Below are 461373 nucleotides of genomic sequence, written 5' to 3' on the forward strand. Positions count from 1 at the left end.
AAATCAGTTGTTTTTCATCAAAAGAAGCAAAAACAAAACCTTTCTCGCTATAATCTGAAACTGTATATAAAGTATCATTTTGCTGTAAAAGCGCAAAAATACTGGACGAATTAGGTTTCGAATAGATTACAAAAGGTAAATTCTGCTCTTGATGTTTTTTTACAGTAGAAAAAAAGTCATTCATATTTTCTACGCTTTCTTTTTGTCTAAAACCATATTCGTCAATTTGCAAAGCGAAATCAGATTTCCGGCTTCATCAGTGATTTTAATTTCCCAAAGATGAATACTTCTTCCTTTATGAATGATTCTTGCCGTTCCAAAAACAAAACCTTCGCGAATACTTTTCAGGTGATTTGCAGAAATTTCGATTCCGCGAACTTCCTGTTCTTTTGGATCAATAAAAAAGAAAGATGCTGCACTTCCTACACTTTCGGCCAAAGCTACCGAAGCACCGCCGTGCAATAATCCCATTGGTTGGTGAACGCTTGGATTTACAGGCATTTTTGCAGTTAAAAAATCTTCGCCTGCGTCTATATATTCAATTTTTAGCGTTTCCATCAAAGTGTTTTTAGAAAACTGATTGCAACGCTCTAATATTTGTTCTTTTGTGTAATTCATTTAAAATAGGCTTTAAAATCGTAAAATTAAAGAAAAGATGAGATACAAATTAGAAAATACATTTCTAATATTAAAAATGATCTTCAAACGTGTAAGTTTTTTGCTATTTTTACAAAAAAGATTTTAAATGCGTCAATACTTTATACTCTTCATTTTCGGTTTCCTTTTAGCTTTCAGTTCATGTCGAACAGATTTTGACACCGTTGCCAGTTCCGGAGATTTAAAGTTCTCAAAAGATACCGTTTATCTAGATACTGTTTTTAAGAACATTGGCTCAAGCACGTACCAACTTAAAGTTTATAATAAAAGTAAAAACGACATTTCGATCCCGACTGTTAAATTCAAAAAAGGCTTAAGTTCAAAATACCGAATGACTGTTGACGGAATGAGCGGAAATAATGGTAAAATCTTTAATAATGTTACGCTTTTAGCGAAAGACAGTTTGTACATTTTTATAGAAACGACAGCCGATATTACTGACGCGAATCCAACAGATTTTTTATATACCGATGAAATTCAATTTGACAGCGGCGCAAATCTTCAGGAAGTTGCTTTGGTAACCTTAATTCAAGATGCTATTTTTCTTTATCCAAAACAAAATGCAGACGGAACTAAAGAAAAAATCAAAATTGACGGCAAAGATGTTGATGGATTTTATCTAAATGAAAATGATCCTGTTAACGGAAATGAATTGATTTTTACAAAACAAAAGCCTTATGTAATCTATGGTTATGCAGGAGTTCCAGAAAATAAAACGGTTACTTTTGAAGCTGGAGCTCGAGTATTTTTTCACGCAAGTTCAGGAATTTATGTAGACAATAAAGCTTCGTTACAAATAAACGGAACAACATCAACAACCGAAAAACTTGAAAATGAAGTTGTTTTTGAAGGCGATCGTTTAGAATCACTTTACGACGATATTCCGGGACAATGGAAATCTGTGATATTATCCAGCGGAAGTACAAATCACACGATAAATCATCTGACTTTAAAAAATGCTATTACTGGTTTAGACATTAGAAACCAAGATAATACAACAATTCAAATTAAAAACACTCAGATTTACAATTGTGCAGAATACGGAATTCTAGCTCAAAATGCCCGAATTAATGGTGAAAATATTGCGATTAGTTACGCTGGATTAGCAAGTTTGTCTTGTGTTTATGGCGGAAATTATATTTTTACACATTGTACTTTTAATAACAATTGGCCAAGTTCACAATTTGCTTTGAATTTGAGCAACAGTTTGGCTGGAGCAACTCCGGAAACAAATCCTTTGACTCAGGCAACTTTCAATAACTGTATTATTTATGGTTCAAATACCAATGAATTTAATTTGACTAAAAATACCAGTGCAGCATTTGTATATCAATTAAACAATTGTCTATTGAAATTTAGCAGCTCGAGCACAAATCCGGATTATCAATTTACCAAAGATCCAGCACATTACAATCAGATTATTCTAAATCAGAGTCCAAAATTCTTTAATGTTTCTCAAAACAAACTGAATATCGATAATACTTCTGCCGCTTTCGCGAAAGGAAATCAGAACTATATCATTCCATTAGATATTATTGGAGCCACAAGAACTTCTCCACCAGATTTAGGCGCTTATCAGAGTGCTGCTTTTCCTAAATAATTTTATTTTTATCATATAAGTTATAGAAGAAAATTTGAGTTTTCTGCGCAAAAGTAGCACGCGGGTTTTACGGATTCGACGGATTATCACTGATTGTTTTTCTAAAATGAACTTACATCGCTTATATGGTGAAAAAGAAAAAACTTCGCGGCTTTGCGTCTTTGCGAGATTATTTCAACACCTTTCTAAAATGAACTTATATAACTTACATGGTAAAAATACACCCGTAAGAAAATATATCTAAAAATAATCTTTCCTTAACGCAACGCATTCATAAAAATAGTAGATTTGCTACAATAACTAAATTAACTCACTAAAAATCAATTTATTATTAGCTGAAATCTTAAACCTATATTTTATGAAAAAACTCTACACTTTTTTATTATTACTTGTTTTTACGGCAACATTTGCTCAGATTCCGTCTGGTTATTATAACACAGCAACCGGAACAGGTTACACTTTAAAGACTCAATTATACAACATCATTAAAGGCCATACTGATAATGGATATGCAGGTTTGTACACCACATATCAAACTTCTGATGTTGATAATTTTTATGAAAACGACGGAACAGTTCTCGATATGTATTCTGAAAATCCCTCAGGAACAGATCCTTATAATTATAGTACAGGAAGCACACAAAGATGTGGGAATTATTCTGTAGAAGGTGATTGTTATAACAGAGAGCATATTATTCCGCAATCTGTATTTAACGAACAATCTCCAATGGTTGCCGATGCTCATTTTATTACTCCAACTGATGGAAAAGTAAACGGAATGCGTTCTAATTATCCGCATGGAACTGTAGGTTCAGCAACTTATACTTCACAAAACGGAGGAAAATTAGGATCAAGTTCTGTGTCTGGATATTCAGGAACTGTTTTTGAACCAATTAATGAATTTAAAGGCGATATTGCAAGAATGTATTTCTATTTTGCAACACGCTACGAAAATACCGTTGCAGGATATTCATATGCGATGTTTGACGGTTCAAGCAACAAAGTATTTACTACAGCATTTTTAAATGTTCTTTTGGCTTGGAACGCACAAGATCCAGTTAGCGCAAGAGAAATTGCAAGAAACAATGCTATTTATGCACGTCAAAACAACAGAAATCCATACATCGATCATCCGGAATATGTAAACCAAATTTGGGGTGGAACAGCTCCTTCAGGAGACACTCAGGCGCCAACAGCTCCTACGAGTTTAGCTTCTACAACCAAAACTTCAACATCTATTACTGTTTCATGGACAGCTTCTACAGATAATGTTGGTGTTACAGGTTACGATGTTTATGCAAACAGCGTTTTAAAAACAACTGTTTCGGGATTAACAGCAACTATCACTGGTTTGACAGCTTCAACAAGTTATTCTATTTATGTAAAAGCAAAAGATGCAGCAGGAAATGCTTCTGCGTCAAGTAATACAATTGCGGTTACAACAAACAGCAGCGGAACTGGTGGATCTGCAACCGACTTACTTTTCTCTGAATATATTGAAGGTTCAGGAAACAATAAAGCTTTAGAAATTGCCAATAATACAGGCGCTTCTGTGAGCTTATCTGTTTACACCGTAAAAAAACAAACGAATGGTGCGGGATCATGGAGCACAGGTTTAGCTTTGAGCGGAACATTAACATCAGGAAGTAAATTCACGATCGTAAACAGTTCAATGGCTTCAAGCTGTTATCCAACAAGTTCAGCAAATATTTCTACAACTGCTACAGAATTGACTTTTAACGGAAATGACGCTGTTGGTTTATTCAAAAACGGAGTTTTAATAGACATCATCGGAACTTTTAATGGCGGAACAGCAAATTTTGCTGCAGATGTTACTTTAAGAAGAAAATCGACTGTTACGGCTCCAAGTACTACATTTAATTTGGCATCACAATGGGATTCATTTACCACAGATACATGTTCAAATTTAGGTGCAAAACTAGTTAAAGATACAGCAGTTGAAACACCTGAAACTGTAGCAAATTCAACAGGAATCATTTTATATCCAAATCCTTCAAACGGAAACTTCACAATCTATTTTAATAATTCAGAAGCACCCTATTCTATCGAGATAATTTCAATATTAGGTCAGAAAATATTTGAGAGATCAAATATCGCAGATTCATTATCAACGATAAATAATTTACCGAAAGGTATCTACATTGTTCATATTAGTAAAGGTTCTGAAAATTTCAACAAAAAGATCCTTATCAACTAATTAAAAATGAGTGCTTACTAAGCTAAAAGCGGCAATATTGCCGCTTTTTTTTTATTCTTTTTTTAACCATATAAGTGATATAAGTCAATTTAAGTTTTTGGAGATTTTGCTCGCAAAGACGCAAAGTCGCAAAGTTTTTTATTTACCAAGCTTAAAAAAATAGGCTTTGCGGCTTTGCGGCTTTGCGAGATTAAAAAAAAATTGTTTGCGAGATAGACGCACTGCTGTGCGTCTCTACCCATATTAGGATTCAAAAAAGCACCGTATATATTTTTTCAAAAGAGTTTGTTTTCAAATTTGCGCTTACTATTTATTTACACTAAATTTGCACCTCAATACAACAAACTACACATCACAATGATCCATTTCTTTGAAAACCAAAGCAAAACTGTTTTTGCCGTACAAACGCAAAACGAAATTTCGGCTCAAGACATTTCAAAACTAAACTGGCTTTTTGCCAACTCTAATAAGATCGAAAAATCCGCCTTGACGGATTTTTTTGTTGGTCCACGTGCCACAATGATCACACCTTGGAGTACAAATGCTGTAGAAATTACTCAGAATATGGGTATTCCGGGCATTATCAGAATTGAAGAATTTCATCCGGCAACGGAAGATTTCACGGATTTTGATCCAATGCTTTCACAAAAATTCAATCAATTAGATCAGGAGATTTTCACAATTAATGTTCAGCCAGAACCAATTTTGGAAATCGATGATATTGCAACTTACAACAAAGTCGAAGGTTTGGCTTTAAGCCAGGAAGAAGTTGATTACTTAGACAATCTTGCTGTAAAACTAGGAAGAAAGTTAACTGATTCAGAGATTTTTGCTTTCTCTCAAGCGAATTCAGAGCACTGTCGTCACAAAATTTTCAACGGAACTTTTGTAATTGACGGTGAAGAAAAAGAAACTTCTCTTTTTAAATTAATCAAAAAGACATCACAGGAAAATCCTAACGATATAGTGTCTGCTTACAAAGACAACGTTGCTTTTGTAAAAGGACCAAAAGTGCAGCAGTTTGCACCAAAAACAGCTGACAAACCAGATTATTATGAGATAAAAGAATTTGATTCGGTTTTATCTTTAAAAGCAGAAACACACAATTTCCCAACAACTGTAGAGCCTTTTAACGGAGCTGCAACTGGTTCAGGAGGAGAAATTCGTGACCGTTTAGCTGGTGGTCAAGGTTCACTTCCATTAGCTGGAACTGCAGTTTACATGACTTCATATTCTCGTTTGAACGAAGACAGAAAATGGGAAAATGCCGTTGAAGAAAGAAAATGGCTATACCAAACGCCAATGGATATTTTGATCAAAGCTTCAAACGGAGCTTCTGATTTTGGAAATAAATTCGGGCAACCGCTTATTACAGGTTCGGTTTTAACTTTCGAACATTCAGAAAACGACCGTAAAATTGGTTACGATAAAGTAATCATGCAAGCGGGCGGAATTGGTTACGGAAAATTAGATCAGGCAATTAAAAAGAAACCACAAGAAGGCGATAAAATCGTAATTCTTGGTGGAGAAAATTATAGAATCGGAATGGGTGGAGCTGCAGTTTCATCTGCAGATACAGGAGCTTTTGGTTCAGGAATTGAATTAAATGCGATACAACGTTCAAATCCTGAAATGCAAAAACGTGCTGCTAACGCCATTCGTGGTTTAGTAGAAAGCGACAATAATCCAATTGTTTCGATTCACGATCACGGAGCTGGAGGACATTTAAACTGTCTTTCGGAATTGGTGGAAGAAACTGGAGGATTAATCGATTTGGATAAATTGCCAGTTGGAGATCCTACACTTTCTGCAAAAGAAATTATCGGTAACGAATCTCAGGAAAGAATGGGATTGGTTATTGGTCAAAAAGATATTGATACTTTACAAAGAATCGCTGACAGAGAGCGTTCGCCAATGTATCAGGTTGGAGATGTTACGGGAGATCACCGTTTTACATTCGAATCAAAATCAAATGGTTCAAAACCGATGGATTATGCTTTAGAAGATTTCTTCGGAAGTTCTCCTAAAACGGTTATGACAGATAAAACTATTGATAGAAAATATGCTGATGTTTCTTATGATAAGGCAGATTTCGAAAAATATTTACAAGACGTTTTACGTTTAGAAGCAGTTGCCTCAAAAGACTGGTTGACAAACAAAGTTGACCGTTGTGTAGGTGGAAAAGTAGCTAAACAACAAAATGCAGGACCGCTTCAATTGCCATTGAATAATGTTGGGGTTATGGCTCTGGATTATTTAGGTAAAGAAGGAATTGCGACTTCTATTGGGCACGCTCCTATCGCTGCTTTGATTGATCCGGTTGCAGGAAGTAGAAATGCTATTGCAGAATCGTTATCAAACATTGTTTGGGCGCCAATTAAAGATGGTTTAAAAGGAATTTCATTATCTGCAAACTGGATGTGGGCTTGTAAAAACGAAGGTGAAGACGCTCGTTTATATGCTGCTGTTGAAGGTTGTTCAGATTTTGCAATCGAATTGGGAATCAATATTCCGACAGGAAAAGATTCACTTTCGATGAAACAAAAATATCCAAACGACGAAGTAATTGCGCCGGGAACGGTTATTATTTCGGCTGGAGGAAATTGTACAGACATTAGAAAAGTAGTTGAACCAGTTTTACAGAAAAACGGAGATTCTATTTATTATATCAATTTGTCTCAGGATGATTTCAAATTAGGAGGTTCATCTTTTGCACAAATCAGAAACACAATCGGAAACGAAACTTCTACTATAAAAGATGCTTCTTTCTTCAAAAATGCATTTAATACAGTTCAGGAATTAATCGGCGAAAGCCAAATTTTAGCCGGACACGATATCGGAAGCGGTGGTTTAATTACTACTTTATTAGAATTGTGTTTTGCTGATGTAAATCTTGGAGCAAAAATTGATTTCAGCGCTTTCGCGGAAAAAGACTTATTGAAAATCCTTTTCGCTGAAAACATCGGAATCGTTTTCCAGGCAAAATCAGATGCAGCTGTTGAAGCTAAATTGAAAGCTAACAATATCGAATTCTTCAAATTAGGTACGGTAACGACAAACGAGACTTTAGACCTTGGACTTTGGACTTTAGACATTAAAGCTTACAGAGACATTTGGTTTGAAACTTCTTATTTATTAGATCAAAAACAATCTAAAAACGGAAGAGCTCAGGCACGTTTCGAAAACTATAAAAATCAAGTTTTACAATATACTTTCCCAGCGCACTTTACAGGAAAAAAACCAGTAATCGACGCTTCAAAACCAAGACCAAAAGCAGCTATTATTCGTGAAAAAGGAAGTAATTCTGAGCGTGAAATGGCAAATGCTATGTACTTAGCTGGTTTTGATGTAAAAGACGTTCACATGACGGATTTAATTTCTGGTCGTGAAACTCTTGAAGATATTCAGTTTATTGGTGCAGTTGGAGGATTCTCTAACTCAGATGTTTTAGGTTCTGCTAAAGGTTGGGCCGGAGCATTTTTATATAACGAAAAAGCAAAAACAGCTTTGGATAAATTCTTTAAAAGAGAAGATACTTTATCTGTTGGAATCTGTAATGGCTGTCAGTTGTTTATGGAATTGGAAGTTATTAATCCAGAGCATGAAGTTCACGGAAAAATGCTTCATAACGAAAGTAACAAACACGAAAGTATCTTTACTTCTGTAAAAGTTCAGGAAAATAACTCGGTTATGTTATCGACTTTGGCTGGAAGTACTTTAGGAGTTTGGGTTTCTCATGGAGAAGGAAAATTCAATTTACCTCTTGCGGAAGAAAACTACAATATTGTTTCTAAATATGCTTACGAAGGCTATCCTGCAAACCCTAACGGTTCTGATTATAACACAGCAATGATGTGTGATAAAACTGGAAGACATTTGGTTATGATGCCTCATATTGAGCGTTCAACTTTCCAATGGAACTGGGCTCATTATCCAAAAGACAGAAATGATGAAGTTTCTCCTTGGCATGAAGCTTTTGTTAATGCAAGAAAATGGATTGAGAAAATCTAAAAAACATATTTTATTAAAAAAGCGCTCAAAATTTTGAGCGCTTTTTTTTTGCCACGGTAAGGATAATAACCAACTGGCGAAGCAATTTCACTAATAAAGTTTTCCCCAAAAAACAGATTCATGAAATCAGAAAAATTCGTGATAAAAACCACTTATGATCCTTATATAAAAAAATACCTCAGTGCTATCCCTAAAACTGAGGCATTTTTATTTTATTTTTTTTGAAAGTTGTGGCAATACTGACATACAATTCCCCACCAGAACATTGCTAAAAGAGCGGTTAACATTTGATTTAGTATTAAATTAATGCCTACTCTTTTGCTTTTCGGCTTCCGCATTTTAAAAAAATAAAAATACTGTTGTCGATCTTCAAATCACCAGTGGTTTTTCCTGTTTCTTATAGGGGAAAAACACCCTTTTTTGACACTAAAATATTATCCCGTTGGGTAAAATTAATTTTAACACATAGAAACATAGAATTTTGGATCTTAAAAAAAGACGTTTCACTTATTTACAATACATCCCAAGGCTTCGGGCAATATCATTAAGTTAAGCTTTTTCAGACAATCATGACTTAAAAAAATCACGCAAAGTCGCAAAGTTTAAATGCACTTTCTTTGCGACTTCGCGACTTTGCGAGAGATTTATATTCGGTGTCGTCTTAAAGACATCTTCCTTAACTTAATGACATTGCCCAACGGGTTTTATATTAAATAGTATCTAAGTCTAATTTAATTATATCTTAAGGCAGTTTAAGCAAGCGCATTTACTGTGATAAATATCTTTGTCTCATGAAAAATTGCAGACAACATCTTTTACTTTTTATTCTCTTATTTATTATAAGCCCGCTTTCTTTTGGTCAAAATCAGGCAGCTATAAAAGGAACTATTTCTGACGGAAATCTTCCGGTAGAATTTGTAGATGTTATTTTAAAAAATGCAAACGATTCTACAAAAGTCGCAGCTTATACCGTAACTGATGCTTTAGGAAATTTTGCATTAGACAATATTCTAAACGGTGATTATCAATTGCAATTCAAATTAATTGGGTTTAAAACCAATATTCAAAAAGTGAAGTTTTCAGGTTCTGCGATTTCTATAGGAACAATCACTTTGCAAAACGACACCAATTTATTGAATACTGTTGTGGTTAATTCTGCTAAAAAACAGATTCAGAAAACGGATGAAGGTTTTATTTTTAATGCTGTTTCGAATATTTCTCAATCTGGCGGAACTGCGACTGATATGCTTAAAAATATTCCGACAGTTGCTGTAGACGCTGAAGGCGGAATAACTTTGAGAGGTAAATCACCGATGATTTTAATTAACGGAAAAAATTCGGCTATTACCAATATGGATCAAATTGCGGCAAGCAGTATCGAAAGTATTGAAATAATCAGTAATCCAACGGCAAAATATGATGCTAATGCAGAAAGCGGAATTATCAACATCAAACTAAAGAAAAATAACCAAAGCGGCATGAACGGCGCAATGGTTTTGGGCGGTGGTTTTGGTGCCAAAGGAAGAGCAAACAGTTCTATACTTTTAAATCATAAAACAGAGAAATGGAATTTCGGTCTTGGATATGACAATCGTTTTGCCGGCCGAACCAAAAAAATAAATGCCGAACGAACCAATTATTTTATTGATGATGAACATTTCATCAACCAAAAACGAAATGACGAACGTACAGAAGGTTTACAGAATTTAAAACTCAATATCGATTTTTCTCCAAATGATAAAAACAGTTTTTCATTTGAAGCTTTAGGAAATCTGGAAACTCAGGATAATGACGAAACTTTATACACGCATGTTAATACGAGCGCAAACCAATTTTACTCGGACAATAGAAGACATTCTCTGGAATTGGAACGTTCAAAAGTGGGTGAATTGGCTTTTAATTATGATCGAAAGTTTGCTGATGATCGAAAAAGTCTGAACGTGAGTCTTACTTCATCTTTTAACAGACACAAAGAAAACACGGATATTGATACTTATAATTACGATCAATATCAGGAACAAATTGATGATGCTTTATTGCAAAGGACACACAATTATGAACACGAAAATATCTCGAATGCGATTGTAAATTATGCTTTTCCGGTTTCTCAAAAATCGATTCTAGAAACGGGTTATAAAGGAACATTTCGCTCTTTTGATTCGGATTTTCAAAGCGCTGATTTGGTTAATGGCGAATATGTTGTTAATCCAATTTCGAGCAATAGTTTTAAATATAGTGAGCAAATAAATGCTGTTTACGGAATGTTGAACTCTTTTATTGGAACTGCCGATAATCCAAAATGGAAATACAATTTAGGTTTACGTGCCGAAAATGTTTCTAATAATGGCGCAACGCAAAATAATAGTGATCGTTTTAATAATGATTATCTAAAAATTTTTCCTTCGGCTTCTTTACAACTGAATTTAGAATCGAATGATTTTGTCAAAATTGGTTATAGCAAACGTATCAATCGCCCGGATTTAGATGATTTGAATCCGTTTATGGATATTACAGATGCTTTAAATCCGCATAGTGGAAATCCCTATTTAAAGCCAGAAATCATTCATATTGCCGAATTAAGCTATAATAAAGAATGGTCAAAATACTCTTTCTCAACAAATGCTTTCTACAGAAATGCAACTGATGCAATCAGGCAATATGCAGAACTTAAGGACAATGGAGTAATTTTATTAATGCCTAAAAATATTGGAAGTACTATTACTTATGGCGTTGAAACAATTTTCAATTTGAAGCCAATTGGTTTCTATGACGCTAATATTAGTGTAACGGCTTTTCAGCAAAAAATAAACGCTTCAAATTTGGCACAAGATGTTGTAAGTAATGCTTTTAACTGGTACGGAAAAATCATCAATAATTTTGTTCCGTGGAAAGGCGGAAAACTTCAGATAATAGGTAATTATAACTCGGCATTGGCAACTCCGCAAGGAAAAAGAATACCTATATATAATGTAGATATGGGTTTTCAGCAAAAACTTGGAAAAGGAAACGCCCGTTTAGGATTGGTCGTTACAGATATGTTTAATACGCTTGAAAGCGGATACAAAAACAATACAGCTTTGTTTAGCAATAACCGAACGAATAAATCAGATACGCGCGCTTTGATGCTGACATTTGCTTATACTTTTAAATCTGATTTTAAAGAAAAATTATTAGAAAATCAGTTTTCTACAGAGTAATATTCAGGCAAAATAAAAATGTTAAAAAATAAATTCATTCTTGTAATTGGGATTCATTTTTCTATTGAAATTTGAACTATATTCGCAAAAAAGAATCCTGCCACTGGCTCTTTTTGAAACTCCAAAAACAATTAAACCTACAAAGAATGAAATCTTTACGTCTTTTATTTATTGCATTATTTTTTGTTTCTACACATTCTTATTCTCAAGTTCAGGTAGATAAAATTACTTATAATGGTCGCGATCATTATATTACGACAACTATTGGTTATCCGGTTCCGGGAACTTTTTCGATTGCCGGACAAAAAGAACCAACTACAGTATTAAATCCTGATGGAACAGGAGTTATTCAATCTGATGATTTAAGCAAAAAAAAGATCAACTGGGGAATCGAATGTACAGAAGAAGGCGTTCCGGTTTTTAAGGAAGGTTTTAATAGTGCATCGTACACATTTTGGTACAGAAACAATGATAGTGACAATTGGATTTATTCTCAATTCTCCATTCATTTTACCAAGAAAAAAATGTTCCTGATGGGAGAACGCGTAAAAGAATATGTGGATTACAATGTTCAGTAGTTTATCCGAAAATTATAGCAAAAAATAAATATTTCTTGATTTTTAGAAAAAATATTACAAAAAAGAAAACGTTTTCGTTGATTTTCAAGAGTACTTATAAATTTTACCATAAAATTCCACAAAATTAAAAATTATACCTAATTTTTATTTAATTTGCAATAAAATTCAATAAAACAAACATGGCTTCAATTACACGTCTTTTTGATTTTCCCTATTATCAACAAGAAACTTATAACTTACCAGTTGCTTTGGCAACCAAAAAAAATGGAGTCTGGGAAAAAACATCTAGCCAGGATTATATCGCAAAAGCTAATGCCGTTTCAAGAGCATTATTGCGTATGGGCGTTCAAAAAGATGATAAGATTGCATTAATCACATCAAATAACCGCACAGAATGGAATATCATGGATATTGGTATTCTGCAAACCGGTGCGCAAAACGTTCCTATTTACCCAACAATTTCTGAAGAAGATTACGAATATATATTAAACCACAGCGGTAGTATTTACTGCTTTGTATCTGATGATGAAGTACTTCAAAAAGTAAATGCTATTAAAGCAAATGTTCCTACTTTAAAAGAAGTTTATTCGTTTAACGAAATTCCGGGTTGCAAACACTGGACTGATTTATTACTATTAGGCGAAGACCAAAGCAATCAAAGTGAAGTTGATGCCAGAAAAGATAGTATCCAAACAGATGATTTGGCTACAATTATCTATACTTCAGGAACTACAGGAAGACCAAAAGGTGTAATGCTTTCTCATAAAAATATTGTTTCGAATGTTCTGGACAGTGCGCCAAGAATTCCGTTTGATCCGGGAAAAAGTACTGCATTGAGCTTTTTGCCTATTTGCCATATTTTTGAAAGAATGATTTTGTACATCTATCAATATTATGGTGTTTCTGTTTATTTTGGAGAATCAATTGACAAGATTAGTGACAATCTAAAAGAAGTTCGTCCAACTGTTATTACAGCTGTACCAAGACTTTTAGAGAAAGTTTACGATAAAATTTATGCAAAAGGAACTGAATTAACCGGTATCAAGAAAAAACTATTTTTCTGGGCGATTGATTTAGGTTTAAAATATGAACCATACGGGGCAAATGGCTTTTGGTATGAATTTCAATTAAAGATTGCACGAAAACTTATTTTCAGTAAATGGAAAGAAGGTTTGGGAGGAAATTTAGATTTAATGGTTTCCGGAAGTGCAGCTTTACAACCACGTTTAACAAGAGTTTTTGCTGCTGCTGAAATTCCGGTTATGGAAGGTTACGGTTTATCTGAAACTTCTCCTGTAATTGCGGTAAACGATCAAAGAAACAAAGGTTTCAAGATTGGAACTGTTGGAAAAGTAATTCGCAATGTTGAAGTAAAAATTGCTGAAGATGGCGAAATTCTTTGCAAAGGACCAAACGTAATGTTAGGTTACTTTAAAGATCCTGAAAAAACTGCCGAAGCTTTAATCGACGGATATTTCCACACAGGAGATATTGGTGAAATTGACAGCGAAGGTTTCTTGAAAATCACGGATCGTAAGAAAGAAATGTTCAAGACTTCTGGTGGAAAATATATTGCTCCACAATTGATTGAAAACGCTATGAAACAATCTCGTTTTATTGAGCAAATCATGGTAATTGGAGATGGCGAAAAAATGCCGGGTGCTTTCATTCAGCCAAATTTTGAATTCGTAAAAGAATGGGCAAAAATTCATAAAATCACTTTAGGAAGTACAGATAAAGAAATCAGTGAAAACCCTGATGTAATTAAACGTATTGATGAAGAAGTGGAAGGAATTAATGAAAAATTCGGACACTGGGAAAAAATCAAACGTTTTGAATTAACTCCGGATGTTTGGTCTATCGATGGCGGACAACTTACTCCTACTTTAAAATTGAAACGTAAAATCATTAAAGAAATTTACAAAGATCTTTACGTTAAGATTTATGGTCAAAATTAATAAATCAGAATAATATAACCACGAAAACGGCTGTTCCAAAAGAACGGCCGTTTTTAATTTTAGACTAATAAAACTTCAATTTATCGCGTCTGTAAAACGTTATTTTTCTTTCAGAATTAGATTCGTAAAAATGTTAAAAAAAGTGCAATCTATTTTCACTTTTAGTAGTATTCAATTAAAAGTTTTTTAGTATGTTTGTTTTGAGTTTAAGAAATACCTTGCTTTTCTTGTATAAAGAAAATGATGATGTTTCGTCATCGGTGTAAGATTATTTAACATTCAGCACTACTTCTATCTTATGGATGAGAAAAGGTACTATGCGTACAGTTTCGGTTCCACCTCCTCGAGATTAACTGTACGCATAGTACCTTTTCTCGGGAGTTGATAGACATAGTCCTTAGAAAATACGAAGGTTTTAAACTTTAAGCCCTATTGCTTCAATAGGGCTTTTTAATGTAAAATAGCGATTGTAATATGTCTGAACAGCTTAGTAAACAACAAATTTATGATAGAATAAAAGCTACCTCAAAAGATAGCTACATATTAGAAGAAATGCAACGTTTAGGATTCTGGCAATCAGGATCTGAACCTACTCTATCTGAAATTCTTATCAAACAAGAAGCAAAGGTTGAGAAGGAATTAAATGAGCTTTTGGCACAAGACAGGAAGTTTAGCAATAGAGAAGCAATGATTCTCGAAATGCGAAAAGCCCGAATGAAAATCGCCAAAGAAAAAAGGGCTGAAACCAAATTAAACCAAGAGAAAAAAAGGCTCGAGAAAGCTGAAAACTGGAAATTACTTCAGCAACAGCAAATTCTTTATTTGGGCGAAACCGTATCTAAAGGTTTAAATACTAAAGAAACCAATCCTGAAATTTTAGAAAAATACAATTTGCCTGTTTTTGAAGATGCATTGGCTTTAGCGAAAAGCATGCAAATCGATCTGAAAGCATTACAATATCTTGCTTATAATCGAAAAGTTTCTAAAATCAACCATTATCATACTTTTGAGCTTGAAAAGAAATCTGGCGGAAAACGCAAAATATCAGCTCCAAAAGCAAAATTAAAAGAAATTCAAACCTGGATTTTAGAAAATATACTTCATAAAATACCTTATACTGTTGAAGCGCATGGTTTTATAAAAGAACGTTCTATTGTAACCAATGCAGCGCCTCACGTTAATAAAGACATTGTCGTTAATATCGATTTAAAAGATTTTTTTCCGACAGTAACTCATAAACGAGTAAAAGGGTTGTTTCATAAAATTGGTTATTCTGAGGAAATTGCTACAATTTTAAGTCTCTTATGTACTTATTCTGAGATTAACGAAACCACATTAGACGGCGTTACTTATTATGTACAATCCGGCGAACGCAAATTACCTCAGGGTTCTCCCGCAAGTCCGGCGATAAGCAATATGATTGTTTATAAAATGGATCAAAAAATCAAAGGATTAGCCAAAAAATTAAACTTCAGCTATACACGTTATGCTGACGATATGAGTTTTTCGACTACTGAAGAAAACAGCCAAAATGTATCTCGTTTATTGTTTTTTACCAAAAAAATCATTGAATCAGAAGGTTTTATAATTCATCCCGACAAAGTTCACGTGATGCGAAAAGGTATGCAGCAAAAAGTGACCGGAGTTGTTGTAAACAAGAAGCTAAATGTTGACAGAATTCAGTTGCGAAAATTCCGTGCCGTATTGCATAATATTGAAAAAAACGGATGGAAAGACCAACAATGGGGAAAAGCAATTCACCTAATCAATGCCATTGAAGGTTACATTAATTATGTAAATATGGTCAATCCTGAGAAAGGGCAACTCTTCAAACAAAATTTAAAAAACATTATTGCAAAACACGGTCAGCCTCATATTGAAAAAACAAATATTCCTGAAAAAGTGATTCCAATTCCTGTGATTATTCCTGAGGAAATAAAAGAAGTACAAATGGAACAAAAGCCAGAAAACTGGTGGAATATTTTTTAATTAATACCCTTTTTGAATCATGAAATTAATTAAACAGATTAAACTTTTCTATAAAGAAGGGAATTCAGATAAAGTATACGAAATCGACTTGTGCAGTATCGATGCCAATAATTATGTGGTAAATTTTAGATACGGACGAAGAGGAAGTGTTTTAAAAGACGGAACTAAAACACCGGAATATGTTTCGGAAGAAAAAGCGCAAATCATTTTTGATAAACTCGAAAATGAGAAAAAAGTTAAAGGATATGCTTCTGAAATAGAGACATTAATCGATCTTCCTTCTTTCGAAAGTGTTGAACCAGATTCTATAAACGGAGTTATTCTTCAGCGTTTAGAAGATGCTGTAATGGGTAAAAACAGTTTTAAAACTCAATGGAAAACCAGCCGTGTTATCTGGAAAGCAGGTTTATTAGAAGTTAAAGAAGCGATTCCATACATCATTAAATTAGCTTCAAAAGGCGATGATTTACAAACTTACTCTGCGATTTGGGCTTTAATAAAATTTAAATCGGATACAGCCGAAGAAGTTTTTAGATCATACGCTTTACAAAACAAACAAAAAGATTACATAAAAAATCTGGCTCACGAAGGATTATTAGAAATCCTGAAAGAGACGGAATTACAAAAACATATCTCGACAATTCTTGAGACAATTCCGCAAGAAGCAAGATATTATATCGATAAAAAAGATTATGATTCGTTAGTAAATTTTCTAAAAGAAGAATTACAAAACAGCGCTATCAATTATCTGACGGCTTTATACTTAGTAGCGAAATTTGATCGTAATTTACATGAGATTGTGCTTTTCTTACTTGAAGCAGTTCCGTTCAGACCGCCTTATTTCAAGCATATCAGAGCCATTTACAAACTGGCACATTTAAGAAATGATGCCGATGTAATTGCCGTTCTTGCTTATAGATTTGAGAATGAAGCTCCAATGTTTACCAGAACAGTTTCATTGGAAGATGACTATTATAACTCGCAATTTATCAGCGCTATAAATGAAAGGTTAAATATTGGAAAGGAACTTAGAGGAAAAGACAGTAAAATTGCATTCTCGAATTTTACCAAAACCTATTTCCAGAAAAACAGTCTTCGCTTTTTAAACGAAATGGATTCTGAAACAGATGCAAAAAAATATCTGAAGTTTGCCGTTTCAATTTTATCAAAGTATACGGAGAATGATTATAGCAAAGCCCAAAAAGAGCCTCTAAATACTTATGGACAATACAATTATAATGATAAAAAATATTATTATACTGTTGTAGATTATCCTGAGTGTTCGAATTTGCTTTTGTTATCAACCATTTTATTTGGAAATGACAAGAAGCGAATTTTGATGCCATCGATGAAATTCATTTTAAATCAGGAAGTTTTCTCGAGTAAAAATTATTATTTCGATATAAATCAGGCAACCAAAATAAGTAGTAAAGTAAATACCGAAGAAAAGAATACAAATACGGCAGCAGATCAAAATTCAGGTTCTGTATTAGACGTTGCTAAAAAAGCATTTTCAACATTTTTTGGTAAAAAAGAAGTTGAGAAAAAAACTCAAAGTCTCATAGTTCCCGAAGAACCAAAAGTTATCGTAGAAACCGCTTCAAATCGTTTAGAATTGTTTCCCGAACATTGGGACGCTTTTCCGGAAGCTTATGTTCACCTGATAATGGAAGCGCAAATGAATATTATTCATAATTTTGCTTACGGAAATTTAAAAGCGAGAAATGACTTTAATACGATCATCAATAATTTTGATGAAACAAATATTTTAAATTTACTGAATAGTAATTTCAGGATTCCAAACAATTTAGGATTTGAAACTATAGTCCTGAAAAACAATACACTTTCTACTCAGATTGGTTTTATTGGCGATGTATTGAATTCTAAAACCGAAGCGGCAAGAAATTGGGCCAAAAATCACATTTTATCAAACAAAGATCTTTTTCTAAGTGATACTGAATTTGTTGTAAAACTAATTTTTAATGAAGTTTTTGATTTAAAAAGCTGGATAACAAATACATTAGAAAATTTTAGATTTTCAGAAGATAAAGCCAAAGCCATAACCGGAAAAGTTATCGTTGAACTTCTTACGTTTGAAGAATCTGATGCAAACAATGCTCTTGCAACTCTCGCAATCGACAGACTTAAAAAAATAGCAACGCCACAACTTGAGCAATTAAGCTGGGATATTGTTGCTCGTTTAATTTCTTCGGATTTAAAAACGAATAATCTGTTAGCGAGTTCTATTCTAATTCTAAAATCTAAAACAGTCGATTCTAAAGAAATTCCGTTTTCATTGATCGCTTTGTTTTTAGAAGATGCAAATAATGAGATTAGAAAAAATGGTATTCAGTTATTAAATAACTATCAGAACGATTACTTATTGGCAAATACTGAATCTTTATTAGATTTATTAAACAATGAGAACCAAGATGTTTTAGAATCTGTTATAGAGCGCATTACGCAATTAGGTAAATCAAATTCTAATATTATCGACATTGCACTTCGTAATACGGTTTATGCGATGATTCGAAAAGAAAAATTCGAAGGCGCACATTTGATCTTCAAAAAATTCATTCTGGAAGAAACCACAAATCATTGGAATACAGCACTGGAACCACGAGATGTTATAAAACTAATTCACGCTAATTACAGAGAAAGTCAATTAACGGGTTACGAAATATTGAAAAAATATACTCGTAAAGACGATTTTACAATTCGCCAGATTATCTCTTTAGGAAACCATGAAATCCTTGCCATTCGTCAATGGTGTTGGAATTATTTTATGGACAAAAAAGAAAGAATTCGTGCTGAAAGAAATAATGCATTAGCAATATTAGACACAACTTGGGACGATACGAGAACATTTGCGTTTAACTTTTTCAAAACCGAATTTGACGAAACAGATTGGGATTTAGAATGTCTGATTAGTATCGTAGATTCTGTATTGCCGGCTGTTGAACAATTTGGAAAAGAAATCATTACCAAATATTTCAATCCTGATGATGGCGTGACTTATTTGACCAAATTAAGCCAACATCCAAGCGTAAACATTCAGTTTTTTGTGACCAATTATCTTAATACTTATGCAACAGATAACTTGCCTAAATTGAGAGAACTTGAATTTTATTTCCGTTCTGTATTAACGCGTGTACATAAAGCGAGAATTGCCAAACAGCGTATTTTCGAATTCTTACTTCAGGAAGGAAAGAAAAGTGAAGATGCAGCCATTTTTGTAACGCAAATTATCGACGAAATTTCGGCGACTGTGACCATACAGGATAAAGCAAATTGTATCTCTATTTTGACAGATTTAAAAACGTTATATCCGCAATTGCATACCCATTTAATCCTTAAAAACTAAGTTATGTTATTTGATTATAAATACAGCGGAAGCACCACTATAAATAACACTTCTAATAGTACCGGAATGAGTTTTGCGCCGGATACTTTGAGAGAACCTACTTTTTTTGTTGGAAAACTAAATCAAAAAATCGCTTTTAGAGAAGCTATTTCTGCGTTGCATGACGTGGTAATTTCAGATTTACGTTTTTTTCCTAAGGATAAAGAAGAATACAAATCATGGGCTGCAGAACAAGAAAAATTGTGGCTTAGCGAATATATGGCGGATTTTCAGATTGAAACTGTTCGCGCACGCATTCAGGAATTAAAAGAAGAATTAAGCACCGTTCAAAAAGAGAAAAGTAGAATTCTGGGGCCTTTTAACAAAGCTAAAAGCGCCTATTTTGATTATCTCTATAAAAATGACAAAGATGCCTGGTATGTTTTAGATCCTGTAATTACGGTACATCCTGATGAAGTCTTTTTTGAATGTTTCAGTAAAGACGAATCATCTTATGGAAAATTAAGTTGTAATTATAATATTTTCACCGAGATCAGTGATTTTAAATGTGGAACAACAAACATCGATTATTCTGAAGGATTGTATAACGAATTCCAGAAAATAAGAAATTATAAAGAAACCGAATTTAAGATTGATCCGTCTGGTTTTGAAGCTAAAACTACAAATGAACAAGTCTATAAAGAGGTGAAAATAGATTTACCGGATTCCTGGGTTAGAGGATTTTTGCAAGTTAGTTCTGCAATGACACTTCCTGCAACTGTGCTGGATTTGCATCCAATGGATATTTTTAGTTTATGTCAATATTTGCGTCGTTTCAAAGAAAAGAAAGGTCCAAGAGCATTACGTTTTGTTCTTGAACCGGACAAACCTATCAAAGCTATATTTGAACCTACGCATGACGAAATCACCTTTCATCGTTCGATTTTTCAAGGAAATGAAGCCAAAACAATTCGTATTTGGGGAAGACGCCGTTTACTAATTTTAGAAAGACTGATTCCGATTGCGAAGAATTTTAAAGTTGTTTTATTAGGTTCTGGTTTGCCTTCTTTTTTCATTGCCGATTTAGGCGATATGTCTTATACTTTAGGATTATCCGGCTGGACGAAAAACGATTGGAGTACTGCAGGAAATTTCGATTTGATGGCGCCAAGAAACAATGTCGATTTATTTACGCAGGAAAAAGTTTTCAATGCATTGAAAGAAAACTGGTTTGATACTTCTGATAATTTAGCCAAAAAACTAAATCTTGATCCATCGACAGTTTCTGCATCATTAACCGCTTATACGCAAGCCGGACGAGTAATCTATGATTTAAATCTAGGATTATATCGCGTGCGTGAATTGACTCAGGAACCTTTGAATATGAAAACATTGCGTTTTGCAAGTCCGCAAGAAGAAATTGCAAATCAATATATAGCCGAAAATCGCATAAAAATCACTTCAGATGTAAAAGGCGATCAATTGCAAATTAAAGGAAAAGTAACTGATAAAAATTTCACTTACACAACTCTGGCGGTTATAGACAAAGACAACCGACTTATTGAAGGAAATTGCGAATGTTCTTTTTACAAATCAAATCAATTGCGAAAAGGACCTTGTGAACATATTCTGGCAACCAGAATGGCATTACATACCAAAGTAACAGCATAAAAAAAATTCTCGCAAAGTCGCAAAGTCGCCAAGTTTGTACAAATCCTTTGCGGTTTTGCGACTTTGCGAGAGATTTATTCTATACAGCATAAAAATACTTTCCTTAACTTAATAATTTTACTTTTAAGCTTTGCCTTTAATTTTTATTTTATACTTCATAACATCTTTTAGCATTGATTTATTCCTGCTGTTAAAACTCAATAATTCTGAGGCAATATCCGGTTTTTCATCAATGCGATCTGCTACGATTTCATAAGCGATGTTTTTCGTGATTTCTTCAAGCGCTTCGTATCTGCTAAATTCATGTTTTAGCAAATGAAGAAACGTTACGGCATTTTCTGAATTCACTTCGTTTTCGTAAATATTTGGTATCGCAAGAGCTAAATCTTCTGCTGATTTTATATTAGCAAAATAAACATTCAAACATCTTCCTGCATCTTTGTTTGTTTTCCAGCCGTCTAATAACAATGCTTGCGCATCACTTATATCGCCAATTTTATCTCTGTAAACCAATGATGCTTTTACGTATTGAAAATTCGTTTTATAACCTTCAATTACTTTCATAAAGTATTTATCAGCTTCTTTTTTGTCTTTTAAAATCACATACAAATCACCTACTTTTTCATCATTATTGAGTTCCTTAAAGATTTCAATTGCTTCTTTGTACGCATGACCTTTCTCATAACATTCGGCTGCTTTTAGTTTGTTTTTGCAATACTTTAAATAGATTGCCGCAGCTTCCGGATACAATTCGCCTTTTTCCAGAACTTCGGCAGCTTTTTGATAATTTTTTAATAATTTCAAATAAATGTGCGCCGCTTTCTGATAGTCACCTTTTGCTATAAATTCCTCAGCAAGTTTTTCATATTTGCTTTGTAAAGTGCTGAATCTTTGAGAATCGACCATAAAAGATCCTCCCGATGCTGAACCTGAGCTGCTTTGACTTGGATTTCCTTTTGATAAAAGTGCTATAATCAAAACTATTATAATTATGACAACTACACATACAAAAAAAGTCTGCGTATTAAAACTCGATTTTCCAGAGCTGCAACTGCGAATAGTGGATATAAACAACAAAACAGCAATCAATCTAAAGATCATAGTTAAACCTTCACTTTGGTTTGAACTACCACTTTTTCTATCAAAAAAATCTCCAATTTTAGCAAAACCAGTTTGGAAAACATTTCCATCGGAACCAAACGAAAACTTTCCGTAATTATCTCCTCTGGAAGTTCCTAACGTATCAAGCGGAATCGCATATTGTAAAGCCAACTTTGGATTTTTATCCAGGAAAGCCATGAACTTATCCATTTCCTTCTGATTCCCTTTCATTACTTTTTGCATGTCAAAAGGTAATTTCTCAATCATTTCTTCTTCTGAAGGCGGATTTTCAATGTTTTCCAGAATCTTTTCTTTGTCAACCTCAACGCGTAACGACGAAATAAACTGAGGCGCATAAACCGTTTTTGATGGTTCAGTAATCTGAATTTCCTTCGCTTTTGGTTGTTGAAGTAAAGCTGTCCATTCGACTTGATCTTTCAGCTCGACCAAACCAATTTCCGGATGCAAAAAGTGATATTCTTCCGAAAATAAAGTATGCCATTCTTCTTTTGTTAATTCAGGTGAAATAGTTGTATTTTCAGGAATAAACAATTTGTTTCCGATCAATTGCAAGAAATTATTTCCGCGAATATCGACTTTATCCATTCTTTGATTCAAAACCAATAAACAGCCGTATAATTCGTTTGCTATTGCGCCCGGAACAGGATAAACCTTAACCGATTCAAGCTTTAAACCAATATTTTGAATCTCGTGAAGCCACACTTCCGGTGAGGCACTTTTTATAAAAATGCTTCCTTTAGGAAATGTGTTTTTTGAATGTATTTTTAACTTAAGCTCCATGATGTGTAATATTCTGAATGAATGGTTTCAAGTAATTCTTTTCAAATCTCTCTAATGTTGTACTTATTTGTTTATGGTCTTCTGAAAAAAAGAATTGATTTCCTGTCCATTCTTGTCCCGATACCATAGTAGATTGCACATTTAGAACAAAAGGAATATAAAATTTGTTAACACTAGTATCATTACTTTCAAAAACTAAGATTCCATCTTTATTTGAAATTCTGCTTCCGTCTTTAGCTACAAAAAATGCCGTTTCAATAAAACAGATTGCACCAGCCGCTTCAATTTTCTTCTTCAATTTTTCTGCAATTTCTTTTGTCACATTCCTCAAAACAACGCCAAACTGAGTTTCGACAATTTCTTTTGCCTCTTTCAAATCTTTATCAGTATTGTTTTTTATGATTTTTATGATTTCCATTGCAGACTCTCCTCTGTTTTTTAAAATCAGATTTACTTTTTCTTTTAAAACTATCGCATGATCTGGTCGAAAAACTGATCTTTCTTTTTCAAATTTTAGACTTCTTAAATAATATCCATTTATCATTAAAACATCTTCATCTATCGCAACAGTCTCTAGTCTTTTAATCGTGTTATATTTAGTTCTGCTTGCCTTATAATCTCTAATAAAATTGGCTCTTTTTTCAAAATAATCATCATATGCCAATTTTATGTTTTCTCCTTTAACATGCGTAATTGTGAAATCGTCATTAAGAATCCAATAACTAATATTATCCGTTAAATAAAACATTCCATGAGATTCAAACGCAGATAGATTCTTTTGAGGAAGATTCTCTTTTTTTCCTTTCCGGCTTTTAAGTTCGTTAGTCTCAAGATTTAAAAAACTAATATTGTGAACACCATCATAGAAATAATAATTTAATAGAATTCGTTCTCTGTCAGGATTCGTTTTTAATGCAAATTCACCTTTACCAACTAAAGCAGCATTTGATGTTATCTTTTTTAATGCCTTCTTAAACTCATAATTATTCTGAAACATAAATAAAGTACGTCCCAAACATTGGTAAAAAACATTTCCGTCTTGAAAAATATTATAATAAAATCTTTCTACTGGATATAATAATGGCAAACTTTCCTTATCCAGACTTTCTGCAACATCTCTAATTTCGATTTCCTTACTGTTTCGAACCCACAATTCGTCTAAAGGCATTATGATATGCTGAAGCTTTTTTTTGCCTTTATTGTGGTTTTTAAAAACTGTAACATCCTGCATTCCTACTGAAAAAGTGTACTTTATATCTGCAAAATACTCATTCGTAACTTTCTGCATTGGAGCAAGTTTTAGACTTTCTTCGGATGAAAAAAGAAATACTTCCTGATTCTTACTGCTGATTTTATTTTCAAGAAAAAAAGAATTCAATCCGTCTGAACAATCCAATTTTCCGCTAAGATTACTCAAAGCATCAATCACGTTATTTACATTGTCAAAAGATATTTCTTCATAGTTTTTTCCAACTATAAAAGCCTTGCACTCGATATCTGTTTTGGGATGTCTCGCTATCGCAATTGCCGAAGCAAAAGAAAGAATCTTAGGATTTCCCCAGTTTTTCAGTGAACTATCTATTAACAAAATACGCACGAATTTATCGGCTTCAGGCGGAACTTCTCTTTGAATATAAAGTGCTTCGTTATTGGCAATTCTGGACATAAAAACATCATCGTCATAAGCAAATTCAGAAATAACGAGTTTGTCAAAATCACCTTTATTCGTCAAATCTGAGATTCCTCCCAACGGTTGTTCGCTTGGATGATTATGATGCAAAGGAATATTTAATCCGGACCAAAGTCGTTTGATAAGGCTTCCTACATGAAATGTTTTATCTTCTTCAATAAGCTGATCTACAAAACTCGTTACATTATCAGACAGGTTTTTTTCTTCCAGAACTTCTTCTTTTAGTTTGTCTCCTAAATCCTCATGCGGAATATCTTCCATCGCTTTTAGCAAAGACTGAACGGTAGGAAACTTAACTTTTAGCAAAGCTAATGTTCTGAAATCCTTTATAAAATTTGCCTCATTAAACGCATCTTTTACTCCGGCTCTTGCCAAATGATGTCTGTGTTCTCTATATTCTTTAAGGATTTTTTTGGCTTTTTCATCAGAAATTCTGTTGTGACATTTGTGAAATATCGTCTGAAAAAGTTTCATTCTTTTCTGCCCAACTTTATATTCATCAGGCAAAGAAGCCAATATTTTTATAAAACCAATACTTGCGCCAATTCTAAAAAAATCAGAAGCTTCTGTAGATTTTACAGTTCTAAAAGAATCTGTTTTGTCCTTACTTTTTGCTAATTCATAAATCAACTGGATAGAATCACAATTCTCAGGATTCGTGGCAATTATAGCCAACAATAATGATCCAAATGGCGGAATTGAGTCTTCTGATAAATATTCTAAAATTTCAAAGACAAATTTTTCGTAACCAATAGTTTGTCCATTCGGAATTGCGAGCGACTCAAATACACTATCTTCAGAAAATATCTGATTGTCCCATTCCCAGAAATAGTCCTCGTATGATTGAAAGTATTTTTGAAATTCCATTTTTGTTTTATGAAAAAGTTAAGCGAAATGAACTAATTGAAAGTGGTTTTATTTTTATTTTCGGAATACTGGAATAACTATTATCCGTGTTCCATAATATGAGGTTTTCTCCCGATGGATTTAACTTTTCCTGAAATGTTTTCGCTAAAGCAAACCATTCAAAATTATATCCCGTTGGCAACAAAAAATCATCGGCTAACCAATACGTTTTCCCTTTTATGGGCAACAATGGATTTCCTATAATTAAGGCGCTTTTATCGATCACAATCCATTGCAAAGACTCTAATCGATATCTTGGCGCCGTTTCTATATACAGTTTTAATTCGTCATAATCTACCAGCAAAGCACAAGCTTCTTTTACCTCTTCCGAAGCTTTTATAGTAATTTGAAGTTGATGATTAATCCCAAAAAAGTTATGATTAAATTTAGACAATGAAACCGGTAATGCACGCAAAATTGGCGTCCATAATAATCCTGACGGAAGTTTTTTTGACGGCAAAAGATTTCCATATTCAAACAACAAATTTTCCTTTAATTCATAGACTTTTTTATACGGAATCTGCTGAATTTCGGGAGCATTTATTTGTTCCTGCAAAAAATCTTTTACCCATACAACATCGGCTTCAAAAGCAGTTTTTAGATTGTCCCAATGTCGTATGGATCCAAGAAAATCCTTGTATTCTTTTTTTATTTCTAAAAAATACATATTAAATAGTTTGAAGAATTTTCTGCCACAAAGATTCTATATGATTCTGAATATATTTCTTTTGTTCAACATCTTTAATCCAGTCGCAACGCGTTTGAATGTATCTTAATTTATCTTTAATGACGTTTTGTTCTTCAAACGAAAGACTATCATCCTGCCATTTTTCGATTAAATAATTAACCTCTTTCATCACGCTTTCGGCATCCGGAGCTTTATTATACATTGCTTGCGGATGTGCCAAAATCGAGTCGTCTTTTTCAATTATCTGATTAATGATTCCTTCCAGGATTTCGATTTGTTCTTCGTTATCCCAAATGTATTTTAAAACCCATAAATCAGATAAAATTGCTTCATTTCGACCACACATTAAAGCACTTGCAGCAATCAGATTCTGCAATTTTACGGCACGTCTGTCAGAAACTTTTATTCCTGTATTTCTAAGACTATGCACAATATCAACATATTGATTGCGTATTCCGGTTAAATCAACCTGACGGCAAAGCAATTGCAATTCTCTAATTTCATCTGCCTGAATTGTTGGAACTTCTCTGTTGTTTCCAGCTTCTAATTTCCAACCGGCCAAAAGTACTTCATGAAGTAAATCCGGCTCAACATAATCACATTTTATACGAATTAAAAAACGGTCTAATAATGCGTTCAGCGATTCGTCTTCGGGTAAAACGTTACTTGCTCCAACAAACATAAGCGCTGGCAACTTTCTGGTTTCTTTACCTCTACGGAATATTTTTTCGTTAAGTGCCATTAACAAACTATTCAAAATTGCTGAATTGGCATTAAAAATTTCATCGAGAAATACCATCGAAGCTTCGGGCATCATTCCGTCAGTATTCGTGATTAATTCTCCTTCTTTTAATTTTCGAATATCAAAAGGTCCAAAAATCTCGTTAGGTTCTGTAAAACGCGTTAACAGATATTCGAAATTTTTCCCGCCATCAATTCCGTTTGATAAAGCTCGGATAATCGCACTTTTTGCCGTTCCCGGAGGTCCTAACAAAAAGGCATTTTCTTTTGCCAATAATCCAATTCCTAATAAATCTATGATTTCGTTTTTTCCAACAAAAGTTTCTTTGATATGCTTTAAAACTGCATTTAATTTATCTGTAGCGCTCATTTACTTTGCTTCTATTTTTGATCTTAATTTGTTTTATTTTCTCTTTATAATTGTGGCCAAAATACCTTTTTATAATCGCCAAAACCTATTTCTAATTGTTTCTTTATAAAATCCGGCTCAGCAAATTTGACTGCTTTTCTTTCGACAATTCGATTAAGATAAAGTCCTTTTAAAGAATCATTTACAGCCAGAATATCGAAATTTATTTTTTCGATTTCAATCTCATATCCAATAACGGAATAATGAAACTGAACCAAATGATTTTCTAATATTGGTATAACCAAATCATCTGCGTCTAATCTTTTCATTTCCAGAATAATCTGAGGTAAAAACCGCAGACAAATATCGGCAGACAACAAAGCCGAAGCGTCGATTTCGCCATGATATTTCGGCAAGAAATCAAGCAATTCACTTATTTTATGTTCTCTGAACAATAATAACTGTGCAGCGCTATATACTGTTTTTGCAGCCCATAATGCAGCGTCAGGATTAAACTTTGGCGCAACATCCGGATATTCTAAAATCTCGTTTTCATACTCTGTTTCCAGGAATGAAGTCGTGTCGATTTGTTCACTTCGGGAAACGGTCATGATTTTATTGTACAAGATAATCTGCTCAATGGTTCTGAGGTGATAAATTGTATCTAAAAAAGGTGTTTTTGTGATTTCCATTTTACTAAACGTAATGCTGCTTTTTGGTAATTGCAATTGTTATAATGTGCTTTTATTTAGCCAATTTAACAAAAAACGTGTCTTAACAAATATATAATTATATTGGTAGTTTCTTAAAATTTTAAGATCAATTATCTGATTAAATTTCGAATAAAAAAAGATTGCTAAATCGTAAAAATAAGAACTGCAAATCACAAAAATTCGCAGTTCTTTTACTGAATATTGCTTTTTTCGAATTGATAATCATACAGATTGCTATCTAATTCTGTAAACACCAATGCAAAATTTTAGCGATATTCTTTGCATCATCAATTCCTCTGTGATGCGTTCCTTCCAGCGGAATATCCAGCAAATGCAAGGCTCCGTTCATTCCGGTTGGTTTTACTAAACCAAATTTATCTCCAAACGAGGCTTTCACATTAATATGCTCCTCTCCCATTGGATACGGAATCCCGAATGACTTACATTGCTTTCTCAGCATATTGAGATCGTATTGACCGTAACTCGCCCAGGTATATAAATCCGGATTATATTCGTCAACTAATTTCTCGATTGCTTCCTCAAAACTTACTCCGTTTTTATCCAGTAAATCTTGCGTAATCGTTGTCAATTCTGTACAAAACGGACTTACAATCGAACGTTGTGGTTTTATCAAAATTCCTTGATTTTGAGTTATCGCACCAGTTTCTGAATCCAGAACTGCCAATCCAATCTCTATAATTTCATTTTCCTGACCTTGCGGAACAGTAGTTTGCCAACATGTGGCTTCTAAATCGATGATAATAATTTTATCTGTAGTTTTCATTTTTTAAATTTTTTAATATTTTACACCCGTTGGGTTTAATTGTTTTAACACATAGAAACATAGTTTTGTTTGCTTAAAAAGGCGTTTCACTTGTTTGAATGCACATAGTTTTCTATGCGAAAGAAATGTGTGTTTTTATCTCCTTTTTTATACTTCAAATCTATGTTTCTAGAAAAGAGCCATTACCTGACGAAGATTTCTTTCGATAGTTTTATAACGTTTCCGCCATTTGAAAATGTTTATGACTTTTTTATCGCTTTCAACAACTTTCTTAGTTTTATTGCTTTTTTCAAGTTGTTTAGCTTCTTCAAGTCTGCATTTTTCGTTAAACTTTTTAAAAGGACGCGGTTCAAAATCAACCATAATTGCTGCCAGATTAATTGCATCAATATTTGTTGGATCTGTTTGGCCTTTAAAGAACGTTTCGATAGGTCTGAACTTATCTTTTTGGTCTTTAAACTTTTTCTTTTTGGTAGGATCAAAATCTAAACTAAATAGATTTTTAAAAACTTTTAGATCATCTTCTGTTGGGTTATTTTCGAAAATCAACCAACAAAAGTCACGTAGTTTTCCACGAGAAGGACTTTGCAAATAATCAAAGTATTCTCTTTCTTTTTCTATCTCATATTTATTTCTGATCGCTTTTTTATATTCTTTTAATGTATTAGTACGCATGATATATTTTCTTTTAGGAATCCTTTTGGAACCTCAGGAAAACACGGGAATTCTGGGAATCCCTTATCTGCAAAGCTTTAAAAACACTTTTACCTGATCAGAGATATCACCTAAATGATACATAATTCCTTGTACTTAACTTTTGATTCCAGCGTTTAATGAGCCCTAAATCCAAATCCATTTCTTCTACAAAAGCAAACGGTTGCTCATTAAACCTAATTATATTGGTCTGATCAAAATGATGATCTGACATAAATAATATTTCTTGATTCATTCTTAATTTTATTTTTAATTAAACCTTCAACATTTACTGCTGATGATTTCTATTTTACGAAGATTTCTTTCAATTGACCAATTACGTTTCCGCTTCCAGAAATTGTGATTTCTCCAATTTTGTCGGCGATTTTTTCTACGTATTCCATCTCTTTTAATTTCCACAACATTTCGTTTTCTTCCATCAGCTTTGCTGTGTTTAGCAAACTTCTTGTTGCAGCGGTTTCTTCTCTTCGCATAATGCTGTTGGCTTGCGCTTTTTTCTCGGCAACCAAAACCTGATTCATGATTTCTTTCATATCTCCTGGCAAAATCACGTCACGGATTCCCGCATCAGAAATTGTCAAACCTAATTCAGTTATTTTAGTAGTTACTTCTGCCAAAATAGATTCTGCAATAGCATCTTTTTTCGCCAATAACTCATCCAAAGTCAATCCGCCAACAAAAGCTCTTAAAGCCAATTGCATTGCCACATACAATTGTTTTTCAAAGTCTTTGTTATCAACAAGCGCTTTCATAATATCAATAACCTGATATCTCACAAAGAAATTGATTCTTAATCCTGCCTTATCTTTTGTCAACAATTCTTGTCCGGAAATCTCCACTTGTTGTTGTCTTGCATCAACAGTTTTAACTTCGATTGTAATGGTATTGTTCCAGAAATAGTGCGTTCCCGCTTTTAATTCTTTAACGAAAGTTCCATTTACAAACAACAAAGCTTTGTCGTTGCTCGAGACGATGAATTTTCGAACATAGTATTTCAACTGATTGTTTTCTAACAAATTCGCCGAGATATTTTTTTGTGATTTCAATCTTAGAAAGATCCACTCTGGTAAATTCATTTTTCACAATTCCTTTCCAGAACGCATATCTTCCTGCGGCCAAAGTTCCCTTAAAGTTCCCGTTCACGAATTGCAAAACAATCTCATTATCGGCAACCGCAACAACTTCTAACATTGAAGCCAAAATTTCGTTTTCCAACAAAATATTCAACTCAAATGGAGCGATGAAATTCGCATTCATATCGTAAATCATTACATTCTTGTTTCCAAAAATCCAATGTAAACCTTGCTCAATTACGTTAACTAATTTTCTATTTTCGAACACCAAACCTACTTGGTACGCCTCGATTTTAACTTTTTTTATCATTTTATATTTTTGTTTCAAGTTTTTTTGGTTTCATGTTTCATGTTTCGTAACCGTTAAAAAAAACTTAGTTATATTTTCTCAAATTTTTGTTTCAAGTTTCTTTGGTTTCATGTTTCAAGTTCTGTAACCGTTAAAAAACTTAGTTATATTTTCTATTTTCTCAAGCCAATTTTCTAGCCTCAACAATCTTGCTTCTAAAATCTTGCTTCTATCTTCTCTAAAAATAAAAAAACCTCAATGCCTTTCTCCTCTGAGAAAACGGACGAATAGTTGGTGTTTTGTATATTCTAAATGTTTTACAATTCTATTTTGTGACAGCGATTCTAAATTCTAAAAAAATCGCTAAAACAATCAAACCGAAAAGAAAAAGAGTATTTCAAAATACGTTTCTGTTCGCACTGGTTTTATCTTGAGTGTGAAACTTTTGGATCCCCAAATCCAGGTTTCACTGACAAAGACAAATCAGTTTTTTTTCAATGGTCATCTTTTTAAGAGTGATGGTCTCTAAATACAGATTTATAGTCTGATTTCTAATACTCTAACCAATTGAGTTACCGCATTGCTGCGAGTGGGACTCGAACCCACAACTTAGATCGTGATCGTTTTTTGGAAAACAACCCAAAACCTCCAAATCAAGTTGCATAGAAAAACATAATACGCTTTCGCGAAAAGTTCCCTACAATGGTGCTATACAGAAACACGCAACAAGACTTGTTTGATATTGTAAATCAAAGTTTCCTCTGATGTATTTCATTTTTTAAAAGAACGTTTTTTATTTCCTGAGCAAATATTCAAATTACACTGCGCAATGATTTTGCGCAGTGCAAAAAATTTATTTTATCCATTCAATTACCGTCGATAAATAGACTTGTCTTACGTCTTCAAATCGGGTTATGTTTGGGATATGATTTACTTCTAATAAATATTTAGAACCGTCTTTTGCAACGATATAATCATTACCAATCATATCCATTTTCAAAGTGTTTTTAATATGCAAAGTATCAGCAAGCAACTCAGGGTCAACCTCCATAAATCCGGCATTATCGGGGTGAATTGATTTTAACCACGAATCACCTTCCAGTTTTATTTGCCAATAAACATCTCCAATTATCATAATCCTGACAGCTTCACCTTCATAATAAGGTTCTGTTGTTGCGGTAAATTCGCTTTCCCATTCGCCTGTAAAACGATGTTTATTTTCGCCACAATGCCAGTTTCCCCATTTAGCAACAGTATCATTGCCAACATTTACAGAAGCGCCTGCGCTAATAAATCCTCGTGGTGCACTAAATCTCGAATGTGCTAAAGCTTTTACCAAACACGGAATCTTAAAGCGACAATCCAACATCGCAGCGGCGTTAGGATAACAAGCACCTCGCCAGATTGCTAAACCAGAAATAAAGTCGAAATCATTGTCGTAAATTCCATAATAAACTACTTTGTCTACCGGCAACATTCCAATTCCGTTTGATTTTTCCATATAAAGAACTTCGTCTTTAACAACAATTTTCGGAATTGATTGATGCCAAATAATATGTCCGGAAAAATTGGCTTTTATAATATCATATTCTTCTTGTTCTATTCCTACAAGAGCAATTCGGTTGTAATCTTGTTTCATAATCATTGTTGTTAAATTTTTATTTTTTTATCACAAAGGCGCTAATTTTTTTTCTTTGCGCCTTTGGTCAATCTCGCGCAAAGACGCAAAGTAGCAAAGTTTTAAACCTTTGAACCTCTGCACCTTTGCAGCAAACTCCTTTTTAAACTTTTTCTAATTCCAGGCGTTTAATTCCGAAATCAGATTTTCTCAACTTACACATTCTGTCATCTGCGATATGGTGAAAAACAATTCCTTCAATATCATTTTCAGACAAGAATTTTTCTAAATCCTCAAATCCAAGATTTACAAAATCAAGCACTTCGCTTCCGTGTTTAATTAAAGTATGTTTCTCTAATTTTTCAGGATTTCCCTGTACTTTTGGTCCGCATAATTCGTAAGTTCCATCTTCTTTAATTTCTAAAGAATCAAATCCTTCGAAGAAAAACTTATCTTCAGATTTCATGCGATCACATTTTATCCAGTGAGGATGATGTCCTGAAATTAAATCTGCTTCCTGACACGGAATTGCTCCTAACGGAATTGCGCGTCCTTTTTTGGCATCAAATCTTTTGAACAATTCACCACCAATAATAGCTACAGATGTTCCATCAAATTTTCTTGTTGCAATGGCATCACCATTAATTACCCAAGCATTTTCGGCATTTATCTTATTTATTACTCTTGCCAAGTTCTTTGGATCTTTAGCGAATAGTGTACTTATCTTTTTCATCTTTTATTTTTTTTAGCTTGCACATTATTTTGTGCAACATTTTAGTTCAGGAAAAGAGATTCGAACTCTCAAAATACTGATTCTAAATCAGTCGCGTCTACCAATTCCGCCATTCCAGCTTTTTTTTTAAAGGTTCTGAGGTACTGAGGCGCTAAGTTTTTTTTCTTAGCGTCCTTGGTCAATCTCTCTCAAAGTCGCTAAGTCGCAAAGTTTTTTTCCTTTTTAACCTTAGTACCTCAGAACCTTAGTACCTCAGAACCTTTTAAATAAACCCTTGTCTGAGAAGTAGGATTCGAACCTACGACCTCCCGCATCCAAAGCGGGTAAACAACCACCGTTATCTTCTCAGTTTTTTTTTAGGTTCTTAGGTACTGAGTCTCTAAGTTGCTAAGCTTTTTTTTCTTTTTAACCTTAGTACCTCAGCAACTCAGTACCTTTTTAAAACCTCAGAACCTTAGCACCTCAGTGCCTCAGAACCTTAACATATTCCTTCTAGAGAACTTGTTATTCCGGAAGGGCTCGAACCTTCATTCTAAAGTTATTCACCTCTTTTCTACCAATTGAAATACGGAATCATTAATTTTTGGGCATAAAAAAAGCACCCGATTAAAGGTGCTTCATGAGATCTAATAAGATATGCGTATCCTATTGCCTGTATTCATGCACCTGTATTGCTATACGTCCAAGTTCTGAGCTCGGGTATAGGGATTGTACGTTATATATTTTTTTACTAAAATCCATTTTGTGTATTTTATTATAAATTGAAATCGTTGTTATTATTCTAAATCCGTGTTACAGATTTTCTTCGGCAAAGATAAAGTCGAAAAAATCAATTATCCAAATCTTTTTTAAAATTATTTTATTGATAATCAAATAGTTAACCCTTAAATGAACCGATAGAAATCCCTGTCCGCCAACTGAGGCAGATCTCCTTTTGTATCAAATGACTGTCCCTCACCAGATTACTTTTCAAGATTATATTTCGCTATTTAGTTTAATCATTAAACATTTGGTCGATTATTTTTTTAATTATTTTTAGTTAATGGTTATTTTTTATCATTTTCTTGTCACATTGAGCGAAGTCGAAGTGTCAAGCTGAGCATTTTTTTTGTCATACTGAGCAAATTTTATTGTCACACTGAGCGAAGTCGAAGTGTCTAAAACAAAAAAAGCGCCCCAATTAGGACGCTTTTATATATTTATGCTGAGTTCGAAACTACAATTTACTCTTCTATTCCATAAAATACATATTACGCCCTGAATCTTTAGCCGGAAAATCTTCCGCTAAACGATTGCTATTTTTTATTGCTGACAGGTTCATATGTATTCTTTTAATTTTATTTCGAGAGCAAATGTAGTTTATTTTTTTAATTAATATAACTTTTCTTGTTTTATTTGTTAAAAAATAGTTAAAGGATATATAGTGTTGTGGTGAATGAATCTCGCGCAAAGACGCAAAGTCGTAAAGTTTTTGTCATTTCGATTTTTATGATAAAAGCTTATCACGACGAAATCTTTGTCAAAGTTTTAAACTTTGACAAAGATAAAAACGTAACAAAATCTACAATGTAAACCCAATATTTGTCATTTCGAGGAACGAGAAATCTCCACAAGAAGCTCGACAAAGATTGGCGATTCTAGTTACGGAGTTACTTGCGAAGATTTCTCCTCCGTCGAAATGACAATATTGGGGTTAATTTAATTTTATAAAGACATCAAACAACTTCAATCATACTTTCTCAGAACATAAAATATTTTAAATTCGAATAAAAGTTTTAACTATTTTTATCTCACTTAAATCTACATATGAAAGAATTTATCGATAGCATTAATTGGTCTGAAATTTGGGAAATAACAAAAGAATATGTTTTACCCAATATTGGTTGGTTTATTTTCTGGATCGTTTTATTTGTAATTATTGGACTTATTCTTGGAATCGTTTTCAATGTATTCTTGTACCGAAAAAATATTTTCTTTCGTGACAGAAAATATTACAATTGGTTTGCCAAGCTTTGGATTCCGTATTTGATGATTGTTTTTCTGTATTTCTCCTCTATGATTGGGCTTTTTTACGGCGTACATTCTGTTTTGCGATCAGAGAATAAAAGTATAACTTCTAATATTTATTCCAGAACTATTGGTTCGACATTTTCGTCTGAAAAAGAGAAAAAAGAGTTCTTGCATTCGCTTCAAACGCTATCCAATTCTTCTGAAGATGTGAGTAAATCTATGACGCAAGCATTGGCGATTTACATCAAACAAAATAATAGTGGCTACGCTTCTGTAGATAATTTTAAGAATTCGTCGACTTCGTATTTGCTCAAAAAATATGAATCCGAAGTTTACAGCGCGTGCGTATATGGTTTTATGAAAGTTGTTGACGATAAAGCCAACATGAAAAACGTAAAAGATATTGATTACACGCAATTCAAATCGCTTTTGCAGAAACTAGATAAAATCGAACCTCAACGAATCGAAAATTCGATACAATCTGAAATTGGACGCAAATTGCAAGCTATTTTAGATTATATTTTTAAAGAAATTCTGAAACATGAATTGTTCTTTTTCTTCTTGTTTTTGCTGATTCCGTTTGTTGAATATTTTATTTATTTGAAGTTTATAAAAACCACAGAATCTGATTTAAGCAAACCAAAACCTGTTGAAAATGTAATTTGATTTTTGAATACTCAATAATTAATTATTATTTATAAAATGCTTCTGTCAAATAGAAAACGGTATCTATGAAAAATAGGCTATCATCAAAAGTTAATACATTTTCGTCATGTAAGTCTTCAAGAATAATACCTACTTCAGGATTAAAATAATCGTTATTTCTAGTATTAACAAAGCCGTTGGAAATCAAAAATTCCTTTACATTTTCTAATTTTGTGTCACTATTAGATTCTACAAATTTCTGTTCTACAACTGCATAAAGAATATTATCTTGTTCATAAAATCCAATTAATTGATAAGCTGTATCAGAAAAAAAATAATTATTCAATAATAAATTGTTGAGATAATCTTCCCAGGATTCATAATAGATACTATCATTTAGCTTGATTACTTTATGTTTATTTTGAAGATAAACTTTTTGCTCTGCACCCGAAGATATAAAAGCATTAATATTAATTTCAGTAATCCAGAAACCATTCTTGTCACAGAATTGTTTTATTAACGTTGTTTCTTCGCTTTTGATTTGCTTGCTTGACTCAAACGTTCCGCTTGCGCTCTTGCTTTTTCTAAGGTAACGGGAGATTGTTTGGATAGTATTTCCATGCCTAACTTGGCTCTTTCCTGAAATGATATTTTGTAGTTCATTTTTCATGAAGTTTATAATGCAAATATAAAGATTTAAAATCATTATTTACTTAACTCATTAATTAAAGTAAGAAAAAGCGTATTTTTACTAAATCTAAAAAACAACCAAAACGGTATATTATCGAATCAATCTTGTTTTTTACCGATCAGTATTTTTTAAAAGAATTTTAAATACCTTTGAATTATGAGCACAGCAACTAAACCAAAACACATTGGCAGAAATATTAGCCGAATCAGAGAGCTTCGTGGAATGAAACAAGAAGCGCTTGCAGAAGCTATTGGACTAAGTCAACAAACTGTTTCCGGAATTGAAGGAAGCGAAGAAGTTGACGCTAAAAGACTTCTAGAAATTGCAAAAGTTCTGGGAGTTACGGTAGAAGCTATTGAAAACTTTTCGGAAGAATCTGTTTTTAATTATTTCAATAACTTTTATGATAATAGTGCGAGTAATGGTCAGATAAATGGTCCAAACAACAATTGTACTTTTAATGCTCTTGATAAAGTTGTTGAGCTTTACGAACGTTTGGTTCAATCTGAAAAAGAAAAGGTTGAATATTTAGAAAAGTTGTTGAAAGAGAAATAATATTTCTTTTTCTTTATATAAAATTGGAAAAGCGCAAATCTTTGAGGTTTGCGCTTTTTTTGTTTATTTATGCAAAGACAGATTTCTTTTTAAGTCATTAAATCATCAATATCAAATATATTCTTTTCTCCGAACCAAATTTTAGCCTGCTTTATTACTTCTTCACTAAATTCATCATTATAAAAAACAATTAAATCATCCATTGCTCTAGTACAACAAACATAAAATAACTTTTGAGTTCTATCAATTATGGATTCTTTACCAACAGTTTTTTCAAAAAGAGCTTTATAATTTAGTTTTGTATTGGCACTTTTATCAAGAAAAACTAAAACATTATTAAATTCTGCACCTTTTATACCATGTTGTGTAGAGTAAACTGTTTCATTTTCAACATATTTATATAGAGATTCAATTTCTTTAAAACTAACATTTTTCAAACGTTCAAATAGAAACTTATTTTTATCCAAAAAATCTTTAGTGAGCTCATCAATCTGACATAATCGAAGTTCGTCTGCCTTTTTCATCACAGTTTCTATATTTTCTCCCTTGATTAAATAAAGATCTTTTATCTTTTTATTTAGTTCTGCTTTGTGTTCGCCTTTATTAATTTTAAAATCACTTTTATTAATTAAAGAATAATAATTTTTATGTTCATACAGCGATATTATTTCTTGAATTCGCATCAAATGCCTTATCAAATAATCTCTTTCCTCACTTCTTTTATTTGATTCTTCATTCTTACTTTTCTTTTTCCCTATTAATTTATCTTTATTTAAATAAATCTTTTTAAGTACTTCAAAATTCATGTTTTTCGCAAGATCAAATATTCCTACATTATCATATAAAAATTCATAAATCCCTTCTGTAGGTAGTATCTCTTTAATTTCAAGATATTCTTTATTAAGTTGATTCATAGACTTAACATAATTTAAATCTGATCCGTTGTTAATGATAAGATTTAATTTGTTCATACCTATTTCAAACTCTAAACTTTCATCTATTTTTTTTAATAAAATATTAATAACTTCAATAAATGACATATCAGTTAAATCATCTTTTATCGACTTTTTTTCAATATATTTTTTTATTCTTTCAACATATCCACCATTTCCAACTATTTTATCTTTATCGTATATATCCATTAAACTAGGAAATCCTACCTCGCTTGCAATAAGGGAGTGAGACAAAAGAAGAAGCTTGGTATTTTTTGAATCCTTAAAATCCCAATCTTTACAGAACTTTGCCTTTATTATGTTATAAGCATCGTTGTTTTCTTTTTTAGAGTATATAAATTTTGTTTTCCCTTGTTTGATAGCTCCATCTTTATTATTTGGTGCATCTGAATTTATTTCTGCCTTTTGCTTTAACGGATCTAATCTAATATTATTAGCTAAATCAATTACACTTTGAGGATTTCTACGATTAACTTTTTTCGGTACTTCAATAATTTGAGGAATATTATTTCCCTTATCTCCAAGATATTCTGATAAATTATTTCCATCTTGATAAATTGATTGCATGCTATCTCCAAAAAGCCCAATCACATTTCTTTTACTTGTTTTATTTAAATGGTTAAAGAATATCTCAATTACAGGCTTATAAGTATCTTGATACTCATCGATAAAAATATAATCATATTTGTCTTTTATAATTTTAGACAATAATGGATATGTTATAAATAAGTGTTCTGCTATATTAAGTACATCCTCATGCTTTATTATACCTTTTTTAAAGTTCCTATATTCACGATAATCTATTCTTTCAATTTCATCAAAATTTAAATCATCATCTGGATTTAATTCTATAAGCGATTTTTTCAAGTTAATTTGATATGGACTAATATTCATCCACAAAAAATCGTGAATTGTTGAAATCACTAAATTATCATAATCCGTACGATCCTGAATTTCATCAGCAGCAACATTTGTAAATGTTATACATGCTATACTAACTTTAGGATTATCTTTATATATTTTATTTAATAACTCAATCAATGTGTGAGTTTTTCCACTACCAGCACCACCACTTAAAAGAAAATGGTTTCCTGAGTCGATAGCTTTAAATATATCTTCTATTTCTGTAGCCATAATAATCCTTCTTCTATATATGATGGAATTTCCCAAGTAGTATAATTCTCAGCAGAACTATAATAAATAATATCTAATGCAAAATGCGTTTTTTTATTAATACAATTTTCAGCTAAATCGTACGCATCTTTAATTGCATCCCCTTGTAAATCGAAATGTTTAATATTTTTTAATCCTCTAAAAACCGATTTATTATCAGAAATAAATTTTCTATTTAAATTTATGAAAGCATCTTCAAAACTTTTCGCATGATAATTATTTTCATAGTGTTGAAAAGCAATGCATAATGAGTTCTTTTTTAAATAAAAGTTCACTTTAGATTTTTTCAATACACTAAATGAGTATGAATTTAAAAAATGTTTTATAGCATTATTTAAACTACCATTAGCTTCTGGATCATCAACTCTGCATAGAATATTTTCGGATTTAGGTTTACCTTCTTTGGTAAATTCACCTGTTTTCACATTTTTGCATGTATCAAAATCAGTTATAATTAGATATTTAATACCAATAAAATCAATAAACTTTTCAAAAATATGAGAATAAGCACCAACTTCAATAATTGAGATATTTTGCGATAATAATGGTAAATCAAATTTATTTTCGCTGTCCAATTTTACCATCATAACAGGCAATAGCAGTCTTTCTGTATCACCTTCGATTAAAACAGCTTTATCAGCAAAAAATAATTCGGCTCTATTTAAAGTTAAATAATGCTTCAAAAACTCATATTGATTTGTTTCTACTAAATACTCTTTCTTTAAATCTTTTAAATTTTTGCAAATAACTTTATTTTCCTTTGCAATTTTGTAGAAGTATTTTACTGTATCAAAATCACTTTCTGCTGTAATATGCGAAGAATGAGTTGTTACTATTCCTTGAAGATTAAACGGTAATCTCTCAGCTACTTTATTTCCATCTGAATCAAGACCGTTTTTTTCATTTTCTAAAATTTTTGATATATTTTTTATAAAAATGTGTTGCATTTGGGGATGCATATGTGCTTCTGGTTCTTCAATGAATAATAAATTAATATCCGCTGGAATTTGATTATCTAATTTTTCATTTTCTCTTCTAAACTTTTTGCACTTCAATTCTATTTCAAAAATCATCGCAAACAAATTCATGTATCCTAAACCATGATAATCTTCAGGTAATTGAAAATTTGATTGATCATAAAAAACAGAAGTATTTTCTTTTAAAATGTTTTTACTTTGTAATGATGATAATATTTTAATTGAAGATTCTCCAGGTATTTTTCCTCCGAAAAGTTCTACCTTTTTAATGACATCTTTAAAAACAGATGGATAAATTTTATTTAATTTCTCGTCAGTACTTCCTAACTCCCTATTAAGTTTTTTTATAGTATCTTGTTCTTGCTGACTATTCTCGATACTTTCATAATAATCAGACGATAATTTTGATAATGTTTTATCTGGTCTATTACTATCAGAATTATTGACATCCCGTTTTGCCTTTATACTTTGAAAATTTATAATTTTTGAAATTATATTTTTATCTTTAATTACTTGAGAACTTATAACTTCATCTCCATCAAATATGAAGGATTTAATCTCCATTTTGAAAAATCTTTTATTATCTGTTTTTCTTAGAAAATCAGTAATATTTTTTTTAGTATTTTCTGATTTATAAAGCCCATATTCTCTAATTAAATTGCTATAGCTGTCTGGGTTTAAATAATATTCAAAACCTAGAATGACCTTGTTTTCATCTTCAAGATTTAAAATAAGAGATGATATATTTTTCAGACTATCTTCTTTGTCGTAAAAAATTTCAAAAAATAATTGAATTTTAAAATCAAAATCATTACCAATATTAATTACATTTCTTTTTTCAAGTTTTTCAAGTTTTTTTATTTGATCTATATGAAAATCATTAATAGAAAAAGTACTCTTGTCTGTTAAGAATTTTTCTAAAACTGACAAAAGAGAAGTTTTTCCTGTGTTATTTTTTCCAATTATTAATGAAAGATTATTTTCAAGATCTAACTTAAAATCTTTTAATAATCTGAAATTCTTAATATGTATTTTCCTTATTTCCATAATTATTTATTTTATGATCTTTCCACTCAAAATCAATTACCAAAGTTGCATAAGATTTTACAAACAACTTTACGGTTTTCCATAATCATCATATTTTTTTAAGACCATGGTCGTATTCAAATATATATAAACAAAAAGCCCCTAAACCAAGTAAAAACACCTGAATTTAAAAGCCTTTCTATTTTAATCTCGTAAAGTTTATTTTTGATTTTAATCCTAAAAAAATAAAGGTGTGCAAAGGACTCGAACCTGCATCCTTCCCCCTTGGTGGGGAACGCTCTTCCAATTGAGCTAACACCTTCATTAGGATTGTATTTTTATGCCACGAAGGCGATAAGTCACAAAGTTTTATTTTAAGCTTTGAACCTAAAAAAGTAAAAGCGTGCAAGGACTCGAACCTGCATCCCTCAGTTTAGCAAACTGCTGCTCTTCCAATTGAGCTAACGCTTTCATATGAATTTGCCACAAAGCAATAAAACACAAGTTTCAAACCTTTGAACCTTTGTTGCTCTGAGCCTTTGAACCTCAAAAAAAATAAAGGTGTGCAGGGACTCGAACCCGCAACCGCTCGCGTGGTGGGCAAGTGCTCTTCCAATTGAGCTAACACCTTTGTCGGATAGTTGGGACTCGAACCCAAAACAACTACAGTGGCAGCGGTGGTTTTTCCAGTTAAACTACTATCCTATTTTTACCATTGAGAAACTTTATAGTTTTTCAATAAGACCCCAAATATACTTTTTCCGTTGATTCCGTCAACTATTGGATCAAAAATTCTACTGGCGCCATCTACAGAATCCAGCGGCGGAATATATCCTTCTTCAAATTGTTTTTTTCGCAAACTTTCTTTTGCTCCTGTCGAAATCCAGCCAACATCAACACTCGTCATAAATATAGAATCAACCGCAAATTCCTTCGCCGAAGTCAGCGTCATCATATTCAACGCCGCCTTTGTCATATTGGTATGCGGATGAAAAATGGTTTTGTTGGTATAACTAAAAATCCCTTCAGACGAAGTTACATTTACTATAAAACGTTCCTCAAAATGGGAGTTCAGAAATAATGGTTTTAGCTCTTTTATTAAAAAATAAGGCGCAATTTGATTGATCAAATTAACCTCAACCAATTCATACATACTAATTTCTTCCAAAGTCGAATTCCAACTTGTCTTTTCGCGATTGTCAACCGGTTGTCCAAAACGTGTTAGTTGAACTTCGGTTTTCTCTCCAGAACTATATTCTAATGCTTTTACTTCTTTTGTAACGGCAGTTTGATTTGCAATTAAATTTATATTCGAATGAAATATATCCAATAATTTGTCTTCTTTTTTAATCAAAGGCTGGTAATATTCATCCGTATATTTTATGGTTTGTGCTGCATTATTAATCAAAATATCCAAACTCTGAAATTTAGATTTATAAAAAGAAATAAAGTCATTAATCGCGTTTAAATTTCTCAAATCTAAACCATAAACTATTAGATTTTCTTTCCAGTTTTCGAAATCACTTTCCTGCATAAATTGCTCTAAAGCGAGCGCAGGAAAACGAGTTGTAAGTACAACATTTGCATTATTTCGCAACAATCTAAGCGCGGTTGCAAATCCAACTTTTACGCGTCCTCCGGTCAAAATAACGTTTCTGCCTTTTAAATCCAGATTCTGAAAACGTTTTGCATAATTTTCTACCGCACAATCCGGACAAAGTCTCGTGTAGAAACTATGCGCCAACTTATAAGATTGATTGCAGCAATAACAGTTTTTAGGCAAATTTAATTCGGTAAATTGCTGTTCGTCAGGATTCTCTTTTTCCGAAAATAAAGTGATTCCGTTTAAAGCTTTTGATACTAATTCGGCATTGAGACTTGTTTGAAGATCTTCTTGCTTTTTTGAAGTATAACTTACTGTCCGAATATTCTTTTTGGCATTTTTGTGGATTTTGGTAATCAAACCGGCAAACAAATTATTGTCCGGATTCTCAAACGGATTCTCTTTCAATGCGTTTAAAACCTTTATACAGCTTTGCCATTCTTCGTCACTAAAAGTATATTTTATATCTTCTTTCATTTTATTCTTCTAAAAAATGTTCTAAAAACCCAATGAATTTCTTTCCGTCCCGCGACCATCTCATTCCTTGTCCGTTTGGAATTCTAATTTCGTAAACGACATCATGTTTGTAATGAAAAAACACATTCCACCATGTTTTATTTGCAATAATATAGTGAACCAATTTTTCTACCGTTTCCTGTTTCTGTTGGTTATTTCCTTTTATTTCGCCAAAAATACTATCCTTTTTTCTGCCAACATGTTTTTCCCAAGCTCGCACTACAATCGAGGTTTCGGTATTAAAAGGCTGTAAACAACTTTCTAAAAGAATTTCTTTTGAAGGCGGAATTGCACTTTCATCCCGAACACTTGCCGATGTTAATCGTTGTCCCAAAATAAGCAAAATAATTTCGAATGGCGTCTTTTCGAACATATTAATAATTTCGAATTTCAGTTGATCTGAATTACTTTCTAAAGCTTCAAAAATAGCTGTGAAATAAGGCAAAAAAACTTCTTTAGAAATCAAAATCTCTTCTTTAAAATAAGGTAATCCTGAAACTTCAGAATTTGGATTTTGATACCAATAAAACAGGTTTTTAGAGAAATCGTTTAAATTTTCATCGGTAAGAAACAAAGCATATTTATCTTTCCATTCTTTTTGCAAGTCCGGTATTGTTGCTTTTAATTCGTTACAAAACTGATTTTCATTCATTATTTACTGGCTTTCGATTATCAAACTAAAAAATCTGAAATAAGTCGTTGTTTGAATCGATCGATAGGTTTTAGATCGACATTGGTATCTCCGTTATGAATATCAAAAGGATCATCTAAACCGCTGATTAATAAATACAAATAGCAAAATATAAAGGTAATCGCAGAAGTTACCAAATAATCTGCCGAAGGGCTTTTGAATTTGCTAATCAATAAAAACGACATGACGATAAACAAAATACTTTGAAGCAAAATATAGGCTGGTTTAATGAAGTTATTTCTCGAAATAGAATAAGCACGCGTAAGTTGTTTTCGCATTGCATTTGTATTTTCCTGAATGCCTTTTATGGCTTCTTTGTCAACGCCTCTTTCGGCAAAATAATAGGCGATTTCGTTTGACTTTCGAATTAAAGGAAAAATAACATTAGAATCTTTTCCGTGGGAATATATCCAGGCAATAATGCCATCGGTAATAGTAATCATTTCTTCACGTAAAAAAGCACGGTTTAAATCTTCTTTACACAAATCAGAAGTTCCCGTTCTTGGCGCTTTAAAAGCCAGATAAATCCAATCTTTGATCGCTTCCAGATTTGAAGCAACTTCTCCGGGGATTTTTTCGCTTTCTTTAAAATCGGTCATTGTTGCTGCCAATAATAATCCAAAAACAAAAAATGCGCCTGTAAAAATAATCGTGATATCTGATAATTCTATTAAGTCGTGAAAATCCTGTCCGTAGAAAGAAAGGTTTTTGAATACAAAATTTTTAATTCCTAATATAGCCAGAGCGGCAATTAATGATTTTATGATTATGGTTCTGTGCAGTACGAATTTCATTATTATTTTTTCGGCAAATTAAATAAATATAATCAAAATAACTGCTTCAAATTGGGTTTTAAATATATAACAAAAGCGCCTTGATATCAAAGCGCTTTTGTGTTTTTGAGTTTATAGTTTAGCTTAATTTGCCTTTGATACACTAATTTTTTCAAGTGTTACTTTAGCATCTCCAATTCCGCTCTTTTTTATAATAATTTCAAAATTCTTATCTGTATTCACCAAATCATCTGAAATGTAATAAGAGAAATTAAGTTTTATTCCGGTTTCTGCCGCTGTATGATTTGCTTCGAGTCCGTGATCATGAGCAACGCCAAAGAAAGTCATTGTTCCCACATATTGATCTGCTTTTCCCGGATAACGAAGATAAACGGTGTAAAAATCTTTTGGTTCTTTGTAAACGACTACATCTAGGTTTAATATTATTTTTGAGTTGGCTTCGGTTTTAAAAACTTTATTGGTACTTTTTGAAAATGTACTGGTTACTTTGTGCGTAAAACCAGTGTTTTCGATTGTTTTTCCAATTTTTTGTTCCCAAATAACTTTCTCTTTTGAATCCTGAAATGAAACTTTCTTTTTTGAAGTTGATTCATTAGAAGCCAAAACCGGAGTTTTAGATCCGTAAAGCAAATCGTCATATTTATAATCTAAATTAAAAACGATCTTGTAAACTTCCTCCATTGTATAGGTAATATGCTTTCCGTCAGGAGCAATAAATTCATATGTCCACGGATTTGCTTTTAACTGCTCTAATGTTGGACGTTGCCCATAAGCCGAAACATCCCAGGATTCCCAAATACGGTCAATCATACTGTGATGCAACCAAAAAACGGGATCAAAACCTGCCGAAGGAACATTTGCCATTAAACCTGAAAAATCTTTCAGTTGATAAATTTCGTTATAATAGCTTTCTTTTGGATCTGCATATTCTCCTCCAATAAGATCGTGCATAAAACCATGAGGCGCACCTTCGAGGTTTTTGCTAAATCCTGCCGCTCCTGTAAAAGAAGGATTTGTTTTTAATTCTTCAAGTGCTAACTGAATCTGTGTAAGGTCATTATCAGGAATTGGTTTTCCGTTGTTAAGAACACTATATCTGGCTGGCGCATACAAAGAACCGGATTTGTCTCTTGCTTCTTTTGGCAAAATATTATCGACAACTTCTTTGCTTCCGTAGTTCCAATATGGTATCGCAAAATCTTGTTTTCCGGATAAATCCCTAACGATTTTTTCTAAATACCAAATGTACAATCTGTGCCATAAAAGAAAATTTAAGTTTGCAGCTTCTGAGTTTCTTTTATGCGTACAATCGCCCCAAGCCCATAATTTATCTTTGCTTGTTTGATATTGTGCACAAAGCTCATTTTTTCCGGCAATTGAATCCGGAATATTATGTATTGCACCTTGATAATACCAACCAAGACCATTCTCACAGCCCATTTCGCGCATTTTTTTAAAGGCTGTATTCATTGCCAAAAGATCTGCTTGTCCTTCGGCTGTATTAACATTGTATCGAATATATTTTACATTACCTGAACTCTGACCAAAGCCAGAAAATGTAATCAAAATAATAAATAGTGATATAGTAATTTTTTTCATTTTGCTTATTTTTAGGTTAATTAATAGATTTGTTTTTGATATTAGAGGACTTGAACTTCAAAGGTTAAAATTTCAGCATAATCGGGATTTGCTTTATCGTAGATTTTAAATTTAACAATCCCGTTTCCTGTTTTATTGGCAGGAATAACATGAATTGCAATAAATCCCTGCTGATCTGCATTTAATTTACTGAAAGCAGAACCTTTTGGAATTCCGATTTGGCACGCTCCATGCTGACACATAGAACAATCCCATTCTTTTGGAAAAGTATTCGAAACCGTTTCCCAAACCAGATATATAGGTTTATTGGATACGTTTTCGACTTTAATTTTAGAAATGTCTAATCGTTTGTTTTTTAAGACACTTTCTTTATTTGTTGCATTTCCTACTACAGAAAAAGTGGGTTTACTCTGTGCAGAGGAAATAGAGAAATAAAGCAGAATAATGAGGTAAAAGAGATTTTTTTTCATGGGGAGTTTGTTTAAATTTTAATAAAAAACCGGAATATCGGCCTGATGATATATTTTCTTTGAAAGAAGATTTATAAACTGATATCTAATCTTTGCTTTTTGGGCAGTATTACCTAAAAAAGCATACAATTCCAGACATTCTCCAGGATCAAGTGCAACATTATATCCTGTCGATAATGCCTTGATATGATTGCCATTTCCAGATATAAATTGAAGTTTTGTATCTAATGGAAATTTAATTTCATGAATGTATAAACCCGCATTAACCAAACGAAGCAATACCGTATTTTTTTTATGTTCGAAAGATTGCAAACCTTTGTTTTTCAAGATTGTTTCACCATTTATCAAAAAGTAATTCGGTTTATAATCCGGAAGAAGTATTGGCTTATTTGAATCGTCGTATTCTGTTCCCATAATAGCATCTGTGTGCCATTTGGTATCTATTTCGTTACTGCACCAAAGTATTTCGGTTAAAGGTTTATCAACTAAGGAATCTTTTTCTTTCGGTCGAATAATAATTACTCCAAACATCCCAGCCTGAAGATTGAAAGGATAATTTTCAGGACTATAATAGAGATAAGTTCCTGATTTTTTTGCCTGAAAAGAATAAAAACCATGTTCCATGTGGTGAACTGGTTCTTTTTTATTCATTATTTGCTTTTGTTTATTCAGTTGTGTGAATTCAATTTCCTTAGAATATAAAGAGACTGGATTTCCCTGAGAAATGTTCCAGAAATCGATATTCACACTATCTCCTTCTTTTACATCAATATCATATCCCGGTAAAGTAATCTGTCCTGAAAGCGAATTGGCAAAACCAAAAGTTCTTATTACTAAATCCTTTTTAATAAACAACTTACCGGTTGTTCTACCAATAATTAATCTTTCATTTTGAGAAAATGAAAATGTGGTAATTAGTAAAAAAGAAAATAGTAATATGGTTTTATTCTGTTCTTTCATTTCTAAACTCCAATTAATATTAACATCCGTTATTTGATATTAAAATTCAAAATTAGAGTTATTTAAAACGAAAAAACAGCGTATAAATACCTGTTTCTGTAGTAAAAATCCGAAAATAAATAACTTAACCTAAACCACCATTAAAGATGGATTCTACAGAAGAATTAATCTGTTTTGGTTAAAGTTTATAAAGTTATTAAATCCCAAAAAAGTTTTTGGCATTTCTTGTTGTTTCCTCCGCAACTATAATTCCCGAAACTCCTTTGAACTGTGCAACTGTCGCAGCAACAAAAGGTAGAAAAGCGGGTTCGCAACGGCGTTCGTGGTATTTTTTCAAGAGATTATTTGGAGTGTTTTTTGGAAGCATAAACGGCGCATCGGTTTCGATCATCATTCTATCAAGCGGAACGTATTGAATCACTTCTTTTAAATGTTCAAAACGTTTACTGTCTGAAATTGCTCCGGTAAAACCAAGATAGAATCCGTTATCGAGATACGTTTTGGCTTCTTGCAAACTTCCGGTAAAACAATGTACAACGGCTTTTGGCAATTGTGGCAAATAATCTTTTGTAATGCTTATAAACTTTGCAAAAGCGGCTCTTTCGTGCAAAAACAAAGGTTTCTGAACTTCGATCGCCAATTCTAGTTGGGCTTTGTAACAGGTTTCCTGTACATTTCTGGGCGAAAAATCACGATCAAAATCAAGTCCGCACTCGCCTACCGAAACTACATGTTTCTGTTTTAATAAATTTCTCAGTTTTGAAATACTTTGCGCATCAAAACTCTTCGCATCATGCGGATGAATTCCCGCCGTAGCATATAATATTCCCTGATATTCTTTTGCTATTCGAGCAGATTCTTCACTATTTCTTACGCTTGTTCCGGTAAGTATCATTTGCGATACATCGGCGTCTAAAGCATTTTGTACAACATCGTCTATGTCGTTTTGGAATTGTTTATTGGTTAAATTAATTCCTATGTCTATGTATTGTTTCATTTTTTTAAAGTTGCTAAGGTTCTGAGAGGCTAAGTTGCTAAGGCTTTTTTCCTCTCTGTTACCTTAAATTTTTTTTGTTTTTTGTTTTTTTTTGAGAGTAAAGAGGCAAGACTTTATGTTAAAACCTCATTTCTTTCTTCTAGCATCTTACTTCTCACCCTTTTTCATCTTGCTTCTTGCTTCTAATACCTTTGAGCCTTTGCCTCTCTGAACCTTTGAACCTCTCCTAAAAATCTCCATAATAAACCTGGAAGCACGGTAATTTCAGATCATTTCTCCAGGTGTCAACTACTTGGTTTCTATCGTCGAGAACAAATTCTACAAAGTATTTATCTTTTATAGATTCGTTATAGATTTCGGTTTTGATGATGGAGTCTTTTCGGCTATCCTGAGTTTTTCGCATGATTAAAGCATCATATTCGATTTCGTGTTTTTCAAGAAACCTCAACGTTGGTTCTTTGTATCGGTCTTCTCTTCCCGAAACCAGCAATATCTCATAACCCAGTTTTTTGTAATTTCTCAAAACATTTGCCACCGGATCATTGATTTCGTCCTGATCACATTTGCTCGCGTCAAACGGATTTCTTCCGTTCATTAAAGCCAAAGTTCCGTCAAGATCACAGATGATTGCTTTTGGCAAATCTGGATTTTGGATTGCGTATTCTGGTGAATCTTTAAAGAATTGTCGGTGCATTTTTTTGATCACTTTTTCTCCAACCGGTTTTTCTCTCAAAGCATCTCTTTCGATACAAATCGCAACATCTGTATTAACTTCCATAACCTCAACTTCTACCTTTTCGTTGAATTTTGTATTGTATTCTTTAACTAATTGTGAAACGCGTCTAAAATTAGTTTCCGATAAATTCGTATCATCAATCACAATGCTTTTTCCTTCTTCTAAAGCTTTTACGATTAATAAATCACGTACTTTTTTAACGAATTTCTCGTTGCTCTGACTCGTATTTCCGTTATCAAACATAGCGCGCAAATCGTCTCTGTTAATTCTTTTATAAGTTTCTGGATTATCTGCAATTATCTTTTTTGCCAAAGTAGATTTCCCACTTCCCGGCAATCCTTTCATTAAAATTACTTTTCTCATTTTATTCTTCTTCTCTATTAAACGGTTTTTCAAATGTTGGCCGAATCATTTTCCATATAATGACTGAATAATCTTTGTTATTCAGCATTGCAAATAATACGCCCGGATGTTTACAAGTCATGAAATACAAAGCAGTTTCTTTACGGGAATCTAAAACTCTGAAATCTAGTTTACATCGATTTTCGATTTCTAAATATTGATTTTCTAAATCTTTCTTAGTTTCTTTTACCCAATCAAAAAACTCATCCGGAACTCGTTCCAGAATTTCTTCCATTGTCTGATTGGTTTTCAAATATTCCCAGATATTCAAGTTAGAAACCTGAGTAATAATTCGGTGTAAACGAAGATACTCTTCAAATTTAATTTTTACTCTAAAGTTGTTTGCATATTTAATGATAAAACCTTCTTTGTTCGCAATATCCATTTCTTTTAAAAGCGAAATATCTTTGATTCCGTTGTATTTTTCAACCAAAGGAAATCCAATATCTTCCAGCGGAAATTCGTCACCTGTTTGTGTATCAATAATAGCTAATAAAACCAATTCTTCCGCCGAACCATAATCTAAAACAATTCGGTTTTCAGGATAAATAATTTCGAATAAATACGTTTTGTTTTTATCCAAAAGTGACCACGAATTTCTATATTTTCCGTGTAACATTTCATTCGCCTTATCCGATTGTTCGCTTGCAAAAGAACCTCGGCTCGCCATAAACGGAACCTCATCAATCCAATACAAAATTCCCATTGAACCGTCCATTTTATCATAAACTTCAAAAGTGGTATCCGGAAGTACTTGAGTTTCCATTTCGCCTAAATTAAAAAATTTAGGAAAAGGTCTTGCAATTACATTCTCTTTTTCGTCCAAAATTAAACCTCTACACGCTAAAGTAACATCATTCCAAATTCTTTCAAATTGTGCACTTTGTGTGTAATTATAAATATATAAATCATGTTTAGGATGTTTGTTTACCCTTACATAATTTTTGGAAATCATCTCTTTTAAAAGCGTTGTATTCATTAGTTCTTTTGTTTGAACAAATATTCAAAAGTTAGTGCGCAATCATTTTGCGTAGATTTTTTATTTTTAAGGGACATAGGGGCAAAGATTCATAGAGGCAAAGGTTTTTGCTGCTTCGCAGTTATTTTAATATAAATCGACCACCTTTTTCTTCTTGTATTAATAAAATTTCATGAATTCTATTAATTTCATATAGAATTGGTCCTATTTTATATTCCACATTGAAAATCTTAAAAATATCCCTATCATAAAAATATGCTCTAAAAAATATCCTAGCATCATTTACATAACTTATTGGTCCTACATATTTTGGCATGACTGTTCCAATATTAAATTCTTTCAAAAAATCATCTAATTTCTCATCAAAATGTTCTATAAGATTTCGCATATCTCTATTTTTCAAAACATTTAAATCATCAACAAGGTAAACTTCACATAACTTTTTCGCTCTAATTTTATAATATCCTTTATCCCTTGAAGGCCAAAAAAATCGAGAAATCCCTCCTGCAGTAAGAATGATGTTTTGGAGTAAATCTAGGATCGTATCATCATTTTGACAATCATAATGGTCTCTTTTTAAAATATTATTTAATGATTCAACATCATTCAAAATTGAACGTGTTTTATTTAATAAAGATTCTATATAAAAAACTTCATTAAAAGGGTGGATTTCAAATTCTGAGTTTTTCATATCTATCATTTTTTTTTACAGATTCAAATATTACTGCGCTGTTATTTTTGCGTGTTTATTTTTTAATTCTTTTCGCATTTTATGTCATTTCGACGAAGGAGAAATCTCCACAAGAAACTCGACAAAGATTGGGTTTCCGTTGCGGAGTTACTTGCGAAGATTTCTCCTTCGTCGAAATGACAAGCAATGCGTTTATCTTAAATATTTGATGCTTTTTTTATTACATCATTTTTTTATGTTTTTAATTTTAAAAGAGGTAATGTTTAGGAATGGTCTAATTTTCTTTGGAACGAAGTAACCATTTCCTGACGACACTCTTTTTTTTTTTTTAGAGCAATATTGTATAAGTGATGATTTTCATTTAAGGCGAAGTAACACTTTATACACGGCATCTTATAATTTTGAAAAAGCAACAATTGATGAGAATTCTTTTTGGAACGAAGTATTTCTCACACACGACATTTTTCGAATTAAAAAGAAGTTAAAGGCAATAAGAGAAACGGGGCTTGTCTTGCCAGAGTCGAACTGGATAACTTTGCTGTTTCTACAACTTCGCTATTCCTCCCCAAATTTGAGACGAAGTAACCCTTATTTACGACATTCTTTTTTGTTTATAGTATTGGATAATAATCAATAAGAGACTATATAATTGTGTGTTACCATTTCACTATCAGCCTAAACTGAACAGGATTCGAACCTGTACTACAATTCCCCTGAAGTAACTCTTATCTACGAAACCAATACTTATTTTATAAAACAAGGCAACTGGCAATAAGTGACATATCCTGCTCTAACCACTGAGCTACAGTTCTGTAATTAAACAGAATTGGTGGGGATCGAACCCACGTCCCGGGCGTTATCAATGCGAAGTAACACTTATCTACGACACTTGTTTTTTATTCTTTTTTCAATGAACATTTCTATTGCAAAGATTCAAATACTACTGCGCGATTATTTTGCGCAGTAGATTTTATTTTTACAATTCTATTCGGTTGATGTAATTCAAAGCACTGCTTTTATCATCTAAAGCATTCAATACATCAAATACTTTATCTGACCAACCAGCGATTAAATACACATCGTTTTTCTCGACATTTATTGGTGCCTGACCGTAACCTGCCAAATCAAACAAATACAATTTTGCATTTGGTGCGATGTTTTTATAGCGGTTCCAGGAGTTTGCAAATGAATCTTTTGTGTAATTACTATTCCACATTTGAACATCTGTAAACAACATCACTTTGTCTACTATTTCTTTTCGGCTGATTAAATCTTCCAAAACCAAATAACCGTTTGTCGAATAACCTACTTCACCTTCGCGTTTGTAATACTCGTTTACATTTGACAATATGGCTCGTTTTGGCATATTGATTATTTTCCATCGATCACCAAACATACCGCTTACGACATTTTTACAACGGTTTTGCATCAACATACCCAACATCAAACCAATATCGTAAAGCATAACTTTACTTTTTGGCGAGATATTTTTTTGCATCGAACCCGAAACGTCACAAGCAATTACAACCGATGTATTGATATCCAAACCTTTTATATTTTGCGCACTCACCAAAACTGCATCTTCTAAAGCATCCAAAATCATGGATATATATTTAGAATCCAAGGTTTTCAACTCGCGATAAGCGGCTAAAAATCGGAATGGTAATTGTTTCGAATTTGCAACTGCTTTTTCATTAGAAAGATAATCACAAACTTTTAATATATGAAATCGCGAAACGTTGGCTTCGACTATATTTCGTAAATTTCGCAACAAAGCCATGTAACCAATTTTGTTACTATCGATCAATTCTTCCCATTTTTGAGTGAATGCTTTTTGCTTTTCGGTTTCGTTATAATACTTTATCTGACCAATTTTTGACAATTCGGTTTCCCAGGTATATGGAGTTTCTAAACTATCGTTTACTATTTTATTGAACAATGTTTGTTGTGCCTCATCTTTTGCTTTTGGATGTACCAAAAACAATGCGTCTTTTAATTTCACTGCACCATCACGGTTGTATTTTGCAAATTGGTATTCATCGAATTTATTGAATGAATGCGCCAAACCTTTTTGTATTTGTTTAGACAAACGGTTTAGTTTTTTGATTCCGTTTCGCTCGTTTGCCATTTGGTAATACGCCAATAATTCTGTTATTTCGTCTGCACGTTGTATAACTTGTGTAATCATTTTACTGATTAAGGAATCACCGGAATATATTTTGGCCAATTCTACGATTAATACTAATGGAACTGAACGCATATGCATTTCGTTTCGGGCATAAACGGCTAGTTTTGCCACAAAAACAGGATCGGCTTTTTTGATCAACTCTTTAATTCTTTCTAAACGAGTTGTATCTTTTTCATAAAATGAAGCATTTAAACTTGTTGTTACAACCGCTGCATACAATTCATAATCTGTTGTTAATGTATATGCTGTTGCATTTTCGTAATTCATTACGGTGTTTTTTTCTTTTGCTAAAAAATTGAATTTCATAATTTCTCGTTTTTAAAAATTAAACAATCTATCGTTGTTCCCTTTTGACATTACAAAGATTTCAGAACTACTACGCAATTATTTTGCGCAGTAAAAAAAGAATTCTATATTTGAGTAAAAAAGGATATGAATCTAAAGGAAAAATACGCTGAATTGCTTGCTAATATTGGTTTTGATGAAAAAGCGATTGAGCAAAATTGGCTTGATTTAGAAAAAGCATATTCCAGTAAATCAAGACATTATCATAATCTAACACATATTAAGGATATGATTCTCTGTTTTGAAACGTATTCTGACAGACTTAAGAATCCTGATGAAATATTATTTTCGATTTTTTATCATGATTATGTTTATAAGAGTTCTAAAAAAGATAATGAACTCAAAAGTGCTGAATTTGCTTTGTCGATTTTTAGCGACATTAAACCTGTCGGGTTTGCGGAATTTGATCGTCAATTGGTTTTTGATGCGATTTGTGCAACGCAACTTCATCAGCATAATATAAATGAAGATATTAATTGGTTAATTGATTTTGATTTGAAGATTCTCGCCCGCAATTGGGATGAATATCAGATTTACTTTGAACAAATCCGAAAGGAATATCGCATTTATCCTGATTTTCTCTATAAACCGGGACGCGCAAAAGCGTTGAAACATTTTCTGGAATATGAGTTTATTTTTCAAACGGTTGAATTCAGAGATTTATATGAAGAGAAAGCAAGAATAAATATTGAAAAGGAGATTTCGTTATTAATATAGGTATGATGTTTATGTTCCTAAACGTACCGTAAACGTTGTTAAACCTGACAGGTTTTAAAAACCTGTCGGGTTTGCTGGCGAATACATTGATAATTAATTGAACGTTGCAGAAGACGCACTGCTGTGCGCCTCACACAAAGATGATCCATAACATGCTAAACGTACCGTAAACGTTGTTAAACCCGACAGGTTTTAAAAACCTGTCGGGTTTGCTGGCGAATAGATTGATAACACACGGTATTTGTAGAGGCGCACAGCAGTGCGTCTCAGACAAAGATGATCCATAACATGTTAAACGTACCGTAAACGTTGTTAAACCTGACAGGTTTTAAAAACCTGTCAGGTTTGCTGACGAATACATTGATAATTAATTGAACGTTGCAGAAGACGCACTGCTGTGCGCCTCTACGATAATTGGAATGAAAAGATTGTAACGGAAAGCCCGACCCGCCTTTTTCGGCGGGACACGCCCAAAAAAATAATAATATGTCTCAAAACAAAAATGTTTTAATACGGTACAAAACCATTGACAAATGTCTGCAGAATAAATACAGGCAATGGACTTTGGAGGATTTAATCGAATGTTGTTCTGAAGCTTTATTCGAATATGAAGGTCGAGCAAACCCGATTAGCAAACGAACAATCCAAATGGATATTCAGTTGATGCGAAGTGAAAAACTGGGGTATAATGCGCCAATTGTGGTGTATGATAAAAAGTTTTATAAATATGATGACGACGAATTTACGATAACGGATATTCCGCTGACGGAAACGGATATGAATGTTTTGACGGAAACGGTTTCGATGTTGAAACAGTTTAAGGATTTTTCGTTGTTTAATGATGTGTCGGATATTTTGCAGCGTTTGGAGGATAAAATCTATTCGGAGAAATCGCACACGAAACCTGTTATTTATCTGGATAAAAACGAAGGTTTGAAAGGTTTGCATTATTTAGATGAGATTTATCAAGCGATTATCAAGAAGGTTGTGCTTATGATTACTTATAAATCGTTTAAATCTAAGGAGGAAAGTAAGTTTCATTTTCATCCTTTTATTTTGAAGGAATTCAATAATCGGTGGTTTTTGATTGGAAAGACTAAAGGTTCTCAACCGATTACGAATTTGGCTTTGGACAGGATTATTGCAATTGATTACGATTTTAACCTTCCTTATATAGAGGAGGATTTTGATGCTGATGTGTATTATAAGAATATTATTGGCGTGACGGTAAATACTGGTTTGAAACCGAGAAAAATAGAACTTTGGATTGATGCTGCAAATGCGCCTTATGTTTTGACGAAACCGTTGCATCATACGCAAAGGCTGATTCAGGAAAATGAGGATAAGAGTATTATTGTTCACTTGTTTATTTCTCCAAATTATGAAATGGAACGTATTATTCTGGGTTTTGGAGACGGAATCGAGGTTTTGAGACCTGAAAACCTGAGAAACAGGATGAAAAAAATCCTTCAAAATGCGATTCAGCGATATGAAGACTAAAGTTTATTCGCACTTTATTATACTTTTTTTTACATAATGAAGAATTTTAGAGACTTTTTGACTCGGAAAAAGTTTTTTAAGTCTTAAATTTTGTTAAAATCCCAAAAAAGAATAGTATATTTCAATTAAAAATTAACCCTAAACCACTCTAATTCAGAGATATTTTTTTACTAACCAAAAATTTATCATAAATTAATATGCATGCATAGTATTTTTTGATTATATTTGAAATCGATATAGTTACTTATGAAAGACAAAACAATAGATTATATTTTGAGAGCTACATGGCAAGCCGTATCAAGAATGTATAATGAGGAGGCTGCAAAATACGATGCTACAATGGCAACGGGATTTGCGCTTTTGAGTATAGATAAAGAAGACGGAACTCCATCGACCGCTTTAGGGCCAAGAATGGGTATGGAAGCTACAAGCCTAACGAGAACATTGAAATCAATGGAGGATAAGGGTTTGATTGTTCGTAAAAAAAATCCAAGTGACGGTCGCGGTGTTTTAATCTACCTGACGGATTTTGGAAAAGAAAAAAGAGAATTATCTAAAAATACGGTTTTGAAATTTAATGAGAGTGTTAGAAAACATGTTTCTGACGAAAAGCTGAAACATTTTATCGAGGTCTCAGAAATCATAAATGAACTTATTCAGGATAAAAACATATTTAATCAAACAGAAAAACAGGAAAATGAATAACCTTATTGAATAAGGAAACCTCAAATTCAAACAAAAACAAATATTAACGACTTATGAAACGCACAATTAAAAAAGTTGCTGTAATTGGATCCGGAATTATGGGTTCAGGAATAGCTTGTCATTTTGCCAATATTGGTGTTGAAGTTTTATTACTTGACATCGTACCACGCGAGTTGACAGAAGCTGAAGCTAAAAAAGGATTAACGCTTGAAAGTAAAGTTGTTCGCAACCGTGTAGTAAACGAGCACTTGGCGAATTCATTAAAATCGAAACCGTCTCCTATTTACAGTCAAAAATTTGCTAACAGAATTACGACTGGAAATACTACTGATGATATGGCAAAAATTGCCAATGTTGATTGGATTATCGAGGTTGTTGTAGAACGTTTGGATATCAAAAAATTAGTTTTTGAACAAATCGAAAAATTCCGTAAGCCGGGAACTTTGGTTACTTCAAACACTTCTGGTATTCCAATTCATTTTATGAGCGAAGGAAGAAGCGAAGATTTTCAACAACACTTCTGCGGAACTCACTTTTTTAACCCTGCGCGTTACTTAAAGTTATTTGAAATTATTCCTGGTCCAAAAACTTCTACTGAAGTATTGGATTTCTTAAACGAATACGGATCTAAATTCTTAGGAAAAACTTCGGTTGTTGCTAAAGATACTCCGGCGTTTATTGGAAACAGAATTGGTATTTACGGAATCCAAAGTTTATTTCACTTAGTGAAAGAAATGGGATTAACGATTGAAGAAGTTGATAAATTGACTGGACCGGTTATTGGTCGTCCAAAATCGGCTACTTTCCGTACTGTTGACGTTGTTGGTTTAGATACTTTGGTACACGTTGCCAATGGTATTTATGAAAACTGCCCAAATGACGAACAACACGAATTGTTTAAACTTCCTGATTTCATCACAAAAATGATGGAGAACAATTGGTTAGGAAGCAAAACTGGTCAAGGTTTTTATAAAAAAGTAGATAAAGATATTCTTTCTTTAGACTTAGATACATTAGAATACCGCGCTGCTAAAAAAGCAAATTTTGCTACGCTTGAACTTACAAAAACTATCGATAAACCTATCAATCGTTTTAAAGTTCTTGTAAAAGGAAAAGACAAAGCGGGTGAATTCTACCGTAAGAGTTTCGCTGGAATGTTTGCTTATGTGTCAAACAGAATTCCTGAAATCTCTGACGAATTATTCAAAATTGATGATGCGATGAAAGCTGGTTTTGGATGGGAAAATGGTCCATTCGAAATTTGGGACGCTATTGGTGTTGCAAACGGAATCGAAATCATGAAAGCAGAAGGTCTTGAACCAGCTGCATGGGTTACTGAAATGTTGGCTTCTGGAAGCGAAAGTTTCTACTCTGTAAAAGAAGGAGCGACTTATTTCTATAACATTCCAACAAAATCACAAACTAAAGTTCCTGGACAGGATTCATTTATTATTTTAAACAACATTCGCGAAAGCAAAAAAGTTTGGAGTAATAGTGGTGCAATCATTCAGGATTTAGGAGATGGAATCTTGAACTTAGAATTCCAATCTAAAATGAATACTATTGGTGGCGACGTTCTTGCTGCTATCAATAAAGCAATCGACTTATCTGAAAAAGAATATCAAGGTTTGGTTATTGGTAATCAAGCAGCGAATTTCTCTGTTGGTGCTAATATCGGAATGATTTTCATGATGGCGGTTGAGCAGGAATATGACGAATTGAATATGGCTATCAAATTGTTCCAGGACACAATGATGCGCGTTCGTTACTCTTCGATTCCAGTTGTTGTTGCGCCTCACGGAATGACTTTTGGTGGTGGATGCGAAATGAGCTTACACGCTGATAAAGTGGTTGCTGCTGCTGAAACTTATATGGGATTAGTTGAGTTTGGTGTTGGTGTACTTCCTGGTGGTGGTGGATCTAAAGAAATGGCTTTGAGAGCTTCAGATTTATTCCGTAAAAATGACGTGGAATTGAACGTTCTTCAGGAGTATTTCTTGACAATCGCAATGGCTAAAGTTTCGACTTCTGGTTATGAGGCTTTTGATACCGGACTTCTTCAACATGGAAAAGATGTTATCGTAGTAAACAAAGATCGTCAGATCGCTGAAGCTAAAAAACATGCTTTGTTAATGGCTGAAGCTGGTTATACGCAACCAATCAGAAGAACTGATGTGAAAGTATTAGGAAAACAAGCTCTTGGAATGTTCTTAGTTGGAACGGATCAAATGGAAGCTGGAAAATACATTTCTGAGCACGATAAGAAAATCGCTAACAAACTTGCTTACGTAATGGCTGGTGGTGATTTATCTGAAGCAACTTTAGTATCTGAACAATATTTATTAGATATCGAACGTGAAGCTTTCTTGAGTTTATGTACTGAACGTAAAACTTTAGAGAGAATTCAATATATGTTAACTAAAGGAAAACCACTTAGAAACTAGAAAATAGAACAAAGAGAATAGAATATAGATTTCAGACTTAGTAATGTCTATTTTCTATACTCTATCTTCTATACTCTTAAAAAAAGAAACAAATGAAAACAGCATATATAGTAAAAGCTTACCGTACTGCGGTAGGAAAAGCACCAAAAGGGGTTTTTAGATTTAAAAGACCTGATGAATTAGCTGCAGAAACCATTCAGTTTATGATGGATGAATTGCCTGATTTTGACAAAAAACGTATCGATGACGTTATGGTAGGAAATGCCATGCCGGAAGCTGAACAAGGTCTTAACGTTGGACGTTTGATCTCTCTTATGGGATTAAAAGTTGAAGATGTTCCTGGAGTTACAGTTAACCGTTATTGCGCATCTGGATTAGAAACTATCGGAATGGCAACTGCAAAAATCCAATCAGGAATGGCAGATTGTATCATTGCGGGTGGAGCTGAAAGTATGAGTTTTATTCCGATGGGAGGTTACAAACCAACTCCGGATTATAAAGTTGCTGCTGCAGGTCACGAAGATTACTATTGGGGAATGGGTTTAACTGCTGAAGCGGTTGCTAATCAATATAAAATCTCAAGAGAAGATCAGGATGAGTTTGCTTACAATTCTCATATGAAAGCCTTGAAAGCTCAAGCTGAAGGTAAATTCGACAAACAAATCGTTCCGATTACTGTTGAACAAACTTTCATCAATGAAAACGGAAAAAAAGAAACTAAATCTTATGTTGTAAAACAAGACGAAGGTCCAAGAGCCGGAACTTCTGTTGCTGCTTTAGCTGGTTTAAGACCTGTTTTTGCTGCTGATGGAAGCGTAACTGCTGGAAACTCTTCTCAAATGAGTGATGGTGCTGCTTTTGTTTTAATCATGAGCGAGGATATGGTAAAAGAATTAAACCTTGAGCCAATTGCAAGACTTGTAAACTTTGCTTCTTCTGGTGTTGAGCCAAGAATCATGGGTATTGGTCCTGTAAAAGCAATTCCGAAAGCCTTGAAACAAGCGGGATTAACATTAAACGACATCGAGTTAATTGAATTAAACGAGGCTTTTGCTTCACAAGCTTTAGCAGTAACTCGCGAATTAAACATTAATCCGGAAATCGTAAACGTAAACGGTGGTGCAATCGCTTTAGGACATCCTCTAGGTTGTACTGGTGCTAAACTTTCTGTTCAGTTATTCGACGAAATGAAACGTAGAGGTAATAAATACGGAATCGTTTCTATGTGTGTGGGAACTGGGCAAGGTTCTGCAGGGATTTACGAGGTATTGTAGTTTTTGAGAGGAAAGAAGCAAGAAGCAAGACTTAATTTTGGAATGAATATCTTCTGAAAACAAAATCTTAAAAAGTAATAAAAAACTTACTTTTATTTTTTCTTCTTATCTTGCCTCAAAAAAACATGAGACACAATTTTAAGAATTTGAAAATTTGGATTTTAGCTATGGAAATTACTAATAATATCTATAAACTAACTGCCACTTTTCCAAAATCAGAAACGTATAGTTTGACAAATCAAATGAATCGATGTTCTGTTTCAATGCCTTCTAATATTGCTGAAGGATCAAACAGGGGAAATAAACATTTTCAGCATTATCTGAATATTAGTTTAGGATCTTCATTTGAATTACAAACACAATTGTTAATAGCTTGTCAAAACGACTATTTATCAAAAGAAAAAACTGAAGAAATAGAAAACAAAATAATTGAATTTCAAAGGATGACATCAGGTTTCATAAGTAAGTTAGATTAAATCTTTCTTCTTGACTCTTTCATCTTTTAATCTAAACAAAAACAAAATGGCAGATACAATCGAAAAAAACGTAACCCGTGGTGGTCAGTTTTTAGTTAAGGAAACAAAGTGCGAAGATATCTTTACACCAGAAGATTTTTCGGAAGAGCAGTTAATGATGCGTGACTCTGTAAAAGAGTTCGTTGACAAAGAATTATGGGCACACAAAGATCGTTTCGAAAAGAAAGATTATGCTTATACTGAATCATCTATGCGTAAAGCTGGAGAACTTGGACTTCTAGGAGTTGCAGTTCCTGAGGAATACGGCGGATTAGGAATGGGATTCGTATCTACAATGCTAGTTTGTGATTACATTTCTGGTGCTACAGGATCGTTCTCAACTGCTTTTGGTGCTCATACAGGAATTGGAACTATGCCAATTACGCTTTATGGTACTGAAGAACAAAAGAAAAAATACGTTCCTAAATTAGCTTCTGGAGAATGGTTTGGAGCTTATTGCTTAACTGAACCAGGTGCAGGATCTGATGCTAACTCAGGAAAAACTAAAGCTGTTTTATCTGAAGATGGAACACACTACTCTATTACAGGACAAAAAATGTGGATTTCGAATGCAGGTTTCTGTAGCGTTTTCATCGTTTTTGCTCGTATTGGAGATGACAAAAATATTACTGGTTTTATCGTAGAAAATGATCCGTCAAACGGAATTTCTATGAATGAAGAAGAGCATAAATTAGGAATCCGTGCTTCTTCTACTCGTCAGGTTTTCTTCAACGATACAAAAGTTCCTGTTGAAAACATGTTGTCTGAAAGAGGAAACGGTTTCAAAATTGCAATGAACGCTTTGAACGTTGGTCGTATTAAATTGGCAGCAGCTTGTTTAGATGCACAACGTAGAGTTACTACAAATGCAGTTAAATATGCTAACGAAAGAATCCAATTTAATACTGCAATTTCATCTTTTGGAGCAATCCGTTCTAAACTAGCTGAAATGGCAACTAATGCATACGCTGGAGAAAGTGCTTCTTACCGTGCTGCAAAAGATATCGAAGACAGAATCGCTGCTCGTGAAGCTGAAGGAACTTCTCACCAGGAAGCTGAATTAAAAGGTGTTGAAGAATATGCTATCGAATGTTCTATCCTTAAAGTTGCAGTTTCTGAAGACGTACAATCTTGTGCTGACGAAGGAATTCAAATTTTTGGTGGAATGGGATTCTCTGAAGACACTCCAATGGAAAGTGCCTGGAGAGATGCTCGTATCGCTAGAATCTACGAAGGAACAAACGAAATCAACAGAATGCTTTCTGTAGGTATGTTGATCAAAAAGGCTATGAAAGGTCACGTTGAATTACTTGGACCAGCTATGAAAGTTCAGGAAGAATTAATGGGAATCCCATCTTTTGATACTCCTGATTTCTCTGAATTATTTGCTGAAGAAAAAGGAATTATCGCTAACCTTAAGAAAGTTTTCTTAATGGTTGCCGGAAGCGCTGTTCAAAAATACGGACCAGATTTAGATTCTCACCAACAGTTATTAATGGCTGCTTCTGATATCTTAATCGAGATTTACATGGCTGAAAGTACTATTCTTAGAACTGAAAAATTGGCTAAAAATCAAGGTGAAGCTAAAGTACAAGAGCAAATCGCTATGGCAAAATTATACTTGTATAAAGCTGTAGATATCGTAAACTCAAGAGGTAAAGAAGGAATTATTTCTTTTGCTGAAGGAGACGAACAACGTATGATGTTAATGGGACTTAAACGTTTCACAAAATACACAAACAATCCAAATGTTGTAGCTTTGAGAGAAGTTATTACATCTAAATTAGTTGCAGAAAACGAATACTGCTTCTAATATAAAAATAGTTTTTAGCTTTTAATTTGTTTAAACCCGCACTAATCCGAAACAGTGCGGGTTTATTTTTTTTATCATACCATTGTAGAGGCGCACAGCTGTGCGTCTACGCAAACCTATTTTTTACCATGTTTTTTGTAGAGGCGCACAGCAGTGCGTCTACGCAAACCAATTTATCACCATGTAAGTGATATAAGAAAATGTAAGTAAGTTGGTTTATTTTTTATCTATTTTTTTGTTTAAACGCGAAATAACGATTCGCAATATTTTTGCAACAATTTGCAAAATTTTGTTAAAATTAACTTTCCGATCTTGTCAGAATAGTTAAATATTGAATGTATTACTTTATATTTAACATTCTAAAAACTCAAAAAAACATAAAATGAAACAAATTAACCTAATTGTCTTATTTGTTTTGTGCTTTTGTACCACAAATACATTCGCTCAAAAAAACAAAAAGATGGACATTATTGCTTACTATACTGGCGATGACAAACTAATTAATGAATATGAGGTAAACAAACTCAATCAAATTATTTTTAGTTTCTGCCATTTAAAAGAAGGTAAACTAAGTGTTGATTCTCCTAAAGATTCGACAACTATTAAATATTTAGTTTCTTTAAAAGCAAAAAATCCACAGCTTAAAATTATTCTTTCGCTTGGTGGCTGGGGAGGTTGTGAACCTTGTTCTGCTGCATTTTCTACTGCCGAAGGAAGATTAACTTTTGCTAAATCAGTAAAAGAAGTTAGTAATTATTTCAAAGTAGATGGTTTAGATCTTGATTGGGAATATCCAGCAATTGAAGGACTTCCGGGGCATTTATATCAAGCTGCGGACAAACCAAATTTCACAGAATTAATCAAAATTTTACGTTCAACATTAGGTAAAAAATACGAATTGAGTTTTGCTGCCGGTGGTTTTCAAAAATATTTAGACGAATCTATCGATTGGAAAATTGTTGCGCCACTTGTAAATCGTATTAATATTATGAGTTATGATTTGGTAAACGGATATTCTAAAGTTACCGGACATCACACGCCTTTATACAGTACAAATCCAAAGGAAGAATCAACAGACAGAGCGGTTACTTATTTATTAAACCAAGGAATTCCTGCTGAAAAATTAATTATTGGAGGCGCTTTTTATACCAGAACATGGAAAAATGTAGAAAATATAAACAACGGTTTATACCAAGCTGGAGAACATATTCCTGGTGTTGATTTTAAAAACTTTGCAACTACTTACACAGAAGCAAATGGCTGGAAATATTTTTGGGATGATAAAGCTAAAGCGCCATATTGGTACAATGAAAAAGAGAAAACATTTGCTACAGGAGACGATTTAACTTCTATAAAAGCTAAAACAGAATATGTAAAAGCTAAAAAATTAGGCGGAATTATGTTTTGGGAACTTCCTCTTGATTCGCCACGCAACGGAATGGTAAATGCTATTTACGAAGTTAAAACTTCCAAGTAATCCATTTTCCGAATAAATAAAAAAAGGCAGTTATTGAATTAATAACTGCCTTTTGTATATCAAAAAATAAACTCTAATTTATTTGAACTTTTGATTTATCTAATTCTCCAATAAAAGGAATTGACTCCAGAATTTCGGCTCTTATTATCGTTTGAAGATATACTTCTAATTGGATAAATTTAGCAGCATTTATAGCTCCGATAGCTTTCTTTGCTTGTCCGTAAGTTTTAGAATACAACTTTTCATATCCTAAATGATTTTTCAAAGTTCCTTTTGCCAATTCATCAGCTTTTTCATCTGTTAAGGTTGCATAATTTGCGGCATAATCATTAATAAGCTGAAATTTCGTTTGTCCAAGTGCTTTACGCTCAGTTTCATAATTATCATAAATTTTGGTAAAAGCAGCAGATTGTGCATCTGATAAATTCATGTATTGTTTTACAAGGTCACTTTTTGATTTACCGTAAACACTTTGAAGAACATCAACATCCTCTTTAAATGATGATTGAGCATAAGAAGAGAACGTTGCAATTGCCATAATAAGAATAAGACTTAATTTTTTCATACTTATAAGTTTAATTTGTTTATAAATGGGTACTTACTTTCAAATATACTGATTTTTAAGCTATTAAAAAATAGCCTATAAAAATATTCTTACGATTAAAAAAACGAGTATTGATAAGCAACTGATAACGCATAATAATTTAATCCGTTATTAGTATAAGCTCCTACATGATATTGAAATTTAACTGATTGCCCTTTCGCAACTGGCGTAGAAAAAGTTCCTCCTACTCTCCAATTGTCAATTTGGCTATCGTCTGAAACTCCATCTATTACGGTCTTTCCGCCAAAAAACCAATTGGTGTTAAAACCAATCCACATATTATTTTTGAAGTAATAACTTGCGTGAGCTTGCAGACTATACGTTGGTTTTTGTTCTAACTTTTTGCCATTTAAATAATCGTTATTATTGGTATAAAACCAGATCCCGCCATAAGCTTCGGCGTAGACATGCGCAAAACGTTTTGAAACTCCAATTTCAGGTTTAAATCCCCAACGGTTTGTGCCTATATTTACTTGTTTATCATCGTAATATTTTCCGGTTGGAATTGATGTAACCAAACTAACTCCCAGAATTGTTTTTTGTTCAAAGTTTCTAAATTCAGATTTATCGAGCGCGGGCGAACCTAGCAAATTGATTCCAAATCGTACTTTCATGTCAGCAAAACCAGTTCTTGAACCTGTTAAAACATTTCCATTTGTATTTGTTAACGATCCATCCATAAAAGAATATGGAAGCGAAACCTGTATACGTGCCAATTTATTATACAAACCAAAGGTTCTGATATAATTTGCAGCGACATTATGACTCTGAATCGTAAAATCCTTTATTGGCAAAGAAGGATCTGTCAATACATTTCCGTCCATGAAAACATAGCCAACAGCAATTACGTTCAGGTTTTTGGCCACATTAGCATAAACTCTGGGTTCTAAATCCTGACTAAAAGCTGTTATCGTAATGAATAAAAACATCGTCATGAAATGATGTTTCTGCGGCAAAATAAAAAGATTCTTTTTCGGCATAAACAATAGAAATTCGGGACACAATAATTAGATATTCTATTTCTTGCTTTCGTCTTTTTTAGGAGCTGAAACAACTCCCTGATAAGAAATCGCAACTTTATTATTACAATTAATAGAAAGCGTTGCTCCTCCGTCAGGAAAAACAGAAAAATACAGACTATAAACATCATCCTTACCTTTTACAGTCGAATTGATGTTGTAACTCTTTTTCTTTTTTTCAATCTGAATATTCTCTGGTACGCCTTCAAACTTCATCCCGCCATCTCCACCATAAGGCACATAATAGGCACGGCCAAAAAATGGTAAATCGCAAGTTGTTTTTGTGGTATTAAAATTCAAAAAATAAGTATTGTAATCTAAGTTTATCAGCCTTGAACCTAATGGTTGTGCTTTTTGCGCTTCAAAAACAAAATTTTTAGAATTGATAAGATCTTCAATTGCTTTTTGTTTTTGTAATTCTCTTTCTGCTTTTAATTCTTTCTTTGTCTTTTCCTGGGCAAAAACAGCTATATTAAAAAAGCAAAACAACATCACTAAAATGGACAACTTAGCTTTCATAAAATAAGTATTTAATAGTATTATAAAGTATTTTTAAATTTTAGAAAATCGCATCAGTACGCTATTATCAGAAATCAAATTGAGTGTTTTACCATTTTTAGAAAAAGAATAGCTATCTATTCGCTGTATTGTATGCATAAAAACACTTTCTCCCTCTGGATCCGTGCATGCCATTTTAGTCACTGCAAATGGTTGAGAAAAATCAATTTTCTTATCTTCAGTTTTTAATACCCCTGAAAAAGAATTACAACCGTTAAAACCAGCAACTCGTTTTTCTTTAAGATCAAAATAGAGAGCAGGCTTTTTATTGGGAAACAAAATATTGAAAGTAACTTTTGGTCCAGTTATATAATTCAGTTCCCAATTTCCTTCTAGCGTAAATGTTGAATTTCCTTTTTGAGCCATACAAACACTGCTCGAAAATAAGATGACTATCCAAAAACCCAAACTTAAAATATTTTTTACCATAATCATCTGTATTAAAAATAAACTAATAAGACATTACAAAAACACCAAGAAACTGATAACTACGAAATTACGCAATATTTTTTGGTTCATCACTTAAAGTGAAAGAAAATTAAATACTTTGGTTTTAGAATTATTTAACTTTCCATGTTAAATGAAATCCGCCTTTTTATGTTAAATTTACTTAATCTTTAATTCAAAAAGCCTCGTATATGAAAAAAATAATAGTTTCTTTCGCAATAATTGCAGCCGTAATCATTGGCTGTAAGACCAATACAAAATCGGCTGATGCCAAAACTTTAACTGTAGCATTGGAGCCAAAAAGTAATAGTACCGTTAGCGGAACTGCAACTTTTACAGAAAAAAACGGAAAAGTAACTTTTACTGCAAAAGTAGCTGGTTTACAACCGGGAGTTCACGCGATTCACATTCACGAAAAATCAGATTGTACTGCTGCTGACGGAAGTTCTGCTGGTGGACACTGGAATCCAACTTTCAAAAAGCACGGAAAATGGGGTTCAGCTGAATATCATAAAGGTGATATCGGAAACTTTACTGCTGATGCAAAAGGAAACGGAACTATCACTTTAACAACTGACGAATGGTGTATTGGTTGTGGAGATGCAACCAAAGATATCTTAGGAAAAGGTTTAATTGTACATCAGGGAACTGACGATTTTACGACACAACCAACCGGAAATGCCGGCGGTAGAGTTGCTTGTGCAGGACTAATCAAATAAAAAACACAATAACCACTATATTTTCACAAAATGTAGTGGTTATTTCATTTAAAATTAATCCCAAAACAAGAAAAAGATATAGCTTTGCAGCTATAAATTAAAGTTAATGATTAACCCATCAGCTCCAGGTTGGATAGACAAGTTTTTTAGTGAACAAAAGTTTTCAGAAGCTATTCCTTTTGAAACTACAGATTCGTTCTACTATAAAGTCAGAGAAACTGGTTTTATTTATGGACACATCATTTCTATAGATTCTCAAATTCCAATTGAAATAAAAGGCTGGTTTAAAACCGAGATTTCAAAAGTCGCCTTATTAAACACTTTATACGGTGTTTTTTGTATCGAAAAAAGAAGTTCTGAACCTAACAATTTTATTACAGAGGTTTTAAAATTTTATAAAGAAATGAATCCTGAAGGATTTAGTATTTTCAAAATTTTACTTCCAAAAGACACTCCTTCCCTATCTTTAGAGAACATAATAGACCAACGCGTTCAGACGAATGACAGTATTATCAGTAAAAACTTCTCGCATTTAGTTACTAATGCGCTTTTGTTTATTGATGTTTTGGCTTTCAGGCAATACTTAGAACACGGATCAATTCCTGATAAATACCTGAAACGTATTGAAGAAACTGTTCTTGGTATTGTAGCTTTGGCATTAAAAACCAAAACTGCAAAATCTCAACATGACGATTTACTAATAAAACTTTTTGAAGCTTCGATACGCTATTCTAAGTTTTCAAAAGTTACGGTTGATACTTTAGAAACTTTACAATTAGATTATTTCAGCAATAAACTAGAGCAATATTATTTAATTGATATGGCTGGAATGGCGTTGTGGAGTGATGGTGTTGTAGAAAATGAAGAAGCTTACTTTTTGTATTCATTAGGATCAATGATGCAGGTTTCGGATGAATTTGTAGCCAAAAGCGTTGAGACAACCAATAACTTTATTACCACTCATAAAAAGAAGATTCCGTATTTTAATTATTCAAATCCGGTAAAACATTTTTATGATCAAATGACGCACAGCGTTGTAAAACTGATTATAAGAAACAAAAACAGATTGGTTAAAGAGATTGTTCAAAGCAAAGAATTAATGATTCTCTTGGCTTATTCTACAACCAGAGATTTGGATGCTAAGGAAAAGAAAAAAGTAAAAAAACAACTTTTGGATATTTGCAAAACCATTCCGTCACTAACGATATTTTTACTTCCCGGCGGAAGTTTATTATTACCGATTTTAATAAAGTTTATTCCAACAATGTTACCATCGGCTTTTAATGAAAATCTTGACGAAAACGAATAAAAAAAAATCGCCCTTTTGAGGCGATTTTTTATTTCTTATAGATTACTTAGTTGGTAAACTTCGTCTAATTCAGCATTCGAAGCAATGTTTACATTTAAATCGGTTACAAAACCAGAATTTAATCCGTAAACCCATCCGTGAAGCATTAAATCCTGACCGTTTTTCCAAGCTCCTTGTACAATCGAAGTTTTTGCTAAGTTGTAAACTTGCTCTTTTGCATTGATTTCAACAAAAGCATTAAAACGCTCTGTTTCATCTTCAATAGAATTTAAGTATTTATCGTGCAAACGGTATTCATCTTTAATGTGACGAATCCAGTTGTCGATAATTCCAACAGACATATTACCCATTGCAGCTTTTACACCACCACAACCGTAATGTCCGCAAACAATAACGTGTTTCACTTTTAGAACATTTACTGCATAATCAAGAACACTCAACATATTCATATCAGAGTGCACGACCATATTTGCAATATTACGGTGTACAAAAACCTCACCTGGCTTAGCACCAATAATTTCGTTTGCAGGAACACGGCTGTCAGAACATCCAATCCATAATAAAGGCGGTGTTTGACCTTTGGCTAAATCTGCAAAATAATTTGGGTCTAATGCTAATGATTTTTCAACCCATTGTTTGTTGTTTTCTAATAACTGCTTATAAAACTCTCTCATTTTTTTGTTTTTTGAATGGTACTTCTACATGTTTAAACATATCAAAAATAACTTACTGTAAAGTTATCTAATTTTTTAATACTTCTCACACTCAAGAAATACCTTAATTAAAATTAATTTGTTTAAATGTTTTCTTTTACCGTCTCTTTTTTAACCAAAGCTCTTTTTGCAACATCATAATAATGTTCTATAGACACGTGGTTACCAATGTCCGGTGAATTTTCAAGCTCGTAAGCTTCTTTAAATCCTTTTAGTTTCACCTTAATGTTTTCGTCAACAGCGCGCGTTTCTTTAAACTCACGAATTAAATCCAAAACATCATGCGCAATATACTCAGTATCATGTGCATTGATGATTACTTTTGAGTTTTCAGGAATCTCATTCAATGTCAATTTGATAGCCGCTTTGTTTAAGAATGAAACTTCCTGAGCTAAGTCAATATGAATAACGTCTCCGTCTTCATACTCTTCTTTCTTGAAGCTGTAAGCTCTTTTCAGATTTCCTCTTAACACAAAAATGATACTGATGATAATTCCTAAAGCAACTCCTTTAAGTAAATCTGTTGCTACAACAAATACTAAAGTTGCAATAAAAGGCACAAACTGGTATTTTCCTTTTTCCCAGAAATGAAAGAAAGTCGCTGGTTTTGCTAATTTATATCCCACTAAAATTAATACAGTCGCCAATGTTGCCAATGGAATCTTGTTTAAAAGTGCCGGAATTGACAAAACACTTATTAATAAAAGTACTCCGTGAATAATAGCTGACATTTTAGATTTCGCTCCAGCATTATTATTAGCAGATGATCTTACAACTACAGATGTCATTGGTAAACCACCTAAAAGTGAACTCACAATATTACCAATTCCCTGAGCTCTAAGCTCAACATTTGTATCTGTATAACGTTTTTGAACATCCATTCTATCAGAAGCTTCAATACAAAGTAATGTTTCTATAGAAGCTACAATGGCAATTGTTATAGCAACTACCCAAACTTGCGGATTTGTAATAGCGGTAAAGTTTGGTGTAATTAGAATAGATTTAAATTCATCAAAAGATTTTGGAACTGGCAAAGAAACCAAATGTTCTTTTGCAATTGCCAAAGAGCTTCCTGTTGAAACAAAAAATTCGTTCAAAAGTACTCCGGCAATAACAGCTACTAATGCACCCGGAACTAATTTTAATCGCTTTAAAAATGGAATTTTCTCCCATGAAATTAAAATTACAAGTGAAATCAATGATATAACGACTGCTCCTAATTGAATGTGATTTAAAACATCGAATAAAAACGAAAATGAATTGCTTCCGTCATTCTGTACAAATGCCTGATCACCTTCAAAATCTGCGTCATAACCAAAAGCATGAGGCAATTGTTTTAAGATAATGATGATACCAATACCGGCTAACATTCCTTCGATTACATTTGTTGGAAAATAGTTTGAGATACTTCCGGCTCTTAAAAACCCTAATGCTAATTGAATTAGTCCTGCAATAAAAACAGACAGTAAAAACACATCAAAAGCACCAAGATCCGAAATAGCGGTCAAAATAATAGCTGTTAATCCAGCTGCTGGTCCAGATACACTGATGTGTGATTGGCTTAAATAACCAACTACAATACCACCAATTACACCTGCGATAATTCCAGAAAATAACGGCGCTCCAGAAGCCATTGCAATACCTAAACACAACGGAAGAGCCACCAAGAAAACCACTAAACCTGAAGCAAAATCAGATTTAAGGTTGGCAAAAAGATTGATTTTTTTTGTCATAACACAATACTAAAAAAATTATTCATTAAAGATTGACCACATTTATTCAAAAATGCAGTTCAGTTCAAAATAATCGGAAGTATTATGCCAAGTTTGGAGGTGGAGCAAAAATGCTCGGAGAAATATTGTCTAGTTTTACAATATTTTCAGACACTATGGTCTTTTTTTCAATATAAACAGGAATTATAACTTCGTGTTGAAGTATTGCCGGATAAACGGCTGCCTTAAGTTCTTTGTGTGAATGCTCCTCTTCAGAAAAACTGAAAAACATAGACGTATCATTACTTTTCTTAAGCACCGTAACAATAGTAGGCGTTGCTAAGAAAGCAATAAATATGAATAATAATATGCGAGCGATTCGTTTCATTGGAGCAAAAATAGTGTTAAACTGATAAAATCAAAGCGGGAGGGGCAAAAATTTTATAGAAATTTAACAATCATAAAAAAACAGAATGAAGGCACGCCCACATTCTGTTTATATTTACCTAAGGAACAATTAATTACAACTCTTCTTCTAACCAAGCGTTCATCATCCAGATCGTTTTTTCCTGCTCTGCAATGAAGTCGCTCATCATAGAATTGGTTCCTTCGTCGTTGATTTCGTCTGATTGTTTTAGAATTTCTCTTTCGATTTTCAATAAATCAGTCAAAGAATGAACAATTAATTGAACTGCTTTTTCGTCGTTTGAGATATTCTTTCCAACCGCTAATTTGTTGTTTTTAATATAATCTTCAAATGTATGTAATGGAGTTCCTCCTATTGTCAAAACTCTTTCGGCAATCATATCTATTTTTAATTGTGCATCCGTGTACAATTCTTCAAATTTTACATGTAAATCAAAAAAACGTTTCCCACGAATATTCCAATGTATTCCTCTTAAATTCTGATAGTAAACCTGAAAGTTTGACAATAATACATTTAGTTCTTTTACCAACAATTCAGACTCTTTTACAGGTAATCCTAAAATATTTGTTTTCATAGTTATGCGTTTTATAATATGTTTACTACAAATTTAAAACAACTTCTTTAAAAATAGAATAAAAAAAAATTATATTTACTTATTTTTGCATCAAAAAATACTATCAAAATGACTATAACTCAATTACAATATGTCTTAGCCGTTGCCGAACATAAAAACTTCACGCTTGCTGCCGAAAAATGTTTTGTTACACAGCCTACTTTAAGTATGCAAATTCAAAAAATTGAAGAAGAACTCAATATTTTGATCTTCGACAGAAGTAAAAAACCTATCCAACTTACTGATATTGGTCAGAAAATTGTTAATCAAGCCAAAAACATTGTAAACGAAGCAGACAGAATCAAAGATATTGTAGAACAACAAAAAGGTTTTATTGGAGGTGAATTTCGTTTGGGAATAATTCCAACGATTATGCCAACGCTTTTACCAATGTTTTTGAATAATTTCATTAAAAAATATCCGAAAGTAAAACTCTTAATCGAAGAGTTGAACACGGATGAAATTATTGTGAAGCTAAAAAACGGTCATCTTGATGCTGCAATTGCCGCAACGCCTCTTGAAGACGAAAAAATAAAGGAAATCGTTTTGTATTTTGAGCCTTTCGTAGCTTATATTCCGGAACATCATGCAAGTTTTTCTAAGGAAGAAATTGAAGTTTCTGATCTAAACCTCAACGAAATTTTGCTTTTGCAAGATGGACATTGTTTTAGAGACGGAATTTTAAATTTATGCAAAAACGGTTCTGATATCGATCAGAATAATTTTCAGATTCAAAGTGGAAGCTTTGAAACCCTTATAAAATTAGCCGACGAAGGTTTGGGCACAACGTTACTTCCGTACTTGCACACCTTAGACTTAAAAGAGTCCGATAAACTGAAACTGCGTAACTTTAAGGAACCAAAACCTGCTCGTGAGGTAAGTTTAATTTACCCAAAGAGCGAATTAAAAATGCAAATCATTGACGCATTACGATCTACAATCGCCGGAGTTGTAAAAGGAGCAATTGTTTTTCAGAACGTTCAAATCATTAGTCCGCTACAAAAGAAATAAAAATAAAAAAGGAGCCAATTTGGCTCCTTTTTTTATACTTTAATTAGTAGTAAACTTTGTTTTAATTCTGGTTTTTCAATAATGAAATTTAATAACCATTCTTGCAATTGTTCCATTTCGTACGGTAACAGTGTTTTGATAGCTTTTTCTAGTTCTTTGCAGAAAAGTATCGGATCGAAACTTACTCTCTCAAGTATTGATTTCGTGTAATCAAACATCATTTTTGACATAATAAAATAAGATTTTCGGGGGTTATCTATATTTTTAAACTCGCAACAAATTTAAACAAATATCATTCATATACATTCAATTTAACTTATTTTTTTAAAAACTTTAGCAACGAATACGTTTTCTTAATAAATATAAATCAATCTAGAACGTTTCTAAACAACTCATTTAAACCTTTTTAAACGCTCTGAACATCTCTCGTTTCCCCGGAGGCCCTGCTAATTTTTCGACAGTAAATCCAACTTCAATCATGCTTCTTTTAACAACTCCGCGAGCGGCATATGTTACCAAAACACCATTTGGTTTTAAACTATTATACATTTTTCGAAAAATTTCAGTAGTCCACAACTCCGGTTGAACGCGATATCCGAAGGCATCAAAGTAAATCAAATCAAAAATTTCTAAATCGTCGATTTCATGAAAAAATTGTTTCCTTTTGGTTAACGAGAAAAGGTTGCAAATTTGCGTTTTTTCATTCCATTCACTTTTATGCATTTTCTGAAAAATGTTATCAAATTCCAATGCCTCTAATTCTGCAACATAATTCATTGCCAAAACTTCTTCAGCATTTACCGGATACGCTTCTACTCCAACATAATCGATTTTCTGTTGTTTTGCATTAGACTCCAAAAAAGTTATAAAAGCATTCAAACCTGTCCCGAAACCAATTTCAAGAATACTAACCGGATTATCTTCAAATAATGAAAGTCCGTTTTTTATAAATACATGTTTTGCTTCCTGAATTGCTCCATGCTTAGAATGATAACATTCATCCCATTCCTTTAAATGAATTGTTGTTGACCCATCCAGCGTTTTAATTATCTCTCTTTCCACTATTTATAAATTTGTAGTACATTTTTGTACGATTTCAACTCATTTTGCGTGTCAAAATTAGTCAAAACAAATGCGTAAAGCCTTAAAAATCCGCACTTTTTTCATAAATTCTTTATAAAACTGAACGTTTTTTTTGACTTTATTATAAGATAAATAAATCTCAGTTAAAGGCTCTAAATAATGCAGTTTTACTAAGTAAATTATATATTTTTACTTAATTTTGCATTCAGTAAATACTATTATACCTGATCATTGCTTTAGATTCAATCTATTGAAATGAAAATTACACACAAAACTAACATTATTATGAGTACAACTCAAGCAAGCAAAATTGAAATCAGAAAAGCGACTTCGTCAAAAATAAGCGAAGTAGACTTTGAAAACTTAAGCTTTGGTGCTGTTTTTACAGACCATTTATTCGAATGTGATTTTAAAAATGGAGAGTGGCAAAATCCTGTCATTAAGCCTTATGCTCCAATTTTAATGGATCCTTCTTCAAAAGTCTTTCATTACGGGCAAGCTATTTTTGAAGGAATGAAAGCTTATAAGGATGATAATAATGATGTTTGGTTGTTTAGACCAGATGAAAACTTCAAACGTTTTAACAATTCTGCAGTTCGTATGGCAATGCCAGAAGTTCCGGAAAGTGTTTTTATGGATGGTTTGAACGAATTATTAAAAATTGATCAGGAATGGATTCAAAGAGGAAACGGAGCTAGTATGTATATCCGTCCTTTTATGATTGCAACCGGTGCCGGAGTTATTGCAAATCCTTCTGACGAATATAAATTCATGATTTTACTTTCTCCTGCAAAATCTTATTATTCAGGTGAAGTAAAAGTTATTATCGCTGAACATTATAGTAGAGCTGCAAATGGTGGAATTGGTGCTGCAAAAGCTGCCGGAAACTATGCTGCACAGTTTTACCCAACTAATTTAGCAAACAAAGATGGTTTTCAACAAGTAATCTGGACTGATGATGCAACGCATACTAAACTGGAAGAAGCTGGAACTATGAATGTTTTCTTTAGAATTAACGATACTTTATTGACTGCTCCAACAAGCGAAAGAATTTTGGATGGTATTACCAGAAAAAGTTTGATTGAAATGGCAGAAAAAGAAGGTCTTAAAGTTGAAGTTCGTCCGGTTATTGTTTCAGAATTAGTAGAAGCTGCTAAAAACGGATCTTTAAAAGAAATCTTTGGTGCAGGAACTGCAGCAGTTATCAGCGTAATCAAAGGATTCTCTTATCAGGATGTTTATTATGAAATGGCTCCAATTGAGAATACTTATGGTGCTCTTTTAAAAGAAAAATTAACTAGTCTTCAAAACAAACTTTCTGAAGACACTTTTGGATGGACTGTAAAAGTTCAATAATCAAAAGATTAATATAAAAACAAACCCGATAGCTTCACAGTTATCGGGTTTTCTATTTATATCATAAAATGCAAAGCTAATTTTACCGCAAAGTGCGCAAGATTAAACGCAAAGTTCGCAAAGCTTTGTGTTGATCTAGCTTTGCTAACTTTGTGTTTTGTATGCGTAAAGAAAAAATAAATCTTAGCGCACTTTGCGGTTAATTTTCTCTATAAAAGTTTCGAAAAATCAGGTTTAAAATAATTCGGACCTTTCATTACTTTTCCGTCTTCTCTATAAATTGGCTGTCCGTCTTCGCCAAGTTTACTCATATTACTACGCTGAATCTCGTCAAAAACAGCTTCAATTTTATCTTGTAATCCGTGTTCAATAATTGTTCCGCACAAAATATACATCATATCTCCCAGCGCATCAGCAATTTCAACTAAATCATTATTTTGAACTGCTTCAAGATACTCCTCGTTTTCTTCTTTCATTAAATTATAACGAAGCAGTTTTTTAGATTCTCCCAAATCAGCAATTGGAGATTGACTATGACCTATTTTAAAAGCAGTATGAAATTCAGTTACTGCATCAAGTTGTTTCCTCATGATTTTAATTGATTAAATGAAGTGGCAAATTAGCAACAAATCATATACAATTCTCTAAATTTGTCAAAAATAATTTTTTACTATGTTTAGTCAAGGACAATTAATATTCGCACTCTGTTTTTTTATTGCATTTGTAATCGTAATGATATTTGCTTATCGAAAAGATCTCGCATTACACAAAGTTTTCTACAAAGGAAATTATAAAGTTTTAATTGTATTCTTGCTTTTTATTGCGATTTTGTTTGTAATCAAATTCTTTTTCAAAAGATAGACCTTTAAATAATATAGTTGATTTATAAATAAAATAAATCTCAAAAAATTACAATTAAACTTCTTCAAAATCGTTTTATTTGAAACTTTTTTTGATCAAATAAATTTATAAAGTGTACTTTTATTGCGGCGCTATTAGTGCGACTAGTAATAAAATTTATAACTTTACGACACCAAACAATCTACCACAATGAAGATTCTAAAATATTTATTTCTTTTATTATTATTAAGCTTAGTTGCTCTCACTGTTTTTGTCGCTACCCAAAAAGGGATTTTTTCCGTAGAAAGAAGCAAGGTGATTAATTCGCCAAAAGCGACTGTGTATAACTATGTAAATGATTTTAGAAATTATGAAGATTTTGAATCTTGGTCTGTAGAAGATCCTTCGATAAAAATGACGTTTCCAAATAAAACTTCCGGAAATGGAGCTTCGTTTTATTTTGCAAGTCCAGATGGTGCAGGAAATGTAATTACGCTTAAAACTAAAGAAGGCGAAAGTATTCAGCAAAAAATGAAATACGACGGAACTGAAGCTGATGTAAACTGGACTCTTAAAGATACTCTTGCCGGAAAAACAAAAGTTACCTGGAAAGGAACAGGAACAATGAGTTTTCTTTTCAAAATTTATACGGCTTTAAACGGAGGTTCTGATAAAGTTATTGGAACTATCTACGAAAAAAGCCTTGCAAACATTGACAAAAACTTAGATTTCGAAACAAAAACTTATGCTATAAAAGTAAATGGTGTTGTTAAGAAAACTGAAACTCCTTATATCAAACAAACTTTTACAAGTGAAATTTCGAAAGTAAATAAAAATGCCCGCGTTGTAATTCCGAAACTTATTGAGTTCAGTAAAAACAATGGTTTAGCAACAAACGGAAAGCCTTTTATTATTTACCATACTTATGACACAACAACCGGATTGGCAAAAATCTCGATTTGTTTACCAACAAGCAGAGAAATTACAACAACTTCTGGAAGTGATATTTTAGGCGGAAAATTAAATGGTTTTGAAGCTGTGAAAACAACTTTAACCGGAGACTATTCACACACAAATGAAGCAATTGCAAAAACAACTGCTTATATCAATAACGAGAAAATCTTCCCGGATTTATCTTGGTCACATCTTGAAATTTTAACGATCAGTAAATTAGATGTAAAAAGTCCTTCTAAGTTAATGACGGAAATTTATTTCCCAACTAAACCAAAAGTCGTTCCTGTTGTAAAAGTTCCGGTATACACACCTCAACAAACTACTACAGAACCTGCAAAACCAAAACCTGCAGCAACTCCAGCCGCAAAAACTCCTGAAGAAGAATCTGAATTTTAAAAAAAGTAAGCCTAATTAAACCTTTTGCTTAAAATTCATTCTAATACTATATAGTTTGATAAATCAAAAAGTTTGATAGACGAAAAGGAATTCATACAACAGTTACTTGATCCTAAAACGCAAAATATTGCGTTTCAAAAACTCTTGTCTGAATATCAAAAACCTTTGTATTCTCATATTCGAAACATTGTTTTGAATCATGATGATACTGACGATGTTTTGCAGAATACATTTGTAAAAGTGTATCAATATCTAAAAAACTTTAAAGGAGAAAGTAAACTTTTTTCCTGGATGTATCGAATTGCCACTAATGAAGCCTTGACTTTTTTGAATCAAAAGGCAAAATTAAATGGTATAACATCTGAAGCGTTACAAAATAAAACCATCGACAACTTGAAAGCCGATGTCTATTTTGATGGTGATGAAATTCAAATAAAACTTCAAAAAGCGATAATTACCTTGCCCGAAAAGCAACAATTGGTTTTTAAAATGAAGTATTTTGAAGAATTAAAATACGAAGAAATAGCAGAAATTTTAGGAACTTCAGTAGGCGCTTTAAAAGCTTCTTATCATCATGCTGTAAAAAAAATTGAAATATATGTTACATCAAATTAAACCTTTTGTAACAAAATCTATCTTATTGTTATTATGAAAGCATTTAAATTAGAAAACGAACCGAAAATACCAACCGGATTTAAAACTCCGGATCATTACTTTGATGATCTCTCGGCAAAAGTTTTACAACAGATTAACGACGATAAAAAAGAAGTAAAAGTAATTCCGTTTTACAAACGCAAAAGAGTACTTTCAATTCTTGCTGCCGCCGTTATTGTTATTGCCTTAATGATTCCGATAGTAAACAATTACAACGCAACTTCTAAAGAGCTTGACGAAGATACTTTAGAAACCTATTTAGCTTATCAATCTAATTTGAATCAATATGATTTGATTCAGAATTTAGACAGTAAAGACATTCAAAAGCTAAATAAAAATGTTGCCATAGAAGATGAAACTCTTGAAGATATTTTATCATCAAGTCCAAATATAGAACATTTAATTTCCGAATAAAACAAAACTTAAAAGATGAAAATCAAAAAAATACTTCCGATAATTCTGTTTTTAGTAAGCTTTTCTTTTTATGCTCAAAACGGAAAAATAGATGAGAAACGTGAAAAAATTAAGGCTTATAAAGTCTCTTTTTTAACAACTGAATTAGAATTATCTTCTACTGAAGCTGAGAAGTTCTGGCCGATTTATAATGCTTATGACGATAAACAATTCGAATTGAGACATCAGAAAATGAAAACGTATTTACAACGATTAGATGATGACAATATCAATTCGATTACCGAGAAAGAAGCTGCATCATTACTTTCTCAAATGGAAGCCACTGATAAAGAATTATATCTTTTAAGAGTCAAATATAACTCAGATGTAAAAAAGATACTTTCGGCAAAAAAGATATTGAAGCTAAAAAAATCTGAAGACGATTTTAATCGAAAATTGTTAAAACAATATCGAGATAAAGCAGGAAAAGATTAAATACCTGCTTAAAAGAAACAACAGCGACAAGAACCCTATATAATAATACTTACTTTATTATTTAGGGTTCTTGTTATTTTAAAACTATTTGAAACGAAGTCTTACTACTTTATTATGACCTGCAGCAATCGCAAGGTTTCTATTTACAAAACGAAGTGTGAAGAGTTTTGAATCTGTAGACAATTGCGTCCAGTTTTGTCCACCATTTTGAGAATATTGTATTCCTTCAGATCCTACGCAAACAATTTCTTTACCATTTCCGCCCGGAACATATTGAACACATGACGCGTAACCAAATCCCATTTCCTGACCAATTAATTGCCAGGTCTTTCCGCCATCTTTAGTAAAAGCTTTATTATCTGATTTTTTGTTTGGAGATTCATAATCACCACCGGCAATAAATCCATTTTTTGAATCGTAAAAATCTGCTGTAAAAATACCAGTCATTGTTTTACCGTGAACAATTGGTGTTTCAACTACTTTCCATGTTTTTGCTTTATCCGGCGAATAAAAAACACGCGCTTTTTTTCCACCCGAAACTAACCATGTATCATCTCCTTGTATAACAATGTTTGTATTACTGGCCGCAAAAGCTGCTTCGCCTGTTGCATTTGTCGGTAATTTATCAGACAAAATTTTAGTCCATGTTTCGCCTCCATCGCGAGTTACAATAATCGAAAAAGTGTCTTCGGTTGGATCTCCAATTGCGATTCCTTCTTTATCATTCCAAAATTGCATACTATCGTAAAATATTTTTGGATTCACTTCTTTATAAACGAGTTTTACTTTATTTGTTTTTTTAGAAACAGAATAAAGTAACGCCGGATTACCAACGCTTAATAAGAAAATATCTTTTGAAGTTTGAGCTATACTTCTGAACTCTAATTTTAAAGTATCGCGATAAATATGCTCTTCGAATTTCTCTTTTTTATCTAAATCATAGTATCCAAAACGGGAATTATCAGCTCCATACCAAATTTTATTTTTATCTATTGATATTGCTCTAATACTGATTTTATCCTGAAATAAAGTATCAATTTGTATTGAGGTGAAACCACTATAAAATACTCTTTTATCACTATCGCTCAACGTTTTAAAAGACATAAATAAAATAAAAGCGCCACAAAACAATAATACTTTTTTCATATAGGTTAAGATTTATTTATTGCTAAAATACAATTATTTATCACATATAATTTAAGTTTTGTTTTTTTTTCTGGCACAGTAATTGGATATCTACAAAATATCAATCTTAATATGATTTTGCCATGAAAACGAAATTACTTTTAATAGCTATTATAGCAATAGGTTTCAGTTCTTGTAAAGCACAAAGCCAAACTACTGTTTATGCAAAAAATTCAGACATCAGTGACAACTTAGATTTAAGAGCGGTTGCTTCTATGTTTGGAGAATCAGCGAATCTTCAGGATTTTGAAAGACGTTTGAACGATCCAAAATATCAAATTTCAAATCTTGACTTAAATGACGACAATGAAGTTGATTATTTAAGAGTTATTGAATCAGTAGAAAACAGAACGCACGTTGTAATTATTCAAGCAGTTCTTGATCGCGATGTTTATCAAGACGTTGCTACAATTGATGTAGAAAGAGATAATTATAACAAAGTTAGCGTTCAGGTTGTTGGTAATACTTACTTGTACGGAGACAACTATATTTATGAGCCGGTTTACAGCGTTGCTCCGGTAATTTATAGCTCATTTTGGGTTACAAATTACAGACCATATTATTCCACTTGGGGATGGAATGTGTATCCAACTTATTATGCAGCATGGAGACCTTACCCAATTTACAGATATAGAAACAACATCAATGTGTGTATCAACGTAAACAATCATTACAATTATGTAAGCACAAGAAGAAGTTATGTTGCGCCGGTTTTATACCAATCAAGACGTAGTTATGGTTACGAAACAAGACGTCCTGACTACGGTTTTTCTCAAAGACACGCGAATGTTTCTAACAGATATGATCTTGACCAAAGACGTGTTGCAAGCAGAGATTATAACAGAACTCAAAATACATACAACACAGACAGATCTAATTCTGGAAGAGTTTCTACTCCAAACAGAAATTATACTGACTACAGAACAAACTCAGACAGAAGTTACAACACAAACCGTGTAAGTACAACAAACAGAGACAACTCTGCAACTGTAAACAATCCTGTAAGAGTAGACAGAACAAACTCTGACAGAAGCTACAACACAAATCGTGTAAATACTGCAAACAGAGATAATTCTGCAACTGTAAACAATCCAGTAAGAGTTGATAATACAAATAACAGAAGAGATTACGGTCAAAATAACGGAGGTTATAACAGAGGAGATTCTCAAAATAATGCAAATACTAGCAGAGTTTCGACTCCACAAAGAACAGAATCTCCAAGAAGTTATTCTGATAACAGAGCAAGTGAACCGAGACAACAAGCGCCTCAACAGAGACAACAAGCGCCTCAAAACACACAACGTTCTGAAGCTCCGAGAGCAAGCCAGGAATCAAGAGGCAGTCAACCTCAACGTGAAAGCGGATCAAGCAACAGAAGCTATGGCGGAAGAAGAGGTTAATATTAAAATCGCATTTTCAGATAAAAATCAAAAGCACAATTTAACGATTGTGCTTTTTTTTATCTTTTTAATTATAATTGATGCTAATTTGTTTTAAAACAGTAAATTTGCAACCGTCTTTTATAAAAACATACATGAGCGCATCGCATAAAAACTTACATAGTAAGTTGTCTATAGGGGGTTTATTGATAACATTGGGAATTATTTATGGAGATATTGGTACTTCTCCGTTATATGTAATGAAAGCCATACTTGGCGATTATGCAATTAATGCCGATATTGTTTTAGGTGGTATTTCTTGTGTTTTCTGGACATTGACTTTACAAACTACAATTAAGTACGTACTTATTACCTTAAGTGCCGACAATCATGGTGAAGGTGGAATTTTTGCTCTTTATGCTTTAGTTAAAAAAACAAAGATTCAGTGGCTCATTGTGCCCGCCATTATTGGAGGAAGCGCCTTACTTGCGGACGGAATTATAACGCCGCCAATCTCAATTTCATCTGCTGTAGAAGGTATTAGAGCTTTCTATCCAACGATGGAAACTGAGACAATTGTCTATATTGTTATCGGGATTTTATTTGTTTTATTCACCATTCAACAATTTGGAACTAAACTAGTTGGTAAGTTTTTCGCACCAATGATGTTAATCTGGTTTGCCATGTTGGGAACATTGGGTGCTCTTCAAATTATGAGTCATCCTGAGGTTGTAAAAGCGATTAATCCTTACTACGCTTATCATTTATTATCGATACATCCTGATGGATTTTTCGTTCTTGGTTTTGTCTTTTTATGTACAACAGGAGCTGAAGCTTTGTACTCAGACATGGGACACTGCGGAAGAAAAAACATTAGAATTAGCTGGATTTTTGTAAAAACTACTTTAGTATTAAACTACTTTGGTCAGGCTGCTTATTTAATTCACCACGAAGGAAGCACATTGCAACAATTAGGTGGAGAAAATGGAAATCCATTTTACCTGATTATGCCACATTGGTTTTTACCATTTGGAATCGTAGTTGCAACTCTTGCTGCCGTAATTGCTTCTCAAGCGCTTATCAGTGGATCATTTACTTTGATCAACGAAGCAATGCGTTTGAATTTCTGGCCGAAAGTAAAAATCAAATATCCTACTGAAGTAAAAGGACAATTATATATTCCGTCAATTAACTGGTTATTATTCTTTGGTTGTGTTGGAATTGTTTTACACTTTCAGAAATCAGGAAATATGGAGCACGCTTATGGTCTTGCAATCATTTTGTGTATGATCATGACTACGATTTTACTTAATTATTATTTAATAATGAAAAGAGTAAAACTGTATTTAATGGTTCCGCTTATCACTATTTATTTATTGATTGAGTTCAGTTTCTTGTTTGCAAATATTACAAAGTTTGCCGAAGGTGGTTACGTAACATTAATCATTGCAATACTTTTGATTTCGATTATGACGATTTGGTATTTAGCTAAGAAAATCAACAAAAGCTATACTAAAATCATCAAAATTGACGATTATAAAAAAGTATTAATGGAGTTAAGCGAAGACTTATCTATCCCGAAATATGCAACACATTTGGTTTATATGACCAATGCAAATCGTGTTGATGAACTGGAGGAAAAAGTTATTTATTCGATTTTACAAAAGCGTCCAAAAAGAGCTGATATTTACTGGTTTGTACACGTAAACATTCTTACAGAACCTTATAAAACACAATATAAAGTTACTGAAATTGCAAAAGACGATATCTACAGAATCGATTTTAACTTAGGATTCAGAGAACCTACAAAAATCAATTTGATGTTTAGAGAAGTAATTCGTGATATGGTAAAACGTGGCGAAGTAGATATTACGAGCCGTTACGAATCTTTGAACAAAAACAATATTATTGGCGATTTCAAATTTGTATTGTCTGAGAAATTCTTATCAAATGATAACGATTTAAGATGGCACGAAAATATTATCATGAACTCTTATTTCTTTATCAAGAAACTGAGTTTATCTGAAGAAAGAGCTTTTGGTTTAGATAGTAGTTCGGTTAAAATAGAGAAATTCCCAATGGTGCTTCACGCTCCGGAAAACATCGGATTAACCAGAATTATAAAATAAAGCATTTACAAATACATTCAAAAAACACTCTTTTAAACTTATTAGAGTGTTTTTTTTTCTTTTTAAAGAAAGTTAAATCAACAATCAAAATTAAAAATTTAACTTTCAATCAATTAATAGTACCTTTGCAACTCAAATAATTAAAATGAGATTACACAGAAATTTAGTTTATACTACCATCGATTCTTTAAATGCAATTTTCAATGAAGGAGAATATGCAGATAAAGTGGTAGCTAGAGCCTTAAAAAAAGACAAACGTTGGGGAAGTTCTGACAGGAAGTTTGTTGCTGAAACGATATACGAAATTGTTCGTTGGAAACGATTATATGCAGAAATTGCCGAAGTAAAAGAACCTTTCGATAGAGATAATTTATGGAGAATGTTCGCAGTTTGGGCAGTTTTAAGAGGATATCCAATTCCCGATTGGAGACAATTAGAAGGAACTCCTGAAAGAAAAATTAAAGGACGTTTTGACGAACTTTCTAAAGTCAGAGCTCTTAAAGAATCTATTCCGGATTGGATGGATGAATTGGGTGTAAAAGAATTAGGAGAAAAAGTTTGGTCGACAGAAATTGCAGCTCAAAACCAACCTGCTAAAGTTATTTTAAGAACAAATACTCTTAAAGGAACTAAAGAAAGTTTGAGAAACACGTTGATGGATTTGAATATTGAAACAGAATATTTGAAAGATCAGCCTGAAGCTTTAGTTTTAAAAGAAAGAGCAAATGTATTTTTGACGGACGCTTTTAAACAAGGACTTTTTGAAGTTCAGGATGCAAACTCACAATTGGTTGCCGGTTTTCTTGATGTAAAACCAGGAATGCGTGTTGTTGATACTTGCGCCGGAGCCGGAGGAAAAACGTTGCACATTGCTTCTTTGATGGAAAACAAAGGACAATTGATTGCAATGGATTTATACGAAAGCAAACTGAAACAATTGAAATTAAGAGCAAAAAGAAATGGCGCTTTTAATATTGAATATCGTATTATCGACACCACAAAAGTGATCAAAAAATTACACGAGAAAGCGGATCGTGTTTTAATTGATGCGCCTTGTAGTGGTTTAGGAGTTCTTAAAAGAAATCCTGATGCAAAATGGAAATTACAACCTGAATTTATTGATAACATTCGTAAAGTACAAGCTGAAGTTTTAGAAAGCTATTCTAAAATTGTAAAACCAGGTGGAAAATTGGTTTATGCAACTTGTTCGGTTTTACCATCTGAAAACCAAGAACAAGTAGAAAAGTTCTTAAAAACTGAAATCGGAAAACAATTTACATTCATTAAAGATCGTAAAATTCTAGCTTCTGAATCTGGTTTCGACGGATTCTACATGGCATTATTGGAAAGAAAAAATGCTGTGATTGCTGAATAATTCAGACACATCAAAATAAAAGAAAGCCTTTAGAAAATTAAATCTAAAGGCTTTTATTTTTTATTCTTTACCATATAAGTTATATAAGTTCATTTAAAGTATTGTGTCCGAACATAACGTAGTGTGTAGTCCCTACGGGACATTTTTTTTGTTTGTCTTTATTTTTTTTTCTACCAACCTTTAACTCCTAGCGGAGTATTCCACATAGCACTCATGTTATACTTTCAAATATAAAACACTACAAGAAAATTATCTCGTAGAGATTAAATATTGGTAAAAACCCATAACAAAAGCGAACGATTGTTCCGTAGGAACTACACCACTATCTTTTAAATGAACTTATATCACTTATATGGTAAAAACCTACGCCAAGCTAGGCTTACGCAATAACTTCCCATTTTCGTTCTCTTTAAACTTTGGAACAAAAACAATTTCTTTTGGTTTTTCAAATTTCCCAAGAACATCAAAAAAGTCAGATGCAAATTCTTGTTTTTCACCTTCGATAACCAGAATTAATTTTTCGCCTAAAACAGTATCCGGAATTCCGGTTACAAAAAATCTGGCATCAATTTTTCCAATCAGCTTTGCTTCGATTTGCTCCGGAATCAGCTTCACTCCTCCACTATTAATTACATTATCGATTCTTCCCAAGAAGATAAATTGATTCTCATTTACTAATTCTACAAGATCATTCGTAACAATTGGCTCATCAGAAATCGAAGCAATAGTAATTACTAAACAATCGCGATCGTCTTTAGCAATTTTTACATTTGGCAAAATCGAAAATACACTATCGCCTACTTTTTTGGCAGCAATATGCGTAATAGTTTCGGTCATTCCGTATGTCTCGTAGATTTCGGTTTTTAATGGTAAAAGTTTCTCTTCAAGAGAACTGTCCATTTTGGCTCCACCAATAATCAGTTTCTTTACATTTTTCAAACCTTCAATTGAATTTTGAACTTGCAAAGGCACCATTGCTACAAAATCATATTTTGTCGAATTATTCGCTAGTGGCTCTGTACTCGGCGAAACAACATCAAGCTCCAAACCTAAAATCAAGCTTCGAACCAGCATCATTTTTCCGGCAATAAACTGAACCGGCAAGCATAATAAAGCTTTATTTCCTGGTTCTAAACCAAAGAAATCTCCCGTAGCTAAAGCAGACTGAATCATCGCTTGTTTTTCTAAACGAACTAATTTAGCAAGTCCGGTTGTTCCCGAAGTAGTCATTTCGATATAATCTTTATCATCAAACCAATCCAGCAAAAATTCACCGATGGCTCTTTCATAAACATCACCTTCTTTGATGTAACTATATCCTACCGTACATAAATCTTTTCCGTTTAAATGATAACCATTTAGCTTGAAATAATTATGTACATTTTTATGTGTTAAGTTTGGCATTATACTATTAATTTGTTGATTGTAAAACATTTATTTCACCCGTTAATCTTTCTTTCCAATTGGTCCAGTTGTATTTTTTACTAAAAATAAAAAGCAAAATAGGGTAAACTACTACAACTGGCAAAATCACATCAAAACCTGCTGAAGGCTCAGACATATCTTTAAAGATCGAATTTGTCTGAAAAACCGACCAATCTGATGTAACCAACAAAGCTCCAATCAAATTGTTTGCCGCATGAAATCCTAAAGCTAATTCCATTCCTTCATCCATAAGCGTGATTATTCCTAAAAACAAACCCGTTCCAATATAATAGATCATAATAATATTTCCCATTTTGGTCACTTCAGGATTAAACCAATGCATTGAACCAAATATAAATGACGTCATAATAAGTGGAAACCATCTATTTTGAGCCAAATTGGCAAATCCCTGCATCAAATAACCTCTAAAAACATATTCTTCGGTACTTGTTTGAATAGGAATTAATATCGATCCAATCACAACCAAAATCAAGAACGGAACTAATTTAAAATTCCAAACAAAATTCTCCGGTGATTGAAAATAAAGAAATAAAAAACTCAAGATAGAAAAGAAAGACCATAAACCGAACGAAAACAAAATACGATTCCAATCTATTTTTTTTCTTGAAGTTGTGACAGACAAAAGCGTTTGATGGTGCAGATATTTTACCACAAACCAAACTCCGGCAAGGGCAAATGCAAAAGATATCATCACCAAAAACAATGTTAGATTTGGCTCAAAAATTTTCAAAGCCGCATCACTATTCGTTGGAAAAGCGTCTTTGCCATTATATCCAAAATAAACCGCTATTGAAAAAGGAATCTGCCCGATGAATGAAGCCGTAATAATAAAAACTGATCCTATCAAATATTTCCAAAAAACATTTTCAGGCTTAATTCCTTGTTCTAAAAACATAAATTCTAAATTTTAAAAATGAGAAATAATATCTTTAATAATCCAGCATTAAAAGATATTTAAATTAATAAGTAAATCTTATTTTTGGTCTTGCTAAAGTACCAAAAATTTACTTTAACTTAATTAGAACACCTTAAATATAATAAAATGATACAAGTTTACCATAATCCACGTTGCGGAAAATCAAGAAATTGTTTGGCATTTATCGAACAAACCAATCAAAAATATGAGATTATTCCTTATTTAACAGAGACTCCAACTTTTAATGAACTAAAAGATTTACTTGGAAAATTAAATTTAGATCCGATTCAATTAGTTCGAATAAAAGAAAAAATCTGGATCGAAAATTATAAAGGAAAAGAATTGACAAACGATGAAATCATTCAGGCAATGATCGATAATCCTATTTTGATCGAACGTCCAATTGTAATCAAAGACGGAAAAGCCATTATTGGAAGAGATTTAGATAATGTTGCTGCTTTTTTAGAATAGTTATAAAAAGCCATATTAACATTTTTTTGTGATTCTTGTCTTTAAACCAAAAGGTACATTTGCGATCTAAGAAGAAAAAGAAACCAAAAAACGATGAAAAAAATCAAATTCGCTGTATTGCTTGTATTCCTTTTGACAAGTTTTTACAACTATGCACAACAACCTCCAGCTGGTAAAAATAAAGTAAAAGTTACCGGAAAAGTTTTCGAAAAAGTAAGTAAACAACCTCTTGAATACGCTACAATTTCGTTAATGGCTCCAAATGACACTAAAGTTATTGCTGGTGGAATCACAAATCCAAAAGGGGAATTTGAGGTTGCTGTTGCTCCGGGAACTTATGATATAAAAGTTGAATTTATTTCGTTTAAAGCAACTGAAATCAAAGGAAAAAACATTTCCGGAGATACTAATTTAGGAGTTGTAAACCTGTCTGAAGATGCCGCACAATTGAATGAAGTTGTCGTTCGTGCCGAAAAATCGACAGTAGAAATAAAATTAGACAAAAAAGTATACAATGTTGGTCAGGACATGATGGTAAAAGGCGGAACTGTAAGTGACGTTCTGGACAATGTACCATCGGTTTCTGTTGATACAGAAGGAAACGTAAGTTTAAGAGGAAGTGATAATATCCGAATCTTAATTGACGGAAGACCTTCAAACGCAATCAATGTTGCCGAAGCTTTACGTCAGCTTCCGGCTGATGCTATTGACAAAGTCGAAGTTATTACCAATCCATCAGCACGTTATGATGCCGAAGGTGGATCTGGAATCATCAATATTATTCTTAAAAAAGGAAAAAATCAAGGTTTAAACGGAACTTTCATTGCCTCAACAGGACTTCCTGAAACGTATGGTTTAAGCGGAAATTTAAATTATAAAACAGAAAAATTAAACTACTTCACAACTCTTGGTTACAACCGCAGAACAAGTGAAGGTGCAGGTTTAACGAACACTGAATATCTTGATGCAAACGGAATTCCAAAAGGATATCTTGACGAAGATCGTGATACTAAAAGAACTTCTGACGGATTTAACGGAAGAGCTGGTATAGAATGGACTGTTGCTCCAAATACTTTCTGGACAAACGCCATTAACTACCAAAAGAATTCTGGCGACACAAGAGATTATATCACTTATAGTAATTTTGACGCAGCACATGCTTTTACAGGTAATTCATACCGATTAAATGATGGTGTTACCGGAAGTGAAAACGTAGAATATACGTCAAACTTAATCAAAAACTTCAACGATAAAGGACACAAACTTACTGCCGATTTATCTATTTCAAGAAATACAGACGATAGTAATAGCACCATTACAGCTTCGCCAAATTTCAATACTTCATTGAATGATCAGGTTCAGAAACAAGTGCAATTACAAGCAGATTATGTATTGCCGTTAGGCGAAGGAAGTCAGTTTGAAGCCGGATATAAAGGAAGTTTTGGCGACCTGAACAACAAATATGTAATAACAGGAATTGACGGTAAACCAGACCCGGATCTTTCAAATACTTTAGAATACAAGGAAAACATAAACGCAATTTACACGCAATACGGTTTCAAAGTAAACAAGTTCTCTTATTTATTTGGGTTGCGTTGGGAAGACACTAACATTCAAGTAAACTTGTTAGATACAAACAATTTCAACACTAAAAAATACAACAATTTATTTCCAAGTGCATTTGTTAGCTATGAAATTTCAGATAAAAGCAACTTTACAGCAAGTTACAGCAAGCGTTTGACAAGACCTAGAGGACGTTTCATGAATCCTGCGACAAACTACTCAAGTAACGTAAATATCTTTCAGGGGAATCCAGACTTAGATCCATCTTTGACAGATAAATTCGACATTGGATACATCAAACGTTGGGATAAATTAACATTTAACACCTCAGCATATTTCGAAAACACAAAAGACGTTTTCAGTTTCGTGAGAACTCCTACAGGTAAAGTTGTAACTCCTGATGGCAAGGTCATAACTCCTACGCCGGGCCAACCAGTAGAAGGAATTCCGGTTATTTTAAGCCGACCAATTAACTTAGGAAGAGAGCAAAAATTTGGTTTTGAGTTTACACTGAATTACACACCATTCAAAATATGGAGAATCAACAGTAACTTCAACTTTTACAACGTAAAAACTACCGGAGATAACACATATACCGATTTTAATGGAAATACAGTAGTTCAAAATCTGGATAACCAAGCTAATACATGGTTTGCGAGAATCAACTCAAAATTAACATTACCATACAAAATAGACTGGCAATTAAGTGGCACTTATAATGGTGAACAAAAAACAGCTCAAGGTAAAAACTTAGGTCAGTTTGGTATGAATACGGCGTTTAGCAAAGATGTTTTAAAAGACAAAGCAACAATAGCTTTCAATATTAGTGACATTTTCAACTCAAGAATCATGAAGTCTTACACTTATCTTGAAAATGATGTGACACACGAAAGCCAAAATGCCTATAGTGAAATGCAATTCCGTAGACGTCAATTCAACTTATCGTTTACATATCGTTTTAACAAAGCCAAAAGCGATCGAGATAAAAATACAGCGCCTAAAAATGAAGGAAATGATGGCGGAGGAGATTATCCAGGATAATATAAGTTAAAAACTAAACGTAAATTTAACCGCAAAGTTCGCAAAGCTTTAATTGATAAAGCTTTGCGAACTTTGCGGTTATAATAATAAGACAAAACCTTGCGTACTTTGCGGTAAAATTTATCCCTTTATTTTATCAGCTTTAAGTTTTTTCATCTTGATACAAAAATCATTAAACCAAAAAAAAAAAGGACTCGTATAAACGGGTCCTTTCTTATTGAAGTCAATTTAAAATTAAATTGATTGCTCTTCTTGTCTCTTTTTTGCTCTTTTCTCTTTGAACATTTCCCAGCTTGCTCCCGTAACCCAATAAGATACGAAACCAACTAAGAAAAACATCAACCAAAACCCTATAGTTAGTATGGTCAAGAAAAGTAAAAAGCCTAAGTACTGTGAAAATTCAAACATGTTTTCCGGAATTTTTGAATGTAAGGACAAATGTAAGTTTTATATTTTTCGTTAGCAATAAAATCCAAATCAATTTTTATAAAATCACAATAATCCGTATATTTAAACTCATTTTAAATAAGCTTTTTTTGACATGATTAATTCCCTTATAATCAAACAATCTAAAACAGAAGAAGATAAGTGTTTTCGGGAGCTATTTCCTGCTGTACACTATATCTTTTATGGCGAACCCCGCCATAAAAGGATGCCGCTTCCATCAGGGCTAGGGCAACCATTTTCATAAGAAGATTCAATCATAAAAAAAAATATCAGTTTTAATCAGCGTCTTTACGAAGTAAATCAGCGTCATCCGCGTCCCATTCACCACAACATTTAACAAATCACATATAACCTTTTACAAATAACAACATGAAATACAGAATAGAGAAAGATACGATGGGAGAAGTTCAGGTTCCAGCCGATAAATATTGGGGAGCACAAACAGAACGTTCCCGAAATAATTTCAAAATCGGACCATCGGCATCAATGCCACACGAAATCATCGAAGGTTTTGCTTATCTTAAAAAAGCTGCCGCTTATGCAAACTATGATTTAGGCGTTTTACCAATCGAAAAACGTGATGCAATCGCAGCCGTTTGCGACGAGATTCTTGCCGGACAATTAAACGACGAATTTCCGCTTGTAATCTGGCAAACCGGTTCAGGAACGCAAAGTAATATGAACGTTAATGAAGTTATTGCCAATCGTGCACAAGTTCTAAAAGGCTTTAATATTGGCGAAGGCGAACAATTTATCAAAGCAAACGATGACGTTAATAAATCACAATCATCAAACGACACTTTCCCAACCGGAATGCATATCGCAGCTTACAAAATGATTGTTGAAACCACAATTCCCGGTGTCGAAAAATTACACGCGACCTTAGTTAAAAAAGCAACAGAATTTAAAGATGTTGTCAAAATTGGACGTACGCATCTTATGGATGCAACACCATTAACATTAGGACAGGAAATTTCTGGATATGCTGCTCAATTATCATTCGGATTAAAAGCGCTTAAAAATACTTTAGCTCACTTATCAGAAATTGCTTTAGGCGGAACCGCAGTAGGAACCGGATTAAATACTCCAAAAGGATACGATGTAAAAGTTGCTGAGTATATTGCGAAATTCACGAATCATCCTTTCATTACAGCCGAGAATAAATTTGAAGCTCTCGCTGCTCACGATGCAATTGTAGAAACACATGGAGCTTTGAAACAACTGGCGGTTTCACTGAATAAAATTGCAAATGATGTGAGAATGTTAGCTTCCGGACCTCGTTCAGGAATTGGCGAAATCCATATTCCGGAAAACGAACCAGGATCATCAATCATGCCCGGAAAAGTAAACCCAACACAATGCGAAGCCTTAACAATGGTTTGTGCACAAGTAATAGGAAACGATATGGCAATTGCCGTTGGCGGAATGCAAGGACATTATGAACTAAATGTCTTCAAACCTGTAATGGCTGCAAACTTTTTACAATCAGCAAGACTTTTAGGCGACGCTTGTATTTCTTTCGACGAGCATTGCGCGCAAGGAATCGAACCAAACTACAAACGAATAAAAGAACTTGTAGACAATTCATTGATGTTAGTTACCGCTCTAAATACAAAAATTGGTTATTATAAAGCCGCCGAAATTGCACAAACAGCACACAAAAACGGAACTACTCTAAAAGACGAAGCCGTTCGTTTGGGTTATGTAACTCACGAAGATTTTGATGCCTGGGTAAAACCCGAGGAAATGGTTTAAATTAATTGTTAATTATAAATTATTGATTATTAATCATAAAAAAGCCGTGCAATTTTACTTTGCACGGCTTTTTATTTTTATATCTAAATATGCCTTTGGCTTTGCTTTGACAAAAAAAATAATAGTTTATAAACTTTAGTCTATAAAGAAACACAAAGCATCTCTTTACAATTAATCATTAACAATTAACAATCAATAACTAACAATTAAAAATTATTTACCGTCTACGTAATCTTGCAAATAGGCAAATCTTGGTGTTAACTTTCCGTTTTCAGTTATTTTTGCGCGTTTTAGGATTCCGTCTTTATCATTATTAAAGAAAGCAGGAATTACGTGTTCCATAAATTGCTCTCCAAAACCTTCGCTTGCATCTTTCGGAATTTCGCATGGCAAATTATCAACTGCCATTACAACAACAGCTGCAGGGTGAAAAACATCCACTTCTTTATCTTCCAAAGGAAAATAACCATATAAAGGTTCTGCAATTGTCGAAGAACGCAAAGTACAGGCAATTGGACCGTTTACATCGCACGAAATATCAGCTACAACTTTAAGTTTACAATCATTTGCATTAAGCATTTCTTTTGTCAAAATCATTGGAGCTCCACTTGCATAAAAATGACCTGCAAAATAAATATCTGTGACCTTAGTAAATTTTTCGAAATCAGAAACATAAGCTTCAGGATGCGCAATAAAATCATTAAAATCTAAAACCTCGCCATCGATACGCTTATTATATTCTAAAACATCTAATTGCACATAAACAGCTTGTGTGTAATTTTTAGTTAGATAATTCTCAACCGTAATTTCTTTTATTTTAATAGCATCCAGAATTTCTTTAGCTCCGCTCCCAACCTTTCCAGTTCCTGTAATTACGAACTTCAAAGCTGGCATTGTAATGCGCTTCAAATGCTTAATTAAATCGTCTTTACCTGCAAGAGTTTCTGCTTTTGGCAATTTAAATAATTCAAATTTTATTCCAAAAGCACGAATTCCGTTGTAAACACCAACCATTCCAGCATATTTTCCAAAACCAATTAAACGTCGATTTTCTGCATCAACAATAGTTTCATGATCATACAAATCGATATTTTTTTCTAAAATCGCTTGTAGCAATTTTCTATTATAAGGTTGCTTTTTAATGGTATGAGAAAAGAAAAAATAAGCTTTATTTGGAATTAAATTTTCTACAGGAACTTCTTTTACACCAAATAAAACATCACAACCAGAAACATCTTCTGTAACGGTAATGCCCATACTTTTATATTGAAGGTCTGAAAAAATTCTGATATCTGAACTTTCTACCTCAACAACAGCATCATGATACGTTTGTTTAAGTTTTGCCAATTCGCCCGGAGCAAAAACAACTCGACGATCTGGTGGGCTTTTTCTTTCTTTTATGATTCCAAATTTCATTTAAATAGGTTTGAAGTAATTATTAATATAACTTTTTACATCTTATTTGTTTCAAATATAACAATTTTCGTTAAAGTTTTGTTGTCAAAATACAATTTAGAATCTTTAAAAACCGTTAAAAGCTGGTTAACAATCGACTAAATAAAAATCAAGTTAATTTTATGTTAAAAACTTCTTTTTAGCGAACTAAAAATATCAAAACATAAATATTGAATTCGATATATTTGTTTTTCAAGAATGATGCAAATGAATTTCCTTAAGAGAACAAATATAGCACAAATACTTATTCTAATTTTAGTTTTAAGTTCGTGCGGAAAAGATAAAAAAACGAGTGTTGACAAAGCTTCAACAATAGAAGATACTTTACCAAAAATGAAACCTTTAGGTCCTGAAAAACGAATTTCACAAGCCTATATAAATTCAGTAGCCGGAAGAATAAATCACTTTTATAACAAAAACTGGCCAAACAATAGTATGAACGGAAGTTTTTTGGTTGCCAGAAATGGCCAAATTATTTTTGAGCGCTATAATGGTTATGCTAATAAAAATGAAGGAACTAAAATAACTGCCAATACACCTGTTCAAATTGCTTCTGTGAGTAAAGTTCTTACTGCAACAGCGGTTTTAAAACTGGTTAATGCCGGCAAAATTGATTTGGATCAAAAGGTAAATACGATTTTAAAAACATTTCCGTACGAAGATTGTACTGTTAGAATGTTGTTAAGTCACCGAAGCGGAATGCGTAATTATGCTTATTTCACAGATCATGACAAATCGGTTTGGGATAGACATAATCAACTTACCAATCAAGATATTTTAGATATTTTAGCAACAAAAAATATTGGATTAGAGTCAAAAACTGGAACTCGTTTTGGTTATTGCAATACCAATTATGCGATGCTTGCACTTATAATCGAAAAAATTACTGGTTTGAAATATAAAGAAGCAATGTCTCAAATGATTTTTAAACCTTTGGGAATGACAAATACTTATGTTTTTGACGATGATAAAGATCGCAAAACAATTGTTCCTTCATATAAAGGTAATGGCGCAGAAATTGGTTTTGATTATTTGGACAATGTTTATGGAGACAAAAACATTTTCTCTACAGTTAGAGATCTTTTGAAATTTGACAGAGCCAGAAATTCACCTGACTTTTTGAAACCGGCTTTATTAAAAGAAGTTTATACCGGTAACAGTAACGAACGAAAAGGAACTAAAAATTACGGTTTAGGAATTAGAATGATTAATTGGGAAACCGGACAAAATTATTATTTCCACAATGGATGGTGGCACGGAAATACCTCATCTTATATTCCATTGATGAAAGAGCATGTGACCATTATTGCATTATCTAACAAGATGACCAGAAACACTTATGCTGTTCGTAAACTGGCGCCAATTTTTGGTGATTATCCTTTTAATTTTAAAGACGAAGAATAAAACTATAGTCAAAAGTCGAAAGTCAAAAGTCATAAAGCTTTAAAACAGTTACTAATATTTACTTTGTACTTTTTAAAATAAGCCTATTGGCTGAAAATAAAACAAGTAAAAATAAAATAAGTATGTGACTTTAAAAACTTTACAACTTTTGACTTTTGACTTTCTAATTTTTCTGTAAATTTTATTACCACAGTAACTTCAAATAGTATAAATTTGCAAACTCATTTTTGGGGTCGACTGGTTTTGACAGCAAGTCGAATTGAAAAGTAAGCACGTCGAGCATTGAGACCTTGCTCGTAAATATAAGATCTTACAATTTTACACGGCGAAAATAACTACGCTTTAGCTGCATAATCCGAATTATAGTAAGATTAGCCACGTCCCTATAAGATAGGGAAGCTGGATTCTCCTTGAAAGCCTTGGTTTGTGGCGGTCAGTACAGGGGAACCGTAAAAATAGACCTAGATTTCCATGAGCTTCGGGTGGATTTCGAAATTAAGAAGATAAGTGTTGAGTGGTTGTTCCTGACCTAGCTTAACATCGAAAATTCAATCAGGAAATAAACGTGTAGAAAGCTCTTTAGTTGCTTGTTTGGACCCGGGTTCGATTCCCGGCGACTCCACAAAAAAAAGGAAGATATTTAAATATATCTTCCTTTTTTTATTTCTAAAAATATCTAAACAGCTAACTAAAAATGAACTTTAAAACTTATCTGTTTATTTTAATTATCTGTAAAACAAAATAAAACCACTCTGGCATAGAGTGGTTTTAAAAACCTACAAAAAATTAAAAAAAGTAACCAATTGTTATTTGAAAAACTCGGTTTTTCATATCATTATTAATGAAGTGATTTGCATCTCCTTCTTTGAAAGCATTCGAATACGAAATGTTATATCTTGCGTCTGTATAGAATTTATCTTTAAATTGATAACCCAATCCAAAATTTACAGAAGTATCAATACCTGTTGAATAATCTTTCAGATTGAAACTTTCGTGATTTTCATATCCTAAAAAATTATCCTGATATTTATTATTTGCCTTTAAAAGTATTCCTATTTGAGGTCCTGCTTGTATGCTTAATCCTTCGAATACGTAATATTTCAGCATTACAGGAATATTCAGGTAATTCAGGTCTATTGTACTTTTATAATGCGAATTGGTTACGTCTTTATCAGAAAAAGAAGTTTTCGATCCTTGCTGACTGTACAACAATTCCGGTTGAAGCGAAAAGTTTTTCGCCATTGGAATTTCGACCATAAACCCTGCCGTAAATCCTGTTTTGTTTGATGAGTTTAGTTCGCTTTCATCAAAATTAAGGCTTGCCAAATTTAAACCTGCTTTTACACCTAGTTTAACTTTTTGGGTTTGGGCCATAACAGTCACACCAAAAAATAGTGTGCATATAATGAGCATTGATTTTTTCATATGTATATCTAATTTGTTTTAAGAATGGTAACTCCCACAAAGGAGAGTTACCTTTTTCTATTCTGTATTTTGTTATTTTTTAATAACCTTGGCTGTATATTTTTTATCTTTTATAACACATTCTAACACATAAATCCCAGGAGTTATGCCGCTTAGATTTATAGTTGACGGAATATTTGTATAAGTTTTATTCCATACTGCTTTTCCATCCATAGCGTAAATTTTGATTTCTGTAGCTCCTTCAATTTTTTCACCTAAAAAGATGTTTACATTATCAACTGCCGGATTAGGGAATACTCTAAACGCATTTGTAATTTTTCCAAGCAACATACCTTTTGAATCAAATGGCGTCGAAATTCTGTTACAACCGTTATCATTAGTTATTTGAAGACTATAACTTCCTTCCCAAATTGCAATAATCGATTTTTCAGTTGCATTTGGAATAGCTCTATCATTCAAAAACCATTGATACGAAGCTGCATCAACTGAAGCTGTTAGTTTTTTCTCGCCTACAACCTGAATTTCCGGTACAATATTGTTTTCAAGAATTGAAATGGTCGTACTTAAAGTTTTACCAATTCCGTTTTCATTATAAACCGTTACGAAATAATCACCACTTTCTTTTGTAGTATAAGTTGGTTTTGTTGAACCATCAAACCATTCGTAAGATTTGTAGTTTCCAGGATTTAAAACAACTTCAGGACCACAAATAGCTCCACTTTCTAAATCAGATTCAAAAGTGTCAAATGTTGCCGTGATTTTTTCAGTAAGTGTACATCCGTTTCTCAAGACTACAGTTACGATATAATCTCCTGCTTTGTCTATTTCGATACCGTGAGAAACTTCACCTGTACTCCATGTGTATGAAGCAACTCCTAGTTTTTTGGCATTAAAATTAGTTAAGGCATCAATGTATAAAGTTTTACCTGCGTATCCGTGAATTGATGAGTTATCAAATATTTTAAAATCTGATGTTACTTCCTGATAGATATAATTCTTTATCTCATTGTTTTGTTGAATTGGATTATTTTCCAATTTAGCACTAATATTAAAGACATGTGAATCGCCGCTTAAATCAAGTTTAGGTTGTTTTTTGAAAATATACTCGATGCTTTCTCCAACAGGAATTGCTGTTTCAACAGATTCAGAAATAGTTTCAAGCGTGTTTACATATTCTAAATCTAACTGAACTGCATTTGCTGCAATTGCAAGTTGTCCCTGATTGGTTAATTTAACTTTAAAATCAGTTCCGCCACATATATCTTTTGGTGATAAAATTTGCATTGATATGTCATACACAGGCTGATTGATGACTTTTAAATCATCTACTACCATATAAGAATATCCTTGTACCAAAGAATGTCTAAACCTCAACATTACAGATTTTCCTGCATATTTATTTAAATTAGCGGTTCCTTTTTGCCATTCTTTATCCGCATAATTTCCTTGTTTAGTAGCTCTCCATACTTCAGTCCATTCGCCTCCAACGGTTTTCACATCTACAGCAAAAAAATTATTGGTGTTACTATCAATTGCATAATAAAATTCAATAGCAGTCGTAGTTTCGGCTAACTTATTCATAGGAAATATTAATTCTCCATAAGTAAACCCATTTTCAAGCGGATGGTAAAGCATCTTTGCAGCACTATCTCCAGTATGATCTTTGTTTGGAATAAATAAATTCTTATTATCAGGTTTAGTAACTACTTTCCATGCAAAATCTCTATCACTTTGACCTGAAACAAATCCTTTTGTTCCAAACAAAGATCCTTCTGTTACAGTAGAAAAAGTTTCGGCATCAAAATTTGGTGCTTTTGCAATAACTTCAAAAGTTCCTTTAATACTTTCTGCCAATTCTCTTGGTTGTCCGTCTGCAAATAATTTTACGCTAATTTCATAATTTCCTGCTGCTAATTGCGGAATACCATTTATTCTATAAACAAGTCCCTGATATTCTAATATCTCTCCTTTTCTTTCTAAAACAACTGGTTCACCAACGGCAACACCATTTTTGCTAATTTGATATTCGATTTTAACTTTATCAATATTGCCATACGATGCATTCTTTGCTGTTACTAAAAATTCATGTGAAGGCGCATCTTCATAAACCGTTTGGGCTACGCTTAAATTAGACAGCTTCAAATAATCTGCTGTTTCTTTTATCTTAATATTATCTACAGCAAAACCATCGGCAAATAATCCATTATCATCATGTTGAAAAGCAACAACAACGCAAGGTTTTCCTGCATATGCAGTTAAATCTACATGATATTCGATCCAATTGTTAACGTAAGGCACTTTAAATACGCTATTCCAGGTTTGTCCTCCATCTGTACTCACTTTTACATATCCGTCTGAAAGTCTTTTAACATCTCCAAAACCATCAAATGACAAGTGCGCTTCTTTATAATTAGTCAAATCAAATACTGGAGAAATCAACATATCGTTTGATGCATCACAATTACATTGGTCATCATTACTTGCCATAAACTGTGTATGCTCTGTCAGGAAAAATCCTGGAGAACTTAATTCCTTAATTGTTCCATGTCTCCACCCTGAACTATTTTTATTTTCAGAAGTTCTCCAGCCTTTATATTTACTCGCATCTTCAAAATCCATTGTATACGGAAGTACCGATACTTTTAGATCTTCATTGTTCCAATTATCATATTTTAATGTGAACGAATTATCGTCTGGTCTGATATCTTTAGTCACATCATCAGGAAAAACAGAAACCGTAATGGTATTCTCTCCAATGTTTTTTAGATTAATATCCGGAATAGAATATGTTATAGTATCTCTAGATTTTGCAAATGCTAATGTTACTTTATCTGTTTTTGAAAAAACTTCATTATTTGCATTGTCCAGGATTTTTACTGTCACATTAACTTGCTCAGAAGTTGTTGCAAAATTATTAATGATCTTAGTCGTTATTTTTGCCTTAGTATTATCAATAACACAACTACCTGCATCTACTTTTGCTTCAGTAAGAACTAAATCATAAGGCGCATTATCTACGTGAATATTATCCAGAAATGCTCCTAAAAATCCATCGGCATAATCATCTGTAACGACACGGAAACGGATAGCTACTTTTTTACCTGCAAGGTCATTTAAACGTACTCCAAAAGGTTTTTTCTTGAAATCATTATTAATTCCGGTAAACCAAGGTCCTTTTAAAGTTCCTTCATCATCAAAATGCAAAATAGAAGGATAATCGATACCTGTAACTTTTTTCCAGTTTTGGTTATCTTCAGAATATTCAACAACTAATCCGTCATATCCGTTATGAAACAATGAAATAATATCAAACTCAAGATAAGGGAAAGCAACATTGGTAAAATCGAATACTGGTGATTCTAATGTAAAATCAGCGTTTAAAGCCATTCTATCAGTAGTACCAAGTTGTGTAGTCGCCCATAAATATTTAGAATTGGTATCTCTAAAGGTATAAGCAGATGGCTGCCATATAAATTTTTGATTTGTAGCCAAAGACTCTGAATGCCAACCTCCTGGCGTTCCTTCAAAACTTTGATTGTAAGGGAATTGATTTACAACACCGCTGTAAACAGCATTTATAGTACTATTATTAGTGGTTACAAGATCCTCACTATAAGTTACAAAAGCCTCATATGTATGTAATCCTGTTGCAGATAAATCAATAGTAGTTCCAAAAGGAATTGTTATTTCTGATTTGCCTTTTAAAGCCGTATCCAGTGTAATATCTTTCCATATTGTTTGATTTTCGGAAGCTTTATCCTGATATCCAATTTTCAATTGAGATCCCGCTGGTATATCCTGACAACCCAAATTAGAGATCGTAACCGCTAACGAATGGCTTGCTGATAATGTCGCACCTGAATACGCAGGAAAATTTAATCCTACAACTTTAAGATCAAAATCTTGTGCCACAGGAGGATTCACAAAGTTGGTCACAAAGGAAATTCCGTCTTTTCCACCAAACGCTTCAATAGGTTTAAAATCAAATTTAACTTCGACATAATTTAAAATAGTTGGACTTACAACATAAGGAATGTCGTCCTGAACCTTTAAAATCGTTTCTTCACCTACCGCTAAATCTTTAGGTAAATTAATAGTGCCATCGTTAGTATAAATACTATTTAATCTACCACCAAAACCCGGTGTCATTAATCGCAATTTATAATTTAAAGTACTTGCTTTAATTACAGTAGTTCCCGTGTTTTTAATGGTAACATAAAAAGGCTCATCTCCTTTTAAAGAAGCACAAGTTATAACAGGTTTTTCAACCGAAACAATTGCCATTTGTTTATCCAAATAAGGCGCTCCAACACCAATAGCATACCAGGCATTTGTTACTTGTTTGTACTCCTCAGAACCTAATCCGTATAGATCTTCTGTCGCCATTAGAGTTGCCTGACGCATATCGCTAAAGTTTGAAGAAGGCGATAAATACTCTGTAAGCGTTATGTAGGCTATTTTCTCAGCTTTAGCAAGACCAATAGCTTTAATATCGTAACTATTTTTAAGATCATTGATACCTTGTCCACCTTCATTTAAAAGATAAAACCAGTAATTTGTGATTCCGCTATTAAAGTGTACACCTCCATTGTCGTAAGTAGTCGCTAGTGGATTCACCCAGTTTACTCCTCCGTAAGTGTCAGGCTGACCTTGAGCTTTCGGGTTAGACATGCTTCTCATACTGCCGTGTGTATACAATTCGTTACCCAGCATCCAAATGTCTTCTTTTTTGTCTTTTCCAACATAAAATTCAACAGATATACCAAAGATATCACTGAAAGATTCATTCATTGCTCCAGATTCTCCGCGGTAGATTAACCCAGCAGAAAATTGTGTTACAGCGTGTGTTAACTCGTGTGCCGTAATTCCTAAACCAACATAAGGCGTATCGTAACCATCTCCAAATTGTGCCCATCCACCAGTCCATGAAGCATTTTCGACATTATTCCCTAAATGCGCAAGACCAATAATTTGCATTCCTTTGTTATCGACACTATTTCGGTTAAATTTTTCCTCATAATAGTCGATTGTTCTTTGCATACCCCAATGAATATCCAAGGCAACCTCATCATTATTCTTGTTATGCAATTCATTCCAAATATTATCTTCATCGATAAATTCTGTAATCACCTCATCAGCAGCCTGATTAGCGTGATTCATATTCCAGGTATAAATTGGCACATTGTATTTTCCTTGCAAAGCTTCCAATCTGAATCCATCAGCATATTGCTTCGTATTGAATTCTACTTCTCCGGAATAACGTGCTTTACCCTTACCTATACTTTGACCTGTAAAGCTTGAATCTCTACTTAAATTGATAGTCAAAATTACTTTTCCTGTATTTGCATCGACATAAATCGTCTGGCTTGATTGCGGATTAGTTGCATAGATATCAAATTTCCAAGCCAAGTAATAATCCTTTAATTCCGCTGCAAAATTAGGTCCAACATAAACCAATTCGCCTTGCGGTTTTGTACTTATATTTTTATTAAGCGCAGCGCCTAATTTTTTACTTTCCCAAATATATTGCTTCGCATTTACCGTTTTTAGTGCATTTTCCAGAGCTGTAGCTGCATTTATTTTATAGTTGCTGCTTGCAGTTAATTTCTTTGCTGTAGAACCAAATGCATCTATCTTGGTTTTATTTTCTCTAACCTTATAAATCGCTCCTTCCACCGGCACAGAATTATGCAATTGCTGATAAGTTGCTACGGTTCTGCCATTATTATCAGAGATTGATTTTAATTGCATTTTATCAGTTGCAGCTAAATCAAATTCTCCTTTTTTAACTTCAAAAATATTTTTTGCCGTCAAAGCGGAAGATTTTGCAAAAGATCTCACTTTTGTACTAACCGAATCTTGTGCGGTAGTTTTCGCAGTTGTACTCGTTACTTTCTGTGAAAATAAATTTTGGCTTTGTTGTGATTGTTTCAGCACTGCTTTACTTTCTGCTTCAGAAAGTTCTTTGCCCGTTCTCTTTTCTTCTTTTTGGGTTAAAAGACCATAAGGATCATTACTGAAATTTGGATCATTGGTTTTATTATAAACTTGATCTTTTGTTTGCTTTGCGACTGGTTCTTCAAGTTCCGTTTTCGCATTACCCGTTTTTTTGTTTGGCAAAGGTGACTGCGCCATTCCCACGGAACAGACAAAGAAACCCAGTAAAACAAACAAATACTTGGTTTTAAAGTAAATTTGATTCATTGTTCTAAATTTAAAAATTAATATATAGTGTGCTTAGTTAATAGCAATACACTTCGTTGATTCATAGCTAAACCAGAAAAATGTTTTCTAAAAATCAATTCGGTTTTTGATCTTTAGGATCTTCCTTTGTTATTTTCTCCAGTATTTTTAACAGGGTTTCCCTTTTTGTTTTCGTTTCTTCTAAAAGTTGCTCTAAACTTTTAGGAGGAACATCTTTTTTCTTCCGATTCATTATAATTTATTTACGCTCGACCAGATAACTAATCGATGTCGTAAATGTAGAATGGACGTTTTTGTTTTCGAAAAAAAGGACTATAGCAAAAACACTCTCAGGCAGAAAAGCTCCACCCAAAAAGCACTCAAAAAAAAATAAACCAAACTAAATCAGATCATTAGTTTGGTTTATTACTTTACAATTAATTAACTTAAATTGTGTTTAGATATGTAGAGAGGTTTACTTTTTCATTTGTCAAATCGAACTTTTTGCGGAGTCTTGTTCGTGCATTTTCGATGGCTTTAAATGATTGTCCTGTAATTTGGGAAATTTCTTTTGTAGTTAAATCCAAATATAAAAGGGCACATAATCTTCGGTCTTTTGGAGTAAGAGAAGGATAATCTTCTGATAATTTGTCGAAAAAAGATTGATGAACCTGCTCAAAACTTATTTCAAATTCTTGCCAGATATCAGTATTCAAATTCTTTTCTAAACGCTTTAAAACTATATCAATAGCTTGCTGCATTTCTTTATTAACAGTTTTTAGTTTTATACTTTTAAGATCCGTCAAAATTTCATTAATAGTATCTGTACGATGTATTTCGGCCATTGCCTTTCCTATCAAAACCTTATTTTTAGCATCAAGATTTTGGTTTAAAGCCTGCATTTTGGTTTTTAATTTCTCTTTTTCAAGCTGACTTTTAATATTCTTGTTTCGGAATTTTATCAGGAAAATAATTAAAATCAATATTCCAACGATCAATATTAATCCAATTACATAATATTTAAATCGCTTCTTTTCTTCGTTAATTGTTTTTATCTGAGCGCGTACTTTATAATCCTGCTCTAATTTTATTTTTTCCAGGTTTATTGCCTTTTCTTCGACATGAATACTGTCATTTATTGTATTGTATTTCTGGAAATAATAGACTGCATTTTTATAATCTTCTTTACTTATGTAAACTTCATAAAGCATTTTATTGAGGTTTAAACCCGAAAGACTATATTCATTTTCTTTAGATAATTCCAAAGCTTTTTTTGCATTGAAAATTACGGCATCATAATTTTTCTCTTTTAACTTATAATTCGAATAAGATTCATAAACAAAAGCTTGTATTAAACGATCAACGGGATCTTTTGCCAAAGAAAATGCCTGATCAAAATAATAATCTGCATTTTTATTGTCATTTTTTAAAACATAAGCCCGAGCTAAATTGGTAGCAACATAGACTTTTAAAACATCATCTTTTATAGTCTTATTTATTAAATAAGCTTTGTGAAAGTAATACAAAGACGAATCTACATTTACGCTTAAATATGTAGTTCCTATATTATTTAAAACTTTTACAATCTTAACCGGATCATTTTTTAATTTTTGATAGCGATATACTTTTAAGAAATATTTTAGCGCTTTATCTTTATCTTTCCCTTGTCCGTAAATAATTGCAAGATTGTTTTCGAGTTTAGAAGCTTCCTCAAGATTCCCTGTATTTTTGTAAATATCATAGGCTTTTAGATAATATTGCAAAGCAACATCTAATACTTCTTTTGAAGAATACATTTTTCCTGCTGTAATATAAATATTCGCCAAAGTATCTTCTGAAACCTGTGAATTTTTGGCTTCGGTTTCGGCTAATTCTATGTATTTTATGGCTCTGTCCCAATCCGTTTTTTTCAATCGTAATGCAATTGTACGGCACAGTTCAGCTTTTTTCTGATGATCGTTAATGCTATTTAAATTATCAATCAGTTCTTTTGTCGACTGGGAAGAAACGCTAAAAGAAAAAAGAAAAAACAGTAAGAAAGATAATCGTGTCATCATATTTAAAAATTCAATAAAGAATTTCAAATTTAAAGAAAACAAATAAGATTAGTCTGTTAAAATGTTTGATAAAGTCTTTAAAAGTCTTACTATTTTTAAACTAAATATATTTTTAAAATCTGCAGTAATACAATTAAGTTTAATTATTGAAATCCAAGCATTTATTTGAAATTTTATAGATTCTAAACTGCTTTTTTAAATCTTTTTCGCCAATTAATATTTGTATTTTTTCTTTTTCGATTTAGCATTCAGACTTAAGCAAAAGAATATTTTTAACCTCGTAAAATTCCTATAATATAAAAATAAAGTTTTTAATCTTATACGAAAAATACCATTATTTTTATTTAATCTTAAAAAAGAAAGAATTTAATTTGTGAGAAAATTAATCAGATTAAACAACCTTTTAACATTACCATTAATTAAAAATTGAATTTTTATGAGAAAATTACTTCTTATTGCGTTAGCTCTGAACTTCGTAGCTTGTTCTACAGACAACAATGAATCTGCTTCTACGGCTTCGGCTCAAGTTTCAAAAAGCGTATTTAACGCGAATCCAACTCCAGAAGATTACAAACTTTCAAAAGACCCTAATTATGTTCGAGATGAAAAAGCTATAGCTGAATTAAAAAAAGGTTCTGCTACAGGAAAAACTGCAGCAGTTTGGGTTAATACCTATGTTCCGGATCCTAATTTTAGAATTGCATTAATCAATGCTGGTGCAGGACAGGAAGATGCCGTAGCTGGTGATAATTACATCAATATTGATAAATCACGTGTAGGATTATATGTAGCTGGGGCAAATATTACTGATGCAACTGGTATACAAGCTTTTACTTCGCTACAACAGTTACTTATAAACGGAAACCAATTGACTTCTTTAAACGTTTCTGCAATTACTACTTTAAGCTGGTTAGAATGTCAAAACAATCAATTAACGACTTTGAACCTTTCATCAAATGTTAATCTTACTCAAATTTGGTGTCATAGTAACTTACTTACAAGTTTAACAATTCCTTCTAATGTTGCTGGTCTTTGGGGACTTTGGTGTTATGGAAATCAATTGACTACTTTAAATCTTAATGGAAACACAAAGCTTACAAGTTTATTTATTCAGTCTAATCAGTTGACTTCATTGAATTTATCTCCATTAACTCTTTTAGAAAAAACAAACGTTTCGTCAAACAAATGGGCAACTTTAAATTTTGATTCAAATTCTAAATTAACTGCTCTTTGGTGTTTTGGTAATACATTATTGACTGATTTAAGTATCAAAAACAACAATAACTTTGCAATAACTCTTCAGGATTTTACTCAAAACACAAAACGTCCTAAAATACATGTTGATGCTAGTTTTCTACCTCAGGCAAATACTTTATGGCCAGCTAGTGGAGGATCTATTTATCAATTGTAAATATTTTTTAAAATTGGTTTTATAAAAAAAGGAATAGCTTTTATTAGCTATTCCTTTTTTCTTTAAATAAGTACGTTATATTTAATTTATCAAGGTTTATTTATTGATAAATATCCGCTAAAAGCGATACCTTCTTTACTTCCACCTTCTTCATTATAGTATCTAACATTTATTAAATTTCCTTTTTTTCCATCGATATAAATATAATCTCCAGAATTTTCGGTGACCTCAACTCGTTCTCCTTTAGGAATTTTTACAATAAGAAAATCTTTCTTTCCAAAGCAATCACTAGTTTGTGAATTGTCGTATAATTCTAATCCGTTAGGCGCGGTCACATACCTTTCCTCTTCCAAATGAGGATTTGTAACTTGTATTCCTTCAATTTCTTTTAGATCTATATATTTATAACTTTTTTTAATTGAAATCCTGGCAAAATATTTAACTGTATTACCTACTTTTTCAACTTTGATGTCTCTTAAATAATCAAATGGAATACTCGAAGAAATTATTTTATAATTATTACTATTATCTATATCATAAACCTTAATGGAGTCTTGCATTGCATATATTTTGTAATCATTATTCTTTATATTATACAATGATTTAGGCATCTTTTCTAAAGGAAAATCTATTTTACTTAAAGCAACATCAAGAGATAAAAGATCATAAGTATATCCTTTGGATGGATTTTCGCTGCTTTTAAAATAATCCTGAATCTTTTTTCCATCAAAAGAACCATAACTTATAGTGTATGTTTTTCTATAAAACTCATAGCGTTCTTCATATACTCTGGGATAATCAGAAACCGTATTAACTTTTAAAGTATCAGTAATGTAAACTGTAGCATCTAAAAAGTTCTCTTTATTAATATGATATCCATTTCTGTCGTATCCTGAAGGAGTATCTCCAAAACTTTCATTAAACGTTTTAATTTCAACTCTATTTAAATGATCTCCATCATAAAACAGATTTAGAGTATCTGTTTTGTATTTTAAAACTGAGCTTTCCTTTTTAGAATATGGACTAAAATATTCTCCTCTTTCTTGTTCTTTAGTAGCTATCTTTTTTGTTGTATGTACTTCTTTTTTTTGACAACAGATAAAGAGAACTGGTATTAGCAGAAATATTTTTTTCATAGTTTTTTATACAAAAATATTATGTTTAGTCAGGTTTTTAGAACCCTTGAATATATAGTTTTATTCTTTCATCAATCCAGATATACTTTCATCAGTTAACGGATTCTCAATACTGAAAATTTTAGAATCTATAATTTCATGGTTTTTGCTTAGTACAAATATTATCCCAAATTGGTCTGCTCTGCTTAAATTGCAAATTAAGAACAAGTTACTTTTATTGGAAACTTTTCCTAAAACATTCACACTTTTAGCTTGATTTGTATATTCTGTTACACTGTCGTAAAATAATTTATATACATCTGTAGAATGACTTTTAGAAAATAAAATATTCTTTATATCCTTTTCATCAATAAACGTAGTATTTGAAGAAGTAAATTCATCAGATTCTAAATATGATTTTAAATTAACATTGCTGCTTACTGAAGCTGTTTTTTTAATAATGTATTCCAGTCTTTCCGTAGCGGGCATTTTACCTTCATTAGGAGAATTAAACTGATCGACAATTTCAAATTTTCCTTTATCATTGACTTTATAATCCACATAAGGATGAAAAGGTTTTCCTGATTCTATTTGACAGTGAATTATACCATTTTTATCAATATAGACTTTAGACGTACATTGACAGATTTGCTGATTGTATTTTGACAAATCCAAAAAATCAATAAGTTCTCCTTTTGAATTATAATTTAATAACGTGTAAACTGATTCAAGTGTCGAAAGTATTATGGTATTATAATTTGGCTGTAGATTAATTCTCTTTTTAATTCTTATCCACTCAAATGACTTTTTATCGCTATATCCAAGTTTTTTAAATTGCGCAGAAGCTTCACTATCTAAGGCTATCTTATCAAATAATAATGATTTATATTGAGATTCATTTTTACCAAAATCAATATCTTCTCCAAAATCATCACCTTCAGAGTCAAGCCTTAATGTATCCTGAAGTTTTATTAATTTAATATCGTTTATACTAAGCGGATTATTTTTAATTTCTTTTTTTATAGTTTCATTTTTGCAGCCGAGGATAACAAACAGTGTGCAAATAACAGTTATTCTACAAATAATACTATTCATAATAATTTAATTTTATCCTCTTTTAAGTTATTTTTATTTTCAGAAATTTGTCTTAGTAATTTATAAAAAAAGCGACCTCAACCGATAGCTTTTGTTTTTAAATCCAGATTTACTTTATTCTTCGCCTGCTTCAGGCTCGCATTCAACTTTTTCTTTTTTCAAATCGATTTCTACAATTTTTTCATTCCCTAAATCGAATTTATAAGCTTTTAAAACCTTAGTATATTTACCTGATGAATTTATTTTATTTATGACTACACCGCAGCAAAAATGCCCTTCGCTTGTTTCGCAAATGAAACTGAATACTTTACCATTTCCTAATTCAGAAGGATATTCACTTGTATCGTTTACTTTTTCGACTTCTTTTGCATCAACACATTTCCAATTATAATTCTTTTCTTTTTTTAGTAATCCCATCGAAAGAATCCCTTTAGATTTAATTAATCCATAGGTAAAATCTCTAATTTTAATCAGATCTCCGGCATAATCTTCTGGTCTGAATAAAATTTCTTCTAATTTGATGTTTTTAGATTGTACTACAGTTGAATCTATTAAATAATCTTCATTTGTTTCATTAAAAATATATTTTCCAAAACCATAATTCACACGTAAACCACCAAAATTAATGATACTACCATTATATATTTGACCAATTACATATTCTTTATTTTTAGAATAACTTCTTTCCTTATCATTAATAATTTTATTCGAAATTGTCTTTTTTTCTTTAGAAATCGTTTCTTGCTTTTGATTACATGAAAATAAGGAAAGGATAAAAATTAATATAAAAACTCTCATATATGTTTTTGCAGAATTTAATAACTTATTTTTTGTCGATTTTTACCCAATCATTATAAGTTGCTTCGCCTCCAACTCCTTTGATAAAATATTTTTCTCCATCCTTTTTTATAAAGAAATTAGGTTTTGAGTGTTTACAACGATCGTCATTTTCGATATAGTATAATTCTAAAATATCCTCTTTTTCAACTCCTTTATAATTTCCTTGACATAAATAATCTCCCATAAAAGATTCTGACTTTAATACAATTTCGTTTGTTGTAATTGTAAAATAATAAGTAGTATTTCCTCTTCCTTCTGTACTATATTCGCCATCTACGTGTGCTTCAAATTTGCCTAGAAATTTTTCAGTTATTGGGATGCTAAATTTTACTTTCTCTTTTAACAACAGATTTAATAAATTATAAATTTCCTGATCATTAGTTTTAGCATAACTTAAGGCTGAAATCCCATCTAAATCAACTTGATTTACATCTGCACCTTTTTCTACTAATAGTTTAATTGCTTCTTTGTTTTTACTCATTACAGCTTCTATTATAGGAATGGAAGCCATATCAGTTGCTCGATTATAATTACCTTTTATGTCAGCATTATGATTAATTAATGCTTCAATAATATGAAAATTAGAAAATTGACAAGCCAGGGAAAGTGGTGAAAGACCCGATTCTGTGTAGGTACTATTTACATTTGCTTTATTTTCTAAAAGTAAATCAACTAACTTTTCGTGTTGATTTTCAATTGCAACATAAAGTGCATCATATTGATAATAATCATCTTCTTCACCCAATTTTATATCGGCTTTTCTTGAAATAAGCCTTTTTACAAAATCATATCTGTTAAATTTGCAGCAATATCCTAATATTGTATAGGAATTGGATTCATCGAATTGATAAAACGTATTTATATTTTTAACTGTATCTATATAATGAACAAAATCTGCCTGATTTAATTCGATTGCTTTTTTTATATAATTTCCCTTATCATCAGATTTAACGGTTTCTATTTTATTACTATTTGAAATTGTTTTTTTGTCTCCTTTTTTATCACAGGAAATAAAAGCAACTAAAGATAATAAGACCAATATTTTGATATTCTTCATATTTATTTTTTTGTACGAATATAGCATTGAGTTATATTCTAAAACCTAATTAAATAATTTATAGAGTTTATATTCACCAACCCAGATTTATTTTCAACAGCTAATAGATCCTCAATACTAAAAATTTTAGAATCTATAATTTCGTTATTTTTAGTATAACTAATAAGTCTCAGAAACTAAAAAACCATATTTATCAGGTTTTGTAGAAATACTGTTTTTCAAATCAAAAACTTCACTACTAACATAATACTTGTCTCCTACTTTGACAATTTTAACCTCAGGAATTTGTTTATCCTTAAGATATTTTGAATCGTCAAGAAGACATTTTTTATGATACAAAAACAAGGTGTCTCCATCTTGATAAGGTACCATCAAATCTTTTAAAGAGCGTTCTTCAATATAAGTGGAATCTTTTGCCACATTTAGTAAATAAGAGTAACTGTAACTTGACTCGTATGAGTCCAATTCTACAACATAGTTTTTATACCATGAATCATCAATTTTTAATTTAGAAATAGAATCCAAAAAAGGTGTTTGAATCTCTTTATCTTTTTTATCAAAATTTAAGTTCTTGTTTTCATTTTGACTATGGCTATTTTCTTTTTTTTCTGAGTTGTTGTTTTTACATGCAATGATCGAAAATGCAAGAAAAAAAACTAAATAGGAGTTTTTTAATAATTTCATGTTTTATAATTTTTTAAGCTAAAATAATATATTCTTTTTAAACAAAAGCTACCGATTAAGACAACTTCAAAATGTAAAAGACTTCAAGTTTAGCATACTTTATTCATCCCCTATTTCAGGAAAACATTCGACTTTTTCTTTTTTTAAATCGATCTCAATAATTTTTCCATTTAACAAATCGAATTTATAGGCTTTTAAAACTTTATCATATTTTCCAGATGAATTTATTTTATTTATTACAACACCAAAGTATTGATTGCGCTTATTATTATAACAGTCAAAAGATAAATATTGATTTCCTTCCATTTTATATTGATGCTCGTCCATATTTATTGCTTTACCGATGTCTAATATATCAATCACTTTCCATTTCTCTCCTTTTTCTTTTTTAAAGAATACTGTTAAAAGATTTCCTTTTTGATTAATATTTAACACGCCAAAATCTCTGATTTTAATTACGTTTTGATCACTAGCTTTTTCATCGTTTAAAATTAATATACTTTGATGTTTTTCATCTTCATTTATTGTCGAATCAATTAAAAAATCTGGATACTCTTCTTCAAATTTATATTTACCATTGTTGTAATTTACATATATACCTGTCAAGTCTAAATCAGAATCTTTGTATACCTCATCAATTTTAAAATCTGGCTTTTTTTTGTTAGATACTTGCAAAGAATCTTCTGAACTATTCTCTTTTATAGTATCATGTTCATTAGATAATTTATTAATCTCGGTTTGACTTTTTTTTCCACAGGAGAACAATAAGATAACAACCAATAAGATTATTTTTTTCATATATATTATTTATTTACATCCATTTCTCATAATCATCCTGATGGATATATTTTGAGTATTTTTTTTTAATATTTATTTACCATCTCCCATTTCTATTACTACGTCTTCCCATTCATTTTCAGATCCAATAATTTTGCTTTCATTATTTTTTTTTGAATACCACTACGCATCCTTCATTTTCAACAACCATAAGATTATCAACAAAAAAAGCGTCTTGAAAATATTTGTCTAATTCAGAGTTTTTATCATAAACTCTTTTATTACGAATAGCTTCAATATTATTTGGTAAGATGATTCCAAATTCATTTTTCAATAGTTTTTTATAAGAATTAAGCAAATATGCATGATCAAAAAAAGATTCAGATGAAATTTTATCTCTATACACATTGTCAGTATACTTATTTGAAATAAATACAGAATCTCCTGATATATCAATCATTAAAGATTTAAATTTTTTAACATCACAAACATATTCTCCTTTAGCCAATGGTACTGATTTATAAAAGATCCAATTATTTCTAACTTTTCCAATGGTCGAATTATCGACAATTACAGCTTTTTTTTCTTTTACTGCTTCCTCTTTATTTTTGTCTTGTTTACATGAAAAAAAAGACAATAAAACTAAACCAACTATAACTTTAAAATAAGATTTTCTACTGATTTGAATCATATACTTTTAATTTTTATGCTAAAATAGAATATTCTTTTAAACAAAAAACTACCCGGTTAGAGGTAGTTTTTTGTTTACTATTTTATTTTTTCCTTAATCTCTTTAATACTCATGTATGCAAAATTTCCAATTTTTTCCTCCAAAATATCTAAATCTTTTTTACCACTATCAAAATATATTATAGGGAGTTTTTTTTGGTTGAGACTCATTTTTTTTTCTTCGTAATCTGGAATATTATTCTCAATTGTCGTTAAAAGCTTATTATCTTTTAAGATAATGTCATTTATATCTCCAGAATATCCCCAATATTTTTTATCTTCTTTAAGTATAATTGGATCAAAATTAAAGATAACATTAGACTTTAAATTTTGAGTATTAATATTATAAAATGCACAATCAACCGAACCTTCTTCTGATATAATTTTCAGCATTTCTAGTTCAGGATCCTCATCAATATTTAGAAACCATTTTTTATTAGATTCAGAATAAAATTTATTTACTAATTTAATTTCATCATCATTTAAAAACCAGTACTCATTATATTCTCCTTTTTTCTCGTCTAGAGTCAAGCAAATAAAAATTGTTAAATCTTGCTTCAAGTTTACTTTTTCGGTCTTAATAATTTTTAGGTTCCTCGGAATTTTATTTTTGAGATTTTGCGAAGCCTCAACTTTTTCAGGCTCCCTCATGTTTTTTTCTTTTGAACATGACATTAACATAAAAAAATTAAAAACTACAAAAAAGCTAAGTTTTAATTTATTAATCATATTTGTTTTTCTTTGTTTGGATTCAAATCTACAAATAAATCTTTAATTTCTTTTGTAGGATCAACCCTTCCTCTAAATTCTTTGGACTCATCTCCCCATTCTTTTAATGGTCTAACTTCAAAATGTAAGTGTGTTTTTTCTTGTGTCAAATTTTTTGCATTTCCAGATTTACCAGTATATGCAATAATTTCTCCTGCTTTTACCCAAGATTTATCTTCAATAAATTTGCTTTTTTCCCTTAAATGAGAATAAGCAAAATAATACAACTTAGAGTCATAATATCCTTTTAAAACAACCGTATTCCCATAACCTCCAGCTGTACTGTTAAACACAATTAAGCCATCTACACAAGCGTGAACAGGCGTTCCCACTGGCGCATATAAGTCAAGACCCTCATGTTTTCCTGAATCTCTTGTCGGAGTATATCCAAATTTACTATCATTTAGTCTCCAAGTACTATACCATCCTCTTAACTCCATTCTATCGAGTGGGTTCCTCCAGACATTTCTACCATATTTACCATTCTCTAAACTAATATAGTACTCATCAATCAATTCTTTTATTTGTATTCCATCTTTTGGAGTATTAACATCTAAACTAGCATTTTTATCATAATATGTTGTTCCTACTTCGTAGATTGTTTTATCTAGCCCTCTTCCGACATATGCAGGAGCAAAAACAGCCATATAGATCTCTTCCGGAATAGTTGGCAAAATTGCTACCGAATTCATATACTTCTCAACCTTAGTCAATTGATCCAATTGAGTCATATTAGCATACTTAAGTTTTAATTCATTAAGCGCATCCATTCCATCCCCATTGTATTCTCCCATGTCAGTAAGTGCATTTAGAGTAAATTGAATCAATCCTACTGCATGTGATATTCTATTCCCCTTTTTATCATACGTAATAAATGAATCTTTAGTAAGCTGTTCTTTTGGAATTAATTTCTTACCTTCTATTTGGTGCGGAGCAAAAGTACCACCTGTTTCTCTATTCATTACTGCCATAAGTCCATTTGCCATTTCCAATGTGTTTTTCGGCCAAAGTCTTTTACAAATTTGTACAACTTTAACTCTAAAATCTTTATTTACTTTAGCACCCCAAACCAATAGTGGATTATTTTCATCAAATTTTTCTTTCTTACTTTCATCCTGTTTAACATTAACTACAATAGCATTCAACCCATTTTGTGAAGAAACTTTAGATTCAACACCTTCAATTCCAATATAAAATGTATCTATCAATCCTGATAGTACGCTTATTTCCTTCCAATTTTTGTTCAATGTAAAATTAATTACAGCAACTCCTTCATTGTCTACAATAACTTTAGTGCTCTGTTTAGGATGATGAACATCTTTGTAGATTTTCAAATTCACCGCTTTTCCAACCATATTTAAAGTCTTAACTATTCCTGTTACTTTTGCTCCATAAGGAACTTGAGTAAATGGATTTACACGATTACCGTCATACATGAAATAAGCATCTGTTATTTTCGCACTCGTCGTAACATTTAATAAAGTTTCATTATAAGCGTTGGCATTTTCCTTAAATAAATAAGGCACATTTCCGTTTTGTAATCCTTCGAGTTCAAATCTAATTTTGGCGGTTTTTCCACTTTTAAGTCCAAAATGTTTCTGCAAATTGGCATCAAATTTTAAGATTTTATTTATTTCTCCATCACTATTGGTCGTAGTATCGTTATGATAATTAACTTCTTTGCTGTCATTTAAGTAGAATTTAATTCTTACAGGTTGATTCACATATCCAGGAATACTTGCTTTGATATGATTTATCTCTCCGGCAAAACCAGATCTTTTCTTTTTGTTTCCATCATTATAAGTCCAATAAGCTTCGGTTACTTGCGGATGTCTTACGAATATTTTTTTGCTTGATGCTGATTTAGATCCTTGCTTAACATTACTATAAGCTTCAATTGTAAAGTCACCTTCTATTTTAGGAATTGAAAAGGTAAAAGATTCTCCTTTAACCAAATATTGCTTTCCTGCATCATTATTTTCTAATTGCAATGGCAAACGATCCGGAATGTATATTTGACCTTTTTTATCATAAACCAGCCATTTAATATTTTGTTTTTCTTGCGGTGTAGCTGGCTCAATCATAAAGTTTTGAGCTTTAAATATGACCTTTTGATTTGATTTACTCCATAAATAAATATCCTTTTCGACCTTGTTCTCTATTATCTCGATGCTATTAATAAAGTTTTTGATTGTCTTAATACTGTATTTTTGATTCAAAGTATATTGATCTTTACTAACAACTTTAATACTGTATTCTCCAAAATTTGACATAGCAAGCTTAACAATACCAGTTGAATCCAATTCTTGTTCGTCTGAAATTGTGGTTACTTTATCTGCGTTTACATAAGCAATCTGATAATAAAGTTTTAACGGATTTAATGTTTTTACTTCAGGATTTTTTAAGGTTACTTTAAATGATTGCTCTTCAGTAAAAGGTCTTACAAAATTGGTTTTAATAGTTGCCGGAGGTACAATTGTAATTTCCTGAGCAATTATTTCTACTTCTACAAAAGCCGCTAATTTTACATTTTTCTTATTATTACTATTTGATCCCGGATTTTTACCGTAAGCTTCCACTTTATATTTTCCTGGCGTATCAAAATTATAACTAAACGAAGTACCTTCGTTTATAAAAATAATTCCTTTGTCATTTTTCTTTTGGCTATTATAAACAATCCAATTGATATCTTTCTTTTTTAAATCTCCATCCTTCACAAGAGCCTCATCAAGAATAAAATCCAAGCTTTCGCCTGTGATAAATTTAATTGCATCAGTATTTTTAATTTTAACAGCACCTTTATTTACATCACTTCCCTTAAGCTCTTTGTTATTTATTTTTTTTAAGAAAACATACACATTTTCTTCCCCAATATCGGCATAAAGTCTATCTGCGCTTAAATTAGGGTATATTTTTGTTTTGGTAGTTATAGTGATTGTAGCTGGAAATTTTTCAAGTCCTTCAACTTCTTTCAATAATAAAAATAGTTCGTTGTATCGCTCAAAAAGATTGGCAACATTGATTGTCTCATCCTTTAATTGTTTTTGGATTAGTTTCCAACGTACCGAACTATCACTAGAAATTTTACCTTTGAGTATATTAGCATCAATCGATTTGATCATTTTTTCGCGAACAATATCCCAATTAAAATTTTGAACAATAACCTGATTTACTTGTTTTAATGCAGCATACATTTGTGTAAACAATATATGTTCTGGCTTACCATCAAAATCTTTTGCAGTATAGCCTTCTGTAAAAGCTTTAGAAATATTATTCCAATAATCTCTTCCAACGATATCATTTGTAAAAGTAGCCAAAGCTAATTTCTTTTTAATTTCTTCTTTAATAATTTCGATACTTGGTTCATCAATTCCAGCCTGAAGCATTTGAGGCACTGATAAAGTTTGTTGCGCTGCCACACTTGCATAAATACTATTAGCATTATTTTCGCCTCCTTGAATCGGAGAAGTATTGTTGGCTGATTCGGCAGAACTCATTATTGGACCGCCAGTCGTATCAGCAACGCCTTCTCCGATTGAAGCGTTAGAAGTTGTTGTCTCTGCAACTGAAGAAGTATTACCAAACAGCTTTGGTACGCCGTTGATGCCTTCTCCAGTTGAGACTATATTATTTGCGATTGTTCCCTCAGAAACCGAAGAAGTATTGCTTACCGATACTTGTTGCTTTCCGCTTTTTTCAGCGGTCGTATTTGTAGCGCCTTCTCCGATTGAGGTACTGGAATTGTTTGCAATAGTATTTAGAGATTTTTGCTCCAGCCATACTTGCTCTATATCTTTTTGCTGATTTATTTCTTTTGAAACTTTGGCTAACTCTTTTATGATAGCTTCTGTTAAGTGTTCTGAGCTTTTTATGTCAGCACTATTTTTTATTGAAAGATTGAAATTGTGAATTGCATTTTTACTCATCGCTATAGTATTTTTTCTGGATGTAAAAGTACTATTGATATGTGTCATTTTGAAATTTTAAACCACTTGTATTCAGTAGTTTCAGTAAGTTTATATTCTACTGAAACTACTGAAAACAGTGGGCTTTTTCCTCTTCATTTTGTATTCTTCTGACTTACTTTTACACCCTCAAATATCAAATAGAGGCATCTGTTTTTAGGCAATAATAACTTGCTGATTCTCCTCTGATTTCTCAAAAAACAATCACAACATTTTGTATTAATCATTTAAAAAACAATAACCATTATGGATTATCTATTAGCAATTGGCATGATTAAAATGCCCAAGATACCTGACAAGAATAATTTCATTTTTTTTAAAATCTAGCTTTTAAAGAAAATATTCCAACTCTATAAAACCCAAAAAGTGTCCATTTTAAGGACCATCACAAAAAATCAACTTTATCAATAATTAAAAAAGAAATAAAATATGGCTTTACAAACATTAGAAACTATAAAAAGCTGGTTTAAAACTGGTTTAAAACCTACTCAAACTCAATTCTGGGACACATGGGATAGTTTTCGCCATAAAAGTGAAAAAATTCCAGTAGCTGAAATTGACGGGATTGATGAATTACTCCAAAATAAAACGGAAAAGGAAGTATTTGAAAATCACTTAACAGATCCAAATGCGCATGCGGAATCATTTGACGAAAAACTTGACAAAGGAGGTTTTATAGGTACAGCAAAAAACATTGATGATCGATTGTCAGCAATAGAAAATACAGATCGGGTTTTGAAATTTGGCACAATTGCTTTAGCAGGACTTGATGTAACGATCGCTGCAAATGCTTTTGCATGGGTTTTGAATAAAATTTCTTATTTAAATCCTGATACTTACTCAGAAACTATCATTGCAGCAGCAACAGGAATGTATCGTAATGATATTGTAGTGGGTAACGAAAACGGTACTTATGAAATAATAAAAGGTTCCGAGGGAGCAACCGGAGCGGCAGCTGTCGAACCATCTGTGCCAGCAAGAACTATTAAATTAGGTTTCATATCTGTTTTTGGAGCCTCTGTTATTGATTCAGGAAGTACTCCATCTATTGAAAAACCAACAATTGTCGACAATGACAGGTTGATAATTAATGATAGTGACGATTCATTTTCTAAAAAAGGGATTAAGTTTTTGAATTTAAAAAATGCTCTGACTCTATTTTTTGAAGCACTTTTTTTAACCCAAACAACGAATCAAAATATCTCGGGAATTAAAACTTTTCTAGCAGGAAAATTTGGTTTGAGAAATGTCGCGAATACGTTCACTTCGTTTTTTACAAATTCTAATACTGCATCAAGAACTTATACGCTTCAAAATAGAGATGGGATTTTACTTGATAATACGGATCTATCGACAATAAATACAGCATTAGCAACAAAGCAATCTGTGTTTTCTGGTGTTTCAAATTATATTACAAAATCAATTAATGCTACAACTTTAGGGTTAAGCAGGCTTTTGGACACTGGAACTTATTTTGGAATTGGAACAATAAATAATCCATTAAAAGACATTACGCTTGGTAATCAAGTTGCCAGAGAAATAGGAATAGAAGATTCTGATAGTTTGAATGCTGGACGAGATCTAACGTTAACAGCAGGCAGGGCAATTAATTTTCTTATTTCTTTTATACTACAGCCTCTTTTACAAACTCCTAGGAACTACACTTCTATGTGGACTGATTCCTCAAATAACGTATATGCAGGTTCTTATAATGGTAGTCAGGTTTATAAACAAACTAATTCGACAGGGCCATTTATACAAGTACCCGGAACTCCTGCTGGTGCTGGTGTTGCAGGTTGTATTGCCCCTAATGGAGATTTTTATCTAGCATCTTATAATGGTGGTATATATAAACAAACTGGTGGAATTGGCGCTTGGACTTTAGTAGATAGTACTCCTAGAATATACAGATCAATGTGTGTTACTCCAAACGGGGATATTTTTGCTAGTATAGGAAATTCCAACTTTTATAATGGAACTGCTGTAGGTGATATTTATAAACAAACTGGTGGAACTGGTCCTTTTGTAGCAATGGGATTTCCTACCCAACCTTATACTTTATGCTCAATGCCTAACGGAGACGTATACGTAGCTGTTAATGGTGGTTCAATTTATAAAATTTTAGCAGGAACTACAACTCTTACTGATACTCTACAAACTAATAGAGCATGGTATGGATTAGCAACAACACCTAGTGGCAGCGATGTATATGCTTGTGTGTATAACGGTGATATTTACAAACAAACAGGAGGAACTGGAAATTTTGTAGCCACTGGACAATCTACGAGAGGATATCATTCATTAGCTATAAGTTCGTCATTGAATATCTATGCTTGCGTAATTAGTGGGGATATCTATTATGTGAATATTAATTCATTAGGAACATCAAATCTTAATGGAGGAACATTGTTAAATAAAGCTGGTACGGGAAAAGGAACTGGGCAATCCCGTTATCAAATTTGGACAGGACAAAAAACAGTTTCTGGCACAGATATGCAAATTCTAACTAAAAGAATCGAAATTGATGAAAGTGGCAATTACACTAGAATTGGCACACCAGTTTATCCTGATAATACTGCTGCTTTAGCCGGAGGTTTAAAAGTAGGAATGGAATATAGAACCAGCACAGGAGTAAAAATGGAAGTATATTAAGTTATACAAATCATTAAGATACAAATCAATAACCTTATCAATTAAAATGATCAAGTTGAAAAACGGATGCAAAGAACTTTTATATCCTTCCGGCAAAATAAAACAACAAATACTACTACTTAAGAATCTATCTGAAACACATAATACATCATAGATTCAATACCAAAAAAAATCAATTTTATCAATAATTTAAAAAGAGAAAAAATATGGCTTTACAAGCATTAGAAACTATAAAAAGCTGGTTTAAAACTGGTTTAAAACCTACTCAATCTCAATTCTGGGACACATGGGATAGTTTTCGCCATAAAAATGAAAAAATTCCAGTAGCTGAAATTAACGGAATTGATGAATTGCTCCAAAATAAAACGGAAAATGAAGTATTTGAAAATCACTTAACAGATCCAAATGCGCATGCTGAATCTTTTGACGAAAAACTTGACAAAGGAGGTTTTATAGGTACGGCAAAAAACATTGATGATCGATTGTCAGCAATAGAAAATCCAGATCGGGTTTTGAAATTTGGCACAATTGCTTTAGCAGGACTTGATGTAACGATCGCTGCAAATGCTTTTGCATGGGTTTTGAATAAAATTTCTTATTTAAATCCTGATACTTATTCAAAAACTATCATTGCAGCAGCAACAGGAATGTATCGTAATGATATTGTAGTAGGTAACGAAGCTGGTACTTATGAAATAATAAAAGGTTCTGAGGGAGCAACCGGAGCTGCAGCTATCGAACCATCTGTGCCAACTGGAACTATTAAATTAGGTTTCATTTCTGTTTTTGGAGCCACTGTTATTGATTCAGGAAGTACTCCATCTATTGAAAAACCAACAATTATCGACAATGACAGGTTAATAATTAATGATAGTGACGATTCATTTTCTAAAAAAGGAATTAAGTTTTTGAATTTAAAAAATGCTCTAAATAAAGTTTACAAATCTTGGTTTTTAAGTATTGATATTATAACCGGAATAGCATACACGTTTTTAATTGATGATTACAAAAAAAGCAAGCTTTTCACAAACGCCAATCCTGTAACTTTAACAATTCCAACAGATGCAATTGTCGCTATCCCTATTGGTGCAAAGATCCAATATACACAACAAGGTAACGGTGCTGTTACGGTTGGTGGTGCAGGTGTTGCTATTCTAACCAATTTATCTCTAACATCCGTTCAGGGTGAAACTAGAATTTTAACAAAAATTGGCACAGACACTTGGACTTTAGAAGGCTCTAATACGATTTCTGTCAAAGACAGTAATTCTATTGAGCAATTCAAAATAACAACTGATGTAAGATTTAAAGGAGTAAAATTTAACTCGGCAACAAAAGAAATAGCAGTATCACCAATTACAATAAATACCGCATATGTACATTCAGTAAATGGTAATGATTCTACCGCTGAATTCCAAAACGCAGATAAACCATACAAAACTATCGATGCTGTATTTGCACAATGGACTGGCGAAAATCCCAACGTATTCGTCCGAGTAGTTATTTTAAATTCAGCAACATATCAAATCAATGCAGCATGGCCATTAGTTCACTTTGAAATATATTCCGACTTTCCTTGCGTGTTAGATTTTACAAATAACGCAAATGGTTACTTATTTTCAATTTACAATGGTATAACTAATTTTTATTATTCATTCAATTTAAAAAGGGGCAAAATTTATAACAATAGAGGCACAGCTGGCGTATGTATAGGTACAACTGATGGCTATTGTGATGTACAGGTAAATGAGATCTATTGGAATGCTACAACTACAATATTCTACAACACAGCTTTAACATTAACTTACTTAAACATATTAAGCACAAAAGCGCACATTAATAATAGTATAGGCAGTCTTATAGGTAATATCAATTTATCTACTTTCACCATATTATCCGGCGCAACGAATGCTAGCTTTTTTGGAAACATAATAACAGTAAAACAACTGATTTTAAATTCAAATGTTACTTTTTTTAGTGATGGTGAAATTTGGAATATAGGAAATGTAACTGGTACGTTGTTTTTTCAATATACTCATGGCCGTACCTTCACTTTAAATTTTTTAAATTCTACAATTTCCGGAGGATTCATTTTTGCTCAAAATCAAGGAAATATAACATTCTCAGGGATAATTAAAAGCCTTGGTAACTGGGGAGGTACAATACTTGCCCATTCTTCAAGAATACCAGTTATAAACCTGATAAACCTAACTATTCTTTCAATGTCTGGAACAATAACATTATTGTCAGATTATGGAACCGTGAATATAATTAATTCATATATAAAGCTCTCTGGGCTTTTAATAGCATGGAATGATTTAGGTCTCAATAGTAACATATTCATAGATAAATCTACAGTTTATCAAAGCACTACAATTAGTCCTATTATATCAATTAATAATACAAACGGTATTGTGACTGTAGGTTCTCTTGATTCAAATGCTACATCAATTACAAATCAATCAACTCAAGTAGTAAAAAAAATACACAAAACTTACAATAAACTTACCATGATGTCGCAGTATAATAATGATGCTGAAGCCACAATTGGAGGTGTATCAGTGGGGGAAAACTACATAGAAACAACAACTGGTTATGTGAAAACACGGTTAATCTAAAAAATAAAATGAAACTAAACACATCCTCTATACTTTCTTAATCCAACAGGATAAAGCTGTGACAATAAATCCATAGAAGGTATTCCTTTTAAGCTCAATACAACCTTACTTAAAAATCAACCTTGAAACGCATCCATTATAGATTCAATACTAACAAAAAATCAACTTTATCAATAATTTAATTACACAATTTAAAAGCAAAAAATATGGCTATACAAACATTACAAACTATAAAAAATTGGTTTAAAACAAATTTAAAACCTACACAAGCTCAATTTTGGGATACTTGGGATAGTTTTCGACATAAATATGAAAAAGTACCTGTGAAAGATGTTGACGGAATTGATGAATTGCTTGCAGAAGCTATTAATCAAATACCTACTCTAAACGGAAATCCAAATACTATATCTAAATTCAATTCATCAGGAAATGGTTTAGAAAATAGTTCTATATCAGACGATGGTAATAAAGTTTTAATAAATGAAAAACTCGAAATTAATAGTAAATCACCTGGTCAAAGTGGTTTGAAATTTACGAATCTTAAAAATGAGGAGAGTGCCATCACAGGACCTATAAATATTGCTACAGGTATAACTGGCTATACAAATGGCTCTGCAATTGATAGTAAAGGTAATATCTATTTATACGAGGAACTTGGCGGAACATCAATCTACAAAATTAATAGTTTTACAAATGCTGTAACTCGTCTTGCAACTTTACCTTCTCGTGTAGATGGAGTAAAAGTCGCTGATTCAGATAATGTTTATTTCACTTATATTACTTATGAAGAAGGTGGGACAACAAGTATCGGAAAAATATCTCCTGATGGAATTGTTACTGATGTTCTAATAAATATGAACGGATACTTCGGCAAAATGGCTCTTGATACAGAAACAGAAGATCTATATTTGACAAGAGGTGATGAAGTAATCAAAGTTACATCTTCAGGATTGGTTTCAACCTTTATTCCTTCAATATCGATTGGTTCTGTTAATTGCATGGCAGTAGATTATAATCACAATCTTATTTTAGCATTAAGTAATTCCACTATTTTAAAAGTTAAACCAGATCAAACAAAATCTGTTTTAACAACTTTAAACAGTCCTGCATCGCCTCGATCAATGCTTATTGATAAAAACAATACTATTTATACAGCAAATTATTACAGTGATAATATTGCGGCTATATCTCAAACAGGCGAAACTCGCTACATTGGGGATATTGGAGAATATAATGCCGAATTAGGAATGGACAACGACGGTAACTTCCTGACAGTTGCCCATAATGCAAGGAAGCTTTATTTGACTACTCCTGAAGGTGTTTCAAGAATCCTGGGAGATACGTCAGAATTTCCAAGACTTCCATTAGTTAATTCAAAAAATGAAATTTTCGTTTCAAACTATTATGGACAACTTCAAAAATATGTGCCATCGTATAAAGGAGCATTGACAGTTGATGAAAATGGAAATGTTGTATTATATGACAATAAAGCTACAGGAGGTTCGCAGGATTTACAACAAACTTTAGATAAAGGAAATGTAACAAGTAAAAATGCCATTTTTAGAGACAATAATTATACTTCAATTATAAATGCAAGCGACATTTCTTTAAACGAACCTACAGTTGGAACAACATCTATACAACCTTCGAATATTCAATTACTTAATCCTACAGGAAATGTAGGAGCTATGCTAAAAAAAGATGGGCTAAGTTTATATGATGACTCTGGGCAAAATTCATCGAGATTAATACACAATCCGGAATCAACTTATTCAGCAAATTTTAAGTTCCCTTTAAAAACAAATAATAGTGACGATCAAACTCTAGCTTCTATAGAAGATATTACGCTTCAAAAAGCGGTAGATAACGACGGAATCGCTAAAGTCACAAGTCCTAATGGAGAAAATTCAGCCTCTTTAGTTTTATTTGCTGCTGATGGCGGATTAGTTTCAGGATTTGGCGGAAAATATGAAACTAACAATTCCCAATTTACGGCTAGTTTAGGAAAAGCTTTAATAACTCAGGATTATACTCCGGATGAAGATAAATACTCCTCTTCATTAGAATTTGAAACTCCTTTTGCAGCAGCAAATTCAGGTGGAGCAAGATTCAAAATCCCCGCCAAAGATCCGGGAGAATATATTTTAGCAACAACTAATGATTTTATGACTATTAATGGAGAGTCTATTATTGGTGATGGTGATATATCTATAAGCGCAGGCGCTGCCAGCGGTTTGGATGCTACATTGGCCGCAAAAAATCATGCCGATTCGCCTATAATTCTTTCTGATTATTATGTAAGTCCAGAATATTATCAAGGATTAAAGCTTTTTGCTTCAACAGGAAATACCTTTTTACAAAATCATTATTCTGGCGGAATCACAGGTTTCTTAGAATTAAAACCCGGAAATTTAGGTTTATGGCAAGCTGCTACGGATTCTACCGGCAATAGCGCTAGTATGGAAATATCTGGAGGAGGTTGGGGAAGAGCTCCGGAGATCACGTTTAATAAACGTATCAATGGAGAATATTCTCTTTGCTCTGTAAAAGCAGCAGATCCATCAGAAATAGATGATTTGACTACGAAAGGATATGTTGATTCTAAAGTTATTGCAAAAGCAGGGATTGATTCTCCAACCTTTACAGGAACTCCATGTGTACCAACAGCAGCACTAACTTCTGATACAACACAAATTGCATCTACGGCTTTTGTAAATGCAGCAATAGAAAATTCGATTAAGGATCTAAGACCATATAAAATATACACCGCATTACTAACTCAAACTGAAGAAAACGATCCTACTGCTATTGTTTTAGAAAATACACTAGGAGGAGAAATTGTTTGGACACGTATGTATAGAGGAGCTTATACTGCAGTTCTTGCAGGTGCTTTTACTGTTGGCAAAACAGCAATATTTACAACTCCCGGATTTTCAGAAATGACATTCCTTACTTGTATTGAATCAAATTATGACAGTGACGTTATTTTTGTTCAGACCTGCCAAGGACCATGGGATTTAAGTGATGGAATGCTTAGAAAAACTTCAATAGAAATAAAAGTTTACAACTAATTATAACCTTGTATAATACAGCTTCACTTTTAATTAAAACTTATTAGATCTCTTCTAATAAGTTTTAATTAAAAAATAACTTAACAAATCATTTAATCCCATAACTCAAATAAAAAATGGCAATACAAACATTAGAAACTATAAAAAGTTGGTTTAGAACAAACTTAAAACCTACGCAAACTCAATTTTGGGATACTTGGGATTCTTTCAGACATAAAAACGAAAAAGTTTCTGTAAAAGATATTGAAGGTGTCGAAGAACTACTGGTAGAACTTAAAGTTATCAGATCTGGAAAATTCGTGATTTTTAAAAGAAACTCCAATGGAAATGATTCAATTCCTGAATATGGAGATTTTGTAATGGGAATCGTCGAAGATAAATTTATAAATGCAGTCTACTTAGGCGGTGATATGACTTCACTGGAAAACTTTGATGTTATCACCCAAACAGAATTAGCAAATTAAACAACTAAATTATTCAAACCACAAAAGATGAAAAACATAACTAAAAATTGGAGAACAACTCTTGCAGGAATTATCGTTGGTGGCGTAGCTGTTGCAGTTGCTTTAGGCTACATCACTGCAGAAGTTGGCGGACAAATAACCGGCGTTTGTGTTGCGCTGGGCTTAATTGTAAGTAAAGATGGAAATAAAACCGGAGTTATAAAATAAGTTGTTCTTAATAATTACAAACTAAAATGTTTAGTCAAAATTCATAAGACTCTCGCATCCGTTTTTGAATTAGAACATTCAAGTTTATCAGAGAGAACATAAATTATCTGATAATCTTGAATGTTTTTATTTCTAAATACAGGAAGGCAACCTAAAAACAAATAACAACACTTTTTTAAAAATAATCAATCACACTACAATATGGCAATAAATATCAATACTATTTTAGACTGGTTTAAAACCGGAAAAAAACCAACACAACAACAATTCTGGTCTTCCTGGCAAAGCTTTTGGCATAAGGATGAAACAATCCCACAAAGCAATATAGATGGACTTATTACTGTCTTGAATGCAAAAACAGAGAATGATCTATTTAACGCCCATAAAATTGATGGAGATGCACATGCAGCTTTATTCGGATCAAAAGAAAACAAGAGCGATAAAGGTGTAGCAGGCGGTTATGTACCATTGAATGAAATTTCAAAAATAGCATCACAATATTTAACAATTATAAATGACTTGATAACTGGCGGCTCTGATGCTATTTTAAGCGCTGAGCAAGGCGTGGTTTTGCAGAATCAGATCAACGCAATAAATACAATTTTATCCTCTAACGATGTTGACTTAGACACGATACAGAAAATTGTTGACACGATTAAAGAAGTTGAAACGTCCCTTGAAACTATATTAGTAAACGACCTTACTACAGGAGGTACTACCAAAGCACTTACGGCTGAAATGGGTAAAAATTTAAAAGCCTTGATTGATGTTCTAGTAGTTAATAAAACAAATTCAGGTGGTTTTACAGGAACTTCACAACAGCTAAAAAACGAAATTGACAGTATTTACCAACCTAATGTTTTAATTCGTTCCGTACCTCCCACTCGTTCGGGCGATACCTTTACTTATCCATCAGGAGAATATGAATATCTGATTAATAAAACACATTACATTAACAGTGCTAGTTTTTCGGTGACAATTCCTGCAACAAGTACGTCTGAGCACAAAAGAACGGACTTAATTTATGGTAAGCCTGATAATACAATTGCTAAATTAGAAGGAATAGAAAGCACAACAGTTGCCGTTCGTCCAGAAGCTCCAACAGGATGTGTAGCTATTTCTTTTATTAATGTATTTGGAAGCATTGCAAGTGATCCTGCTCCTGTTACACAGGAAATTTCAATTCAAGATTCATTAGGAAGTGAAAAGTTTAAGGTTAAAGATTATCTAAGAGTTAAAGGAGCTTCTTTTAATATCGGAGCTAAGCAAATCGAAATTGATCCAACACTTCCATTATCAGCATTTTTAGACACTGTAAATGGCAATGACTCAACAGCTACATTAGGTAATATTAATAAAGCATTCAAAACATTAGAAAAATTAGTACAAGCTCTACCTGTAACAACTGGTGAAACGTATACAATATACATGATGAGTTCAACGGTCAACGTACTAAGACAATTACCTATTAGAAATTTGAATTGGGTTTCTTATACTGGAACAACTTTAGATTTTACTAATTGTATGAATGCAGATGGAGTTACACATTCAACTGATGTTCTTCAAAACATAGGAGGTGCAGAAAGAACTTGGAATTTTATAAATTCAAATATTTCTCTTAAATGTACTTATGTAGGAAAAAAAACTTTTACCAGAGGCGGTGTAGAAGATTCAGGGCTTCTTATTCTTGGAAATATAAATGTACTTGATTGGCAATCGCCAGGAGGTGCAAGTTATAATGGTGTTTTTTGTCCTAGAATGGGGAGTGATTTTATAATAAATACAATGTTTGACTCTCCACAAGCAAATACTGCGTTTTATGCGTCAGGAACATCAAAATACACAAGAATAAGAATTAAGACTTTAAATGTAAATTATGTTAGATCTTTAACGAGAGTTTTTGTTGGTGATTTTATAATCGAAAATTTAGTACAGGTAGGTAATTCAGCGCAATCATGGACAATGCATCAAGGTTTAACATCAAATGTAAATCAAATATTTAAGACCCTAAATTTTAATGGAACGATAACACCCATTGTATCACAACTAACATTCGATAATGCAGTAATATCTAGCACTTGTTCTATTTCATTGATTAATACAACTAATATAACTGGAAACGTATTAAGTTCTACAACTTACATACAAAACACATATGCTCAACAAAATCATTATTTCAAAAACTTTACAGGAAAACTTTCTTCAATTCAAATAGTTATTGGAGGAACGGTTACTTTCGAAAATTGTTCTATAGAAGTAAATGACTGGCTAGTTTCAAGAGAAACAACTAGTACGCTTGTAAAATGTTTGTTTTTTAAAGGAATAAATACAATAAATAGAGTTAATGCAACAGCTACAGGATTATTTAGAGCACATCAATCTAATGGACCTCAATTGGTAATGCCAATTGATTGTACTATTAGCGGAAACTTAAAAACAAATTCAGCAACTTACGGTAAAGATGTTACAGCTATTTATTCAGATGCTACATTTAAAGAGAAGGCTAATGAAATTGTTGTTAGGAGCAAAACAGATTTAATTAATAAAGTTCTTAGTTCTACCACAACTTATATTGTTGATGGAGTATTGACTTTATTGGCTGGAGAATATATACAAGTTCCGGCAGCGGGACTAACGATAACAGGTTATGGATTCGATGTATCCCAAATAAATAAAAATGTAGCTGGCCAGTCTATTTTTACGAGTCCTGCAGGTAATAGTGGAAATTTAGTAACAAGAGATATTCAGTACAATTCCGGATTAGGAAGCGTTTTTAATATTACTGATTCTGATGGAACGCATGCGCTTGAATTAAATGATGTCAATTTCTTAAATTGTTCTACTATAGGAACTTTTAACGGGTATAGGCAATTTACAGGAACTACTTGCGGAATTTATGGATGCTCTAATGGTTTTATTCTAAAAGGAAATTGGAGCGGCTTTAAATTTACTAACTCAAATGTTACATCGTTTTTAAGTGGTGGTACATTGATTAAAAGAGATACAGATACATTGTTTTCAAACCGTCTTTATCTTGATTTGAATTTTTCATGTAATACTGGCGCAATACTTTCGGATTTTGGTCCATCTAATTTTGCATCAGATGAGTTATTTCAAATCAATAACACATTGGCTAGTTATGGCGGTTCAAAAGATGCTGCTACAAATACACCTATTTTACTTCCTAATATCACTCCAAACGACCCAAAAGCAAGGTTTACAAACTGTTTGGGTATAGCTTTGAGTGCTACTAAATTTCAAGATCTTAAAAGTCCTAATGGTAACGTTTGGCGGGTTGCAGTTGATAATTCAGGCAATATTGCTACAAGTAATATTTAGAAATTGTATTCTCAGGAGTAAGAGAATCAAAAAAAGCCCTCCAACAATAATACTTCGTACATAATTATTAGCAAGATTAAACCACAGCATTGGAAGGTAAAAAAACATCTTCTTGCTGTGGTTTTGTAGTAATGTGTAATTATCACAAGAGGTGCGAAACACAATCAGAATTCTACTGAAACTACTGAAAAAGAGCCTCTTATTTTTCGTTTTTCAAACACTTCAATTGTATTTTTACACTCTCAAATCAAAGTACATTCTGTATAAAAGCGATACTCAAAAAATTCGAGTTTCTCAAAATCTACAATTTAATTTCGTAATCAATTTCAATATAATATGGCAACAAGTATTAATACCATTTTAGGCTGGTTTAAAACTGGCAACAAACCAACTCAAACACAATTTTGGAATTCCTGGCAAAGCTTTTGGCATAAAGATGAAGCAATACCACAAAGCAGTGTAACCAATCTGAAAAGTGCACTGGATTCGAAAACAGATGAATCACAATTCGAAAGCCACAAACTTGATCTAGCGGCTCATACTACTTTGTTTGCTGCTAAAGAAGATAGAACTCAAAAAGGTGTTTCTAATGGATATGCTCCATTAAACAGTTTTACAAAATTGGCAAGTCAATATTTAGACATAATAAATGACTTGGTTTCCGGTGGTTCTACTTCACTTTTAAGTGCTGAACAAGGTGTGATTCTGCAAAACCAAATCAATAATATAAATACATTATTGGTTTCAGACAATCTAAACCTCAACACACTTCAGGAAATTGTTGATGCTATTGAAGTCGTTCAAACTTCATTAAACTCAATTTTAGTAAATGATCTGACAACTGGCGGAACAACCAAAGCTTTGACTGCCGAAATGGGAAAACTTTTGCAAAATACCAAAGTAGATAAATCTACTGGAAAAAGTTTACTTGCTGATTCAGAAATTAATCGTCTTGCAACACTCGTTAATTATGCACATCCTGCAAATCATCCGCCAAGTATTATCGCTCAGGATGTTAATAATAGATTTGTAACAGATGCTGAAAAAGCAACTTGGAATGCTAAACAAGCTTCTCTGGGATTTACTCCTGAAAATACAATCAATAAAAATATTGCAAACGGATATGCCGGACTTGATGTTGACGGAAAACTGATCTCTTCACAAATTCCTTCGATAACTATAAATGATACTTTTGTAATTGCTTCAGAAGCTGAAATGCTGGCTTTAACTGTACAAACCGGAGACATAGCAGTAAGATCTGATTTAAATAAATCTTTTATCTTAAAAGGTAAAAATCCAACACTATTATCAGATTGGCAAGAATTACTTACACCAACTAGTGATGTAACAACCGTTTTTGGTCGAAATGGTGCTATTACAGCTCAAACCGGAGACTATACAGCTGACCAAATCACTGAAACAGCAACAAAGAAATTTCAATCTGCAAATCAGCAAGCGTTTAATGATGCAACGTCCAGCATTCAGACACAATTAAATTCAAAAGTATCAAATGCAACCCATACAGGTGATGCAACAGGTTCAACAACTTTAACTGTAAAAGGAATCAACGGAACTTTACTTTCAGAATTACCAACCGGTATTTTGAAAAACACAACTGCGACCGGCGTTCCTGTAATTGCAACGGCGAGTGATTTTCCAATATTAAATCAAGATACAACAGGAACGGCAAATAATGCAATAAATCTTGGTGGACAATCTTCTACCTATTATGCACCGATTAATTCACCAGCATTTCGAGGAACCCCAACAGCTCCAACTCTCGCATCGGGAACAGTCGGTGATCAATTAGCTACTACAGCTTTTGTTACAATTGCAAATTTAGACAACGTAAAAACATCTGGAAATCAAACTATAAACGGTAGTAAATGGTTTAATGGTTCTGTATTATTTGACTCTGGAGTTATCTTTTTAAAACAGCCTTCTGGTTCAGCATACAATACGATAATGACGTTGCCAGATGGAGTAGTAATTAGCCAAAATTCTATCGGTGACTTTAGAACAGACATAAGCTCAAAAGGTATAAAATTTGGTCGATCAACTATTCAGGCAGAGTTAAATACTGATAATTTAACAACTTCCAGAACTTTTTTAATTCCAAACCAATCTGGAACTCTGGCATTAAAAGGAGATTTTTTAACAACACCGGGAAGTACTAGTTCAACCCCTTCCTTGATAATCCCAAATGGAAATTTGACTACTACTCCACAAAATGGGGCAATCGAACGTGATTTGAACGGAATATTATGGGAAACTCATGGCGGAGTAAGGGAAAAAATAAGCGTTCCTGATGTTCCCTATAAAAGTATTACGAATCTAAACACTTTATTTACAAGCTACAGACGAAGTTCTGTTAATACTTGTCAGGTAAATTATCAAAGTGAATTTGCTCCTGATACTTCTCCATCATGGGGAATGTTAACAAGTTGCAAAACAGATGATGCCGGAGATTATGGTACTCAAACCTATATTTCGATGGGAACAGTTCCTAATACTTATGTTCGAAATTGCAACAATGGAACATGGTCTGCGTGGGTGAAATTAAATTAAACTTCACATTAGAAAATAAATATTTAAAAGCAATATTAATCTAAAGCTTACGCCAAAATCGATTGAAAAGTAAAATACCTTTTCTCGATTTTGGCGTATTTTTTTGACACGAAAAACCTGGTTTGACTAATCCAAAAAATCGGTGATTAAGCCCTCTCCAAAAAATCGGACAAAAACAACAACAAACACTTAATTAACAATTATTTAATATCAATTTGTTTTCTACTGAAACTACTGAAAACACAACTCCAATTTTTCGTTTTTCAGACACTTCTGCCGTATTTTTACATACTCTAATTCCAACTATTAGTTTGCCGAAAAGGCACAAAAAAACTCCTGCTTTCAGAATATTTCAGAAAGTGGATACCTCAACTATACACATAATTCTAATCATCATATTAACAATTAAAACAATAAGCGAATCATGGATTATACACCAAAAGATTTAGGAGAAACACCTAAAACACCAGACATGAGTAATTTCAAAAATCCTTTAATGCAAGCATCAGAAGCAAGCATTTTTATAGAAAGCTTTAACATCGCGCCTTTAAGTGTATCCGAAAAAAGCGAAAGTCTGACCGAAGCCATTAAAAAAGAAAGCAAAGATTCTAATATCTAATATTCGAAAAATACAAAGCTTAATTCTGCAAAAAAACAAAAAGACAAAACCGCTAAAAAACAAAAAAATGCCAGACGAAACAGCCATACAAAATCTAAAAGAAAAATACGGAAGTGTATTAAAACTTACCTCAGCGGACGAATTAACAACTACTTATTGCAAAAAACCTTCGTTCAACACCTTCTTAAATTATCAAAATATATACAAAGACAATCCGCATGAAGCGATCTTGTTTTTATTTAAAGAATGTGTCCTTGATCAGGAAAATTATGATGACGAATTCATGCTTTCTGCAGGAAATTCAATTGTTGCCATGATAAAAAAAGACAGCGAATTTTCAATAGATGCAACTCCGCAAAAAGATGAATTCAAAAAATCGGCAGCACTTATTAGGCATGCATTTCAGGTAGATCCTTATAAACTTTCTATGGATGAGTTTTATAAACTTCTCGAAGAAGCTCTTTGGTTACAAAAACACAACGAGAAAAGAATGGAAAATACTCTCATGACCGCTTTTGCACAAACATTTTCAAATTAAAAAACAAAAAATAAATCATTATGAAATTCAATTTTAATGTAAACGAAGTTTTAGATACCAAAGATCCGGAATACACTGGTATTAATTATAACGAATCTGAATCGAAAGATTTTATTATCGACAAAACCGGAGGCGAATTTAACTTAAGAGTCTTTGCACCTTTAGTTTTTGAACCTCTAACAAAAAGCGATCTTAATCTGCCAAGTTTACGAATCGATGCTGTTACCGTAAATCTAAATCGTTCAAAAGTCATCAAAAAAGAAGGAATCGAAGGAAGAGATTCAACCATAAAAGAGCACATTACAAATGGTGATTTCAGCGTTTCGATCGAAGGATTAATTGCGAATGAAACCGGAGATGAATATCCAAAAGAAAAGCTTTTTTTATTGAAACAATTCTTAAATGCACCTTATTCTTTAAGAGTAACGCACGCCATTTTGAACCGTTTTGGTATTTACGAATTAGTGATCGACTCCTACTCGATTCCTTCAATTTCGGGAACAAAAAACATTCAAAAATTTACTGCCAGCGCCACATCAGACGAAACTGTAGAACTAATAATCAGAGACAATGCTTAAACTAAATGCACGAATCAAAGTCTACGAAACGATACGACTTATTCCAACTCCTAAATATTATGAATTTACTTATGTCAAAAATGTAGACATAAACAGTTCATACAAATCCCTGACCGATACGGCAACTCTTGTAATGCCCAAAAAAGTATATACGGATACTAAAGGATTCGACCAAAACTTATTTGCAAATGCCAGCGGTGAAGAAAAAACAATACATGATTTCTTTAAAGTCGAAAATTTCATCGAAATATTCTTGGGATATGATGGCGATTACAAACCAGCTTTCAGAGGTTATATCACAGGAGTTCAGTCAGATATCACAACAGCTACAATTACTTGTGAAGATACAATGTATGCTTTTAAAAAAGTAAAAGCTGTAAAAGATGACGATGTTCAAAACAAAAATGACGTTCTGAATCTTGTCGCAACAAACCCAACCACGAATGTTGAGAATTTTAATCCTAAAACTTTTTTCGAAAAAAGAATCAAAGAACTAAAATTACCTTTTAAAGTAAATGCTCTTGACGAAGAATTGGGTAATATATTGGTTAACAGAAACCAAAGTCTGGCTCAGGTTTTTGAAATGCTAAAAGACAAAGGAATCTATACTTATTTTAAAACCGAAGAAACTGGTCCAGTGCTTACCATTACCAATAATCCGCAACAACATACTTTTGCTGAATTGGGTGGTTTTATTACTCGAAATTTCATCAAAAGCCCGTTGGCTGGAACACTTGTCAAAAAATTAATCAATCAGGGACTTAGTATTTTAAGTTCACAATTGGAAAAAGCGGGAAAATCAATTTCCGCAAGTTTCCCTGGAAAAGCACGTTTTAGATTTCGTTATAATATTATCGAAGACAAATTGGTCGTTGTCAACGAATCTACAAAAAACACGCGCACTCGAGTTGAGAAATATTTTAAGAACTCAAACACTCCAATTTACATTGAGTTAGGTGATCCGAATGGACAATTGACAAAAACTCATGTTTTGCATAACGATACCGATGATTTGCCAAATGATCCAACGGCTTTCAAAAAAGTAACCACGGAAGTTGCGTCAGAATTGTATCAATATGCTGCTTTGAGAGCAATGGAATCCAAACCAAGCGGATTCGAAGGTTCTTTCCTGACTTTTGGTGAGCCGTTTGTGCGACCAACTGACAAAGTGATTCTTGAAAACGCAAAGGATAAAGAGAAAAATGGAACTTTTCAGGTCGAAAAAGTGGAAAGAAGTTTTGGAGAAAACGGTTACAGACAAAGGATTTTTATAGGACGAAGAGTAGAAGCAATTTAAAAAAACAAAAATGGGAAATATAACAGATCTAATAAAAGATGTCGCCAATAAAAATCAGGTTATTGAAACTTTTGCGGCAAAAGTCATCGAAATAAATAATGAAATAGAATCATTTCACAATCCTGAAGATGCTTATACTGTAAACATTATGCGTGCCGATGGTGCCATACTTAAAAACGTGAGATTAAAAGCTTCGATTCTTGATGTAGAACAAGGAGTTATTACTATTCCTAAAAAAGACAGTTGGGTTTTGGCTACAATCATTGACGGAGTAGAAACGAGAGCATTTGTTTCTCAGTTTTCTGAAGTCGACAGATTAATGGGAAGAATACAAGCTACAAATGATCCAAAGTTATTTTTTGATTATAGTGCCGATGGTAATAAACTGCATATCCGTTATATAAAAACGGATACTGCAACAGAAACTAATGAAACTAAAATTCTTGATGTCGCTAAAATAGAGTTTGACAAAGACAAAAACTTTAAAATTAGTTATTTTGATGAAAAAGAAAACCCATTAGCAATTACACATTTTTCACCTGATAGTCTTAGAACGACTTTTAATTCGGTTAAAAATAATGTTGTAACAGAAGGTTCGGTTTTAACAATGACAAAAAGCGCTACCAATCTAAAATTAAATGATGATAACGGTAAAAAACGAACCAGTTTATTAATAGAACCAAGTAATATTTCAGCCCGTTTATATAATGACGATGAAAACGAAAAGCTGTCATTTGAAATGAGTGGTAACGAAAGAGCAGAAATAAAACTTACGGACTCAAACGACACAATTCTTTTAGAAAAAAACAGAATCCAATTAAAGAAAGATGCCAATAATTTAATTGAACTTTTAGGACAAAATGGTGTCAACATATTCACTTCCGGCAACATTAATTTAAAAGGAGATAATGTAAACATAGATGCCAGCTCAAATATCAATATTAAAGCAAATATGGCCATAAATGTAGAAGCAGTACAAGATACAACCATAAAAGGAGCAAACGTATTAATAAATTAATTATGGCAAAATATATATGTAACGGTGCCCAATGCAAATGTACCATGGGCACCAAAGATGGTACACTGGATGTTAAATCTCAAACCAAAATTTTTATCCAGGATAAATTAATGGCTACTGAAAATGAAAAATCATTTGTTTTTCCAAATTTTGTTAATTGTACTAGATCATCCCCATTTTCTCCATGTGTTCCAGATATTAAAGCACCTTGGAGCGGCACAAAAAACAATGTACTTCAGACTGAATATAAAGGACTCTTAGAAGATTCTAAGTGTAAATGTAGTTTTGGCGGAGAAATTTCTATCATAGATTCAAAACAAGCACAAACAAAAAATGTTATATTTGGAGATTACTCCTCAGAGCCAAAAGAGATTTCAAAGGTTTATGCCAAAGTCAGAACTTTAGAAACTTATAACGGAGAATTTGGTTTTGATTGGGTAGATGTCGACCCTGAAACAATGGAAATTCAAAAAATACAAGGTGTGCCCTTTGGAGAAGTAGAATACTTTTATAAAAAAGGAAACACAGCTGAGGATTTAGGAAACATAATACCCATAGGCGAAGATAAACCTGCTGCAATACAAGCGATTCAGAAAAATTATGGCCTAATTAATTTTGACAATCATTTCGAAATCCCTTTTGTTTTACTAAAACCAGGTCAGCCCGCCACATTGAGTCTGGAAGTTTTTTTTGAAGGAGAAAGTCAGGACGATTATATATCTATTACAGGAGATGAATTTTATAGTTTTAAAATTGACGGAGAAGAAGAAAGAAAGGATGAAAACGACAAAACAACAAAGAAAAAAATAGTAGCTAAGGAACAACTCAAGCTTACAATAAATTGCTCGAAAGAATCGTTAGACAAAAAATACTTTTTTTTACATACTGGTGCAAAAGGCCCACGTGAAATAGGCGGTCTAAACATGATGAAAAATAAAGTATTGAAACTAAAATTCAGGGTTATAGCTTTGGTATCAAATGAAGGAAATCCAAATGAGAAAGCAAAAGCCTTGTTTAAAAAATTTAAAAATGCAGGTATCAAAGAGTATCTAAACAATAACTCTCTTAACCAAGCAGGTTATGCAGTGGAGATTGAAAATTTTGAGGCTATGGATGCCAGTAAGGTCGATGATTATTTTTATGCTTTTGATAAGGAAGATTGGACTAGAAAAAAATATTTTGGGAGCATTATTAAACAAAAACCAGATGTTGATCCTGTTACCGGAAATTGTAGGATAGAAAGTTGGGACCCTATAAAAAAAGAGTGCAATAAAAAACCCGTTATAACTGAGGTAATAGTAGATGATCAAAAAGATTTGGGACTTTCTGATAAAGCAAACGAAATGGATGAAATAACAATATCAGAATACAAAAACAAATTGAGAAATAACGGAAAATCATTCAATGAGGGCGGGATTATTATTTTATCTGATTTCGAATCTTCAGATGAAAAGACGGGAGCATATAGCCGTACAAGTCCTCTTAATCATTATGCTTTAATCGTATATTCTACCAATACAAATAACAAAGATACTTATTCCCATGAAATTGGTCATATGTTAGGCTTACCCCATTTATTTTATGATTCAAAGGAAAAAGAAGAATATAAAGTTGCTAGAGAAAATATTTTAGGAAATGGATTGCCAGTCAATAATCCTGATGGAACAAAAAATGAAAAGTTTATTCCTCCTATAGAAACGAAGATTCTAAAATTGAATAGTGAAACAAATAAGATTTATAGCCTAACAACTATTATTGGAAAAAAAAGCACTCTGATTGAAAAAATAACGAAAACTAATATTTATTTTCAATATAAAATAAGTTATTACACAAGATTGAAGACTAATATTGAAAGAGAATATAGAGGACAACCCGGATCAACTATAGTAGCAGGAACTGGCAAAAACACACAAACAAAAGACCAATATTTATCTGTATGCAAAAATGAAATTGACAAAAACACGTCTTATTTACAAGAAAACACAAGCACTTTACAAATATTAAATTCTATTCATACAAATAAAATACAATTACATAAATATAAAATTAACTTAAAAGCTTCTGATTACTCATTAGTTCTAATTGAAACGAAAAAATATTATTACTCTGTTATTGATCAAATTCATTCAAACTATTTATTGTTTAAACAGGGGAGTACTAAAAATATTATGGATTATCATAATTCCAGATTAGTTTATTTTCATAATCAAATAAAAATCATGCGTGATGACATCGAAAACTATTAAATTATTTGGGTTACTCTTGACTATGTACACATTCTTCATAGGATGTAAATCTTACCAAAAAAAAATATTAGATCCCATAAAGGGGACTACGCAGGCATTAATGTATCTACACTCTAAATATGATTCAGATTTTCCTCCTAAACTAAAAATAGAGAATAACGGATTGGGAATTTCTCCAACAGAAGAATGGTTCAAGGAAGGCGGTGTCAGATTTGGCAAAACTGGGATTGATGATTCTAAAGAAGGTAAATGGCTAAGTGGTGATGCTGATTTTGATGAAAATGGAAATGTATATGCCAAAGGAGGAATATGGAAAGAGGAATATTTTAAAAATGGTCTACGTGATAGCATTTTTAGACAGTTTGATAATGATGACAAAGTGATCTACGAAACTACTTTTAAAATGGGCACAGGATTATGGAAAGAATTTTACGGCGATGGAAAGATTTATTTTGAAGCTTATACCAAAGAGGGTTATTTTACAGATACTCTTCATTTATATAATAAAGAAGGTGAAATTTTTGAAAAACGTCTTTATCAAAAAGATGCGTTGGTTTACTATGCAGGAAATGGCTGGTGTTTAAGATATAGATATAAACCTAATGACAGTACTTACTTAGAAGTAGATTCATACGAGGTAAAAAACTTAAAACAAGGAGCTTTTATAAATACTTTTACCTATAAAACTAAAGAAGAATTTGAGAATGATCACTTTGCAAAAAATACGTTAAAAAGATAAAACTAAAAATACTCTTTTCAGAATTCCTTTTTAACACAAAACATTTACGCAAAAAAATAATATCGGCGAAGTTATGAAACTTCGCCTGATGCGTTCTGATTCTGGTAGAATTAAATTTTTAGATCATCAAATTAAAATAATGAGAAAAGATTATGAAAATTATTAAATACCTACTCTTTTTGTGCCTATTTATTAGCTGCAAAACTAAGAACATTACGCTGGACATAGATAATACACAAGGTGGATATATAGGTAAAGCTAAAATCTATTTAAATAATCATTATTTTGAATGTAACTCTTGCCAAGAATATCTTCCTGTATATCAACCTTTATTTCTTTATAAAATACCACAAAACCATGGAGACTATATCAGTGAATTAGATGAATATATTGGAGACAGAACTGGTCAGCTAGTAGATGGGAAACAATCCGGGCAATGGATATCCAGAAGAGATTTTGATTATGACTCTTTAAGTTATAGTAAAAAAAGAAAATATATTTATAGAGAAGAATATTTTAAAAAAGGTTTACGAGATAGCATCTATAAGATTTACAACAAGGATGGGGAAATAATTTATTCCACTTATTTCAAAAATGGGAATGGCTTAGAAAAAGACTTTCATAAAAACGGAAAACTTTATTATGAAATGCAAATTAAAGACGGTTATTTTACTGATACTCTAAGAATTTATAATGATAACGGAAATCTGGTAGAGAAATTATTATACATAAAAGATTCACTAGTATATCAACAAAAGTTGTAATTTAATCAATACAACTTAGCTGAAAGAACCGAAATTTATAATCTTTTAAAACCAATATTCGAGTATGAAAAATTTCATAAATAATTTTATATTATTTCTGATCTTGATTTGTTTTTCTTGTAAAAATTCGAAAAAGCAAGATGTAGCCTATGAAATGCAAAATAAACTTAAAATTGATACAATATATATAGAGCATGATTATAAAAAAGCTTCCTATATAGATAAAGAGCTGGACAGTGTTATTTATAAATTGAGTATTTGCCATAGTAATGATTATGCTCTCGATGATTCAAGCAGACAAACCCTGTTATTAAAAAGAGAAATAGCTGTTGGAGATTCGTGCTTTATTCACTCAGATCTTGCTAAAGCATTAAGCTATGCAAAAAAGACACAACAAGATGAGTTTGTAAGAATATCGATCAATATTTTAGATAAAAAAGGGAAATATTCTGAAATAGCATTTTGGAATCAGAGAACTTTTACTGATAAAAAGTCCGGATCACGTAGCGAGTTAGCGGGGTATATAACTTTAGATGAAGGAAATTTTAAATACAAAAGTCATAATGAAAAAGGTCTCAAGATTAGCTATAATTATGGATTTGACGATTATCTGAAATTGAATACATTATACTTCATAAAAGAAAAAAATATGTGGAAAATAATTTCTAGAGAGTCAATTAATACATCTTCAGAAGAAAGTCAACACTATTTTATAGAAACAACTAATTTACATGGGCATTATGAAGGAGAATTATCAGATACTTTTCCTCCTTCCGAAAAAGTTGAAATAACAAATGAAATGATTATGTTTTAATAGAAAAGCCAATACTCTATCATTCATTTTACATGATCGAATTAAAAGAGTTGAAACAAGGAGCTTTCAGAAATACTTTTCGTTATAAAACTAAACAAGAATTTGAGGATGATTACTTTGCAAAAAGTACGTTAAAAAGATAAAACTGACTTTTACAAATACCGGGATAGTACATAGATAAAATATCACTTTATGAAAATAATAAAAACTATTTTGTGTCTGAGTTTATTAACTACAATTATTGTAAACGCACAACATAAAGTTTCTAAAACAACCGGACTTGAAAACAACAAGTCTCAAAAAAAAGCTTCTGCAAAATTTGATCTTTCAAAACGAATAAATTCATATCCTTTTAACAAAGCTTCCCAAATAAAAATCATATCCTATAATTTAAATTCTGATGGTATGACCAGAGTTTCAAGCGAAACTTATGACAAAGAAACCGGAATAACTGTAACAAATCTGGATTACAATATTGGTATTGAACTCCCAAGAAATAACTTAGATTCACTTTCTCTGGAAAATTTCACCCAAATTAAAACCTTAAACCTTTCGCAAATAGAAAAATTATCAGACATAGTGTATAACACTTGTTCGAAATTAAATACTAATTGTTCACAGATTATCAGAGGTTGTTATTTGCCAAGAAATGCTATTTTATTTTTTGACGAGAATGGTAAAGTGTTTGAGTATTTAGAAATATGTTTTGAATGCAAAACAAAAGAGTCTTTTGGAAAAATAGAAAATTTAGATTTAAATGATTATATGTACAACGATTTAGAAAAATATTTTAATAATTTAGGTATCAGAACAAAGTATGAACCTCTTGCTTCTCCTTCTAAATAACTTTAAGCAGATTAAAGAATCTTACAAACTATGGTAAAAAAAACAATCATCTCACTTCTACTGACTATTTCATTTATTGCGATTAGTAATGCTCAAAAAAACAAACTTGCTGAGCTTCATAACATGTATTGTGAGGAACAATGCGATTTTTATCACAAACATTTAGACTATTTGTCTAAACTTCCGAGTTGGCCTCCATCTCCTCTAGAAATAAGCCATGAAAAAGACACTCTAATGCCATTGTTCAAAATCCCGTTAGTAGAAAGAAAAAAAATGTTTCCCTTTTCTAAATATGATTCTGTATATATTGTGACACCAAAATACAATGATGATAAGGAACCACGAAATTATATTAAATCAAAATTTCATGACTCAAAGACTTTGGTCACTGAGGAGCAAATGAATAAAATTTCAGATATTCTTTTTAACTATTACGAAGTAATATATAATAAATTTATCACTACCAGATACACAATAACAGGCCGTAATGGTATTAAAGATACCTATCCTAAAATTATTTTGGTTTTTGTAAAAAATGGTAAAAGCAAAGATTACATTGCATTTCCTAGTCAGGTATTTCGAAGAACAAGTTTTAATAATAAAGAATTAGAAGGTTTAGATCTCTGTGCCGAAAAAGAAAAAATGATAATGGAAATGTTTGGTGTAAGTCTGGAAGAACCAAGTGGAGATACAATATTAGAAGACGAACCTGGCGTATTGCGTGAGGAGTATAAAGAAAACTAATTTTCTTCTTTTTATCACAAACAAAGCATCAAAACATAATGAACTAAAAATGTATAATAAATAAAAAAACTGCAACATAACGTTGCAGTTTTTTTATTTTATCTAGTTTAGCTTTTTTCTCAAAGTCTCTTCCATTTCGTAGAATTTACTTTCGAGATCATGAATCTTTTCATAAATATTAATTGGATCCGGCATTTGTTTAGAAGCGTACATACTTGCGTACCAAACTTCCAGAATATCCTCGGCATAAATAGAATACATCGGGTAATTTCCGTCTCTGTTGTCTGATTTCAGGATTAATTTTCCGCTTTCTCTAATTCGGTTTAAAACCCTTTTTACCACTACTCCATCATTCTTACTGATAATAACATAGATTCTTCCGTCAAGGATATCATCAAAATTATCGACATATTTCCCAAAAAGATAATCTCCGTCATGGATTGTTGTTGACATCGAATTTCCTTTAATTTCAAAACATCTGTAAGTTCCGTTTTTTAGCATTGGCATACTAAATGAAGGAAGTGTTTCCATGTATTCCGGATCTGAATATCCGTCTAAATAACCAGCGCGGGCTTTTACTCCAACAAAATTAATATTTTCTTCTCCGTCTTCGTTTACCGTAATAATCTTTGGCAGATTTAAACCAACTTCTGCAGTTGTTTTATTGGTGAAAATTTCATCGCTGTCTCCAAAAAAATAATCCGGATTTACATTACAATGTCTAATTATACTTTGGAGCAAATCAAAACCAGGTTTGGTTCTTTTTCTATCTCCGTCAGTTTGCAATCTTCCAATAGTGATACTATCTATTGTGGTGCTGGTTACTCCTATTAACTTCGCAAATGAGTTATTGTTTAACTTCATCTCGTCTATAATACGTTTTATCTTAGTATGTATTTCCATGTTGTAGTTATCTTTATTGTTTTATGTAATATGTTTTAGTCAAAACAAAACATTCCACTATATGTTGCAAAGCTAAATAATATATCTTGAATAATTGCACTCTTTTACTTTTTTTCTTTAAAATAGCTGATTTACAAGCTATTTGTAACCCATTTCTTATTGTATTACTTGAACATTCAGGATAAATAATTAAATCATATTACTGAAATAACTGCATTTTTTAATGTAATATGTTGTGTAAATTAAAACATATGTTGTATATTTGTAAAAAATAAATCCACCATATGATTCTAAAAGACTTTTATACCGAAAAAAAGAACGCAATCGAAGCGGGGTTCACTTCTAATGCGCCAACAGTTCAACTTTATAGTGATGCTGTTTTTAAAACTTCTATCGAAACACCGTTAGCAATGTTTAAATACGATACTGTAAACTGGGAAACATCTTCTGAAAAAAATTACAAAGCCGATGTATCATTCTCGTTGTATATCGTATTGCCAGTTGACACTATTTCTTCAACAAGTTATGCAAATGCATTTGACATTGCACAACGAATCGACAAAGCCGTATTGTCTAATAGCAATAGTAATGCTCTTATTGACACTAATTCGACTTTTAAAATTAGAGAAAAGCAATGTACAAACGAACATACTTATTGGAACAAAAATGATTATTTCATCTGGGAGATCACTTATAAAACAACATTGATCGAAAATGTCTTAAAAAAGAAATATATCCTTTTTAACAACGGACTAAGCAATGAAGAATTAGAAGATCTGGGATATGACTTAACTTCTGGAATAATCGGGATAAATCCAAATCAGGTTCAGGGAGATATTGATTTAAACACCAATAATTAATCATAAAAGTTTATTCATCTAAAACTGTAAAATCCATGAATTAAAACGCATAAAATCTAAGCCACCAAAAAACGCAAAGCAAAATTAAATTAATCCTATCATTAAATACCACAGATGAAAAGAAGCAGAACACTATTAGACAAAAGGAGAGATTATGTTATTAACTATCTTAATAGAAATCAAGCTAAACAAATGAAAGTTGTAGTATCTGAACTTTCGGATACTTTGTTCCTGACGGAGCGTACCATTTATACGATTATAAATGAAGGTCTCGCTACAGAAGCCCGAGCTTAATGCACTGAAACTACTGACTTTGACCATCAAAAAAATTGGAAAAAGCAACATTGAATCTTAAATTTGTACTCGATATCAAAAGCAAATTTATCTCTTGGCCAAGAGCAAAATTCAATTAAAAAATCAGTTTTTACAAATCATCCAAAAATAGAAATTCTGCTTTTTTGGATTCTGAATTACAAATAGCATTTTAAAAAATAAATCATTGATTATAACAAGTTTCGCTACTTGTTACAGCCCCTCTTTTGCCCTTTTTTGAGCAAAAACCCAAAAACAAATTTTTAAACAATTAAACATTTTATATTATGAGTAAATTAAACGATGTAGTAATTAACAAACTATCAGGCGGATTAGGAAGAAGAACTCCAGAACAAGACATGGTTTCAGGATTGCTTTTTAGCGGAGTTACCACTGAAGACCTTGAGGCTGACAAAGTAGTTCTTTTAGCTTCATTAGAAGATGCTGAAGCATATGGCATTAAAGAATCAGGCGATGTAGGTGGTCAATCTGTTTACTACCAAATTCAACAATTTTTCAGAATGAATCCTTCTGGTGATTTGTACATCATGAAAACAGCAGCAACCTCATATAAAGTTATTGCCGGGAAAGCAAAAGATATGCAGGAAAAAGCAAACGGAAACATTCGTCAATTGGCAATCATTTATTCTGGAGCAACAACATTTGCAGATACACTAGATGCTGTGGCGGTAGCACAAACACAAGCCAATGATGCTTATGTAGATTATATGCCTTTTGAAGTTATCCTTGAAGGAAAAGGGTTTGATGTTCACAGCGCAACTTCTTTAGCTGGATTAAATGCAGAAAACGTATCTGTAGTTGTTACTATGGATGTTGAAAAAGCAGATGATTTTCCAAACTCTGCAGCAGTTGGATTAGCATTAGGAGCAATTTCTAAAGCAAAAGTATCTGAAAACATTGCTTGGATCGAAAAATTCAACTTAACTGGTGAAGGTTTCGCAAAAGCTGGTTTTGTAGGCGGAGAAGAAGTTAAAACTCTTGGACTCTTAGGAGACTTAAACGAAAAAAGATACATTTTTGCAAGAACTCATACTGGTTTACCAGGCGTTTATTTTAACGATAGTGCTACTTGTACTTCAGGTACATCTGACTTTGCTTATGTAGAAAACAACCGTACAATCAACAAAGCAACTCGTTTATTACGTTCTGCTTTATTGCCAAAATTGGCTTCTCCGGTTTTAGTAGATATTGATGGAAAATTGCCACAATCAGTTTCAAAAAGCTTTGAAGGTTTATGCAGATCTGCTTTAGAAGGAATGATTGCAAATCAGGAAGTTTCGGCTTTTGATGTTTATGTAGATCCAAAACAAAACATTTTAGCAACTTCTGAATTAAAAGTAAAAGCAGAAATCACTCCAGTTGGAACTGCTCGTAAAATTATGGTTGATCTTGGATTCAAAAATCCTTTTGGAATCGACAAAGCATAATTTACCATTCACAAAACAATAAAAATTCACCAATGTTATCGCCATTCTTCAGTTGTTGCAAAACACTGAAGAAGGTCATAGCTCCTGAACGTTATCGGGATTATTAAAAAACAAATAAAGCTACATATGAATAAATTACCATTAATTAACGGACAACAACACAGCTGGTCATCTATCGAAGTAAGTATTGCAGGTAACATCGTTACTGGTATTACGGCTGTAAACTATAGTGACTCAGTATCTAAAGAAAACCATTACGGAGCCGGAGATATGCCGGTTCACAGAGGTAGAGGAAAATATGAGGCAAAAGCTTCAATCACTTTATACAACTATGAAGTAGAAGCGATCTTAGCCGCTTTGCCAAAAGGACAAAGATTACAAGATATTAATCCATTTAGCATCATCGTAAGTTACCTTGATGATAGTAACGAAGTGATTACACATACAGTAAGAAACTGTGAGTTTAACTCAAACAGCAGAGGAATTAGCCAGGGAGATACTAAAATTGCAGTTTCTTTTGACTTGATCTGTTCTCACGTTGAGTGGAATTAATCAGCCGATAAATTCCTAAAACCATAATCCCCTTCCCTGTCTCTAAAACCGACTAAAAAGAGAAAACCAATATCAAACGCGTTACGCAAAAAAGAAGTTCAAAAGCAACATGATTTTTGCAAGCAAACTATTCTACACGCTCTTTATTAGTCCGTTTTAAGCAGGGAATTTACTTCAAGAGGCTGCTTTGAGGGTATTCAACTTCAATAGAAATAACTCAGGCAGCCTCTTTTTTTTATCCCTTTTCATAAATAATTCAATTTCTATTAAGAATAGAAAAACGTCAATCAGTTACTAAAACCGATATGACATTTATACTTGTGTCTGGCAGAATTATGCATTGTTATTGCATTTCAGCAAAAGCAAAAGACACCACTAAATCTGACATCAATTACCCAATCATAAAAACAAACAATATCTCTCAAAATGGAAAACACAATCTCAAAAACTGCCGATGTTCTTGACGGAAATATTACTCAAGCACAACTAAACCAATGGAAATACAAGCATAAAAAAGTAGTCAAACTGACTATTGCAGATGATGACGAAACTACATTATTCGCCTATTTCAAAAAACCGGATATGAGCATTCGATCTGCAGTATTGCAAGCTTCAAAAATGGATGAATTCAAGGCTCTTGAAGTCTTATTCAAAAACTGTTATTTGGGCGGCGATGGCAAAATTGAGCAAGAAGACGATTTACGTCTCAATATTACCACGGCATTCTCAGATCATATTCAACCAAAACCTGTAAAAATCGAGGTAATCTAAAAAACCTTTTTCTGTTCTCCTTAAAACTCCATAATAATGATTGTTAAAAACCACGATATAGAACTAAAAGACACCAGCGCTTCTGAAATGGCCAGGTTTAGGCAAATTATGCTGAGTATTTGGCGTCAGCAAATTGAAGATGATAAAAATGCTGTAGGGATGGAAAATTTCATTACAGAAAATTATGAATCTTCAAACTTTTCTATTAAAAGTTCAAAAGAAAAAAATCCTATATATAGCCTTGACGGCGAGTATTTAGGCAGTAATCAACAAACTTCCAAAAAGAATAATTCAGCTTTCTTAGGTGAAAAAGACGATAAAGGCGGATTTATCAACATTAGACCACTTACTGACGACCATACCAAATTCATAAAAAAAGCATCGACTGCATATGGCGAAAGTTCCGCTTATAGATCAAAAATGACAGATGATCTAAGGAAAGAATTATTTGCTATCGCTTCGGCTTTAGAGAGAAATAGTATTGCATATGGAGAAAATAGTGCCTTAGCTAAAAAATTCAGATCAACTTCAAAAGAAAAAAGAAACGGAACAAAAATGCAATATGCAATAGCCGCAGAGATAAATGTTTTAACTAATGGATTTGATTATAGTTATGGTGCTGATGCTTGGGATGGACAAGACCAGACAATGTTTACTTCTACAGATTATCGCCTTTCAACAGGAACATATGAGTTACATAAAAACACATTAGGCTGGACAATTTCAGACGAACATTATAAAATATGGTCGAAAAATGTTGGCAAGAATTTTGATGCTCCTCAAATTAGTTTCACACCATATTTTGATAAGAAATCTGCTAGTAAATTTGATGAGAGATATATTAAAAATAATGAATATTATAAAGAAGGTAGAATTAATCTTAAATCTACAGCCGTATACAATGGAACTATTTTTTGGAAGGTTTTAAAAGGTAAAGATATAATAAAAGCTTACCCTTGGAATATTCCAAATCGACCAGCAGAGCCTGGATTTTTAGATAATTTTAAAAAATAACTTATGCGAATTCAAAAATTTCTTTTCCTTTTAGCATTAGCAACAATCATAAGCTGTAATAAAACAGTAAAAAAAGATGAATCTATATCTTTAGACAAAAAATCTATAGCTGAAAAAAAATCTAAAATTAGTTTGACTATAGACAATGAAAAGATATCTGATTATTATTTTGATGAATCTAAAAAACTAGTTAAAATTGAGGAATATCTCAGTAATGGAGAATTGGATCGTGAAATTAATTTAGAATATAAAAAAGGTAAATTTGATTATGCTTTCTTCGGATCTGATAAAAATGAGAAAGATGACTGGTCATCCAATTACTATTCAAATATTGAACTATACAATGATTTTTTAATCACAAAAAATATAAAAATTGATAATCCTTTCATGCTTTCCAGTGAAGTAAGTGATATTCAAAAGTTAATAGCTAATATTGAGAGCTTTCAAAAAATAAAGAGAAATAATCAAACGATTTTTAAATCTAAAAAACTAAATCTCAATATAAGATTTGATCCATCTAAAATAACAATATTTATCCCCCTTAATTCTATTATAAATAATTTCGAGTATGTCTTAGATAATAATGGGTATTTAATCGAAGAAGCAATCGGCTTTAATCATGGTGTATTGACAATAAAGTACTTTTATAAAAAACAAAAGATTAGCAAAATCATTTATTCTTTAAGATATAACAGTGGGAAAATGCTTGTATCAAATCAAAACTATATTTCTTTATAAGATTTTACCTCTAACCACCCAGAAGACTAATGTACACAAAATAAGAAATAATTGAGAACTTAAAAAATGGTGAAATTATTTCACTATTCGAAGGAATGTATTATTTTGCTTATTTTGATGCCGAAACATTAGAGTTGCTTTATATAATGAAAAAAGCAGGATATATAGAAGTTGATGGTTCTTATTGATTAAAAATCTAATTTCTGATGTTTTCTAAAAAATCAATTATGCTTAATTTACCAAAACTAGATTTTTTATATTTTAACCCAGAACATACAGAAGAAAATTTCTTTAATGCAAGAGAACTTTATTATGCCAAAGTAGACTGGGATGAAAGACATTTTGAAGATTATACTGAAACTTGCTCTTTTGAAGAATTGATTTACTTAATGATCTATATTCATAAAGAGAAATATCCATTTTAATATATGAAAACAATTGAGTTTACCAATAAAGCATTTAATATTGAAAGAATGATTGGTGTTAAAATTGAATTATTAAATAATGATATAATTGCATTAGCACAAATATGTAGTAGAGATTGGACAGTTGAAGAAGCTCAACTAATAATTGATGAATCTAAAAACTTAACAGGGAAAGAAATATATGATTATGTCGTTCCTGGAACAGAGTTAAGAATTTCAGTTGATAAAGATTATGCCTCTTTTTTTGATTGGAGAACATCTCAGGAGGAAGAAGATTTTAGTTGGACTTTTGAAGAATTTATTGATTTTATGGAGGCATTCAAAGATTTTATTTCCAAAAACCGTCCAACAGACTAATGAATCCAAAAGAACAAGTAGTTGAAAATCTAAAAGTTTGGTTAGAAAAAACAAATGTCATTTCATATGATAAAGATATTGGTTTGCGATGCAGAGAAAAAGAAATTAAAGAGTTAAGAGATGGAAAAACAGAAAAAGAAGTTTATGTTGTATCTTTTAAAACAGAAAGTGATATCGAATACAATGAAAACGGAGAAATTATTTCTTTGTTTGAAGGAATGTATTGCTACGCCTATTTTGATGCCGAAACATTAGAACTTCTTTATGTAATGACAAAAGCACGATATTTAGACGTTGATGGTTCTTATTAACCAAAAATCTAATTTCTGATATTTTCTAAAAAATCAACTATGACCAATTTACCAAAGCTAGATTTCTTATATTTCAATCTGGAACATACAGAAGAGAACTACCTGAATAACAAAGAACTATATTACAGTAAATTTGAATGGGACGATAGACGATTTAAATCTTATGCTCAAAAATGTTCTTTTGAAGAACTTATTTATCTAATGATTTATATCTATAAAGATAAATATCCTAGGAGTATATTTGATTCCGCTATTTCTTTAGATTATGAAAGACAAAATTTATTATCCCATACCAATAAAAAGGGAAGAGCTATAAGTGAAAATAAATATCTCTTTAATAATTTCTTGAGAAAAGAAGTTACTGGCATGATTTCTCAATTTCATAGCGAAGAATATACAGAAGATGAAATTATCGAGAAATATTGGCGAGGTGAATTTTATATGCAAAATCTTTTCCTGGAGTTTAATCAAGAGGTTCCGATTCATATCATCGACAAAGCTCTGGAAGGAAAGGAATATATCAAAACTGAAAAAGATGGCGTATTACTTTATGAAGTAAAAGACAGTCCAATAGCTTCGTTAGAAATTACCAAAAACAGTATAAAATTGAATATTAACGAAGACAAAGTAATATTTTATGTTTCGGTTTGGTAATAATACTTAAATCTTTTCGCAAATATTAATGCCTGATTTCTGATATATTTTCCAAAAAAAGCGATTACTTTTAAATAAAAATCGGAGAAATTAAAAATAAAGGATAAAAATCAATATCTGTTTTTTTCTATTAAAAATGGCTACAATTATCTATATTACAATCTAAAAGTAAGAGGATGAGATCAAGAATAAATAGACTAGTTTTTTTTGAAATATTATTTTTTGCAATTTATTTAATCATATGTTCTATTCCTGAATATACCTTAGAAAAACATTTAAAGTTTTTATTAATCCTTTCTTTCTTGTCTTTGAGTATAATATTTTCTTTAGCAACAATAATTTACATGTCAATGAGAAGAGAAATAATTTATACAAAAATTGCAATAGCATGTATTCCTATAATGTATTTACTTGCAATATTTATATCAGTTAAAATTCGATAGAAAATCATTAAAAAATATGAAAATCCAAAAAATTCTATTTCTTCTTATATTTAGTATTGCAAGTGCTCAGAATAAAAGTCAAAAATCTCAATTTATTCAAAAAAATATAGAATCATGCCGTATACCTATAAATGATTCTACAAGTGTATTTAAAATTCATGAGAATTTGTATCAAAATGATATTGATATTATTATAAAAACTGAAAATACAATTACTAATGAATGTTCGAATGTAACAATTAGTGACGAACTGATTGCTAAAATTAATAATTCTCAAAATCCATTACTAGAGATCAATAAACATCTTGTTAATGATATTAATATAGCTGATTTTAAGAATCTGATTCCAACGAAAATATATTCCATAAAGAAAACAGAATACACTATTCTTGTAATTGAATTATATAATTTTTCGTATACAACTGTTGGAAGTACTTACATTAACCTTTGTTTTAAAATCAATTCCGGCGGAAAAATTATAAAAAAGAAAATATTAGAATCAAGGTCCTCAATGAAAATAGATAAACTTTCAAAAATAATCTAATAATCAATATCTCTCAAAAAATGAGAAAAACAATTAGCATCCTTTCCGTTTCTTGTTTGCTATTATTCTTTTGCAGCTTGAAAACTAAAAAAAATGATGCTACTTATACACTTGCTTTTGTAAAAGAAGTATATATTGATAAAGGAAATTATACCTACAATGATGCTGCAACTGATAGTATTTTTACCAAAGGCGATGGAGAAAGAACTGAAAATTTCATTGGTGTTTTTCTGGAAAAACAGGATACTGTTACAGTCTTCAAATTAAATCAGGATTCAGATGAAAATCCTGAAAAATTTTCCTTTTGGTCAAAAAAGAAAAGCAATCAATCCATAACGTTTTATTGTTCAACGGGAGATGCTATAAAAGTTACTTTTAGTAATCAAAATAACATTCTTGTCAATAACGATACGTATCAGGTAAACAAAGAATATTATGGATTTTTAAAACAAAAAATACTTGTTGAAAAATCAATTTTAGATTTAACTTTTTTCTTAAAAGATGGTTATGGAGATTATGAACAGTCTCTGGAACCATTAAATAAAAACTGGAGAAATCAAAAAGAAGATCCTCGATTTAAGATTCTTAAAGCTAAAATTAAAAATAAAAACTACCAAACTGATGACCAGTTTTTCAATTATAATTTTACTTATAAATATGACAAAAATGGCACGTTGAAAAACATTTCCGGAGAAAACAGTTTCAATAAAAATCTTGTCAAAGAAGATCCAAAATATATTGTGTATGCTGTAAACAGATCCGTAAATGAGAGAGCTTTAGATAATGAATATGTATATCAAAACAAAAAAACTTTTTTTGATTCTATTGTTGGAAACAGAGTTCTATATTCTAACGCAACAGCTTACTATTACACCAAATATCAGTCAGAATTAAAAATTAAAGTTGTAAATTCTAAACCAAAAAACATTCAGGAAATTATTGCTATTTTGGATGTAAAATAGTTTGAGCAAACGATAGTTTTCCGAAGGATTCATTTATAAAATCTTCTAATTATTGCAAAAAACCGCTATATTACGATAAAATTGAATTTCGAAAAATGAGAAAAACAATACTTATAGCCTTTGTATTTTTAATATGTTCCAGTGTGAAAATCAATGCTCAATCTACTTCAGATTCGTTAGAAGAAGCGGTTATTAATTACTTGAAAACAAGTGAAGATATTCAACTAAAACATGATGTTTTGTATGTAAGGTTCTACGCTATTCCAACAAAATACATCATTTATATCCAGAATTACAGAAACAAACCTTGCGAAAAAGACGTTTCAAGATCTCATATATACAAAGCATTTACATTACCCGAAAACAGAAATATTTATTTTGTAAATGAATTTATAGAAAAAAGAGAGACAAATAAGCTCCTATTTCTTAATGATGCTGAATGCGAAAATTTGAAAGATGAGTCGACATTGTCAGAATCTATTATGCTATTAATAGATAATAATTTTTCAATAGAAAAGAAAGTAATTGGTATTAATTATGATTTTTCAATGCAGGAATTATTATGCAAAATTCGCACAGAAAATTCTTCTGTAAAGAAAAAGTAATATTGTATCTTTCAATTAGGAAATCATACTGAAATCTTTTTTTGCGAATATCAAACATTTAATTTCTGATATGTTTTCTAAAAATTCTACCAGTAAAAAATGAGAAAAATAGTAGTTACAATTAGCATTATTTATATCCTGTTTTATAGTATAAATGTGAACGCTCAATTTCCTGTTGCAGATTCATTAGAAAATGTAACTAAAAATTATCTAAAAAAATACAGTTCTTCTAATAAGCAAATTTATATTGTAGCCAGGTTTTATTCCTTACTTGATAAATATATAATATACATTGTACCTCGCAGTGATAAATTGTGTAAAGACACTGATGGTATCTATAAAATACAAAATATAGATGGATTCATGAATGTATATTTTATTAATGATTTCATGACCTCGATTAAACCAAATGAAGAAAACATGCATTTTTTTCTTACTGACGAAGAATGCAAAGAAGACAAATTAACAATATTTGAAACAATGTCAGTAATGTTGTTAGTTGACAGAAAGTTTTCAATCGAAAAAGAAGCGACAGGAATTGATTACTATTCCTTAAAAGAAGACTTATTATGTCCAACATCACCACAATCTGTGGAAAGAGCCCGTGTCAGAAAAAAATATGGTAAACTATAACGTTGCTTCATACATTGTAAAATGAAAAATAAACTTTTAATCCTTTTATTGATTTGCTTTATCAGTTGTAAAACTGAACCAAATAAAATTAACAATAAGAAAAAAAATGTAAAGCAAGTCTCCATTGATAGTGTCTTTATTGACGAACATACAGGAGGTATTATTGTAGCAGATACATTCCATTTAAAAAACAATTACACGTTAATAACTTTTCCTGCTTTAGATAAAGGAAAAAAGGTAATCAATTTTAGATTAATTAAAGAAAAAAAAGATAACACTTACTTATTAACAAATTCATTTGAGTCACCTAATATTCCAATTTATAAAGGTAACGATTTTAAAAAATATTTTGTTTTGCATGCAAGCTTCGGTACTCATAATTTTTATTTTTGGTTGTATGATAAAGAAACAGGAGAGGAAGTTTTTACAGCTATCGGAATGGATTTTGATTTAAAAAATGAGTTAATTTTATATTCAGATGAAGATGATGATTACAAATTTTTCATTTATGATGTAAATTCCAAAGTAAAAACATTCATAGACATACCATATGATTTAATGGGTAAACATGAATGTACAAGCTATAATGATTCCTATAAAACTATTTATATAAAAAGAGTTACAGACAAATATTATTATTTAGGATTTAGAGATTGTCCTTCTAAAATTGAATTTAAAGTAAAGAAAGCAGAGTAATAATATATATCTATCCTTTTCACTAATGAGCAATACCAAAAGAGAAAAACTATTTGATGGATTTGAAAGTGATATAATCCATCAAACATTTAAGATTGAATGTCCAAATAAAAAAGTCAATATCAAGATTACTGATTTTATTGATAATTCTTTAGAAGATATACTCAACTATATTAATGAATCGGATCTAAAACAAATTGTATCAGATCTAAAACTTAGGAAAGTAGATTCTTTTATTCCAAAATATAAATCAGTTGATAATCTCGACCTATATTTTTGTATTAAAGAAGATCTGATACTTCTGTTTTCTTATGGAGAAATACAACCAATGCGATATGTAATGTTCTTAGAAGCAATCTATCAATCTTAGATAATGAAAAAAAATCTGACCTCAACTTTTCTTCTAGTTATTGTGTTTTTCATCAATACTTCTAGTATTAATATAACTTTTTCGGACGATTTTAATTTTAATCAAATTTTTAAAACATTAGAAATTAGCCAAAAAATAAAACTAATAAGATCCCAGGATAGCGATTTTTTTCTTGCAAATCTTCATACTTGTAAATCATCCTTTTATAAAGATCTAATAAAAAGCAAAACTTATTACCTAAGTGAAAATAAAACCCAAAATAATATCGCCTTAACCGAATATATTTTTAAGGATTCTATTTCTGCTAAAAAAGCTTTTGAAATAGCCAATAATTATGCAAATTATATCCGAAAGTTGGAGAGAAAAAATTACGATAAAAGATGTTATGAAATTTGGGATGAACAGGTCTATTATGCAAGACAAAGAGAAAATCATATTTATCTTTTTAATACATTAGACAATATAATTTTCACAGAAAAAAATAATAGTGCCGAAGCTTTCTTTAACAATAGTAAAGAAGTTTTAATAGATGATTTTTACAATGAGTTTAAATAATTTGATCTACAAATTATTCTAAAAAACAGATCACTATGAAAAAAATCATTTTTCTTTTTTTATTGATTTTTGCATATTCTAATTCTCAAAACAAAGAATGTATTGATAAAAAAATTAAGATTGAATATTTATCAGATGGAAAAAATTAAATTTAGTAAAATAGATTTTAGTTATGGCGCTCTTCCTGAAGACGAAATTATTTATGCATATGGAGTAGATTACGATTCTCTGGATAAAAAGCATAAATCGTTGTTTCAAATTGCATGGCAAGGCTGGACAGTAAAAGAAGTTCAAATGATTATTGACAAATCTAAGAGTTTAACCGGAAATGATATTTATGACTATGTTGTTCCAGGAACTGAATTAACTATTTCTATTGACAAAGAGTGTGTCTGTTTTTTTGATTGGAGAACCGCTCAGGAAGAAGAAGATTTTAACTGGACTTTTAATGAATTTATTAATTTTATGGAAGCATTCAAAGATTTTATTTCTAAAAACCTTCCAATTACAAAAGAACAAGCAATTGAAAATCTAAAAAATTGGATTAATAAGACCAACGTCATTTCATACGACGATCGAATAGGCTTCAATTGTTGGGACAAAGAATTAAAAGAATTAAGAGATGGAAAAACAAAGGAAGTTTATGTAATTTCTTTTAAAACAAAAAGTACTAATTTAGAGTATGATGAAGATGGCAAAATTATTTCCTTTTTTGAAGGAATGTATTACTTTGCTTATTTTGATGCCAAAACACTAGAGTTGCTTTACATCAGTAAAAAAGCTGGATATATTGAAGTTGATGGTTCTTATTAATCTTCAAATTTCGGATATTGCTTCTAAAAAATAACTATGACGAATTTATCAAAACTAATTGTTTCTATATTTTATAAAGATTTCATTAAAACCAAAATATGAATACAAAAGAAATAGGCACTAAAAAAGAAATTTTCATTTCGATAGATAATAATGTTTCCGGTAGATGGTTTTCAACAATATCATTTATTATAAACGATTATGATTTTGAATATAATGAAGATGAAAATCTTAGTTTTTTATGCGTAGATTTTGAAGTTTTTCATGTCGCAATTGAGAACCAAACCCAGATGTTTAAAGACAATTACTTCTGGTCTTTTACTGATGATGAGATAATTCAAAAATGGAATAAATACTTTAATACTAAAACAATTGAGGAAATGGAAAATCCGGAAATTGAATTATTAGATGAAAAATTTCATACTGTTATGATTCCTTTTAATAGCAGGTTTTTTAATTTATGGGTTTTTATAGGATATATAAAAGATGATGTATGGCACTGGAAGGTTTGGGAAACAATAAATCCCAAAGAGGTATTAAACTTTAAAATTGCTGCACAAAGTTTGAATGAAGTTTTAATTCAGACGCCAATTTATCTTAGAGAAAACATCTTATTAGATTAATTGTTTGTCATTCATGAAATAACCATTTTTCTACTTTGAGAAACGATGATTTTTTATACTTGCATTTTTTAATTAATACTATGAAAATCATAATACGAATATTCTTTTTTATCGGAGTTCTTCTTTTTCTTTTAAGCTATTTTATTAGTCCATATACTGTCAATGAAGGAGATTTAATAGTTATTGACAGTGATGTTGTAGGATTTTTAAAAATGCTTTATGCGATTATTAGTATTATTTTTGGATGTTTGTCTTTTGTATTTCTTCGGATTTTCAAAAATAAAATTTACCTGATTTTTTCTCTTATTTTACTTATTATCAATTTAATATTCTTGTGTAAAATGTTTTTATATTTTGATAAATTTCTACAATAAATATTTAGTTTAATGTTCTTATTAACTGCAAATTTATCATCACTTTCTTAAATCCCTGTTTTGTAGAAAAACAGGGATTTTTTTTTATCTAATTATCTCACTTTCAAAGCATAAAACAAGGCAATAAAAAACACAAAAATCTCTACTGAAACTACTGATTTACAACTTCATATTATTTTTTCAACACGCTATTTCGGCGTATTTTTACACTGTAATTAAAAGCACTTATTCTATCAAAATTATTGTTCTAAAAAAGAAGCATTTTCAGCATTTATTTAAGGAATTCTTTTAACCGAAAATAAGCTTCAAAACACAAATAATCTTACCGAATAATTAAAAATCCTGATTGTTTTCGAATAATCCGGAAAGGCTTTTTATTCTCAAAAATGAAATCATTAATAAATACAAATATGGATCAAACAACAAAAAAACACATTGATTTGCTTCATCCTTCGGTCAGGGAAGAAGTTACCAAAATTATTGAGGAATGTGATCTTGCTTTAACCGGAAAAGCTAAAGTGAGAATTACGCAAGGACTCAGATCTTTTCAGGAACAAGAGGATCTTTATGCTTTTGGACGAACTAAACCCGGAAAAAAAGTAACGAATGCTAAGGGCGGACAATCTGTTCATAATTATGGTTTTGCTGTAGATATTTGCCTGATTATAGACGGCAAAACTGCTTCCTGGGATACTGCTAAAGATTGGGATAACGACAAAATATCTGATTGGCAGGAATGTGTCAAAATTTTCGCCAAATACAACTGGAACTGGGGCGGAGACTGGAAAACATTTAAAGATCTTCCGCATTTTGATAAAAAAGGTTATAGCGATTGGAAGGTTCTAAGTAAGCTAAAACGCGACAGAAAAAACTATGTAATCTTATACAAATAAACAAATGAAGCTTTCAAAATTAAAACTTGCATCGTTTCTAATTGTTCTTTTGTTTACAATTACTTCTTGCATTTCGACAAAAACGGCGCTTTACGATCAATATTCTTATCAAAAAACTACGGAATTAAAAGTAGAAACAATAAAATTAATGAATGTTGCAAACCAGCCTTATAATCTTCATAAAGAAGAAGTTCAGAATTTATTACTTGATCTTGATAAATTAGCCGAATATGAAAAAAACAAGCCTAATAACGAAATCACTTTTGCAATGTGGAAGGTTTTAAATGATAAAGAAAAAAATCTTTTGGCTGGTTTTTTAAAACGATGGGAAACAAAAGGAATTCTTTCTCAGGCTTTTCTGGAGGAATCCAAAAAACAGGTTTTAGATGCTTTGGATTTACTTATTCAATATGAAATTAAAAAAGACAAGGAATCGAAAGAGGAACTTTTAAATCTAATCAATATAAACACATAAAAACCAATGGATAACGATAAAATTATAGGTGAAATAAAAAGCAAATTAAAGACGATTATAACAAATAGTTATAAAGATCTTAAACCTGAATTAGAAAAGGATTTAAATGCTTTTTTGGAAACATCAAGAGAAAAACTCGAACGTTGGTTTCAGCTTTCGGCTTCTGGTGACATTACCGAAGAAGAATTAGAATGGCTCATAAAAAGTCAGCTTGACTTGGTGACTTTACAAACGCTTCAAACTGCCGGAATATCAAAAATCAGATTGAATACTCTTAAAAATAATATTGCAAAAATAATCTTCAAAGTTATTATCGAACTAATTATTCCGGTAATCTGAAAACCTTGTTTTTCAACTTCAAAAAACAAGAACAAATACAAACCAAAACACTCATTATCAGTAAATTAAAATCGAAAATCAACTTACTGAAACTACTGATTTGTAAGCTTCAAAATCTTGGTTAAAGAGTAAGCATGGCGTATTTTTACAGTATCAAATAAAGCAACATCTTTTGGATATGGCGCGCAAATTCAAAGGAGAAATTAATTAATAAAACAACAAATAATAACGACATATGAAAGATTTTATCGTAGATGAAGACTTGTTAATTATAGAGGACGCTTCTGGCTATGGCGATTTTGCTATTAAAGAGTCTGATCAGCAAAACATCGAACATTTACTGCTAAGTCAAAAAGGAAGTTATAAAGAGTTTCCGATACTTGGAGTAGGAATTAAAAAATACATTAACAGTCCGGATGCAACTTCCAGGCTAAGACTTGAAAACGAAATAGATAAACAATTATCGTATGACAACTTTTATGTAAAAACATTAGATGTCAACGATTTACAAAACATTAGAATCGATGGAAACTATTAAACCACAGGAAAACCAAAACATTTTTGACCTGTCTTTGCAAGAATATGGAAGTATAGAAAAAGTATTCGACCTTCTTGAAGACAATGATCAGTTTAACATTACTGAAGATATTTCGGTATATCAGGATTTAAAAATTGGAAGAGAAGCCTTTAAAAAGGATATTGTAGAATATTACAATTCCAGAAATCTAAAGCCCGCAACGGCTCTTACGGAAGAAGAAGAGTTTTTACTGGACAATTTCTCGGGAATTGATTATATGATTATTGAAGATGATTTTATCATTTATTAATAAAAATTCCTTCACTACAATTTCTCAAAATATCAGTTTTAAAACATTCAAAAGACTGAAATTTTACTTTTAAAATCTGCTCTTTTAGAATTCTCTAAAAAGAAAACTACATCTCAGTAGTATTTACAAAAAAACATCAAACAATTATCTATAAGCATATTACACATGTCTTACAGGCTAATCTATATTAAAAAACGAAAATATGGCACGTACAATTGCTGAAATACAGAAGGAAATTCTGGACGAAAAGGAGAAACAACCTTCTTTGAAAAAGTTAAATAATGACTCAAAAACAGCCATTTGGAAACTTTGGATCAATATAGTAGCGACCGCTATTTGGGTTCACGAAAAAATAGTAGAAAAAAATGCCTTGATTTCAAGACCTCACACCTTGAATTGGTATAGAGAACAGGCTTTGAATTTTCATTACGGAATGACTTTGGATCCGGATTCCAGCAACGGAATGTCTTTGATTTGGAAAGATGGCTTATACCAATTTGACACTGAAGGACTTGAACCTGATGAAATTGAAGCTTCTAAAATTATCAAACATTGTGCTGTAAGCGAGATTGACTTAGAAACGGTGCTTAATCCAGATTCTAAACCACAAGAAATCCTATCAGATTATTTTCATAACAAAGTTGGGGTTGTTTTTATAAAAGTTGCCACTGTAAAAGACGAACAAATTTCGAGAATCGATGTTCCAAATCAGCTTTTTGCTTTCAAAGAATACATTGCAAAAATCAAAGATGCAGGAAATCAAGTTTATATAAGTTCTGATCAGGGCGATATTCTAAAATTAAGTCTGAATGTTTATGTCGATCCTTTGACTATTTATATCAATCCAAAAGATATTGAATATTATCAATTAAAAAGTTTAAGCAGATCATTAACCCAAGATGAACAAAAAAAATTAGACGATTACGAAGCTGCTCTGCCAGAAGATCCATTAGATACAAGAAATGGTTCTTTGATCTCTGAAAGTGAAGCATTTCCAGTATTAGACTCTCTAAATGATCATTTGAAAAACATTGAATTTAATGGTGCATTTGTAAAAACATATTTAGTTGATGCCATTCAGAAAGCGCAAGGAGTTAAGATTCCGATTTTAGCAAAAGTTCAAACCGCTGCTGCAACAAACCCAAATGATGCGCCAAATACTTCACCTCTGGATGTGACTAACTTAGAATATTTCATTCCAAGAGCAGGTTACTTTGATATGGAAACTCTTGAGGTTGAGGTAAACTATATTCCGTATACATTTTACAGAGATAAACAATAGTCTAATACATAAACAATGAATAAATACACCATTTTAAAATGGGAAAAGCTATTATTATGGCTCATCCCTCCTATTCTTAGGAAAAAAAAACATGCTTCCTGGCTTAATGTTTTACTCTCGCCAATTCGTTCTATTTATGAAGAAACTCTTTATAAAATGCAACATACGGGTCAGGTAATTTATCTGGAAAAAATTCTGAATGAAACTTTTAATCCAACCAAAACTTACGATCCAAATGCAAGCATAGATCAAAAACGATCAGACGAGTTAATTTATATCGACGAATCTGTCAAGCCTACTTTGCAATATGTATATCTGCACAAAGAGTATTATGAACCGGATTATTTTTTAGAAGATGGTACCACAAGAGTAAAAGGCGATTTATTGATTCCGCAACTTAAAATATACACACATCCGGAATATAAATACAAAAAAAACAAACCCATTTATCTCGCGCATCTTAAAGATTACACATCCGTAGCCTATGCCAATTTCAGGGTATTTATTCCTGAAAGTTTAATTCAAAACGGAACATTCATTATTCAACCAAATAATGGCGAATCTCAATCTACATCAGCGATTAGAATTGCAAACATTGAATTCCATAACCTGCTTAACTTCTATAAACTAGCTGGTAAAAGTTATGAAAGTTATGTTTACACACCGGAAGTTTTAGAAAATAATATAAAAACAACAGACATTTAAATCCATAAAAATGAAACAAGTAAATTTTAATCATGAAGGAGGATTTCCTCTCGAGCAAGAAACTTTAGAAAGACTTCAAACAGCTTACAGGTCTGAGTTGTACGAAGCTTTAAAAAGACATTTTAGCATAGATCTTACTAAAGATTATATTCTGGCTCATGCAACAAGTCAGCAAAAAGGCTGGGCAATTATCCGTCAGGAAGATCCCGTAAACCCAGGAAATCAGGTAGGAATTTTGTATCCTATTGCTATTGGAACTCAAAAACCTTATTTAAAAACCATCAGAACTGATGTAAATTTAATCTACGGAACTAGCGCGTCTCAAACTGCTTATTATGATTATGAAGCTGAATATAGTCCGACAAAAGATGCTGATAAGGTTGGGGTTTCTGAAAGTGGTGACGTACAAACTATTAAATATTATGATGTAAGCAATTTGGTGCCTGTTACAGATATCAAAACTATCAATGAATTTGTGGCGGAAACAAAGTCCAAAATTGAAGCAATTGAGGATAATATTAATGTAATCAAAGGTGATATTACTACAATTAAAGGCGATATTACTGCTATCGAAACAAACATTGATGAAATAGAAGGTGATGTTACTCAAATAAATGGTTATTTAGCAAACGCTTTGGTTGACACCAGTACTCCCGGAACGACAAATCTTACTCTAAATTATTTGTCAAACTGGACAAACACTCATGTTGGTGGAAAAATATATTTAGACAATACCAATACAAGTACTGAAGATTTTATCCTTGCTAAGACCTCACCACATTCGTTATTATTAACAGATAATGTAAACCAAGTCTTTAAAAGCAATAACCTGCTAGATTCATTACTTAAACGAATTGCTAAGTTAGAGGAACAACCTGCTTCGGCAATACCTATTGGTATGGTGGCTATTTGGGGAAAAACCGATCCTATCCCTCGAGGTTGGGAAGAATATATCCCATTGAAAGGAAGAATGCCTGTAGGACAAAACCTTCTAACTCCTGAAGAAAAAAGTGATGCACAAGACGGAGATGGAGGTAATGGTATTAGCTACTATAGAGATTATTATGGTTCTATAATATATCCTTTTGAAACAACGGGAAATGCCGGAGGTCGAATGGGTAAAAAATTAAGTATTGAAGAGCTTCCTCCTCATAGTCACAGTTATGAAAAAGCTGTACCAGTAAGAGGTTATGATTTTCAAGACAGAACGCCTCCTTTTGGTGGTTACGAATCAGCTGATACATCAATAGTAGGAGAAGGTAAATCTTTCCCAATTCTAAACCCTTACAGAGTAGTTCAATTTATCGTATACAAAGGACTTTCCCCTGATATAACTGCACCAACAAAACCAACCGTATCGTTTTCAAACGTTGGCAATTCGACTTTACGCGTAAACTGGACAGCTGCAAGCGACGAATTTGGAGTAACAAAATATCTGATTTACAAAAACGGTAATTATTTAGCAGAAACAGCGAGTAATGTTTTTACTTATTATGCAACTTCTTTAACTGCCGGAACACAATATAATTTCTATGTAATTGCAAGAGATGCCGCAGGAAACCTATCAGAACGTAGTGATAATGGTGATGTAACAACAACATCAATAATCCCTCCAACAGTACCACAAAATATACAAGCTAACTCAGAAGGTCAAGGTCAAATACTTGTAGAGTGGGATCCTTCGACAGATGATAGTGGTTTTGTCCAGTATGAATTATATCGAAAAACGGCTGGCGGAACTTACATTGCTTTTCAGATGGATTCTAATACTTCTCGATTTGATTCGGGTTTATCACCAAATACAACCTATTATTATAAAGTACAAGCTTTAGATGCTGAACTAAATGCATCCGGCTTTAATGGTGAAGCTCATGCAACTACAGATCCTTCAACCGGAAGCGGTGGCGGAGGCGGATGTTTCGATATAGAATCATTGGTAACAATGGCATCGGGACAATCCAAAAAATTGAAGAATATTGAAATTGGCGACAAACTTCAAGGGCTTTCTTTCCCGAATGAAATCGATGAATCGAATGGAGATTACATGGTTTGGAACGGAAAACTAAATGAAGCTGCTAAAGCAGAAGTAACTGTAGTAGGCAAAAAAGCAAGTTTACAACCTAATTATTTCGAAATTAAAACAGCCGAAACGACTATTAAAGCCACTGGACAACATCCGTTATTGGTTACTGAGGACGGTGAAGATGTGAAATGGGTTTGTGTAAAAAATGTGTCTCAAAACATGTTATTAATTGACAAAACAGGAAAAACAAAAGCTATCGAATCAATCGTCTTTATAGAAGAACCTTTAGAAGTAATACTTCTGGATGTTGAAGATGTAGATAATTATGTTATTTCCGGAATTGTTGCTCACAACAATAAACAACCAATAGAACCATAAATTACAATCTGTAATAATCTTTTGGGGTTTTATGCCCCAAAAGATTATTTATTCAAAAATCATTAATCATAAAAAGACTATACATGAAAATTGTGAAATTTATTTTTACAGCTTTAGCATTGCTATGGCTTTCAATTACAATCTTGGCAATGATACCGTTAACTATTTTACTTCTACCAACTCTTTTTATTTCGAAAAAACATTATACAGAATGGACCCTTTTTTTGTTTGCATTGATTTGTTCTTTAGGCATCTACCCTATTTGCTTTGTATATTCCATTACAAAATGGAAAGGCTTTTTAAGCTATCTAAGAAAACTTAGTTTATCTATTGACATTACCGGAAATATTGTAGGCGGCGCATTATTAAATGACAATTTTATTATCGCTTCTTCTACAAATCAATTTGGAGTTATCCGGGAAACCATAAGCGACAATTTAGGCGAAAATGAAAGAGACAAAACACTAACCGATTTCGGAAAAAGATTTACCAATTTGCTGGGAGTAATTGATTTTGATCATGCCAAAAATTCTATAATAGAAGATTAAAAAACTCAAAAAAACCTATGATGCATAAAATCTCAGAATATTCAAATGAACTAAAATTACTGCTTTATGGAGTCTTTATGTACCTGGAAATGGATGTAGAAATTGTCAAAGTTCTATTTTACTTAATGGTAATGGATACTTTTCTGGGTATAATCAAAACCATCGTATTAAATAATGCTTTTAGCTTTAAAAAATTAGCCTTGGGATTTGTATCAAAACTTGCCGTTTTGCTAATACCAACAGCTTTGGCATTGATGAGTAAAGGACTTAATTACAACTTTAAATGGTTTGTAACCATAGTAATGGACTTGCTTATTGTTAGCGACGGAATTTCCATAATTAGCAATATAATTGCCATAAAAACGAAGAAAGAAGTCGAAAATTTCGACGCAATGACCTTGATTCTTAAATCAATAAGAGAACGTTTGATACAATTATTCAAGCGACTTTTGATCACAATCGATCCTAAATACCATATCGAAAAATAAACCTATACTTATCACAAAATAGTACCTGTAACAATTATCGCAAGTATAAAAAATAAATAAAAAAGCTACTTTCTTTTTCTCCCGAATCTAAATTCCAGCCTTTAAACTAACCAACCCAATTGAAAGTAGAAACCAAAAATGCGCCTTACCATTTAGAACGAATATTTAAGATTAGAAGAATAAAAAACACAATAGATCTCAGCGAATCTTTTTCTGTTGTGAACAAGAAAGCAACTGCAGCATTCTTTGACGCAGAAATTTACAAAGTAACCTTTAGCTCCATAATACAAACAAAAATAAAAACTTATGATCTGTTCTTATCCGGCAATGAATTGATTTGTGACGAGGAAATAGAAAACTTAAAAAAATCCCTCGACATAGTCATTGCCGGAGACGGATCACAATTTGAAATACTAGACTACAAAACAGATTTCACCATTCAATTTGATCTCGAAAACAGTTCTTTTCTTGAATCTGATGAGGTTAGAAATGGCTTGGTAGTTTTTAGGAAATAATATAGAATCGACAATTTCAATTGAAATGCAACAATATAAAAAACACACATTACTACTCATTAATAAATTAAAAAATGTCCCAAGAAAAATATACAATTAACAAAGCAGTAATTCTAGATACTGTAAATAATGGTCTCATTAGTGACCAAATTCTAGTTTACGGAGAAGATAACGAAATTAAAAGCGTTTCATCTGATTCTTTTTCTTTTAAAACAAAAGGTGAGTATAAAAATAACCGCGAAGCAAAAAATGCTGGTTTAATTTTAGGTGATTACTACACTATACCAATAACAAGTGATTCTGAGGCTTCTGTTTTGGCTGTTGTTGTTGATGTTCCTCCATCAATAAAATTAACATTTGATGACATTGATGCTTCAATGAATTTTTTAGGCATTTCAAACAAAAATAATGTTGAAGAATGGAACCAGTTTTTTGTAAATAAACAAATGGCAACGGGAGGAGATCTCGTAAATGTATCTTATTTAAATATTGAAGGAAACAGCATCTTTCTTGCTTTAAATAACAAATATATCAGGACGTTAAATCTTCCGTCTATGCAATTAACAGATATAGAATTTAATGACCTAAATGAAATAAATACTTTGCAATTATACGCAAACAATCTAACTTCTATAAATGAAACTATTTATACCTTACCAAAAATAACTTCCTTAATCTTATTTCTTAATCAAATTACAGAGTTTAATCCCACTGTGGCAATGCCTCCTTTATATCAATTAAATTTGGGTAATAATAAAATAAGCAACTTTAATCCTTCGATTCCATTGCCTGAAGGTTTGAGATTTTTCGATTTGGACCACAATAACATTGTAGACTTTGATCCTTCAATCGCTTTACCAAACACGCTTAATTATCTAACACTTTCTGGTAATAAAATTGTCAATTTCAACCCATCAATTTCGTTACCCTCCCAATTAATTGCTTTAAACCTAGATTTGAATAAAATAGCAAATTTCAATCCTTCGCTTCCATTGCCTTCAAATTTAAAATATCTAAATTTAGAACAAAACGACATTACTGACTTTAATCCATCAATTCCTTTGCCGGATTCATTGCTTTTATTAAAATTAAACGTCAATAAGATTACTAATTTTGATCCTGCTTTTCCTTTACCTTCCGGATTACAAGAGTTAGTTTTAAATAGCAATCAAATAACTAATTTTAATCCTAAAATAGCTTTACCAAATGATCTAAAAATACTGAATTTATCCATTAATGGAATCCAAAAATTTGATCCTTCAGCTGCCTTGCCAGCATCATTGGAGCAATTAAATTTAACCCTTAATTCCTTAACTATCTTTGATCCTGCAAACAATTTACTGCCAAACTCTTTAAAAGGTTTATTTTTAAGCAATAACAATTTAGCGACTTTTAATCCTACGGTTGCTTTACCTGATACATTAGAAATGTTAAGCTTGGGAAATAACGCCATTACTGTTTTCAATCCATCAATAGCCTTACCGCCGAGTTTAACTTTCTTATCTGTTCTTAATAACGGAATAGCGACTTTTAATCCTTCAATCCCTTTACCATCTAATTTAACTACAATTAGAATAGAAAGAAACATTATAACTTCTTTTGGTTGGAATAACGAAACATCATGGATTTCAGGACTAGGCAATAACGGCACAATAAATTGTACCGAAAATAAAGATTCAGTAAGCGGAACAATAACTGAATCTCTCTTATTATCTAAAGGCTGGACAATTACTTATTAATCCTTAGATTTTAGTTAATAGTAATAAATTCAAAAATTTTCTGGTTTTCTGGCTAAGCTTTTTTTATAAAGAAAAAACAAAATTTCATCCAATCAATAAATTTAAATATGAACGAACAAAAATATACAATAAGTAAAGCAGTAGTTTTAGATACTGTTGATAATGGTAAGATTACCGACAAAATCTTAGTTTATGGAGAAGATAAAGAAATTAAAATCGTTTCATCAGATCCTTTTTCCTTTAAGCTCAAAGGCGAATACAAAAACAATGATGAAGCAATTGCAAATGGACTTTCTATAGGAGATTATTATACAATACCAATTAGTAGTAATGACCAGGCAAGTTACATTGCTGTAGTAAAAAAAACTTCTCCTTCATTAAGATTATTTTTTGATGATATTGATTCTAGAATGTCTTTTTTAGGAATTGCAGACAAAAATAGTGTAGAAAACTGGAATACTTTTTTTGCAAACAGACAGTCGATGAATTGGTATACCATAGTTTTAACATCAGTACGAGTTTCAGGAAATTCAATACTTTTAAATATAGATTACACATCTCCACTAATTGACCTGAAAGAGATGCAGCTAATTAATTTAGAGATTAACAACCTTGATACTATTTCAGAATTAAATTTGGCAAAAAACCAGTTATCCAATATACCTGCCTCAATATTAGCCTTGGCTAACTTAACTTCATTAAATCTAAGTGAAAACCTATTTACGAATTTTGATTACATATTGCCTCCTAAACTAACCAGCTTAAATTTATCAACAAATAAAATAGTTTCTTTTGATCCTTCTAATCCTCTACCACAAGAATTAATAAATTTAGATTTATATCAAAATCAATTAGCTGCTTTTGATCCCATAAATCATCCGCTGCCAAGTACTTTGCAAACGTTACTACTTAGACAAAACAATTTAAATGTTTTTGATCCTGTTAACTACCCTTTGCCACCTAATTTACAATATCTATTTCTGGATTATAACAATTTGGCTGTTTTTGATCCTGTAAATTTTGCTTTACCAAATGGTTTATTATGGCTAATACTAGATTATAACAAACTAACTGTTTTTGACCCTATTAATTTCACCTTACCTAATTCAATTACATTTTTAGGACTAGGTAACAATCGGTTAACTTCATTTAACCCTACAAATGCATTACCAAGTAATTTGAATTATTTGCACATGGATAATAACCAAATATCTTCGTTTGACCCTGTTCATGCACTACCTTCAGGATTAACATCTTTGGCACTACAATCTAATAACCTTTCAATTTTCAATCCTAAAAATCATCTTTTACCAAATACCATAAATTCGCTGTTAATCGGTCAAAATATACAAATAACAACAATTGATTTGCCATGGCCAACAAGTTTAGAAACTCTTGCTATATCAAACTTGGGAATAACTTCTTTTGACCCCATAAACGCTTTGCCTGAAGGTTTACTTTATTTAAATATAAGCACTAATGAATACATGCCCGTTTTCAATCCTGTAAATCATTCATTACCAAAAACACTTAAGACTATTTTTTTACTGTCACATTATTTGACACTGGAAAGTTTAAACAACGAAACAGACTGGATATCGTCCCTTCCTGATAATGGGCAACTATATGTATTGTATGGTGCAAATTCTATTACAGATACAACAACTGAAACTTTATTTTTAGCCAAAAACTGGACAATTATTTAGTAAGTTTTAGATTTATCAACAAAGCAACCATTAGAAAACAAAATCTTCTAATGGTTGCTTTTACGTTTTCAATAATTATTCTAAAAATAACTAATCAACTTTAGACATCAAGGGTTTATTAGCAGAATAGAAGTAATAATCAAACCTCCTAGAATCATGATTACATATTTAATAACCAGCCGAATACATAGAAATTAAAACTTTTAAACGTTTTAATTATTAATCAAATTTGAAACAATTTCGATCAAATTTAAAAGCCTGAATTCTGATTAATTCTTAGATTGGTTTTGGTAACAAATCAAGGACAAAAGAACATTTTCAATGAATCAAAAATCCAAAAAAAACTACTTTTATAACAAAATAAAATAGCAATTTTCTGTCAATATCATTGTTTTTAATAATGATATTGATAGTTTTGCGCATTAGAATTAAAACCCCAAATTTAACCTAAACCTCATGAGAAAAACCATTTCTTATTTTTTGCCATTGGCATTATTCGCAAGTTTGCTTACTAGTTGCAGCGATGATGATTCAAAAGGCGAAAATTACCAAGCCAATTATCTGGCGAGTATTGATGCCACTACTTTACCCGCAGGTAATAAACCTATGACCATGTTTGAAGACGCAGAAAGTTCTTCTAAAATGTATGACAATAAAGACCGTTGGTTTCGCGTAAATGAGCCAATGCAAGTCATTCAAAAAGGCAAAGATTCTGTACAAATTTCTCTTTATTCTCCAGTTGGACTTACAGATGTAAGAGTCTATGCAAAATTAGCCAACTACGACAAACGATTTTTAATTTATGAGTTTACAAAAGTTCCGGCTTTTCACCGTTCTGCTCATCAAATTCCTTTAGTAGAAGGTACTCACGATTACAAATTAGAAAACGGAAAAACGGTTACAATTGACAAAATCGACGGATTCTCGTCTGGTGCAATTCAATTTTCTGTAGAATCAAGTGATCCTTTATTCGAAAAATTCAAAAAAATAAAGTCGAATCGATTGGTTCAATTCAGTACGCAGTACCACCTTAATAATCCTGCTGATGATCCTAATAAATTTTTACCAATGAATCCTGTTTTGGCCAAAGAAGCCATTGCAATGATTATCAATTATTCGTATGCAATCAGTCATCCTTTGTATTACGATACATTTATGAATTTTGACCGATACAAAAGAGAACAAGCTACAGCAGCCGGAACTGAAACTGTTAATGGTGCATTAAACTGGCATGGAAACGCTGAAGATGCAGACGGAGTTTATGATTATCTGTCAAAAGAACAAATCGAAAAAGCATATGTTACTTACATCGATAACCGAACGCTGAATATGGCAATGGTTGGAGGAGGTTCGGCCTGGGGCGGTGGTCCTCTGGCATCGCAATGGGAATCTGGTTATGTAACCGGACACTGGAAAGGCGAAATGTCGGTTTGGTCACACGAATATTCTCATCATAGTGGTTATAGCCATAGCAGTAATTTGGCTAATAGTGGTCAAGGTGGCGGTCAGCAGGAAATGTTAACCGAGTTTTACAAATACCTGATTTACTTAAATGATCTTCCTTTTATTGATCCGGATGTATTAAAAACGTACACAAAGACGACTTATTTAACTGGGACTTACAAAAAACCAGTATTTACTATTAGTCCTAAAAATACATTTTTAGTTAAATACAAAGGAGAAGGAAAATGGAAATAACCACTAAAACTATCATGAACAAAATACCTTTTTTTATAGCATTACTTTGCCTTTTTACCAATTGCAGCAAAGATGACAACCAAGGAGATACTTCTTCGCCAACAACAAGCTATTATTACCCAACTGAAGAAGCTTCTATTTCCGCTGCCCAAATTGGAGACGGAAAAGGAACATTAGATCCAAAAGGAATAACAATCGCAAACGACAAATTGTACGTTTGTAATGGCGATGTTCTTGAAATTTTTGATGCACTGACTTTAGCGCATCTTAAAACACTTACGGCATATACAAAAGGAACAACTACAATTCCGTTTACCAAACTTTCTTCGGTTAGTATTGATAAAGGTCGTATTTATGTTGGAAGCGTTGATTCAAGACTTTTTGTAATGGACGAACTTACAACTGCCGGAATTAACACGGTTGGAAATGGTCAATGGTGGCAAACTTTTGTACACGTTTTTGGAGTTGTAGTAAAAGACGGATTGGTATTTGTGAAAGAAAAAGAAACTTCGATTAAAGTTTTCGAAACGACACAAATTACCGAAACCAGCGAGTGGAATTTAAAACCTATTGCCAAATTAACAACTTTAAGCGGTTACGATCAGGTTTATTCTATGGATGTTGAAGCAGGAAATTTAGTCGTAGCCGGAAGAGATGCCAAAAGCTATTTGTATTATACAATTGCATCTATTAAAGCAAATGCTGCGAACTCGCTTACAGAACCAACAAAACCATCAAACACTACTTTTGATGCAAAACCTATTGCGATTAATTTTAGTAAAGATTGGGCAATTACATCAGAAAATCTTGGAAGTCTAAACTATTTACGTCTTTATCCAAAAGCTGAATTTTTAGACAAAAAATACAATGCAAGAGTGAATACTTCTGATATTATGGGACAAAATCCTTTTGGAACAATTGTTAGCACAGCGCAACTTAACGATCGTCTTTTCTTATCTGATAATACAAACAAAAAAATACGAATTATAAAACTTAATCAATCTGCAATTACTGAACATTAATTGACCTAATTTTATAAGTATCAATACTCAAAAGGGAATAGTTTCAGGACTATTCCCTTTTTGTTTTAATTCGATTTTAAACGCAAAGTTCGAAAAGTTTTAATTTTACTTTACGCAAATAGAAAACACAAAGTTCGTAAAGCTTTGTGTTGATCTAGCTTTGCGAACTTTGTGTTTTTATAAAATCCGATATGCAAAAAAAACTTGCGAACTTTGCGGTTAAATTCACCCTTAATTTTTATTGCTCCACAAGTTTTTGTATTGTACCAACGTTTCTTTATAAACCTCGACAATTGTAAATGCCGAATTAAAAATAAATAGTAACTTTTCATGCTTTTTGTAGTCAAATATCTAAAAACCAATGACAACAGATATCATAGAATTAAATGACTTTATTGTTTTAATCGAACAATCGAATACTTCTAAAACTTTTGTTCAGAAGTGTGCAATTGATGGCGATGCCGTTGGTTTTGCTTTTTACGGATCTGGAAATGTCGAATTGGAAATAAAACATAACAATCAAACCAAGTATTTGACGAACACAACAGGTTTGGCAATTTGTTTTTTTGGAAATCAAAAAGTAGAATTTTCACACAAGATAGAACCCGATAAACCGCTGCAATCAATCAGTATTTTTACGAAATCAAAAAAACTGCATTCTTTGCCTCAGGCCGAAAAAGAAATTTTTGAAAAACATCTTCCTGAATTACTAAATCCGAAAGAGCATTTTGTAAAAGGTCCTTCATTTTATATGACGCTGGATATGCAATTGGCAGTTCAAAAAATTTTCAATACCACTTATACAGGCAATACGAGATTATTATTTTTGAAAAGTCAAATCAATGAATTATTGGCACATTTTTATGCGCTTTTAACCACAGGAACCAAAATTGATTTCTCGGAAACGGACAAAAACAAGCTTTATAAAGCCAAAGAAATTGTCACTAATAGTTATTCGAAACCGCCTTCGATTACGCAATTATCTCAAATGGTAGGTTTGAATAGTAACAAACTCAAAAAGAACTTCAAAGAACTATTTGGTATTCCGGTTTTTAAATATGTTCAGGAAGAACGACTTCATAAAGCTTATGAATTACTCCGCGAAAGCGAAAGAACCGTACAAGAATCAGCTTGGGAAGTTGGTTACGAAAGTTTAAGTTCATTTTCGAATGCTTTTCATAAAAAATTTGGGATGCGTCCAAATGAAGTTCGACAACAATTCCTTTCAAACAAATCATAATTCCTTTCAGACAAATGATTTGTTTATAATGGAGGCAACTTTGTGTCAATAATCAATTAAAAAACTATTGACATGAACAAACAGAAAATTTTAGTCTTGGGTTGCAACGGGAAAACTGGACGCAGAGTAGTCGAAAAATTAGAGCAAGTTCCTAATATCGAAATTCGTTTAGGTTCGCGAAATGAGAAAATCCCTTTTGATTGGGAAAAACCAGAAACCTGGGAAGCCGTTCTACAAGATATTGATTCGGTTTATATTACTTTTCAGCCAGATTTGGCAATTCCTTCAGCCGAAGATTCAATTGAGAATTTTACTCGTCTTGCCACAAAATCAGGTGTTCAGAAAATTGTTCTACTTTCTGGAAGAGGTGAAAAAGAAGCGCAGATTTGCGAAGAAATTGTAAAACAAAATGCCAAAAACTGGACGATTGTTCAGGCAAGTTGGTTTAACCAAAACTTTAGCGAAAGCTTTTTCTTAGATCCAATTTTAGCCGGAATCGTAGCATTGCCAAGAGCAGAAGCATTAGAACCATTTATAGATGCCGATGATATTGCTGAGGTTGTTACAGCAGCACTTTTAGACGATAAACACAACGGTCAGACTTATGAATTAACCGGTCCGAGATTATTAACTTTTAAAGAAGTTATTAATGAAATTGCTGAGGTTAGCGGTCGAAACATTACTTTTCAGCCTTTAGCTTTAGAAGAATACACACAAATGCTAAAAGAATATCAAGTTCCCGAAGATCATATTTGGTTAATAAATTACCTTTTCGAACAAGTATTAGACGGACGAAATTCAAGCATAACGTCTGACATCGAAAAAGTTTTAGGCAGGAAAGCAAAAGATTTTACCGCTTACGCGAAAGAAACAGCCCAAACCGGAATCTGGAATTCTTGAAATTAATTGTATTTGCACACAACGATTGTCGTTTAAATCGCCATTTCAACGGATTAAAATCCGTTGCTACAATATAAACCATTCTTCCGAAATTTCACAAAGAGTTCCGGAGGAACGAGACATATTGTAGGGATGGATTTTAATCCATCATACAGTTTTACCATCCAACGAAAGTTTCAACAAAACCCCGCGTAAATCAGTTTAATCTGTAAAATCCGCGTGCCATTAAAAAGCAATTACAAAAAAAGCTTGTCGATAACCGACAAGCTTTTACATTATTCCCTAATAATAAACATTCAAAATTATACTCGTTTTAGAACCATCAATTATTTTCTCGAGTCTTTTAAAGAATTTTTCACTTACCATTGGACATCCTTTACTATTCGAAATATAATAATCCTGTTCTTCTTCCGGAACCGCTGAGTAAGGATGCAAAACGATTGCCCTCATAATTGCATTACTATTTGTTTCTTCCAAACCGAACAATTTATACGATTTGCCAAACATCCCTTTGTATGATTTTCCGATAATATATTTGCCTAGCGAAGTACTTTTTGAATTGGGTTCGTTGCTAAATTTCAAATCACCCCTAACATTAGTTTCAGAACCAGAACCGTTAGCAACAAGTCCCTGATCCAGGATTTTATCATTTTCTAAATCGTAAACAAAAAACCTGTTTTTGCCGGACTTAATTTTCATATCAACAAAAAAAGCAATTTTAGAATTGTAATTACTTTTAGAATGAATCATTGTTTTTACATCGATTAACTGACTATTAAATCTTTCTAATTCAGTATCTGTAAGTAAATTGTTTGTGTTGTATTCTTTTATTCCTCCAAAAAAACTTATTGTAAAAAATAAGATCAGATTCAATGTTTTCATAAAATGCAGTTTAAAAATCCTGAACAATTTTGATGCTTATAAAACAGAATATCAACTATTGTTTAGATTTTAATTTCAGTCTGCAAATTTACATCGACATTAAAAATTAAAAACACCTTAAAAGACTACATAACAACACAATAAGGCTTTTTAGAATAACTAAAATGATGAAAACAAGTCTTTTGAATCCATAAAAAAACCCTGTAAAATAGAAATTTTACAGGGTTTTAGATATTCGAATTGATAATGAAGAATGTTATTCTTTAATATCGTGATCTTTAGTTTTTACTAACTGATTTACTCTCCAAATCAAAAATACAGTCAGAAGTGTAATTACCGCAATTACATATCCTAGAATATCATAGTTTTCCAGAGGAGAAGTTTTAGTTTCCTGATGTACAATAAATCCGGCACAAACAGCTGCGATTCCGCCCGCAATTTGCTGTAAAGACGAAGATATTGACATATAAGCGCCACGATCTTCCAATCCCGGAATTGCCGTATTAAGCGTTGTTGCAGGAATCATACGACTCATGATTCCCATAAATAAGATCATATTGATTACTACGATTTCCCATAGTGGAATTGGAGTTAAGTTCGTATAAATCAAAATCATAATGATCGAAAGTATTGAACCTGCTGCAAACAATTTGAACTTGCTTACTTTATCACTTAATTTTCCAACCAAAGGCATTATAAACAGTACCGAAAGTCCCGTAAAGAAAAATACCATTGGTAATTCGAGTTGGCTAATATGAATATTATTCACTAAAAATGCGCTCCCGAAAGGCTGTAACATAAAACCTCCAACAGAAAGAAAAGCAATCGATGCAAAACCAACCTGATAACGTTTATTGCTCAAAGTATGCCAAAGATGCAAAAACGGACTTTTGTCTGATTGCACTTCTAAATGCTTCGTGATTGGCTCCATTTGCGTGATAATTGCAATAAGAATTAAAGCTCCCAAAACGGCAATCATAATAAATGCTGAATGCCATCCCCAATTGTTAGCAAAATATAAACCAACCGGAATTCCTAAAATCTGACTTGTAGCAAAAGCCATTTGTATGAATCCCATAACGCGTCCTCTTTGATGAATAACGAATAAATCTGTTACGATAGCCAAAGACACAGAACCTATTACACCACCAAAAAGTCCGGTAACGATTCTTGCCGCAAGCAACGTTGTATAACTTGTCGAAAGGGCGCAGAAAACGGTACCAATGATGAATCCGGTATAGAAGAAGATTAAAAGTTTTTTTCTGTCAAATTTATCAGCAAAACCCGCTGCCATTAATCCCGAAATTCCGGCGCTAAAAGCATATGCAGAAACGGCAAAACCAAAGTTTGCGGTCGTCATATTCAGGGTTTTCATTAAGATATCTCCAAGCGGAGAAATGACCATAAAATCAAGTATAACTGTAAATTGCAAAAGTGCTAATATTGCTATAATGATTTTTTGGTGTGAAGTAAAAGCGGGGCTGTCCCCAGAAATTTTTTCCATATAAATTGGTTATTTTTTTTGATTAAGATAATTCCTGACATTCGTGACCAAATTCATTGATCATACCAATAATGGCTTCAGGTTTTAATACATTCGATACGACGCGAAGCACGCAATCAACATCTTCATGGTCGATGCTCCATTGTTCTATATCCGAATGATTATCCAGCGTTCTGTGCATATCGCAATCTGGATTGATTTGTTTAATATTTGTTTTGAAAATGTGTATTGTATTCAAATTCGTTTCCATAATTTTTCATGGTTTTAGTCCTTTAATTGTACTCTTAAAAGCTTCTTTCATAATCTCTTTGGTAAGTTTGAATGGTCTCCCTCCCATACTCTTACCCTCAGTATGCATATTCAACAATGTGTATAAAGGTCCGTAAGCCACTGACCAAAAAGCCTCAAATGTCATTGGGACAATTTCTTTTTTACGAAGTCCATTGTCAATAAACTCACTCATAATCTTTCTAAAATCTGCAAACTCTTTAATAGAATCCAGAATAGTTTCTGAATGAGGTGAATGTTTTATGATCTCAAAAAATGCAACTTCTTTCGGATATTTCATGGTAAAGGTGGCGCGGTTTTCCCACTGTCTCCATAAACCTTCCTCAAATGACATTTCGGGTGCAAAATCTTTTACTGTACTGGTAAAAAATTTCAGCGCGATAATGGCACCTATTTTCTGAATCAAATCATCCTTGTCTTTGTAATAAATGTAAAGTGTGCCAACAGAAATAGAACACGCCTTCGCGAGCTTGTTCATACTGAAACCTTGAAATCCGTCACGCACAATTTGGTCAATTGCCATTTCGATTACCAATTTTTCTTTGTCGACATCTCTTACTCTCATACTGATTATTTTTGACAAAGATAAAATAATAAATGAATGAACATTCTTTTATTTATTGTTTTTTTTCATACCAATAAACCCGACAGGTTTTTGAAACCTGACGGGTTTAGAATAGAGTTCAAACAAAACTTTTTAGTGCATAAAAAAACTCCTGCCCAAAAGGAACAGGAGTTGCAAAAAAACAAATCAATTCTATTTTTTTAATTACAATTATTTTTAGACTAAACCACGAGTCAACCAGCCTCTTTTATTGGCGGTAACGATGGCATAAGGTGTTATCCAGAATAAGCTGAAGGTGTAGAAAACGCTATAAGAATATGCCCAAAGCGAATCTGCAAGATTGTATCTTTTAGCATAAAACAATACCGGAAAACTAGATACAATTAAGATTCCTAATAATGTTGAGCTTAAAAATAATAAGGGATGCATGGCGATAAACACAAACATAAAAATCATAAACGGATATGCCATAACGATTTTTAAAGCTTGGTTAAACCATAAAAGACGAGCTCCAAATTTAGATTCTTTTCTAAAATCTGTAAAAACATATTTAGCCATTGCAATATTCTCACGAACATTACTTCTACTCCATCTAATGAACATTTTGTATAATCCGGTGTATTCTTCAGGAACGTTTGTCAATACATAAGCATTTCTTTGAAATACCACATGTTGACCTTGTTTCAAAATCATATTTGTCATCGCTCGGTCTTCGCCAATGTCAGACGGTTGTCCCATAAAAGTTTGGTTGATCCATTCGTCAAGACAAGCAAAAACCGAAGTTTTTCTATATGCTGCCGCTGCTCCAGGAGTACAAAGTACAGAACCTAATTTACTTTCCGCAGAACGCATGAATTCAAAACTCATTACGAAACTTACGTTAAGCATTTTCGGTAAGATTGCTTTTTTACTGTTCAAAACATGAACATTTCCTGCAACTGCACCACATTTTTCGTCTACCACAAACGGACTTACTAAATTTCTTAGCGTATCTTTTTTCACGATTGAATCACTATCAACCGTTACAAAAATTTCTCCCATTCCTAGTTCGAATCCACGATGAAGAGCGTGACGTTTTCCTTTATTTTCAGGTTGTTGAAAAATCGTCAAACGATCGCCTAATTTTATTTTGGCTTGTTGCATCCAGTACCAGGTATCGTCTTTACTTCCGTCGTCAACTGCTAAAATTTCTAGTTTATGTGCCGGAAAATCACTGTCGGCCAAACTCAATAAAGTATCCCAAACCAGTTTTCCTTCGTTATACGCAGGAACGATTACGGTACAAGTTGGCAACATTTCGTCCGAAACTGATTCGATTGGTTTATAGTTAAAATACAAGTATAAATTATACAGAAATACTCCCGTTTGAAAAACAAACAATATTCCTGCAACGACTAAAAACGGAAATCCCCAAGAAGAATTCATTCGGTCGATTTGAAACTGATCAAAGTCGGATTGTAAATGATATACGGAATATGCTCCAACAAACAATAAGGCAAATGTGCTTATCAACACAAATAATCCGAACTTACTTTTAGTGCGCTCGCTTACTTTTTTTGCTGCTACATTGTCATTACTAATTCGAAAAATGGAACTTTTTAAGGCTTGTTCGTTACTAAGATCTGGATTTGAAGTATAAAATTGTTCTGATGTTAAGGTTTCACTTTTCATATGACACTACTTTTGATTGCTTTCTATGGGCTTTTATTTAATTTGCTTTCCCTCCGATTTCGTTATTCTCATTTATCGGAAAGGATTTTACATTATCCCATTTTGCAAGCGTTGTGCCATTATTATTTTTTACTGGTTTCTAGCAGTTTAAGTATTTCGAGTGATTTTTGAGTGTGTAATTATTATACGTTTTGGTATACAGGATACAGTTTTTATTGGGGTTTTGGAAGGTTTTGAGTTGAGGTTTTTGGAGCTATTTCCAGCCATCCACTATATCTTTTTCTGCTTAAAGAAAGCAGTAAAAGGATGCCGCTTCTGTCTGGGCTAGGGCAATGGATTTCATAAGAACCCTTTTTCGCTGAAAAGAATATCTATCTTAAAAAATAAAACTATTCTTACTTTTTATAACTTTACCTACTAGTCTTAACGATTTATTCAATACTTTAGCAATCAGAATATTTTTTGTACTTGCAAATCAACAGTCTGAGAGTATAAGAACGAATTTTATGAAAGAATAGTATAATATGAACACGGGAGAAATACTTATATATCAAAATCAGGAAGGCAATATTAAAATCGATGTACTTCTTGAAGAAGAAACAGTTTGGTTAACACAGGCACAACTTTGCAATCTTTTTGCAAAATCTAAAGCTACGGTCAGCGAGCATATAAAAAACATTTTTGAAGAAGAAGAATTGAATGAAAACTCAGTTGTTCGGAAATTCCGAACAACTGCATCTGATGGTAAAAACTATCAAACTAATTTTTACAATCTTGATGTCATAATTTCGGTAGGTTATAGAGTAAAATCACTTCAGGGAACGCAATTCCGTATTTGGGCAACCCAGCGATTAAAAGAATATATTGTAAAAGGCTTTACATTAAATGATGATCGTTTTAAGTCAGGCAATACCATGAATTACTTTAACGAATTGCAACAACGCATTCGTGAGATTCGAATATCTGAAAAATTTTTCTACCAAAAAATAAAAGACATTTACACCACAAGTATTGATTATGATGCAAAAGATGAAAAAACAGTTTCATTTTTCAAAATCGTACAAAACAAATTCCTTTGGGCAATTTCTCAAAACACAGCAGCTGAATTAATTTATCGCAGAGTTGATGCCACTTTACCATTGTTAGGAATGCAATCTTTTGATAAAAAAGAAGCAAATGCAGTTCTGAAAACAGATGTTAGTATTGCTAAAAATTATCTAAATGAAGATGAAATAAAACTTCTGGGATTATTGGTTGAACAATATTTAGCATTTGCGGAGACTATGGCACAACAACAAACCCCAATGTATATGAAAGATTGGGCAGAACGTCTTGACAGTATTTTGCAACTCAACGGAAGAGAATTATTGTCGCATGCAGGAAAAATTAGTCATCAAATGGCTCTGGATAAATCTACTCAAGAATTTGAAAAATTTAAAGAAAGTAGAAAAACAATAGAGATAGAACAAAGCTTAAAAGAAATTGAAGCAGATATTAAAAGATTGAAAAAATAACAGCATCAAATAATTAAAAGGAAACATTAAGTCACTATTTTCATCCCAAAACATCGGAACACTATATTTTTTTATTTGTCGTGGCGGAAGAAAAAGGATGCCGCTTCTGTCTGGGCTAGGGCAATTAGAATTAACGTATAAATATGCATTTGTGGTGTTTTCATTCATTAATATTCTTGTTGAATAATTGATTTGGTTTCAGATTATATAAAAAGAAACAAGATATTATGAAAATTACGCTGGTTATAATAGATCCTTCAAAACCAAAATCGCCTCCACTTAAAAAGAACGGCTTTTCAGGAATATATCCTAAGATGCTTATTACCTTAATCCCGCTGACATTACTTCCTAATAAACACCCAATGGAAAAATTCCAAAATGCATGTATGAAGCTTGTCAATAGAATTGAATCACTTTTTAAATAAATCAAGCTGAAAAAAACACCTGCAATAGCAACATTAACCAATCCTATTACATTAACATTTGGATTGAATAAATGAAACAGACTAAAAAATAAAGAAACTAAGATTATATCTTTTATCGAAACATCAGTAACCACAACTTTGTACGGAATAAATCTGAAAAGAATTTCCTCTACTGATGCTGAAAGAAATATTAAAAGAAAATAAACAATAATTTCACTATCCCAATTACTATAATTGTAGACTTTGATTAATTTAAATCCAACAAGAAAAGAATATACAATAAACGGAAGTAAACAAGTAAGTAAAATTGCCTGATTACCAAAGCCTTTAGATAAAAAGCTATTTTTAAAATTATCATATAAATTTTCTTTCCAAAAGAGATATACAATATAAATAAGTTGAGGACAAAACGTAGCGATCCATATTTTATAACTGAAAGTTTTTGCATATAGATCTTCAAAAGCAATGAAAATAAAAGGTATGGATATAAAAGATATTGTTAAAAAGGCTTTAAGGTAAAAGCTAATTATTTTTTTCATATTGTAAATTAAAGTAATATTATCCTTATTTTTTTATCAAAAGGATAATTGCCGAATTGCGGCAAAAAGAATTTTATCTTCCAATCAGGACTAAGGTAAAGGTTTTTAAGAAAATTTGAAAATAATAAAGAACTCAGGTATAAATACGCATTGTCTTGTCTCTATTTATCGGTATTCTTGTTAAAATTAGTTTTTAAGAGATTTATGGTTTTCCGTAAGGTGATTAATTTTTAAATGCTAAAATTTGCTTTAAGGTTTCATTGCCTTTAGAAGTAGCTAAAAAAAATTAAACAAATATTGAAGAGCTAAGAAAAAAAATAAAATATGAGTAGTACAACAACACCATTAATAGATTTATTTGGCAAAAAATTCACTATCCCACATTATCAACGTGGATATAGATGGGAAAAACAAGAAGTAACCGAATTACTCACTGATCTTTGGAATTTTATGAACACATCAAAAAATGGAGAATTCTATTGTTTACAACCTATTGTCGTTCAAAAAATAGCAGAAAACGAGTTTAATGTTTTAGATGGACAACAACGATTAACAACATTATATTTAATACTTGTTTATTTAGAAGAAAGAAGGTTTGAAGATGGATACAATCAAGAACTTTTTAAACTAAATTATGAAACAAGAAGCAAATGTGAAGAGTTTTTACTAAATAGAACTTTTATCAACACAATTGATGAGTCAAATATCGACTTTCAGCATATATGTGATAGTTATAAATACATCGATCAATGGTTTAAGAACCATGCTGGAGCAAAAGGAAAATTAATTCCTATCCTTCTTGATAATAATGACATTGGAAATAAAAATGTTCGCGTTATTTGGTATGAAGTAGAACCGCAAACCAACCCTATTGATGTTTTTATTCGATTAAATGTTGGTAAAATTCCTTTAACAGATGCTGAATTAATAAAAGCATTATTATTACAAAGTGATAAATACCTCCCATCAGAATTGACAATAAATAAAATGAAATTGTTTGAAATTGCAACAGAATGGGATAGTATTGAATACACATTACAAGAAGAAGATTTTTGGTATTTTATAAGCAACGAGGAAAATTCGAAACCAACACATATTGAATTTATCTTTGATGCTATAGCCAATAAAATTTTGAAAGAGAAAAAATATTTTGATTCAAAACCTTTAAAACACGCCACTTTCTTAATTCTATCTGAGTACCTCCAAGATTTAATTATTAATAAAAAAATAACTAGAATTGATGCTGTTAGAGATATTTGGAAAATGGTAATTGAATATTTTGAATATTATAAACAATGGTTTACTAATAGAAAACTCTATCATTATATTGGTTATTTAATCGAAATAAAAGGCAGTACTATTATAGATAGTTTGATTAAGGAATCTAAAGGGCGAAGCAAAAAATCTTTTGAAACATATCTTGAAGATCAAATTGAAGACTTAATAAAAATTACTACAAAACAGAAAGATGCAAGTGGTGATATTATAGAGGTTAAACTAAAAGATTTACGTTATGAAAACGAAGATCAAAAAACGAACGATAAAACATTAATTATCAATATCTTGTTTTTACATAATGTAATAACCACATTAAAATCAGAGAAAGAAAAAGCAAAATTTCCTTTTAATCTTTACAAAAAAACTAAAAAAAATGAAAAATGGAGTTTAGAGCATATCCATGCGCAAAACTCCGAATATATTACAAAATCTCATCACCAAAAATCATGGCTTAAAGACCATATCAAATCATTAACTAATACTAATGAGGCACAATTTGACAGTATAATCAAAACAATGATTATTGCACAAAATAATGACAATTTAGATAAAGAAGATTTTAATAAAATTGTAAATTCTGTATATATTTTAATTAATGAAAAATCTGGGGTTAATGAAAAAAATATTCACGGAATAGATAATTTATGTCTAATCGATAAAAACACAAATAGTCAGTTAAACAATTCTGTTTTTGATGTAAAAAGAGAGAAAATCAAAAAGAGAGAAGTTAATGGTCATTATATTCCAATCTGTTCAAGAAATATATTCTTAAAATCATACACCGATTATCCTGAAAATAATGCTTATTGGACTCCTCAGGATCGAATAGGTTATTTAAGTAGTCTAGAAGAAACCTATAGTTATTTTGTAAAATAATAAATAAAAAAATGAAGTACACTTTATATAAATTACTTGAAAATAATGTAGTCAAAATTCCATTGATTCAAAGAGATTATGCGCAAGGTAGAGAATCAGAAATAGATTTAAGAAATAGTTTTATTAATAAAATTAAAGAAATTTTAAATGAGGAAGTTGAAAAGCTAAATCTAGATTTTGTTTATGGATATACAGAAAAAAGTAATCAAAGCAAAGAGGATTTTATTCCTCTTGATGGACAGCAACGGTTAACAACACTTTGGTTATTACATTGGTATTTTGCTTCTAAAGAAGGGGTAATGAGAGACGATGTCTCAAATTTGGTAAAACCAGTACTTTTAAATTTTACTTATGAAACAAGGATTTCTTCTAAAAGATTTTGTGAAAATTTAGTCAATAATCCTATTGAAAATCTTGAATTAATAGAGTCTATTAAAGACGAAATAATAGATTCCTCTTGGTTTATGTCTTCTTGGGAATATGATCCAACCATAATAGCAATGCTAAATATGCTGGACACAATTCATAAAACTTTATCTGGTTGTAAAAATGTCTGGGAAAAATTAACCCATAAAGACCTAATTACTTTTGATTACATTGACATTAAATCGGATGAGTTTAAGTTAACCGATGAATTATATATTAATATGAATTCAAGAGGAAAACCATTAACACCTTTTGAAAATTTTAAAGCTATATTTTCAAAACTTTTAAATGATAAAACGACAGATTATTTTGAATTAAAACGTGATTACAAAGAACAACAAATAACCTATCAGCAATATTTCGCATTCAATGTAGATGGCAGATGGGTTGATTTATTTTGGAATTACAGAAATACAACTGAAAAAGAATTAGACCAAAATATCTTAACTTTTTTCTATTATATAGCAGAAATGCAACATTACAAAAAAAATAAAGATGAAAACTTCGACAAAAATCTAGAATCATTAAAAACTGTTTATGGACATAAAGAAAATGTTGATTTTCTTTTCGATTCGCTTGATTTACTTTCAAGTTTGAAAGATGTTAGATCATTTTTTGATGAATTATTTTGTAATAATGAATATGAAGTTAGTAAAGTCAAATTATTTGACAATAAGACCACCGATTTATTTTTAAGAGCATTTACAGACGAAAATTTTGATGTAAAACAAAAAGTACTTTTCTATGGTATTTTAGAATTTTGTATTGAAACAAAAACTTTAATTCCAAATAAAAATTTAAAGGATTTTATTCGAATAATAAGAAATTTACTTTCTAGAACCCGACAAGTAAATACATCGAGGAGAATTGAATTTACTTCAAATTTACGTTTACCAAACTTTTTTGAATATTCTAATTTCATCTTTGAATTAACACAATTAATAAAGCTAAATCCTAACAAAAATGTATTCCAGTTATTTACAGAAAACACACTAAAAGGATTTACAAAAGATGTTTTAGATGCAGAAAAAAACAAGATATTATCCATTCTTAAAAATAGTGCAACAGAAGAAAGCATTACCAAACTAGGTGAGCATTTTTACTTAGAAGGAATCACTGATAATTTCGATATTGAATCCGTTGATATTGAAAAATACGTAAACGCATTTTATGAAATTTGGGAATTTAAAGAAACAAATAGTTCACTTTTAATAAGATCGTTATTAACACACGGAGATTTTTCAGTAAAAACACATTCTTATTCAAGCTTAGGTCCAATTTGGTATTTTGGTTCAGAAGAAGGCTGGAATAGAATATTAACAACAACTGATAAAATTGAACAAATAAAAATAAAAACTAACATTGATTCATTTTTAAGGGATTATATAACATTCACTGAAAAAACAATTGCTGAGAAATTATACAAAATGATAAATAATTTTAATCCACAAGAAAAAGATTGGATTTATTATTTTGTGAAATATCCAGAAATCACTTCCCGTATTGGTGAAAACTTTAATCTATTTACTTGGAACGATAAAAAAGGTTTTAATATAAATAGTGTTGGTAATTCGGGAAAACAACCTTTAGCTTCCTATCATATAAATCCATATTTAAATACTATTAAAGAAAATTTTTCAGAAGAAAAAAAAATAACAAAGTATCATGGAAGATATACAGATCAATTGAGTTGTTTGAGCTTGCCAAAAGATATTACTATATTTTCTGGCAATGATGGCTATGAAATTTACAATTTGGAAAAACATTCTAATTTTGATTTTTTTGTTGAAAATTTTAACTTAAAAAAAGTAAACAATTATTATATTTTGAATGAAACCGAGATGAAAGATAAGATCGAAATAGCAATTGATTTTTGCCAAGAAGTTTTAATGAAATAATTAATAAATTAAACTAATTCTTTACAATAAATGTACAGAATTTTGCTTCTAAGAGATATTTTAAATTTCTCTTAGAAGCTAATTTAGTCAAAAGTTTCATTTTTATAATTTTAGTACAAACTAAACCAATATAATTTAATTTCTACTTAAAACTAAAATCCCCCTATTCCTCATACATCTCCATCCACAACCTCGTCTCCTCCAAATCAAGTTCCTTCTCAATTTTCCTGAAAATCTCTTCATTTACAGAACCGGATTTATGCATCGATTCTAGTTTACCGCGTTCTACATTTAGAAGATCGATTTGAAGTTTGGTGAAATCATTGAAAATCTCGCCGCCCATTAGATTTCCTTTTCCGAAGAAGTTGGCTGGGAGTTCGGTTTTTTGGAGGCGGTTGAATTTTACTTCGTATTTACTTTTTATATTGTGAAGTAAGTCGTCGTTGAGTAACGAGAAATTATCTTCAATATGGGTAATGGTTTGCGACACGATTACATTTCTTATTTCGTATTCTTCGGCAAGGATCGAATATTTTTCGATTTTTAGTTTTTTGATTAACCATGGTAAAGTCAAACCCTGAATTACCAAAGTCGAAAGTATTACGCAAAATACCAGATAAATGATGAGGTTTCGGAGTGGAAATTCTTCTGTTTCGTTCATCATTAGCGGAAGCGCCAATGCAGCTGCCATAGAAACTACGCCACGCATTCCGGACCAACCAAAAACAATCATGTTTCGGAAATCAAATTCCTCTTGTAGACGGATTTTTTTACTGATATATCTTGGAAGCAATGTTGCCGGAATCACCCATAAAAAACGCACCAAAATCACGACCAAACTTACCGAAGCGCCCCAAACAAACAATGACCAACCGGAATAATCCCCGATTCCTTCAATAATTTGACGCAATTGCAATCCGATTAAGATAAAGATTAAACCGTTTAGAATATTCGTTAAAACGCTCCAAATCGTTCCTGTCATGATTCGGCTTTCGTGCGTGAAAATCGTTCCTGATCTCGCCGAAAGAAAAAGCCCTGTCGCCACTACAGCCAAAACTCCCGAAGCTTCGAAATGTTCGGCAATTAAATAAGAAGCAAAAGGCGTTAATAAAGTTAAAGTTGCTTCGATAACTTCGTCGCAAACAAATCTTTTATGAATAAAACTCATAACATATCCCACGCCTAAACCAATCGCAATTCCTATAACCGACATCACAACAAAATTCAATCCGGCTTGCCAGAGTACAAAATTTCCCGCTGTAATGGCGGTCAAAGCATATTTATAAGCAACCAAACCACTGGCATCATTTACCAGACTTTCGCCTTCAAGAATGGCGATTAATCTCGGATGCAAACCCAAACCTTTTGTTATAGAAGTAGCCGAAACTGCATCAGGCGGAGAAACGATTGCGCCTAATAAAAAAGCTAACGGCCAGGAAATATCATCTATCAGCATATGTGCAGCAAAAGCTACGGCAACGGTGGTAAAAAGTACCAGACCTACAGCCGCTAAAGTAATTGGTCGGATGGTTTGTTTAAAATCAGACCAACTAGTATACCACGCTGCGTGATATAAAAGCGGCGGCAAAAAGACGATAAAAACAACTTCGGGACTTAATGCAATCACCGGAAGTCCGGGAATAATGCTAATCACAACTCCGCAAAGCACCAACACAATTGGAATTGGGAAATTATATTTTTTACTAACAAGACTCAGGAAAGCGACGCCAAATAGTAACATGATAATTACAGTAATATTCTCCATTTTCTAGGTGTTTTGGTATTTTTGGTATGAGAGTACGAATATAATATTTTTAATTTTTCTTTTTTAGCCACTCGCAAAGCTTCGGGATAAAATGATTTAATTTCACGCAGATTCTACAGATCAAAGCAGATTTAAATAGATTTTTATTAAAATTAATTTGCGTAAATCTGCTTAAATCTTTTTTAATCTGCGTGAAATTCATATTAAAAAATCTATGTGAATCTTTTTATCCCGATAACTATTTGAAAGTGTCAAAAACAAAATCTCTTTTAACCAAATTTTATCATACTCTTCATCATAAATACTTTAAAAAAAATTACATTTGAACCTTAAATTTATGCCCTAAATTATGATTCAGAAAAGATATTCTATTTGTTTACTTGCCTTATTAGCAGTCTTATTTTACACGCCACTCGCCTATTCGCAAACAACTCCTCCAAAAACAGAAACCAAATCTTCACTATTTCAGGAAAGTGTAACTGACAGCGACTATCTAATGGCTATCGAAAAAGCCGGAGAAGTCCTGGAATCTGCTCATAATGACACCGAATTTGATGGAAATAGCCATCATTTATTTGGTGATATCAAAAGAACACAAAGTAAACTTGATCTTATTCTGGAGAGTTTAAAAGGTGCAAATCCTAACGTGCGCAATCAGCAAATGTATCGTATCGTGCTGAAAGAAATTCAGCAGGAACTAGAAGAACAAAATACAGCAATCAATTCGCGTAATCTGGCTCTTGAAAAAATCAAAGGCAGAGTAATTGATTTGCGCAAAGACAAAACCTTAATGAGTCTTTTGAAAGACACGATTCGTCGCAAACAGTTTAAAAAAGAATTCGCCAATCTTAAAAACAGATATCTGAGCACGGACAGTTTAATGACCAAAAATCAAGGTATTTTAAACAAAAACAAAAGACTTACTGTTGAAAGAAAAATTGCGGTTTCGAATGCTTTAATTACCGTTGACAGCAAACTTGAACAATCAGGAATCGGAATGCTTAAGGAAGATTATCCTACTTTATGGAGCAAAACCGATTCGACCGCGAAAAAAATAGTTGGGCAAAACATAAAAGCTAAAATCATTATCGAAGAAAATGTTGCTGCTTATTATCTAAGTTACAGAGCAGGCGGTTTGATCACTTTAGTTTTATTAATGGGATTATTGGGCTGGTACATTTCGCGCAATTTAAAATACTTAAACAGTAATGCACATGCCGATAATCTGGCACAATTTAACTTCAAATATTTAAATCGTGGCGTTATAATTCCAGTTTCAGTAATTGGTCTTAATATCGCCGTTGTAAGTAATTTATATGCTCCGGCATTATTTATTGAATTGATTCAGTTGGTTCTTTTGGGACTTCTTACGGTTCTTTTTAAGAATAGATGGCCGGCAGTTGCCATGAAAAACTGGATATTTCTATTAGTTCTGTTCTTTGTTTTGTGTTTCCTTGACTTATTTATTGCAGTAGGATTTATTCAGCGTTGTGCTTTTATTGTGATCAATATTTTAGGAATCCGTTATGGTTTAGTTCAGATTAAAACTTTAAAAGAACAGCTTTATATCAAAGGATTTTTTAAATGGGCAACCATAATTTTTATTGGTCTGAATGCTTTATCGCTTTTGAATAACCTTTTCGGAAGAGTTTCATTGGCCAATATGTTAAGTCTTACAGCGTTTATTTCGCTAACACAAATTGTGGCTTTGAGTGTTCTTTTGAAGATTGTTTTAGAGGTTATTCTTTTACAGATTTACACTACCAGAATTAAACGTGGCATTGAAAAAATCTTCGATCACGAAACTTTGTCTGACACACTCAAAAAACCTTTCATTATCATAATTAGTTATATGTGGATTGTTGTAATCGCAGCTAATTTAAATGCTTGGGAATCCCTTCGTTCCGGTTTAGTCACCTTATTAAGCCATCCAAATACTATTGGAAGCATCACTTTTACTTTAGGAAACATCGTTTTATTCTTTATAATTATTTGGGTAGCGCATTTATTGCAAAATTATGTTGCTTACTTTTTTGGCGAAATTGACGATGAAAACGAAGAAAACGTCAATAAAAGACAACATTCTAAACTATTGATTACAAGACTTGTGGTTTTAATAGTCGGTTATCTTTTGGCGGTTGCAGCTTCGGGAATGCCTTTAGACAAACTAAGTATTTTATTAGGAGCTTTGGGTGTCGGTGTTGGACTTGGACTTCAGAATGTGGTTAATAATTTTGTTTCGGGTATTATTTTAATCTTCGATAAACCAATCCAAATTGGCGATGTAATCGATATTAGCAATGAATCAGGTCGTGTGAAATCTATGGGATTGCGTACCACCAAAATCAACGCGCCAAATGGTGCCGAAATCATTATTCCGAATGGTAATTTACTTTCTCAAAACATTACAAACTGGACTTATACAGACAATTTTAAATTGGTAGAAATTACTTTAGAAGTTTCCGGAGATGTTATGCCTGAGGATATTAATGCGCTTATAATAGAATCTCTTGAAAGCATGCAAATGGTCAATAATACAAAAACACCACAGATTTATTACAGTGCAATTTCTGAAGGAAAATTCAAATTACAAGTAAAATTCTGGTGCAGTATTTACCGTACCGAAGAAACAATAAGTAGTGCAAGACAAGTACTTTTTGGTAATTTTAAAGCTAAAGGTTTAACTTTATCAACCTAAAAAAATATTAAAATTTTTAATTTCAAAAGCCGTCTTATTGCTACAATTTGACGGCTTTTTTGAATGATTAATCCCCTTAAAATTCACACTAAATAAAGACCATTATATTTTCTGTGATTTTTTGCGAGCGATACTAGTTTTAATTACTTTTATATCTTAGAATTTCATTTTTTCCAAATGATAATAAAGAAAAAGAATACCTGGTTTAAAATGCTCTTTGAATGGAGAGGTTCCGTTTTGCCGCAACTCCTTCCGAGGCTTTTGTTATTGCTTTTATTTTCGCTTTTGGTCGTTTATTTCAAACCTTATCTTCTCAAATATAATTTACACATTAATCCCGCAATTTTCACTTTATTCGGGATTGCATTGGCTATATTTCTGGGCTTTAGAAACAATGTAAGTTATGATCGTTTTTGGGAAGGCAGAAAACTTTGGGGCGCATTATTAAACGATACAAGATCTCTTGCCAGACAAAGTATTACGCTGATTAACGATGCAGAATATGAAGCCAAAAGAGAGAATTTTACCAACTTACTTATTGCATTTGTCTACAGTTTAAAACATCAGCTTAGAGAAACAAACTCTGATAATGATATGAATCGGCTTCTGCCAAAAGAACTTGCAGAACAACTTAAAGAAGTCAAATTTAAACCTATAATTATTTTAAGAGAATTAGGAATTTGGGTAAAAAATGCCAAATCCGAAAACAAGATTGACAGCGTTACACAACTTGCTTTTGAAGAAAATCTGAACAAACTCTCCGACATTGTTGGCGGATGCGAACGAATTGCAGGAACACCAATTCCGTATACTTACAGCGTTTTATTGCACAGAACAGTTTACATTTATTGCTTTTTATTGTCTTTTGGTTTTGTCGAAACAATGGGCTGGATTACGCCTTTTATAATCGTTTTTATAGCTTATACTTTCGTCGCACTTGAAGCAATTGCCGATGAATTGGAAAATCCTTTTGGTCTTCAGCCAAATGATCTTGCATTGGACGCAATGTCGCAAATGATAGAAAATACATTATTAGAATTAAACGATAAAAAAGTAACTCCAATAAGTCCTCAAAACACTTATTATATTACTTAACCCCATTTAAATCAATACATAAAAGCTTAATTTAACACATAGAAACATAGCTTTTATATTTAAAAAAAAGAATAAAATAAAGAAACACATTTCTTTCACATAGCTAAATTTGTGTATTATAAATAAGTGAAACGCCTTATTACATTTTTTGAGCTATGTTGCTATCTGTTAAAAAGAATTACACACAACGAGTTATCACATTGCACACCCCAATTATATTCGGTTATGAATAGAGTTTTATTAGTTGAAGACGATCCCAGAGTTGCTTCCTTTATTTCGAGAGGACTTGAAGAAAATCTCTATCAGGTTAAGTCAGTATCGAAAGGATATGACGCCATAAATGAAGTCATGGAAAATGATTACGATATCATTATTCTCGATATTATGCTTCCGGATATTACAGGTTTTGAGGTTTGCGAAGTCTTAAGAAACAGAAAAATACTTCTTCCTATTCTTATTTTAAGCGCATTAGATACGCCGCACGAAAAAGTAAAAGGATTACAATCCGGTGCCGATGATTATTTGGCAAAACCCTTTTTGTTTGAAGAACTTCTGGCGAGAATAAATGCTCAGCTTCGTCGTGCCGAATTTAGTACCGGAATATTAGACTTTCAATCTTATGCCGGAATTGAAATCAATATGAAGGAACAAAGCGCTACGAGAGACGGAAAAGAACTTAATTTATCTTCAAGAGAACTTAAGCTTCTGATTTTTTTCATGAAAAACAGAGAAACAGCTTTGTCAAGAATTGCAATTGCTCAGGCAGTTTGGAGCATTGATCTTGATATGAATTCTAATACTGTAGATGTTTACATCAATTATCTGCGAAATAAAGTCGATAAAAACTTTGCAACGCCATTAATTCATACCATAAAAGGAACGGGATATATGCTCAAACAAAAGAGTCATGAATCTTAAAAACAAACTTGCGGTTAATTCCAGTTTGCTTTTTGCCTTTACGGTTGGACTTGTAATGGCGGGTTCTTTCTTGTTGTTTAGAACTCACATGAAAGATCTTTATTATGACAATCTTGAAGATCATGCGATGACAACGGCTCTTTTTTACTTCGAAAAAGACGAAATCAAAGAGATTAGCAGCGAACGTTATCGTCAAATCGAAATACAATACAATCGCATAAACAACGAATCGATACGAGTTTATGATGCCAAAACAAAGAAACTTTTTGTAAACGATAATGTTGATGTTCAGCTTAGTGATCAATATTTGGATTTAATCAAAAAAGAGAAAATTGTACATTTTAAAATCAACGACAGACAATTTGTTGGTTTATTTTATAAAGACAATCAGGGAGATTTTATCATTGTAGTTTCAGGAATTGATCATGCAGGAAACCGACAATTGGAGATTCTTGGTATTATGTTTATTCTTTTTTATCTCGCCGGAATTCCGATAAATTATCTTTTGGGAACTTTTTTAGCCAAACAAACTTTTCTGCCTTTTGAGCAAGTTATAGCCAAAGTAAATACGATTACGACCGAAAATCTTCATTCGAGGCTGGAAATCCCGCAAACAAGCGGAAAAGACGAAATTAAAGAGCTTGTTACCACTTTTAATTATCTTTTAGAAAGATTGGAAAGTGGAATAATGATTCAGAATAACTTTCTGAAAAACGCTTCTCACGAATTAAAAACTCCGCTTACCATTATTATTGGAGACATTGACGTTTCGCTGCAACAGCCAAGAACTAACGAACAATATGAGCAAATTTTAAAATCGCTCAAAAAAGATACTTTACATCTCAAATCTACTCTCGAAGGACTTTTGGTATTATCAGGACTTGAACTTTCTGAACCACAGCAAATGGAATCCGTTAGGATTGATGAAATATTGTGGAATGTTCTGGAAAAGAAAGCGATCGAATATCCTGAATCTAAAGTTTCGGTTAATTTTGATGCCATTTCTGATGATGAAGATTTGCTTTCCATTCATGGAAATAAACACATGATTTTCATTGCTTTGTATAACATTCTCGATAATGCGATTAAGTTTTCTTCGCCTGAACAAGTCAACGTATTTGCTTTTTCGAATGAAGGAAAGCTTCTGATAAAAATTAAAGATCAAGGTCCGGGAATTTCAGAAACGGATAGAGAATCTATTTTTGATCTCTTTTTCAGAAGCGATAGAACGCGTCACATTCAGGGACAAGGATTGGGACTTTTTATCACAATGCAAATTCTAAAACTTCATAATATTAATCTAATAGTAGATTCTGAGTTAGAAAAAGGCACTACATTTTCTTTAGTATTTCCTTAAAAGGATTAAAGTGTTTTTCTTTCACGCAGATTTTGCAGATTGAGCAGATCTAATTTTAAATTTGCGTAAATCTTTTTTAAGGAGCTAATCCCGCTATCCGTTTCATAACAACATTTCCGTCTAGTTTGTCATTTCGAGGAACGAGAAATCTCCACGAGTAGCTCTACAAAGATTGGCGATTTTGTTTGAGGAGCTACTTGCGAAGATTTCTCGTTCCTCGAAATGACAAACTAGCTTTGAAAAACATGTTTTTCAGCGAGAACAGTACAATTCTCGAACGCTTATTTTTACAATCCATAACATTAATTTAACACTCTAATGTTTCTCTAATCTACTTCAAATACAAACCTAATCTACTTATTTTTAGCATTTTGTTTAAACTATTGATTTTAAACACTTAATTGATTAAAGCTAAAATAACACGTTCATAATTTTGGGTTAACAATGAATATTTTTATCATTTTAAGTTAACAAAAGCGTTAAATCTGATCGGAACAAACTGGGTTTCTTTGTCAAATAAAAACTAAAAACAACATGACAAAACTAAAACTCTTTTTTTCGGCATTTATGCTTCTTGTTATGGGAAACATTTTTGCTCAAATTACAACCTCGTCATTATCTGCAAAGGTTAATGATGGAACCAGCCCACTTACTGACGCTGAGGTTACATTAACACATTTACCTACAAACGCTGTTTACAGAGCTACAACTGATAAACAAGGTAGATTTAGTTTCGAAAATTTAAATGCCGGTGGTCCTTATGAACTGGAAATTAAAAGTTCAGGCACCAAAGATTATTCTAATGCACAAATATTTTTAACTCTTGGTGATAATGATTTGCCAACAATTGTGGTTAGTAAAGCTGACAACAATGTATTGGAAGAAGTTGTAATTACGAGTTCTAAACCGTCATCAAAAAACAACGGAACTAATATTGGTGAAAAACAAGTAAACGGACTTCCGTTAATAAACAGAGGAATTCAGGATGTTACAAAACTGGTTCCGCAAAGTTCAAACAACTCATTTGCAGGAACTAACTTTAGATACAATAACGTAACTATTGACGGTTCGATAAACAATGATGCGATAGGTTTTAGTCCGTCTTTGGGTGGTCAATCCGGAACTTCTGGGATGCCAGGAAGTAGTACAAGATCAAATTCTATAAGTTTAGATGCGATTCAGGATATTCAGGTTTATATTGCTCCTTATGATATTAAATTAGGAAACTTTTTAGGAGGAAGCGTAAATGCCGTTACTAGAAGCGGTACAAACGAAGTAAGCGGTTCTATTTATAGTTATGGTAGAAGTGCTGCGATTACAGGTCCAAATAATGCTGGAGACGGTTCAAAAATGCCAAGTTCTTTTGGTGATTATCAAGTAGGTTTTAGATTAGGATTGCCAATTGTTAAGGATAAACTTTTCTTCTTTACCAATATGGAATATGCGGAGAGAACTGACCCTTTATTTTACAATGCAGGACAAACAAATTCTGCTGGAAAATTGACTTCATTAGTTGATAATGCAACAGCAGATCAGATTTCGAATTTCGTTAAAACAAACTACGGATTTGACGTAGGAAGTTCTGGAGCATACAACAACTTTGCAAAAAGCCAAAAATTCTTCAATAAATTAGATTGGAAAATTAATGACAAACACTCTCTTTCGTTAAGAAATAATACTGTAATTTCTCAAGCTTCGAACTTAGAGCGCGATGCAGCAAACTTTAGATTTTCAAGCATGGATTTTACGCAGAAAAACCAATCTATTAGTACGGTTTTAGAACTTAAAAGTCATTTCAATAGCCAATGGTCAAATTCATTTATTGCAAGTTATTCAGCAATTAAAGATTATCGTGATCCAAAATCAAGCAATATCATGTTTCCCCAAACAGAAATTGGTTATAAAGGAGGAACAATTTTCTTAGGAAATGACCGTGAAGCTACTGTATTTAATATGAAACAAAATACTGCCGAAATCACAGACAACTTAACATACAAAACAGGAAATCACACGTTCTTATTTGGTACTCACAACGAGTTTTATGACATCAATTACGGATTTGTAAATGCATTAAACGGAAGAGTTTCATACAAATCATTAGATGATTTCCTTAATAAACTTCCTTCTCGTGTTCGTGGAACTTACCCATTTGATGGTTCTACAAGAGACGAAATCTTCAATAATCCGTATGCTAAATTCAAAGTAAACTTATATAGTGTTTACGCACAAGACGAGATCAGAATTGGAAATAAATTGAAAGTTACTCCAGGTGTGAGAGTTGATTATACAGACTTGCCAAATAAACCAAAATTAAGCCCGCAAGTTCAAAATTCTCTAGCAGATCCTAATTATGGTAATACATACACATACACGCCATTAAGCCAAATAAATAACAACTTTTTTAGCACTGCATTAGTGTCTCCAAGAATTGGATTTACATATAATGTTGACGAAGATAAAACGCTTGTTTTAAGAGGTGGATCTGGAGTATTTACAGGACGTATTCCGTTTGCATGGTTAGGTTACGCATATTATAATGATGGTGTAGGTTACGGAAGTTATGACAAAAATAACCTTACTCCTGCTCAGGTTGCAGCAGCTGGAGATCCATTGGCAAACAACGGATTAAACGGATATCACGATGCAACTCCAAAAGTTCAGGCAGATTTAGTGGATAACAAATTCAAAATGCCGGCTGTTTTAAGAAACTCATTGGCAATCGATAAAATCATCGACGGATATAAATTTACAACTGAAGGTATTTATACTAAAGTAATTCGTGATCTTGAATTTCAACAAGTAAATAAACTGGATAATCCAACTTATTTCTCTTACGATACAAATCACCAAATGCCAATTTATGCAGCTAATATTAACCCTGCTTTTTCAAATGCATACTTGCTTTCAAACACAAGCAAAGGATACAGATACAGCATTACTGAGATGATCTCAAAAACGTATGATTTTGGTCTTAATTTTATGGTTGCTTATACTTACGGAGATTCACGTGACGTTACAAACGGAATTCGTAACTCTATGGAAAGTAACTTCCAAATGAACCAATCATTGACACCAAATGATCCTCAATTGGCAACTTCGAACTTTAATATCAAACACAGAATCGTTTCGAATGTAGGATATGCAGTAAAATTGGCTGATAACAATACTTTCTCTGCTAATGTATATTTTAATGCACAATCAGGAAATCCGTTTTCTTGGGGATTTGTAAACTCAACAATTGCAGGAACAGGACAAGCAGCAGGATTGGCTTATATCTTTAAAGATGCAACAGAAGCAGCGAAATATATTGGTGTAAGTTCAACAGGAGTTCCATCAGCGACAGCAGCACAACAAGTTGCAGATTACGAAGCTTTTGTTAACGGAAACGATTATTTAAAAAGCAGAAGAGGAACTTTCACACAAAGAAATGGAGATACAACTCCATGGAATATTCAGGCAGATTTGAAATTAATGGATGAAATCAAAGTTACAAAAGTTGGTACATTCCAAATTTCATTCAGCATGGCAAACGTTGGTAACCTTATCAACAAAGATTGGGGAAGAAGTTACTTTGTTCCAAATACATACAATTCAACAGCGAGCCTTGGTTTAACAAAATCAGGAAACCTTGGAGGTGTTGCCACTGGTGATCCAACATATACTTTCCAAAGACCTTCATCAACGCCTTATACTGTAGATCAGTTAGCGTCAAGATTCCAAGGACAATTTGGGGTTAGATATTCGTTCTAACAAAGACAGTGTTTATTTTTTATTTTTTTAGTCCGCCAGTTTCAATTTTGGAACTGGCGGACTTGTTTTTATATAAATCATACTTAATACCTGAAAATCAATGCTTTTAAATTAAGTTTTTTTATCCTGTATCGAATGAATCTCGCGCAAAGTCGCGAAGTCGCAAAGGAAAACTTTTAAACTTGGCGGCTTTGCGACTTTGCGCGAAATTTTTAAAATAACTACTCAAAAAACACTCAAGAACAAAATAATTTCAAAAAAACATTTATAATTATACCGATTGGTATATATTTGCAGTATCATAATTTAATCGTCATGAGTAAAGCCGAAAGAACCAAGCAATTTATTATCGAACAAACTGCTCCTATCTTTAATATGAAAGGATATAGCGGCACGTCTATGAGCGATATTACAGAAGCAACCGGACTTACAAAAGGTAGTATTTACGGGAATTTCGAAAATAAAGATGAGGTTGCTCTTGCCGCTTTTCAATACAATGTAAAAAGACTACAAGATGCTTTTTCACAAGAAATCGAAAAGCAAAACACCTTCAAAGGCAAATTACTTGTTTATCCCCGACTCTATTCTAATTACCTGGATTTAAGAGTCACAAAAGGCGGTTGTCCAATTTTAAATACTGCTATAGAAGCCGATGATACGCATCCGGTTCTTAAAAAAAATGTTGAACGCATTATTCTTTTCTGGAAACGAAAACTGATTCAATTGATAGAACAAGGAATCCTTGCCGGCGAATTTAAAGCAAAAGAAATACAACCCGAAAGAACCGCTTTAACCATAATTGCACTTATTGAAGGCGCTGTTATGATCTCAAAAATCACAGGAAATTTAAACGATTTGTCAACAGTAATGCTTTCGCTAAATAAAATCATTGAAGACTTAGAATAAAGCAACAACTCTTTTTTTATTATAAAAAATACCAATTGGTATATTAAATTAAAATCAAAACTAAAATGGAAACAATTTCAAGATTACAAGAACTCCAAAACCACATTGATAAAGAATTTACCGCATCGCCATCGCCTTTTATGCTTTGGATGCGACCAATTGTAATCGCTGCCGAAGAAGGAAGTGTAACTTTTAAATATCTGATAAGAGAAGAAATGTCAAACCCAATTAAAACCCTTCATGGCGGAGTTACAGCCGCAATTGCAGATGATTGTATTGGCGCAACAATGTTTTCTTATAATGAAAATAGCTTTTATGTTACTATAAATCTTGTCGTTGATTATTTCGCTCCAGCGAAAATTGGAGACACCATTTTTGCCAAAACATCTGTAATTAAAAAAGGAAAACAATTGGTAAATGCGCAATGCGAAATATGGAATGAAGATCACACCAGATTAATAGCCAGAGCTACTTCAAATATGCTTAAAACGGATCTCTCTAAAAGAAATTCTTAAGTTAAACCGCTTAATTAAACACAATATTGTCATTTCTGTAAAAGTCACTTATTTCGGTAACGGATTTATCATTTCAATTGGTCTTTTTCCGTCAATACCTTGATGTGGTCTTTCATGGTTATAATAATATAAATATTGCAATAGCTCTTCTTTTAATTCTTCTTGAGAATCAAAATCCGTATCCCTTAATAAATCATCTTCGAGAGTTCTCCAGAAACGTTCAACCTTGCCATTTGTCTGTGGTCTGTAAGGTTTTGTGTACCTATGAGTAATTCCTAATTCCATCAGCATTCTCTCAAAAGGATGCTGATATTTTTGTTTACTTGTTTTGATTCCAAATTCAGGTCCATTATCAGACAATACTTCTTCAAATTTTATCTCATAATGATCACTCAGGATGTTTAAACATTTTAATGTGGCAAACATAACGGTTAAAGCGGTAATATCAGGAATCACTTCAGCCCAGGCAATCCGGCTGTAATCATCAATTACACAAACTAAATATCGTTTTTTACTTTCTCCTCTTATGATACTTTTACTTAAGTGATGACAATCAATATGCCCAAGTTCTCCCATTCTTTCCTTGATTATTTTTTGATGATTCTTTTTAATCTTCGGAGTTAATCTATTGATTTTATTACGTTTTAAAATATTATAAACTCCAGAATATGATGGTGTATGCTTTCCTAATTTGGGCCTTAAGATACTAACAATTTCATATTTGTTGTTTCCTTTTTCTCGTAATTCAATTACTTTCTGCTCTATAAAAGCTAGCGGTCTTCTGGTTTTATATCTGGGACCTCGTTTCTGAGGAAGCAGATCCAATGATTTCCCACTTTGCTTATATCGATTATAATACTTTAAAAAACTCTTGCGGCAAGTGTCATTTGCTGCATAAAAATCCATTACCTTTTTATACAAAGGATGAGTTTTATTTTTTACCTGCTCATATTCTTTTATTAAAAAACGATACTTCTCTAAATAGTTTCGTTCTAAAGTGGAATCCTGACTATTATTTCTCATCGTAACAAAATTTATTAAAGTTAAATTTTGTTACCGAAATATCTAACCTTTACAATTTCGACGAAGGAGAAATCGCACTAGTTTATCGACAAAGATAAGTGATTTTGATTGCGAAGTTTCTAGTGTGATTTCTCCCTTTGGTCGAAATGACAAAACCTTTGTGACTTCGTTTCAAAATCATATTTTTTCAATCAAAAATATACCGATTGGTATAATTTAATATTATGACACCTTTTCAACGAAAACTACTCATCTTTACCGTAATCCTTGCCGCGATTATGGAACTAATTGATATTTCAATTGTCAATGTAGCTTTATATCATATGAGCGGAAATCTGGGCGCAACTCTCGAAGATACTTCTTGGGTAATTACTGCTTATGCAATCGCCAATGTAATCATTATTCCGATTACGAGTTTTTTGAGTGCCAATCTCGGAAGGCGAAATTATTACATTGGTTCTGTGATACTTTTCACATTTTGTTCCTTCATGTGCGGACATTCTTCTTCAATCTGGATGTTGGTATTTTTTAGGTTTTTTCAGGGAATTGGCGGAGGCGCACTTTTGTCAATATCTCAGGTTGTTGTATTTGAACTTTTTCCAAAAGAAAAACAATCAACAGCCGGAGCTTTATTTGGTGCAGGAATTTTTATTGGTCCAACTATTGGTCCAACTCTTGGCGGTTACATTACAGAAAATTACGATTGGCCGTGGATCTTTTTGATCAATATTCCAATAGGAATTTTGGTTGCTATTTCATGTTACTTTTTATTACAAGAACCTCCTGTAAAACCCGAAAAAGCAAAAGTAGACTGGACAGGAATTGGATTATTAGCCATTGGGGTTGGTTCTTTACAAACCGTTCTCGAAAGAGGCGAAGTCGAAGATTGGTTCGAAACCAGATACATTATTGTTTTAACCGTTATTGCCGTAACCACTTTATGCCTTTTTATCTATTGGGAATTAAAGGTCGATAAACCCGTCGTGAATCTTCGGGTTCTGAAAAGTAAATCACTTATTATAGCCGCGATTCTAACCTTTGTAACCGGTTTCGGAATGTTTATTTCTATATATCTAAGTCCCGTTGTTGTTCAGCGTCTTTTAAATTTTTCACCTTATCAAACGGGTTTACTTTTACTTCCCGGAGCTTTAATGGCATTATTAGCCTTAAAAATATGCGGAACTTTATTGCAAAAAGGAGTTTCACCCGTTACCATTATTGCCTTAGGATTTGTGCTCTTTATTTATTTTAACTGGAGAATGTCTGGTATTACCTTAAACACCAGTGCTTCTGAAGTTTCTACAGCACTTATTTTTAGAGCGCTTGGACTTGCTTTACTTACAGTTCCGTTAACAATGTTAGCCGTTTCTTCGCTCAAAGACAAAGATGTTGGGCAAGGCGCAGCGCTAAATAATATGATGCGTCAATTGGGCGGTTCTTTTGGTGTGTCGATTATAAACACTTATATCGCGCATCGTTTTGCGGATCATAGAAATGTATTAATTTCGAATGTTACGCCGGATAATGTAAAAGCAATGGACAGAATTAATGCTTACATCAATTATTTTCAGCACAAAGGTTTTGCTTATAATGAAGCCAAAATAAAAGCCCTGAAACTCATGGAAAATGTCATCGTGAGACAATCGTCTTTATTGAGTTATCGAGATGCTTTTGTCATCGTTGGATTGTTCTTTGTGATCACATTACCGCTTTTATTATTCGTAATGAACAAATCAAATAAGGTAAAACCTGGCGTTATAATTTCTGATCATTAAAGATATACGCCTATTTCTCAAAACTATTGTAATAATCTCGCAAAGTCACAAAGACGCAAAGTATTTTTATTTCACGCAGATTTAAAAAAGATTTAGGCTGATATATGCAGATAATTATATAATATTAAAAAAAATCTGCTTAAATCCGCGTAATCTGCGTGCTAAAACTTTGCGACTTTGCGAGAGATCGATTTGGCATCACTTTGACTTATCACAAAATACAAAACCAACTTATTGTTCGATTTCAAACATTATGTTAATTAAGATTAGAAATAAGGTCTAACTCTAAAAGTTGGTGTAATTTTGTAATTCATCAAAAATTTAGAAAATGATTATTAGAAAAGCCACTAAAACCGATTCAAAATTTATTGCACCATGTTTGTTATTGGCAATGGAAGATATCATCTATAAATTTATTGGAAAGAAAGATTACGATAGCGCAAGAGACTTTTTACTGTATTTTGTAGAAAGAGAAAATAATCAATACTCGTATCAGAATTGTTTTGTAGCCGAAGAAAACAACGAAATTATTGGCGTTGTGAATGTCTACAACGGAGCTGATTTAATTCCGTTGAGGTTGCCAATTATTGAATATGTTCACGCAAATTTTAATCCTGATTTTAATCCCGAAAACGAAACCCAAAGCGGAGAATTTTACATTGATTCTCTTGGCGTGAATCCTAATCATCAGGGAAAAGGAATCGGATCTAAATTGCTGCAATTTTTAATTGAAGAATTTGTAACCAAAAACAATCAAACTTTAGGTTTATTGGTTGACGAAGATAATCCGAATGCTAAAAAATTGTACTTAAAATTAGGTTTCAAATCTGTTGGAACTAAAACTTTGGTTGGAAAAACTTTAGAACATCTTCAAATTTCTTAGTTTTTTTGTTTCAGGTTTCAATGAATGCTGCTGTATTTTTTTACCGCAAAGTGCGCAAAGATTTTTTATTAGGGATTATGCATATTAAACGCAAAGTTCGCAAAGCTTTGTGTTGATGAAGCTTTGCGAACTTTGTGTTTGCTAAACGCGATACAGGATAAAAAACCTTTGCGCCCTTTGCGGTAAAATGACATAGAAATTCTATTCTCATTTCAAACCTAAAACCTTAAACATAAAAAACTATTCTTCTTTAATTTGGCTCTTATGATTTGAATCATAAAACGGAGCTTTATGGCGGGTTTAAATTTGTGAATATAAATTCTGAATGGGTTTATAGTACTTTAAAATTTAATTTCAAATTCAAATTATTAAAAGATGAATCAATATCAAAAAGACCTGATCAAAGCTACAATTCCAATTTTGAGATCGAGCGGCGAAGATCTTACCTACTATTTCTACACCCGAATGTTTAAAAATCATCCTGAATTGAAAAACATTTTCAACATGGGAAATCAAGCAAACGGAAAACAAAAATCGGCGTTGGCAAATGCTGTTTTGGCTTATGCCGAAAATATAGAAAACCCAGGCGTATTAATTAATGTATTAAAGGGAATTGGAACCAAACACAGAAGTTTGAATATCCAGCCTGAGCAATATAAAATCGTAGGAACACAATTGATCGCTTCTATTGGTGAAGTTGTTGGCGAAGCTGCAACTCCGGAAATCTTGGAAGCGTGGACAATTGCCTACAATCAGCTTGCGGAAATTATGATTGATCTTGAAAAAGAACTTTACAAAGAAAACGCTGCAAAATCCGGAAGCTGGAACGGATGGAGAAATTTTATAATTAAAAAAATAACGGACGAATCCAGCGAAATCAAATCGTTTTATCTTTATCCTGAAGACGGACAAAAAATCACAGATTTCCATTCCGGCCAATATATAAGTGTTCATGTTTTTGTTCCTGAATTAGGTTTCATGCAACCTAGACAATATAGTTTATCAAGTGGTTTTAATCCGGAATATTATAGAATTTCGGTAAAGAAAGAAATTGGAATGGATTCGAATCCATCCGGATTAGTTTCGAATACACTTCATTCAAAAATAGAAGGCGATATGATTTCAATTTCGGCTCCAGCGGGATTATTTCACTTAGAAAAAGATTCCGAAAATCCTTTGGTTTTAATTAGTGGCGGTGTTGGCTTAACGCCGATGTTGAGTATTCTGGAAACAAATGCAAGTTCTATTCAGAATAAAAAAACGGTTTGGGTTCACGGTTGTCGAAATGAATCTGTTCATGCTTTTAAAGATCAAATTGCTTCATTAAAACAAGAAGTAAAATGGCTTGAAACTTTCACTTTTTATGATTCATTAGAAAATTCCGAAAATCATTCGAGCCAAATAATTGAAGGCCGCGTTGATCTTAATAAATGTAAAGAAGCTATTTTACTAGAAGATGCAAAATTCTACATCTGCGGACCTGAAGTTTTTATCAAGAAACAATATCAAACATTAATCGATTTTAATGTAAATCATGAAAACATTTTCTACGAAGAATTTGGACCGCAAGTTATTAATTTGAACTAATTTTTTTGTTTCAGGTTTCAGGTTTCAAGTTTGAAATACTACATTATATATTTAACCGCAAAGTCCGCAAAGGTTTACGCTAAGTTCGCAAAGATCTTTGTGAAAAATGGGACGCTGATGACACAGATTAAACGGATTTACACTGATTGTTAATTTTAAATCTGTGTAAATCCGTTTAACCCGCTTAAATCTGTGGGCAAAGTTTAAACACATAGCTTTGCGGACTTTGCGTTTTTGTAAAAACATACTATAAAAAAAACTTCGCGAACTTTACGGTTAAATTACAAAGTGCAGTATTCGCATTTCAAACCTGAAAACTGAAACTTGAAACAATTTTCAAACTACATTTCTCCCTTAACAAGATTTTTACTAAGCGCATCGTCGAAAATACTGTTAACTTTTTATAACTAAATCTGTATCAGTCAAAAAATTATATATTTGCGCACGAAAAAAAATAATACCACATTGCTATAAGGACAAAAAGATGTCTTTATATTTTAAAATACACCTTTGAAATTTAATTTTAGAAATACTTTTTCCGGTAGGAACTTCTTCATTTTAGGAATCATTTTCGTTGTCCTTACGTTGGTTTCTATTTATATATTTAGTGGTTTAATGACGCAAATCACTGAAAAGTCAAATATTGCAACTGAACAACGCAGTTTACAAAAAAAGGAAGAAGTTATGGTTCAGGAATTGTCACGATTTCTTGAAACTCAAAATGAGCTGAAAAGTATTGTTGAGATGAGCAATACCAAAAACTTATCTGATAATCTAAAAGTTCTAAGTTCGATTCATGCCAATGACAATATTATCAAAAACAATTGGTTTCAGATTAATGATCAAAAACTAGAATTCACTTCTTCTATTAATAGTGAAGAAATCAAAACTTCTATAAAAGATTTTGTTGCTAAAAACAGAATGCTGGATAAGTCAAACTCCATTGTCGAAGATCCTCAAAATTTTTCCTGGCGCATCTATTATAAGTATGTTTCCCAAAATGGAACTGTAATTCGATACGGATATGATATTGATTTGAAATCAATGCAATCTTATTTCGCCACGATCGATCAAAAGTCACCAACTTATGCTTTTGTATTTGACAAAAAGGGAACGATCATTTTTCATCCCGAAATAAAATTGCTGGAAAAGAATATTTTTAAGGTTACAAATATCGCTCTTAAGGATACCACTTTTACAGATCAGGATAGTTTTAATAGAAAAATAGCACTTTCGGAATATTTAGGTTTGGACATTGTACGTTATACAAAGCGATTGAATCTAAAAGGTACAAATTGGTATTTGTGTGTCAACTTTCCTAAAAAGATTTCATCAGAAGATGTCGATGCGGTAAAAAAGTATGCTTCCTTAATTTATATTATTACGACTGCAATTTTAATTGTGTTCTTTTATTTGTTTACGATTTTTACGCGGAGAACTTTTCAGGAAAAAACAATCTTGTCTCAGGAAAAAAATAAGCTTCTTTTAGAAAATGAAAAAATTAATAAGGAGAAAGCGTTAATCCAACTCCAACAATTAAAGGAGCAAATTAATCCGCACTTTTTATTTAATTCTTTGAATTCGCTTTATATGCTTATCGAAAGTAATACTGGCGTGGCGCGAAAATTTACTTTGAATCTTTCGAAGATTTATCGATACCTTATTAATCCACCAGTTAATAATATTGTTACGGTTCAGGAAGAATTGCTTTTTATTGAAAAATATATATTTCTGCAACAAACGCGATTTACAGAAGAATTTGTTTTTACGATTACGATCGAAGACGAAAGCATTTTGGCTAAAAAGGTTCCTTATTTGGCTTTTCAGATTGCGGTAGAAAATGCGATCAAGCATAATATCGCTTCTGATGAAAATCCGTTGAAAATAACGATAGATATTAAAGAAAATGTAGCAATCATTACCAATAACTTAAACGAAAAGCAAAACTTCGGGAAAGAATCCAAGTTTGGTCACAAATATTTAGAAAGTATATACAATTTCTACTCTAAAAAAGATTTTAAAACCTTCAAAAAAGATGGTGATTTTACTTGCATTTTACCCTTAATTGGATAGAAAAAAAACATTCACTCCCAAAAAAAAGCCACTCACTCCTTTTTGTTTTTTTTAACAAATCTGGCATTATATTTTTATCATAAAATTAACCTAAAATTAACTTTAAATGGGGAAAAATGCAATGTTGGGAACCCTAAAAATCATCTTAGTTCTTGCACTATTATTTAGTACGGGCACGATGGTTTCTCAAAAAAAGGATAAAAAGAAAAAAGAAGACAAAACAGAAGCCGCTAAAGATTCTGTTAAATCTTCTAAAGGAAAAAAATATGATGATCTAGTAAAACAAGGAACTTTCAAAAAAGGATTGTTCAATACGATTCAGGTAAAAACGGATCTTTATTTAGAGATAAATGATTCCCTTTTTCAAAGAGAGTTTTTAGTGGTTAATAAAATTTCAAATGTTCCTTTACCTGTTAATGATGCAGGTCTTAATAAAGGAATGAATTACGAAAATAAAATCATCACTTTTCATAAAGATCTTGTTGCTAAAAAAGTTTGGGTAAAATCTTCTGAACCTAAAGTTTCTTCTCCGGTTGGCGACGCAATTACAGCTTCTGTAAACAGTAACTTTTCTGAGTCTATTATAGAGGTCTTTGATATCGAAACAAAAAATAACGATTCGACATCGGTTATTATCAAAGCAAATAAGGTTTTTGACGGAAAACAAAAAAGTTTCAATGATGTATTAAGCAATATTGGCTTTGGCGGATCTGTAAAATCGGACTTGTCGTATATAGAAAGTGTGAAAACATTTCCTAAAAATATCGTTGTTAAATCTCAGCTTACTACTTCTGTAAGTGAAGGAGGTCCTGCATTGTCTGTTACAATTGGGGTTACTTCTAATATTATATTATTGGACAAAGTTCCAATGCAACCACGTTTTGCGGATAATCGTATTGGATATTTCGCAGAAAAACACTGGTACTTTAATGACAATCAACATGCTGTTCTTGAAAAAGAATTGATTACACGTTGGAGATTAGAGCCTAAAAAAGAAGATATTGAAAAATACAAAAAAGGTGAATTAGTAGAACCTAAGAAACCTATTATATATTATATCGATCCATCGACTCCTAAACAATGGCGCTCTTATATTATAGAAGGTGTTCGCGATTGGCAAGTGGCTTTTGAGAGAGCTGGTTTTAAAAATGCTGTAATCGCAAAAGAACCTACTGCAGAAGATACTGATTTTGATATCGATGACGTTCGTTACTCGGTTATTACTTATGTAGCGTCACAAAAATCAAATGCTATGGGACCTGCAGTTGTAGATCCTAGAAGTGGAGAAATTATCGAATCAGATATTATCTGGTGGCATAATGTAATGACTTCTTTGCAAAGTTGGATGCGTATTCAAACTGGTGCGATCGATCCAAAAGCAAGAGGAAACAAATTTAGCGATGAACATATGGGTGAAGCTATCCGATTTGTATCGTCTCACGAAGTTGGACATACTTTTGGTCTGAAACATAATATGGGAGCTTCTTTTGCATATCCTGTAGAATCTCTTAGATCTCCAGAATTTACATCAAAAATGGGCGGAACTGCTCCATCAATCATGGATTATGCTCGTTACAATTATATTGCTCAACCTGAAGATCACGTAGAAGCTATTACGCCAAAAATTGGTGAATATGATAAATATGCTATTGAATGGGGTTACAGATGGTATGGAGATCAAACTGAAGAGCACGCAGCATTAAACAATCTGATTGCAAAACATCAAAATGATCCTCTTTATTTCTACGGAGAACAACAAGATGGAGATAATACTATTGATCCTCGCTCACAATCTGAAGATTTAGGTGATGATGCAATGAAAGCGAGTGAATATGGCCTTAAGAACTTAAAAAGAGTTGTAAGCAATATTCTGGAATGGAGTTATGATAAAGATGAATCTTATTACCAAACCGGTAAACTTTATATAGGTGCGATTGGTCAATGGAATCTTTACAATTATCATGTATTAAGCAATCTTGGAGGTGTTTATTTAAATACTACAGTTCACGGTGATAACAAACAAAGTTATGTTCCGGTTCCGGCTGCTACACAAAAAAGAGCCGTTGCATATTTATTAAAAAACAGTATTGCGCTTCCGGATTGGTTGTTTTTTAACCCGATTTTAGATAAAACAAATCCGTTGAAAGATTCTCCTCTTGGACCTTATGAATATACACCATATACTCTGGCGAGAGAATTACAAAATTGTGTTTTTTACAGCATGTTGAGCGATGATCGTTTATTGAGAATGACCGAAAATGAATTGTATCAGCGTAATGGTGCTAAAGAAAATGTATTTACGGTTACACAATTATTCCAAACCTTACGTCAAAGCATTTTTGCTCCAACAATCCAGAACAAGTCATTGACGATTCTGGAACGTATGACTCAAAAGAATTACGTTGATGTATTGATTGTTTCGACCAATAAACTTTTTGAAAAAACGGATGTTAAGAAATCGCTTCAATTAGAAGAAACATTAAGCATGCCTCATTTGTGTGATTATTTAGATGAATCAAAAATGGCACGTAACATTAATCAGTCTTCTCTAAAAAGAGTTACTGAAGTTACTTCTGATAAAAAAGGCGAATTGAATCAGATACTTCAATTATTGAAATCTAAAAGAAGCATCGGAAACCAAGAAACTAAGAATCATTATTTCGATTTGATTCAACGTATTGAAAAGGCATTAAGCAACACATTATAAAAATTTTAACCAAACTCCAAACACAAACTAATGAAGAATTTATTTTACATGCTGAGTTTCCTTCTTGCCCTTTCCGGGTATGCGCAGGAAAGGACAATTAAAGGAACGGTAGTTGATGCCAAAGACGGACTGCCAATACCAGGTGTTACTGTTTTTGTAGAAAACAGTTCCGTATCAAACAATACACAACAAAAAGGTGTGATCCAAAGTTCAAGCCTTGGAACCGTAACTGATTTTGACGGTACATTTGAATTTAAAATTAACAGTAATATGAAAAGTTTAAGAGTAACTTATATGGGTTACCTTCCTTATACTATTGATATTTCGGCACAGAACAACTACACAATTTCTTTAAAATCTGACGTAGCAGAATTGAAAGAGATCGTTGTAACTGGTTACCAAAAAATCGAGAAAAGAAAATTAACATCGGCTGTTGCACAAGTTGAAATGGCAGATATCAAACAAGCGGGTGTTGCGAGTTTGGATCAAATGTTAATTGGTCAGGTTGCGGGTGTAGCGGTAACGCAACAAACGGGAGCTCCTGGAACAATCTCAAAAATCAGAATTCGTGGTACTGCATCTCTTAATGGTGCTCAGGATCCGTTATGGGTTTTAGATGGTTTACCTCTTGAAGGAAATGATGTTCCTCAAAACTATGACAAAGATAATATAGATGTATTAAGTAACTTTTCTATCGCAGGATTAAACCCTGATGATATCAAAGATATTACCATATTAAAAGATGCTGCTGCAACTGCTATTTACGGAGCAAGAGCTGCAAATGGTGTTATTGTGGTAACAACTAAAAAAGGAAGAAAAGGAAACATGAAAGTAGACTTTAACGTTAATACTTTTGTGACTCAAAAACCTGATTTTTCTAAATTAAACCTTATGAATTCTTCTCAAAAAGTAGATTTTGAACTTTCGCTAGCTTCAAGAGAAGATTTGACTTACAGAGACACGGCTGGGGAAATTTCCCGCATTCTAAACCAGGCTAATGAATTAGGAGCCTATAGATCGGGAGGTTTTTCGTCTCTAAGTCCAACAACACAAAACTCAATCAATGCTTTAAGAGGTAATAATACCAATTGGGGTGATTTATTGTACAGAGCTGCTTTCAATACACAATACGGATTAAGTTTATCTGGTGGTGGAGAAAGATCTGATTACTATTTCTCTTTAGGAGCTTATAATGAAGAAGGTGCTACTGTAGGAACTGGTTTTGACAGATACAACGTAACCTTAAAAAACAACTTTGATGTAACTGATAAATTACATGTTGGAGTTGGAATTTTTGGTACTCAAAGCAGAAAAACAAGTTATCTTTCTGATACAGATGGCTTTACAAATCCTTCTAACTATTCAAGAAACGTAAACCCATATTTGACTCCATTCAATGCTGATGGAAGTTATAGATATGATAAAGATGTTAAAGGATATGGAAATGGTTCTGTATATGTTCCTTTTAACTTCTTGGAAGAAAGAGAAAATACAAATTACGAATTACTAACAAGATCAGTAAAAGCATTACTTGATGTTGATTATACTATTACAAAAGGCTTAAAAGCAAGTACTCAAATTGGTTTACAGTTTGACAACAATGCTTCTGAAAAATACGCTGGAAAAGACACTTACTATACAAGAAAAGAAAGAGAAAAAACAAGTGTATTCTCAAACGGAGCTTATAATTATTTCCTTCCTGTTGGTGGAATTATCCAAAATTCAAACACAGACTTTTTCCAATACAACTGGAAAACTATGGTAAACTATAATACTACTCTTGGAGGAAAACATGAGTTAGAATTTATGGTTGGTAATGAATTAAGAAAAAACAAAAGCACTTCTATTGCTACGAAAGCTTTTGGTTATGACCCAAAAACATTGACATCAACTCAAATTATTTTTCCAACTGCAAGCTATGCAGCTGACACAAACTATAGAACGTATTTAAAGAGTGAAAACGAAAATGCATTTGCATCGTTTTTTGCAACAGCATCTTATACTTATGACAGAAAATATACTTTCTTTGGAAGTGTTCGTTATGATGGATCAGATTTATTTGGTGCAGACCCTAAATACAAATACTTACCATTATGGGCAGTTTCTGGTTCATGGGCAGTATCTGAAGAAAATTTCTTAAAAGACAGTGATGTAATTTCTAATTTAAGATTACGTGCGTCTTACGGTTTACAAGGAAATATCGACAAAAATACTTCACCGTATGTAGTTGGTATCAACCAAAATGCTGTTATTTTACCAGGACAAACAGAACCTATTATTACAGTATTATCTCCTCCAAATGATAAATTAAGATGGGAAAAAACTACTAATACTAACGTTGGAATGGACCTTGGTTTATTCAAAAATCGTATCAACATTGTTACTGATGTTTACGGAAGAAAAAGTACTGATTTAATTGGTTTACAATCACTTGCTCTAGAAAACGGATTTGAATATACAAACGCTAACTGGGCGCAGGTAACTAATAAAGGATATGAAATTTCTTTGTCTACAAGAAACATTGATCATCCAAACTTTAAGTGGAATACAACAATTAATTTTGCTCACAATAAGAGTAATGTAGATCGTATTCAAACAAGATCTAACAGTTATTTACCTTCTAGAGAAGGACTTCCGGTGAATGCGGTATTCGCATTAAAAACTGCAGGAATTGATGAAAACGGTTATCCTTTATTTGTAAATAAAAAAGGAGAAACTGTAAACTCACAAACCTTTTTTGCCCTTTTTGACCCATATGCAGATTTTTTCCCGGGAGTTCTATCTCAATCTAAACTTACAGATGCTGAAACAAGAGATTTGTTTACTTATGTAGGAGATTTAGATCCTAAATTTACTGGTGGTTTCATGAATACATTCAAAGTTCATAATTTTGATCTTACAATTGCTACTACTTTCAATATCAAACAAACTGTCGTTGAAAAACCTACTTTCAACGGTACACAATTAGATCGTGGTCAAAACTATACTACTGATGCGCTTAATGTATGGTCACCTACTAATACAGGTTCACACATACCTGGAATTACTAGTGAAACTTCAGGAACAGGAGATTCATGGATGGCTTACCAATGGTATTCTGGAGGAAATCAACTTCCAATGTACAACTACTTAGATACATGGGTTCATGAAATGAGTTTTATGCGTGTAAGCAGTGTTCGTTTTGGATATTCTTTACCTAAAAAAGCTGTAAACAGTTTGTTTATGGATAACGTTAGATTTAGTATTGAAGGTAGAAACCTATTCGTAATCAGCTCTGATTTCAAAGGTTACTTCGACCCGGAAACTTACGGAAATATCTATGCACAACCAATCCCAAGATCAATTTCTTTAGGATGTAACCTAACTTTTTAATCTGATTCAAAATGAAAAATATATTAAAATACGTATTCTTTGCCAGCGTAGCGATTACTACCGTAAGCTGCGATAATTATCTTGATGTTAAGCCAGTTGGTAAAGTAATTCCGGAAACTTTGCAAGATTACAGAGCCGTAATGACAAAAGCATATTCTATAACTGCAATTCATAAAGCATTATCTGCTGTGAGAGCAGACGAATTGACTTTTGATGAATTCAATGATAATGCTGCTTTCTATAGAGATCATTATATCTGGAATGATGTCAATCCTGATAAAACTACAAACAGCTTTCCATATGCTACTTTGTATAACAGAATTTTTTATACGAATGTAATTATCACTGAAGCAAGCCAAAAATTAGCGCCTTCTGCAGAGAAAGACCAATTACTTGGAGAAGCTTATGCATTAAGAGCTTTAACTTACTTTGATTTATTGAACATATTCAGCAAACCTTATAATGCTGCAACAGCTGCAACAGACAAAGGTGTTCCATTGGCTTTAAAAATAGATTTAGAGCAAGCATATGTTCCACAAAGTGTTGCTGTTATTTATGATCAGATTTTATCTGATAACGAAGAGGCAAAAAAATTATTGAATTTAGATACGCAAGCAACAGGTCTTAATTACCGTTTTTCTAAAGCTTCTATTTATACAATGGAATCTCGTATTTTCCTTTACAGAAAAGAATGGGCTAAAGCTATTGAAGCTGCAGATAAAGCAATGACATACAAAAATGCTTTAATAAACTTAAATACTACAGCTGCTTTACCTAACCTTTATAATGGACCGGAATCTATTTTAGCGCTTGAAGATCCTTTTATCAATATCCTAAAAGGAACTACATATGCTTCACCAACTTTAACTGGAGCTTATGATAAAACAAACGACTTACGTTTTGCTTTGTATTATCAAGCAAGCGGAAGCAGATTCAAATTTAGAAAAGGTGGAGATATCGCTCAAAAATGTACTTTCAGAACTTCTGAATTATATTTGACAAAAGCAGAAGCTTCAGCACAATTGAACGATCTTCCAGCGGCAAGAACAACAGTTTTAGCTTTTATCAAAAACAGATATAATACTGCAGGTTACAACACATTGAGCACATCAATTGCTACAATGTCACAAACTCAGATTCTTGATCTTATTGCTCAGGAAAGACAACGTGAGTTTGCAGTTGAAGGTCACCGTTGGTTTGACTTAAGAAGAACAACTCAACAACAAATCATCCATACATTTGGTGGAGAAGATTATAAACTTATTGAAAATGACCCGCGTTATACGCTTCCATTTCCACAAGAAGCAAGATTAAACAATCCTGATTTGTAATTAAAATTGTAATTGAATTAGCTCCGTTTTTAACGGAGCTTTTTTTTTACCTTTGCAGAAAATAAACCAAATGAAAATTGTCATTATTGAAGACGAGCATCTTGCTTCAAGCTATCTGAAATCAATTCTGGAACAACAAACTATAATTTCAATTAGTGAAATTTCTGTACTGAAATCAGTAAAGGACGCCGTTGCTTTTTTTAAAACAAATACGGTCGATCTTGCCTTTATGGATATTCATTTGGGAGATGGAAAAAGTCTGGACATTTTTGAACAAACACTCGTTTCATGTCCCGTTATTTTTATCACGGCTTACGATTCTTATGCTGTAAAAGTTTTCAAGCATTTCACGATTGATTACCTTCTGAAACCTTATGAAGAAGAAGAATTACTGGAAGCTTTAATCAAATACAAAAACATTAAAGAAACCTTTAATACCAACTTAATTGTTGAATCACTTGTTGAAATTGAAAATCAAAGCAACATTCAGCATCACTTTTTAGTCAGTCACAGAGACAAACTCATTTCTATAAATGATACGGCAATCACCTATTTTTTTGCCACAGGAAAACATATGTTTATCTATACCAATTCGGGTAACAGCTATTTGTACAATAGTAATTTAACCGATTTAATCAATAAAGTTGATCCGGTTCTTTTCTTTAAAATCAACCGAAAATATATCATAAACAGACATCATATTCAGGAAATCATTAAACATTCGAGTCAAAAAATCGAATTGCTTTTAAACGTTTCTATTCCCGAAAATGAACCTATTATTTTAAGCAAAAAGGAAATCAATAATTTCAAAAACTGGTTGGATTCCTAAACAAAAAAATTTTCCTATACAAAACTACAATTTAAGTTTAATTCAAAACACGAATTTCACGAATTAGCACGAATTAAATTTGCGAAATTAATTTCACAAGCTTAATTAATGATTACAATTCGTGCTAATTCGTGAAATTCGTGTTTTCTTCTATAACTCCTATTCCTTCTTCAATCAAAGCGTTAACTCTCCTATTTCAACATTAAAATTTCTAATGTAATTCTAATAATCTTCTAATCGCTTTATTTAGATTAAATATAAACAACGACGTAAGTTTGCCCTTCTATTGATAAGTAAATAAGTTATGCGTTTTCTATTGTTTGTGTTTTTGTTCGTTCATTTTTCAGGTTGGTCTCAAAAAGGAAATATTACCGGAAAAGTAACTTTTGGAAGTACTGAGTCTGCATTTGGAGCTTCGGTAACAGTTACAGAAACTCAGAAATTTGTTGTTGTTGACAACGACGGTCAATTCGAAATAAAAGGATTATCATACGGAAATTACAGTTTGATAATATCTTCGCTTGAAGCGAAAGCAAAAACCATAAATGTTGTGCTAAACAGCACTTCACAACAACTAAATATTGTTCTTGAAAAAAATGATCCAAAAGCTTTAAAAGAAGTTGTTGTTCAAAAAACATCGGTAAAAAAAGAAATTCAAAACAAAGGTTTTTCGGTAAACGTAATTGAAACAAAAGATGCCGCTCAAAGAAATCTCCAAACCAATGAATTACTGGATCGTTCTGCAGGAGTTAGAATCAGACAAAACGGAGGAATGGGTTCGAGCGTTAATTATAACCTCAACGGAATGTCTGGAAACTCTATTAGAATTTTTATTGACGGAATTCCGCTTTCTACATACGGATCTTCTTTTAACCTCAACAGTATTCCACCTGCATTAATTGAGCGAATCGAAGTTTATAAAGGAGTTACGCCAGCAAATTTAGCAGACGATGCTTTGGGCGGCGCCATAAATGTTATACTAAAAAAAGGTGCAAAAAACACGGTAAATGCTTCTGTTTCTTATGGCTCTTTCAATACTGCTCAATCTAATTTTAATACAACCTATCGCGACAAATCTGGTTTTACTTTAAAAGGTTCGGGATTCTATAATTATTCGGATAACGATTATGAGGTTTGGGGAAGATTTATTTACAATATTTTGCCTGACGGACGATATGATTATGTGAGAGTAAAGCGTTTCGAAAATAGATACAGATCTTATGGCGGAAGATTTGAAGCCGGTTTTACAGATGTTAAATGGGCCGACACTTTTTTAATTGGCTTAAATATGTCCGAAGATCACAACCAAATTCAGCACGGTCAATATATGACTAAACCTTATAAAGGACGTTTTTCTGAAGCTGATGCAACGGCGATAAGTTTGAATTATTCGAAAAAAGATTTCCTTTTTAAAAGTCTTGATTTCTCCACAAATACAGTTTATAGTAAAAGACATGAAATGGTAAATGATACCGTAAAATGGAATTACAATTGGTATGGAGAAAAAGCACTTGGATTATACGGTACGCCAATTTTATCAAATACCGGTGCGCAACAAACCGGACCAACAATCAATACAATTACAAGTAATATTTTAAGTTCAAGAAGCATATTTACCTATAATATCAATGAAAAAAACAGAATCGTTTTTAGTAATTTATATTATATGGTTGACAGAAATGATGACGATTTATTGAAACCGGAATTTCAAAATGATTTTGAAGCAACTCGCGATTTACAAAAAACCGTTACTTCTCTGGCTTATGAAATGCAGGCTTTTGATTCTCGTTTAAGAACCAATATTTTCGGGAAGTTTTATGAACAAAAAGTAAACGAAAGTAAACCGGAAATCGTAAATCAAAATGGTCAGAATGTTATCGTCGAAAAACTAAATCAAAGCACTACTCCATTTTTTGGATACGGACTTGCAACTTCTTATTTCATTACGCCACAAATAATGATTTCGGCATCTGCTGAAAAAGCGATTCGATTACCAAACGAAATTGAAATATTTGGAAATCCAGGCGAAAACATAACCGGAAATTCTGATTTGAAACCGGAACAAAGTGATAATTTAAATGTTGGATTTCAATTTGGTCCTTACAAAACAAACCAACATAAAATCTCGGTTGCAACTTCAGGTTTTATTCGAAATGCAACAGATAAAATTGTTCGAACTTCGGGAAATCGTGTAAATGATGCGATTCAAACTTTGCCTTTTGAAAATTTAGGAAAAACGCAATCCATTGGTTTTGAAGCTTCTTTTGATTATGTTTTCAAAGATCGTTTGTTTATTTCGATGAATATGTCAAAGTTCAATTCGTTGTTCAAAATGCAATTTGATAATAATGGAGGTCAATTATCAAACTACAACAAGCAATTGCCAAATGAACCTTTCTTTACTGTAAATGCAAACGTTCAGTACAACTTTAAAGAACTGATTCAAAAAAATTCACAATTAAATCTCTACTACAACTGCGGTTATGTTGATCCGTTTGCAACGCTTTGGATCGATGTAATTAACTCTGAAACACCTGCACAATTTTCACAGGATTTAGGTTTGAGTTATGCTTTTCCGAATAAACAGTTTGTAGTAAGTTTTGATGCCAAAAATATTTTCGATAAACAGATTTTCGATAATTACGCCGTTCAAAAACCCGGACGCGCCTTTTATCTAAAGCTGAATTATACCATCAATAATTTTTAATATCTAATTTTTTAAAACAATGAATATGAGAAAAAGTACGTTCAAACTACTTGCATGTGGTTTAGTTTTAAGCACATTATCATTTACTGTAAGTTGCAGCAGCAATGACGACAAAAATACAGATCCTGTAAATCCGGAAACTCCAGATCGTTGGATCACAGTTTCGGGAGCTTTAATGCAAGATGCGCCTGGAGACGGAAACGGTGGAACTATGGTTTATGCAGTAACGAAGCAAAATGCAAAAGATCCAAACTATTCTATCAATGTTTATGAAAGCGGAATGCCGGTTCAATCGAACAGAACTGCTCGTTTGCAATCGTCTGTAGACGGAAGCACACTTTTTAACATTACTTATACTGGTGCAAACGGTGGAGAGTTTATGACGTATAAAGTAAACGGAGCCAAAAATTTTACACAATCAGGAACGACAGTAAATATTTCTCAATATGCGGGAACTTCACCAAGATGGAACAAACTTTTTGACGGAGATAAATCTGGTGTTGCAGTAAATGTAACTGCTCCTGTAATCAAAACAAATGACGATAAAACGTATAAACATACAAGAGGAACTGCAACAATTTTAGGATTAGATCTTAAAAATATTTTGATTTCAGGATACAAACAATATGAACTTCCTTTGACTGCTGAAGAAGAATCACTTGGACATCATATTTTCCGTTTGGATGCTCCGACATTAAACAAAGCAGGAAACAAATTAATCGTTGGTACATGGATGCGTAAAACAAATCCGGCTACGGGACAAAACGAAGCTACATTTAATCGTTTAGGTTCTAAATCTGTTGTGGTAGATTATCCTTCGTTAGAAAATCCAAAAATTATTACCTCTACAGTTGGTTTTGGAGACACAAGTGGTTTCCGTAGTTTCAACAGCTTTTTAGGAACAGACGGTAATATTTATCAGGCAACTCAAAGAGACACAGATAAAGGTTCTTACATTCTAAGAATCAACCAAAATAATGAATACGACAACTCTTTTGTTCTTAGTTTAGATACTGCTCTTGGCGTAAAAGGATCTTATATCGACGCTTGGAGATATGCTGGAAACGGAATTGCTTATGCACTTTATACGCACGCCGGAGCTGGTGAACAAGGTTTTGTAGCCAGAATTGACCTGAATGCAAAAACAGTTCAAAAAGTAGAAGGTATTGCTTATGATCCAGCTTTAGATTTTGGTCAATACCAAGGTTTTGTAGTAGATGGAAACGAACTTTATATAGCTGTTACACCAGTTGGAAAAGACGGAAACATCTATGTAATTGATATTCCTAGCGGAGCAGTTACTAAAGGTGCAAAACTAATCAACAAGCCTGGAAACCATTATATTGGTGTATTCTAAAAATTTACAGTAACAGAAATGTTTGCTGTAACAAATGCGATTACTTGTTTTTTAATTAGAACATTCTGCTTCAGATCTCGGGAGTAGAATGTCTCTAATAAAGTATCATTTGTTGGATTATTTTTTTTTAATAAAAGAGCTGTAATAAAAAACAGCTCTTTTTTTGTTTCTATATAAAGCCTTTATTTTTCTATAATTGTTATAAATGAATGGATTATGCTAAAAACTCAATTATGAATTATCATTCAAAAGAGTTAAATTTATTATAATAAGCTTTACTCTTTGTAATAAAAATAGCTCTATCTTAGCAGAAATAAATCATAATTGATTTATATAAAATTTTATCCTACTATAAAATGAACAAGCAGAATTACAATCTTTTACTAGCGGACGATGATCAGGATGATTGCGCTTTTTTTAAAGAAGCCTTAGACGAATTAGAGCTTCCGGTATCTCTTGTAACTGTTAATGACGGCGTGCAATTAATGAATTATTTGGGAGAGAATTCATCGGGAGATTTACCTGATATTCTGTTTCTTGACCTCAACATGCCCCGCAAAAATGGTCATGAATGTCTGGCTGAAATAAAGGATAAAGAAGAACTTAAAAACCTTCCGATAATAATATTTTCAACCTCTCTGGATATTGACATTGTAGATTTAATGTACGAAAAAGGTGCTACTTATTACATTCGCAAACCCGGCGAATTTTCTAAGTTAAAAAAGGTTATTGGCAATGCATTAGCCGTAACATCTGAAAATAATTTCAAACAACCCATCAGGGCAAATTTTATTCTTCAACCCTAAATAGTTTTTGGAATGAAACCCGCAAATAAGGAGCATTATTTTCTGGCCGATGGTGGAGAAATGGGAGAATTATTACGTTCTAAAGATTGGAGTAAAACCTCTTTAGGAAATCCCGAAACCTGGCCACAAAGTCTGTGTACAATGGTTTCCGTAATGCTCAATAATCCGTTTGGGATGTATATTGCCTGGGGAAATGATTACACACAACTTTATAATGATGGTTTTCGCCCTATTCTGGGTTTAACAAAACATCCCGAAGCTTTAGGAATAAGTTCAAAAGAAACTTTCGCTGAAATCTGGGATACTATTGGTCCGATGTTTGGCGAGGTTATGACCGGAAAAGCGCTTAGTTCTCCTGATTTTATGGTGGTTTTAAACCGAAACGGATTTGATGAAGAATGTTATTTTGATTTCTCCTATAGTCCAATTAAAAAAGAAGACGGAACAATTGGCGGTGTTTTAGTAACCGTAATTGAAACTACCGAAAAGAAAAAAGCAACCAAAGCATTACAGGAAAGTAATATAAGATTTATAAATAATATCATGCAGGCGCCTGTCGCAATGTGTGTTTTTAGAGGTAAAAATCATACTGTAGAAATTGCCAATGCGCAAATGATTCAGTTATGGGGAACGGAATATGAAAAGGTAATTAACAAACCTATTTTTGAAGCCTTGCCCGAAGCTCAAAATCAGGATCTCGAAGTTTTACTGGACAATGTATATCAAACCGGTGAAAAATTTGTTGCGAATGAACTTCCAATTCTATTGCCACGAAACGGAAAAGTCGAAACTACTTATATCAATTTTGTTTATCAGGCGCTAAAAGAAACTGACGGAACTATATCTGGTGTTTTTGCTATAGCGATCGAAGTAACTCCACAAGTTTTAGCACGCTCGAAAGTCGAAGAAAGTGAACAAAAAATAAGACAACTTGTCGAGAATGCCCCTTTTCCTATCGCCGTTTATGTTGGTAAAGAAATGATTGTAGAATTGGCAAACGATTCTATTATTAAATTATGGGGAAAAGGCAGCGATGTCATCGGAAAATCATTTAAAGATGTTCTTCCTGAATTGGACAATCAATTGGTATTTGAACAAATTAATGCCGTTCTGGAAACGGGAGAATCGTTTCATACAAAAAATACTCCGCTTGATCTTACCATTGATGGAGAACCACTTACCTATTATTTCAACTACAGTTTAACACCTTTATTCGATATAAATGGAGATGTTTATGCCGTAATGAATACTGGAGTTGACCTGACTGATTTGAACGTAGCGAAGAAAAAAATTGAAGAAGCAGACAAACGTTTCAGAAATACGGTAAAACAAGCTCCTGTTGGGATTACGATTTTACGCGGTTCCAATTTTATGGTCGAAACAGCCAATGAAGCTTATCTAAAATTAGTCGACAGACAAGAAGCTGATTTTGTTGGAAGACCTTTATTTGATTCTTTGCCGGAAGTTGAAGAATCTGTGAGTTCACTCTTAAATGGTGTTTTGACAACCGGAATTCCTTTTCATGGAAATGAAGTTCCGATTCCGCTAAAACGTTATGGAAAACTGAGTATCTCCTATTTTGATTTTCTTTATCATCCGTTAAAAGAAGAAGACGGAAAAATTTCAGGAATTATTGTAACCGTTACCGAAGTCAGCGAGAAAGTTGAGGTTCGGAAAAAAATAGAACAAAACGAAGAAAGACTTCAAATTATAGTAGAAGCCAGCGAACTAGGAACTTGGGAACTGAATGTAAAAACCAGAGAACCTAAATATTCTAAAAGATATCTGGAAATCGTTGGCGGTTATACCGATAATGTAGAATTATCGCACGAACAATTGCTAAAACATCTTCATCCGGATGATATGCATATTCGAAATAAAGCTTTTAAAGAAGCGCTGACTTCAGGATATTTGAATTATGAAGCCCGAATGATCTGGAATGATCAATCGATTCACTGGATGGAAGGCAAAGGAAAAGTTTTCTATGATGATAAAAACAATCCTGAGAAATTAATAGGTACAATAAGAGATATTACTGATGAAAAAAATCATCAGCAAGAGCTCGAAGAAAGCGAAAAAAGATTCCGAAATCTCGTAATGCAATCTCCTGTACCAAAAGCAATTTTGAAAGGAGGCAATATGAAAATCGAAATTGCCAATATTGCGCTTCTTAAAAATATCTGGAAAAAAGAAGAAAGCGATGTTCAGGACAAAAACTTATTTGACATTTTCCCTGAACTCGAACAACAAAAATATGGTCAACTTTTAAGCAAAGTTTACAAAACCGGAGAAGTTCATTCGGAGTCAGAATCTCTCTTGTATATTAATGGTAAAAATGGAAGACATCAATTGTATATTGATTTTGAATATGCTCCATTACTTGAAGCAGACGGTAGTATTTCGGGAATAAAAATGACTTTGATAGATGTAACCGAAAAAGTTGAAGCGCGTAAAAAAATCGAAGAAAGTGAAAAAAGATTCCGTTCGTTAACCGAGAGTATTCCGCAATTAATTTGGGAAACCGATGAAAAAGGAAATGCCTTATTTGCATCTGGAAAATGGTTTGAATATACTGGAATAAAACCCGCTGGCGAAGCCGAATGGAAAGCCATGATTCATCCTGACGATTATGCCGAAAATGTTAGAATATGGAGTCATAGTTTAGAAACCGGAGACATTTACAGATGTGATGTTCGCGTAAGACGAAAAGATGGAAACTACAGATGGCACGCCGTGATTGGTGAACCTGTTTTTAATAAAGAAAACAAAATCATAAAATGGGTTGGTGCTTTTACGGATATTCATACTGAAAAAGCATTTACACACGAACTTGAGCAACAAGTAACTGTAAGAACTAAGGAATTAAGCCTAATAAATGAATCGCTTAGAAAAAGTGAAGAACGTTATCATTTAATGGTCGAAGAAGTACAGGATTATTCTATTTTATATCTAAATCATGAAGGTATAATTGAAAACTGGAATGTTGGTGCCGAGAAAATCAAAGGTTATAAAGCAGAAGATATTATAGGAAAATATTTCTCTATTTTTTATACCGAAGAAGATCGTACAAGTAATCTTCCGCAAAAGCTTCTGAATCTTGCAATCGAAAAAGGAAAAGCAACTCAGGAAGGTTGGCGCGTTCGCAAAGACGGAACTTATTTTTGGGCAAGCGTTGTGATTACAGCAATTCACAACAAGAAAAATCAGGTTATAGGATTTTCTAAAGTAACGCATGATCTTACCGAAAAAAAGAGAGCCAGCGACAAATTAAAACAAAACGGATTAGAACTCGAACAAAAAAATACAGAACTGGAGCAAATGAACAAAGAGCTTCAGTCTTTTGCCTATATCTCAAGTCATGATTTGCAGGAACCTTTAAGGAAAATACAAACTTTTGCAACTCAGATCATGGAAAAAGAATTGGACAATTTATCTGAAACCGGCAAAGATAAATTCCTCCGAATGCAAAATGCAGCGCAACGAATGCAAACTTTAATTAATGATTTGCTATCATATTCCAGAACGAATATTCAGGAACGCGTATTTGAAAAAACCGATTTGGCTAAAATTATTGATGAGGTAAAAGACGATTTAAAAGAAGAACTCGAACAACAAGACGCAATTATTGAAGTCGAAAATACATGCAATGCAGATGTAATTCCGTTTCAGTTTAGACAATTATTGTACAATTTGGTGAGTAATTCTCTTAAGTTTTCTAAACTCGAAACTCGTACTTTTATAAAAGTAAACTGCGAAATTGTCAATGGATCAACTTTAGATCATGAAAAACTAAATGCCGAAACGAATTATTGTCACATAAGAATTACGGATAACGGAATTGGTTTTGAGCAACAATATAGTTCCAAAATATTTGAAGTTTTCCAGCGTCTGCACGGTAAACTAGAATATACCGGAACGGGAATTGGTCTTGCAATCGTAAAAAAAATCGTAGACAATCATAACGGAATTATCACCGCAACGGGCGAACAAAATATTGGAGCCACATTTGATATTTATATTCCGGTGAAATAATTATAGAAACAAAATCCATAAAAAAAGGGAAATAACTTTAAAGTTATTTCCCTTTTTTGTTTTCCTGATGTAGACTAATTATCTAGTGTAAACTGTAATTATACCAGTTGTTTTGTCTTTTATCTTCAACTCTTTATTCGTTAGATTCATGATATCAGCAGTAGAACTTACATTACCTACTGAAATAGTTAAATCATTATGAGATCTTGCGTAAGTTCCTGTAGTTTCAGTTAAGGCACAATCAGAACCTTTATAATCTCCAATAACTGCTGCGTTACTCAATCTTAAGTCTAAATAATCTCTTTGACATCCAGCTGCATTTTGTGGAGCATCAATTAAAACTTCTTTTCCGTCAACAATTGTTCCTGTTTGGCTTAAATTGTATTTCCCTTGAATTGGGATTATTGTTTCTCCTTCGTTATCATCGCTGCTGCACGATACTGTAAATAATCCAATACTCAATAATAGTCCTAGTAATATACGTTTAGTTTTCATGTTTGATTTCTTTTAAAAATTAATTATTTGTATATGGCTAAATTATATCCAACATCGATGAAAGATGTTATATAATATTCGCTATCATTTACATAATTATTTTATTTATCAATGTAATTTCTTACCTAAACATAAAAATCGAAACAAAAAAGAACAATATTACTTACATGGTTTACCTTTTAGGTATTTATTGTATATATAATGAGAAACTGGCCTAAGCGGTCTGTTGTATTCAGGATGTCTTCCATGATCATTGAAAAAGTCAATTCCTCCATCTGGTGTTTTGGTATACCAAATAAAAGCTTCACCATCTTTCCTAAAACAATTGGTCGTATCGCAAGCTGTTAATTTTCTAAAATCTAAAAGCTCCTCATCTAGCGGAATTATTTCGTTTAAATTCCTTTCATCTTTAGAAGAACAATCTACCACTTCATAATGATCTCCTGTCCATTGCATACAATCATTCTTAAAAAAAGCGAAATAAATTACTGTACTTATTAATCCAAAGATTAGTAACGTGGCAATTGCTGTATTCTTTAATTTATGTAACAAATAGGAAATCGTTTTCTCAATCCTTTCAGTTGGTTTTATTCCTACAGGTTTTGAAACTATAGTCAGAACCTCAACTTGTTCCAAATCTTTAATTCCCTCCTCTTTACCTAAATCTGGCTTTATATCTGCAAAACCTTTTATTTGGTTTTCTTCCTTTATATTATCATTCGAAATTGTTTCATCAGAATTGATCGTTTCATTCTTATCATTTTCCTCCTTTATAACTATATCTTCTTCTTTCACATTAGATGATTCTGGAATTATAGAATCTTCAGGATGTTTTAAATAACTAATAATTCCTTTTTCTCTAAATTTTCTGAAAGGTCTGTGCTGAAAATCAACCAAAATTGCGGTTAAATCAACTGCTTCTCTACTCGCTAAATCTGTTTGTCTTTTTAAAAAAGTTCCAATAGGTCTAAATCTATCTGTGCTATCTCTGAATAAAGTTCTTGTGATAGCATTAAACTCACATCCAAAAAAAGAATTGAAAACCCGCTTATCATCTTCACTCAATTCTCCTTCAAATTTTTGCCAACAAAAATCTCTCAAATAAGCTTGGCCAAGTGAGGTCAAACTATCAGAAAGTGGATTATTTATGTCCTTTTCATATTTAGCTCTGATAGCTTCTTTGTAATCTTCAATAGTAAAGTTTGGCATAGGCTTTAGGAATTTTTAGGAATTTCTAAGAATCTTCAGGAAGGCTTCAACATTGTAGGAATTCCCAGAATTCCTTATCAACACAGCGGTATAAGCGTTGTTCCTTTGTCTCAGAAATTAGTTCATGTTTGATATCGCGATTCAAACAAAAATACAAAACTAGTTCAATTAAAAGTACGGAAATCCGTAAGACGAAATTTATCCGGGAAGTATAAATATTACTCTTACTGATCTAAGTGCTCCACTTCCCAAAGCAATTTGGTGTATTGCCCGAACAAAGTTCAGAACCTTTTTGAACGGCAATGCCCTTTAGTAAAAATCATTAAAAAACACAAAAAAATGAAAAATTTATTTACAATGGGAGCGTGCGCGCTATTGTGTACAACATTATTTTCTTGTACAGCAGACGAATTAGAAACTGGAAACAAAGACAAAGCTAAAACCGAAGTCAAAAAAGCTTATATGACAGAACCGATTACTCCTCCGGGACCTGGTGATGATCCAATCATTGTTCCACCACCACCAAAAAAACCATAAATTAAAGAAGGTGGTTTATAATTAATTCATAAATTCGGGGAAAGTAACTTTTATGCTACGATCCCCGTTTTTTTGTTTCATCATTTTTCTAATTATCCTTTCTTGTAAAGACAAAACGAAAGTAATCGTCAACGTTGATGCTGCAAGAGAAAAAGCATTTGAAATAAGAGAGAAAGGATTATTAAACCTCAACGAAAAGAACTTTAATAGTGCTTTTTACAACTTCAATAAATCTAAAATACTATATGAAAATTTAAAAGATAGTGCCAACATTGCCTATAGTTTAATTCAAATGGCCTGGATACAGCAAATAAATGGTGACTATTATGGCAGCAAAGAGACATTAACCGAAGCATTGCCTTATATTAAAAAGAAAGATGTTTATAGCGCTTCTATTAATAATTTCTTCGGAATTGCCGACAAAGAACTCTCCTTATATAATGATGCTATTTCGTATTACAAGGAATCTATAAAAGAACTGGACAATGAAGCTTCAAAACAATCTCCTTTAAATAACATTGCTGCTGTTTATATTGAGAAAAAAAAATATGATGCCGCAATTCAAATTTTAGAATCTTTACTTAGCCAAAATAATTTCCAAACAAAAGAAGCGCTTATAAAGAAATACCGAATACTAGATAATCTTGGTTATGCGTACTTCAAAAAAGGCTTATTAGATAAAGGTCTTTCCTTAATGGAAGAAAGTCTTAAGATGAGAAATCGAGACAATGATACCTATGGTTCTATACAAAGTAATCTTCATTTAGCCGAATACTATAGCAAAATTAATCCCCAAAAATCAAATCAACATGCGCTAAATGCATATCAATCAGCTACAACATCTAATAGTATTGATGAAAGATTAAAAGCCCTTTCTTTTTTAATTTCTAATGATTCTGACATCGATAATACCAAATATGCTCAAAAGTTTGTTTTCTTAAATGATAGTATTATTAAAATCCGAAACAACTTTAAAAACAAGTTTGCGAAGATTAAATACGATTCCAAAAAAGAAAAAGACGAAAATCAGAAATTACGTTTAGAGAAAGTAGAGAATCAATTAGCACTTCAAAAAGCCAAATACCAAAGAACCTTTTCTATTCTTGGAGTTATTATTCTTTTCACCGTATTAATTTATGGAAGAAAGTATTATCGAAATAAAAACAGAATCGGAAAAATAAAAGCTACTTATGAGACGGAAACCAGAATTGCCAAAGACATACATGATGAATTGGCTAATGATGTTTTTCATGTCATGACTTTTACTCAAACGCAATCTTTAGCCGATATAACTATAAAAGAATCTCTAATTCACAAATTAGACAATATTTATTCCCGCGTCCGCAGAATTTCGCAAGAAAATAGTACAATTGATATTACATCAAATTACGCTGTAAACTTAAAAGAAATGCTTTCGACTTATAATAGTCCTGAAGCAAACGTAATCATCAATAATATTGAAAAAGTAAATTGGGAATTAGTAGATAACTTCAAAAAAGTTACAATTCATAGAATTCTAAAAGAATTAATGGTGAATATGAAAAAGCATAGTAACGCATCATTGGTTGTTGTAAAATTTGAAAGCAACGGAAAAACAGTTTTTATTGATTATACAGATAACGGAAAAGGCTGTGAAAAAGAACAAATTATTAAAAATGGTTTGCAAAATATGGAAAACCGTATTCTGGCCATAAAAGGAACTATTACTTTTGATACAGAACCAGATAAAGGGTTTAAAGTAAAAATAACGCTGCCTAAATAAAAGCCTATGTTTAAAAAAGTAATAATTGCCGAAGACCTGGAAGATATAAATTTAGGAATCGAGCAAACCTTAAAAGATTTAGATATTGTAAATTTTCAACATGCAAAATATTGTGATGATGCCTTTTTAAAAATCCGAAAAGCTATTCTGGATAATGAACCGTATGACTTATTAATCAGTGACCTTTCGTTTAAAAAAGACCATCGTGATGTAAAAATTTCGTGTGGTGATGAACTTATCGAAAAAGTTCGTGAATTACAGCCTGATATTAAAATCATCGCTTATTCTGTTGAAGATAAAAGCTTTCGAATTAAATCTCTTTTTGATAATTCAGATGTTAACGGTTTTGTATTAAAAGGTCGAAATAGCATTGAAGATTTAAAAAAAGCAATTCATCTTATTTCTACTTCAGATCAAAGATTCATTTCGCATGAAGTTGCTTCTGCGCTTCAGGAAAAAAACAATTTCGAAATAGACGATTTAGACATTGAAATTTTAAAATATTTATCATCAGGAACTCCACAAGATGAGATTATAAAAATCTTTAAAGACTCAGGTAAAAAACCCAACAGCAAAAGTGCTATGGAAAAAAGACTTTCGAGACTAAAAGATTTTTTCAAAGCCAATAATACCGTTCATTTGGTTTCTATTACTAAAGATATGGGCATTATTTAATCTTATTATAATGTTGTTTTTTAAATTATAAAGCTCCTTCGGGGGCTTTTTTTATTGCTGAAATATAAATATTTATTGGATTATGGATTTCCGTAAAATACTGGTTATGATTGGTTTTACTTTTGAAATATCAAAAACTAAAATACTAACTATAAATAGATATTATGGAAATCAATATTCAACTTAAATCATTGGCGGATAAAATCGATCAGTTAAAAAGCAAAATTGAAACAGAAGAATCTACAAAGCATGCTTTTGTTTTGCCATTTATACATATTCTTGGCTACGACGCTTTTAATCCGCTGGAAGTAGTTCCTGAATTTACTGCCGATCTAGGTTTAAAAAAAGGAGAAAAAGTAGATTATGCCATCTTTCAGAACGGAGAACCAATTATAATAGTAGAATGCAAAAGTTGGAAAGAAAATCTAACGGTACATAATTCCCAATTATTCCGCTATTTTCATGTTACTAAAACCCGATTTGCTCTTTTAACAAATGGAATTCAGTATCAATTTTTCACAGATTTAGATGATAAAAACAAAATGGATCAAAAGCCTTTTTTGGAATTTGACATCACAAATCTAAAAGAGAATACAATTACTGAGGTTGCAAAATTTCACAAATCCAGTTTCAACGTTGATAATATTGTTACAAATGCAAGCTCTTTAAAATATATTAAAGAGATAAAAAAGCAAATCAATATTGAACTGGAAAATCCTTCGAATGATTTCACAAAGCATTTTGCAAATAAGGTTTATACCGGAAGATTAACTGAAAAAGTAGTTGATGAATTTAAAGATTTGGTTCAAAAATCCTTAAACCAATTTATTAGCGAAAAAATAAATGATCGTTTAAAAGCCGCTCTTACCAAAGAAACAATTAAACAACAAGATGAACAAGTTGAATCTCTGGAAGAAGAAAGTAAAATTGTTACCAGTGAAGAAGAACTGGACGGATATCGCATTATTGTTGCGATACTAAGACGAAAACTTCCTACTAAACGAATCGTTTACCGTGACACACAATCTTATTTTGGCATTTTGCTGGACGATAATAATCGTAAGCCTCTTTGCCGTCTTCATCTTAATGGAAGTAAAAAATATGTCAGCCTTTTTAATGACAATAAAAACGAAACAAAACTACCGATTTCGACTATTGATGATCTTTATCAATTCGAAAAAGAGTTACTAGAAACTGTTGGATTATATGAAACCGAATAAAAACTAATTATTATGATAAACGATTTAAAAAAATTCTTAAACGAAGAACAAGACCCAAAAGCAGTTGAAAAACTATTAGTAAAAGTCAACGGATTACTTACTTCTGGTGAAGAAGTAGAATATATCGCCGTGCAAAAAAAACCGGCTATAAATTTATCTCCGGATTGTATTGCTTTAACCAATAAAAGAATCATTTTCTGCAGACCGAGAAATTTAGGATTATCGATGGATTTTCAGGATTATGCCTGGAAAGACATATTAGATTGTCACATGAAAGAAGGAATTATGGGAGCAACTTTTTCTATGAAGACGATTAAAGGACATGTGAATATGCTTGATTATTTACCAAAAGCTCAAGCCCGAAAATTATATCAATTTGCTCAGCAAAAAGAAGAAGAAATGGTTGTTTTCAGACGTGAACATGATCTTGAAAATAAAAGAGCAATTGCTGGCGGAGGAATAACAGTAAATACAAATATTCCAACTCATCAAAATGTCGAGCAAAAAGAAGATCCATTAGAAGTACTTCAAAAACTAAAAAAATTATTAGAAAGCGAAATCATTTCTCAAACAGAATTTGATTCAAAGAAAACAGAAATTTTATCTAAAATGTAAATTATGAAAAGTAAAACAACCGCAGCAATTTTGACATTCTTTTTGGGAGGAATCGGAATCCATAAATTTTATTTAGGGCAATCAGGCCAAGGGATTCTTTATCTATTATTTTGTTGGACACTTATTCCTTCAATATTAGCCTTTTTTCAGTTTTTCGGACTTATTTTTATGTCTGATCATTCATTTAATGTGAAATATAATACCGGATTTTAAATGGTTTAAAATTAAAACCAAATCATTTAAGCTTTTAAAGAGGAACGGAAATGTCCTCTTTTTTCTATTTAAACTAACTTTCTTCTCGATTAGATCTTTCGATAAAATCACGTATAACTACTCATTTTAAAGAACGTAATTCTAATTAGATTTATCACTATTTAAAAATAACAAGATTTTAAAACCTGTTTTAAGATTATCTAAATACCTCAACGCCTGTGCAAAAAAATTACCTAATCCTATTATCATTTCTTTCGCTTGGAATACTTTCTTGTAAACATGCTTCTGCTCCGGCTCCTCAAAAAATAAACACATTTTACAAGGAAGTAATTACTGCTGAAGATCGGAAGACTATAACTCCTGAAGAAGCCAAAACTTATCATGTTGATACGCAATATCATTATAAATACCGAACCGGAAATTCTGGTCATTATGAGTATAATTATAATGTAAAAGGTGTTGATATGAAAGGAGATTCTGTTTTTGGAAACATTAATGTTGAAGGAAAATATGGTGCAGGAATTCTAATCAATGATTCTGTGCCGGAACTCAACATAAAAACCGAATGGATCGCGTATGGAAAACTAAAAGCTTTTGACGAAAAAGGAAATGAATATTTCTTAATAGTGCAATGATTGCATTTACCCCAAATCTTATCAAAATGAAATATATTCTGATGTTCTTTTTTGTGTTCTTAACTTCGTTCTGTCCGCTTGAAACCAAAGTATATATTTGTGGTGCAACAGGCGCAAAAAAATACCATTATACTGATAATTGCCGTGGACTAACTGCCTGTAAACATGAGATTACAAAAGTATCAATTTCGCAGGCACAAGGTTACGGACTCACGCTTTGCGGTTGGGAAGATTAATGCATTGTATCGCGATCACCTTATTTAATCATTTGATAATAATCACTTTACAATAAATTCACATTAGTTTTGTTAATTTGAATAAAACTAAACGTCATGAAATTCTTCAATCTAAATTTTTTGGTTTCATTCAAAGAATGGCTTTTTTTAAGAGCTATGCAATCTTCTTTCCTTCATTAATAAATTAGAAATTCAAAATTAAAAAAGGAAAGCACAATTGAATGAATAAAATTGATACCGCATTTTTACATAAAGACCAATTTGGGCAAGATTTCTTGTGGGGTGTTTCTACCGCCGCCTTCCAAATTGAAGGTGCACATGATGCCGACGGAAAAGGTTCTTCTATCTGGGATGTTTTTACGTCTCAAAAAGGAAAAATCAAAAATGGCCATCATGCACTAACTGCTTGTGATTTCTATAATTCTTACCAGAATGATATTGACCTGATAAACGAATTAAATATTCCGAATTTCAGATTTTCTATTAGTTGGACACGAATTATGCCTACAGGAACTCATCCTGTAAATCAGGCAGGAATAGATTATTACAACAAAATCATAGATTCTTTACTCGCATCTGAAATAGAACCCTGGATTACACTTTATCATTGGGATTTACCTCAAAGTTTAGAAGTAAAAGGCGGATGGACAAATCGAGAATCGGTTTCCTGGTTTTCAGAATATGTTGCCGTTTGTGCACAATATTTTGGAGATCGCGTCAAAAACTGGATGGTTATCAATGAACCTTCCGTTTTTACTGGAGCCGGATATTTCCTAGGCATTCACGCTCCCGGAAAAAAAGGGATTACCAATTATCTTAAAGCCATGCATCATGTAACTTTGGCTACAGCTGCAGGCGGAAAAAAATTAAGAAATCTAATTCCGGACGCTAATATTGGTACTACTTTTTCGTGTACACATATTGAACCTTTTTCTCAATCCCCAAAAGATATAGAAGCTGCAAAACGTGTAGATACTTTATTGAACAGAACTTTTATAGAGCCAATTTTAGGATTGGGTTATCCGCAAGCAGATTTACCGGTTCTTAAAAAACTGAACAATTATATTCTTGAAAATGATTTAAATAATCTCGCTTTTGAGTTTGATTTCATTGGACTTCAATGTTATACGAGAGAAGTTGTAAAATCATCTCTATTAATTCCGTATATTGGTGCTGAATTAATTAGTGCCGAAAAAAGAAATGTTATTGCAACAGATATGGGTTGGGAAGTTTATCCTCCGGCGCTTTATCACGTTCTTAAAAAATTCAATAGTTACAACATCAAAAAAATTATAATTACCGAAAATGGTGCTGCTTTCCCAGACATTCTTAAAAACGGAAAAGTCTACGATATCAAGCGCACACATTATATACAAGATCATTTAGAACAGATTTTGAAAGCCAAAAAAGACGGTTATAATGTTGATGGTTATTTTGTTTGGAGTCTTACTGATAACTTCGAATGGGCAGAAGGTTACAATGCCAGATTTGGACTTATTCATGTAGATTTTGACACACAACAAAGAACAATTAAACATTCAGGATTATGGTTTCGGGATTTCTTATCCTAAAAACCAAACCGTAAAATAGATTTAAGAATACCTAAATTGAATTAAACTCAGTATAAACTTAAATAATATTATTATGGAAATCAACTGGTATGTATTGAGCGCAATAGTTATTGGGATTGTTTTATTAGTTTACTTTCTGGTAAAACAAAATAAAAAAGACCGTAAGAAAATTGAAGAAGAATTGAATTTCTACAAAGAATCTGATGAGGTAGAAATCAACAATGATCTTCATTTATAGTTCTTTTTTAAACATTTAAAAAAGCAAAAAGCCTTTCGGAAGTCTACTTCCGAAAGGCTTTTTGCTTACACATTAATTCAGTGTTTCATTCAAAACTGCAACAACTTCTTTCCAGTTATTTACACGTAAGTGATGCGTTTTATTCACATTATGAAACGCTGTAAACATGATAGGTTTTCCCATGCAATAATCCAGATTTTTAGGATGATCGTCAATCATAAAATCTGTATTGATAATTCTTTTACTTCCGCAAAGAATAATATTTTCCCACTTAATAAACGGAAAATGTTCTTCAAGCCAAAAGATTTTTTCGGCAAGCGAAACCGGAAATTCCGTAGCAGCAGAAACAATAAATATTTCGAAGTTTTCCTGCAACTGACGCAAACTTTCGACAGCATCGTCCATAACTGGTAAGTTTCTGAAGAAATTCTCTTTATTCAAAATTTCTCTCAAAAGATCTCTTTCTACAAAAGCATCTTCTTCACTCAAACCCTGAATACTTTCCCTTGTTAACGCTGTTCCATTCGCTTCATTATAATAATCAATTAAATGTGCCTCGATATCGGCAAGCACGCCATCCATATCGACAGCAATAGTTTTCTTTTTCATTTTTAACTTTATTTTGCAACAAAATTACGCAAATATTGCAAATTATTGCAATTTTAATTTACTTTTGCAATATAAAGTTGCATCACATGAAAAAAGAAGAACGTCAAAAAGTAATTTTAGAATACTTATCAAAAGAGCATCGCGTAACATTACTCGAACTTAGCGGCTACTTAAATGTCTCTGAAGACACGATAAGACGAGATGTAAAAGAACTCTCAGATCTGGGATTATTAAAAGCAGTTCGCGGAGGCGCAGTCGCTCCTTCTCCAATTCCGCTACATTATAGAAGCAGAGAAAAACACGACGTCGAAAACAAAAAGATCATTGCCGAAAAAGCAATCTCGTATTTAAAAGACGGTCAGGTTGTATTTATTGATGGCGGAACAACTTCTTTGGCTTTAGTGGCAAGTTTTCCATATGATTTAAAAATAACGGTTATTACAAACAGTTTTCCCGTTGCGGCATTAATCGAAGATTTACCTAATATTGATTTGATTTTTGCGGGTGGAAAAATGTGCAAAACATCCTTTACTACGGCAAGTATTGAAACTATAGATTTCTTCCGTAATTTCAGAGCTGATGTTTGTATTCTGGGCGTTTGCAGTATACATCACGAACGCGGACTTACGGGCGTTATACACGAGGATTCTCAGATTAAAAAGACTATGATTCAAAATTCTAATTATGTGATAGCACTGAGTTCTATTGAAAAAGTAGATACCGCCGAATCTTATTTTATTGGTCCAATCAGCAATATTGATGTTCTGGTAACAAATGCTTCTCCAGAAGAAGAAATTTTAAAACCTTACAAAGATTCCGGCGTAACAATTGTTTAATTTAAAAACAGAATAAAAAAGTTCTTGTTTCACGCAGATTTTACAGATTTAAGCAAATTAAAAAGAAAATAAATCTGTGTGCATCTGCTTAAATTATTTTAAATCTGCGTGAAAAATTTACTTTGCAAAAAATAATTTTACTACAATCCAATTAGCGCAAAAAAGCAAATTTTTCAGCTTTTTAAATCCGTTATTGCAGGCAAAAAAACTAAAAAATTTATTTGTAAAAAAGCAATAAAAAATGGCGATTTCTCCTGTATTTACTAGGTTTTTTGATAAGTTTTACTTATCTTTATATTGTAAATAACAGTAAATATATGCCGAAAAACAGACTTTTTAAACTCCAGAATTACTTCTCAAAAAATTATTCTTTTTACTTCTTTAAGTATTTTATTTTTCACTTTCACAATGCTTCTCCGGAACTTCCTTTAGATTTAGAAATCATTCGATCTAATTTTTTTAAACATGCTGAAGAAACCAAAGCTATTGTTCCAATTCCAACCATAAATATTTTTTCAGGATTTATTTTCTGAGCTTTTATTTTAGAAAACACATCTTGAAAATTAGAATATAAATTTCCTTTTTTAAGATCCTCTTTCGACTCTTCATTTTCTTTTTTCACAAAACCATCTACTTCTATGATTTCTTTCTCACTTTCAACGACTATCTCTGCCTTATCGGCAGTCTTAATTTGTTTAGTTTCTTCAATTCTACACTTTTCGTTAAACTTTTTAAAAGGGCGCGGTTGAAAATCAACTATAACTGCCGCAAGATTTATTGCATCAATATTCAACGGATCCGTTTCGCCTTTAAAGAAGGTCTCAATAGGCCTAAACTTATCTTTTTGCTCCTTAAACTTATTCTTTTTAGTATGATCAAAATCTAAGCACAATAAATTTTTAAAGACATTTAAATCATCTTGAGTTGGGTTATTCTCAAAAATAAGCCAACATAAATCGCGGAGTTTTCCTCGAGAGGGATTATACAAGTAATCGAAGTGTTCTCCTTCTTTTACGATCTCATATTTAATTTTAATGCCTTTTTTATATTCTTCTAATGTTTTGGAATGCATGGTATATATATGGTTATTTATAGGAAATCTTGGGAATCTCAGTAAACCGCAGAAATTTTTGATAATTTCTTATAAACAAAAGTCTCAAAATGCCTTTCGTTTATTATAGAAATTAGTTCATGTCTTGCCTGCAGATTAAAACAAAAATATAAAACTAGTTCAAATTAACAGTGTAAAAAACCGTAAGACCGGATTTATTCGGGAAGTATAAAAAACGTCTTACAGTTCTACACACTTTACTTCCCAAAAATCAATCTTGGAACTACTATTAACAAGCTCTGGATAAACTCTGGATAGCAATACTTATGCCTAATTTTTAATCTAAACCAAAATGAAAAAAAATATTTTTTACAGCCTCCAGATTATTATTTACTTCTACTCCCATAAGTATGAAAATCAGCCAAAAACTAATCTATTTTGAGTATCTAATTCTAATATTTATTTTTCGTTTTCCAACAATTAAACTTGTTCAAACATTAAAATCAATTTATTGATCTCTTCAATACTATATTTTTTAACTTTTTTTTAATAGTCAAGACAACCTTTTTAAGACTTTTTGCCTCTATTAAATAAAGGTCAAGTTTAGTTTTAGATTCACATAAAACGCTCTAACGAGCCTAAATTTATTGTGCTTTATATTTTGTTTTCGGGATTTCTCGGGAATCTCAGGAAAACGCGGGAATTCTGGGAATCCCCTATAAACAATGGGCTCAAAGCACCTTTTCTTTGCCATAGAAATTAGTTCAAGTTTTGTCTGCAGACTAAAACAATAATAAAAAACTAGTTCTAATTAACAGTGTAAAAAACAGTAAGACCGGATTTATTCGGGAAGTATAAAAAAACGTCTTACAGTTCTACACCGTTGACTTCCCAAAAACCAATTTGGTATTGCCAACCAAAAACTCTGGATCATCCCGGACAGCAATACCTATGTCTAATTTCTAAATTAAATCAAAATGAAAAAATTCATACTATTTGTCGCTTTTGCTTCAATATTCACAATATTTTCTTGTACTCCTGACGAGTATGAGACACAACCAAAAAAGGAAACTGAAAAAGTTATTAATCATCAAAAACCAACTTATGCAGATGGTCCTGGTGATGGTACCATTCCACCATCGAAACCACCAATCAAAACACCTGGTGGCGATGACTAAATAAATATTTTTGGTATCTAATTAATTACTATTTTCGGGGAAAGTAAATTTATATGTTACGGTCCCCGTTTTTTTATTTTATTATCTTTCTTTTTCTTTTTTCATGTAAAGAAAAAACGACGATTAATACGAACACCGAAGCTATAGAAAAAGAGGCGCTTAGTTTACGAGATAAAGCAGCTGAAGATCAAGACAAACAAGACTTCAATATTGCTTTTAACGAATATAATAAATCAAAGTTACTTTTTGAAAAATTAAAAGACAGTGCTAATATTGCATACATACTTATTCAAATGGCAGCCATTCAGCAAGTCAACGGAGACTATTATGGCAGTAAGGAAACCGTAACTGAAGCATTACCTTATGTTAAAAAAAATAATGATTATACATCTGATATAAATAATACATTGGGCATTGCTGACAAAGAACTTTCACTTTACAACGATGCTATTCATTATTATAAAAAAGCAGCCAATGAGTTTAAAGACCCACTTAAAAAACAAATCTCTTTAAGTAATATTGCGCCAGTTTACATCCAACAAAAAAAATATGATCAGGCAATCACTCTCTTAGAATCTATTTTAAGCAACAAATTATTAAAAGAAAAAGGTCAAGAAGCTCGCGAAGCAAGACTCAAGGACAATTTGGGTTATGCTTATTTTAAGAAAGGAATGGATGAAAAAGGATTCCGCTTAATGAATGACGCACTTCAAACAAGAAATAAATTCAAGGATACTTATGGAAGCATTGAAAGCTATCTGCACCTTGCAGATTATTACGCTAAAAAAGACATTCAAAAATCAGATGAGAATGCTCTTACGGCCTACAATATAGCCACGAAACTAAACAGTGTTGACGAAAGATTAGAAGCGTTGCAAATTTTAATCTCTAATAATCACAGTAACCAAACCGACAAATATGTACAACGGTATTTTACCTTAAATGACAGTCTTATTAAAGTTAGAAATAATTTTAAAAACAAGTTTGCTAAAATAAAGTACGATTCTAAAAAAGAAAAAGACGAAAATGCAAAACTTCGTTTAGAAAAAGCCGAAAACGAATTATCGCTTCAAAAAGCCACATATCTAAGAATTGTATTTGTTATTATTTTTATCTTTTTAGTTATTCTGATAGCGATTTTAATACGTTATTATAAAAACAAAAACAAAGCTATAGAATTTAAGACTTCGTACAATACAGAAGCTAGAATTGCTAAAAAAATCCACGATGAATTAGCAAACGATGTATATCATGTGATCGCTTTTGCCGAATCTCAAACATTATCTCACGAAAACACAAAAGAGAATCTTCTTCAAAAATTAGATGATATTTACGGACGTGTGCGAGGAATTTCAAAAGAAAATAACAAAATTGATACTGGTGTAAATTTCACTTCCACTATAAGAGAAATGCTTTCGACTTACAATACCAGCGAAAGAAATATCATGATTACCAATCTGGATGATATTAACTGGGAAATTATCGATGACGTTAAAAAAGTCACTATTAGCCGAATTTTACAGGAATTAATGGTGAATATGAAGAAACACAGTATGGCAAAACTGGTTGTTATAAAATTTGAAAATGACCAAAAATCAATCTTAATAAACTATACTGACAACGGTAAAGGTTCCGAAAAAACAAAGATGCTAAAAAACGGTCTCAATAACATGGAAAGCCGAATTCAAGCCGTAAAAGGAACTATCGATTTTGAAACAGAACCTGATAAAGGCTTTAGAGCAAAAATATCCATTCCTAAATAACACAAATTATTAGTTGTTTTATAAGGAGCTATTTCCTGCTATCCACTATATCTTTTCCTGCCTAAAGAAGGCAAGAAAAGGATACCGCTTCTATCAGGGCTAGGGCATCAATTTCCATAAGAAAGTTTAATATTTATTACAGCTTTCTTTTAAACATAAAAAAAACCTCCCAGAATTTTACTTCTGGAAGGCTCCCCTACTAATAACTAATTAAAATAGGCATTCTATTTCCAACCGCCGCCTAGGTCTCTGTAAACATGAACCGCAGCATTCAGTTGTTCTTTTTTAGTATCTACTAATTCTAATTTCGCTTCTAATGCATCACGTTGTGTCATTAAAACTTCGAAATAATCAACTCTCGCTGACTTAAACAAATCATTAGAAACATCAATTGATGTGTTTAAAGCATCAACTTGTTGTGATTTAAGATCGTATCCTTTTTGTAAGTTTTCGATCTTAGAAAGTTGGTTTGAAACTTCTAAATAAGCGTTCAAAACCGTACGATCATAATTATATAATGCCTGAAGTTGTCTTGCATTTGCACTTGCAAATTCAGCTTTAATTGCATTTCTGTTAATCAATGGCGCAGCTAAATCTCCTGCCAAAGAATACAAAATAGACTCCGGAAATGTAAACAAATAAGCCGGCTTAAATGCTTGTACTCCAAACGCAGCCGAAATATCCAATGAAGGATAAAACTCTGCACGAGCTACTTTTACGTCTAATTTTGCTGCTACAAGCTCTAATTCTGCTTGTTTAACATCTGGACGATTTGCTAATAATTGAGACGGAATTCCAGAACTAACTGCTGCAGGCAATAAACTCAAGAAATTGGTGCTGCTTGTTCTTTTAATTTCCTGTGGATATCTACCCAACAAAAAGTTGATTTTATTCTCCGCTTCTTTTATTTGCTGACGAATATCAAACTCCATACTTTTTGAAGTCAAAACCTCTGCTTCAAATTTCTTAACTCCAAGTTCTGTTGCTCTTGCAGCTTGCTTCTGAATTTTTACAATTTCTAAAGCATTTGACTGTAATTTGATCGTTTGATTTATAATATCCAATTGATTGTCCAAAGCCAATAATTCATAATAAGAATCAGCAACTTCAGCAATAAGATTTGTAATCACGAAATTTTTACCTTCAACTGTAGCTAAATATCTGTTTAAAGCTGCTTTTTTAGAATTACGCAGTTTTTTCCAGATATCCACTTCCCAATTTGCATAAGCTGCAATTGTAAAATCACCAAGTGGATCAGGAGTTTCTACTCCCGGTTTGATCTCTGTTGTAGCATCACCCGCACCTTGGCTTGTATATCTACCAACTTTCTCGATTCCAGCTCCGGCGCGAACACCAACTGTTGGCAATAAAAGTCCTTTTTTAACTCGGATATCATTCTTTGCAATTTCAATTTCCTGCAAAGTGATGTTTAATTCCTGATTGTTTTTTAATGCAACATCAATAAGGTCAACAAGGTTTTGATCTTTAAAATAATCTTTCCATTGCAATGCTGATGTGTTATTGTTTGCGTCCTGAGTTTGGGTAGTCTGACCAAATGATTCAGGAACTGGCGTGCTTGTAGTAGGCGCTGCCTCAGGCGCAGGGGCTTTACACCCTGCAACCGTAAGACATAAACCTAATGCAATACCATATTGATATGATTTGAATTTATACATGATTGTTATCAATTTCTTCTGTTAATGGATTCTCTTCTTCATGTTTAACTAATTTGTGTCTTTCTGCAATTTTTCCAAAGATGTAATACAATCCAGGAATCACAAATACACCACAAATAGTTCCGATAAGCATACCTCCGGCAGCGGCAGTACCAATGGTTCTGTTACCAATTTTACCCGGACCAGTAGCAAAAGCAAGTGGCAATAATCCGGCAATAAAAGCAAATGAAGTCATCAAAATTGGACGGAACCTCGCTTTCGCTCCTTCCATTGCTGCTTCAAGAACTGTTTTGCCTGCAGCATGTCGCTGTATCGCAAACTCTACAATCAACACGGCATTTTTACCAAGTAAACCAATAAGCATTACCATGGCAACCTGAGCATAAATGTTGTTTTCTAATCCTGTTAATTTCAATAATAAGAAAGCTCCAAAAATACCCGCTGGTAAAGAAAGAATTACAGAAAGTGGTAAAATAAAACTTTCGTATTGAGCTGCTAATACCAAGTAAACAAATCCTAAACAGATTAAGAATACCCAAATAGCCTGATTACCCTGAGCAACCTCATCGGCAGAAATACCTGCCCAGTCAATATCATAACCTCTAGGTAATTTTTTAGCCGCAACTTCCTGAATTACTTTAATCGCAGTACCAGAACTATAACCTGGTGCCGCAGAACCACTAATTTGTGTAGAAGTGTACATGTTATGTCTTGTAATCTCAGAAAGTCCGTAAACTTTTTCTAATCTCATAAAAGCAGAAAAAGGAACCATTTCATCACGATTATTTTTTACATACAACTTCAAAATATCGTCTGGCTGAGCACGGTATTCCGGAGAAGCCTGAACGATTACTTTATAGTTGATTCCGTATTTAATGAAACTAATTTCGTAGTTACTACCCACAAGAGTTGACAAAGTATTCATGGCGTTTTCGATAGAAACTCCTTTTTGCTGCGCCATATCGTTGTCTACTTTCATCATGTATTGAGGGAAACTAGAACTATAAAAACTGAACACGTTAGTTAATTCCGGATGAGTATTTAACTCCTTAACGAAATCATTATTTACCTGCTCCATTTTTTTGTAATCATTAGAACCTGTTTTATCTAACAAACGAAGCTCAAATCCTCCGGCAGCACCATATCCTGGTACAGCAGGCGGTTGAAAAAATTCGATATTAGCACCTGCAATGTCTTTAGATTTTTCTTCCATTTCGGCCATAATCTCAAGAACAGAATGCTTTCTGTCACTCCAGTCTTTAAGATTCACCAAACAAGTTCCTGAGTTTGAACCTGTACCTTCAGATAGAATTTCGTAACCTGCTAATGAAGAAACTGATTTTACTCCATCAATTTTTTCAGCAATTTTCTGAAGTCTTTCAGCAATATTATTTGTTCTTTCTAATGATGAACCCGGTGGCGTTTGAATAACTGCATAAAACATCCCCTGATCCTCATTCGGGATAAATCCAGAAGGAACAGTACTACTAATCATCCATGTTCCGGCGCAAAATCCAAGAAGTGCAATAATCGTAATCGCTCTTCTGTTTACAATTTTACCTAATAGATTTTGGTATTTACCTTGTGCTAAATTGAATTTATTATTGAATCCGTCTATGAATATATTTACCGGAGTTTTCTTTTTAACCTCACCGTGATTATTTTTTAACATCATCGCACAAAGTGCCGGTGTCAAAGTCAAAGCCACAACTCCAGAAAGGATAATTGCCGTTGCCATAGTTACAGAGAACTGTCTGTAAAATACCCCAACCGGACCAGACATAAATGCAACAGGAATAAATACCGCAGCCATCAAGAATGTAATCGCTATAATCGCTCCTGCAATTTCATGCATCGCTTTTTTAGTTGCTTTAAGTGGCGAAAGATGCTCTTCCTCCATCTTGGCGTGAACAGCTTCAATTACAACAATCGCATCATCGACGACGACTCCAATCGCTAGAACTAAAGCAAATAATGTAATTAAGTTCAATGAAATATCAAAGAATGTCATGAACACAAACGTACCGATCAAAGATACAGGAACCGCAATTGCTGGAATAACCGTAGAACGCCAGTCTCCTAAGAAAAGGAAAACTACTATACCTACCAGAATAAAAGCTTCTACAAGAGTGTGAATTACTTTTTCGATAGAAGCATCAAGGAATTTAGAAACGTCATACGAAATTTCATAATCCATTCCTTTAGGGAATCTTTGCTTGATTTTTTCTAATTTAGCTTTTACCTCTTCAATAACCTGATTGGCATTACTACCAAACGATTGTTTCAATACAATAGCGGCAGATGGTCTACCGTTTAAGTTCGAATAAATATCGTACATCGAACTTCCAAATTCTACTTTCGCAACATCTTTCAAACGTAAAAGTTCCCCGTTAGCATTTGATTTTACAACAATGTTCTCGTATTGTTCTTTTGTTGTAAAACGTCCTGAATATTTTAATACATATTCAAAAGCCTGAGAACGTTTACCTGAACTTTCTCCTGTTTTACCAGGCGAAGCCTCTAAACTCTGACTTGATAATGCTTCCATTATCTCATCAGCAGAAATTTTATAAGCCAACATACGATCTGGTTTCAACCAAATACGCATTGCATATTCACGTGTTCCTAAGATATCTCCAGAACCAATACCATTAACCCTTTTCAATTCAGAAAGTACGTTGATATCAGCATAGTTATACAAGAACTTCATGTCGGTATTTTTGTCTGTACTGTAAAGATTCACGTACATCAACATACTCGGCACTTCTCGTGTAATTTTAATACCCTCTCTAATAACTAATGGAGGTAATTTATTAGTAACCGAAGCTACACGGTTTTGAACGTTGATCGCAGCCTGATTAGGATCTGTTCCTAAGTTAAAAACAACTTTTATAGTAGCTTCACCATCATTTCCCGCATCAGAAGCCATATATTTCATTCCAGGAACACCATTTAAGGCTCTCTCCAAAGGAATAACAACCGCTTTGATCATTAATTCACCGTTAGATCCTGGATAATCTGCGGTAACATTCACCATTGGTGGTGAGATTGTAGGGAACTGAGTAATAGGTAAATTTAATACCGACAATACCCCTAAAAAGACAATTACAAGCGATATTACTATCGACAATACAGGTCTTTGAATAAATTTATTAAACATTTTATATTTTTTTAATGATTAAACCAGTTAAATCTATTCTGCTTTTGTACGCAAATGATTCATTACCTCTTTTGGAGATTGGAATTCATATTTAATTTTGTCGTTCTCTCTTACTTTCTGAACTCCTTCAAGTAAAATTTTATCATCTGGAGTAACTCCGCTTTTAACTACATACAAATCAGGGATTTCGCCTGTAATTGTAATTTCTCTCGAATTTACTTTGTTGTTTTTATCGATAACAAAAAGATACTTTTTATCCTGAATTTCATAAGTTGCTTTTTGCGGAATTATGATCGCATTTTTAAGAGGAACTAACATTTTAACTTGTCCAGTTTCTCCGTTTCTAAGCAATTTTCCTGAATTAGGGAATCTTGCTCTAAAAGCAATGTTTCCTGTTTCATTGTTAAATTCACTTTCGATAAGTTCTACTTTTCCTTGTTCTTTAAAAGTATCACCATTAGCCAAAACCAAGCTTACTTTATTATCAGCACGGTCTTTTACATCTGTTTGATACTGAATATATTCTGGCTCTGAAACATTAAAATAAGCAAACATTTGACTGTTGTCTGAAAGACTTGTCATTAATTCGCCTTCGTCAATAAGACTTCCTAATTTTAATGGAATACGATCGATAGTTCCGTCAAACGGAGCTCTGATTTCTGTAAATGATAAGTGAAGTTTTGCTAATGCAACCTCAGCTTTTGCTGATTGTAATTTTGCCTGAGCAACACTTAATTCGTTTTTAGAAACGATATTTTTATCTGCCAGTAATTTTGAATTTTGCAATTCAATTTCTACTGATCTCTGTTCAGCCTGTGCTTTAAGCAATTCAGCCTGATACATATTTGGCATAATTTTAAACAACAGTTGTCCTTTTTTTACAAACTGTCCTTCATCAACATAAATGTTTTGTAGAAATCCTTTTTCCTGAGCACGGATTTCAATGTTACGTACAGATTTAATCTGAGAAACATATTCTTTTACAAATGAAGTATCAATTAGTACCGGATTTGTTGCGGTAAATTTTTCCACTTCTTCTTTTTCTTCTTTTTTAGTTGTACAACTAGTAAGGCACACTAGGCCAATTAAGCCTGTGAACAAGATAATTCTTTTCATGATTTAGTTTGGAAATTAAGCGATTGAATGCTTGGAATACAGTGATTCCTTTAGATGAAAAAATGCATCAGCTAACCTTAGTTATAACTAAACTTTCATATAAGAAGAAGTAATAAAAAAATATACATCAACAAGATATGCAGATCACAACTTAGGCAACCGATGTATACTGTTGAATCAAATTCTTAAAACCTGTTGGGTAATGTAAATAGGATTTGAGTTGCCACAGAATGGCACGAAGAATTTAAAACGATTGTAATTATTTACAATAGTCTGACTTGAAAAGGAAAGATACCATTTGTCAAGTAAACTGTAGTTTGTTGCAAAAAATTTATTCGTAAGTCCATCTTTAAGATCGCCGCTTCCAAGATATTCCTCTTCAAGATCTACATCTGCATCTTCGATTATTGAAGATCCCTGATCCTGATTTGTGAATTTTACTCGGTGCTTTTTCTCAAGAGTATGTTGATGAAAGTTTTGAGGAGTACCAGCATTAAGATATTGCCCTCCGCCGAACAGAAGCATATTCATGAATACTAAAAATACTATTAACTTTCTCATTTGGGTGCGAAAGTAATGAAAGAATCGAAACAAAAAAAGATTTTTTGATAAGCTTTAACATTTAAAAAACACGAAAACGTTTTAATTGTTTTTTTTAGCATCAATTTTATTAAAATGTTATTTTTTCATGCAGAAAAATCATAAAAAAACACTTACAAATCAGAATCGTTTTACAGCAAGACTTTAAATAGAGTAAAAACTATTAAAATCGCAATTAATTGATATCGTATATCTTATTCAATAAATTTCAATCTTATTACTATAGCAAAATTTCCATTATAGTAAATTCCTGGTTTTCTTTGACAAATGTTTTGTAAGTATCTGTCATTCCAAATTTCTCATAAAATGACTTTTTATTGCTTCTTGCATTGCACCATATTTTACTTAAATTTTGCTTTTTAGCAATTTCAAAAATAAAATTTAACAATTCTGAGGCAATTCCTTTTCCTTGATATTCTTCTAAAGTTGCTAATTTTCTAAATTGCATTTCCTGATTATCAATAAAACAAGAAACAATAGAAATTAATTTTTCCTGATCAAAAACTCCAAAATGCAAACCCAGATTATCTTCTTCTAATTGCACAAATTCAATAGGTTGATCAGGCCACATAACTTTATGTCTAATTTCCCAGGTTTGAGATGCGTTTATTGCTTTAATTTCCATTATTATCTTTTTTTGAAACATTCAAATTTAAGTTTTTTAAAATTATATTCTCTTGCTTTACAGATATACACATTCCATTCATTATCAAAAACATACAAAACCAAAAAACACAGATTAACTCGAAATAAATAAGATAAATCGTTCGAATCTAATTTATAATATTTATTTTTATGTCATCTAAAAACAAATCCAGTCATGAAAAAAATCCTTTTAGCAGCATTTTTGTGTATTAGTGTAAATGGCTTTGCACAATTAATACAATTTGGACCTCAGGTTTCTTATAACATAACTTCGCCTCTTACTGATGATTTTAGTTCAAAAAGTTCCGGAACCGGTTATGGAGTTGCCGGATTTGCAAGGGTTAATTTATTACTTTTTTATGCTCAGGGCGAACTTGGATATGCTAAATCAAAATTCAGTCTTTCGCAAACTGGTATTGGCGAAACTGATTATGAGTTAGCCGGAAGCGATGCAACTATACTTGTTGGTTTCAAGATTATTCCTTTGGGAAAACTTGGAAACGTACGCTTTTTTGCCGGATACAACTGGAAGAATTATTCCGATATAAGTGCAAATAACAATCTAAATATCGTTGCTTTCGAAAAAAACAATAGCAGTATTCTTGGCGGCGTTGGTGTCGATTTATGGAAACTTACTCTTGATTACAGATATCTTGCAGGCGTTACAGATCTTGATCCTTCAGGAAGAAATATTAAAACTGCAGTTTCAAATTTCTCACTTGGATTTAAGTTCTTGTAAAAATATCTTATCATACAAAAAAGGGAATCAAAATTTTGATTCCCTTTTTTTATTCTTCTACTTTGATATAAAATCGCTCTTCATTATCGCTTTTTATTTCTTCAGTCCCATTTTCATCTTTTTTGGCGATGTTAATTACATGCATTTCATTTGAACTGTCATTTATTGAACAATGCCAAATATTACCATCTGATAAGATTACATTCGAGTAAGAAGCATCATCTGAATCTTGCCCGTTATAATATACTATATCCTCTGTTTTTATAAGTTTCTTTTCTTGTGTTTTCTTATTTTTTTCGAAATACAAAATCTTCGTTTTATTAACTTCTACAAGATCATCAGAAGTTTTTCCTGCATTCTTACTTGTTTGATCAGTTGCCCAACCTGGTTTATTTCCAACTGTTTTCCAAGTACCTAATGCCTGATCTAATAATTTTTCTCTTAAAATGATTCTTAAAGAATCAACTTTTTTAAGAGATGCAATACCAATCTCATTCTCTGGTATAATTCTGGAAGCAGTATAATATAGATCAATAGCATTCTTAAAATCAGCTTTCTTGAAATAAGAAACTGCTAATTCATATTTATTTTTCTGGAATGTAATTTTAGAATTGTTTTGAGCAAAAGTCTGAATAGTTAACGATAAGATAATAATAAGAAAATAGAGTTTTTTCATTTATGTGGTATTTTTATAATTACAAACCTAATTTATTAATCCTACAAACATTTATGGTTTTCCATATTTTTTTCGACTTTAACACATAAGGTCTCAATAGAGGCGCCAGAAGGGATTTCGTTAAATTTAGGTTCGTATTTATCGTGTTTATTACAACAAAAAAACGATACTAAAACTTATCTTGAAAATGCATTCAGAACTTTCATTGCTTCTTCTGTATCTTTTGTATTGACAAAAATATGGTCGTGATAAAAAGCTGCAACAACGTTACAACTGATTCCATTTTCTGAAAGTGCTTTAGAAAATGCGGCTGTCAAACCAACTGCTTCTAATGACGAATGCACTGTAAGGGTTATCCAAGACATTATAACGGAATAATCCAGATTTAATTGTTCTGCTATATCTTTTTTTAGAATTAATGTGATGGCTTCTTTTTCTTTAAAGAACATTTCAACATCATTTAAGTTGAGGTTTTCTAAATTCTCAACTTTACAAAAAACATAATCACCAACATTATGTTGAGGTTTCATGCTTTTAAGTAATTTCTCCAGATCTTTTTCTCCTGACATTCTGAGTTTTTTTATTAAATAAAAATTATTTTAGTTTTTCTAATTTTCCTTTTGTTTCCCGAAAGTTTTTATCCAAAACCAATACTTTTTCATAATTGGCAATTGCATTTTTCTTATCTCCATTTACTTCATAAAAATCTCCCAAAGAATCATACACATTTGGACTTTCGGGATAATTGGTCACATTCAGTTTGAATAAATAACCTGCTAAATCCATATCTTTTTAAAATTTCATTCTCTATTAGTTAATAATTACAAATCAAAACATAAAATGTGCCTTTAGGTACTAAATATTGGTAGTTATTTAGATTTGAAATTCGTTGGCGTGCCGTAGGTACGCAACAAAATGACCGTTATTGCGTACCTACGGCACGCTAGATTTGCTCCAATTAATGTTTTCTACCAATATTTAGTGCCTAAAGGCACATTTCAAGTTCTAATTAGCATTGATAAAACTCAAAACTACAATTTGTCTCAAACAAAAAGGCGCCTTTCCAAATAGAAAAGACGCCTTCTTGTATGCTTATATTTCTAATTAGCAGACCAAGTATTATTGGAAGGCGTGGCATCCATAAAAATACCTCCATCTAAAACAACTTGTTTGATTGGCTTTTTATTTTTCAAAATAACTTTCGCTAATTTCTCATTTGTTTGCCAAACCGCTGGTGTTTGATGTACAGTTTCTTTTGTATTATCCTGATAGGTAACAACAACGTCAAACGGAATCACAAAACCTCCTTCATTTGCAACGGTAACAATATTTTGATTTACATTTCGTACTGAAAGATCAATGTAATTATTGGTAAAAAACCAGTTCTTAAAAAACCAATTCAGGTTTCTTCCTGATGCTGTATTCATCGAATTAAAGTAATCCCACGGAATTGGGTGTTTCCCATTCCAGTTGTCCATATAAGCGTGTAATGATTTCTTAAACAAATCATCTCCAAGCATATCTTTTAAAGCCAAGTAAGAAAGAGAAGCTTTTCCATATGAATTATTTCCATATCCTGCGCCGGAAACTTGTGTAGACATTGTGATTATTGGCTGATCTTCTTCAGTTGAAACATCACTTATATAATCTTTTACTCTAAAATCCTGATAAAATTTATCAGCAGCTTCTTTACCATGTTCTGCAATACCAATTAAATATTCAAATGTAGTTGCCCAACCTTCATCCATAAAAGCATAACGCGTTTCGTTGATTCCCATATAAAATGGAAAATAAGTATGCGCCACTTCGTGATCCTGAACTAATTGTGCAAAAACAGGATCGTTCATTTGCGAATCATTACACATCATTGGATACTCCATATCTGCAAAACCTTGAAAAGCGGTCATTTTAGAAAATGGATACGGAACTCCCGGCCAGCTATTCGAAAAGAAATCTAAAGCAAATTGATTGTTTTTTATCGAATTTACAAAATCAGTTCCTTTTACATCATAAGCCGCCTGAACACTTGCACGACGATTTGTCTTTTTATCGACCAAAACACTGCTCGCATCCCATAAATAATGGTCGCTTAATCCAAAACAAACATCTGAGATATTTTTAGCTTCAAACTTCCATACATTCCAATCATTTTGTTTCGTAACAACTCCGCTTTTTAGTTCAGTTTCGTTTGCGATATGCATAATTTCATCTGTAACATATGATTTTTTCAAACGAGCCGAAAATTCAGGTTGCAAAACTTCATCAGGATTTAATAAATCTCCGGTTGCATAAACCACATAATTTTTAGGTGCTTTTACAGTAAAACTATAATCATTAAAATCATTATAAAACTCCTGACGATCTGTATGCGGCAATCTGTCCCACATATTATAATCATCAAAAACAGAAACACGAGGATAACTATACGCTACAAAAAAAGTAGTTTCGTCGATTTGTCCTTCTCTCCCACTCTCTTTTGATAATGGATAATTCCAATCGATAGAAATTGTAGTTTTAGAATGAGGCAAAATTGGCTTATTCATTTTTACATTTCCAACTGTTCCCCAGCTTCTTGCATCTTCTTTATAAACTTCACCTTCAATTTTCAAAGACGTAATTGTTAATCCGTTACTTAAAAAATCATCATTTACAGTTCCGCTTCTTGGCGAAGAAGGTTTATGAAGATTATTTACAAATCTAACTGCAAGATTTCTTAGCGTATCATTACTATTATTTTCATAAATGATAGTTTCTGTTCCGCTAACCAATTTAGTTTTTGGATCTACAGAAATATCCATAGTATATTTTCCATGATTCTGCCAATAGTTTTTTCCTGGCTTTCCGTCTTTCGAACGTGTACCTTTTTCGTAAGCTTCCTTTATATTTCTAGGCATATAAAGCTCTTGCGCAAAGCCATATTGCGCCAAAAACAACAATGTAATAAATACAAATTGGAATGTTTTTTTTTCCATAAGTGGTTTCAAAATTTTGATTGTTTAATACTGATTATCATATTAGATGAGTTTTCTAAATGAATGTTACAATTCTGTATAAAATTATATCATTTTTAAATAAAAAAAACATCTAATTCTTAAAAAGAAAAAGATGTTTATAAATTCAAAACAAGAAATCGAAATCCTTATTTTATTTAACTCTCCTATAATATGCTTCTTTATTATCTAAATCAATCTTTTTTCTCCCTGAAGAAGTCACATCACCACTATGAATTAAATGAAGACTATTTAGAGATTCATCTACAATAAAAGCCCATAATTCATTATCTGAATTTGCAATTTCTGTAACAGAATTATTACTTTCAAGAACATCATAAAATTCAATTTTACCTGTTTTAATCAGTCTGCTTTCTTCAGTTTTTATATTTTTTACATAAAAAGCAATCTCTTGATTTGTAACAACCATCAAAGTATCATGAAGTTTAGTGTTTTTTGAATCTTTGTATACCCACGTTGGTTCATTACCACTTAAATTCCAAGTTCCAATTAGCTTTTTAATAAAATTATTTCTGACAATAGGTTTCAGTAAATCTATTTTAATCTTTGATTCCTGACCAATTTCCGACTCGGGATTAATTTTATAAGCAAATAAAAGAGGTTCAATAGCTTTATTAAACTGCTTTTTTTCAAAGTAAGATAACCCTAAATTATATTTATTTTCCTGAAGCCATAATTTTTTATCGTTTTGAGACCAGGAGTTTAATGCAAATAAGAGAAGAAATGTAATTGTAAATTGTTTCATTTTAGACTTCATTTTTTATAATTTAAAAATGTAGCAAAAGTATTACAATAAATACAATTTGAAAGAAAATACATCTAATATTATCTAAAAAATAAAAACCGTCTAATTCTATGAAGAAAAAGACGGCGTCTACAAATAATATATAACCTCGGAATTACAAAATATAATCGGTATTTATAAAATTCGATTCTTTGCTATTTAATAGCTCTTGCAGAATTTCATTATTATAAGCGATATCTTTTGAAGCCACGAACGTACGAATTGAAAATGAGCGCAAAGCATCAGGAATACTCAAAGTTCCTACAGCAGAATCTTTACGACCAGTAAATGGGAATGCATCCGGTCCTCTCTGACAAGAACTATTCAGGTTTACTCTACAAACTAAATTTACTAAAGCATCGATAAGCGGTGCCAAAGTTTTAATATCTTTCCCGAATAAACTTACTTGTTGTCCATAGTTTGATTCGGCCATATCTTCAAGAGGTTCATTTATATCTTTGAACGAAATAATTGGCACAACAGGTCCAAATTGTTCTTCATGATACACACGCATACTTTTATCTACAGGATAAAGAACTGCAGGGAAAATATAATTCTCTGTATGTTTTCCTCCTTTTTCATTCAATATTTTAGCACCTTTATGTGTTGCATCATCAATTAATCCCTGAATATACGCTGGTTTATCAGTTTCTGGAAGCGGCGTTAACGAAGCTCCTTTTTCCCAAGGATTTCCAAATACCAACGCATCTACTTTTTCAGAGAAACGTTTATTAAATTCTTCAGCAATCGACTCATGAACATAAAGTACTTTTAAAGCTGTACAACGTTGACCATTAAAAGACAAAGTTCCTGCAATACATTCCTGAATTGCCAAATCTAAATCGGCGTCTGGTAAAATAATTGCTGGATTTTTTGCTTCCAAACCTAAAATCAAACGCAATCTGTTTTTGTTTGGATGTTGATCCTGCAACGCAATCGCAGATTTACTGTTTCCGATTAATGCTAAAACATCAATTTTTCCAGATTTCATAATTGGAGAAGCCACTTCGCGTCCTCTTCCGTAAACAATATTGATAACACCTTTTGGAAAACTGCTTCTAAACGCTTCCAACAATGGCGAAATACATAAAACACCATGTTTTGCAGGTTTAAAAATCACAGTATTTCCCATAATTAAAGCCGGAATCAACAATGAGAAAGTTTCATTAAGAGGATAATTGTAAGGTCCAAGACACAATACAACTCCAAGAGGTCCACGGCGAATCATCGCATTTACACCTTGCACTTTCTCAAAATGCGCGCTGCGTCCGTTTAATTCTTTATAACTATCAATAGTATCCTGAATATATTCTACAGTTCTGTCAAATTCTTTTTGAGAATCGCCAAGGTTTTTTCCAATTTCCCACATCAAAAGTTTCACAACTTCCTCACGGGTTTCCTTCATTTGTCTTACGAAGTTTTCCATACATTTAATACGATCAACCACTTTCATGGTTGGCCATAAACCTTGTCCTTTATTATAAGCAGCGTTTGCAGCTTCAACAACTTCGGCAGCTTCTTTCTCTGCCATAAACGGAATCGATCCTAATAAAGTTGGTGTATATTTTTCTGTAGATGAAATTGTAGAAAAAACAGGTGTGGTTTGCCCTGTCCATTGTTTTAATTCTCCGTTTACAAGATAAGTATCTTGATTTATAAGGGTTTTGATTTGAAATTCTTCGGGTATTAAACTCATAATTTGGTAATTTATGTTTGGTTATTAATAGCATTTAAACGAAAAAAGAGGCTTTTTGCGCCTCTTTTTTCTATCTTTTATGGATTCACTGTTTCCCCTTCCCAGTCCAGGATTCCACCAAGCAAATTGTAGGCATTATTTATACCTAACTCATTCATTATCTGACATGCTTTAGCACTTCTGGCACCAGAACGACAATACACATAATAGTTTTTGTTTTTATCTAATTCTTCGATTTCATAAATAAAACCTTGTCCTTTATTAATGTCGATATTTACAGCATTTTCGATATAGCCGTCATTAAATTCGTCTTCAGTTCTTACGTCAAGTATAACTGCATTCTCGTCAGCGTTAAGCTGATTAACCCAATCTTCTTGTGATAAATTCATAATAAATGTGTTTTTGTAAAATTACGACGTTTCTATTAATTAAAAACGTGCCAAATGCGATTTCGATTATTATTCTCAGAAAACGTTTTAGAGAAAGGATTATAATCAGTGAAAGACAAATTTACTTACTATTTTTAAAAATATAGTCTATAAACTCGATCGAAAATAGGATTTTTTCATTTTCCTTTTTACATCTTAAATATAGTTTTCTGATAATTTATACCATTCCAATCTGCTATCTTTGTAAAAAATTATAGTTTTTAACCTTAATTTGATAAAAAATGTTTGCAACGAATTGCACTAATTCTCACGAATTTACTATGCTAAAATTTATTTTTTGCCACAGATTAAAGGATTAAAGTGTTAAAAATATTTTAGTATTTGATAAAAATAAATCTGTACAAACCAGTTCAATCCGTAAAATCCGTGGCCCAATAATTACAACATATAACCAATGCAAAATTCATTAAAAAATATATTCCCGAATTTCTCTAACGAACTTATTTCGACAATCGAAGAAAATGGAAGTTTGCAGCATTATGAAGCCGGAACCATCTTAATGCGAACCGGACAATATATTAAGAATACTGTTTTGATCACCAAAGGAAAAATCAAAATCTATCGTGAAGGCGAAGATGGCGGTGAATTTCTAATGTATTATTTGCAACCAGGTCAGGCTTGCGCCATTTCGATGATTTGCGCTACCAAAAGCGAGAAAAGTCAGATTATGGCAAAAGTTGTCGAAGACGTTTCTGTAATGATGATTCCGTTGCAAATGATGGACAAATGGATGATGGAACACAGATCTTGGTACGAATTCGTAATCGAAACTTATAGAAATCGATTCGAAGAAGTCTTAGAAGTTGTTGACAATATCGCTTTCCGTTCTATGGACGAACGTTTAGAATTCTACCTAAAAAGACATTCCGACGCTTGTGGATGTTCCGAAGTAAATTTGTCACACCAAGAAATCGCCTCAGAATTAAATACCTCAAGAGAAGTTGTTTCGAGATTACTCAAAAAAATGGAACAAAGAGGTTTGGTCAAACTAAACCGAAACCAAATTGAACTTTTGAAATAGTTTTTTTGCCCGCAGATTTGGCGGATTAAACAGATTTTTACTGATTTTTTTTTTTGTAATGTAAACTCTTAATCCGTAAACTTTCCAATTGATAAATTTAATCGTCAATAGAAAAAAGAAAAACCTGCGAAAATCCGTTTAATCCGTAAAATCCGCGGGCTATAAATCAGCAACAAAAATATCCTTGTGTGATAAATGTTACTGTAGATTTTTATTTTACAAACCACCTTTGCATAAAAACAAATGCAATGGAATATTTAGGTTATTTTGCTTCAATCATCATCGGGATTTCACTTGGCTTAATTGGCGGTGGCGGATCAATATTGACAATTCCTATTTTGGTGTATTTGTTTAAAGTAAATCCGGAACAAGCAACTTCATATTCCTTATTTATTGTTGGATTAACCGCTTTATCCGGAAGTTATAGCCATTATAAAATGGGAAACTTGAAACTGAAATCAGCATTATATTTTGCAATTCCTTCAGTGATTTCGATTCTGATAATCCGTGAAGTCATATTTCCTCAAATCGCTTCAACCTTGTTTTCTGTGGCTTCTTATTCAGTTTCCAAAGATTTTCTGATCATGATAATCTTTTCGATATTAATGATTACAGCGGCAATTTCGATGATTAGAAAAAACAAAACCGAAATAAAAGCAACCGAAACAAATTACACACAACTAAGTATAATAGGTTTCATCGTTGGAATCATAACTGGATTTCTTGGCGCTGGCGGTGGATTTCTAATAATTCCTGCTTTGTTGTTTTTTGCCAATTTACCAATGAAACAAGCCGTTGGAACATCATTATTGATTATCACGATAAATTCTTCAATAGGTTTTGGAGGCGATTTATACATCGGAACTCCCATCGATTACACCTTTTTATTAGGCGTTTCCGGAATGGCACTTTTCGGAATGTTAATTGGAAGTCAGCTTTCTAAAAAAATAGATGGTACAAAACTTAAACCCATTTTTGGATGGTTTGTTCTCGTAATGGGATTTTATATTATTACAAAAGAGGTTTTATTTTAGAATATTTTTTCTCGCAGATTTTGCAGATAACGCAGATTTGTTGATGTTGAAATTTATTATAAAGCGAAAGTTCCGAAGGAACGATTCATATTGTAGAAACGGAATTCATTCCGTTAGAGATTTAAAATTTTAGTTTTACTCGTAGCGTAATCTTTGTCAAAGTTTTAAACTTTGACAAAGATGAAAACTAAAAAATCCGTTTATTCCTGAGAGTAAACGGATTTGTATTTTTTGGGCGTTCCCTCCGGTCGGGCTATCCACTAAATTCCCGATTAACAAAAACTACGGCTAAAAAGCCTTGTTTTTCTAAATCGCGAGATACCACTTCTATCCCTAACGCAAATTCAGGTAAATTGAAATTTTTTGTTATTCTATTTTTTCAAAAGATTTTCAAGATATTCAACCTTTTCTTTTTCCGCCTGAACTAATTCTTTTTCAGCCTGAATCAAACGTTCGTAAAGTTCAACTACTTTATCCAATGGATTAAAAGTAGCAAACATACCTTGATTGAAACTATTTCCTTGGCTTGAACTATTATCGTAGAAATTATTAAAAAAATTAAAAACTGATTCTTCCGAAAAATTTTCAATTGCTTCAACTGTAACTCCAAGCGCTTTTGCAATTTCTACAAGTCTTTTAGTCTCAACTTCCTCGCTTGATTCAATGCTGGAAACACTTTGTTGACTTATTCCAATAGCTTCTGCAAGTGCTTCTTGTTTCATTCCTCGAAGTTCTCTGATTCGGCTTATATTTCGTCCGATATGTTTTTGTTTTATTGCTGTGCTCATAATTCAAAGATATTTAAAATTCCTTAGAAATTTATTATAGCAGTAAAATACGTCTTCTTTTTTGTAAGATACTTTTCACAAAATAACTATAATCTTTGTCAAAGTTTTAAACTTTGACAAAGATGAAAATTAAAAAATCCGTTTATTCCTAAGAATAAACGGATTTGTCTTTAATGTTTTTGAGAACCAAACTTCAATTAGCGTTGTCCACCAGAAACGGCAATAGTTTCGCCAGTAATCCAATAAGAATCTTCGGAAGCAAGAAATACAACAACTTTTGCAATATCTTCTGGTTTTCCAACTCGTCCAAGTGGAGTTTCAGAAACATGCCATTTCTCTGCATCTCCATTCATAACTCCAGAACTATGAGAACCTTCCGTTTCGATCAGTCCAGGATTTATAGAATTGATACGTATATTCTTCGGACCAAGTTCTTTGGCAAGAATACGTGTCATTGCATCAACAGCATATTTTGTCTGCGTATAAATTAACGTAGTTGGCATATCAAGCGTCGAAACTATAGAACCCGTATTAATGATTACGCCACCTTTGTCTCCAAATAATTTCACCGCTTGCTGAATCGTAAGAATGCTTCCCAATACATTAATATTAAACATATTGTGAAACGATTCTTCCGTAATATCATCAATTCCTGCAAATTTATAAACACCGGCATTATTTACCAGAATATCCAGTTTACCAAATGATTTTACGATTTCTTCAAAAATGCGTTTTACATCTGCCGATTTTTCGACATTCCCTTGTATTGCAATTGCTTTTCCGCCATTCGCAGTTATTTCCTGAACGACTTTATCAGCATCACTTTTACTACTTGCATAATTTACGATTACAGTTGCGCCCTGATTTGCGTATGCTTTTGCGATACCGGCACCAATCCCTTTTGATGCGCCAGTTATTAATGCAACTTTCCCGTTTAATTTTCCTAAATTTTCCATCTTTACTTTATTAATTATAAGTTGTTAATTGATAAAGCAAAGTTGGGTATTAAGTCAAGCTGAAAAGTTGAAGTATCTTAGGAAAAAAGGTTGAACTAGTTCAACCTTTTTTCTTGACTTTTTCATTACGTATCTTAGATAAAAACTCTGTTGTCATATTAAGATAAGACGCAAGAGCGTATTGTGGAAGGCGTTGCGCAACTTTTGGAAACTTTTCCAGAAACTCACTATAACGTTGTTCTGCATTTTGGGTAAGCATTGCAATAATCCGACGCGCATAAAATGCCGCCGATTTTTCGGCCATTAAACGAAATAATGTTTCCAGATTATGACTGGATGATTTCAGTTTCTGCTCGGCTTCATGATTTATTTGTAGAATCACACTATCTTCAAGCGCAACAATAAACATCGTTGCCGGAGTTTGGTATATATAACTATTATAATCCGCGATCCACCAATCTTCAATCGCAAACTGAATCGTATGTTCCGTACCTTTTTCATCGACAACATAAGCCCGAAAAGATCCTTCAAGAACATAAGTTCTGTGTTTGTTTACAAATTCCGGTTGTACAATAAATTGTCTTTTCTTTATTTTCCGAACTTTAAATTCAGACAATAAAACATCCATTTCGTCTGGTAACAAAACAACTTTCTTATTAATGTTTTCAATAAATAACGTCAGATCTTCCATGGAATTTTAAGTTGCTTTTAAATTGTAGCTTGGTAGTTTTACAAATTTATTCCAAAAAATGATAGCAATACGATAAATTAGATTTGTTTATTTTGGACGTTTTCGCCGCGACACACGCTACGTCATTGCGAGGAACGAAGCAACCACACTAGAAAAGATTAGCATAAAGCTTTAATATTTTAAATTTAATACCGTTTATTCTGAACCTATTATTTTAAATTCCAAGTTATTAGAATCGGTAATTTTATACGAATAAATACTTTTTCCCTCAACATGACCATCACTATAACTTGCAATCAAGAATTTGCTCCCCAAAAGCTGAATGTTTTCATATGTCATTTTTCCTCCTAAAGCAGCTTTTAAAGGAATTAATTCTTTTTTTCGGAATTCATTTTCGATAAAACTTGCAGGATTTGCAATTCCCTTCTTTATAAGATCTGAAGCATCATAATCTTCTTCGAATAAATCACTTAGCTTTTGATTTGCTTCTTTTAATTGTTTACTTAATGAATCATTCATTTTACGCAATGAAACATTTTCTTTGTTCAGTAAATCGTTATTAATGTTTTGTTTTTGACAACTTAGTATACAAAAGCAAAATAGTATTAGAATTCCATTTTTCATTTATTGAGGATATTTAATTTTCACTTGGATGTTCAGCCAACCAAACAGGATCATTTGCTTTTTATAAATCTAACCTTCTTCAATTTACTTGGTGGAAATGGCGGTGGAACAACTTTTTGCAAATTCCAAAAATGTATATATTCAGTAGTTTTAATACGTTTATATTTGGATTCCAATTTGTTTAACCAATTTCCAAAACGAATCATTTCCTCTGGACCACTTCCTTCAATAATACAAACAGACTTACTTCTTCCATCTTTATTTAAAATAAAAACTTGAGAATTATCACCGGCACTTTGAGCATAAATCGATTCGTATTTTGCCAAATCAAGTTTGTTTATCTTCAAAGTTAAAGAATCTCTATCTTGCTTATTTATAACCACAATATAATTTTCTAAAGGTAGATCCGGCAATCTCTTTTGAAAATATAATGTATCATTTCCGGTAAACTTCAACGATATATTCTCTTGTAAACTGAGATTAACAAAAATAAAATCTGTAAAATTAGGCGCAAAAACTGCTTCTTTTTTATTGCATGAATAAAACAGACATATTATAATAACTGAAATTATTTTCCTCATTAGATAAATCCTTTATGATATAAAATTACTTTTAATTAAACGGATAAACTTTTCAGTTTGTCAATTTTTTCAACTTTGAAAAATGTTCATCTAACATTTTGAATAGCCGTTGGTTTGAACCAATGGAATTTAGCAAACATTCGATTTCGGCTTTAGCCAAATATATCCTTTTTTTGAATAAACTAAACTATAACATACACTTGAGAAAAAATAATTCCCACAGATAGAAACATTTTATCATTCGATAAGCTACTTTTGATAGTATAGAGAATAATCTGATAAAATATAAAACGAATGAAAAAACAAATAATAATACTTTTATTATTCACTTTCTCCGTTTTCGCACAAGAAGCGAACAACTCGAAAACCGAAAAAATTGATATTGAAAGCGGAGCAATTATTAAACAATATAATAATGATGATAAGCTCGAAAGTTTTTCGGTTGAGGTTTCAGCTGCATATTATGGTAATTTATTTTTTTTCTCTAAAGAAAAAGACACCATAATTATTAAAAATGAGATCGAAAAAGATGCTCTTATAAAGATATATGTCAAGAATCAAAAAAAAGTCAGTGAGTTTTTTTATAAAGGCAATCTTATTTCCTCTATAGAATTTTTCGATTTTAAAATCAGTAACCTACCTTCAAATAGTTTGATTTACAGTAAAATATCAGACAATGAAAATTTCAGCTATTTGTATAATAATTATGCTGCCAAATTCCCCGAAGGCGATTATGAAAAAAGTTATAAATTATATGTTTTTCTAAAAACATCCGAAAACAACGTAAATATTGATTCACTTTTTAATGAAATAGCAGATTTTTTCTCTCAGGAAGATGCACTTTTAAGAATTTATTTAAGCAAGTATAGAGAAAAAATAAAATCTGAATCAGGAGAAAACGTAACTGCATATTTAAAAACTGACCAATTAGGCAAAATTAAAAACGGAATTCTATGGACCAAAAAATCTCCCAATAATGGTCAATATGAAATATACAGCGATGGAAAAATAATTAAATCTGAAAACATCGAATTAACGTCTTTTCAAAAAGTTTTGAATACCTATCTTATTAACAAAACTGAGTTTTTAATGAATTGAGTTTTTATATGGCTACATTTTGGCTAAAGCGTTAATTCTTAAAACTAAATAGCCGTTGGTTAAAACCAACGGCTATTGATATAATTAATTCTAATTTCTTAGATTAAATCTAATAATTTTACATTTTGGTTTTCTAATACCAATACAATTTGCTTGCTCCATAAGGATTTAATGGAAAATTTCGACTTTCAACTTTAAACAGTACTAAAAGTCTTTCCGAAAATATTAGATGTCTTTGCGCACTTGAGACAAACACATCAATTAAAGTATGAGCTATTTTTATATTTATTTTATCCAAATTATCAAATAGAACAACTAAACCATTATCCTGAATTTCAATTTCATTTAAGCATTCTTGTAACGCATCCCAATTATGTCCATAATAATTTGGAAAATCAAATTGACCATGTAAAGCATTATGCATAATTTCTTTATTTGTCCATTCTTCACAATCAAATTGAATTATTTTATAACCTTCTGATTTAAGCCAAATAATATCATTTTCTAAAACTTTATAATCTGAATATGGTTTTAAAAAACCATGAAACAGAATCTCAAAATCTAATCTTCCCCAAGTTTTGGGTTCATTTTTAAATTCTACCATACTTTATTATTTTCTCGGCTTTAGCCAAATATAATCCTTTTCAGCTAAAGCTATTATGTCTTTCAAACAAAAAACCGTTGATTTAAAACCAACGGCTATTTATATAATTAATTCGTGAATTCGTAGCTAAAAAAACTAAAAACAATTAATGTTCTCCATATCCAATATCATCCATTTTCCCGCTAAAAACGCGATATTGAATAATAAAATAAATAATCACCAGAAACAAAGCGATAAAAAACCAGCTCATTCCGGCATTCAATCCATATTCTCCGGCTGCGGTGTTGTAAATCGTTAATGATGGATTTACATTATTGGTCGAAGGCAAAACATTCGGAAAAATCGAAACTGCTGTTGAGGCAAATCCGCCAACTAAAAACAAGGTCGAAAATATAAATCCGTGACCGTCTTTTTTAAACGAACGCACTTTGAATAAACCTAAAATACCAACAAAAGTCATTAGAGGAAAAAACCAAAGAATTGGTGTTTCAATAAAATTATGAAATGGTTTTGGTTCAATAAAATGCCAGATTTGCAAGGAAATACAAACCAAAATCAAAAGAACGATATTCAGTTTAAACACCACATTCTTAAGTTGTGTATTTAAAGAAGAATTCGTTTTAAAGATAATCCAGTTTGCACCGTGAATCGTCAAAGCGACCACACTTACAATTCCAAGAAATAAAGTAAACCAATCGATAATTCCTAATTCATTTGCTTGCGGACTAAAAGTAGGATTCCATAAAGGCAAAAAGAAAAAATGCGCTTCTTGTGTAGAAACTCCGTTTGTAACCATTCCGAGATTCACGCCACGAACGATATTTCCTAAAGCGATCCCGAAAAACAAAGCCAAAAGCAAACTTGCGATTCCAAACGCTTTATCCCAAATAGTTTCCCACATTGGATGATGCACTTGTCCGCGCATTTCCAACCCGATTGCACGGAAAATCAGAAGCCATAAAATCATAATCAACGGCAAATAAAATCCGCTGAAAGACGAAGCGTATAAAGTTGGAAAAGCAAAAAACAAAACTCCTCCAGCCGCGATAATCCAAACTTCGTTGGCATCCCAAAACGGACCGATTGCATTTGTGATTGCTTTTTTATCTTTTTCTGTTTTGGCAAAAAATAAATGAATTATTCCTGCTCCAAAATCGTAACCGTCTAAAACAATATAAACGGCCAGAATTCCCATTAAAACAACGTACCAAAAAAATTCCATAATTATATTTTTTCTGAATTCAGTTCAACATTATGAGGTCCTTTATTGATGATTTTTCCAATCAAAAGCAAAAACAACATTCCCAGTAAAAGATACAATCCTATAAAACCCAGTAAAGTAAATAAGGTATTTCCGGACGAAACCGTTGGTGAAGCACCGGATGCTGTTCGTAATAAATTATAAACGAGCCAAGGTTGTCTTCCTAATTCGGCGGTGTACCAGCCGGTTGTATTTGCGATATACGGAAATGGCATCATAAACATGAGCGACCATAAAATCCATTTGGTTTCGAATAATTTCCCTCTGATTAATTGAAAAAGTGCCAAAACCATTAATCCAATAAAAAGCGTTCCTAAACCTACCATAATATGATACGCATAATACAACCCCGAAATATTGGTTGGATGCAAATCTTCTTCGAATTTATCTAAACCTTTAATTTCCTGATTCCAATTTCCGTAAGTTAGGAAACTCAGAATATTTGGAACTGCAATTTTATTGTCTAGTTTTTTGTCTTTTACGTCAGGCTGACCAATCAGGACAATTTCAGAACCTTTCTTTTCGGTATGGAAAATTCCTTCCATTCCGGCAAAAGTTACAGGTTGATATTTTACTACATTTTTAGCCAATAAATCTCCCGTTGGAACCGCTACAATTATACTCGAAATCAATCCGAAAATAACGCCCGTTTTAAGAAACAATCTCCCAAAGGAAACATTCTTTTTGCTTAAAATATAAAAAGATCCAATTCCCGCCACAACAAATGAACTCGTCACTAATGAAGCAGCCTGATTGTGTAAATATGAAGGCCACAACCACGGATTTAAGAATAACGCCTGAAAATTATTAAGGACAAATTTTCCGTTTTCCAGAATTTCATAACCTACAGGATTCTGCATCCACGAATGTGTTGCAATAATTAAAAATCCGCTTGCCCAGGAACCAATGCAAATTAATAATCCGGTTACAAAATGCCATTTATGTCCAAGGAGTTTTTCTCCAAATAAAAATAAACCTAAAAATGAGGATTCAAGAAAGAAAGAAAACATTCCTTCCATTGCTAAAGTCTGACCAATGATTCCGCCAGTTAGCTCGGAAAATTTTGCCCAATTGGTTCCAAATTGAAACTCCATTGGGATTCCGGTTACAACGCCCATCGCAAAATTCAGGGCAAAAATTTTCATCCAGAAATGCGTGGCGTGATTATATTGTTCGTTTTGAGTTTTTAGATATTTCCACTTAAAATAAACAATGATCAGCGAAAGACCCATTGTAAGTTGCGGAAAAAGATAGTGAAAGGTAATTGTGAAGGCGAATTGCATTCGGTCATAAAAAAGCATTTCTTCCATAGTGGTATTTTATTTATGAAGTCCCACAAATTTACCCATTAAAACCCGAAATTCCTGCCTTAAAAAAAAGTTTATCGCTCAACATTTGTTAAACTTTTTAGTGCTTTCAAAACATTTATTTTTTTTCAAACCATATAAGTGATATAAGTTCATTTTAGGTTTGTGCTGAATAACAATAAGCTTAAATGAACTTATATCACTTATATGGTGCAAATCATTTTTTCAAGATTCCTTTTTCTACGCTTTCGTTTATTAATCCTTCTGCGTAATTCCATATTTCTCGGGAACCTTCTTTTATGACGCTCTTTTTTTCGTAAACCTTACTATAAGGCACGCCAAATTCTTTCCAGGTTCCTCCGTTATTTGAAGTATTTTGCAATAAAGGTTCTAATCTGTCCATTGATCTTGCGAACTTTGCTTCGTTGGTTTCTCCGGTTTCAAATTCTTCCCAAATTGCAATCATTTCGTCGGCTTGATTTTTAGGTAATAAACCAAAAATACGATTTGCTGCCAATCTTTCTTGGTCGGTATTATCGTGATTTATTTGGGTATCATATAAGAAAATATCTCCGGCATCGATTTCAACAATATCATGTATCAAAACCATTTTTACCACTTTCAAAACATCTATTGGCTCATTTGAATGTTCTGCCAAAACAATTGCCATCAAAGCTAAATGCCAACTGTGTTCAGCGTCATTTTCGTTTCGGTCGCTATTAAAAAGCTTCGTTCTTCGCTGAATGTATTTTACTTTATCAATCTCTTTTATAAAAGCAATTTGATTCAATAAATCTTCTGTTTTCATATCAATAATTTTCTTTAGATGTAAAATTACGTAGATTTTTTTTTCTACCATGTAAGTTATTTAAGTTCATTTTAGCCTGACGCATATTATTTCTTGTCTTAAATTTCGACTATCATAAAACCTTAATTTTTTAGCATAACGCAAATTATTTGGCATCTTAAATTCACTTATTTAACTTATATGGTAAAATTTCATTTTTTACACAAAAAGCAAATTTCTGTAACAATAGTCACTTAATTTACCAAAAAACCGAGTTACCTTTGTGCATCATTATTTTAGATTTTATATCATGAAAATAGAACAAATTTACACCGGATGTCTAGCGCAAGGTGCTTATTATATTACTTCAAATGGTGAAGCGGCCATTATTGATCCGCTTAGAGAAATTCAGCCTTACTTAGATCGTTTAGAGCGCGATAATGTAAAATTGAAATATATTTTTGAAACGCATTTTCACGCAGATTTCGTTTCCGGTCATATCGATTTGAGCAAGGAAACTCAGGCTCCAATAGTTTACGGACCAAATGCGGCTTGTGAATTTGATTGCATTTCTGCCAAAGACGGACAGGAATTCAAAATTGGAAATATTACTATCAAAGCGTTGCATACTCCGGGTCACACAATGGAAAGTACAACGTATTTACTAATTGACGAAAACGGAAAAGATCATGCGATTTTCTCTGGAGATACTTTGTTTATTGGTGATGTTGGTCGTCCTGATTTGGCTCAAAAAGCTGCGGGAATGACTCAGGATCAATTAGCGGGAATTTTATTTCATTCGCTAAGAGACAAAATCATGACTCTTGCAGATGATGTAATCGTTTATCCTGCGCACGGAGCAGGAAGTGCTTGTGGGAAAAACATGAGTAAAGAAACGGTTTCGACTATCGGGAATCAAAAAGCTACTAATTACGCTTTACGCGAAAATATGACTGAAGCCGAATTCATCACCGAAGTAACAGACGGATTATTACCTCCGCCAGCTTATTTTAGTATGAATGTGGCAATGAACAAAGGTGGTTATGAAAGTTTCGAATCGGTTTTGCATAACGGAATGAAAGCTATTAAAGCGGAAGATTTTGAGGCTGTAGCCGAAGAAACCGGAGCTTTGATTCTGGACACTCGAAAAAATGTTGATTTCTACAAAGGATTTATTCCGCAATCTATCAATATTGGTATTAACGGAGATTTTGCGCCGTGGGTTGGAACTTTGATTGCCGATGTAAAACAACCTATTATATTAGTTACAGAAACCGGTCTTGAAGAAGAAACTGTAACACGTTTAAGCCGTGTAGGTTTTGATGCAATTGTTGGACATCTTGAAGGTGGTTTTGAAGCCTGGCAGAAAGCCGGTTTTGAAATTGATACGGTAAACCGAATTTCGGCTGAACAATTTGCGAGTCAATTAAATCTTAAAGAAGATAAAGTAATCGACATTCGAAAAGAAACCGAATATAGCGCTGAACATATTGATGAAGCTTACAATAAACCGTTGGCTTTTATTAATGATTGGGTAAAAGATATTGATCCAAATGAGCATTTCTATTTGCATTGTGCTGCAGGATACAGAAGTATGATTGCTTCTTCGATTTTGCAAGCTCGCGGTTTTAGAAATTTCACTGAAATTGAAGGCGGTTTTGGAGCGATTTCAAAAACCAATATTCCAAAATCAGATTTCGTTTGTCAGAGTAAAGTATTATAAATAAAGGTGCTGAGGTTCTAAGTTTCTGAGGTTCTAAGATTTTTAGTCTTTGAACTTAAAAGAAACCTTAGTAACTTAGAACCTTAGCAACTTAGAACCTTAAAAAATATGTTAGAAATAATAAAAGAACCTTGGCCTTGGTATGTTTCAGGTCCGTTAATTGGGTTGACTGTTCCTATTTTATTGATTATCGGAAACAAATCTTTCGGGATTAGTTCGTCATTACGACATATTTGTGCGGCTTGTATTCCGGCAAATATTTCATTCTTTAAATACGATTGGAAAAAAGAAAGTTGGAATTTATTCTTCGTTTTCGGAATTTTTCTTGGCGGAATTATCGCTGCAAATTTTCTGGCAAATCCAAATCCGGTTGAAATTACCACTAAACTTTCTGAGCAATTAGCCTCTTACGGAATCACGGATCATTCGGGATTATTACCAAAAGAACTTTTTTCGTGGGAAAGCTTATTTACGCTTCGTGGTTTTATTATGATTGTTGTTGGCGGATTTCTGGTTGGTTTTGGAACGCGTTATGCAGGCGGATGTACAAGTGGTCATGCTATTATGGGAATTTCGAATTTGCAATGGCCTTCATTAGTTGCTACAATCTGTTTTATGATTGGTGGTTTTATTATGGCTAATTTGATTCTGCCTTACATACTTTCACTTTAAGATATTCTTTCACTTTAAAATTTCAAAAATGAATAATTTAGAAAATAAAAATACAGATACTGAAGGAATAAACGGAAGCCAAATTAAAGATTCGGGATTCTCAAATCTTAAGTATTTAATCGTTGGAATCTTCTTTGGAATTGTATTCGTAAAAGCCGAAATCATAAGTTGGTTTCGTATTCAGGAAATGTTTCAACTACAATCTTTCTTTATGTATGGCGTAATTGGAAGCGCTGTCGTGGTTGGAATTATATCCGTTTGGCTGATTAAAAAATTCGATATTAAAACTATTCACGGTGAAAAAATTGAAATTCAGCCTAAAACTTTCAATAAAGGACAAATTTATGGTGGTTTATTATTCGGTTTTGGCTGGGCGATAACCGGAGCTTGTCCCGGACCACTTTTCGCACAAATTGGAACTGGAGTTACTGTAATTGTTGTAACTCTTGTAAGTGCAATTACAGGAACCTGGGTTTATGGTTTCCTTAAAGATAAATTGCCTCATTAGAATTCTCAATCTAATATAAATATCAAACCCGACAGATTTTAAAAAACTGTCGGGTTTACTTTAGAATTTAATACCTAAAAAATGAGCAACACAACAGAACAATTAGTATTAAGAAAAGCTGATATTTCAGAAGTTTCTGTTATTTGGACGATCATACAAGATGCTATCGAACAAAGACGTCAAGAAGGAAGTTCGCAATGGCAAGACGGTTATCCTAATGAACTTTCGATCACAAACGATATAAAAAATGGTTACGGATATGTACTTACAGAAAACGAAACTATTTTATGCTATTCTGCCATTATATTTGATAAAGAACCTGCTTACGAAGATATAGAAGGTAAATGGTTAACGAATGGAGATTATGGTGTTGTGCATCGCGTAGCTGTTTCAAAATTGGCAAAAGGAAAAGGCATAGCAACAAAACTTTTTAAAAACATAGAAGGTTTATGTCTCGAAAAAAATATCCACAGCATAAAAGTAGACACTAATTTTGACAATATTCCGATGTTAAAAATCTTAGACAAATTAGACTATACTTATTGTGGTGAAGTATATTTTAGAGGAGCGGCCCGAAAAGCTTTCGAAAAAAAGTTAATCTAAAAAATACAATCTCAGGATTTAGAATCAAACCCGATAAATTTCAAAAACTTATCGGGTTTACTATTTAAAGTGTATCAAAAAAAATGAATAAACTATATTTTCCAATTTTATTATTCTTACTCTTAACAAGTTGTTCCAATAATAAGAAATCAAACTTTCAAACATCAAATAACAATTACGATGTTAAACTTGACAGTTTAGAGCTATTTGACAAAGCAAGAAATCGAAAAATTCCGGTTGCTATCTATCATCCGGTTATGGCTGAAAAAGTAAATAAACAGCAAGTAATAATATTTAGTCATGGATATGGTGAAAATAAAGGCGGAGACAATAGGATTTATTCGTATTTAACAGAAAACTTGGCTTCAAAAGGATATTTTGTTATCAGTATTCAACATGAATTACCTACTGATGATCTTCTGCCAATGGAGGGTGATTTAAAAATTACACGAAAACCAAATTGGGAAAGAGGCTGTGAAAATATTTTATATGTCTTAAATGAATTTAAAACAACAAATACTGAATTAGACTTTAAACATTTGACACTTATCGGGCACTCAAATGGCGGAGATATGACTGCATTATTTGCAACTAAATATCCTGAATTGGTTTATAAAATCATTACAATGGATAACCGAAGAATGCCTCTTCCAAGAGTAAATCATCCTAAAGTTTATACGTTGCGTTCCGGTAATTATGAAGCAGACAAAGATGTATTGCCAAATGAGCAAGAACAGAAAAAATATGGAATGACAGTTCAATTCACCTCTATTAATCATCGTGATATGGACAATGATGCAACTACTGAAGAACGAAAAATACTAAATACATATATTGAAGAATATTTAAGGAAGTAATAATTAGACTTCTTTTAACTGATCTAATTGAAAACCCGACAAGCCTTAAAACTTGTCGGGTTTATTTTTGCGCGAAACTTAGGCTTATAGCTTCTTTAAAGACAAAATTTCTTATTAATAGTATTTCTTCATTTTACTTTCATTAAGTTTCCTTAAGTTTACGATACAAGATTTAATCTTACAAAAAGTAAACTAATCAAAGCCATATGAAACGCTCAGAGCAATTGTCGAAACTAAAAAATACGGAACATTGGGATGTAATTATAATTGGTGGCGGAGCAAGCGGTCTGGGAACTGCTCTTGATGCTGCAAGTCGGGGTTATAAAACGATCTTGCTTGAAGCTGTAGATTTTGCAAAAGGAACTTCGAGCCGAAGTACCAAATTAGTTCATGGCGGAGTTCGGTATTTAGAGCAAGGAAATATTCATTTGGTCATCGAAGCCTTAAAAGAAAGAGGATTACTTGCCAAAAACGCAGGTCATTTAGTCAAAAATCAATCTTTTGTGATTCCTAATTACAGCTTATTTGACGGTTTACTTTACACCGTTGGGTTAACGGTTTATGATTTATTGGCAGGACGATTAAGTTTGGGGCGATCAAAATACATTTCGAAGAAAAAAACAATTGAAATGCTTCCGACTGTCGAAGAAAAAGGCCTGAAAAATGGCGTTATTTATCAAGATGGTCAATTTGATGATTCTCGTCTGGCGATAAACATTGCTCAAACGGCTATCGAAAAAGGAGCTTGTCTTTTAAATTATACTAAAGTTGTCCATTTACTAAAGGATGATAAAAACCAAATCATTGGCGTTGAAGCCATAGATCACGAAACTGGCGATAAGTACGAGATAAAAGGTTCGGCTATTATTAATGCAACGGGAGTTTTTACAAATGCTATCATGAAACTTAATGATACTGTGTACAAGAAATATATTGTACCAAGTCAGGGAATTCATCTTGTATTTGATAAAACTTTTTTGCCAAGCGAACATGCTTTGATGATTCCTAAAACAAGTGACGGAAGGGTTTTATTTGCGGTTCCGTGGCACAATAGAATTGTAGTTGGAACAACTGATACCTTAATAAGAAAACATAGTCTGGAACCAATTGCGCTTGAAAGCGAAATTCAATTTGTTCTGGAAACTGCGCAACGTTTTCTGGCAAAAAAACCAACACGAGCCGATGTTTTATCTGTTTATGCGGGTTTACGTCCTTTGGCTGCGCCCGAAGAGGAAGGAAAAAGTACAAAAGAAGTTTCCCGAAGCCATAAAATTATAGTTTCAGAAACCGGATTAATAACGATTACTGGAGGAAAATGGACGACTTACAGAAAAATTTCTGAAGATATTATCGATAAGGCAATCAAAACAGGCAAATTGCCTAAGAAAGCTTGTATTACAGAACATCTTTCCATTCATGGAAATCAACCTACTACGACTTTAGACAGAGAAAATCACTTATATATTTATGGTTCGGATATTCCTGCAATTTTAGAATTACAAGAAAACGAACCTGAATTAAAAGAAAAATTGCATCCAAATCATGAATTTACAATGGCGGAAGTTGTTTGGGCAATTCGATATGAAATGGCAAGAACTGTCGATGATATTCTTGCGAGACGTGTTCGGTTATTATTTTTAGATGCCAGAGCTGCAATTGCTTCTTCTGAAAAAGTAGCACGACTTCTGGCAAAAGAAAACGGACATGACGAAATCTGGATACAAAGAGAAATTACCCATTTCCACGGAATTGCAAGAGGTTTTCTTCTAAAAGAATTTCAATAGATTTTTATTAACTTAAGAATATACAGATCATGCAAGATAAATTAATTCTGGCTTTGGATCAAGGAACAACTTCTTCCAGAGCCATTGTATTCAATCATAAAGGAGGAATTGTTAGTATTTCTCAAAAGGCATTTAAACAAATTTTTCCAAAACCGGGATGGGTCGAACATGATCCAAACGAAATCTGGTCTTCGCAAGTTAGTGTTGCTGCTGAGGTTATCGCAAAAGTTGGAATTACGGGTCGCGAAATTGCTGCAATTGGAATCACCAATCAAAGGGAAACTACTATTGTTTGGGATCGCGAAACTAGCGAACCTATATATAATGCTATTGTCTGGCAAGATCGCAGAACGGCAAAATATTGTGATGAACTGAAAGCACAAGGTCATACGGAAATGATTCAGAAGAAAACGGGACTAATTCTGGATGCTTATTTCTCGGGAACCAAAGTAAAATGGATTTTGGATAATGTTGCCGGTGCACGCGAAAAAGCGGAACAGGGAAAACTTTGCTTTGGAACTGTAGATACATGGTTAATTTGGAAACTAACCCGAAGTAAATTGTTTATGACGGATGTTTCTAATGCCAGCAGAACTTTGCTTTTTAATATTAATACTTTGGATTGGGATGATGAATTATTAGCATTATTTGATATTCCGCGTGCGATGTTGCCAGAAGTAAAAGAAAGCAGCGCTATTTATGGCGAAACGAGCACTACCCTATTTTCGACAAAAATTCCAATTAGTGGAGTTGCTGGAGATCAACAAGCGGCACTTTTTGGTCAGTTGTGTACGAATTCAGGAATGGTTAAAAATACGTATGGAACTGGTTGCTTTATGTTGATGAATACTGGCGAAAAACCTATTTTTTCAACCAATAACTTATTGACGACAATTGCCTGGAAAATCAACGGAAAAACTACTTATGCTTTAGAAGGAAGTGTTTTTGTTGGTGGCGCAGCTGTGCAATGGTTAAGAGACGGTGCCAAAATAATCAACTCATCTGACGAAATCGAAACTCTCGCTGCGAGCGTTCCAGATAACGGAGGAGTTTATTTTGTTCCTGCTTTAACCGGATTAGGTGCACCATATTGGGATCAATATGCAAGAGGCGCAATAGTTGGAATCACAAGGGGAACAACAAATGCACATATTGCGAGAGCAACTTTAGAAGGAATTGCTTATCAGGTAAATGACTTGCTGAAAGCAATGGAAGCAGATTTTGGAAATAAAGGCATCGAATTAAGAGTAGACGGTGGCGCTGCGGGAAATAATTTATTAATGCAATTTCAATCGGATATATTTGGGTCTGATGTTACGAGACCTACAACATTAGAAACTACAGCTTTGGGCGCTGCATATTTGGCTGGACTTGCTGTGGGTTATTGGTCAAACTTAGACGAACTGAAAGAACAATGGTCTATTGACAAAGTATTTTCTCCTAAAATGGATAAGGAAAAAGTAAATAAACTTGTGAAAAATTGGGACAGAGCTGTTGGCCGCGCCTCTAATTGGATTGAAGAATAGATTTTAGCAATTAACAAAACATCAAGAAATGACTCCATTTATAGCCGAAATTCTGGGTACAATGATAATGATTCTATTAGGTAATGGCGTTGTTGCAAACGTCGTACTTAAAGACACTAAAGGAAACAATTCAGGTTGGATTGTTATCACAACCGCTTGGGCATTTGCCGTTTTTGTTGGCGTCACTATTGCGGGACCAATTAGCGGTGCGCATTTAAATCCTATCGTTACGCTTGGTTTGGCTTTGATTGGGAAATTTAATTGGAATTTAGTTCCGTCTTATATTTTTGCTCAAATGATTGGAGCAATGTTGGGTGCTTTTTTAGTATGGTTGTCTCATAAAGATCATTTTGCAGCAACTGAAGATGAAGGCGCAAAACTTGCTTGTTTCTCTACATCGCCGGCAATCAAAAACAATATATCAAATTTAATTAGCGAAGTAATTGCAACTTTCGTTTTAATTTTTTCGATCTTTTATATCGCCGGACCAACTTTACAAATCGCAACAGATAGTACTGCAACAATTGGTTTAGGAACTATTGGAGCGCTTCCGGTGGCAATTGTTGTGTGGGTAATTGGTCTTTCTTTGGGCGGAACTACGGGTTATGCCATAAATCCGGCAAGAGATTTAGGTCCGAGAATCATGCACGCTATTTTACCTATAAAAGGAAGCAGCAACTGGACATATGCCTGGATTCCAATTCTTGGTCCAATTCTTGGTTCTGGTTTGGCGGCTGCACTTTATCTGGCGCTTAATTAAGGTTTTACATATCGTGGGCTCACGTGCAATGTCATTAAGTTAAATTTTTAGAAATAAAATTAATCTCGCAAAGTCGCAAAGTCGCGAAGTTTTTTTGAATTGGCTCCAGCTGAAGCAGGAGGCTATTCAATAAATTTAGTACTTAAAAAATAACGTTTCTATCCAACAAAATCTAAATCAAATTATCTTAAAAAACTTAATTTAATGAGATTTGGCTCGCGTGAGGGATAGAAGCTGGCTACCGAAGTAGCGTGGATAGCCCGACAGCATCCTGATAAGAGGGCGTATATGCGCAAAGTATGTTTACCCTCTTGTCAGGATGGTGGCACGCCCTGATGATAAAATTTTACATTCTGTTAAAACCAATTATTTTAAGCAACAAAAACTTAAGTGTATCTTTATCAAACCTTTAAAAACTTTAGTAAAGATAATTCGGAACTTTTAAAAAATAAATATTATTTTTATACTAATTATATAGACTTTGTCAGGTTAGTATTTTTATCGTTATTTCAATTAACAAAAAATTAACATGACATTTGTATATACAACTATTAAAAGTTATACATTTGTACATACAAATTATACACTTACAACTATGACAATTGAAGAGGTTATAAAAAGTACAGTTAAGATGGATAATGCGAAAAAAGTTATTCTGAATATCATGTACACGCAAAATGTGATTCAGGATCATTTCAACGAGTTGATAAAACCGTATGATTTATCCGGAGAACAATATAATGTGTTACGTATACTAAGAGGACAAAAAGGAAATCCTGCTAATATGTGTGTAATACAGGAACGTATGCTGGCAAAAACAAGTAACACAACCCGATTGGTAGACAAATTATTACTGAAGGATTTTGTAACTAGAAATGTTTGCCCGGGAAATCGACGAAAAATTGAAGTTCTAATCACTCAAAAAGGATTAGATGTTCTTAAAGAATTAGATCCGAAAGTAGATGAACACGAACGTGTGTTTGCCGAGAATATAAGTAAAGAAGAATTAGAATTATTAAATCAGTTATTAGAAAAATACAGAACCAATAAATAAATTTAAATTATGAGTACATTATTAGAAAATTTAAACTGGAGATATGCAACGAAAAAATTTGATGCAACCAAAAAAATATCTGCAGGGGATTTAAATACTTTAAAAGAAGCGGTTAGATTAAGTGCTTCTTCATACGGATTACAACCTTACAAGGTTATTATTGTTGAGAATCCAGAAATCAGAGAGCAATTAAAAGCTGCTGGTTACGGACAAACTCAAATTACAGATGCTTCTCAATTGTTCATTTTTGCAAATGACTTAAACGCTGGAGCTGAATCTGTAGATACTTACATTCAAGATATTAGCGAAACAAGAGGTGTTCCTGTTGATGCTTTGGGTGGATTTGCTGACATGATGAAAGGTACAATCGCTAACTTATCTCAAGAGGCTAAAAACATCTGGACTGCAAAACAAACTTATATTGCTTTAGGTACTTTATTGGCTGCTGCTGCTGAATTAAAAATCGATGCAACTCCAATGGAAGGTTTCAATCCTGCTGCATTCAACGAAATCTTAGGTTTTGACAAATTAGGTTTAAACGCTTCTGTTATTGCAACTGTAGGTTACAGACATGATGAGGACGAATCTCAACATTACAAAAAAGTTAGAAAATCACACGAGAATTTATTTATCACTATATAATTATTATTAATCCACAATCAATTTTAACAACATGAAAAATTTAAAAACAATTGCAATAGCATTATTCGTAGCAGCGGCTAGTATCTCAGTAAATGCTCAAACTAAAAAAATCGACGTAAAAGCATCTACTATCAAATGGGTAGGTAAAAAAGTAACTGGAGAACACTCTGGAACTGTAAACTTCAAAGAAGGAGCTGTAGTTTTCAAAGGAAAAAAATTAACTGGTGGTTCTTTCACTGTTGATATGACTTCATTAACTTCTACTGATTTAACTGGAGAATACCAAGGAAAATTGAATGGTCACTTAAAAGCTGACGATTTCTTTGGAACTGATAAATTCCCAACTGCAAAATTAGTTTTCAAAACTATCGGAGCTAAAGCAACTGACGTTTATACTGTAACTGCTGATTTAACTATCAAAGGAATCACTAAACCTGTAACTTTTGATATCACTGTAGCTGGAAACACTGCAACTACTGCTTTCAAAGTTGACAGAACTAAATACGATATCAAATACAACTCTGGTAACTTCTTCGAAAACTTAGGAGACAAAACTATCAATGACGATTTCGAATTAGCTGTAGCTTTAAAATTCTAATATTTTAAACAGTAGAATTCTTAATATTATAAGAAAAACCCCAATGGTTCAAAACTATTGGGGTTTCTTTTTACATTATTTTCAAAAAAATAACATTCTTAATATTTAGATAACACTTTCGTAATAACAGACAGGACATTGATTAACATTGGGCTTCTACTTTTGGACTGATTAAAAAATCCAACAAAATAGAATCAAAATCATCGTTATGAAAACAAAAATACGTATTGCTATTATCACTTTACTGAGCACTTTTTGTCTACAAGCACAACAACAACCAAAAGGAATTATTGGTAGCTCTAACTGGATGAATAATTGGACTAATTTTAAACCTGCAAACACAGAATATAGCGAAGCTACAAACATCATAGCCGGAACTATTGACAAAGATATGAGATTGACAAAACGAAATACTTACCAATTAGTTGGTGTAGTATACGTTACCAACAATGCTGTTTTGACAATAGAACCAGGAACCGTTATTCGCGGCGATGATAAAACCTGCGGAACTCTTGTTGTTACAAATGGTGCAAAAATCATGGCCGAAGGACTAGAAACAGATCCTATTGTTTTTACTTCAAACAAAGAGGTTACACAAAGAAAACCAGGTGACTGGGGCGGAATCATTATCCTTGGTAAAGCGCCAATAAATACAATTGGTGGTATTCACATTCTTCCTTTTGATTTAGAGCCAATGCTAAATCATTACGGTGGACAAGATGCCGAAGATAATTCAGGAATTTTAAAATATGTGAGAATTGAATATGCCGGAAGAAAATTAAGTTCACTAAAAGAACTTAACGGACTTTCGTTAGCCGGAGTTGGAAGAAAGACAGTTTTGAGTAACATACAAATTAGTTTTTCAAATGATGATTCTTTCGAAAGTTATGGTGGAGATCTAGTTATGAACAACTTAGTTTCGTACAGAACTACAGATGATGACTTCGATTTTACACAAGGAGTTCAATGCAATATAAGCAACAGTATCGCAATTCGTCACCCGTTTTCATCAGATGTTTCGGGTTCAAGATGCTTCGAAGTTGATTCTTACGATAAAGTTGAAAATACTGATATGACCAAAAAACTAACCAAAATAAATGCAACCAACATTACTATGGTTAATCTGGAAGAAAACAATCAGGGACTTGTGAGAGAATCTGTTCATATTAGAGAAAACACTTTCTTTAATTTAAACAATAGTATAATTTCAGGCTTTACTCCTTTTGTTATTTTAGAATCAAATATTGGAGACGGACAAGCGAATTTGTCTAAAATAACATTCAAAAATCTAATCGTAAACAATTGTAACGGAGGAATTACAAGCGAAGCAAGTGGCGGAAATGCAGCAATTCAAAAATATTATAGCGATCCTGCATTATTAATAGATTATACTTCAATGAAAAATATTGAATTGTTCGCAACCCCTAATATTAAAGGAAATCCAGACTTTAGAATCAACCAAAACAATACTCTTGCGATTGGAAATTAAAGAGTTAAAAATGACTTGTTTATTTGAAATTTAACAAATTTTAAAATTTAGAAAAGTTTTTTTTGAAATTTTATGTATTCTAATTCAAATTACATTTATATATTTGTCACATCAAAATAAGATATGAAAACAATAATGAACAATACTTGGTGGTGGAAGAATTTACGTCAAACGTCGTGAACAAAGCTTCCTATGGTATTGTAAAACTATAAATATAAAAAGGCTTGTCATCACGACAAGCCTTTTTTTTTGGTCCAAATTCAAGCGAAAACATAATTAAAAATTAAAAACAACATACTTTGAAACCTTTTATACTCAACACAAACTACAAACAAATTCTGGCAGACACGATTACGCCAGTAAGTATATATTTTAAAATAAGAGATAAATTCCCAAATAGTTTATTATTGGAAAGTAGTGATTATCACGGAAATGACAACAGTTTCTCTTACGTTTGCTGCAATCCGATTGCGACAATCAAAATCGAAAACGAAATCATCTCAAAAACTTTTCCTGACGGAACAACTGAACAAATTGCTATTGATGCAAACACAAATATTCCAGAGGTAATTCAGGAATTTTCAAGTCAGTTTAAATCAGAGAAAAATGATTTTAAATTCATCAATAATGGTTTATTCGGATACATTTCTTATGATGCTGTTCGTTATTTCGAAAAAGTTTCAATTGCAAAAAAAGACAGCGCAACTTTAATTCCGGATGTTTTTTATGCGGTTTATCAAAACATCATTGCGATTAATCACTTCAAAAACGAAGCTTACATTTTCTGTCATAGTGTAGACGGAAAAAACAATATCTCGGAAATTGAACAATTATTACAATCCCGAAATATTGCTTCATATAAATTCACTAAAGAAGGCGAAGGTTTCTCCAACTTAACCGACGAAGAATTTAAACACAATGTGGCTTTGGCTAAGAAGCATTGTTTTAGGGGAGACGTATTTCAATTGGTTTTATCACGTCGTTTTACACAAGGTTTCAAAGGTGACGAATTCAATGTTTACCGCGCTTTAAGAAGCATTAATCCATCTCCTTATTTATTCTTTTTTGACTATGGAGATTTCAAAATATTTGGGTCTTCGCCCGAGGCACAAATTATCGTAAAAAACAGAAAAGCTGAAATTCATCCAATCGCCGGAACTTTCAAAAGAACCGGAAATGACGAACGCGATGCGGTTTTAGCTAAAGAACTTTCGGAAGATAAAAAAGAAAATAGCGAACACGTTATGTTGGTTGATTTAGCCAGAAATGATTTAAGCAGAAACGGACATGATGTGAATGTAGAAAAATACAGAGAAGTTCAGTTTTTCTCTCACGTTATTCACTTAGTTTCAAAAGTTACGGGTCATTTACATGAAAAAGCTACAACAATGCAAGTTGTTGCAGATACTTTTCCTGCTGGAACTTTGAGCGGCGCACCAAAACACAGAGCGATGCAATTGATTGAAGATTACGAAAAAACAAATCGTAATTTCTACGGTGGCGCAATTGGCTTCATGGATTTTGAAGGAAACTTTAATCATGCAATTATGATTCGAACTTTCCTGAGTAAAAATCATCAATTACATTGTCAGGCGGGAGCCGGAATCGTCGCAAGTTCTGATGAAGAAAGCGAAATGCAGGAAGTTTACAATAAATTAAGAGCTTTGAATACAGCGCTTGAAATGGCGGAGAAGATTTAGTTTCAAGTTTTTTTTAGTTTCAGGTTTCAAGTTGTTGGAACGTGAAACCTGAAACGTGAAACCTGAAACAAACCATAAAAACTAAAAACCATAAAACCCTATGAAAAATTTAATTGCTATTGCTTTCACTTTCGTTCTTTTAATATCATGTGAATCTAAGAAAGAATCAAACGTGCTTCCGTTAACAGGAACCTGGCGTCTGATATCAGCAGAAACGACAGAAAAAGATTCAACGTTTTCGACTTTCAATCCAAAGACAAAAATGATTAAGATTATAAATGATACTCATTTTGCTTTTTTCAACCATGATTTGAATAACGGAAAAGATAGTGCAGCAGTTTTCTTTGGCGGAGGCGGGAAATATACTTTGAAAGACAGTGTTTATACTGAGAATCTGGAATTCTTCAACAATCGTCAATGGGAAAATGGAAAATTTGAGTTTGTAGTAAAAATTAAAAATGATACTCTAACTCAAAAGGGAATCGAAAAAGTAGAAAAATTAGGAATCAACCGAATTATTACTGAGAAGTACGTTCGAGAAAAATAAAAAATTAGTTTCAAGTTTTCTTTGTTTCAAGTTTCAAGTTGTTGGAATCTGAAACGTGAAACAAAAAAAACCTGACACGAGGCTTTAGCCGAATTGGCGAAGCAAACCTGAAACAAAAAACAAAATGAAAAAAATATTAGTTATAGACAATTACGATAGTTTCACTTATAATTTAGTGCACTATTTAGAGGATTTAAATTGCGAGGTTACAGTTTATAGAAACGACGAATTTGATATTGACGAAATCGCTTCTTTCGATAAAATACTTCTTTCTCCAGGTCCTGGAATTCCGGATGAAGCAGGTTTATTAAAAGCTGTAATCGCAAAATATGCACCAACAAAAAGTATTCTAGGTGTTTGTTTAGGACAACAAGCGATTGGAGAAGTTTTTGGAGGAACGCTTTCAAATCTTGATAAAGTTTATCATGGAGTTGCAACGAATGTAAAAACAGTAGTTTCAGATGAAATTTTGTTCGAAGGTTTAGGTAATGAATTCGAAGTTGGGCGTTACCATTCGTGGGTTGTTGATGCCAATTTACCAGATGTTCTTGAAGCAACTTCAATCGACGAAAACGGACAAATTATGTCACTAAGACACAAAACTTTTGATGTGCGAGGCGTTCAGTTTCATCCGGAAAGTGTGCTTACGCCAAAGGGAAAATTAATTCTAGAAAATTGGATCAATAGTTAGATGTTAGTCAAAAGTTTTAAAGTCGAAAGTCATAAAGTCGATATTATAGCTTAATCTTTCCGTCTTTAAAACAAAAAATATCTAATAACAAATATCACAAGTCAGAAGACTTTAAGACCTTCGACTTTGGACTTTAAGACTCAAAAAAATGATAACTATTTCAGAAACTAAAGAAATCAATCTTGAAGACATATTGGTTTTATACAAAGCAAACGAATGGAGTTCAGCCAATAAACCAAACGAATTATATAACGGTCTTTTGAATTCAGAAACTTTAATTACGGCTTGGGAAGAAAAGAAATTAGTGGGTCTTGGCAATGCAATTTCTGATGGATTCTTAACGGTTTATTATCCGCATTTATTGGTGCTTCCGGAATATCAGGGAAAAGGAATTGGAAAATTGATCATGGATAAAATGCAGGAGAAATACCGTCACTTTCATATGCAAATGTTAACCGCCGACGGAAGATCTGTTGATTTCTATAAGAAAAACGGATTTGAAAGAGCCGGAAAAACAGAACCAATGTGGATTTATCAGGGAAATGAACATTAAAAACATTAGTTGTAAAGTCTTAATGTCGAAAGTCATAAAGTCAAACACTAAGTAAATAGAAATAACCTTAAATATAAATATCCGAAGTCAAGGACTTTAAGACCTTTGACTTTCGACTTTAAGACTTATATAAATGAAAAATATACTAAATAAATTAATCAACCACGAAGTACTTTCAAAAGAAGAAGCCAAAGATGTATTGATTAATATCTCAAGCGGACAATATAATCCAAGTCAGATTTCGGCATTTTTGACCGTATTTATGATGCGAAGTATTACTATTGAAGAACTTTCGGGATTTCGCGAAGCTTTATTAGATTTATGCATTCGTGTAGATTTATCAGCTTACAATACCATCGATTTATGCGGAACTGGCGGTGACGGAAAAGACACTTTTAATATTTCGACTTTAGCATCTTTTATTTCGGCTGGAGCAGGAATAAAAGTAGCAAAACACGGAAATTACGGAGTTTCTTCGATTTCAGGATCGAGTAACGTAATGGAAAAAATGGGAATTAAATTCAGCAATGATCCTTCGTTTTTAGAAAATTGTATTGACAAAGCGGGAATCTGCGTTTTACACGCTCCCCTATTTCACCCGGCGATGAAAAACGTTGGACCAATTCGAAAAGAATTAGCTGTAAAAACCTTCTTTAATATGTTGGGACCAATGGTAAATCCATCATTTCCACAGAATCAATTGGTTGGTGTTTTCAATCTTGAATTGGCGAGAATGTATGCTTATTTGTATCAAAATACGGATATCAATTTCACGATTTTACATTCGCTTGACGGATATGACGAAATCTCTTTAACAGGTCCAACCAAAACGATTACATCACACATGGAAGGAATGTTGAAACCAGAAGATTTTGGCGTTCGTCTTTTGTCTCAAAGTGAAATCGAAGGCGGAAAAACCATCGAAGAATCGGCTGATATGTTTATCAATATTCTGTCAGGAAAAGGAAACGAAGCACAAAATAATGTGGTTTGCGCAAATGCCGCAATGGCAATCGCAACGGTTACAAAATGTTCTCCGCTAGAAGGATTCGAAATAGCAAAAGAAAGTCTATTCTCCGGAAAAGGATTAAAAGCGCTACAAACATTACAAGAATTAAGTAAGTAAAATTTAGTTTCAGGTTTATTTAGTTTCAGGTTTCAAGTTATTGGAACGCAACCTGAAACTTGAAACCTGAAACCTGAAACAAACAAAACCATGAATATTTTAGATAAAATTATTGTCGATAAAAAACGAGAAGTAGTTCTTAAAAAATCGATCATTCCGGTTTCGCAATTGGAAAGCTCAGTATTTTTTGGAAGAGAAACCATTTCTTTAAGTCAAAAACTACGAACAAGTTCAACTGGAATTATTGCAGAACATAAACGTCGTTCTCCTTCAAAATCAGTAATCAATCATAGTTTTACAGTTGAAGAAGTTGTAAAAGGTTATGAAAATGCAGGAGCTTGCGGAATTTCTGTTTTAACCGATGGAAAGTATTTTGGAGGATCTTTAGACGATTTACTTTTGGCAAGAGCTTCAGTAAATATTCCGCTATTGCGAAAAGAATTTATTGTCGATGAATACCAAATTCTGGAAGCGAAAGCTTTTGGTGCCGATTTGATTTTATTGATTGCAGCGGTTTTAACTCGCGAAGAAATCAAATCATTATCTGAATTTGCAAAGAAACTAGGATTAGAAGTTCTGTTAGAAGTTCATAATCAGGAAGAATTAGAAAAATCGATTATGCCAAGTTTAGATATGATTGGTGTAAACAACAGAAATCTAAAAACCTTCGAAGTAAGTTTGGATTTCAGCAAACAATTGGCATCGCAAATTCCGAATGATTTTGTAAAAGTTTCAGAAAGCGGAATTTCATCTATAGAAGCAATTCAGGAATTAAAACCTTACGGATATAAAGGCTTTTTAATTGGAGAAAACTTCATGAAAACCGACAACGCCGGAAAAGCCGCAACGGAATTTATTAGTCAGCTTTAGGCATTAAGCTATAAGTAATAAGTCTTCTTAACATTACTAATTTAGCCTAAAGCCTACAGCATTTAAAAACAGCCACGAATTCACGAATGATAATGAATTTAATTCGTGAATTCGTGGCAAATTAAAACACAAAGCTTTGCGAACTTAGCGTTTATAAGCGTAATCAAAATAAAAAAATCTTAGCGCCCTTTGCGGTAAAAAAACACAACGAAATGAAACTCAAAATATGCGGCATGAAATATCCTGATAATATCCTCGAAGTAGGCGCACTCCTACCCGATTATATGGGATTTATTTTCTGGGAAAAATCCGCTCGATATTTTAACGGAACAATTCCGGAATTAATTGGAACAATCAAAAAAGTAGGTGTTTTTGTAAATCAAAGTCAGGAAGAAATTCTGGAGAAAGTTGCAACATACAATTTACAAGCTGTTCAATTACACGGAAATGAATCTGTTGAATTTTTATCAGAATTAAAAAAACAATTGCCTAAAAAAACCGAAATCATCAAAGTATTTTCTGCCGATGAAAATTTTGATTTCGAAGTTATAAAACCATTTGAATCGGTTTGTGATTTCTTTATGTTCGACACCAAAGGAAAATTACCCGGCGGAAACGGAACAACATTCGACTGGACGATATTAAAAAAATACAAATCTGATAAACCCTTCTTTTTAAGCGGCGGAATTGGAATCAATGAATTAAAAGCTATCGAAGAGATTTCAAAAACAAATCTTCCTATTTATGCTGTCGATATAAATAGTAAATTTGAAATCGAACCTGGGCTAAAAAACAAAAATCTATTTAGCAATTTCAAACGCAAATTTGATGTTGCCAACTTTTAAAATTGGAATAAAATGAATTTTAACGTTAACGAAAAAGGATATTACGGAGAATTTGGAGGAGCTTACATTCCTGAAATGTTATATCCAAATGTAGAAGAATTACGTCAAAACTATTTAAAAATAACAAGCGAACCAGATTTTAAAGCAGAATTTGACCAATTGTTAAAAGATTACGTTGGACGCCCAAGTCCGCTATATTTTGCAAAGCGTTTATCTGATAAATACAATACCAAAATCTACTTAAAAAGAGAAGATTTAAACCATACCGGAGCACATAAAGTCAACAATACTATTGGGCAAATATTGGTAGCAAAACGTTTGGGCAAAAAACGAATCATTGCCGAAACCGGAGCTGGTCAACATGGTGTGGCAACTGCAACAGTTTGCGCACTTATGGGATTGCAATGCATCGTTTATATGGGCGAAATCGACATTGCGCGTCAGGCACCAAACGTAGCTCGTATGAAAATGTTAGGCGCTGAGGTTCGTCCCGCGCTTTCGGGTTCAAGAACCTTAAAAGACGCTACAAACGAAGCGATTAGAGATTGGATTAATAATCCGGTTGACACACATTATATTATTGGATCTGCGATTGGACCGCATCCTTATCCGGATATGGTTACACGTTTTCAAAGCGTAATTTCCGAAGAAATAAAATGGCAATTAAAAGAAAAAGAAGGACGTGAAAATCCTGATTATGTTGTCGCTTGTATTGGTGGCGGAAGTAATGCTGCAGGAACTTATTATCACTTTTTGCACGAGCCAGAAGTTGGAATTATTGCCGTAGAAGCAGCCGGAAAAGGCGTTGATAGCGGTCATAGTGCAGCAACAAGTAAATTAGGAAAAGTTGGTGTTATTCACGGTTGCAAAACCCTTTTAATGCAAACTCCTGACGGACAAATTACCGAGCCATATTCGATTTCTGCAGGTTTAGATTATCCCGGAGTTGGACCAATGCACGCGCATTTAGCACAAACCGGTCGTGGCGAATTTTTCTCTGTGACTGATGATGATGCCATGAATGCAGGTTTACAATTGACTAAACTAGAAGGAATTATTCCGGCGATCGAAAGTGCGCATGCTTTTGCGGTTTTAGATCAAAAGAAATTTAAACCAACAGATATTGTGGTGATAAGTCTTTCTGGTCGTGGTGATAAAGATTTAGACAATTATATTGATTATTTTAAATTGTAATATAAATCGTAATTTGGGCGTTACCACCGAAAAAGGTGATCGGGCTTTCGGCTAAATTCCAGATTAACAAAAACTACGGCTAAAAAGCCTTGTTTTTCTAAATCGGGAGATACCGCCTCAAACGAAGTTCACTGAACTCCATTAAAAAATAAGGTGACGTGAAGTAATCCCTAACGCAAAAAACAAATAACGAGAAAAATAGTAATTATGGAAAAATTATTCTCTTACGGAACATTAAGGTCGAAACAAATTCAAATGCAGATTTTTAATAAAATTCTTAGCGGAACTCCTGATCAGCTATTGGGCTATAAACTAAAAAGTCTCCAAATCGAAGAAGAATTTGGAATGGCAGATTATGTTGTAGCTGTAGCCAGCGCAGATTCTTCGGATCCTATACACGGTGTTGCTTTTAATATTTCTGCTTCGGATTTAGCCAAAGTAGATATATTCGAATCTAATGCTTATAAAAGAGTTCAGGTCGAATTAAAATCTGGAACAGTTGCCTGGGTTTATATAGAAAATAAATAAAACTTGAAATGATTTTAGCAGCAGCACAAACAAAACCAAAACGAGGAGATATTGAAGCTAATTTATTAGATCATTATCATTTTATCGATTTGGCGGTACAAAATGGAGCACAATTAATTGCATTTCCTGAATTATCGATTAGCGGTTATGAAAGAGAATATGCCCAAAAACTAGCTTTCAAAAAAGACGATTCAAGATTGGATCATTTAAAAAAATTAGCAGTCGAAAATAATATTATTATTGTCGCTGGCGCACCAATTCAAGTAGATTCAGAATTGTTTATTGGGGAATTTATAATTTCTCCTGATAATTCCGTTCAAATCTATACTAAGCAGTTTTTGCATGAAGGTGAAGACGAGTTTTTCCAATCTTCATTTGATTACAATCCGATGATAACTATTGAAGATCAAAAAATTTCGTTTGCCATTTGCGCTGATATTGACAATCCGTTGCATCCTGAAAATGCCCGCAAAAGAGAAACCAATATTTATATCGCCAGTATTTTCTTTTCACCAAACGGAATTCCGAATGCTTACAGAGATTTACAGAATTATGCACAGAAACATGAAATGAATGTTTTGATGTCAAATTTCAGTGGCGAATCCTGGGGTTCTCCTTCGGCAGGACAAAGTGCTTTCTGGAATAACAAAGGCGAATTAGTTGCTCAAATGAATGATTCAGATTCCGGATTATTATTGATCCAAAATCAAAATGATAATTGGTCAAGTAAGATTATTACTGGCTAGTATAGATTTCTACAAGGTTTTCAAAACCTTGTAGATATAAAATAAATCATCAAACAAATACCTACAAGGTTTTGAAAACCTTGCAGGAAATAAACGATATTAAAATGAACAGAATAACTCAAAAATTACAAGAAGATAAAAAGATACTTTCGATTTATTTTTCTGCAGGATATCCTAATTTGAATGATACGGTTCAAATCATTCAGGATTTAGAAAAAAATGGCGTTGATTTAATCGAAATTGGTTTGCCTTTTAGTGATCCTTTGGCTGATGGACCAACAATTCAGGCGAGTTCAACTCAAGCGCTTCATAACGGAATGACGACTCAAATTCTTTTTGATCAGCTGAAGAACATCCGCGAAAGCGTAAAAATTCCGTTGATTATTATGGGGTATTTCAATCCAATGTTACAATATGGAGTTGAAGCTTTCTGTAAAAAATGCGCCGAAATTGGTATCGACGGTTTAATTATTCCGGATCTTCCGGTTGATGTTTATGCAGACGAATACAAAGCGATTTTCGAAAAATATGGCTTAATAAATGTATTCCTTATTACGCCACAAACTTCTGACGAACGTATTCGTTTTATCGATAGCGTTTCAAACGGATTTATTTATATGGTAAGTTCTGCAAGTGTTACGGGTTCTCAATCTGGTTTTGGAAATACACAGGAAAGTTATTTCGAAAGAATTGCAAACATGAATCTGAAAAACACGCAAATTGTAGGTTTCGGAATTTCGAATAAAGAAACTTTTAATCAGGCAACAAAATTTGCAAAAGGTGCAATTATTGGAAGCGCTTTTATTAAACATTTAAGCGAAAATGGTTCTGGAAAAATTAGTGAGTTTGTTGGTGAGATTAGATAATTAATTCAAATGAAAATAACTAAATATTTATTACTGATCTTTCTTTGTACTTTAACTATATCATGCCAAAAAATCCAAACTGACAAATTGATTGGAAGTTGGAGAATGAAGGATCTAGTAAATACTACCGGTAAAAATTTTGAAGATAAAACAACATTTACAAAAAACCATGTAATTATCCTTGAATCAATTTCTAATGGAAAAACTCTTGATAAAGAAATTGGAAACTATATTTTAAAAAACAATCTTCTTACGATAAAGTTTAAAAACAATTATTCTTTTGACTTCAAAATATTAAAATTAGATGACTCTGAAATGGAATTATTAAATATTAAAGAAAAAAGATCCGTGAGATATATTAGATAATTCACATTTTGTTACTTTCGAATAAGATAGAATCACACTAGAAACTCCGCATACAAAATCGCTAATCTTTGTCGAATTACGAGTGCAATTTCTTGTTTCTCGAAATGACAAAATTGCGTTAATTACAAAGCTGAAATAATATAACTCATAATATTATTTCAGCTTTTTCGCTATAAACATTAGCCTTAAAGCGTATTTGACTTCAAAAACAACTACATGGTTTTATGTTAATATTGTGTTAAAATAAAATTAAACGACTGTTTAATTTAAACACTTGTTTAATTTTGTACCCGATTAGAAACAATACCATGTCAAACATCGAATTAAACGATAAAAAAATTCAGATTCTTGAAGTTGCGGAAACGCTATTTTCTGAAAAAGGATTTGAAGGAACATCGATACGGGATATCTCAAAACATGCCAAGATTAATATTGCCATGGTTTCGTATTATTTTGGTTCAAAAGAAAGACTTCTTGAGGCTTTAATTCTTTACAAAACTTCTGATTTAAAACTACAACTCGAAAATTTATTGCAAGAAAATCTCGAACCTGTAGAAAAAGTCAATAAATTAATCGAAATTTACGTTAACAGAATCTGCCTTAACAAAGGGATTTACAGAGTCTTACATTTTGAACTTAATAGTAAGAAGAGAGAGAAAAGCATGATTGCTTTTACGGAACTAAAAAAAGGGAATCTAAAATCTCTTGAGAGTATTATTACTCAAGGTCAGGAAAAAGGTGTTTTTAGAAAGGATATTATAATTCCGCTTATCACGCCTACGATTATTGGAACCTTTTTTCATTTTCATATGAATCGATCTTTCTTCGAAGAATTATTGGATTTACAAACAGAAGAAATGTTTAACAATTACATTAAAACCAGTCTTACAAAGCACATTCAACAAACTATAAAAGCGCTACTTGTTTATGAAAATTAGTCAATTAATGCTCTTTGGAGTTTTCTTTATCGGAATATCTTCAGTAGAAGCACAAGAAAAAACAAGTTTAACCTTAGACGAAGCCGTTAAATTGGCCTGGGAAAAAAGTAACGAAGTTACGCTTGCCAGCACTAAGGTAAACACAAAAAAGTACGAATTACAATCGGTAAAAAACAATCAATATCCTGATATTAAAGTTTCCGGACAATATCAACGCCTTACAAAAGCATCGATTGATATGCCAAATCAGGGAGAAAGCAAATCTCTTGTATCTCCTGACAGAGCAATGCTTGGTATGGCAAATTTAAGCTTGCCTCTTTTTGCAGGATTTAAAATCCAAAATAGCATTGAAGCTTATGATAACTTATATGAAGCTGAAAGTGCCAATGCATCTAAAACTAAAGAAGACGTTGCTTTAAGAGTTATTACGTATTATACTGCGTTATACAAAGCTCAAAAAACTTTGGATGTTTTAAATGAAAATCAAAAAAGCGCTAAACAACGTGTTACTGATTTTACAGAATTAGAGAAAAACGGAATTATCCCAAGAAATGATTTATTGAAGTCACAATTATTAGTTTCAAAAACGCAATTATCTATTGATGAAGCTACTAATAACTTAAATAATATCAACTTTTATCTGACTACTTTATTGAAGTTGGATCCAAGTACAAAACTTCAGGTTAATGAAGAGGATTTCTTTAATTTGAAAACCAGCAATGCGCCAACATCTGATGCATTAGCTTTGCAAAACAGAAAAGATTTAGAGGCTATTCGTTTCCAACAAAAAGCATCTGAAGCAAATATTAGAGTTGCAAAAGCTGCTTATTATCCTACTTTAGCATTACTTGGCGGTTATACTGCTTTAGATCTTAAAGACATTATTACTGTAAAATATGCGATGAACTTTGGTTTAGGTTTAACTTATGATATCTCTGGAATTTACAAAAATAGTTCTCACGTAAGAGAAGCTGAAAGCAGAGCTTTGGAGGTTAAAAATACAGAGGCTGTAATGACAGATCGTATTAAAGTTGAGGTTCAAAAATCTATTGAGGATTATGACTTGGCTATTAACCAAAGTGTTGTTTATGATGAAGCGCTTCAACAGGCATCTGAAAATTACAGACTTGTAAAAGATAAGTTTGACAATGGTTTAGCAGATACTAATGACTTGGTTGAAGCTGATGTTGAACAACTAAGTGCTAAAATCAATACTGCTGTATCTAAAGCAACAATCATTCAAAAATATTACGAATTACTATCCGTATCAGGACAATTATCACAATCATTCAATCTTTCTAAAATATAATCGATAGCTCTCATGGAAAAGAAAAAAACAAATACTAAATTCATCATTATACTAACCGTTTTGGTTTTAGTGGGCGGAACTTACGGAATAACAAAGTACATGCACTCTTTAGCTCACGAAGAAACGGATGATGCTCAAATTGAGAAAAAAATGAATCCAATTATTCCTAGAGTATCTGGATATATTAGTAAGGTATACGTAAAAGATAATGATTTTGTAAAAAAAGGAGATACTTTATTTACTATCGATAAAAGAGATTACCAATTAAAAATCGACGAAGCTAATGCTGCTTTATTAGGTGCTGAAGGTCAATATGAAGCTGCAAAAGCTGATATTGGAAGTGCAAATGCAAGTATTTCAGTTTCTGATGCAAATATGAAATCTGCAACTGGTTCTATCGAAAGTGCTAAAATTAGATTAAGACAAATTACAAACGATTACAACCGTTACAACAATTTGTACAAAACTCATACGATCACAAAACAACAATATGAGCAAGCTTTATCTGCAAAAGAAGAAGCTGAAAACCAAGTTCGCGTTTTAGAACAACAACAAAGAGCAAGTTCTTACCAAAAATCAGTAATTGAATCTAAATCAAAAGCTTCTGATAAACAAACTGAAGTTGCTGCTGCAAATATCAAAAAAGCAAAAACAATGCTTGATGTTGCTCATTTAAATCTTAGTTATACAGTAGTTACTGCTGCAATCGATGGTCAGGTTTCTAAAGTAGATATTCAGCCAGGACAATTGGTTCAACCGGGACAATCTTTATTTTATATCATCAATAATAATGAAGCTTGGGTTGTTGCAAACTTTAAAGAAACACAATTAAACAAAATGATTGTTGGACAAAAAGTAAGCTTAAAAGTTGATGCATATCCAAACTACGAATTCAAAGGAATTGTAACTTCATTTTCTCCTGCAACAGGATCTCGTTTTTCATTATTACCTCCTGATAATGCAACAGGAAACTTTGTGAAAACTATCCAAAGATTACCAGTAAAAATTAGTTTAGATGAATCAAACGATCCTGAAAAAGTAAAATTATTGCGTCCGGGAATGAATGTTGATGTAGATGTACATTTAAAATAAAATATGGCAACAGCAGTACAAGCAGATGACGATTTAGTAGAATACGGTTATAGACGTGTAATCATTACGATTACTGCAGTACTTTGTGCACTGTTAGAAATTGTAGATACCACGATTGTAAACGTAGCTCTAACAGACATGCGAGGTAGCCTTGGTGCTACTTTAACTGATGTGGCTTGGGTAATTACAGCATACGCTATTGCGAATGTTATTGTAATTCCGATGACGAGTTGGCTATCACAACAATTTGGTAGACGTAATTATTTTGTGGCCTCTATCATCATATTTACGGTCTGTTCTTTTTTGTGTGGTAATGCCAGTAATATTTGGGAATTAGTAGCTTTTAGGTTTGTTCAGGGTATGGGCGGTGGCGCATTACTGGTAACTGCACAAACTATTATTACCGAAAGTTATCCTATAGCAAAACGTGGTATGGCACAAGCTATCTACGGAATGGGTGTAATTGTTGGTCCTACTTTAGGTCCGCCTTTGGGAGGATATTTAGTAGATAATTATTCTTGGCCTTATATTTTCTATATCAATATTCCGTTGGGAATTATTGCAACTATCTTGGCGCTAACTTTTGTAAGAAGTCCAAAATATGGTGAGAAATTAAAAGCAAACCAAGTTGACTGGTGGGGAATCATTTTACTGAGCGCCTTTATTGGATCTCTACAATTTGTATTGGAACACGGTCAACAAGACGACTGGTTCAACGATCCACTTATTGTAACTTTAAGCGTTGTAACAGTTTTAGGTCTGATTCTTTTTATATGGAGAGAGCTAACTTACAAACATCCAATTGTAAACTTAAGCGTTCTAAAAGATGGAAATTTAAGAATTGGAACTATAATGTGTTTCATTCTTGGTTTCGGTTTATATGGATCGACATTAATTATCCCAATCTACACGCAATCTATTTTAGGATGGACCGCAACAGATGCCGGATTATTATTGATTCCTGGTTCGATTACAACGGCGATTATGATGCCGTTTGTGGGTAATATGATTCAAAAAGGAGTTCCGCAAGGATATATGGTTGGAGTTGGATTTTTAGTTTTCTTCTTCTTTACCTTTATGATGCAAACTCGTATGACACCAGATACTGGTGTTGAACATATGTACTGGCCTTTAATCTTAAGAGGAATTGGTTTAGGATTACTATTTGTACCTATTACAACACTTTCACTTTCGACCTTAAAAGGAAAACACATTGGTGAAGGAGCTGCTTTTACAGGAATGATGAGACAATTAGGTGGTTCATTTGGTATTGCGATTATTACCACTTTTATCACTCGTTTAAGTCAGGAACACAGAGTAAACTTATTGACCAATTTAGATCCTGCAAAATTCGATGTTCAGCAACGTATTGCAGGAATGCAAAGAGCTTTTATGTCTAAAGGATATAGCGCTGATATTGCACTGAAAAAAGCTTATCAGGCACTGGAATATTCAGTAATGAAACAAAGTACAGTAATGGCCTACATGGATATTTTTATGTACTTGGGAATTATGTTCCTATGTTGTATACCAATTATTCTTTTAATTAAAAAAGGAAAGAACAAGATTAATCCTGCTGATGCAATGCATTAATAATAATTGATTTATAATACGAAAAAGCCGAACTATTTACTTAGTTCGGCTTTTTTATTTTAATTTATTTCCAAAGGAATAAAATCCTTTATCACAATATTTTTTAAATCTGAAACAATTAAAATATGTCTTTACAATATTTTTGAACTCTGAAGGGATTAAAATCCCTCCCTACAATATGCCCCGAATCTCCGATTCTCTACTAAAAAAACTTAGTAACTCAGCAACTTAGAACCTCAGAACCTTTTTCAAAAAAAACTATCTTGTAAACACCAAATGATTTCCTTTAGAAAGATTCGCATCAAATTGATATCCTTCATAATTGAAACCTTTTAAGTCATCAATCGTTTCAGCGTTTGTGTCAATGATATAACGAACCATCATTCCTCTTGCTTTTTTAGCGAAGAAACTAATCATTTTAAGTTTTCCGTCTTTGTAATCTTTAAAGTCCGGAGTGATTACAGGAACTTTTAAAGCCTTTACATCTACAGCCGAAAAATATTCATTACTGGCAAGATTCACGAACAACTCCCCTTTTGCCAATTCTTTATTTAATGCTTTAGTAACAGTTGGCTTCCAGAATTCGTGCAGATTTTTGTACTCTCCAACAGGCAGTTTTGTTCCCATTTCTAAACGATACGCCTGCATTAAATCCAGAGGTTTCAAGATACCGTAAAGTCCAGATAAAATTCGGAGTTTGCTTTGTAGTACTTCTAATTTTTCAACAGGAATTGTATAAGCATCTAAACCAGTATAAACATCTCCATCAAAAGTATAAATTGCCGGACGCGCATTTTCCGGAGAAAAAGGTGTTTTCCATTCCTGATTCCTCTTCCAGTTTAAATCAGATAACTTATCTGAAATAGACATTAATTCAGATAATTCAGAAGGTTTTTTAGGTTTTAGAACTTTATGAACCAGACGTGCTTCTTTTAAAAAAGCTGGTTCTGTATATTGAGTTGTTGGTAATTCTTTTTCGAAATTTAATGACTTCGCCGGCGATATAACAATTTTCATGTGTGCGTTTTTATAGAATTCAAAAATACAAATTGAATTTTTAAAAATAAGAGATCGGAATTGATTTGTTTTATGACGCTATAAATGTTTTTGTCACTTTTTTTTCGCCACGAATTCACGAATCCCTTTTTATATTCAATCCAATTCGTGAAAATTCGTGCAATTCGTGGCAACATTTTTTATTTTGATAAAATTCTGCACGACAAACTGTGAATTTATTCAAAAAAGTCAACAATAGATTATAATAGGCACTTTCTATGTTGTAAATTTGCAGACATAAAATTCCAAATAACATTTCAATATAAAATTGAAAGTTGTATTCTAAGAAATAGCCACGAATTCACGAATTAACTTTTTTTTAAAATTAATTAAAAAAATTCGTGAATTCGTGGCGAAAAAAACTAGAACATGACCAAAATATTATATCAATTAGAAAGTTATCAAATAATGGGAATTTTATTTGATGTTCATAGAAATTTAGGTGGAGGCTTTTCTGAGATCGTTTATAAAGACGCTTTAGAATATGAATTTAGAAAAGCAGATATTCCATTTGAAAGAGAAAAAGAATATTTGGTAAATTATAAAGACATAATATTGAATCACAGATTTTATGCTGATTTTGTTTTGTTTGATAAAATTATACTTGAAATAAAATCAAGTGATTTTCTACATCCTAAACATATTTCACAATGTCTAAATTATCTAAAAGTTTCAAAAACAAATTTAGCAATTTTAGCAAACTTTAATTCTGTCTCACTTGAATACAAACGTATTATTTTATAAAAATTAGTGAATTCGTGGCTATACAAACAAACTATAAAGCAGCTTTACAAAATAAAATCTTCGAAATTATTTCGCAGGCATCTCAAGAATTAAACGTTGACAGTTATGTAATTGGCGGTTTTGTTCGTGATTTGCTTTTAAACCGAGGTTCTAAAAAAGACATTGATGTTGTTGCAGTTGGTAGCGGTATCGAATTGGCACTTAAGGTTTCTGAATTACTGCCTAAAAAGCCTAAAGTTCAGGTTTTTAAAACTTACGGAACAGCAATGTTGCGTTTTGAAGATACTGATATTGAATTTGTTGGTGCAAGAAAGGAATCTTATAATTTTGAAAGCAGAAATCCAATTGTTGAAAACGGAACTCTTGAAGACGATCAAAATCGTCGTGATTTCACCATCAATGCATTGGCTTTATCGTTGAACGAAAAAACATTTGGAGAACTATCTGATCCTTTTGGCGGATTGACTGATCTTGAAAATAAAACTATCAAAACTCCTTTAGATCCTAGCATTACTTATTCTGATGATCCTTTGCGAATGCTTCGTGCGATTCGTTTTGCAAATCAATTAGGTTTTGAAATCGAGAAAAATTCTCTTGATGCGATTACTAAAAATGCAGATAGAATCAAGATTATTTCCGGTGAAAGAATTGTTGATGAATTAAACAAAATTCTTTCTACAGATAAACCTTCTATCGGATTTTTACTTTTATATCAAACTGGACTTTTAGACATTATTTTACCTGAATTAACCGCTTTGAATCAGGTTGAAGAAATTGAAGGTCATACGCATAAAAACAACTTTTATCACACTTTAGAAGTTGTCGATAATATTTGTCCAAATACCGATGATGTTTGGTTACGTTGGTCAGCTTTGTTACATGATATTGGAAAAGCACCAACAAAACGGTTTACCAAAAAACAAGGCTGGACTTTTCATGGACATGAATTTCTAGGCGGAAAAATGGCTAAGAAAATATTCGAACGTTTACATATGCCATTGAATCACAAAATGAAATTTGTGCAAAAAATGGTCGTTATGAGTTCGCGTCCAATTGTTTTGGCGCAAGATATTGTAACTGACAGCGCCGTTCGTCGTTTGGTTTTTGATGCTGGAGAAGATGTCGAAGATTTAATGACATTATGTGAAGCTGATATTACTACTAAAAATCCATCGAAATTCAAGAAGTATCACAAAAACTTCGAAATCGTTCGCAAGAAAATTGTAGAAGTCGAAGAACGCGATCATGTGCGTAATTTTCAACCGCCAATTTCTGGTGAAGAAATTATGGAAATGTTCGATTTGAAACCTTCACGTGAAATTGGAGTTTTAAAAGAAGCTGTAAAAGAAGCAATTTTAGAGGGAGATATTCCAAATGAATATCAGGCTGCTTACGATTTTGTAATTAAAAGAGCTGAAAAGTTAAATCTAACGCTTAAAAAATAATGGATGTTTTAGGAGGGATTTTTTTATTTTTTCTTTTACTTATAATAGTAATAACAAATATTATTTTTTTTAGAAAAATTAATAGAAATAACATTCGCCATTATAAATATAAAATCTTCTTTTTTTTAATCAGTATTGCTTCCATATGTGTAATAATGATTTTAGCTGCGCTCTTTCAAAATGTAGTCTTAATTGATTATTTTAAAATAACAACTGATATTGAAAGCTATCCATATAGAATAATTCTTATGACAATTATCTGGATTATCAATATTACAGTAAATTTTTCTTTATTAAAACTTTATACAAAAAGAATAGAAAGAAAAAATAAAAACAAAACAAACGATATAGAATTAATTGGAATAGAATGAAAAAAGTGAATAAATCAGTAATCATTTGGTTACTATCAGGTTGTGTTTTATTATTTTTAATGGTTGTTGTTGGCGGAATTACCCGTTTGACCAATTCAGGTTTATCAATGACGGATTGGCATTTAGTAACAGATACTTTCCCACCTTTGACAGAAGCAAAATGGAACGAAGCTTTCGAACAATACAAGAAATTTCCGGAGTATCAAAAAATCAATATTCACAATGACTTTCAATTAGCCGATTATAAATTTATTTATTTCTGGGAATGGTTTCACCGTTTTATCGGAAGAATTATCGGATTGGTTTTCTTCGTGCCTTTTGTTTATTTCTTAATCAGAAAAAAACTGGATCGCGATACTATCAAAAAATGTATCGTTCTACTGGCAATGGGAGCTTTTCAAGGTTTTCTAGGTTGGTTTATGGTTCGCAGCGGATTAATTGATAACCCGGATGTAAGTCACTTTAGACTTTCTTTACACCTTACTTTTGCATTTATCACTTTTGCGTATACTTTATGGGTTGCATTAGATTTAATATATCCTGAACGCAGCATTACAAAGGTAATTCCGCTTCGTAATATTGCAAGATTTGCATTGGTAGCTTTATTAATTCAGATTATTTATGGTGGATTTGTTGCAGGTTTAAATGCCGGATTAATTCACAATCACTGGCCTTTAATGAGCGACGGACAATTTATACATGATTCTGTTTTTATCGAACAACCAACTTTGGTTAAAAACTTAATCGAAGGAAAAAGCGGTGTTCAGTTTGTACACAGAACTTTTGCTTATGTAGTTGTGGCATTTATTCTTTTTCTATACTACAAAAGCACTAAATTTTCGCTTACGAGAAATCAATCACACGCAATAAAAACTTTGGTAGCTTTTGTTTTTATTCAATTTGCATTAGGTGTATTTACACTTTTATATAGCGTTCCGTTGGCTTTAGGGTTAATTCACCAAATTATGGCTTTCTTTCTTTTGAGTGCAATGACATATACTTTGCATAGATTGAGTAAATAACGTAACTTTCATAAAAAATGTTTATGAAAAAAGTTTGTTTTCTATTAGTTGTTCTTTTTACTTGTCTTGTTTCTGGGCAAAAGAAAGGAAATCCATTAGTTATTTTGGATTCCAAAAGCATTGGATATATGGATCAGGCAGAAAATAAACTCAAGCATATTAATCAAAATGATATGCTACTATTTATTTACAAAGGAAGTGCTGACGAGATTTTAAAAAAATTTGGATCAAATTCAGGAGTTGTTATAGTTGCCACCAAAAAATTCATTTTGGAAACATTCTATAAAAACAACATTGAAAATTCTCCATTAAAAAAAGAAATTCCAACAATTGAATCTCTATCCAAAATTGGAATTATAGGAAGTAAGGCAGAAAGTAAAAATCTGCCTTATGATGAACTTGTTAGATACATTAAGACTACTCCACATAATGAGGATGTGCTAAAAATTGCATCAATTGCTTTTATAAAAGCTTCGGATGCACAACAAATGAATCCAGATTGGAAATTTGGAGCTATCGAAATTATGTCAACTAAAGACCGATAATCTATCCCAACCAGGCTTTAAAATCCTGTACTTTTTCTCGGCTTACAATTACCTCATCTTCTTTATAAGTTGGTAGAATAACTTTAAGGCGAGAATTGGTATAAACCTGAATTTCTTTTATTGCCGTAAGCGGAACAATATATTTTCTGCTTACGCGAAAGAAATCTTTCATGTCTAATTCCTGCTCCAGAACTTCTAAAGTCGAATCTATTAGATAGTTTCTATTATCGAAAGTATGAATGTATGTTCCTTTATTTTCACTAAAAAAACATTCTATTTCTTCTGTTGTTATAACTTTTAAATGCTGTCCGATTTTAACTGTAAATCGCTTTTTAAAATTTTTCTCGAAAGGATTTGACAACATTCTGCGAATTTCTTCAAAATCAGCCTGAAGATTCTGTGTTTCTGAATTTAATTTAGGAATTCGGGTTTTGAATTTTGTAACGGCAACTTCCAAATCATCTTCATCAATTGGTTTCAAAAGATAATCAATGCTGTTTAGTTTAAAAGCTTTTAACGCATATTCATCATAAGCAGTTGTGAAAATAATAGCGCTTTGAATGTCTATTTTTTCAAAAATCTCAAACGACAAACCATCTGATAACTGAATATCAAGGAAAATTAAATCGGGATGTTGGTTATTTGTAAACCAATGAATGGATTCTTCTACAGAATGCAGCATTGTTTCTACGGCAATATCTAACTTTTCTAGTTTTCTCTGCAACAATCTTGCAGCTGGTTTTTCGTCTTCTATGATTAATGTGGTCATTTACTAAAATGCAAAAATTAAAACTTTAACACAAATTTACTCCCATTTATTTTTATTCTGAACTTCTTTCTCCATAATTTTTTGGATTTTCTTTTGCTCCCATTCATCACCAAAAAACAAATCACGACCAAATACCCTATATGCACCAATTAAAACAAATATTCCCCAGAATATTGTTATAGTATAAGTACGCAGATCAAAAATCCCATAAGTTGCGCCATTATATCCTATTCCTAAATAATCATTATTCAAAAGTGAAATAATAAGAATCGTATTGACAATTAAATATATTGTCAGACGCCAATAAAAACGTTTAATTTCTCTTACTTTTCTATATGCAAAATTGTATCGTTCATCATCGCTAAATTCTTTTGTATAATGTTCGTATAAGTGTCTTCTAAATTCTCTCATTTTATTTCGAATTACATTATTGCCATTTATTTTTATTCTGAGTTTCTTTCTCCATAATTTTCTGGATTTTCTTTTGTTCCCATTCGTCACCAAAAAAGAAATCACGACCAAAAACAGAAAATGCATGAATAACTAAGGCTATTCCCCAAAAAAATGCAGTTGAATAAATTTCCCAATCTCTGAAACCTCTTACTTCAAAATGATTTCCTACATAACCAAAATGCCCTCTATTCAAATTTGAAATAATGATAATAATATTCACTATTATATAAACCTTCAAATGCGAGTAAAATCCTTTTATTCTCTTTACTTTTCTGTAAGCTATATTATAACTTTCGTCTGTACTAAATTCGTGTGCATATTCTTCGTACATGCGTCTTCTAAATCGTCCCATTTTACTTTGATTTAAAAAATTATTGCCATTTGTTTTGATTCTCTTTTTCTTTTTCCATCAATTCCTTGATTTTTCTTTCTTCCCAGTCTTTTCCTAAAACCGGAAATACTTCAAAAACTTTTAATCCATGAAAAACAACTCCAATTCCCCACCATAATAGCGGCCAAAAAAACCATAAATATTGTGGTGATGTCCACAAATTTATGACTATCAATATAATATTGACAATGATAAAAGAAGTCAGATTTCCGTAGAAACCTTTAATATTTTCTACTTTCTTTTTTGCTATATAATATTTATCCTCTTCAGTAAATTTCACGTCCATGATTACTCCCATTTTTGTTTTTTCTCTTTTTTCTCTAAGATGCTTTTCAGCTTACGCTCTTCCCATTCTTCTCCAAAAATTTTAAAAGAAGCAAATATATCAACTGCAGATACCAGAAATGCAGTGCTCCAAACTATCATTACCAAACTATTTAAATATCGAACTGGAAATACATTCAACGGAAGTCCGAAATAGTTTTTTAAAGTAAATAAAATCAATCCAATACTATAGAAAAAAGCATGAATGTAAAATGATTTCAGTTTAACAACTTTTCTGCTTGCTATTTGTCGCAGTTCATTTTTTTCCGGGTCATTATCAAAATCTCTTTCCATAATTATTTCCAAATTTGTTTTTGACTTTCTATCTCTTTATCCATGATTTCTTTTATTTTTTGTTGTTCCCATTCTTTATTAAAAAACGGAAAACAATCAAAAGCTTTCAATCCGTGTAAAGCAACTCCAACTCCCCAACCCAACAAAGAATACCAAAAATATAAGTAACCTGGCGAAGTCATTAAATTCACAACAATTACAATTGGATTACAGAGAAGATAAACCGCTAAATGCTGGTAAAACTTTTTAATTTCTTCGACCTTTTTTTGAGCCTGATAATAGCGTTCTGTATCTGAATAATTTGTTTTCATGATTAAACCCATTTTTGTTTTTGCTGTTTTTTCTCTAAGATGCTTTTTAACTTACGCTCTTCCCATTTTTTTCCAAAAATTGTATATGAAACAATTAAATCAATAGCAGAAAACAAAAACACACTAGTCCAGATTATCATTACAACAGAATTTAAATACTTGACTGGAAAAAAATCAAAGTGAACGCCAAAATATTCTTTCAAAATAAAAACACGAACTCCAATACCATATACAAGCGCATGAAAACAAAACAATCTAAGTTTAACGATCTTTTTGTTGAAGATCTGTTGAAACTCAAATTTTCCCTGATCAATATGACAATTAGTTACCATGATTATTTCCAGCTTTGTTTGTTATTTTCTCTTTCCAAAATCTCTCTGATTTTTCGTTCTTCCCAATTTGAGCTGTATCCAAAAACTTTAAAAGCATGCATTGCAACTCCAAATCCCCAACCTAAAGCTGAAAACCAAAACCACTGAAATCCGGGAGAAAAGGTCAAATTCACGAAGATCAAACAAGGAATCACGCAACAATATGAAATGACATTTGCATAAAATCCTTTTAATTCTTCTACTCTTTTTTTAGCTCTGAAATAAGCTTTATTTTCATCTGTATATTCTGCATTATTTTCCATAACCGTAATTTGTTTCGTTAAAATTGGAATTTTAACTGTAAAAGTTTTTTCATTTTGTTCGATCAAAACTTTTCTATTGGTTACAATTCCGTATCGATTTACAATATTTTGCAATCCAACTCCTTGCCTGTCTTGTAGAACTTCTTTTTTCTGAAAATCATTCTGAATTGCCAAATAATCTCCATCAACAAAAATTCGAATATGTAATGGTTTTTGCTCGCTTACAACATTATGTTTTACCGTATTTTCTAGCAAAAGCTGTAATGATAAAGGAACTACTTTTGCATCGGGATTTATATTTGTTGTTGGCAATTCGTAAAACAAACTATTCTCAAAACGCATTTTCAACAAATTCATATACGTTTTTGCGAATGACAATTCATCTTCAACAGAAACCAATTCTTTGTCTTTTTGCTCTAAAACGTAGCGATAAATTTTAGACAAAGAAGTAGTAAATCGTTGTGCATTATCTGGATTTTCTTCGATTAAAGAGCTTAAAACATTCAAGCTATTGAAAAGAAAATGCGGGTCAATTTGATTTTTTAAACTTTCGAATTTAGCATTTGCCGTTCCTGCGATAATCTTTTGTTGCGTTATTTCAAACTTAGAAGCTTGTTTCCACTTTACCATAAAACTTCTCGCTTGCATGAAAGTCGAAACTCCTAACGAAAGAATGATATAAAATAGATGTACCCAAAGCATTCTTGCGCCAAAAAAAACATCGAGAGTTACATTTTGCAAGACAACAAAAATGAAATAGTTTATTCCTAAAACTACTGGAATTGTGTACAAAACTGTCACCAGGATTCCATAATAAACCCTAAGATTTGTTTGCTCGAGCCAATCCCATTTTTTATCTAAGAGCACATTGATGTATCCATTTCCAAAACCAAGTCCAAAAGAATAAAGGCAGCTAACAAAAAAAGTAACAAGAACGTTTTTGATCGTTAAATCTTCTCCCAGAAGCGCTATAAATATTATAGCAAAAATCATAGAAATCTTAAACGAAACAATTGTTCCGCTTTTTAAACTCCCGTATACATATCTATGATCTTTCATTTGTTAATCTGCTTTAATTAATTTTATTTTTTGCAATTTTTTTGAGTTTCCAAAGCTCTTTCTAATCCCCATTTTGGAGAAAAAGGTGTTTCTGGTTTAAAAGTAGCAAAAAGTTCAATAGCTTTATCAACTTGCGCACAAAGTGGCTTTGTATCAACACCTGACCATTTTGCTCCTCCAATTTGATAATCAGCTTCTCCAAAAACAATTCGTGGATTATTTGGATCTATCGCTTTTCCTTTCGCGTAAGCTTCCATCACTTTAGCCGAATATTTCATTCCGTTTGTCATTGGATCTGCAACAACCCAAGCCGTATAAATCAAAGCTTGCATCGCATATAACTCTGCATTATTCTGATCTTTAATAAATTCAATATCCAAAGCGTCTTGGGCTTTTGTCAATAATAAATCAATTTTTGTTTTATCTTTTTCTGAAAACGCAGTTGTAGTATTTACCAATGCAACATAATAATTAGGCAAATAACTTGTTTTTTCTGCCGAAGCAATTCTCTCAAACAATGCCGAAGCTTCTGCATTTTTTCCTTCTTTCCAAAGCCCGAAAGCTTTTCCCATTCCTTGTTCAAATTGTGTTTGCGCTGAGCTTATTCCTACTACAAATAATGCGATCAAAGTGATGATTTTTTTCATTTTCTAAGTTATTTAAATGGTTAATTTGTTAGTTATTATTTATAATGTTATTTCAATTTTTGAATCTTTATCAATAAGGAATTTAGCATCTTTATAAGAAGGAGGTCCCATAAATCCTTTAGCGTTGTTTGACGCTGCATAAGCTTCAGAAGGTATTCCCATTGCATTTCTATCTAACTTTCCGTTATTGTTTTCGTCGTGATAAGTTGAAATTGCATATTCTCCTGTCGAAAGATTATCAAATGTTACAACTACCTGATTGTTTTTAATTTCAGAAGTAAGACTTTTATAAGTCGTTTTAAGAAATGTTCCGTCTGAGTTGTACAAACCTACTTTTACAATTCCTGTATCATTTTTTAAACCTGAAACAGTAACAGTTAATTTTACATTTTGAGCAGACAACAAACTGCAGATAAATAATGTGATTATTGTAATAATTTTGGTCATGATTTCTTTTTTTTAAGGTTAGTCTTTTTTAGATTCTAAGGTTTTGAGTTCCTAAGTCTCTAAGCTTTTTGATTGATGATTAAAACTTCGTTTGTTATTTATACTTCAAAAGTATGTCGGTTTTTACTGTTTTAAAATTAAATGATACTGAGTTGTTGAATTTGATGACTGAATTGTTTTTTTGAGGTTCTAAGGTTCTGAGTTGCTAAGGTTCTAAGCTTTTTTTTCTCAATTTCTAAAGTCTTAGCATCTCAGAACCTTAGTAACTTAGCAACTATAAATTTTTCAATTGATTCTCATTTTTATTCTGGCTAATCGTCCAGAAGAAACCTACGAAAAAGAATCTATCAGCGGTTGGTGTTACGGCTTGTCTGTTATAAACTCCGTTTGCATCCGGTAATTTTGCGTAGTCGTATCCGTAGATATTTTTTGTTCCTATTACATTCGAAACAGAGAAATACAAGATTTTTTGTGTTGTCAATAAATACGCCCAGTTAAAACTTAAACTATTATATGATTTTGTTTTTCCGCTCATAAACTGAGTTTGGTTTGGATCATTATAAGGTCTTCCGGTTGTGAAACTGTTGGTGAAACCTATTTGCGATTTCCAATCTGTGATAAAATACTTTGTTACAATTGACAAACTGTGATTTGCAATAAAACTTGGTGTTGCCATCGTTGGAAAATTCTTGTATTGTCTTTCTGAATCGATATAAGAATACGAGATCCAATATTCTAAGTTTTTATACAAATTGCTGTCTCTCCAAAATAAATCAAGCCCTTTTGCATATCCTGAACCGTTATTATTGAAAACCGAATTGTATTGAATGTCTTTTGTATCGTATTGAACCAAGTTGCTGTAATTTTTATAGTAAGCTTCTGCTCTAAAAGTTTGTCCAGGTTTTGTAAACTGATAATTTAGAATATAATGTTGTGCTTTTTCACTTTCAAACTGGTGGTATTTAGAGTATTTAATATAATCAACAACCGGAGTCTGGCTAAAATCTCCATAAGCAAATGAAAACTGACTTGTTTTTGAAACTTTGTAAGCAATAGAAGCTCTTGGAGCAACATTGTTTTCGTTTAATAAACTGTTGTTCGAATATCTCAAACCTACTTTCATCGCTAATTTTTTAGAGAATAAAATATCTCCTTCTGTATAAAAAGCGGCAATATTAGAATCGTAACCGTTTGCAACTTTAATAGCAATATTATCATCGAAATTTTCATTGAATTTTGTGATAAAATAATCAGCTCCAAAAGATAATTTAAAGTAGTTCGAAATATTTTTTCTCAACTTCAATTTCAATTGCATTGCATTTTCGTTGCTATCAACATCATTTATATCATACTTGATTTTATTTTTACTGTAACCGTAACTAACTCCTGATGTAAGTTGCCATCCTGTTCCAAAATCTCCTTTGTAAGACGCATTCAAATAAAAATTATTATTATTTAAATCAGTTCTGATTGGATTTACAAAATTTACATTTTTCTGATTTAAGTCAAATTTCTCTGAATCGAAAGCAGCATAAAGTTTAAAAATCCCTCTTTCGAAATGATATCTGTAAACTGCTTCTCCGCCCAAAGATTGATATGGATTATTCCAATCTACATTTTGCGGAATTGCAGCCTGATAAGGCGCAAGATTAATATAATTGGTATTGATACTAAAAGAGCTTTTTTTCCATTTTTGAGTATTCCCAACTCCTAAACCAACGGTCATTAAAGCAATATCTGTTTTGTTTTGGTCCGGTTCGTCTTGTGTATTCAAAAGCAAAACACTTGATAAAGCTTCTCCATATTCAGCAGAATAACCTCCTGTTGAAAACGCAATTCCACTAAATAAGAAAGGTGAAAATCTACTTCTTGTTGGTAAATTATTTGTCGTTGCGCCATAAGGTTGCGCCACACGAAGTCCGTCAACAAAGGTTTGCGTTTCGCTCGCTTCTCCTCCACGAACAAATAAACGTCCGTCTTCACCCACAGTTTGTGTTCCTGGCAAAGTTTGTAAAGCTGCAATAATATTTCCGGCAGAACCGGCAGTTGTAACAATGTCTAATGGTTTTAAAACAGAAACTCTGGCTTTGTCTCCGGATTCTAATGTTCCTGCGGTAATAACTACGGCATCAAGAGCGTTTACATTTTCTCTTAATTTAACAGTTTGATTTTTGTAATTGGCAACATCAATTTCTGTTTTGAAAGTTTCATAAAGTAAAAAACTAACCACTATTGTTTGATTTCCTGTTGTAGTGGTTTCAAAAGAAAAATCTCCCGTTTCAGAACTTGTTGCTCCGTCATAAGTCCCGTCCAGATAGATATTTGCTCCCGGAACCGGTTTCCCTTTTTGATCTACAACTTTTCCAGAAATAACATTCTGAGCAAAAATAAAAGACGTTAAAAGTAAAAAAGTAATTGTAAAAAGTAATTTGGTTTTCATAACATTTGGTTTTGATGAGACAAATGTATTTTAACAATCTAAGTTAAAAAATATTAAATAACCCAATTGTAGAATTTCGAGGATGAGTTGTAAAATACTTATTTGTATCTTAGCTAACATGTTTCTAAAAACTATTAACTATGTCAGAAAGTAAAAGAGTTTCGAATTTATATCAATCCATTTACAATGGAAATCCGTGGCTTGAGGTTACCTTAGCAGATACTTTAAAAGATGTTACTGCAGCTCAGGCTTATAAAAAAATCAATCCGAATTTAAACACAATTTGGGAAATTGTAAATCATCTCATTCAATGGAGAAGAAACATATTAAGACGCGTTCAGGGAGAAATAATTACAACTCCTGATCATAATTATTTTGTACCAATCTTAGATTCGTCCGAACCAGCTTGGGAACAATCGCTGCAAAGTCTGGCAAAATCGCAGGAATTATGGAGCGCTTGTTTAAGTGATTTTAATGATGCTGATTTTGAGAAAATAGATCAAAATAATAATCATAATTTTTATGAAGATATTCATGGAATCATTCAGCATGATGTTTATCATTTAGGACAGATTGTTATTTTGAAGAAGTTACTATAATAGATAAAATTCCACTTTTGCTTAGTTCTTGTCATTCCGAGGAACGAGGAATCTCCGCAAGTAGCTCGACAAAGATTGGTGACTGTGCTTTTTATGGCACGCGGATGACACTGATTCGCTATCGCGAAAACGCAAATTTAGACGGATTTTAATCACATTTTTGTCATTTCGACGAAGGAGAAATCACACTAGAAGCTCGACAAAGATTGGGTTTTCGTTATGGAGTTTCTTACAGAGATTCCTCGTTCCTCGGAATCACAAAAGTGGGAGTTATTTTTAAATAGAAAACATCTTCTTAAAATAAATATAGTTATGAAAAAATCAATACTATTACTCGCATTTTTATTTATAAATGTCATCGGATTTTCTCAGGAAAAGGAAGTAAAATTCGACGAAAATTTGGCAAAATCATTACACGCTGACGAATACGGAATGAAGAAATATGTATTCTGCCTTTTGAAATCCGGAACAAATACTACGGCATCCAAAGAAGAATCCAAAAAATTATTTGAAGGTCATATGACCAATATTGGAAAACTAGCCAAAGAAGGAAAACTTGTCGTAGCCGGACCTTTCATGAAAAACGACAGAAATTATAGAGGAATCTATATTTTTAATGTTGAAACTATTGAAGAAGCACAAGCATTAGTTGCCACAGATCCTGCAATACAAGCAAAATTACTCGAAGCCGAATTAACGCCTTGGTACGCAACAGCAGCTTTGCAGGAAACTCTAAAAATTCATGAAAAAATTGCCAAGACTAAAATATAAATACCTTTTATAATGACCGAAAAAGAAAAAATGATCTCGGGAGAATATTATGTTGCAGGAGATCCTGTTTTAGTAAAAGAACGCCGAAAAGCTAAAAATTTATTGCATCGCTTAAATGTTGTCGAATATCGTTTGACAAAAAAAGCAAAAGAAATTCTAGCCGAATTAATTCCAAATACTGGTAAGAGTTTTTATATAGAACCTCCGTTTCATTGTGATTATGGTTATAATATTTCTTGTGGCAACAATGTTTATTTTAATGTAAATTGTGTTGTTCTGGATTGTGCGCCGGTAAATATTGGGTCAAATGTATTTTTTGCACCAAATGTTCAAATTTATACCGCAACACATCCGCTTGACGCTGAATTAAGAAAAACACTCGAAAATGCTTTGCCAATTTCTATTGGTGACGATTGCTGGATTGGCGGAAATTCTGTAATTTGCCCAGGCGTAACCATAGGAAAAGGCTGTGTTATTGGCGCCGGATCTGTGGTTACAAAAGATATTCCGGACAATTCACTTGCAGTTGGAAATCCAGCGAAAGTAATTCGAAAATTAAATCAAGAACCTGAATCAAATTCATAATGCTTACTTTAAATAAAGTTCACCATATTGCCATTTTATGCTCGGATTATCAAAAATCTAAAACCTTCTATACAGAGGTTTTGGGCTTAACAATTATTAGAGAAATATATCGCGAAGAACGTCAATCTTACAAACTTGATTTGGCTTTGAATGGTATTTATGTAGTTGAATTATTCTCGTTTCCAAATCCGCCAAAAAGACCTTCAAGACCCGAAGCAGTTGGTTTGCGTCACTTGGCTTTTGAAGTCATTAATTTAGAAGAAACTATCGCTTTTCTGGATACAAAAAACATCGAATCAGAACCTATAAGAATTGATGAAACGACTGAAAAAAGATTCACTTTTATTGCTGATCCGGATGAATTGCCGATTGAGTTTTATGAAAGATAGGGAGGAAAGGTTCAGAGTTGCAAAGATTCAAAGGGACAAAGGTTTTCTCATTTTATGTGATTTCTCCCTTCGGTCGAAATGACAAAAAAGCCCTTTATAGTATTATTTTAATAAAACTTTGAACCTTTGCACCTCTGAACCTTTGCACCTAAATAACCCCTATCCAAGAAAAAACACACTGAAAGAATTTTCTTATTTTAATAATTTTAACATAATATAAAGGTAGTTTATTATTAAAAAACAGATTTGATTGCCTAATTTTGTGAAATCGCAAATAAAAATCATGCGATTTCAAAATCACTTCTGATGAACAAAACGGCGCAAATCAAAAAAAATCATCAATTTATTAAATTCCGAAAATTAGTTGTTGTTTCTATTCTAATAGGTTTTTTATCGGCCTTTCTCGGAATTTCACTTAAAAAAATTACAGAATACTACGAAGAAATCTTCTTTCATGAAGTTACTGTACATCCATTATTGTATATTCTTTTCCCTGTTTTTGGATTGTCTGTGATTTATTTTCTAAGACATTATCTTTTTAAGAAAAAAGAAAACAAAGGAATCAAGGAAGTTTTTGAAAGTACAAAATCCACTTCAAAAAATTTACCTTCTTATAAAATCCCATCTCACTTTATAAACGGATTAATAACAGTTGCTTTTGGAGGTTCTACTGGAATTGAAGTTTCTACCGTTGTAGCCTCTGCAACAATTGGTTCTGTAGCGCAGCAAAAAGAAAATGTATTTAGACAATACAAAACCGAATTAATTTGTGCGGGAGTTGCTGCCGGAGTTACCGCTTTATTCAGCAGTCCAATTGCAGGAATTTTGTTTGCTCTGGAAGTTATTTCTCGAAAAGTAACACGAGCTTTTATTATTTCAAATCTAATCGCTGTTTCGATCGCATTCGGATTATTATCTATATTAAAAGAAGAACCTTTATTTACGGTTTCGATTACAACCTGGCATTTAAGAGCGATTCCGTATTTTATTCTTTTAGGAATTTTGGCGGGAATAAATTCTGTTTACTTAACGCGTTGTGTCTTATTCTTTAAATCTCAATTTGGAAAAATCGATACGCATTATTACAAAATATTAATTGGTTCAGTAGTTTTAAGCGTTTCTTTATTCATCTTTCCGCAATTATATGGAGAAGGATATCACGCTATAAAAGGAATATTTGGCAACACAAATGAAATTCCGTTAACGCTGACTTTAGCATTGACTTTTATCGGAATCTTGATTTTAAAACCAATTGTAACTTCGGTAACACTGGCTTCTGGTGGCGATGGCGGCGTTTTTGCTCCAAGTCTTTTTATTGGTGCATTTTTAGGTTTATTACTGGCTTCAGTTCTAAATAGCTTTTTCCATGTAAATGTAATTCCGGTTAATTTTATGATTATCGGAATGGCTGCTGTTTTAAGTGCCAGCATTCATGCGCCTTTTACAGCAATATTCTTAGTTTGTGGACTAACGAATGATTACACGTTATTTTTACCCATTTTAGTAGTTTGTTTAATTTCTAAATATACCGCAAAAATGATTTATCCTTTTACCGTTTACTCCTATTCGCCAAGTTTAATAAAATAAAAAAAGACTCTTATTTTAGACTTTTACAGATAATTAATCTGCAGCAAAAACAAATTTAGTTCTTAAGAATACGCAACAAAATACCACATGCCTAATCAAAAATTAAAAAGAAGTTATCGTAAAACGCGCTATATTCTTTATAAAGAAACTCTAATTGACTCCAAAGAACATTTTTGGTCGTTTATAGGATCATTTGTCGGAATTGGAATCTTGTCTTATCTTGAATCTATTCGTTTTTCCGGAACTGATATTGTTTTTCTAATTGGTTCTTTTGGAGCATCGAGTGTATTAGTTTACGGAATTATTCAAAGTCCGTTTTCGCAACCCCGAAATTTAATTGGCGGTCACGTAATCTCAGCAATTATTGGGGTTACCGTAAACCAATTAGTTCCTGATATTATTTGGTTATCTGCTCCATTGGCGGTTTCGTTATCCATTATTTTCATGCAGATTACCAAAACGCTTCATCCTCCCGGCGGTGCAACTGCACTTATTGCCGTTACGGGTTCTGCACAAATAAAAGATTTAGGTTATATGTATGTGCTTTCTCCGGTTTTAGACGGTGTTTTGATTCTGTTTATAACGGCATTAATTTTCAATAATATGACTTCAAGCCGAAGTTATCCAAGTCATAGTACTTATCATAAACGTTATCATAAGATTCGAAAAAGATTGATTGGGAGATAATTTTGACTTGTCATTGCGAGGAACGAAGCAATCTCACTTGCTGAATCATTTTGCGTTTCTTTGTAGTGTGGTTGCTTCGTTCCTCGCAATGACAAACTAGCCGAAAAGTTTGTTAATTAGACAACGACTCCGCTCATCCTGATAAATAAAAATCTTTTCAACAAATCGTAAATCACAATTCGTATTTCGTTTTTTATATTTTACCTTTGACCTTTCAATAAAAACAAAGATTATGGTTTATAAATTTAGAGTAATTCTAGACGCCGAAGAAGATATTTTTAGAGACATTGCTATTCTTGAGGAAGATACTCTTGAGGATTTACACAATGCTATCTTCAACGCTTTTGGTTTTGACGGAATGGAAGTAGCTTCGTTTTATACCTGCGATGAAACTTGGAATCAGGAAGATGAAATTCCGCTTTTTGATACTGGCGATGTTCCTGGTGAACAACGAACTATGGGCGATTATCCATTATCTTCTATCCTGGATAAAGAAAATACCAAAATCATCTATGTGTACGATTTCATCAATATGTGGACTTTCTTAGTTGAACTGGCTGCTGTTGAAGATCAAATTGCAGGAGCTCCATATCCTGAAACTTTATTCTCACACGGAGAAATGCCCGATGAAGCCATCGAAAAAAACTTTGAAGCAGATATGCACGACGATATCTACGGAGAATTTGAAGATGATCTTGACGAAGACGATCTTGACATGTTCGAAGGCGACGATAGCTTTGAAGATTACGGATTTGAGGAGAACTGGAATTAGTCTTTTTGAGGTTCTTAGGTTCTGAGTTGCTAAGGTTCTAAGTTTTTATTTTGAAAGATTTATCTTATTTTTTTATTAATTTTATCAGATTAAATAAAAAATAAAAATGAGTGATTTTCGAAAACTTTTAATCTGGCAGAAATCAATGAGCTTGATTACCAAAATCTATTTTTCAACAAACAATTTTCCAAAAGAAGAAATCTTCGGATTAACGTCACAAATAAGACGAAGCTCGGTTTCAATATCCAGTAATATTGCCGAAGGATCCGGACGAGAAAGCGATAAAGATTTTCTACGCTTTTTAAATATTTCAGTAGGTTCTTTATTTGAAATGCAAACTCAATTAGAAATTGCAAAAAATATAACCTATCTTAACGAACAAGAATTTAATAATTTATATGAGGATAGTCGTGAAGTAGAGAGAATGTTAGTTTCGTTTATTAAGAAAATAAAAAACAGAAACTAAAACCTCAGAACCTTAGCGACTCAGAACCTCAGCAACTTTAAATATGATCAACTTATTCAACACCCACATCGAGACGCTTGCGATACACCGCGTAGGAAACAAGAGCAGAAACGAAGCGATTTTTTTATCGGAACAACCTTTTAATCTAAATGATGAAATTGTGCCTTTGATAAAAGAATACTTTTTTAAGCCTTTTAGAGAGAAAGAAGAAAACTATTATCAGTTTGCGCACGAAGTCGATTTGGATTATAACGACATGTTTAAGTATGCTACTGAGATTTTTAATAATCCTGGGAACTTACAGGAGGTTTCAAAAAGAATCACTACGCATTTATTCGAGCAATCAAATCATCCGCACATTAAAAACGGAGAGGTTTATGTAACTTATCTAACAAATCTAAGTATTGACAATAATGTTGTTGACGCTATCGGAATTTTTAAAAGTGAATTACAAGCCGACTTTTTACAATTTGAAGAAAAAAACAGTAACCTCGAAATGATCTTGCAACAAGGTATCAACTTAAGCAAATTAGATAAAGGTTGTTTGATTTTTAATTATAAAAAAGAAGAAGGATACAAAATTCTAACTGTAGACAGTAACCGTTATGACGCGCGTTATTGGTTAGAGCACTTTTTATCAGTTGATGCTTTTGAAGATGAAAACTTCATCACTAAAAAATACTTGAAATTCTGTCAAAACTTCGCGAAAGATGTTGTTTTACCAGCAGAAGACAAAAAAGAAGAAGTAATGTTCATGAACCGTTCAGTGAATTATTTCGCTAAGAACGACCAGTTTGAAGAGCAAAATTTCTTAAATGAAGTATTAGACAATCCGGACTTAATTCCTGAATTCAAAAACTATAAAGTTGATAAAGGAGAAAAATACAGCATCGAAGATGTAACCTCATTCCCTATTGCAAACGCAGCAGTTTCTGACGCAAGAAAATCGATTAAAAACGTTATTAATCTAGATACTCATATTCAGATTAAAATGGATTTTATCAACCCTGAAAGTGCAGAAAAATTTGTTGAAAAAGGCTGGGATGAAGAAAAACAAATGTATTACTACTTAGTTTACTTCAATAAAGAAGAAAAAAGCTAAGAGTTATTCATTTTCTATTACTTACTTAAAACAAAAAACGGCAACTACATTTATTTGTAATTGCCGTTTTTTATTGCTCTGAAATGTTAGAATTTTAATCTAAAAAATCAATTTCAACGCTTTTTCTTCAAATATACAACCAGAATCTTTTTGTTTTTTCAGTTTCTTCTTTATTAATTTATAAGTATTTAGCTATATTTTAAAAAATATAAATTTAAAAATATAAGAATAAACTTATTTTGTAAGATTATTATGCTTTAATTTGCGACAATTATTATCGTAATTATCTATAAACAAAATGAAAAAACAATTATTAATTATCGGCGGAGGTTTCGCAGGTTTTTGGAGTGCTTTGAGCGCTATTAGACAAAGTCGTGAATTACAAAAAGAAGATGAACTTGAGGTGACTTTGGTGAATATGGATGAATATCTAACGATCCGTCCAAGATTATATGAAGTTTCATTAGAAGGCTTGAGAGTTGAGCTAAAAAAATATTTCAAACCATTGAATATTAAATTCATCATTGGTAAAGCAGAAATTATCAATCCGGAACAAAATCTGGTAACGGTTGCGACCAATAGTGGAGCATTAAGTTTGAGCTATGATTATCTAATTTTATCTTCGGGAAGTGTTTTAAAAGCAATAAACATTCCCGGAATCGAAAACACTTTTAATGTAGACACATTCAATGGCGCTCAAAGACTTGAAGATCATTTATCGCAATTGGCAAGTAAAAATTTTGAGGACGATGGCGCTACAACTTTTGTCATTGCAGGAAGCGGATTAACAGGACTTGAGGTTGTTACTGTTATTAAAGAAAAAGCCTTGAAAATATTAGGCGAACATGGTCAAGATCCGATTGATTTTAAAGTAGTTCTTATCGAAAAAGCTGAAAAAGTAGGCAATTATTATTCAACTGAAGCACAGGATTACGTTATAAAAACTTTAGAATCAAAAGATGTTACTATTGTAACGGGCGTTTCGCTGGCTGGCGTAACTTCCAAAGGTGCAACCTTAAGTGATGGAACATTTATTCCTTCGCAAACAATTATTTCAACTGTTGGATTAGTTGCAAGTTCGCTTTGCAATTTCTTTAAAGGCGAAAAAGATAAACTGGGACGTCTTCATGTAAATAAATATCTTCAGCTTGAAGCGTATGACAATGTAATCGCAGCCGGAGATGTCGCAAATATTCCTACTGACGATAAAGGCAATAGTTCGCTTATGGCTTGCCAGTTCTCAATGTTCCTAGGAAAATGGGCTGGACATAATGCTGTTAACAGCTTATTTTCACAACCTTTAAAACCTTACAATTATACAGATTATGTAACCTGCGTAGATTTAGGTCAGGAAGATGGTATGCTAACAACCGGATGGGAACGCGCATTAGCTTTTAGTGGAATTGAAGGAAAGAATATAAAAATGGAGGTTACTACAAAACTAATCTATCCTGCAGATGACGTTGATACTGCACTAACAGATTCTTATCCAGAAGTTCCAAATGTTAGCCAAAACGCTGTTTAAAATTAGAAACTTCATGAAACGGACTAAATCATTACTATGCCAACTTTAGGAAAAAATGTAGAATATGCGATACATTCGTTAGTGTATTTAATAGATAATCCTGAAGACAGCACAATTACGGTGCGTGATTTGGCGAATTTTCAAAATATATCCGAAACTTATCTCGCCAAAGCTTTTACCAAACTGAAAAAAGCGGGAATAGTGAAATCAAATATTGGTGTGAAAGGCGGTTACAAACTGGCACGTTCTTCTACTGAAATCACATTTTTAGATATCGTTCTTGCTGTAGAAGGAGAAATTTCGTTTTTTGAATGCCACAAAATCAGAGACAATTGTGTATTGCTGGATAAGTCAGAACTTCCTTGGAAAAAAGATAGCTATTGTGCAATACATCTTGTAATGATTGAGACTGAAAATAAAATCAAGGATTCTTTGAGAGAAAAAAATCTTCAATGGGTTCATGATATGATTCGAAAACAGTACGGACAGAAAATGATTGATAAAACGCAAGATTGGTTTCAGTCGAATGTTTTTAGTACAAAGTAAATAATTCATTTAAATATGATTTAGGACTTATAGAATTACTTTGAAAATAGTACGGTTAAAACAAAAAATCCCATTCGTCGAGGCGAATGGGATTTTTTATATTCTCGTCTTAATTAGCAATTCAGAGTACAGAAAACATTGCTTTTACGATATCATCGTAGACTTGTTTATCTCTTTCGCCGGTTCTTGCTAAAACTCTGATTCCGGAGTAATTATTAAAAATAAATCTTGCTAAAACTCTGGCATCAATAGCTTTGGAAATCTGACCTAGATCCTGCCCTTTCTGTACTGCCTTTGTAAAAACTCCTTCCATTATCTGGCTGTTGCTTTTTACAATTTTGGCAATTTCTTCATCATGCATCGCCAATTCTACAGAAGAATTTACCATAAAACATCCTTTTGTAATTCGGTCTTCAAGACTTTCTATAACAGCTTGTTTAAAAATATCACGTAAAGTCTCTTTTATATTTTCCGATTCATCGAAAAGTTTTACGATTTGATCTTGAGCATTTTTCTGATAACGTTGTAAAGACTGCGCAAAAAGTTTCTGCTTATCGCCAAAAGTGTCATACAAACTAGAACGACTCAAACCTAAATGTGTTACTAAATCCTGAGCCGAAGTTCCGTTGTAACCTTTGTGCCAAAAAATTTCGATCGCTTTATCCAAAGCCTGATCTTCATTAAATTCTTTTGTTCTAGCCATGATTTCTACTATTCAATTAATATTACAAAGGTATAAAAAAACGGAACAATCGTTCCTGAATTATTCAAAAAATTATAATACTGTATTTACAGTAAGTCCACCATCGATAACAATTTCACTTCCGGTAATGAATGAAGAATCATCTGAAGCAAGGAAACCAATTGTTTTTGCAACCTCAGAAGCTTGTCCAAAACGTTTCAATAAAATCTTTTGCCCTAAAGCAGCTCCTAAACCTTCTACTTCTTCTTTTTCTAAACCAACTTTTCCATACAAAGGTGTTTCTATTGGACCAGGAGAAACGGCGTTTACTCTAATTTTTCTTGGTGCTAATTCTGCTGCAAATATTCTGTTTAATGATAAAACTGCTGCTTTACTTGCTCCGTATACACTTGAACCCGGCATACCTAATTGTGCATTTACTGAAGTATTAAAGATAATAGAACCTCCATCGTTTAAAATTGGCAATACTTTTTGAACAGTAAAATAAACTCCTTTTACATTCACATTCATAATACTGTCATAATGTTCTTCAGAAGCTGATTCTACCGGAGCAAAAGCTGCAATTCCAGCGTTTAAAAATACAATATCAACTTTGCCAAATTGTGCTTTTACTTGTTCTACTAAACTGTCAATAGATTTTAAATCTGATTGATCTGCAACAATTCCAGTTACGTTCAATTCTTTTTCGGCTTGAGCCAAAGCTTCTTTGTTTCTTCCTGTTACAATTACTTTTGCACCTTTTGCTACTAATTCAGCTGCCGCTGCATACCCAATACCGCTATTTCCACCAGTTACTATAGCTACTTTGTTTTCTAAATTTTTCATTTTGTTTATTTATTAAGTTATTGATTATTCAATTATTATGGTACAAAGATATAATAACGGAACGATCGTTCCGTTATTATTAATGTTAAAATTTAGTTAAATTAAAGATTCACTTTCAAACCTTCCTATTTACAAGGGTTTATATCTATACTATCATAAAGGAAACAAATAATAAATTGGCTAACATTCTTAATATTTGCTTAATTTTGCATCTCTAAACTATACACAGATGGATATTCATTTACACAACGAAAGTCCTTTCAAAACTATCATATCATTTCATAAGCTAATTGAATCGTTTGAAGAAATTGCTTTATCAGATGTTGATTACCGAGCAAACTACGCCAAAGCAATACTACAACAAATAGAAGCTTTTCCAGAATTAAGAACAGGTATTAAGGATTACTCTACTATTAAAGATAATGAAGCACTGATCAAAAATCTCTTGGCAGATTTGTTTCCAACTGCTTTAACAAATAATGAAATAAAAGCGATTACGATTCCTTTTCAGAATTTATCTTTTAATTATACAGAACGTTTCAAAAAGATTCTAAGCAATGCAGGATCTGAATTTGATATGGAAATTCGTGATTTCGACGATCACCAATTCTATGTAAATAATTGTTGCTTAATATTAGGCGTATATTACAAACAGAAAATAGACTTTAATAAACCTTTCTTCTACGATATTCCGGATGAAAACGGTGTTGAGAAACATTATCGTATTTTGTATAATGCTGATTTTATGGAAATTATTCCAACTGAAAACTCAGTTCATTTAACTCAGGAAGATATTGATTTGTTAATGGATAATTACGGCGATCTTGAACTTTGGAAATCCAAATTCCCTAAAGGAAGCTGGACTTTAAAAGGTTTCGGGATTGTTTCTTTGTTTGATGCTACTACAGAAAGTGCCATTTCGAACTTAAAAAGTAATTTACTAAAACCTGATTCTAAAGCTGGTCCAACGAACGAAATTGTATCTAATATTTTTAAATCAATATTTAAAATTCCGGATTTACAAGTTGGTTTTATTGTTTACAATCCTGAGGAAGAAAAATTTATAAGACCTATAAAATTTGATACGCAATTGCAAAGTTTTCTACTTTCTAAAGACCAGGAAATTGATTGCAAGAATGCTTTTTTTGGATGTACTTTCGAAAAATTATTAGACAATAAAGAGCCTTTGGTAATTTCTAATGTGAAAAAATTCATTGAAGAAGGACCAAACAAAAAACTTGGTGAACATTTATTGAAACAAGGCGTTCAGAGTTGTGTTTTTGCTCCGGTTATAAAAGACGGACATTTATTGGGCGTTGTAGAATTAGTTTCTCCGCACGCAAGGGATTTGAATTCGGTAAATGCAACTAAACTCGAATTGGTTCTTCCCTATTTAACGGATACAATTGATCGCTACAATACTGATATGCAACATCAGATTGAGGCTATCATTCAGCGTGAATATACTACGATTCACCCAAGTGTGTATTGGAAATTTAGAAGAGAATCTCAAAATTACTTTCAAAATTCAAATCATACAAAGGATTATATTTTCAAGGAAATTTCCTTTAAGAATGTATATCCGTTATACGGACAAATTGATATTAAAGGTTCGTCTGAACACAGAAATGAAACGGTTAAACGAGATCTTAAAAATCAATTAACAGCTATTTTAGAAATTTTCGAGTCTCAGGATCCTAATACTAATTTAGTATTATTGGAACAAAGAAAGTTTGAATTAGAATCGTTTCGTGAAGAATTAGATTTTCCGCTAAAAGCTGATACTGAACAACATATTCAGCGTTATATCGAAGAAGAAATTCATCCGCTTTTGAAGAATACTAAAGAAACAGAAAAAAGTGAAAAACTGGAACGTGAGTATTTTGAAAGTCTGGACGAAAAAACCGGTTTGTTTTATAAAGAAAGAAAGAAGTTTGATAATGCAATGTCTATTATCAATAAAAAACTGGCTTCGGTTCTGGATAAAAAGCAAGTTGAAGCACAACAGATTTATCCGCATTATTACGAGCGTTTCAAAACTGATGGCGTTGAACATAATCTATATATTGGAGCGTCTATTGCGCCAACAAAACCGTTTGACATTATGTATTTGCACAATTTACGTTTGTGGCAATTACAAACTTTATGCGAAATGGAACTGGAACATCATCAACTAAAAGAATCGCTTCCGTATGAATTGGATGTGACTTCGTTGATTTTAGTTTTTAGTGCGCCGCTTTCTATTCGTTTTAGAATGGATGAAAAACGTTTTGATGTTGACGGAACTTACAATGCGAGATATGAAGTAGTGAAAAAACGTATCGATAAATCGAATATTAAAGGCACAAAAGATCGTATTACTGAGAAAGAAAAAATTACAATTGTCTATTCTCAAAATAGTGAAGAAGCAGAATATTTAAAATATATCAAATACTTGCAACACAAGAAAATTCTGGAACCTGCTATCGAACAATTTGAGGTCGAAGATCTTCAGGGAGTTTCTGGTTTGAGAGCGATTCGTGTAAAAGTTATCAATAATATGGCTAATCCAGCCGCGAAGAAAATTACTTATCAGGATTTACTAGATGAGCTCAACTAATAGTTGAGCTTGTTTTTTAATAAAAGGCGCACAGATTAGGCGGATTAAACGGATTTTCGCAGATTTTAATTATTTCAATAAATTAGTGCCAATTCGTGCAATTCGTGGCAAAAAGTTTCTTTTTAAATTGACTTGAAAGCGATTACAAAAGCGATTACGGTAATAATTAATCCCATCATAAAAAGGTTATACGCGATTCGCAATAAAGTATACTTGCGCTGTAAAACCAATCCCAGATAATACAAATCTTTGATCATTGTCGAGTACAAATAATCGCGATCTTTCATCATTTCATTCATTGCCCAATCGTATTCTGCTAATGGCATTTTGTAGAAATTCCCGAAAAACAATAAATTTATCTTTTTAGCTTCGATATCTTCTCTTGTAAAAACTCCTGTTGTTACTTTTGGTCTTGTAGAAAGTATTGCAAATATTATTGTTGTAACACTAGAAATCAACATTATAAAAGTAGGAATCACCAAATGCGCATTCTTCGGACTGTCTAATTTTGGGATAATCGATGAAAGTGCAATCGAAATAATAATCGCATTTACAGACAATAAAATATTCGCTTTACTATCAGCAATTCCGCTTAAGCGAGTATGATTTCCAAGAGTAACGCGAAATAAAGTGTCGACACCACGATCCGGTTTTTCTATTTTGTCTTTCTTTTTGTTTTCAGCTTCTATTTTATCAGCTTCTTTCTTTTCTTGCTTTTCAATTTTCTTTTGAACAAGAAGCAGGTTTTTCTCTTTTAATGGCTGCCATTTTTTTTGCGCATAATCCGTATAAAATCGATGTTTGTTCATCAGGAAATTCAAATTTTCTTTTGCCCATTCTGCATTAGTAAAATTTAAATTCCAGGTGTTTTTCAATTCGATGCGTAATAATTCGCAAGTTGTTGCATATTCGGTTCCCATTAAATGAGCGAAATCAGCATCTTTTATTATTTTTTCTAAATGAGTTTTAGGGATATATTCCTTGACCGTTGCCATAATTAAACTGGAAACAGTTGCTATAAATTCTTCAGATTGTTCTTTTTCTTTCAAAAAAGCCGAAGCAATTTTAACACTTTCCTGTTCATGATTTTCGTAACCTTCTATGTAACCCGTGTCGTGAAACCAAGCGGCAATTAAAAGAAGTTCTTTATCCTCTCCTTTAACTTCTTCTTTTTTACACAGCTCTTTTACTGCATTTACTACTGTTAAAGTATGGTTAAAATTATGATAAGAATATAGATTAGAAAGTTTATCTTTGAGTAAATTACTGACGAAGTCTTCGGATTGTTCTATTAGATTCATAAAAAATATTTTTACACCACTAAATTATGAAATTGTTTTTGGATAATCATTTTATTACTAAGATTAAAACTTGTTCTATAGCAATAGTTCTATTGTTACTTGTTTATTCTTGCGCAACGCACAAGGCGCAATATGGAAAAAATGTTAGTGCAAACCAAACGGAAAACGCAACTGATACCATAAAAATTGCCCACACTTTTTATTTAGTTGGTGATGCAGGAAATGCTGACGAAGTACAAGCGCAGCAAACACTGGAATTATTGCATCAGAAGCTGAAAAAATCAAGTAAAAAAGCTACTTTATTATTTTTGGGAGATAATATTTATCCTAAAGGTTTTCCTGCAAATGACAATGCTTCTGAAAAAACTTTGGCTGAAACGAAGCTTAAAAATCAATTAAAATTGACGGAAGGTTTTAAAGGAAAAACAATCTTTATTCCAGGAAATCACGATTGGTACAACGGCATAAAAGGTCTGGAACGTCAGGCTGATTTTGTGACTAAATATCTTAATGATAAAAAAGCCTTTTTGCCTCGTAAAAGCTGTCCAATCGAAGATGTAAAAATTGACAGTACAGCAACTTTGGTTACTATTGATAGTGAATGGTTTCTGGAAGATTGGGACAATCACCCAACTATAAACGATAATTGCGACATTAAAACCAGAGAAGATTTTTTTACTGAACTGGAAAGTATTTTAAATAAAAATCAGGAAAAAACGGTTGTTATTGCCATTCATCATCCTTTGATGAGCAACGGATCTCACGGCGGACAATATTCGTTAGAAAAACAATTGTTCCCTTTAGAACAAAAAATTCCGTTGCCGGTAATTGGTTCTATCATTAATTTATTGCGAAAAACTTCCGGAGCAAGTCCGCAGGATATTCAAAACAAACAATATACAATTTATGCCAAGAGAATTAAAACGCTTTTACAGGCTCAGAAAAATGTAATTGTAGTTTCCGGACACGATCACAACTTGCAATACGTTAACAAAGAAAATATTAAGCAAATTATTAGTGGCGCAGGATCAAAATCTGAAGCTGCAAGAGCTATAAATCCAACCGAATTCTCTTATGGAGGAAATGGTTATGCAACGCTTACTTTATTCAAAAGTGGTGATGCAAAAGTGACTTTCTTTGGAAATGAAAACAATAAGGAAAAAGAGCTTTTTGAGCATGAAATTATAAAAGCCAAAGAATTTAACTGGAAACCAAATCCTTCTAATGATTTTCCGCCAAAGATTACGACTTCTATCTATTCTGAGAAAATGACTCAAAAGAGTTTAGTTCATAAATTCTTATTCGGAAATCATTATCGAAAATATTACAGCTTGCCAATCGAAGCCAAAACTGCAACTCTTGATACTTTAATGGGCGGTTTAAAACCAATTCGCGAAGGCGGAGGACATCAATCTGTTTCATTACGAATGTCAGATCCTAAAGGAAGAGAATATGTAATGCGAGCGTTGAAAAAAAGTGCAACCGTATTTTTGCAATCTGTTGCCTTTAAAGATCAATACGTTGTAAATGATTTTGAAGATACTTATGCCGAAAATTTCCTTCTTGATTTTTATACTACTTCTCATCCTTATACTCCTTTTGCAATTGGAAGCATGGCAGACAAATTAGGAATTTTGCATACAAACCCAATCTTATATTATATTCCGAAACAAAATGCTTTGGGTGAATTTAATTCGAATTTTGGAGATGGATTATATATGGTTGAAGAAAGACCGGCCGATAATCATTTAGATGCTAAAAACTTCGGAAATCCAACCAATATTATTAGTACGGATGATATGCTGGAAAATCTTCATAAGGATGAAAAATATAGCGTTGATGAAAAAGAGTATATAAAAGCACGTTTATTTGATATGCTTATTGGCGATTGGGACAGACATAGTGATCAATGGCGTTGGGCAGAACATAAAATTGGAGATAAAGTTATCTACAAGCCAATTCCGCGTGATCGTGATCAGGCTTTTGCCAAATATGACGGAACTTTGCTTTCTCTTTTAATGAACATTCCGGCACTTCGTCATATGCGAACTTTTAAAAGTAAAATCGACAATGTAAAATGGATTAACAGGGAACCTTATCCTATGGATTTGGCATTCTTAAGAACTGCAGAAGAGAAAGACTGGATTGCTCAGGCAAAATTCATTCAGGAGAATTTAACTGACAAAGACATTGACGAGGCTTTTAAAAGTCTGCCAAAAGAAGTTCAGGATGAAACAATTGAAGATATAAAGCAAAAACTAAGAACTCGAAAAAAAGATCTTCAAAAATATGCTTCAACTTATTTTGGTGTTTTAAGTCATACGGTAATGATTGCCGGAACGGATAAAAAAGACAAGTTTGTTATCAATCACAACGCTAAGAAAAGTCTTGAAATTCAAGTTTTCAGAGTTAAAAAAGAAGGTGACGAATTAATATATACAAAAACCGTTACTGATACAAAAACTTCAAATTTATGGATTTATGGTTTAGATGATTCTGATGTTTTCCAAGTAATTGGAGATAAAAAATCAAGTATTAAAATTCGTTTAATTGGCGGTCAAAATAATGATACTTATAATATCGAAAACGGAAAAAGAGTAATTGTTTATGATTTTAAATCAAAAAATAACACTTACAATCTTGATTCTAAAACAAGAACTCAGTTAACGGATGATTATGATGTGAACTTGTATAATTATGAAAAACCAAAATATAATGTGGTTTCTGGACTTCCGAATATTGGATATAATCCTGATGATGGCGTAAAAGTTGGCTTTAACTTAAATTATACGGTTAATAATTTCAAACAGAATCCTTACACACAAAGACACGTTTTAAACGGTTTTTATTATTTTGCAACTGGAGGTTTGGAGTTTAATTATGTCGCGCATTTTCCTGGATTATTGGGTAAATGGGTTATTGATGTTGAATCTCAATATACGACGCCAAATTTTGCTATGAATTATTTTGGCTACGGTAACGAAACTAAAAATAACGACGACACTTTTGGAATGGATTATAATCGTGTTCGTATTCAAAAGTTTAATGTTTCGGGCGCTATTAGACATGTTGGACGTTATGGAAGTGAATTTAGTGTTCAGCCAATGTTGCAACAAATGCGAGTTGAAGAAACGGATAACAGATTTATTGATACTCCAAATATTATAAATCCACTAGTTTTTGACAGTCAGGTTTATGGCGGAATGAAAGTAAAATACGCGTTCAAAAATGCCGATTTTGCTGCAAAACCAACTCTTGGTGTAGCTTTTATGATTTCAGCAACATGGATGGCAAATTTAGATGATACGAAACAAAACTTCCCAACGCTGGAAAGTCTTTTAGGTTTTACACATAAAATTGATCATAACGGAAAATTAGTTTTAGCAACTCTTTTAAAAGGAAAAGCTATTCTAAATAACAATTACGAATTCTATCAAGGTGCAACTTTAGGTGGAGATAAAGATTTACGTGGTTATAGAAATGAGCGCTTTTTAGGAAGTTCTTATTTCTCTCAAAGTTCTGATTTACGTTTTACGATTGGTAAAATTCAGCGCACTGTAGCTCCGTTAACTTACGGAATTTTAGGTGGTTTTGATTACGGAAGAATCTGGCTTGACGGCGAAAGTTCCAGAAAATGGCATCAGGATTATGGTGGCGGACTTTGGCTGAATGCGATCAACGTTTTAACAGCAAGAATCTCTTATTTTAAATCTCCTGATGAAGTAGGAAGAGTTATTTTTGGAGCAGCGTACAGCTTCTAGCTGTAGGTGAATAGGGACAAAGCAACAAAGGTTCAAAGGTTTTTGCCACGAATTTCAAAAATTTTCACCAATTAATTATTCGTGTAAATTAGTGAAATTAGTGGCAAACTTTTTTATTATAAAGTCCATTTTACGAATTCGTTCATCACTTCTATCCAATGTTCTTTGTCATAATTTGCTCTTCCATCTTCATTAACTTCATAAAAATTATGTTCTAAATTTGGATATCTTTTTAGGGTTAAATTATTCTTTGAATTTTGAATATAAAACAAAGGCACTATATCGCATAAATCAGAAGCTATATCATTTGTTCCGTATGCAAGATAAGTCGGAATTTCAATTTTTAACCAATCGTTTATTTGAGGTTTAGAAAAAGATTTCCAGGCTAGTAAATAAGGATTAGCTTTTAGAGAATCTTTATTATTCGCTTCCCGAAGCATTTCATATTTTTCGTTGATTTTCTCATCAGCTTCTTGCCAGGTTATTTTTTTAGCTTCAGCTTCTTTTCTATAACCTCTTATCATTTGATCTATTCTCCCAAACGGATTTGCGCCAAATAAACCTAGTTTAGTTACTTTTTTATTATTTGCTGCAATTGCAGATGCCACTTTTGAGCCTTGAGAATGTCCGGCAACAATCAATTTTGAGTTATCTACCCATTTTTGTTTTCTTAAATAATGAAGAACAGCATTTGCGCGTTTTTGATAATTTTCTAAATAATCAGACAATTCATATTCCACATCAAACTCTTTTGGTTTATCAGGATTTGGAATATAGCAATATGATTCATTCAGGTTTTTCTCTTCAACAATTACAGGCGTTTTTGGCATTGAAATGACAACCAAATGATAGTGTTTTTTAATCTCCTTAATGTCAAAATTAGTAACTCCTCCACCAATTATCCACATTGGTTCATCTTTGGGTTTTACAAAAAGCGGCATTGGCATAGAACCTTGACAGAATAAAAAAATTGGCTTTTTTGCTGTAAAAACGGTGTCAACTACAATAAAGTCAATACTATCATTATTGATTTTAACATTAAAATGAATCGCTTCTTTGTTGATGATTTCGCCATTTTGAGCAAAAGAAAATTGAAATAAGAAAAGAAAAATAATTAGCGCTAAAGTGGTTTTCATAAAAGGAGATCTTCATTTTTTTACTTGAAGTGCGCCAAATGTAATAAAAATCGTTAAAAAAAACAGCCACGAATTCGTGGCTGTTTTTTTATTTTTAATATGCTAAAGTTTTCTTATTCTAAGCTTAGAAACTTAGCATCTTAGTACCTGAGAACCTTACTTAAGTTTAAACTCGTAAACCTTACCTCCTATTTTGTTTGTTTTTTCATCGGCGATAAGCAATGTGTTGTTGTCTTTGAAAACTATTGCTTCTTTTTGCGAAAAGTGATCTAGTTTTATTTCGGTTTGAGATCCTTTGTGAAACAAATCTCCTTTGAAACCTTTGAATAAAACAATTTTATCGTGACTTAACAAGACTACTTTTTTTCCGTCAGGACTAATTGTTGCACTTGTTAAAACACAATGATTGTAATTATTACAAGTTTTAAACTCTCCAATTTTGGTCGCTTTTTGTGTTCCGGGAGCATTTAGAATTTTATAGATAAAAGCTGTTCCATCAAAATTTTTGCTTCGGTTTTTAGTGAAAAGATAAAAGTAATTTCCGTGTTCAAAGAAACCTTCAACGTCAAAAAACATTTCTCTTTTCTTTGGCGGAAATTCTGTTTGTTCCGGATACGAGAAAGAAATTTTATATTCGGCTACAGCCAAATCTTTATTCAGCTGATTTTTATTTACTTTATAAATACATAAATCTTTGCGTTCATTAGCATTATTCCCGAAATCACCAATATAAATATTACCGCTTTTATCTTTTGTAATGTCTTCCCAATCGACATTTGTTGCGTTTGTGATAGTGATGGTTTTATTTAATTTTCCTTCAGAATTTATTGCATAGATTTTATTGGCATTTCCGCTGTCTTCTAAAGTATAAATCAAATTAGTCTCCGGAAAATAAGTAATTCCTGAAACTTCTTTTAACTTTTTAGGAAGCGAATAAAGTGTCTTAAAATCTGTATTTGATTGTTGCTGACAAGCTAATAAAATAATTGAAGTTACTACTAATAAAGACTTTTTCATAATACTGTTTTTTTAAACCATATAAGTTATGTAAGTTAATTTAAGTTTTTCTATTCTATTAACTTACATAACTTATATGGTAAATATTTTTCTATACTAAATTTGTGTTTTTAAAGTTACGTGTAATAAATTCAAATGCTGCAAACATAACATGTCCCATTGATCTTGCATTTTTGAATTTCATATCGTTGGTATAACGGTATAATTCCATTTTTAGTTGATTCAAATGATCTTCTGTCGAAATAGTATCGTGACACATAATATTCAATAGTTTCTTGATTCTGTTTTCGGCAGAATGGATACGTTTTGCAAGAATCGCTCTTTCTTCGTCTTTATATTGAATGATCGAACGTTCTTCGAGTTTCTCCTTAATTAGTTTTATCATCGGATAATTTTCCTTGAAAAACTGTGGACGATAAACTTTAAAATTGCCTTCATAACATTGCTGATCAAAATCAATTGGACGTATTTTGTAAACTACCTGATCAAAATCGTGAATTGGCACTATTACATAATTATACGCACGCATATCTCCAAGAAGTCTAATCATACAGCGCTCGTTGAACTTTACAAATTCTTTTGCGATTTGCGATTTCTCCATTTCTGTACAATTATCCAATAATGTGTCCATAAAAACATCGCCCGGAATCCCAATAATATGTTCTTCTATCAGCGTGTCTTTATAAACTAAAAAGTTGATTTTATCCGGCGAAAGAATGTCTTCTAATTCTAAACCGTAAATTCTTGAAGCATCAGCTTTTTTAATATAAAAATGGACGTAGTTATCATTGAGAATATTTCGAACTTTAATTCTAAAAGGTTTCGAATTTCCAAAAGTGCAATAATCAATCGCATCGATATTCAAGAACTGAATGATCTCACTATTTCCATCAGAATGCAAAAGTGAATAGATTTTTTTCAGATTCAGATCGATCTCATTTCTTTCAAATTCGCTATAATAAACCCGAATCCATAATGTGTCATTTTCATTTTTGTCATACACATTTATAGAACCTGAAAAACGCAATAAATCATCATAGAACACTGACACTTTCGAAATTCGTTCGTATCGTTCTAAATAACTTAACAAGGATTGCGTTAAAGGATAGGAAGGTTTTTTTAAAACCATTAAAGGTTCGCTCATTTTTTTAAATATCTTTAATACAAATTTACATTAAATAAAATTTAGCGTAACAATATAACAATTGAATCGTCATACTTAAAACTAAAACCGAAATAAATTTGGAAACCATACTTACTATTGAGAATCTTCACAAAAGATACGGTCGCATTCAGGCCTTAAAAAATGTATCTTTTGAAATACAAAAAGGCCGCGTTTACGGAATTCTGGGCCCAAACGGAAGTGGAAAATCAACCACTTTGGGAATTGTTTTGAATGTTGTAAACAAAACTTCGGGCAATTACAGCTGGTTTGACGGAAAAGTTCAAACGCATGATGCCTTGAAAAAAGTTGGCGCTATTATCGAAAGACCTAACTTTTATCCGTACATGACGGCGGAAGAAAACCTGAAATTGGTTTGTAAAATAAAAAGCATCAATTATGCTAAAATAAACGAAAAGCTTGATCTTGTTGGTTTAAGCGAAAGAAAAGACAGCAAGTTCAGCACTTTTTCTTTAGGAATGAAACAACGTTTGGCAATAGCTTCGGCACTTTTAAATGATCCCGAAATTTTGATTCTGGATGAACCTACAAACGGTTTAGATCCACAGGGAATTCATCAGATTCGAGATATTATAAGAAAAATTGCTTCACAAGGAACGACTATTTTACTGGCTTCGCATTTATTAGATGAAGTCGAAAAAGTATGTTCTCACGTAATTGTTCTTAGAAAAGGTGAAATTCTATATTCTGGTTCTGTTGACAGTATGTCTGCAAATGAAGGTTTCTTTGAACTTCAGGCAAATGATAATTCAGCTCTAAAATCAGTCTTGGAAAACCATGAAGCTGTGGACAGAATTACGGAGGAAGATGGAAAAATTTTGGTTTATCTGAAATCAGATTTATCAGCTTCTGAACTGAATTCCTATTTATTTTCTAAAAATATTGCTTTAAGTCATTTAGTAAAACGTAAAAACAGTCTTGAAGCACAATTTTTAGAATTAACCAAAAACGCCACTATCCAAACCAACTAAGCCATGAAAAGACTTATATCTATAGAATTACAAAAAATCTGGAAAAACAAAGCCAGTAAAGTCCTTACTTTAACCTATTTCATTTTACTTTCGTTTATTGCATTAATTGCATCGATAAAATTTGATATTGGTCCTTTTAAATTTCACGTTGCCGAAATGGGTATTTTCAATTTCCCATATATCTGGCATTTCAATACTTATGTTGCAGCATTGCTGAAACTTTTCCTGGCTATTGTTATCGTTTCGATGATGGCAAATGAATATAGTTATGGTACTTTAAAACAAAATCTAATTGACGGTTTAAGCAAAAAGGAATTCATTTTATCTAAATTTCTGACAGTCGTTCTTTTTGCTTTATGCTCAACAGTTTTCGTTTTTGTGATGAGTTTAATTCTAGGTTTTAGCTTTTCATCTTATACAGAACTTGATGTTGTTTTTATGGATTTAGATTACCTATTAGCTTTCTTTGTAAAACTAGTTGGTTTCTTTTCTTTCTGTTTATTTCTGGGTATTTTAGTAAAACGTTCTGCTTTTGCCTTAGGTTTTCTTTTGGTTTGGAGCATAATCGAAGGAATTATTAAAGGTCTTTTGGTATTTAAAATTTTCCCTGACAGCAATATTGGAGATTATATTACAAGATTTCTTCCGCTTGAAGCCATGTCAAATTTAATTATAGAACCTTTTTCAAGACTTAATGTCATAAGAAGTATAGGAACGCAAATTGGCGTTGAAAACACTAAAGATTATAGCGTACACTATCTTTCAATTCTGATTGTTTTGGTCTGGACCTATTTATTTACATACTTTTCTTATAAATTATTGAAAAATCGAGATTTATAGTATATTTGCTAGTATGAATCGTTATATATGCCTTTTGTTTGTTTTGTTTTTATGTGGATTATCTTCTAAGATACATGCACAGGTTATAAGTGTAAATGATCAAAAAACTCCGCAGGAATTAATTAACGATATTTTAGTCAAAAGTGCTTGTGTTTCAGTCACAAATACCTCAGGAAGTGGTGACGCTTTTACTCCCGGAAAAAATAGTTTTGCTTATTTTAATTCAAACGGCAGTAGTTTTCCATTTGCTGAGGGAGTTGTTTTGACTACGTCTACGAGCGAAAATGCTGTTGGTCCTTTTATAAAAAGTAACGGAGGAGGAAGCACAGATTGGAAAGGTGATGCTGATTTAAATCAAATTCTGGGAATTAATTCTATAAATGCTACCTCTTTAGAATTCGATTTTATTCCCTTAACTGATTTTATAAGTTTCAATTATATTTTTGCTTCGAATGAGTATCAGTCTTTTTTTCCTTGTCAATATTCCGATGGATTTGCTTTCTTAATTAAAGAAGCAGGAACAAGTGATCCGTATCAAAATTTAGCCGTTTTACCCAACACTACTACGCCACTTTCTTCAACGAATGTTCGTCCGTTAATTGTACCAGGAACAGCAGCTAATGGCGACCCTTATCCGGGTTGTCCTGCTGAAAACGAAAAATATTTCAATGGACTAAACACAGCGTCCAGTCCAGTAAATTATGCTGGACAAACCATTGTAATGAATGCACAAACTAAAGTAGTTGCAGGAAAAAAATACCATATAAAACTTGTTATTGCCGATGATAAAGAGCAATATTATGATTCAGCAGTATTTTTAGAAGCTGGTAGTTTTACACCTAAAATTGACTTTGGACCAGATCAAACATCTTTAAACAATGATCCGATTTGCTTTGGACAAAGTGTAACTTTAGATACAAAATTAGCTGCTACTTACAATTATAAATGGTATAAAGACGGACTATTAATTAATGGTGCAAATGGTCCGAAATACTCTCCAACAGAATCTGGAACTTATAGTGTTGAATGTTTATTGACGCCTTCGATATGTAAGCTAACCGGAGAAGTTAAAATAGAATTTGCTGCAGAAATATTATCGACTAATACTTCTTTAATTCAATGCGACGACAATACAGACGGAATCAATATTTTTGACTTAACAAAAGTTGATAATATTGTAAAAAACAATGTTGCTGAAATTACAAATAATGGTTACTACGAAACATTAGCAGATGCTCAGAACAAGACAAAACCTATAGCAACTCCTGCAAAATATACTAACAAAGCAAACAATCAAATTGTTTTTGCCAGAATTGAGAATAAATATGGTTGTTACAAAACTGTTGAAGTAACATTAAAAATTTCAAGCGCAACGATTCCAAATCAAAACCCAATTGCAACTTGTGATTATGATGATAAACAAGATGGCTTTTACGAATTTGATCTTGCCAATAAAGTTACTCCACAAGTCCTTAAAGGTTTACCAAGTGGTTTAGTGCCTTATTATTATTCATCTCAAAATGACGCTTTAGCCGATACTAATAGATTACCAAATATTTATAAAAACACAACTGCTTTTAATCAGACAATTTATGTTCGTATTATCAACGGACCAGATTGTTACGGCATTACATCTGTCCCGCTTGTAGTAAACACTTTCGATCCGCCTAACTTTCAAGATGAATCTGAAATTTTATGCAAAGGAGATTCTACAACATTAGCTGTTGCAAATACTTTTAGCAGTTATTTATGGAGTACCGGCAGCATGGCAAATCAAATCGATGTTGATACCGCTGGAGATTATTCTGTAACTGTACAAGATGCAAATGGTTGTAGCAAAACTAAAAAATTCAAAATAATTGAGTCTGAACCTGCAGCAATAACTGAAGTTTATATCAAAGATTTTTCAGGAGCAGACAACTCTGTTTTAATTGAATTTACAGGAACTGGAAATTATGAATTCTCAATAGACAGAATATCTTATCAGGACAGTCCTTCATTTTCAAATGTAAATCCAGGAATATACAATGCCGTTGCAAGAGACAAAAACGGATGTGGTCCCTCTAATACCTTTCTGTTTTATGTTCTGGATTATCCAAGGTTTTTCACGCCTAACGGAGACGGGTTTAATGATTTATGGCTTGTAAAAGATTTCGATCAGCTTCCTGATTATAAAATATCTATTTTTGATCGCTATGGAAAGCTTTTAAAACAAATGGATCAAAACAGCACAGGCTGGAATGGAACTTTTAACGGGCAACAACTTCCATCAGATGATTATTGGTTTACCTTGGTTCTTGTAAACGGAAAATCTATTAAAGGTCACTTTAGTTTAAAAAGATAATTACCCAACTTCAATTAAAGAAGAAATTCAGATCAAAATTTTTAAACTAACATTACATAAAAAAAGCCATTCGATATCGAATGGCTTTTACTTTTATATAAAGATAAAATTAGATTTTAAATCTTTTTCTATCAGTTTCCGTCAAATAGATTTTTCTCAAACGAATAGATTTTGGAGTAACCTCTACATATTCATCTTTTTGAATGTACTCTAAAGCTTCTTCAAGAGAGAAAATGATTGGTGGGATGATTCTAGCTTTTTCATCATTTCCAGAAGAACGAACGTTAGATTGTTTTTTCTCTTTCGTTACGTTTACACACATATCATCAGCACGAGAGTTTTCTCCAATTACCTGACCTTCGTAAATTTCGGTATTTGGTTCAACAAAAAACTTACCACGATCTTGTAATTTATCGATAGAATAAGGAATAGCTTTTCCTTTTTCCATAGAAATCAATGAACCTTTGTTACGTCCAGCGATTTCACCTTTGTAAGGCTCATATCCAATGAAACGGTGTGCCATAATAGCCTCACCTGCTGTTGCAGTAAGCAATTGATTACGTAATCCAATAATTCCACGTGATGGAATATTAAATTTCACAATCATACGCTCCCCTTTAGTTTCCATACTCAACATTTCACCTTTACGCAAAGTAACAAACTCTACCGCTCTACCTGAAAGTGATTCTGGTAAATCGATTGTCAATTCCTCAATTGGCTCACATTTTTTACCATCAACTTCTTTGATGATAACTTGTGGTTGACCGATTTGTAACTCATAACCTTCTCTTCTCATTGTTTCAATAAGAACAGATAAGTGAAGTACTCCACGACCAAAAACCATGAATTTATCAGCAGAATCAGTTTCACCTAACTTCATCGCTAAGTTTTTCTCTAATTCTTTTGTCAATCTTTCTCTAATATGACGAGATGTTACAAATTTACCTTCTTTACCAAAGAATGGTGAATCGTTAATTGTAAACAACATACTCATTGTAGGCTCATCGATGTCAATCGTTTTTAGACCTTCTGGATTTTCAAAATCAGCGATAGTATCACCAATTTCAAAACCTTCAACTCCAATGATTGCACAAATATCTCCAGCAACAACTTCTTGTACTTTTTTACGACCAAGTCCTTCAAAAGTATGAAGTTCTTTGATACGAGATTTAGATATAGTACCATCTCTTTTTACTAATGAGATTGGCATACCTTCTTTAAGAACTCCTCTTTCAAGACGACCAATAGCGATACGACCTGTAAATGCAGAGAAATCTAAAGAAGTAATAAGCATTTGTGGTGTTCCTTCTGAAACTTTAGGAGCTGGTACATTTTCAACAACCATATCCAATAATGCTTCAACATTATCAGTTACGTTTTCCCAATGATCAGACATCCAGTTATTTTTAGCAGAACCATAAACTGTTGGGAAATCCAACTGCCATTCTTCAGCACCTAATTCAAACATTAAGTCAAAAACTTTTTCGTGAACTTCTTCAGGAGTACAGTTTTCTTTATCAACTTTATTGATAACTACACATGGCTTAAGACCTAAGTCAATAGCTTTTTGTAATACAAAACGAGTTTGTGGCATTGGACCCTCAAAAGCATCCACTAGCAAACATACACCATCGGCCATGTTCAAAACACGTTCTACTTCACCTCCAAAATCCGCGTGGCCAGGAGTATCGATAATATTGATTTTTGTTCCTTTATATTGAACAGAAACGTTTTTAGAAGTAATAGTAATACCTCTCTCACGCTCTAAATCGTTATTATCAAGAATTAAATCACCTGTGTTTTCGTTGTCACGAAATAATTGACAGTGATACATAATTTTATCAACCAAAGTGGTTTTACCGTGATCGACGTGGGCAATAATTGCAATGTTTCTAATAGATTCCATCTGTGATTTTTAATGGGTGCAAAGGTACACTTTATTTTGATATAAAAAACGTTTCGACGATAGTTTGCGTATAGACAAGTAATTAGTTCATCAAAAACAGCATTAATTTAAGTGTAATTTGAACTTTTGTTATTGTTTAATTATACTTAATTTAACTATATTTGAGTAATGAAAAGTAAAACTATCCAAATTACTCTAGTCTATATTATCATATCGTTATTTATGGCGATTGTCTGTCATAAAATACTTACTACTTACTTTTCTAAGACCGAATATTATTTAGTTTTTTTCTTTAAAGATATTTTTTTCATAATTAGTACCGCACTATTCTTCAATTATATACTATCCAAAAACGAGAAAAAAAATATCGCAGTTTTCAAAAAATTAAAAGAAACAAACGAAGAAATTAAAGAATCAAATGAAAAATATGACATTGTAGCAAAAGCAACAAGTGACACAATTTGGGACTGGAAAATTCAGGAAGACAGCATAAATTGGAACAAAGGAATAGAAGGAATTTTTGGTTATAATCCGGCCGAAGTTGGAAAGACATCTAAATGGTGGTTTGACAAAATTCACCCTGAAGACAGCATTAGAATGTCTATCAAATTATACTCTTTTATTGAGCAAAAAACGGAAAAATGGCAAGATCAATATCGTTTCAGATGTGCAGATGGAACCTATAAATACGTTTTAGATAGAGGTTTTCTATTAAAAGATGAAAACGGAAGAGCCATCAGAATGATTGGAGCAATTCAGGATATTACAAAACAAAAGGAAGAAGAACAGCGATTAAAACTTTTAGAAACTGTAATTACACAATCCAGAGATTCAATTTTAATCACAGAAGCAAATTCAGCTGATCGCAAAATACCACGAATCGTATATGTAAACCCGGCATTTTCGCAAATGTCAGGATATCAATCTAATGAGATTATCGGAAAATCTCCAAACATCTTTAAAGGACCAAAATCTGATTCTGAGGAATTAAAGAAACTATTAAAAGCTATAAAAAATGAAGAAGAGTGCTTAATAGAAACCATTACTTACACTAAAAAAAAGGAAGAATATTGGGTAAGATTCTCCATGATTCCAATTTTCAACAATGAAAGTGTTATCACACACTGGATTTCAATACAAAGAGACATCACAGACGAAAAGAAATTAGAAACAGAAAAAGAACATCTTATTAGAGAATTAACTCAAAACAATAAAGATTTAAAACAGTTTTCTTATATCACATCTCACAACTTAAGAGCTCCATTATCTAACCTGATCGGACTTTTGAATCTAATTGAAGACATCCCTATAGAAAACGAAGAACTTGAAGAAATTCTGGGAGGCTTTACCAAATCAACACATTTACTAAACGAAACTATAAATGATCTGGTAAAGGTAATTATCATCAAAGACAATCCTTCTATGCAAAAAGAGGAAGTTTCCTTAAAAGAAGTCTTCGAAAATGTATTTAGTCAATTATCATTTCAAATTGAATTACACAAGCCAATTATTAAACTAAAATTTGATCGGGTTCCATTACTAAACACCAACAAAGCTTATATTGAAAGCATTTTACTTAATCTACTCACGAATTCAATAAAATACAAATCAGAAAATAGAAAATTAAAAATTTCTATTACTGCAGAACAAATAGATCACAAAGCAATATTAACTTTTAAGGACAACGGAATTGGGATTGATTTAGAAAGAAACCGCGACAAAGTTTTTGGATTATATCAACGATTCCATAATTACCCAGACAGTAAAGGACTCGGCTTGTATCTTGTAAAGTCACAGGTTGAAACCATGGGAGGAACAATCAGCATCGACAGCGAGGTGAACAAAGGCACCACGTTTACAATAACTTTTAAAAATTAAAATCATGCTCGAGCAAATTCTGTGCATTGACGATGACCCTATCACGTTGATGTTATGCAAAAAAGTAATTGCAAAATCCGAGTTTTCGAATGAAATTATTACGGCTCAAAACGGAGAAGAAGCACTTCATCACTTCAACACCTTAAAATATACCAACAATAAAAACAAGGTTAACAAAAAACCTGAGTTGATTTTCTTAGACTTAAACATGCCGGTTATGGGTGGATGGGAGTTTTTAGACCATTTTACATCTCAGGATTACGCTGAATTTAATAAGACTGCCAATGTTATTGTTTTATCCTCCACAATAGATCCTGACGACTTAGCCAAAGCAAAAAAATACCCTATTATAATTGATTTCCTTTCAAAACCTATTACACAGCCAATGCTGGAATATCTAAAGAAGAAAATTGATCTTTAAGAAGTAAATTCACTGAACTTCACTTTGACTGTAAAACAAAAAAAAGTCCTCTAAAAGAGGACTTTTTATATCTTTAGGAAATTGTAATTAATTACAATTTAGCAACATGTTTAGTTAATTTAGACTTCAAGTTAGAAGCTTTATTATCATGAATGATGTTCTTTTTAGCTAATTTATCAATCATAGAGATTACAGTTGATAATTTAGAAGATGCATCAGCTTTATCAGTAGCTAATCTTAACGCTTTAATAGCATTACGAGTAGTTTTATGCTGATATCTGTTAAGAACTCTTCTTTTTTCGTTACTTCTGATTCTTTTTAATGCTGACTTATGATTTGCCATTTTGTTTTAATTTTAGATGTAATAATTATTATAGATACTAGTTAAAAAAGAAAAACCTCCCACAATTATAAAAATAATCACTTTGGTTTTAACTAATAAAATAAAAATCGAGACACCAACCTTTATTTTACAAAACTTATTCACAACTAATTTTGTAGTCTGTAAGGGAATCGAACCCCTGTTACCAGGACGAAAGCCTGGAGTCCTAACCCCTAGACGAACAGACCAAATTCATTCTAAGTTTTCTTCAATTTATATATAATTGAAATTTGTAGTCCGTGGGGGAATCGAACCCCCCTTACCAGGATGAAAACCTGGCGTCCTAACCGATAGACGAACGGACCATTTTAATTCTCAGTATTTCAAGAACATTCTCGCAGTAAAAGTAGTAGCCCGTAGCGGAATCGAACCGCTCTTACATGGATGAAAACCATGCGTCCTAACCGATAGACGAACGGGCCTGCTTCTCTAATGCGGATGCAAAAATACAACTATTTTTAAGATGTACAATACCTGATGCAAAAAAAATTAAAAAAAATTAATAAGCCTTCGCAAACAACACTCTTTTCGAAGAGGGATTACCAGTAAATACACAGGTTCCAGCCTCTTCAACAGCGTCCAAAGGGATGCAACGAATCGTAGCTTTTGTCAAATCTTTTATCTTTTCTTCGGTAGCAGCAGTTCCATCCCAATGTGCAGATACAAACCCTCCTTTACCATCTAAAACTTCTTTAAATTCCTCAAAACTATTTACTTCTGTAATATGTGTATTACGGTAGTCTAATGCTTTGTTAAATAAATCAGCTTGAATCTTCTCTAACAAGTCATTTATATAAGTAACAATTCCTTCACCAGAAACTGTTTCTTTTGTCAATGTATCACGTCTTGCAACTTCAAAAGTTCCGTTTTCTAAATCTTTTGGTCCAACAGCAATTCTAACAGGAACTCCTTTTAATTCCCATTCAGCAAATTTGAATCCTGGTTTTTGAGTTGTTCTGTCGTCATATTTAACAGATATTCTTAATTTCTTAAGTTTAGCCGTTAAATCATTTACTGCAGTTGTAATTTCTGCCAATTGCTCATCTGTTTTATAAATAGGAACAATCACAACTTGAATTGGAGCCAAATTAGGAGGCAATACCAATCCTTGATCATCTGAGTGCGTCATAACCAACGCTCCCATCAAACGGGTAGAAACTCCCCAAGAAGTCCCCCAAACGTGCTCTTGTTTTCCTTCGGCATTTGCAAACTTCACATCAAAAGCTTTTGCAAAGTTTTGACCTAAAAAGTGAGAAGTTCCTGCTTGCAATGCTTTTCCGTCTTGCATTAAAGCTTCAATACAATACGTTTCATCAGCTCCTGCAAAACGTTCTGTTTCTGTCTTAATACCTTTTACAACCGGAATTGCCATAAAACCCTCAGCAAAATCAGCATAAACATTCATCATTTTTACAGACTCCTCAAGCGCTTCGGCTTTTGTAGCGTGAGCCGTATGCCCTTCTTGCCATAAAAACTCTGCAGTTCTCAAGAACAAACGCGTACGCATTTCCCAACGAACAACATTTGCCCATTGATTAATCAACAAAGGTAAATCTCTATAAGATTGAACCCATCCTTTATAAGTAGACCAGATAATTGCCTCACTAGTAGGTCGAACAATAAGTTCTTCTTCTAACTTAGCGTTTGGATCAACCATAAGTTTTCCAGGTTTATCCGGATCATTTTTTAATCTATAATGCGTTACAATAGCACATTCTTTTGCAAATCCTTCTGCATTTTTTTCTTCCGCCTCAAACATGCTTTTAGGCACGAATAGTGGAAAGTATGCATTTTGATGTCCTGTTTCTTTAAACATTCTATCTAACTCCGCCTGCATTTTTTCCCAAATAGCATATCCGTAAGGTTTAATAACCATACATCCTCTAACTCCTGAGTTTTCAGCTAGATCTGCTTTTACAACCAGTTCATTATACCACTTTGAATAATCTTCTGATCTTGTTGTGAGGTTCTTGCTCATATTGAATAGTTTGGCACAAATTTTGTTTTAATAATTTTAACTAAATAGTTTGACAAAACTAACTATTTTTGTAATGTGCAACAATAAAAAACACGACAGATATGAAAACTTCTATTACTCTCCGCCAAAACTCAAGTCATTTTTACTTAATTGGATTATTGAGTTTTCTGCTAGCATCGTGTGGTTCATACCAAAATACATCTTACCAAGATAACGACGGTGTATATGGTGGTTCCCAAAGAACGTATGCTCAAAATACTAGTAATGGTACAAACAACCAATATAAAGATTACTTCAGATCATTACAAGACGATAATCAGCCAACTGAAATTTTTACAGATGTTGACAGTTATGGTAATTATGCAGATAGCGACAGCACTCAAACTACCGCAGCGGCTTATCCGGCATGGGGAAGCAGTAATTCTGAAGTTTCTGTTAATGTTTATTCTGATCCAACCTGGTCATTAGGATTTGGTTTTGGAGTTGGATATCCATATTACGGATGGGGTTATGGAGGATATTGGGGGTATCCAAGTTATTGGGGATCAGGCTGGGGCTACCCGGGATGGGGTTATCCAGGTTGGGGATATCCAGGATACTACAGACCTTACTATAACAACTACTCTTATAATTACGGAAGAAGAGGATCTGCTGCTTATTATGGTGGAAGAAATTATGGTTATGACAGAAACTACACTAGTAGAGGAAACTATAACAGAAACTATACAACAAATAGAAATTACACCACAAACAGAAGAGACTATACAACGAACAGATCAAACAGTTATACTGACTTCAGAAGAAGTGCTAATGTAAACGGAAGATCATACAACTCGACTAATCCAAATTACACAAACAGAAGAGGTTCAAGCGCTCAATATAACCCTGGTGATTACAGCAACAGAAGATCAAGCAGTACTACTAACTCAAACAGAAGCTACAACTACAATAACGGTAACAGCAGTCCAACCAGAAGCTACTCTCCTAGCCCATCACGCTCTATGAATAGCGGTGGCGGTGGAAGCATGAGATCATCTGGCGGCGGTGGCGGTGGCGGAAGATCTTACGGTGGAGGCGGCGGAGGAAGAAGATAATCTCTTCTTCTCCCGTTTTCAGAAATCGAAAAATCAAACTAAATCTTACCTAAAATGAAAAAAATATTATTCCTACTTATTACAGGACTAACTGTTAGCGTCTCACATTCTCAAGAAGTTTCGGATGCTATTCGCTACGCACAAGATAACATAACCGGAACAGCAAGATTTAGAGCAATGAGTGGTGCATTTGGAGCTGTTGGAGGTGACTTATCTTCTATAACTGTCAATCCTGCAGGCTCTGCCATATTTTCTAATAATCAGGTTGGGGTAACTTTTAGCAATCAATCTACTAAGAATAACTCTGATTATTTTAATACTAAAACCAGCGAAAACGACAACTCTTTTATACTAAACCAAGCGGGTGGTGTTTTTGTTTTTCATGATCATAACCCAAACAACAATTGGAGAAAGATTACAATTGGAGCAACTTACGAAAACACAAGAAATTTCGATAATAGTACATTTTCAGCAGGTACAAACCCTACACATTCTGTAGGTGATTATTTTTTAGAATTTGCAAATTATGGAAATGGAGGATCTCCTGTCCCTCAAGAGTTTGTTAATCTAGCTAATAATGAAACTATAACCGATCTATATCATTTTCTTGGATCAAATCTACCCAATGGTAAATACCCAAGATTATCAGGCTTTTCAGCACAGCAAGCAATGTTAGGCTATCAAGGTTTTGTAATAAATCCCACTGATGCGAACAATCCAAACAGTACATATACAACAAATGTACCCGCCGGAGGAAATTATTATCAGGAAAACGGAATTTATACAAGCGGATACAATAGCAAAGTAAGTTTCAATATTGCAACTTCCTACAAAGACAGAATTTATTTTGGAGCCAATTTAAATGTTCACGTACTTGACTATAGAAGATCAACAAATTTCTACGAAGATAATGGCAATCCATTTGACCCAACTAAAAGCTTATCAAGTTTACGCTTCAATAATAACTTATACACTTATGGAAACGGCTTCTCTTTTCAGTTGGGGGCTATCGCCAAAGTCACAGAAGCTTTCCGTCTTGGATTAGCCTATGAATCAAACACCTGGTACGATCTTTACGACGAAACTTCTCAAAGCTTGTTCACAACAATACAACCTACTAGAGGACAATCAACCAATAAAACTGTCAACCCAGATGTTGTAAACATCTACGAACCCTATACATTACAAACTCCAGGAAAAACAACTTTTAGCGCTGCTTATGTATTTGGAAAATCAGGCTTAATTAGTGTAGATTATGCAATTAAAGATTATGGAAACACAAAATACAAACCAACTAGTGACTTCAGAGGCGTAAACGATCAAATTAGTAACCAACTAACCAGCAATGGAGAATTAAGAGTGGGGGCCGAATACAAAATAAAACAATTGAGCCTTCGCGGAGGTTACCGTTTTGAAGGAAGTCCTTATAAAGACGGAACTACGATTGGAGATTTAAACAGTTATTCTGGAGGTTTAGGGTACAATTTTGGAGGAACTAAAATAGATTTAGCGTATTCCTATTTAGAAAGAAAATCAAATCAAGGTTTTTTTGATGTAGGATTTACCGATGGTGCAAAAATCACATCGAAACTAAATAATGTTTCTTTGACTTTATTATTTGAATTGTAATTAAGAATAAATATATGAATTGAAATTTCCGCTAGGCTTTACCTAGTGGTTTTTTTTATTTAAAAATTTTCCTACATTATTTAACATTATAAAATATTTTATAGGTTTTATTTTACATATATTAGCTGTTAACCATAAAACATATAATTATGAATCAGCTAAAAACTTACCTTTTTATCTTTCTTTTATTCAATTTTACAGCGCAAGCAACAATTAATCATTCTGAAATTATTGCAAATCCCAAAGTCAATATTGAATTATCAAATATCACAACTAATGGCTTGATCTTACCGAATAACACTATTAGTTTTAACGGCGTTGAGGATTTAGAAATAGAATTTGATATTAAAACATCTTACACCGGAAATAATGCTAAATATCTTGACGGACTTTTAAACTGTTATTACTATGAGCCAAATTCATTTGACAATGAAATAGCACAATATTACAATAACGGCGTTGCTCCACAATATCTTTTTCAAAAGAATGAAAAACTAGAGTACAACAATGGAATTTACAGCTATACCTATAGACAAAAATTACGTTTTAAAAGAAGCATTACCTTCAATACAGGGTGCTCTATTGTCTTTCGTTATAGAACAGAAACTTTAACTGCTGATATTTCAAACAAATTGACCTATAAATTTACTGATGGAACAAAAACAGGAAAAGAGCCATCAAAACTACCGACAGCAAATATAAATTTAACAAACATATCTTACAGCGATGGATCACCTTTAATTAATAATCAAATAATTGTACCTACCTCTAATGAACATGAAACTACAACAACAGAGATAGGAACAATAGAGGTTGATTTATCATTCAATTTCAACTGCACATATGGTTCAAAAATGTATCTTGGTTATTATCCAGGCGTGCAAATCCAAATAGCCGATAATACATCTGTAAGAGCATATTTAACAGAATTTACTACGCCAATTGTAACAAATGGAACATTAACTTTTAAAAATTTAAAAATAAAATCATCTGACTTATCACCAACATCCTATTTAAAAATACGCTTCACATTTCAAGAAGTACAAATAAATTTAAATTGCGCAATAGCAAAAAGTAGCAGACCAATTATTTACAATACCATATCTGACAACCAATCAATATTCGTAGGAGGTAAATCAAAACCTCTAACAGGCACTATTGCGAAACTAAGTCTTGACACATCAAATAAATGGTATACCACTGATATTACAAAATATCAATGGCAACAAAAAACAGGAAATAACAATTGGGCAAATATCATTGGAGCAACATTTCAAAATTATAGTCCAACAAACACATTCATTCAAACTACATCCTTTAGAAGAATAGCGATAAGCAACGAAGGTCTTTATAATTTTAGTGATTATATTACAATTTCTACCATTGCACCCCCGGTAAACACTATTTGTTGCGATCAAATTTTACCATATAACACAAGCCAACCTTCAACATTTACAGGAAACACTTTAGAAAGTTCAACTTCATACCAGTGGCAAATTTCACAAAAACCATCAGAATGGATTAATATACCAAATGCAAATAACCAAAATCATAATTTTATATTTACATACGTCAATGGAAAACCAGGAATTGTAAACAGTGCAGATCCATCACTTTTAGACGCTTCGTTTAGAAGATTAATTATTAAAAACGAAGCTATAATCAGTGTTAGCAATAACATAATTGTTACACGATTGGACAGACAGGATCATTCAATAATAAATCCTACCACTCCTCCTGTAAGAATTGATGCAAAAGGCCGCAGATTTAGTTCTCGCATAATAGAATCAGACCAATTAGAGATCAACAACTTATCAATCTACCCAAATCCTATTATCAACAACTTTTTTATTGAAGGGGCCCTGTAAATATTGAGAACATAAACATATATGATTCTTTTGGCATAAAATTAAACGTTGAAAAATATCAAAAATCTGAAAATTTAATAGAAATTAACAGCTCTAGATTACAATCCGGAATCTTTCTTTTAAAAGTTGACAACACTACTTTTTCTAAGACATTGATAAAAAACTAAATATAAATAGATAAATTGAAATTTCCGTCAAGTCTAACTTGACGGATTTTTTTTAGCCCTGATGGAAGCGGTATCCTTTTTCTCGCTCCTTTAGCGAGGAAAAGATATAGCGGACAGCAGGAATAGCTTCATAAAAAACATCTAAAAGAAACCGAAACAAGCGGTGTTTGAATAAAAAAGTGTAATTTTGCACTCCAATTTATAAAAGTATGAGAACCAAGTCTTTAAAAAAGAACAAAATTAACGTAATCACTCTTGGGTGTTCGAAGAATGTATATGACAGTGAAGTGCTTATGGGTCAGCTTCGTGCAAACGGAAAAGACGTTGAACATGAAGCTCCTGCAGAAAGAGAAGGAAACATTATCGTAATCAACACTTGTGGTTTTATTGACAATGCTAAAGCGGAATCAGTAAACATGATTTTGGAATATGCTGATAAAAAAGACAAAGGATTAGTAGATAAGGTTTTTGTTACCGGATGTTTGTCTGAACGTTACAGACCTGATTTAGAAAAAGAAATCCCGAATGTAGATCAATATTTTGGTACAACTGAATTACCTCAATTATTGAAAGCTTTAGGTGCCGATTATAAACATGAATTATTAGGGGAGCGTTTGACTACAACTCCTAAAAATTATGCTTACCTGAAAATTGCCGAAGGCTGCGACAGACCTTGTAGTTTTTGCGCAATTCCATTAATGAGAGGTTCTCACGTTTCACAACCAATTGAAAAACTGGTTAAAGAAGCGCAAGGTTTAGCTAAAAATGGGGTTAAAGAATTAATCTTAATTGCACAAGACTTAACTTATTATGGTCTTGATATTTATAAAAAGAGAAATCTTGCTGAACTTCTTGAAGAATTAGCAAAAGTAGAAGGTATCGAATGGATTCGTTTGCATTATGCTTATCCTACAGGTTTCCCAATGGATGTTTTGGAATTAATGAAACGTGAACCTAAAATCTGTAATTATATAGATATTCCGTTGCAACATATTTCTGATTCTATCTTGAAATCTATGCGTCGTGGTACTACTCAGGCTAAAACTACTCAATTATTGAAAGATTTTAGAGCTGCAGTTCCGGGAATGGCAATCAGGACTACTTTGATCGTTGGTTATCCAGGTGAAACTCAGGAAGATTTTGAAATTTTGAAAGATTTTGTTCAGGAAATGAAATTTGACAGAATGGGTTGTTTTGCTTATTCTCACGAAGAAAACACGCACGCTTATTTATTGGAAGATAATGTTCCGGATGATGTTAAACAAGCCAGAGCAAACGAAATCATGGAGTTACAATCTCAAATTTCATGGGATTTGAATCAAGAAAAAGTTGGACAAGTATTTAGATGTATCATTGACAGAAAAGAAGGTGCGCATTTTGTGGGTAGAACGGAGTTCGATAGTCCGGATGTTGACAATGAAGTTTTGATCGATGCTTCTAAACATTACGTAAAAACTGGCGAATTTGTTAATATACGAATAATAGAGGCGACAGAATTTGATTTATACGGAGAACCTGCTTAAATTTACGCTATACAATATCAATTTTAGATAAAAACAATCTTATGAAACCTACATTATCATTTTTCCTTTTGGTTTTTACTATATTCTGTTTCAATTCTGTTTCGGCTCAATACGGAAATGGATATAATAATGGTTACGGTGGTGGCGGTTATGGCAATAATGGCTATGGAAGAGGTGGCGGAATGGGAATGGATCGTAGCATGATGGCTGGTCAACAGCAAAGTGCTCCAAGCAAACCTAAAGAAATTCCTGTAGAAGAAACGGCTGCTAAAATTGTTGAACAAATGAAAACGGAAGTAAATCTTGATGAATTACAAGCAATTGCAATTACTAATGTTTTTGTTGATAGCATGAGAGAACAAGGTATTCTTTTGAAAAACGAAAGCAGTAGTCAAGATCAAAAAATTGAGCAAATTAACGCTTTAAGAGAAAGTACTACTAAAAAAATAACGGCTTTTTTAAATCCTGATCAAGTAGAAAAATACACTGCTTTTATGGCTAATTTTAAAGACGTTAAAAAAGGTAAATCAAAAAAGAAAAAAGATTCTAAAGAAAATAAAGAAGTAAAAGAAGATACAGAAGCGGCAAAAATTCAAGAATAATTGTTCGGAACCTCATCTTAAAAAATCTAAGTAACCATGTCAATAAAACATTTTTGTTATCTGATTTTAGCAATTGTTATTACTTCTTGCTCTACAAATCCTTATAAAACTACTGAAAAAGCTTACGATCAACAGCTTAAAACTTTAGAAAACCAAATTACAAGCAAAGATCCACAGGCAATCCCCCCTATTCCACCGGTTGTTATTGATACTTCGTATGCATCACAATTAGGAATAGTAAAAGATACTTTGTCAAAAACAGGATCTACTTATTTACAAAATGGAGTAAATACAGAATGGGTTGGAACTGTAAATTTTAATTTAAGAAAACCTAGTTTTATAGTTTTGCACCATACGGCGCAAGATTCTATTCAGCAAACAATTAAAACTTTTACCTTAACAAGAACTCAAGTAAGTGCTCATTATATTATCTCTGAAAACGGAAAGGTGGTTCAGATGCTTAACGACTATTTAAGAGCTTGGCATGCAGGCGCATCGACTTGGGGTAAAAATACTGATTTGAATTCTTCTTCTATTGGAATTGAACTTGACAATAATGGCTTTAAACCTTTTACGGAAGCACAAATTAGTAGTTTGGTAGCTCTTTTGACAAAATTGAAAAAAGAATACAATATTCCAACTCAAAATATTTTAGGTCATTCGGATATTGCTCCGGGAAGAAAACAAGATCCAAGTGCTTTATTTCCTTGGAAAACTCTTGCTGAAAAAGGTTTTGGAATCTGGCCAGATGAAGTTCTTGAAGAAGCTCCTTTTGACTTTAAAATTGAACAGGCTTTGAGAATTATTGGTTACAATACTAAGAATCTTTCGGCTGCAATTATGGCTTTTAAATTACACTATATTCAAACTGATGTAACGCCAACTCTGGATCGAAAAACAATTGACACGATTTACTCGATCTATAAGAAACAAGTTCAGTAAAAAGTATTTACAACAAGATATAAAAAACGCATTTCCGGAAATCTGGAAATGCGTTTTTCATTTATGGTACATTCTTGTTTTATTTCTATAAAGAATATTCTTCTTCATATAAAAGTTTGCCACGAATTGGGATCAATACGAAAACCTGTGGAGCTATAAAAAATAAGGATCAATTTAACCGCAAAGGGCGCAAAGTTTTTTTTGTTATAGATTAGCTCATTAAACGCAAAGTTCGCAAAGCTTTATCAATATAGCTTTGCGAACTTTGCGTTTATATAAAAACCTTAGGAATAAAAAACCTTTGCGTGCTTTGCGGTTAAAATAATTAGTCAATCATAAAAATCTGTGGCAAAAGAAAATCTTGTTCCAATAAAAAAGCTGCCAAAACATTAGTATGTTTCGACAGCTCCAAAAAAAAAAAAAAATATCAATCTTTATCTCTAGAAAGAGTATGTTGTAGCTATTAATCCGAAGAAAGATCCTCCTGTTGGATTAGCATCTTTGTCTAAGAAAACATCTTCTGATGCTGCGTCGTATCTAAACTCTGGAATTATAGTAAGTTTTCCAACTTTATAATTTAATGAAACTGTGTTTGCAAAAACGTTTGTTCCCGCAACTGTACCTAAACTTGCTGCAGCATCTTTAGCATCAAAATATTCCATTCTGTATGCTAAGCTCAAAGTTGGTTTGAAGGCGTAATTAGCATATCCTACTAATGAAAACCATTCTCCATCTAAAGTGCTATCAAAATCATTTTTAGTTTTAGCATATGTTGCATTAAATCCTAAAGCAAAAGCATCAGTTATTGTTTTTGACGCCACAAAATCTATTTGTGTTTTATTTTCATCAGATGGCACTACTAAAGTTCCCGGAGTAGGATTTGTACTTCCTGAAGTAAAATTCAAATAAGCACTTCCTGTCTCGCCTACATATCCTAATTGACCTATGTATGTTTTTTGACTAGAACCTGCATCCATTGCTGATTTAAAATCAGTTGGATTTGTGATACCAAACATAGCAGTAAATTTTCCAGATGTATACTGCGCTTTTACCCCTGTATTAAAGAACGGTCCGTATGAAAATGCATAAGACATACTGTAGTTTTTATTTCCTATAGCGTCTAATACTTCATAACCAATATGTGTTCCAAAACTACCTGCTACTACTTTAAATTTCTCCGTAATTTGATACGTAAAAAACATTTGTTTTATTAAAAATTTAGAATAAATATCTTTATCTGTTGTTTCATTGTATGAAAATTCTCCTGCTCTTTTTCCGAATCCTAAATCGACAAAAACAGAAGCTTTTCCGAAAGTATGACCTGCCTGAACTGACGCCATTCCTAGTTCAAATGAATCCTGAGAGTTGGTAAAGCTCGTTAATCCGTTCATTTGTTTTGAAAAATCATATTTATAATAAGCATCTGCTGACCCACTCCAAGTTGTTGCTGGCGAAACTGCTGTTTCTGTATCATCTTGGGCAAAGGCAAAAGAGCTCGTTAACATCGCGGCAAAAATGTGTAATACTTTTTTCATGGTTTAATTGGTTTTTAGTTATTAATTGATTTTGGTTAGTTAATCTTTTATATATCTATTTAATAGTATAAGTCATTTCTAAAACCTTCACATTCTCCCCTTAAAACCTCTTCATCTTCATCAGCGAATTTATTAACTTTTGTATGAGTAGAACAATTCAAATCTATTTTTTTGACGTTTTACAGCGAGAATTATGGATTACAAAAATTATTTTAACAATAATCGTGATTTGACATTATAACAGATTTATTTTTGAAAATTCAATAACACGTTTTCAGCACAAACCACTTAAAAAACTCAACGTATATCAAAAAATATCACACAAACTACCAAAAAACACATATAAAACACATTTTAAAAATATATACCCCCATAAAAAATAGGGGTATTTGCAAAAATAAAATTAAAACCACAAAATAGCACTCATAAATACAACCCCAAAGAAACAAAAAAACAAACCGTCAAAATTCCTACAAAAACAAAACACTGATCTTATCAAAACGTTAGTAACCCAATGCCTCAATTTTTCAATTTTAAATCAGTACTTTATAATTAAAACAAAAAAAACCTGTTCAGAATCTGAACAGGTTTACCTCTAAAACAACTCAACAATTTTATTCTTGCGTATTATACTTTCTTAAAAACTCACGAACTTTAATTCCGGATTCCTTCAAATCCTCTACTTTCCACTTTCCTTCTGATTTTGCAGATTTTTTCAAGATAGAACATGTCTCGTCTTTATCAGAAACTGACCAGGTTATCCAGCTTAGCTTTTTAGATTCCATCCAATCTATATATTCCTGCCAGGCTTTTAGGTTTAATGGTCCATCACCGGAAGCTTCCATTCCTGCAGACTCTGAAACAAAAATTGGCAAACCGCTTTTTATAGCATCATCGGTTCTGTCTCTTAATTCTTTTCCATGTGTTGCGGCATAAAAATGCATGGTATACATTATATTATCATATCCTCGAATTGGATCTTCGGCAGGAAGATTTACATCCTGATCCCAATGTGGCGATCCTACCAAAATAATATTTTTAGGGTCATTCGCTCGAATTACTTTAATTACTTCTTCGGCGTAAGCCTTAACTTCTGACCAGGATTCATAATCAGGTTCATTAAAAACTTCGTAGATTATGTTGGGATATTTACCATATTTCTTAGACATTTCGCCAAAAAAAACTTTGGCTTCTTCCAGATTAATATTGTGACTGTGCCAATCTATAATTACATATATATCAGATTTTATGGCTCCGTTTACTACAGCTTCAATTTTTTCTTTTGAGAATTGTGGCTCTTTCAAATACGCCCATTCTCCTATTTCAATTCCCATCGCAGCTCGCACGACATTACAATTAAAATCCTTTTTTAACCAACTAACGGCTTTCTCATTATAAAACCTTGGCCACATACTATGCCAGCCAAAACTCATTCCTCTTAATACAACCGGATTATTATCCTTATCCACTAACTGAGTTCCTGATACGCTAAGTTGCCCATGATGTTTTACAAATTGCGCTTTTGAAACGCAAAACATCAAGAGTAAGGCAATTGTAAAAATTTTGGTATTTGATTTCATAGCAAACTGTTTTTAAGGAATTAATCTTAGCGTAATAACATCATGAGAAGCAATATCGGCAATAAAATTCTTTTTGGTGTTTCCAATTTCTTTATTCTTCCAAAGGTCTTTTAATTTAAAGGTTGTTTTATTGAAATCGGCTTCAAAGCCAAAATCAGCATCTTTAATAGTATGTTTTTTCCAATCAAAATTGACTTTCTTAGCAACTTCACTTCTATTTAAAAAAGTAATAGCCCAATTTCCATCTGATAAAGGTTTTACCCAAACTTCTAATCCATCTTCGGCAGAATATTTAAAACCTTGAACTCCTAGTTTATCCTGATTAACCGCTATTAATTCCTTATTAGTTAAAATTGCCAAGGTTTCTTTTGACATTTTTCTAAAATCATTTCCTGCAATTAATGGAGACGCCATCATTGACCACATCGTAAAATGTGCTTTATCTTCGGTATTTGTCATTCCATCGCCAACTTCCATCATATCAAAATCATTCCAATGATCAGGACCGGAATATTTGCGGATATCTTTACGCATTTCGATAATTTTCATAAATCCCCAAGAAGACCAATTTCCTTCTTCGTGTTTGAACTCACAATCAAAACAAGGATAAATATCTCCTGAAATTCTCCATAAATTCCCAATTGGTTTTCCCCATTCCCAAGGCTGATTATCACCCCATTCGCAAAGACTGAAAACGATTGGTTTTCCTGCTGTTTTAAGTGCATTACTCATTGTTGTATAAGCTTCTTTGGCAGTAATTCCTTGTGTATTACACCAATCGTATTTTAAGAAATCAATACCCAATTTGGCATAAAATCTTGCATCCTGATACTCATAACCGCGTGTTCCCGGATAACCGGCACAAGTTTGGGTTCCGGCACAATTGTACAAACCAAATTTTAGACCTTTACTGTGTACATAATCTATAACAGCTTTCATTCCGTTAGGAAATTTAACCGGATCCGGAACTAAATCACCATTTGCATCACGTTCTCTTGTCATCCAGCCATCATCCAGTACAATATAATTGTAACCCGCAGCCGCCATTCCTGATGAAACCATAATATCTGCGGTTTCTTTTACCAATTTTTCATCGATATTGGTTTCAAATGTATTCCATGAATTCCAACCCATTGGCGGCGTCATGGCAAGACCTTCAAATTTACCTGCTTTTTGTGTGTGCGTATTTCCTTGGCTAAAGCCGAAACCTGATATACTTAATGCAAACAATAGTAGTGCTGCTTTTTTCATTTTATTCAATTTTGATATTTTGTATTATTTTTTTAATCTGTTATTTTAAACTTTTATGTGTAATGGTTTTAACACATAAAAACATAGCTTTTATTTCCTTTAAAAAGGCGTTTCACTTATTTAAAACACACATAGCCGATCCATGTGAAAGAAATATATTTCTTTTTGCCTCCTTCTTTTACATATAAAATCTATGTTTCTATGTGTTTAATATTTTTTTCATAAACCTAGCTAAGCGAATAAACGAGGTAATTATATCCAACAAATTATTTTATTAAATTATAAAAAACTCCAAATCGATGTCTCGAAATGGAGTTCTTTTTGATATTAAAGAACGTTTTTTAATTCACAACCAGATTCTTCGTTTTTACGATTCCGTTTGCATATGTTACCTGAACCACATAAAGTCCCGCCGTTAACGAAGCTCCAACTGTAGATTTAAGCGCAATTGCTGTACTTGAATTCAACAATGGAAAGGTTGTCATCAAAATACCTGAATTATTAAATACTTTACATGTTCCTGTAAAAGCCGGAGTAATTGCCGACGAAACTATGGTTAAATATCCATTGCTATACGGATTTGGCGAAGCTGTAAACTCATAGTTTGTTCCCGGAGCATTATTGGCACAACCTGTTAAATTTAAAGGAACTGAATTTCCATAAGCTGTCACCGTTACTGAATTTGACAAACAACCTCCGGAAGATGTTGTACTTGTCAAGTCATATAAAAAATAAGATTCTCCGTTTAACGGTAATTTTAATTCGAATACATTTTTAGACGTTTGTGTAATTACAATGCTTGCATCTGCAATTCTAGGCGCAATATTATAATTAGTATTAGGACTTGGGTTTGGACTTGGCGTAACATTTAGTGTTATAATATGATATTGAGTCGTACAATAATCACTTGTTTTTGTCACGCTATAATTAGGCGTACTTGGTGGTGTTGGTGTAATAAAATTTAAATTAGGTGTTTGTGCAACCAAAACTCCACTCAAATAAAACCTTGCGTATATGGCACTTGGAGCAGAAATTATATTTCCTGATTTTATAACTACTTTAGAAAGTGTCAACGGTGAAGGGTTTCCTGAAAAAGTTATTCCGACGTCATTTGACAGCCATTCTACCTGATCATAAGTACCTGAAGCGGGAGGATTTATAATAGTATATGTGGGATTACTTGAGATACAATAAGGATTATATCCAGTAATTGTCTGGGCTTGTACAGCCGAAATCATCAAAAGTAGAAAAACCGATAATAAAAAGAATTTTCTCTTTACTGAACCAAAATTCGAAATGTAATTGTTTTTCATAATTATGTTTTTTTTGTGTTAAAATAAATGATATATGTAAATTTAAACATCCATTTTATACACATTCAATACTATTTTATTAAAACACAATACTATATCGTCAATTTAAGAAAGAATTTTCTTTAAAAAAACTCCATTCCGAAATACCGAAATGGAGTTTTTAAATTACTAATTACAATTCACTATTCTGCTTTTAACATGAAACCAATATTATCTATATAAAAGGTATTTGGTAAACCATCTCCTTTTGCTGTTGCTGTTTGATTTTGGAATGTAATGTTTTGCACTCGATCTGAACTACTAAACATTGACCATGGAAGATAGAATGTTTTCCACTCTGTAGTTACACTCAATGTAGGCGAACCTGTGCCCCAATCTCCATTAAATACCAATCTCACTTTTCCTTCGGCTTTTGCTTTGATCGCAACTCTTATTCCTGAATAAGGCGTAAGTTTATCAAACCAACTCCAATTTCCTTGCAAATTCCCCCATGCGTCCATCTCTTTTTCAATATAAGTTGTTCCTTGTTCTGCTTTACCATCAGTTAAATATTTAAAATTATTCCATGCTGGGAAATCTAATCCATAGTAAGAAACATCATCAAATATTGCAGTTCCAACAGCATAAGTAGAAGTTGTTGCTCCTGAAATATTAGCAATCGAAAGATATCTCAAATCAGCATTTTCAGGCAGTTTAATAACAATTTTCTCTAATGTAGACGAAACTACGGTAACAGGAACCTCTGGTAATGTCTTTGTTTTTGCAAGTGTAACAACAGGATTCAAAAAGTATTTTCCTGTTATCGTTACTTCCTGTCCAGCCGTTGCATTAATTGGATAAAATTGCGAAAAGCTAGGAACCGGAGGCGCAACCACAAAATCATAAACTACTGTTCCTTTTTGTGTAACAACCTTTAACTTACTTGAAACATTTGCATAAGGCGTATTTTCATCCAGTAATATAATGATATCAGTATCTGTTACAAAAGTTGGTCTGAAATAAGTATCAAAGTCATTAAAATAAACTTTTGTAGTAGTAAGTAATCCTTTACCATGAATAACATAGTAATTTTTTGGATCTCCAACTCTTGTAGGAGTTAATGGTTTCAAACTCCCATCTATATTATAACCTGATGGCGCTACATATTCAATAGATGGCGCACTACTACCAGAAGCCGAAGCAGTATCATCATTTGAGCATGCACTAAAAAATATTAGTGACAACATCCATGTCATACATGCCGCTAACGAAGCAATTTTTATATTTTTCATGTTTTTTATTTTTAAAAATTATTTAAAAGTATACGGTACTACTTCTTTCAATTTTGGATTTTTAATCAAATCATCAGATGGATAAGGCAATAAAAGGTTTGTCGCAGAAATTGAAATATGTTTTTCAACTTCTCTATTTCCTCTGTTTTGAGCTTCAAGAATAGCTTTAGCCTGACTAAAAGGCAAACGTCCCAAATCAAAATAATAATCACCTTCGCAAGCTAGTTCTGCACGTCTTTCTTTAAAGATATCATCAAAAGAAATAGATACTTTTTCAGGAACACCAGCTCTTCTGCGAACTGCATTAAATGATCTTAAAGCATTTGGATCTGAAGTACTTCCTGATTGTGATCCTAAAATTGCTTCGGCATGAATTAACAACAATTCTGCATAACGCATCATATAACTATTCATACTGCTTTCGCCGTTAAACGGAGGATTAAATGGTCCTGTAATAGGTAAATTTTCTTTTCCGATTACATATTTTTTCAAACCTGCACCAGATTTCTGAGCTTCATATTGTAGCGCAAATGTATATCCTAAAATCAATGGAGAATCTACATCAAGGTTTTGTGCATAAGTTAGATTTGGATAAAAATCTCCAGGCAACATAAAAGTTTCTTTTCTTCTTTTATCACCATCTTCATAAACATTTTTAATCAAATCTTGTGATGGCGCGATCTGACCTGAATAAGTAGTTTCTACCAATCTGTTTTCAGGAGCAAATAATGTATTCGAAAAGTTTCCGTCAAAATAACCTCCCGCTCCAGTCCATTGCCATGCAAAAATAGACTCTTCGTTGTTATTATTTTTTTGCAACCATAAATCAGCAAAAGATTTCGTTGGCAATTCATCTCCACCCAATAATTTAAATTCTCCGCTATTGATAACTTCCTGCGCTAATGCTCTCGCCAATTCATATTTTTTCTCATATAAATATACTTTAGCCAAAAGTGCTTTTGCAGAACCGCTTGATACGTGTGCATTTGCAGCATAATTAGAACCTCTGTTTTTAGTTCTTAAATTGGCAATTGCAAATTTCAAATCGTTTTCAATGAATTTATATACATCTTCAGTTGGATTACTTGGAATCACATAATTCAAAGAATAATCGGCATTGTTTTCAATAATTGGCACATTTCCCCATAATCTTACCAAGAAGAAATAAGAGAAAGCTCTAATAAAATGAGATTCTCCCATTGCATTGTTCAATGCTTCTTTAGTTACATTTGGACCAACATTTTTAGGTAAACTATTAATGTAAGCATTAGAATTTGCAATGGCACCATAACAAGATCTCCAAGCATCAGAAATAAAAGACTGAGAATTTGTAAAACTCAAATCTGTAAATTTCCCAAAGTCATTATAGATATCCGCGTACATATTTCCGGAAATTACATCTGTAATACCGTAAAAAGCAGATTTATTCATATTAAACCAAACCAGACTATACAATCCGTTTGTAGCATTGTCAAGTTTTGTATCTGAGTCGTAATAGTTACCAATAGTAGGCGTACCTTCTGCAGGAACATCGATGAAATCCTGAGAACAAGAAGATGACATTAGTAATACAAGTGTCATGGCAATTGCACCGCTTCTTTTTATTATATTTTTCATATTAATTCGTATTAAAATTCAACATTAAAACCAAAAGTAATTTGTCTAGGCACCGGATAACGACCATTATCAACTCCTGATAATAACGCATCCTGGTTGTAAGAACCTACCTCAGGGTCATAACCTGTGTATTTTGTAAAAGTGAATAAGTTTTGTCCCGAAGCATAAATTCTCAATCTTGATAATTTTAGTTGCGAAATCAAATCAGACGGTAAAGAATATCCAAGAGTTACGTTTTGAATTCTTAAGTAAGATCCGTCTTCTATAAAACGTGTTGATACAGAATTATTGATATTATCATAAGTTGACGGTCTTGGTAAAGAACCATTAATATTTGATGCTGAATAAAAATCTCCCGCTTCTGTCAAATAATTAGTTCCCAAATTACTGTTTAATGTTCCTGACATACGAGTTAAATTCATCAACTTATTTCCTGCCGTTCCCTGAACGAAAATAGACAAATCAACATTTTTGTATTTGAAGCTGTTTGTGAATCCATAAGTAAATTTTGGGTTTGGATTTCCAATCGCTTTCAAATCGTTTTGATCAATAACACCATCGTTATTTTGATCTTTATAAATTACATCTCCTTTTTGGAAATTTGGCTTTAGCGAATTCGTTCCATCTTTCAAGACAACTTTATTTCCTGTAGTATCGGTATAACCATATTTAGTCAAATCATCGTCAGTTCTGTAAATACCTACAGCTTCGTATCCAATAAATTCACCAATTGGCAAACCTTCCTGAGTTCTGGATACCGTTACAGTATTATAAGCAAGAGTTCCCATTGTTTTCACAATATTTAATCCAGCCATATTTGTAACCTCATTTACATATTTAGTAATGTTTAAACTACTATTCCAAGAAAAATTATCTGAGAATTTCTCTGTATAACCAACTGTAAACTCGATACCTTTATTATGCATACTTCCAAGGTTAAAATAAGGAGGATTTACACCACCTTCATAATCACCACCTCCGGAAAGATAATTTGGCAAAGGAACCTGATATAAGAAATTTTTAGAAACTTTTTTGTACACATCTATCGAAGCCGTAAGTTTAGACTTAAACATTGTAAAATCAAGACCTAAGTTAGTCTGATCCTGAGTTTCCCATTTCAACTTTTGATTCGGTGTATTTGATGGCAAATAAGAAGTTCCCATAGAACTGTTAATCAAATGCAGGTTTGAATCATATAAATTATTCCCAATCTGATTGTTTCCTGTTTGTCCCCAACCTGCTCTTAATTTAATATTGTCAACGTATTTTTTAGTTCCTTCCATGAAAGCCTCGTTAGAAAGTTTCCAAGAACCACTTGCAGAACTAAAAACTCCCCATTTGTTTCCAGTGAAAAATTTTGAAGATCCATCAGTTCTTACTGCAGCAGAAACACTATATCTATCACCAAAATCATAAACTACCCTTCCTAAATAAGAAGCAAGAGTTTGAGTTCCGGAATAAACACCGCTAGTTACCGCTTTTGGCAAATCAGATGCTGCAAGAGATTTATCGTTATTATCCTTATATCCTTCTGCAGTTATTGTATAACCTTCCCAATGTGCTCTGTTTGATTCTTGTACGGCAAGGATTGTGAAATTATGTTTACCAATCGTATTTCTATAAGTAAGCATGTTTTTTAAGTTCCATGAATTACCAGAAGATGGATTGTAATACAAATTCGCATAACTTTTTACTGCATTTCCTAAAGAATACATAGGATCAAAACGTTGTCCTAAATTGTCATACATATATCCACCAGCTTCAAAACGATATTCTAAACCTTTGAATAAATCAATTGAAGTATAGAAATTTCCAGAATAGTTTTTTCTAACCAAAGTATTAGAACCTAATAAAGAAGTCGCAACCGGATTCACAAATGAAGTATTTCCTCCAGAAGGCGGTCCTGAAAAAGCACCCGATAATTCTCTTACCGCAACATCAGGAGTGGCTAATAAAGAAGTAGCAACAACTCCGTTAAACTGACCATTTAATGTCAATTTTTCGTCTGTAAGAGCGCCACTAATATTAACACCAACTTTTATGAATTTGTTAACTCTTGCATCAATATTTGCTCTAACATTATATCTTTTAAATCCAGATTCGATTACAATACCATCCTGATCTAAAACTCCTCCAGAAAGGTAATAGTTGATTCCTTCTTTACCACCTGAAAACGACAACTGATTTGATTTCATAATTCCCGTTTGATAAATCGCATCTTGCCAATCCGTTCCTTTTCCTAAAAGTTCAGGATGAGCAAATTCAGGACGTTTTGATGTAGGATCATAAACATCAGCCAAAGCATTTTGATGAACTGCATATTGTTGCAAATTCATAGAATGTAGCTTTTTAGGCAAATTGCTTATCGAATAAGAATTTTCGAAAGTTAATTTTCCAGTTCCTTTTTTACCAGATTTTGTAGTTACAATTACAACTCCATTTGCTCCACGAGAACCGTAAATAGCAGTTGCAGAAGCATCTTTCAAAATATCGATAGACTCAATATCACTAGGATTAATAAGTGCCAAAGGGCTTTGTGTAATATTACCATTATTCGAAAAATTACTATTCCCCTGTGCATTTCTTCCAGATGTAGACGAGTTACGAGCATCACCGGAAATTGGCACACCATCAATTACATACAAAGGTTCATTTGTACCTGTCAAAGACGAAACACCTCTAATTCTAACAGAAACGTTACTTCCAGGCTCACCAGAATTGCTATTTACCACAACTCCCGCAGCTTTACCCTGCATCATTTGGTCAAACGAAGCAACCTTTAAATTCTCGATATCTTTTGCACCAATACTAGAAATAGCACTGTTTACATCTTTTCTTTTTTGAGTTCCGTATCCAATTACAACAACATCTTTTAAATCCTCAACATTAGATTTTAAAACGACATTAATAATCTTTTTTCCGTCAACAGCTATTTTTTGAGGATTAAAACCTATAAATGTAAAAACCAAAGTCGCATTTGCAGGAACATCAATTGTATATTTTCCGTCGAAATCAGTAGAAGCAGTTGTTTTTTGTCCAACAACTGTAATATTTGCGCCAGGAATAGATAATCCTTTTTCATCGGCAACAGTTCCTGATACTTTAACCTGCGCAGTAATAGAATTGCAGGCGAGCAACAAAAATAAAATCAAAGGAACAACGCTGTGGTTAGCATTCCAATGAATAAAGTTAGTTAGTAGTTTTTTCATAATAAATGTTTGGTTAGTTTAAATTTGTTTTATTCATAATTCAAGTGATAAAAAAGGATTTAATTATTCTCTCAAATTATTTAACAAATCTATAACACAAGAAAACATCAAATCGATAGTATTATATCATTTAATGATAATATTTTTACTATAGCGCTTTAAAAAAACATATATAAAAATAAAAGCAGTAAAAAATTACATTATTCGCAATCACTACACCCTAAACTACTTAGAATTATAAATAAAAATTAACGAATCCTTAAAAAAGCAAACGATTTCGTTAAAAATAATATTTGTTTGTGTAAAAAAAGTATCACTACAAAATACGTTTTAATCCAGAAAAATCTTCTCTATATTGGCTCGGAGTACAGTTTTTTATAGCCTTAAAGCTACGATTGAAGTTTGCAATATTATTAAAGCCAGATTTAAAAGCCACTTCAGAAACACTCATATCTTTCTCAACAAGCCATCTCGCAGCATATCCAATTCGGATATCATTAATATAATTGACAAAAGTTTTCCCAGTACGTTTTTTAATAAATCGGTTAAAAGAAATAATAGACATACTTGCAACATTTGCCACATCTTCTAAAGTGATTTTTTCAGCAAAATGTTTCTGCACATATTCATAAACCAACTTCATTTTATCATAATCATCAAACGTGTCATAATCTACCGTATAAGTCGAAAGTAAACGTTGATTTCTGGAATTTGCCAAATCATATAATAAAGAAGTGATTTCCAAAAAATAATCCATCCCGTCTAGTTTAGAAAGCCTTACAAGTCTTGGCGTTAATTCTTCGGCTACTTTTTTCGAAAATAAAATACCGTGAATCGATCGATTAAACATATCCCGAATTGGATTCATAATACGTCTCGACAATAAAGATTCATGAAATAAATCGTTATGAAACTGAATTGTTATTTCATGGATTTTTTTACTCGTACATTTATTTAATTCCCAACCGTGGTATAAATTTGGACCAATCAAAACCAATTCGACATTATCGATTTCTTCAATATTATCTCCAACAACACGCTTTACTCCTTTTCCATTTAAAATAAAATTGATCTCGAATTCCGGATGATAATGCACAGGAAAATCAAAACTATCTTTTACTCTGTCAAACACTAAAAAACTATCTCCACTTGATAACGGAGCGATTTCTCTATAAAAATTTTTAGAACTACTCATCTTTAAAACGATTTAGAAAGTGATATTTGATTTTTTTTATTTGCAATAATATGATATATAATTGATAAAATAATATTAATTATGCGATAAACATCCGATTATCTTTGAAAAATAGAATTGTCAATTTTACAAAAACAACATTGATAATAAACATTAATCATTTTTAATATAATATGTTTTTATAGTTTTGATAATTTTAACGGGAAAATGGTATTGAATTTTCGATTAGAAAATAAGTCATTTTAAAAACGTTTATCAATTCATAAAACCGCATTCATTACATTGAAAACAAGTCCATTCATAATGAGAAAAAACATAATAACACTAATCACAGCAGTATTTATAGGGACTTCTTGTTCTGCAAAGCCTATTAGTAGTAATACTAATTTGTCACTTTCAGATAAAAAAGCAACACCTGAGACTGTTTCATTATATAAAAAACTAGTCCAATTGAGCCAAAAAGGATATCTATTTGGACATCAGGATGATCTTGCTTACGGTGTAAATTGGAAATACGAAGATGGCCGAAGCGACGTAAAAGATGTCGTTGGAGATTATCCAGCCGTATATGGTTGGGATTTGGCAGGCTTAGAAAAAGACAGTCCGAATAATATCGACGGAATTCCATTTACAAAAATGAAACAATACATCGAAGAAAGCCACGAACGAGGCGGAATCACAACGATAAGCTGGCATTTTGATAATCCGGCAACTGGAAAAAGTGCTTGGGATAATGTTCCAAATTCACTTAAAACAGTTTTACCCAGAGGAGAAAATCATCAAAAATTCACCGTTTGGCTAGACAAAGCGGCCAATTATCTTTTATCCTTAAAAGATAAAAAAGGAAAAAATATTCCAGTTCTTTTTAGACCATATCACGAACTTACCGGAGGTTGGTTTTGGTGGGGAAAAGGAAATTGTACTCCAGAAGAATTCAAAACCTTATGGAAATTCACCTTTGATTATTTACAGAAAAAAGGAGTTCACAACTTAATTTACATTTATAACACAAGCAGTTTCAAGACACAAGAAGATTTTCTATCGAATTATCCTGGCTATCAATATGCCGATGTTTTAAGTTTTGATTCTTATCAGAATAATGATGATAAAGAAGGTACAAAGTTTATTGAAGAAGTTCAAAGCCAACTTAAAATTATAAATGAACTTGGCGCAAAACAACATAAATTAATAGCGATAGCCGAAGCAGGTTATGAAGCAATTCCAGATCCAAAATGGTGGACAGGAACTCTTGACAAAGCTATTGGCGACTATAAAATCTCTTACGTTTTATTGTGGAGAAACCACGGCTGGCAGGAAAAAGAAAAAAAGATGCATTATTATGCCCCATATTCCGGCCAGATAAGCGAGAAAGATTTTATCGATTTCTATAAACTGAATAAAACCTTATTTGAAAAAGACATTAAAAAAATTAAAAATTGAGAATTAAAAATTAAAAATCCGCTTAAATCCGCGTCATCTGCGTGCAAAAAATTCAAGGCATATAGACATCTATTTTAAGCAAAAATAAAATCTGTTTTTATCCGCGTTTTTACGAAGTAAATCCGTTTTATCCTCGTCAAAACACACACAGAAACATTAAAATAATTAACCAAACAAAACCACAAAAGCCTAATGCACGACAAAATTAGTTTAAAAGAAAAAATAGGTTACGGCCTTGGAGACGCCGCATCATCTATGTTCTGGAAAATTTTCAGCATGTACCTCCTATTTTTCTACACCGATGTTTTCGGTTTGGCGCCAGCAGTCGTTGGAACCATGTTTTTGATCACCAGAATCTGGGATTCTTGTTTTGACCCAATTGTTGGAATCATCGCTGACCGAACAAAAAGCAAATGGGGAAAATTCAGACCGTATTTATTATGGGTTGCCGTGCCTTTTGCTGTTATTGGAGTTTTGACTTTTTACACACCCGATTTTGACGAAAAAGGAAAAATAATATATGCCTACGTAACCTATTCGGCGATGATGATGATTTATTCCTTAATCAATGTACCGTATGCATCACTTTTAGGCGTTATGTCTTCTGACCGAAAAGAAAGAACCACATTATCCTCCTATAGAATGGTTTTTGCTTTTGGCGGAAGCCTTCTCGCACTTTGGTTAATTGAACCATTAGTAAATTACTTCGGCGGAAGCCTGAATTCTAAAACAGGTTGGTTGGCAACAATCACCGTTTTTGGAGTAATTACAACAGCTTTTTTCTGGGGTTGTTTTTTCTTCACCAAAGAAAGAGTAAAACCAATTTCCGACGAAAAAAACAACTTAAAAGAAGATTTAAAAGATTTATTAAAAAATAAACCGTGGTGGATTTTATTAGGTGCCGGAATTGGCGCTTTAGTTTTCAATTCAATCCGCGATGGTGCAGCCGTTTACTACTTTAAATATTATGTAAGCAGCAGCGTAAACTTTGATTTTTCCCTTTTTGGAACAAGTTTCCATATGACACCAACTTCTATTTATTTGGTTCTGGGACAAGCAGCAAATATTATTGGAGTTATTGCCGCCACGCCAATCGCAAATAGAATTGGAAAAAAGAAAACCTTTTTTGGTGCCATGGCTTTAGCAGCAATATTGAGTTTGATTTTCTATTTCTTCGGAAAAGAAGATATTTTGTTAATCCTGATTTTCCAGGTTTTAATCAGTATTTGTGCCGGTTGCATTTTCCCATTAATTTGGTCAATGTATGCAGATAGCGCCGATTATTCAGAGTGGAAACAAGGACGAAGAGCAACAGGATTAGTATTCTCTGCTTCGTCAATGTCACAAAAATTCGGATGGACAATTGGTGGCGCCGGAACCGGATGGCTTTTAGGCTATTATGGTTTTCAGGCAAATGTTGAACAAACCGCCGTAACTCAAAACGGAATTCAATTAATGTTAAGTATTCTTCCTGCAATTGCAGCAATTATATCAGTCGTTTTTATCTTATTCTATCCATTATCTGAAGAAAAACTTCAAATAATCGAACAAGATTTGGACGAAAAACGAGACCAGAACAATTAAAATTATTACCCATACCGAAATCAAATAATATGACAACAATAACCTCTTCAGCTATATTTCAAGATAGAAAAGTAGCATTAGAAAAAGAACATAGAACATTGGTTGAGCAAAAGAATGCTCCACAAGATCAAGCCGGAAACGGTATTTACGAACGCTACAAAAATCCAGTTGTTACAGCAGCACACGTACCATTGAACTGGCGTTTTGATTTGAACGAAACAACCAATCCTTTTTTGCAGGAAAGAATTGGGATGAACGCAGCTTTTAACGCTGGCGCAATGAAATGGAATGGGAAATATCTCCTTGCCGTTCGTGTAGAAGGAATCGACAGAAAATCTTTTTTCGCTATAGCGGAAAGTCCAAATGGCGTAGATAATTTTAAGTTTTGGGAGAAACCATGCGTGATTCCACAAACGTCAGAACCGGACACAAACGTTTATGACATGCGTTTAATCAACCATGAAGACGGTTGGGTTTACGGTATTTTTTGTACCGAAAGAAAAGATCCAAAAGCTCCAAAAGGCGATACAAGTTCGGCTGTAGCCAATGCCGGAATCGTTCGCTCAAAAGATTTGATTAACTGGGAAAGATTGCCGGATTTGATTTCGAATACAGGACAACAACGAAATGTAGTTTTACATCCGGAATTCGTAGACGGAAAATATGCTTTATACACGCGTCCGCAAGATGGATTTATTGATGTTGGAGCCGGTGGCGGAATTGGTTTAGGATATGTAGATGACATGACAAATCCGGTTGTAAAAGACGAAAAAATTATCTTCGGAAAACAATATCATACTATTTATGAATTGAAAAATGGTCTTGGTCCCGCTCCAATTAAAACCGAAAAAGGTTGGTTGCATCTTGCACACGGCGTTAGAAATACAGCTGCAGGATTGCGCTACACACTTTATATGTTCATGACAGATTTGAATGACATTTCGAAAGTTACGCACGTTCCTGCTGGACATTTTATGGGACCAGAAGGAATCGAAAGAGTTGGCGATGTCTCAAATGTTTTATTCTCAAACGGTTGGATTGAAGATACTGACGGAACCGTTTATGTATATTATGCTTCATCTGATACAAGAATGCACGTTGCAGTTTCGTCTGTAGAAAAACTGGTTGATTATGTTACTAATGCGCCTTCAGATACTTTTATTTCTGCAGGATCTGTAAAAACAATCATTAGCCAAATCGAAAAAAACAACACAATATAATATCGTGTCAGCAAAATTAAAACAGCTTAAAGCCGGATTATCAGCCGAACTTGATTCAATTTTGAATTATTGGTCAAAACATACTTTAGATAACGAAAATGGAGGTTTTATTGGTCAAATTGATTTCAACGATCACATTATTGCCAATACCGAAAAAGGTTCTGTTTTGAATGCCCGAATTTTATGGACTTTTTCATCAAGTTATAAAGTCACAAAAAACGAAAGTCACAAAACAATCGCCAAACGTGCTTTTGATTTTCTTTCGAATAATTTTTATGATCCAGAATTTGGAGGTTTATTTTGGAGTATCAATGCTGATAAAACACCAAAAGACACCAAAAATCAAATCTATGCTTTAGCTTTTGCGATTTATGGATTATCTGAATATTATGCTATTTCTAAAGATGATAAAGCTTTAGAAATAGCTATAAATTTATATTTAAAAATCCAGAAACACAGTTACGATCCTGTAAACAAAGGTTATTTTGAAGCTTTAACCCGAGATTGGCAACCAATCGAAGATTTACGTTTGAGCGATAAAGATGCCAACGAAAAAAAGACAATGAACACGCATTTGCATATTGTAGAAGCGTATGCAAATTTGTTTAAAGTCTGGAAAGATAAAAAACTGCAAAGTGATATAGTTGATTTATTAGAAACCATAGAAAAACATTTCATCAATACCGAAACAGGACATTTACGATTGTTTTTTGATGAAAACTGGATCGAAAAACCGGACGTAATCTCTTATGGTCATGATATCGAAGCGGCTTGGCTTTTATTGCAATGTGCTGAAATTTCTGAAGATGAAAATTTAATTGTCAATTATAAAAAACACGCGATTCAAATGGCCGATGTTACGCAAGAAGGTTTGGATTCTGATGGCGGATTATGGTATGAATTTGATCCTGAAAAGAACGAATTGATTGCCGAAAAACATTGGTGGGTTCAGGCCGAAGCTTTAATTGGTTTTTATAATGCGTATCAATTAACGGGCGATCAAAAGTATCTGGACATTGTTTACAAAAACTGGGATTTTATACAAAAACACATTTTAGACAAACAAAACGGAGAATGGTTTTGGGGAATTAACCGTGATAATTCTCGACTAGAGAAAGATAAAGCCGGTTTCTGGAAATGTCCTTATCATAATGGCCGCGCGTGTTTAGAGCTTATTCATAGAATAGAAAACTAAATACTTTCGCGTTTTCAAAAGTAAATTTATTGTATTAAAAATAATGATTATGAAACAATTCCTTTTTTTTAGTTTACTATTTCTAACTACAATAACAAACGCTCAAACCAACCTCATAAAAAATGGTGGATTCGAAAGTGAGCTCATAAATTGGCGTGGGGAAGAAATTGCGTCAATTTCTCCATATGATAAAAAATTTGGACAAAAAAGTGCCTTAATCAATCAATTCGTTGGAGCCGAATGGAAAGCTCTCGATCAAATTGTTTCGCTTCCTAAAAATACCTATGCTGTAGAATTTAGTGTTTGGATAAAAACAGAAAGTATTGAAGATCAAAAAGAAGCGTATAAAGCCGGCGCTATGATTGCCGAATTTACAGACGCATCTGAAAAGAAAATTAGCTCAGAAAATATCGCGCAAGTTAAAGGAACTACAGCCTGGACAAATTATAAAAAAACAATTAAAGTTCCTGCCGATGCAAAAAAGATCAGAATCATGCTGGCATTAGCACAAACAAATGGTTCCATTTATTTTGATGATGTAAAAGCAATTACGCTTTCTGAAGAAGAATATCTAAGACAAAATCCAATTGCTGTAAGTTCTGAAAGTCAAAAAAGTGATTCAGGTTTAAAAATATTTTCAAACGGAAATTTTGAAAACAACCTTTCTTCATGGAATGGATCCGGGTTAATTTCAACTACAGATAAAAAAGAAGGAAATGCAGCCTCTGAAATAACATCAAAAACAGCCGAATGGAAAGCTATTGATCAAATCGCTGATATTAACCCTAACGACAAAACAATTGAAATTTCAGGCTGGCTAAAAGCAAAAGACATTCAACAAGGCAAAGACAGTTGGAATAACGGTATGCTAATTATTGAATTCAAAAAAGATAATAATCAAAAAGCATCCGAAGATCAAGTAATTGCAACTGTAACAGGAACTACAGACTGGATATCATTTCAAAAATCATTTACAATTCCTCAAGGAGCTTTACAATACCGAATCATGATTGCATTAAGTAACTGTACCGGAACATTATTAACTGATAACATTGAGGTAAAACTCTCTAAATAAAATTTAAAATGAAAACTACATTTCTCAAAATATCATTTATAAGTCTGTTGGTTTTAACCATAACAAGTTGTTCGAGTGATAACGGATCGCAAGATGAAGTTGTCATTAATCCGCCTGCAGAAACTGATCCGTTGACGACACAAAATGTCACGACATATATGGTCGATGCAAGTGCTACCAAAGAAACTGTAGCTTTATTTTATAACTTAAAAAAACTGGCAAAAACTAAATTTGCAATCGGACAACAAGATGCTTTTAATAGTTTTTATCAGGATAATGGCGGAGACTCGGATATTAAGAAAAATACAGGTTCTGATCCTGCGCTTTTAGGCTCTGATTTTATATTTATCACAGACAAAAACAATAATAATCAAGCTGATAACTGGTTTTATCAACAGGAATTAAATACGATTAGTAATGTAAAAAGTGCTTACGCGAAAGGTGTAATCAATACTTTTTCCTGGCATTTGAGAGAACCTAATAATGAAAATTCTTTTTATGCCGCAGATATGACAGCGGACCAAAAAGCAACAGCTTTTAAAAGTATTTTACCTGGAGGAACAAACCACGAATGGTACAAGAAAAAACTAGACAAAGTAGCAAGTGTATTTTTGAGTTTAAAAGGCGCAAATAGCGAATTGATTCCGATAATCTTCAGACCGTTTCATGAGTTTGACGGAAGTTGGTTTTGGTGGGGCGCTAATTTTTGTTCTGCCGATGATTATAAAAAAGCCTATCAGTTTACGGTTGATTATTTAAAAAACACCAAAGGCGTTCATAACGTTTTGTATGCTTTCTCGCCGGACAACTCTTATACAACTGCAGATAATTATTTAAGTCGATATCCTGGTGATAAATATGTCGACGTTCTTGGAATGGATAATTACGGTGATTTTGACAATCAAGGTCAAACTGGTGCAACTAAAGCAAATACAAAACTAATAATGATTGGAAGTCTGGCTGCTAGTAAAGTAAAAATTGCAGCGTTAACAGAAACGGGATATCAGGTTACTGCAACAAAAGCTCCAATTACAGATTGGTTTTCGAATTATTTATATGGCGCAATAAGCAATACTCAAGGATATGATTCGACAATATCGATTAGTTATGTAATGTTCTGGAACAACAGCAAAGACGGATATTATGTTCCAAATGGTTCGGTTTCGAATGCTGCAGATTTTAAAACATTTGCGACAAAACCAAAATCGGCATTATTGAATACTTTGCCTAAGATGTATGAATTGCCGAAGTAAAATATAATTTATTTACATAGTGAGTCATTGCGAGGAACGAAGCAACCACGCTAACAATAAGCAAACTTACTAAACGAAATGAGATTGCTTCGTTCCTCGCAAAGACGATTAAAACACCTAAAGCCCTAGCCCTGATAGAAGTGGAAATCCTTTTTATTTTTCCTTTAAAAATAAAAAGATTGAAATGGATAGCAGGAAACAGCTCCAAAAAAAACAACTAATGAAAAATATATTTCTAAAAACTCTCGGATTAGCTTTAATTTTTTCTACGATCGCTTGTCAGGCGCAGGAAAGAATTACGGTGAAGGGAACGCAATTTTACAAAGGCAATAAACCGTATGCTTATATTGGTACGAATTATTGGTACGGAAGTTTATTGGCTTCGAAAAAAGTGGGCGACCGAAAAAGATTGCTTCGCGAACTGGATTTGATGCAGAAATACGGAATTGACAACTTAAGGATTTTAGTTGGCGGCGATGGCGGAAAATATGATTTTACGGTTCGTCCGGCTTTACAATATGAGCAGGGAAAATATGATGAAGATTTGCTAGACGGTTTGGATTTTTTGATTAACGAAATGAGCAAACGAAAAATGTATGCGGTTTTGTATTTGACCAACAATTGGGAATGGTCCGGCGGAATGTCACAATATTTAGAATGGAATGGCAAAGGTCCGATTCCGGTTCCGAATATTGCTCCAAATACTTGGCCGCAATTTATGGCTTATACGGAGCAATTTCATAGTTGTGAACCTTGTATGAAAGGTTTAGAAGATCATGTGAAATTTATAATTGGAAGAACTAACGCTTATTCGCATAAAAAATACACGGAAGATAACACGATTATGGCGTGGCAAGTTGGGAATGAACCAAGGCTTTTTACAGTAGAAAATGAAGCAAAATTCACAACTTGGCTGAATAATATTGTAGATTTAATTGACAGTTTAGACAAAAATCATCTGATTTCTACAGGTTCTGAAGGAAAAAATAGTTCGAATGATAGTATGGAAATTTTCGAACGAACGCATAAAAATCCGCATATTGACTATTTGACAATGCACATTTGGCCGAAAAACTGGAATTGGTTTAAGGCTGATGATGCCGAAAAAACTTTACCAACCACACTCGAAAATGCCGGAAAATATATTGACGATCATATTGCTGTTGCCAATAATTTGAAGCGACCAATTATTATCGAAGAATTTGGTTTGGGAAGAGAAAACGAAAGTTTACTTGCAACCTCATCTGTGGCAAACAGAGATATTTTCTACAATTTTATCTTTAACCGAGTTGTCGAAAGTCACAAAAATAATGGTCCGTTGCAAGCGGCAAATTTCTGGGGATTTGGTGGCGAAGGAAAAGCAGTAAACGCAACCGGAAAATGGAATCCTGGTGATCCTTTAACAACCGATCCTCCACAAGAACCTCAAGGATTAAATTCTGTTTTTTCGTCGGATAAATCGACGTTAGATATTGTGAAGAAATACAATCAAAAATTGAAATAATTTAAATTGTAACGAATCTTTTATATTTCAAACCCGACAGGTTTTAAAAACCTGCCGGGTTTAATATTTTAAGATAATATTTTTTCGATCGCATTCAATTCATCAGATGAAAATTCCAAACTTTGCAAACAATCAATATTATTATTTAACTGTCTAACAGAACTTGCTCCAATCAAAACTGATGTAATTCGCTTGTCTTTTTGCAACCAAGCCAAAGCCATTTGCGCCAAAGATTGATTACGGTTTTGAGCAATTTCATTCAGTTGAACTAATTTCTGAATGCGTTCTTCTGTAACCTCGTTTTCTTTTAAATGTCCGTTTGGATTATGTGCTCTTGAATTTTCCGGAATTGCGTTTAAATATTTATCCGTTAAAAGTCCTTGTGCCAAAGGCGAAAATGCAATACAACCAACTCCTTTTTCTTCGAGAACATCCAGCAAACCATTTTCTACCCAACGTTCCAACATCGAATATTTGGCTTGATGAATCAAACATGGCGTTCCCAATTGTTTCAAGACATCAACCGCAACACGAGTTTGCTCTGCCGAATAATTACTTATTCCAACATACAACGCTTTTCCGGATCTTACGGCATAATCAAGCGCCATCATCGTTTCTTCAATTGGGGTTTCGGGATCTGGACGATGCGAATAAAAAATATCCACATAATCGACTTTCATCCTTTTCAAACTCTGATCTAAACTTGACAATAAATATTTGCGGGACCCCCAATCTCCATAAGGTCCATTCCACATTGTATAACCCGCTTTTGTCGAAATAATAATTTCATCACGTAAATTTCCCTGAAAATTATGCCACAGAATTTTACCAAAATTAGTCTCTGCCGAACCTGGAACTGGTCCGTAATTATTCGCAAGATCAAAATGGGTAATTCCTTTATCAAAAGCTTCTACAGCAATAGATTCTGCATTGTCAAAATTATCAACTGATCCGAAATTATGCCACAATCCTAAAGAAATTTCAGGTAATAATAACCCGCTTTTTCCACATCTGTTATATTTCATTATTTTACTTTAATGGTTTGATAGTTTTATAGATTTTAAAGGTAGAAAAATATCAAAAGTTATTAATTCAAAAGTTGTGTTTTTTTTAATCGCGCAAAGGCGCAAGGACTATGAAAAAAAAGAAATCGCCACGAATTCACGAATGAATTGTTTAAAAATTCGTGAATTCGTGGCGAAAAAACTTTGCGTCTCAGCGCCTTTGCGAGATTTAAAACTTTTTATTCTTTTATCTCAAAACCACTTTCTAAACCATTCTCAGAATTTCCTCCAACCATGATTTTAAAAGTTCCTGGTTCTACTAAATAATTTCCATCATTATCATAGAAACCAAGTTCCTTATCTGTCAAAGTAAAAGTTACTGTTTTAGTTTCGCCTTTTTTCAAGTTAACTAACTCAAACCCTTTAAGCTCTTTTATTGGTCGAATAATACTCGCATATTCGTCATGAATATACAACTGAACGACTTCTTTTCCGTCATAATTACCTGAATTAGTAACCGTAACGTTCACTTGTACATTTTCTCCTTTTGCAAAAGCAGTTTTATTTAATTTCAAATCTTTATAATCAAATTTGGTATAACTTAAACCAAAACCAAACGGAAACTGAGGTGTTTTTGCAACATCAGTATAATGTGACCAAAACACATTTTTGTCAACATCTGTAGGCCTTCCTGTGCTGTATTTATTGTAATAAATTGGAACCTGACCTACATTTCTAGGGAACGACATAGGCAATTTTCCACTCGGATTATAATCTCCGTATAAAACCTGCGCAACAGCATTTCCGGTTTGAGTTCCCAATTGCCAAGCTTCAACAATAGCAGGAACATGTTCTGCAGCCCAAGGAATACTCAACGGACGACCATTATTTAAAACCAAAACAATATTTGGATTTACTTTATAAATTTCTTCTAACAATTCTTGTTGAACTCCAGGCAAATTAAGATCCGTTCTACTTCTGCCCTCGCCGCTTTGAAAACCATGTTCACCTAAAACCATCACAACAACATCGGCATTTTTGGCAGCTGTTTTTGCAGCCTCAAATCCGCTTTTATCAGTTGTATTAAAAATCACCTCATCCAAGAAACTTGTTTTTCCAACAATCAAATCAGCGCCTTTTTCAAACGTCAACTGATTGTCTTTATATTGCTGCATTCCTTCCAAAACCGAAACTGCAGTATTATTATCCGATGCAATTCTCCAACTTCCCAACGGACTATTTTTATCGTTTGCCAAAGCTCCAATCAAAGCAATTTTTTGACCTGATTTTTTTAGCGGAAGCAAATTCTTATCATTTTTCAACAATACGATTGACTTCTTCGCCATATCCAGAACACCATCATTATTGGCTTTACTTCCAACAACCGATTTTTCACGTTTCTCATCGCAATATCTGTAAGGATCGTCAAACAATCCCAATTCAAATTTGACACGCAAAATCCTGCGAACAGCATCATCAACCAAAGCTTCTTTAACCTTTCCTTCCTTAACTAAAGCTGCTAATTTTGCCACATACAAATACGATTCCATGTCCATGTCAGAACCTGCGATTACCGCTTTTGCCGTAGCATCGTCTTCGTCTTTTGCATAACCGTGCGCAATCATTTCGCGAATCGAAGCATAATCCGAAATCACAAAACCATCAAACTTCCATTTTCCCTTTAGAATATCTCTTTGCAAAAATGCATTTCCCGTTGCCGGAACGCCATTCAGCGTATTAAACGAATTCATAAACGTTCGAACTCCAGCGTCAACCGTCGCCTTAAAAGGTGGCAAAACCGAGTTATACAACTTAGAATTACTAATATCCACAATATTATATTCTAATCCAGCTTCAACATAACCGTATGCAGCAAAATGTTTCGCACAAGCTGCAATCGTATTCACTTTAGCCAAATCAGCGATTGTTTCACCCTGAAAACCCTTCACTCTTGCAATCGCAATTTTACTTCCCAAATACGGATCTTCTCCCGCGCCTTCCATCACGCGACCCCAACGTGCATCATTTGCAACATCTACATTTGGTCCAAAAGTCCAGTTAATTCCAGATGCCGAAGCTTCATCAGCCGCAATCGCTGCCGACTTTTTTATCGCTTCCAAATCCCAACTCGCCGCTTCTGCCAACGGAATTGGACTCAACGTTTTATAACCGTGAATAACGTCAAAACCAATAATCAACGGAATTCCTAATCGGGTTTCTTCAACCGCAATTTTCTGAACCGCACGAACTTCTTTTACCCCGCGAACCGTTAACATTGATCCAACCCAACCTTTTCGCAAATGTTCGTATTTCAACTCCGCCGTTCCGCCTTTTGGAGCTGGTCCGGTAACATCCCAAAATCCATTATATTGATTCATTTGCCCCACTTTTTCCTCCAAAGTCATCAATGGCAAAAGAAGATCAATACGTTCTTCGACAGTTTTATTTTTATCCAAATAAGGCTTTTTCTGTGCATTCATATTTCCAACAGTAAACAGGGCAAAAATCCCAATTGTTATTATTTTTTGATTTTTCATATATAGTATAATGGTCAGATAGTTTTTTTAAGGTTCTTAGATTCTGAGGTACTAAGTTGCTAAGGTTCGTTTTTTGGGCGTGTCCCGCCGAAAAAGGCGGGTCGGGCTATCCGTTTCAAGTCCTCGCACTTCCTTCGTCAGGCTGTGGGCTTTCCTCTTCTATCCCTCACGCAATTTACGGTAAAAAAGAGCTTGTTTATTTTTTAGACAATCTTGTCATTTCGACGGAGGAGAAATCACACACGTAACTCGACAAAGATTGGCGACTTTGATTACGGAGTTTCTAGTGTGATTTCTCCTCCGTCGAAATGACAAAAATGAACTCAATTTCTAATCTTTGTCGAGTTTCTTGCGGAGATTCCTCGTTCCTCGGAATGACAAAATAGTTAAGAAACTGCTGAGATAATTAATAAAAAAATCAGCATCAATCCGTTAAACCAATAAAATCCGTGGGCAATTATTTTATTCAGAAACAAAACAAGAAGCCGGTAAATTTGCTTTATTAAACAAATCTGACTGAATTGTATTTCCCCATGCAAATCTCACTTTCGCAGGATTTGGAACTTTTTTACTCGTCAAAATCACCTGATTATTTTTTATCGAAGCTTCTGCCGGATAGAAAGTTCCATCGGCTCCAGCCACTTCAAATTGATTCGAAATTTTGTTTTTAAAGTACAATCCTTCCGCATAATCAAACGAAACGATTACTTTGTTTTTATCAACTTTTAAATCTCTAAAAAGTGGTCCATTTACCAAATTATTATTAGTCTTATAAACTTCGGCTAAAGCCAAATTTGCCAAACGAATTCCAACCGACTTTTTATTCTTTGGATGAATATCTATAGTGTCCGAAATATCACTTGTCAGAACCATTCCTGTCTTTGGAACTTCTTTCAGAATTTTTCTTTGAGAATCTCTTACCGTGACATTAGAGAAGTTATTACTTCCGGTTTTATACGGCGCAATCTGAACGAAATAAAAAGGAAATTCGTCTTGCCAAACTTTTCTCCACGACGTAATCAAAGCCGATAATGTTTTATCATAAACCAGCGAACCAACATTCGATTCGCCTTGATACCAAAGCGTTCCTGCAATCTTGAAACCTGCAAACGGATAAATCATCGCATTGTAAGCGCGTCCCGGTTGGCGTGGGCCATATTCTTGTTCGTTTAGTTTTTTGGCATTTTCTAATAAAACTGGATCATTCTGAACAACTTCTTCCGGCATCCAGATTTCAGCAGGAGTTCCGCCCCAGTTTGAAGAAATTAATCCAATTGGTACATTTTTTAAATCTTCGCGCAAGCGTTTGGCAAAGAAATAACCAATTGCGCTAAAGTATTTCATGGTTTCCGGAGTAGATTCTGTCCAGTTTCCTAAAAGATTATTTTGCGGAGTTGTTGCGGTTAATTTCGGAACTAAGAAAAAGCGAATATTAGGATTCGTGGCGTTTTTCATTTCTTCTTCACCATTATCAATTCCCCAACTTGCAGACATTTCCATATTCGATTGTCCGGAACAAACCCAAACTTCTCCAATCAGAATATTTTTAAGAACGACTTCATTATATCCTTTTATAGAAATCGTGTAAGGTCCTCCGGCTTCGGGAGTTTTTATATGAAGTTCCCATTGCGCCTGATTGTTCGCCACAACTTTATATTCCTGATTATTCCAACTTGAAACCAATTTGATTTCTTCCTTAGGATTTCCCCAACCCCAAATCTTCACTTCGGAGTTGCGTTGTAAAACCATATTGTCGCCAAAAATATTCGGAAGCGTAACGTTTGCCATCATAGTACTGGAAATCATCAGAATGAAAACAAACTTAAATATATTATTTTTCATTTAGTAACTTTTTTAAAAATGGAGCATATTCATCTGCCAGAACTTTATGATCTGCAACGTCAGGATGTCCCAAACAACCTTTTGGCGTCATTGGTTTAAATTTGAAAATCAGAATTTCTTTATGCGATTTATCATTCGCAAAAGCGGCTTTTACTTTGTTCAGACAATCTTCAAAAACAACTGCTCTGTCTCCGCCAACCATTGGACTATTTGTTATCACAATCTGCGCATTCGGATTGTGTTTATATAGCATTTTGATAAAATTGATGTAATTCGAAATATACTTTTCGGCATTAAAAGGCAAACGTTCTTTTTTTCCATCTCCGCCCGAAAAATCGTTGGTTCCTAAAGCAATACTGATAATATTTGGCTGAAAAGCAAAATCATATTTGGGTTTCGAAGGATCTTTCGTTAAATATAAATTTTCATAAACATCCGGCATAATCGCTTCATCTTTGTTTTCGTCATTCCAATTGCGATACATTCCAATTCCGGAAACAGAACTTACCAAATAATCAACGTCAATTTCTCTTGAAATTCTTGGACCATAAGCGTAATATCCGTTATGATGATCCATGTATTCGCCTTTATCACAATCAACTGAATCGCTCGCTGCTGCACAAGTGATAGAATCTCCAATAAATTCGATTTTCTTTTTCTTTTTTGCAGAAATTGTAGTCAGTTTTGCTGTGGTTCCGGCAAATAAAATATTCCCGCTTTGTGCTTCGGTATTTTTATAAACTTCTAAAAGATGTACTTTTTTCTTTGAGCTAACTTTTATCGGAAAAGATTGTACAGCACCTTTTTCGATTCTTATTTTACCAATATATTTTCCGTCCAAAACCAAAGAAACATAATTATGATGTTCATAAGAATCTACACTTTGAAGTGAAATCGAACATTCATTTCCTATAAAATTAAACGAAACCGAAGAAGCTGTTCCAATTAAGACAACATTATTATCTTGAAGTTTTTCAACCCGACCGGCGTATAGAAATTTATTATTTTTGGTTTGTGAAATAGAAGTTGCCGAAATCAGCAAAAACAAACTTAAAAGGGCTATTTTTTTGAGAAACATAATTTATTTGTTAAAATATAAATGCGTTTCACAAATATATTTGAAATGTAGTACATGGAAAGATACTAAAACATCAAAAAGCAATAAAAAAACACCAAAATTATAAGACTATTTTATCCTTTTTAACGTTAGTTAATAAACTACATTGCAAACGATATCTTTTATCGCTCAAAATCAACGATAATCTTTATCAATTAAATTTCACATTATCTCTTAAAAATGAAATCAACCTTATATATTGCATTTGCAGCAATTCTTATATTCTCGTCTTTTACTGTAAAGACAAAAACTACTATTGAAGCTAGTTCTATTAAAATAACACAAAATAAAATAGACAGAGATTCTATTATTCTTTATGCAAAACAGTATTTGGGAACGCCTTATTTGTACGCGGGAAATGACCCGAAAAAAGGATTCGATTGTTCTGGTTTTGTAAATTATGTGTTTAAAAATTACAACATTACTTTACCAAGAAGTTCGAGTGGTTTTAAAAATTTAGGCACAAAATTATTTCCCGAAGATTTTAAAGTGGGAGATATTTTAGTTTTTTATGGTTATAAGGACAAAACAATTGTTGGTCATCTCGGGATTATCTGTGAAGCAAATGGAATGCATTCAAAATTTATTCACGCTTCTTCCGGAAAAGCTGGCAGCGTAACTATTAGCGATTTAGATTCTGATCATTATAGCAAACGTTATTATAAATGCATCAATGTATTGCCTTGATTTTTTTGCTACGAATTGCATTGATTTTTTGCACGCAGATTTAAAAGGATTTTAGCAGATGTGCGCAGATTTTTTTATTGTAATATCTTAAAAAAATCGTTTTAAATCTACTTTAATCTGCTAGATCTGCGGGCAAATTAATATCGTTTACTCGCAAACATTTTACTCTTCTGTTAATAGTTTTATCAAACTTTCGTCTCTTTGATAAACGTCTTTATAAAAATTCAGATTTCCTTTTCGGTCTACCCAAGCCGTAAAATATCCTATGTAAACAGGAACTTTCTTTTTTAAAGTGTACCAACTTTCTTTTCCGGCATGCATTGCTTTGTCAATTCTAGCGGGAGTCCATGAAGCATCTTGTTTTAAAAGTTCAATTGCTAAATCTCTTGGTTTTCCTACGCGTACACATCCGTGGCTAAAAGCTCTGTTTTCTCTTTCGAATAAACTTTTTGCCGGTGTATCGTGTAAGTAAATATTATTTGAATTTGGAAACAGAAATTTCACTAAACCAAGTGAATTATTTTTTCCAGGCAACTGACGAACGGCGCCATTATTCCACTCCAGATTTTTCTGTGCCAAATAATTCTTGTTTTTCGCCATTCCGGGTTTTATCTCTTTATTGATAATACTTGTTGGAACATTCCAATACGGACTAAAAACAATGTTGTTCATCATTCCGCTAAAAATAACCGTTTGAGTCATTGCTTTTCCAACTACAACTGGCGATACAAAAGCAATTTGATGATCACGAATTAAATACAATCTAAACTCAGGAATATTAACTTCTATATATTCCTGACCTTTTTCGAGCGCTGGATCAATCCATCTGCAACGTTCCATATTTGCAATAATCGTTTTGATTCTGTCTGAAACCGGAATATTCATTTCAGTAATATGTTCCGGTAAAATTGTGTTTTTTGGAGTTAATCCGTGATGCGTTTCAAAGTTTTTGACCGCTGATATCAAAGTCGAATCGCAAATATTACTTTTGGTATTTTCTTTAAGATCGCCACCAATATAAAGTCTTTCTCTAATTTGTCCGATTGCAGGAACAGAATCTCCAATTTTTAAACTTTTGAAATCATCACCAACTTCAATTGTTTTCCAGCCTCCTTTTTTTTCAATTTCTCTATATTCATGAAGCGCGTCACGAAGTTTGTAATATTGACTGAACATTTTGCTCTTTTTATCATCACTTATAGTCGCCTTTTTATAAATAGAATCTGAAAAGACTTGGTAATTTACTTTTTTTCGAGGTAAAAGCCATTCTAATGATTTAGTCGTTTTCTCGTCAACGCCAGATACTTTTTGAACATAGTAGAAATACAAATTTGTAATCATCAAATCTGTGTCTGATTTCGATAATTTATTATCTGCGATATGATCAAAAATAGGATTGATATTTTCGTTATACGGAAAATTAGCTTTCAATCCTTCTCGATCTAATCCTTTATATTTATTGAATAAAGTACTTGCAAACTCAACAATTCCTTTATTGTCAAGCCACAATTGAGTAGATTTATTTTTCTTGTATAAAGCAAAAACATCGTTTTGAAATTTATCCAATTTAGGATACGCTTGATAAAAAGCAGCAATTTTAGAACTATCGATTGAGATTTTTAGTTCTGGTATTACTTTTTCTACGGTCTTTTTTAATTCTTCTTCCTTTTTTTCTGCTTTAGAATTACAAGAAACAGCACCAAAAAGAAGCACAACAGCAGCAAGCGAATACAAAATTTTCATAATAATATTTTTAATAAAAATAGAAAAGTTTTATCGAAAACAAATCATCTCCAGAAAAAATAATACTGGCTTTACAATATTTGAAATTATCAAAATTTAGTTGTGATTTTATTTAACTACAAGGCACAAAAAAACTCCAAACATGGCACATTTGGAGTTTTTCGCTTTATAACCAACCTTTAATTATTTAGATAACCGTTCCTTTTAAAGTAAGGATTTTTGGCGCCGTTTCGGCACTTGTTGTTACAGTAACTGTTTTTGTAAAACCACCTTTATTAGCGGCGTTATAAGTTGCTGTTACTTTAGCCGTTTTACCAGGTAAAATTGGCTCTTTTGTATAATCTGTTGCAGTACAACCGCAAGATCCCTGAACATTAGTAATTACAACAGCAGTTTTTCCTGTGTTTTTAAATTCATAAACAATCGCTTTTGGAGTTCCTTGTGGAATTTGTCCAACATCAATAGTTTCTGCTTTCCAAACAATAGTTGACGCATCAAAAGCTGCTGTTTTTGTTTCGCAAACTAATGATTTTACTGGTGCAATTGCTGAAAAAGACATTAGTCCTAAAGCTAGTGCTAACATCGAAATTTTAATAATTCTCATAGTTCTTTATTTTAAATGGTTTATAGTTCAAATTTTATATTTCAAAAGTACCTCAGACAAAATCAAATCGCTGTTAACCGCTTTCAAATCTTTGTTAACGAGTTGTTAATCGCTATTTTTAACTATAATTTTGATTAATATTACACTCTTTAAAACACCTTTTTCTTGAAAATAAATAAACTTAATAGTATTATCCTTCTGGGACTTGTCGCCATTATAAGCATATTGGTCGCGCAATTGCTTTGGACCAAAGAGGCTTTTACTTTAGAACAAAAAAAACTAAGTCAGAAGGCAAACATTGCTTTACTGGAAGTTGCCAGAAAATTATACGAGGGAAAAGATCATGAATCTTCCTGCCAAAATCCTGTTCAGAAAATTTCGAACGATTATTATATTGTCAATGTCAATAATGCTTTTGAACCGGATATTTTAGAATTTTACTTGAGAGCCGAATTCAAAAAAATGAACATTACAACTGATTTTGAATTTGCGATGTACAATTGTCAAAGTGACGAAATGGTCTACGGAAAATACATTTCTTTTTCTGATAAAGAACAGGCAACAAAAACAGTTTCTTTTCCAAAACATAAAAATTTAGTCTACTATTTTGCGGTACGTTTTCCTAATGAAACTACTTATTTATTCAGTTCGATGCGTTTTTGGTTTGTGCTTTCCATTACGCTTATTTTTATTTTATTGATCTATGTTTATTCGATTTTTACGCTTTTGCAGCAAAAGAAATATTCTGAGTTGCAACGAGATTTTATCAATAATATGACGCATGAATTCAAAACTCCTTTGTCTTCGATTTTAATTGCTTCAAAATATTTAATTGAACAGAATCCGATTAAAGATGATAAGAAACTCTATACTTACACTGACATTATTATCAATCAAAGTAATAAACTGAATCATCATATTGAGAAAATTCTAAACATTGCCAAGTCTGATTATACTCCTTTAGAATTAAAAAAAGAGACTGTTTTAATTGTTCCGATTATTGAGGAAGTAATCGAAAATATTCAGTTAAAATATCCTGAAGCTTTTATTAAAATTGAAAGACAATCAGATGAATATGCAATAGAAACTGATGTTTTTCATTTCTCTAATTTGATTTATAATCTACTGGATAATGCGGTAAAATATTGCAATAAAAAACCTGAAATTATCATTCAGATAATAGTAGAAAATTCGACTTTGAAGCTAAAATTTATTGATAACGGAATTGGAATTGCTTCTAAAAACATTTCGTTTATCTTTGATAAGTTTTACCGCGCTCAAAACGAAAAAAGCAATGAAGTAAATGGTTTTGGACTTGGTTTGTATTATGTAAAAGAAATTTGCAACTTGCATAATTGGAAAATTAAAGCCGAAAATAATTTAGAAAATGGCACAACAATAACCTTGTCAATTCCTTATAAAAAATGAAACAATTCAAAATACTTTATACCGAAGACGATGAAACTCTGGCGTTTTTAACCAAAGATAATTTGGAACAAAATAACTACGATGTTACACATTGTTGTGATGGTAATTTAGGCTTGGAAGCCTTTAAAAAAGAAAATTTTGACATTTGTATCTTTGATATAATGATGCCAAAAAAAGATGGTTTTGAGTTGGCAACTGAAGTTAGAAAAACTAATACTGACATTCCTATTATTTTTCTTTCGGCCAAAACTTTAAAAGAAGATCGTATTAAAGGATTGCGTCTTGGCGCCGATGATTATCTGGTGAAGCCTTTTAGCATTGAAGAATTGTTATTGAAAATTGAGATTTTCTTAAAACGTTCGCAGAAAAATGTTCCAACGGAAAAAAATGTATACGAAATTGGAAAATATCAGTTCGATACCAATAATTTTATTCTTTTTAATGAAAGCGAAAAAATCAGCCTTACGCAACGTGAAGCTGAATTACTGAAACTTTTTCTTGACAATAAAAATTCGGTTTTAAAAAGGGAACAAATTCTGACTTCACTTTGGGGAACTGATGATTATTTTATGGGAAGAAGTTTGGATGTTTTTATTTCGCGTCTGCGTAAAATTCTGTCTAATGAAAAAGGAATTTCGATAGAAAACCTACACGGAATTGGTTTTAGATTTACAATGTAGTTTTTTGACTATAAATATTTAAATTTTTGTATTTTTAGTATCTAAAATCCCCCGATATGAAATTGCATCATTTACGTAACGCGACTTTAGTTATTGAAACTGATCAACATGTAATCTTAGTTGATCCTATGTTAGGAAAGAGAAAAACGATTCCGCCTTTTACTTTCTTTCGTTATAAACCAAAGAGAAATCCGTTGGTTTCTTTGCCAAAAAACAGTCGGGACATTCTAAGCAGAGTTACACATTGTTTGATTACACATTTGCATCCTGATCATATTGATAAAGCTGGTGAAGTTTTTTTAAGACGTAAAAGTATTGCTGTTATTTGTAGTTCAAAAGATGAAAAAGTTCTCGCTAAACGAGGTTTAAATATTACTCAAACTTTAGATTACTGGGAACCTCAACCTTTTCTGGACGGAAAAATCACGGGAATTCCTGCGATTCATGGATATGGTTTTGTTGCAAAACTAATGGGAAATGTAATGGGTTTTCATATTGAATTGCCAAATGAAAAATCAATTTATATAAGCTCAGATACTGTTTTTACAGAACATGTAGAAAAAGTTTTGGTAGAATTTAAACCTGATATTGCAACAGTCGCTTGCGGAACTGCGAGATTAGATATTGGTCAGCCTTTACTAATGAGAATGAATGATATTTTGAAATTTGCGGCTCTTGCTCCGGGCAAAGTTTTTGCGAATCATTTAGAAGCTTTAAATCATTGTCCAACGACTCGAGAAGAATTAAAAGCAGCTTTGGCAGAAAATGATCTTTTATCGAAAACTGCCATTCCTAATGATGGAACTTATGTGGAGTATTGATTTATAAAACCAACAAACCAAATTCGCGCAATATATTAATTGGTTTTGAATACCAGAACAATTCAAAATCATCTAAACTGGTTTCAAAATCGGCTTTTACTTCTTGAAAAGTATAGTTTTTAGCATTCGAAATTGTGATTTTAGTCAAAATATCAACAAGCCATTCGCCTTCTTCTTTATTGGTTTGAATGTTGAAACTTTCCTTTTTATCATGAAAAGTAAAAGTCATCATTTCCCACGTTCTTCCTTTTTTAGATTTTGTAAAATGTTCTACAGAAGGTTTTCCGCCTAACCAAACTACTTTTGCATTTGGTTTTGTATTAAAGTCATTTCCTTCTTCGAGTGCATTAAAAATAAAATCGGGATCAATTTTCGTCTTCGGAATTTTAAAGTCGAACCAATCTTGCAATTCATAATCAAAACAAATTCCGTGCATGAAATTGAAGAGTGATTTCTTTAATCCAAAGCTGAATTTATCGTGATTGATTCCTGTAGAATCGGTATAATCAATATCGTTGTTTGCAAAAGTTCCAATTGCTTCGGTTTTTTTTGTGACTCCAAATTTCTCCGGATATAAACCAACGGGACTATGCGCCGTCATCGCAAATTGATGCCAGAAACCTGATTGCAAAATTCCGGCTTCAAACAATTGACGCACCATTTCGAGACTGTCAACGGTTTCCTGAATCGTTTGTGTTGGATATCCGTACATTAAATAGGCATGAACCATTATTCCGGCTTCAGTAAAATTTCGGGTAACTTTTGCAACTTGTTCTACGGTTACGCCTTTGTCTATTAATTTTAATAATCGATCAGAAGCTACTTCTAAACCACCAGAAACGGCAATACAACCCGAAGCTTTCAATAAAAGACATAAATCTTTAGAGAAACTTTTTTCAAATCGAATGTTTGTCCACCAGGTTACAGCAAGTTTTCGACGCAAAATTTCTAAAGCCAAAGCACGCATCAAAGCTGGAGGAGCTGCTTCGTCTACAAAATGAAAGCCATTTTGACCGGTTTGCTGCATCATATCTTCCATTCTATCACACAATAAATTGGCGGCAACGGGTTCGTAAACTTTTATATAATCTAATGAAATATCGCAAAAAGTACATTTTCCCCAATAGCAACCGTGCGCCATTGTGAGTTTATTCCAGCGGCCGTCGCTCCACATTCTGTGCATTGGATTCACAATTTCAATTACCGAAATATATTTATCCAAAGGCAAATCTGAGTAATCTGGCGTTCCTACATAAGCTTGTTTGTAATCGTGCTTTAAGGAATTGTTTTTGTAAACAACTTTTCCGTCTTCTAAAAGAAAAGTTCTTTTGTAACGCTTCTCGTCTCTCGACTCCGCTCGGGATGACAAATTTTCAACAAGTTCTTCTATCGGAACTTCTCCGTCATCTAAAGTAATAAAATCGAAAAATTCAAAAACACGTGCGTCAGAAAGCGAACGTAATTCGGTATTTGGAAAACCTCCTCCCATCGAAATTTTGATTTCGGGATGGTTTTGTTTTATCCATTGTGCGCATCGAAAAGCGCTATATAAATTCCCCGGAAAGGGAACAGAAATTAAAAATAATGTCGGTTTTACTGCTTCAATTTTCTCTTTTAAAAGTGAAATTAAAATCAAATCGATATAAGTCGGTTTTTGCTGTAAAGCTTCGTATAATTCATCAAACGAATTGGCACTTCGACCTAAACGTTCGGCATATCGGCTAAAGCCAAAATTTTCATCGACACATTCTACAATAAAATCCGAAATATCTTCAAGATATAAAGTTGCTAGATGTTTGGCTTTGTCTTGCGTTCCCATTGTTCCGAAAGCCCAATCCAATTCTTCTAATTGTGCAAATCGAGAAGCTTCGGGCAGAAAATCTTCCTGACAAATTTGTAATGCCAATGTTGGATTTTTTCCTTGCAAAAACTGAATTACAGCATCAATAGTCTTGATGTATTCGTCTTGTAAAGCAAAAATACGTTTGGAGTTATCTGAAACCTCATCCTTCGACTCCGCTCTGGATGACAAATTCTCAATAAATTTCTCGGCATAAAGAAACAAATCAATCAATCCTTTCTTCGAAAACAATTCCAATATCACATCTATACCTAAATCAGCCTGTACCGATTCGATATTTTTAGTGTTTAGAAATCCTTTTATATACGCTGTCGCTGGATAAGGCGTATTCAGTTGCGTAAAAGGAGGCGTAACGACGAAGAGTTTGGTTTTCAAAAGAAATGTTTTTGCAAAAATAAGGCATATTTAGGGACTTTTTATGAAAAGATTCAACTTGATATTTTAGTTTTCTTTTGTAGATATTTAATTACATTTGCGATCATCCAAATAAATCCAATGAAACACAAATTACTTTTATTTTTTCTGTTTTTTTCTTTTTTAATGCAAGGTCAATGTTTTGATTGTGCAAAAAATATAGGTGGCTGGAATGGAGATGTTGCTACCGATTTAAAAAAAACAAGTGATGGTCTTTATCTTGCCAAAAATTCAGGAAATTTTGGGGATTATGCTGGTCTCTACAAATATGATTTTAATTGTAATTTAGTTTGGAAAAAAGAAATCGATAATTTTAGAATTCAAATCAGCAAGCTAACGTATGACTCTCAAGGTAACATCTATGTTTTAATAACCTGGGCCGATGCCCACAATGCTGTTGGCCCTTTCCCGATATCATTTAATGGTTTTCCTATGTATCCTGGACTAAATCTATTTAAGTTTGATAAAAATGGAAATTTAATTTGGAACCGATCAATAGGTCATGGAGCAGATTACGGAATGAGAGATATTTATATTTATAATGATATACTTTATATTACTGGAACATTTTATACAGACATAACCATTAACAATCAAATAAAACTTATAAATACTGTTTATACTGGAAATTATGTTTATCATGCTTTATTATTTATCGCTACATTTGATCTCAATGGAAATCTAAAAGATGCCCAGAAATTTGGTACCAGCAATGATGACTATATTAGCTCTGAGATGGATAAAAAAGGAAATTTGTATTTTTCAAGGTCAGATTATAATAACTCAAGCATTGACAAAATCGATTCCAGTCTCAATATAGTTTGGACAAAAGAAATATCTAATAATAAGATTAAAAACGAATCTTATTTTATACCTACTCTTTTACGTTATAATTCCAATAATGATAAATTATATTTATGGGGCTCTTTTTACAAATTCGCAGATATACTTGGAACCATTTATACAGATCCTAACACTGGATTTAATATAACACAAAGTATTCTATCAGAATTCAATGTAATTACCGGAAAACTAGAACGAATTAAACAAATTAATAATTCTTCTACTTTAGCATTCGGTCCTTCTGCCGGAAACACAGCTTATTTAGCAGAAAAAGATAACGAACTATTTATCTTTTCAAGTTTTACAGGTGTAATGAAATTTCCTAATAAAATTATTGAATCCAGAACTTTTAATGGAGGCGGAAACACTTATTATTACAGTGAAGAATTAGTTCTTTTTAAAGTAAACTTAAATAGTTTTGATTCTGAATTTATACTAAAATCTTCAGGAACAAGTTATTACACAAGTAGCATGTCTACTGACGCTGCTAATCCAATTTTATTTCATGGAAATGATCTTTATTTAACAGCTAGTTTCCAAAGTTCTCCATTAATAATTAATAATACTGTAATAAACAATAATAGTGGTAATAATGCTTCTGATGTAATGTTATACAAATATAAACTTGACGCATCATCAACTGATTCGGGAGCTATCTTAGCCGAAAACACATGTTTTAATGAACCTACTAATTTCGAAGTAAAAGGAAACTTTGATTCAATACTATGGGATTTTGACGATTCAAATTCTACAACGAATAATAGCGCAACAATAAGTAATCCGAAGCATCAATTTACAGCCATAGGAACATATAATGTTTCTGCGATAATAAAATGTGGCACTGAAACTCAAACTTTAAAGAAGGAAATTGTAATAACGAATATTCCCAAAAGCTTTACTTTAGATCCAATTACTGCATGCGAAACAACTTCTGGCACAGGAATTTCAAACTCATTTGACACTTCAAATATTAATGAAAAAATTATTGATAATCAAACAAACTTAGTGGTTGAATATAGAGATTCAAATGGGAATCTATTACAAACTCCTTTGCCAAATCCTTACACGAATACTGTAAAAAACGAAGAAACAATCAAAGTTAAAAGCTATTTTGCTAATAATCCATCCTGTTTCGCTGAAGCTGATTTGAAACTTCAGACAATTACAAAACCGGCAAATCTTTTAATTAATTCTCCACAAAACTTCTGTATTCAACAAAATGCTACATTGAATAATATAGCTATTACTGGTCAAAATATAAAATGGTATGACGCGGCAGCTGCAGGAACACTATTACCAAATACAACTTTACTTCAAAATAACACAACTTATTACGCTTCGCAAAGCATAAATGGTTGTGAAAGTGAAAGAGTTCCTGTGAAAATAAATATTCAAAATACTCCTCCTCCAACTGGAGATGCAAATCAGCCTTTTTGTTCTGGATCGAATCCTACTATCGCAAGTATTATGGTTACCGGAGATCTTGTAAAATGGTATGATACCGCTTCAAATGGAACACTTTTGCCAACTACAACAAATCTTCAAGACGGAAAAACATATTATGTTTCTCAAACCGTAAATAATTGCGAAAGTCAAAGATTTGCGGTCACAGTTTCCGTAAAAGATACTCCACTTGCTCCTCTTGAGTTAAACAGTCGTGCTTTCTGCAAAAGTGAAAATGCAACTTTAAACGATATCCAAATTGACGGACAAAATTTGAAATGGTACAGTTCAAACATTGCAGCCAGTACTTTACCGAATACTACTTTACTGGAAAACAATACTACTTATTATGTTTCGCAAACTACAGGATGTGAAAGTGAAAGAACTCCTATTTTGGTAAAAGTCAATGACACAAATTTACCAACAGCAAAAACAGAACAACCTTTCTGTATTGATCAAAATGCTACAATTGCTGATATTAATATTCAGGGAACAGGAATCATTTGGTATGATGAAGCGATTGCAGGAAACATTTTGACAGAAACAACCTTACTTGAAAACAAAACTTATTATGCAACGCAAACTGTAAACACTTGCGAAAGCAAACGAGTTGCTGTGTCTATAAAAATTCAAGACACTCCAAACCCAATTGCCAATTCTCCGCAAACATTTTGTATTCAAAAAAATGCTAAAATCAGCGACATTGAAATTAATGGAGAGAATATAAAATGGTTTGAAAGTCTGTCTTCTAATACTACTTTATCAGAAATAACTTTACTTCAAAACGGCATTACTTATTATGCTTCGCAAACAATCAACAATTGCGAAAGTGACAGAATTCCGGTAACAATAAAAATTCTTGAAGCTACTACTGGCGACTGTATTAATTTTGTTGACGAACTTCCTTTTCCAAAATTCTTTACACCAAACAATGATACTTATAATGATTATTGGACAATTGATTTTGCTTATTTAGCACCAAATACAGGAATCAAAATATTTGATCGTTATGGAAAATTAATCAAAGAATTAGTTTCGAATGGAACTTGGGACGGTACCTTTCTTGGTCAGGAATTACCCGCATCTGATTATTGGTTTTCAGTAACAAGATTAAACGGAACTGAATATCGAGGGCATTTTAGCTTAAAACGATAAAAACAATTTCATTCAAAAATTGTAATAAAGCCGATTTTGATTCTTCTAAAAAAGATTCAAAATCGGCTTTCTAGTATGCAGAGTTTTAAGTTGTCTTTTGTAGATATTTAATTACATTTGCGACAAGCCAAATTTTGAAAATGAAACATAAATTACTTTTATTTTTTTTTATAATTACAATCCAACTATTTTCTCAAACTAAGAACCAATCTATTGGATTTAAAGAAAATAAAGGTCAAATAATCGACCAAAAAGGAAAATCGAACTCCGCTGTAAAATATCTATTAAATTCTAATGGATTAAATGTTCAGCTTAGAAAAAATGGTTTTTCTTATGATGTTTATGAAGTGAAGAAAACTCCAATCGTTCGTTCAGAAACTACAAAAAAGATTCCCTATAAAATTCCGGAGAAAGAAAAAGAAACCAAACCGGAATATAATTTAGACTATATTTTTCATAGAATAGACATTGACTTTGTAAATTCAAGTTCTAAAGTTGAATTAATTGCAGAACAAAAATCGAAAGACTTCGACAATTACTATAATGTTCCCAATAAACCGGAAGGAATTATTGATGTTCATCAATACAAACAAATTACCTACAAAAATATCTATCCAAATATTGATGTTGTTTTTTCGATTCCAAATGATCCTCAAAAAACTGTCGAATATAATTTTGTTATTCATCCAAAAGGGGAAATCTCAGACATTCAATTGAAATTTACTGGTGCTGAAACTGATTTAGTTGATAATAAAATCCAAATGAATGTTCGCTTTGGTAAAATGGAAGAAACTCTTCCAGCGAGCTGGATTGAAGAAGGAAATAGTAAAAAAGAGATTGAAGTTGGATATACTAAGATTAAGAAGAATGTTTATGGGTTTGCTTCATCGAATTCCCTAAATGGTAAAACTATTGTGATTGATCCTGTACCAACGAGACTTTGGGGGACTTTTTATGGAGATGAAACTGGAACTTCTGGTTCAAACTGGTACGAAGTTGATTTAACAACTGATTCCCTTGGCAATGCATATGTTTCAGGATCTACAATGTCGCAAAGCCCTTCTTATGCAACTTCTGGAGCACATCAAACAAGCGGAAGCCATCCGTATATCAATTCAATTACAAATGGGATTATATTTAAGTTTGACAAAAACGGCAATAGACTATGGGGAACCTACTTTGCTGGTACACAATTTGTTTATATTTATGGCGTAAAAACTGATTCACAAAATAATATTTTAATTACAGGCTATACAGGGTCAGAAACAAATATCAGTACCGTGGGATCTTTTCAGCAAAATTTAAGAGGATCTTCAGATGCTTTCTTAGTAAAATTTGATAGTAGTGGCGTAAGGCAATGGGGAACTTATTTTGGTGGTGAAGATAGCGATTATGCAACTAAATTGGATATTGACATTAATGATAATGTTTACATTGTTGGTACAACTTCCAGTAAAACAAATATCGCTATAAATAGTAATTTTCAAACTGAATTAAGTTCTCCAGCAAGTCCCTATGGGATAAATACAGACGCGTTTATCGCAAAATTTAATACAAATGGAAATTTAGCATGGGGGACTTATGTTGGAGGGGACGGAAATGATAATTTAAGTGCTATTACAATAAAAGATTCTTACTTAGTTGCTGGAGGGGCTACTAAAAGTACAAACAATATGGCAACTACTGGTGTTTTTCAGGAAAAACCGAACTCTATTTTTCTCGGAGATGGATACGTTTGTAAGTTTTCTTTAAACGGAGAAAGAATTTGGGGTTCTTATTATGGCGGCAGCTCACCCATGGAAGAAATTCGATCAGTAGCAATTGATAATGACGAAAATATTTATATTGGAGGGTATACTTATAGTAGCGATAACATTACCACATCTGGAATATTTGAAGACTCAAATGCAAATCTTTATAAAGGTTTATTAGCAAAACTAAATGCTCAAGGACAAAGAATGTGGGGTACTTACGTGGGAGACATTAACATTTCTTCAATAGTTTTTCAAAATAATTCACTTTACATTGGAGGTGGAAATATGGATTTTAGAACTGACTTAAAACTCACAACTCCCTGCTCTTATAAACCTAACCGAATTAGAACTCATTATGGATATGCGGGTAGATTTTCTAAAGAAGGACTTTTTATTTGGGGAACATATATTGGTAATGATAATACTTTAAAAATAGCTTTACATACTGACGGTGCAATTTTTGTAGCTGGATTATCAAGTTTCAATGATGATATTGCCGATGGAAGTTCTTATCAATCTAATATTTTGGGCGATAAAAATTTTTTTTTAATGAAATTTTCTGAAGATCTTTCCTTTAAAATTCCAGAAATTTCATCAAATTCACCATTATGCATTGGCAAAACGTTAGAACTTAAAGCTTCAGGAGGAACAAATTATTCATGGACCGGACCAAACGGATTTACATCTACAGATCAAAATCCAACAATTACAAATGCAGCAGCAATTAACAGTGGTGAATATAGTTGTTTCATTACAGGAACTGGCGGTTGTGACGATACCAAAAAAATCACTGTTGTAATAGGTGATATAGAAAAACCAATTCCTGATTTGGCGACTCTTCCAACAATAACCGGAGATTGTCACACAACAATAAATACAATTCCAACAGCTACAGATGCTTGTGCTGGAGCAATTACAGGAATAACAACAGATCCATTATCATATAGTTTGCCCGGAACTTATACTATTGTGTGGAGTTATAATGATGGAAATGGAAACATTTCGATTCAAAATCAAACTGTTACTATTACAAGTCAACCACTTCCTAGTGCCGATACTCCGCAAACTTTCTGTAGCATTCAAAATGCTACATTGGATAATATTGCTATTACAGGACAAAATATAAAATGGTACGACGCCGCAACCGCGGGAACATTATTACCAAAAACAACTTTACTTCAAAACAATGTAACGTATTACGCTACTCAAACAATTAGCGGTTGTGAAAGCGATAGATTTGCTGTAATCGCAAAAATTGAAAATACTTTGTCTCCAACTGGAGATGCAAATCAGCCTTTTTGTTCCGGATCAAATCCAACAATCGTCGATATTATAGTTACGGGAGATCTTCTAAAATGGTATGATGCTGCTTCAAACGGAACACTTTTACAAAATACAACAAGTCTTCAAGACGGAAAAACATATTACGTTTCTCAAACTGCAAATAATTGCGAAAGCCAAAGATTTGCGGTAACTGTTTCGGTAAAAAACACCCCACTTGCTCCTCTTGAACTAAATAGTCGTGCTTTCTGCAAAAATGAAAATGCAACTTTAAACGATATTCAAATTGATGGACAAAATTTAAAATGGTACAGTTCAAACATTGCAGCCAGCACTTTACCGAGCACTACTTTGCTGGAAAATAATACTACTTATTATGTTTCGCAAACTACAGGATGCGAAAGTGACAGAACTCCAATTTTGGTGAAAGTCAACGATACAAATTTACCGACAGCAAAAGCAGAACAACCTTTCTGTATTGATCAAAATGCCACAATTGCTGATATTAATATTCAGGGAACAGAAATTATTTGGTACGATGCAGCAACTGCAGGAAACATTTTGGCAGAAACAACCTTACTTGAAAACAAAACTTATTATGCAACACAAACTTTAAACACTTGCGAAAGCAAACGATTTGCTGTGACTATAAAAATTCAAGACACCCAAAACCCAATTGCCAACTCTCCTCAAACATTTTGTATTCAAAAAAATGCTAAAATAAACGATATAGATATTAAAGGAGAAAATATAAAATGGTTTGAAAGTCTCTCTGTTAATACTACTTTATCAGAATCAACTTTGCTACAAAACGGCATTACTTATTATGCTTCGCAAACAATAAACAATTGCGAAAGTGACAGAATTCCGGTAACGATAAAAGTTCTTGAAGCGACTACTGGCGACTGTATTAATTTTGTTGATGAGCTTCCTTTTCCAAAATTCTTTACTCCAAACAATGATTCATTTAATGATTACTGGACAATTGATTTTGCTTATTTAGCACCAAATACAGGAATCAAAATATTTGATCGCTACGGAAAATTAATCAAAGAATTAGTTACTAATGGTGTTTGGGACGGAAACTATCTTGGCAACCCGCAACCCGCATCTGACTATTGGTTTACTGTTACGAGATTAAACGGAACTGAATATAGAGGACATTTTAGTTTGAAACGATAAAAATTAATTAACCGCTAAGTTTTAATTTTACTTTACGCATAGAAAATACAAAGTTCGCAAAGCCATATTAAAAAAAGCTTTGCGAACTTTGTGTTTTTGTAAAACCGCGATCTAAAAAAACTTTGTGACCTTTGCGGTTAAAAATTAAAACTGATGTACTTTCTTAGAAATAACTAAAAATGAGATTAAAGAAATTAGAGCAGCAGCTGTCAAGTAAAAACCGACATAATTCAAACCATACGTACTTGCCAGCCAAATTGCAATCATTGGTGCAAAGGCTGCACCAAGAATTCCTGCCAAATTAAAAGTCAAAGAAGCACCAGAATAACGAACTGTAGTAGGAAACAACTCAGATAAGAAAGTTCCTAGCGGTCCATAAGTAAATCCCATCAAAGACATTCCGATGCAAACAAAAGCGGTTACTAAAACAGAATTTCCCGAATTTAGAAAGTAAGAAAAGAAAAATCCGAAAACAGCAATAGCCGCTGTCGTAATAATTAATATTTTTCTACGTCCGATTTTATCGGCAACTAAAGCCGAAACAGGAATAAAAAAAGCAAAAAACAATACCGAAAGCAATTGAATCAATAAAGCTTCTCTTTTAGTAAAACCTAAATCTGAAGTCGCCCAACTAAGAGTAAAAACAGTCATTAAATAAAAAACCAAAAAGGTTGTAACTGCAGACAATGTTCCAAAAATCAACTGATTTTTATATGATTTTAGCAAAGTAAAAAATGGGATTTTAACTTCTTTTTGTTCTTCTTTAGAATTTTCGAAAGCTGGAGTTTCGCTGATTTTTAAACGAATATAAAATCCAACAATTACCAAAAGTGAACTTGCTATAAATGGAATCCTCCATCCATAATCCATAAAAGCTTCACTACTCATGCTGTCAGTTAAAATTAAAAAAGTTCCACCTGAAAGCAATAATCCTATTGGTGCTCCCAATTGCGGAAACATTCCGTACCAGGCACGTTTATGTGGCGGAGCATTTTCGATTGCCAATAAAACAGCGCCACCCCACTCTCCTCCTAAGCCAACTCCCTGACCAAATCTACATAACATTAATAAAATTGGCGCAGCAATCCCGATACTTGCATAACCCGGTAAAAAACCAATTGCTATTGTCGATAATCCCATTGTTAATAATGCAACTACCAAAGTTACTTTACGTCCAATTTTATCACCGTAATGCCCAAAAACAGCAGATCCCAAAGGTCTTGCCAAAAATGCTATCGAAAACGTAGCCAAAGATTCCAGTGTAGAAACGGTGCTATTAGCTCCCGGGAAAAAAAGTTGAGGAAAAACCAATACGGCAGCATTGGCATAAATATAGAAATCAAAAAATTCAATTGTGGTCCCAATTAAAGAACCAAAAAGAACATGTCGCAAGGAATTTTCCTTATTAGGATTATTTTTCATGTAAGATAGATATACTTTTTTTAGTTGCAAAAATATAATTTCATTATTAATAATTCATCTTTACCAAAATAAGTTTCAAAATAATCCTGCTTTTTTAACAAATTACATGCACTTTCAATTTTACCAAACAACTTTAAAACAAAAAAATTAAAAACCTGATTACGGGACTTTTAAACTTAAAAACAAAAATCAAATCATAAGCAATAGTTAAAACCGTTTTTAACTACATATTTTCATTAAATTTACAGCTATCAAAAAATAAATTTCAAATTATGCCTACCGACTGTATCAGCTATCAAACTTCAGGATATTTCTCTAAGTTAATACAAGATTATTTAGATCAAAAATCAGAATTAAAACCGCTATACAATCATTTTCCAACTTTGGAAAACTTCGAAAAACAGATCACTGAAAAACAAGCTAATTTTGATAATGCAAACCGAATTCCTTTGGTTGAAACATTAAAAAAACAATATCAAAATATTGAAATTTCAGATTCAACAAAACAAAACATTGAGCTTTTAGCACTTCCTAATACGTTTACAATTACAACCGGACATCAATTAAATTTATTTAGTGGTCCATTGTATTTCTTGTATAAAATCATTTCGACAATTAATCTTACCAAAGAATTAAAACTAAAATATCCGGCGAATAATTTTGTTCCAATTTATTGGATGGCAACAGAAGATCACGATTTTGAAGAGATTAATTATTTTAATTTTAAAGGAAAAAAATTCCGTTGGAATAAAGAAAGTACCGGACCAGTAGGAAGACTTTCTACAGAAGGTTTAGAAGAATTTTTTGAAATATATTCGAAAGATTTAGGTTCAAGCACAAATGCTAATGTCCTGAAAAAAATATTTGAAGAAGCTTATTTAAAACATGACAATCTTGCTGATGCAACTCGTTTTTTAGCCAATAGTTTATTTGCAAATTATGGTTTAGTAATTCTGGATGCCGATGATACCAATTTGAAACGCCCTTTTATTCCTTACATCAAAGAGGAATTAGAGCAACAAACTTCTTTTAAAACTGTTCAGGAAACGATCTCAAAATTTCAAGATTATACCGTTCAGGTAAATCCACGCGAAATCAATTTGTTTTATATTGAAGATGATTTAAGAGAAAGAATCATTTTTGAGAAAGACAAATACTTTGTAAACAACACAAAGATTTCATTTTCGAAAGAAGAAATTCTACAACTATTAGAAAATAATCCAGAGAAATTTAGTCCAAATGTGATTATGCGTCCGTTGTATCAGGAAATTATTTTACCCAATTTATGTTACATCGGCGGAGGCGGAGAAATTGCTTATTGGTTAGAATTAAAATCTTTCTTTGATGCTGTAAAAATCACTTTTCCGATGCTTTTGGTTCGTAATTCTGTTTTATTAAATACTGAAAAACAAGCAAAAAAGGCAGATAAATTAGGTTTAAGCTGGGCAGATTTATTCACAAAACCTGCTGATTTAGTAAATACGATTACGCGTAAATTATCAGCTTTTCCTATTGATTTAACGCCTCAAAAAGAAACATTGGAAAAACAATTTGAATATCTTTACGAACTGGCACAACAAACTGATAAATCATTTACCGGAGCTGTAAAAGCGCAAGAAGTAAAACAAAAGAAAGGTTTAGATAATCTGGAAAAACGTTTATTAAAAGCGCAAAAACGAAAACTGGATAGTGAATTACAACGTGTCGCAGATTTACAATTCGAGTTATTTCCGAATCAAAGTTTGCAGGAACGTCAAGCTAATTTTTCTGAGTTTTATTTGGAAAAAGGTGAACAATTGATTCCGCTTTTAATTCAAAAATTAAAACCATTAGAAACAAATTTTAATATCATAACAATATAAAAAAACAAAAGATCTCGCCACGAATTTTACAAATACTCGCGAATAAAAATTAATGCTAATTCGTGAAATTCGTGGTAAAAAAATCCATTAAGCGGATCAATATGAATAATAAAGTAATAATTCTCAGAAACAAATAACCACCTCTTCTAAGATTATTGCCTCTCTAAACCAAATAGTAACTTTTAAAAACAAAAAATTAACCTATTTACCAAAATTATGACCAGAGAGCGCTTGATATCCTTGGATGTCTTTAGAGGATTAACAATTTTATTAATGACTATTGTAAACAATCCCGGAGATTGGGGACACGTTTACGCACCTTTATTACATTCAGAATGGCATGGCTGCACGCCAACCGATTTAGTTTTTCCTTTTTTTATCTTTATTATGGGAGTTGCAGTTCCTCTCGCAATGCCAACTAAAACTTGGGACGACACAACTTTCAACAAAATTCTTGTTCGTTCTCTTCGAATGTTCTGCCTTGGAATTTTCTTTAATTATTTTGCCAAAATTCAGCTTTTTGGACTCGACGGAATTCCACTTCTTATTGGTCGTTTGATTATTACCGTTGCTGTTGGTTATGCCTTAATGGGAAATTTCAGTTCTAAAGTCAAAAATATATTGGCTTTTTCGATTCTGTTTATCTATCTCTTTTTAGCTTATAGCGGTATTGAAGCCTATGAAAGCGTTCGTTTACCAGGCGTTTTACAACGAATTGGAATTGTATACTTTGTAGTTTCTCTTTTGTATTTAAAAACAAGTAAAAAAACACAAATCATCACCGGAATAATCCTATTATTGAGTTATTGGGCAATAATGACCTTAATTCCAGTTCCGGGAATTGGCGAAGCAAATTTAGAAAAAGGTACAAATCTAGCTTCTTGGTTAGACAGCGTTTTACTAAAAGGACATATGTATCGCGAAACTATAACCTGGGATCCCGAAGGAATTTTAAGTACACTTCCTTCAATTGTAAACGGAATTATTGGTTTGTTAATTGGTCAGGTATTACAACTTGAAATATCCAAAAACCAAAAAGCTACAAAAATTGCTATTGCTGGTATCGCTTTAATTATTGTTGGTTTAATCTGGAGTACAGTTTTCCCAATAAATAAATCATTGTGGACAAGCAGTTATGTTTTATACACAACAGGATTAGCAGCTACAGTTTTATCAATACTATATTATATAATTGACATTGCAGATTATAAAAAGGGATTCAAATTGTTTTTAATCTGGGGAGTAAATCCAATGATTGTATTTTTCTTTTCTCAGATTATTCCGCAAGCCTTAGTAATGGTTCAACTAAAAAATCCTGAAAATCCCGAAACTCAAATCAACCTTTTAAACTATTTGTACCATTTCGGAATTGCACCATTTTTTAGCAATCCAATGATGGCTTCATTAGCGGGAGCTTTAGTTTATGTAGGAATATGGTCTTTTATTTTATGGATTTTCTATAAAAACAAATTAATATTCAAAGTCTAAATTTTTCACCATATAAGTGATATAAGCTATTATAAGTCTGGGCGCGCAAACTTGCGCGCCTTTATTTTTTTATATACAAACCCATAAAGAGTTTACTAAAATGAACTTATATCACTTATATGGTTTAAAAAAATCATAAAAACATTATTTCTTACTGTTTAATTATGAATTTATTAAAATCAATTCATAAAAAAAGTATACTTTTGCACAAAATTAAAAATAAGCAATAAAATGGCAACAAATAGAACTTTTACAATGATTAAGCCAGATGCAGTTCAAAACGGACACATCGGTAATATCTTAGCAATGATTACTAATGGAGGTTTCAAAATCGTTTCATTAAAATTAACTCAATTAACTGTAGCTGATGCTCAAGCATTTTACGCAGTTCACTCTGCAAGACCTTTCTACGGAGAATTAGTTGAATTCATGTCTCGTGGACCAATTGTTGCTGCAATTTTAGAAAAAGACAACGCAGTAGAAGATTTCAGAACTTTAATTGGAGCTACAAATCCAGCTGAAGCTGCAGAAGGAACTATTCGTAAAGCATACGCAACTTCTATTGGAGAAAATGCAGTTCACGGTTCTGATAGCGACGAAAACGCTGCTATCGAAGGTGCATTCCACTTTGCTGGAAGAGAGCAATTCTAATTTAGACTTCTTAGATAGTTAGAATTTTAGACTAACTTAGATCTCTTAGAATCAAATAAATACAAAAACCCACTTCAATGAAGTGGGTTTTGTTTTTTTTATCTAATATATAATAATCTAAAATCTAAGTTAGTCTAACGTAAAACTACATCTTTCACCACGTCACGCCCTAATTCTTCATTAATCATCTTAACGATTTTCGATTTTCCGTGACTTAATTCTTCCCTCAAAACAGCCGATCCAAGTTCAACATACAACGTACTGCCTTTTAGCACAACATTTTTAGTATACGTGTTCACACCATTCCCCATCAACTGTCTCCACGCCTCTTTTACATCAATCTGATCCATTCCGGGCTGTAATTTATTTACCTGGATAATCTGTTGCAAAACAGCCCCAATCGTACTTTGATTATTTAGTCTTTTTGCCATCGTTTAATAAATTTATTGGTCCTGCTTTTTTATAATGATACTCTTTTTTCTCCTGATTTTTCACCACCAATTCCTTATCCGAAATCGAAATCAATTCCTCACTCCACTTTGCATAATCCGTTTTGTAATCTAAAAATACCTGATCATCCTTAAACCGAACCGAAACATTTTCAAAAGAATCACTCGTTAAAAAAGTTCCATCAAACTGCGGCATTACTTTCTTTCGAATTCCTTTATTGTTTTTAATTTCAAAAAAATCAAAGCTTTCATTCACACCATAATCCTTTTGTTCACCCTTATCAAAAACCACTTTTTCGATTTCCCAATACCCATTAAGTTTTGCAATATCTGCTGGTTTAATTTCCTGCTTGCAACTCACAAACAAGAGTGACAAAGCCAAAATTATAAAAGTGTTTTTCATAGTTTATTATATTAAAATTCAATTATTTCAATCTTATTTAGATTAGGAATCAGGAGCTATTTCCTGCTGTACACTATATCTTTTATGGCGAACCCCGCCATAAAAGGATGCCGCTTCCATCAGGGCTAGGGCTCTAATTTTCTAAATAGATTTTTGCGAACTACAAAGTTAAACTTATAAAACTCAAAAGAAATAAAAATATGCAAAACCAATTAAACTATTTTACATATTTTTAGTCAAAGCCTAAACCAAAACAAAAAACCCATGACTAAAACAATTTGTATAATCCTGACAATCTTTGCATTTGCAGGATGCAGTTCAGACCCAACTCAAACAACACCAACTCCAACTGAAAGTATGTATTTCCCTCCATTAACAGGAAACACTTGGAAAACAAAGTCCCTTACAGACCTAAAATGGAATCAAGCGGCCGTTCAACCACTTTTAGATTACTTAGAACTCAAACATTCTAAATCATTTATTATTCTAGTAAATGGACAAATTGTAATGGAGAATTATTTCAATAGCCATTCCGCAACTAACAATTGGTATTGGGCAAGTGCAGGAAAAACATTAACGTCAACCATGACCGGAATTGCACAACAAGAAAACTTATTAAACATCAACAATAAAGTTTCACAATATATCGGAACCGGCTGGACAAGCGAAACATTAGCACAAGAAAACTTAATCACCTGCAAAAGCCTTCTTACAATGACCTCAGGGCTTGATGACAGTACAGACGATGTCGATCCTGCAAGCTTAATCTACAAAGCCGACGCCGGAAAACGTTGGGCATATCACAATGTATATGTAAAACTACAGGATGTTATAGCAAAAGCAAGCGGACAAACCTGGTCAACATATTTCAATGCCAAGTTGAGAGATAAAATTGGCATGGACGGTAATTGGGTTCAACTTGGCGTTAATAGCGTTTATACCAGTACATCAAGAAGTATGGCGCGATTTGGACTTTTAATGCTTAACAAAGGAAAATGGGATAATACTCAAATTTTAAACGAAGCTTATTTTAATGAAGCAACAACTACTTCACAAAACATTAATTTGGGATACGGGTATTTATGGTGGCTTAACGGAAAAACATCGTATCATTTACCACAATCACAACTTACATTTCAGGGAAGTATAATTCCGACTGCGCCAAATGACATGTTCATGGCATTAGGAAAAAATGATCAGAAAATCTATATTGTTCCAAGTAAAAACATGGTAATCATCAGAATGGGAGATGCCGCTGACGATGCCAATCTTGCTTTATCAGATTTTGACAAAACACTATGGACAAAAATAAGCGCTTTGTATCAATAAAAATCTAATCATTTTTTAAGCAAATTAAAATTATTGCTTTTTATAATTATTAAATGAAATAAAAAAACTCATGTAATCAACGACTACATGAGTTTTTCTTTATATATAAAACAGAAAATATTTTCTTATTTAGTGCGCAATCTCTTTAACATTCCCATAAAAAAGAGAACCAATCCTACAATCAATAAAACATAATAAATAGACAAACTTTTGTCTTTTAATACATTTGCCAAAACAAAACATATAACACTTGCAAAATAAAAACTAACTGGCGTTATATTTTTTAAAGAAGAAAAACTCATTGAAATTATCTTAAAAGATTATTTAAAAAAACTATCCACAAACTCATACTTATTAAAGACTTGCAAATCTTCAATTCCTTCACCAATACCAATATACTTCACAGGAATTTGAAATTGATCTGAAATACCAATTACAACACCACCTTTTGCAGTTCCGTCTAGTTTGGTTACCGCAAGAGAAGTTACTTCAGTAGCAGCAGTAAACTGTTTCGCTTGTTCAAAAGCATTTTGACCAGTAGAACCATCCAAAACCAAAAGTACATCATGGGGAGCATCAGCAACGACTTTTTGCATTACACGTTTTACTTTGGTAAGTTCGTTCATCAAATTGATTTTATTATGCAAACGTCCGGCAGTATCTATAATTACTACATCGGCATTTTGAGCCACAGCAGATTGTAATGTATCGAAAGCTACAGAAGCAGGATCACTTCCCATATTTTGCCTTACGATTGGCACACCTACACGATCTGCCCAAACTTGCAATTGATCAATAGCAGCAGCACGAAAAGTATCCGCAGCTCCCAAAACCACATTATAACCCGCTTTCTTAAACTGATAAGCCAGTTTACCAATTGTAGTTGTTTTACCAACTCCATTGACACCAACCACCATTAAAACATATGGTTTTTTATCTTTTGGAATTTCAAATTCTGTTGCTTCACCAGTGTTCGTTTCAGATAATAAAGCTCCTATTTCTTCACGAAGGATTTGGTTCAACTCCTCTGTTCCTAAATATTTGTCTTCAGCAACACGTTTTTCAATTCTTGAAATTACTTTCAGAGTTGTATTTACACCAACATCAGAAGCAACCAGAATTTCTTCCAGATCATCCAAAACATCGTCATCGACTTTAGATTTACCAGCAACGGCTTTACTTAACTTTGAGAAAAAGGTAGTTTTTGATTTTTCAAGACCTTTGTCCAAAGTCTCTTTTTTATCAGTAGAGAATAATTTTTTAAAAAAACTCATTTTTTATAGATTGTTAGTTTTTTAGATTAATTCGATTTTCCAATCTATTTAATCTTTAATATCTAAAGAAACCCGAAATTACGCATGCTTCTTTAAATTTTAGACAAATATAAAAAATAAAAAAGCTACTTCCGAATGAAAGTAGCTTTTCTATATAATGTGATTGTAATTATTTCTTTTTCAAGAATTCATCAACTTCTTCAGGAGCCATAATAGATTCTACGAATGTATATGCACCAGTTTTAGGAGATTTCACCATTTTGATGGCTTTTGATAATCTCTTAGAAGATGTTTGTAACGATGCTACGGTTTTCTTTGCCATGATTCAAATGTTATTTGAAGTTTTATAAAACTCTAATGGCAAAACCACCGAGCACTATAAAAGCTCTAATTATTACTTAATTTCTTTGTGAACAGTTACGCGTTTCAAGATTGGATTAAATTTTTTAATCTCTAATCTATCCGGAGTATTTTTTTTGTTCTTAGTTGTAATATATCTAGAAGTTCCTGCTACACCAGAAGTCTTGTGCTCAGTACATTCTAAAATTACCTGGATTCTATTACCTTTCTTTGCCATCTTGCTATATATTTATTTAGGAAAAGATTATTTGATAAATCCTTCTGACTGAGCTTTTTTCAAAACCGCAGTGATTCCATTTTTATTAATTGTTTTTATCGTAGATGCTGCTACTCTAAGAGTAATCCATCTATCTTCTTCTGGAAGATAAAAACGCTTTTTAACTAAGTTTACAGAAAACTTTCTCTTAGTTTTGTTCATAGCGTGAGAAACGTTATTTCCTACCATCGCTCTTTTACCTGTAAGGTCACAAACTCTTGACATTATACTTATCTTTTATCGTTATTCAAAATCAGGGTGCAAAGAAAAGAAAAATAAACGATTGAAACAAAAAATTATCGCACAATTTTTAAAATTTCTTTTTGTAATATTTCTAAACTCTTAATCGTCGCTCTATCTATCACTTTTTCACGTGGTTGCCCAAAGTTAAATTCTTCTACAATTATACCAGTTGGAGTAGCCAAAGCGATAAAAACAGCTCCAATTTCTGCATCTGAGTCTCCTTTTGTCGGTCCGGCGTTCCCAGTTGTCGCAATTGCATAGTCCGTTTTAAGTATCTCTTTCACATTCAAAGCCATAGCCGACGCAACCTCTGCGCTAACTACAGTAAATTTATCTACTAAATCCTGCGAGACACCGAGAACATTAACCTTAGCCTCTGTTGCGTAGGAAACAACACTGCCTTTAAAATAATTTGAAGCTCCCGGAATAGCAGACAAAAGCGAAGCAATTTTTCCTCCGGTAAAACTTTCGGCTGTTGAAATGGTTTTACCTTGTTTGGTTAAAATTTTTCCAACTACTGATTCTATCGTTTCATTTTCTTCGTAACCAACTATAATATCATGAATGATAGCATCTAATGATTTTACATTCGCTTCAATAGCTTCTTCTAATTCTTCTTTATTTGTTCCTCTGGCAGACAAACGTAAACGAACTCTGCCGGGATTTGGCAAATAAGCGAGTTTGATAAACTCAGGCAAATTATTTTCCCAATCTTCGATACGTTCTGCAACTAAACTCTCGCCCTGACCGTAAGTCAAAATGGTTTTATGAATGATATACGGACGTTTATATTCGCGAACTATCTTAGGAATTATTTCTTCTTCGACCAGATATTTCATTTCATACGGAACTCCCGGAAGCGAAACAAAGACTGTGTTTTCTTTCCTCATCCACATTCCTGGCGCCGTTCCCATTTTATTGTGCAAAACGGTACATTTTGAAGGAACTAATGCCTGATCTTTATTTAATTGTGAAATTGGTCTTTTATAAAATCCTTCAATCAATTCTGTTACATGTGCCAAAACTTCGGGATTAACAACTAATTCGTCGTCAAAATAATCACAGAAAGTTTTCTTGGTAACATCGTCTTTCGTTGGCCCTAAACCTCCGGTCACAATTACAACATCGACTTTGTTTTGTAACTGGGCAAATGTGTCTAAAATGTGTTTTTTATCGTCGCTAATCGAAATCATTTCATGGACTTCAACTCCGATTCGGTCTAGAGATTTTGCGATAAAACCGGAGTTTGTATCTACAATTTGACCTATTAATATTTCATCTCCAATAGTAATGATAGTTGCTTTCATATCTGTGGAATATTTTTACTTACAATTTTGTAAGTCATTATTATAAAGAAGGTTGTTGTCGCAACGATTTTGCGTGAGGGGTAGAAACGGCATCCTTTTGTGACAAACGAAAAGTGCTCGTTTTACAAAATTTTCCGGAACAAAAGATATAGTGTATAACCCGACTCTATTTTTGACCTGATTTTATGAAGGACAAAAATAGAGTCACGCCCATATCTTACAAATCAAAGTCTTTTTTAATTTCTTTTATTGCCTCTTTTACCTGCAATTTAATGCTTTTAAAAGTTTCGACAATTTCTTTTTTCTTGCCTTCTGCTTTTGTCCAGGCTTCAACCTGAAGAATTTCCTCAAAAGCCACATTTAACCCCATTAAATCTAACGTAGGTTTTATTTTGTGGGCATATGAGTAAGCATATTTATGATCCTTTTTCTTAATTCCTTCTTTGATTTGTTTTAAATCTTCGGGAACTTCGGTAACAAATAGTTTTAGAATTTCGTTTACAAATTCAGGATCGTTGTCTGAAAGCGCATATACTTTCGAAAGGTTGTACTTTAAAGCCATTATTTTACTTGTATTCTGAATAATTTTTTATCTTCTAAAAAGCCTTCTAAAACATCATTTGGTTTAACTGCAGCAACTCCTTCCGGTGTTCCTGTAAAAATAATATCTCCTATTTTTAATGTAAAATATTGAGATACATAAGAAACCAGTTCATCAATTTTCCAAAGCATGAAGCTTGTATTTCCTTTTTGAACTGTTTTAGAATTATTTGTTAACTCAAATGTAAGATTTTCCATAGAAACAAAATCGTTTTTTGGAACAAAATCTCCAATGACTGCTGAGCCATCAAACGCTTTTGCTTTCTCCCAAGGCAATCCTTTCGCCTTCAATTTATCTTGTAAATCTCTGGCTGTAAAATCGATACCTACACTTATTTCATCATAATACTTATGAGCAAATTTAGGTTCGATGTACTTCCCTACTTTGTTAATTTTAACAATTATCTCTATTTCGTGATGAATTTCTTCAGAAAATTCTGGAATTACAAACGGATGTTGCTTCAACAAAACTGCCGAATCCGGTTTCATAAAAACTACAGGTTCCGTTGGTCGCTCGTTTTTTAATTCCTCAATATGATTGGTATAATTTCTACCGATACAGATGATCTTCATTTCTTTTGTAAGTTGCTAAGTTGCTAAGCTACTAAGGTTCTAAGAAACTATGCAAAAAACTTAGCATCTTAGAACCTTAGCGACTTAGAACCTTATTTAGTATTTAACTTTCTTAATTTTATTGCCGTCAAAACTTTCTTAGTGTACAAAGGGAAATCAGCATTTTGAATCCAGCTGAAATATCCGGGCTCTGTCTCTAATACTTTGTCAACTTTGGCTCCTTTATGTTTTCCGAAGGTAAAAATCTCTTCGTTGTCTTTATCAAAAGCAATCATTCCGGCAAAATCAGCGATTTTTTTACGGGTTGTAAATTCGGACAATGATTTCATATCGTTTTCCAATTCCGGATAACGATCTAATTGCGCTTTTAAGATTTCGTATGTTGCCATTGTATCAGCTTCTGCTGAATGGGCGTTTTCAAGACTTTTTCCGCAATAAAATTTCAATGCAGCACTTAAAGTACGCTCTTCCATTTTATGAAAAATAGTTTGCACATCTACTGAAACTTTATTCTTCATATCAAAATCAACTCCGGCACGAAGCAATTCTTCTGCAAGCAACGGAATATCGAAACGATCTGAATTAAATCCACCTAAATCACTATCCTTAATCATATTATGAACTTGCGGTGCCAATTCTGCAAAAGTAGGTTCGTTTGCTACTTTTTCATCTGTGATACCATGAACAGCGGTGGTTTGCGGCGGAATTGGAATCGTTGGATTCACCAACCAGGTTTTACTTTCTTTATTTCCGTTTGGAAAAACTTTGAATATCGAAATTTCTACTATTCGATCTTTACCGATATCAATTCCGGTTGTTTCAAGATCAAAAAAGCAAATTGGTTTGTTGAGTTTGAGTTCCATTTTTAATTTTTATAAGATTACAAATGTAATTTTTAAAGCCGAATTTTCCCTTTTATTCTTGATTTTTTTAAACAAAAATGGGTTCGATTTCGATATTTTAACTTTTAAAATTACTCTTAAACTGAGCTCACATTCATTTCTTAACCTTTTCTTACAAAAGAAAAAACCCTGAAAATTATTAAAATTTTCAGGGTTTGAATTTATTTTTATTCTGATTTTAGAAATCTCTGTCTACATCAAAAGCTTCTAAATATTCGGCTACACGTTTTACAAAACTTCCGCCCAAAGCACCGTCAACAACTCTATGATCGTAAGAATGCGATAAGAACATTTTTTGACGGATTCCGATAAAATCACCTTCCGGAGTTTCAATCACTGCAGGCACTTTACGAATCGCTCCAAGAGCAAGAATTCCAACTTGTGGCTGATTGATAATTGGCGTTCCAAAAACACTGCCAAAAGTACCCACATTTGTAACTGTATAAGTTCCGCCTTGTGTATCGTCTGGTTTTAGCTTTCCGGCTTTTGCACGGTTTCCTAAATCATTAACCGCTTTTGCCATTCCAACAAGGTTTAACTGATCTGCATTTTTAATTACAGGAACAATTAAATTTCCGTTTGGTAAAGCCGCAGCCATTCCTAAATTTATATTTTTCTTTTTGATGATATAATCACCATCTACAGAAATGTTCATTCCCGGGAAATCTTTTAACGCTTTTGCAACCGCTTCCATCATAATTGGCGTAAAAGTCAACTTCTCACCTTCTCTTTTCTCGAAAGCAGTTTTTACTTTTTCTCTCCATTTTACAATATTCGTCACATCAACCTCAATAAACGATTGTACGTGAGCAGAAGTTTGTACCGAAGCCACCATATATCCAGAAATCAGTTTACGCATTCTGTCCATTTCGATGATTTCATCACCTCCATTTACAGAAACCGGAACCGCTTGCTGGCTTTTTTGAACCGGAGCTGCCTGAACTACAGGTTCTGCTGCTTTTGGCGTAGGAACTACAGCTTTTGGAGCTTCTACAACACCCGATTTACGGTTTTCAATATATTTAAAGATATCTTCTTTTGTTACTCGACCGTCTTTTCCTGAACCAGCAATATTTTCTAATTCAGCAACAGAAATACCTTCTTCTTTTGCAATATTTTTTACTAATGGAGAAAAGAATTTATCGGATCCTGAGAAATCTTGTGGAGCAGTGACAGTTTCTTTAGCAACTTCAATTGTTTTTTCAATCTCTGCTGCTTCAGTCGGAGCAGAAACTTCTTCAGTTACTTTTGCAGTTGGCGCATCACCTTCTGTCTCAATAATTGCAATAGTTTGTCCTACCTGAACTAAATCATCTTTACCGAATAATTGTTCAACTAAAATCCCCGATACTTCGCTTGGTACTTCACTATCAACCTTATCAGTTGCAATTTCAAGTACTGCTTCATCAGCTTCAATTTTGTCTCCAACTTCTTTCAACCAGTTGGTAATGGTTGCTTCAGCGACACTTTCTCCCATTTTAGGAAGCTTTAATTCAAATCTTGCCATATTGTTAATCTAAAGGATGATTTTGATTTTGTGATTGCGAAATTACTGAATATTTTAAATATAAATTACACTTAATATAATTTTTTACTCAATTTTTATAATTTGGCCTCTGTCATTTCGGGAATTGCTTCCAATAATAAAATTGGTGTTTTTGGGGAAAATCTTAAAAGTAATGTTCTTATCTTTAAGAGTTTCTATCATTTTGATACATTTTTTGAATGAAACATAGTGATTATCCAAAATAATCTCTCCTCTTTTACCCTTAAAAAGTAGGCACGAATTTACCATTTTTTCTTTTTTTAAATCCAAAAAGAACACTTTATTTTTTAAAATAGAAGGTAATTTTTCAGACAAAATTTTATTTGAAGAATAAAAAACGACACTTTCAGGCAAAGGTTTTGACTTAACTTTTCCCTGAAACATTTTTACAAAAGAGAAAAACCAAATACCAATTTGAATAAAAAACTCAAAAAACCACGATTTCTTAAAATGCTTTTGATAAAAGAAATTCATCGCTTCCTGAAAACGTTTCATATACTTTTCGTCTTTTACCGTACTTTCTCCTTTATAATGTAAAACTGTAGTTTCATGAAAATAGAGATTCACCTTTTGTTTTTGTAAAACACGATACGACAAATCAATATCATCAGCATACATAAAACAATCTTCATCAAAACCTTCTAATTCCTGATATAAATTGCGTTTCAAAAACATAAAAGCTCCAACTAAAATATCGACTTTTCCGGTTTCATTTTCGCCTAAATGTTGCGCATAATATTGATTGAAAAGTTTACTTTTTGGAAAGATCTTATATAAGCCAAAAATCTTTGTAAAAGCAATCCACGGCGTTGGAATTCCGCGTTTGCTTTCGGGCAGAAATTCTCCTGTTCCGTCAATTAATTTACAACCTATAATTCCCAAATCTGTTTGCCTTTCGGCGAAAGCCAAAATCTTGACAAAAGCATCTTCAGCAACAACTGTATCGGGATTTAGAATGCAAACGTATTTTCCGCTCGCTTGAGAAACTCCAATATTATTTCCTTTTGGAAAACCAAAATTAGAGGCGTTTTCAATTAATTTTACGTTCGGAAACTTATTTTTCATCATCAAACAACTCTCGTCTGACGAATTATTATCAATAACAATAATTTCAGCATCAAGTGTCGAAATCGCTTCCTGAACACTTAAAACACATTGCTCCAAGAAGTAACGCACATTATAATTAAGAATAATTACCGATAATTGCATGAAAAATATAGGAATTGATTTTTTCGAAAGTTAGAAATTTTCGGCTAAACCCAATCGCAATGACCAATCGTTTTTACTAACTCCAAAATCAAGCACCAAATTACTATTGTTTTGCTTGTTCCATTTAATACGCAAACCGGCTCCAGCTGCAGGATTCCATTTTTTAAAATCGTAAGTATCCAACTTTGAAACTGAGGAAATATTAGTAAAAAATACAGCGCCCCAAAATCCGTTTTTGGAAATATCAGTTCGATATTCTGTTTCAAAATACATCAATGCATTGCTTCGGAATCTATTTCTGGTAAAACCCCGACCTGTTTTTCCATCACGATCCCAACCAATACTTGGCAAATCGAGATAATGCGGCTTTCCGCCAAAAGTTGACCAATAAAAAGCCCGATAAGCCAAAACGCGATGTTTGTATTTGCTAAACGAATGGTATTTTCGGGCATCAAAATAAATAGAATTCCATTTTTTTCCGTCGACTCCGGTTGTGTTTATTCTATAATCGGCTTCTATATAAATTCCCTGTTCCGGATTTACGTTGTTTTTTCGAGAATCATAAAGTCCCTGAACAGCGATTCCAAAAGAATTTTCATCTGAATAATCGCCGTTCATATATTTATAATAATCGGTTTGATCATCGATATATGATTCTTCAGAAATATTTTGATAATTATCCAGTAACAAACCTAATCCAATTCTGAAATTACCTATTATTTTTCGGGTTGCAAACTGATAAAAACGCCATTGCTGATAATCTAACGTTGACATTTTTTTGTCTGTATTATGTCCGCCTAAACCATAAGTATCCTGAGGATAAATCATATACCGATAATCTCCAATAAAATTCCATTTGTCGTCTCTTGTATAAATATAGGATTGAATGGGAAAAACATATTGCTTGGTAAAACTGAAATAAGGCGAAAAAGAAACCTGAGACATTTTGGTAGTATTACTATCGCCCAGATAAAATGTAGTTAAAAAAGAAACGACCAATCCCGCATTTTTATTTGCATCTATGGGAACGGGAAGCAATGAAAAAGCCACTTTTTTGTCTGAATTTACTCTTACGGAATCATTTTTATGGAATAGTTTATACAAAACATCTAAAATATCTTTTTTACTATTCGAAATGGTATCATTCTGTGAATAACAAAATGGCGTAAGAAAAAGGAAAAATAAAATAATTAGTGATTTCATACTTTTCATTTCGTAAGGTTTTCAGAAACAACTTCTTACAAATTTAAAATTTAATTTAAAACAGCCGTCTATTTTAAAAAGAATAAAAAAAGAAAAACTAAAACGAATCGTAAAAAACTATATTTTTGATTTTGAACAAAAATAGTTTTCCATGAAAAACAGAATTCTGATTCTAATTGATTCATTTCTTTTGCTATTGACACTCTTTTTTACATCAGGTTTTGGATTTATTCAGCATGATTTAGATTCAGACCGAAATCTTGTAAAATCTTCTACTTGGTATATTGCCGGTCCAACCAAAGAAAATCAGGAAACAATTAATGCTATTCGGGAAAAAGAAGAAATTATCAGAGTAACAGCAAAAGATAATCCTGTTGGAGAAATAGAATTAAATGTCATGATTACGGCATCAGATTCAAATGATGGCATTCCGACAAACTTATCTGATAATTCGAAATTCGTCACTATAACTTATAGATCTTCACATCTTATAAAATTACAAGCCAGAGAAGGAAATCCAGAAGGAACTGGTTGTGTACATGGCGGTTCACATCCGAGAGTTGATATTCCGGCTTCTCCAAAAAAATTGAACACAATTAAAATTCCGTGGTCAAATTTTAAACAAGATGGTTTACCAAACGGAAAACCTTTAAATATTCATAATCTTTGTAAATTCAATTTTGTGAATTACAATCCGGTTTCGGGAGCATTTTTAGAAATAAAATCAGTTATAGTCCAAATTTAAAAACATGAAAACAAGACTTTTATTTATCCTTTTCGTTGCTGTATTCTTTTCAAATTTTGGCTATAGCCAAAATAAATCTGCTGTTTCAAAAATCGACATTAATGGTGTTTGGGAAGATATAAATCCGGGCGTTCAAAATGCAGTTGCCATTATATCGGAACAAAACGGAAAGGTTATTTTCTCGCATTATCTGGAATGGAAAGGACAGAAATTCGTAGAAAGCGGCACCGGAAAAAGAACCGGAAATACAATTACTTATACTGTAACGGTGACATTGCCAATTGAAGGTTGGGCAACCGCGGGAACGCATACTTTAAAATTATCCGAAGACGGAAATACGCTAGAAGGAACTTTTGTCGACAATAAAAAACGAACTGGACCAATTGCTTTTAAACGTGTGAGGTGAAAAAATTTGTTTCAGGTTTCAGGTTGAAATGAGATTATTTAACCGCAAAGTTCGCAAAAGTTTTTTCTCTTAGATTACGTTTAGCAAACGCAAAGTTCGCAAAGCTTTGTGTTTAAAACTTTGCGAACTTTGCGAAAATCTTTGTGAACTTTGCGGTTAAACAATCCTTACAAATGCAGCTGAATTTTATATTTGTTGCATAATTTCATTACAAACAACATTATTGTTGAGAAAACTAATGACCAAATAATTCCCGGAACTCCTACACGGAAATAACCCGGAATAATATGAATGTTAAAAGCTTTACAGAAATAATAAATTACGCCCGGCAAAATATAAATCAATAAAGGATTTGCTGCTGCGGGCATGAAGAAATTACTCCATTTTGTTTGTTTTTTAATCTCCATTAACCAATAAAGAAAATAGAATAATACGGTACAAATTGTTGCCGAAAACATGGTCCAAGATGGTGTTCCTTTTATTTTTGAAATTCCGAAATAAGGTCTTAATAAATATCCTGTCACAAAAAACAAAACAGCAAAACCTATAACTGCCCAATTGATTTTCGGAGTTACTTTTCGATCAAAAAACAATAGCGAAATCACAACTCCGGCACTTACTAATGAAGCATGTGTTAAATGTCCGGCAATAAAACTTAACCAAGATGTTTGCTGTATTACAGATCCTTCAGTCAAATTAACTGAATTGGCGATGACACAAACGATCAAAAACGCAATCATAGCCCATAATCTTCCAGAAACTAACCAATAATAGACTACCGTAATTAAATACGCCCAACCTATTAATCCCAGAATTCCCCACCATTTTGGCGTCATTCCAATTTCGCCGGTATCCTGAACGTATAAAAAATATAGCGCTACCAAAACAAGCATTCCGCCATATTGAAGTGTATTTTTTAACCAAACCGGAAAGTCTTTCGCATATTTATTCCAAATTGGAATCGGCATGAAATAAGCCAAAAGTCCCCAAAATACAGGTTGAATAATCATTTTTGTTGCATCATAACCGTATTCGGCATTGACCATAAAAACACCAATAATAATTAAAGCCAAAGCTCTTTTTAAGGTATGTGTCCAAATTGTTTTAGCGCTATCTCCTTTTAATAATCTGGCATTGAAAGCAAACGGAATCGACATCCCGACAATAAATAAAAAGGCCGGAAAAACCACATCAACAAAAGTCATTGCATCTGCGTCTGCAGGCATATGTTTCATCCATTGTGGCACTTGTGTAATACTTGCGAGCTCATTTACAAAAATCATTATAAAAATGGTAATTCCGCGCAAAGCATCTATCGAAATAATCCTTTGATTGTATAAATTTTCTTTAATTTTCATAAAATTTCATCGTATTGATAATAACAAATATAAACTAATGGATGAAATGTCAAATTAGGTTTCTGTAACAAATTCTCAATAAATCGTTTTAAATAAATCCTCTGAGTAATTTCATTAAAAATCCTTTTCATTTTTTTACTTTTGCGCCATGTTATCATTCTTTAAACCCAAGTTATATTTAAAAGACCTTATTCCTGAAGGTTTTGTTGACATTCATTCCCATTTATTGCCAGGTATTGACGATGGTGCAAAAAATAGTACTGCAAGTATTAAACTTATAAAAGCTTTTCAGGAAATGGGCTTTTCGCAATTTACTACAACTCCGCATATTAGCCATATTTGGAAAAATTCTCAAGAAACTATTTTAGACAATTATAAAGAAACGATTGTTCTAGCCGAAGAAAATAATCTTCAAATTCCTTTTGAAACTGCTGCTGAATATTTGATGGATGATTGGTTTGAAAGTCATTTTCACTCCGAAAAACTTCTTACGCTAAAAGACAATTATGTATTGGTAGAAATGTCATATCTGAACGCTCCTATCCGATTGTATAAAATATTATTTGATTTGCAAGTTGCAGGTTACATTCCAGTTTTGGCACATCCGGAACGCTATACATTCTATCATAAAAATTTTAACGAATACGAAAAACTAAAAAAAGCAGGTTGTCTTTTTCAGTTGAATTTATTGTCTACAGTTGGTTATTATGGAAGTGAAATATCCAAAACTGCCGACGAACTTCTTAAAAAAGGAATGTATGATTTTGCAGGAACTGATGCTCACCACATGAGACATATTAACTCTTTTGGAAACAGAATTAAAGTAAAAAGTATTTCGAATCTAAAAGAAGTAATTAACAATAATCAATTTTTTAAATCTAATCAATAAGCGTTTTCTTCGCCTTTAAAAATATTGATAATCGTTTTTACGATGATTTTCACATCTAGTAATAAACTCCAATTTTCGATATACCAGATATCATATTCTACTCTGCTTTCCATATCGCTCAAAACTTTAGTTTCACCGCGATAACCGTTCACTTGCGCCCAACCTGTAATTCCGGGTTTAGCATATTGACGCACTAAATAATTATTGATTAAATCACTGTATTCTTTAGCCAGATTTACCATATGTGGTCTTGGTCCAACTACGGACATATCGCCATAAAAAACATTAAAAAACTGAGGCAATTCGTCAATGCTTGTTTTACGAATAAAAGCTCCAAATTTAGTAATTCGGCTATCTCCTTTTTCGGCTTGTTTCTTGTGTGCCAAACCATTAACATACATACTTCTGAATTTAAAACACATAAAAGTTCTATTATCGCGGCCTGATCTTTCTTGTTTAAAAAATATTGGTCCCGGCGATTCTATTTTAATAATCAACATTATAATAGGAAACAACCACGGAAATATCAATAAAATCACAGAAACCGAAAAAACAATATCAAAAGCTTTTTTTACAAGTCTGTTTACCACAAGTTCCAAAGGTTCTGTGCGAAACATTAATACTGGCGTATTTTCATAAAAAGCAACCTCAACTTTACTTGATTTTGTGTACAATTGAAAATCAGGAATAAACTTAATTCGAACCATATTCTGTTCGCAAATTCTCGTCAGTTCATTAATAATTTCGATATTATCGATATGTAATGACACATACATTTCATCTATTTTTTTCTCGGTAACAAACTGCCGAATAGCATTAAAACCTCCCAAAACTGAAGCAGGATTAACAATTGAAGCATTTATATTTTCATCAAAAAAACCTAGAAATTTGTATCCGTAAGTTAGATCTTTTGCTAATATTTTTCGGATTTTCTCTCCGGATTCATTAGCGCCAACCACAATAAAAGTCTTAAAATTATATCCTTTGGCTCTAATATATTTTAAAAGTTTCATGGAGAAATAACGGGAAACCATCAATAATACAAAGAAAATCATGTAGAAAAAGAACAACCTAAGTCTCGAAATATCTACGTATTTCAAGTACACCACAAATATTGAGATTAAAGCAGCATGAATGAGCAGCTTTTTTATGGTTCTGAATAATATCGATTCTATTGGTTCTACTCGAATGCTTCGGTTTGAATCGTTTTGAAGCAATAATACTATCCAAATTAAAATTGCTAATAACGAAACTACTCTTTCTTCTTTTGACAAAAGTTTATCCAAACTTCCAAATCTGGCGTATGCAGACAAAATTGTAGCAAGATTCAACAATACTAAATCTACTAAAACAAACAAAAGCTTAAAATAGCGCGAGAAACGATAATGTGATAGTTTTTGTAAGATTTTCATACTGAGGTTTTATGCTTAATTTTAGACTAAAAATTAATTAAAAATTTAGCACTGCAAAATAATATTTTAATTAGATTTTTCTGTACTATTTAGAATCTATTCTTTAAAAGTTTACTTTTATACTTTGCCGATTTAATATTGCAGATTATGCTTAAAACAATTCTACTTTTTTTCCTGATTTCAGCTTCTGCAAATGCGCAAATATCAGGTTGTACAGATCCACTTTCGAAGAACTATAATCCATTGGCAACTATAAATGATGGAAGTTGTATTTATTCTTCTTTCCGAATTAAACCGGAATATTCCAGGAAATTATCTGACTCGATCAAAGAAACCTCGGGATTAATTTCTTTCAATAATTTATTGTGGACGCATAATGACGATCATGATAAAACCATTTACGGATTGGATTCTTTGGGTCAAATCAAAAGAAAAATAGTCCTAAACGAAGTAATAAACAATGACTGGGAAGAAATCTCTCAAGATAATACACATATTTATATTGGTGATTTTGGAAATAATTACACCGGAAACAGAACTGATTTACATATTCTAAAAATAGAAAAACAATCTTTTCTAGAAGGAAATCCAAAAATTGAAACCATTTCGTTTCAATATTCTGATCAAACTGATTTTTCATCTCAAAAAGGCAATACAACAAATTTCGATTGTGAAGCTTTCATCGTTTCAAAAGACAGCATTTATTTATTCACAAAACAATGGAGTTCCTCAAAAACTTCAATTTATTCCTTGCCAAATCAATCCGGAAAGCACGTTGCACGACTAAAAGATCAATTGGACACAAAAGGATTAGTAACGGGCGCAACTTATTTAGAATCCAAAAAGCTGATTGTTCTTTGTGGTTATTCTAAAATAGGAAAACCATTTTTATACCTTTTATATGACTTTAAAAACAATAATTTTTTATCAGGAAATAAAAGGAGAATAAATCTTCCGCTTCCTTTTCATCAAATAGAAGGAATTTCGTCAGAAGATGGTTTGCATTATTATCTAACAAATGAATCTTTGGTTCGAAAACCGATAATCAATGTTTCTCAGCAAATTCATTATTTAGATTTGAGTCCTATATTGAATTCCTATCTCCATAAATAATTACATAGCAGTTTCCTTTTGCAAAAAAGATATTTACATGATATTTTTTTATCTTTGAAACTCATACTTTTTCATCCAAATGGCTTTATCTTTGAGCCTTCAGAAAATTGATATTCATTATGGAACAAAAAATACATCAGGGAAGAAACGTAAAACGTTTCAGAGAAATGCTTGGAATCAAACAAGAAGGATTGGCTTTTGATTTGGGAAATGAATGGAATCAAAAGAAAATTTCTATGTTGGAGCAAAAAGATGTAATTGAATATGATTTACTAAATCAAATCTCAAATGCATTAAAAATTCCTGTGGAAGCTTTTCAGAATTTTGATGAGGAACAAGCGGTGAATATTATTTCGAATACTTTCGCAGAACACGCTTTCAGTAATTCATTTAATTACGGAACAATTAATTTTAATCCAATTGAAAAATTAGTTTCACTTCACGAAGAAAAGATTGTGTTATACGAGCGTATGTTGAAAGAGAAAGATGAGATGATGGCGAGACTTGAAAAATTAATCAATAAATAATTTCGTAATAATCATTTATAATACATACTAATATACAAAGAGACTTTCGAGTCTCTTTTTTAATTTTAAACCTTTTTTCCAAGTGGTTTAAAATGTAAATTATTTAAAAAACTTTTTGCAGTTTCAACTTTTTCGGGAAATAAAATCCTTTCCTTCAATTTTGAAGAAACTAAAGATAAAAGTGCACTTTCTGACACTTTTACATATTTTTCGTTTTTTATAACTTTATTTTCCATAGTACAAAAATAAAGTATTATAATTAATTTCTTACTTTTTATAAACACTTCCTGATCTCATTTTCTGCATTTACAAATAAAACCTTTAGCTTCAAGGTTTTAGCACTATTATTAATATCCAAAGTATTGGGAATATTGAATTTCTATCTCCATAAATAAGCTTTTGCGGAATCTGATTTTGTATTAAACCAAATTCCGCAAAAAAATTATTTTTATTTTATTTTAGACAGCAGTAAATTAAAATTATCAATCACCAAATTAGGTTCATCATTCATAATGTAATGCCCCGATTTTGTAGTTCCAATGTGCGTAAAATCAGAAACTCCTTCTTTTAATAATTCATGCGCCTTAAACCATTTTTGTTTATCTGATTCAGAAGTAGATGCGTCGACTTTTAAACTCGAAATTACAATTACAGGAATATTTGGCAAATGCTGAAGTGTCGCCATATACTGAGAATCTTCTATTATTTCTCTGGCTTCGCGTGTTCCTCCAAAATTTTCTCCATAATTGATCAGACAAAGATTATAAAGCATATCCTCCTCTTCTTGCGAAGGCCGATTAGAATATTCGTGCGATGGATCTATAAACAATAATCCGGCAACTTTAGAAGGATTTTTAACAGCATAATCTCTAATAATCATTCCGCCAAGCGAATGCCCGATAAGAATAACTTTTCTGCCATTCGAAAAATTATTAATTACAGTTTCGAGTTCACTTCTTAATTGATTTATATTTCTTGGTTTTGAATCTTTTTCAGATTTTTCATAACCGGCTCTGTCGTATGTTAAGACATCTAATTGTGCACTTAGTTTTATTGGTATTTTTTTTTCGTTCCAAACAGAATGTCCGTCTCCGAGTCCGGATTCAAAAACTACCAAATATTTTGAGTTGTGAATAATGGAGTAAGTTGCCAATTTATGAGTTCCAACATCTACTTTTGTTTCTTTTAAAGTTTCAGTATTATTATCACTGTCTTTATCGCACGAAACGAATGTAAAGAATAAACTTAGTCCAATTTTTGCAATAATGTTTTTTGCTGATTTCATTTCTTTAAGATTAAAATTTTCAGCAAAAATCCTTTAAAAACAAAGGCTGGTCGTTCTGATTTATAAATTAGAACCTATTTGTTTCTTATATTCTGACGGAGTTTGTCCCGTGACTTTTTTAAATGTCGTATTAAAAACCGTTTTTGAATTAAAACCTACAGAAAATCCAATTCCTAATAAACTTAAACGATCCGTTTCAGAATCAATCATTAATTTTTTAGCTTCTTCAATTCGATATCTGTTTATAAACTGATAGAAATTTTCACCAAATCCATTATTGATTACGTACGAAAGTATATGTGTAGAAATTTTCATCGAATCAGCCAGTTTTACCAAACTTAAACCAAATTCTAAAAATGGCTTTTCGGTTTCCATTAATTGTAATAATCTGATTTTTTGTTCTTCTAATTCTTCGTTGGTCAGCAATTGTTTTCGTTTGCCTTCCGGCAGAGAAGTTTCAACAATAATAGTTTCTATTTCTTCTTTCTCTTTTAAACTATATGGAAAGATTTCTTTTTGTTTCTGCCAATAATAAGTTATGTAGAGAATACTTAAAAAGTAAATCAAACTTGTCAGGACATCAAAGGTTTTGTTTCCTTCGGATATTTGAAATACAATATCAAGAATCCAAAAAATCGTGATAAAAATAACGCCGACAATAATATTTTTCAGCCATTTCAAATCCAGATTCTCAGAAGTAGAATTTAAAAGTTTAATCGTTTTTTCATGCTTAATAATTTTTCGATAAGCGAGAAAACAATAAATAAAAACGTACAGGCTGAAAATAAAATTAAATATTGCTATGGTTTTCTGTACAATTTCCGGACTTATATCTTCGGGTTTATTGTTGTCGTCTATTATCCAGGAAATAATAAGAAGAATAAAGATTAGGAAAGCAAAACTAAAATGCAAGTAATCAATTGCTTTCCATTTTCTAACTGGCTCGATATAATAGCAAACACTTAGATAAAACACCGGAGCAACAACAAAACTGGAGATGTTTATTAATTGATTCAGAATATCATCTTCTGTGAGTATTTTGCTGTCGACAATAACATTTTCGAGTAAGATTAAAAAAATACAGCCTACAAAAGATCCAAACCAGCGATTGGCTTTTATATTAATCTTATTTTGATTTACAAAAATTATAAATGTCAGTAAAAATGCTGCACCGCAAATTATTGCATTGAATATTGAGTACATAAAACAATTTTGATCACAAATCTAAGTAATTAAGTTTGTCTTAGTCAACTTAAATAAGTTTAACAATTCGTAAATGGTAATATAAAAGTTTACTTTTGCAAAAAGTTATGTTTTCTAAAACATTCATAACTTATAATTTATAACTCATATTTTACAAAGTGAATTACTTATCTGTAGAAAATATATCGAAGTCATTTGGCGAAAGAACGCTTTTTGACAATATCTCATTTGGAATCAATAAAGACCAAAAAATTGCTTTTATCGCTAAAAATGGTTCGGGAAAAACAACCATTATGAGTATTATCAATGGTTTGGATGAACCTGATACTGGACAAGTTGTTTTAAGAAAAGGAATCCGTATGGCGTTTCTTTCTCAAGATAATAATCTACAAGACGAGTTAACCATTGAAGAAAGCATTTTTGCATCAGACAATGAAACGCTTAAAGTAATTGAGGCTTACGAAAAAGCTCTTGAAAATCCAGACGATGAAGAAGCTTATCAAAAAGCTTTTGACGGAATGGACCAACATAATGCGTGGGATTTTGAAACGCAATACAAACAAATTTTATTCAAATTAAAACTGGAAGATTTTAAACTTAAAGTAAAAAATCTTTCAGGTGGACAAAAAAAGCGTCTTTCATTAGCGATCATTTTGATTAATCGCCCTGATTTATTGATTCTTGATGAGCCAACCAATCACCTTGATCTTGAAATGATCGAATGGCTGGAAAGTTATTTTGCCAAAGAAAATATTACATTGTTTATGGTAACGCACGACCGTTTCTTCTTGGAGCGTGTTTGTAACGAAATCATCGAACTTGACAATGGTAAATTATACCAATACAAAGGAAATTATTCTTATTATTTAGAGAAAAAAGAAGAAAGAATTACTTCTGAAAACGCAAGTGTTGACAAGGCAAAAAACTTATTCGTAAAAGAATTAGAATGGATGCGCCGTCAGCCAAAAGCGAGAACAACAAAATCGAAATCACGTCAGGATGATTTTTATGTAATTAAAGAAAAAGCACAAAGTCGTCGTAAAGAAAACAAAGTTGAGCTTGAAATTAATATGGAAAGAATGGGAAGCAAGATTATTGAGCTTCACAAAATTTCTAAAAAATTCAAAGATCACGTCATTCTGGACAACTTTAGTTTTGATTTTCAGCGTGGAGAACGTATCGGAATTATTGGAAAAAATGGAACCGGAAAATCTACTTTCTTAAACCTTCTTACGGGAACACTTCCGTTGGATAGCGGACGAGTTGTAAAAGGAGAAACTATTAAAGTTGGTTATTACACACAAAGTGGAATTAATCCGAAACCAAATCAGCGTGTAATTGACATCATTAAAGAATACGGTGAATATATTCCGCTTGCAAAAGGTAGAATGATTTCGGCTTCGCAATTGTTAGAACGTTTTCTTTTTGATGCTAAAAAACAATATGATTTCGTAGAAAAATTAAGTGGTGGCGAATTAAAACGTTTGTATTTATGTACGGTTTTAATTCAGAATCCTAACTTTTTGATTCTGGATGAGCCTACAAACGATTTAGATATCGTGACTTTAAATGTATTGGAAAGCTTCCTTTTAGATTATCCAGGTTGTTTATTGGTAGTTTCTCACGACCGTTACTTTATGGATAAAATCGTAGATCACTTATTTATCTTTAGAGGAAAAGGAGAAATTGAAAGCTTTCCAGGAAACTATTCTGATTTCAGAGCTTATGAAGATAGTGCCGATGTTGCTCAAAAAGAAGAAAACAAAGCCGAAAAGAAAGATTGGAAACAAAATAATCCAACAGGAAATCTAACTTTCAACGAGCAAAAAGAATATCAAAAACTAGAAAGAGAAATAAAAGATTTAGAAATTGATAAATCTAAAATCGAACAATTATTCTCTGATGGAAAAGTTCCTGATGCTGATATTGAGAAAAAAGCTAACGAATTACAAAACATCATTAATAAAATAGATCAGAAAGAAGAACGTTGGTTTGAACTTTCGGCTAAAATTGAAGGATAGTTTTTTAGAATATACAAAATAAAAAACGCAGAGTTCCACTAATTTTTAGTGAATCTTTGCGTTTTTTCTTTATGAATCTATATTGAAGGAAAATTAGCAAATTTTACTAAATTAGCAAACTTAAAAAACAAGTATCCATATGAAATACCTTTTAACTTCATTACTAACTTTAACGTTATTTATTTCTTGCGTTAACAATGACAAACCAGTTATTCAAGAGCCTCAAAAAACAGATTATACTGTTGAAAACGAAAAAGAAATTAAAGATTATATTGCTCTAAATAAACTTACTGCCGTAAGAAGCGATTCTGGTTTGTATTATGTTATCAATGAACCTGGAACGGGAGCAAAACCAACAGCAACATCAAATGTAACTGTTGCTTACAAAGGTTATTTTACAAGCGGAAAAATATTCGATCAAAGCAGTGCTGCAGGTATTTCTTTTCCTTTAGACAAAGTTATTAAAGGTTGGACCGAAGGTATTCCTTTGTTTAAAGAAGGTGGAAGCGGAATTTTATTAATCCCTTCACATTTAGCTTACGGTAGCTCTAATAATAGTGGGATTCCAGCGGGTTCAGTTCTTATTTTCGACGTTAAATTGATTAAAGTTAATTAAGAGAACAATTTTACAATCATACAAAAGCCACAACAGAATTATTTTTTTGTTGTGGCTTTTTCTTTTCTTTTAAATAGTCAAAAATAAAATAGCGACAAAAAAAACATTAATTATAAGAATAAGAATTCCATTATGTAATGATTCTAAAAAATTGTATAACTGATAGTTAATCTATTTTACGAGCTTTGTTTAAGTGAAAATGAATTCACAATTAAACATTATATAAAAATGGAAAATCTACATAATCCCGATGGAACAAAACATGAAATATTAACCGGAATGTTTTCGGATCGCGACAGTATAGAAAGAGCTTATGACAATTTAAGCGAAAGAGGTTATTCAAAAGATGAAATCAATCTTATCATGTCAGATGATACGCGAAAAAAACATTATTCTGACAAAGATGATCATTCAGAACTAGGCACAAAAGCCGCCGAAACTGCAGGAACAGGATCTGCAATTGGCGGAACAATTGGCGCTATTGTAGGAGTTGTTGCTGCATTAGGAACAAGCCTTGTTATTCCCGGATTAGGATTAATCGTAGCTGGTCCGCTTGCTGCGGGATTAGCAGGTGCAGGTGCCGGAGGAATTACAGGAGGTTTAATTGGAGCTCTTGTAGGATCTGGAATTCCGGAAGACAGAGCAAAAATTTACGAAGACGGAATTAAAAATGGTCACGTAGTTTTAGGCGTTCACCCACGCAACAATGAAGACGCTGAATATTTTGAACAAATATGGAGAGCTAATAAAGGAGAAAACATTTACCGTTAATTCAATATTTTCTACAAAAGAAAACCACAACAAAATTTATTCTGTTGTGGTTTTTTATTTTTAAAAACTGAAAACTTAGACTGAAAACTGATTACCAAATTCTACCAAGGAATCGGATTATAATCTTTCAGGAACTTTCCGCACCAATGTTTTCCTGTATTGATTCCATCAAATAAAGGATCCATAACACGAGCCGCGCCATCAACAATATCCAATGGCGGTTGAAAATCTTCTAATTCTTGTTTCTTTTTTGCCAATTCAGCAGGATCTTCGTCTGTTACCCAACCTGTGTCAACGGCATTCATAAAAATTCCGTGTTTTGCCAAAGTTCCAGATGATGTATGTGTCAACATATTCAATGCAGCTTTGGCCATATTTGTATGCGGATGACGATCTTCCTTAAAGAAACGATGAAACTTCCCTTCCATCGCCGATACATTTATAATGTGTTTTTTGCCTGTATTATCTTTTTTCATTACTTCAGAAAGTCGATTACATAACACAAAAGGGGCAACAGAATTCACCAATTGTACTTCAATCATTTCCGTAGTTTCTATTTGACCTAAACGCAAACGCCAACTATTTGTTTTACGTAAATCTACTTGTTGTAAATCGGCATCGAGTTCTCCTTCCGGAAAAACTTCATTTGCTACCAAAGCATTATCAAAAGAATACGGAATTTGAGATAATTGAGCCGAAGCGCGTAAACCAATTCCGGGTTCTGGTCCGTGCCAGGTTACAGGCATATTTTCATTCGAAGAAAAACCTGTTGTCAAAACTTTTAGTTCATCCAGACAATTCAAATGATCTAATAATAAATCTTGCGCTTGCTTCGGAAGTGAAGTTATTGGTAATTCTTCATTTTCCATTAAATGGGAATAAAATCCAGACGGACGTCTCACCGTTTGTGCTGCATTATTAATCAGAATGTCGAGACGCTCATATTTTTGCTCTATAAAATTGCAGAAAATCTCCACACTCGGAATATGTCTTAAATCTAAACCATGAATTTTTAAGCGATGTCCCCATTCCATGAAATCTTCTTCTTTAGCAAATCGCAAAGCCGAATCTACCGGAAAACGTGTCGTCGCAATAACAGTTGCTCCACCACGCAAAAGCATCAATGTAATATGATAACCAATTTTTAATCGGGAACCTGTAATAACAGCAATTTGTCCTTTTACATCGGCAGTTTGAAAACGTTTGGCATAATTAAAGTCACCACAATCTGTACACATTGTGTCATAAAAGTGGTGCATTTTAGTAAATTCTGTTTTGCAAACGTAGCAATTTCGTGGCGTTTCGAGTTCTAATTGTTCTTTTAGAGCAAGATCATTTAAAGCCAATAATTTTGGTGCAACAAATATGCTTGCTTCACGTGCATGACGAATTCCGGTTTCTTTACGTGCCGTTTTGTCTTTCTTCTCTTTTTTGCGTTTTGCAGCTTGCAAACCATCTTTTACTCTTCTGGAAAACTCATCACGATCCGGTCTCGAAAACATTCCTGCTTCTTTGATTAAGGCAATTCGTTGTTCTTTCGGAATATCAAATATCTGATCTGTATTGGCATTCAGTTGTGCTAAAATGGCAATGCATTTATTAATTTCTTCCGAGGTTATTGTATTCTTACTTTCTACTTCTTCCTTCAACATTATAAAACGTATTACTATTTGCTTAATGGACAAATATAGTCTTTTTGAAAGTCATAAAGTTCAAAGTCAAAAGTCGTAAAGCATCGTTTTATACCTTTAAAATTTTCGACTTTACGACTTTCGACTTTTTTGTATCTTCGCGCCTACTTGTTAAACATTTATATGCTATTTCAAATTAAATCTTATTTAAAATTCCTTTGGGATTCCAAAAACGAGCATGGAGTACATTCGCCGTTTGTTTTTAATTTATTGACAAAATGTTTTTACGACAAGAAAGCAAAACCCGAATATTCGATTTTGCGAAACTATAGAAAATCATTACTTAATAATAAAAACTTTATTGAAGTAACTGATTTTGGTGCTGGTTCAAAAGTTTTTAAATCGAATAGAAGACAGATTTCTAAAATTGCATCGACAGCAGGAATTTCTCCAAAACGTGCCGAATTATTATTTCGCGTAACTAATTATTTTCAACCCAAAAATATTCTTGAAATCGGAACTTCTTTAGGTTTGGCAACTTCTGCTTTGGCTTTAGGAAATCCAAAAGCAAAAATAATTACGCTCGAAGGTTGTCCGCAAACGGCAAATGTTGCTAAAAATCATTTAGAAAATTTTGATTGCAAAAATGTAGATACTATTATAACCGAATTTGAAAACTTTTTAGTTTCTACAAATCTTCAGGCGACAGATTATGATCTTATTTATTTTGATGGTAATCATTCTAAGAAAGCTACTTTGGCCTATTTTGATCTTTTGTTACAAACGATTACCAATGATTGTGTTTGGATTTTCGATGATATTCATTGGTCTCCAGAAATGGAAGAAGCTTGGGAAATCATAAAAGACCATCCAAAAGTTACGGTAACAATTGATACTTTTCAATGGGGATTTGTCTTTTTTAGATATGAGCAAGAAAAAGAGCATTTTGTGATTCGTGCTTAATATCTGACAAAAAAATATTTTCTAAGATGTTTTATTATCTTTGAAATTAATTTTTTTAGTAGAGATAGCTTTATCTTTGAACCTTAAGAAAAACGACACTCATTATGGAACAGAAAATTCATCAAGGAAGAAACGTAAAACGCTTCAGAGAAATGCTCGGCGTTAAACAGGAAGCATTAGCTTATGATTTGGGAGAAAACTGGAATCAGAAGAAAATTTCGATACTGGAACAAAAAGAGATAATTGAAGATAATCTGCTTAAACAAATCTCTAATTCTTTGAAAATTCCTGTTGAAGCTTTTCAAAATTTTGATGAGGAACAAGCAGTAAATATTATTGCTAATACTTTTAGTGATAGTTCATTAATAATTAATAATTACAATCCAATTGAAAAAATCATTCAATTGCATGAAGAAAAAATCGCACTGTATGAGCGTATGCTGAAAGAGAAAGATGAAATGATGGTAAAGCTTGAAAAACTAAACATCAAATAAATTTCAGGACGATTCAGCAAGATTAGGACATAAAAAAATGACAACCATTTCTGATTGTCATTTTAATACTAATTCAATTTAACTTAATAATTATTTTTTTGCTTCTGCAGTTTCTTCAGATTTAGCTCCCATTCTATTTAAAGTATACATTGGAGCAAATTTCAATTTCAAACCGGCAATTTTTCTGTTATCTTCAGATGTTAAGCCTTCTTTTTCAACAGTATTTTTTCTGCTGTCAAGTGCTTCATACATCATTTTAATTTTATCCCAGTCTTCACGTGAATATTTATCTTTATTATTCTCTACGGTATGAACAAATTGTTGGTATACACTGTGAATATTTTTAGCGTTTACCCAATCAAAATTCATATCCTCTCCAATTTTCCCTTCACCAAACAAGGAATTTCTTAATTGTTGTTGTGGACTTGGAGCAGGTGGGGCAAAAACGGTGGTCATTTCTTTTTTAAACTCTTCGTATTTCACTTTACTTGTATTCACTTTTTCGGTCGCAGCCGAATTATCTTTAATATCTGCTAAAGCTAATTCTGCTTCTGCAGCTTTTTTATCATACTCAGCTTCAACATTTTTCCAATCTGCTTTCAGATCATCTGCTTTAACATTTTTAACTGAGTCGACATAAGCGACATAAGAGTCTACTGTTTTTTGAGCTTTTTCTTGTTTTTCATCTTTACAAGACGTAAAACTTAACGCTATTAAAGCAATTCCTGATAATAATTGTATGTTTTTCATAATTCTGATTATTTAAGATTAGATAACAAATGTAAGCTACAAAACAGCGCTTACTATTACATAATTATCACTTTTAAAATATTTAAAACATTATAATTCAATAAAATAACAGAAAAATGAAAATTATATAAAAACAATACAAAATCACATAACATATTTTCATGTGATTAAATTATAATTTTTATAAAAATGATAATTTGTACAAAATCATGATTTTAAATCCTGACAGTTGTAACAAAAATCAATTAGAAACTACTTATCGTTTATTGAAAAGTGTTTTGTACTTTTAAATCCAAAATTGTAAATCAAAATGGCGAATCCATTAATTAAAATAACTGATATAAAACGAAATTTTGTTCTTGGTAATGAAATCGTTTATGTCTTAAAAGGAATTAATTTAGAAATCAATAAAGGCGAATATGTAGCTTTAATGGGGCCATCCGGTTCTGGGAAATCAACTTTAATGAATCTATTAGGTTGTTTGGACACGCCAACTTCGGGACATTATGTTTTAAACGGAAAAGATGTCAGCAAAATGAAAGACGATGAATTGGCAGGAATTCGAAACAAAGAAATCGGATTTGTTTTTCAGACTTTCAATCTTTTACCAAGAACCACTGCTTTAGATAATGTCGCATTACCAATGATTTATGCAGGATATTCAAAATCAGAACGTACTAAACGAGCTGAAGAAGTTTTGACACAAGTAAATCTGTCAGACAGAATGGATCACCAGCCAAATCAGCTTTCCGGAGGACAACGTCAGCGTGTTGCAATTGCCCGCGCTTTGGTTAACAAACCTTCAATTATACTTGCCGATGAACCAACAGGAAACTTAGACAGTAAAACATCTGTAGAAATCATGAAACTTTTTGGAGATATTCATGCACAAGGAAACACGGTGATTTTAGTAACACACGAAGAAGATATTGCTGCTTATGCACATAGAGTTATCCGTTTAAGAGATGGATTAATTGAAAGTGATACAACGAAATAGTTATTGGTCGTTTTGTAATAACTAATAAATCTGTGGAAAAAATTACATTTGAAACTGAAAAAATTCCATTTAAAGAAAGATGTACAAAAGATTTAAAAATTAAAATTTTAGTTTTTGTAATATTTGCATCAATCCCAATATACAATATCGGATTTCATATTATTTCTATATTTTTCATTCTCTTTTTTTTATTTGTCACGTTATATATAACCTATGATGAATCAAAGGTTTTTGTATATAAAATAGAATTTGAAAATGAAAAAATAAATATTTTTGGTAGCAATTTTGATGATGATTGGATTGAAATCTTTGAAATTAAGAAAGTAAATATCCAAACCAAAGTTGATGTATCAAAGACTGGTTATATAAAAGGATATTCCTTAGTTTTTAAAAACACAAAGAAAAAAATTACACTCAACAAGTTATACCATTGGAATAATTTTACATTATACCAGATATTTATAGAATTCAAAAAAAGAAAAGAAGAAAAAATAATAATTGATGAGAAATCATTAATTGATGGAATAAAGAAAAAAGCGGAAGAAAAAGGCGAATGGAAAAACTTAGCGCCTTAGTACCTCAGAACCTTAGCATCTTAAAAAAAAATGAAAGTATATACAAAAACAGGAGATAAAGGAACGACGGCTCTTTTTGGCGGTACACGCGTTCCTAAAGATCATATCAGAATTGACAGTTACGGAACTGTTGATGAACTGAACTCTTATATAGGACTCATTCGCGATCAGGAAATGGATTCGCATTATAAAACTATTCTAATCGAAATTCAGGATCGCCTTTTTACTGTGGGCGCTATTTTGGCAACTCCACAAGAAAAAGAAGTCTTAAAAAATGGTGAACTTCGTTTGAAAAACCTGGGAATTATCGATACTGATATTGAATTATTAGAAAACGAAATTGATAAAATGGAAGAAAGTCTTCCGCAAATGACTCATTTTGTTTTACCTGGAGGACATCCAACCGTGTCACATTGTCATATAGCACGTTGTATTTGCCGACGTGCAGAGCGTTTGGCAGTACATTTAAGCCATAATGAACACGTTCCTGAGATCGCAATTATGTACTTAAACCGACTTTCTGACTACCTTTTTGTCTTGGCACGGAAGTTGTCGTCAGACTTAAAAGCGGATGAAGTGAAATGGATTCCCAGAAAGTGAAATGTTAGATTTTAGAGTTAAGATTTTAGATTAAAAGGTTTCAAAAATCTAAAATCAACAATCTACAATCCGCAATTTATAGAGACGTTCTTAAATTTTATTAAAATAAATCAAATTTTACTTGTCTTTTTCAGTAAAAAATTTATTTTTGCACAAACTAAACAGATAACAGATGTATTGGACATTAGAATTAGCATCTTATTTAAGTGATGCGCCATGGCCTGCTAACAAAGATGAACTTATTGACTACGCTATTAGAGCTGGTGCTCCATTAGAAGTGGTAGAAAACCTTCAGTCAATCGAAGACGAAGGCGAGATATATGAATCAATGGAAGAAATTTGGCCTGATTATCCAACAGACGAAGATTATCTTTGGAATGAGGATGAATATTAAAAAATAAACCAAAGGAAAAAGTCTCATCACCGAGGCTTTTTTTTTGGTTCAAATACACATTTACATAAAATAGAAATACAATAAATCATGAGTTTCATAAACAGTATTATTAAAGTCTTTGTAGGTGATAAATCACAGAAAGATGTCAAAGCTCTACAGCCTTATTTAAATAAAATTAAAACGTTCGAAACCAGCTTAATGAGCTTGTCTCACGACGAGTTAAGAGCTAGAACAGCATATTTTAAAGAAAAAATAAAAGAAGCAAGAGCTGATAAAGATGCTAAAATAGCTTCGCTTAAAGCCGAAGTTGAAAACATCGAAGACATCGACAAAAGAGAAGATCTTTATGATGCTATTGATGCTCTTGAAAAAGAAGCTTACGAAATCTCAGAGAAAACTTTATTGGAAATCCTTCCGGAAGCATTCTCTGTAGTAAAAGAAACTTCACGTCGTTTTAAAGACAATTCTTTTATCGAAGTAACTGCAACTCCAAAAGACCGCGAATTTTCAGGTTCAAAATCTTATGTTACTATTGAAGGTGACAAAGCTACTTGGGCTAATAAATGGAATGCTGCCGGTAAAGAAATTACTTGGGACATGATTCATTATGATGTTCAGTTAATTGGTGGTATGGTTTTGCACGAAGGTAAAGTTGCCGAAATGCAAACGGGTGAAGGTAAAACTTTGGTTGCTACACTTCCACTTTACTTAAACGCTTTGACAGGAAACGGAGTTCACTTAGTAACTGTGAATGATTACCTTGCAAAACGTGATAGTACATGGAAAGCACCTTTATTCGAATTTCACGGTTTGACTGTTGATTGTATCGATAATCACCAACCAAGTACAGAACAAAGAAAAAAAGCATACGACGCTGATATCACTTACGGAACCAACAACGAATTTGGTTTTGACTACTTAAGAGATAACATGGCACACTCGCCAAGCGATTTAGTTCAAAGAAAACACAATTATGCAATCGTCGATGAGGTCGATTCTGTATTAATTGATGATGCAAGAACTCCACTTATTATTTCTGGTCCGGTTCCTCAGGGAGATCGTCATGAATTTAATGAGTTGAAACCAAAAATCGAAAACTTAGTAGCACAACAACGTCAGTTAGCGAATGGTTTCTTAGCAGAAGCTAAAAAATTAATCAAAGAAGGAAACACTAAAGAAGGTGGATTCTTATTGTTGAGAGCTTACAGAAGTTTACCTAAAAACAAAGCATTAATTAAATTTTTAAGTGAAGAAGGAGTTAAACAATTGCTTCAAAAAACTGAAAATCAATACATGCAGGATAACAATCGCGAAATGCATAAAGTTGATGAGGCTTTGTATTTTGTAATTGAAGAAAAAAACAATCAAGTAGAATTAACTGATAATGGTATTCAATACCTTTCAGGAGATACAGATGCTGACTTTTTCGTACTTCCGGATATTGGAACTGAAATTGCTGCTATCGAAAAACAAAAATTAGATAAAGACGCTGAAGCGGAAGCTAAAGAAAGATTATTCCAGGATTTTGGAGTAAAAAGCGAGCGTATACACACACTTACTCAACTTTTAAAAGCATATGCGCTTTTTGAAAAAGATGTAGAATATGTGATCATGGACAACAAAATTATGATTGTCGATGAGCAAACTGGTCGTATCATGGATGGTCGTCGTTATTCTGACGGTTTACACCAAGCGATCGAAGCTAAAGAAAATGTAAAAATCGAAGCTGCTACACAAACTTTTGCAACAGTTACATTACAGAATTATTTCAGAATGTACAGCAAATTAGGTGGTATGACAGGAACAGCAGTTACAGAAGCTGGAGAGTTATGGCAGATTTATAAATTAGACGTAGTTGAAATTCCAACAAACCGTCCGATTTCAAGAATAGACAAAGAAGATTATATCTACAAAACTACACGTGAAAAATTCAACGCTGTAATCGAAGATGTAACTGAATTATCAAATGCAGGAAGACCAGTATTAATTGGAACAACTTCTGTAGAGATTTCAGAATTATTAAGCCGAATGTTGAAAATGAGAGGCGTTACACATAACGTCTTGAATGCTAAAATGCACAAACAAGAAGCTCAAATTGTAGAAGAAGCAGGAAAAGCCGGAGTTGTAACTATTGCAACAAATATGGCTGGTCGTGGTACCGATATTAAATTATCTCCAGAAGTAAAAGCTGCCGGAGGTTTAGCAATCGTTGGTACAGAACGTCATGATTCTCGTCGTGTTGACAGACAGTTACGTGGTCGTGCTGGACGTCAGGGAGATCCGGGAAGTTCTCAATTCTATGTTTCTCTTGAAGATAACTTAATGCGTTTATTTGGTTCTGAAAGAGTTGCAAAAGTTATGGACAGAATGGGACTTCAGGAAGGTGAAGTTATTCAACATTCTATGATGACTAAATCTATCGAGCGTGCTCAGAAAAAAGTAGAAGAAAATAACTTTGGTGTTCGTAAACGTTTATTAGAATATGATGACGTTATGAACTCTCAACGTGAAGTAGTTTACAAACGTCGTCGTCACGCATTGTTTGGTGAGCGTTTGAAACTTGATATCGCGAATATGTTATATGATACTTGCGAATTAATCGTAAGTCAAACTAAACCAGTTAATGATTTCAAAAATTTCGAATTTGATTTAATTCGTTATTTCGGAATTACTTCTCCAATTTCTGAAGCTGATTTCTTGAAATTATCTGATAACGAAATTACAGGAAAAATATACAAAGAAACTTTAGCATTCTATACAGAGAAAACAGAAAGAAGCGCAAGAGAAGCTTTCCCAATCATTAAAGGAGTTTACGAAGAGCCAAACAATCATTTTGAGCGTATCGTAGTTCCATTTACTGACGGAATCAAAACTTTGAATGTAGTTACTGACTTGAAAAAAGCATACGATAGCGAAGGATCTCAGTTAATTGCTGATTTTGAGAAAAACATCACATTATCTATTGTTGATGAAGCTTGGAAAAAACATTTACGTAAAATGGACGAATTGAAACAATCAGTTCAATTAGCCGTTCACGAACAAAAAGATCCATTGCTAATTTACAAATTAGAAGCATTCAATTTGTTTAGAGGAATGTTAGACAACGTTAACAAAGAAGTTATTTCATTCTTATTCAAAGGTGATTTACCAGCTCAAAACGTTCCTGAAATTCACGAAGCAAAAGAAGTTCGTCAAAAAGAAAACTTCAAATTGAGCAAAGACGAAATTGTAAACAGCGAAGACATCAACCGCGAAGCTGGAGAAACACAACAACGTCAGGTTACAGAAACCATTGTGAGAGATATGCCAAAAATCAACCGTAATGATACTGTAACAGTTCAGGAAGTTGCAACAGGTCAAACTGAAGAAATGAAATTTAAAAAAGCAGAATCTTTAATCGCTTCAGGTGCGTGGGTTCTTGTTAAATAATAAATATATTTAGCGATTTCAAATTAAACCCGACAGGTTTTTAAAACCTGTCGGGTTTGTTATAAAGAATATCCTCAATGACAATCGTAATTGAGGATTTTTTTTTTGCAAAAAAACTAATATTTATTCTTTCTAAATCGAATAAACAGTACTTTTGCAATCATAAACAACGAAAAAAAGCTTTGAAGCAAATTTTAATAACATTTCTTTCCTGCATGCTTTTAGTGCCATCATTTGGCAGTTTCTTTGTTTATACCTCATTCAAACTAAATCAGGATGAGATTTCAAAAACCATCTGTGTACAGCGAAAAATGCTTTTTAATAGTTGTAACGGTCGATGTGAACTTCAAAAAAGTTTAAAAAAATACGCTGATAACGAGAAGAAAATGCAAAACAATCTGAAAGAAAAAGCAGAAGTTGTTTACATTCAAACTTCAGTTACGGCACCTTTTAAATTGGTAACACCAATTCAGTCAAAAGAAAAATTCTTTGCTTCTTTTGACAACAAACCTATTTCGGTTTCGAATACTACATTTCGACCTCCATCCTATTTTATATAATTTTTTAAATATTATTTCAATTCTCTTGAAATAAATTTTCATTGTCACACAACAATGAAATTGTGTCTACGCACAACCAAAAATTTAAAATTACTATTATATAAAATTCATAAAATGAAAAATACATTATACAAAGCACTTGCTATTGCAGCACTTTCAATTACTTTAGGTTCATGTTCAAGCGACGATAGCAGTCAGAATGTTACAGGACAAGGAAAACTTACCTTAGAGTTTGATAACGCTTACGGAACAAACGATCTTATTCTAAATGCACAAAATACAAAAACATCAAACAACGAAGTTTTAAAAATCAGTCTGATCAAATATATTGTAAGCAATGTTGTTTTAACAAAAGCTGACGGAACAACTTTTACCTACCCAAAAAGCAAAAGTTATTTCATAGCTGACGAAGCTTCTGCAGAAGGTCGCGAATTTAAACTTACTGATATTCCTGCCGGAGATTACGTAAAAGTAAAATTCGGAATTGGAGTTGACGAAGAACAATGGAAATTAGGTGCCGCCGGACAAGGCGATTTTCTGGCTAAAGCAAATGATGCAGGAATGTTGTGGTCTTGGGCTGCAGGATATAAATTTCTGGCTTTCGAAGGAACTTTTACATCATCAACCGTAACTACAGCAACTTCATTTATGGTTCACACTGGTAAAACTGGAACTGCTTATAATTACACCGAAGTAACCTTAGATTTACCAACAAAAGCACTTGTACGTACTAATATTACGCCAGAAGTTCACATGATTACAGACCTTTCTAAAATCATTGACGGAACAAACAAAATCAAACTTTCTGATAATAATGCAGGCGGAATGGGCGCTATGATTATGGGCGGAGACAATTTGCCATTAATTACTCAGAACGTATCTTCAATGTTTAGAGTTGATCACGTACATAACGACTAATTTTATTTTCAGGAGCACAATAGTTTCGGTTTCCCAGAAATAAAGTCCCGCTGTACATTATATCTTTTGTGTCCGCCGCGGCGGACACAAAAGGATATCTCCCGAAACTTCGGGACCATCGGGGCTAAACGACAACTTTTGTACTTCTAATAAACATAAAAAATCATGCTGAAAATAAAACATTTTCTATGGCTAATGATTCCGTTGTTATGGAGTTGCTCCAATCAGGACGAGGAATATGTAAATGTTCCTTTAGATTTTAAAGTTCCATCAAACTTTCCTGAATTAGCGTACAATATTGCACTGAATCCGCCAACAGAAAAAGGATTTGAACTAGGAAAAAAATTATTCTATGACGGAAGATTAGCTTCTGACGGAGTTGTTTCCTGCGGTTTTTGCCACATACAAGCCAATGCTTTCACACATCACGGACATACCGTAAGTCATGGCGTAGATAATGCTCAAGGTACACGAAATACACCGCCAATTCAAAATTTGGCTTATCAAAGTATTTTCATGTACGATGGAGCGGCAGATCATTTGGATTTACAGCCAATTATTCCGCTTACAAGTATTATTGAAATGAATGGCAATTTGAGCGCTATTCTAAAAATGATGAAAGCCGACAAAGAGTATCAAAAACTATTTGGACAAGCTTTTGATGATGGAGCAATTACTACCGAAAACATGCTTAAAGCACTTTCGCAATTTATGGTAATGATAGTTTCTTCAAATTCAAAATTTGACAAATATAGACGAAATGAAGCCGGAGGAACATTCACAACCGATGAATTGGCAGGATATGATTTATTCAAATCAAAATGCGCTTCTTGTCACGCTACAGATTTACAAACTGATAATTCATTTAGAAACAATGGTCTTGCTGTAAATCCAATGGTAAATGATGTTGGACGTTACAAAGTAACTGAACGAGCTGCAGATTATTACAAATTCAAAGTGCCAAGTTTGCGGAATATCGAAGTTTCGGGACCTTATATGCACGACGGAAGATTTGGAACTTTGGAAGGAGTTTTAGATCATTATGAAAGTGGTGTTACAGCTTCGGCAACTTTAGATCCTCTTTTAAATAAAAATGGAAAATTAGGAATCGCGCTTTCGGAAACGGATAAAAAACAAATCATCGCTTTCTTAAAAACATTGACCGATAATCAGTATTTGACTGATAAACGTTTCTCGGAGTTTTAAGAAAATTGGCCCGCGGATTTTACGGATTGCACGGATTAACGCAGATTAAAAAGCAATTGAAAATCGTTCAAAAAATCATTTTAATCCGTGTAATCTGTGGCAAAAAGCATCGCCAAAGTTTGTCATTTCGACGGAGGAGAAATCTCCGCGAGAAGCTCGACAAAGATTGACACTTTTCTTTACGGAGTTTCTAGTGTGATTTCTCCTCCGTCGAAATGACAAGATTGTGTTATCAAAAGTGGCAAAGAATAAAGTTATAATGAAAACTGGAGTCCTAGCCCCGATAGAGGCGGTATCCTTTTTTTGGTGATTTTTCTTCACCCAAAAAAGATATAGCCGAAAGCGGGATCAGCTCCTAAAAACAATAATAATTAAAATGAAAAAATTAATATTAATAAGTCTTTTTTTGGTTGGTTTCTCAGCCTTTAGTTTCACGGTAAAAGATAGTATTTCGGCGTTCACTTTTCAGCGTTTGGCAATGATGGAAGACTTTGATTGTGATGCGTGCGGATGTTCGGCAAGTGGCGGAAGTATGGGTTTTAGCTCAATGCTGAACAATAATTTTGTGGGCGTGCGCTATTTTAAACAAAGCTATACAAGCCGCGACGGGATTTTTGATAATTCGCCTTGGATTGATGAGAACTTCAATACGATTCAGGTTTGGACGAGAATTCCGGTAACTGAGAAAATTCAGATTTCGGCGTTGATTCCGTATCACTTTCATGAACGTGAATTAACAGCGGGAACGGAAAGCATTTCTGGTTTGGGCGATATTACCGTTATGGGATTGTACAAAATTTTTGAAACGAAAAAAGACAGCGCGGTTTTTACGCATAAAGTAAATATTGGTGCAGGAATAAAAATTCCAACAGGAAAATTTACTGAAGCAAATAATTTAGGAAGTGTAAATCAAAGTTTTCAATTAGGAACCGGAAGTTGGGATTATTCGGTAGTTTCTGAATATGTTATTAACCGAAAAAATCTGGGATTAAACACAACGCTGAATTACATTTTTAAGACCGAAAATAAAAAAGAATATCAATACGGAGATCAGTTTAATTATGCTGCAACGATGTTTTATTTATTCGATTTGAAATCGATACAAATTGTGCCACAAGCCGGATTAGCTGGCGAAGTTTACCAAACTAACAAACAACACGGTTTAGATTTACCAAATACTGCGGGAGATATCTTGTTTGGAAAATTTGGTTTTGAAGCTGGAAAAGATAAATTTTCGATTGGTGTAAATGCAATGCTTCCGATCAACCAAAATTTATCAAACGGAAAAATGGAAGCGAATTACAGATGGAGCGTAAATTTGAATTACACTTTATAATAATAAAAGTTTTCAATTTGTGCCATTAGGCACTAAATATCGGTAGAAAACAATCAATTAAAATAAATTTAGCGTGCCGTAGGTACGCAACAAAATGATAATCATTGCGTACCCTACGGCACGCCAACGAATTTCAAATCAATTAGACTACCAATATTTTGTACCTAAAGGTACATTTCAACTTTTGATTTGCATTAAAAATAAAAATTCCCAAAACAACGAAAAACAAGCTTTGAAAAAAATTATAATCATATTTCTTTCTGCAATGCTTTTGCTGCCCTCTTTTGGCAGTTTTCTTGTTTATACTTCTTTCAAATTAAATCAGGAAGAAATTTCTAAAACGATCTGCGTTCAGCGAAAGATGATTTTCAATTCTTGTAACGGTCGTTGCGAACTTCAAAAAAGTCTGAAAAAATATTCGGACAATGAAAAAAGAATGCAGGACAATCTCAAAGAAAAAGCCGAGATTGTTTACATTCAAAACACAATTACTCCCGATTTTACATTAATAATTCCAATCGAATCAGAAAGAAAAAATTTCGCTTATTTTAATCGAAAACCAATTTCGGTTTCGAATCTAACTTTTCATCCTCCATCCTGTTTTATATAAATTCAGTTCCCATTTTTCTTGTCTAAAAGTCAGGAAAAATACTCGTTACTTTTAAAATTTATATAATTCAAAATGAAAAAAATATACTTTACCCTATTAATCGTAGGGCAAATTGCCTTTGCACAAAACAAAGTCGAAAAAGACACAACAAAAACACAAGAACTCGAAAATATTTTTGTTACCGCCAATCGTACTGCGACTTTACGCAAAGAAACGCCAGTAGCAATTAGCAAAATAACGGCAAAAACAATCAACGAAACTAAAGCTACTGCGGTTTACGAAATCATAAATAAAACGCCGGGAGTTTTAATGGTTAATCTTGGAAACGAACAACATATGATGTCGATCAGGCAGCCAATGACAACCAATGCGTATTATTTATATCTTGAAGATGGTTTGCCAATTCGCCCAATGGGAATCTTCAATCACAATGCTTTGTTGGAAATTAATCAGTATAATTTGCAAAGTATTGAAGTTGTAAAAGGTCCCGTTTCGTCTTTGTACGGACCAGAAGCTGTTGGTGGAACTATTAATTTAATTTCGCTAAAACCGCCTGTAGATCCTGAATTCAAATTTGGCGTTCAGGCAGATAATTACGGTTATAGAAGATTTCAGGCTGCAGGAGGCGCAACGATTGGGAAAGTCGGTTTTCATATTGCAGGAATTTCAAGTCTGCAGGAAAATGGCTGGATGACTTATTCTGATTATAACAAAGACAATCTTAATGCGAGAATTGATTATAACATCTCCTCTTCTACCCGATTGATTAGTAATACGATGTACGGAAAATATTATTCGGACATGAGCGGAACCGTAAACGAAGATGCTTTTAATAACAGAACCTACAAAAGCACTTCGAATTTTACTTATAGAAAATCTGATGCTTTACGAACACGATTAACATTAGAACACGACTGGAATAGCAATTCGAGCAGTTATATTACGGCTTATTTACGCGACAATAAATTAGGTCAAAATCCTTCGTACGGAATTAAATGGAGTCCAACTGTAAATCCTTCAACAGCAAAAGGCGAAGTAAATTCAAATAATTTCAAAAGTTATGGCGCAATTGGGCAACATACTCAAAAATTCGATTTCTTAAATACCAAACTGGTTGCTGGCGCACTTTACGATTATTCTCCCGTAACGTATTGGGCTTATGTTATCGATTTAAAAGCAAATTTAAATCCGGGAACTCCGGGAAAACAAACGGTAGATTCTTATGAAATTATTGCAGAACATCCAGATTCAAAACTAGCCGATTATACTGCTGATATTTTCAATTCTGCGGGTTATGCGCAATTGAGTTTTAATCCAATTGAAAAGTTAGTTATCACCGTTGGCGGACGTTACGACAACATGAAAGTCAATTATGACAATGCTTTAGACAATTCTACAGGAAGCAAAGTTTATGACAAAATGACTTTTAAAGCCGGTGCAAATTACAATCCGTTTGAGTTTGCAGGTTTTTATGGGAATTATTCACAAGGTTTTGCGCCTCCGGGAATTACTTCAATCTTTAGAACTAAACCCGGAACTGGCGGAACAACTGGCGTTCCAGCTGATTTTTATTACAATCTTGAACCTGCAACCTTCAACAATTATGAAGTTGGCGGATGGTTTTCTTTCCTTCAAAACAAGCTAAATTTTGATTATGCATTCTATTATATGGAAGGAAAAAATGAACTTTTGAATATCAAATTGGCAGATAATTCAACTGATTATCGTTCGGCAGGAGAAACTCGTCATAAAGGAATTGAGTTTGGAGCTTCTTATCGTCCATCAAAACAATTCAACATTCGCTTTGGCGGAACTTACGCGCAACACACTTATATTGATTTCAAACTTTCGGACAAACCAACGGATCCAATTCAGGATTTGAACGGAAAAGAAATGCCTGCAGCTCCAAAATGGTCTGGAAATTCGGAGGTAAGTTATTATCCAAACTGGCTTCCAAATCTTAGAACTTCTGTCGAATGGCAACTTGTTGGAAGTTACTACCAAGATCAGATAAATACAGTAAAATATAGCGGTTACAACATATTCAACGCAAGAGTTGGCTATCAATGGAAAGGAATTGAGGTTTACGGAAACGTACTTAATTTAACCGATAAATTATATGCTTATAATGTTTCGAGAGCCAATACCACAAACGCTCAACCAACTTATACCGCGGCTGCTCCAAGAACTTTTGTATTTGGAATTCAGTACAACTTTTCATTAAAAAAATAATAATCATTAGAAGCTAATCCCGCTCTCGGCTTTATCTTTTTATCCGCCGCGGCGGATAAAAAGGATATCGCCTCCATCGGGGCTAAAAAACCTAACAATGAGCAAAGAAATAAAAGAGAAAAAATCTAAAAAGAAAGATTCTAAATTTGTCAAAAAAATCAAACAACACATGTACAAATGGCATCGTGTTATTGGTTTAGTCACAATTATTCCGGTAATCTTCTGGACATTATCAGGTTTAATGCATCCGTTTATGGCGCATTTTTTCAAACCCGAAATTGCCCATGACAAACTCGAACAACAAATTATTGATAAAACTCAACTGCATTTTTCGATTCAGGAAGTTTTACAGAAAAACGAACTAACGCAATTCAAAAATTTCAGAATCGTTGCTTTCAACAATAAAACCTATTATCAGCTAAAAACTATAATTGGTGAATTATGGTATTTTGATACTTCTACAGCCAAAAAACTGGAAAACGGAGATCAAAAATATGCCGAATGGCTTTCGCGCTATTTCTTAGACGATCAAAAAAGCGCTGTTAAAAGCAGTGAAATCGTCACCGAGTTTACTTCGCAATACAAATATGTAAATCGATATTTACCTGTTTACAAACTCAGTTTTGAACGTTCGGATGCGATGCAGGTTTATGTCGAAACATCCTCAAGCAAATTGGCTACTTATAATCCAACTTCGAGACAAGCGTTTATCTGGTTCTTTGACACGTTTCATAATTGGTCGTTTATCGATGCTATTTCAAACAACAGTATCCGAATTATTACGATGATTTTCTTATTGTCGATTATTGGATTTTCTGCCTTGAGCGGAATCTTAATTTATGGTTTACTTTGGAAACAATTCAAAAAAACGGATAGTTTAGCGCCTAAAAAAGGACTTCGAAAATACCATCGCCAAATTGGAATTTGGGTTTCGCTTTTTACTTTGACATTTGCTTTTAGCGGTGCATATCACGCCACCACAAAATGGAATCCATATACTTTGTCGCAGATGGTTTACGAACCAACTTTCAAAACAAATGAAATTCCGCTGGCAAATAATGCTTTAAATTTAGATTGGAATCGTTTTCAAAATATAAGTTTAATAACTTTAAACGACACAACTTATTTCCGTTGTCAATTGCTTGAAAAGGAAAAATTCAAAACTTCAAAATCAGATTCAAATGCAAAATGGAATAAAAAAGGAGATCAAAAATCTGAAGTCGTTTATATCAATGCAACAACCAATAAAATTGTTCCAAACATTGATCTTCAATATGCTGAATTCCTGGCGTATTATTTTACAGATGGAGCGCCAAAAGCAGCTTGTTGCGAAATGGATCAAAGTTCAGATGAACCTCCGGTTTCTTTAGAAAATGCAAAACTATTAGAATCTAAAGTTTTAACTGATTTCGAAAGCAGAGAATATGGTTTTGTCAACAAAAGATTGCCTGTTGTAAAATTGGCTTATGACACGCCCGAAAAAACGACTTATTTCATAGAAACTGCAACTTCAAGATTAGCAGCCGTAGTAAAAAGTTCAGATATGGTCGAAGGATATTCGTTTGCTATTCTCCACAAATTCTTATTTATGGATTGGGCAGGAAAAAACATTCGGGATCTAACAATGGTTTTGGCAGCCTTGACCATTTTGATTGTTAGTATTTTGGGCTTTATTCTATTTTTGAAGAAATAATTTTTAAGCTTCTGAGGTTCTAAGTTACTAAGGTTCTAAGTTTTTTTCTTAGCGACTTAGTAACTTAGTTTCTTAGAAACTTATCGAAGATTTTCTTTACATTTGATAAAAATATATCTGCAAGTTGAAAAAAAATACCAGCCGTTTATTATCAATTTCATGGCTTCTTTGTTTTAGTTATTTTTTCATCTTAATGATTAAGATAACGTTGCAATATATTCCCTTAAATTCTAATGTTGCTTTTCTTCAAATAAAGCAAACGGAAATCAGCCAAATTCCGTTTTACTATCCCATATTTTATGTACATGTCTATTCGGCTATTTTTGTTTTGCTTGCAGGGTTTTCTCAATTCAGTTCTGCGCTTTTAAAAAAATATCCTGCTACGCATCGCAATATTGGAAAAGTCTATGTCTTTGTCGTACTTTTTCTCAGCGCGCCTTCAGGCTTCTTTATTGGTCTTTTTGCAAACGGAGGACTTTACTCCAAAATCTCTTTTGTAACCTTATCAATTCTATGGTTTTACTTTACGCTTAAAGGTTTTACGTCTATTAAAAATAAAAATATTACGAAACATCGGGCATTTATGTTCCGAAGTTTTGCCCTGACCTTTTCTGCTATTACGTTGCGTTTCTGGAAGGTTATTCTAGTATATTTGTTTCATCCTGCGCCTATGGATGTCTATCAGATAATCGCTTGGCTGGGTTGGATTCCCAATTTATTAATCGTTGAATATTATCTTTATAACCAATTAAAAAAATGAAAAAACTTTTTTGTTTACTGTTATCAATATTCCTTTTTTCCTGTAATTCTAAAGAAAAAAACCTCGCAAAAAACAATGCTGATAATTCAATGCCAGAAGAAATCAGAACCGATTTATATGGTTCGTGGGTTGGCGATTTTATTGTTTTGGAACGCGATACAACAAGAGAAGCAAAAGAAAAATACAGTAACAAAATCAATATTGTTATAAAGAAAATAACTGCAACAGAAGTTACTGGACAAAGCATTGTTGCCGGAAACAGCAGACCTCTTAAAGGTTTTATGCGAAGAACAGGAAATACATTTTATTTTACTCTTAAAGAACCCGGAGATGATAAAAACGATGGTGTTTTTGATTTTGAAATAAAAAATGATACGCTTTTAGCAGGAACCTGGACTGCTTTTAATGCTAAAAAAGAAGTCACTAAAAGAAAATTTGAACTTACTAAAAAAGAATTTAAATACGATCCAAGTGTAATGCTTCCGGAGCTGGATACATATGTTGATTATGAAAATCCAAAAGAAGAATTAGTTACAGACACCGAAGATCAGGAAGATACAGAAGAAGGACAAGATTCTACCTCTAATAAAAAAGCCGAACCTTATATGGAAACGGTATACAGAGCAGCTTCTGAAAAAATTTTAACAATCAATTCATCAACACAAAAATTGAAAGAATCTGATCTTAAAAACTTAAAGAAAATTGATTTGGAAATTCTTCGAAACACCATTTTCGCCAGACACGGACTTACTTTTAAAACCAAAACCGTTCGTCAGTTTTTTGATGATGTTGAATGGTACGTTCCAATTGCAACTAATGTAGACAATCAATTAACTGCAGTTGAAAAAGAGAACATAGTCTTATTAAAGCGTTTTGAAAAGTACGCCGAAGATAACTACGATTCTTTCGGAAGATAATTTTTTTTGAGGTTCTGAGGTTCTAAGTTACTAAGGTTCTAAGCTTTTTTCTTAGCGACTTAGTAACTTAGCTTCTTAGAAACTTATCTAAGAGGTTCTGAGTTACTAAGGTTCTAAGTTTTTTTTCTTAGCGACTTAGTAACTTAGCTTCTTAGAAACTTATCTAGGATTTTCTTCGAAATATCTAGCTTCAATTCGTTTAATATCTTTAATTGAATTTTTGGCCCAAGCCAAGCGTTTTTCCAGAATTTCATCTTCTGACAATTGCCAGTTAATATCTGAATTACGTAATCTGTTTGTTAGATTTTGGATTATAATTGCAGCCGAAACGGAAATGTTCAAACTCTCTGTAAAACCAACCATTGGAATTTTAAGAAATCCATCTGCTTTTTCCAGAATTTCTTCAGATAAACCGTCTCTTTCCGTTCCGAAGAATAAAGCACTTGGTTTTGTGATATCAAAATCTTCCAGCAAACAATCATTTTCGTGCGGAGTTGTTGCAATAATTTGATATCCTTGATTCTTTAAAGTAGAAATACAATTGCTTACAGAATCATATTGATGGATATCAACCCATTTTTGAGCGCCCATCGCAATTTCTTTGTCGATTTTTTTTCCGTAGCGCTGTTCGATAACATTCAATTCCTGGATTCCAAAAACTTCACAGCTGCGCATAACGGCACTTGTATTATGCATTTGAAAAACATCTTCTACAACAATTGTAAAGTGTTTTGTACGGTTTCCAAGTACTTTTAAAAATTTTTCTTTACGGTTGTCTGTTAATATATTTTCGAGAAAAGCGAGGTAATCTAAATCAATCATTTCAATTTTATTTGGCACAAAAATACATTATAAATAAAGCAGAAAGAAAAAATCATTTTTATTTTCAAGACTCCAATTGTTCAATAAGTGTATTGCCTAATTTTTCATATGATTTGTTAACTCCGGTAAAATCAATTTCCAATGCTTCTTCCTTAAATGAATCACCCTCAAAAACAGCATCTTCATTTTTAGAATGTTTCTTTAAGCGTTCGTACATTTTCTCCAGTTCTTCAACAGAATAATCGACATTAATAAAGGAGACAAATTTCTCGATAACATTTCTCATTCCGTCATTATAATCAAGCAAAGTGACATTTTGATCTGTTTCATAAAAATCTACAAACCCTTGAAAATATTTCTCTAAAACAAGCGCTCCATATTGCTGGAAACTAATTTCGTTAATTTCTTTCGAAGTGATTCCAAAAACTCCAGGCGGCAACAAATTTGGAACCATATGCATTCCTATCATTTTCTGATGTGATTTTAAAACCTCGATTGGTTTTCTATAAAGCAAAGCAAAAGGTGTCTCAGAAAAAATCGATCTCAAATAATCGGCATTGAAGATGTGCCACGCATCCAACTTTAGAATTAAATTCTTTTGTTCCGGGAATCTTTTTTGTCCAAGGAATACAATTACAGCTTTTAAAAGTGCTGTTTTTTTATCTAAACCAAAATTATCGCTTCTTAAGATTTCGTCGATAATTGGCGCTTCAGAAATCATACTATTTTCAGAAGAAGTTGCCAATGACTGACTCAGCATTGTAGAACCGCATCTTGATACATGAAATACTAATGATTTTAATTCTATCGAATCTAATTCTGCAGACCAATCGATAACATTATCTACAGAACTAACAACTTTAAATCGCTTCGAATTAAATTCATTACTTCGGCATTTTGCAATTGTTTCGTCAAAAAAAGGATCTGCATATTTTAAATCTCCCAGATAAATCCATTCAAAATAAACATCATTATCTTTTTCTACCAACTTATAAGGAATCCAATTTGAAAGAGGATGATCAACATTTTTCATTTTATATATTTTATTCTGCTAATAAATTTGCGATAATTTTTGCTCCGGCTTCTGTGGGATTTAAAGAAAGTTCAGCGATAATCTGTTGCTTCATTTCTTCTGAATACTGATTCTTTTCTGATGAAAAATTGAGATCAAAACCCATTTCAGCAAATAATTTATCAGACCAATCGTTTCGAATACAATCTAAAGTCAGATGAATTCGTGGTTCTGAACTTTTATTTTCTACGCTATGCCGAAGTTGAAAATTAGCATACCAGCATTCGCCCATTTTCATTGGAACCAATTGGTTATCTACATAAAAATAAACTTCAGAATTTGTTATAATAGGAATATGAATTCTAAAAAAACCATCTTCATAAGAAGTATCATTATCAACATGCTCTTTTATTTCGCTATTAGGTCCTAATCGAAGTAAGCGAACTGCTTCTTTTTCGCATTGAAACCAATCCATAATCTCTTTGAAATATGGGCAACGATCTAGTAATTCTGTATTTACATAGCCTTTATTAGCAAAAGATGTGATATCGTTTATCAAACCTGATTGCGATCTTAAAGAAACGCTTGTCCAATTTCCTTCGTAACGTCCCGTATTAAAATGAGGAGTCCACAAATCGTTTTCGCACATTGCGAGTTCTTCTTGTAATTTATCTATTGAAAAGGAAATCGGAAGTTTACTGGAGGAAGGATTCATATGCTTTTTAAACGATTAAATTAGACAGTGTTCCTTATGACTTGTAAATATATAAAATTTACAAACGTTTTATCATCAAAGAAATAGGTAAAAAAGTTTTTCTGCGGGAAGCCTGAATTTTCAAGGCCTAAGCTTGATTTGGCAAGCTGTCAAGAATAAAATTATAAAGTTTATGAGTCGAAAAAGGCACTGTTTCAACATCTGTTTTCAATACTAAATCGGCATTTTCAGGAACTTCAAAAGCATCACTTATTCCTGTAAAATTGTTTATTTTATTAACGTCATTATCCGGCAACAATGCTTTTTTGTACAATCCTTTTGGATCTCTTTTGATCAAATTATGTATAGAACAATCCAAAAAAACTGTTCTTACAAATTCATGTGTTCTCAATTCATTTCTCAGACTTTCGTAAGGATTTATAACGGACATTAAAACGATTGTGTCTTCGCTAATAAAATTTTGTCCAACATTAAAAAGTCGGCGAACATTTTCACATCTGTCTTCTTTAGAAAATCCCAAATCTTTGCAAATTGTTTTTCTATAAACATCGCCATCGATTATTTCGACTTTATAACTTTTTTCAATTAACAGTTGCCGAACATTTTCTGCTAATGTCGTTTTTCCTGAACCTGATAAGCCTGTAAATTGTATTAAAATCATCGAAAATCACTTTTGTTTTATTCTGGGTTAAAACTAGATAATTTGATATACCGAAACAATAAGTATAAATACGCTTTTATTCGTTATTCAAAAATAGCAAAAAGAATTGTGTCATTTTTTCAAAGAATCTAAATTCGATTAGTTGTGCCTTTAGGTACAAAATATTGGTAGTTATTTGGTACAATGTAAGTTGGCGTGCCGTAGGTACGCAACAAAACGATTACAATTGCGTACCTACGGCACGCTAAATTTATTTCAATTCTTGTTTTCTACCAATATTGAGTGCCTAACGGCACAAAACGACACAAAACATAAACCGTCACCCTTTCATGCACATAAAAAAATTAATGCCAAAACTTATAATCACTTACATGAACTCATATGGTAATAAACAAAAATCACTATTTTTATCTTTTAATTTTAAGAAGTAATGAAAAAGAAATTGGTTGTTTTAACCGGAGCTGGAATTAGTGCCGAAAGCGGAATCAAAACTTTTCGCGACAGCGATGGTTTATGGGAAGGTCACGATGTTATGGAAGTTGCAACTCCTGAAGGCTGGAGAAAAAATCAAGAATTGGTTCTTGACTTTTACAACAAAAGACGCCAACAGCTTAAAGAAGTTGAACCAAATTTGGGACACAAAATCTTAGCCGAATTAGAAAAAGATTTTGATGTTCATATTATTACTCAAAATGTAGATGATTTGCATGAACGCGCCGGAAGTACAAAAGTTTTGCATTTGCATGGAGAATTACTAAAAGTGCGAAGTATTGAAAACAGAAATCTAATTTTTGATTGGAAAGAAGATTTATATACGGGCGATCTGGACGAAAACGGACATCAGCTTCGACCACATATTGTTTGGTTTGGCGAAGATGTTCCTGCGCTTGAAGAAGCAATTGAAATTACGGAAACTGCCGATTATTTTGCCGTTATTGGAACTTCTTTGCAAGTTTATCCTGCCGCGGGATTAATTTCGTATACCTATAGTATTACACCCGTTTTTTATATTGATCCAAAACCAATCGCGATTCCTAATATTCAGAATAAAGTTGAAGTTATCGCAAAAGTTGCCTCTGAAGGTGTAGCCAAATTAAGAGAAAGATTATTGGAAATAGAAAAGGCAATATGATATTCGAAAGTTGGTTGCAGGAATTAACACAATATAATTTAGCATCTTTATTTATTTTCTTTTTAATCGAAAATTTAATTCTGATCTTACTTTCTGTTGTTCTTGCCAAAATAATCGAATACAATAATACCAAATTGAACAAATCAGATCGTAAATGGATTATTTCAACCTTAATCTGTAATACATTCATAACGCTTTTGGGTTTTGAATTGTATCATTTTGGCATTCTCAAAATAGATTTTTCGCCATCGCTATTATCAATATTCACAGGCACTTTGTTGCTGATTGTAGTAATGGATTTTTTTATGTTTTGTTTCCACTTTTTGGCGCATTACTTAAAATGGTTTTATCCCATTCACGAACTTCATCATACGCATGTCGAAACGAGCGTTTATAGTTTGTATGTTCTGCATCCAATAGAAACTTTGGGTTTTGGGATTATCTGGTTATTTTCAATTACGATTTTAGATTTCAATTATCTGAGTATTATTATTTATCTAATTTTAAATTTGTCGTATGGAATATTTGGACATTTAAAAACCGATATTTTTCCTGATTTCTGGTATAAAAGCAATTTCACAAAATGGATTTCTACAACTCAATTTCATTCGAATCATCATAAACATCAATCTCATAATTATGGTTTTTATTTTACGATTTGGGACAAAATCTTCAAAACTATTTTTTAAATCTCACTATTAAAGGATAATATATCTCTTGTAACTTTCAGAAGTTTTAACAATGACTTATATTTGCACCTTTCGAACAAACAACATAACAATGACTACTTTAAACGAATTGAATGCCATATCGCCAATTGACGGAAGATATAGAAGCAAAACCCTTTCATTAGCACCTTTTTTCTCTGAAGAAGCTTTAATCAAATACCGTGTATTAGTTGAGATTGAATACTTTATTGCCTTGTGCGAAGTGCCATTACCACAACTAGCTGACGTAAATTCAAATTTATTTGACAGTTTAAGAAATATCTATAAAAATTTCTCTACTGAAGATGCTCTTTGGATTAAAGAAACAGAGAAAGTGACCAACCACGACGTAAAAGCGGTTGAATATTTTATCAAAGATGCTTTTGAAAAACTAGGTTTATCTCAATACAAAGAGTTCATTCACTTCGGATTAACTTCTCAGGATATTAACAATACTGCGATTCCGCTTTCTACAAAAGAAGCTTTTGAGCAAGTTTATATGCCATCTTTAATTTCTTTAATTTCTAAATTAAAAGAATTAAGTGTTGAATGGAAGGATATTCCAATGTTGGCTCGTACGCACGGACAACCGGCTTCTCCTACTCGTTTGGGTAAAGAAATTTTGGTTTTTGTAGAGCGTCTTGAAGAGCAAATGCGTTTGTTATTTAATATTCCGTTTGCTGCTAAATTTGGTGGTGCAACAGGAAATTATAATGCGCATCATGTTGCTTATCCGCAAATCGACTGGAAACAGTTTGGAAGTAAATTTGTTGAAACTGATCTTGGTTTACACCATTCTTTTCCAACGACTCAAATTGAACATTATGATCATTTTGCTGCATTTTTTGATGCTTTAAAAAGAATAAACAATATCATTATCGATTTAGATCGTGATATCTGGACGTATGTTTCAATGGATTATTTTAAACAAAAAATCAAAGCGGGAGAAATTGGATCTTCTGCAATGCCACATAAAGTTAACCCAATTGATTTTGAAAACTCTGAAGGAAATTTAGGAATCGCAAATGCTATTTTTGAGCATTTGGCTGCTAAATTACCTATTTCAAGATTACAACGTGATTTAACTGATAGTACTGTTTTACGTAATATTGGTGTTCCGATGGGACATACAATTATTGCTTTTGAAGCTTCTTTAAAAGGTTTAAACAAATTGTTATTAAACGAAGCTAAATTTGCTGAAGATTTAGAGAAAAACTGGGCTGTAGTTGCTGAGGCAATTCAGACGATTTTACGTCGTGAGGCTTATCCAAATCCATACGAAGCTTTGAAAGGTTTGACAAGAACAAACGAAGCTATTGACAAAAAAGCAATTCATAATTTCATTGCAACTTTAGAAGTTTCTGATGCTATTAAGAACGAATTACTAGCGATTACGCCTGCTAATTTCACAGGAATTTAAAGAAATCACAAAATATTTTCTCAAAAAAAGCTATCTTTATCGATAGCTTTTTTTATTTATAAATCTTGTTAGGGTTTTAGCCCAGATTAAAATGGAAAGCCTTTTGCTCAAAAAACTATATTTTTTTGCTGATGCAGAGCGACCGGAGGAAGCTCCTGCAACGGCGTAAAAAATAAGTTTTTTGAGTAAAAGCTTGAAATGGAAAGCTGGATTAGCTCCTGAACAATAAACACCATTTTATGATTGCCTTAAACGCCGCTGCACAGACTACACACCACTTACAACCCCTTATTAGCGACTTGGGCTTAATCCTGATGACCGCAGGAATCGCCGTTTTAATATTTAAAAAACTGAAACAACCTCTTGTTTTAGGATATCTGATAGCCGGATTTTTAGCCGGAAACCACTTTGATTTTTTCCCATCAATAACAGACATGAAAAGTGTTGAAGTCTGGGCCGAAATTGGGGTTATATTTCTCTTGTTTAGTTTGGGACTCGAATTTAGTTTTAAGAAACTGATGAAAGTCGGCGGAACGTCTTCTGTCACCGCCATAACGCAGATTATGTTTATGGTCATTATAGGCTATTGCGTCGGGCAATGGATGGATTGGAGTAAAATGGATAGTATTTTTCTTGGTGCCACGCTTTCGATATCATCAACAACTATTATTATTAGGGCGTTTGATGAACTTGGAGTTAAAGGAAAAAAGTTCGTTGGAATTGTATTTGGTGCTTTAATTGTCGAAGATATTGTAGCGATATTAATGTTGGTTTTATTATCGACAATTGCGGTTAGCGATCAGGTTTCTGGCGGTGCATTATTACAATCGGTTTTAAAATTAGTCTTCTTTTTAATCATATGGTTTTTGGGCGGAATCTTCATTATTCCAACATTTCTTAAGAAAGCAAAACATCTTTTGACAGACGAAATGTTACTTATTATTTCGCTGGCTCTTTGTTTAATGATGGTTATGTTTGCTGCCAATGTTGGATTCTCTCCTGCTTTGGGTGCATTTATTATGGGTTCTATTATTGCAGAAACTACTCAGGCAGAAAAAATAGAGCATTTGATTCAGCCTGTAAAAGATTTATTTGGTGCGGTTTTCTTTGTATCTGTGGGAATGTTAATCAATCCGGAAACTTTGGTTACTTATGCACTTCCGGTTGCTCTTATTACGCTTTTAACCATTTTCGGAAAAGCATTTAGTTCTTCTGTTGGTGCTTTATTATCTGGACAACCTCTTAAACAATCTGTTCAAACCGGTATGAGTTTGGCACAAATTGGGGAGTTTTCGTTTATTATTGCAACTCTTGGAATGACGCTTAAAGTAACTAGCGATTTTTTATATCCAATAATTGTTGCGGTATCTGCCATTACAACTTTTACAACTCCGTTTTTAATTAAATATTCTGATCCGTTTTCTGGATATTTAGAAAGAAAACTACCAAAAAAATGGGTCAAAAATATCAACCGTTATAGTGTCAATGCACAAGCGATTAAATCTGTAAGTACATGGCAAGTAGTACTTCGCGCATCTGTAACACAAATTATACTGCATACAATAATTATTACGGCAATCATTTTATTGTCATCAAAATTTGTAGCTCCATTAGTTGCCGATACTCGTTTTGGAAACACATTGGCAGCATTGATTACTTTGGTTGTAATTGCACCATTTTTATGGGCACTTTCATTGCGACGCGTAAAGGTCAATGAAGTCGATGAATTATGGGAAGAACGTAAATATCGTGGTGCGCTTTTAATGTTGATTTTAATAAGAATGAGCCTTGGTTTATTTTTCGTTGGATTTTTATTGAACATTTTCTTCTCGCCTTTAGTTGCTTTTATTGCCTTAATTATTGCAATTGGGGCGTATCAATTGTTTCCAAAAAAATTAAACGAGCAATATCATAAAATCGAAAATCACTTTTTGAAGAATTTAAATGATCGCGAAAACAAAAAAATTGACCGAAGATATGCCAATTTAATGCCTTGGGACGGTCACATGTCTATTTTTGATATTGGAAAAGAATCAAATTTGGCAGGAAAAACTTTGGAAGAATTGCGCATTCGCGAAAACTTAGGAATCAACATTGCTTTTATAAGACGTGGCGAAGTCACAATACCAATTCCGACTAAAAATGAACGTCTGTTTCCAGGTGACGAAATTTGTGTTATTGGTACTGATGAACAAATTACGCAATTTACCAACTATTTAGATAAACAAGTTGAAGCCGCAAACAGCATAGACGAAACTGAAATCGTATTGCGTCAAATGGAAATTTCTAATGAAGAGTTTGTTCAAAAAACGATTGGGCAATTTAGAGGAAAAACTGGCGGACTTGTTGTAGGACTTGAAAGAAACGGTAATCGAATTTTAAATCCTGAATCTCATTTACTCTTAGAAAAAAATGACATTATTTGGGTTGTCGGCGATAAAAAACGAATGAATGAATTAACCAAAAAGAGCGTTAATATACCTATTTAAAAAAAGGTGCTAAGGTACTAAGTCTCTAAGGTGCTAAGTTTTTTTATTAAAACTGTAATCTTAGAAACTTAGTATCTCAGCAACTTAGAACCTTATTTATTCGGTTGCGGTGTAATACGCAAATATGGTTTTATTGGTGTGTGTCCTTTTGGGAATTTAGCAGGAATATCACTGTCTGGAACTGCTGGCGTGATTACTACATCTTCACCGTCTTTCCAGTTTGCAGGAGTTGCTACGCTATAATTTGCTGTTAATTGCAAACTATCGATCACACGAAGTAATTCATCAAAATTTCTTCCTGTTGAAGCTGGATATGTTAAAGTCAATTTTATCTTTTTGTCAGGACCAATTACAAACACAGAACGAACAGTAAATTTCTCGCTTGCATTTGGGTGCAGCATATCATATAAAGTTGCGATTTTTTTATCTTCGTCGGCAATTATTGGGAAATTAACGGTTGTATTTTGAGTTTCGTTAATATCTTTAATCCACTCTTTGTGAGACTCTAAACCATCTACACTTAGCGCTATAACTTTTGTATTTCTTTTTTTAAATTCCGGAACATAGTTAGCAACCGTTCCTAATTCTGTTGTACAAACAGGTGTAAAATCTGCAGGATGCGAAAATAAAACTCCCCAAGAATCTCCTAACCATTCATGAAAATTGATTGGCCCTTCGGTCGTTTCTGCATGAAAATCCGGAGCAATATCTCCTAATCTTAATGTTGACATAATTATAGTTTTTTTAGTTCCTCTAAAATTAGTCAAAAAAGAGATAAAGAAAACACGATTTTTTTAAAAATTAGTTAAAATTCTATTTTCCCTGTAGAATTAGTTCTGTTGGCTAAATAAATTGAAGAACCAAGTACCAAACAGCAAGCGTTAAAAACGAAATTGGGATTCCAAAACCAATCATCATACTGCTTAATCTGGGTTTTAATCCGTAAGTTGAAGCCAGAATTGCGCCTGTAATCATTGGAGCCATCGCAACTTCCATCAAAGTAACTTTTATAGCTTCTGAATGTTGATTGAAAATAAAAACATACAACACGAAAATTACCAAAGGACTTAGAATTAACTTGAAGAAAAGTCCAAGTCGAAGAAATTTCCAGTGTTGACTTCTTCGGTCAAATTGAAGTTGCAATCCTACTGAAAGTAATGCCAACGGTGTCACCAAACTTCCTAATTTTAATAAAAAAGCCTGAATATCAATATTAAATTGATAATCTGAAATATTCATTAAACAAGCAACAACAAATGTGAGAAATGGCGGAAAAAGCAATACTTTTTTAATAATACTAATTGCATTTGGACTTCCTTTCGAATAAAAAGCCGCCACAAAAACTCCCAAAGTCGAAACTACTACAAAAGTTCCGGGTTGATCGACCAAAACAGCCGTTTCTAAACCTTTTTTTCCAAATAAAGCCTCAATTATAGGATATCCAAGAAAAGAACTATTGCTTAATCCGGCAGTTAAAATCAGACAGCCAATAAGTTTGTTTGACCAGCCAAATTTTCTTCCCAAGAAATGAAAAAAAACAAACGCCAAAATAAAACAAATCCAACCTGAAGCAATTGGGAACAATAATTCATTGCTCCATTTTATTTTTGGAATATGATATAAAGTAATTGCAGGTAGACAAATATAAATTACAATTTTATTTAAAATCTTGTAAATATTAGTCGGAAAGCGTTTTACTCTTTGTAAAACCAAACCTAATGTCAGGAAAAAAAATATTAAAATAAAATTGTTCATAGCGTTGAGTAGTCACAAAAATAGACATTTATAAATTCTTGTATCAAACAAAATATAGTGCATCAAAAAGATTTTTGTTACTTTTAATGTGTTATGCTAATCAAGAATTGAAATGTGCCTTTAGGCACTAAATATTGGTAGAAAATATAAATTGGCATAAGTTTAGCGTGCCGTAGGTACGCAATAGATATCATTTTGTTGCGTACCTACGGCACGCCAACGAATTTCTAACCGATATGACTACCAATATTTAGTGCCTAACTGCACAATTTGGAGACTTTCAACCCTTAAAGGGTCATATATAATTTCAAAAATCAATGCAGCAAATAAGAGACAATTTTGAGCGAATGGCAAAACTTTCCGATGAAGAATGGGATGCGTTTTCTTCAAAATTAATACGCGAAGAATTTCCGAAGAAAGCCGCCATACTTAAAAAAGATCATTTAGAAAACTATCTTTCATTTGTCGAGAAAGGATTAGTGCGATATTATATTCCTCGTGAAGATACCGATCTCACTTTTGCATTTGTATTTGATGGCGAATTTGCGAGTGGTTACGATTCCTTTATTACAAGATTGCCAGCACATTATAACATTGAAGCTTTGGCTGACACCGTACTTTGGCGCATATCTTATAATGATCTTCAGGACATTTATGCCGAAACCAAAATTGGTAATACAATTGGTCGTCTTGCAAGCGAAAGCTTATTTCTTAAAAAAACTAAACGAGAACTTTCACTTCTTAATGATTCTGCAGAACAACGCTATCGCAATTTGTTTACAGAGCAACCACAATTAATCCAGAAGATTCCTCAAAAGTATCTTGCGTCTTATATTGGCATTACTCCACAAGCTTTAAGCCGAATAAGAAAGCGCATTTATTAACCCAGGTTCATTGTTTAAGGTTCCTTTTGAATGCAACTTTGTATAAAAAAAGATATGGAAACCTTATTTATTTTATTCGGAGTTTTTGCAATTGCTTTGTTAATTATAAGAATTAAAACTAAAACATTAGAAACAGCACTTGCCGGCAGAATTGCTATGGCAGCGATGCTTGTATTCACAGCAATTGGTCATTTTGCTTTTGCCAAAGGAATGGCAATGATGATCTCCTTTTTGCCCTCACCTATTATAATTGTCTATGCAACAGGAATTATAGAAATTATTGCGGCAATTTGGCTTTTAATTCCTGAAACAAAAGTACTTAGTGGCAAACTTCTTATCTTATTTTTTATAATGCTGCTTCCGGCAAATATCTATGCTGCTTGTCACAATATAAATCTGCAAGCTGCGGATTATAGCGGAAAAGGCATTTCTTATCTATGGTTCAGAATCCCGTTACAGCTTCTTTTTATAGCTTGGGTATATTTTTCTGCAATTCGAAATCAATCAAAAATCAAATAGTTTTTCTCAGGGAATACGCGTTATTCAAGCAAATAATGCGTATAAATTCCCGTTTGGTTTTATGCTATGATTTTCATTGGAACAATTAATTTTTAGTTAAAACTTTTTTTATTCGAAAAAACCTTTCTACATTTGTAATATATTTTATTACAGTATGATTTCAGGTAAATTTGCCATAACGATTCACATTTTGACTTTGCTGACAAAATACCCAAATGATTTTTTATCATCTGAGTATATTGCCGGAAGCATCAATTTGAATCCTGTTTTGGTTCGAAAAGAAATTGCCAACCTAAAAGCACATCATATTGTAGAAAGTAAAGAAGGTAAAAATGGCGGAACAAAACTTGCTGTTGATCCTTCGAAAATTACATTAAAAGAAATATTTGAAATGACCTTTGAAACCATTAACTTAGGGTATGCAAAAAATCAGCCTAATCCTGATTGTCCTGTTGGAAAAAAGATCAATCAAAACTTAAGTTCTTTATATGCTGATATGAATCAAAAAGTTAGTCTACAATTAGAAGGAATTTCATTGGAAGATTTTTCTAATCAATTCTAAGACTATTTTTTTACACAAAACTGTAACATTTTTTATTACAAACTTAAATTATATATTATGAAAATCGCAATTATTGGAGCAACCGGATTTGTTGGCTCAGCAATCTTAAACGAATTAGCAAACAGAAATCATGACATTACTGCTATTGCAAGAAACCCAAAAGACACTTCGAATGCAACTTGGAAAAGTGCTGATATTTTTAATATTGATGCTTTGGCAGAAATTCTAAAAGGAAATGACGTTGTAATCAATGCTTATAATTCAGGTTGGACAAATCCAAACATTTACGATGACTTCATTGCAGGATCAAAAGCGATTCAGGAAGCGGTTACAAAATCTGGCGTAAAACGTTTTATTACAATTGGTGGTGCCGGAAGTTTATTTGTTGCTCCGGGTTTACAAGCGGTTGATACTCCAGATTTTCCAAAAGAATATTACGCTGGCGCAACTGCAGCAAGAGACTATTTGAATATTTTGAAAGAAGAAAAAGAATTGGATTGGGCATTTTTCAGTCCAGCTTTCGAAATGCACCAAGGAATTACAACAGGAAGAACAGGAAAATATCGTTTAGGATTAGAGAATCCAGTTTTTAACGACGAACAAAGAAGTATTTTATCTGTTGAGGATTTAGCGGTTGTTATTGCTGATGAAGCCGAAAACGCAAAACATCATCAAGTTCGTTTTACAGCAGCTTATTAAAACACCAATTTCACGAATTTTCACGAATTAAAATGTTTAGCAAGCTTGTAATTAGTGTTAATTCGTGAAATTAGTGTTCCATTTACAAAACAGTTTCAAAGAAAATCCTTTTTTGAAACTGTTTTTGTTTTCTGTACTTTTACACTACCAAAAAGTATATTTTGTCAAGTTCAAAAAAACAATCAAGCAGCTTACAAGAAAAAGCCGGAATTTCGCCTCCTGAAATCACCAATGTTTCTGCTATTCATCAAATTAAAAAAAACAGAAGAAAACAACCTTCTTCAACTGAATTAATTGATGGAATTTTAAACGGAAACAGAACGGCATTAAGTCGTGCTATAACTTTGGTCGAAAGCACAAATCCTGAACATGCTGCAAAAGCAAATGAAGTTATTAATGGATGTTTGCCACACGCTAATAAATCAATCCGAATAGGAATTACCGGAGTTCCCGGAGTTGGAAAAAGTACTTTTATTGAAGCCTTTGGAAGTTATTTGACCCAATTAGGTAAAAAAGTAGCTGTTTTGGCAGTTGATCCAAGCAGTTCGCTTTCGCACGGAAGTATTCTTGGTGATAAAACCCGAATGGAAGAATTGGTAAAAGATGAAAATGCTTTTATCAGACCAAGTGCTTCCGGAGATACTTTGGGCGGTGTGGCCAGAAAAACACGAGAATCAATTATACTTTGTGAAGCCGCAGGTTTTGACACTATTATTATCGAAACTGTTGGTGTTGGACAAAGTGAAACTGCTGTTCATAGTATGGTTGACTTTTTCTTATTATTGAAAATTTCCGGTGCCGGCGATGAACTTCAGGGTATAAAACGCGGTATTATGGAAATGGCCGATGCTATTGTAATCAATAAAGCGGACGGCGATAATATCAAAAAAGCAAATCAGGCAAAACTGGAATTCAACCGTGCTTTGCATTTATTTCCTCCAAAAAAATCAAACTGGCAGCCAAAAGTTACTACTTGCAGCGCAATTACAAAAGATGGTATTTCAGAAATTTGGAATACAATTTCTCATTATGTCGAAATGACAAATGAATTTGGTTTCTTCAGCGAAAAGCGAAAAGAACAAAATCAATTCTGGATGATGGAAACCATAAATGAGCAACTAAAACTCAACTTTTACAATCACCCTAAGATTATTGAACAATTGGAACAAATAAAAAAAGCGGTGCAAAATGATGAAACATCACCTTTTGCAGCCGCTCAGTTTTTATTGAATGAATATAAAAAACAGCTCTAAATTCCTTAAAGCTTTTTTTACGTTTGATTTATTTCACATCAATTGCAATTGTATAAGTCTCTTCACTTTCTTGAATAGGGTATTTTCCAGGAGTTAAAATATCTGAATTGAATTTTAAAGTTTTAACTATTTCCGGAGCTAAAATTTGGCCTTCAGGTATTACAAAAACTCCATTTCTAACTAAATCTTTGTGATTCTCTTCTGTCAAAGCACTTTTTTGAATTGTCATAACAAATTGTCCTTTAACATTATCAACGCGCACTGGCGTTCCTCCGTTACCATCTGGTTTTAAAAGGCTAAAGTAGTACCATCTAAAGGTATAAACATCATAACAAAAACCTAATGGCTGACTGCAGTCAACATTATGCGATCCCCAATTTCGCACAATAATTGAATATTGTTCATACATTCTTTTGGTATTCGATGTGGTTTGCTGATCTGCTGTTGATACTTCAGCATTTTGATTTGTACTAGGTTCCTGGCTGCAGCTTATAAAAAAAGCTGTAAACACAAAAACTAGCATCACTTTTAATACTTGAGATTTTTTTAATTTTTTTTGTGGTAAATTTTTCATAATAAATAAAATTTAATTGATCCCTACTCTATCACAGGCTTTTCAGGTTACGCCTTTCTTATTACAGATCAATTAAATTTATTTTTGTTACCCACTTTTTCGACTTTTTATTTAAAAAAAATCAGAATTATCATATTTATTTTATTAGTACTAATTTAAATTGTCAGCATAAATCTATATTTTTAAAACAAAAAAGCTACTAAGTATGAAATTTCACACTTAGCAGCTTTTTTTAAAATGTACTAAAAATTATTTTTTTGTATCCCTCAGTTTATACTTATTCTCTTTATATAAATTTCCTGCTGTAATTACATGTGCCAAAGCGTCTTTTGCTAATTCTTCATTTAATTTAACCGGAATTAAAGTTGTATCGTTTTTGATTTCGAATTGCAGAGGTTTCAAATTTGGCTGCATGATTACAACCTGATTTTCTACTCTGAATGCGTTGATATCATTAAACTGCATGATCGATCTTCCTTGTGTTTTTGGATCTAATTTATTTAGATTTCTACCAACCATTGGGGTTTCAAACGAAAGCCCTAAATAACTCAACAATGTAGGCGGAATATCAATTTGACTTGCCAATTTACTATACGAAACTCCTTTTGGAACTCCAGGTCCCATAATCAAAGCAGGAATATGAAACTTATTAATTGGTACTAAATTTTTTCCGTACGTTCTCGTGTTATGATCCGCAATAACGATGAAAATAGTATTCTTGAAATAAGGTTCTTTTTTAGCCATTTCGAAGAATTTCCCAATAGAGAAATCCGCATATTTCATGGCGTTATTTACCGTTGCTGGTTTTGTATCATAAGGTTTAATTCTTCCTGCAGGATATTCAAAAGGTTCATGATTTGAAGTCGAAAACATTAATGAAAAGAAAGGTTTATCGCCTTTAGCTTTAAAATAATTGTTTGCTTTGGTAACTAAATCTTCATCTGAATAACCCCAAGTTCCTTTGAAAGCATATTTATTTCCATCAGATTCAAAATCTTCCTGATCTACAATATCCTGAAAACCATTTCCGTTGAAAAACGAAGCCATATTATCAAAATTCGCCATTCCCCCGTAAATGAAACTGGTGTCATATCCTTTTTGTTTTAAGGCTTCCGCCAAAGTAAAAAAGCCTTGTTGTGAATTTCCCAACTTTACTACACTTTCTGATGGTGAAGGCAAAAATCCGGTTACAACCGCTTCAATTCCGCGGACACTTCTTGTTCCTGTACAATATAAATTGGTAAACAATAATCCTTCTTTCGATAATTTATCAAATTCCGGTGTTAATGGTTTTCCTCCTAAAATCCCAACATATTCAGCTCCTAAACTTTCTTGTAGAAAGATTACCAAGTTATAAGGTTTCTTTAAAACTGTGTCCGGTTGTTGAACGTGTAAAAACGGAATCTCGGCATCTGTAAAATCAGTTGGTCCGGCAATCATGTATTTTTTTACACGAGCAATTGCTTCGGCTTCATCCATTTTACCATACATCTTCGTGTTTCCTTCATTTTTAATCGAATATGCCGCAAAAGCTACTGTATAAAATGAATTTAATCCCAAAGTATTTGTTAGTTGATCTGTAGAAAAAACAGCATTACTAGCATTTATCGGACGTTTTGAAGTAAGACTTGAACGTGCTCCAAAAAACAATAAAAACGCAACTAACGGAAAAATCATCAGTTTGAATTTATATTCAGCACTTGTAGTATAAAAATATTTTTTTCCTTTTTTGAAAGCAAAATAAAGAACAACTCCCAAAATTAAGAATGTCACAATGATAGAAGTCAGGTAACTTTTTAAAAGCATTCCAACAACTTCTTTTGGATAAATCAGATAATCTAAGAATATCTTATTTGGACGTGTATCGTATTGTTTTACAAAATCCGGTGTTGCCAATTCTACAAAAAGAATCAAAAACAGAAATAAAAAGCTATAAATCACCAGAAATTTATTGGTGAATTTCAGCCATTTATTTGGAAGAAACGTAATTAAAAGCGCTGGTAAAAATGACAAATAACATAATAATATTAAATCCATTCGAAGACCGATTGGAAAAATATACCAGAAATTTGGTGTTTCTACTACTCTGTCTTTAAAAATAAAAAATAAAAATATTCGACTTAAAGTAGTAATTAGCAATCCAATTGCTATAAAATTGAAAATGGGTTTTAAAAAACTTAATTTTTTCATTAGAAAGATTTAAAAATATTTTTGACTGAGAAATATTGTAAAACGCATTGCCAGACAGACGCACTGCTGTGCGTCTCTACTCTTCGTAACGCGTTATTTCACGGTCATAAAATTCATTCGCAAGAACAATTAAACCTTCCATTTCAGCATTTAATTCGGCTTCGTCAAGATCTTCTGCTTCTTCCATAAACTCAACCTCATCATCTTTTAAGTTGATTATAAATCTTGGATAATCAAGGTGAATGATGAAAATATCATCTGGAAAGTCAGTATTATCTCCGAGTAAAAATTTAGGTAATTCCATTTTTATTTATGTATTTGTTATTGTTAGTTGCCTTTCGCGAAAGCTATCTTGATTGGCATATTTTTTATTTTATAAGGCTCAAATTTAAGTATTTGAATCTGAATTTTTGATTAATTTTTTAGTCAGAAAGTGAAAACGAATGTACAAAAATATCGCCGCAGAAGTTAATCCTGCCAAAAGTCCAATCCAAACTCCCTGCGCTTTCAAATCTGTATATTCGGCTAAATAATACGAGATCGGAAAACCAATTACCCAATATGCCACAAATGTTATATACATTGGGATTTTTACATCTTGTAATCCGCGTAAAGCTCCTAAAACAACCACCTGAATTCCATCTGAAATTTGGAAAACTGCCGCTATTATAAATAATTTTGAAGCAATACTTATTACTTCGTTATTGTCCAGAAGTTGTCCTCCGTTCTCCATATTCAAAAAGATATAAGGCAAGTAATTATGAAAAACAACGAACAAGATTGCAAAAACGGTTTCGATTATAATCGCCAGTAAAAAAATAGAACGAGCAACGATAACTAAGTTTTTATAGTCATTTAATCCTCTTTGATTACTAACTCGAATCATTGATGTCACGCTTAATCCCATTGCAAACATAAAGGTCATTGAAGACAAACTCAACGCAATTTGATTGGCTGCCTGACTGGTTTTACCAATATTACCGCAAAGCCAGATTGATGCGGTAAACAATACAACTTCAAAAAGCATTTGCATTGCCGATGGAAATCCTATGCTTATAATTTTCTTTATGGTTTCTTTTTTAATTTCATCAAAACTGAAATTCTTGAAATATTGTTTTAAATCATTTCTTCTGGATAACATTATATGCATGAACATTACCAGAAAGATTCTCGAAATTACTGTTCCAAGTGCTGCGCCAACGATTCCCATTTTTGGGAAAATCCAGATTCCGTAAATCAACATATAATTGATACCAACATGCAGAACATTTGCCATAATCATGGCGTACATCGAATATTTTGTCATCGACATTCCATCAGCAAATTGCTTATAACCCTGATACATAATTAGCGGAATCAACGAAAAAGCTACCCAATCAAGATATGGTTTTGCAAGTGCAATTACATCGGCTGGCTGTTTTAGCAATTCCATTATTGGCTTAGCCAGAATAATTACGCCAAAAAGTAATAATCCTAAAAGAATACACAAAAACAAACCGTGATGAAATGCTGAACGAATTTTAGAATCGTTTTTTTCAGCATCACCTTCGGCAACAATTGGAGTAATTGCGGTCGAGAAACCAATTCCTAAAGACATTGCAATAAAAATCATGCTGTTTCCAAGTGAAACTGCTGCAAGTTCAGTACTTCCTAATTTCCCTACCATTATATTATCGACGATACCTATTAATGTATGTCCAACCATACCTAATATAATAGGATATGCTAATCTTAAATTGTATGAAAACTCTTTAGTGTACTGCTTTAAATTCAATTCTACTCTTTTTAGTCGGCAAAGATAGTCAGAAGCTTTGAATTCTTGGATAATATTAAAAACATAAGCAAATATTAAGTCATTTTTAATGAACCTCGAGATTATATAACAATTTCAAAAAATTCTATAACAACGCCCCAACACCTAGCTATTATTTTTACATCATTATAAATTCAAAAAAAATTGTCATGAGAAATCTAAAAATGTTCTGCCTAGCGAGTTTCGCTTTTTTATACGCCAATACCACGTTTGCTCAAGACACTACAACGTCTAAATCTGAAGGAGAAATCAAAAATTATGATCAGGGCTTCAGATTGGGATTTGGACTTAACGGAGGTTTACCAACTGACAATGCATACGATTGGTCATTGGGTGGAGATGTTCGTTTACAGTATGATTTATCAAAAAGAACGTCATTAACGTTAACAACTGGTTTTACCAATTTGTTTATGGGAAAAGATGACAATGGAGTTGATGTAAAAGATCTTGGTTTTATTCCGGCAAAAGCAGGTTTTAAAGCTTTTATCTGGGAAGATCAATTCTATGTTTTAGGTGAAGTTGGTGCTGGTTTTGCCGTTACAAACGGTTACGATCAAACCACTTTTTTATGGGCGCCAGGAATTGGATACGCCAACAAATACATTGATATTAGTGTCCGTTATGAGGACTATAACAAATTCAAAACCAACCAAGTGGCTTTACGTTTAGCCTATGGTTTTGATTTATAAAAGTAAAGGTTTAATTTATTATTTTTGTTTTTGGTAACAAACCCGACAGATCGCATAGTCTGTCGGGTTTCGTTTTTTTATGCAGTTGGTCAAAAGATAAATACCAGTCGTCAAATGATTTTTTTGGATTAATGAAGAACACTGTACTTCGCAGAAAAATTAATCAAAATCATGAACAAGACAGTTTTTTATCTATCGCAATTATTTATTTTTCTATTGGTTACAATTTCTGCAAGATCTCAACAAAGTATCTCTGGAGAATTTAAAGCAGATTATGTTCCGTTTTCTAATTATGTCCGACCAATTGACAGCGCCAAAACAGACTCCAAAAGTAATTTTAAAAGGGCTCAGCTTTCTGTAGAAATTCCGCTTTCCATGAAAATGGACAAATACAATCATCCACAACTTTGGTCGATCGTGCTTCAGGGAGCTTATGCCAAAATGGAAAACAAGAATTATGATCTACGAGATCTTCCTGTAGAAATCCCAAACGGTTTTCCCGATGAGCTTCTAAACGCACAAATTGGAGTCAAACATTTAAGATCAATTTCTCCGTCGTGGTCAATTCTCGTAATGGCTTCTGTAGGCGTTTATACGGATATGGTCGAAATCAATAAAGATGATATTCTTGTACAAGGCGGCGTTCTTTTTATCAAACAATTCAATCCGAATTTGGCTTTTGGTTTCGGACCAGTTTTAACGAATAGTTTTGGTGTTCCAATGGTACTTCCTGGAATTTACTTTAATTGGGAATCTAAAGGCGCGCTACATTTTAAAGTTACTTTTCCTGAAGGTTTAGAATTAGGTTATAGAATATCTGAAACATTTGACTTAAAAACTGTTGTCGAACTTAGCGGAATGACTGCCGAAATAAATCCGGCAAATAAAACTATGTTACTTGGATATCAGCAAATTATTGCTGGTTTAAGACCTCAGCTTAAATTTGGTAAGCATTGGACATTTGAACCTACAGCGGGAAGTACTTTGGCTCGATCGTTCTCAACAAATGATCGAAAAATTAAAAATATGTTCAAAGAAAAAGATCTGGCAAACCCAAGATTCACGACAACATTTTATGCGGCTTTAGCTTTAAAATGGCAATTCTAGAATTATCTGCTTAATAGATTTTTATAAACTACCTCTTTCAATAATGCTTCACGGCGTGTTCTTGAAATAGGTAGTTCTTGTCCTTTTACAAATAATCGTCCGCCGGAAACGGAATCAATATGTGTTATATTGACTAGAAATGATTTGTGAATTCTAAAGAAAATCTCCGTTGGAAGTGTTTCTTCTAATGAAATCATGGTTTGATGAATCACGAGAATTCTATCTGTAAAATGAAGTTTAGCATAATTTTGCATTCCTTCGATATATAAAATATCAACCCACGAAATCTTTTGAAATCCTTCTTCCTGACGAACATAAAGAAAAGGATCTAATTGATTTTGCTTTGGAGAAATCATTTGATGCCATTGTTTTGCTTTTAATGAAGCCTGATAAAAACGCTGAAAAGTAATTGGTTTCAGCAAATAATCAACAACCTGCAAACGATATCCGTCCAAAGCATGCTCTGAATAAGCGGTTGTAAAAATAACCAATGGCGGATTATCCAGAGATTCTAAAAATTCTAATCCGGACAAATATGGCATATTTATATCCAGAAACAGCAAATCGATTTGTTTATCCTGAATGTACGAAGTCGCTTCCAAAGCAGAAGCGCAAGTGCCAACAACTTCAAGGAAATCAATTTTTGAAACAAAATCTACTATTCCGTTTCTTGCAATTGGTTCGTCGTCAATAACGAGACATTTCATATTCATAGTTTTTTTGTTTCAGGTTTGGTGTTTATTTCTAAAAAAAGGTTTCTCGCAGATTTTACAGATTAAGCAGATTTCTTCTTTATTCTTTCATCTTG

The 461373-nt window shown here is 32.6% G+C and carries 394 protein-coding genes, 9 tRNA genes, 1 other RNA gene and 1 pseudogene (1 of these 405 cut by a window edge); 240 read left to right on the top strand and 165 right to left on the bottom strand.

Annotation, left to right across the window (positions count from 1 at the left end):
- Together WN975_RS11710 and WN975_RS11715 are read right to left on the bottom strand one after the other, a co-directional pair.
- A protein-coding gene (locus tag WN975_RS11710) for a chorismate-binding protein (RefSeq protein WP_337966696.1) crosses the window boundary here: on the bottom strand, positions 1-184 show its 5' end (the start). The gene continues 899 nt to the left of window position 1, outside the view; the window shows 184 of its 1083 coding nt (coding positions 1-184); the start codon lies at positions 182-184; its stop codon lies off the left edge, out of view.
- 5 nt (positions 185-189) lie between these two features.
- Complete coding sequence (locus WN975_RS11715) at positions 190-618, bottom strand: PaaI family thioesterase (RefSeq protein WP_099708848.1); 429 nt, start codon at positions 616-618, stop codon at positions 190-192.
- A gap of 127 nt (positions 619-745) precedes the next feature.
- On the opposite strand from WN975_RS11715, the gene WN975_RS11720 reads away from it, so the two are divergent.
- The 9 genes from WN975_RS11720 to WN975_RS11760 all read left to right on the top strand — a co-directional run bounded on the left by WN975_RS11720 (position 746) and on the right by WN975_RS11760 (position 21222).
- On the top strand, positions 746-2257 hold the full coding sequence (locus tag WN975_RS11720) for a hypothetical protein (RefSeq protein ID WP_337966697.1): 1512 nt from the start codon (positions 746-748) through the stop codon (positions 2255-2257).
- Between the two features lie 358 nt (positions 2258-2615).
- A complete protein-coding gene (locus WN975_RS11725) occupies positions 2616-4475 on the top strand; it encodes an endonuclease (RefSeq protein ID WP_337966698.1) in 1860 nt (619 codons plus the stop codon).
- A gap of 357 nt (positions 4476-4832) precedes the next feature.
- Entirely contained in the window at positions 4833-8486 is a 3654-nt protein-coding gene (gene purL, locus WN975_RS11730) for a phosphoribosylformylglycinamidine synthase (protein WP_337966699.1), read from the top strand.
- A 791-nt stretch (positions 8487-9277) separates the two neighbouring features.
- Entirely contained in the window at positions 9278-11683 is a 2406-nt protein-coding gene (locus tag WN975_RS11735; RefSeq protein ID WP_337966700.1) for an outer membrane beta-barrel family protein, read from the top strand.
- A gap of 146 nt (positions 11684-11829) precedes the next feature.
- Positions 11830-12261, top strand: a complete 432-nt coding sequence (locus WN975_RS11740; RefSeq protein ID WP_337966701.1) for a hypothetical protein — start codon at positions 11830-11832, stop codon at positions 12259-12261.
- Positions 12262-12440: 179 nt separating this feature from the next.
- Entirely contained in the window at positions 12441-14219 is a 1779-nt protein-coding gene (locus WN975_RS11745) for an AMP-dependent synthetase/ligase (RefSeq protein ID WP_337966702.1), read from the top strand.
- Between the two features lie 474 nt (positions 14220-14693).
- Positions 14694-16208 carry a reverse transcriptase family protein gene (locus WN975_RS11750; protein WP_337966703.1) on the top strand — a complete coding sequence of 505 codons (1515 nt, stop codon included), beginning with the start codon at positions 14694-14696 and terminating at the stop codon, positions 16206-16208.
- A 19-nt stretch (positions 16209-16227) separates the two neighbouring features.
- On the top strand, positions 16228-19572 hold the full coding sequence (locus WN975_RS11755) for a WGR domain-containing protein (RefSeq protein WP_337966704.1): 3345 nt from the start codon (positions 16228-16230) through the stop codon (positions 19570-19572).
- Positions 19573-19575: 3 nt separating this feature from the next.
- On the top strand, positions 19576-21222 hold the full coding sequence (locus WN975_RS11760) for an SWIM zinc finger family protein (protein ID WP_337966705.1): 1647 nt from the start codon (positions 19576-19578) through the stop codon (positions 21220-21222).
- Between the two features lie 123 nt (positions 21223-21345).
- On the opposite strand, the gene WN975_RS11765 is transcribed toward WN975_RS11760, so the two are convergent.
- The 12 genes from WN975_RS11765 to WN975_RS11820 form a co-directional block, all read right to left on the bottom strand.
- Positions 21346-23124, bottom strand: coding sequence for a hypothetical protein (locus WN975_RS11765; protein WP_337966706.1), 1779 nt, complete (start codon positions 23122-23124; stop codon positions 21346-21348).
- On the bottom strand, positions 23114-25681 hold the full coding sequence (locus tag WN975_RS11770) for a ribosomal protein L7/L12 (RefSeq protein ID WP_337966707.1): 2568 nt from the start codon (positions 25679-25681) through the stop codon (positions 23114-23116). Before WN975_RS11770 ends, WN975_RS11765 begins: the two co-directional genes overlap by 11 nt.
- Before the next feature lie 7 nt (positions 25682-25688).
- Complete coding sequence (locus WN975_RS11775) at positions 25689-26387, bottom strand: hypothetical protein (RefSeq protein ID WP_337966708.1); 699 nt, start codon at positions 26385-26387, stop codon at positions 25689-25691.
- Position 26388: 1 nt separating this feature from the next.
- Positions 26389-27519: an AAA family ATPase gene (locus tag WN975_RS11780; protein ID WP_337966709.1), complete on the bottom strand. Its 1131-nt coding sequence runs from the start codon at positions 27517-27519 to the stop codon at positions 26389-26391.
- Positions 27520-27563: 44 nt separating this feature from the next.
- Positions 27564-28190 (bottom strand): hypothetical protein, encoded by a 627-nt coding sequence (locus tag WN975_RS11785; RefSeq protein WP_337966710.1) that lies wholly within the window; start codon positions 28188-28190, stop codon positions 27564-27566.
- A gap of 259 nt (positions 28191-28449) precedes the next feature.
- A complete protein-coding gene (locus tag WN975_RS11790; protein ID WP_337966711.1) occupies positions 28450-28995 on the bottom strand; it encodes a 3'-5' exonuclease in 546 nt (181 codons plus the stop codon).
- Positions 28996-29163: 168 nt separating this feature from the next.
- Positions 29164-29670 carry a hypothetical protein gene (locus WN975_RS11795; RefSeq protein WP_337966712.1) on the bottom strand — a complete coding sequence of 169 codons (507 nt, stop codon included), beginning with the start codon at positions 29668-29670 and terminating at the stop codon, positions 29164-29166.
- A gap of 323 nt (positions 29671-29993) precedes the next feature.
- Positions 29994-30707: a slipin family protein gene (locus WN975_RS11800; protein ID WP_337966713.1), complete on the bottom strand. Its 714-nt coding sequence runs from the start codon at positions 30705-30707 to the stop codon at positions 29994-29996.
- Positions 30631-31092: a hypothetical protein gene (locus WN975_RS11805; RefSeq protein WP_337966714.1), complete on the bottom strand. Its 462-nt coding sequence runs from the start codon at positions 31090-31092 to the stop codon at positions 30631-30633. The genes WN975_RS11800 and WN975_RS11805 overlap by 77 nt, the downstream gene beginning before the upstream one ends.
- A gap of 832 nt (positions 31093-31924) precedes the next feature.
- The gene (locus WN975_RS11810) at positions 31925-32710 is read right to left on the bottom strand and encodes a hypothetical protein (RefSeq protein ID WP_337966715.1); all 786 of its coding nucleotides are present in this window, start codon (positions 32708-32710) and stop codon (positions 31925-31927) included.
- A gap of 142 nt (positions 32711-32852) precedes the next feature.
- Positions 32853-33422 (bottom strand): hypothetical protein, encoded by a 570-nt coding sequence (locus WN975_RS11815; protein ID WP_099708865.1) that lies wholly within the window; start codon positions 33420-33422, stop codon positions 32853-32855.
- Between the two features lie 277 nt (positions 33423-33699).
- Positions 33700-33771, bottom strand: a tRNA-Pro gene (locus tag WN975_RS11820).
- Positions 33772-35228: 1457 nt separating this feature from the next.
- Here WN975_RS11820 and WN975_RS11825 point away from each other — a divergent pair.
- Entirely contained in the window at positions 35229-36098 is an 870-nt protein-coding gene (locus WN975_RS11825; protein ID WP_337966716.1) for a hypothetical protein, read from the top strand.
- 25 nt (positions 36099-36123) lie between these two features.
- On the opposite strand, the gene WN975_RS11830 is transcribed toward WN975_RS11825, so the two are convergent.
- Entirely contained in the window at positions 36124-36747 is a 624-nt protein-coding gene (locus tag WN975_RS11830; protein ID WP_337966717.1) for a hypothetical protein, read from the bottom strand.
- Positions 36748-36924: 177 nt separating this feature from the next.
- Here WN975_RS11830 and WN975_RS11835 point away from each other — a divergent pair, with 177 nt between their 5' ends.
- On the top strand, positions 36925-37323 hold the full coding sequence (locus WN975_RS11835; protein ID WP_337966718.1) for a helix-turn-helix transcriptional regulator: 399 nt from the start codon (positions 36925-36927) through the stop codon (positions 37321-37323).
- Between the two features lie 89 nt (positions 37324-37412).
- On the opposite strand, the gene WN975_RS11840 is transcribed toward WN975_RS11835, so the two are convergent.
- From WN975_RS11840 to WN975_RS11925, 18 genes are all read right to left on the bottom strand, one after another.
- Complete coding sequence (locus WN975_RS11840; RefSeq protein WP_337966719.1) at positions 37413-39410, bottom strand: AAA family ATPase; 1998 nt, start codon at positions 39408-39410, stop codon at positions 37413-37415.
- Complete coding sequence (locus tag WN975_RS11845) at positions 39395-41473, bottom strand: AAA family ATPase (protein ID WP_337966720.1); 2079 nt, start codon at positions 41471-41473, stop codon at positions 39395-39397. The genes WN975_RS11840 and WN975_RS11845 overlap by 16 nt, the downstream gene beginning before the upstream one ends.
- 226 nt (positions 41474-41699) lie before the next feature.
- A tRNA-Trp gene (locus WN975_RS11850) sits at positions 41700-41774 on the bottom strand.
- A 75-nt stretch (positions 41775-41849) separates the two neighbouring features.
- Positions 41850-41923, bottom strand: a tRNA-Ser gene (locus tag WN975_RS11855).
- 86 nt (positions 41924-42009) lie between these two features.
- A tRNA-Gly gene (locus WN975_RS11860) sits at positions 42010-42083 on the bottom strand.
- Between the two features lie 2 nt (positions 42084-42085).
- Positions 42086-42157, bottom strand: a tRNA-Gly gene (locus WN975_RS11865).
- Between the two features lie 4 nt (positions 42158-42161).
- Complete coding sequence (locus tag WN975_RS11870; RefSeq protein WP_337966721.1) at positions 42162-43532, bottom strand: SDR family oxidoreductase; 1371 nt, start codon at positions 43530-43532, stop codon at positions 42162-42164.
- A 1-nt stretch (position 43533) separates the two neighbouring features.
- Complete coding sequence (locus tag WN975_RS11875; protein ID WP_337966722.1) at positions 43534-44223, bottom strand: hypothetical protein; 690 nt, start codon at positions 44221-44223, stop codon at positions 43534-43536.
- 20 nt (positions 44224-44243) lie between these two features.
- Positions 44244-45056, bottom strand: coding sequence for a hypothetical protein (locus WN975_RS11880; protein ID WP_337966723.1), 813 nt, complete (start codon positions 45054-45056; stop codon positions 44244-44246).
- 123 nt (positions 45057-45179) lie between these two features.
- Positions 45180-46655: a tyrosinase family protein gene (locus WN975_RS11885; protein WP_337966724.1), complete on the bottom strand. Its 1476-nt coding sequence runs from the start codon at positions 46653-46655 to the stop codon at positions 45180-45182.
- Positions 46656-46696: 41 nt separating this feature from the next.
- Positions 46697-47125, bottom strand: a complete 429-nt coding sequence (locus WN975_RS11890) for a hypothetical protein (protein WP_337966725.1) — start codon at positions 47123-47125, stop codon at positions 46697-46699.
- Between the two features lie 18 nt (positions 47126-47143).
- Positions 47144-48085, bottom strand: coding sequence for a multicopper oxidase domain-containing protein (locus WN975_RS11895; protein ID WP_337966726.1), 942 nt, complete (start codon positions 48083-48085; stop codon positions 47144-47146).
- A 196-nt stretch (positions 48086-48281) separates the two neighbouring features.
- Positions 48282-49082, bottom strand: a complete 801-nt coding sequence (locus WN975_RS11900; RefSeq protein ID WP_337966727.1) for a TatD family hydrolase — start codon at positions 49080-49082, stop codon at positions 48282-48284.
- Positions 49083-49308: 226 nt separating this feature from the next.
- Positions 49309-50181, bottom strand: a complete 873-nt coding sequence (locus WN975_RS11905) for an AAA family ATPase (RefSeq protein WP_337966728.1) — start codon at positions 50179-50181, stop codon at positions 49309-49311.
- A 1-nt stretch (position 50182) separates the two neighbouring features.
- Positions 50183-51199 carry a T4 RnlA family RNA ligase gene (locus WN975_RS11910; RefSeq protein WP_337966729.1) on the bottom strand — a complete coding sequence of 339 codons (1017 nt, stop codon included), beginning with the start codon at positions 51197-51199 and terminating at the stop codon, positions 50183-50185.
- Positions 51200-51320: 121 nt separating this feature from the next.
- The gene (locus WN975_RS11915) at positions 51321-51890 is read right to left on the bottom strand and encodes a hypothetical protein (protein ID WP_337966730.1); all 570 of its coding nucleotides are present in this window, start codon (positions 51888-51890) and stop codon (positions 51321-51323) included.
- Positions 51891-52566: 676 nt separating this feature from the next.
- A tRNA-OTHER gene (locus WN975_RS11920) sits at positions 52567-52701 on the bottom strand.
- Positions 52702-52866: 165 nt separating this feature from the next.
- Complete coding sequence (locus WN975_RS11925; RefSeq protein ID WP_337966731.1) at positions 52867-54384, bottom strand: TROVE domain-containing protein; 1518 nt, start codon at positions 54382-54384, stop codon at positions 52867-52869.
- 126 nt (positions 54385-54510) lie between these two features.
- Here WN975_RS11925 and WN975_RS11930 point away from each other — a divergent pair, with 126 nt between their 5' ends.
- The 8 genes from WN975_RS11930 (at position 54511) to WN975_RS11965 (ending at position 64868) form a co-directional block, all read left to right on the top strand.
- The gene (locus WN975_RS11930; protein ID WP_337966732.1) at positions 54511-55140 is read left to right on the top strand and encodes a hypothetical protein; all 630 of its coding nucleotides are present in this window, start codon (positions 54511-54513) and stop codon (positions 55138-55140) included.
- Positions 55141-55626: 486 nt separating this feature from the next.
- Positions 55627-56640, top strand: coding sequence for a WYL domain-containing protein (locus WN975_RS11935; protein ID WP_337966733.1), 1014 nt, complete (start codon positions 55627-55629; stop codon positions 56638-56640).
- A gap of 246 nt (positions 56641-56886) precedes the next feature.
- The gene (locus WN975_RS11940; protein ID WP_337966734.1) at positions 56887-57345 is read left to right on the top strand and encodes a MarR family transcriptional regulator; all 459 of its coding nucleotides are present in this window, start codon (positions 56887-56889) and stop codon (positions 57343-57345) included.
- A gap of 53 nt (positions 57346-57398) precedes the next feature.
- Positions 57399-59789, top strand: coding sequence for a 3-hydroxyacyl-CoA dehydrogenase/enoyl-CoA hydratase family protein (locus WN975_RS11945; protein WP_132011811.1), 2391 nt, complete (start codon positions 57399-57401; stop codon positions 59787-59789).
- A gap of 92 nt (positions 59790-59881) precedes the next feature.
- Entirely contained in the window at positions 59882-61063 is a 1182-nt protein-coding gene (locus tag WN975_RS11950) for an acetyl-CoA C-acyltransferase (RefSeq protein WP_055096034.1), read from the top strand.
- A 125-nt stretch (positions 61064-61188) separates the two neighbouring features.
- The gene (locus WN975_RS11955) at positions 61189-61539 is read left to right on the top strand and encodes a four helix bundle protein (RefSeq protein ID WP_337966735.1); all 351 of its coding nucleotides are present in this window, start codon (positions 61189-61191) and stop codon (positions 61537-61539) included.
- Positions 61540-61585: 46 nt separating this feature from the next.
- Positions 61586-63391, top strand: a complete 1806-nt coding sequence (locus WN975_RS11960; RefSeq protein ID WP_083693002.1) for an acyl-CoA dehydrogenase family protein — start codon at positions 61586-61588, stop codon at positions 63389-63391.
- A gap of 382 nt (positions 63392-63773) precedes the next feature.
- Entirely contained in the window at positions 63774-64868 is a 1095-nt protein-coding gene (locus tag WN975_RS11965) for a glycoside hydrolase family 18 protein (protein WP_337966736.1), read from the top strand.
- A gap of 73 nt (positions 64869-64941) precedes the next feature.
- On the opposite strand, the gene WN975_RS11970 is transcribed toward WN975_RS11965, so the two are convergent.
- From WN975_RS11970 to WN975_RS11985, 4 genes are all read right to left on the bottom strand, one after another.
- Complete coding sequence (locus WN975_RS11970) at positions 64942-65433, bottom strand: hypothetical protein (RefSeq protein ID WP_337966737.1); 492 nt, start codon at positions 65431-65433, stop codon at positions 64942-64944.
- Positions 65434-65528: 95 nt separating this feature from the next.
- Positions 65529-66452, bottom strand: a complete 924-nt coding sequence (locus WN975_RS11975) for a transporter (protein WP_337966738.1) — start codon at positions 66450-66452, stop codon at positions 65529-65531.
- Positions 66453-66488: 36 nt separating this feature from the next.
- Positions 66489-67010: a DUF4251 domain-containing protein gene (locus tag WN975_RS11980; RefSeq protein WP_337966739.1), complete on the bottom strand. Its 522-nt coding sequence runs from the start codon at positions 67008-67010 to the stop codon at positions 66489-66491.
- 33 nt (positions 67011-67043) lie between these two features.
- Positions 67044-67478, bottom strand: a complete 435-nt coding sequence (locus WN975_RS11985; RefSeq protein WP_337966740.1) for an META domain-containing protein — start codon at positions 67476-67478, stop codon at positions 67044-67046.
- 209 nt (positions 67479-67687) lie between these two features.
- On the opposite strand from WN975_RS11985, the gene WN975_RS11990 reads away from it, so the two are divergent.
- Both WN975_RS11990 and WN975_RS11995 read left to right on the top strand, forming a co-directional pair.
- On the top strand, positions 67688-68215 hold the full coding sequence (locus WN975_RS11990; RefSeq protein WP_337966741.1) for a superoxide dismutase family protein: 528 nt from the start codon (positions 67688-67690) through the stop codon (positions 68213-68215).
- A 106-nt stretch (positions 68216-68321) separates the two neighbouring features.
- Positions 68322-69524 (top strand): LETM1-related biofilm-associated protein, encoded by a 1203-nt coding sequence (locus WN975_RS11995; RefSeq protein WP_337966742.1) that lies wholly within the window; start codon positions 68322-68324, stop codon positions 69522-69524.
- 35 nt (positions 69525-69559) lie between these two features.
- Here the strand turns inward: WN975_RS11995 and can are convergent, their stop codons facing one another.
- The 4 genes from can to WN975_RS12015 all read right to left on the bottom strand — a co-directional run bounded on the left by can (position 69560) and on the right by WN975_RS12015 (position 72950).
- On the bottom strand, positions 69560-70198 hold the full coding sequence (can, locus tag WN975_RS12000; protein WP_121329477.1) for a carbonate dehydratase: 639 nt from the start codon (positions 70196-70198) through the stop codon (positions 69560-69562).
- A 122-nt stretch (positions 70199-70320) separates the two neighbouring features.
- A complete protein-coding gene (locus WN975_RS12005; RefSeq protein ID WP_337966743.1) occupies positions 70321-71970 on the bottom strand; it encodes a SulP family inorganic anion transporter in 1650 nt (549 codons plus the stop codon).
- 82 nt (positions 71971-72052) lie between these two features.
- Complete coding sequence (locus tag WN975_RS12010; protein ID WP_337966744.1) at positions 72053-72337, bottom strand: hypothetical protein; 285 nt, start codon at positions 72335-72337, stop codon at positions 72053-72055.
- A 133-nt stretch (positions 72338-72470) separates the two neighbouring features.
- Positions 72471-72950: a Dps family protein gene (locus WN975_RS12015; RefSeq protein WP_099708892.1), complete on the bottom strand. Its 480-nt coding sequence runs from the start codon at positions 72948-72950 to the stop codon at positions 72471-72473.
- Positions 72951-73058: 108 nt separating this feature from the next.
- Here WN975_RS12015 and WN975_RS12020 point away from each other — a divergent pair, with 108 nt between their 5' ends.
- Positions 73059-74000, top strand: a complete 942-nt coding sequence (locus WN975_RS12020) for a LysR substrate-binding domain-containing protein (protein ID WP_337966745.1) — start codon at positions 73059-73061, stop codon at positions 73998-74000.
- Between the two features lie 32 nt (positions 74001-74032).
- Here WN975_RS12020 and WN975_RS12025 read toward each other — a convergent pair whose 3' ends face one another.
- Positions 74033-74230, bottom strand: a complete 198-nt coding sequence (locus WN975_RS12025; RefSeq protein WP_017496117.1) for a hypothetical protein — start codon at positions 74228-74230, stop codon at positions 74033-74035.
- A 166-nt stretch (positions 74231-74396) separates the two neighbouring features.
- Entirely contained in the window at positions 74397-75062 is a 666-nt protein-coding gene (gene mnmD / locus WN975_RS12030; RefSeq protein WP_337966746.1) for a tRNA (5-methylaminomethyl-2-thiouridine)(34)-methyltransferase MnmD, read from the bottom strand.
- A gap of 306 nt (positions 75063-75368) precedes the next feature.
- On the opposite strand from mnmD, the gene WN975_RS12035 reads away from it, so the two are divergent.
- Complete coding sequence (locus tag WN975_RS12035; protein WP_099712677.1) at positions 75369-76439, top strand: branched-chain amino acid aminotransferase; 1071 nt, start codon at positions 75369-75371, stop codon at positions 76437-76439.
- A gap of 209 nt (positions 76440-76648) precedes the next feature.
- On the opposite strand, the gene WN975_RS12040 is transcribed toward WN975_RS12035, so the two are convergent.
- On the bottom strand, positions 76649-77029 hold the full coding sequence (locus WN975_RS12040) for a nucleoside triphosphate pyrophosphohydrolase family protein (RefSeq protein ID WP_099708895.1): 381 nt from the start codon (positions 77027-77029) through the stop codon (positions 76649-76651).
- Positions 77030-77111: 82 nt separating this feature from the next.
- On the opposite strand from WN975_RS12040, the gene WN975_RS12045 reads away from it, so the two are divergent.
- The 5 genes from WN975_RS12045 (at position 77112) to WN975_RS12065 (ending at position 80171) form a co-directional block, all read left to right on the top strand.
- A complete protein-coding gene (locus tag WN975_RS12045) occupies positions 77112-77300 on the top strand; it encodes a hypothetical protein (RefSeq protein WP_089354292.1) in 189 nt (62 codons plus the stop codon).
- A gap of 189 nt (positions 77301-77489) precedes the next feature.
- Positions 77490-78629 carry a transcriptional regulator gene (locus tag WN975_RS12050; RefSeq protein ID WP_337966747.1) on the top strand — a complete coding sequence of 380 codons (1140 nt, stop codon included), beginning with the start codon at positions 77490-77492 and terminating at the stop codon, positions 78627-78629.
- Positions 78630-78701: 72 nt separating this feature from the next.
- Positions 78702-79244: a sigma-70 family RNA polymerase sigma factor gene (locus WN975_RS12055; RefSeq protein ID WP_337966748.1), complete on the top strand. Its 543-nt coding sequence runs from the start codon at positions 78702-78704 to the stop codon at positions 79242-79244.
- A 33-nt stretch (positions 79245-79277) separates the two neighbouring features.
- Positions 79278-79697, top strand: a complete 420-nt coding sequence (locus tag WN975_RS12060) for a hypothetical protein (protein ID WP_099708898.1) — start codon at positions 79278-79280, stop codon at positions 79695-79697.
- Positions 79698-79712: 15 nt separating this feature from the next.
- Entirely contained in the window at positions 79713-80171 is a 459-nt protein-coding gene (locus WN975_RS12065; RefSeq protein WP_337966749.1) for a sensor of ECF-type sigma factor, read from the top strand.
- Between the two features lie 84 nt (positions 80172-80255).
- Here the strand turns inward: WN975_RS12065 and WN975_RS12070 are convergent, their stop codons facing one another.
- Complete coding sequence (locus WN975_RS12070) at positions 80256-81317, bottom strand: oxidoreductase (protein ID WP_337966750.1); 1062 nt, start codon at positions 81315-81317, stop codon at positions 80256-80258.
- Positions 81318-81439: 122 nt separating this feature from the next.
- Between WN975_RS12070 and WN975_RS12075 the strand changes: the two genes are divergently transcribed.
- From WN975_RS12075 to WN975_RS12085, 3 genes are all read left to right on the top strand, one after another.
- Positions 81440-82756 carry a hypothetical protein gene (locus tag WN975_RS12075; protein WP_337966751.1) on the top strand — a complete coding sequence of 439 codons (1317 nt, stop codon included), beginning with the start codon at positions 81440-81442 and terminating at the stop codon, positions 82754-82756.
- 134 nt (positions 82757-82890) lie between these two features.
- Positions 82891-84864: a KUP/HAK/KT family potassium transporter gene (locus tag WN975_RS12080; protein WP_121329465.1), complete on the top strand. Its 1974-nt coding sequence runs from the start codon at positions 82891-82893 to the stop codon at positions 84862-84864.
- Between the two features lie 145 nt (positions 84865-85009).
- Entirely contained in the window at positions 85010-86239 is a 1230-nt protein-coding gene (locus WN975_RS12085; protein ID WP_099708903.1) for a methyltransferase domain-containing protein, read from the top strand.
- 363 nt (positions 86240-86602) lie between these two features.
- Here the strand turns inward: WN975_RS12085 and WN975_RS12090 are convergent, their stop codons facing one another.
- Both WN975_RS12090 and WN975_RS12095 read right to left on the bottom strand, forming a co-directional pair.
- A complete protein-coding gene (locus tag WN975_RS12090; protein ID WP_337966752.1) occupies positions 86603-87643 on the bottom strand; it encodes an AMP-binding protein in 1041 nt (346 codons plus the stop codon).
- Positions 87644-87650: 7 nt separating this feature from the next.
- On the bottom strand, positions 87651-88580 hold the full coding sequence (locus WN975_RS12095; RefSeq protein WP_337966753.1) for a CPBP family intramembrane metalloprotease: 930 nt from the start codon (positions 88578-88580) through the stop codon (positions 87651-87653).
- A 147-nt stretch (positions 88581-88727) separates the two neighbouring features.
- Between WN975_RS12095 and arsC the strand changes: the two genes are divergently transcribed.
- The 3 genes from arsC (at position 88728) to fumC (ending at position 93878) form a co-directional block, all read left to right on the top strand.
- Positions 88728-89072 (top strand): arsenate reductase (glutaredoxin), encoded by a 345-nt coding sequence (arsC, locus tag WN975_RS12100; protein WP_337966754.1) that lies wholly within the window; start codon positions 88728-88730, stop codon positions 89070-89072.
- Between the two features lie 93 nt (positions 89073-89165).
- Positions 89166-91676, top strand: a complete 2511-nt coding sequence (locus tag WN975_RS12105; protein WP_337966755.1) for a TonB-dependent receptor — start codon at positions 89166-89168, stop codon at positions 91674-91676.
- A gap of 816 nt (positions 91677-92492) precedes the next feature.
- A complete protein-coding gene (fumC, locus tag WN975_RS12110; protein ID WP_337966756.1) occupies positions 92493-93878 on the top strand; it encodes a class II fumarate hydratase in 1386 nt (461 codons plus the stop codon).
- A 213-nt stretch (positions 93879-94091) separates the two neighbouring features.
- Here the strand turns inward: fumC and WN975_RS12115 are convergent, their stop codons facing one another.
- Positions 94092-95294: an NAD(P)-dependent oxidoreductase gene (locus WN975_RS12115; RefSeq protein ID WP_337966757.1), complete on the bottom strand. Its 1203-nt coding sequence runs from the start codon at positions 95292-95294 to the stop codon at positions 94092-94094.
- Between the two features lie 240 nt (positions 95295-95534).
- Here WN975_RS12115 and WN975_RS12120 point away from each other — a divergent pair, with 240 nt between their 5' ends.
- Positions 95535-96737 carry a serine hydrolase domain-containing protein gene (locus tag WN975_RS12120; RefSeq protein ID WP_337968986.1) on the top strand — a complete coding sequence of 401 codons (1203 nt, stop codon included), beginning with the start codon at positions 95535-95537 and terminating at the stop codon, positions 96735-96737.
- Positions 96738-96966: 229 nt separating this feature from the next.
- Positions 96967-97362, top strand: a transfer-messenger RNA (tmRNA) gene (ssrA, locus tag WN975_RS12125).
- A 161-nt stretch (positions 97363-97523) separates the two neighbouring features.
- Here the strand turns inward: ssrA and WN975_RS12130 are convergent.
- From WN975_RS12130 to WN975_RS12140, 3 genes are all read right to left on the bottom strand, one after another.
- Complete coding sequence (locus tag WN975_RS12130) at positions 97524-98162, bottom strand: porin family protein (protein ID WP_337966758.1); 639 nt, start codon at positions 98160-98162, stop codon at positions 97524-97526.
- 72 nt (positions 98163-98234) lie between these two features.
- Positions 98235-104366 carry a M4 family metallopeptidase gene (locus WN975_RS12135; protein WP_337966759.1) on the bottom strand — a complete coding sequence of 2044 codons (6132 nt, stop codon included), beginning with the start codon at positions 104364-104366 and terminating at the stop codon, positions 98235-98237.
- A 425-nt stretch (positions 104367-104791) separates the two neighbouring features.
- Positions 104792-106402, bottom strand: a complete 1611-nt coding sequence (locus WN975_RS12140; RefSeq protein ID WP_337966760.1) for a hypothetical protein — start codon at positions 106400-106402, stop codon at positions 104792-104794.
- A gap of 436 nt (positions 106403-106838) precedes the next feature.
- Between WN975_RS12140 and WN975_RS12145 the strand changes: the two genes are divergently transcribed.
- Positions 106839-107813: a hypothetical protein gene (locus WN975_RS12145; RefSeq protein ID WP_337966761.1), complete on the top strand. Its 975-nt coding sequence runs from the start codon at positions 106839-106841 to the stop codon at positions 107811-107813.
- A gap of 89 nt (positions 107814-107902) precedes the next feature.
- Here WN975_RS12145 and WN975_RS12150 read toward each other — a convergent pair whose 3' ends face one another.
- The 9 genes from WN975_RS12150 to WN975_RS12190 form a co-directional block, all read right to left on the bottom strand.
- A complete protein-coding gene (locus WN975_RS12150) occupies positions 107903-108949 on the bottom strand; it encodes a hypothetical protein (RefSeq protein WP_337966762.1) in 1047 nt (348 codons plus the stop codon).
- Between the two features lie 60 nt (positions 108950-109009).
- Positions 109010-110023 (bottom strand): hypothetical protein, encoded by a 1014-nt coding sequence (locus WN975_RS12155; RefSeq protein ID WP_337966763.1) that lies wholly within the window; start codon positions 110021-110023, stop codon positions 109010-109012.
- A 114-nt stretch (positions 110024-110137) separates the two neighbouring features.
- A complete protein-coding gene (locus tag WN975_RS12160; RefSeq protein WP_337966764.1) occupies positions 110138-110821 on the bottom strand; it encodes a hypothetical protein in 684 nt (227 codons plus the stop codon).
- Between the two features lie 25 nt (positions 110822-110846).
- Positions 110847-111920 (bottom strand): ankyrin repeat domain-containing protein, encoded by a 1074-nt coding sequence (locus WN975_RS12165; protein ID WP_337966765.1) that lies wholly within the window; start codon positions 111918-111920, stop codon positions 110847-110849.
- Positions 111921-112079: 159 nt separating this feature from the next.
- On the bottom strand, positions 112080-112604 hold the full coding sequence (locus WN975_RS12170) for a hypothetical protein (protein ID WP_337966766.1): 525 nt from the start codon (positions 112602-112604) through the stop codon (positions 112080-112082).
- Positions 112605-112703: 99 nt separating this feature from the next.
- Entirely contained in the window at positions 112704-113402 is a 699-nt protein-coding gene (locus WN975_RS12175) for a hypothetical protein (RefSeq protein WP_337966767.1), read from the bottom strand.
- Positions 113403-113544: 142 nt separating this feature from the next.
- Positions 113545-114072, bottom strand: coding sequence for a hypothetical protein (locus WN975_RS12180; protein ID WP_337966768.1), 528 nt, complete (start codon positions 114070-114072; stop codon positions 113545-113547).
- Positions 114073-114149: 77 nt separating this feature from the next.
- A complete protein-coding gene (locus tag WN975_RS12185) occupies positions 114150-114839 on the bottom strand; it encodes a hypothetical protein (protein WP_337966769.1) in 690 nt (229 codons plus the stop codon).
- Positions 114836-118852 (bottom strand): M23 family metallopeptidase, encoded by a 4017-nt coding sequence (locus tag WN975_RS12190; protein WP_337966770.1) that lies wholly within the window; start codon positions 118850-118852, stop codon positions 114836-114838. The genes WN975_RS12185 and WN975_RS12190 overlap by 4 nt, the downstream gene beginning before the upstream one ends.
- A 420-nt stretch (positions 118853-119272) precedes the next feature.
- Between WN975_RS12190 and WN975_RS12195 the strand changes: the two genes are divergently transcribed.
- From WN975_RS12195 to WN975_RS12280, 18 genes are all read left to right on the top strand, one after another.
- Positions 119273-121495 (top strand): hypothetical protein, encoded by a 2223-nt coding sequence (locus WN975_RS12195; RefSeq protein ID WP_337966771.1) that lies wholly within the window; start codon positions 119273-119275, stop codon positions 121493-121495.
- A 206-nt stretch (positions 121496-121701) separates the two neighbouring features.
- Positions 121702-124113 carry a hypothetical protein gene (locus tag WN975_RS12200; RefSeq protein WP_337966772.1) on the top strand — a complete coding sequence of 804 codons (2412 nt, stop codon included), beginning with the start codon at positions 121702-121704 and terminating at the stop codon, positions 124111-124113.
- A gap of 206 nt (positions 124114-124319) precedes the next feature.
- Positions 124320-127184 (top strand): hypothetical protein, encoded by a 2865-nt coding sequence (locus WN975_RS12205; protein WP_337966773.1) that lies wholly within the window; start codon positions 124320-124322, stop codon positions 127182-127184.
- 116 nt (positions 127185-127300) lie between these two features.
- Entirely contained in the window at positions 127301-127648 is a 348-nt protein-coding gene (locus WN975_RS12210; RefSeq protein WP_337966774.1) for a hypothetical protein, read from the top strand.
- A gap of 27 nt (positions 127649-127675) precedes the next feature.
- On the top strand, positions 127676-127855 hold the full coding sequence (locus WN975_RS12215; protein ID WP_337966775.1) for a hypothetical protein: 180 nt from the start codon (positions 127676-127678) through the stop codon (positions 127853-127855).
- Between the two features lie 201 nt (positions 127856-128056).
- A complete protein-coding gene (locus WN975_RS12220; RefSeq protein WP_337966776.1) occupies positions 128057-131194 on the top strand; it encodes a hypothetical protein in 3138 nt (1045 codons plus the stop codon).
- 336 nt (positions 131195-131530) lie between these two features.
- Positions 131531-133762 carry a pyocin knob domain-containing protein gene (locus WN975_RS12225; protein WP_337966777.1) on the top strand — a complete coding sequence of 744 codons (2232 nt, stop codon included), beginning with the start codon at positions 131531-131533 and terminating at the stop codon, positions 133760-133762.
- A gap of 424 nt (positions 133763-134186) precedes the next feature.
- The gene (locus tag WN975_RS12230; RefSeq protein ID WP_337966778.1) at positions 134187-134381 is read left to right on the top strand and encodes a hypothetical protein; all 195 of its coding nucleotides are present in this window, start codon (positions 134187-134189) and stop codon (positions 134379-134381) included.
- Between the two features lie 67 nt (positions 134382-134448).
- Positions 134449-134919, top strand: a complete 471-nt coding sequence (locus WN975_RS12235) for a hypothetical protein (protein ID WP_337966779.1) — start codon at positions 134449-134451, stop codon at positions 134917-134919.
- A gap of 20 nt (positions 134920-134939) precedes the next feature.
- Entirely contained in the window at positions 134940-135497 is a 558-nt protein-coding gene (locus WN975_RS12240; protein WP_337966780.1) for a DUF6046 domain-containing protein, read from the top strand.
- Positions 135490-136794 (top strand): hypothetical protein, encoded by a 1305-nt coding sequence (locus WN975_RS12245; RefSeq protein ID WP_337966781.1) that lies wholly within the window; start codon positions 135490-135492, stop codon positions 136792-136794. The genes WN975_RS12240 and WN975_RS12245 overlap by 8 nt, the downstream gene beginning before the upstream one ends.
- 10 nt (positions 136795-136804) lie before the next feature.
- Positions 136805-137812, top strand: a complete 1008-nt coding sequence (locus WN975_RS12250) for a hypothetical protein (protein ID WP_337966782.1) — start codon at positions 136805-136807, stop codon at positions 137810-137812.
- Positions 137813-137814: 2 nt separating this feature from the next.
- On the top strand, positions 137815-140058 hold the full coding sequence (locus tag WN975_RS12255) for a PAAR-like protein (protein ID WP_337966783.1): 2244 nt from the start codon (positions 137815-137817) through the stop codon (positions 140056-140058).
- Positions 140039-140797, top strand: a complete 759-nt coding sequence (locus WN975_RS12260) for a hypothetical protein (protein ID WP_337966784.1) — start codon at positions 140039-140041, stop codon at positions 140795-140797. Before WN975_RS12255 ends, WN975_RS12260 begins: the two co-directional genes overlap by 20 nt.
- 152 nt (positions 140798-140949) lie before the next feature.
- Positions 140950-141561, top strand: a complete 612-nt coding sequence (locus tag WN975_RS12265) for a hypothetical protein (protein ID WP_337966785.1) — start codon at positions 140950-140952, stop codon at positions 141559-141561.
- A 64-nt stretch (positions 141562-141625) separates the two neighbouring features.
- Positions 141626-142375, top strand: coding sequence for a hypothetical protein (locus tag WN975_RS12270; protein WP_337966786.1), 750 nt, complete (start codon positions 141626-141628; stop codon positions 142373-142375).
- A gap of 192 nt (positions 142376-142567) precedes the next feature.
- A complete protein-coding gene (locus WN975_RS12275; protein WP_337966787.1) occupies positions 142568-143221 on the top strand; it encodes a hypothetical protein in 654 nt (217 codons plus the stop codon).
- 30 nt (positions 143222-143251) lie between these two features.
- Complete coding sequence (locus WN975_RS12280) at positions 143252-143965, top strand: hypothetical protein (RefSeq protein WP_337966788.1); 714 nt, start codon at positions 143252-143254, stop codon at positions 143963-143965.
- Positions 143966-144067: 102 nt separating this feature from the next.
- Here the strand turns inward: WN975_RS12280 and WN975_RS12285 are convergent, their stop codons facing one another.
- Positions 144068-144868 carry a S24 family peptidase gene (locus WN975_RS12285; RefSeq protein WP_337966789.1) on the bottom strand — a complete coding sequence of 267 codons (801 nt, stop codon included), beginning with the start codon at positions 144866-144868 and terminating at the stop codon, positions 144068-144070.
- Between the two features lie 284 nt (positions 144869-145152).
- Here WN975_RS12285 and WN975_RS12290 point away from each other — a divergent pair, with 284 nt between their 5' ends.
- The 37 genes from WN975_RS12290 to WN975_RS12470 all read left to right on the top strand — a co-directional run bounded on the left by WN975_RS12290 (position 145153) and on the right by WN975_RS12470 (position 175706).
- Positions 145153-145728 (top strand): hypothetical protein, encoded by a 576-nt coding sequence (locus WN975_RS12290; RefSeq protein WP_337966790.1) that lies wholly within the window; start codon positions 145153-145155, stop codon positions 145726-145728.
- Between the two features lie 114 nt (positions 145729-145842).
- Positions 145843-146022: a hypothetical protein gene (locus WN975_RS12295; protein ID WP_110889218.1), complete on the top strand. Its 180-nt coding sequence runs from the start codon at positions 145843-145845 to the stop codon at positions 146020-146022.
- A 305-nt stretch (positions 146023-146327) separates the two neighbouring features.
- Positions 146328-147488, top strand: coding sequence for a DUF2586 domain-containing protein (locus tag WN975_RS12300; RefSeq protein WP_337966791.1), 1161 nt, complete (start codon positions 146328-146330; stop codon positions 147486-147488).
- A 126-nt stretch (positions 147489-147614) separates the two neighbouring features.
- On the top strand, positions 147615-148040 hold the full coding sequence (locus WN975_RS12305) for a hypothetical protein (RefSeq protein WP_035684757.1): 426 nt from the start codon (positions 147615-147617) through the stop codon (positions 148038-148040).
- A 426-nt stretch (positions 148041-148466) separates the two neighbouring features.
- Positions 148467-148811 (top strand): hypothetical protein, encoded by a 345-nt coding sequence (locus WN975_RS12310; protein WP_337966792.1) that lies wholly within the window; start codon positions 148467-148469, stop codon positions 148809-148811.
- 36 nt (positions 148812-148847) lie between these two features.
- Positions 148848-149825, top strand: coding sequence for a hypothetical protein (locus WN975_RS12315; protein WP_337966793.1), 978 nt, complete (start codon positions 148848-148850; stop codon positions 149823-149825).
- A 3-nt stretch (positions 149826-149828) separates the two neighbouring features.
- Positions 149829-150563: a hypothetical protein gene (locus WN975_RS12320; RefSeq protein WP_337966794.1), complete on the top strand. Its 735-nt coding sequence runs from the start codon at positions 149829-149831 to the stop codon at positions 150561-150563.
- 227 nt (positions 150564-150790) lie between these two features.
- A complete protein-coding gene (locus tag WN975_RS12325; protein ID WP_337966795.1) occupies positions 150791-150988 on the top strand; it encodes a hypothetical protein in 198 nt (65 codons plus the stop codon).
- A 3-nt stretch (positions 150989-150991) separates the two neighbouring features.
- Positions 150992-151345 carry a hypothetical protein gene (locus WN975_RS12330; RefSeq protein WP_337966796.1) on the top strand — a complete coding sequence of 118 codons (354 nt, stop codon included), beginning with the start codon at positions 150992-150994 and terminating at the stop codon, positions 151343-151345.
- On the top strand, positions 151345-151656 hold the full coding sequence (locus tag WN975_RS12335; RefSeq protein WP_337966797.1) for a hypothetical protein: 312 nt from the start codon (positions 151345-151347) through the stop codon (positions 151654-151656). Before WN975_RS12330 ends, WN975_RS12335 begins: the two co-directional genes overlap by 1 nt.
- 39 nt (positions 151657-151695) lie before the next feature.
- Positions 151696-152310, top strand: coding sequence for a hypothetical protein (locus WN975_RS12340; protein ID WP_337966798.1), 615 nt, complete (start codon positions 151696-151698; stop codon positions 152308-152310).
- A 459-nt stretch (positions 152311-152769) separates the two neighbouring features.
- Positions 152770-153297: a hypothetical protein gene (locus WN975_RS12345; protein WP_337966799.1), complete on the top strand. Its 528-nt coding sequence runs from the start codon at positions 152770-152772 to the stop codon at positions 153295-153297.
- Positions 153298-153317: 20 nt separating this feature from the next.
- Positions 153318-154259, top strand: coding sequence for a hypothetical protein (locus tag WN975_RS12350; RefSeq protein WP_337966800.1), 942 nt, complete (start codon positions 153318-153320; stop codon positions 154257-154259).
- A gap of 95 nt (positions 154260-154354) precedes the next feature.
- On the top strand, positions 154355-154864 hold the full coding sequence (locus tag WN975_RS12355) for a hypothetical protein (RefSeq protein WP_337966801.1): 510 nt from the start codon (positions 154355-154357) through the stop codon (positions 154862-154864).
- A 99-nt stretch (positions 154865-154963) separates the two neighbouring features.
- Complete coding sequence (locus WN975_RS12360) at positions 154964-155497, top strand: hypothetical protein (protein WP_337966802.1); 534 nt, start codon at positions 154964-154966, stop codon at positions 155495-155497.
- 21 nt (positions 155498-155518) lie between these two features.
- Entirely contained in the window at positions 155519-156193 is a 675-nt protein-coding gene (locus WN975_RS12365) for a hypothetical protein (RefSeq protein WP_337966803.1), read from the top strand.
- A 25-nt stretch (positions 156194-156218) separates the two neighbouring features.
- Positions 156219-156563 (top strand): hypothetical protein, encoded by a 345-nt coding sequence (locus tag WN975_RS12370; protein WP_337966804.1) that lies wholly within the window; start codon positions 156219-156221, stop codon positions 156561-156563.
- A 3-nt stretch (positions 156564-156566) separates the two neighbouring features.
- On the top strand, positions 156567-157118 hold the full coding sequence (locus tag WN975_RS12375) for a hypothetical protein (RefSeq protein ID WP_337966805.1): 552 nt from the start codon (positions 156567-156569) through the stop codon (positions 157116-157118).
- Between the two features lie 135 nt (positions 157119-157253).
- Positions 157254-157931 (top strand): hypothetical protein, encoded by a 678-nt coding sequence (locus WN975_RS12380; protein ID WP_337966806.1) that lies wholly within the window; start codon positions 157254-157256, stop codon positions 157929-157931.
- Between the two features lie 98 nt (positions 157932-158029).
- Entirely contained in the window at positions 158030-158554 is a 525-nt protein-coding gene (locus WN975_RS12385) for a hypothetical protein (RefSeq protein WP_337966807.1), read from the top strand.
- Positions 158555-159338: 784 nt separating this feature from the next.
- Positions 159339-159821: a M15 family metallopeptidase gene (locus tag WN975_RS12390; RefSeq protein ID WP_337968987.1), complete on the top strand. Its 483-nt coding sequence runs from the start codon at positions 159339-159341 to the stop codon at positions 159819-159821.
- Between the two features lie 4 nt (positions 159822-159825).
- Entirely contained in the window at positions 159826-160296 is a 471-nt protein-coding gene (locus WN975_RS12395) for a hypothetical protein (protein WP_337966808.1), read from the top strand.
- Between the two features lie 6 nt (positions 160297-160302).
- Positions 160303-160635: a hypothetical protein gene (locus WN975_RS12400; RefSeq protein WP_337966809.1), complete on the top strand. Its 333-nt coding sequence runs from the start codon at positions 160303-160305 to the stop codon at positions 160633-160635.
- A 235-nt stretch (positions 160636-160870) separates the two neighbouring features.
- On the top strand, positions 160871-161173 hold the full coding sequence (locus tag WN975_RS12405; protein ID WP_337966810.1) for a hypothetical protein: 303 nt from the start codon (positions 160871-160873) through the stop codon (positions 161171-161173).
- Complete coding sequence (locus WN975_RS12410) at positions 161160-161462, top strand: hypothetical protein (RefSeq protein ID WP_099708940.1); 303 nt, start codon at positions 161160-161162, stop codon at positions 161460-161462. Before WN975_RS12405 ends, WN975_RS12410 begins: the two co-directional genes overlap by 14 nt.
- 202 nt (positions 161463-161664) lie before the next feature.
- Entirely contained in the window at positions 161665-162744 is a 1080-nt protein-coding gene (locus WN975_RS12415; RefSeq protein WP_337966811.1) for a hypothetical protein, read from the top strand.
- A 15-nt stretch (positions 162745-162759) separates the two neighbouring features.
- A complete protein-coding gene (locus tag WN975_RS12420) occupies positions 162760-163449 on the top strand; it encodes a hypothetical protein (protein ID WP_337966812.1) in 690 nt (229 codons plus the stop codon).
- A 10-nt stretch (positions 163450-163459) separates the two neighbouring features.
- Positions 163460-165850 carry a fibronectin type III domain-containing protein gene (locus WN975_RS12425; RefSeq protein ID WP_337966813.1) on the top strand — a complete coding sequence of 797 codons (2391 nt, stop codon included), beginning with the start codon at positions 163460-163462 and terminating at the stop codon, positions 165848-165850.
- An 83-nt stretch (positions 165851-165933) separates the two neighbouring features.
- Entirely contained in the window at positions 165934-166398 is a 465-nt protein-coding gene (locus WN975_RS12430) for a hypothetical protein (RefSeq protein WP_337966814.1), read from the top strand.
- Positions 166399-166415: 17 nt separating this feature from the next.
- Positions 166416-166886, top strand: coding sequence for a phage holin family protein (locus WN975_RS12435; RefSeq protein ID WP_099708945.1), 471 nt, complete (start codon positions 166416-166418; stop codon positions 166884-166886).
- A gap of 119 nt (positions 166887-167005) precedes the next feature.
- Positions 167006-167401, top strand: coding sequence for a hypothetical protein (locus WN975_RS12440; RefSeq protein WP_337966815.1), 396 nt, complete (start codon positions 167006-167008; stop codon positions 167399-167401).
- Positions 167402-167475: 74 nt separating this feature from the next.
- Positions 167476-169140: a hypothetical protein gene (locus WN975_RS12445; protein ID WP_337966816.1), complete on the top strand. Its 1665-nt coding sequence runs from the start codon at positions 167476-167478 to the stop codon at positions 169138-169140.
- Between the two features lie 107 nt (positions 169141-169247).
- A complete protein-coding gene (locus tag WN975_RS12450; RefSeq protein ID WP_337966817.1) occupies positions 169248-170846 on the top strand; it encodes a hypothetical protein in 1599 nt (532 codons plus the stop codon).
- Between the two features lie 456 nt (positions 170847-171302).
- A complete protein-coding gene (locus WN975_RS12455; protein WP_337966818.1) occupies positions 171303-172544 on the top strand; it encodes a hypothetical protein in 1242 nt (413 codons plus the stop codon).
- Positions 172545-172558: 14 nt separating this feature from the next.
- Positions 172559-173566, top strand: a complete 1008-nt coding sequence (locus WN975_RS12460) for a hypothetical protein (RefSeq protein ID WP_337966819.1) — start codon at positions 172559-172561, stop codon at positions 173564-173566.
- Between the two features lie 361 nt (positions 173567-173927).
- On the top strand, positions 173928-174806 hold the full coding sequence (locus WN975_RS12465; protein ID WP_337966820.1) for an AraC family transcriptional regulator: 879 nt from the start codon (positions 173928-173930) through the stop codon (positions 174804-174806).
- Between the two features lie 72 nt (positions 174807-174878).
- The gene (locus WN975_RS12470) at positions 174879-175706 is read left to right on the top strand and encodes an NmrA family transcriptional regulator (protein WP_337966821.1); all 828 of its coding nucleotides are present in this window, start codon (positions 174879-174881) and stop codon (positions 175704-175706) included.
- Between the two features lie 282 nt (positions 175707-175988).
- Here WN975_RS12470 and WN975_RS12475 read toward each other — a convergent pair whose 3' ends face one another.
- From WN975_RS12475 to WN975_RS12495, 5 genes are all read right to left on the bottom strand, one after another.
- Positions 175989-176588: a murein L,D-transpeptidase catalytic domain family protein gene (locus WN975_RS12475; RefSeq protein ID WP_337966822.1), complete on the bottom strand. Its 600-nt coding sequence runs from the start codon at positions 176586-176588 to the stop codon at positions 175989-175991.
- 256 nt (positions 176589-176844) lie between these two features.
- Positions 176845-178092: an MFS transporter gene (locus WN975_RS12480; protein ID WP_337966823.1), complete on the bottom strand. Its 1248-nt coding sequence runs from the start codon at positions 178090-178092 to the stop codon at positions 176845-176847.
- A gap of 22 nt (positions 178093-178114) precedes the next feature.
- Positions 178115-178342 carry a hypothetical protein gene (locus tag WN975_RS12485; RefSeq protein ID WP_337966824.1) on the bottom strand — a complete coding sequence of 76 codons (228 nt, stop codon included), beginning with the start codon at positions 178340-178342 and terminating at the stop codon, positions 178115-178117.
- A 6-nt stretch (positions 178343-178348) separates the two neighbouring features.
- On the bottom strand, positions 178349-178945 hold the full coding sequence (locus WN975_RS12490; RefSeq protein ID WP_337966825.1) for a TetR/AcrR family transcriptional regulator: 597 nt from the start codon (positions 178943-178945) through the stop codon (positions 178349-178351).
- Positions 178946-179161: 216 nt separating this feature from the next.
- Positions 179162-180616 (bottom strand): glycosyltransferase, encoded by a 1455-nt coding sequence (locus tag WN975_RS12495; RefSeq protein WP_337966826.1) that lies wholly within the window; start codon positions 180614-180616, stop codon positions 179162-179164.
- Positions 180617-181140: 524 nt separating this feature from the next.
- Between WN975_RS12495 and WN975_RS12500 the strand changes: the two genes are divergently transcribed.
- Positions 181141-182130, top strand: a complete 990-nt coding sequence (locus tag WN975_RS12500; RefSeq protein ID WP_337966827.1) for a virulence RhuM family protein — start codon at positions 181141-181143, stop codon at positions 182128-182130.
- A gap of 160 nt (positions 182131-182290) precedes the next feature.
- On the opposite strand, the gene WN975_RS12505 is transcribed toward WN975_RS12500, so the two are convergent.
- Entirely contained in the window at positions 182291-183094 is an 804-nt protein-coding gene (locus WN975_RS12505) for a type II CAAX endopeptidase family protein (RefSeq protein WP_337966828.1), read from the bottom strand.
- 324 nt (positions 183095-183418) lie between these two features.
- Between WN975_RS12505 and WN975_RS12510 the strand changes: the two genes are divergently transcribed.
- Positions 183419-185248 carry a DUF262 domain-containing protein gene (locus WN975_RS12510; protein ID WP_337966829.1) on the top strand — a complete coding sequence of 610 codons (1830 nt, stop codon included), beginning with the start codon at positions 183419-183421 and terminating at the stop codon, positions 185246-185248.
- 11 nt (positions 185249-185259) lie between these two features.
- Entirely contained in the window at positions 185260-187572 is a 2313-nt protein-coding gene (locus WN975_RS12515; protein WP_337966830.1) for a DUF262 domain-containing protein, read from the top strand.
- A 163-nt stretch (positions 187573-187735) separates the two neighbouring features.
- On the opposite strand, the gene WN975_RS12520 is transcribed toward WN975_RS12515, so the two are convergent.
- Positions 187736-189337 carry a Na+/H+ antiporter gene (locus tag WN975_RS12520; protein WP_337966831.1) on the bottom strand — a complete coding sequence of 534 codons (1602 nt, stop codon included), beginning with the start codon at positions 189335-189337 and terminating at the stop codon, positions 187736-187738.
- Positions 189338-189686: 349 nt separating this feature from the next.
- On the opposite strand from WN975_RS12520, the gene WN975_RS12525 reads away from it, so the two are divergent.
- The 7 genes from WN975_RS12525 (at position 189687) to WN975_RS12555 (ending at position 200576) form a co-directional block, all read left to right on the top strand.
- A complete protein-coding gene (locus WN975_RS12525; RefSeq protein ID WP_337966832.1) occupies positions 189687-192035 on the top strand; it encodes a mechanosensitive ion channel in 2349 nt (782 codons plus the stop codon).
- Between the two features lie 177 nt (positions 192036-192212).
- On the top strand, positions 192213-193130 hold the full coding sequence (locus tag WN975_RS12530) for a bestrophin family ion channel (protein ID WP_337966833.1): 918 nt from the start codon (positions 192213-192215) through the stop codon (positions 193128-193130).
- A 225-nt stretch (positions 193131-193355) separates the two neighbouring features.
- Positions 193356-194048 carry a response regulator transcription factor gene (locus tag WN975_RS12535; protein WP_337966834.1) on the top strand — a complete coding sequence of 231 codons (693 nt, stop codon included), beginning with the start codon at positions 193356-193358 and terminating at the stop codon, positions 194046-194048.
- Positions 194038-195405 carry a HAMP domain-containing sensor histidine kinase gene (locus tag WN975_RS12540; RefSeq protein WP_337966835.1) on the top strand — a complete coding sequence of 456 codons (1368 nt, stop codon included), beginning with the start codon at positions 194038-194040 and terminating at the stop codon, positions 195403-195405. Before WN975_RS12535 ends, WN975_RS12540 begins: the two co-directional genes overlap by 11 nt.
- Positions 195406-195939: 534 nt before the next feature.
- The gene (locus WN975_RS12545) at positions 195940-199155 is read left to right on the top strand and encodes a TonB-dependent receptor (RefSeq protein WP_337966836.1); all 3216 of its coding nucleotides are present in this window, start codon (positions 195940-195942) and stop codon (positions 199153-199155) included.
- A gap of 315 nt (positions 199156-199470) precedes the next feature.
- Complete coding sequence (locus tag WN975_RS12550) at positions 199471-200061, top strand: TetR/AcrR family transcriptional regulator (protein WP_337966837.1); 591 nt, start codon at positions 199471-199473, stop codon at positions 200059-200061.
- A 65-nt stretch (positions 200062-200126) separates the two neighbouring features.
- Positions 200127-200576: a PaaI family thioesterase gene (locus tag WN975_RS12555; protein ID WP_337966838.1), complete on the top strand. Its 450-nt coding sequence runs from the start codon at positions 200127-200129 to the stop codon at positions 200574-200576.
- A 48-nt stretch (positions 200577-200624) separates the two neighbouring features.
- On the opposite strand, the gene WN975_RS12560 is transcribed toward WN975_RS12555, so the two are convergent.
- Positions 200625-201599: an integrase core domain-containing protein gene (locus WN975_RS12560; protein WP_337964803.1), complete on the bottom strand. Its 975-nt coding sequence runs from the start codon at positions 201597-201599 to the stop codon at positions 200625-200627.
- A 224-nt stretch (positions 201600-201823) separates the two neighbouring features.
- On the opposite strand from WN975_RS12560, the gene WN975_RS12565 reads away from it, so the two are divergent.
- The 12 genes from WN975_RS12565 to WN975_RS12620 all read left to right on the top strand — a co-directional run bounded on the left by WN975_RS12565 (position 201824) and on the right by WN975_RS12620 (position 225058).
- Positions 201824-203374 carry a DHA2 family efflux MFS transporter permease subunit gene (locus WN975_RS12565; protein WP_337966839.1) on the top strand — a complete coding sequence of 517 codons (1551 nt, stop codon included), beginning with the start codon at positions 201824-201826 and terminating at the stop codon, positions 203372-203374.
- 328 nt (positions 203375-203702) lie between these two features.
- Complete coding sequence (locus WN975_RS12570) at positions 203703-204257, top strand: GNAT family N-acetyltransferase (protein ID WP_337966840.1); 555 nt, start codon at positions 203703-203705, stop codon at positions 204255-204257.
- Between the two features lie 375 nt (positions 204258-204632).
- Positions 204633-205844: an NO-inducible flavohemoprotein gene (gene hmpA / locus WN975_RS12575; protein ID WP_337966841.1), complete on the top strand. Its 1212-nt coding sequence runs from the start codon at positions 204633-204635 to the stop codon at positions 205842-205844.
- 510 nt (positions 205845-206354) lie between these two features.
- On the top strand, positions 206355-207917 hold the full coding sequence (locus WN975_RS12580) for a histidine kinase (RefSeq protein ID WP_337966842.1): 1563 nt from the start codon (positions 206355-206357) through the stop codon (positions 207915-207917).
- A 106-nt stretch (positions 207918-208023) separates the two neighbouring features.
- Positions 208024-210624, top strand: coding sequence for a zinc-dependent metalloprotease (locus WN975_RS12585; protein ID WP_337966843.1), 2601 nt, complete (start codon positions 208024-208026; stop codon positions 210622-210624).
- A gap of 30 nt (positions 210625-210654) precedes the next feature.
- Positions 210655-213996, top strand: a complete 3342-nt coding sequence (locus WN975_RS12590) for a SusC/RagA family TonB-linked outer membrane protein (protein ID WP_337966844.1) — start codon at positions 210655-210657, stop codon at positions 213994-213996.
- Between the two features lie 11 nt (positions 213997-214007).
- On the top strand, positions 214008-215327 hold the full coding sequence (locus WN975_RS12595; RefSeq protein WP_337966845.1) for a RagB/SusD family nutrient uptake outer membrane protein: 1320 nt from the start codon (positions 214008-214010) through the stop codon (positions 215325-215327).
- A gap of 70 nt (positions 215328-215397) precedes the next feature.
- The gene (locus WN975_RS12600; RefSeq protein ID WP_337966846.1) at positions 215398-216156 is read left to right on the top strand and encodes a LytTR family DNA-binding domain-containing protein; all 759 of its coding nucleotides are present in this window, start codon (positions 215398-215400) and stop codon (positions 216154-216156) included.
- A 304-nt stretch (positions 216157-216460) separates the two neighbouring features.
- The gene (locus WN975_RS12605; protein WP_337966847.1) at positions 216461-218863 is read left to right on the top strand and encodes a TonB-dependent receptor; all 2403 of its coding nucleotides are present in this window, start codon (positions 216461-216463) and stop codon (positions 218861-218863) included.
- A 19-nt stretch (positions 218864-218882) separates the two neighbouring features.
- A complete protein-coding gene (locus WN975_RS12610; RefSeq protein WP_338140819.1) occupies positions 218883-220220 on the top strand; it encodes a hypothetical protein in 1338 nt (445 codons plus the stop codon).
- 356 nt (positions 220221-220576) lie between these two features.
- On the top strand, positions 220577-221026 hold the full coding sequence (locus tag WN975_RS12615) for a response regulator (RefSeq protein WP_337966849.1): 450 nt from the start codon (positions 220577-220579) through the stop codon (positions 221024-221026).
- A 12-nt stretch (positions 221027-221038) separates the two neighbouring features.
- The gene (locus WN975_RS12620) at positions 221039-225058 is read left to right on the top strand and encodes a PAS domain S-box protein (protein WP_337966850.1); all 4020 of its coding nucleotides are present in this window, start codon (positions 221039-221041) and stop codon (positions 225056-225058) included.
- Positions 225059-225136: 78 nt separating this feature from the next.
- On the opposite strand, the gene WN975_RS12625 is transcribed toward WN975_RS12620, so the two are convergent.
- Both WN975_RS12625 and WN975_RS12630 read right to left on the bottom strand, forming a co-directional pair.
- The gene (locus WN975_RS12625) at positions 225137-225553 is read right to left on the bottom strand and encodes a lipocalin family protein (RefSeq protein WP_337966851.1); all 417 of its coding nucleotides are present in this window, start codon (positions 225551-225553) and stop codon (positions 225137-225139) included.
- Between the two features lie 159 nt (positions 225554-225712).
- Positions 225713-226762: a hypothetical protein gene (locus tag WN975_RS12630; protein ID WP_337966852.1), complete on the bottom strand. Its 1050-nt coding sequence runs from the start codon at positions 226760-226762 to the stop codon at positions 225713-225715.
- 339 nt (positions 226763-227101) lie between these two features.
- Between WN975_RS12630 and WN975_RS12635 the strand changes: the two genes are divergently transcribed.
- The 10 genes from WN975_RS12635 to WN975_RS12680 all read left to right on the top strand — a co-directional run bounded on the left by WN975_RS12635 (position 227102) and on the right by WN975_RS12680 (position 234464).
- Positions 227102-227299 carry a hypothetical protein gene (locus WN975_RS12635; RefSeq protein WP_337966853.1) on the top strand — a complete coding sequence of 66 codons (198 nt, stop codon included), beginning with the start codon at positions 227102-227104 and terminating at the stop codon, positions 227297-227299.
- A gap of 52 nt (positions 227300-227351) precedes the next feature.
- Complete coding sequence (locus WN975_RS12640) at positions 227352-229061, top strand: ATP-binding protein (protein ID WP_337966854.1); 1710 nt, start codon at positions 227352-227354, stop codon at positions 229059-229061.
- A 6-nt stretch (positions 229062-229067) separates the two neighbouring features.
- The gene (locus WN975_RS12645) at positions 229068-229736 is read left to right on the top strand and encodes a response regulator (RefSeq protein ID WP_337966855.1); all 669 of its coding nucleotides are present in this window, start codon (positions 229068-229070) and stop codon (positions 229734-229736) included.
- A 164-nt stretch (positions 229737-229900) separates the two neighbouring features.
- Positions 229901-230956 carry a type I restriction enzyme HsdR N-terminal domain-containing protein gene (locus WN975_RS12650; RefSeq protein ID WP_337966856.1) on the top strand — a complete coding sequence of 352 codons (1056 nt, stop codon included), beginning with the start codon at positions 229901-229903 and terminating at the stop codon, positions 230954-230956.
- Positions 230957-230968: 12 nt separating this feature from the next.
- Positions 230969-231571, top strand: coding sequence for a PH domain-containing protein (locus tag WN975_RS12655; protein ID WP_337966857.1), 603 nt, complete (start codon positions 230969-230971; stop codon positions 231569-231571).
- Positions 231572-231574: 3 nt separating this feature from the next.
- A complete protein-coding gene (locus tag WN975_RS12660; protein ID WP_337966858.1) occupies positions 231575-231784 on the top strand; it encodes a TM2 domain-containing protein in 210 nt (69 codons plus the stop codon).
- Between the two features lie 218 nt (positions 231785-232002).
- On the top strand, positions 232003-232419 hold the full coding sequence (locus WN975_RS12665; RefSeq protein WP_337966859.1) for a hypothetical protein: 417 nt from the start codon (positions 232003-232005) through the stop codon (positions 232417-232419).
- A gap of 26 nt (positions 232420-232445) precedes the next feature.
- Positions 232446-232655 carry a hypothetical protein gene (locus WN975_RS12670; protein ID WP_337966860.1) on the top strand — a complete coding sequence of 70 codons (210 nt, stop codon included), beginning with the start codon at positions 232446-232448 and terminating at the stop codon, positions 232653-232655.
- A 221-nt stretch (positions 232656-232876) separates the two neighbouring features.
- Positions 232877-234226, top strand: coding sequence for a GH1 family beta-glucosidase (locus WN975_RS12675; protein ID WP_337966861.1), 1350 nt, complete (start codon positions 232877-232879; stop codon positions 234224-234226).
- Between the two features lie 73 nt (positions 234227-234299).
- Positions 234300-234464, top strand: coding sequence for a hypothetical protein (locus tag WN975_RS12680; RefSeq protein ID WP_337966862.1), 165 nt, complete (start codon positions 234300-234302; stop codon positions 234462-234464).
- A gap of 72 nt (positions 234465-234536) precedes the next feature.
- Here the strand turns inward: WN975_RS12680 and WN975_RS12685 are convergent, their stop codons facing one another.
- Positions 234537-235073: a 5'(3')-deoxyribonucleotidase gene (locus tag WN975_RS12685; protein ID WP_337966863.1), complete on the bottom strand. Its 537-nt coding sequence runs from the start codon at positions 235071-235073 to the stop codon at positions 234537-234539.
- 86 nt (positions 235074-235159) lie between these two features.
- Between WN975_RS12685 and WN975_RS12690 the strand changes: the two genes are divergently transcribed.
- Positions 235160-235909: a DeoR/GlpR family DNA-binding transcription regulator gene (locus tag WN975_RS12690; protein ID WP_337966864.1), complete on the top strand. Its 750-nt coding sequence runs from the start codon at positions 235160-235162 to the stop codon at positions 235907-235909.
- 403 nt (positions 235910-236312) lie between these two features.
- Here the strand turns inward: WN975_RS12690 and WN975_RS12695 are convergent, their stop codons facing one another.
- The gene (locus WN975_RS12695) at positions 236313-236981 is read right to left on the bottom strand and encodes a hypothetical protein (RefSeq protein ID WP_337966865.1); all 669 of its coding nucleotides are present in this window, start codon (positions 236979-236981) and stop codon (positions 236313-236315) included.
- Between the two features lie 956 nt (positions 236982-237937).
- On the opposite strand from WN975_RS12695, the gene WN975_RS12700 reads away from it, so the two are divergent.
- Both WN975_RS12700 and WN975_RS12705 read left to right on the top strand, forming a co-directional pair.
- Positions 237938-238138, top strand: coding sequence for a hypothetical protein (locus WN975_RS12700; protein WP_337966866.1), 201 nt, complete (start codon positions 237938-237940; stop codon positions 238136-238138).
- A gap of 53 nt (positions 238139-238191) precedes the next feature.
- Complete coding sequence (locus tag WN975_RS12705; protein ID WP_337966867.1) at positions 238192-239901, top strand: ATP-binding protein; 1710 nt, start codon at positions 238192-238194, stop codon at positions 239899-239901.
- Between the two features lie 224 nt (positions 239902-240125).
- Here the strand turns inward: WN975_RS12705 and WN975_RS12710 are convergent, their stop codons facing one another.
- The 5 genes from WN975_RS12710 to WN975_RS12730 form a co-directional block, all read right to left on the bottom strand.
- On the bottom strand, positions 240126-241577 hold the full coding sequence (locus WN975_RS12710) for a TolC family protein (protein ID WP_337966868.1): 1452 nt from the start codon (positions 241575-241577) through the stop codon (positions 240126-240128).
- Positions 241570-244737, bottom strand: coding sequence for an efflux RND transporter permease subunit (locus WN975_RS12715; protein WP_337966869.1), 3168 nt, complete (start codon positions 244735-244737; stop codon positions 241570-241572). The genes WN975_RS12710 and WN975_RS12715 overlap by 8 nt, the downstream gene beginning before the upstream one ends.
- 33 nt (positions 244738-244770) lie before the next feature.
- Complete coding sequence (locus WN975_RS12720) at positions 244771-245853, bottom strand: efflux RND transporter periplasmic adaptor subunit (protein ID WP_337966870.1); 1083 nt, start codon at positions 245851-245853, stop codon at positions 244771-244773.
- A 177-nt stretch (positions 245854-246030) separates the two neighbouring features.
- A complete protein-coding gene (locus WN975_RS12725; RefSeq protein ID WP_199174552.1) occupies positions 246031-246414 on the bottom strand; it encodes a hypothetical protein in 384 nt (127 codons plus the stop codon).
- A gap of 259 nt (positions 246415-246673) precedes the next feature.
- On the bottom strand, positions 246674-247078 hold the full coding sequence (locus WN975_RS12730; RefSeq protein ID WP_337966871.1) for a GNAT family N-acetyltransferase: 405 nt from the start codon (positions 247076-247078) through the stop codon (positions 246674-246676).
- A 195-nt stretch (positions 247079-247273) separates the two neighbouring features.
- On the opposite strand from WN975_RS12730, the gene WN975_RS12735 reads away from it, so the two are divergent.
- Positions 247274-247837, top strand: a complete 564-nt coding sequence (locus tag WN975_RS12735; RefSeq protein WP_337966872.1) for a hypothetical protein — start codon at positions 247274-247276, stop codon at positions 247835-247837.
- 49 nt (positions 247838-247886) lie between these two features.
- Here the strand turns inward: WN975_RS12735 and WN975_RS12740 are convergent, their stop codons facing one another.
- From WN975_RS12740 to WN975_RS12770, 7 genes are all read right to left on the bottom strand, one after another.
- Positions 247887-248513: a hypothetical protein gene (locus WN975_RS12740; RefSeq protein ID WP_337966873.1), complete on the bottom strand. Its 627-nt coding sequence runs from the start codon at positions 248511-248513 to the stop codon at positions 247887-247889.
- Between the two features lie 176 nt (positions 248514-248689).
- Positions 248690-249082 carry an ACT domain-containing protein gene (locus tag WN975_RS12745; protein ID WP_337966874.1) on the bottom strand — a complete coding sequence of 131 codons (393 nt, stop codon included), beginning with the start codon at positions 249080-249082 and terminating at the stop codon, positions 248690-248692.
- A gap of 25 nt (positions 249083-249107) precedes the next feature.
- Complete coding sequence (locus tag WN975_RS12750) at positions 249108-249299, bottom strand: hypothetical protein (RefSeq protein WP_337966875.1); 192 nt, start codon at positions 249297-249299, stop codon at positions 249108-249110.
- 314 nt (positions 249300-249613) lie between these two features.
- A complete protein-coding gene (locus tag WN975_RS12755; RefSeq protein ID WP_337966876.1) occupies positions 249614-251485 on the bottom strand; it encodes a M1 family metallopeptidase in 1872 nt (623 codons plus the stop codon).
- 172 nt (positions 251486-251657) lie between these two features.
- Positions 251658-252269: a tetratricopeptide repeat protein gene (locus WN975_RS12760; protein ID WP_337966877.1), complete on the bottom strand. Its 612-nt coding sequence runs from the start codon at positions 252267-252269 to the stop codon at positions 251658-251660.
- 154 nt (positions 252270-252423) lie between these two features.
- Positions 252424-254004 carry an NADP-dependent glyceraldehyde-3-phosphate dehydrogenase gene (locus WN975_RS12765; protein WP_337966878.1) on the bottom strand — a complete coding sequence of 527 codons (1581 nt, stop codon included), beginning with the start codon at positions 254002-254004 and terminating at the stop codon, positions 252424-252426.
- Between the two features lie 77 nt (positions 254005-254081).
- Complete coding sequence (locus tag WN975_RS12770) at positions 254082-254393, bottom strand: rhodanese-like domain-containing protein (protein ID WP_099709018.1); 312 nt, start codon at positions 254391-254393, stop codon at positions 254082-254084.
- 454 nt (positions 254394-254847) lie between these two features.
- On the opposite strand from WN975_RS12770, the gene WN975_RS12775 reads away from it, so the two are divergent.
- Positions 254848-255474, top strand: coding sequence for a Crp/Fnr family transcriptional regulator (locus WN975_RS12775; protein WP_121329351.1), 627 nt, complete (start codon positions 254848-254850; stop codon positions 255472-255474).
- Positions 255475-255722: 248 nt separating this feature from the next.
- On the top strand, positions 255723-256508 hold the full coding sequence (locus WN975_RS12780; protein WP_337966879.1) for a sulfite exporter TauE/SafE family protein: 786 nt from the start codon (positions 255723-255725) through the stop codon (positions 256506-256508).
- A gap of 371 nt (positions 256509-256879) precedes the next feature.
- On the opposite strand, the gene WN975_RS12785 is transcribed toward WN975_RS12780, so the two are convergent.
- From WN975_RS12785 to WN975_RS12805, 5 genes are all read right to left on the bottom strand, one after another.
- Positions 256880-257296, bottom strand: a complete 417-nt coding sequence (locus WN975_RS12785) for a helix-turn-helix transcriptional regulator (protein ID WP_337966880.1) — start codon at positions 257294-257296, stop codon at positions 256880-256882.
- 197 nt (positions 257297-257493) lie between these two features.
- The gene (locus WN975_RS12790; RefSeq protein ID WP_337966881.1) at positions 257494-258252 is read right to left on the bottom strand and encodes a glucose 1-dehydrogenase; all 759 of its coding nucleotides are present in this window, start codon (positions 258250-258252) and stop codon (positions 257494-257496) included.
- A 100-nt stretch (positions 258253-258352) separates the two neighbouring features.
- On the bottom strand, positions 258353-258943 hold the full coding sequence (locus WN975_RS12795; RefSeq protein ID WP_337966882.1) for a Crp/Fnr family transcriptional regulator: 591 nt from the start codon (positions 258941-258943) through the stop codon (positions 258353-258355).
- Between the two features lie 195 nt (positions 258944-259138).
- On the bottom strand, positions 259139-259567 hold the full coding sequence (locus tag WN975_RS12800; RefSeq protein ID WP_337966883.1) for a hypothetical protein: 429 nt from the start codon (positions 259565-259567) through the stop codon (positions 259139-259141).
- Between the two features lie 50 nt (positions 259568-259617).
- Complete coding sequence (locus WN975_RS12805; RefSeq protein WP_337966884.1) at positions 259618-260148, bottom strand: hypothetical protein; 531 nt, start codon at positions 260146-260148, stop codon at positions 259618-259620.
- A gap of 294 nt (positions 260149-260442) precedes the next feature.
- Here WN975_RS12805 and WN975_RS12810 point away from each other — a divergent pair, with 294 nt between their 5' ends.
- The gene (locus WN975_RS12810; protein WP_337966885.1) at positions 260443-261246 is read left to right on the top strand and encodes a hypothetical protein; all 804 of its coding nucleotides are present in this window, start codon (positions 260443-260445) and stop codon (positions 261244-261246) included.
- A gap of 133 nt (positions 261247-261379) precedes the next feature.
- Here WN975_RS12810 and WN975_RS12815 read toward each other — a convergent pair whose 3' ends face one another.
- The 4 genes from WN975_RS12815 to WN975_RS12830 all read right to left on the bottom strand — a co-directional run bounded on the left by WN975_RS12815 (position 261380) and on the right by WN975_RS12830 (position 265226).
- Positions 261380-261850: a barstar family protein gene (locus tag WN975_RS12815; RefSeq protein ID WP_337966886.1), complete on the bottom strand. Its 471-nt coding sequence runs from the start codon at positions 261848-261850 to the stop codon at positions 261380-261382.
- A 145-nt stretch (positions 261851-261995) separates the two neighbouring features.
- Complete coding sequence (gene cydB / locus WN975_RS12820) at positions 261996-263072, bottom strand: cytochrome d ubiquinol oxidase subunit II (protein ID WP_337966887.1); 1077 nt, start codon at positions 263070-263072, stop codon at positions 261996-261998.
- A 2-nt stretch (positions 263073-263074) separates the two neighbouring features.
- The gene (locus tag WN975_RS12825) at positions 263075-264421 is read right to left on the bottom strand and encodes a cytochrome ubiquinol oxidase subunit I (protein ID WP_337966888.1); all 1347 of its coding nucleotides are present in this window, start codon (positions 264419-264421) and stop codon (positions 263075-263077) included.
- 214 nt (positions 264422-264635) lie between these two features.
- Positions 264636-265226 (bottom strand): HD domain-containing protein, encoded by a 591-nt coding sequence (locus tag WN975_RS12830; RefSeq protein WP_337968988.1) that lies wholly within the window; start codon positions 265224-265226, stop codon positions 264636-264638.
- A gap of 289 nt (positions 265227-265515) precedes the next feature.
- Here WN975_RS12830 and WN975_RS12835 point away from each other — a divergent pair, with 289 nt between their 5' ends.
- The 28 genes and pseudogenes from WN975_RS12835 (at position 265516) to WN975_RS12970 (ending at position 292385) form a co-directional block, all read left to right on the top strand.
- Entirely contained in the window at positions 265516-266928 is a 1413-nt protein-coding gene (locus WN975_RS12835) for an MBL fold metallo-hydrolase (RefSeq protein ID WP_337966889.1), read from the top strand.
- A 108-nt stretch (positions 266929-267036) separates the two neighbouring features.
- Complete coding sequence (locus WN975_RS12840) at positions 267037-267600, top strand: YeeE/YedE thiosulfate transporter family protein (RefSeq protein ID WP_337966890.1); 564 nt, start codon at positions 267037-267039, stop codon at positions 267598-267600.
- A 28-nt stretch (positions 267601-267628) separates the two neighbouring features.
- The gene (locus WN975_RS12845) at positions 267629-268108 is read left to right on the top strand and encodes a YeeE/YedE thiosulfate transporter family protein (protein WP_337966891.1); all 480 of its coding nucleotides are present in this window, start codon (positions 267629-267631) and stop codon (positions 268106-268108) included.
- An 81-nt stretch (positions 268109-268189) separates the two neighbouring features.
- Positions 268190-268711, top strand: coding sequence for a GNAT family N-acetyltransferase (locus WN975_RS12850; protein WP_337966892.1), 522 nt, complete (start codon positions 268190-268192; stop codon positions 268709-268711).
- An 83-nt stretch (positions 268712-268794) separates the two neighbouring features.
- The gene (locus WN975_RS12855; RefSeq protein WP_337966893.1) at positions 268795-269568 is read left to right on the top strand and encodes an alpha/beta hydrolase; all 774 of its coding nucleotides are present in this window, start codon (positions 268795-268797) and stop codon (positions 269566-269568) included.
- 206 nt (positions 269569-269774) lie between these two features.
- Positions 269775-271352 (top strand): glycerol-3-phosphate dehydrogenase/oxidase, encoded by a 1578-nt coding sequence (locus WN975_RS12860; protein ID WP_337966894.1) that lies wholly within the window; start codon positions 269775-269777, stop codon positions 271350-271352.
- 29 nt (positions 271353-271381) lie between these two features.
- Entirely contained in the window at positions 271382-272878 is a 1497-nt protein-coding gene (glpK, locus tag WN975_RS12865) for a glycerol kinase GlpK (RefSeq protein WP_337966895.1), read from the top strand.
- Between the two features lie 25 nt (positions 272879-272903).
- Positions 272904-273638, top strand: a pseudogene (locus WN975_RS12870) (MIP/aquaporin family protein); the annotation flags it as partial.
- A gap of 595 nt (positions 273639-274233) precedes the next feature.
- The gene (locus WN975_RS12875; protein ID WP_337968989.1) at positions 274234-274692 is read left to right on the top strand and encodes a MarR family transcriptional regulator; all 459 of its coding nucleotides are present in this window, start codon (positions 274234-274236) and stop codon (positions 274690-274692) included.
- A 9-nt stretch (positions 274693-274701) separates the two neighbouring features.
- Entirely contained in the window at positions 274702-275334 is a 633-nt protein-coding gene (locus WN975_RS12880) for an NAD(P)H-dependent oxidoreductase (protein ID WP_337966896.1), read from the top strand.
- Between the two features lie 31 nt (positions 275335-275365).
- The gene (locus tag WN975_RS12885; RefSeq protein WP_337966897.1) at positions 275366-275932 is read left to right on the top strand and encodes a YceI family protein; all 567 of its coding nucleotides are present in this window, start codon (positions 275366-275368) and stop codon (positions 275930-275932) included.
- 208 nt (positions 275933-276140) lie between these two features.
- Positions 276141-277421 carry a hypothetical protein gene (locus WN975_RS12890; RefSeq protein WP_337966898.1) on the top strand — a complete coding sequence of 427 codons (1281 nt, stop codon included), beginning with the start codon at positions 276141-276143 and terminating at the stop codon, positions 277419-277421.
- A 299-nt stretch (positions 277422-277720) separates the two neighbouring features.
- Complete coding sequence (locus tag WN975_RS12895; protein WP_099709040.1) at positions 277721-279121, top strand: anthranilate synthase component I family protein; 1401 nt, start codon at positions 277721-277723, stop codon at positions 279119-279121.
- 100 nt (positions 279122-279221) lie between these two features.
- The gene (locus tag WN975_RS12900) at positions 279222-279668 is read left to right on the top strand and encodes a hypothetical protein (RefSeq protein WP_337966899.1); all 447 of its coding nucleotides are present in this window, start codon (positions 279222-279224) and stop codon (positions 279666-279668) included.
- A gap of 124 nt (positions 279669-279792) precedes the next feature.
- Positions 279793-280359, top strand: a complete 567-nt coding sequence (locus tag WN975_RS12905) for an aminodeoxychorismate/anthranilate synthase component II (RefSeq protein ID WP_099709042.1) — start codon at positions 279793-279795, stop codon at positions 280357-280359.
- A 148-nt stretch (positions 280360-280507) separates the two neighbouring features.
- Positions 280508-280912 carry a GNAT family N-acetyltransferase gene (locus WN975_RS12910; RefSeq protein WP_337966900.1) on the top strand — a complete coding sequence of 135 codons (405 nt, stop codon included), beginning with the start codon at positions 280508-280510 and terminating at the stop codon, positions 280910-280912.
- Between the two features lie 133 nt (positions 280913-281045).
- Positions 281046-282038 carry an anthranilate phosphoribosyltransferase gene (trpD, locus tag WN975_RS12915; RefSeq protein ID WP_337966901.1) on the top strand — a complete coding sequence of 331 codons (993 nt, stop codon included), beginning with the start codon at positions 281046-281048 and terminating at the stop codon, positions 282036-282038.
- A gap of 90 nt (positions 282039-282128) precedes the next feature.
- Entirely contained in the window at positions 282129-282908 is a 780-nt protein-coding gene (gene trpC, locus WN975_RS12920; protein ID WP_337966902.1) for an indole-3-glycerol phosphate synthase TrpC, read from the top strand.
- Between the two features lie 212 nt (positions 282909-283120).
- Complete coding sequence (locus WN975_RS12925; RefSeq protein ID WP_337966903.1) at positions 283121-283753, top strand: phosphoribosylanthranilate isomerase; 633 nt, start codon at positions 283121-283123, stop codon at positions 283751-283753.
- A gap of 12 nt (positions 283754-283765) precedes the next feature.
- Positions 283766-284947 carry a tryptophan synthase subunit beta gene (gene trpB, locus WN975_RS12930; protein WP_337966904.1) on the top strand — a complete coding sequence of 394 codons (1182 nt, stop codon included), beginning with the start codon at positions 283766-283768 and terminating at the stop codon, positions 284945-284947.
- Positions 284948-285154: 207 nt separating this feature from the next.
- Positions 285155-285475 carry a gamma-glutamylcyclotransferase family protein gene (locus WN975_RS12935; protein WP_337966905.1) on the top strand — a complete coding sequence of 107 codons (321 nt, stop codon included), beginning with the start codon at positions 285155-285157 and terminating at the stop codon, positions 285473-285475.
- A gap of 8 nt (positions 285476-285483) precedes the next feature.
- Positions 285484-286221: a carbon-nitrogen hydrolase family protein gene (locus tag WN975_RS12940; RefSeq protein ID WP_337966906.1), complete on the top strand. Its 738-nt coding sequence runs from the start codon at positions 285484-285486 to the stop codon at positions 286219-286221.
- A gap of 104 nt (positions 286222-286325) precedes the next feature.
- A complete protein-coding gene (trpA, locus tag WN975_RS12945) occupies positions 286326-287087 on the top strand; it encodes a tryptophan synthase subunit alpha (protein ID WP_337966907.1) in 762 nt (253 codons plus the stop codon).
- A gap of 9 nt (positions 287088-287096) precedes the next feature.
- Complete coding sequence (locus WN975_RS12950; RefSeq protein WP_337966908.1) at positions 287097-287453, top strand: lipocalin family protein; 357 nt, start codon at positions 287097-287099, stop codon at positions 287451-287453.
- Between the two features lie 308 nt (positions 287454-287761).
- Positions 287762-288391: a TetR family transcriptional regulator gene (locus WN975_RS12955; protein WP_337966909.1), complete on the top strand. Its 630-nt coding sequence runs from the start codon at positions 287762-287764 to the stop codon at positions 288389-288391.
- Positions 288381-289700, top strand: a complete 1320-nt coding sequence (locus WN975_RS12960) for a TolC family protein (RefSeq protein ID WP_337966910.1) — start codon at positions 288381-288383, stop codon at positions 289698-289700. The genes WN975_RS12955 and WN975_RS12960 overlap by 11 nt, the downstream gene beginning before the upstream one ends.
- 12 nt (positions 289701-289712) lie before the next feature.
- A complete protein-coding gene (locus WN975_RS12965; RefSeq protein ID WP_337966911.1) occupies positions 289713-290792 on the top strand; it encodes an HlyD family secretion protein in 1080 nt (359 codons plus the stop codon).
- Between the two features lie 3 nt (positions 290793-290795).
- Positions 290796-292385, top strand: a complete 1590-nt coding sequence (locus tag WN975_RS12970; RefSeq protein ID WP_337966912.1) for an MDR family MFS transporter — start codon at positions 290796-290798, stop codon at positions 292383-292385.
- Between the two features lie 258 nt (positions 292386-292643).
- Here WN975_RS12970 and yaaA read toward each other — a convergent pair whose 3' ends face one another.
- The gene (yaaA, locus tag WN975_RS12975; protein WP_337966913.1) at positions 292644-293402 is read right to left on the bottom strand and encodes a peroxide stress protein YaaA; all 759 of its coding nucleotides are present in this window, start codon (positions 293400-293402) and stop codon (positions 292644-292646) included.
- A gap of 408 nt (positions 293403-293810) precedes the next feature.
- On the opposite strand from yaaA, the gene WN975_RS12980 reads away from it, so the two are divergent.
- The 5 genes from WN975_RS12980 to WN975_RS13000 are packed head-to-tail and all read left to right on the top strand — an operon-like array spanning position 293811 to position 297568.
- Positions 293811-294185, top strand: coding sequence for a GxxExxY protein (locus WN975_RS12980; protein WP_337966914.1), 375 nt, complete (start codon positions 293811-293813; stop codon positions 294183-294185).
- Positions 294186-294199: 14 nt separating this feature from the next.
- Positions 294200-295630 carry an HD domain-containing protein gene (locus tag WN975_RS12985; RefSeq protein ID WP_337966915.1) on the top strand — a complete coding sequence of 477 codons (1431 nt, stop codon included), beginning with the start codon at positions 294200-294202 and terminating at the stop codon, positions 295628-295630.
- Entirely contained in the window at positions 295630-296001 is a 372-nt protein-coding gene (locus tag WN975_RS12990) for a hypothetical protein (protein ID WP_337966916.1), read from the top strand. The genes WN975_RS12985 and WN975_RS12990 overlap by 1 nt, the downstream gene beginning before the upstream one ends.
- Positions 295998-297023, top strand: coding sequence for a COX15/CtaA family protein (locus tag WN975_RS12995; RefSeq protein ID WP_337966917.1), 1026 nt, complete (start codon positions 295998-296000; stop codon positions 297021-297023). The genes WN975_RS12990 and WN975_RS12995 overlap by 4 nt, the downstream gene beginning before the upstream one ends.
- Before the next feature lie 23 nt (positions 297024-297046).
- Positions 297047-297568, top strand: a complete 522-nt coding sequence (locus tag WN975_RS13000; RefSeq protein ID WP_337966918.1) for a hypothetical protein — start codon at positions 297047-297049, stop codon at positions 297566-297568.
- A gap of 1 nt (position 297569) precedes the next feature.
- On the opposite strand, the gene WN975_RS13005 is transcribed toward WN975_RS13000, so the two are convergent.
- From WN975_RS13005 to WN975_RS13055, 11 genes are all read right to left on the bottom strand, one after another.
- A complete protein-coding gene (locus WN975_RS13005; RefSeq protein WP_337966919.1) occupies positions 297570-298337 on the bottom strand; it encodes a LytTR family DNA-binding domain-containing protein in 768 nt (255 codons plus the stop codon).
- A 36-nt stretch (positions 298338-298373) separates the two neighbouring features.
- Positions 298374-298748, bottom strand: coding sequence for a 2TM domain-containing protein (locus WN975_RS13010; RefSeq protein ID WP_337966920.1), 375 nt, complete (start codon positions 298746-298748; stop codon positions 298374-298376).
- Between the two features lie 16 nt (positions 298749-298764).
- Complete coding sequence (locus tag WN975_RS13015; RefSeq protein ID WP_337966921.1) at positions 298765-299142, bottom strand: 2TM domain-containing protein; 378 nt, start codon at positions 299140-299142, stop codon at positions 298765-298767.
- A gap of 19 nt (positions 299143-299161) precedes the next feature.
- Complete coding sequence (locus tag WN975_RS13020; protein ID WP_233209672.1) at positions 299162-299467, bottom strand: 2TM domain-containing protein; 306 nt, start codon at positions 299465-299467, stop codon at positions 299162-299164.
- A gap of 2 nt (positions 299468-299469) precedes the next feature.
- Positions 299470-299799 carry a 2TM domain-containing protein gene (locus WN975_RS13025; RefSeq protein ID WP_337966922.1) on the bottom strand — a complete coding sequence of 110 codons (330 nt, stop codon included), beginning with the start codon at positions 299797-299799 and terminating at the stop codon, positions 299470-299472.
- 2 nt (positions 299800-299801) lie between these two features.
- Positions 299802-300110, bottom strand: a complete 309-nt coding sequence (locus WN975_RS13030; protein WP_337966923.1) for a 2TM domain-containing protein — start codon at positions 300108-300110, stop codon at positions 299802-299804.
- 2 nt (positions 300111-300112) lie between these two features.
- Entirely contained in the window at positions 300113-300442 is a 330-nt protein-coding gene (locus tag WN975_RS13035) for a 2TM domain-containing protein (protein WP_337966924.1), read from the bottom strand.
- 2 nt (positions 300443-300444) lie between these two features.
- Positions 300445-301803 (bottom strand): histidine kinase, encoded by a 1359-nt coding sequence (locus tag WN975_RS13040; protein ID WP_337966925.1) that lies wholly within the window; start codon positions 301801-301803, stop codon positions 300445-300447.
- Positions 301804-301826: 23 nt separating this feature from the next.
- Complete coding sequence (locus tag WN975_RS13045; RefSeq protein WP_337966926.1) at positions 301827-302450, bottom strand: hypothetical protein; 624 nt, start codon at positions 302448-302450, stop codon at positions 301827-301829.
- A gap of 39 nt (positions 302451-302489) precedes the next feature.
- A complete protein-coding gene (locus tag WN975_RS13050) occupies positions 302490-302897 on the bottom strand; it encodes a DUF2141 domain-containing protein (protein ID WP_337966927.1) in 408 nt (135 codons plus the stop codon).
- 274 nt (positions 302898-303171) lie between these two features.
- A complete protein-coding gene (locus WN975_RS13055) occupies positions 303172-305337 on the bottom strand; it encodes a TonB-dependent receptor (protein WP_337966928.1) in 2166 nt (721 codons plus the stop codon).
- Between the two features lie 140 nt (positions 305338-305477).
- On the opposite strand from WN975_RS13055, the gene WN975_RS13060 reads away from it, so the two are divergent.
- The 11 genes from WN975_RS13060 (at position 305478) to WN975_RS13110 (ending at position 314366) form a co-directional block, all read left to right on the top strand.
- The gene (locus WN975_RS13060) at positions 305478-305936 is read left to right on the top strand and encodes a DinB family protein (RefSeq protein WP_099709068.1); all 459 of its coding nucleotides are present in this window, start codon (positions 305478-305480) and stop codon (positions 305934-305936) included.
- Between the two features lie 312 nt (positions 305937-306248).
- Positions 306249-306707, top strand: a complete 459-nt coding sequence (locus tag WN975_RS13065) for a YciI family protein (RefSeq protein WP_337966929.1) — start codon at positions 306249-306251, stop codon at positions 306705-306707.
- A gap of 9 nt (positions 306708-306716) precedes the next feature.
- On the top strand, positions 306717-307292 hold the full coding sequence (locus tag WN975_RS13070) for a sugar O-acetyltransferase (protein ID WP_337968990.1): 576 nt from the start codon (positions 306717-306719) through the stop codon (positions 307290-307292).
- Positions 307292-307681, top strand: coding sequence for a VOC family protein (locus WN975_RS13075; RefSeq protein WP_230716748.1), 390 nt, complete (start codon positions 307292-307294; stop codon positions 307679-307681). The genes WN975_RS13070 and WN975_RS13075 overlap by 1 nt, the downstream gene beginning before the upstream one ends.
- A 306-nt stretch (positions 307682-307987) precedes the next feature.
- Positions 307988-309268, top strand: coding sequence for a chloride channel protein (locus tag WN975_RS13080; RefSeq protein WP_337966930.1), 1281 nt, complete (start codon positions 307988-307990; stop codon positions 309266-309268).
- A gap of 87 nt (positions 309269-309355) precedes the next feature.
- On the top strand, positions 309356-309955 hold the full coding sequence (locus WN975_RS13085; protein WP_099709073.1) for an HPP family protein: 600 nt from the start codon (positions 309356-309358) through the stop codon (positions 309953-309955).
- 232 nt (positions 309956-310187) lie between these two features.
- Positions 310188-310727, top strand: coding sequence for a hypothetical protein (locus WN975_RS13090; RefSeq protein ID WP_099709074.1), 540 nt, complete (start codon positions 310188-310190; stop codon positions 310725-310727).
- A gap of 106 nt (positions 310728-310833) precedes the next feature.
- Entirely contained in the window at positions 310834-311193 is a 360-nt protein-coding gene (locus WN975_RS13095) for a four helix bundle protein (RefSeq protein WP_337966931.1), read from the top strand.
- A gap of 43 nt (positions 311194-311236) precedes the next feature.
- Positions 311237-312295, top strand: coding sequence for a nucleoid-associated protein (locus WN975_RS13100; RefSeq protein WP_099709076.1), 1059 nt, complete (start codon positions 311237-311239; stop codon positions 312293-312295).
- Between the two features lie 298 nt (positions 312296-312593).
- Positions 312594-313820, top strand: a complete 1227-nt coding sequence (locus WN975_RS13105; RefSeq protein ID WP_337966932.1) for an FAD-dependent oxidoreductase — start codon at positions 312594-312596, stop codon at positions 313818-313820.
- A gap of 36 nt (positions 313821-313856) precedes the next feature.
- On the top strand, positions 313857-314366 hold the full coding sequence (locus WN975_RS13110; protein ID WP_337966933.1) for an Rrf2 family transcriptional regulator: 510 nt from the start codon (positions 313857-313859) through the stop codon (positions 314364-314366).
- A gap of 121 nt (positions 314367-314487) precedes the next feature.
- On the opposite strand, the gene WN975_RS13115 is transcribed toward WN975_RS13110, so the two are convergent.
- Both WN975_RS13115 and WN975_RS13120 read right to left on the bottom strand, forming a co-directional pair.
- Entirely contained in the window at positions 314488-315069 is a 582-nt protein-coding gene (locus WN975_RS13115) for a TetR/AcrR family transcriptional regulator (RefSeq protein ID WP_337966934.1), read from the bottom strand.
- A 72-nt stretch (positions 315070-315141) separates the two neighbouring features.
- Positions 315142-315894, bottom strand: coding sequence for an SDR family oxidoreductase (locus tag WN975_RS13120; RefSeq protein WP_337966935.1), 753 nt, complete (start codon positions 315892-315894; stop codon positions 315142-315144).
- Positions 315895-316123: 229 nt separating this feature from the next.
- Between WN975_RS13120 and WN975_RS13125 the strand changes: the two genes are divergently transcribed.
- Positions 316124-318493, top strand: a complete 2370-nt coding sequence (locus tag WN975_RS13125; RefSeq protein ID WP_337966936.1) for a GAF domain-containing protein — start codon at positions 316124-316126, stop codon at positions 318491-318493.
- 122 nt (positions 318494-318615) lie between these two features.
- On the opposite strand, the gene WN975_RS13130 is transcribed toward WN975_RS13125, so the two are convergent.
- Positions 318616-319794 carry a DUF5706 domain-containing protein gene (locus tag WN975_RS13130; RefSeq protein ID WP_337966937.1) on the bottom strand — a complete coding sequence of 393 codons (1179 nt, stop codon included), beginning with the start codon at positions 319792-319794 and terminating at the stop codon, positions 318616-318618.
- 26 nt (positions 319795-319820) lie between these two features.
- Here WN975_RS13130 and WN975_RS13135 point away from each other — a divergent pair, with 26 nt between their 5' ends.
- Positions 319821-323555: a metallophosphoesterase gene (locus WN975_RS13135; protein WP_337966938.1), complete on the top strand. Its 3735-nt coding sequence runs from the start codon at positions 319821-319823 to the stop codon at positions 323553-323555.
- A gap of 116 nt (positions 323556-323671) precedes the next feature.
- On the opposite strand, the gene WN975_RS13140 is transcribed toward WN975_RS13135, so the two are convergent.
- The 3 genes from WN975_RS13140 to WN975_RS13150 form a co-directional block, all read right to left on the bottom strand.
- On the bottom strand, positions 323672-324691 hold the full coding sequence (locus WN975_RS13140; protein WP_337966939.1) for a hypothetical protein: 1020 nt from the start codon (positions 324689-324691) through the stop codon (positions 323672-323674).
- 156 nt (positions 324692-324847) lie between these two features.
- Positions 324848-325708 carry a hypothetical protein gene (locus WN975_RS13145; RefSeq protein WP_337966940.1) on the bottom strand — a complete coding sequence of 287 codons (861 nt, stop codon included), beginning with the start codon at positions 325706-325708 and terminating at the stop codon, positions 324848-324850.
- Positions 325709-325799: 91 nt separating this feature from the next.
- The gene (locus tag WN975_RS13150) at positions 325800-326852 is read right to left on the bottom strand and encodes a hypothetical protein (protein WP_337966941.1); all 1053 of its coding nucleotides are present in this window, start codon (positions 326850-326852) and stop codon (positions 325800-325802) included.
- A gap of 98 nt (positions 326853-326950) precedes the next feature.
- On the opposite strand from WN975_RS13150, the gene WN975_RS13155 reads away from it, so the two are divergent.
- Genes WN975_RS13155 through WN975_RS13165 form a run of 3 tightly spaced genes read left to right on the top strand, consistent with a single transcriptional unit; the run spans position 326951 to position 331046 of the window.
- Positions 326951-327862: an ATP-binding cassette domain-containing protein gene (locus tag WN975_RS13155; protein WP_337966942.1), complete on the top strand. Its 912-nt coding sequence runs from the start codon at positions 326951-326953 to the stop codon at positions 327860-327862.
- A gap of 3 nt (positions 327863-327865) precedes the next feature.
- A complete protein-coding gene (locus WN975_RS13160; RefSeq protein ID WP_337966943.1) occupies positions 327866-328702 on the top strand; it encodes an ABC transporter permease in 837 nt (278 codons plus the stop codon).
- A 13-nt stretch (positions 328703-328715) separates the two neighbouring features.
- Positions 328716-331046 (top strand): choice-of-anchor L domain-containing protein, encoded by a 2331-nt coding sequence (locus WN975_RS13165; protein WP_337966944.1) that lies wholly within the window; start codon positions 328716-328718, stop codon positions 331044-331046.
- Positions 331047-331155: 109 nt separating this feature from the next.
- Here the strand turns inward: WN975_RS13165 and typA are convergent, their stop codons facing one another.
- Positions 331156-332952 carry a translational GTPase TypA gene (typA, locus tag WN975_RS13170; protein ID WP_337966945.1) on the bottom strand — a complete coding sequence of 599 codons (1797 nt, stop codon included), beginning with the start codon at positions 332950-332952 and terminating at the stop codon, positions 331156-331158.
- A gap of 168 nt (positions 332953-333120) precedes the next feature.
- On the opposite strand from typA, the gene WN975_RS13175 reads away from it, so the two are divergent.
- Complete coding sequence (locus tag WN975_RS13175; protein ID WP_099709089.1) at positions 333121-334830, top strand: PAS domain-containing sensor histidine kinase; 1710 nt, start codon at positions 333121-333123, stop codon at positions 334828-334830.
- Positions 334831-334834: 4 nt separating this feature from the next.
- Positions 334835-335251: a response regulator gene (locus tag WN975_RS13180; protein ID WP_099709090.1), complete on the top strand. Its 417-nt coding sequence runs from the start codon at positions 334835-334837 to the stop codon at positions 335249-335251.
- A gap of 91 nt (positions 335252-335342) precedes the next feature.
- Here the strand turns inward: WN975_RS13180 and rpsT are convergent, their stop codons facing one another.
- The 5 genes from rpsT to proS all read right to left on the bottom strand — a co-directional run bounded on the left by rpsT (position 335343) and on the right by proS (position 337611).
- Positions 335343-335594 (bottom strand): 30S ribosomal protein S20, encoded by a 252-nt coding sequence (rpsT, locus tag WN975_RS13185; protein ID WP_017495211.1) that lies wholly within the window; start codon positions 335592-335594, stop codon positions 335343-335345.
- 155 nt (positions 335595-335749) lie between these two features.
- A tRNA-Glu gene (locus WN975_RS13190) sits at positions 335750-335821 on the bottom strand.
- A 45-nt stretch (positions 335822-335866) separates the two neighbouring features.
- A tRNA-Glu gene (locus WN975_RS13195) sits at positions 335867-335938 on the bottom strand.
- 45 nt (positions 335939-335983) lie between these two features.
- A tRNA-Glu gene (locus tag WN975_RS13200) sits at positions 335984-336055 on the bottom strand.
- Between the two features lie 77 nt (positions 336056-336132).
- Positions 336133-337611, bottom strand: a complete 1479-nt coding sequence (proS, locus tag WN975_RS13205) for a proline--tRNA ligase (protein ID WP_337966946.1) — start codon at positions 337609-337611, stop codon at positions 336133-336135.
- 101 nt (positions 337612-337712) lie between these two features.
- Between proS and WN975_RS13210 the strand changes: the two genes are divergently transcribed.
- From WN975_RS13210 to WN975_RS13235, 6 genes are all read left to right on the top strand, one after another.
- A complete protein-coding gene (locus WN975_RS13210) occupies positions 337713-338705 on the top strand; it encodes a hypothetical protein (RefSeq protein WP_337966947.1) in 993 nt (330 codons plus the stop codon).
- 54 nt (positions 338706-338759) lie between these two features.
- Positions 338760-340334: an outer membrane protein transport protein gene (locus WN975_RS13215; protein WP_337966948.1), complete on the top strand. Its 1575-nt coding sequence runs from the start codon at positions 338760-338762 to the stop codon at positions 340332-340334.
- 149 nt (positions 340335-340483) lie between these two features.
- Entirely contained in the window at positions 340484-342202 is a 1719-nt protein-coding gene (locus WN975_RS13220) for a hypothetical protein (protein WP_337966949.1), read from the top strand.
- A 376-nt stretch (positions 342203-342578) separates the two neighbouring features.
- Complete coding sequence (rimO, locus tag WN975_RS13225; protein WP_337966950.1) at positions 342579-343892, top strand: 30S ribosomal protein S12 methylthiotransferase RimO; 1314 nt, start codon at positions 342579-342581, stop codon at positions 343890-343892.
- Between the two features lie 41 nt (positions 343893-343933).
- The gene (locus WN975_RS13230) at positions 343934-344494 is read left to right on the top strand and encodes a hypothetical protein (RefSeq protein ID WP_337966951.1); all 561 of its coding nucleotides are present in this window, start codon (positions 343934-343936) and stop codon (positions 344492-344494) included.
- 36 nt (positions 344495-344530) lie between these two features.
- A complete protein-coding gene (locus WN975_RS13235) occupies positions 344531-345436 on the top strand; it encodes an N-acetylmuramoyl-L-alanine amidase (RefSeq protein WP_337966952.1) in 906 nt (301 codons plus the stop codon).
- 440 nt (positions 345437-345876) lie between these two features.
- On the opposite strand, the gene WN975_RS13240 is transcribed toward WN975_RS13235, so the two are convergent.
- From WN975_RS13240 to WN975_RS13275, 8 genes are all read right to left on the bottom strand, one after another.
- Positions 345877-346971 carry an outer membrane beta-barrel protein gene (locus WN975_RS13240; protein ID WP_337966953.1) on the bottom strand — a complete coding sequence of 365 codons (1095 nt, stop codon included), beginning with the start codon at positions 346969-346971 and terminating at the stop codon, positions 345877-345879.
- 614 nt (positions 346972-347585) lie between these two features.
- Entirely contained in the window at positions 347586-348551 is a 966-nt protein-coding gene (locus WN975_RS13245) for a glycoside hydrolase family 5 protein (protein ID WP_337966954.1), read from the bottom strand.
- A gap of 12 nt (positions 348552-348563) precedes the next feature.
- Positions 348564-349802 carry a glycoside hydrolase family 27 protein gene (locus WN975_RS13250; protein WP_337966955.1) on the bottom strand — a complete coding sequence of 413 codons (1239 nt, stop codon included), beginning with the start codon at positions 349800-349802 and terminating at the stop codon, positions 348564-348566.
- A gap of 341 nt (positions 349803-350143) precedes the next feature.
- Positions 350144-351115: a T9SS type A sorting domain-containing protein gene (locus WN975_RS13255; RefSeq protein WP_337966956.1), complete on the bottom strand. Its 972-nt coding sequence runs from the start codon at positions 351113-351115 to the stop codon at positions 350144-350146.
- 182 nt (positions 351116-351297) lie between these two features.
- Positions 351298-352386, bottom strand: coding sequence for a hypothetical protein (locus WN975_RS13260; protein WP_337966957.1), 1089 nt, complete (start codon positions 352384-352386; stop codon positions 351298-351300).
- A gap of 18 nt (positions 352387-352404) precedes the next feature.
- Entirely contained in the window at positions 352405-354003 is a 1599-nt protein-coding gene (locus WN975_RS13265; RefSeq protein ID WP_337966958.1) for a RagB/SusD family nutrient uptake outer membrane protein, read from the bottom strand.
- A gap of 11 nt (positions 354004-354014) precedes the next feature.
- Complete coding sequence (locus WN975_RS13270; RefSeq protein WP_337966959.1) at positions 354015-357212, bottom strand: TonB-dependent receptor; 3198 nt, start codon at positions 357210-357212, stop codon at positions 354015-354017.
- Between the two features lie 316 nt (positions 357213-357528).
- Positions 357529-358407: an AraC family transcriptional regulator gene (locus WN975_RS13275; RefSeq protein ID WP_337966960.1), complete on the bottom strand. Its 879-nt coding sequence runs from the start codon at positions 358405-358407 to the stop codon at positions 357529-357531.
- Between the two features lie 303 nt (positions 358408-358710).
- Here WN975_RS13275 and WN975_RS13280 point away from each other — a divergent pair, with 303 nt between their 5' ends.
- The 7 genes from WN975_RS13280 to WN975_RS13310 all read left to right on the top strand — a co-directional run bounded on the left by WN975_RS13280 (position 358711) and on the right by WN975_RS13310 (position 367678).
- On the top strand, positions 358711-359847 hold the full coding sequence (locus WN975_RS13280) for a glycosyl hydrolase (protein ID WP_337966961.1): 1137 nt from the start codon (positions 358711-358713) through the stop codon (positions 359845-359847).
- A 192-nt stretch (positions 359848-360039) separates the two neighbouring features.
- A complete protein-coding gene (locus tag WN975_RS13285; protein ID WP_337966962.1) occupies positions 360040-361431 on the top strand; it encodes an MFS transporter in 1392 nt (463 codons plus the stop codon).
- 29 nt (positions 361432-361460) lie between these two features.
- Positions 361461-362651, top strand: a complete 1191-nt coding sequence (locus tag WN975_RS13290; RefSeq protein WP_337966963.1) for a glycosidase — start codon at positions 361461-361463, stop codon at positions 362649-362651.
- A 4-nt stretch (positions 362652-362655) separates the two neighbouring features.
- A complete protein-coding gene (locus WN975_RS13295; RefSeq protein WP_337966964.1) occupies positions 362656-363846 on the top strand; it encodes an AGE family epimerase/isomerase in 1191 nt (396 codons plus the stop codon).
- Between the two features lie 49 nt (positions 363847-363895).
- Positions 363896-364921: a carbohydrate binding domain-containing protein gene (locus WN975_RS13300; protein ID WP_337966965.1), complete on the top strand. Its 1026-nt coding sequence runs from the start codon at positions 363896-363898 to the stop codon at positions 364919-364921.
- Positions 364922-364929: 8 nt separating this feature from the next.
- On the top strand, positions 364930-366174 hold the full coding sequence (locus WN975_RS13305) for a glycosyl hydrolase (protein ID WP_337966966.1): 1245 nt from the start codon (positions 364930-364932) through the stop codon (positions 366172-366174).
- Positions 366175-366394: 220 nt separating this feature from the next.
- The gene (locus tag WN975_RS13310) at positions 366395-367678 is read left to right on the top strand and encodes a cellulase family glycosylhydrolase (protein WP_337966967.1); all 1284 of its coding nucleotides are present in this window, start codon (positions 366395-366397) and stop codon (positions 367676-367678) included.
- A 68-nt stretch (positions 367679-367746) separates the two neighbouring features.
- Here the strand turns inward: WN975_RS13310 and mgrA are convergent, their stop codons facing one another.
- The 4 genes from mgrA to WN975_RS13330 form a co-directional block, all read right to left on the bottom strand.
- Positions 367747-368703, bottom strand: a complete 957-nt coding sequence (mgrA, locus tag WN975_RS13315) for an L-glyceraldehyde 3-phosphate reductase (RefSeq protein WP_337966968.1) — start codon at positions 368701-368703, stop codon at positions 367747-367749.
- 218 nt (positions 368704-368921) lie between these two features.
- Positions 368922-371219 (bottom strand): beta-glucosidase BglX, encoded by a 2298-nt coding sequence (gene bglX, locus WN975_RS13320; RefSeq protein WP_337966969.1) that lies wholly within the window; start codon positions 371217-371219, stop codon positions 368922-368924.
- A 462-nt stretch (positions 371220-371681) separates the two neighbouring features.
- A complete protein-coding gene (locus WN975_RS13325; RefSeq protein ID WP_337966970.1) occupies positions 371682-373061 on the bottom strand; it encodes a sialate O-acetylesterase in 1380 nt (459 codons plus the stop codon).
- The gene (locus tag WN975_RS13330; protein ID WP_337966971.1) at positions 373051-374139 is read right to left on the bottom strand and encodes a GDSL-type esterase/lipase family protein; all 1089 of its coding nucleotides are present in this window, start codon (positions 374137-374139) and stop codon (positions 373051-373053) included. Before WN975_RS13330 ends, WN975_RS13325 begins: the two co-directional genes overlap by 11 nt.
- A gap of 219 nt (positions 374140-374358) precedes the next feature.
- Here WN975_RS13330 and WN975_RS13335 point away from each other — a divergent pair, with 219 nt between their 5' ends.
- Positions 374359-374865 (top strand): C40 family peptidase, encoded by a 507-nt coding sequence (locus tag WN975_RS13335; protein ID WP_337966972.1) that lies wholly within the window; start codon positions 374359-374361, stop codon positions 374863-374865.
- A gap of 162 nt (positions 374866-375027) precedes the next feature.
- On the opposite strand, the gene WN975_RS13340 is transcribed toward WN975_RS13335, so the two are convergent.
- On the bottom strand, positions 375028-376608 hold the full coding sequence (locus WN975_RS13340) for a L,D-transpeptidase family protein (RefSeq protein ID WP_337966973.1): 1581 nt from the start codon (positions 376606-376608) through the stop codon (positions 375028-375030).
- A 187-nt stretch (positions 376609-376795) separates the two neighbouring features.
- Positions 376796-377212 carry a DUF1573 domain-containing protein gene (locus WN975_RS13345; protein WP_337966974.1) on the bottom strand — a complete coding sequence of 139 codons (417 nt, stop codon included), beginning with the start codon at positions 377210-377212 and terminating at the stop codon, positions 376796-376798.
- Between the two features lie 165 nt (positions 377213-377377).
- Here WN975_RS13345 and WN975_RS13350 point away from each other — a divergent pair, with 165 nt between their 5' ends.
- The 3 genes from WN975_RS13350 to WN975_RS13360 are packed head-to-tail and all read left to right on the top strand — an operon-like array spanning position 377378 to position 380141.
- Positions 377378-378640 carry a HAMP domain-containing sensor histidine kinase gene (locus WN975_RS13350; protein WP_337966975.1) on the top strand — a complete coding sequence of 421 codons (1263 nt, stop codon included), beginning with the start codon at positions 377378-377380 and terminating at the stop codon, positions 378638-378640.
- Positions 378637-379320 carry a response regulator transcription factor gene (locus WN975_RS13355; protein ID WP_337966976.1) on the top strand — a complete coding sequence of 228 codons (684 nt, stop codon included), beginning with the start codon at positions 378637-378639 and terminating at the stop codon, positions 379318-379320. The genes WN975_RS13350 and WN975_RS13355 overlap by 4 nt, the downstream gene beginning before the upstream one ends.
- 56 nt (positions 379321-379376) lie before the next feature.
- The gene (locus WN975_RS13360) at positions 379377-380141 is read left to right on the top strand and encodes an MBL fold metallo-hydrolase (RefSeq protein WP_337966977.1); all 765 of its coding nucleotides are present in this window, start codon (positions 379377-379379) and stop codon (positions 380139-380141) included.
- Position 380142: 1 nt separating this feature from the next.
- Here the strand turns inward: WN975_RS13360 and WN975_RS13365 are convergent, their stop codons facing one another.
- Positions 380143-382377 (bottom strand): radical SAM protein, encoded by a 2235-nt coding sequence (locus WN975_RS13365; RefSeq protein WP_337966978.1) that lies wholly within the window; start codon positions 382375-382377, stop codon positions 380143-380145.
- A gap of 120 nt (positions 382378-382497) precedes the next feature.
- Between WN975_RS13365 and WN975_RS13370 the strand changes: the two genes are divergently transcribed.
- Both WN975_RS13370 and WN975_RS13375 read left to right on the top strand, forming a co-directional pair.
- Positions 382498-385857, top strand: a complete 3360-nt coding sequence (locus WN975_RS13370; RefSeq protein WP_337966979.1) for a T9SS type B sorting domain-containing protein — start codon at positions 382498-382500, stop codon at positions 385855-385857.
- Positions 385858-385997: 140 nt separating this feature from the next.
- Positions 385998-390074 carry a T9SS type B sorting domain-containing protein gene (locus WN975_RS13375; RefSeq protein WP_337966980.1) on the top strand — a complete coding sequence of 1359 codons (4077 nt, stop codon included), beginning with the start codon at positions 385998-386000 and terminating at the stop codon, positions 390072-390074.
- A gap of 144 nt (positions 390075-390218) precedes the next feature.
- Here the strand turns inward: WN975_RS13375 and WN975_RS13380 are convergent, their stop codons facing one another.
- Positions 390219-391496, bottom strand: a complete 1278-nt coding sequence (locus WN975_RS13380; protein ID WP_099709124.1) for an MFS transporter — start codon at positions 391494-391496, stop codon at positions 390219-390221.
- Positions 391497-391768: 272 nt separating this feature from the next.
- On the opposite strand from WN975_RS13380, the gene bshC reads away from it, so the two are divergent.
- The 3 genes from bshC (at position 391769) to WN975_RS13395 (ending at position 395497) form a co-directional block, all read left to right on the top strand.
- Entirely contained in the window at positions 391769-393358 is a 1590-nt protein-coding gene (gene bshC, locus WN975_RS13385; protein WP_337966981.1) for a bacillithiol biosynthesis cysteine-adding enzyme BshC, read from the top strand.
- A 216-nt stretch (positions 393359-393574) separates the two neighbouring features.
- Entirely contained in the window at positions 393575-394846 is a 1272-nt protein-coding gene (locus WN975_RS13390) for a DUF5009 domain-containing protein (RefSeq protein WP_337966982.1), read from the top strand.
- A 231-nt stretch (positions 394847-395077) separates the two neighbouring features.
- The gene (locus WN975_RS13395; RefSeq protein WP_065451312.1) at positions 395078-395497 is read left to right on the top strand and encodes a nucleoside-diphosphate kinase; all 420 of its coding nucleotides are present in this window, start codon (positions 395078-395080) and stop codon (positions 395495-395497) included.
- A gap of 134 nt (positions 395498-395631) precedes the next feature.
- Here WN975_RS13395 and WN975_RS13400 read toward each other — a convergent pair whose 3' ends face one another.
- Entirely contained in the window at positions 395632-395928 is a 297-nt protein-coding gene (locus tag WN975_RS13400) for a DUF721 domain-containing protein (protein WP_055095563.1), read from the bottom strand.
- On the bottom strand, positions 395909-396349 hold the full coding sequence (locus WN975_RS13405) for a hypothetical protein (RefSeq protein WP_337966983.1): 441 nt from the start codon (positions 396347-396349) through the stop codon (positions 395909-395911). The genes WN975_RS13400 and WN975_RS13405 overlap by 20 nt, the downstream gene beginning before the upstream one ends.
- A gap of 264 nt (positions 396350-396613) precedes the next feature.
- Between WN975_RS13405 and WN975_RS13410 the strand changes: the two genes are divergently transcribed.
- On the top strand, positions 396614-397678 hold the full coding sequence (locus WN975_RS13410) for a serine hydrolase (protein WP_337966984.1): 1065 nt from the start codon (positions 396614-396616) through the stop codon (positions 397676-397678).
- A gap of 320 nt (positions 397679-397998) precedes the next feature.
- Here the strand turns inward: WN975_RS13410 and ftsY are convergent, their stop codons facing one another.
- The 11 genes from ftsY to WN975_RS13465 all read right to left on the bottom strand — a co-directional run bounded on the left by ftsY (position 397999) and on the right by WN975_RS13465 (position 407151).
- Positions 397999-398952 (bottom strand): signal recognition particle-docking protein FtsY, encoded by a 954-nt coding sequence (gene ftsY, locus WN975_RS13415; RefSeq protein ID WP_121329247.1) that lies wholly within the window; start codon positions 398950-398952, stop codon positions 397999-398001.
- Between the two features lie 169 nt (positions 398953-399121).
- On the bottom strand, positions 399122-399274 hold the full coding sequence (locus WN975_RS13420) for a DUF4295 domain-containing protein (protein ID WP_008468081.1): 153 nt from the start codon (positions 399272-399274) through the stop codon (positions 399122-399124).
- Positions 399275-399346: 72 nt separating this feature from the next.
- Positions 399347-399529, bottom strand: a complete 183-nt coding sequence (rpmG, locus tag WN975_RS13425; protein ID WP_017495179.1) for a 50S ribosomal protein L33 — start codon at positions 399527-399529, stop codon at positions 399347-399349.
- A 27-nt stretch (positions 399530-399556) separates the two neighbouring features.
- Positions 399557-399793 (bottom strand): 50S ribosomal protein L28, encoded by a 237-nt coding sequence (gene rpmB, locus WN975_RS13430; RefSeq protein ID WP_008468080.1) that lies wholly within the window; start codon positions 399791-399793, stop codon positions 399557-399559.
- 71 nt (positions 399794-399864) lie between these two features.
- Positions 399865-401118 (bottom strand): CinA family nicotinamide mononucleotide deamidase-related protein, encoded by a 1254-nt coding sequence (locus WN975_RS13435; RefSeq protein WP_337966985.1) that lies wholly within the window; start codon positions 401116-401118, stop codon positions 399865-399867.
- A gap of 217 nt (positions 401119-401335) precedes the next feature.
- Positions 401336-401680, bottom strand: coding sequence for an Hpt domain-containing protein (locus tag WN975_RS13440; protein ID WP_089350788.1), 345 nt, complete (start codon positions 401678-401680; stop codon positions 401336-401338).
- A complete protein-coding gene (locus tag WN975_RS13445; RefSeq protein WP_337966986.1) occupies positions 401680-402291 on the bottom strand; it encodes a fumarylacetoacetate hydrolase family protein in 612 nt (203 codons plus the stop codon). The genes WN975_RS13440 and WN975_RS13445 overlap by 1 nt, the downstream gene beginning before the upstream one ends.
- Before the next feature lie 92 nt (positions 402292-402383).
- Entirely contained in the window at positions 402384-403154 is a 771-nt protein-coding gene (locus tag WN975_RS13450; protein WP_337966987.1) for a 3'-5' exonuclease, read from the bottom strand.
- A gap of 217 nt (positions 403155-403371) precedes the next feature.
- Entirely contained in the window at positions 403372-404700 is a 1329-nt protein-coding gene (locus WN975_RS13455; RefSeq protein ID WP_337966988.1) for a dihydrolipoamide acetyltransferase family protein, read from the bottom strand.
- A gap of 84 nt (positions 404701-404784) precedes the next feature.
- Complete coding sequence (locus WN975_RS13460) at positions 404785-405948, bottom strand: glycosyltransferase family 2 protein (protein WP_337966989.1); 1164 nt, start codon at positions 405946-405948, stop codon at positions 404785-404787.
- Positions 405949-405978: 30 nt separating this feature from the next.
- Positions 405979-407151 carry a BamA/TamA family outer membrane protein gene (locus WN975_RS13465; protein ID WP_337966990.1) on the bottom strand — a complete coding sequence of 391 codons (1173 nt, stop codon included), beginning with the start codon at positions 407149-407151 and terminating at the stop codon, positions 405979-405981.
- Positions 407152-407302: 151 nt separating this feature from the next.
- Here WN975_RS13465 and WN975_RS13470 point away from each other — a divergent pair, with 151 nt between their 5' ends.
- Together WN975_RS13470 and WN975_RS13475 are read left to right on the top strand one after the other, a co-directional pair.
- Positions 407303-407896: a hypothetical protein gene (locus WN975_RS13470; RefSeq protein ID WP_337966991.1), complete on the top strand. Its 594-nt coding sequence runs from the start codon at positions 407303-407305 to the stop codon at positions 407894-407896.
- Positions 407897-407900: 4 nt separating this feature from the next.
- Positions 407901-408302 (top strand): hypothetical protein, encoded by a 402-nt coding sequence (locus tag WN975_RS13475; RefSeq protein ID WP_337966992.1) that lies wholly within the window; start codon positions 407901-407903, stop codon positions 408300-408302.
- A gap of 167 nt (positions 408303-408469) precedes the next feature.
- Here the strand turns inward: WN975_RS13475 and WN975_RS13480 are convergent, their stop codons facing one another.
- A complete protein-coding gene (locus WN975_RS13480) occupies positions 408470-409660 on the bottom strand; it encodes a DUF5009 domain-containing protein (protein ID WP_337966993.1) in 1191 nt (396 codons plus the stop codon).
- A 148-nt stretch (positions 409661-409808) separates the two neighbouring features.
- Here WN975_RS13480 and WN975_RS13485 point away from each other — a divergent pair, with 148 nt between their 5' ends.
- Positions 409809-410549, top strand: coding sequence for a histidinol phosphatase (locus tag WN975_RS13485; protein WP_337966994.1), 741 nt, complete (start codon positions 409809-409811; stop codon positions 410547-410549).
- Here the strand turns inward: WN975_RS13485 and WN975_RS13490 are convergent.
- Positions 410543-411961, bottom strand: coding sequence for an undecaprenyl-phosphate glucose phosphotransferase (locus tag WN975_RS13490; protein ID WP_337966995.1), 1419 nt, complete (start codon positions 411959-411961; stop codon positions 410543-410545). The genes WN975_RS13485 and WN975_RS13490 overlap by 7 nt on opposite strands.
- A 147-nt stretch (positions 411962-412108) precedes the next feature.
- On the opposite strand from WN975_RS13490, the gene WN975_RS13495 reads away from it, so the two are divergent.
- Both WN975_RS13495 and WN975_RS13500 read left to right on the top strand, forming a co-directional pair.
- Positions 412109-413074: a T9SS C-terminal target domain-containing protein gene (locus tag WN975_RS13495; protein ID WP_337966996.1), complete on the top strand. Its 966-nt coding sequence runs from the start codon at positions 412109-412111 to the stop codon at positions 413072-413074.
- Between the two features lie 119 nt (positions 413075-413193).
- The gene (locus WN975_RS13500) at positions 413194-413601 is read left to right on the top strand and encodes an XRE family transcriptional regulator (RefSeq protein ID WP_337966997.1); all 408 of its coding nucleotides are present in this window, start codon (positions 413194-413196) and stop codon (positions 413599-413601) included.
- A gap of 65 nt (positions 413602-413666) precedes the next feature.
- Here the strand turns inward: WN975_RS13500 and WN975_RS13505 are convergent, their stop codons facing one another.
- The 3 genes from WN975_RS13505 to WN975_RS13515 all read right to left on the bottom strand — a co-directional run bounded on the left by WN975_RS13505 (position 413667) and on the right by WN975_RS13515 (position 416089).
- On the bottom strand, positions 413667-413837 hold the full coding sequence (locus WN975_RS13505; RefSeq protein ID WP_337966998.1) for a hypothetical protein: 171 nt from the start codon (positions 413835-413837) through the stop codon (positions 413667-413669).
- 212 nt (positions 413838-414049) lie between these two features.
- The gene (locus tag WN975_RS13510; RefSeq protein WP_337966999.1) at positions 414050-414886 is read right to left on the bottom strand and encodes an alpha/beta hydrolase; all 837 of its coding nucleotides are present in this window, start codon (positions 414884-414886) and stop codon (positions 414050-414052) included.
- A gap of 60 nt (positions 414887-414946) precedes the next feature.
- The gene (locus WN975_RS13515) at positions 414947-416089 is read right to left on the bottom strand and encodes an AraC family transcriptional regulator (protein ID WP_337967000.1); all 1143 of its coding nucleotides are present in this window, start codon (positions 416087-416089) and stop codon (positions 414947-414949) included.
- A 158-nt stretch (positions 416090-416247) separates the two neighbouring features.
- Here WN975_RS13515 and WN975_RS13520 point away from each other — a divergent pair, with 158 nt between their 5' ends.
- From WN975_RS13520 to WN975_RS13530, 3 genes are all read left to right on the top strand, one after another.
- Positions 416248-418110: an ABC-F family ATP-binding cassette domain-containing protein gene (locus WN975_RS13520; RefSeq protein ID WP_337967001.1), complete on the top strand. Its 1863-nt coding sequence runs from the start codon at positions 416248-416250 to the stop codon at positions 418108-418110.
- A gap of 139 nt (positions 418111-418249) precedes the next feature.
- On the top strand, positions 418250-418726 hold the full coding sequence (locus WN975_RS13525; protein ID WP_337967002.1) for an FKBP-type peptidyl-prolyl cis-trans isomerase: 477 nt from the start codon (positions 418250-418252) through the stop codon (positions 418724-418726).
- Between the two features lie 228 nt (positions 418727-418954).
- Entirely contained in the window at positions 418955-419497 is a 543-nt protein-coding gene (locus WN975_RS13530; protein WP_337967003.1) for a hypothetical protein, read from the top strand.
- 101 nt (positions 419498-419598) lie between these two features.
- Here WN975_RS13530 and WN975_RS13535 read toward each other — a convergent pair whose 3' ends face one another.
- Complete coding sequence (locus WN975_RS13535; protein WP_337967004.1) at positions 419599-421149, bottom strand: SDR family oxidoreductase; 1551 nt, start codon at positions 421147-421149, stop codon at positions 419599-419601.
- Positions 421150-421311: 162 nt separating this feature from the next.
- Here WN975_RS13535 and WN975_RS13540 point away from each other — a divergent pair, with 162 nt between their 5' ends.
- Entirely contained in the window at positions 421312-422091 is a 780-nt protein-coding gene (locus WN975_RS13540) for a class I SAM-dependent methyltransferase (RefSeq protein WP_337967005.1), read from the top strand.
- 104 nt (positions 422092-422195) lie between these two features.
- Positions 422196-422585, top strand: coding sequence for an XRE family transcriptional regulator (locus tag WN975_RS13545; protein WP_337967006.1), 390 nt, complete (start codon positions 422196-422198; stop codon positions 422583-422585).
- Positions 422586-422675: 90 nt separating this feature from the next.
- Here the strand turns inward: WN975_RS13545 and WN975_RS13550 are convergent, their stop codons facing one another.
- On the bottom strand, positions 422676-423335 hold the full coding sequence (locus tag WN975_RS13550; protein ID WP_337967007.1) for a hypothetical protein: 660 nt from the start codon (positions 423333-423335) through the stop codon (positions 422676-422678).
- Positions 423336-423645: 310 nt separating this feature from the next.
- On the opposite strand from WN975_RS13550, the gene WN975_RS13555 reads away from it, so the two are divergent.
- The 14 genes from WN975_RS13555 to WN975_RS13620 all read left to right on the top strand — a co-directional run bounded on the left by WN975_RS13555 (position 423646) and on the right by WN975_RS13620 (position 439562).
- A complete protein-coding gene (locus WN975_RS13555) occupies positions 423646-424332 on the top strand; it encodes an ABC transporter ATP-binding protein (RefSeq protein WP_337967008.1) in 687 nt (228 codons plus the stop codon).
- A gap of 32 nt (positions 424333-424364) precedes the next feature.
- Complete coding sequence (locus WN975_RS13560; protein ID WP_337967009.1) at positions 424365-424907, top strand: hypothetical protein; 543 nt, start codon at positions 424365-424367, stop codon at positions 424905-424907.
- A gap of 30 nt (positions 424908-424937) precedes the next feature.
- Complete coding sequence (locus WN975_RS13565) at positions 424938-425507, top strand: cob(I)yrinic acid a,c-diamide adenosyltransferase (protein WP_337967010.1); 570 nt, start codon at positions 424938-424940, stop codon at positions 425505-425507.
- A gap of 172 nt (positions 425508-425679) precedes the next feature.
- Complete coding sequence (locus tag WN975_RS13570; RefSeq protein WP_007138072.1) at positions 425680-425901, top strand: DUF2795 domain-containing protein; 222 nt, start codon at positions 425680-425682, stop codon at positions 425899-425901.
- 87 nt (positions 425902-425988) lie between these two features.
- Positions 425989-429330: a preprotein translocase subunit SecA gene (gene secA, locus WN975_RS13575; RefSeq protein WP_337967011.1), complete on the top strand. Its 3342-nt coding sequence runs from the start codon at positions 425989-425991 to the stop codon at positions 429328-429330.
- 182 nt (positions 429331-429512) lie between these two features.
- Complete coding sequence (locus WN975_RS13580) at positions 429513-429890, top strand: hypothetical protein (RefSeq protein WP_233209673.1); 378 nt, start codon at positions 429513-429515, stop codon at positions 429888-429890.
- A 114-nt stretch (positions 429891-430004) separates the two neighbouring features.
- Complete coding sequence (locus tag WN975_RS13585; protein ID WP_337967012.1) at positions 430005-430808, top strand: hypothetical protein; 804 nt, start codon at positions 430005-430007, stop codon at positions 430806-430808.
- A 165-nt stretch (positions 430809-430973) separates the two neighbouring features.
- Positions 430974-432014, top strand: a complete 1041-nt coding sequence (locus WN975_RS13590; RefSeq protein WP_337967013.1) for a cytochrome c peroxidase — start codon at positions 430974-430976, stop codon at positions 432012-432014.
- 376 nt (positions 432015-432390) lie between these two features.
- Positions 432391-433350: a transporter gene (locus WN975_RS13595; protein WP_337967014.1), complete on the top strand. Its 960-nt coding sequence runs from the start codon at positions 432391-432393 to the stop codon at positions 433348-433350.
- Between the two features lie 232 nt (positions 433351-433582).
- A complete protein-coding gene (locus WN975_RS13600; RefSeq protein WP_337967015.1) occupies positions 433583-433960 on the top strand; it encodes a hypothetical protein in 378 nt (125 codons plus the stop codon).
- Positions 433961-434032: 72 nt separating this feature from the next.
- The gene (locus tag WN975_RS13605; protein ID WP_337967016.1) at positions 434033-436192 is read left to right on the top strand and encodes a TonB-dependent receptor; all 2160 of its coding nucleotides are present in this window, start codon (positions 434033-434035) and stop codon (positions 436190-436192) included.
- A 97-nt stretch (positions 436193-436289) separates the two neighbouring features.
- Positions 436290-437885, top strand: coding sequence for a PepSY-associated TM helix domain-containing protein (locus WN975_RS13610; protein ID WP_337967017.1), 1596 nt, complete (start codon positions 436290-436292; stop codon positions 437883-437885).
- A gap of 124 nt (positions 437886-438009) precedes the next feature.
- Positions 438010-438645 (top strand): DUF2306 domain-containing protein, encoded by a 636-nt coding sequence (locus tag WN975_RS13615; RefSeq protein ID WP_338140820.1) that lies wholly within the window; start codon positions 438010-438012, stop codon positions 438643-438645.
- Positions 438642-439562, top strand: a complete 921-nt coding sequence (locus WN975_RS13620; protein ID WP_337967018.1) for a YARHG domain-containing protein — start codon at positions 438642-438644, stop codon at positions 439560-439562. The genes WN975_RS13615 and WN975_RS13620 overlap by 4 nt, the downstream gene beginning before the upstream one ends.
- Positions 439563-439721: 159 nt before the next feature.
- On the opposite strand, the gene WN975_RS13625 is transcribed toward WN975_RS13620, so the two are convergent.
- The 4 genes from WN975_RS13625 to cysC form a co-directional block, all read right to left on the bottom strand.
- Entirely contained in the window at positions 439722-440384 is a 663-nt protein-coding gene (locus WN975_RS13625; protein ID WP_121330059.1) for an RNA methyltransferase, read from the bottom strand.
- A gap of 64 nt (positions 440385-440448) precedes the next feature.
- A complete protein-coding gene (locus tag WN975_RS13630; RefSeq protein ID WP_337967019.1) occupies positions 440449-441417 on the bottom strand; it encodes a sulfotransferase family protein in 969 nt (322 codons plus the stop codon).
- A 10-nt stretch (positions 441418-441427) separates the two neighbouring features.
- Positions 441428-442111, bottom strand: coding sequence for an aspartyl/asparaginyl beta-hydroxylase domain-containing protein (locus tag WN975_RS13635; protein WP_337967020.1), 684 nt, complete (start codon positions 442109-442111; stop codon positions 441428-441430).
- Positions 442112-442238: 127 nt separating this feature from the next.
- Positions 442239-442772 carry an adenylyl-sulfate kinase gene (cysC, locus tag WN975_RS13640; RefSeq protein WP_337967021.1) on the bottom strand — a complete coding sequence of 178 codons (534 nt, stop codon included), beginning with the start codon at positions 442770-442772 and terminating at the stop codon, positions 442239-442241.
- 430 nt (positions 442773-443202) lie between these two features.
- On the opposite strand from cysC, the gene WN975_RS13645 reads away from it, so the two are divergent.
- From WN975_RS13645 to WN975_RS13660, 4 genes are all read left to right on the top strand, one after another.
- Positions 443203-443904: an NAD-dependent deacylase gene (locus WN975_RS13645; RefSeq protein ID WP_337967022.1), complete on the top strand. Its 702-nt coding sequence runs from the start codon at positions 443203-443205 to the stop codon at positions 443902-443904.
- Positions 443901-444593, top strand: a complete 693-nt coding sequence (locus WN975_RS13650; RefSeq protein ID WP_337967023.1) for a sterol desaturase family protein — start codon at positions 443901-443903, stop codon at positions 444591-444593. The genes WN975_RS13645 and WN975_RS13650 overlap by 4 nt, the downstream gene beginning before the upstream one ends.
- Before the next feature lie 91 nt (positions 444594-444684).
- Positions 444685-446031: an adenylosuccinate lyase gene (gene purB, locus WN975_RS13655; protein WP_337967024.1), complete on the top strand. Its 1347-nt coding sequence runs from the start codon at positions 444685-444687 to the stop codon at positions 446029-446031.
- A 239-nt stretch (positions 446032-446270) separates the two neighbouring features.
- Positions 446271-448520, top strand: coding sequence for a cation:proton antiporter (locus tag WN975_RS13660; protein ID WP_337967025.1), 2250 nt, complete (start codon positions 446271-446273; stop codon positions 448518-448520).
- A gap of 92 nt (positions 448521-448612) precedes the next feature.
- Here WN975_RS13660 and WN975_RS13665 read toward each other — a convergent pair whose 3' ends face one another.
- Both WN975_RS13665 and WN975_RS13670 read right to left on the bottom strand, forming a co-directional pair.
- Positions 448613-449251, bottom strand: coding sequence for a peroxiredoxin (locus tag WN975_RS13665; protein WP_099709169.1), 639 nt, complete (start codon positions 449249-449251; stop codon positions 448613-448615).
- Between the two features lie 112 nt (positions 449252-449363).
- Complete coding sequence (locus WN975_RS13670; RefSeq protein WP_337967026.1) at positions 449364-450275, bottom strand: AEC family transporter; 912 nt, start codon at positions 450273-450275, stop codon at positions 449364-449366.
- Between the two features lie 317 nt (positions 450276-450592).
- Here WN975_RS13670 and WN975_RS13675 point away from each other — a divergent pair, with 317 nt between their 5' ends.
- The 5 genes from WN975_RS13675 to meaB all read left to right on the top strand — a co-directional run bounded on the left by WN975_RS13675 (position 450593) and on the right by meaB (position 454192).
- Positions 450593-451159, top strand: a complete 567-nt coding sequence (locus tag WN975_RS13675; protein WP_337967027.1) for a Crp/Fnr family transcriptional regulator — start codon at positions 450593-450595, stop codon at positions 451157-451159.
- 54 nt (positions 451160-451213) lie between these two features.
- Complete coding sequence (locus WN975_RS13680; RefSeq protein WP_337967028.1) at positions 451214-451678, top strand: hypothetical protein; 465 nt, start codon at positions 451214-451216, stop codon at positions 451676-451678.
- 154 nt (positions 451679-451832) lie between these two features.
- Entirely contained in the window at positions 451833-452240 is a 408-nt protein-coding gene (locus WN975_RS13685; RefSeq protein WP_337967029.1) for an Rrf2 family transcriptional regulator, read from the top strand.
- Positions 452241-452297: 57 nt separating this feature from the next.
- Positions 452298-452939 carry an NAD(P)H-binding protein gene (locus tag WN975_RS13690; protein WP_337967030.1) on the top strand — a complete coding sequence of 214 codons (642 nt, stop codon included), beginning with the start codon at positions 452298-452300 and terminating at the stop codon, positions 452937-452939.
- Positions 452940-453100: 161 nt separating this feature from the next.
- Positions 453101-454192 (top strand): methylmalonyl Co-A mutase-associated GTPase MeaB, encoded by a 1092-nt coding sequence (meaB, locus tag WN975_RS13695; RefSeq protein WP_337967031.1) that lies wholly within the window; start codon positions 453101-453103, stop codon positions 454190-454192.
- Between the two features lie 28 nt (positions 454193-454220).
- Here the strand turns inward: meaB and WN975_RS13700 are convergent, their stop codons facing one another.
- The 4 genes from WN975_RS13700 to WN975_RS13715 all read right to left on the bottom strand — a co-directional run bounded on the left by WN975_RS13700 (position 454221) and on the right by WN975_RS13715 (position 458730).
- On the bottom strand, positions 454221-454766 hold the full coding sequence (locus WN975_RS13700; RefSeq protein WP_337967032.1) for a hypothetical protein: 546 nt from the start codon (positions 454764-454766) through the stop codon (positions 454221-454223).
- A gap of 249 nt (positions 454767-455015) precedes the next feature.
- Positions 455016-456956 (bottom strand): LTA synthase family protein, encoded by a 1941-nt coding sequence (locus WN975_RS13705; protein WP_337967033.1) that lies wholly within the window; start codon positions 456954-456956, stop codon positions 455016-455018.
- 76 nt (positions 456957-457032) lie between these two features.
- A complete protein-coding gene (locus tag WN975_RS13710; RefSeq protein WP_056247475.1) occupies positions 457033-457260 on the bottom strand; it encodes a hypothetical protein in 228 nt (75 codons plus the stop codon).
- An 84-nt stretch (positions 457261-457344) separates the two neighbouring features.
- Positions 457345-458730 (bottom strand): MATE family efflux transporter, encoded by a 1386-nt coding sequence (locus tag WN975_RS13715; protein WP_337967034.1) that lies wholly within the window; start codon positions 458728-458730, stop codon positions 457345-457347.
- A gap of 188 nt (positions 458731-458918) precedes the next feature.
- Between WN975_RS13715 and WN975_RS13720 the strand changes: the two genes are divergently transcribed.
- Positions 458919-459458, top strand: a complete 540-nt coding sequence (locus tag WN975_RS13720) for a hypothetical protein (protein ID WP_099709178.1) — start codon at positions 458919-458921, stop codon at positions 459456-459458.
- Positions 459459-459629: 171 nt separating this feature from the next.
- Positions 459630-460565: a DUF6268 family outer membrane beta-barrel protein gene (locus WN975_RS13725; protein ID WP_337967035.1), complete on the top strand. Its 936-nt coding sequence runs from the start codon at positions 459630-459632 to the stop codon at positions 460563-460565.
- A gap of 2 nt (positions 460566-460567) precedes the next feature.
- On the opposite strand, the gene WN975_RS13730 is transcribed toward WN975_RS13725, so the two are convergent.
- Entirely contained in the window at positions 460568-461278 is a 711-nt protein-coding gene (locus WN975_RS13730; protein ID WP_338140821.1) for a LytTR family DNA-binding domain-containing protein, read from the bottom strand.
- Positions 461279-461373 lie beyond the last annotated feature (95 nt).

It is taken from the genome of uncultured Flavobacterium sp., assembly GCF_951805225.1.
Taxonomy (GTDB): Bacteria; Bacteroidota; Bacteroidia; order Flavobacteriales; family Flavobacteriaceae; genus Flavobacterium.

Excerpts from the sequence above, each read along its gene's own strand:
- WN975_RS13400 (WP_055095563.1), bottom strand. The coding sequence starts at position 395,928 with ATGGCAAAAAGACTAAATAATCAAAGTACGATTGGGGCTGTTTTGCAA.
- WN975_RS13370 (WP_337966979.1), top strand. The coding sequence starts at position 382,498 with ATGAAACACAAATTACTTTTATTTTTTCTGTTTTTTTCTTTTTTAATG.
- WN975_RS13150 (WP_337966941.1), bottom strand. The coding sequence starts at position 326,852 with ATGAGCGAACCTTTAATGGTTTTAAAAAAACCTTCCTATCCTTTAACG.
- WN975_RS12195 (WP_337966771.1), top strand. The coding sequence starts at position 119,273 with ATGGCTTTACAAACATTAGAAACTATAAAAAGCTGGTTTAAAACTGGT.
- WN975_RS12465 (WP_337966820.1), top strand. The coding sequence starts at position 173,928 with ATGACAACAGATATCATAGAATTAAATGACTTTATTGTTTTAATCGAA.
- WN975_RS12370 (WP_337966804.1), top strand. The coding sequence starts at position 156,219 with ATGAGCAATACCAAAAGAGAAAAACTATTTGATGGATTTGAAAGTGAT.
- WN975_RS11910 (WP_337966729.1), bottom strand. The coding sequence starts at position 51,199 with ATGAATACAACGCTTTTAAAAGAGATGATTTCCAAAAATTATGTAAGG.
- WN975_RS13475 (WP_337966992.1), top strand. The coding sequence starts at position 407,901 with ATGAAAACAAGACTTTTATTTATCCTTTTCGTTGCTGTATTCTTTTCA.
- WN975_RS13645 (WP_337967022.1), top strand. The coding sequence starts at position 443,203 with ATGAAAAAGAAATTGGTTGTTTTAACCGGAGCTGGAATTAGTGCCGAA.
- WN975_RS12600 (WP_337966846.1), top strand. The coding sequence starts at position 215,398 with ATGAAAATTGTCATTATTGAAGACGAGCATCTTGCTTCAAGCTATCTG.
- WN975_RS13160 (WP_337966943.1), top strand. The coding sequence starts at position 327,866 with ATGAAAAGACTTATATCTATAGAATTACAAAAAATCTGGAAAAACAAA.
- WN975_RS13690 (WP_337967030.1), top strand. The coding sequence starts at position 452,298 with ATGAAAATCGCAATTATTGGAGCAACCGGATTTGTTGGCTCAGCAATC.
- WN975_RS13490 (WP_337966995.1), bottom strand. The coding sequence starts at position 411,961 with ATGAAAATCTTACAAAAACTATCACATTATCGTTTCTCGCGCTATTTT.
- WN975_RS12180 (WP_337966768.1), bottom strand. The coding sequence starts at position 114,072 with ATGATTCAAATCAGTAGAAAATCTTATTTTAAAGTTATAGTTGGTTTA.
- WN975_RS12910 (WP_337966900.1), top strand. The coding sequence starts at position 280,508 with ATGATAACTATTTCAGAAACTAAAGAAATCAATCTTGAAGACATATTG.
- WN975_RS12505 (WP_337966828.1), bottom strand. The coding sequence starts at position 183,094 with ATGAAAAAAATAATTAGCTTTTACCTTAAAGCCTTTTTAACAATATCT.
- WN975_RS12290 (WP_337966790.1), top strand. The coding sequence starts at position 145,153 with ATGATTCTAAAAGACTTTTATACCGAAAAAAAGAACGCAATCGAAGCG.
- WN975_RS13100 (WP_099709076.1), top strand. The coding sequence starts at position 311,237 with ATGATCAACTTATTCAACACCCACATCGAGACGCTTGCGATACACCGC.
- WN975_RS12155 (WP_337966763.1), bottom strand. The coding sequence starts at position 110,023 with ATGAATAGTATTATTTGTAGAATAACTGTTATTTGCACACTGTTTGTT.
- WN975_RS12310 (WP_337966792.1), top strand. The coding sequence starts at position 148,467 with ATGGAAAACACAATCTCAAAAACTGCCGATGTTCTTGACGGAAATATT.
- WN975_RS12640 (WP_337966854.1), top strand. The coding sequence starts at position 227,352 with ATGCTACGATCCCCGTTTTTTTGTTTCATCATTTTTCTAATTATCCTT.
- WN975_RS12265 (WP_337966785.1), top strand. The coding sequence starts at position 140,950 with ATGAAAATTATTAAATACCTACTCTTTTTGTGCCTATTTATTAGCTGC.
- WN975_RS13405 (WP_337966983.1), bottom strand. The coding sequence starts at position 396,349 with ATGAAAAACACTTTTATAATTTTGGCTTTGTCACTCTTGTTTGTGAGT.
- WN975_RS12785 (WP_337966880.1), bottom strand. The coding sequence starts at position 257,296 with ATGAGCACAGCAATAAAACAAAAACATATCGGACGAAATATAAGCCGA.
- WN975_RS12850 (WP_337966892.1), top strand. The coding sequence starts at position 268,190 with ATGAGCAACACAACAGAACAATTAGTATTAAGAAAAGCTGATATTTCA.
- WN975_RS13010 (WP_337966920.1), bottom strand. The coding sequence starts at position 298,748 with ATGAGAGAATTTAGAAGACACTTATACGAACATTATACAAAAGAATTT.
- WN975_RS11905 (WP_337966728.1), bottom strand. The coding sequence starts at position 50,181 with ATGAGAAAAGTAATTTTAATGAAAGGATTGCCGGGAAGTGGGAAATCT.
- WN975_RS12535 (WP_337966834.1), top strand. The coding sequence starts at position 193,356 with ATGAATAGAGTTTTATTAGTTGAAGACGATCCCAGAGTTGCTTCCTTT.
- WN975_RS13055 (WP_337966928.1), bottom strand. The coding sequence starts at position 305,337 with ATGAAAACCAAATTACTTTTTACAATTACTTTTTTACTTTTAACGTCT.
- WN975_RS13335 (WP_337966972.1), top strand. The coding sequence starts at position 374,359 with ATGAAATCAACCTTATATATTGCATTTGCAGCAATTCTTATATTCTCG.
- WN975_RS11795 (WP_337966712.1), bottom strand. The coding sequence starts at position 29,670 with ATGCGTACTAATACATTAAAAGAATATAAAAAAGCGATCAGAAATAAA.
- WN975_RS12345 (WP_337966799.1), top strand. The coding sequence starts at position 152,770 with ATGAAAATCCAAAAAATTCTATTTCTTCTTATATTTAGTATTGCAAGT.
- WN975_RS12625 (WP_337966851.1), bottom strand. The coding sequence starts at position 225,553 with ATGAAAACTAAACGTATATTACTAGGACTATTATTGAGTATTGGATTA.
- WN975_RS12680 (WP_337966862.1), top strand. The coding sequence starts at position 234,300 with ATGGAAATCAACTGGTATGTATTGAGCGCAATAGTTATTGGGATTGTT.
- WN975_RS13355 (WP_337966976.1), top strand. The coding sequence starts at position 378,637 with ATGAAACAATTCAAAATACTTTATACCGAAGACGATGAAACTCTGGCG.
- WN975_RS12530 (WP_337966833.1), top strand. The coding sequence starts at position 192,213 with ATGATAATAAAGAAAAAGAATACCTGGTTTAAAATGCTCTTTGAATGG.
- WN975_RS12220 (WP_337966776.1), top strand. The coding sequence starts at position 128,057 with ATGGCAATAAATATCAATACTATTTTAGACTGGTTTAAAACCGGAAAA.
- WN975_RS13060 (WP_099709068.1), top strand. The coding sequence starts at position 305,478 with ATGTCAGAAAGTAAAAGAGTTTCGAATTTATATCAATCCATTTACAAT.
- WN975_RS12645 (WP_337966855.1), top strand. The coding sequence starts at position 229,068 with ATGTTTAAAAAAGTAATAATTGCCGAAGACCTGGAAGATATAAATTTA.
- WN975_RS12555 (WP_337966838.1), top strand. The coding sequence starts at position 200,127 with ATGGAAACAATTTCAAGATTACAAGAACTCCAAAACCACATTGATAAA.
- WN975_RS12470 (WP_337966821.1), top strand. The coding sequence starts at position 174,879 with ATGAACAAACAGAAAATTTTAGTCTTGGGTTGCAACGGGAAAACTGGA.
- WN975_RS12175 (WP_337966767.1), bottom strand. The coding sequence starts at position 113,402 with ATGAAAAAAATAATCTTATTGGTTGTTATCTTATTGTTCTCCTGTGGA.
- WN975_RS12500 (WP_337966827.1), top strand. The coding sequence starts at position 181,141 with ATGAACACGGGAGAAATACTTATATATCAAAATCAGGAAGGCAATATT.
- rpsT (WP_017495211.1), bottom strand. The coding sequence starts at position 335,594 with ATGGCAAATCATAAGTCAGCATTAAAAAGAATCAGAAGTAACGAAAAA.
- WN975_RS12225 (WP_337966777.1), top strand. The coding sequence starts at position 131,531 with ATGGCAACAAGTATTAATACCATTTTAGGCTGGTTTAAAACTGGCAAC.
- WN975_RS12545 (WP_337966836.1), top strand. The coding sequence starts at position 195,940 with ATGACAAAACTAAAACTCTTTTTTTCGGCATTTATGCTTCTTGTTATG.
- WN975_RS13180 (WP_099709090.1), top strand. The coding sequence starts at position 334,835 with ATGCTCGAGCAAATTCTGTGCATTGACGATGACCCTATCACGTTGATG.
- WN975_RS11900 (WP_337966727.1), bottom strand. The coding sequence starts at position 49,082 with ATGAAACAATACATAGACATAGGAATTAATTTAACCAATAAACAATTC.
- mgrA (WP_337966968.1), bottom strand. The coding sequence starts at position 368,703 with ATGAAATATAACAGATGTGGAAAAAGCGGGTTATTATTACCTGAAATT.
- WN975_RS13495 (WP_337966996.1), top strand. The coding sequence starts at position 412,109 with ATGCTTAAAACAATTCTACTTTTTTTCCTGATTTCAGCTTCTGCAAAT.
- WN975_RS12230 (WP_337966778.1), top strand. The coding sequence starts at position 134,187 with ATGGATTATACACCAAAAGATTTAGGAGAAACACCTAAAACACCAGAC.
- WN975_RS13230 (WP_337966951.1), top strand. The coding sequence starts at position 343,934 with ATGAAACCTACATTATCATTTTTCCTTTTGGTTTTTACTATATTCTGT.
- WN975_RS12210 (WP_337966774.1), top strand. The coding sequence starts at position 127,301 with ATGGCAATACAAACATTAGAAACTATAAAAAGTTGGTTTAGAACAAAC.
- WN975_RS12595 (WP_337966845.1), top strand. The coding sequence starts at position 214,008 with ATGAAAAATATATTAAAATACGTATTCTTTGCCAGCGTAGCGATTACT.
- bglX (WP_337966969.1), bottom strand. The coding sequence starts at position 371,219 with ATGAAAAATCAAAAAATAATAACAATTGGGATTTTTGCCCTGTTTACT.
- WN975_RS12170 (WP_337966766.1), bottom strand. The coding sequence starts at position 112,604 with ATGAAATTATTAAAAAACTCCTATTTAGTTTTTTTTCTTGCATTTTCG.
- WN975_RS12780 (WP_337966879.1), top strand. The coding sequence starts at position 255,723 with ATGGAATATTTAGGTTATTTTGCTTCAATCATCATCGGGATTTCACTT.
- WN975_RS12275 (WP_337966787.1), top strand. The coding sequence starts at position 142,568 with ATGAAAATAATAAAAACTATTTTGTGTCTGAGTTTATTAACTACAATT.
- WN975_RS12740 (WP_337966873.1), bottom strand. The coding sequence starts at position 248,513 with ATGAAAAAACTCTATTTTCTTATTATTATCTTATCGTTAACTATTCAG.
- WN975_RS13175 (WP_099709089.1), top strand. The coding sequence starts at position 333,121 with ATGAAAAGTAAAACTATCCAAATTACTCTAGTCTATATTATCATATCG.
- WN975_RS13105 (WP_337966932.1), top strand. The coding sequence starts at position 312,594 with ATGAAAAAACAATTATTAATTATCGGCGGAGGTTTCGCAGGTTTTTGG.
- WN975_RS13130 (WP_337966937.1), bottom strand. The coding sequence starts at position 319,794 with ATGAATCTAATAGAACAATCCGAAGACTTCGTCAGTAATTTACTCAAA.
- WN975_RS12720 (WP_337966870.1), bottom strand. The coding sequence starts at position 245,853 with ATGAAAAGAATTATCTTGTTCACAGGCTTAATTGGCCTAGTGTGCCTT.
- WN975_RS13565 (WP_337967010.1), top strand. The coding sequence starts at position 424,938 with ATGAAAGTATATACAAAAACAGGAGATAAAGGAACGACGGCTCTTTTT.
- WN975_RS12660 (WP_337966858.1), top strand. The coding sequence starts at position 231,575 with ATGAAAAGTAAAACAACCGCAGCAATTTTGACATTCTTTTTGGGAGGA.
- WN975_RS12380 (WP_337966806.1), top strand. The coding sequence starts at position 157,254 with ATGGAAAAAATTAAATTTAGTAAAATAGATTTTAGTTATGGCGCTCTT.
- WN975_RS13635 (WP_337967020.1), bottom strand. The coding sequence starts at position 442,111 with ATGAATCCTTCCTCCAGTAAACTTCCGATTTCCTTTTCAATAGATAAA.
- WN975_RS11970 (WP_337966737.1), bottom strand. The coding sequence starts at position 65,433 with ATGAAAAAATTAAGTCTTATTCTTATTATGGCAATTGCAACGTTCTCT.
- WN975_RS12415 (WP_337966811.1), top strand. The coding sequence starts at position 161,665 with ATGGCACGTACAATTGCTGAAATACAGAAGGAAATTCTGGACGAAAAG.
- WN975_RS11875 (WP_337966722.1), bottom strand. The coding sequence starts at position 44,223 with ATGAATGAAAATCAGTTTTGTAACGAATTAAAAGCAACAATACCGGAC.
- WN975_RS13275 (WP_337966960.1), bottom strand. The coding sequence starts at position 358,407 with ATGAGTAGTTCTAAAAATTTTTATAGAGAAATCGCTCCGTTATCAAGT.
- WN975_RS11770 (WP_337966707.1), bottom strand. The coding sequence starts at position 25,681 with ATGGAATTTCAAAAATACTTTCAATCATACGAGGACTATTTCTGGGAA.
- WN975_RS12400 (WP_337966809.1), top strand. The coding sequence starts at position 160,303 with ATGGATAACGATAAAATTATAGGTGAAATAAAAAGCAAATTAAAGACG.
- WN975_RS12450 (WP_337966817.1), top strand. The coding sequence starts at position 169,248 with ATGAACGAACAAAAATATACAATAAGTAAAGCAGTAGTTTTAGATACT.
- WN975_RS11825 (WP_337966716.1), top strand. The coding sequence starts at position 35,229 with ATGAAAGAATTTATCGATAGCATTAATTGGTCTGAAATTTGGGAAATA.
- WN975_RS12165 (WP_337966765.1), bottom strand. The coding sequence starts at position 111,920 with ATGAAGAATATCAAAATATTGGTCTTATTATCTTTAGTTGCTTTTATT.
- WN975_RS12330 (WP_337966796.1), top strand. The coding sequence starts at position 150,992 with ATGAAAACAATTGAGTTTACCAATAAAGCATTTAATATTGAAAGAATG.
- WN975_RS12350 (WP_337966800.1), top strand. The coding sequence starts at position 153,318 with ATGAGAAAAACAATTAGCATCCTTTCCGTTTCTTGTTTGCTATTATTC.
- WN975_RS11975 (WP_337966738.1), bottom strand. The coding sequence starts at position 66,452 with ATGCCGAAAAAGAATCTTTTTATTTTGCCGCAGAAACATCATTTCATG.
- WN975_RS12510 (WP_337966829.1), top strand. The coding sequence starts at position 183,419 with ATGAGTAGTACAACAACACCATTAATAGATTTATTTGGCAAAAAATTC.
- WN975_RS13165 (WP_337966944.1), top strand. The coding sequence starts at position 328,716 with ATGAATCGTTATATATGCCTTTTGTTTGTTTTGTTTTTATGTGGATTA.
- WN975_RS12940 (WP_337966906.1), top strand. The coding sequence starts at position 285,484 with ATGATTTTAGCAGCAGCACAAACAAAACCAAAACGAGGAGATATTGAA.
- WN975_RS11805 (WP_337966714.1), bottom strand. The coding sequence starts at position 31,092 with ATGATAAAAAAAGTTAAAATCGAGGCGTACCAAGTAGGTTTGGTGTTC.
- WN975_RS13020 (WP_233209672.1), bottom strand. The coding sequence starts at position 299,467 with ATGGACGTGAAATTTACTGAAGAGGATAAATATTATATAGCAAAAAAG.
- WN975_RS13620 (WP_337967018.1), top strand. The coding sequence starts at position 438,642 with ATGAAAAAACTTTTTTGTTTACTGTTATCAATATTCCTTTTTTCCTGT.
- WN975_RS12605 (WP_337966847.1), top strand. The coding sequence starts at position 216,461 with ATGCGTTTTCTATTGTTTGTGTTTTTGTTCGTTCATTTTTCAGGTTGG.
- WN975_RS13625 (WP_121330059.1), bottom strand. The coding sequence starts at position 440,384 with ATGATTGATTTAGATTACCTCGCTTTTCTCGAAAATATATTAACAGAC.
- WN975_RS13050 (WP_337966927.1), bottom strand. The coding sequence starts at position 302,897 with ATGACCAAAATTATTACAATAATCACATTATTTATCTGCAGTTTGTTG.
- WN975_RS12105 (WP_337966755.1), top strand. The coding sequence starts at position 89,166 with ATGAAAAAAATCAAATTCGCTGTATTGCTTGTATTCCTTTTGACAAGT.
- WN975_RS13420 (WP_008468081.1), bottom strand. The coding sequence starts at position 399,274 with ATGGCAAAGAAAACCGTAGCATCGTTACAAACATCTTCTAAGAGATTA.
- WN975_RS12995 (WP_337966917.1), top strand. The coding sequence starts at position 295,998 with ATGAAAAAAGTGAATAAATCAGTAATCATTTGGTTACTATCAGGTTGT.
- WN975_RS13545 (WP_337967006.1), top strand. The coding sequence starts at position 422,196 with ATGGAACAGAAAATTCATCAAGGAAGAAACGTAAAACGCTTCAGAGAA.
- WN975_RS12355 (WP_337966801.1), top strand. The coding sequence starts at position 154,355 with ATGAGAAAAACAATACTTATAGCCTTTGTATTTTTAATATGTTCCAGT.
- WN975_RS12385 (WP_337966807.1), top strand. The coding sequence starts at position 158,030 with ATGAATACAAAAGAAATAGGCACTAAAAAAGAAATTTTCATTTCGATA.
- WN975_RS12805 (WP_337966884.1), bottom strand. The coding sequence starts at position 260,148 with ATGAGGAAAATAATTTCAGTTATTATAATATGTCTGTTTTATTCATGC.
- proS (WP_337966946.1), bottom strand. The coding sequence starts at position 337,611 with ATGAGCAAGAACCTCACAACAAGATCAGAAGATTATTCAAAGTGGTAT.
- WN975_RS13285 (WP_337966962.1), top strand. The coding sequence starts at position 360,040 with ATGCACGACAAAATTAGTTTAAAAGAAAAAATAGGTTACGGCCTTGGA.
- rpmG (WP_017495179.1), bottom strand. The coding sequence starts at position 399,529 with ATGGCAAAGAAAGGTAATAGAATCCAGGTAATTTTAGAATGTACTGAG.
- WN975_RS13000 (WP_337966918.1), top strand. The coding sequence starts at position 297,047 with ATGAAAAAAGTTTGTTTTCTATTAGTTGTTCTTTTTACTTGTCTTGTT.
- WN975_RS12140 (WP_337966760.1), bottom strand. The coding sequence starts at position 106,402 with ATGATGACACGATTATCTTTCTTACTGTTTTTTCTTTTTTCTTTTAGC.
- WN975_RS13140 (WP_337966939.1), bottom strand. The coding sequence starts at position 324,691 with ATGAAAACCACTTTAGCGCTAATTATTTTTCTTTTCTTATTTCAATTT.
- WN975_RS13210 (WP_337966947.1), top strand. The coding sequence starts at position 337,713 with ATGAAAACTTCTATTACTCTCCGCCAAAACTCAAGTCATTTTTACTTA.
- WN975_RS13710 (WP_056247475.1), bottom strand. The coding sequence starts at position 457,260 with ATGGAATTACCTAAATTTTTACTCGGAGATAATACTGACTTTCCAGAT.
- WN975_RS12565 (WP_337966839.1), top strand. The coding sequence starts at position 201,824 with ATGACACCTTTTCAACGAAAACTACTCATCTTTACCGTAATCCTTGCC.
- WN975_RS12705 (WP_337966867.1), top strand. The coding sequence starts at position 238,192 with ATGTTACGGTCCCCGTTTTTTTATTTTATTATCTTTCTTTTTCTTTTT.
- WN975_RS12570 (WP_337966840.1), top strand. The coding sequence starts at position 203,703 with ATGATTATTAGAAAAGCCACTAAAACCGATTCAAAATTTATTGCACCA.
- trpD (WP_337966901.1), top strand. The coding sequence starts at position 281,046 with ATGAAAAATATACTAAATAAATTAATCAACCACGAAGTACTTTCAAAA.
- WN975_RS11780 (WP_337966709.1), bottom strand. The coding sequence starts at position 27,519 with ATGAGCGCTACAGATAAATTAAATGCAGTTTTAAAGCATATCAAAGAA.
- WN975_RS13535 (WP_337967004.1), bottom strand. The coding sequence starts at position 421,149 with ATGTTGAAGGAAGAAGTAGAAAGTAAGAATACAATAACCTCGGAAGAA.
- WN975_RS12235 (WP_337966779.1), top strand. The coding sequence starts at position 134,449 with ATGCCAGACGAAACAGCCATACAAAATCTAAAAGAAAAATACGGAAGT.
- WN975_RS12430 (WP_337966814.1), top strand. The coding sequence starts at position 165,934 with ATGAAAATTGTGAAATTTATTTTTACAGCTTTAGCATTGCTATGGCTT.
- WN975_RS12880 (WP_337966896.1), top strand. The coding sequence starts at position 274,702 with ATGAGTACATTATTAGAAAATTTAAACTGGAGATATGCAACGAAAAAA.
- WN975_RS12295 (WP_110889218.1), top strand. The coding sequence starts at position 145,843 with ATGAAAAGAAGCAGAACACTATTAGACAAAAGGAGAGATTATGTTATT.
- WN975_RS11740 (WP_337966701.1), top strand. The coding sequence starts at position 11,830 with ATGAAATCTTTACGTCTTTTATTTATTGCATTATTTTTTGTTTCTACA.
- WN975_RS12010 (WP_337966744.1), bottom strand. The coding sequence starts at position 72,337 with ATGAAACGAATCGCTCGCATATTATTATTCATATTTATTGCTTTCTTA.
- WN975_RS13650 (WP_337967023.1), top strand. The coding sequence starts at position 443,901 with ATGATATTCGAAAGTTGGTTGCAGGAATTAACACAATATAATTTAGCA.
- rimO (WP_337966950.1), top strand. The coding sequence starts at position 342,579 with ATGAGAACCAAGTCTTTAAAAAAGAACAAAATTAACGTAATCACTCTT.
- WN975_RS12095 (WP_337966753.1), bottom strand. The coding sequence starts at position 88,580 with ATGTTTTTAGAACAAGGAATTAAGCCTGAAAATGTTTTTTGGAAATAT.
- WN975_RS12375 (WP_337966805.1), top strand. The coding sequence starts at position 156,567 with ATGAAAAAAAATCTGACCTCAACTTTTCTTCTAGTTATTGTGTTTTTC.
- WN975_RS13530 (WP_337967003.1), top strand. The coding sequence starts at position 418,955 with ATGGAAAATCTACATAATCCCGATGGAACAAAACATGAAATATTAACC.
- WN975_RS12905 (WP_099709042.1), top strand. The coding sequence starts at position 279,793 with ATGAAAAAAATATTAGTTATAGACAATTACGATAGTTTCACTTATAAT.
- WN975_RS11720 (WP_337966697.1), top strand. The coding sequence starts at position 746 with ATGCGTCAATACTTTATACTCTTCATTTTCGGTTTCCTTTTAGCTTTC.
- WN975_RS12690 (WP_337966864.1), top strand. The coding sequence starts at position 235,160 with ATGAAAAAAGAAGAACGTCAAAAAGTAATTTTAGAATACTTATCAAAA.
- WN975_RS12240 (WP_337966780.1), top strand. The coding sequence starts at position 134,940 with ATGAAATTCAATTTTAATGTAAACGAAGTTTTAGATACCAAAGATCCG.
- WN975_RS12840 (WP_337966890.1), top strand. The coding sequence starts at position 267,037 with ATGTTAGAAATAATAAAAGAACCTTGGCCTTGGTATGTTTCAGGTCCG.
- WN975_RS13665 (WP_099709169.1), bottom strand. The coding sequence starts at position 449,251 with ATGTCAACATTAAGATTAGGAGATATTGCTCCGGATTTTCATGCAGAA.
- WN975_RS11980 (WP_337966739.1), bottom strand. The coding sequence starts at position 67,010 with ATGAAAGCTAAGTTGTCCATTTTAGTGATGTTGTTTTGCTTTTTTAAT.
- WN975_RS12145 (WP_337966761.1), top strand. The coding sequence starts at position 106,839 with ATGAGAAAATTACTTCTTATTGCGTTAGCTCTGAACTTCGTAGCTTGT.
- hmpA (WP_337966841.1), top strand. The coding sequence starts at position 204,633 with ATGAATCAATATCAAAAAGACCTGATCAAAGCTACAATTCCAATTTTG.
- WN975_RS13435 (WP_337966985.1), bottom strand. The coding sequence starts at position 401,118 with ATGAAAGCAACTATCATTACTATTGGAGATGAAATATTAATAGGTCAA.
- WN975_RS12270 (WP_337966786.1), top strand. The coding sequence starts at position 141,626 with ATGAAAAATTTCATAAATAATTTTATATTATTTCTGATCTTGATTTGT.
- WN975_RS12675 (WP_337966861.1), top strand. The coding sequence starts at position 232,877 with ATGAATAAAATTGATACCGCATTTTTACATAAAGACCAATTTGGGCAA.
- WN975_RS12395 (WP_337966808.1), top strand. The coding sequence starts at position 159,826 with ATGAAGCTTTCAAAATTAAAACTTGCATCGTTTCTAATTGTTCTTTTG.
- WN975_RS12685 (WP_337966863.1), bottom strand. The coding sequence starts at position 235,073 with ATGAAAAAGAAAACTATTGCTGTCGATATGGATGGCGTGCTTGCCGAT.
- WN975_RS13460 (WP_337966989.1), bottom strand. The coding sequence starts at position 405,948 with ATGCAATTATCGGTAATTATTCTTAATTATAATGTGCGTTACTTCTTG.
- WN975_RS13215 (WP_337966948.1), top strand. The coding sequence starts at position 338,760 with ATGAAAAAAATATTATTCCTACTTATTACAGGACTAACTGTTAGCGTC.
- WN975_RS13345 (WP_337966974.1), bottom strand. The coding sequence starts at position 377,212 with ATGAGAATTATTAAAATTTCGATGTTAGCACTAGCTTTAGGACTAATG.
- WN975_RS13395 (WP_065451312.1), top strand. The coding sequence starts at position 395,078 with ATGGCAACAAATAGAACTTTTACAATGATTAAGCCAGATGCAGTTCAA.
- WN975_RS13240 (WP_337966953.1), bottom strand. The coding sequence starts at position 346,971 with ATGAAAAAAGTATTACACATTTTTGCCGCGATGTTAACGAGCTCTTTT.
- WN975_RS12425 (WP_337966813.1), top strand. The coding sequence starts at position 163,460 with ATGAAACAAGTAAATTTTAATCATGAAGGAGGATTTCCTCTCGAGCAA.
- purL (WP_337966699.1), top strand. The coding sequence starts at position 4,833 with ATGATCCATTTCTTTGAAAACCAAAGCAAAACTGTTTTTGCCGTACAA.
- WN975_RS12005 (WP_337966743.1), bottom strand. The coding sequence starts at position 71,970 with ATGACAAAAAAAATCAATCTTTTTGCCAACCTTAAATCTGATTTTGCT.
- WN975_RS13340 (WP_337966973.1), bottom strand. The coding sequence starts at position 376,608 with ATGAAAATTTTGTATTCGCTTGCTGCTGTTGTGCTTCTTTTTGGTGCT.
- WN975_RS13255 (WP_337966956.1), bottom strand. The coding sequence starts at position 351,115 with ATGAAAAACAATTACATTTCGAATTTTGGTTCAGTAAAGAGAAAATTC.
- WN975_RS12360 (WP_337966802.1), top strand. The coding sequence starts at position 154,964 with ATGAGAAAAATAGTAGTTACAATTAGCATTATTTATATCCTGTTTTAT.
- WN975_RS12215 (WP_337966775.1), top strand. The coding sequence starts at position 127,676 with ATGAAAAACATAACTAAAAATTGGAGAACAACTCTTGCAGGAATTATC.
- WN975_RS12150 (WP_337966762.1), bottom strand. The coding sequence starts at position 108,949 with ATGAAAAAAATATTTCTGCTAATACCAGTTCTCTTTATCTGTTGTCAA.
- WN975_RS12725 (WP_199174552.1), bottom strand. The coding sequence starts at position 246,414 with ATGAGAAAGTTAATAGTATTTTTAGTATTCATGAATATGCTTCTGTTC.
- WN975_RS13290 (WP_337966963.1), top strand. The coding sequence starts at position 361,461 with ATGACAACAATAACCTCTTCAGCTATATTTCAAGATAGAAAAGTAGCA.
- ftsY (WP_121329247.1), bottom strand. The coding sequence starts at position 398,952 with ATGAGTTTTTTTAAAAAATTATTCTCTACTGATAAAAAAGAGACTTTG.
- WN975_RS13300 (WP_337966965.1), top strand. The coding sequence starts at position 363,896 with ATGAAACAATTCCTTTTTTTTAGTTTACTATTTCTAACTACAATAACA.
- WN975_RS12875 (WP_337968989.1), top strand. The coding sequence starts at position 274,234 with ATGACAATTGAAGAGGTTATAAAAAGTACAGTTAAGATGGATAATGCG.
- WN975_RS12260 (WP_337966784.1), top strand. The coding sequence starts at position 140,039 with ATGACATCGAAAACTATTAAATTATTTGGGTTACTCTTGACTATGTAC.
- secA (WP_337967011.1), top strand. The coding sequence starts at position 425,989 with ATGAGTTTCATAAACAGTATTATTAAAGTCTTTGTAGGTGATAAATCA.
- WN975_RS13270 (WP_337966959.1), bottom strand. The coding sequence starts at position 357,212 with ATGAAAAAACTACTAACTAACTTTATTCATTGGAATGCTAACCACAGC.
- WN975_RS11955 (WP_337966735.1), top strand. The coding sequence starts at position 61,189 with ATGAGACACAATTTTAAGAATTTGAAAATTTGGATTTTAGCTATGGAA.
- WN975_RS13525 (WP_337967002.1), top strand. The coding sequence starts at position 418,250 with ATGAAATACCTTTTAACTTCATTACTAACTTTAACGTTATTTATTTCT.
- WN975_RS13455 (WP_337966988.1), bottom strand. The coding sequence starts at position 404,700 with ATGGCAAGATTTGAATTAAAGCTTCCTAAAATGGGAGAAAGTGTCGCT.
- can (WP_121329477.1), bottom strand. The coding sequence starts at position 70,198 with ATGAGAGAGTTTTATAAGCAGTTATTAGAAAACAACAAACAATGGGTT.
- trpB (WP_337966904.1), top strand. The coding sequence starts at position 283,766 with ATGAATTTTAACGTTAACGAAAAAGGATATTACGGAGAATTTGGAGGA.
- WN975_RS12160 (WP_337966764.1), bottom strand. The coding sequence starts at position 110,821 with ATGAGAGTTTTTATATTAATTTTTATCCTTTCCTTATTTTCATGTAAT.
- WN975_RS11755 (WP_337966704.1), top strand. The coding sequence starts at position 16,228 with ATGAAATTAATTAAACAGATTAAACTTTTCTATAAAGAAGGGAATTCA.
- WN975_RS12070 (WP_337966750.1), bottom strand. The coding sequence starts at position 81,317 with ATGAAAAAAGTATTATTGTTTTGTGGCGCTTTTATTTTATTTATGTCT.
- WN975_RS12455 (WP_337966818.1), top strand. The coding sequence starts at position 171,303 with ATGAGAAAAACCATTTCTTATTTTTTGCCATTGGCATTATTCGCAAGT.
- WN975_RS12245 (WP_337966781.1), top strand. The coding sequence starts at position 135,490 with ATGCTTAAACTAAATGCACGAATCAAAGTCTACGAAACGATACGACTT.
- WN975_RS13005 (WP_337966919.1), bottom strand. The coding sequence starts at position 298,337 with ATGACCACATTAATCATAGAAGACGAAAAACCAGCTGCAAGATTGTTG.
- WN975_RS12960 (WP_337966910.1), top strand. The coding sequence starts at position 288,381 with ATGAAAATTAGTCAATTAATGCTCTTTGGAGTTTTCTTTATCGGAATA.
- WN975_RS12420 (WP_337966812.1), top strand. The coding sequence starts at position 162,760 with ATGAATAAATACACCATTTTAAAATGGGAAAAGCTATTATTATGGCTC.
- WN975_RS12855 (WP_337966893.1), top strand. The coding sequence starts at position 268,795 with ATGAATAAACTATATTTTCCAATTTTATTATTCTTACTCTTAACAAGT.
- WN975_RS12970 (WP_337966912.1), top strand. The coding sequence starts at position 290,796 with ATGGCAACAGCAGTACAAGCAGATGACGATTTAGTAGAATACGGTTAT.
- WN975_RS11950 (WP_055096034.1), top strand. The coding sequence starts at position 59,882 with ATGAAAACAGCATATATAGTAAAAGCTTACCGTACTGCGGTAGGAAAA.
- WN975_RS12135 (WP_337966759.1), bottom strand. The coding sequence starts at position 104,366 with ATGAATCAAATTTACTTTAAAACCAAGTATTTGTTTGTTTTACTGGGT.
- WN975_RS12020 (WP_337966745.1), top strand. The coding sequence starts at position 73,059 with ATGACTATAACTCAATTACAATATGTCTTAGCCGTTGCCGAACATAAA.
- WN975_RS12890 (WP_337966898.1), top strand. The coding sequence starts at position 276,141 with ATGAAAACAAAAATACGTATTGCTATTATCACTTTACTGAGCACTTTT.
- WN975_RS12925 (WP_337966903.1), top strand. The coding sequence starts at position 283,121 with ATGAAACTCAAAATATGCGGCATGAAATATCCTGATAATATCCTCGAA.
- WN975_RS13630 (WP_337967019.1), bottom strand. The coding sequence starts at position 441,417 with ATGAAAAATGTTGATCATCCTCTTTCAAATTGGATTCCTTATAAGTTG.
- WN975_RS13670 (WP_337967026.1), bottom strand. The coding sequence starts at position 450,275 with ATGAACAATTTTATTTTAATATTTTTTTTCCTGACATTAGGTTTGGTT.
- WN975_RS13250 (WP_337966955.1), bottom strand. The coding sequence starts at position 349,802 with ATGAAAAAAGCAGCACTACTATTGTTTGCATTAAGTATATCAGGTTTC.
- WN975_RS12305 (WP_035684757.1), top strand. The coding sequence starts at position 147,615 with ATGAATAAATTACCATTAATTAACGGACAACAACACAGCTGGTCATCT.
- WN975_RS12860 (WP_337966894.1), top strand. The coding sequence starts at position 269,775 with ATGAAACGCTCAGAGCAATTGTCGAAACTAAAAAATACGGAACATTGG.
- WN975_RS13125 (WP_337966936.1), top strand. The coding sequence starts at position 316,124 with ATGGATATTCATTTACACAACGAAAGTCCTTTCAAAACTATCATATCA.
- WN975_RS12585 (WP_337966843.1), top strand. The coding sequence starts at position 208,024 with ATGGGGAAAAATGCAATGTTGGGAACCCTAAAAATCATCTTAGTTCTT.
- WN975_RS12285 (WP_337966789.1), bottom strand. The coding sequence starts at position 144,868 with ATGGAAATACATACTAAGATAAAACGTATTATAGACGAGATGAAGTTA.
- WN975_RS12610 (WP_338140819.1), top strand. The coding sequence starts at position 218,883 with ATGAATATGAGAAAAAGTACGTTCAAACTACTTGCATGTGGTTTAGTT.
- WN975_RS12065 (WP_337966749.1), top strand. The coding sequence starts at position 79,713 with ATGAAAATCAAAAAAATACTTCCGATAATTCTGTTTTTAGTAAGCTTT.
- WN975_RS11990 (WP_337966741.1), top strand. The coding sequence starts at position 67,688 with ATGAAAAAAATAATAGTTTCTTTCGCAATAATTGCAGCCGTAATCATT.
- WN975_RS12300 (WP_337966791.1), top strand. The coding sequence starts at position 146,328 with ATGAGTAAATTAAACGATGTAGTAATTAACAAACTATCAGGCGGATTA.
- WN975_RS13590 (WP_337967013.1), top strand. The coding sequence starts at position 430,974 with ATGCTGAAAATAAAACATTTTCTATGGCTAATGATTCCGTTGTTATGG.
- WN975_RS13450 (WP_337966987.1), bottom strand. The coding sequence starts at position 403,154 with ATGGAACTCAAACTCAACAAACCAATTTGCTTTTTTGATCTTGAAACA.
- WN975_RS12200 (WP_337966772.1), top strand. The coding sequence starts at position 121,702 with ATGGCTTTACAAGCATTAGAAACTATAAAAAGCTGGTTTAAAACTGGT.
- WN975_RS13330 (WP_337966971.1), bottom strand. The coding sequence starts at position 374,139 with ATGTTTCTCAAAAAAATAGCCCTTTTAAGTTTGTTTTTGCTGATTTCG.
- WN975_RS13675 (WP_337967027.1), top strand. The coding sequence starts at position 450,593 with ATGCAGCAAATAAGAGACAATTTTGAGCGAATGGCAAAACTTTCCGAT.
- WN975_RS12085 (WP_099708903.1), top strand. The coding sequence starts at position 85,010 with ATGAGATTACACAGAAATTTAGTTTATACTACCATCGATTCTTTAAAT.
- WN975_RS12340 (WP_337966798.1), top strand. The coding sequence starts at position 151,696 with ATGACCAATTTACCAAAGCTAGATTTCTTATATTTCAATCTGGAACAT.
- WN975_RS11785 (WP_337966710.1), bottom strand. The coding sequence starts at position 28,190 with ATGGAAATCACAAAAACACCTTTTTTAGATACAATTTATCACCTCAGA.
- WN975_RS13245 (WP_337966954.1), bottom strand. The coding sequence starts at position 348,551 with ATGAAATCAAATACCAAAATTTTTACAATTGCCTTACTCTTGATGTTT.
- WN975_RS12525 (WP_337966832.1), top strand. The coding sequence starts at position 189,687 with ATGATTCAGAAAAGATATTCTATTTGTTTACTTGCCTTATTAGCAGTC.
- WN975_RS13445 (WP_337966986.1), bottom strand. The coding sequence starts at position 402,291 with ATGAAGATCATCTGTATCGGTAGAAATTATACCAATCATATTGAGGAA.
- WN975_RS13040 (WP_337966925.1), bottom strand. The coding sequence starts at position 301,803 with ATGAAAGATCATAGATATGTATACGGGAGTTTAAAAAGCGGAACAATT.
- WN975_RS13730 (WP_338140821.1), bottom strand. The coding sequence starts at position 461,278 with ATGAATATGAAATGTCTCGTTATTGACGACGAACCAATTGCAAGAAAC.
- WN975_RS12900 (WP_337966899.1), top strand. The coding sequence starts at position 279,222 with ATGAAAAATTTAATTGCTATTGCTTTCACTTTCGTTCTTTTAATATCA.
- WN975_RS11930 (WP_337966732.1), top strand. The coding sequence starts at position 54,511 with ATGAATCTAAAGGAAAAATACGCTGAATTGCTTGCTAATATTGGTTTT.
- WN975_RS13260 (WP_337966957.1), bottom strand. The coding sequence starts at position 352,386 with ATGAAAAATATAAAAATTGCTTCGTTAGCGGCATGTATGACATGGATG.
- WN975_RS12485 (WP_337966824.1), bottom strand. The coding sequence starts at position 178,342 with ATGGAAACGAATTTGAATACAATACACATTTTCAAAACAAATATTAAA.
- WN975_RS12745 (WP_337966874.1), bottom strand. The coding sequence starts at position 249,082 with ATGTCAGGAGAAAAAGATCTGGAGAAATTACTTAAAAGCATGAAACCT.
- WN975_RS12990 (WP_337966916.1), top strand. The coding sequence starts at position 295,630 with ATGGATGTTTTAGGAGGGATTTTTTTATTTTTTCTTTTACTTATAATA.
- WN975_RS12320 (WP_337966794.1), top strand. The coding sequence starts at position 149,829 with ATGCGAATTCAAAAATTTCTTTTCCTTTTAGCATTAGCAACAATCATA.
- WN975_RS13375 (WP_337966980.1), top strand. The coding sequence starts at position 385,998 with ATGAAACATAAATTACTTTTATTTTTTTTTATAATTACAATCCAACTA.
- cydB (WP_337966887.1), bottom strand. The coding sequence starts at position 263,072 with ATGGAATTTTTTTGGTACGTTGTTTTAATGGGAATTCTGGCCGTTTAT.
- WN975_RS13610 (WP_337967017.1), top strand. The coding sequence starts at position 436,290 with ATGAGCAAAGAAATAAAAGAGAAAAAATCTAAAAAGAAAGATTCTAAA.
- WN975_RS12815 (WP_337966886.1), bottom strand. The coding sequence starts at position 261,850 with ATGGTAGAATTTAAAAATGAACCCAAAACTTGGGGAAGATTAGATTTT.
- WN975_RS12205 (WP_337966773.1), top strand. The coding sequence starts at position 124,320 with ATGGCTATACAAACATTACAAACTATAAAAAATTGGTTTAAAACAAAT.
- WN975_RS11940 (WP_337966734.1), top strand. The coding sequence starts at position 56,887 with ATGAAAGACAAAACAATAGATTATATTTTGAGAGCTACATGGCAAGCC.
- WN975_RS13025 (WP_337966922.1), bottom strand. The coding sequence starts at position 299,799 with ATGGAAAGAGATTTTGATAATGACCCGGAAAAAAATGAACTGCGACAA.
- WN975_RS12800 (WP_337966883.1), bottom strand. The coding sequence starts at position 259,567 with ATGAAAAATGGAATTCTAATACTATTTTGCTTTTGTATACTAAGTTGT.
- WN975_RS12480 (WP_337966823.1), bottom strand. The coding sequence starts at position 178,092 with ATGGAAAAAATTTCTGGGGACAGCCCCGCTTTTACTTCACACCAAAAA.
- WN975_RS12540 (WP_337966835.1), top strand. The coding sequence starts at position 194,038 with ATGAATCTTAAAAACAAACTTGCGGTTAATTCCAGTTTGCTTTTTGCC.
- WN975_RS12615 (WP_337966849.1), top strand. The coding sequence starts at position 220,577 with ATGAACAAGCAGAATTACAATCTTTTACTAGCGGACGATGATCAGGAT.
- WN975_RS11810 (WP_337966715.1), bottom strand. The coding sequence starts at position 32,710 with ATGAAACAAGATTACAACCGAATTGCTCTTGTAGGAATAGAACAAGAA.
- WN975_RS12670 (WP_337966860.1), top strand. The coding sequence starts at position 232,446 with ATGAAATATATTCTGATGTTCTTTTTTGTGTTCTTAACTTCGTTCTGT.
- WN975_RS13685 (WP_337967029.1), top strand. The coding sequence starts at position 451,833 with ATGATTTCAGGTAAATTTGCCATAACGATTCACATTTTGACTTTGCTG.
- WN975_RS13550 (WP_337967007.1), bottom strand. The coding sequence starts at position 423,335 with ATGAAAAACATACAATTATTATCAGGAATTGCTTTAATAGCGTTAAGT.
- WN975_RS12090 (WP_337966752.1), bottom strand. The coding sequence starts at position 87,643 with ATGCCAAACTTAACACATAAAAATGTACATAATTATTTCAAGCTAAAT.
- WN975_RS12935 (WP_337966905.1), top strand. The coding sequence starts at position 285,155 with ATGGAAAAATTATTCTCTTACGGAACATTAAGGTCGAAACAAATTCAA.
- WN975_RS11915 (WP_337966730.1), bottom strand. The coding sequence starts at position 51,890 with ATGAAAAACTCAGAATTTGAAATCCACCCTTTTAATGAAGTTTTTTAT.
- WN975_RS12885 (WP_337966897.1), top strand. The coding sequence starts at position 275,366 with ATGAAAAATTTAAAAACAATTGCAATAGCATTATTCGTAGCAGCGGCT.
- WN975_RS12560 (WP_337964803.1), bottom strand. The coding sequence starts at position 201,599 with ATGAGAAATAATAGTCAGGATTCCACTTTAGAACGAAACTATTTAGAG.
- WN975_RS12620 (WP_337966850.1), top strand. The coding sequence starts at position 221,039 with ATGAAACCCGCAAATAAGGAGCATTATTTTCTGGCCGATGGTGGAGAA.
- WN975_RS12750 (WP_337966875.1), bottom strand. The coding sequence starts at position 249,299 with ATGGATTTAGCAGGTTATTTATTCAAACTGAATGTGACCAATTATCCC.
- WN975_RS12190 (WP_337966770.1), bottom strand. The coding sequence starts at position 118,852 with ATGACACATATCAATAGTACTTTTACATCCAGAAAAAATACTATAGCG.
- WN975_RS12040 (WP_099708895.1), bottom strand. The coding sequence starts at position 77,029 with ATGAGGAAACAACTTGATGCAGTAACTGAATTTCATACTGCTTTTAAA.
- trpC (WP_337966902.1), top strand. The coding sequence starts at position 282,129 with ATGAATATTTTAGATAAAATTATTGTCGATAAAAAACGAGAAGTAGTT.
- WN975_RS12255 (WP_337966783.1), top strand. The coding sequence starts at position 137,815 with ATGGCAAAATATATATGTAACGGTGCCCAATGCAAATGTACCATGGGC.
- WN975_RS11935 (WP_337966733.1), top strand. The coding sequence starts at position 55,627 with ATGTCTCAAAACAAAAATGTTTTAATACGGTACAAAACCATTGACAAA.
- WN975_RS12435 (WP_099708945.1), top strand. The coding sequence starts at position 166,416 with ATGATGCATAAAATCTCAGAATATTCAAATGAACTAAAATTACTGCTT.
- WN975_RS11835 (WP_337966718.1), top strand. The coding sequence starts at position 36,925 with ATGAGCACAGCAACTAAACCAAAACACATTGGCAGAAATATTAGCCGA.
- WN975_RS11880 (WP_337966723.1), bottom strand. The coding sequence starts at position 45,056 with ATGAAATTCGTACTGCACAGAACCATAATCATAAAATCATTAATTGCC.
- WN975_RS13080 (WP_337966930.1), top strand. The coding sequence starts at position 307,988 with ATGAACAAAACGGCGCAAATCAAAAAAAATCATCAATTTATTAAATTC.
- WN975_RS13680 (WP_337967028.1), top strand. The coding sequence starts at position 451,214 with ATGGAAACCTTATTTATTTTATTCGGAGTTTTTGCAATTGCTTTGTTA.
- WN975_RS12845 (WP_337966891.1), top strand. The coding sequence starts at position 267,629 with ATGAATAATTTAGAAAATAAAAATACAGATACTGAAGGAATAAACGGA.
- WN975_RS13310 (WP_337966967.1), top strand. The coding sequence starts at position 366,395 with ATGAAAAATATATTTCTAAAAACTCTCGGATTAGCTTTAATTTTTTCT.
- WN975_RS12810 (WP_337966885.1), top strand. The coding sequence starts at position 260,443 with ATGAAAAAACAAATAATAATACTTTTATTATTCACTTTCTCCGTTTTC.
- WN975_RS12325 (WP_337966795.1), top strand. The coding sequence starts at position 150,791 with ATGCTTAATTTACCAAAACTAGATTTTTTATATTTTAACCCAGAACAT.
- WN975_RS13095 (WP_337966931.1), top strand. The coding sequence starts at position 310,834 with ATGAGTGATTTTCGAAAACTTTTAATCTGGCAGAAATCAATGAGCTTG.
- WN975_RS12635 (WP_337966853.1), top strand. The coding sequence starts at position 227,102 with ATGAAAAATTTATTTACAATGGGAGCGTGCGCGCTATTGTGTACAACA.
- WN975_RS13500 (WP_337966997.1), top strand. The coding sequence starts at position 413,194 with ATGGAACAAAAAATACATCAGGGAAGAAACGTAAAACGTTTCAGAGAA.
- WN975_RS12550 (WP_337966837.1), top strand. The coding sequence starts at position 199,471 with ATGAGTAAAGCCGAAAGAACCAAGCAATTTATTATCGAACAAACTGCT.
- WN975_RS12715 (WP_337966869.1), bottom strand. The coding sequence starts at position 244,737 with ATGTTTAATAAATTTATTCAAAGACCTGTATTGTCGATAGTAATATCG.
- WN975_RS13660 (WP_337967025.1), top strand. The coding sequence starts at position 446,271 with ATGATTGCCTTAAACGCCGCTGCACAGACTACACACCACTTACAACCC.
- WN975_RS12475 (WP_337966822.1), bottom strand. The coding sequence starts at position 176,588 with ATGAAAACATTGAATCTGATCTTATTTTTTACAATAAGTTTTTTTGGA.
- WN975_RS13220 (WP_337966949.1), top strand. The coding sequence starts at position 340,484 with ATGAATCAGCTAAAAACTTACCTTTTTATCTTTCTTTTATTCAATTTT.
- WN975_RS13305 (WP_337966966.1), top strand. The coding sequence starts at position 364,930 with ATGAAAACTACATTTCTCAAAATATCATTTATAAGTCTGTTGGTTTTA.
- typA (WP_337966945.1), bottom strand. The coding sequence starts at position 332,952 with ATGGAATCTATTAGAAACATTGCAATTATTGCCCACGTCGATCACGGT.
- WN975_RS13235 (WP_337966952.1), top strand. The coding sequence starts at position 344,531 with ATGTCAATAAAACATTTTTGTTATCTGATTTTAGCAATTGTTATTACT.
- WN975_RS13705 (WP_337967033.1), bottom strand. The coding sequence starts at position 456,956 with ATGAAAAAATTAAGTTTTTTAAAACCCATTTTCAATTTTATAGCAATT.
- WN975_RS13325 (WP_337966970.1), bottom strand. The coding sequence starts at position 373,061 with ATGAAAAATAATATATTTAAGTTTGTTTTCATTCTGATGATTTCCAGT.
- WN975_RS13465 (WP_337966990.1), bottom strand. The coding sequence starts at position 407,151 with ATGAAATCACTAATTATTTTATTTTTCCTTTTTCTTACGCCATTTTGT.
- WN975_RS12830 (WP_337968988.1), bottom strand. The coding sequence starts at position 265,226 with ATGAAAACAGAAGATTTATTGAATCAAATTGCTTTTATAAAAGAGATT.
- WN975_RS13065 (WP_337966929.1), top strand. The coding sequence starts at position 306,249 with ATGAAAAAATCAATACTATTACTCGCATTTTTATTTATAAATGTCATC.
- yaaA (WP_337966913.1), bottom strand. The coding sequence starts at position 293,402 with ATGAAAATTGTTATATCGCCGGCGAAGTCATTAAATTTCGAAAAAGAA.
- WN975_RS13265 (WP_337966958.1), bottom strand. The coding sequence starts at position 354,003 with ATGAAAAATATAATAAAAAGAAGCGGTGCAATTGCCATGACACTTGTA.
- WN975_RS11845 (WP_337966720.1), bottom strand. The coding sequence starts at position 41,473 with ATGGAAATAAGGAAAATACATATTAAGAATTTCAGATTATTAAAAGAT.
- WN975_RS12115 (WP_337966757.1), bottom strand. The coding sequence starts at position 95,294 with ATGAAATTTGGAATCATAAAAGAAAGAAAAAGCCCACCAGATCGTCGA.
- WN975_RS12120 (WP_337968986.1), top strand. The coding sequence starts at position 95,535 with ATGCAAATGAATTTCCTTAAGAGAACAAATATAGCACAAATACTTATT.
- WN975_RS12760 (WP_337966877.1), bottom strand. The coding sequence starts at position 252,269 with ATGAAACAATTTACAATTACATTTCTTCTCTTATTTGCATTAAACTCC.
- WN975_RS12250 (WP_337966782.1), top strand. The coding sequence starts at position 136,805 with ATGGGAAATATAACAGATCTAATAAAAGATGTCGCCAATAAAAATCAG.
- WN975_RS13515 (WP_337967000.1), bottom strand. The coding sequence starts at position 416,089 with ATGTACTCAATATTCAATGCAATAATTTGCGGTGCAGCATTTTTACTG.
- WN975_RS13045 (WP_337966926.1), bottom strand. The coding sequence starts at position 302,450 with ATGAAAAAAATCATCACTTTGATCGCATTATTTGTAGTAGGAATAAGC.
- WN975_RS12515 (WP_337966830.1), top strand. The coding sequence starts at position 185,260 with ATGAAGTACACTTTATATAAATTACTTGAAAATAATGTAGTCAAAATT.
- WN975_RS11870 (WP_337966721.1), bottom strand. The coding sequence starts at position 43,532 with ATGAAAGAAGATATAAAATATACTTTTAGTGACGAAGAATGGCAAAGC.
- WN975_RS12405 (WP_337966810.1), top strand. The coding sequence starts at position 160,871 with ATGAAAGATTTTATCGTAGATGAAGACTTGTTAATTATAGAGGACGCT.
- WN975_RS12950 (WP_337966908.1), top strand. The coding sequence starts at position 287,097 with ATGAAAATAACTAAATATTTATTACTGATCTTTCTTTGTACTTTAACT.
- purB (WP_337967024.1), top strand. The coding sequence starts at position 444,685 with ATGACTACTTTAAACGAATTGAATGCCATATCGCCAATTGACGGAAGA.
- WN975_RS11840 (WP_337966719.1), bottom strand. The coding sequence starts at position 39,410 with ATGGCTACAGAAATAGAAGATATATTTAAAGCTATCGACTCAGGAAAC.
- WN975_RS11830 (WP_337966717.1), bottom strand. The coding sequence starts at position 36,747 with ATGAAAAATGAACTACAAAATATCATTTCAGGAAAGAGCCAAGTTAGG.
- WN975_RS13595 (WP_337967014.1), top strand. The coding sequence starts at position 432,391 with ATGAAAAAATTAATATTAATAAGTCTTTTTTTGGTTGGTTTCTCAGCC.
- WN975_RS13725 (WP_337967035.1), top strand. The coding sequence starts at position 459,630 with ATGAACAAGACAGTTTTTTATCTATCGCAATTATTTATTTTTCTATTG.
- WN975_RS12460 (WP_337966819.1), top strand. The coding sequence starts at position 172,559 with ATGAACAAAATACCTTTTTTTATAGCATTACTTTGCCTTTTTACCAAT.
- WN975_RS12080 (WP_121329465.1), top strand. The coding sequence starts at position 82,891 with ATGAGCGCATCGCATAAAAACTTACATAGTAAGTTGTCTATAGGGGGT.
- WN975_RS11925 (WP_337966731.1), bottom strand. The coding sequence starts at position 54,384 with ATGAAATTCAATTTTTTAGCAAAAGAAAAAAACACCGTAATGAATTAC.
- WN975_RS12650 (WP_337966856.1), top strand. The coding sequence starts at position 229,901 with ATGGAAATCAATATTCAACTTAAATCATTGGCGGATAAAATCGATCAG.
- WN975_RS13085 (WP_099709073.1), top strand. The coding sequence starts at position 309,356 with ATGCCTAATCAAAAATTAAAAAGAAGTTATCGTAAAACGCGCTATATT.
- WN975_RS11715 (WP_099708848.1), bottom strand. The coding sequence starts at position 618 with ATGAATTACACAAAAGAACAAATATTAGAGCGTTGCAATCAGTTTTCT.
- WN975_RS13030 (WP_337966923.1), bottom strand. The coding sequence starts at position 300,110 with ATGAAAACAAATTATTCAGATACAGAACGCTATTATCAGGCTCAAAAA.
- WN975_RS12590 (WP_337966844.1), top strand. The coding sequence starts at position 210,655 with ATGAAGAATTTATTTTACATGCTGAGTTTCCTTCTTGCCCTTTCCGGG.
- WN975_RS12795 (WP_337966882.1), bottom strand. The coding sequence starts at position 258,943 with ATGGAAGATCTGACGTTATTTATTGAAAACATTAATAAGAAAGTTGTT.
- WN975_RS11960 (WP_083693002.1), top strand. The coding sequence starts at position 61,586 with ATGGCAGATACAATCGAAAAAAACGTAACCCGTGGTGGTCAGTTTTTA.
- fumC (WP_337966756.1), top strand. The coding sequence starts at position 92,493 with ATGAAATACAGAATAGAGAAAGATACGATGGGAGAAGTTCAGGTTCCA.
- bshC (WP_337966981.1), top strand. The coding sequence starts at position 391,769 with ATGCCTACCGACTGTATCAGCTATCAAACTTCAGGATATTTCTCTAAG.
- WN975_RS13145 (WP_337966940.1), bottom strand. The coding sequence starts at position 325,708 with ATGAAAAAGTCTTTATTAGTAGTAACTTCAATTATTTTATTAGCTTGT.
- WN975_RS13510 (WP_337966999.1), bottom strand. The coding sequence starts at position 414,886 with ATGAAATCAGCAAAAAACATTATTGCAAAAATTGGACTAAGTTTATTC.
- WN975_RS12130 (WP_337966758.1), bottom strand. The coding sequence starts at position 98,162 with ATGAAAAAATCAATGCTCATTATATGCACACTATTTTTTGGTGTGACT.
- WN975_RS12700 (WP_337966866.1), top strand. The coding sequence starts at position 237,938 with ATGAAAAAATTCATACTATTTGTCGCTTTTGCTTCAATATTCACAATA.
- WN975_RS13470 (WP_337966991.1), top strand. The coding sequence starts at position 407,303 with ATGAAAAACAGAATTCTGATTCTAATTGATTCATTTCTTTTGCTATTG.
- WN975_RS12280 (WP_337966788.1), top strand. The coding sequence starts at position 143,252 with ATGGTAAAAAAAACAATCATCTCACTTCTACTGACTATTTCATTTATT.
- WN975_RS12315 (WP_337966793.1), top strand. The coding sequence starts at position 148,848 with ATGATTGTTAAAAACCACGATATAGAACTAAAAGACACCAGCGCTTCT.
- WN975_RS13605 (WP_337967016.1), top strand. The coding sequence starts at position 434,033 with ATGAAAAAAATATACTTTACCCTATTAATCGTAGGGCAAATTGCCTTT.
- WN975_RS11765 (WP_337966706.1), bottom strand. The coding sequence starts at position 23,124 with ATGGAGCTTAAGTTAAAAATACATTCAAAAAACACATTTCCTAAAGGA.
- WN975_RS11965 (WP_337966736.1), top strand. The coding sequence starts at position 63,774 with ATGAAACAAATTAACCTAATTGTCTTATTTGTTTTGTGCTTTTGTACC.
- WN975_RS12390 (WP_337968987.1), top strand. The coding sequence starts at position 159,339 with ATGGATCAAACAACAAAAAAACACATTGATTTGCTTCATCCTTCGGTC.
- WN975_RS13380 (WP_099709124.1), bottom strand. The coding sequence starts at position 391,496 with ATGAAAAATAATCCTAATAAGGAAAATTCCTTGCGACATGTTCTTTTT.
- WN975_RS11890 (WP_337966725.1), bottom strand. The coding sequence starts at position 47,125 with ATGAAAAAAAATCTCTTTTACCTCATTATTCTGCTTTATTTCTCTATT.
- WN975_RS13090 (WP_099709074.1), top strand. The coding sequence starts at position 310,188 with ATGGTTTATAAATTTAGAGTAATTCTAGACGCCGAAGAAGATATTTTT.
- WN975_RS12965 (WP_337966911.1), top strand. The coding sequence starts at position 289,713 with ATGGAAAAGAAAAAAACAAATACTAAATTCATCATTATACTAACCGTT.
- WN975_RS12185 (WP_337966769.1), bottom strand. The coding sequence starts at position 114,839 with ATGATTAATAAATTAAAACTTAGCTTTTTTGTAGTTTTTAATTTTTTT.
- WN975_RS13700 (WP_337967032.1), bottom strand. The coding sequence starts at position 454,766 with ATGAAAAATTTACCACAAAAAAAATTAAAAAAATCTCAAGTATTAAAA.
- WN975_RS13440 (WP_089350788.1), bottom strand. The coding sequence starts at position 401,680 with ATGGCTTTAAAGTACAACCTTTCGAAAGTATATGCGCTTTCAGACAAC.
- WN975_RS12490 (WP_337966825.1), bottom strand. The coding sequence starts at position 178,945 with ATGAGAGTAAGAGATGTCGACAAAGAAAAATTGGTAATCGAAATGGCA.
- WN975_RS11760 (WP_337966705.1), top strand. The coding sequence starts at position 19,576 with ATGTTATTTGATTATAAATACAGCGGAAGCACCACTATAAATAACACT.
- WN975_RS11790 (WP_337966711.1), bottom strand. The coding sequence starts at position 28,995 with ATGAAAACTACAGATAAAATTATTATCATCGATTTAGAAGCCACATGT.
- WN975_RS13410 (WP_337966984.1), top strand. The coding sequence starts at position 396,614 with ATGACTAAAACAATTTGTATAATCCTGACAATCTTTGCATTTGCAGGA.
- WN975_RS13585 (WP_337967012.1), top strand. The coding sequence starts at position 430,005 with ATGAAAAATACATTATACAAAGCACTTGCTATTGCAGCACTTTCAATT.
- WN975_RS11725 (WP_337966698.1), top strand. The coding sequence starts at position 2,616 with ATGAAAAAACTCTACACTTTTTTATTATTACTTGTTTTTACGGCAACA.
- WN975_RS11995 (WP_337966742.1), top strand. The coding sequence starts at position 68,322 with ATGATTAACCCATCAGCTCCAGGTTGGATAGACAAGTTTTTTAGTGAA.
- WN975_RS12520 (WP_337966831.1), bottom strand. The coding sequence starts at position 189,337 with ATGGAGAATATTACTGTAATTATCATGTTACTATTTGGCGTCGCTTTC.
- WN975_RS13505 (WP_337966998.1), bottom strand. The coding sequence starts at position 413,837 with ATGGAAAATAAAGTTATAAAAAACGAAAAATATGTAAAAGTGTCAGAA.
- WN975_RS12630 (WP_337966852.1), bottom strand. The coding sequence starts at position 226,762 with ATGCCAAACTTTACTATTGAAGATTACAAAGAAGCTATCAGAGCTAAA.
- WN975_RS13135 (WP_337966938.1), top strand. The coding sequence starts at position 319,821 with ATGAAATTGTTTTTGGATAATCATTTTATTACTAAGATTAAAACTTGT.
- WN975_RS12495 (WP_337966826.1), bottom strand. The coding sequence starts at position 180,616 with ATGAAAAGTGAAACCTTAACATCAGAACAATTTTATACTTCAAATCCA.
- WN975_RS12410 (WP_099708940.1), top strand. The coding sequence starts at position 161,160 with ATGGAAACTATTAAACCACAGGAAAACCAAAACATTTTTGACCTGTCT.
- WN975_RS11745 (WP_337966702.1), top strand. The coding sequence starts at position 12,441 with ATGGCTTCAATTACACGTCTTTTTGATTTTCCCTATTATCAACAAGAA.
- WN975_RS12445 (WP_337966816.1), top strand. The coding sequence starts at position 167,476 with ATGTCCCAAGAAAAATATACAATTAACAAAGCAGTAATTCTAGATACT.
- WN975_RS12955 (WP_337966909.1), top strand. The coding sequence starts at position 287,762 with ATGTCAAACATCGAATTAAACGATAAAAAAATTCAGATTCTTGAAGTT.
- WN975_RS12335 (WP_337966797.1), top strand. The coding sequence starts at position 151,345 with ATGAATCCAAAAGAACAAGTAGTTGAAAATCTAAAAGTTTGGTTAGAA.
- WN975_RS11775 (WP_337966708.1), bottom strand. The coding sequence starts at position 26,387 with ATGTATTTTTTAGAAATAAAAAAAGAATACAAGGATTTTCTTGGATCC.
- WN975_RS13075 (WP_230716748.1), top strand. The coding sequence starts at position 307,292 with ATGCTTACTTTAAATAAAGTTCACCATATTGCCATTTTATGCTCGGAT.
- WN975_RS12735 (WP_337966872.1), top strand. The coding sequence starts at position 247,274 with ATGAAAAAAATCCTTTTAGCAGCATTTTTGTGTATTAGTGTAAATGGC.
- WN975_RS11735 (WP_337966700.1), top strand. The coding sequence starts at position 9,278 with ATGAAAAATTGCAGACAACATCTTTTACTTTTTATTCTCTTATTTATT.
- WN975_RS13035 (WP_337966924.1), bottom strand. The coding sequence starts at position 300,442 with ATGGTAACTAATTGTCATATTGATCAGGGAAAATTTGAGTTTCAACAG.
- WN975_RS13555 (WP_337967008.1), top strand. The coding sequence starts at position 423,646 with ATGGCGAATCCATTAATTAAAATAACTGATATAAAACGAAATTTTGTT.
- WN975_RS12730 (WP_337966871.1), bottom strand. The coding sequence starts at position 247,078 with ATGGAAATTAAAGCAATAAACGCATCTCAAACCTGGGAAATTAGACAT.
- trpA (WP_337966907.1), top strand. The coding sequence starts at position 286,326 with ATGAACAGAATAACTCAAAAATTACAAGAAGATAAAAAGATACTTTCG.
- WN975_RS12075 (WP_337966751.1), top strand. The coding sequence starts at position 81,440 with ATGAAAACGAAATTACTTTTAATAGCTATTATAGCAATAGGTTTCAGT.
- WN975_RS12060 (WP_099708898.1), top strand. The coding sequence starts at position 79,278 with ATGAAAGCATTTAAATTAGAAAACGAACCGAAAATACCAACCGGATTT.
- WN975_RS13720 (WP_099709178.1), top strand. The coding sequence starts at position 458,919 with ATGAGAAATCTAAAAATGTTCTGCCTAGCGAGTTTCGCTTTTTTATAC.
- WN975_RS13480 (WP_337966993.1), bottom strand. The coding sequence starts at position 409,660 with ATGAAAATTAAAGAAAATTTATACAATCAAAGGATTATTTCGATAGAT.
- WN975_RS12045 (WP_089354292.1), top strand. The coding sequence starts at position 77,112 with ATGTTTAGTCAAGGACAATTAATATTCGCACTCTGTTTTTTTATTGCA.
- WN975_RS12980 (WP_337966914.1), top strand. The coding sequence starts at position 293,811 with ATGACCAAAATATTATATCAATTAGAAAGTTATCAAATAATGGGAATT.
- WN975_RS12755 (WP_337966876.1), bottom strand. The coding sequence starts at position 251,485 with ATGGAAAAAAAAACATTCCAATTTGTATTTATTACATTGTTGTTTTTG.
- WN975_RS12770 (WP_099709018.1), bottom strand. The coding sequence starts at position 254,393 with ATGAATTTATCACAAGAAGATTGGGTTAATCAGCTTAACGCTGACGAG.
- rpmB (WP_008468080.1), bottom strand. The coding sequence starts at position 399,793 with ATGTCAAGAGTTTGTGACCTTACAGGTAAAAGAGCGATGGTAGGAAAT.
- arsC (WP_337966754.1), top strand. The coding sequence starts at position 88,728 with ATGATACAAGTTTACCATAATCCACGTTGCGGAAAATCAAGAAATTGT.
- WN975_RS12775 (WP_121329351.1), top strand. The coding sequence starts at position 254,848 with ATGCAAAATTCATTAAAAAATATATTCCCGAATTTCTCTAACGAACTT.
- WN975_RS11945 (WP_132011811.1), top strand. The coding sequence starts at position 57,399 with ATGAAACGCACAATTAAAAAAGTTGCTGTAATTGGATCCGGAATTATG.
- WN975_RS13115 (WP_337966934.1), bottom strand. The coding sequence starts at position 315,069 with ATGGCTAGAACAAAAGAATTTAATGAAGATCAGGCTTTGGATAAAGCG.
- WN975_RS12790 (WP_337966881.1), bottom strand. The coding sequence starts at position 258,252 with ATGGAAAATTTAGGAAAATTAAACGGGAAAGTTGCATTAATAACTGGC.
- WN975_RS13390 (WP_337966982.1), top strand. The coding sequence starts at position 393,575 with ATGACCAGAGAGCGCTTGATATCCTTGGATGTCTTTAGAGGATTAACA.
- WN975_RS12365 (WP_337966803.1), top strand. The coding sequence starts at position 155,519 with ATGAAAAATAAACTTTTAATCCTTTTATTGATTTGCTTTATCAGTTGT.
- WN975_RS12015 (WP_099708892.1), bottom strand. The coding sequence starts at position 72,950 with ATGAAAACAAATATTTTAGGATTACCTGTAAAAGAGTCTGAATTGTTG.
- WN975_RS13540 (WP_337967005.1), top strand. The coding sequence starts at position 421,312 with ATGCTATTTCAAATTAAATCTTATTTAAAATTCCTTTGGGATTCCAAA.
- WN975_RS12710 (WP_337966868.1), bottom strand. The coding sequence starts at position 241,577 with ATGTATAAATTCAAATCATATCAATATGGTATTGCATTAGGTTTATGT.
- WN975_RS12655 (WP_337966857.1), top strand. The coding sequence starts at position 230,969 with ATGATAAACGATTTAAAAAAATTCTTAAACGAAGAACAAGACCCAAAA.
- WN975_RS13280 (WP_337966961.1), top strand. The coding sequence starts at position 358,711 with ATGAGAAAAAACATAATAACACTAATCACAGCAGTATTTATAGGGACT.
- WN975_RS12025 (WP_017496117.1), bottom strand. The coding sequence starts at position 74,230 with ATGTCAAAAATGATGTTTGATTACACGAAATCAATACTTGAGAGAGTA.
- WN975_RS13360 (WP_337966977.1), top strand. The coding sequence starts at position 379,377 with ATGAAATTGCATCATTTACGTAACGCGACTTTAGTTATTGAAACTGAT.
- WN975_RS12050 (WP_337966747.1), top strand. The coding sequence starts at position 77,490 with ATGAAGATTCTAAAATATTTATTTCTTTTATTATTATTAAGCTTAGTT.
- WN975_RS13570 (WP_007138072.1), top strand. The coding sequence starts at position 425,680 with ATGTATTGGACATTAGAATTAGCATCTTATTTAAGTGATGCGCCATGG.
- WN975_RS13110 (WP_337966933.1), top strand. The coding sequence starts at position 313,857 with ATGCCAACTTTAGGAAAAAATGTAGAATATGCGATACATTCGTTAGTG.
- WN975_RS11815 (WP_099708865.1), bottom strand. The coding sequence starts at position 33,422 with ATGAAAAAGATAAGTACACTATTCGCTAAAGATCCAAAGAACTTGGCA.
- WN975_RS12695 (WP_337966865.1), bottom strand. The coding sequence starts at position 236,981 with ATGCATTCCAAAACATTAGAAGAATATAAAAAAGGCATTAAAATTAAA.
- WN975_RS12825 (WP_337966888.1), bottom strand. The coding sequence starts at position 264,421 with ATGGAAGAAATGCTTTTTTATGACCGAATGCAATTCGCCTTCACAATT.
- glpK (WP_337966895.1), top strand. The coding sequence starts at position 271,382 with ATGCAAGATAAATTAATTCTGGCTTTGGATCAAGGAACAACTTCTTCC.
- WN975_RS12035 (WP_099712677.1), top strand. The coding sequence starts at position 75,369 with ATGAGTACAACTCAAGCAAGCAAAATTGAAATCAGAAAAGCGACTTCG.
- WN975_RS12765 (WP_337966878.1), bottom strand. The coding sequence starts at position 254,004 with ATGAGTTTAATACCCGAAGAATTTCAAATCAAAACCCTTATAAATCAA.
- WN975_RS11895 (WP_337966726.1), bottom strand. The coding sequence starts at position 48,085 with ATGAAAGAACAGAATAAAACCATATTACTATTTTCTTTTTTACTAATT.
- WN975_RS11985 (WP_337966740.1), bottom strand. The coding sequence starts at position 67,478 with ATGGTAAAAAATATTTTAAGTTTGGGTTTTTGGATAGTCATCTTATTT.
- WN975_RS13015 (WP_337966921.1), bottom strand. The coding sequence starts at position 299,142 with ATGGGACGATTTAGAAGACGCATGTACGAAGAATATGCACACGAATTT.
- WN975_RS11885 (WP_337966724.1), bottom strand. The coding sequence starts at position 46,655 with ATGAAAAAAATTACTATATCACTATTTATTATTTTGATTACATTTTCT.
- cysC (WP_337967021.1), bottom strand. The coding sequence starts at position 442,772 with ATGATTTTAATACAATTTACAGGCTTATCAGGTTCAGGAAAAACGACA.
- WN975_RS11750 (WP_337966703.1), top strand. The coding sequence starts at position 14,694 with ATGTCTGAACAGCTTAGTAAACAACAAATTTATGATAGAATAAAAGCT.
- WN975_RS12835 (WP_337966889.1), top strand. The coding sequence starts at position 265,516 with ATGAAAATAGAACAAATTTACACCGGATGTCTAGCGCAAGGTGCTTAT.
- WN975_RS13485 (WP_337966994.1), top strand. The coding sequence starts at position 409,809 with ATGTTATCATTCTTTAAACCCAAGTTATATTTAAAAGACCTTATTCCT.
- WN975_RS13120 (WP_337966935.1), bottom strand. The coding sequence starts at position 315,894 with ATGAAAAATTTAGAAAACAAAGTAGCTATAGTAACTGGTGGAAATAGC.